This window comes from Ruania zhangjianzhongii (genome assembly GCF_008000995.1).
In the GTDB taxonomy this organism is placed as follows: domain Bacteria; phylum Actinomycetota; class Actinomycetes; order Actinomycetales; family Beutenbergiaceae; genus Ruania; species Ruania zhangjianzhongii.
The window spans coordinates 4,406,673-4,860,419 of sequence record NZ_CP042828.1; the positions used below are offsets into that span (position 1 = coordinate 4,406,673).

Annotated in this window: 415 protein-coding genes, 5 tRNA genes, 3 pseudogenes and 1 riboswitch (2 of these 424 running past the window's edge); of the genes and pseudogenes, 177 read left to right on the top strand and 246 right to left on the bottom strand. The window is 69.6% G+C overall.

What is annotated here, in order from left to right; all coding sequences use genetic code 11:
- Positions 1-98: the start of an L-rhamnose mutarotase gene (locus FU260_RS20350; RefSeq protein ID WP_147918706.1), read on the bottom strand. Its footprint begins 256 nt before the window's first position; only the first 98 of its 354 coding nucleotides appear in the window; the start codon lies at positions 96-98; its stop codon lies beyond the left edge, outside the window.
- A gap of 243 nt (positions 99-341) precedes the next feature.
- On the opposite strand from FU260_RS20350, the gene FU260_RS20355 reads away from it, so the two are divergent.
- The 5 genes from FU260_RS20355 to FU260_RS20375 all read left to right on the top strand — a co-directional run bounded on the left by FU260_RS20355 (position 342) and on the right by FU260_RS20375 (position 8,045).
- Positions 342-1,541, top strand: a complete 1,200-nt coding sequence (locus FU260_RS20355; protein ID WP_147918707.1) for an alpha-L-fucosidase — start codon at positions 342-344, stop codon at positions 1,539-1,541.
- Between the two features lie 112 nt (positions 1,542-1,653).
- A complete protein-coding gene (locus FU260_RS20360; protein WP_168211881.1) occupies positions 1,654-2,889 on the top strand; it encodes an MFS transporter in 1,236 nt (411 codons plus the stop codon).
- Positions 2,889-3,641 carry a TSUP family transporter gene (locus tag FU260_RS20365; protein ID WP_147918708.1) on the top strand — a complete coding sequence of 251 codons (753 nt, stop codon included), beginning with the start codon at positions 2,889-2,891 and terminating at the stop codon, positions 3,639-3,641. Before FU260_RS20360 ends, FU260_RS20365 begins: the two co-directional genes overlap by 1 nt.
- A 165-nt stretch (positions 3,642-3,806) precedes the next feature.
- Entirely contained in the window at positions 3,807-6,380 is a 2,574-nt protein-coding gene (locus FU260_RS20370) for a penicillin acylase family protein (protein WP_168211882.1), read from the top strand.
- Between the two features lie 129 nt (positions 6,381-6,509).
- The gene (locus FU260_RS20375; RefSeq protein ID WP_147918710.1) at positions 6,510-8,045 is read left to right on the top strand and encodes an SLC13 family permease; all 1,536 of its coding nucleotides are present in this window, start codon (positions 6,510-6,512) and stop codon (positions 8,043-8,045) included.
- 37 nt (positions 8,046-8,082) lie between these two features.
- Here FU260_RS20375 and FU260_RS20380 read toward each other — a convergent pair whose 3' ends face one another.
- The 3 genes from FU260_RS20380 to rhaI form a co-directional block, all read right to left on the bottom strand.
- Positions 8,083-9,549, bottom strand: a complete 1,467-nt coding sequence (locus FU260_RS20380) for a rhamnulokinase (RefSeq protein ID WP_147918711.1) — start codon at positions 9,547-9,549, stop codon at positions 8,083-8,085.
- Positions 9,549-11,585, bottom strand: coding sequence for a bifunctional aldolase/short-chain dehydrogenase (locus tag FU260_RS20385; protein ID WP_168211883.1), 2,037 nt, complete (start codon positions 11,583-11,585; stop codon positions 9,549-9,551). Before FU260_RS20385 ends, FU260_RS20380 begins: the two co-directional genes overlap by 1 nt.
- Before the next feature lie 107 nt (positions 11,586-11,692).
- Positions 11,693-12,871: an L-rhamnose isomerase gene (gene rhaI, locus FU260_RS20390; protein ID WP_147918713.1), complete on the bottom strand. Its 1,179-nt coding sequence runs from the start codon at positions 12,869-12,871 to the stop codon at positions 11,693-11,695.
- Positions 12,872-13,168: 297 nt separating this feature from the next.
- Between rhaI and FU260_RS20395 the strand changes: the two genes are divergently transcribed.
- From FU260_RS20395 to FU260_RS20405, 3 genes are all read left to right on the top strand, one after another.
- Positions 13,169-13,984, top strand: coding sequence for a DeoR/GlpR family DNA-binding transcription regulator (locus tag FU260_RS20395; protein WP_328593012.1), 816 nt, complete (start codon positions 13,169-13,171; stop codon positions 13,982-13,984).
- Positions 13,985-14,069: 85 nt separating this feature from the next.
- Entirely contained in the window at positions 14,070-15,095 is a 1,026-nt protein-coding gene (locus FU260_RS20400) for a LacI family DNA-binding transcriptional regulator (RefSeq protein WP_147918715.1), read from the top strand.
- Between the two features lie 59 nt (positions 15,096-15,154).
- The gene (locus FU260_RS20405) at positions 15,155-16,381 is read left to right on the top strand and encodes an MFS transporter (RefSeq protein ID WP_268957807.1); all 1,227 of its coding nucleotides are present in this window, start codon (positions 15,155-15,157) and stop codon (positions 16,379-16,381) included.
- On the opposite strand, the gene FU260_RS20410 is transcribed toward FU260_RS20405, so the two are convergent.
- The 4 genes from FU260_RS20410 to araB form a co-directional block, all read right to left on the bottom strand.
- Positions 16,329-17,579, bottom strand: coding sequence for an alpha-hydroxy acid oxidase (locus FU260_RS20410; RefSeq protein WP_147918717.1), 1,251 nt, complete (start codon positions 17,577-17,579; stop codon positions 16,329-16,331). The genes FU260_RS20405 and FU260_RS20410 overlap by 53 nt on opposite strands.
- Before the next feature lie 331 nt (positions 17,580-17,910).
- A complete protein-coding gene (araA, locus tag FU260_RS20415; protein WP_147918718.1) occupies positions 17,911-19,419 on the bottom strand; it encodes an L-arabinose isomerase in 1,509 nt (502 codons plus the stop codon).
- On the bottom strand, positions 19,416-20,183 hold the full coding sequence (locus tag FU260_RS20420; protein WP_147919642.1) for an L-ribulose-5-phosphate 4-epimerase: 768 nt from the start codon (positions 20,181-20,183) through the stop codon (positions 19,416-19,418). The genes araA and FU260_RS20420 overlap by 4 nt, the downstream gene beginning before the upstream one ends.
- Positions 20,184-20,303: 120 nt before the next feature.
- Positions 20,304-22,028: a ribulokinase gene (gene araB / locus FU260_RS20425; protein WP_147918719.1), complete on the bottom strand. Its 1,725-nt coding sequence runs from the start codon at positions 22,026-22,028 to the stop codon at positions 20,304-20,306.
- A gap of 237 nt (positions 22,029-22,265) precedes the next feature.
- Here araB and FU260_RS20430 point away from each other — a divergent pair, with 237 nt between their 5' ends.
- Complete coding sequence (locus FU260_RS20430; protein WP_147918720.1) at positions 22,266-23,444, top strand: integrase core domain-containing protein; 1,179 nt, start codon at positions 22,266-22,268, stop codon at positions 23,442-23,444.
- Positions 23,445-23,540: 96 nt separating this feature from the next.
- Here FU260_RS20430 and FU260_RS20435 read toward each other — a convergent pair whose 3' ends face one another.
- The 5 genes from FU260_RS20435 to FU260_RS20455 all read right to left on the bottom strand — a co-directional run bounded on the left by FU260_RS20435 (position 23,541) and on the right by FU260_RS20455 (position 27,819).
- A complete protein-coding gene (locus FU260_RS20435; protein ID WP_147918721.1) occupies positions 23,541-24,005 on the bottom strand; it encodes a VOC family protein in 465 nt (154 codons plus the stop codon).
- Positions 24,006-24,040: 35 nt separating this feature from the next.
- Positions 24,041-24,439 carry a helix-turn-helix domain-containing protein gene (locus FU260_RS20440; RefSeq protein ID WP_147918722.1) on the bottom strand — a complete coding sequence of 133 codons (399 nt, stop codon included), beginning with the start codon at positions 24,437-24,439 and terminating at the stop codon, positions 24,041-24,043.
- A gap of 2 nt (positions 24,440-24,441) precedes the next feature.
- Entirely contained in the window at positions 24,442-25,458 is a 1,017-nt protein-coding gene (locus FU260_RS20445) for a LacI family DNA-binding transcriptional regulator (RefSeq protein WP_235912462.1), read from the bottom strand.
- 188 nt (positions 25,459-25,646) lie between these two features.
- Positions 25,647-25,973 carry a glutaredoxin domain-containing protein gene (locus FU260_RS24270; RefSeq protein WP_147919644.1) on the bottom strand — a complete coding sequence of 109 codons (327 nt, stop codon included), beginning with the start codon at positions 25,971-25,973 and terminating at the stop codon, positions 25,647-25,649.
- A complete protein-coding gene (locus FU260_RS20455; RefSeq protein WP_244951252.1) occupies positions 25,891-27,819 on the bottom strand; it encodes a DEAD/DEAH box helicase in 1,929 nt (642 codons plus the stop codon). The genes FU260_RS24270 and FU260_RS20455 overlap by 83 nt, the downstream gene beginning before the upstream one ends.
- A 293-nt stretch (positions 27,820-28,112) precedes the next feature.
- Between FU260_RS20455 and FU260_RS20460 the strand changes: the two genes are divergently transcribed.
- Positions 28,113-28,700, top strand: coding sequence for an SGNH/GDSL hydrolase family protein (locus FU260_RS20460; RefSeq protein ID WP_235912464.1), 588 nt, complete (start codon positions 28,113-28,115; stop codon positions 28,698-28,700).
- A 166-nt stretch (positions 28,701-28,866) separates the two neighbouring features.
- Here the strand turns inward: FU260_RS20460 and FU260_RS20465 are convergent, their stop codons facing one another.
- The 3 genes from FU260_RS20465 to FU260_RS20475 form a co-directional block, all read right to left on the bottom strand.
- Complete coding sequence (locus FU260_RS20465) at positions 28,867-31,398, bottom strand: ATP-dependent Clp protease ATP-binding subunit (RefSeq protein ID WP_147918723.1); 2,532 nt, start codon at positions 31,396-31,398, stop codon at positions 28,867-28,869.
- 172 nt (positions 31,399-31,570) lie between these two features.
- Complete coding sequence (locus tag FU260_RS20470; RefSeq protein ID WP_147918724.1) at positions 31,571-35,800, bottom strand: metallophosphoesterase; 4,230 nt, start codon at positions 35,798-35,800, stop codon at positions 31,571-31,573.
- Between the two features lie 108 nt (positions 35,801-35,908).
- Positions 35,909-36,436 carry an O-acetyl-ADP-ribose deacetylase gene (locus tag FU260_RS20475; protein ID WP_147918725.1) on the bottom strand — a complete coding sequence of 176 codons (528 nt, stop codon included), beginning with the start codon at positions 36,434-36,436 and terminating at the stop codon, positions 35,909-35,911.
- Positions 36,437-36,560: 124 nt separating this feature from the next.
- Between FU260_RS20475 and FU260_RS20480 the strand changes: the two genes are divergently transcribed.
- Positions 36,561-37,478 carry a PDDEXK family nuclease gene (locus FU260_RS20480; protein ID WP_147918726.1) on the top strand — a complete coding sequence of 306 codons (918 nt, stop codon included), beginning with the start codon at positions 36,561-36,563 and terminating at the stop codon, positions 37,476-37,478.
- A 52-nt stretch (positions 37,479-37,530) separates the two neighbouring features.
- Here the strand turns inward: FU260_RS20480 and dtd are convergent, their stop codons facing one another.
- Genes dtd through FU260_RS20510 form a run of 6 tightly spaced genes read right to left on the bottom strand, consistent with a single transcriptional unit; the run spans position 37,531 to position 42,363 of the window.
- Positions 37,531-37,971 (bottom strand): D-aminoacyl-tRNA deacylase, encoded by a 441-nt coding sequence (gene dtd / locus FU260_RS20485; RefSeq protein ID WP_147918727.1) that lies wholly within the window; start codon positions 37,969-37,971, stop codon positions 37,531-37,533.
- Between the two features lie 3 nt (positions 37,972-37,974).
- Complete coding sequence (locus tag FU260_RS20490; protein ID WP_235912465.1) at positions 37,975-39,054, bottom strand: asparaginase; 1,080 nt, start codon at positions 39,052-39,054, stop codon at positions 37,975-37,977.
- Positions 39,051-39,383, bottom strand: a complete 333-nt coding sequence (locus FU260_RS20495; RefSeq protein ID WP_235912466.1) for a DUF2516 family protein — start codon at positions 39,381-39,383, stop codon at positions 39,051-39,053. Before FU260_RS20495 ends, FU260_RS20490 begins: the two co-directional genes overlap by 4 nt.
- A 29-nt stretch (positions 39,384-39,412) precedes the next feature.
- Complete coding sequence (locus FU260_RS20500) at positions 39,413-40,594, bottom strand: FUSC family protein (protein WP_147918728.1); 1,182 nt, start codon at positions 40,592-40,594, stop codon at positions 39,413-39,415.
- 3 nt (positions 40,595-40,597) lie between these two features.
- Positions 40,598-41,719: a CAF17-like 4Fe-4S cluster assembly/insertion protein YgfZ gene (gene ygfZ, locus FU260_RS20505; RefSeq protein WP_147918729.1), complete on the bottom strand. Its 1,122-nt coding sequence runs from the start codon at positions 41,717-41,719 to the stop codon at positions 40,598-40,600.
- Positions 41,720-41,775: 56 nt separating this feature from the next.
- Positions 41,776-42,363, bottom strand: a complete 588-nt coding sequence (locus FU260_RS20510; RefSeq protein WP_147918730.1) for a heme-binding beta-barrel domain-containing protein — start codon at positions 42,361-42,363, stop codon at positions 41,776-41,778.
- A gap of 175 nt (positions 42,364-42,538) precedes the next feature.
- Here FU260_RS20510 and FU260_RS20515 point away from each other — a divergent pair, with 175 nt between their 5' ends.
- From FU260_RS20515 to FU260_RS20530, 4 genes are all read left to right on the top strand, one after another.
- Entirely contained in the window at positions 42,539-42,856 is a 318-nt protein-coding gene (locus FU260_RS20515; RefSeq protein WP_147918731.1) for a hypothetical protein, read from the top strand.
- A gap of 180 nt (positions 42,857-43,036) precedes the next feature.
- Complete coding sequence (locus tag FU260_RS20520; RefSeq protein WP_147918732.1) at positions 43,037-44,602, top strand: serine hydrolase domain-containing protein; 1,566 nt, start codon at positions 43,037-43,039, stop codon at positions 44,600-44,602.
- Positions 44,603-44,749: 147 nt separating this feature from the next.
- Positions 44,750-45,151 carry an ArsR/SmtB family transcription factor gene (locus tag FU260_RS20525; protein WP_147918733.1) on the top strand — a complete coding sequence of 134 codons (402 nt, stop codon included), beginning with the start codon at positions 44,750-44,752 and terminating at the stop codon, positions 45,149-45,151.
- The gene (locus FU260_RS20530; protein ID WP_147918734.1) at positions 45,148-46,857 is read left to right on the top strand and encodes a SulP family inorganic anion transporter; all 1,710 of its coding nucleotides are present in this window, start codon (positions 45,148-45,150) and stop codon (positions 46,855-46,857) included. Before FU260_RS20525 ends, FU260_RS20530 begins: the two co-directional genes overlap by 4 nt.
- Before the next feature lie 51 nt (positions 46,858-46,908).
- Here the strand turns inward: FU260_RS20530 and FU260_RS20535 are convergent, their stop codons facing one another.
- The 5 genes from FU260_RS20535 to FU260_RS20555 form a co-directional block, all read right to left on the bottom strand.
- Positions 46,909-48,246 (bottom strand): MFS transporter, encoded by a 1,338-nt coding sequence (locus FU260_RS20535; protein ID WP_147918735.1) that lies wholly within the window; start codon positions 48,244-48,246, stop codon positions 46,909-46,911.
- Positions 48,243-52,265: a glycosyl hydrolase gene (locus tag FU260_RS20540; RefSeq protein WP_147918736.1), complete on the bottom strand. Its 4,023-nt coding sequence runs from the start codon at positions 52,263-52,265 to the stop codon at positions 48,243-48,245. The genes FU260_RS20535 and FU260_RS20540 overlap by 4 nt, the downstream gene beginning before the upstream one ends.
- A gap of 18 nt (positions 52,266-52,283) precedes the next feature.
- A complete protein-coding gene (locus tag FU260_RS20545) occupies positions 52,284-53,741 on the bottom strand; it encodes an L-fucose/L-arabinose isomerase family protein (protein ID WP_187368436.1) in 1,458 nt (485 codons plus the stop codon).
- A gap of 102 nt (positions 53,742-53,843) precedes the next feature.
- On the bottom strand, positions 53,844-54,857 hold the full coding sequence (locus FU260_RS20550) for a LacI family DNA-binding transcriptional regulator (RefSeq protein WP_147918738.1): 1,014 nt from the start codon (positions 54,855-54,857) through the stop codon (positions 53,844-53,846).
- A gap of 64 nt (positions 54,858-54,921) precedes the next feature.
- Entirely contained in the window at positions 54,922-56,661 is a 1,740-nt protein-coding gene (locus FU260_RS20555) for an ABC-F family ATP-binding cassette domain-containing protein (protein ID WP_210418138.1), read from the bottom strand.
- Between the two features lie 151 nt (positions 56,662-56,812).
- On the opposite strand from FU260_RS20555, the gene FU260_RS20560 reads away from it, so the two are divergent.
- Positions 56,813-57,235 carry a VOC family protein gene (locus FU260_RS20560; RefSeq protein WP_168211885.1) on the top strand — a complete coding sequence of 141 codons (423 nt, stop codon included), beginning with the start codon at positions 56,813-56,815 and terminating at the stop codon, positions 57,233-57,235.
- A 93-nt stretch (positions 57,236-57,328) separates the two neighbouring features.
- Positions 57,329-57,949, top strand: coding sequence for a ribonuclease D (locus tag FU260_RS20565; protein WP_147918740.1), 621 nt, complete (start codon positions 57,329-57,331; stop codon positions 57,947-57,949).
- Here FU260_RS20565 and FU260_RS20570 read toward each other — a convergent pair.
- The 4 genes from FU260_RS20570 to FU260_RS20580 form a co-directional block, all read right to left on the bottom strand.
- The gene (locus FU260_RS20570) at positions 57,946-58,674 is read right to left on the bottom strand and encodes an HIRAN domain-containing protein (protein WP_147918741.1); all 729 of its coding nucleotides are present in this window, start codon (positions 58,672-58,674) and stop codon (positions 57,946-57,948) included. The genes FU260_RS20565 and FU260_RS20570 overlap by 4 nt on opposite strands.
- A 73-nt stretch (positions 58,675-58,747) precedes the next feature.
- Positions 58,748-58,885 carry a hypothetical protein gene (locus FU260_RS23710; protein WP_168211886.1) on the bottom strand — a complete coding sequence of 46 codons (138 nt, stop codon included), beginning with the start codon at positions 58,883-58,885 and terminating at the stop codon, positions 58,748-58,750.
- Positions 58,886-59,711: 826 nt separating this feature from the next.
- Positions 59,712-59,939, bottom strand: a complete 228-nt coding sequence (locus FU260_RS20575) for a hypothetical protein (protein ID WP_147918742.1) — start codon at positions 59,937-59,939, stop codon at positions 59,712-59,714.
- Positions 59,903-60,445 (bottom strand): hypothetical protein, encoded by a 543-nt coding sequence (locus FU260_RS20580; protein WP_147918743.1) that lies wholly within the window; start codon positions 60,443-60,445, stop codon positions 59,903-59,905. Before FU260_RS20580 ends, FU260_RS20575 begins: the two co-directional genes overlap by 37 nt.
- A 111-nt stretch (positions 60,446-60,556) precedes the next feature.
- On the opposite strand from FU260_RS20580, the gene FU260_RS20585 reads away from it, so the two are divergent.
- From FU260_RS20585 to FU260_RS20600, 4 genes are all read left to right on the top strand, one after another.
- Positions 60,557-61,249, top strand: a complete 693-nt coding sequence (locus tag FU260_RS20585) for a response regulator transcription factor (protein ID WP_147918744.1) — start codon at positions 60,557-60,559, stop codon at positions 61,247-61,249.
- Positions 61,250-61,494: 245 nt separating this feature from the next.
- On the top strand, positions 61,495-62,136 hold the full coding sequence (locus FU260_RS20590; RefSeq protein ID WP_147918745.1) for a DUF47 domain-containing protein: 642 nt from the start codon (positions 61,495-61,497) through the stop codon (positions 62,134-62,136).
- A gap of 4 nt (positions 62,137-62,140) precedes the next feature.
- Positions 62,141-63,136 carry an inorganic phosphate transporter gene (locus tag FU260_RS20595; RefSeq protein WP_147918746.1) on the top strand — a complete coding sequence of 332 codons (996 nt, stop codon included), beginning with the start codon at positions 62,141-62,143 and terminating at the stop codon, positions 63,134-63,136.
- Positions 63,137-63,434: 298 nt separating this feature from the next.
- Complete coding sequence (locus tag FU260_RS20600) at positions 63,435-63,878, top strand: septum formation family protein (protein ID WP_168211887.1); 444 nt, start codon at positions 63,435-63,437, stop codon at positions 63,876-63,878.
- Between the two features lie 315 nt (positions 63,879-64,193).
- Here the strand turns inward: FU260_RS20600 and pstB are convergent, their stop codons facing one another.
- From pstB to FU260_RS20645, 9 genes are all read right to left on the bottom strand, one after another.
- Positions 64,194-64,973: a phosphate ABC transporter ATP-binding protein PstB gene (gene pstB, locus FU260_RS20605; protein WP_147918748.1), complete on the bottom strand. Its 780-nt coding sequence runs from the start codon at positions 64,971-64,973 to the stop codon at positions 64,194-64,196.
- Between the two features lie 85 nt (positions 64,974-65,058).
- A complete protein-coding gene (gene pstA / locus FU260_RS20610; protein ID WP_147918749.1) occupies positions 65,059-66,108 on the bottom strand; it encodes a phosphate ABC transporter permease PstA in 1,050 nt (349 codons plus the stop codon).
- Complete coding sequence (pstC, locus tag FU260_RS20615) at positions 66,108-67,082, bottom strand: phosphate ABC transporter permease subunit PstC (protein ID WP_425328560.1); 975 nt, start codon at positions 67,080-67,082, stop codon at positions 66,108-66,110. The genes pstA and pstC overlap by 1 nt, the downstream gene beginning before the upstream one ends.
- An 83-nt stretch (positions 67,083-67,165) precedes the next feature.
- On the bottom strand, positions 67,166-68,260 hold the full coding sequence (locus FU260_RS20620; protein ID WP_147918751.1) for a phosphate ABC transporter substrate-binding protein PstS: 1,095 nt from the start codon (positions 68,258-68,260) through the stop codon (positions 67,166-67,168).
- 183 nt (positions 68,261-68,443) lie between these two features.
- On the bottom strand, positions 68,444-69,427 hold the full coding sequence (locus FU260_RS20625) for an NUDIX hydrolase (protein WP_147918752.1): 984 nt from the start codon (positions 69,425-69,427) through the stop codon (positions 68,444-68,446).
- Position 69,428: 1 nt separating this feature from the next.
- Positions 69,429-71,624 (bottom strand): RNA degradosome polyphosphate kinase, encoded by a 2,196-nt coding sequence (locus FU260_RS20630; RefSeq protein ID WP_235912467.1) that lies wholly within the window; start codon positions 71,622-71,624, stop codon positions 69,429-69,431.
- Between the two features lie 117 nt (positions 71,625-71,741).
- A complete protein-coding gene (gene mshD, locus FU260_RS20635; RefSeq protein WP_147918754.1) occupies positions 71,742-72,686 on the bottom strand; it encodes a mycothiol synthase in 945 nt (314 codons plus the stop codon).
- A 4-nt stretch (positions 72,687-72,690) separates the two neighbouring features.
- Positions 72,691-73,323 (bottom strand): hypothetical protein, encoded by a 633-nt coding sequence (locus FU260_RS20640; RefSeq protein ID WP_147918755.1) that lies wholly within the window; start codon positions 73,321-73,323, stop codon positions 72,691-72,693.
- 46 nt (positions 73,324-73,369) lie between these two features.
- Entirely contained in the window at positions 73,370-74,578 is a 1,209-nt protein-coding gene (locus tag FU260_RS20645; protein WP_342355244.1) for an alanine racemase, read from the bottom strand.
- 59 nt (positions 74,579-74,637) lie between these two features.
- Between FU260_RS20645 and FU260_RS20650 the strand changes: the two genes are divergently transcribed.
- Together FU260_RS20650 and FU260_RS20655 are read left to right on the top strand one after the other, a co-directional pair.
- Complete coding sequence (locus FU260_RS20650; RefSeq protein WP_147918756.1) at positions 74,638-75,984, top strand: D-arabinono-1,4-lactone oxidase; 1,347 nt, start codon at positions 74,638-74,640, stop codon at positions 75,982-75,984.
- 18 nt (positions 75,985-76,002) lie between these two features.
- The gene (locus tag FU260_RS20655; protein WP_147918757.1) at positions 76,003-76,671 is read left to right on the top strand and encodes a hypothetical protein; all 669 of its coding nucleotides are present in this window, start codon (positions 76,003-76,005) and stop codon (positions 76,669-76,671) included.
- Positions 76,672-76,693: 22 nt separating this feature from the next.
- Here FU260_RS20655 and FU260_RS20660 read toward each other — a convergent pair whose 3' ends face one another.
- Positions 76,694-76,873 carry a hypothetical protein gene (locus FU260_RS20660; protein WP_147918758.1) on the bottom strand — a complete coding sequence of 60 codons (180 nt, stop codon included), beginning with the start codon at positions 76,871-76,873 and terminating at the stop codon, positions 76,694-76,696.
- An 86-nt stretch (positions 76,874-76,959) separates the two neighbouring features.
- Positions 76,960-77,571 carry a TetR/AcrR family transcriptional regulator gene (locus FU260_RS20665; protein ID WP_168211888.1) on the bottom strand — a complete coding sequence of 204 codons (612 nt, stop codon included), beginning with the start codon at positions 77,569-77,571 and terminating at the stop codon, positions 76,960-76,962.
- 167 nt (positions 77,572-77,738) lie between these two features.
- Between FU260_RS20665 and FU260_RS20670 the strand changes: the two genes are divergently transcribed.
- The 4 genes from FU260_RS20670 (at position 77,739) to FU260_RS20685 (ending at position 79,856) form a co-directional block, all read left to right on the top strand.
- Complete coding sequence (locus tag FU260_RS20670) at positions 77,739-78,563, top strand: alpha/beta fold hydrolase (RefSeq protein WP_168211889.1); 825 nt, start codon at positions 77,739-77,741, stop codon at positions 78,561-78,563.
- 131 nt (positions 78,564-78,694) lie between these two features.
- A tRNA-Lys gene (locus FU260_RS20675) sits at positions 78,695-78,767 on the top strand.
- Between the two features lie 36 nt (positions 78,768-78,803).
- Positions 78,804-79,349 (top strand): hypothetical protein, encoded by a 546-nt coding sequence (locus FU260_RS20680; RefSeq protein WP_147918761.1) that lies wholly within the window; start codon positions 78,804-78,806, stop codon positions 79,347-79,349.
- A 36-nt stretch (positions 79,350-79,385) separates the two neighbouring features.
- Positions 79,386-79,856 (top strand): anthrone oxygenase family protein, encoded by a 471-nt coding sequence (locus FU260_RS20685; RefSeq protein WP_147918762.1) that lies wholly within the window; start codon positions 79,386-79,388, stop codon positions 79,854-79,856.
- 47 nt (positions 79,857-79,903) lie between these two features.
- On the opposite strand, the gene FU260_RS23715 is transcribed toward FU260_RS20685, so the two are convergent.
- Together FU260_RS23715 and FU260_RS20690 are read right to left on the bottom strand one after the other, a co-directional pair.
- Positions 79,904-80,068, bottom strand: coding sequence for a hypothetical protein (locus FU260_RS23715; RefSeq protein WP_168211890.1), 165 nt, complete (start codon positions 80,066-80,068; stop codon positions 79,904-79,906).
- 153 nt (positions 80,069-80,221) lie between these two features.
- Positions 80,222-81,370, bottom strand: a complete 1,149-nt coding sequence (locus tag FU260_RS20690) for an epoxide hydrolase family protein (RefSeq protein WP_147918763.1) — start codon at positions 81,368-81,370, stop codon at positions 80,222-80,224.
- Positions 81,371-81,431: 61 nt separating this feature from the next.
- Here FU260_RS20690 and FU260_RS20695 point away from each other — a divergent pair, with 61 nt between their 5' ends.
- Positions 81,432-82,397 (top strand): helix-turn-helix transcriptional regulator, encoded by a 966-nt coding sequence (locus tag FU260_RS20695; protein ID WP_147918764.1) that lies wholly within the window; start codon positions 81,432-81,434, stop codon positions 82,395-82,397.
- Between the two features lie 85 nt (positions 82,398-82,482).
- Positions 82,483-83,067 carry a hypothetical protein gene (locus tag FU260_RS20700; RefSeq protein WP_147918765.1) on the top strand — a complete coding sequence of 195 codons (585 nt, stop codon included), beginning with the start codon at positions 82,483-82,485 and terminating at the stop codon, positions 83,065-83,067.
- On the opposite strand, the gene FU260_RS20705 is transcribed toward FU260_RS20700, so the two are convergent.
- Positions 83,057-83,527, bottom strand: a complete 471-nt coding sequence (locus FU260_RS20705) for a DUF2871 domain-containing protein (protein WP_147918766.1) — start codon at positions 83,525-83,527, stop codon at positions 83,057-83,059. The two genes, FU260_RS20700 and FU260_RS20705, sit on opposite strands and share 11 nt — an antisense overlap.
- Positions 83,528-83,665: 138 nt before the next feature.
- On the opposite strand from FU260_RS20705, the gene FU260_RS20710 reads away from it, so the two are divergent.
- The 3 genes from FU260_RS20710 (at position 83,666) to FU260_RS20720 (ending at position 87,382) form a co-directional block, all read left to right on the top strand.
- Positions 83,666-85,306 carry an MFS transporter gene (locus FU260_RS20710; protein WP_147918767.1) on the top strand — a complete coding sequence of 547 codons (1,641 nt, stop codon included), beginning with the start codon at positions 83,666-83,668 and terminating at the stop codon, positions 85,304-85,306.
- Positions 85,307-85,334: 28 nt separating this feature from the next.
- Positions 85,335-85,940 carry a hypothetical protein gene (locus tag FU260_RS20715; RefSeq protein ID WP_147918768.1) on the top strand — a complete coding sequence of 202 codons (606 nt, stop codon included), beginning with the start codon at positions 85,335-85,337 and terminating at the stop codon, positions 85,938-85,940.
- Positions 85,941-86,062: 122 nt separating this feature from the next.
- Entirely contained in the window at positions 86,063-87,382 is a 1,320-nt protein-coding gene (locus FU260_RS20720) for a metal-dependent hydrolase family protein (RefSeq protein ID WP_147918769.1), read from the top strand.
- Between the two features lie 27 nt (positions 87,383-87,409).
- Here the strand turns inward: FU260_RS20720 and FU260_RS20725 are convergent, their stop codons facing one another.
- Positions 87,410-87,757, bottom strand: coding sequence for a hypothetical protein (locus tag FU260_RS20725; protein ID WP_147918770.1), 348 nt, complete (start codon positions 87,755-87,757; stop codon positions 87,410-87,412).
- A gap of 19 nt (positions 87,758-87,776) precedes the next feature.
- On the opposite strand from FU260_RS20725, the gene FU260_RS20730 reads away from it, so the two are divergent.
- Complete coding sequence (locus tag FU260_RS20730; protein ID WP_187368437.1) at positions 87,777-88,319, top strand: hypothetical protein; 543 nt, start codon at positions 87,777-87,779, stop codon at positions 88,317-88,319.
- A 30-nt stretch (positions 88,320-88,349) separates the two neighbouring features.
- Here FU260_RS20730 and FU260_RS20735 read toward each other — a convergent pair whose 3' ends face one another.
- The 17 genes from FU260_RS20735 to FU260_RS20815 form a co-directional block, all read right to left on the bottom strand.
- The gene (locus FU260_RS20735; RefSeq protein WP_147918771.1) at positions 88,350-90,605 is read right to left on the bottom strand and encodes an outer membrane protein assembly factor BamB family protein; all 2,256 of its coding nucleotides are present in this window, start codon (positions 90,603-90,605) and stop codon (positions 88,350-88,352) included.
- 183 nt (positions 90,606-90,788) lie between these two features.
- On the bottom strand, positions 90,789-92,951 hold the full coding sequence (locus FU260_RS20740) for an alpha-N-acetylglucosaminidase (protein ID WP_147918772.1): 2,163 nt from the start codon (positions 92,949-92,951) through the stop codon (positions 90,789-90,791).
- Positions 92,948-93,772: a carbohydrate ABC transporter permease gene (locus FU260_RS20745; RefSeq protein WP_147918773.1), complete on the bottom strand. Its 825-nt coding sequence runs from the start codon at positions 93,770-93,772 to the stop codon at positions 92,948-92,950. The genes FU260_RS20740 and FU260_RS20745 overlap by 4 nt, the downstream gene beginning before the upstream one ends.
- Positions 93,772-94,716, bottom strand: a complete 945-nt coding sequence (locus tag FU260_RS20750; protein WP_147918774.1) for a carbohydrate ABC transporter permease — start codon at positions 94,714-94,716, stop codon at positions 93,772-93,774. Before FU260_RS20750 ends, FU260_RS20745 begins: the two co-directional genes overlap by 1 nt.
- Positions 94,709-96,031, bottom strand: coding sequence for an ABC transporter substrate-binding protein (locus tag FU260_RS20755; RefSeq protein WP_147918775.1), 1,323 nt, complete (start codon positions 96,029-96,031; stop codon positions 94,709-94,711). Before FU260_RS20755 ends, FU260_RS20750 begins: the two co-directional genes overlap by 8 nt.
- 14 nt (positions 96,032-96,045) lie before the next feature.
- Complete coding sequence (locus tag FU260_RS20760; RefSeq protein WP_147918776.1) at positions 96,046-97,320, bottom strand: ROK family transcriptional regulator; 1,275 nt, start codon at positions 97,318-97,320, stop codon at positions 96,046-96,048.
- 117 nt (positions 97,321-97,437) lie between these two features.
- Positions 97,438-98,844: an MFS transporter gene (locus FU260_RS20765; RefSeq protein ID WP_210418139.1), complete on the bottom strand. Its 1,407-nt coding sequence runs from the start codon at positions 98,842-98,844 to the stop codon at positions 97,438-97,440.
- Positions 98,844-99,464 carry an ArsR/SmtB family transcription factor gene (locus FU260_RS20770; RefSeq protein ID WP_147918777.1) on the bottom strand — a complete coding sequence of 207 codons (621 nt, stop codon included), beginning with the start codon at positions 99,462-99,464 and terminating at the stop codon, positions 98,844-98,846. The genes FU260_RS20765 and FU260_RS20770 overlap by 1 nt, the downstream gene beginning before the upstream one ends.
- A 96-nt stretch (positions 99,465-99,560) precedes the next feature.
- Positions 99,561-100,241, bottom strand: coding sequence for an SIMPL domain-containing protein (locus FU260_RS20775; RefSeq protein ID WP_147918778.1), 681 nt, complete (start codon positions 100,239-100,241; stop codon positions 99,561-99,563).
- A 27-nt stretch (positions 100,242-100,268) separates the two neighbouring features.
- Positions 100,269-101,414 carry a hypothetical protein gene (locus FU260_RS20780; protein ID WP_147918779.1) on the bottom strand — a complete coding sequence of 382 codons (1,146 nt, stop codon included), beginning with the start codon at positions 101,412-101,414 and terminating at the stop codon, positions 100,269-100,271.
- Between the two features lie 86 nt (positions 101,415-101,500).
- Complete coding sequence (locus FU260_RS20785; RefSeq protein WP_147918780.1) at positions 101,501-102,073, bottom strand: SecDF P1 head subdomain-containing protein; 573 nt, start codon at positions 102,071-102,073, stop codon at positions 101,501-101,503.
- 68 nt (positions 102,074-102,141) lie between these two features.
- A complete protein-coding gene (gene guaD, locus FU260_RS20790; RefSeq protein WP_147918781.1) occupies positions 102,142-103,539 on the bottom strand; it encodes a guanine deaminase in 1,398 nt (465 codons plus the stop codon).
- 36 nt (positions 103,540-103,575) lie between these two features.
- Positions 103,576-104,910, bottom strand: coding sequence for a uracil-xanthine permease family protein (locus tag FU260_RS20795; protein ID WP_147918782.1), 1,335 nt, complete (start codon positions 104,908-104,910; stop codon positions 103,576-103,578).
- Between the two features lie 122 nt (positions 104,911-105,032).
- Positions 105,033-106,037 carry a LacI family DNA-binding transcriptional regulator gene (locus FU260_RS20800; protein WP_168211891.1) on the bottom strand — a complete coding sequence of 335 codons (1,005 nt, stop codon included), beginning with the start codon at positions 106,035-106,037 and terminating at the stop codon, positions 105,033-105,035.
- Positions 106,038-106,092: 55 nt separating this feature from the next.
- Positions 106,093-106,701 carry a DNA-3-methyladenine glycosylase I gene (locus tag FU260_RS20805; protein WP_210418140.1) on the bottom strand — a complete coding sequence of 203 codons (609 nt, stop codon included), beginning with the start codon at positions 106,699-106,701 and terminating at the stop codon, positions 106,093-106,095.
- Positions 106,698-107,483, bottom strand: a complete 786-nt coding sequence (gene nagB / locus FU260_RS20810; RefSeq protein WP_147918785.1) for a glucosamine-6-phosphate deaminase — start codon at positions 107,481-107,483, stop codon at positions 106,698-106,700. The genes FU260_RS20805 and nagB overlap by 4 nt, the downstream gene beginning before the upstream one ends.
- A 99-nt stretch (positions 107,484-107,582) precedes the next feature.
- Positions 107,583-108,203 (bottom strand): TetR/AcrR family transcriptional regulator, encoded by a 621-nt coding sequence (locus tag FU260_RS20815; protein WP_147918786.1) that lies wholly within the window; start codon positions 108,201-108,203, stop codon positions 107,583-107,585.
- Positions 108,204-108,334: 131 nt separating this feature from the next.
- On the opposite strand from FU260_RS20815, the gene FU260_RS20820 reads away from it, so the two are divergent.
- On the top strand, positions 108,335-109,015 hold the full coding sequence (locus FU260_RS20820) for a DUF899 family protein (protein WP_147918787.1): 681 nt from the start codon (positions 108,335-108,337) through the stop codon (positions 109,013-109,015).
- A 30-nt stretch (positions 109,016-109,045) separates the two neighbouring features.
- On the opposite strand, the gene FU260_RS20825 is transcribed toward FU260_RS20820, so the two are convergent.
- The 4 genes from FU260_RS20825 to msrB are packed head-to-tail and all read right to left on the bottom strand — an operon-like array spanning position 109,046 to position 111,549.
- On the bottom strand, positions 109,046-109,456 hold the full coding sequence (locus tag FU260_RS20825) for a nitroreductase/quinone reductase family protein (RefSeq protein ID WP_147918788.1): 411 nt from the start codon (positions 109,454-109,456) through the stop codon (positions 109,046-109,048).
- A gap of 28 nt (positions 109,457-109,484) precedes the next feature.
- Entirely contained in the window at positions 109,485-110,405 is a 921-nt protein-coding gene (locus FU260_RS20830; RefSeq protein WP_147918789.1) for an EamA family transporter, read from the bottom strand.
- Positions 110,405-111,139: an endonuclease/exonuclease/phosphatase family protein gene (locus tag FU260_RS20835; protein ID WP_147918790.1), complete on the bottom strand. Its 735-nt coding sequence runs from the start codon at positions 111,137-111,139 to the stop codon at positions 110,405-110,407. The genes FU260_RS20830 and FU260_RS20835 overlap by 1 nt, the downstream gene beginning before the upstream one ends.
- Positions 111,136-111,549 (bottom strand): peptide-methionine (R)-S-oxide reductase MsrB, encoded by a 414-nt coding sequence (msrB, locus tag FU260_RS20840; RefSeq protein ID WP_413038359.1) that lies wholly within the window; start codon positions 111,547-111,549, stop codon positions 111,136-111,138. The genes FU260_RS20835 and msrB overlap by 4 nt, the downstream gene beginning before the upstream one ends.
- Before the next feature lie 224 nt (positions 111,550-111,773).
- Between msrB and surE the strand changes: the two genes are divergently transcribed.
- Both surE and galE read left to right on the top strand, forming a co-directional pair.
- Entirely contained in the window at positions 111,774-112,547 is a 774-nt protein-coding gene (surE, locus tag FU260_RS20845) for a 5'/3'-nucleotidase SurE (RefSeq protein WP_147918792.1), read from the top strand.
- Positions 112,547-113,512, top strand: a complete 966-nt coding sequence (gene galE, locus FU260_RS20850) for a UDP-glucose 4-epimerase GalE (RefSeq protein ID WP_147918793.1) — start codon at positions 112,547-112,549, stop codon at positions 113,510-113,512. Before surE ends, galE begins: the two co-directional genes overlap by 1 nt.
- Positions 113,513-113,618: 106 nt before the next feature.
- On the opposite strand, the gene FU260_RS20855 is transcribed toward galE, so the two are convergent.
- Complete coding sequence (locus FU260_RS20855; protein WP_235912473.1) at positions 113,619-113,969, bottom strand: metallopeptidase family protein; 351 nt, start codon at positions 113,967-113,969, stop codon at positions 113,619-113,621.
- A gap of 198 nt (positions 113,970-114,167) precedes the next feature.
- Here FU260_RS20855 and FU260_RS20860 point away from each other — a divergent pair.
- The 4 genes from FU260_RS20860 (at position 114,168) to FU260_RS20875 (ending at position 115,996) form a co-directional block, all read left to right on the top strand.
- A tRNA-Glu gene (locus FU260_RS20860) sits at positions 114,168-114,240 on the top strand.
- Positions 114,241-114,290: 50 nt separating this feature from the next.
- Positions 114,291-114,364: transfer RNA gene (locus FU260_RS20865), tRNA-Asp, on the top strand.
- 44 nt (positions 114,365-114,408) lie between these two features.
- Positions 114,409-114,484 (top strand) — tRNA-Phe (locus tag FU260_RS20870).
- A 360-nt stretch (positions 114,485-114,844) separates the two neighbouring features.
- On the top strand, positions 114,845-115,996 hold the full coding sequence (locus FU260_RS20875; protein WP_235912468.1) for a Fic family protein: 1,152 nt from the start codon (positions 114,845-114,847) through the stop codon (positions 115,994-115,996).
- Positions 115,997-116,020: 24 nt separating this feature from the next.
- Here FU260_RS20875 and FU260_RS20880 read toward each other — a convergent pair whose 3' ends face one another.
- The 4 genes from FU260_RS20880 to FU260_RS20895 form a co-directional block, all read right to left on the bottom strand.
- Entirely contained in the window at positions 116,021-116,437 is a 417-nt protein-coding gene (locus tag FU260_RS20880; protein WP_147918796.1) for a cupin domain-containing protein, read from the bottom strand.
- Between the two features lie 9 nt (positions 116,438-116,446).
- The gene (locus tag FU260_RS20885) at positions 116,447-117,280 is read right to left on the bottom strand and encodes a phosphoenolpyruvate hydrolase family protein (protein WP_147918797.1); all 834 of its coding nucleotides are present in this window, start codon (positions 117,278-117,280) and stop codon (positions 116,447-116,449) included.
- A gap of 38 nt (positions 117,281-117,318) precedes the next feature.
- Positions 117,319-118,542 carry a Tm-1-like ATP-binding domain-containing protein gene (locus FU260_RS20890; RefSeq protein WP_147918798.1) on the bottom strand — a complete coding sequence of 408 codons (1,224 nt, stop codon included), beginning with the start codon at positions 118,540-118,542 and terminating at the stop codon, positions 117,319-117,321.
- A gap of 185 nt (positions 118,543-118,727) precedes the next feature.
- Positions 118,728-123,302 carry an ExeM/NucH family extracellular endonuclease gene (locus tag FU260_RS20895; protein ID WP_147918799.1) on the bottom strand — a complete coding sequence of 1,525 codons (4,575 nt, stop codon included), beginning with the start codon at positions 123,300-123,302 and terminating at the stop codon, positions 118,728-118,730.
- 241 nt (positions 123,303-123,543) lie between these two features.
- Here FU260_RS20895 and FU260_RS20900 point away from each other — a divergent pair, with 241 nt between their 5' ends.
- The 3 genes from FU260_RS20900 (at position 123,544) to FU260_RS20910 (ending at position 124,619) form a co-directional block, all read left to right on the top strand.
- Positions 123,544-123,951, top strand: a complete 408-nt coding sequence (locus FU260_RS20900) for a phage holin family protein (protein ID WP_147918800.1) — start codon at positions 123,544-123,546, stop codon at positions 123,949-123,951.
- On the top strand, positions 123,948-124,244 hold the full coding sequence (locus FU260_RS20905) for a DUF3618 domain-containing protein (RefSeq protein ID WP_147918801.1): 297 nt from the start codon (positions 123,948-123,950) through the stop codon (positions 124,242-124,244). The genes FU260_RS20900 and FU260_RS20905 overlap by 4 nt, the downstream gene beginning before the upstream one ends.
- 174 nt (positions 124,245-124,418) lie before the next feature.
- On the top strand, positions 124,419-124,619 hold the full coding sequence (locus FU260_RS20910) for a DUF3073 domain-containing protein (RefSeq protein ID WP_147919651.1): 201 nt from the start codon (positions 124,419-124,421) through the stop codon (positions 124,617-124,619).
- A gap of 265 nt (positions 124,620-124,884) precedes the next feature.
- Here the strand turns inward: FU260_RS20910 and FU260_RS20915 are convergent, their stop codons facing one another.
- Positions 124,885-125,565: a TetR/AcrR family transcriptional regulator gene (locus FU260_RS20915; protein WP_210418142.1), complete on the bottom strand. Its 681-nt coding sequence runs from the start codon at positions 125,563-125,565 to the stop codon at positions 124,885-124,887.
- A 74-nt stretch (positions 125,566-125,639) separates the two neighbouring features.
- Between FU260_RS20915 and FU260_RS20920 the strand changes: the two genes are divergently transcribed.
- On the top strand, positions 125,640-126,653 hold the full coding sequence (locus FU260_RS20920) for an ABC transporter ATP-binding protein (protein WP_147918802.1): 1,014 nt from the start codon (positions 125,640-125,642) through the stop codon (positions 126,651-126,653).
- On the top strand, positions 126,650-127,417 hold the full coding sequence (locus FU260_RS20925) for an ABC transporter permease (RefSeq protein WP_147918803.1): 768 nt from the start codon (positions 126,650-126,652) through the stop codon (positions 127,415-127,417). The genes FU260_RS20920 and FU260_RS20925 overlap by 4 nt, the downstream gene beginning before the upstream one ends.
- 180 nt (positions 127,418-127,597) lie before the next feature.
- On the opposite strand, the gene purM is transcribed toward FU260_RS20925, so the two are convergent.
- Positions 127,598-128,734: a phosphoribosylformylglycinamidine cyclo-ligase gene (gene purM, locus FU260_RS20930; protein WP_147918804.1), complete on the bottom strand. Its 1,137-nt coding sequence runs from the start codon at positions 128,732-128,734 to the stop codon at positions 127,598-127,600.
- Positions 128,731-130,272 (bottom strand): amidophosphoribosyltransferase, encoded by a 1,542-nt coding sequence (purF, locus tag FU260_RS20935; protein WP_147919653.1) that lies wholly within the window; start codon positions 130,270-130,272, stop codon positions 128,731-128,733. The genes purM and purF overlap by 4 nt, the downstream gene beginning before the upstream one ends.
- A 630-nt stretch (positions 130,273-130,902) precedes the next feature.
- Here purF and FU260_RS20940 point away from each other — a divergent pair.
- Positions 130,903-131,532 carry a hypothetical protein gene (locus FU260_RS20940; protein ID WP_147918805.1) on the top strand — a complete coding sequence of 210 codons (630 nt, stop codon included), beginning with the start codon at positions 130,903-130,905 and terminating at the stop codon, positions 131,530-131,532.
- 212 nt (positions 131,533-131,744) lie between these two features.
- On the opposite strand, the gene FU260_RS20945 is transcribed toward FU260_RS20940, so the two are convergent.
- From FU260_RS20945 to FU260_RS20955, 3 genes are read right to left on the bottom strand one after another with little or no spacing between them, the layout of a single operon-like run.
- The gene (locus tag FU260_RS20945; protein WP_147918806.1) at positions 131,745-133,214 is read right to left on the bottom strand and encodes an RNB domain-containing ribonuclease; all 1,470 of its coding nucleotides are present in this window, start codon (positions 133,212-133,214) and stop codon (positions 131,745-131,747) included.
- The gene (locus FU260_RS20950; RefSeq protein WP_147918807.1) at positions 133,211-133,774 is read right to left on the bottom strand and encodes a hypothetical protein; all 564 of its coding nucleotides are present in this window, start codon (positions 133,772-133,774) and stop codon (positions 133,211-133,213) included. The genes FU260_RS20945 and FU260_RS20950 overlap by 4 nt, the downstream gene beginning before the upstream one ends.
- Positions 133,775-133,783: 9 nt before the next feature.
- On the bottom strand, positions 133,784-134,143 hold the full coding sequence (locus FU260_RS20955) for a sterol carrier family protein (RefSeq protein WP_147918808.1): 360 nt from the start codon (positions 134,141-134,143) through the stop codon (positions 133,784-133,786).
- 245 nt (positions 134,144-134,388) lie between these two features.
- Here FU260_RS20955 and cspE point away from each other — a divergent pair, with 245 nt between their 5' ends.
- Positions 134,389-134,592, top strand: a complete 204-nt coding sequence (gene cspE, locus FU260_RS20960) for a transcription antiterminator/RNA stability regulator CspE (RefSeq protein WP_147918809.1) — start codon at positions 134,389-134,391, stop codon at positions 134,590-134,592.
- 214 nt (positions 134,593-134,806) lie between these two features.
- Here cspE and FU260_RS20965 read toward each other — a convergent pair whose 3' ends face one another.
- The 3 genes from FU260_RS20965 to purL form a co-directional block, all read right to left on the bottom strand.
- A complete protein-coding gene (locus tag FU260_RS20965) occupies positions 134,807-136,222 on the bottom strand; it encodes an NAD-dependent malic enzyme (RefSeq protein WP_147918810.1) in 1,416 nt (471 codons plus the stop codon).
- Positions 136,223-136,518: 296 nt separating this feature from the next.
- A complete protein-coding gene (locus FU260_RS20970; RefSeq protein ID WP_147918811.1) occupies positions 136,519-137,448 on the bottom strand; it encodes an aldose 1-epimerase family protein in 930 nt (309 codons plus the stop codon).
- A 94-nt stretch (positions 137,449-137,542) separates the two neighbouring features.
- Positions 137,543-139,852, bottom strand: a complete 2,310-nt coding sequence (purL, locus tag FU260_RS20975; protein WP_147918812.1) for a phosphoribosylformylglycinamidine synthase subunit PurL — start codon at positions 139,850-139,852, stop codon at positions 137,543-137,545.
- 319 nt (positions 139,853-140,171) lie between these two features.
- Here purL and FU260_RS20980 point away from each other — a divergent pair, with 319 nt between their 5' ends.
- From FU260_RS20980 to FU260_RS21005, 6 genes are all read left to right on the top strand, one after another.
- Positions 140,172-140,996: a thioesterase family protein gene (locus FU260_RS20980; RefSeq protein ID WP_168211892.1), complete on the top strand. Its 825-nt coding sequence runs from the start codon at positions 140,172-140,174 to the stop codon at positions 140,994-140,996.
- Positions 140,997-141,311: 315 nt separating this feature from the next.
- On the top strand, positions 141,312-143,528 hold the full coding sequence (locus FU260_RS20985) for an outer membrane protein assembly factor BamB family protein (RefSeq protein ID WP_168211893.1): 2,217 nt from the start codon (positions 141,312-141,314) through the stop codon (positions 143,526-143,528).
- A gap of 2 nt (positions 143,529-143,530) precedes the next feature.
- Positions 143,531-144,271 (top strand): glycerophosphodiester phosphodiesterase, encoded by a 741-nt coding sequence (locus FU260_RS20990; protein WP_147918815.1) that lies wholly within the window; start codon positions 143,531-143,533, stop codon positions 144,269-144,271.
- Between the two features lie 365 nt (positions 144,272-144,636).
- Entirely contained in the window at positions 144,637-145,143 is a 507-nt protein-coding gene (locus FU260_RS20995; protein ID WP_147918816.1) for a universal stress protein, read from the top strand.
- Between the two features lie 210 nt (positions 145,144-145,353).
- Positions 145,354-145,719, top strand: coding sequence for a substrate-binding domain-containing protein (locus FU260_RS21000; RefSeq protein WP_168211894.1), 366 nt, complete (start codon positions 145,354-145,356; stop codon positions 145,717-145,719).
- 50 nt (positions 145,720-145,769) lie between these two features.
- Positions 145,770-146,189, top strand: coding sequence for a spore germination protein GerW family protein (locus tag FU260_RS21005; RefSeq protein ID WP_147918818.1), 420 nt, complete (start codon positions 145,770-145,772; stop codon positions 146,187-146,189).
- A gap of 154 nt (positions 146,190-146,343) precedes the next feature.
- Here the strand turns inward: FU260_RS21005 and FU260_RS21010 are convergent, their stop codons facing one another.
- The 7 genes from FU260_RS21010 to FU260_RS21040 form a co-directional block, all read right to left on the bottom strand.
- Positions 146,344-147,390 carry a GDSL-type esterase/lipase family protein gene (locus FU260_RS21010; protein ID WP_147918819.1) on the bottom strand — a complete coding sequence of 349 codons (1,047 nt, stop codon included), beginning with the start codon at positions 147,388-147,390 and terminating at the stop codon, positions 146,344-146,346.
- Between the two features lie 24 nt (positions 147,391-147,414).
- Positions 147,415-148,581 carry a pyridoxal phosphate-dependent aminotransferase gene (locus FU260_RS21015; protein ID WP_147919654.1) on the bottom strand — a complete coding sequence of 389 codons (1,167 nt, stop codon included), beginning with the start codon at positions 148,579-148,581 and terminating at the stop codon, positions 147,415-147,417.
- Positions 148,582-148,763: 182 nt separating this feature from the next.
- On the bottom strand, positions 148,764-150,614 hold the full coding sequence (locus FU260_RS21020) for an HNH endonuclease signature motif containing protein (protein WP_168211895.1): 1,851 nt from the start codon (positions 150,612-150,614) through the stop codon (positions 148,764-148,766).
- Positions 150,615-150,816: 202 nt separating this feature from the next.
- Positions 150,817-151,107 (bottom strand): hypothetical protein, encoded by a 291-nt coding sequence (locus FU260_RS21025; protein ID WP_147918821.1) that lies wholly within the window; start codon positions 151,105-151,107, stop codon positions 150,817-150,819.
- 138 nt (positions 151,108-151,245) lie between these two features.
- Positions 151,246-153,396 carry an intein-containing Rv2578c family radical SAM protein gene (locus tag FU260_RS21030; protein WP_147918822.1) on the bottom strand — a complete coding sequence of 717 codons (2,151 nt, stop codon included), beginning with the start codon at positions 153,394-153,396 and terminating at the stop codon, positions 151,246-151,248.
- A gap of 73 nt (positions 153,397-153,469) precedes the next feature.
- Positions 153,470-154,138 (bottom strand): zinc-ribbon domain-containing protein, encoded by a 669-nt coding sequence (locus FU260_RS21035; RefSeq protein WP_147918823.1) that lies wholly within the window; start codon positions 154,136-154,138, stop codon positions 153,470-153,472.
- 127 nt (positions 154,139-154,265) lie between these two features.
- Positions 154,266-154,970, bottom strand: coding sequence for a class I SAM-dependent methyltransferase (locus FU260_RS21040; protein ID WP_235912090.1), 705 nt, complete (start codon positions 154,968-154,970; stop codon positions 154,266-154,268).
- A 144-nt stretch (positions 154,971-155,114) separates the two neighbouring features.
- On the opposite strand from FU260_RS21040, the gene FU260_RS21045 reads away from it, so the two are divergent.
- Positions 155,115-155,543: a DUF1801 domain-containing protein gene (locus FU260_RS21045; RefSeq protein ID WP_147918824.1), complete on the top strand. Its 429-nt coding sequence runs from the start codon at positions 155,115-155,117 to the stop codon at positions 155,541-155,543.
- Positions 155,544-155,549: 6 nt separating this feature from the next.
- On the opposite strand, the gene FU260_RS21050 is transcribed toward FU260_RS21045, so the two are convergent.
- The 5 genes from FU260_RS21050 to FU260_RS21070 form a co-directional block, all read right to left on the bottom strand.
- Positions 155,550-157,070 (bottom strand): sulfatase family protein, encoded by a 1,521-nt coding sequence (locus FU260_RS21050; RefSeq protein ID WP_147918825.1) that lies wholly within the window; start codon positions 157,068-157,070, stop codon positions 155,550-155,552.
- Positions 157,071-157,079: 9 nt separating this feature from the next.
- The gene (locus FU260_RS21055; RefSeq protein WP_147918826.1) at positions 157,080-157,895 is read right to left on the bottom strand and encodes a carbohydrate ABC transporter permease; all 816 of its coding nucleotides are present in this window, start codon (positions 157,893-157,895) and stop codon (positions 157,080-157,082) included.
- Between the two features lie 11 nt (positions 157,896-157,906).
- Entirely contained in the window at positions 157,907-158,764 is an 858-nt protein-coding gene (locus FU260_RS21060) for a carbohydrate ABC transporter permease (protein ID WP_235912091.1), read from the bottom strand.
- Between the two features lie 102 nt (positions 158,765-158,866).
- Positions 158,867-160,156, bottom strand: a complete 1,290-nt coding sequence (locus tag FU260_RS21065; protein ID WP_147918828.1) for a sugar ABC transporter substrate-binding protein — start codon at positions 160,154-160,156, stop codon at positions 158,867-158,869.
- 34 nt (positions 160,157-160,190) lie between these two features.
- Positions 160,191-161,222 carry a LacI family DNA-binding transcriptional regulator gene (locus tag FU260_RS21070; protein ID WP_147918829.1) on the bottom strand — a complete coding sequence of 344 codons (1,032 nt, stop codon included), beginning with the start codon at positions 161,220-161,222 and terminating at the stop codon, positions 160,191-160,193.
- 162 nt (positions 161,223-161,384) lie between these two features.
- On the opposite strand from FU260_RS21070, the gene FU260_RS21075 reads away from it, so the two are divergent.
- Complete coding sequence (locus tag FU260_RS21075) at positions 161,385-162,305, top strand: hypothetical protein (RefSeq protein WP_147918830.1); 921 nt, start codon at positions 161,385-161,387, stop codon at positions 162,303-162,305.
- Between the two features lie 10 nt (positions 162,306-162,315).
- Here the strand turns inward: FU260_RS21075 and FU260_RS21080 are convergent, their stop codons facing one another.
- Positions 162,316-163,089, bottom strand: a complete 774-nt coding sequence (locus FU260_RS21080; RefSeq protein ID WP_147918831.1) for an MBL fold metallo-hydrolase — start codon at positions 163,087-163,089, stop codon at positions 162,316-162,318.
- Between the two features lie 129 nt (positions 163,090-163,218).
- On the opposite strand from FU260_RS21080, the gene FU260_RS21085 reads away from it, so the two are divergent.
- Positions 163,219-163,659, top strand: a complete 441-nt coding sequence (locus tag FU260_RS21085; protein WP_147918832.1) for a hypothetical protein — start codon at positions 163,219-163,221, stop codon at positions 163,657-163,659.
- Positions 163,660-163,698: 39 nt separating this feature from the next.
- On the top strand, positions 163,699-164,538 hold the full coding sequence (locus FU260_RS21090; protein WP_235912092.1) for a siderophore-interacting protein: 840 nt from the start codon (positions 163,699-163,701) through the stop codon (positions 164,536-164,538).
- Between the two features lie 102 nt (positions 164,539-164,640).
- Here the strand turns inward: FU260_RS21090 and FU260_RS21095 are convergent, their stop codons facing one another.
- Positions 164,641-166,701 carry an acyl-CoA dehydrogenase family protein gene (locus tag FU260_RS21095; RefSeq protein ID WP_147918833.1) on the bottom strand — a complete coding sequence of 687 codons (2,061 nt, stop codon included), beginning with the start codon at positions 166,699-166,701 and terminating at the stop codon, positions 164,641-164,643.
- 6 nt (positions 166,702-166,707) lie between these two features.
- Positions 166,708-167,397, bottom strand: a complete 690-nt coding sequence (locus FU260_RS21100) for a TetR/AcrR family transcriptional regulator (RefSeq protein WP_235912093.1) — start codon at positions 167,395-167,397, stop codon at positions 166,708-166,710.
- Between the two features lie 66 nt (positions 167,398-167,463).
- On the opposite strand from FU260_RS21100, the gene FU260_RS21105 reads away from it, so the two are divergent.
- From FU260_RS21105 to FU260_RS21115, 3 genes are read left to right on the top strand one after another with little or no spacing between them, the layout of a single operon-like run.
- On the top strand, positions 167,464-168,816 hold the full coding sequence (locus tag FU260_RS21105; RefSeq protein WP_147918834.1) for an acetyl-CoA C-acetyltransferase: 1,353 nt from the start codon (positions 167,464-167,466) through the stop codon (positions 168,814-168,816).
- Complete coding sequence (locus tag FU260_RS21110; RefSeq protein WP_147918835.1) at positions 168,813-170,165, top strand: 3-oxoacyl-ACP reductase; 1,353 nt, start codon at positions 168,813-168,815, stop codon at positions 170,163-170,165. The genes FU260_RS21105 and FU260_RS21110 overlap by 4 nt, the downstream gene beginning before the upstream one ends.
- The gene (locus FU260_RS21115; protein ID WP_147918836.1) at positions 170,165-171,115 is read left to right on the top strand and encodes a MaoC family dehydratase; all 951 of its coding nucleotides are present in this window, start codon (positions 170,165-170,167) and stop codon (positions 171,113-171,115) included. The genes FU260_RS21110 and FU260_RS21115 overlap by 1 nt, the downstream gene beginning before the upstream one ends.
- 8 nt (positions 171,116-171,123) lie before the next feature.
- On the opposite strand, the gene FU260_RS21120 is transcribed toward FU260_RS21115, so the two are convergent.
- The 6 genes from FU260_RS21120 to FU260_RS21145 all read right to left on the bottom strand — a co-directional run bounded on the left by FU260_RS21120 (position 171,124) and on the right by FU260_RS21145 (position 175,303).
- Positions 171,124-171,918 carry an MOSC domain-containing protein gene (locus FU260_RS21120; protein ID WP_147918837.1) on the bottom strand — a complete coding sequence of 265 codons (795 nt, stop codon included), beginning with the start codon at positions 171,916-171,918 and terminating at the stop codon, positions 171,124-171,126.
- Positions 171,919-171,938: 20 nt separating this feature from the next.
- Positions 171,939-173,207, bottom strand: a complete 1,269-nt coding sequence (locus FU260_RS21125) for an AI-2E family transporter (protein ID WP_147918838.1) — start codon at positions 173,205-173,207, stop codon at positions 171,939-171,941.
- Between the two features lie 27 nt (positions 173,208-173,234).
- Positions 173,235-173,693 (bottom strand): ribonuclease HI, encoded by a 459-nt coding sequence (rnhA, locus tag FU260_RS21130; protein WP_210418144.1) that lies wholly within the window; start codon positions 173,691-173,693, stop codon positions 173,235-173,237.
- 10 nt (positions 173,694-173,703) lie between these two features.
- Positions 173,704-174,378: a phosphoribosylformylglycinamidine synthase subunit PurQ gene (gene purQ / locus FU260_RS21135; RefSeq protein ID WP_147918839.1), complete on the bottom strand. Its 675-nt coding sequence runs from the start codon at positions 174,376-174,378 to the stop codon at positions 173,704-173,706.
- A complete protein-coding gene (gene purS / locus FU260_RS21140; protein ID WP_147918840.1) occupies positions 174,378-174,659 on the bottom strand; it encodes a phosphoribosylformylglycinamidine synthase subunit PurS in 282 nt (93 codons plus the stop codon). Before purS ends, purQ begins: the two co-directional genes overlap by 1 nt.
- Positions 174,660-174,814: 155 nt before the next feature.
- Complete coding sequence (locus FU260_RS21145) at positions 174,815-175,303, bottom strand: hypothetical protein (protein ID WP_147918841.1); 489 nt, start codon at positions 175,301-175,303, stop codon at positions 174,815-174,817.
- A gap of 217 nt (positions 175,304-175,520) precedes the next feature.
- Between FU260_RS21145 and FU260_RS21150 the strand changes: the two genes are divergently transcribed.
- Entirely contained in the window at positions 175,521-175,763 is a 243-nt protein-coding gene (locus tag FU260_RS21150) for a hypothetical protein (protein ID WP_147918842.1), read from the top strand.
- Complete coding sequence (locus FU260_RS21155) at positions 175,760-176,815, top strand: helix-turn-helix domain-containing protein (protein ID WP_147918843.1); 1,056 nt, start codon at positions 175,760-175,762, stop codon at positions 176,813-176,815. Before FU260_RS21150 ends, FU260_RS21155 begins: the two co-directional genes overlap by 4 nt.
- A gap of 81 nt (positions 176,816-176,896) precedes the next feature.
- Here the strand turns inward: FU260_RS21155 and FU260_RS24275 are convergent, their stop codons facing one another.
- Positions 176,897-177,781: a phosphoribosylaminoimidazolesuccinocarboxamide synthase gene (locus tag FU260_RS24275; RefSeq protein WP_235912094.1), complete on the bottom strand. Its 885-nt coding sequence runs from the start codon at positions 177,779-177,781 to the stop codon at positions 176,897-176,899.
- Between the two features lie 78 nt (positions 177,782-177,859).
- On the opposite strand from FU260_RS24275, the gene FU260_RS24280 reads away from it, so the two are divergent.
- The 3 genes from FU260_RS24280 to FU260_RS21175 all read left to right on the top strand — a co-directional run bounded on the left by FU260_RS24280 (position 177,860) and on the right by FU260_RS21175 (position 181,305).
- A complete protein-coding gene (locus FU260_RS24280) occupies positions 177,860-178,957 on the top strand; it encodes a TNT domain-containing protein (protein ID WP_147918844.1) in 1,098 nt (365 codons plus the stop codon).
- Positions 178,954-179,910 carry a GNAT family N-acetyltransferase gene (locus tag FU260_RS21170; RefSeq protein WP_147918845.1) on the top strand — a complete coding sequence of 319 codons (957 nt, stop codon included), beginning with the start codon at positions 178,954-178,956 and terminating at the stop codon, positions 179,908-179,910. Before FU260_RS24280 ends, FU260_RS21170 begins: the two co-directional genes overlap by 4 nt.
- Positions 179,911-180,078: 168 nt before the next feature.
- Positions 180,079-181,305: a flavin-containing monooxygenase gene (locus FU260_RS21175; RefSeq protein ID WP_147918846.1), complete on the top strand. Its 1,227-nt coding sequence runs from the start codon at positions 180,079-180,081 to the stop codon at positions 181,303-181,305.
- Here FU260_RS21175 and FU260_RS24500 read toward each other — a convergent pair.
- The 15 genes and pseudogenes from FU260_RS24500 to ggh form a co-directional block, all read right to left on the bottom strand.
- Positions 181,289-182,269 (bottom strand): annotated as a pseudogene (locus FU260_RS24500) (helix-turn-helix transcriptional regulator); the annotation flags it as partial. The gene FU260_RS21175 and the pseudogene FU260_RS24500 overlap by 17 nt on opposite strands.
- 103 nt (positions 182,270-182,372) lie before the next feature.
- The gene (locus FU260_RS21185) at positions 182,373-183,302 is read right to left on the bottom strand and encodes an NAD(P)-dependent oxidoreductase (protein ID WP_147918848.1); all 930 of its coding nucleotides are present in this window, start codon (positions 183,300-183,302) and stop codon (positions 182,373-182,375) included.
- The gene (locus FU260_RS21190) at positions 183,302-184,501 is read right to left on the bottom strand and encodes an enolase C-terminal domain-like protein (RefSeq protein ID WP_168211896.1); all 1,200 of its coding nucleotides are present in this window, start codon (positions 184,499-184,501) and stop codon (positions 183,302-183,304) included. The genes FU260_RS21185 and FU260_RS21190 overlap by 1 nt, the downstream gene beginning before the upstream one ends.
- The gene (locus tag FU260_RS21195) at positions 184,498-185,712 is read right to left on the bottom strand and encodes an MFS transporter (RefSeq protein ID WP_147918850.1); all 1,215 of its coding nucleotides are present in this window, start codon (positions 185,710-185,712) and stop codon (positions 184,498-184,500) included. Before FU260_RS21195 ends, FU260_RS21190 begins: the two co-directional genes overlap by 4 nt.
- The gene (locus FU260_RS21200; protein WP_147918851.1) at positions 185,709-186,938 is read right to left on the bottom strand and encodes an amidohydrolase family protein; all 1,230 of its coding nucleotides are present in this window, start codon (positions 186,936-186,938) and stop codon (positions 185,709-185,711) included. Before FU260_RS21200 ends, FU260_RS21195 begins: the two co-directional genes overlap by 4 nt.
- A complete protein-coding gene (locus tag FU260_RS21205; protein WP_147918852.1) occupies positions 186,939-187,766 on the bottom strand; it encodes a carbohydrate ABC transporter permease in 828 nt (275 codons plus the stop codon).
- Positions 187,763-188,722 carry a carbohydrate ABC transporter permease gene (locus FU260_RS21210; protein WP_147918853.1) on the bottom strand — a complete coding sequence of 320 codons (960 nt, stop codon included), beginning with the start codon at positions 188,720-188,722 and terminating at the stop codon, positions 187,763-187,765. Before FU260_RS21210 ends, FU260_RS21205 begins: the two co-directional genes overlap by 4 nt.
- Positions 188,723-188,781: 59 nt before the next feature.
- Positions 188,782-190,083, bottom strand: coding sequence for an ABC transporter substrate-binding protein (locus FU260_RS21215; protein ID WP_147918854.1), 1,302 nt, complete (start codon positions 190,081-190,083; stop codon positions 188,782-188,784).
- 17 nt (positions 190,084-190,100) lie between these two features.
- Positions 190,101-191,426: an amidohydrolase family protein gene (locus tag FU260_RS21220; protein WP_147918855.1), complete on the bottom strand. Its 1,326-nt coding sequence runs from the start codon at positions 191,424-191,426 to the stop codon at positions 190,101-190,103.
- Between the two features lies 1 nt (position 191,427).
- The gene (locus FU260_RS21225; protein ID WP_147918856.1) at positions 191,428-192,540 is read right to left on the bottom strand and encodes an NAD/NADP-dependent octopine/nopaline dehydrogenase family protein; all 1,113 of its coding nucleotides are present in this window, start codon (positions 192,538-192,540) and stop codon (positions 191,428-191,430) included.
- Positions 192,540-193,514 carry an LLM class flavin-dependent oxidoreductase gene (locus tag FU260_RS21230; protein WP_168211897.1) on the bottom strand — a complete coding sequence of 325 codons (975 nt, stop codon included), beginning with the start codon at positions 193,512-193,514 and terminating at the stop codon, positions 192,540-192,542. The genes FU260_RS21225 and FU260_RS21230 overlap by 1 nt, the downstream gene beginning before the upstream one ends.
- Entirely contained in the window at positions 193,511-194,371 is an 861-nt protein-coding gene (locus FU260_RS21235) for an FAD binding domain-containing protein (RefSeq protein WP_147918858.1), read from the bottom strand. The genes FU260_RS21230 and FU260_RS21235 overlap by 4 nt, the downstream gene beginning before the upstream one ends.
- Positions 194,368-194,901 (bottom strand): (2Fe-2S)-binding protein, encoded by a 534-nt coding sequence (locus tag FU260_RS21240; protein WP_147918859.1) that lies wholly within the window; start codon positions 194,899-194,901, stop codon positions 194,368-194,370. Before FU260_RS21240 ends, FU260_RS21235 begins: the two co-directional genes overlap by 4 nt.
- Positions 194,892-197,108: a xanthine dehydrogenase family protein molybdopterin-binding subunit gene (locus FU260_RS21245; protein ID WP_147918860.1), complete on the bottom strand. Its 2,217-nt coding sequence runs from the start codon at positions 197,106-197,108 to the stop codon at positions 194,892-194,894. The genes FU260_RS21240 and FU260_RS21245 overlap by 10 nt, the downstream gene beginning before the upstream one ends.
- Positions 197,105-198,427 carry a glucosylglycerate hydrolase gene (gene ggh / locus FU260_RS21250; RefSeq protein ID WP_147918861.1) on the bottom strand — a complete coding sequence of 441 codons (1,323 nt, stop codon included), beginning with the start codon at positions 198,425-198,427 and terminating at the stop codon, positions 197,105-197,107. Before ggh ends, FU260_RS21245 begins: the two co-directional genes overlap by 4 nt.
- A gap of 182 nt (positions 198,428-198,609) precedes the next feature.
- On the opposite strand from ggh, the gene FU260_RS21255 reads away from it, so the two are divergent.
- The 5 genes from FU260_RS21255 to FU260_RS21275 all read left to right on the top strand — a co-directional run bounded on the left by FU260_RS21255 (position 198,610) and on the right by FU260_RS21275 (position 203,755).
- Positions 198,610-199,884 (top strand): ROK family transcriptional regulator, encoded by a 1,275-nt coding sequence (locus FU260_RS21255; protein WP_147918862.1) that lies wholly within the window; start codon positions 198,610-198,612, stop codon positions 199,882-199,884.
- Complete coding sequence (locus tag FU260_RS21260) at positions 199,881-201,245, top strand: FAD-binding oxidoreductase (RefSeq protein WP_147918863.1); 1,365 nt, start codon at positions 199,881-199,883, stop codon at positions 201,243-201,245. Before FU260_RS21255 ends, FU260_RS21260 begins: the two co-directional genes overlap by 4 nt.
- 11 nt (positions 201,246-201,256) lie before the next feature.
- A complete protein-coding gene (locus FU260_RS21265) occupies positions 201,257-202,567 on the top strand; it encodes a M20 family metallopeptidase (RefSeq protein WP_235912095.1) in 1,311 nt (436 codons plus the stop codon).
- A gap of 121 nt (positions 202,568-202,688) precedes the next feature.
- Complete coding sequence (locus FU260_RS21270) at positions 202,689-203,297, top strand: SRPBCC domain-containing protein (RefSeq protein ID WP_147918865.1); 609 nt, start codon at positions 202,689-202,691, stop codon at positions 203,295-203,297.
- Positions 203,294-203,755: an SRPBCC domain-containing protein gene (locus FU260_RS21275; protein ID WP_147918866.1), complete on the top strand. Its 462-nt coding sequence runs from the start codon at positions 203,294-203,296 to the stop codon at positions 203,753-203,755. The genes FU260_RS21270 and FU260_RS21275 overlap by 4 nt, the downstream gene beginning before the upstream one ends.
- An 18-nt stretch (positions 203,756-203,773) precedes the next feature.
- Here the strand turns inward: FU260_RS21275 and purD are convergent, their stop codons facing one another.
- The gene (gene purD, locus FU260_RS21280; RefSeq protein ID WP_147918867.1) at positions 203,774-205,027 is read right to left on the bottom strand and encodes a phosphoribosylamine--glycine ligase; all 1,254 of its coding nucleotides are present in this window, start codon (positions 205,025-205,027) and stop codon (positions 203,774-203,776) included.
- A 104-nt stretch (positions 205,028-205,131) separates the two neighbouring features.
- On the opposite strand from purD, the gene FU260_RS21285 reads away from it, so the two are divergent.
- Complete coding sequence (locus FU260_RS21285) at positions 205,132-206,022, top strand: hypothetical protein (protein ID WP_147918868.1); 891 nt, start codon at positions 205,132-205,134, stop codon at positions 206,020-206,022.
- Positions 206,023-206,063: 41 nt separating this feature from the next.
- Here FU260_RS21285 and FU260_RS21290 read toward each other — a convergent pair whose 3' ends face one another.
- The gene (locus FU260_RS21290) at positions 206,064-206,582 is read right to left on the bottom strand and encodes a TetR/AcrR family transcriptional regulator (RefSeq protein ID WP_168211898.1); all 519 of its coding nucleotides are present in this window, start codon (positions 206,580-206,582) and stop codon (positions 206,064-206,066) included.
- A gap of 76 nt (positions 206,583-206,658) precedes the next feature.
- On the opposite strand from FU260_RS21290, the gene FU260_RS21295 reads away from it, so the two are divergent.
- From FU260_RS21295 to FU260_RS21305, 3 genes are all read left to right on the top strand, one after another.
- Positions 206,659-207,852, top strand: a complete 1,194-nt coding sequence (locus FU260_RS21295) for an FAD-dependent oxidoreductase (RefSeq protein ID WP_168211899.1) — start codon at positions 206,659-206,661, stop codon at positions 207,850-207,852.
- 177 nt (positions 207,853-208,029) lie between these two features.
- A complete protein-coding gene (locus FU260_RS21300) occupies positions 208,030-208,917 on the top strand; it encodes a hypothetical protein (protein ID WP_147918871.1) in 888 nt (295 codons plus the stop codon).
- Positions 208,918-209,067: 150 nt separating this feature from the next.
- Positions 209,068-209,598 (top strand): OsmC family protein, encoded by a 531-nt coding sequence (locus FU260_RS21305; RefSeq protein WP_147918872.1) that lies wholly within the window; start codon positions 209,068-209,070, stop codon positions 209,596-209,598.
- 94 nt (positions 209,599-209,692) lie between these two features.
- Here FU260_RS21305 and FU260_RS21310 read toward each other — a convergent pair whose 3' ends face one another.
- Positions 209,693-210,859 carry a MalY/PatB family protein gene (locus tag FU260_RS21310; RefSeq protein ID WP_147918873.1) on the bottom strand — a complete coding sequence of 389 codons (1,167 nt, stop codon included), beginning with the start codon at positions 210,857-210,859 and terminating at the stop codon, positions 209,693-209,695.
- A 140-nt stretch (positions 210,860-210,999) separates the two neighbouring features.
- On the bottom strand, positions 211,000-211,350 hold the full coding sequence (locus FU260_RS21315; RefSeq protein WP_187368340.1) for a nuclear transport factor 2 family protein: 351 nt from the start codon (positions 211,348-211,350) through the stop codon (positions 211,000-211,002).
- Positions 211,351-211,469: 119 nt separating this feature from the next.
- Here FU260_RS21315 and FU260_RS21320 point away from each other — a divergent pair, with 119 nt between their 5' ends.
- Together FU260_RS21320 and FU260_RS21325 are read left to right on the top strand one after the other, a co-directional pair.
- Positions 211,470-212,246, top strand: coding sequence for a helix-turn-helix domain-containing protein (locus FU260_RS21320; RefSeq protein ID WP_147918875.1), 777 nt, complete (start codon positions 211,470-211,472; stop codon positions 212,244-212,246).
- A gap of 76 nt (positions 212,247-212,322) precedes the next feature.
- Positions 212,323-213,810 carry an MFS transporter gene (locus FU260_RS21325; RefSeq protein ID WP_147918876.1) on the top strand — a complete coding sequence of 496 codons (1,488 nt, stop codon included), beginning with the start codon at positions 212,323-212,325 and terminating at the stop codon, positions 213,808-213,810.
- 141 nt (positions 213,811-213,951) lie between these two features.
- On the opposite strand, the gene FU260_RS21330 is transcribed toward FU260_RS21325, so the two are convergent.
- On the bottom strand, positions 213,952-215,241 hold the full coding sequence (locus FU260_RS21330; RefSeq protein ID WP_147918877.1) for an adenylosuccinate synthase: 1,290 nt from the start codon (positions 215,239-215,241) through the stop codon (positions 213,952-213,954).
- 136 nt (positions 215,242-215,377) lie between these two features.
- Between FU260_RS21330 and FU260_RS24670 the strand changes: the two are divergent.
- From FU260_RS24670 to FU260_RS21340, 3 genes and pseudogenes are all read left to right on the top strand, one after another.
- Positions 215,378-215,620: pseudogene (locus FU260_RS24670) on the top strand (RNA polymerase sigma factor); the annotation flags it as partial.
- Positions 215,621-215,711: 91 nt separating this feature from the next.
- The gene (locus tag FU260_RS24290; protein ID WP_244951253.1) at positions 215,712-216,152 is read left to right on the top strand and encodes a hypothetical protein; all 441 of its coding nucleotides are present in this window, start codon (positions 215,712-215,714) and stop codon (positions 216,150-216,152) included.
- Positions 216,153-216,200: 48 nt separating this feature from the next.
- Positions 216,201-216,746 (top strand): DUF2087 domain-containing protein, encoded by a 546-nt coding sequence (locus FU260_RS21340; RefSeq protein ID WP_147918879.1) that lies wholly within the window; start codon positions 216,201-216,203, stop codon positions 216,744-216,746.
- 166 nt (positions 216,747-216,912) lie between these two features.
- On the opposite strand, the gene FU260_RS21345 is transcribed toward FU260_RS21340, so the two are convergent.
- On the bottom strand, positions 216,913-217,320 hold the full coding sequence (locus FU260_RS21345; RefSeq protein WP_147918880.1) for a DUF3151 domain-containing protein: 408 nt from the start codon (positions 217,318-217,320) through the stop codon (positions 216,913-216,915).
- 211 nt (positions 217,321-217,531) lie between these two features.
- Between FU260_RS21345 and FU260_RS21350 the strand changes: the two genes are divergently transcribed.
- Entirely contained in the window at positions 217,532-217,894 is a 363-nt protein-coding gene (locus tag FU260_RS21350; protein ID WP_235912097.1) for an STAS domain-containing protein, read from the top strand.
- A 148-nt stretch (positions 217,895-218,042) separates the two neighbouring features.
- Here the strand turns inward: FU260_RS21350 and FU260_RS21355 are convergent, their stop codons facing one another.
- Positions 218,043-220,163 (bottom strand): ATP-binding SpoIIE family protein phosphatase, encoded by a 2,121-nt coding sequence (locus FU260_RS21355; protein WP_168211900.1) that lies wholly within the window; start codon positions 220,161-220,163, stop codon positions 218,043-218,045.
- 82 nt (positions 220,164-220,245) lie between these two features.
- Here FU260_RS21355 and FU260_RS21360 point away from each other — a divergent pair, with 82 nt between their 5' ends.
- The gene (locus FU260_RS21360; protein ID WP_147918882.1) at positions 220,246-220,617 is read left to right on the top strand and encodes an STAS domain-containing protein; all 372 of its coding nucleotides are present in this window, start codon (positions 220,246-220,248) and stop codon (positions 220,615-220,617) included.
- A 187-nt stretch (positions 220,618-220,804) separates the two neighbouring features.
- On the opposite strand, the gene FU260_RS24505 is transcribed toward FU260_RS21360, so the two are convergent.
- Positions 220,805-221,341 (bottom strand): ATP-binding cassette domain-containing protein, encoded by a 537-nt coding sequence (locus tag FU260_RS24505; protein ID WP_342355257.1) that lies wholly within the window; start codon positions 221,339-221,341, stop codon positions 220,805-220,807.
- Positions 221,342-222,962: 1,621 nt separating this feature from the next.
- Positions 222,963-224,420: pseudogene (locus FU260_RS24510) on the bottom strand (ATP-binding cassette domain-containing protein); the annotation flags it as partial.
- Positions 224,421-224,633: 213 nt separating this feature from the next.
- On the opposite strand from FU260_RS24510, the gene FU260_RS21370 reads away from it, so the two are divergent.
- From FU260_RS21370 to FU260_RS21380, 3 genes are read left to right on the top strand one after another with little or no spacing between them, the layout of a single operon-like run.
- A complete protein-coding gene (locus tag FU260_RS21370) occupies positions 224,634-225,653 on the top strand; it encodes a LacI family DNA-binding transcriptional regulator (RefSeq protein ID WP_168211901.1) in 1,020 nt (339 codons plus the stop codon).
- Entirely contained in the window at positions 225,650-226,765 is a 1,116-nt protein-coding gene (locus FU260_RS21375; protein ID WP_147918884.1) for a mandelate racemase/muconate lactonizing enzyme family protein, read from the top strand. The genes FU260_RS21370 and FU260_RS21375 overlap by 4 nt, the downstream gene beginning before the upstream one ends.
- Before the next feature lie 29 nt (positions 226,766-226,794).
- Complete coding sequence (locus FU260_RS21380) at positions 226,795-228,069, top strand: MFS transporter (protein WP_147918885.1); 1,275 nt, start codon at positions 226,795-226,797, stop codon at positions 228,067-228,069.
- A 69-nt stretch (positions 228,070-228,138) separates the two neighbouring features.
- On the opposite strand, the gene fbaA is transcribed toward FU260_RS21380, so the two are convergent.
- The 4 genes from fbaA to FU260_RS21400 form a co-directional block, all read right to left on the bottom strand.
- Positions 228,139-229,161, bottom strand: a complete 1,023-nt coding sequence (gene fbaA, locus FU260_RS21385) for a class II fructose-bisphosphate aldolase (protein ID WP_147918886.1) — start codon at positions 229,159-229,161, stop codon at positions 228,139-228,141.
- Between the two features lie 128 nt (positions 229,162-229,289).
- Positions 229,290-230,768: a hypothetical protein gene (locus FU260_RS23720; RefSeq protein ID WP_168211585.1), complete on the bottom strand. Its 1,479-nt coding sequence runs from the start codon at positions 230,766-230,768 to the stop codon at positions 229,290-229,292.
- Between the two features lie 40 nt (positions 230,769-230,808).
- The gene (locus FU260_RS21395; RefSeq protein ID WP_147918888.1) at positions 230,809-231,225 is read right to left on the bottom strand and encodes a hypothetical protein; all 417 of its coding nucleotides are present in this window, start codon (positions 231,223-231,225) and stop codon (positions 230,809-230,811) included.
- Between the two features lie 160 nt (positions 231,226-231,385).
- Complete coding sequence (locus tag FU260_RS21400; RefSeq protein ID WP_328592982.1) at positions 231,386-232,000, bottom strand: TrmH family RNA methyltransferase; 615 nt, start codon at positions 231,998-232,000, stop codon at positions 231,386-231,388.
- A 136-nt stretch (positions 232,001-232,136) separates the two neighbouring features.
- Between FU260_RS21400 and FU260_RS21405 the strand changes: the two genes are divergently transcribed.
- Complete coding sequence (locus FU260_RS21405) at positions 232,137-232,910, top strand: HAD-IIA family hydrolase (protein ID WP_147918889.1); 774 nt, start codon at positions 232,137-232,139, stop codon at positions 232,908-232,910.
- 24 nt (positions 232,911-232,934) lie between these two features.
- On the opposite strand, the gene FU260_RS21410 is transcribed toward FU260_RS21405, so the two are convergent.
- The 4 genes from FU260_RS21410 to pyrE all read right to left on the bottom strand — a co-directional run bounded on the left by FU260_RS21410 (position 232,935) and on the right by pyrE (position 235,170).
- A complete protein-coding gene (locus tag FU260_RS21410) occupies positions 232,935-233,114 on the bottom strand; it encodes a hypothetical protein (RefSeq protein ID WP_147918890.1) in 180 nt (59 codons plus the stop codon).
- Positions 233,115-233,164: 50 nt separating this feature from the next.
- Positions 233,165-233,419: a hypothetical protein gene (locus FU260_RS21415; protein ID WP_147918891.1), complete on the bottom strand. Its 255-nt coding sequence runs from the start codon at positions 233,417-233,419 to the stop codon at positions 233,165-233,167.
- Positions 233,420-233,669: 250 nt separating this feature from the next.
- Entirely contained in the window at positions 233,670-234,518 is an 849-nt protein-coding gene (locus FU260_RS21420; protein ID WP_147918892.1) for a LemA family protein, read from the bottom strand.
- An 82-nt stretch (positions 234,519-234,600) separates the two neighbouring features.
- Positions 234,601-235,170, bottom strand: a complete 570-nt coding sequence (gene pyrE, locus FU260_RS21425; RefSeq protein ID WP_235912098.1) for an orotate phosphoribosyltransferase — start codon at positions 235,168-235,170, stop codon at positions 234,601-234,603.
- Positions 235,171-235,220: 50 nt separating this feature from the next.
- Between pyrE and FU260_RS21430 the strand changes: the two genes are divergently transcribed.
- From FU260_RS21430 to FU260_RS21440, 3 genes are all read left to right on the top strand, one after another.
- Positions 235,221-236,006, top strand: coding sequence for an exodeoxyribonuclease III (locus tag FU260_RS21430; protein ID WP_147918894.1), 786 nt, complete (start codon positions 235,221-235,223; stop codon positions 236,004-236,006).
- A gap of 39 nt (positions 236,007-236,045) precedes the next feature.
- A complete protein-coding gene (locus FU260_RS21435) occupies positions 236,046-237,050 on the top strand; it encodes a DUF4190 domain-containing protein (RefSeq protein ID WP_147918895.1) in 1,005 nt (334 codons plus the stop codon).
- A 177-nt stretch (positions 237,051-237,227) separates the two neighbouring features.
- A complete protein-coding gene (locus tag FU260_RS21440) occupies positions 237,228-238,181 on the top strand; it encodes a septum formation family protein (protein WP_147918896.1) in 954 nt (317 codons plus the stop codon).
- A 147-nt stretch (positions 238,182-238,328) separates the two neighbouring features.
- Here FU260_RS21440 and clpB read toward each other — a convergent pair whose 3' ends face one another.
- Positions 238,329-240,920, bottom strand: a complete 2,592-nt coding sequence (gene clpB / locus FU260_RS21445) for an ATP-dependent chaperone ClpB (protein WP_147918897.1) — start codon at positions 240,918-240,920, stop codon at positions 238,329-238,331.
- 277 nt (positions 240,921-241,197) lie between these two features.
- Between clpB and FU260_RS21450 the strand changes: the two genes are divergently transcribed.
- Both FU260_RS21450 and FU260_RS21455 read left to right on the top strand, forming a co-directional pair.
- Entirely contained in the window at positions 241,198-241,380 is a 183-nt protein-coding gene (locus tag FU260_RS21450) for an antitoxin (RefSeq protein ID WP_147918898.1), read from the top strand.
- Positions 241,381-241,527: 147 nt separating this feature from the next.
- Positions 241,528-241,752 carry an antitoxin gene (locus FU260_RS21455; RefSeq protein ID WP_147918899.1) on the top strand — a complete coding sequence of 75 codons (225 nt, stop codon included), beginning with the start codon at positions 241,528-241,530 and terminating at the stop codon, positions 241,750-241,752.
- A gap of 58 nt (positions 241,753-241,810) precedes the next feature.
- Here the strand turns inward: FU260_RS21455 and FU260_RS21460 are convergent, their stop codons facing one another.
- On the bottom strand, positions 241,811-242,326 hold the full coding sequence (locus FU260_RS21460) for a hypothetical protein (RefSeq protein WP_147918900.1): 516 nt from the start codon (positions 242,324-242,326) through the stop codon (positions 241,811-241,813).
- Between the two features lie 147 nt (positions 242,327-242,473).
- On the opposite strand from FU260_RS21460, the gene FU260_RS21465 reads away from it, so the two are divergent.
- Positions 242,474-243,226, top strand: coding sequence for an LppM family (lipo)protein (locus FU260_RS21465; RefSeq protein ID WP_147918901.1), 753 nt, complete (start codon positions 242,474-242,476; stop codon positions 243,224-243,226).
- Between the two features lie 2 nt (positions 243,227-243,228).
- A complete protein-coding gene (locus FU260_RS21470) occupies positions 243,229-244,713 on the top strand; it encodes an amidohydrolase (RefSeq protein WP_147918902.1) in 1,485 nt (494 codons plus the stop codon).
- A 230-nt stretch (positions 244,714-244,943) separates the two neighbouring features.
- Here FU260_RS21470 and FU260_RS21475 read toward each other — a convergent pair whose 3' ends face one another.
- From FU260_RS21475 to FU260_RS21505, 7 genes are all read right to left on the bottom strand, one after another.
- Complete coding sequence (locus FU260_RS21475) at positions 244,944-246,395, bottom strand: amidase (RefSeq protein WP_147918903.1); 1,452 nt, start codon at positions 246,393-246,395, stop codon at positions 244,944-244,946.
- A gap of 9 nt (positions 246,396-246,404) precedes the next feature.
- A complete protein-coding gene (locus tag FU260_RS21480) occupies positions 246,405-247,118 on the bottom strand; it encodes a phage holin family protein (protein ID WP_147918904.1) in 714 nt (237 codons plus the stop codon).
- An 85-nt stretch (positions 247,119-247,203) separates the two neighbouring features.
- Positions 247,204-248,091 carry an ABC transporter permease gene (locus tag FU260_RS21485; RefSeq protein ID WP_147918905.1) on the bottom strand — a complete coding sequence of 296 codons (888 nt, stop codon included), beginning with the start codon at positions 248,089-248,091 and terminating at the stop codon, positions 247,204-247,206.
- Entirely contained in the window at positions 248,091-248,999 is a 909-nt protein-coding gene (locus tag FU260_RS21490; RefSeq protein WP_147918906.1) for an ABC transporter permease, read from the bottom strand. The genes FU260_RS21485 and FU260_RS21490 overlap by 1 nt, the downstream gene beginning before the upstream one ends.
- Entirely contained in the window at positions 248,996-250,150 is a 1,155-nt protein-coding gene (locus FU260_RS21495; protein WP_147918907.1) for an ABC transporter ATP-binding protein, read from the bottom strand. Before FU260_RS21495 ends, FU260_RS21490 begins: the two co-directional genes overlap by 4 nt.
- 3 nt (positions 250,151-250,153) lie before the next feature.
- A complete protein-coding gene (locus FU260_RS21500) occupies positions 250,154-251,386 on the bottom strand; it encodes an extracellular solute-binding protein (protein WP_147918908.1) in 1,233 nt (410 codons plus the stop codon).
- A gap of 26 nt (positions 251,387-251,412) precedes the next feature.
- Entirely contained in the window at positions 251,413-252,504 is a 1,092-nt protein-coding gene (locus FU260_RS21505; RefSeq protein WP_210418148.1) for a LacI family DNA-binding transcriptional regulator, read from the bottom strand.
- A gap of 233 nt (positions 252,505-252,737) precedes the next feature.
- Here FU260_RS21505 and tdh point away from each other — a divergent pair, with 233 nt between their 5' ends.
- Positions 252,738-253,796, top strand: a complete 1,059-nt coding sequence (tdh, locus tag FU260_RS21510; RefSeq protein ID WP_147918909.1) for an L-threonine 3-dehydrogenase — start codon at positions 252,738-252,740, stop codon at positions 253,794-253,796.
- A 15-nt stretch (positions 253,797-253,811) separates the two neighbouring features.
- Positions 253,812-255,017, top strand: coding sequence for a glycine C-acetyltransferase (locus tag FU260_RS21515; RefSeq protein ID WP_147918910.1), 1,206 nt, complete (start codon positions 253,812-253,814; stop codon positions 255,015-255,017).
- 32 nt (positions 255,018-255,049) lie between these two features.
- Here the strand turns inward: FU260_RS21515 and FU260_RS21520 are convergent, their stop codons facing one another.
- On the bottom strand, positions 255,050-255,514 hold the full coding sequence (locus FU260_RS21520; protein WP_147918911.1) for a GNAT family N-acetyltransferase: 465 nt from the start codon (positions 255,512-255,514) through the stop codon (positions 255,050-255,052).
- Positions 255,515-255,662: 148 nt separating this feature from the next.
- Between FU260_RS21520 and FU260_RS21525 the strand changes: the two genes are divergently transcribed.
- Positions 255,663-256,340, top strand: a complete 678-nt coding sequence (locus tag FU260_RS21525; protein ID WP_147918912.1) for a TMEM175 family protein — start codon at positions 255,663-255,665, stop codon at positions 256,338-256,340.
- Positions 256,341-256,385: 45 nt separating this feature from the next.
- On the opposite strand, the gene FU260_RS21530 is transcribed toward FU260_RS21525, so the two are convergent.
- The 3 genes from FU260_RS21530 to FU260_RS21540 form a co-directional block, all read right to left on the bottom strand.
- A complete protein-coding gene (locus tag FU260_RS21530) occupies positions 256,386-256,904 on the bottom strand; it encodes a P-loop nucleotide/nucleoside kinase family protein (protein WP_147918913.1) in 519 nt (172 codons plus the stop codon).
- Positions 256,905-256,976: 72 nt separating this feature from the next.
- Entirely contained in the window at positions 256,977-257,435 is a 459-nt protein-coding gene (locus FU260_RS21535; protein WP_328592983.1) for a DUF3817 domain-containing protein, read from the bottom strand.
- A 93-nt stretch (positions 257,436-257,528) separates the two neighbouring features.
- A complete protein-coding gene (locus FU260_RS21540) occupies positions 257,529-257,933 on the bottom strand; it encodes a VOC family protein (protein WP_147918915.1) in 405 nt (134 codons plus the stop codon).
- A gap of 120 nt (positions 257,934-258,053) precedes the next feature.
- On the opposite strand from FU260_RS21540, the gene FU260_RS23725 reads away from it, so the two are divergent.
- The 3 genes from FU260_RS23725 (at position 258,054) to FU260_RS21550 (ending at position 261,984) form a co-directional block, all read left to right on the top strand.
- Complete coding sequence (locus tag FU260_RS23725) at positions 258,054-258,194, top strand: hypothetical protein (protein ID WP_168211903.1); 141 nt, start codon at positions 258,054-258,056, stop codon at positions 258,192-258,194.
- Between the two features lie 240 nt (positions 258,195-258,434).
- A complete protein-coding gene (locus tag FU260_RS23920) occupies positions 258,435-259,811 on the top strand; it encodes a DUF2510 domain-containing protein (RefSeq protein WP_210418149.1) in 1,377 nt (458 codons plus the stop codon).
- 106 nt (positions 259,812-259,917) lie between these two features.
- Positions 259,918-261,984, top strand: coding sequence for a prolyl oligopeptidase family serine peptidase (locus FU260_RS21550; protein ID WP_147918916.1), 2,067 nt, complete (start codon positions 259,918-259,920; stop codon positions 261,982-261,984).
- 216 nt (positions 261,985-262,200) lie between these two features.
- On the opposite strand, the gene FU260_RS21555 is transcribed toward FU260_RS21550, so the two are convergent.
- The 9 genes from FU260_RS21555 to FU260_RS21605 form a co-directional block, all read right to left on the bottom strand.
- The gene (locus tag FU260_RS21555) at positions 262,201-262,947 is read right to left on the bottom strand and encodes a maleylpyruvate isomerase family mycothiol-dependent enzyme (protein WP_147918917.1); all 747 of its coding nucleotides are present in this window, start codon (positions 262,945-262,947) and stop codon (positions 262,201-262,203) included.
- Positions 262,944-263,609: a pyridoxine/pyridoxamine 5'-phosphate oxidase gene (locus FU260_RS21560; RefSeq protein ID WP_222847953.1), complete on the bottom strand. Its 666-nt coding sequence runs from the start codon at positions 263,607-263,609 to the stop codon at positions 262,944-262,946. Before FU260_RS21560 ends, FU260_RS21555 begins: the two co-directional genes overlap by 4 nt.
- A 218-nt stretch (positions 263,610-263,827) precedes the next feature.
- Positions 263,828-264,106 (bottom strand): DUF4282 domain-containing protein, encoded by a 279-nt coding sequence (locus FU260_RS24295; protein WP_147919663.1) that lies wholly within the window; start codon positions 264,104-264,106, stop codon positions 263,828-263,830.
- A gap of 741 nt (positions 264,107-264,847) precedes the next feature.
- A complete protein-coding gene (locus FU260_RS21580; protein ID WP_147918919.1) occupies positions 264,848-265,156 on the bottom strand; it encodes a DUF4282 domain-containing protein in 309 nt (102 codons plus the stop codon).
- A 547-nt stretch (positions 265,157-265,703) separates the two neighbouring features.
- Positions 265,704-266,111, bottom strand: coding sequence for a heat shock protein transcriptional repressor HspR (locus tag FU260_RS21585; RefSeq protein WP_147918920.1), 408 nt, complete (start codon positions 266,109-266,111; stop codon positions 265,704-265,706).
- Positions 266,112-266,117: 6 nt separating this feature from the next.
- Entirely contained in the window at positions 266,118-267,143 is a 1,026-nt protein-coding gene (locus FU260_RS21590) for a DnaJ C-terminal domain-containing protein (protein ID WP_147918921.1), read from the bottom strand.
- A gap of 40 nt (positions 267,144-267,183) precedes the next feature.
- Positions 267,184-267,840, bottom strand: a complete 657-nt coding sequence (locus FU260_RS21595) for a nucleotide exchange factor GrpE (protein WP_147918922.1) — start codon at positions 267,838-267,840, stop codon at positions 267,184-267,186.
- A complete protein-coding gene (gene dnaK, locus FU260_RS21600) occupies positions 267,837-269,699 on the bottom strand; it encodes a molecular chaperone DnaK (RefSeq protein WP_147918923.1) in 1,863 nt (620 codons plus the stop codon). The genes FU260_RS21595 and dnaK overlap by 4 nt, the downstream gene beginning before the upstream one ends.
- Before the next feature lie 369 nt (positions 269,700-270,068).
- Entirely contained in the window at positions 270,069-270,497 is a 429-nt protein-coding gene (locus FU260_RS21605; protein WP_187368341.1) for an NUDIX domain-containing protein, read from the bottom strand.
- Between FU260_RS21605 and FU260_RS21610 the strand changes: the two genes are divergently transcribed.
- Both FU260_RS21610 and FU260_RS21615 read left to right on the top strand, forming a co-directional pair.
- A complete protein-coding gene (locus FU260_RS21610; protein ID WP_168211905.1) occupies positions 270,487-270,651 on the top strand; it encodes an addiction module protein in 165 nt (54 codons plus the stop codon). The two genes, FU260_RS21605 and FU260_RS21610, sit on opposite strands and share 11 nt — an antisense overlap.
- Before the next feature lie 236 nt (positions 270,652-270,887).
- Positions 270,888-271,262 (top strand): hypothetical protein, encoded by a 375-nt coding sequence (locus FU260_RS21615; RefSeq protein ID WP_147918925.1) that lies wholly within the window; start codon positions 270,888-270,890, stop codon positions 271,260-271,262.
- A gap of 72 nt (positions 271,263-271,334) precedes the next feature.
- On the opposite strand, the gene FU260_RS21620 is transcribed toward FU260_RS21615, so the two are convergent.
- Genes FU260_RS21620 through FU260_RS21630 form a run of 3 tightly spaced genes read right to left on the bottom strand, consistent with a single transcriptional unit; the run spans position 271,335 to position 273,995 of the window.
- Positions 271,335-272,162, bottom strand: coding sequence for a DUF6999 family protein (locus FU260_RS21620; protein WP_147918926.1), 828 nt, complete (start codon positions 272,160-272,162; stop codon positions 271,335-271,337).
- Position 272,163: 1 nt separating this feature from the next.
- On the bottom strand, positions 272,164-272,868 hold the full coding sequence (locus FU260_RS21625) for an iron-containing redox enzyme family protein (protein ID WP_147918927.1): 705 nt from the start codon (positions 272,866-272,868) through the stop codon (positions 272,164-272,166).
- A complete protein-coding gene (locus tag FU260_RS21630; RefSeq protein WP_147918928.1) occupies positions 272,865-273,995 on the bottom strand; it encodes a 3-oxoacyl-[acyl-carrier-protein] synthase III C-terminal domain-containing protein in 1,131 nt (376 codons plus the stop codon). Before FU260_RS21630 ends, FU260_RS21625 begins: the two co-directional genes overlap by 4 nt.
- Before the next feature lie 158 nt (positions 273,996-274,153).
- Here FU260_RS21630 and FU260_RS21635 point away from each other — a divergent pair, with 158 nt between their 5' ends.
- Complete coding sequence (locus FU260_RS21635; protein ID WP_147918929.1) at positions 274,154-275,443, top strand: alpha-amylase family glycosyl hydrolase; 1,290 nt, start codon at positions 274,154-274,156, stop codon at positions 275,441-275,443.
- Positions 275,444-275,532: 89 nt separating this feature from the next.
- On the opposite strand, the gene FU260_RS21640 is transcribed toward FU260_RS21635, so the two are convergent.
- The 3 genes from FU260_RS21640 to FU260_RS21650 form a co-directional block, all read right to left on the bottom strand.
- Positions 275,533-276,063, bottom strand: coding sequence for a GNAT family N-acetyltransferase (locus FU260_RS21640; protein ID WP_147918930.1), 531 nt, complete (start codon positions 276,061-276,063; stop codon positions 275,533-275,535).
- A 92-nt stretch (positions 276,064-276,155) separates the two neighbouring features.
- Positions 276,156-277,229, bottom strand: coding sequence for a fatty acid desaturase family protein (locus FU260_RS21645; protein WP_147918931.1), 1,074 nt, complete (start codon positions 277,227-277,229; stop codon positions 276,156-276,158).
- A 35-nt stretch (positions 277,230-277,264) separates the two neighbouring features.
- The gene (locus FU260_RS21650; RefSeq protein WP_147918932.1) at positions 277,265-279,172 is read right to left on the bottom strand and encodes a sensor histidine kinase; all 1,908 of its coding nucleotides are present in this window, start codon (positions 279,170-279,172) and stop codon (positions 277,265-277,267) included.
- A 120-nt stretch (positions 279,173-279,292) separates the two neighbouring features.
- Here FU260_RS21650 and FU260_RS21655 point away from each other — a divergent pair, with 120 nt between their 5' ends.
- On the top strand, positions 279,293-279,979 hold the full coding sequence (locus FU260_RS21655; RefSeq protein WP_147918933.1) for a response regulator: 687 nt from the start codon (positions 279,293-279,295) through the stop codon (positions 279,977-279,979).
- Between the two features lie 52 nt (positions 279,980-280,031).
- Here FU260_RS21655 and FU260_RS21660 read toward each other — a convergent pair whose 3' ends face one another.
- The 7 genes from FU260_RS21660 to FU260_RS21690 all read right to left on the bottom strand — a co-directional run bounded on the left by FU260_RS21660 (position 280,032) and on the right by FU260_RS21690 (position 288,733).
- A complete protein-coding gene (locus FU260_RS21660; RefSeq protein WP_147918934.1) occupies positions 280,032-280,838 on the bottom strand; it encodes a class I SAM-dependent methyltransferase in 807 nt (268 codons plus the stop codon).
- Positions 280,839-281,006: 168 nt separating this feature from the next.
- On the bottom strand, positions 281,007-282,122 hold the full coding sequence (locus FU260_RS21665) for a phosphotransferase family protein (protein ID WP_147918935.1): 1,116 nt from the start codon (positions 282,120-282,122) through the stop codon (positions 281,007-281,009).
- Positions 282,122-283,375: a phosphotransferase family protein gene (locus FU260_RS21670; protein ID WP_168211906.1), complete on the bottom strand. Its 1,254-nt coding sequence runs from the start codon at positions 283,373-283,375 to the stop codon at positions 282,122-282,124. Before FU260_RS21670 ends, FU260_RS21665 begins: the two co-directional genes overlap by 1 nt.
- Positions 283,359-285,143 (bottom strand): ABC transporter ATP-binding protein, encoded by a 1,785-nt coding sequence (locus FU260_RS21675; RefSeq protein WP_235912100.1) that lies wholly within the window; start codon positions 285,141-285,143, stop codon positions 283,359-283,361. The genes FU260_RS21670 and FU260_RS21675 overlap by 17 nt, the downstream gene beginning before the upstream one ends.
- A gap of 2 nt (positions 285,144-285,145) precedes the next feature.
- Positions 285,146-286,297 carry a glycosyltransferase family 4 protein gene (locus FU260_RS21680; RefSeq protein WP_147918938.1) on the bottom strand — a complete coding sequence of 384 codons (1,152 nt, stop codon included), beginning with the start codon at positions 286,295-286,297 and terminating at the stop codon, positions 285,146-285,148.
- Complete coding sequence (locus FU260_RS21685) at positions 286,297-287,523, bottom strand: glycosyltransferase family 4 protein (RefSeq protein ID WP_147918939.1); 1,227 nt, start codon at positions 287,521-287,523, stop codon at positions 286,297-286,299. Before FU260_RS21685 ends, FU260_RS21680 begins: the two co-directional genes overlap by 1 nt.
- Entirely contained in the window at positions 287,510-288,733 is a 1,224-nt protein-coding gene (locus FU260_RS21690) for a glycosyltransferase family protein (RefSeq protein ID WP_168211907.1), read from the bottom strand. The genes FU260_RS21685 and FU260_RS21690 overlap by 14 nt, the downstream gene beginning before the upstream one ends.
- 183 nt (positions 288,734-288,916) lie before the next feature.
- On the opposite strand from FU260_RS21690, the gene FU260_RS21695 reads away from it, so the two are divergent.
- The 3 genes from FU260_RS21695 to FU260_RS21705 are packed head-to-tail and all read left to right on the top strand — an operon-like array spanning position 288,917 to position 290,839.
- A complete protein-coding gene (locus FU260_RS21695; protein WP_147918941.1) occupies positions 288,917-289,321 on the top strand; it encodes a GntR family transcriptional regulator in 405 nt (134 codons plus the stop codon).
- The gene (locus FU260_RS21700) at positions 289,269-290,018 is read left to right on the top strand and encodes an ABC transporter ATP-binding protein (RefSeq protein WP_235912101.1); all 750 of its coding nucleotides are present in this window, start codon (positions 289,269-289,271) and stop codon (positions 290,016-290,018) included. The genes FU260_RS21695 and FU260_RS21700 overlap by 53 nt, the downstream gene beginning before the upstream one ends.
- Positions 290,015-290,839 carry a hypothetical protein gene (locus FU260_RS21705; RefSeq protein WP_147918942.1) on the top strand — a complete coding sequence of 275 codons (825 nt, stop codon included), beginning with the start codon at positions 290,015-290,017 and terminating at the stop codon, positions 290,837-290,839. Before FU260_RS21700 ends, FU260_RS21705 begins: the two co-directional genes overlap by 4 nt.
- Positions 290,840-290,917: 78 nt before the next feature.
- Here the strand turns inward: FU260_RS21705 and FU260_RS21710 are convergent, their stop codons facing one another.
- The 4 genes from FU260_RS21710 to FU260_RS21725 all read right to left on the bottom strand — a co-directional run bounded on the left by FU260_RS21710 (position 290,918) and on the right by FU260_RS21725 (position 294,617).
- A complete protein-coding gene (locus FU260_RS21710) occupies positions 290,918-292,051 on the bottom strand; it encodes a hypothetical protein (protein ID WP_147918943.1) in 1,134 nt (377 codons plus the stop codon).
- Positions 292,052-292,133: 82 nt separating this feature from the next.
- Positions 292,134-292,784: a response regulator transcription factor gene (locus tag FU260_RS21715; protein WP_210418150.1), complete on the bottom strand. Its 651-nt coding sequence runs from the start codon at positions 292,782-292,784 to the stop codon at positions 292,134-292,136.
- On the bottom strand, positions 292,781-294,127 hold the full coding sequence (locus tag FU260_RS21720; protein WP_147918944.1) for a sensor histidine kinase: 1,347 nt from the start codon (positions 294,125-294,127) through the stop codon (positions 292,781-292,783). Before FU260_RS21720 ends, FU260_RS21715 begins: the two co-directional genes overlap by 4 nt.
- A gap of 34 nt (positions 294,128-294,161) precedes the next feature.
- Positions 294,162-294,617: an SRPBCC family protein gene (locus FU260_RS21725; RefSeq protein ID WP_147918945.1), complete on the bottom strand. Its 456-nt coding sequence runs from the start codon at positions 294,615-294,617 to the stop codon at positions 294,162-294,164.
- A 172-nt stretch (positions 294,618-294,789) separates the two neighbouring features.
- Between FU260_RS21725 and FU260_RS21730 the strand changes: the two genes are divergently transcribed.
- The 4 genes from FU260_RS21730 (at position 294,790) to FU260_RS21745 (ending at position 297,741) form a co-directional block, all read left to right on the top strand.
- Positions 294,790-295,242 carry a hypothetical protein gene (locus tag FU260_RS21730; RefSeq protein WP_147918946.1) on the top strand — a complete coding sequence of 151 codons (453 nt, stop codon included), beginning with the start codon at positions 294,790-294,792 and terminating at the stop codon, positions 295,240-295,242.
- Positions 295,243-295,246: 4 nt separating this feature from the next.
- Positions 295,247-295,972 carry a hypothetical protein gene (locus FU260_RS21735; RefSeq protein ID WP_147918947.1) on the top strand — a complete coding sequence of 242 codons (726 nt, stop codon included), beginning with the start codon at positions 295,247-295,249 and terminating at the stop codon, positions 295,970-295,972.
- Positions 295,972-296,511 carry a helix-turn-helix transcriptional regulator gene (locus FU260_RS21740; protein ID WP_147918948.1) on the top strand — a complete coding sequence of 180 codons (540 nt, stop codon included), beginning with the start codon at positions 295,972-295,974 and terminating at the stop codon, positions 296,509-296,511. The genes FU260_RS21735 and FU260_RS21740 overlap by 1 nt, the downstream gene beginning before the upstream one ends.
- Positions 296,512-296,679: 168 nt before the next feature.
- Complete coding sequence (locus FU260_RS21745) at positions 296,680-297,741, top strand: acyltransferase family protein (RefSeq protein WP_168211908.1); 1,062 nt, start codon at positions 296,680-296,682, stop codon at positions 297,739-297,741.
- 12 nt (positions 297,742-297,753) lie between these two features.
- Here FU260_RS21745 and FU260_RS21750 read toward each other — a convergent pair whose 3' ends face one another.
- The 4 genes from FU260_RS21750 to FU260_RS21765 form a co-directional block, all read right to left on the bottom strand.
- Positions 297,754-299,268 carry a SulP family inorganic anion transporter gene (locus FU260_RS21750; protein ID WP_147918950.1) on the bottom strand — a complete coding sequence of 505 codons (1,515 nt, stop codon included), beginning with the start codon at positions 299,266-299,268 and terminating at the stop codon, positions 297,754-297,756.
- Between the two features lie 220 nt (positions 299,269-299,488).
- The gene (locus FU260_RS21755) at positions 299,489-300,868 is read right to left on the bottom strand and encodes an SPFH domain-containing protein (RefSeq protein WP_147918951.1); all 1,380 of its coding nucleotides are present in this window, start codon (positions 300,866-300,868) and stop codon (positions 299,489-299,491) included.
- Positions 300,861-302,516: an SPFH domain-containing protein gene (locus FU260_RS21760; RefSeq protein WP_147918952.1), complete on the bottom strand. Its 1,656-nt coding sequence runs from the start codon at positions 302,514-302,516 to the stop codon at positions 300,861-300,863. Before FU260_RS21760 ends, FU260_RS21755 begins: the two co-directional genes overlap by 8 nt.
- 168 nt (positions 302,517-302,684) lie before the next feature.
- Positions 302,685-303,110, bottom strand: coding sequence for a GNAT family N-acetyltransferase (locus FU260_RS21765; protein WP_147918953.1), 426 nt, complete (start codon positions 303,108-303,110; stop codon positions 302,685-302,687).
- Positions 303,111-303,182: 72 nt separating this feature from the next.
- On the opposite strand from FU260_RS21765, the gene FU260_RS21770 reads away from it, so the two are divergent.
- Positions 303,183-304,037, top strand: a complete 855-nt coding sequence (locus FU260_RS21770) for a phosphotransferase family protein (RefSeq protein ID WP_147918954.1) — start codon at positions 303,183-303,185, stop codon at positions 304,035-304,037.
- A gap of 387 nt (positions 304,038-304,424) precedes the next feature.
- Positions 304,425-305,183, top strand: a complete 759-nt coding sequence (locus FU260_RS21775; protein WP_147918955.1) for a hypothetical protein — start codon at positions 304,425-304,427, stop codon at positions 305,181-305,183.
- Here the strand turns inward: FU260_RS21775 and FU260_RS21780 are convergent.
- A complete protein-coding gene (locus FU260_RS21780; RefSeq protein WP_147918956.1) occupies positions 305,167-305,850 on the bottom strand; it encodes an ABC transporter ATP-binding protein in 684 nt (227 codons plus the stop codon). The two genes, FU260_RS21775 and FU260_RS21780, sit on opposite strands and share 17 nt — an antisense overlap.
- Before the next feature lie 69 nt (positions 305,851-305,919).
- Complete coding sequence (locus FU260_RS21785) at positions 305,920-306,993, bottom strand: FtsX-like permease family protein (RefSeq protein ID WP_147918957.1); 1,074 nt, start codon at positions 306,991-306,993, stop codon at positions 305,920-305,922.
- A gap of 169 nt (positions 306,994-307,162) precedes the next feature.
- On the opposite strand from FU260_RS21785, the gene FU260_RS21790 reads away from it, so the two are divergent.
- Together FU260_RS21790 and FU260_RS21795 are read left to right on the top strand one after the other, a co-directional pair.
- A complete protein-coding gene (locus FU260_RS21790; RefSeq protein ID WP_147918958.1) occupies positions 307,163-308,347 on the top strand; it encodes a sensor histidine kinase in 1,185 nt (394 codons plus the stop codon).
- Positions 308,347-308,982, top strand: a complete 636-nt coding sequence (locus tag FU260_RS21795) for a response regulator (RefSeq protein WP_147918959.1) — start codon at positions 308,347-308,349, stop codon at positions 308,980-308,982. The genes FU260_RS21790 and FU260_RS21795 overlap by 1 nt, the downstream gene beginning before the upstream one ends.
- Positions 308,983-309,117: 135 nt before the next feature.
- Here the strand turns inward: FU260_RS21795 and FU260_RS21800 are convergent, their stop codons facing one another.
- Positions 309,118-309,741 carry a TetR/AcrR family transcriptional regulator gene (locus tag FU260_RS21800; RefSeq protein WP_147918960.1) on the bottom strand — a complete coding sequence of 208 codons (624 nt, stop codon included), beginning with the start codon at positions 309,739-309,741 and terminating at the stop codon, positions 309,118-309,120.
- Positions 309,742-309,838: 97 nt separating this feature from the next.
- On the opposite strand from FU260_RS21800, the gene FU260_RS21805 reads away from it, so the two are divergent.
- Both FU260_RS21805 and FU260_RS21810 read left to right on the top strand, forming a co-directional pair.
- A complete protein-coding gene (locus FU260_RS21805; RefSeq protein ID WP_147918961.1) occupies positions 309,839-311,212 on the top strand; it encodes an FAD-dependent oxidoreductase in 1,374 nt (457 codons plus the stop codon).
- Between the two features lie 99 nt (positions 311,213-311,311).
- The gene (locus FU260_RS21810; protein WP_147918962.1) at positions 311,312-312,175 is read left to right on the top strand and encodes a DUF4349 domain-containing protein; all 864 of its coding nucleotides are present in this window, start codon (positions 311,312-311,314) and stop codon (positions 312,173-312,175) included.
- 351 nt (positions 312,176-312,526) lie between these two features.
- Here FU260_RS21810 and FU260_RS21815 read toward each other — a convergent pair whose 3' ends face one another.
- The gene (locus tag FU260_RS21815; RefSeq protein ID WP_147918963.1) at positions 312,527-313,234 is read right to left on the bottom strand and encodes a type III secretion system chaperone family protein; all 708 of its coding nucleotides are present in this window, start codon (positions 313,232-313,234) and stop codon (positions 312,527-312,529) included.
- 255 nt (positions 313,235-313,489) lie between these two features.
- Between FU260_RS21815 and FU260_RS21820 the strand changes: the two genes are divergently transcribed.
- Positions 313,490-314,335: a DUF817 domain-containing protein gene (locus FU260_RS21820; RefSeq protein WP_235912102.1), complete on the top strand. Its 846-nt coding sequence runs from the start codon at positions 313,490-313,492 to the stop codon at positions 314,333-314,335.
- Here the strand turns inward: FU260_RS21820 and FU260_RS21825 are convergent.
- The 5 genes from FU260_RS21825 to FU260_RS21845 form a co-directional block, all read right to left on the bottom strand.
- Positions 314,332-315,111: an ABC transporter ATP-binding protein gene (locus tag FU260_RS21825; RefSeq protein WP_147918964.1), complete on the bottom strand. Its 780-nt coding sequence runs from the start codon at positions 315,109-315,111 to the stop codon at positions 314,332-314,334. The two genes, FU260_RS21820 and FU260_RS21825, sit on opposite strands and share 4 nt — an antisense overlap.
- Positions 315,108-316,187: a taurine ABC transporter substrate-binding protein gene (locus tag FU260_RS21830; RefSeq protein ID WP_147918965.1), complete on the bottom strand. Its 1,080-nt coding sequence runs from the start codon at positions 316,185-316,187 to the stop codon at positions 315,108-315,110. Before FU260_RS21830 ends, FU260_RS21825 begins: the two co-directional genes overlap by 4 nt.
- Before the next feature lie 14 nt (positions 316,188-316,201).
- Positions 316,202-317,101, bottom strand: coding sequence for an ABC transporter permease (locus tag FU260_RS21835; RefSeq protein ID WP_210418151.1), 900 nt, complete (start codon positions 317,099-317,101; stop codon positions 316,202-316,204).
- 171 nt (positions 317,102-317,272) lie between these two features.
- On the bottom strand, positions 317,273-318,817 hold the full coding sequence (gene putP, locus FU260_RS21840) for a sodium/proline symporter PutP (RefSeq protein ID WP_147918966.1): 1,545 nt from the start codon (positions 318,815-318,817) through the stop codon (positions 317,273-317,275).
- A gap of 110 nt (positions 318,818-318,927) precedes the next feature.
- On the bottom strand, positions 318,928-319,911 hold the full coding sequence (locus tag FU260_RS21845) for an ABC transporter ATP-binding protein (RefSeq protein ID WP_235912103.1): 984 nt from the start codon (positions 319,909-319,911) through the stop codon (positions 318,928-318,930).
- A 49-nt stretch (positions 319,912-319,960) separates the two neighbouring features.
- Between FU260_RS21845 and FU260_RS21850 the strand changes: the two genes are divergently transcribed.
- Positions 319,961-320,851 (top strand): LLM class flavin-dependent oxidoreductase, encoded by an 891-nt coding sequence (locus FU260_RS21850; RefSeq protein WP_147918968.1) that lies wholly within the window; start codon positions 319,961-319,963, stop codon positions 320,849-320,851.
- Positions 320,852-320,939: 88 nt separating this feature from the next.
- Here FU260_RS21850 and FU260_RS21855 read toward each other — a convergent pair whose 3' ends face one another.
- Both FU260_RS21855 and FU260_RS21860 read right to left on the bottom strand, forming a co-directional pair.
- A complete protein-coding gene (locus FU260_RS21855; protein ID WP_147919669.1) occupies positions 320,940-322,691 on the bottom strand; it encodes an ABC transporter permease in 1,752 nt (583 codons plus the stop codon).
- 62 nt (positions 322,692-322,753) lie between these two features.
- Positions 322,754-323,830, bottom strand: coding sequence for a thiamine ABC transporter substrate-binding protein (locus tag FU260_RS21860; RefSeq protein WP_147918969.1), 1,077 nt, complete (start codon positions 323,828-323,830; stop codon positions 322,754-322,756).
- A 46-nt stretch (positions 323,831-323,876) separates the two neighbouring features.
- A riboswitch (TPP riboswitch) is annotated at positions 323,877-323,980 on the bottom strand.
- Positions 323,981-324,228: 248 nt separating this feature from the next.
- Between FU260_RS21860 and FU260_RS21865 the strand changes: the two genes are divergently transcribed.
- The gene (locus FU260_RS21865) at positions 324,229-324,492 is read left to right on the top strand and encodes a DUF4235 domain-containing protein (protein WP_147918970.1); all 264 of its coding nucleotides are present in this window, start codon (positions 324,229-324,231) and stop codon (positions 324,490-324,492) included.
- 43 nt (positions 324,493-324,535) lie between these two features.
- On the opposite strand, the gene mnhG is transcribed toward FU260_RS21865, so the two are convergent.
- The 12 genes from mnhG to dcd all read right to left on the bottom strand — a co-directional run bounded on the left by mnhG (position 324,536) and on the right by dcd (position 336,724).
- Positions 324,536-324,898 carry a monovalent cation/H(+) antiporter subunit G gene (gene mnhG / locus FU260_RS21870; RefSeq protein ID WP_147918971.1) on the bottom strand — a complete coding sequence of 121 codons (363 nt, stop codon included), beginning with the start codon at positions 324,896-324,898 and terminating at the stop codon, positions 324,536-324,538.
- Positions 324,895-325,233 carry an MrpF/PhaF family protein gene (locus FU260_RS21875; protein WP_235912104.1) on the bottom strand — a complete coding sequence of 113 codons (339 nt, stop codon included), beginning with the start codon at positions 325,231-325,233 and terminating at the stop codon, positions 324,895-324,897. The genes mnhG and FU260_RS21875 overlap by 4 nt, the downstream gene beginning before the upstream one ends.
- Positions 325,230-325,823, bottom strand: coding sequence for a Na+/H+ antiporter subunit E (locus FU260_RS21880; protein WP_147918972.1), 594 nt, complete (start codon positions 325,821-325,823; stop codon positions 325,230-325,232). The genes FU260_RS21875 and FU260_RS21880 overlap by 4 nt, the downstream gene beginning before the upstream one ends.
- Complete coding sequence (locus FU260_RS21885; protein ID WP_147918973.1) at positions 325,820-327,358, bottom strand: Na+/H+ antiporter subunit D; 1,539 nt, start codon at positions 327,356-327,358, stop codon at positions 325,820-325,822. The genes FU260_RS21880 and FU260_RS21885 overlap by 4 nt, the downstream gene beginning before the upstream one ends.
- Positions 327,355-327,879, bottom strand: a complete 525-nt coding sequence (locus FU260_RS21890) for a Na(+)/H(+) antiporter subunit C (RefSeq protein ID WP_147919671.1) — start codon at positions 327,877-327,879, stop codon at positions 327,355-327,357. Before FU260_RS21890 ends, FU260_RS21885 begins: the two co-directional genes overlap by 4 nt.
- 181 nt (positions 327,880-328,060) lie before the next feature.
- On the bottom strand, positions 328,061-331,039 hold the full coding sequence (locus FU260_RS21895; RefSeq protein ID WP_147918974.1) for a Na+/H+ antiporter subunit A: 2,979 nt from the start codon (positions 331,037-331,039) through the stop codon (positions 328,061-328,063).
- Between the two features lie 178 nt (positions 331,040-331,217).
- A complete protein-coding gene (locus FU260_RS21900) occupies positions 331,218-331,823 on the bottom strand; it encodes a response regulator transcription factor (RefSeq protein WP_147918975.1) in 606 nt (201 codons plus the stop codon).
- Positions 331,820-333,142: a sensor histidine kinase gene (locus FU260_RS21905; protein ID WP_147918976.1), complete on the bottom strand. Its 1,323-nt coding sequence runs from the start codon at positions 333,140-333,142 to the stop codon at positions 331,820-331,822. The genes FU260_RS21900 and FU260_RS21905 overlap by 4 nt, the downstream gene beginning before the upstream one ends.
- Before the next feature lie 11 nt (positions 333,143-333,153).
- Positions 333,154-333,966 carry an ABC transporter permease gene (locus FU260_RS21910; protein ID WP_147918977.1) on the bottom strand — a complete coding sequence of 271 codons (813 nt, stop codon included), beginning with the start codon at positions 333,964-333,966 and terminating at the stop codon, positions 333,154-333,156.
- Positions 333,963-334,985: an ABC transporter ATP-binding protein gene (locus FU260_RS21915; RefSeq protein ID WP_147918978.1), complete on the bottom strand. Its 1,023-nt coding sequence runs from the start codon at positions 334,983-334,985 to the stop codon at positions 333,963-333,965. Before FU260_RS21915 ends, FU260_RS21910 begins: the two co-directional genes overlap by 4 nt.
- Positions 334,986-335,158: 173 nt before the next feature.
- Entirely contained in the window at positions 335,159-336,142 is a 984-nt protein-coding gene (locus FU260_RS21920; protein ID WP_147918979.1) for a hypothetical protein, read from the bottom strand.
- Entirely contained in the window at positions 336,143-336,724 is a 582-nt protein-coding gene (gene dcd, locus FU260_RS21925; RefSeq protein ID WP_147918980.1) for a dCTP deaminase, read from the bottom strand.
- Between the two features lie 196 nt (positions 336,725-336,920).
- Here dcd and FU260_RS21930 point away from each other — a divergent pair.
- A tRNA-Gly gene (locus tag FU260_RS21930) sits at positions 336,921-336,994 on the top strand.
- Between the two features lie 33 nt (positions 336,995-337,027).
- Here the strand turns inward: FU260_RS21930 and FU260_RS21935 are convergent.
- Both FU260_RS21935 and FU260_RS21940 read right to left on the bottom strand, forming a co-directional pair.
- Positions 337,028-337,420 (bottom strand): type II toxin-antitoxin system VapC family toxin, encoded by a 393-nt coding sequence (locus FU260_RS21935; protein ID WP_147918981.1) that lies wholly within the window; start codon positions 337,418-337,420, stop codon positions 337,028-337,030.
- Entirely contained in the window at positions 337,417-337,674 is a 258-nt protein-coding gene (locus FU260_RS21940; RefSeq protein ID WP_147918982.1) for a type II toxin-antitoxin system VapB family antitoxin, read from the bottom strand. The genes FU260_RS21935 and FU260_RS21940 overlap by 4 nt, the downstream gene beginning before the upstream one ends.
- A 243-nt stretch (positions 337,675-337,917) precedes the next feature.
- On the opposite strand from FU260_RS21940, the gene FU260_RS21945 reads away from it, so the two are divergent.
- From FU260_RS21945 to FU260_RS21960, 4 genes are read left to right on the top strand one after another with little or no spacing between them, the layout of a single operon-like run.
- Positions 337,918-339,015 (top strand): phosphotransferase family protein, encoded by a 1,098-nt coding sequence (locus tag FU260_RS21945; protein WP_147918983.1) that lies wholly within the window; start codon positions 337,918-337,920, stop codon positions 339,013-339,015.
- The gene (eno, locus tag FU260_RS21950) at positions 339,012-340,349 is read left to right on the top strand and encodes a phosphopyruvate hydratase (RefSeq protein WP_147918984.1); all 1,338 of its coding nucleotides are present in this window, start codon (positions 339,012-339,014) and stop codon (positions 340,347-340,349) included. Before FU260_RS21945 ends, eno begins: the two co-directional genes overlap by 4 nt.
- Positions 340,346-341,071, top strand: coding sequence for an SDR family NAD(P)-dependent oxidoreductase (locus FU260_RS21955; protein ID WP_147918985.1), 726 nt, complete (start codon positions 340,346-340,348; stop codon positions 341,069-341,071). Before eno ends, FU260_RS21955 begins: the two co-directional genes overlap by 4 nt.
- Positions 341,068-342,027 carry an SMP-30/gluconolactonase/LRE family protein gene (locus FU260_RS21960; protein ID WP_147918986.1) on the top strand — a complete coding sequence of 320 codons (960 nt, stop codon included), beginning with the start codon at positions 341,068-341,070 and terminating at the stop codon, positions 342,025-342,027. Before FU260_RS21955 ends, FU260_RS21960 begins: the two co-directional genes overlap by 4 nt.
- Before the next feature lie 136 nt (positions 342,028-342,163).
- Here the strand turns inward: FU260_RS21960 and pgi are convergent, their stop codons facing one another.
- A complete protein-coding gene (pgi, locus tag FU260_RS21965) occupies positions 342,164-343,846 on the bottom strand; it encodes a glucose-6-phosphate isomerase (RefSeq protein WP_147918987.1) in 1,683 nt (560 codons plus the stop codon).
- Between the two features lie 112 nt (positions 343,847-343,958).
- The gene (locus FU260_RS21970) at positions 343,959-344,798 is read right to left on the bottom strand and encodes an SseB family protein (RefSeq protein WP_147918988.1); all 840 of its coding nucleotides are present in this window, start codon (positions 344,796-344,798) and stop codon (positions 343,959-343,961) included.
- A gap of 386 nt (positions 344,799-345,184) precedes the next feature.
- Between FU260_RS21970 and FU260_RS21975 the strand changes: the two genes are divergently transcribed.
- The 3 genes from FU260_RS21975 to FU260_RS21985 all read left to right on the top strand — a co-directional run bounded on the left by FU260_RS21975 (position 345,185) and on the right by FU260_RS21985 (position 348,918).
- Complete coding sequence (locus tag FU260_RS21975) at positions 345,185-346,996, top strand: HNH endonuclease signature motif containing protein (protein WP_147918989.1); 1,812 nt, start codon at positions 345,185-345,187, stop codon at positions 346,994-346,996.
- A gap of 138 nt (positions 346,997-347,134) precedes the next feature.
- Entirely contained in the window at positions 347,135-347,521 is a 387-nt protein-coding gene (locus FU260_RS21980; protein WP_147918990.1) for a hypothetical protein, read from the top strand.
- Positions 347,518-348,918, top strand: a complete 1,401-nt coding sequence (locus FU260_RS21985; RefSeq protein WP_168211909.1) for an acyltransferase domain-containing protein — start codon at positions 347,518-347,520, stop codon at positions 348,916-348,918. Before FU260_RS21980 ends, FU260_RS21985 begins: the two co-directional genes overlap by 4 nt.
- 147 nt (positions 348,919-349,065) lie before the next feature.
- Here the strand turns inward: FU260_RS21985 and FU260_RS21990 are convergent, their stop codons facing one another.
- Both FU260_RS21990 and FU260_RS21995 read right to left on the bottom strand, forming a co-directional pair.
- A complete protein-coding gene (locus tag FU260_RS21990; RefSeq protein WP_147918991.1) occupies positions 349,066-349,773 on the bottom strand; it encodes a M50 family metallopeptidase in 708 nt (235 codons plus the stop codon).
- Between the two features lie 159 nt (positions 349,774-349,932).
- Positions 349,933-350,730: an alpha/beta hydrolase family protein gene (locus FU260_RS21995; RefSeq protein ID WP_147918992.1), complete on the bottom strand. Its 798-nt coding sequence runs from the start codon at positions 350,728-350,730 to the stop codon at positions 349,933-349,935.
- Between the two features lie 194 nt (positions 350,731-350,924).
- On the opposite strand from FU260_RS21995, the gene FU260_RS22000 reads away from it, so the two are divergent.
- Both FU260_RS22000 and FU260_RS22005 read left to right on the top strand, forming a co-directional pair.
- Positions 350,925-353,660 carry a lamin tail domain-containing protein gene (locus tag FU260_RS22000; RefSeq protein ID WP_147918993.1) on the top strand — a complete coding sequence of 912 codons (2,736 nt, stop codon included), beginning with the start codon at positions 350,925-350,927 and terminating at the stop codon, positions 353,658-353,660.
- Positions 353,661-353,739: 79 nt separating this feature from the next.
- Positions 353,740-355,854, top strand: coding sequence for a RecQ family ATP-dependent DNA helicase (locus FU260_RS22005; protein WP_147918994.1), 2,115 nt, complete (start codon positions 353,740-353,742; stop codon positions 355,852-355,854).
- Positions 355,855-356,139: 285 nt separating this feature from the next.
- Here FU260_RS22005 and FU260_RS22010 read toward each other — a convergent pair whose 3' ends face one another.
- From FU260_RS22010 to map, 3 genes are all read right to left on the bottom strand, one after another.
- Complete coding sequence (locus tag FU260_RS22010; RefSeq protein WP_147918995.1) at positions 356,140-356,820, bottom strand: hypothetical protein; 681 nt, start codon at positions 356,818-356,820, stop codon at positions 356,140-356,142.
- 271 nt (positions 356,821-357,091) lie between these two features.
- Positions 357,092-358,066, bottom strand: a complete 975-nt coding sequence (locus FU260_RS22020) for a small ribosomal subunit Rsm22 family protein (RefSeq protein ID WP_147918997.1) — start codon at positions 358,064-358,066, stop codon at positions 357,092-357,094.
- 18 nt (positions 358,067-358,084) lie between these two features.
- Positions 358,085-358,852: a type I methionyl aminopeptidase gene (gene map / locus FU260_RS22025; RefSeq protein ID WP_147918998.1), complete on the bottom strand. Its 768-nt coding sequence runs from the start codon at positions 358,850-358,852 to the stop codon at positions 358,085-358,087.
- Positions 358,853-359,125: 273 nt separating this feature from the next.
- On the opposite strand from map, the gene FU260_RS22030 reads away from it, so the two are divergent.
- Both FU260_RS22030 and FU260_RS22035 read left to right on the top strand, forming a co-directional pair.
- The gene (locus FU260_RS22030) at positions 359,126-359,620 is read left to right on the top strand and encodes a pyridoxamine 5'-phosphate oxidase family protein (RefSeq protein ID WP_147918999.1); all 495 of its coding nucleotides are present in this window, start codon (positions 359,126-359,128) and stop codon (positions 359,618-359,620) included.
- A gap of 1,116 nt (positions 359,621-360,736) precedes the next feature.
- Positions 360,737-361,165: a (deoxy)nucleoside triphosphate pyrophosphohydrolase gene (locus FU260_RS22035; protein ID WP_147919000.1), complete on the top strand. Its 429-nt coding sequence runs from the start codon at positions 360,737-360,739 to the stop codon at positions 361,163-361,165.
- 22 nt (positions 361,166-361,187) lie between these two features.
- On the opposite strand, the gene xdhC is transcribed toward FU260_RS22035, so the two are convergent.
- From xdhC to FU260_RS22050, 3 genes are read right to left on the bottom strand one after another with little or no spacing between them, the layout of a single operon-like run.
- The gene (xdhC, locus tag FU260_RS22040; RefSeq protein ID WP_328592984.1) at positions 361,188-362,000 is read right to left on the bottom strand and encodes a xanthine dehydrogenase accessory protein XdhC; all 813 of its coding nucleotides are present in this window, start codon (positions 361,998-362,000) and stop codon (positions 361,188-361,190) included.
- A 15-nt stretch (positions 362,001-362,015) separates the two neighbouring features.
- Positions 362,016-364,556, bottom strand: a complete 2,541-nt coding sequence (xdhB, locus tag FU260_RS22045) for a xanthine dehydrogenase molybdopterin binding subunit (RefSeq protein WP_147919002.1) — start codon at positions 364,554-364,556, stop codon at positions 362,016-362,018.
- A complete protein-coding gene (locus FU260_RS22050; protein WP_147919003.1) occupies positions 364,553-366,106 on the bottom strand; it encodes a xanthine dehydrogenase small subunit in 1,554 nt (517 codons plus the stop codon). Before FU260_RS22050 ends, xdhB begins: the two co-directional genes overlap by 4 nt.
- Before the next feature lie 403 nt (positions 366,107-366,509).
- On the opposite strand from FU260_RS22050, the gene FU260_RS22055 reads away from it, so the two are divergent.
- Together FU260_RS22055 and FU260_RS22060 are read left to right on the top strand one after the other, a co-directional pair.
- A complete protein-coding gene (locus FU260_RS22055) occupies positions 366,510-367,184 on the top strand; it encodes a TetR/AcrR family transcriptional regulator (protein WP_147919004.1) in 675 nt (224 codons plus the stop codon).
- 297 nt (positions 367,185-367,481) lie between these two features.
- Positions 367,482-368,132: a biliverdin-producing heme oxygenase gene (locus tag FU260_RS22060; protein WP_147919005.1), complete on the top strand. Its 651-nt coding sequence runs from the start codon at positions 367,482-367,484 to the stop codon at positions 368,130-368,132.
- A 39-nt stretch (positions 368,133-368,171) separates the two neighbouring features.
- Here FU260_RS22060 and FU260_RS22065 read toward each other — a convergent pair whose 3' ends face one another.
- A complete protein-coding gene (locus tag FU260_RS22065) occupies positions 368,172-368,483 on the bottom strand; it encodes a hypothetical protein (protein WP_147919006.1) in 312 nt (103 codons plus the stop codon).
- Between the two features lie 95 nt (positions 368,484-368,578).
- Here FU260_RS22065 and FU260_RS22070 point away from each other — a divergent pair, with 95 nt between their 5' ends.
- On the top strand, positions 368,579-369,271 hold the full coding sequence (locus FU260_RS22070; protein WP_147919007.1) for a hypothetical protein: 693 nt from the start codon (positions 368,579-368,581) through the stop codon (positions 369,269-369,271).
- A 65-nt stretch (positions 369,272-369,336) separates the two neighbouring features.
- Here the strand turns inward: FU260_RS22070 and FU260_RS22075 are convergent, their stop codons facing one another.
- A complete protein-coding gene (locus FU260_RS22075) occupies positions 369,337-369,900 on the bottom strand; it encodes an AAA family ATPase (protein ID WP_147919008.1) in 564 nt (187 codons plus the stop codon).
- A 41-nt stretch (positions 369,901-369,941) separates the two neighbouring features.
- Positions 369,942-370,481, bottom strand: coding sequence for an rRNA adenine N-6-methyltransferase family protein (locus FU260_RS22080; protein ID WP_147919009.1), 540 nt, complete (start codon positions 370,479-370,481; stop codon positions 369,942-369,944).
- A 139-nt stretch (positions 370,482-370,620) separates the two neighbouring features.
- On the opposite strand from FU260_RS22080, the gene FU260_RS22085 reads away from it, so the two are divergent.
- Positions 370,621-371,325, top strand: a complete 705-nt coding sequence (locus FU260_RS22085; RefSeq protein ID WP_147919010.1) for an LmeA family phospholipid-binding protein — start codon at positions 370,621-370,623, stop codon at positions 371,323-371,325.
- A 107-nt stretch (positions 371,326-371,432) separates the two neighbouring features.
- Here the strand turns inward: FU260_RS22085 and FU260_RS22090 are convergent, their stop codons facing one another.
- Positions 371,433-371,984 (bottom strand): GNAT family N-acetyltransferase, encoded by a 552-nt coding sequence (locus FU260_RS22090; RefSeq protein WP_147919011.1) that lies wholly within the window; start codon positions 371,982-371,984, stop codon positions 371,433-371,435.
- 173 nt (positions 371,985-372,157) lie between these two features.
- Between FU260_RS22090 and FU260_RS22095 the strand changes: the two genes are divergently transcribed.
- Complete coding sequence (locus FU260_RS22095) at positions 372,158-372,853, top strand: spermine/spermidine synthase domain-containing protein (RefSeq protein WP_147919012.1); 696 nt, start codon at positions 372,158-372,160, stop codon at positions 372,851-372,853.
- A gap of 64 nt (positions 372,854-372,917) precedes the next feature.
- On the opposite strand, the gene FU260_RS22100 is transcribed toward FU260_RS22095, so the two are convergent.
- On the bottom strand, positions 372,918-375,011 hold the full coding sequence (locus tag FU260_RS22100; RefSeq protein WP_235912105.1) for a S9 family peptidase: 2,094 nt from the start codon (positions 375,009-375,011) through the stop codon (positions 372,918-372,920).
- Positions 375,012-375,105: 94 nt separating this feature from the next.
- On the opposite strand from FU260_RS22100, the gene FU260_RS22105 reads away from it, so the two are divergent.
- From FU260_RS22105 to FU260_RS22115, 3 genes are all read left to right on the top strand, one after another.
- Complete coding sequence (locus tag FU260_RS22105) at positions 375,106-376,137, top strand: acetylxylan esterase (RefSeq protein ID WP_147919013.1); 1,032 nt, start codon at positions 375,106-375,108, stop codon at positions 376,135-376,137.
- A gap of 53 nt (positions 376,138-376,190) precedes the next feature.
- Positions 376,191-376,997: an SDR family NAD(P)-dependent oxidoreductase gene (locus FU260_RS22110; protein ID WP_168211910.1), complete on the top strand. Its 807-nt coding sequence runs from the start codon at positions 376,191-376,193 to the stop codon at positions 376,995-376,997.
- 194 nt (positions 376,998-377,191) lie between these two features.
- Positions 377,192-377,818, top strand: coding sequence for a VOC family protein (locus tag FU260_RS22115; protein ID WP_147919015.1), 627 nt, complete (start codon positions 377,192-377,194; stop codon positions 377,816-377,818).
- Positions 377,819-377,824: 6 nt separating this feature from the next.
- On the opposite strand, the gene FU260_RS22120 is transcribed toward FU260_RS22115, so the two are convergent.
- The 4 genes from FU260_RS22120 to FU260_RS22135 all read right to left on the bottom strand — a co-directional run bounded on the left by FU260_RS22120 (position 377,825) and on the right by FU260_RS22135 (position 383,233).
- Positions 377,825-378,889: a winged helix DNA-binding domain-containing protein gene (locus FU260_RS22120; protein ID WP_147919016.1), complete on the bottom strand. Its 1,065-nt coding sequence runs from the start codon at positions 378,887-378,889 to the stop codon at positions 377,825-377,827.
- Positions 378,890-379,101: 212 nt separating this feature from the next.
- Positions 379,102-380,520, bottom strand: coding sequence for an aldehyde dehydrogenase family protein (locus tag FU260_RS22125; protein ID WP_147919017.1), 1,419 nt, complete (start codon positions 380,518-380,520; stop codon positions 379,102-379,104).
- Positions 380,517-382,526, bottom strand: coding sequence for an enolase C-terminal domain-like protein (locus FU260_RS22130; protein ID WP_147919018.1), 2,010 nt, complete (start codon positions 382,524-382,526; stop codon positions 380,517-380,519). The genes FU260_RS22125 and FU260_RS22130 overlap by 4 nt, the downstream gene beginning before the upstream one ends.
- On the bottom strand, positions 382,523-383,233 hold the full coding sequence (locus tag FU260_RS22135; protein WP_147919019.1) for a GntR family transcriptional regulator: 711 nt from the start codon (positions 383,231-383,233) through the stop codon (positions 382,523-382,525). The genes FU260_RS22130 and FU260_RS22135 overlap by 4 nt, the downstream gene beginning before the upstream one ends.
- A 90-nt stretch (positions 383,234-383,323) precedes the next feature.
- Here FU260_RS22135 and FU260_RS22140 point away from each other — a divergent pair, with 90 nt between their 5' ends.
- From FU260_RS22140 to FU260_RS22160, 5 genes are all read left to right on the top strand, one after another.
- Positions 383,324-384,217: a carbohydrate ABC transporter permease gene (locus FU260_RS22140; protein WP_147919020.1), complete on the top strand. Its 894-nt coding sequence runs from the start codon at positions 383,324-383,326 to the stop codon at positions 384,215-384,217.
- The gene (locus FU260_RS22145; RefSeq protein ID WP_147919021.1) at positions 384,214-385,038 is read left to right on the top strand and encodes a carbohydrate ABC transporter permease; all 825 of its coding nucleotides are present in this window, start codon (positions 384,214-384,216) and stop codon (positions 385,036-385,038) included. Before FU260_RS22140 ends, FU260_RS22145 begins: the two co-directional genes overlap by 4 nt.
- 72 nt (positions 385,039-385,110) lie before the next feature.
- Positions 385,111-386,391: an ABC transporter substrate-binding protein gene (locus FU260_RS22150; protein WP_147919022.1), complete on the top strand. Its 1,281-nt coding sequence runs from the start codon at positions 385,111-385,113 to the stop codon at positions 386,389-386,391.
- A gap of 108 nt (positions 386,392-386,499) precedes the next feature.
- On the top strand, positions 386,500-388,653 hold the full coding sequence (locus FU260_RS22155) for a family 78 glycoside hydrolase catalytic domain (protein WP_147919023.1): 2,154 nt from the start codon (positions 386,500-386,502) through the stop codon (positions 388,651-388,653).
- A 57-nt stretch (positions 388,654-388,710) separates the two neighbouring features.
- Positions 388,711-389,412, top strand: coding sequence for a dienelactone hydrolase family protein (locus FU260_RS22160; protein WP_210418152.1), 702 nt, complete (start codon positions 388,711-388,713; stop codon positions 389,410-389,412).
- A gap of 149 nt (positions 389,413-389,561) precedes the next feature.
- Here FU260_RS22160 and FU260_RS22165 read toward each other — a convergent pair whose 3' ends face one another.
- Entirely contained in the window at positions 389,562-391,571 is a 2,010-nt protein-coding gene (locus FU260_RS22165; protein ID WP_244951254.1) for a bifunctional copper resistance protein CopD/cytochrome c oxidase assembly protein, read from the bottom strand.
- Between the two features lie 119 nt (positions 391,572-391,690).
- Between FU260_RS22165 and FU260_RS22170 the strand changes: the two genes are divergently transcribed.
- From FU260_RS22170 to FU260_RS22205, 8 genes are all read left to right on the top strand, one after another.
- Entirely contained in the window at positions 391,691-392,713 is a 1,023-nt protein-coding gene (locus tag FU260_RS22170; protein ID WP_147919025.1) for an AAA family ATPase, read from the top strand.
- 65 nt (positions 392,714-392,778) lie between these two features.
- Positions 392,779-393,666 carry a DUF58 domain-containing protein gene (locus FU260_RS22175; RefSeq protein WP_147919026.1) on the top strand — a complete coding sequence of 296 codons (888 nt, stop codon included), beginning with the start codon at positions 392,779-392,781 and terminating at the stop codon, positions 393,664-393,666.
- On the top strand, positions 393,653-394,198 hold the full coding sequence (locus tag FU260_RS22180) for a hypothetical protein (protein WP_147919027.1): 546 nt from the start codon (positions 393,653-393,655) through the stop codon (positions 394,196-394,198). The genes FU260_RS22175 and FU260_RS22180 overlap by 14 nt, the downstream gene beginning before the upstream one ends.
- On the top strand, positions 394,195-395,232 hold the full coding sequence (locus FU260_RS22185; RefSeq protein ID WP_147919028.1) for a vWA domain-containing protein: 1,038 nt from the start codon (positions 394,195-394,197) through the stop codon (positions 395,230-395,232). The genes FU260_RS22180 and FU260_RS22185 overlap by 4 nt, the downstream gene beginning before the upstream one ends.
- Entirely contained in the window at positions 395,229-396,302 is a 1,074-nt protein-coding gene (locus tag FU260_RS22190) for a vWA domain-containing protein (protein ID WP_147919029.1), read from the top strand. Before FU260_RS22185 ends, FU260_RS22190 begins: the two co-directional genes overlap by 4 nt.
- Positions 396,299-397,240, top strand: a complete 942-nt coding sequence (locus FU260_RS22195) for a hypothetical protein (RefSeq protein WP_147919030.1) — start codon at positions 396,299-396,301, stop codon at positions 397,238-397,240. Before FU260_RS22190 ends, FU260_RS22195 begins: the two co-directional genes overlap by 4 nt.
- Positions 397,241-397,316: 76 nt before the next feature.
- The gene (locus FU260_RS22200; protein ID WP_147919031.1) at positions 397,317-397,895 is read left to right on the top strand and encodes a T6SS immunity protein Tdi1 domain-containing protein; all 579 of its coding nucleotides are present in this window, start codon (positions 397,317-397,319) and stop codon (positions 397,893-397,895) included.
- 109 nt (positions 397,896-398,004) lie between these two features.
- On the top strand, positions 398,005-398,679 hold the full coding sequence (locus FU260_RS22205) for a hypothetical protein (protein WP_147919032.1): 675 nt from the start codon (positions 398,005-398,007) through the stop codon (positions 398,677-398,679).
- A gap of 106 nt (positions 398,680-398,785) precedes the next feature.
- On the opposite strand, the gene FU260_RS22210 is transcribed toward FU260_RS22205, so the two are convergent.
- From FU260_RS22210 to pdhA, 3 genes are read right to left on the bottom strand one after another with little or no spacing between them, the layout of a single operon-like run.
- Entirely contained in the window at positions 398,786-400,387 is a 1,602-nt protein-coding gene (locus FU260_RS22210; RefSeq protein WP_147919033.1) for a 2-oxo acid dehydrogenase subunit E2, read from the bottom strand.
- Between the two features lie 28 nt (positions 400,388-400,415).
- Positions 400,416-401,435 carry an alpha-ketoacid dehydrogenase subunit beta gene (locus tag FU260_RS22215; protein WP_147919034.1) on the bottom strand — a complete coding sequence of 340 codons (1,020 nt, stop codon included), beginning with the start codon at positions 401,433-401,435 and terminating at the stop codon, positions 400,416-400,418.
- Positions 401,432-402,580, bottom strand: coding sequence for a pyruvate dehydrogenase (acetyl-transferring) E1 component subunit alpha (pdhA, locus tag FU260_RS22220; protein ID WP_147919675.1), 1,149 nt, complete (start codon positions 402,578-402,580; stop codon positions 401,432-401,434). Before pdhA ends, FU260_RS22215 begins: the two co-directional genes overlap by 4 nt.
- A gap of 750 nt (positions 402,581-403,330) precedes the next feature.
- Here pdhA and chvE point away from each other — a divergent pair.
- The 6 genes from chvE (at position 403,331) to FU260_RS22255 (ending at position 410,011) form a co-directional block, all read left to right on the top strand.
- Positions 403,331-404,479 carry a multiple monosaccharide ABC transporter substrate-binding protein gene (gene chvE / locus FU260_RS22225; protein WP_147919035.1) on the top strand — a complete coding sequence of 383 codons (1,149 nt, stop codon included), beginning with the start codon at positions 403,331-403,333 and terminating at the stop codon, positions 404,477-404,479.
- Positions 404,480-404,541: 62 nt separating this feature from the next.
- Positions 404,542-406,083, top strand: a complete 1,542-nt coding sequence (mmsA, locus tag FU260_RS22230; RefSeq protein WP_147919036.1) for a multiple monosaccharide ABC transporter ATP-binding protein — start codon at positions 404,542-404,544, stop codon at positions 406,081-406,083.
- Positions 406,080-407,258 carry a multiple monosaccharide ABC transporter permease gene (gene mmsB / locus FU260_RS22235; RefSeq protein ID WP_147919037.1) on the top strand — a complete coding sequence of 393 codons (1,179 nt, stop codon included), beginning with the start codon at positions 406,080-406,082 and terminating at the stop codon, positions 407,256-407,258. Before mmsA ends, mmsB begins: the two co-directional genes overlap by 4 nt.
- A gap of 243 nt (positions 407,259-407,501) precedes the next feature.
- Entirely contained in the window at positions 407,502-408,680 is a 1,179-nt protein-coding gene (locus FU260_RS22245; RefSeq protein WP_147919038.1) for an ROK family transcriptional regulator, read from the top strand.
- Positions 408,677-409,546, top strand: a complete 870-nt coding sequence (locus FU260_RS22250; protein ID WP_147919039.1) for an ATP-binding cassette domain-containing protein — start codon at positions 408,677-408,679, stop codon at positions 409,544-409,546. Before FU260_RS22245 ends, FU260_RS22250 begins: the two co-directional genes overlap by 4 nt.
- A gap of 54 nt (positions 409,547-409,600) precedes the next feature.
- The gene (locus FU260_RS22255; protein WP_147919040.1) at positions 409,601-410,011 is read left to right on the top strand and encodes a phage holin family protein; all 411 of its coding nucleotides are present in this window, start codon (positions 409,601-409,603) and stop codon (positions 410,009-410,011) included.
- 63 nt (positions 410,012-410,074) lie between these two features.
- On the opposite strand, the gene FU260_RS22260 is transcribed toward FU260_RS22255, so the two are convergent.
- On the bottom strand, positions 410,075-411,592 hold the full coding sequence (locus FU260_RS22260; protein ID WP_147919041.1) for an alpha/beta hydrolase family protein: 1,518 nt from the start codon (positions 411,590-411,592) through the stop codon (positions 410,075-410,077).
- Complete coding sequence (locus FU260_RS22265; protein WP_147919042.1) at positions 411,589-411,882, bottom strand: hypothetical protein; 294 nt, start codon at positions 411,880-411,882, stop codon at positions 411,589-411,591. The genes FU260_RS22260 and FU260_RS22265 overlap by 4 nt, the downstream gene beginning before the upstream one ends.
- Positions 411,883-412,091: 209 nt before the next feature.
- On the opposite strand from FU260_RS22265, the gene purB reads away from it, so the two are divergent.
- From purB to FU260_RS22290, 5 genes are all read left to right on the top strand, one after another.
- Complete coding sequence (purB, locus tag FU260_RS22270) at positions 412,092-413,525, top strand: adenylosuccinate lyase (RefSeq protein WP_147919043.1); 1,434 nt, start codon at positions 412,092-412,094, stop codon at positions 413,523-413,525.
- Positions 413,526-413,742: 217 nt separating this feature from the next.
- Positions 413,743-415,827 (top strand): ABC transporter ATP-binding protein, encoded by a 2,085-nt coding sequence (locus FU260_RS22275; protein WP_147919044.1) that lies wholly within the window; start codon positions 413,743-413,745, stop codon positions 415,825-415,827.
- Positions 415,814-417,769: an ABC transporter ATP-binding protein gene (locus FU260_RS22280; RefSeq protein ID WP_147919045.1), complete on the top strand. Its 1,956-nt coding sequence runs from the start codon at positions 415,814-415,816 to the stop codon at positions 417,767-417,769. Before FU260_RS22275 ends, FU260_RS22280 begins: the two co-directional genes overlap by 14 nt.
- A 94-nt stretch (positions 417,770-417,863) precedes the next feature.
- Positions 417,864-419,300, top strand: a complete 1,437-nt coding sequence (locus FU260_RS22285) for an NCS2 family permease (protein ID WP_147919046.1) — start codon at positions 417,864-417,866, stop codon at positions 419,298-419,300.
- 332 nt (positions 419,301-419,632) lie between these two features.
- Complete coding sequence (locus tag FU260_RS22290) at positions 419,633-419,863, top strand: nitroreductase/quinone reductase family protein (RefSeq protein ID WP_210418153.1); 231 nt, start codon at positions 419,633-419,635, stop codon at positions 419,861-419,863.
- Between the two features lie 80 nt (positions 419,864-419,943).
- Here FU260_RS22290 and FU260_RS22295 read toward each other — a convergent pair whose 3' ends face one another.
- Complete coding sequence (locus FU260_RS22295) at positions 419,944-420,867, bottom strand: Ppx/GppA family phosphatase (RefSeq protein WP_147919047.1); 924 nt, start codon at positions 420,865-420,867, stop codon at positions 419,944-419,946.
- Between the two features lie 97 nt (positions 420,868-420,964).
- Complete coding sequence (locus tag FU260_RS22300) at positions 420,965-422,110, bottom strand: DUF2330 domain-containing protein (RefSeq protein ID WP_168211911.1); 1,146 nt, start codon at positions 422,108-422,110, stop codon at positions 420,965-420,967.
- Between the two features lie 167 nt (positions 422,111-422,277).
- Here FU260_RS22300 and FU260_RS22305 point away from each other — a divergent pair, with 167 nt between their 5' ends.
- Together FU260_RS22305 and FU260_RS22310 are read left to right on the top strand one after the other, a co-directional pair.
- Complete coding sequence (locus tag FU260_RS22305; RefSeq protein ID WP_187368342.1) at positions 422,278-422,592, top strand: metal-sensitive transcriptional regulator; 315 nt, start codon at positions 422,278-422,280, stop codon at positions 422,590-422,592.
- 60 nt (positions 422,593-422,652) lie between these two features.
- On the top strand, positions 422,653-422,874 hold the full coding sequence (locus tag FU260_RS22310) for a heavy-metal-associated domain-containing protein (RefSeq protein ID WP_147919050.1): 222 nt from the start codon (positions 422,653-422,655) through the stop codon (positions 422,872-422,874).
- A 137-nt stretch (positions 422,875-423,011) separates the two neighbouring features.
- Here the strand turns inward: FU260_RS22310 and FU260_RS22315 are convergent, their stop codons facing one another.
- Positions 423,012-423,494: an Hsp20/alpha crystallin family protein gene (locus FU260_RS22315; protein ID WP_147919051.1), complete on the bottom strand. Its 483-nt coding sequence runs from the start codon at positions 423,492-423,494 to the stop codon at positions 423,012-423,014.
- 444 nt (positions 423,495-423,938) lie between these two features.
- Here FU260_RS22315 and FU260_RS22320 point away from each other — a divergent pair, with 444 nt between their 5' ends.
- From FU260_RS22320 to FU260_RS22330, 3 genes are all read left to right on the top strand, one after another.
- A complete protein-coding gene (locus FU260_RS22320; RefSeq protein WP_147919052.1) occupies positions 423,939-424,745 on the top strand; it encodes a CPBP family intramembrane glutamic endopeptidase in 807 nt (268 codons plus the stop codon).
- Between the two features lie 74 nt (positions 424,746-424,819).
- The gene (locus FU260_RS22325; RefSeq protein ID WP_147919053.1) at positions 424,820-427,639 is read left to right on the top strand and encodes a lysylphosphatidylglycerol synthase transmembrane domain-containing protein; all 2,820 of its coding nucleotides are present in this window, start codon (positions 424,820-424,822) and stop codon (positions 427,637-427,639) included.
- 125 nt (positions 427,640-427,764) lie between these two features.
- Entirely contained in the window at positions 427,765-428,988 is a 1,224-nt protein-coding gene (locus FU260_RS22330) for a protein phosphatase 2C domain-containing protein (RefSeq protein ID WP_147919054.1), read from the top strand.
- A 45-nt stretch (positions 428,989-429,033) separates the two neighbouring features.
- Here the strand turns inward: FU260_RS22330 and FU260_RS22335 are convergent, their stop codons facing one another.
- Together FU260_RS22335 and FU260_RS22340 are read right to left on the bottom strand one after the other, a co-directional pair.
- Positions 429,034-430,221 carry an MFS transporter gene (locus FU260_RS22335; protein WP_147919055.1) on the bottom strand — a complete coding sequence of 396 codons (1,188 nt, stop codon included), beginning with the start codon at positions 430,219-430,221 and terminating at the stop codon, positions 429,034-429,036.
- 79 nt (positions 430,222-430,300) lie between these two features.
- Positions 430,301-431,656, bottom strand: coding sequence for an LssY C-terminal domain-containing protein (locus tag FU260_RS22340; RefSeq protein WP_147919056.1), 1,356 nt, complete (start codon positions 431,654-431,656; stop codon positions 430,301-430,303).
- A gap of 63 nt (positions 431,657-431,719) precedes the next feature.
- On the opposite strand from FU260_RS22340, the gene FU260_RS22345 reads away from it, so the two are divergent.
- Complete coding sequence (locus FU260_RS22345) at positions 431,720-432,172, top strand: MmcQ/YjbR family DNA-binding protein (protein WP_147919057.1); 453 nt, start codon at positions 431,720-431,722, stop codon at positions 432,170-432,172.
- On the opposite strand, the gene FU260_RS22350 is transcribed toward FU260_RS22345, so the two are convergent.
- Positions 432,154-432,810 (bottom strand): response regulator, encoded by a 657-nt coding sequence (locus FU260_RS22350; RefSeq protein ID WP_147919058.1) that lies wholly within the window; start codon positions 432,808-432,810, stop codon positions 432,154-432,156. The two genes, FU260_RS22345 and FU260_RS22350, sit on opposite strands and share 19 nt — an antisense overlap.
- Positions 432,807-434,063, bottom strand: coding sequence for a sensor histidine kinase (locus FU260_RS22355; RefSeq protein ID WP_147919059.1), 1,257 nt, complete (start codon positions 434,061-434,063; stop codon positions 432,807-432,809). Before FU260_RS22355 ends, FU260_RS22350 begins: the two co-directional genes overlap by 4 nt.
- A gap of 187 nt (positions 434,064-434,250) precedes the next feature.
- On the opposite strand from FU260_RS22355, the gene FU260_RS22360 reads away from it, so the two are divergent.
- Genes FU260_RS22360 through FU260_RS22380 form a run of 5 tightly spaced genes read left to right on the top strand, consistent with a single transcriptional unit; the run spans position 434,251 to position 439,115 of the window.
- On the top strand, positions 434,251-435,702 hold the full coding sequence (locus FU260_RS22360) for an alpha/beta-hydrolase family protein (RefSeq protein ID WP_147919060.1): 1,452 nt from the start codon (positions 434,251-434,253) through the stop codon (positions 435,700-435,702).
- 8 nt (positions 435,703-435,710) lie between these two features.
- On the top strand, positions 435,711-437,702 hold the full coding sequence (locus FU260_RS22365; RefSeq protein ID WP_147919676.1) for an ABC1 kinase family protein: 1,992 nt from the start codon (positions 435,711-435,713) through the stop codon (positions 437,700-437,702).
- A complete protein-coding gene (locus FU260_RS22370; protein WP_147919061.1) occupies positions 437,699-438,172 on the top strand; it encodes a MarR family winged helix-turn-helix transcriptional regulator in 474 nt (157 codons plus the stop codon). The genes FU260_RS22365 and FU260_RS22370 overlap by 4 nt, the downstream gene beginning before the upstream one ends.
- Positions 438,169-438,726 carry a GNAT family N-acetyltransferase gene (locus tag FU260_RS22375; protein WP_147919062.1) on the top strand — a complete coding sequence of 186 codons (558 nt, stop codon included), beginning with the start codon at positions 438,169-438,171 and terminating at the stop codon, positions 438,724-438,726. Before FU260_RS22370 ends, FU260_RS22375 begins: the two co-directional genes overlap by 4 nt.
- The gene (locus tag FU260_RS22380; protein ID WP_235912157.1) at positions 438,726-439,115 is read left to right on the top strand and encodes a PPOX class F420-dependent oxidoreductase; all 390 of its coding nucleotides are present in this window, start codon (positions 438,726-438,728) and stop codon (positions 439,113-439,115) included. The genes FU260_RS22375 and FU260_RS22380 overlap by 1 nt, the downstream gene beginning before the upstream one ends.
- Positions 439,116-439,180: 65 nt before the next feature.
- Here FU260_RS22380 and FU260_RS22385 read toward each other — a convergent pair whose 3' ends face one another.
- The 4 genes from FU260_RS22385 to FU260_RS22400 form a co-directional block, all read right to left on the bottom strand.
- A complete protein-coding gene (locus FU260_RS22385; protein WP_147919064.1) occupies positions 439,181-439,615 on the bottom strand; it encodes a hypothetical protein in 435 nt (144 codons plus the stop codon).
- A 73-nt stretch (positions 439,616-439,688) separates the two neighbouring features.
- On the bottom strand, positions 439,689-440,441 hold the full coding sequence (locus FU260_RS22390; protein WP_187368343.1) for a sulfite exporter TauE/SafE family protein: 753 nt from the start codon (positions 440,439-440,441) through the stop codon (positions 439,689-439,691).
- Between the two features lie 137 nt (positions 440,442-440,578).
- On the bottom strand, positions 440,579-441,577 hold the full coding sequence (locus FU260_RS22395; RefSeq protein ID WP_147919065.1) for a hypothetical protein: 999 nt from the start codon (positions 441,575-441,577) through the stop codon (positions 440,579-440,581).
- Positions 441,578-441,589: 12 nt separating this feature from the next.
- On the bottom strand, positions 441,590-442,843 hold the full coding sequence (locus FU260_RS22400; RefSeq protein ID WP_235912107.1) for a Gfo/Idh/MocA family protein: 1,254 nt from the start codon (positions 442,841-442,843) through the stop codon (positions 441,590-441,592).
- Positions 442,844-443,211: 368 nt separating this feature from the next.
- Between FU260_RS22400 and FU260_RS22405 the strand changes: the two genes are divergently transcribed.
- Positions 443,212-443,973: a MerR family transcriptional regulator gene (locus FU260_RS22405; RefSeq protein WP_147919067.1), complete on the top strand. Its 762-nt coding sequence runs from the start codon at positions 443,212-443,214 to the stop codon at positions 443,971-443,973.
- A gap of 25 nt (positions 443,974-443,998) precedes the next feature.
- On the opposite strand, the gene FU260_RS22410 is transcribed toward FU260_RS22405, so the two are convergent.
- From FU260_RS22410 to lpdA, 3 genes are all read right to left on the bottom strand, one after another.
- Complete coding sequence (locus FU260_RS22410; protein WP_147919068.1) at positions 443,999-444,592, bottom strand: YdeI/OmpD-associated family protein; 594 nt, start codon at positions 444,590-444,592, stop codon at positions 443,999-444,001.
- Between the two features lie 76 nt (positions 444,593-444,668).
- On the bottom strand, positions 444,669-445,241 hold the full coding sequence (locus FU260_RS22415) for a 1-acyl-sn-glycerol-3-phosphate acyltransferase (protein WP_187368344.1): 573 nt from the start codon (positions 445,239-445,241) through the stop codon (positions 444,669-444,671).
- A 15-nt stretch (positions 445,242-445,256) separates the two neighbouring features.
- The gene (lpdA, locus tag FU260_RS22420) at positions 445,257-446,657 is read right to left on the bottom strand and encodes a dihydrolipoyl dehydrogenase (RefSeq protein ID WP_147919069.1); all 1,401 of its coding nucleotides are present in this window, start codon (positions 446,655-446,657) and stop codon (positions 445,257-445,259) included.
- 344 nt (positions 446,658-447,001) lie between these two features.
- Here lpdA and FU260_RS22425 point away from each other — a divergent pair, with 344 nt between their 5' ends.
- The 3 genes from FU260_RS22425 to FU260_RS22435 all read left to right on the top strand — a co-directional run bounded on the left by FU260_RS22425 (position 447,002) and on the right by FU260_RS22435 (position 451,652).
- Positions 447,002-448,285, top strand: coding sequence for an Nramp family divalent metal transporter (locus tag FU260_RS22425; protein WP_268957761.1), 1,284 nt, complete (start codon positions 447,002-447,004; stop codon positions 448,283-448,285).
- A gap of 159 nt (positions 448,286-448,444) precedes the next feature.
- Positions 448,445-451,093, top strand: coding sequence for an ATP-dependent helicase HrpB (gene hrpB / locus FU260_RS22430; protein WP_235912108.1), 2,649 nt, complete (start codon positions 448,445-448,447; stop codon positions 451,091-451,093).
- A gap of 106 nt (positions 451,094-451,199) precedes the next feature.
- Positions 451,200-451,652 carry a GNAT family N-acetyltransferase gene (locus FU260_RS22435; protein WP_147919071.1) on the top strand — a complete coding sequence of 151 codons (453 nt, stop codon included), beginning with the start codon at positions 451,200-451,202 and terminating at the stop codon, positions 451,650-451,652.
- A gap of 91 nt (positions 451,653-451,743) precedes the next feature.
- Here the strand turns inward: FU260_RS22435 and FU260_RS22440 are convergent, their stop codons facing one another.
- From FU260_RS22440 to FU260_RS22455, 4 genes are all read right to left on the bottom strand, one after another.
- Positions 451,744-452,403 (bottom strand): hypothetical protein, encoded by a 660-nt coding sequence (locus FU260_RS22440; protein WP_147919072.1) that lies wholly within the window; start codon positions 452,401-452,403, stop codon positions 451,744-451,746.
- A 143-nt stretch (positions 452,404-452,546) separates the two neighbouring features.
- Positions 452,547-452,984, bottom strand: a complete 438-nt coding sequence (gene hepT / locus FU260_RS22445; RefSeq protein WP_147919073.1) for a type VII toxin-antitoxin system HepT family RNase toxin — start codon at positions 452,982-452,984, stop codon at positions 452,547-452,549.
- Positions 452,977-453,357, bottom strand: coding sequence for a nucleotidyltransferase domain-containing protein (locus FU260_RS22450; protein ID WP_147919074.1), 381 nt, complete (start codon positions 453,355-453,357; stop codon positions 452,977-452,979). The genes hepT and FU260_RS22450 overlap by 8 nt, the downstream gene beginning before the upstream one ends.
- A gap of 90 nt (positions 453,358-453,447) precedes the next feature.
- A protein-coding gene (locus FU260_RS22455; RefSeq protein ID WP_147919075.1) for a response regulator transcription factor crosses the window boundary here: on the bottom strand, positions 453,448-453,747 show its 3' end. Its footprint extends 360 nt past the window's final position; the window shows 300 of its 660 coding nt (coding positions 361-660); the start codon falls outside the window, past its right edge — the gene reads right to left on this strand; the stop codon is at positions 453,448-453,450.

Genomic DNA, 453,747 nt, shown 5'->3' on the forward strand with positions numbered 1-453,747 from the left:
AGTGCCTCGAGCATCTCCGGCCAGACGGCGGCGTGTGCGGCCGTGTACTCCGCGAGCGCATCCGGGCGGACCCTGTTGATGAAACAGTAACGGGGCATCAGCGTGCCTCCTTGCGTGGTGTGGTCACGTGCGTCGTCTCCAGCGGGTGGCGAGTCGGGTGGGGGTGTCAGCGTGCGATCACCACGCACACTACGACGACGGCGGCGGCCAGCAGGGCGGACCCGGCCGGATCGCGGACGGAATTCTCGGCGGCGCGGCGCAGATGCCGCGCGAGACGCCGGCGAGCGCGACCGGTGTGATGGGATGACGGCATTCACCCTTCGCCTGACAGGAGCCGACCGATGCCCCATCCAGACTCGCTGCCGACCTGGGCCCAGGATGCGAGCCTCGGAATCTTCGTGCACTGGGGCGCCTACTCCGTGCCGGCATGGGCCGAGACCACCGGGGCTCTTGGCACCGTGCCGGAGGAGACCTGGTTCACCCACAACGCCTACGCCGAGTGGTACGCGAACACGATCCGGATCCCCGGATCACCGGCTGCGGCCCACCACGACACCGTCCACGGCGGCCGCCCCTACCACGCGTTCCTGGACCAGTGGCAGGCGGAGAACTACGACCCGTCCGACTGGGCCCGGCTCTTCCGGGGCGCGGGTGCCGACTACGTCATCCCCGTGACCAAGCACCACGACGGCATCTGCCTCTGGGACGCGCCGGGCAGCCAGACGCCCACCACCGTCGCCGCCGGACCGCGCCGGGACCTGCTCGACCCGCTCGCCCGGGCCACGCGGCAGGCCGGTATGCGGTTCGGCGTCTACTACTCCGGCGGGTTGGACTGGGCGTTCGCCGAGCACCCGCCGATCACCAGGGACGAGGACCTGGACACCCACCGCCCGATCGGCGCCGACTACGCCGCCTACGCGAGTGCTCACGTCGCCGACTTGATCGACCGGTACCGGCCGTCAGTGCTCTGGAACGACATCAACTGGCCGGACGCGGGTAAGGAGGACGGCTCGCTGGAGCGGCTTCTTGTCCACTACCGCGAGGTGGTGCCGGACGGGATCGTGAACGACCGGTGGGGAGCCCCGGTGTGGGACTACCGCACCAGCGAGTACGCCCATGACGTGGCCAACGAGGCGGGGAGCAACTGGGAGCACACCCGCGGTCTCGGCTTCTCCTTCGGGTTCAACCAGGTCGAGGACGCCTCGCTCACCCTCTCCCCGCGTGAGCTCGCCCGGCTGTACGCCGATATCGTCTCCCGCGGTGGCCGACTACTGCTGAACGTCGGGCCGGACGCCTCCGGCCGAATCCCCGAGGTACAGCGCCGCACACTCGAGGGTGTGGGTGAGTTCATGGCTGGAGCCAAGCCGCTCACCACCAGGCGGCGGCCGCTGACCGGTGACGCCGTGACCGTCCGCGGCGCCGACTGGTGGCGGACCTGGAGCCACGGCGACCAGATCGTGGTCGTCGCCGACCGGGAGGACGTGCACGCCCAGTCGGCCGACGGCCGGACGGTGACCGTGCTCGCGCTGCCGCAGGAGTGAGCCAGCGGGTGGCCGGGGCACCGCGCACCGGGAGCGCGGCACGCCCTGACCCAGGACGCCCGCGCCACGCCGGTCGTGCACAGTTTGACGCCGCGAAGAGCAGACTGGACCGGTGAGCGCTCCGCTGGACCCGACCCCGTTCAGGGGGTACCGGTCCGGCGACGCTGAGTATCTGCGGATCACGCTCGCCCTGTTCTTCGCCGGGGTCGCGACCTTCGCGACCCTGTACAGCACGCAGGCGATGCTGCCGGAAATTGCGACCGCGTTCGACATCGCACCCGGCGAGGCGACCCTGTCGCTGTCGGTGGCAACGATCGGACTCGGGCTTGCCCTCCTCATCGCCGGACCCCTCTCCGAGGCCTACGGGCGCACCCGTCTGATCCACCTCTCCCTGACGGCGGCGCCGCTGGTGGGGATCGGCTGCGCGCTCGCCCCGACGTGGGAGGGGCTACTCGGTCTGCGTCTGCTGCAGGGGATCGCACTGGCCGGCCTCCCGGCCGTCGCCACCGCGTATCTGCGAGAGGAGCTACACGCTACGGTGACGGCGCGGGCCGCCGGGCTCTACATCGGCGGCACCGCGCTCGGTGGGATGACCGGGCGCCTGGTCACCGCCGGGATCGGCGAAGCAGCTGGCTGGCAGTGGGCGCTCGGGGCCATCGCCCTGGTCGGGCTCGGCTGTGCGCTCGTGGTCCGGCTGCTGCTGCCCGCCTCCCGGAACTTCACCCCGGTTCAGCCGCGGCTCGGACGACTCGCCGGCCTGATGTGGGGTGCGCTGAAGGATCCGGCGCTGGTGGCGCTGTACGCGATCGGTGGTGGTGGCATGGGGGCGTTCGTGGCCGCCTACAACGCCCTCAGCTTCCGACTCGTGGCCGAGCCGTTCGGGCTTGGTCTGGGAGCAGTCGGACTCGTCTTTCTGGTCTACCCGGTCGGGACGATCGGCTCGATCGCCGCCGGACGGCTCGCAGGCGTGTTCTCGCGCCGGACGGTGATGCCGATCGCGAGCCTCGTCCTGGCCGCCGGACTGCTCCTGACCGTGCCCGACAACCTGGTCGCGATTATTCTCGGCCTCGCAGTCATGACCGGTGGCTTCTTCGCGGTCCATGGTGTCGCGAGTGGCTGGGTCCCGGTCCGGGCGCACGCGGCGGGGATCGCACCCGGCCCGGCGGCCTCGGTGTACCTCTTCGCCTATTACCTCGGGTCGTCGGTGTTCGGCAGCGTCGCCGGTCTCGTCTGGTCCGGGGGACACTGGACCGGCGTCCTCACGCTCACCCTGACGCTGACCGGGATCGTCATCGTGCTGTCACTGCTGCTGCGCAGGACCCGGCCACGAGGGGAGGGAGCACGCTGATGGACCTCGCGATCCCGCTGGTGATCGCAGCCGTCCTGTTCGGCGTGACGCTCCAGCGCACCAGTGGCATGGGCACCGGTCTCGCGCTCTCGCCGGCCCTGACGCTCACGGTCGGCCCGGTCTCGGGCATTCTGCTGACCAACATGACGACGGTGGTCTCCGCCCTCTTCCTCATCGTCGCGGTCCGGGCTGACATCGACTGGCACCGCTATCTGCGCATCGCCCCGGCGGCTCTGGTGGGGTCCGTGCCGGCGGCGCTGCTGGTCCACTCCGCCGGTTCCGGGTGGCTCGAGGTCATCATCGGTGCGACCCTGATCCTCTCCCTCGCGGTGATCTCGCTGCTGCCGCGCCTGCCGGAGGTACCGCCGGTGCGGGCAGGCCTCGCGGCCGGGGTGCTGGGCGGCTTCCTCAATACCAGCGTCGGTGTCGCCGCTGCTGTGCTGCTCGCCTACGCGCACGTGACCCGGTGGGAGCAGCGGTCGTTCGCCGCGACGCTACAGCCGATCTTCCTCACCATGGGGCTGGTGTCGCTGCTGACGAAGACGCTGGTGGGCGCCGCTGGAGACGGAGCGGCGCCACCGTGGTATCTCATCGTCGCCGCCATCGGGTCTGTGCCTCTCGGTGTCGTCATCGGGGGGCGGGTCGCCGCCAGGGTCACTGCCGCGGCGGCGCGGCGTGTCGCCGTCGTCGTGGTCATCCTCGGGGCCACGGTCACCCTCGTCCGGGGACTAGCGAACGTGGTCGCTGGCTGAGGCGGCTGCCTGGCCGCGCCATCGCGTCGCGTCATTGACCCGCCCATAGGGTCCTGATAGTTTCCCCAAATCCGAATAATGATGCCCGGATGCTCGAGTAATGATGCCGGGGATGCAAAAGCAGCGGGGGCTTGCATCACAATTCGCATTGGGGGAACGATCTGCATGACCAAGAGCGACCATTTCCGTCCCAGCCGCCGCCACTTTCTCACCGGAACCGGAGCACTCGCCGCCGCGGCGGTCGCGCCGTCGGTCACGGCTGGCTCCGCCTCCGCCGCCCCAGCACCAGCGGCTCCAGCAACGGAAGGCACCCCCGACCGCGTCTACCGTGTGGACGGTTTGAGCGGATCCGCCGAGATCCGGGTAGACGGCGCGGGAGTGCCGCACATCGCGGCAGAGGAGCACTACGACGCGTTCTTCGCGCAGGGATTCAATGCGGCTCGGGACCGGCTGTTCCAGATCGACCTCTGGCGAAAGCGCGGCCTCGGGCGACTTGCAGCGAGCTTCGGCCCGGCCTTCGTCGACCAGGACGCAGCAAACCGGCGATTCATGTACCGCGGCTCGATGAGTGAGGAGTGGTTGGCCTACGGCAGTGACGCCCGCCGCATCGCACAGTCCTACGCGGCCGGTATCAACGCCTACATCGCCGCGGCCGAGCAGGATACGAGCCTGCTGCCGTGGGAGTTCGAGTTCCTGGACTACCGACCGGAGAACTGGGAGCCCGAGGACGTCGTGCGGGTACGCAGTCACGCGATTGCCGGCAACCTGACCAGCGAGGTCGAGCGCGCATACTTCGTGCGGGACTTCGGGTTCCAGTACGAGGACATCCGCTCCCCCCTTGCCGCCGGGTGGCAGACGGCGCTACCGGAGGGGTTGAACCTCGACCTCCTCCCCGATGATCCCGAGGACCTGCTCTTGGTCTACCGCCTCGCCACGGCCGGCGTGGAGCTGCGGGAGGAGGACCTGGAGGCGGTGGAGTTCGGTTCGCCCACCCTCCGTGGGCACACCGTGCAGCGCGGGGAGGCCGCGAGCAACGCGCACTCCGCCCCAGGCCAGGGGACGGGCGACGGCGCCGGCACCCAGTCCCCCTTCCGCCGCCCGGCGGAGGGGTCGAACACCTGGGCGGTGGCCCCGCAGCACACGGCGACCGACGGACCGCTGATCGCGAGCGACCCGCACCGAGGACAGGGAGTGCCGTCGCTGCGGTACATCGCGCACCTCAGTGCCCCGGGAATGAACGTCATCGGCGCGGGTGAGCCGGGGCTCCCTGGCGTTTCCCTGGGGCACAACGAGAACATCGCCTTCGGCCTCACGATCTTCGACATCGATCAGGAAGATCTCTACGTCTACGAGACCAATCCGGAGAACCCCACCGAGTACCGCTATCAGGACCGGTGGGAGCCGATGGAGACGGAGGAGGTCGAGATCGAGGTCCGGGGCGGCGACCCGGTCGTCGTGGCGCTGAAGTTCACCCGGCACGGCCCGGTGATCTACGAGGACGAGGAGCGCAACGTCGCCTTCGCGGTGCGTACGGCGTGGAGCGCACCCGGCACCGGAGCGTACTTCGGCAGCGTCGAGTACATGCGGGCCCAGAACTGGGACGAGTTTCTGGCGGCGATGAATCGCTGGGGCGCACCCGGTGAGAACCAGCAGTACGCCGATGTCGAGGGCAATATCGGCTGGAAGCCCGGCGGCAAGACTCCCGTGCGGGAGAACTGGGACGGCCTCCTGCCGGTGCCGGGCGACGGCCGGTATGAGTGGGACGGCTTCTACTCCATGGACAAGCTGCCGGTGAACGTCAACCCGGATCGGGGCTGGCTGCAGACCAACAACGAGATGCGTCTGTTCGACGACTTCGAGAACGGCCCGCAGGACGAGTACGTGCAGCGCAAGATCGGGTTCGAAGCACTGCAGACCGCGCGGGCCACCCGCACCCGAGAGCTCCTTGCTGAGGTGCAGGACGCCACCGTGCAGAGCATGAACGAGCTGTGGCGCGACCGGCTCTCGGTCCCGGCGCGCAGCATCATCGCCGAGCTCGGCAGCATCGCGACCGACGATCAGGAGGTGCAGCAGGCGATCGCCCTGCTCCGGGACTGGGACTACCAGATGAGCAACGACTCGGCCGCGGCGGCCCTGTTCGATGTGTGGACCGCACTGCACGGCGCGCCCGGCGTCGGGGAAGGATTCCTCGGCCAGGCGCTGGTCAGCGCGGCCGTGGACGATCCACAGGCGGCGGAGCGGATCGGTGTCCCGCACGAGACTCTGGTGCCCGAGATGGTCGCGAACCCCGAGGACTGGTTCACCGGAGACGTCGTAGCCAAGCGCGACCAGGCGGTCGTGACCAGCCTGCGCCACGCCGTCGACAAGCTGACCGAGGATCAGGGGGACGATCCCAGCCAGTGGCGGTACGGCGCCTACAACCAACAAGAGCTTCGGCACGCGCTCTCGGACCTGGTGGACTTCCGCACCCGCCGGCAGATCGACATCGGGCCGGAGGAACGCTTCGTCGTCAACAACACCATCGCCGACGAAGGCGCCTCGTGGCGGTACATCGCTGAACCGGGAAACTGGGATCAGGCCATTGCCATGAACAACCCGGGTCAGTCGGGGGACCCCGAGAGCCCCTACTACGGCAACCTGTTCACCCCCTGGGCCGCAGGAGAGACGTTCCCGCTGCACTTCAGCGAAGATGCCGTCCGCGAGAACACCGAGCTGCTGATCTGGCTCCGGCCGTCGTGAGATCAGCCCCGGCGTGGCAGCTGGGGGCCGGGCACCCGCTGCGGCCTGCTGAAACGCCGGGGGTCACAGGCCCGACCGATCCGTGAAACTGGCCGATAACGTGCTGTAGGGCGCAAAGGAGACCCATCCATGTCGAGCAACGAGTCGACCGAGACAACGACCCGAGACGAGGGACAGAACCAGGCGGGTCCGGAGGAGAGCACGTCGCTGCGGCGCAACCGGATCGGGCTCGTCCTCGGCCCGGTTCTGGCGGTCCTCGTGTTCTTGGCCCTGCCCGACTCCCTCTCCACCGCGGGGGCGGCTACGGCCGCCATCGCCATCCTGATGGCCATCTGGTGGATGACCGAGGCGATCCCGATCCCGGCCACGGCGCTGCTCCCGCTGGTGCTGTTCCCGTTGTTCGGTGTCGCACCCATCGAAGACGTGGCCGCGCCGTACGCGAACGACATCATCTTCCTGTTCATGGGCGGCTTCGTGCTGGCCCTGGCGATGCAGCGCTGGGAGCTGCACCGCCGAATCGCGCTGCGGATCGTCTCCGCGGTCGGGACCAGTCCGACCCGGCTGGTCGGCGGATTCATGCTGGCCACTGCGTTCGTGACGATGTGGGTGTCCAACACCGCCACCGCCGTGATGATGCTCCCCATCGGACTGTCGGTGCTGGTGCTCGTGCAGGAGCAGGGCAAAGGCAAGGGGGACACCAACTTCGCCACCGCCCTGATGCTCGGGATCGCCTACGCCTCCTCGATCGGCTCCGTCGCCACCCTGATCGGCACCCCGCCGAACGCACTGATGGCCGGCTACCTCTCCGCGGACCACGGCATCGAGATCGGATTCGGACAGTGGATGCTGGTCGGCGCGCCGCTCGCCGCGGTCTTCCTCGTCCTGGCGTGGATCGTCCTCACCAAGGTCATCTTCCGCCCGAGGATCAAGGAGATCGCCGGCGGGCGGGAGCTGATCCGCGCTGAACTGCACAAGCTCGGCTCCATGTCGCGGGGCGAGAAGATCGTCGCCGTCGTCTTCGTCGTCGCCGCCCTGTCCTGGGTATTCATCCCGTTCCTCGCGGACACGGAGAGCATCGGCGGCGCGCTCCCGTGGCTGGCGAACATTTCGGACGCCGGCATCGCGATGGCGGTCGCTGTGGTGCTGTTCCTCATCCCGGTCGAACCGAAACGCGGCATCGCCGTGATCGACTGGGACAGCGCGGCCAAGCTCCCGTGGGGAATCCTGCTGCTGTTCGGCGGCGGGCTGAGTCTGTCCGCGATGTTTACCGCCACCGGCCTCAGCGAGTGGATCGGCGACCAGGTCGGCTTCCTCGATGGTGTTCCCACCTGGGTGCTGGTCGCCGCTGTGGCCGCCGTCGTCCTGCTGCTGACCGAGCTCACCAGCAACACGGCAACGGCCGCTACCTTCCTGCCCATCATGGGCGGGGTCGCCGTCGGCCTCGACCTGAGCGTCCTGACGCTGGTGATCCCGACCGCCCTGGCAGCGACCTTCGCGTTCATGTTGCCCGTAGCGACGCCGCCGAACGCGATCGCGTTCGGCTCCGGCTACGTGAAGATCGGCCAGATGGTCCGCGGCGGTGGGTTGCTCAACGTGATCGGCCTGGTCCTGACCATGATCGCGATGTACACGCTGGCCCCACTGGTGTTCAACGTGACGCTCTGATCCCGGCTTGCCGCTGGGCATCAGGGCCGCGTGGGCGTCAGGACACGCTGGGACCGGTGGCAGCCCGCCACGCGCGGTGCTCAGCAGGATCGGGCTGGTAGCGGCGCACCTGGGCGCTGCGGGCGGCCACGGCGCGCAGCGCGGTGCGGTCACCGCTGAGCACACCGGCGGCGCGGGCCTGCACCAGGGCGTTGCCCAGGGCGGTGCCCTCCGCCGGTCCGGCGAGCACCGGCAGCCCGGTGGCATCGGCGGTCGCCTGGCAGAGCAGCGCGTTGTGCGAGCCGCCGCCGACCACGTGCACCACCGATACCTGCTTGCCGGAGAGCCGTACCGCGTCGCTGATCGCCCGACGGTAGGCGAGTGCGAGGGAGTCGATCACGCACCGGGCAAATTCCGCCGGCGTGCTCGGCACGGCCTGACCGGTGGACCGGGCGTGCTCGGCCAACCGGGCCGGCATGTCCCCCGGGGGCATGAAGTCCGGGTGATCCACATCCACCACAGTGCGCCGCGCGGGCAGGGCAGCAGCCTCGCTGAGCAGCGCGGGCAGGTCCACCTCGTGCCCGGCTTCGGCCCAGGTGCGCTGGCACTCGGAGAGCACCCAGAGCCCCATCACGTTGCGCAGGTAGCGCACGCGGGCGTCGACGCCGAGCTCGTTGGTGAAGTTCGCCGTCCGGGAGGCTTCGGTGAGCACCGGGTGCTCCAGCTCCACTCCGACCAGCGACCAGGTGCCGGAGGAGATGTAGGCGAAGTCCTCCCGCTCGGCGGGTACGGCGAGCACGGCCGAGGCGGTGTCGTGCGAGCCCACGGCGTACACGTTCACCGGTCCCAGTCCGGTGCGTTCCTGGATGTCTTCGGTCAGCGTGCCGATCAGGCTGCCGGGGGGCACCACCGGCGGGAGCAGGTCCGCAGGCACGTCGACGGCGGAGAGCAGCTCCGTAGCCCAGGTCCGGGTGCGCTGGTCGAGCAAGGCGGTGGTGGAGGCGTTGGTCAGCTCGGCGACCTGGGCCCCAGTGAGCCAGTAGCCGAGCAGGTCGGGCAGCAGCAGTGTCCGAGCCGCGCGGTCCCAGAACGGCCCACGCCGTTCGGCAGCGAGCTGGTAGATGGTGTTGAACGGCAGGTACTGCATGCCGCTGGTGGCGTACAGCCGCTCGGGACTGATCTGGGCGTGCACCTCCTCGATCACCGCTGTGGTGCGTTCGTCCCGGTAGGCGATCGGTTCGGCGAGCAGCTGCCCGGCAGCGTCGAGCAGACCGTAGTCCACGGCCCAGGAGTCGATGCCGATGCCGTCGAGGTCGCCATCGGCGCCGGCCACCCGCAGCCCGGTGAGTACCTCAGCGAAAAGTGCGGACACGTTCCACCGCAACGCTCCGCCGTCGTGGGTGGCCTCGTTGGCGAACCGGTGCACCTCGGCCAGCTGCACGCCGTCGGGGCTCACCTCCGCGCGGATCACCCGCCCGGAGGTGGCGCCCAGATCGACGGCGGCGAAGACGCCGGAGCGCGCCATCAGCGCAGGAAGGCGGCCGCTACCCCGGAGTCGACCGGGATGTGCAGGCCGGTGGTCTGGCTCAGCTCTCCGCCGGCGATCGCGAACACCGCGGCGGCCACGTGCTCGGGCAGCACCTCGCGACCGAGCAGCGTGCGCTTGGCGTAGTAGGCGCCCAGCTCGGACTCGGCCACCCCGTAGACGGCGGCACGCTGGGCGCCCCAGCCGCCGGCGAAGATACCGGAACCACGCACCACACCGTCGGGGTTGATGCCGTTCACCCGGATGCCGTGCGGGCCCAGCTCGGCGGCGAGCAGCCGCACCTGGTGCGCCTGGTCGGCCTTGGTGGCGGAGTAGGCGATGTTGTTCGGGCCGGCGAACAGGGAGTTCTTCGAGGCGATGTAGACGATGTCCCCGCCCAGCTTCTGGCTGATCATCGCCCGCGCGGCCTCCCGGGAGACCAGGAAGGAGCCGCGGGCCATCACGTCGTGCTGGGTGTCCCAGTCCTTGGTGGAGGTCTCCAGCAGCGGCTTGGAGATGGACAGGCCGGCGTTGTTCACCACCAGGTCCACACCACCGAACGCGAGCACGGCGGCGTCGACCATCGCCTTCACGTCCTCCTCGCTGGTGACATCGGCTCGTACGGCGATCGCCTTGTCCGGGCCACCCAGCTCGGCGGCCACCGCCTGGGCGTTCTCCTCGTCCAGGTCCGCGATCACCACGCAGGCCCCTTCGGCGACGAGCCGCTCGGCGGTCGCCTTGCCGATCCCGGAGCCGGCCCCGGTGACCAGCGCCACCCGAGTGGCCAGCGGCTTCGGCGCGGGCATCCGCTGCAGCTTGGCCTCCTCGAGTGCCCAGTACTCGATCCGGAACTTCTCGCTGTCCGAGATCGGCGCATAGCTGCTCAGCCCTTCGGCGCCGCGCATCACGTTGATGGCGTTGACGTAGAACTCACCGGCCACCCGCGCGGTCTGGGCGTCCTTGCCGTAGGTGAACATGCCGATACCGGGCACGAGGATGACCAGCGGGTCGGCGCCGCGCATCGCCGGGCTGTCCTTCTTCGCGTACCGCTTGTAGTAGGCGGCGTAGTCGGCGCGGTAGGCCTCGTGCAGTTCCTCCACCCGCTTGGTGACCTTCTCCCACGGCGCGTCCGGGGCAAGGTCGAGCACCATCGGCTTGACCTTGGTGCGCAGGAAGTGGTCGGGGCAGCTCGTGCCCAGCGCGGCCAGCTGTGGATGGTTGCGGGAGGCGAGGAAGTCGAGCACCACCTTGTCGTCGGTGAAGCTGCCGACCATCGCCTTGTCCTGGGAGGCGACGCCGCGCAGCAGCGGGGCGAGTTCGGCGGCCCGGTTGCGTCGCTTGGCCTTGGTCAGCGGCTCGTACTTCTTCAGCCGGGTGCCGAACGGGTTCTTCTTGCTGTTCGCCTTGATGTACTTCTCCGCGGTGCGGATGATCCAGAGCGAGTTCTTCTGCGACTCGGCCGAGGTCTGGCCCCACGCGGTGATGCCGTGTCCGCCGAGGATGCAGCCGACCGCCTGCGGGTTGGCCTCCTTGATCGCGGCGATGTCCAGGCCGAGCTGGAAGCCGGGCCGGCGCCACGGCACCCAGACCACTTTGTCGCCGAAGATCTTCGCGGTGAGCTCCTCACCGTCTGCGGCGGTCGCGATCGCGATGCCGGAGTCGGGGTGCAGGTGGTCCACGTGGGGTGCGTCGACCAGTCCGTGCATCGCCGTATCGATCGACGGCGCAGCACCGCCCTTGCCGTGCAGGCAGTAGTCGAACGCGGCGACCATCTCGTCCTCGCGGCGCACCCCCGGGTACACGGAGGTGAGCGCGCGCATCCGGTCCAGGCGGAGCACGGCCAGCCCGGACTCCTTCAGCGTGCCGAGGTCACCGCCGGACCCCTTCACCCAGAGCAGCTCGACCGGCTCGCCGGTGACCGGGTCGGTCACGGCGGCCTTGGCGGAGGTGTTGCCGCCCGCGTAGTTGGTGTTGCGCGGGTCGGCGCCGAGCTTGTTCGATCGGGCGATCAGGTCAGAGACAGCGGAGTTGGTCATCAGTTCGACTTTCGGGTCAGAGGTTCGGTCGTGGCTCTGTGCCGGGTTGCTCGTCGAGCTGGTGACGGGGCGTGACCAGCCGGACGGGCCCTCTCGGCTGATGCCGGTCAGGCGCCCCAGCCGGCCTGGGCGCCGCCGATTCGCTCGGCGGCGATCTTCTCGCCGTAGCCGGAGGCGCGATAGGCGCGGACCGGGTCGGGTGCGAGGCCCTTCTCCTCGCGGATCTCTGCCAGCAGCGGGCGGACGTCGGTGTTGTAGGCGTCCATGAAGATCTCGTTCGCGCCGAGCACGTCACCGCCGAGCTGCGCCTCGCGCAGCGCAGCGTGATCGACCAGGAGCGCCTTGGCGGTGGCCTCCTGGACGTTCATCACCGAGCGGATCTGGGCGGTGATGTTGTCCTCGATGTTGTGGCACTGATCGAGCATGAAGGTGACGCCCGAGTCCGCCCGCAGCGCATCGCCGTCGACGATCTCGTGCATGATCCGGAACAGCTGGAACGGGTCCGCGGCACCGACCATGAGGTCGTCATCGGCGTAGAAACGGGAGTTGAAGTCGAAGGCACCGAGCTTCCCCAGGCGGAGCAGCTGGGCGACGATGAACTCGATGTTCGTTCCCGGCGCGTGGTGTCCGGTGTCCAGGACCACCATGGCCTGGTCCCCCAGTGCCAGGCAGTGAGTCAGGGACGTGCCCCAGTCCGGGATGTCCATCGTGTAGAAGTACGGTTCGAAGAACTTGTACTCGATCACCATCCGGTGGTGCGGGGCGAGGCCCGCGTAGATCTGCTGCAGCGAGTCGGCCAGGCGCTCCTGCCGACCGCGGATCGAGTCCTGGCCCGGGTAGTTGGTGCCATCGGGGAGCCAGAGCTTGAGGTCGGTCGAACCGGTGGCCTTCATCACCTCGATGCAGTGCAGGTGGTGGTCGATCGCCTTCTTCCGGATCGCCGGGTCGGCGTTGGTGAGGGAGCCGAGCTTGTAGTCCTCATCCTGGAAGACGTTGGAGTTGATCATCCCGATCTGCACGCCGAGGCCGTCGGCGTAGGCGGCCAGGTCCTCGAAGTCGTCCACCAGATCCCACGGGATGTGCAGGGACACTCGCGGGGCGGCGCCGGTGTAGGCGTGCACCTGCGCAGCGTCGGCCAGCTTCTCCTTGGGGTCGCGCGGGACACCGGGCTGGGAGAACACCTTGAACCGCGTCCCCGAGTTGCCGAAGGCCCAGGAGGGCAGCTCGATGGTCTGGGCGGCGAGCGCGTCGCGCACGTCCTGGGCGACGGGAACCGTGCTGGTCATAGGGGCGAATACTCCAAACGGGGCAGGTGGACGAATGATCGCGACTCAACTCTGAAACGATTCATCACATACTAGAACCTTACGAGGGCGCGCGCCGTGGCGTCAAGGTGGGCGCGGGGAGGGCGAAGGGGCGAGTGAGGGTGCGGCCAGGCCCCTCGCACCCCCATCGGTCACGGAGGCAACTTCCGGGATCGGAGCCAGGTTCTACCTTGGCTCCGATCCCGGAAGTTGCCTCCGATGGCGCAGGTGGGACGCCGCCGCCGTGCCAGACTGAGCGAGGGCCTGAGGACCTGGAGGGTGCGCGTGCTGGTGACCGACCGCCGTCGGCGAGTGTTGGACGAAGTACGCCGCTACGGATCGGTCAGCGTGCGGGACCTGGCCGAGCGTCTCGAGGTGTCCGCGATGACGATCCGGCGCGACCTGGAGCGGCTCGAAGCCGGCGGCACACTGCGCCGGGTGCGCGGCGGGGCAACCATGCCGCGCGCCAGCGACACCGAGGAGCTCGCGTTCGCCGAGACCTCGAACCGGCGGATCACGCAGAAGGAGGCGATCGCCCGCAGCGCCGCCGAGCTCGTGCACCCGGGGATGTGCGTGGGCCTGTCCGGCGGATCCACCACCTGGACCCTGGCCCGCGAGCTCCGGCACGTGCCCGATCTGACCATCGTGACGAACTCGCTGCGCATCGGCGATGAGTTCACCGTGGGCGATGCACGCCGCACGGTGATCCTCACCGGCGGGATCCGCACCCCCTCGGACGCCCTGGTCGGACCGGTGGCCGTGCGCGCGCTGGAGCAGCTGCACTGTGACCTCGTGTTCATGGGGGTGCACGGGATGGACCTCGGCGCCGGGTTCACCACACCGAACCTGATGGAAGCGGAGACCAACCGCGCGCTGGTGCGCTCGACCCGGCGGCTCGTGGTGGTGGCCGACCACTCCAAATGGGGCAAGATCGGCCTGAGCACGATCGCCGAGCTGGCCGCCGCGCACGTGCTGGTCACCGACGACCACCTCCCGACCGGAGCGCGCGACGACCTGGCCTCTCGGATCGGCCAGGTCCTGGTGGCACCGACCGAGGGAACACGAGGCCCGGGCCCGACCCACCAGCCGGACTGAATCGATACACTCACCCCGGGGCAGCGGAGCCGCCCGATCCTCGATCGGAATCGGCCGCCCCACCGATCGACTTCTTGGGAGCACGATGCCGAACCAGACCCAGGCCACCCGACGGCCCAGCGTCACCGACGTCGCCAAGCACGCCGGCGTATCGGTCGGCACCGTGTCCAACGTGCTGAACCGGCCGGACAGCGTCTCCGAGCGCACCCGGGCGAAGGTCGAGCAGGCGATCAATCAGCTGAACTTCGTCCGCAACGCCTCCGCGCGCCAGCTGCGCAGCGGCGAGGTGTCCACCGTCGGCGCCGTGGTGCTGGACATCGCCAACCCGTTCTTCACCGAGATGGCCCGGGGTATCGAGGACCGGTTGGCGCAGGACGACCACACGCTGATGCTGTGCAGCTCGGACGAGAACCCGGAACGAGAGGCCCGGTTCCTGCGCCTGTTCGAGGAGCGCGGCGTTCGCGGCGTGATCGCCACCCCGAGCCACGGCAGCCTGGACTCGTTGCTGCGGCTGCGCGACCACGGGATCGATGTGGTGCTGCTGGACCACACCTCACCGGTGCCGGACCTCGCCTCGGTCGCGGTCGACGACGTCCGGGGCGCCTCGCTCGCGATGGAGCACCTGATCACCCAGGGGCACCGCCGGTTCGCGTTCCTGAACGGTCCGCTCAACCTGCCGCAGTGCGTGGACCGGCGCGACGGCGTCTTCCGCACGTTGCACGCTCACGGCCTGGACCCGGCCGAGGTGCTTGAGGAGGTCGCGCTGGAGACGCTGAATGCCGATGCCGGTGACGCCGGAGTGCACGAGCTCTGGGGTCGCTCAGGGCCGCGGCCCACCGCGATGTTCTGTGCGAACGACTTCGCCGCACTCGGTGCGCTGCGCGCCTTGCGCGAGCTGGAGGTCGACATCCCGGGCGAGATGGCGGTGGTGGGCTACGACGACGTCCTGTTCGCCTCGATGCTCACCACGGCACTGACCTCGGTGCGCCAGCCCATGCACACGCTCGGCTGGACCGCGGCAGACATGCTGCTGTCGCGCCGCTCCTCGGGGCCGGAGGCGGAGCAGGTGGAGTTCGAACCGGAGCTGGTGGTGCGGGCATCGTCGGCCTGACCCCATCTGGAAGTCCCGGCCGCACGGCCGTAGTACTCACGACTCTCCTGCTGCTCACCCTGACGCTTCGGGTGCCGACCACAGCAGTTGGACCGGTGCTGCCCGCTATCGCCGCGGACACTCAGCTCACCCCGACGATGCTCTCCCTGCTCACCACCGGACCGCTGCTCTGCTTCGTGCTGGTTGCGCCGATGGTTCCCTCACTGCAGCGAAGGCTCGGGCTGAACCGGCTCATCGCGCTCGCCCTGCTGGGGTCGGCCGTCGGCGCGGTCCTCAGGTCACTGCCGGGCACGGTGATGCTCGCCGGCGGCACGCTGGTGCTCGGGATGTTCGTCGCGATCGCGAGCGTGCTGGCGCCGGCGGTGGTGCGCGAGGTGGGGGCTCGCAAACCGGCATTCGTCACGGCGTTGTATACCGCAGGCCTCAGTCTCGGACCCGCGCTGGCGGCCGGCCTGACCGTGCCGATCGGTGCAGCGCTGGGTTCGCCATGGCGGGGACCGCTGGCCGTGTGGGCTCTGGTGCCCCTGCTCGGGCTGGTCTGCTGGCTGGTGGCGCACCGCCGCGAGTCGGGCTCGGCCGGACAGGGCTCCGCCGGACAGGGCTCGGCCGCCGGGGACGCGCCCGCTGGCGGGCCGGCGCCGGTCCCGGACTCGGCGACCGGTCTGGGCACTGTCCTGCGGGAGAGCCAGGCGTGGCTGATCACCACCTACCTCGCCCTCACCTCGCTGGCGTTCTACACCACCACCACGTGGCTGCCGAGCGTGCTGGCCGCGGGTGGGACCAGCAGCACGGTCGCCGGCGCGGTCACCGCGATCACCAGCATCGTGGCGATCCCGGCCTCGTTCGTGGTGCCGGTGCTCTCCCAGCGGCCGACCGGTGCCCGGGTGCTCCGGATCGCGTCGCCGGTTCCGGTGGCACTCGGCCTCGGCCTGCTGGCCGTGGCGCCGGAGCTGGACCTTCTCGCCGCGATACTGCTCGGCCTGGGTCAGGGGGCAAGTGTGGGAGTGGCCTACACGCTGATCGTGTCCTTCGCCCGCTCCACCGCGCACGCAGCAGCGGTGTCCTCGATGAGTCAGACCGTCGGTGTCACCTTGGCCGGGATCGGGCCGGTGAGTTTCGGGCTGCTCCAGGAGACCAGCGGCGGCTGGCAGGTGCCGCTCGCCGTGTTCACCGTGATCGCGCTCGGGCAGTGCCTCGTGGGACTGGCGCTGCAGCTGCGCGGCCGGGACGCGGTCAGACCCTCGTCACGTCCCCGGCGACCGGGCTCAGGCGCTGCAGCTGGGTGACGTGCTCGGGGGTGAGGTCGGCCAGCGTCGGGGCGCCGAGCAGCTTCATCGTGCGCTCGATCTCCCCGCGCAGGATCTCGATCGTCCGGTCCACCCCCTGCCGGCCACCGGCCATCAGCCCGTACAGGTAGGCCCGCCCGATCATCGTGAAGTCGGCGCCGAGCGCGATGGCCGCCACGATGTCCGCACCGTTCATGATCCCGGTGTCCAGGATGATCTCGTAGGCGTCGCCGAACTCGCGCGCCACCTGGGGCAGCAGACGGAACGGGATCGGGGCGCGGTCCAGCTGACGGCCGCCGTGGTTGGACAGCACGATGCCATCCACGCCGATCTCCGCGACCCGGCGCGCGTCCTCCATGCTCTGGATGCCCTTGACCACCACCTTGCCGGGCCACTGCTGGGCGACCCAGCGCAGGTCGTCGAAGTCCACGGTCGGGTCGAACATGGTGTCCAGCAACTGGGCTACCGTCCCGGACCAGCGGTCCAGCGAGGCGAACGCCAGCGGCTCGGTGGTGAGGAAGTCGAACCACCACTGCGCCCGCGGAGCGGCGTTCAGCACCGTCTTCAGCGTCAGGCTCGGCGGGATGGTCATGCCGTTGCGCGAGTCCCGCAGCCGCGCCCCACCCACCGGGGTGTCCACGGTCACCAGCAGTGTGTCGAAGCCGGCCTGGGCGGCCCGCTCGACCAGCGCCATCGACCGTTCCCGCTCCTTCCACATGTAGAGCTGGAACCAGTTCCGGCCGCCGGTGTTGGCCGCGGCCACATCCTCGATCGAGCTGGTGCCCATCGTGGACAGCGCGTAGGGGATCCCGGCGGCCCCGGCGGCCCCGGCTCCGGCGAGCTCCCCTTCGGACTGCATCATCCGGGTGAACCCGGTGGGGGCGATACCGAACGGCAGCGCCGAGTGGCCACCGAGGACGGTGGTGGAGGTGTCCACGGCGGAGACGTCGCGCAGGATCGCCGGGTGGAACTCGATGTCCTGGAACGCCTGCCGCGCCCGAGCCAAGGAGAGCTCGCCTTCGGCAGCGCCGTCGGTGTAGTCGAAGGGCGCCTTCGGGGTGCGGCGCTTGGCGATCGTGCGCAGGTCGTCAATGGTGTACGCGGCGGCCAGGCGGCGCTTGCGCCCATCCAGCTCCGGCTTCTTGAACTGCAGCAGGGGTGCCAGATCGCGCACCTTCGGGATTCGACGCTGGACCATCCGTACCTCTCCTACGCGTCGGCCCGGCCAGACCGGACCCTGATCATGAAACGATTCACGCCAGCCTATCGCGGCTGAGCAGCACCATCCTAGAGGCACCAGCGCACCGCCCGGCAGCGCCACCCACCCACGCACGGCAGCGCCACCCACCCACGCCCGGTAGCGCCACCCACCCACGCCCGGCAGCGCCACCGTTCACGGAGGCTCTTCTGTCACATGGAGGTGCAAGAAGAACACCTCAGTGCAACAAGAGACCCTCCGCGCACCAGCGCCGCGTACCCCTCCGTGCACCAGCGCCGCGCGCCCCTCCGTGCACCAGCGCCGCGCCGCGTCAGACCCCCGCGGTCATCCGGTAGTAGACCTGGTTCCACCGCAGCTCGCGCTGGAAGGCGCGGACCGTCGTCGTCTCGTCGATCACGGCCAGCTCGGTACGAGCGATCTCGGCGAAGTCTTCAAAGACCTCGATCCCCAGGGCCGTGGTCATCACCGTGTGGTGCGCCCCGCCGGCGGTGAGCCAGGCCCGGGCAGAGGTGCGGAAGTCCGGGCGCGGCACCCACACCGCGCGAGCGACCGGCAGCTTCGGCAGCTCGGCATCCGGCCCGACGACGTCCACCTCGTTCGCGACCAGGCGGAACCTCTCCCGCATATCGCTGAGCGCCACCACGAGCCCTTCGCCAGTATCGGCATCGAAGACCATCCGCACCGGGTCCTCCCGGTCCCCGATCCCGAGCGGGTGGATCTCCACGCGCGGGCGCGCCGTGGTCAGCGACGGGCAGATCTCCAGCATGTGCGCGCCGAGGATCTTCTCCTTCCCCGGGGTGAGCTCGTAGGTGTAGTCCTCCATCAGCGAGGCCCCACCGGGCAGGCCGTAGCCCATCACCTTGGCCAGCCGCACCAGGATCGCGGTCTTCCAGTCGCCCTCGGCGCCAAAACCGTACCCGTCAGCCATCAACCGCTGCACCGCCAGTCCCGGAAGCTGGCGCAGCCCGCCAAGATCCTCGAAGTTGGTGGTGAACGCCTCGAAGCTACCCGCCGCCAGGAACGAACGCAGCCCCGCCTCCTGCCGGGCGGCGTAGCGCAACGAGGAGTGCCGGTCCCCGCCGGGCAGCAGCTCGGGCGCCACGTCATAGGCGCCTGAGTACTCGGCCACGAGGGCATCGATCGCCGCGTCCTCCACTGCGTCGACCGCGGCCACCAGGTCGTTCACCCCCCAGGTGTTCACCGAGACCCCGAACCGCAGCTCCGCCTCGGTCTTGTCCCCCTCGGTGACCGCGACGCCGCGCATGTTGTCCCCGAACCGGGCCAGCTTCATCCCGGTCAGCGCCGCCCAACCGGTGGCCGCGCGGGCCCAGGTGGCCACCTCGGTCTGCACCCGGGCGTCCGAGGCATGCCCGACCACGATCTTGCGCGCCACCCCGAGCCGCGCCGCCACGTAGCCGAACTCCCGGTCGCCGTGGGCGGCCTGGTTCAGGTTCATGAAGTCCATGTCGATCTCGGCCCAGGGCAGCTCCATACCCGCCTGGGTGTGCAGGTGCAGCAGCGGGGTGCGCAGCACGTCCAGTCCGGAGATCCACATCTTCGCCGGGGAGAAGGTGTGCATCCAGGTGATCACACCGATGCAGGCGTCGTCCGCGTTGGCGTCCAGGGCGGCCCGGCGGATCGAGGCGGCGTCCTTGAGCACCGGCTTCCACACGATCCGCACCGGGACCTCGCCGGAGTCGTCCAGCAGCCGGGCGACCTCCTGGGACTGGGCGGCCACCTGCTCCAGAGTGTCCTCGCCGTAGAGGTCCTGGCTCCCGGTGAGGAACCAGATCTCGCGGCCGGCAAAGGGGTTGTTCACTGCTGCTCCTCGGGGCTGTCGGCGCGTTGGCCGTAGACGTTCTGGTACCGGTCGTACAGGGCGTCGATGTCGGTCTGAGCGATCGGCTCCGGCTCGCCGAGCTGGCGCGCAATGTGCACGGTGCGCGCCACGTCCTCGCACATCACCGCGGCCTTGACCGCATCGCGGCCGTCCCTGCCGATCGTGAACGGGCCATGCCCGGCCATGAGCACGGCGCGGGAGCGGCTGGTCCGCAGGGTCTCCACGATGCCGCGCCCGATCGAGTCGTCCCCAATCAGCGCGAACGGGCCCACCGGCACCTCACCGCCGAACTCGTCGGCCATCATCGTGATCACGCACGGGATCGGTTCACCCCGGGCGGCCCAGGCGGTGGCGTAGGTGGAGTGGGTATGCACCACACCGCCGACCTCTGGCATGTGCTGGTACACGTAGGCGTGCGCGGCAGTGTCCGAGGAGGGGGTGAGGGTCTCGGGTGTCCCGTCCACGATCTTCGACCCGTCCAGCGTGCACACCACCATCGACTCCGCAGTCAGCTCGTCGTAGGACACTCCGGAGGGCTTGATCACGAACAGCTCCACGTCGCTGCCGGGGGCGACCACCCGCTCGGACACGTTCCCCGCGGTCCAGACCACCAGCTGGTAGCGGGTGAGCTCGGCGTGCAGGCGCGCCACCCGGTCCCGGCATGCGGCCACGGCCTGCTGTACCGCTTCGGGCAGGTCGGTGAGCACCAGGCGTTCGCCGCTCGCCGCGCCCGGTCTGGTCATCCTGCCGGCGACGGCGGAGCTCGCCTCGGTCTGATCAGTCACGGTGTTCTCTCCTCGTCGGTCCGGGTGCTGCCACCGGGCAGGTCTGGCCGCGCGCGGGCCACGTCCACCCAGGTGAGCTCATGCCAGCTCGTCCGGCGCCTCGAGAACTGGAGCTGCGCCGTCGCCCTCGGTCCCGGTGAGCGCTTCGCGACGGATCTTCTTCAGCCGGCGCATCACGTCGTTGCCACCCCGGCCGAAGTAGTCGTGCAGCTGGGTGTACTCCGCGTACAGCGCGTCATAGGCAGCCCTGGCCTCCGGATCCGGCTGGTAGGCCCCGATCACCCGTTCGCCCATCGCTTCGCCGGCGGACTGCACCTCGGGGTAGGCGCCGGCGGCCACAGCGGCGTGGATGGCTGCGCCCAACGCCGGGCCCTGCGTGGAGACGATGGTGCTCAGCGGCAGTCCGGTCACATCGGCGTAGAGTTGCATCAGGAAGGTGTTCTTCAACAGCCCGCCGGCCACCACGAGCTCGGTGATCGGCACCCCGGAGCTGACGAACGTCTCCACGATGGTGCGAGTGCCGAACGCGGTGGCTTCGAGCAAGGCCCGGTAGATGTCCTCGGGCCGGGTGGCCAGGGTCTGGCCGAGCACCAGACCGGAGAGCTCGGTGTCCACCAGCACCGACCGGTTGCCGTTGTGCCAGTCCAGCGCGACCAGGCCGTGCCCGCCGATCGGTTGGGCGGCGGCAAGATCGGTGAGATAGGCGTGCACGGACTGTCCGGCCGCGGCAGCGGCCTCGGCGTAGGCGGCCGGCACCCCGGTGGCCACGAAATGACCGAAGATGTCCCCCACAGCGGACTGGCCGGCTTCGTAGCCGTACCGGCCGGCGCTGACGCCGCCGTCCACCACACCGCACATCCCCGGGACCTCGTGCAGGTTCTCGCTGTTGACCACGTGGCAGGTGGAGGTGCCCATGATCAGCACCAGCTTGCCCGGCTCGACCGCGTTGGCTGCGGGCAACGTGACGTGCGCGTCGACGTTGCCCACCGCCACAGCGATCCCCTCGGGCAGACCGGTCCAGCCGGCAGCCTCGGCAGTCAGCGATCCGGCGCGGGAACCGAGCGGGAAGATCTCGTGCGGGAGCTTGTCCGCGGCAAAGGAGGCGAAGTCGGGGTTCAGGGCGCCGAGGAACTCCTCGCTCGGGTAGGCGCCGTCCTGGTAGATGCCCTTGTACCCGGCGGTGCTGGCGTTCGCCGCGTAGCGCCCGCACAGCTGCCAGACGATCCAGTCCGCGGCCTCCACCCAGTGCGCGGTGGCGTCGTAGATCTCCCGATCCTCCTCGAGCAGCTGCAGACCCTTGGCGAACTGCCACTCGGAGGAGATCAGGCCGCCGTAGCGGGGCAGCCACGCCTCGTCGCGTTCGGTGGCGAGAGCGTTGATGCGGTCCGCGTGCGGCTGTGCGGCGTGGTGCTTCCACAGCTTGACGTAGGCGTGCGGCCGGTCGGCAAACCGCTCCTGCTGGCACAGCGGAGTGCCGTCGGCGGTCGTGGGGAGCACGGTGCTGGCGGTGAAGTCGGCGGCAATGCCGATCACCTGCGCCGGGTCGATACCGGCCTCCGTGATCGCGGCTGGAACGGCGGTCTTCAGTACCTCGACGTAATCGGCGGGTACCTGCAGCGCCCACTCCGGCGGGAGCGCCTGGTGGTCGGAGGCGGTGAGTGCGGCGTCCATCACCGCGTGCGGGTAGACGTGCTCGGCACTGGCGAGCTCAGCGCCGTCGGCTACCCGCACCACTACGGCACGGCCGGAGAGCGTGCCGTAGTCGACGCCGATGGTGTAGCTGTCCTGGGGGTTCTCGGTCATGGGGTCCTCGCAGTGGGCTTCGGTGCGTGGGCCGCGTGTCGGCCAGCGCCTCGATGCTATGACGTGGGGCGCACGTGCTGGGCTCGTCCCCGATGTTAGCGCTCACAACCGGAAGAACCAAGAGGTCGTCATGTCAGGGGTGCGCTATAGCGCACTGTGAAGGCTCACGAGATCGGTAGCGGTGGAAGTCTCACCACATCGGTGACACCGGAGGGGTCTTGCCCTTGATGCTGGGGCATGACCAGAGATGGGGTACCGGTGGGTCCGGAGCTGGCGGCGTTGGTGGCGCGGTATGTGGGTGGGGAGTCGTTCAACGTGCGTGCGGAGTGCGCGCGGATCGGGACAACGACGAAGACGTTCTATAAGTACCGCAAACGCTATGCCGAGGAGGGTGTCGAGGGGTTCTTTCCGCGTTCTCGTCGTCCGCGCGGTAACCCGCGGGCGGTCAGGCCAGCGGTCCAGGACGCGGTGGTGCTGGCTCGCAAGGAACTCGATGATGGGGGCTGGGACGCCGGCGCGGACCAGATCGGTTACTGGCTCCAGGACCACCCCGACCGGTGGGACAGCGTCCAGCCGCTGCCCTCACGCGCCACGATCAACCGGATCCTGGAGCGTCGCGGAATGATCGTGGCGATACCGCAGCGTCGCCCCCGTCGCTCCTGGCGCCGGTTCGAGGCCGAGGCCTCTAACACCCGATGGCAGATGGACGGGTTCGAGTGGGACCTGGCCGACGGGCACACGGTAGTGGTACTGGAACTGCTCGATGACTGCTCCCGCTACGACCTGGCCCTGACCGCGGTCCGCAGCGAGAACTCCCTCGATGTCTGGAACACCGTTGCTGGGGCCCTGAGCGAACATGGCATCCCGCGCCTGTTCCTGACCGATAACGGCAGCGCGTTCTCCGGACGCCGCCGCGGCTGGACCAGCCGACTGGAGGAGAACCTGACCGCGGTAGGGGTGTGTGCCATCACCAGCAGCGTGAGGCACCCTCAAACCTGCGGCAAGGACGAACGAGCCCACCAGACGGTACTGAAGTGGCTGCGCAAGCAACCCCGTGCCGAGAACATCGCCGACCTGCAAACCCAGCTCGACCAGTACCGCCAGCACTACAACCACAAGCGTCGCAAGAAACACCTAGCCGGGCTCACTCCGGCCCAGCGCTACGCCCTCGGCCCGCTAGATGGGCCCGGCACCAACAGCGCTGCGAACACCCCGATGATCACCCGCGCGAGGGTCTCGGCCAGCGGGTGTCTGGCAGTAAACCGCGAACAATTCAGCGTGGGCCGCAAACACGCCGGTCAACCCGCCCTGGTCATCCGCCAGAACCGACACCTGGCCGTCTTCATCGGTAACCAACTCACCACCCAGATCACCCTCACCGGTCACCCTGGCTACCGCCGCAGGAACCCGTCATAGTGTTACCGAAGTCAAATGACAAAGTGTCACCGATGTCACGAGACACCACAGTGCGCTATAGCGCACGGCTGACATGACGACCTGTTTGGGGTGGGGTTACTGCGGGCGGGCGGCAGCCCAGCGGTCCAGGTCGTCCTGGGTGACCTCGGTCATCGCCATCGGCTGGGTGATGCGAATGTGGTTACCGAACGGGTCGCGCAGCGCGCAGTCGATTCCGTACGGCTGCTCGGTGGGCTCTTCGATGAACTCCACCCCCTTGGCGCGCAGCGCCGCGTAGGTCGCTCGGCAGTCGTCGGTGGTGAGGATCGCAGCGACGCCCATCGCTCCCTGCGTGACGAGCTCACGCAGGGTGGCTGCCGTGGCCTCGGGCATCATCGGCGCGGCCGGCACCTCGAGCAGGATCTGCCGGTCCGGCTGTGCCGGGACGGCGACGGTGAGCCAGCGCATGAAACCCATGTCGACGTCGGCGCTCACCTCGAAGCCGAGGGTGCCGACGTAGAAGTCGAGGGCCTGCTGCTGGTCGTGGACATAGACGGAGTGAATGCTGATTCCGGTGAACATGTCTGCAACGGTAGGGCGCCGGGCCGTCCGGGTGCTTATCCGAAACTGCTCGGTCTGGACCACGCTCTGGTGAAGCAGCCGGGCACCGGTTGTGGCACGGCGTCCTGCCGGTACTGGCTGGGGCTTCGACCGATGATCGCGGTGAACGTCCGGCTGAACGTCCCCAGGCTGTTGAAACCGACGGCGAAGCAGACTTCGGTCACCGTCACCCGAGTATCGCGCAACATCGCGCAGGCCCGCTCGATCCGCCGGCGTTGCAGGTACCGGTGTGGGGGCTCACCGAACAGTCGGGAGAACCGCCGGATAAAGTGCGCCGGGGACATGTACGCAAGGGCGGCCACCGCCGGGACGTCCAACGGCTGGGCAAAGTCCCGATCGAGTGCGTCCCGGGCGCGCAGCAGTCGCCGGTTCTCCTCTTCGGTGGAGGTAAACATCGCTACTCCGCCGGCGCCGGACCGGTGCTGGCCCGCACCACCAGCGACGGCGTCACGGGCTCGGGCAGCGCCTCTCCCCCGGCGATCTGGGTGACCAGGAGCTCGATCGCCCGCCTGCCCAGAGCCTGGAAGTCCTGTTGGACCGTGGTCAGCGGCGGGATGTAATGATCGGCACCGACGGCATCGTCGAACCCCACCACGCTCACCTGCTCCCCCACCCGCACCCCTGCCTCGGCGAAGGCGTGCAGGATCCCCAGGGCCATCTGGTCGTTGCCGGCGAAGACGGCACTGGGCACGTCGGCGAGCAGCTCGCGCCCGGCCGCGTAGCCGGAGGCTGCACTCCAGTCCCCGTGCAGGTCGACGCGCGGGGTGAGCCCCTCCTCGGCGAGAGCCTCGTGCCACGCGCGGCAACGCACCTGGGCGTCGAACCACTCCGGCGGCCCGGTGACCTGGACGAGATCGTGGTGGCCGAGCTCGCGCAGGTGCCGGGTCACCAGCCGCACCCCGGCGGCCTGATCCACGTGCAGCACCGGCGGCTCGAACTCCTCGGCACCAGCTGCGGAGATCAGCAGTACCGGGAGCTGGGCAGAGACCACCTGGGCAGCGCGTGCCACCTGTTCCACCGGTGCGATCACCACCACGCCCTCCACTGCCTGGTCCATCAGCGAGTCGAGCACCTGGGTGAGCGTCTCGGGACTCGGGTCGGGTGCCATCGCCACCGTGACGAAGTAACCGGCGGCGCGGGCGGACTGCTCCAGCACCGCCAGAGTCGTCGCCGGGCCGTACTGCATCGACCCGGTGGTGACGATCCCGATCGTCCCGGACCGCCGGGTGACCAGGGCACGGGCGGCGCTGTTGCGCCGGTAGCCGAGCTCGGCGATCGCGGCGAGCACGCGCTCGCGGGTCGCCGGGCGCACGTTCGGGTGGTCGTTGAGCACACGGGAGACGGTCTGGTGCGAGACTCCGGCCAACGTAGCGACGTCGTTCATCCCCGGCCGCACTCGCGCACTGCTCGACACGCGCCGCTCCCTCACGTCGATGGCTCCAGGTGTGCGCTGACCAAACCCGGCACACTCGCATCGCCGATGCTACCGGGAGGCAGCGTGCGCAGTTCCGGCCGGGCCGCGTCGGCCACGTCGGGCCACAGCTACGGCCATGCCACGAGCCACAGCCACAGCCACAGCCACAGCCACAGCCACAGCCAGGATCAGGCCGGGAGCCCCTCCCGCACCACATCTACAGATGGATTGGTATGCGCGACGCCGTCGATCACCACGGTCGGGACTGTCTCGTTTCCGCCATTGACGCTGCGTACGTACGCAGCAGCCTCGTCATCGGCCCAGATGTTGATCCAGGTGACAGCCGTACGCGACCGACCCAATCGCCGTCGTAGCGCACTGCAGTACAGGCAGCCCGGACGCCAGTAGACCACCACGGCTCGTGCCGGGGAGTCAGCGGGCTGCTCTTGCAGCTTGCTGTGGCCGATCGCTCTGCGACCCCGCCAGGGGAAGGACCAGAGCAGGAAGGCCAGCATGACCAGCCCGTACCCGCCGGCGAGGCCCCAGTCCCCGTCGAGGGCAAAAGTGATCACCACCGCGATGACCACCACGGCGAGAAGGAGCCACCACCAGCCACGACGCATACCGCCCAGTATCCGCTCGGGCCGCCGTGCGGCACCTCCGTCGCGTGGGGGATTTCGAGGGCCCCACCGCAGAGGGCAGTTCAGGTCCCTCGACGGCGGTCGGAGGCTGGCCAGGGTGCGCCGCCCGGCCGGGACGGGCACTCTCCCCGCAGGCAGGCGCCGCCGGGCAGGCGCCGCCGGGCAGGCGCCGCCGGGCGGCATCGTCTGGGCGGCGCCGTCTGGGCGAGCCCACCTCGACCCGGCTACGCGTGCCTCGGTACCGCCTTAGCGCTGCGTACCGGGGCTGGTCGCCCGGCGCGGACCGCCGCCGCCGGGACGGGCGCGGTGCGTCGTCGGCCCCACCGCGAGTATGCGAGGCGCCGGCCGGCGGGCGCTGCGGAGCGCCTGCTGCCGGTGCCGGGTTACGACGCCGGCGCGAACGCCCGGAGCGTCCGGTGGAGTCATTGCCGCCACCGCCCTGACCCGAACGAGGACGCCCTCCCGGTCCGTTGCCACCGGAACGGGCCTGACCGGCAGGGGCCGGCTTGCGCGCCGCCGCGGCCGGTGCGTTCTCCGGAGCGACCCGAGGTGCCACCTCGCCCACCAGCTGGTCCACCAGGTCGGAGCTCGGCGCCTGCGGCCGGGCGGAGATCTTCGCCGCGCGCAGCAGCTGGCGCATATCGCCACGCTGCTCGCTGAGCATGATCGTCACCACGGTCCCGCCCGAGCCCGCGCGGGCGGTCCGGCCGGAGCGGTGCAGGTAGGCCTTGTGCTCCGCCGGCGGGTCCACGTGCACCACGAGGTCGATCTCGTCCACGTGGATACCGCGGGCCGCGATGTCGGTGGCCACCAGCACCCGCACGGCACCGGTGGAGAAGGCGTCCAGGTTGCGCTCGCGTGCGTTCTGGCTCAGGTTCCCGTGCAGGTCGACGGCGGGAATGCCGCTGGCGGTGAGCTGCCGGGCGAGCTTGCGCGCCTGGTGCTTGGTGCGCGTAAACAGCAGCCGGCGGTTCCGACCGGAGGCGAGCTGCTCGACCAGCGCCCGCTTGGCCCCCGGGTCGCCCACCTCGAGAATGTGGTGGGTCATCTCGGTGACTGGCGAGGACTCGGGGTCCACCGAGTGCTGCAGCGGCCGGTCCAGGTAGCGCTTCACCAGGACGTCCACGCCACGGTCCAGGGTGGCGGAGAACAGCATCCGCTGCCCCTTCGCGGGGGTGGCGTCCAGAATGCGGCGGACCACCGGCAGGAAGCCGAGGTCGGCCATGTGGTCGGCCTCGTCGAGCACGGTGATCTCGACGGCGTCCAGGTGCAGGTGGCCCTGTCCACGCAGGTCCTCGAGACGGCCGGGGCAGGCGATGAGAATTTCGACGCCAGCGTTGAGGGCCTCGACCTGACGGCCCTGGCCGACGCCGCCGAAGATCACGGTGGTGCGCAGTCCGGCTGCTTGGGCGAGCGGGGTGAGGGTGGCGCCGATCTGGCTGGCCAGCTCGCGGGTGGGGGCGAGCACGAGGCCGAGGGGCCGGCCACGCCGCGCCCGCTTGCCGGTGAGGTTGGCGACCATCGGCAGACTGAACGCGAGGGTCTTCCCGGAGCCGGTGCGGCCGCGGCCGAGCACGTCTCGCCCGGCGAGAGTGTCGGCGAGCGTGGCGGACTGAATCGGGAACGGGCTGTCGATGCCGCGTGCGGCGAGCGAGTCCACCAGGCCGGTGGGAACGCCCAGCTCGATGAAGCTCTGGGCAGACGAAGATGGTGCAGACAAGAGGTACTCCGCGGGTCGTGGTTCACCGCAGAGACTTCATGTGTGCTGCCTGGCGTCCAGCCGGCGCACCCGAAACCGCGATGCTGGGCGCGATCGGTCGCGGCCCTGTGGTCCAGTGTCCACCATGGCGAGCCAGAACACGAAGATGGTGCGTAGCGTCACACCCGCCCGCCCAGCCGAGCAACAGGACATGTTGCGCTCACGCAACGGCGGCCCTCCGGTCAGCACCCCGGTCGCCCGGCGCGCCGTCGGCATCGTTCACAGCGGAAGGCTGCGCGGTAGGGTCGGCAATCGTGACGATCCTTCTGACCGGTGACTCGATCACCGACTGCGGCCGTGACCGTGACGACATCGCCAGCCTGGGGAGCGGCTATGCCGCGCTCGTGGCCGCGGGCCTGCCGGAGGAGCGGGTGATCAACACCGGCATCGGCGGCAACCGGGTCAAGGACCTGCAGGCCCGCTGGCAGGCGGATGTGTTGGCGCACGATCCTGTGGTGCTCTCGATCATGATCGGTATCAACGACACCTGGCGGCGCTACGACTCCGACGACCCGACGTCTGCCGAGGTTTACGAGAGCGGCTACCGGGACATCCTCACCCGCTCCCGCGAGGCCGGGATCGAACGGATCGTGCTGGTCGAGCCGTTCCTGCTGCCGGTGCGCGAGGACCAGTGGGCCTGGCGGGAGGACCTGGACCCGAAGATCCAGGTGGTGCGCCGCCTCGCCGCCGAGTTCGGTACCGACTACCTGGCCACCGACGGCCCGCTCGCCGAGGTCGCAGCTCGCACCGGTGCCGAGGCCCTCGCCCACGACGGCGTCCACCTCACCGAGGCAGGCCACCGGTTGCTCGCCGACCGCTGGCTCGAACTCCACCGCGCCTGACCGGCCGGTCGGCGCCGAGCTCCACCGCGACCCGCGGCCAGGGCAGACGCAGCGAGGCCGGCCACCCCGTGGGGTGACCGGCCTCGATCAGGTGCGCTCCGCCGTCGCCAACTGACCGGTTCAGGCGGCGAACCGCCGGACCCGACCGGGCCCGGCGATCCGGTGACTACTCGCCGGAGGGCGCCTCCGGCAACTGCGGGGCTGACCCCGCACCCACCGCGAGCGGCTCCTTGTCTTCCTCCGTCGACTTGTCCACACCGGTGAAGGTGAACTCGCCGAGGAGACCCTCGCCGACCGCGTCCACGATGATCTTCTGACCCGCGTGCAGCTCGCCGTAGAGAATCTTCTCCGAGAGCTGGTCCTCGATCTCCCGCTGGATCGCGCGACGCAGCGGCCGGGCGCCGAGCACCGGGTCGTAGCCGCGCTCGGCGATCAGCTGGTGGGCAGCCTCGGTGAGCTCGATGGCCATGTCCTTGTCCGCCAACCGCTCGGCGAGCTGGCCGACCATGAGGTCCACGATCTGGTGGATCTCCTCCTGGGACAGCTGCGGGAAGACGATCACGTCATCCACCCGGTTGAGGAACTCGGGCCGGAAGTGCTGCTTGAGCTCTTCGTTGACCTTCGTCTTCATCCGGTCGTAGCTGGTGGACAGGTCGCCACCGGCCTGGAACCCGGTGATCAGGCCCTTGGCGATGTCCCGGGTACCGAGGTTGGTGGTCATGATGATCACGGTGTTCTTGAAGTCCACCATCCGGCCCTGGGCGTCGGTGAGGCGACCGTCCTCGAGGATCTGCAGCAGCGAGTTGAAGATATCGGCGTGCGCCTTCTCCACCTCGTCGAACAGCACCACGGAGAACGGACGGCGGCGCACCTTCTCGGTGAGCTGGCCACCCTCTTCGTAGCCGACGTATCCGGGCGGTGACCCGAACATCCGGGACACGGTGTGCTTCTCGGAGTACTCACTCATGTCCAGCTGGATCAGCGAATCCTCGTCACCGAACAGGAACTCGGCGAGCGCCTTGGCCAGCTCGGTCTTCCCGACGCCGGTGGGGCCGGCGAAGATGAACGAGCCGCCGGGGCGCTTCGGGTCCTTCAGGCCCGCACGGGTGCGGCGAATCGCCTGGGAGAGCGCCTTGACCGCCGTGTCCTGGCCGATGATCCGCTTGTGCAGCTCATCCTCCATCCGCAGCAGCCTGGAGGACTCCTCCTCGGTGAGCTTGAACACCGGGATGCCGGTGGAGTTGGCGAGGACCTCGGCGATCAGCTCCTCGTCCACCTCGGCCACGTTGTCCATGTCGCCGGACTTCCAGGCCTTCTCCTTGTCCACGCGAGTGGCGGAGAGGGTCTTCTCCTCGTCCCGCAGACGCGCGGCACGCTCGAAGTCCTGGTCGTCGATCGCGGACTCCTTGCTGCGCCGGGTCTCGGCGATCTGCTCGTCGAGAGCGCGCAACTCCGGCGGTGCGGTCATCCGGCGGATCCGCAGCCGTGCACCGGCCTCGTCGATCAGGTCGATCGCCTTGTCCGGCAGGAACCGGTCGTTGACGTACCGGTCGGCCAGGTTCGCCGCCGCGGACAGCGCAGCGTCGGTGATGGTGACCCGGTGGTGCGCCTCGTACCGGTCCCGCAGGCCCTTGAGGATCTCGATCGTGTGCGCCAGCGTCGGCTGGTCCACCTGGATCGGCTGGAACCGGCGCTCCAGGGCGGCATCCTTCTCGATGTGCTTGCGGTACTCATCGAGTGTGGTGGCACCGATGGTCTGCAGCTCACCACGGGCCAGCATCGGCTTGAGGATGCTGGCGGCGTCGATAGCGCCTTCGGCGGCACCAGCGCCGACGAGGGTGTGGATCTCGTCGATGAACAGGACGATGTCCCCGCGGGTGCGGATCTCCTTGAGCACCTTGCGCAGCCGCTCCTCGAAGTCACCGCGGTAGCGGGAACCGGCCACCAGCGCGCCGAGATCGAGGGTGTAGAGCTGCTTGTCCTTCAGCGTCTCCGGGACGTCACCGGACACCACGTTCTGGGCCAGGCCCTCCACCACGGCAGTCTTACCGACACCGGGCTCACCGATCAGCACCGGGTTGTTCTTGGTGCGGCGGGACAGCACCTGCATGACCCGCTCGATCTCGTTGGTGCGCCCGATCACCGGGTCGAGCTTGGACTCCCGAGCGGCCTGGGTCAGGTTGCGCCCGAACTGGTCCAGCACGGCCGAGCCGGAGGGGGTGCCCTCGGCCGGCCCGCCGGCGGAGACCGGCTCCTTGCCCTGGTAGCCGGAGAGCAGCTGGATGACCTGCTGGCGGACGCGGTTCAGGTCCGCGCCCAGCTTGGTGAGCACCTTCGCAGCAACGCCTTCACCCTCACGGATCAGGCCGAGCAAGATGTGCTCAGTACCGATGTAGTTGTGGCCGAGCTGCAGTGCCTCGCGCAGCGACAGCTCCAGCACCTTCTTGGCGCGTGGGGTGAACGGGATGTGCCCGTTCGGGGCCTGCTGGCCCTCGCCGATGATCTCCTGCACCTGTTGGCGTACTGCTTCCAGGGAGATGTTCAGCGATTCCAGCGCTTTGGCGGCAACGCCTTCACCCTCGTGGATGAGGCCGAGCAAGATGTGCTCGGTGCCGATGTAGTTGTGGTTCAGCATCCGCGCCTCTTCTTGGGCGAGGACGACCACCCGACGGGCTCGGTCGGTAAATCTTTCGAACATCTCGTGCTCCCTCACTGGCCGGACCGCATGCGGTCATGGCGGTGTGTCATCCAGGCTAACGGCGCCCGGGGCCTGGGCATGCCCCTGTTCGCCAGCGGCAGAGAGGCTGAGATGAGGTCGTGACCTGGCAGAGCCATTCTCCGGCCGGCTCCGGCCGGCTCCGGACCGGTGGCTAGCCGGTGACGTCCAGCCGGGCCACGTAGCGTTCGGTGTCGGCGGAGGTACCCACCGCGATCCAGAAGCCGGTCTCGCGCGGCGGCTCCGGGAGCGCCATCGGCCAGGTGATGTCACCGGCCTCGTCGGCCGCGCCCTGATTCAGGTAGACGACGTCGTCAGGGTGGGTGCGCTGGGCGTCCGCCCGGTTCTCCAGGATGATCGCGCTGATCTGTTCACTGGCCGCCTGCTCGCCGGCGTGCACGGTCACCGCGGTGATGCCGTCCGGGCCGAGCACCGCCTCGTGACTGATCTCCTCGGCACCATCGGCGGCGTCGGAACCCTGCTGCGCCTGCGCGGGCCCATCCGCGCGCACGCCCGCGTCGGAACGCAGCACCGGCCGCTGCTCGTCCTCACCCCATGCCCACACGGTGTCGAAGTCCCAGCCGAGGCCCGCGAAGAACTCCTGCGTCCGCAGTTCCTCGTCCGGGACCTGGGCGCCCTTCCAGTTGTCCGCCGCCGGCGGGTCGGTGAGGGTTTCCCCGGTCACCGGCACCGCCGCACTGGTGTGGTTGTCGGCCAGGTCCGCGCTCTGCCCGGACATCACCCGTCCGACGATCGCGTGTGCGTAGCTTCCGGAGGTGACCTCGGCGTTCAGGGACACCACGTGCTGCACCGAGGTGTCCTCGTAGCCGTAGCTGACCACGCCGCCGGCATTGCGGTCCTCGGCGGTCACCGCCCCGGCGGCGAAGACGTTCTCGGTCACCGAGCCGCCCATCGCGATACCGACCGCACCACCGGAGTAGAGGGTTGTGGCGTGCACATCGGCGGTGGAGTAGCTGTCCCGGATCGTGCCATGGTGCTCACCGACGATGCCCGCCACCCGCGTCTCGGCGGTGATCGAGCCCGAGGTGTGGACTCCTTCGATCGTGCCGTGGTTCACGTCGGCGAGCAGGCCTGCGTTGCGGGTCTCGGTGCTGACGTCACCGTGCACGGTCAGGTTCCGGATCGTGCCGGCGTTGTCGGCGAACAGCCCGACCCCCTCGTTCGGTGGGGCGGTGTAGTTGCTGATCGTGTGCCCGGCGCCGTCGAGCACTCCGGTGAACGGCACCTGGCCGCCGAGCTGGGACATGGTCACCGCACTCAGGTCCAGGTCGCCGGTGAGGCGATAGACGCCGTCGGGATCATTGGCGAGGTTCGCCAGGTCGGTCGCGCTCTGCACGAGGTACGGGTCCTCGGGTGTGCCACCACCGTCCATCCCTTCGCGCACGGTGATCGCGGGCGCGAGCGGAACCCCCGAGTCGAGGCGGTCCCAGGCGAACACCCGCACGGTCTCACTGGTATCGACCGGGAGCGGGTCCTCGAAGGTGACGTACTGCTCCCGGCCCTGATGGTCGAGGGTGACGTCCACGGTGCGCAGCTCGTTCATCTGCTCCTGGCCCCGGTCATAGGTAGCCGCGACAACGGTGAGATCGTCCCGGCTGCCGGGGTAGCTGAGCAGTCCCACCCCGGCCAGCTGGTCCTCGGCGACCTGCGCGGAGGAGACCCGCCAGTGCTCGCTGGGCTTGGTCACGGTGAAACTATCCACGGTGCGGCCGTCGATGGTTCGGGTGGTCAGCTCCAGGCCCTCTTCGGTCACCTGGAGCACGCCGCCCATCTGGGTGTCCTCGTCGAAGACGACGTCATCCCACCAGTGCGGGTCGTTGTCGTAGAACTTGGGGCCGGCCGAGCCCATCGTGACGAAGGTGGTGCCGAGCTGTTCCTCCTCCGGCGTCTCGGCCAGACGTCCGTCGTAGATGGTGGAGCGCTTGTAGACGTGGTCGTGCGCGCCGAGGTAGAGGTCGACACCGAGCTGATCGAGGGCGGCGGTGATCGTGGGCCGATCCGCTGCCAGATCGGGGTCGTTGCCGTGCTCACCGCCGTAGTAGGAGTAGTGGCCGACGACGACGTTCCAGTCCGCCGTCGAGGAACGGATGTCCTCGGTCAGCCAGGCGAGCTGGGCCTCGAGGCCGGCAGTGGAGTTGAGGACGGCGAAGTGGATATCGCCACGGTCGAAGGAGTAGTTGCTCTCCCCGATCGCACCTCCGTCGGGCAGGTCGTACATGTTCGAGAAGATCGCCGCGGACTCCTCGGACTGGGAGTTGTAGTCCAGATCGCCGTAGGTCTCGTGGTTGCCCGCGACCGGGGCGACCTGCAGGTCGAGTCCGCCATAGACATGCTCGAAGGCTTCGTCCCAGTACTGTCCGCGTCCGCCGTTGTCCACCAGGTCGCCGGTCTGCAGCACTGTGCGCCCACCCGGCTGCTCGGCCTGGAGCTGGTCCAGGACCCCGCGCAGCAGGCCGAGATCCTCCGCCTCGTGCGTGGTCGCCTGCAGGTCCCCGAGCACGTACACCGGCTCGTTGTCCGCGCCGGCGGCCACGAACTCCCCCTGTACCTCGGTCCAGGCCGCGGCATCAGAGGCCGCTGGAGCCTCGCCGTCGACGGCTACTCCGAGCCGGTAGGCGTACCTCTCCCCCTCGGCCAGCCCGGACACGTCGAACTCGTGGCTGCGCAGCGTCTGGCCGGTGATCGAGTGCTGATACTCCGGTTCGTCGTTGCCGATCGTGTTCACCTCGTACGGCCGGTCGTTGGTCGAGGTGAGCACGTCGGCGGCCGTCCAGTCGTCCTGGTCCGCGGGCCGGACCTGCGCGTAGACCTGCTCGATGCTCCGGTCGGTGGACACAGCGAGCCCACTGCCATCGGCTTGGTCGGCCACAGTGGCCGTGCTGCCGAAGTACTGGAACACCCCGTCCGGATCGAGCTCGGCGGTGTTGATCTGCAGCCGCAGCAGCTCGGCGTTGATGTTCCCGGTCGCATCCTCGGCCTTGATCACCACGAAGTGGTCGTCGTAGCTGCGCACCTGGAACGCTCCGTCGGAGACCGGCACCTCGCCGGCGGCGTCATACACCTCGTAGCTCACGGCCGGAGTCTCGCCGGAGTCGTCGCTCGCGCTCGCCTCGGGGAGGGTGATCTGCTCGCCGTAGGTCACGCTCTCCGGGAGCTCACCGTCCACCGAGATCTCCGGGGCGTAGTTCGCGCCGCGGGTGGTCTCGCCGATCCAGATCGGTGCGGAGACCGCGAAGTCGCCGTCGGCCTGGTCGGCGCGCAGGTAGTAGAAGTCGCCGTTGGCCACGTCCTGCTCGAGGGAGAGCTCGAGCTCGTTGCCGTCGACGTCGTCGAAGGTGTGTGCCACCTCGCCGCCGTTGGTGAGCAGCTGCACCGAGGTGAAGGAGTCCTCGGAGTCCGGATCGGCCAGCTGTACCTCGAACGTCGTCGCCGTGGTCCCGGCCGGCAGGATCGAGCCCATGATCGCCTCGTCGGCACCGAAGGCGAGGGTGGTATTGACGTCCTGGGTGGAGTAGACACTGCGGTCCTGCATCGCGGCGTACAGCCCGTCGGTGGAGTGCTCATCGGCCCAGATGCCGGTGATCGACTCGTCCGAGGTCACCCAGTTGTCGGAGTGCTCGTCCCCGTTCCACACCGGTCCGAGGTGCCAGCCGGTCTCCAGCGCGAGCTGAAACTGTTCGTACTGGCCCTCATCCTTGACCTCGATGAGCTCGATGCGCTCGTCCACCACCGGGTCCAGACCGTTGAAGCCGAAGAAGTTGCCCTTGTTCGACGGGTCCGGGTGGTTGAACTGGGCGATGGCGTCCGGGTCCTGCTTGAGCCGGGCGAAGAACGTGTACATGTCGTACTTCAGATCACCGGTGCCGAACTCGTTCGGGTAGCCGTCCACACTGCCCTGCTCGGTGGCGCGGGCGGTGGCGTGCCAGTCGGTGTTGAACACGTTGATATGACCGGTGCCGTCGTACCAGGTGTTCTCGATGGAGGGTACGGCGGTGAGATCGTCGTGTTCGGCGTTGTACTGCTCGGCCTGCTCGTGCACCCAGCGCCACTCCTCGGACTCGGCATCGCGCCAGTCCTCGACGAAGTCGTCACCGTTGCGCAGGTCCCACATCACATCGTGCTCGCTGACGGTGAAGAAGTCCGCGTCGGTCTGGCCGGCGACATGCTCGAACGCATCTCCGGGTAGTTCGACCCCGTCGCTGACCGAGGTGTGCGAGTGCAGCTCTCCGGTATAGAGCTCCCTGCCCAGGTAGGACGGCCGGTCGGTCTCCGGTTCGTCGGCGGTGGCCGGTGCGAGCGGCAGCAGGCTCCCGGCCGCCACCATGCTCGCGAGTACCAGTGCAGACGCGAAACGTCGCTGCATCGAAAAATCCCCTCATGCCCCACATCGGGCGGTACAACACATTCCCCTGTGCAGGGAGGCTAGGGGAACACCTTCGACCTGACAAGGGGTCCGGTGGCCGGCCGGGTGTCAGGAGCCGGGCAGATGACCGGCGAACTGTGTCTGTGCCGCCTGGTCGATCAGCACGAACCGCACCAGCTCGACGGCGGAGCCTGGGTGGTGCTGGTGCCAGCCCTGCGTAGCGCTCACCCCGATCTGGGCGGCCTGGCCCATCGACCAGCCGAACACGCCGGCGCTGATGGCCGGGAAGGCAAGGCTGCGTGCTCCGATCTGTTCGGCCACGTCCAGGCTGGACGTGAAGCAGCCGGCGAGCAGTGCGGGATCGGTCTGCCCGGCGTGGGCGTTCGGGCCGACGGTGTGGATCACCCATCGGGCGGGCAGCTGGCCCGCCCCGGTGGAGACCGCGTGACCGACGGGCAGACCGTTCGCCAGGGTGGTCTCCCGCAGCCGGCGGCATTGTGCGAGCAGGTCCGGTCCGGCGGCCCGATGGATCGCTCCGTCCACGCCACCGCCACCGAGCAGGGACGAGTTCGCCGCGTTCACCACCGCGTCGACCTGCTGGCTGGTGATGTACCCGACCACGGCTTCAATACGCATGCCCCCACTCTCCCACCCCCTCGGGTCGTCCTGTGAGGGGTGCGCTATAGCGCACGGCTGACATGACGACCGGGGCCTGTGGATGGCCAGCACGCGCTGGCGCATGTTCCGGCATCGTGGCGGGATGGGCGATGAGCGATGGCGGCCCCTTGCCGCCCAGCAGGCCGGGATGCTCTCCCGGACCCAGTTGCGCGCACTGGGCGTCGATCGCTGGGGAGTGCGCAACCAGGTGGCGAGCCACCGTTGGGCGGCGGTCAGTTCCACCGTGATCGCCACGAACACCGGCGCGCTCACCCGCGAGCAGCTCATCTGGGCAGGCGTGCTGCACACCGACGGTCCGGCACTCGTGGGAGACCTCACCGCCGCTGAGACGCTCGGGCTGCGGAACTGGCACCGAGACGACGTCACGATCGTGGTGCCCAGAGGGGCGACCGTCGGCGCGCCGATTGCTGGGATCCGCTTCGTCGAGACCCGACGCGACCTGCCGATGATGCGCACCACCTCGCGCGGGCTGCCGCTGATGCGACTCGAGCCTGCCATCCTGCACTTCGCCGCCTATCAGCGATCCACCCGGACCGCCGAGGGAGCGCTCGCCGCGGTCGTGCAGCAAGGGCTCACTACGCCGGCTGCGCTCCTGCGCTGGGTGGAGCGGATGGCGCCACTGCGTTGGGGAGGGCGGTTCCGGGCCGCGCTGCGCGAGATCGCCGGTGGCGCGCACTCAACTGCCGAGCTGGATGTGCGCCGGATGTGCCGTCAGTTCGGTCTGGCGCCACCGCAGAGCCAGATCAAGCGACTCGATGCCGCCGGACGGCTCCGGTACACCGACTGCGAGTGGCGACTGGGCGACGGCAGGACCCTCGTGCTCGAGGTCGACGGCGGGTTCCACATGGAGGTCGAGCACTGGGAGGACGATCTCGCCCGCCAGCGGGCCATCAGTGCCAGGAATCGGACGGTGGTCCGCTGCACCAGCCGTGAACTGCGGGACGAACCAGCCCAGGTGGCCCGCGACCTCCACAATCTCGGGGTGCCGCATGCCGCCTAACCTCGCCTCGTCATGGCAAGGGTGCGCGATAGCGCACTCCTGACATGACGACCTATGTGGGGGTGGGGGTGGGGGTCTCCAGGACCAGGGTCACGGGGCCGTCGCCCACCAGCTCCACAGCCATGTCCGCGCCGAAGCTTCCGGTCGCGGTCAGCACGCCGCGGTCACGAAGCCCGCGCACGACGGCGTCCACCAGTGGCTCGGCCACCGCACCGGGGGCAGCCTCGGTCCAGGAGGGACGACGCCCCTTGCGGGCCTGCCCGTAGAGAGTGAACTGGCTGACTACGAGCACCTCGGCGCCGGCGTCGACCACCGAGGTCTCCTCGCGCAGGATCCGCAGGTCGGCGATCTTCCGGGCCAGCCATGCGGCGTCGGCTTCGGTGTCGGTGTGCGTGACCCCCACCAGGGCCACCAGCCCTGGCCCGATCGAACCGACCACCTCACCGGCCACGCTCACCTGGGCGTGGGTGACGCGCTGCAGCACCGCCCGCATCGCTCAGCCCTCGCCCGCTGGTGAGCCGGCAGCGTCTGTGTCGCCGTCGGCGCTCCCGCCGGCTGACTCCCCAGACCCCAGGGAGGCAGCCTGAGCCGCTGAAGCACCGCCGTCGGCCTCGAACGCGGGCAGCACCGAGCCCACCGGCTGCCCGTGACCGAGCACCGGAACGCGTGACCACGGCCAGTGGCCCCGCTCCCCCAAGGCGCGCAACGCGGCAGCGAGCAGCACCGGCCGAGGGCGACTTGCGCCGTCGGCGACCTTGAGCGCGACCGCGCGACCGTCCGGCAGCGCCGCTGCGTACACCCCTTCAGCCCCGTCCTTCGCGATCAGCCCCGGCACCGACTGCATCGCCGCTGTGGCGTCCCGCCCGGTACCGGCCACCAGGAACGGGTGCGCCCGCATCGCCGCCGCCACCCGGTGTTCGGCGGTGCCTTCCGGTGCCGTGGCGATCGCCGCGAACGCCCGCGCCAGGCCGCGTACTGTGGTCGAGGGCTGGGGAGCCCCACAGCCATCCACAGCCAGGTAGCGGACCGTCTCGCCGGTGAGCTCGGCGATCACCGCGAGGATGTGCTGCTGCAGCGGGTGCTCCGGATCCAGGTAGGTGCCGGTGTCCCAGCCGCTGCGGGCACAGCTGGCGAGCATCGCCGCATGCTTACCGGAACAGTTCTGCGCGATCGGCTCCGGCACCCGGCCGGCGTCGGCCCAGGCAGCAGCGGCGTCCCGGTCCAGCGGCCAGTCCGGGGTGTTGCCCAGGTCAGCCTCGGTGAGCCCGGCGCCAGCGAGCAGATCGCGGACCACTTCCCGGTGCCGGCCCTCGCCGTTGTGCGAGGCGCACGCCAGCGCGACCTGCTCCGCGGTGAGCGGCACCCCGGTACGCAGCATCGCGACCGTCTGCAGCGGCTTGAGCGAGGACCGGGCGTAGATCTGCTGCTCCGGTGCCCCGAGGGCGAGGGCGTCCGTGCCGTCGGCCGCCACCGCGAGCAGGTGCCCGGCGTGCACGGATTCGATCATGCCGGAGCGCACCACCCAGGCGAGGTCGGCACCGCGCGCGGGCGGGTCCAGGCGGGGTGGAGGCTTCACCACGGCCCCCGGTTCGACCCTCCGCCACGGGAGCCTTTGCCGTAGCGCGCGACCGCGGGGCGGACGTCGGCCAGATAGACACCGGCCGGCACAGCGCCGAGCAGCATCAGCAGCAGCGCTCCGCCGGTGCCGCCGGAGGGAACGCCGAGGAACGCGAGAAGTGTGGCACCGCCGGTGATCAGGCACCAGAAGCCCTTGCTGCGCTTATCTGCGCTGAGGAATGCGCTGGCCGGCCGGAGGGCGGCGTCGATCAGCGACCAGGCCGCCAGCCCGAACGCCACGACGGCAAGGGCGAGAAACAGGTACGCCTGGATGGTCGCGATGATCACACCTCCAGAGCCTACGCGAGAGCCCCTGGTCAGAGCACGGAGCCACCAGTCGGAGGCACCGATCCGTCCTCGGCTGGTGGATCCGGCCTGCCGATGCCCGCCAGTGCCTCGCGTGCCTGGGTGCCGGTCAGCCCGGTCATCTCGAGCAGATCCACCACGAGCGAGCGGATCAGCACCACGAGGGTCTGCGCCGGCCAGCCGGTGAACTGCCGCGGGTCGAGCTGGCCGGCGACGTCGAGCAGGTACGGGCGTCGGCTGATCAGCTTGGCGCTCGAGCCGAGGACACCGGAGAGGTCCCGCACCGACTGGGCGATCCGGTCCAGCAGGTCCGCGAGCGCCCGCCGCTGCTCCACCTCCTGGGCCACCACCCCGGCACGACGAGCGATCACCCGCGCGTTCCGCATCGCCCGGTCAGCCAGGGTGGCGCAGCGGTACATCCGGCGGAGGAAATCTTCGTGCCGCAGCCGGGACGGGGTCAGTCGGGTGGCATCCAGCGCGGTGTCCGCGAGGTCGGCCCACTCATCGATCACGCCCTGGGAGCCGCGGGCCCGGGTGAGCGCATCGTCCACCAACTCCACCTCGCCGGTGCGGATGCCACTAGCCACATCCTCCAGGGTGAGCGCGATCTCGGTCATCCCGGACTCGGCGAGACGCTCCGCTCGGCGGCGCACGTCCAGCGGCAGCAGGATCGCCACCAGCAGCGCCATCGACCCGCCGACCAGCGCTTCGGTCCAGCGCGGGAAGCCACCGCCGCCGAGCATCGCCGGCAGCGCGACCACCACCACCGACTGCACCCCGGCCTGCATCCCGAACATGGTGGCGCCGTCGATCAGCCGGGCGATACTCACCGCCAGCGCGAGCACCACGGCGACCTGGATCGGCCCGGACCCGAACAGGAGGGCGAACAACTCCCCGAACGCCACGCCCACGCTCACCCCGAGCGCCAGCTCGGCCACTTTGCGTGGGCGTCGGTCGATCCCGAAGCCGAGGGAGACGAATGCGGCGATCGGGGCGAAGATCGGGTAGGCGTGGCCCAGGACGTAGTGCGCGATCGCGTAGGCGGCACCAGCAGCGAGCGCGGCGGTGAGGATCGCCCGGCTCTCCGAACGTACCCGCCGGCCACCGCGCCGGGCGCGAGCCCGGGACCGCAACCAGGTGCGCCGCAGACCGGACCGGCCGGTGCGGGCGTGCGGGTCGCCGGCGGCGGTCACGACCTACAAGTTCCGCCGGCGGAGCTTCGGGCCGGTCGGCGCCTCCGGACGGCCGGTGCCAAATCCTTCGGGAGAGACGATCAGCTCCTGCGCGGCGGCGATCGTTCCGACGGACAGTTCCGCCTCCGGATCCAGGTTGCGCTTCAGCAGCGCGAGGGCGATCGGGCCGAGCTCGTGGTGCCGGGCCACGGAGGTCACCGTGCCCACCTGGCGCTCCCCATGGCTGACGGCGTCTCCCGGCCCGGGCAGGACATGCTCGCTGCCATCGAGGTGCAGCAGGGTCAGCCGCCGCGGTGGGCGGCCCAGGTTGAACACCCGGGCGACGGACTCCTGGCCGCGGTAGCAGCCCTTGTTCATGTGCACCCCGGTGCGCAGCCAGTCCAGCTCGTGCGGGATGGCACGCTCGTCCACATCGGTGGCCAGCCGCGGACGCCAGGCAGCCACTCGGAGCGCCTCGAGTGCCCAGATGCCAGCCGCGCGGGCACCGGCAGACTCGGCCTCGGCGACCACGGCGGCCACCTGGTCGCGGCCGGTGATCCAGTACCGCACCTGCCACTCGGCGCCGGGGTGCTCCTCGGCCGGCGGGCCGTAGCGCGTGGAGCCCTCGGCAGCCGCCGGCCACGGGTCGGTCCAGGAGAGCAGTACGGCGGCGTCGGGGCCGCGCAGGCTGGGGCCGGCGGCACTGGTGGCAAGCACACCGAGGTCGGCCCGGTGGGTGATCTCTACCCGGAGCATGAACCTCATCGAGTCCAGGAAGGTGGCCAGGTCGGCGGCGTCGGTGCTGTCGGCGAGCAGGTAGGTGGTCTCGCCGTCGTCGAGCACTGCGGGTGCGTGCTCGATCCGCCCGTTCACATCGAGCAGCATCAGCTCGGCGCTCTGCCCGGCGGGGAGGTCGCGCAGCCACTGGGAGGAGAGCGTGTCCAGCCAGCTGAGCCGGTCCGGTCCGGTCACGGTGACCACACCACGGTGCGCGGCGTCCACGATCCCGATGCCGCGGGCCAGAGCGCGCTGTTCGGCGATCGGTTCGCCATAGTGCGCCGGCACGCCTTCGTCCGGGGCAGCGGCGGCGACGGCGCCACGGCGGTCGAGCAGAGGCGAACGGTACGGCAGGGTCTCGGTGGTCATACTCTGTCAATCACGAAGAGGGGGTGCTTCATTCCGACTCCTTGGGGCTGCACGGCTCAGACCTGCCGCTGCATCCGGCCGGAGGAGTAGGACTGCATCTCGTGACCGAAGGCGGCCAGGTCGGTGGCCCACATCAGTTCGGAGTTGACCAGCCCGTACATCCGCTGCGCGGCGGTCATCTCAGCGCCGGTGGCGGTGCGCGCGATCAGGTCGGTGGCGAGCTGTACCCGCGGCCCTTGCGCTACCCCCAGGTAGACGCTCACATGCCCGCTGGGTTCGGCGAGAAGTACCTCGAGCTCGGTGCGCGGACTCTGCCCGGGTGAGCCTGCGCCGTCGCCGGCCGGAGCATCCTCGGCCACCGGTGGCACTCGCCAGTAGCCGGACTCGCTCGCCCATACCGGCCCGGGCTCCAGGCTCGCCACCTCGATCTCCCCCTCGAGGGAGGCGGGTGGGTTGGTCAGCTCCCAGGTGGTGGCGGCATAGTGCAGGTAGGGGCCGCCGTCGGCGCTGAAGGTCGCCTCCACCAGCACGGGCCGCTCGTCGATCCCGGGGTAGTCGATGAAACCCGGCCCGCGCCAGGTGCCGACCAGCCAGGCCAGCGGATACACCTCGGGAGCGAGTCCCTCGGGGATGGCGAAGTTCATGCGGATCCTCCGGCAGATTGGTGACGCTGCGTTCCAGGGTATCCGCCGCTCGCTCTCGCCTCGTCGCGGCGCCGGAAAATGTGTTGCGCTCGAGCGAGGGCGTCTTCCTAGGCTCGAAACGCACCCGGGCCAGCGTTCGAGGCGCCGGCCCTTTCGAGTGAGAAAGGAGACCCACATGCGCAAGCTCGGCACGTTTGTCAGAGCCGCGGCTGGGATCGCCACGTTGGTGGCCACATCGACCCTGGTCGGCGGCGGGATCGCACAGGCCGACACCGGGCCGGCGACTGCGGAGACCACCCGGACGGCGCAGGCTCAGGCCACGACCAGCTCGGACGTCAGCGCTCAGGAGACTTTCCACAGCTGGTACTGGGATCGGAACGAGTGCCAGCGGGTTGGCATCGACTTGATGCACAACGACCCTTGGGTCATGGACTACCGCTGCCAGTATGTGGGCCTCTACTACCGGCTGCTGGTCACCTACGCCGGAGGGTGAGGTCACCCGGGCCGCGCGACGGGAGCGGGTGTGGTGACCCGACGGTCATCACGCTCGACCCGCCACCGGGTCGGTTACCAGCCCTGCTCGCGCTCTGCTGCTCGCCCTCGCCCCGTCCGGCGGGGGCGAGCAGCAGAGCACCCGGACCTACCGCCTGGTGGTGGGAGGAGCATCACGACGATGAAGAACCTAGGGAACCACCGCCCAGCCCGTAAGCGCGCCCGGTGGGGTATCTGCGCGGTTGCCGCGCTGCTGGCGGCGATCGTCATCTGGGTGGGCTCACCGGTCGGGCCGGCCTCTGCCGCGCCGGTGGCACCCGAGCGGCTCGACACCGAGGCCGTGGACTCCTACGTCGAGGACTACCTCGACCGTCACGGTCTCGTCGGTGCCGCGGTCGCCGTCGTCCATGACGGAGAAGTGCTGCACACCGCCGGATACGGCGACTCCGGAGACGCTGGGACGAGGGCCGATACGCCGATGGCGACCGGGTCGGTGAGCAAGCAGATGACCGCGTTCGCGATCCTGCAGCTCGTCGACGACGGCACGGTTGACCTGGACGACCCGGTGATCGAGCACCTGCCGGAGTTCGCCCTCGCCGACGAACGCGCCAGCGACATCACGATCCGCCATCTGCTCAGCCACACCTCCGGTCTGCCCAACCCTGTCATCGTGGAACCGGCCAGCGACCTCACCGAAGGCGTGCAGCGGCTGCACGACTGGCAGCTCGATGCCGACCCCGGCGAGCAGTACAGCTACAGCAACTTCAACTACCACGCGGCCGCACGACTGATCGAGACTGTCACCGGAGTGCCGTTCGCGACCTATCTGCAGGACCGCCTCTTCCAACCGTTGGGAATGGCGGACACTCGCTCGGTCGACACCACCAGCGCTGACGATGCGGGTCTGCAGGGCGGGCACGTCACCGCCTACGGCACCGCCCTGCCGTTGCGGGAGATGGAGCAGCTGGTCGCCGGCGCGGGCGGAGTGATCAGCACGGCTGAGGACCAGGCTCGCTGGCTCGCCATGCTCACCAACGGCGGGACCACGCCGGATGGCGAGCAGTTGCTCTCGCCGGAGCTCCTCGACGAGGCCCAGAGCCCACAGCCCGGCACCGATGGCGAAGGCCTGGGCTGGCACCTCAGCAGCGAGAGCGTGGACCCCCCGCGAATCGGGCACTCGGGCGCCACCAGTCGCTACAGCGCCCAGCTCGACATCGTGCCCAGCAGCGGATACGGCGTCGTCGTGATGCTCAACAGCTACACGCCCACCGCGGAGCACAACTACGCCATCGGCTCCGGCATCATCGACATCACCGAAGGCAGTACACCGGAGCTGGGAACGCCCGTTCCGACCCTGCTGGACGCGGGCCTCGGGCTCGTCACCCTGCTGGTGATCGCCCTCACCGCCACCGGCATCCGACGTGCCGACCGTTGGTCACAGCGCCGCGCCAGCTGGCCGCGCTGGCGCCTCGGACTGCGACTGCTCCCGCAGACCATCGGCCCGGTCCTGGCGATCCTGGTCTTCCTCGTCCTGCCGAGCCTCGAAGGACAGGCGACCACCCCGGTCGATGTCTTCGCCCTCTGGCCGGCGGCGATGGTGGTGCTGCTCGCACTGGCTGCCTCGGGAGCGGCCCTCCTCATTGCCCGCGGCGTCCACCGGGGCACGAGGAAGCCCGCCGAGACGAGTCCGACCGACACAGGCCCGTCCGACACAGGCCCGTCCGACACAGCCCACGCTGCCGAGTAGACGTCCTGCGGCGACCTCGCGCCCTGCAGTCGCCTCGCGTCCTGCGGCGAATGGTGACCTCGCTCTCGAGCCACCGTGGTCTCGACCCAGCTCAGCGCAACCTTTGACTTGACGACTTGATAGAATGCTTAAGTCAAGGAGGTTTGTGTGCCCACCCGCTCTACCGAGCCGCTCTACCGGATCAAGGCGGACCTGTTCAAGTCCCTCGCTCACCCCACCCGGATCCAGGTGCTGGAGGTGCTCGCCGCCGACCCCGAGCATCGGGCCGCCGTCGGGCACCTGCTGGAGGTCACCGGCGCTGAGGCCTCTCAGCTGTCCCAGCACCTCGCCGTGCTCAAGCGGGCCGGCGTAGTGGCCTCCGGCCGCACCGGCAACCACGTGCAGTACCAGCTCACCGCGCCCGTGGTCGCTGAGCTGCTCACCACTGCCCGGGCATTCCTGCTCACCCGGCTCACCGGTGCGGCCGACCAGCTCGATGCCGCCGCGGAACTGCCCCCGCTGCCCGGGGCCAGCGCACAGGCGCTGCTCGACGCGGCAGCCCGCCGATGAGGGCACTGAGCGCCGCGGCCGATCTGCTCCCTCGGCGCGGCGACTACCTCCTGCAGCCCGCCGCCGTACGCTCCGACCTGCTCGCCGGCCTCACCGTCGGAGTGGTCGCCCTTCCGCTCGCGCTGGCGTTCGGGATCAGTTCCGGTGTCGGTGCTGCCGCCGGACTGGCGACGGCGGTTGTCGCCGGGATCGTCGCGGCCGTGTTCGGTGGGTCGCACCACCAGGTATCCGGGCCCACCGGGGCGATGGCGGTGATCCTCGCCCCGGTGGTGGCCACCCACGGTCTCGGCTCCTTGGCGCTGGTCACCGCCGCGGCAGGACTGATCGTGCTGGTGCTCGGACTGGCGCGGCTGGGCCGGATCGTCACCTTCATCCCCTGGCCCGTGGTGGAGGGATTCACCCTGGGCATCGCCTGCATCATCTTCCTGCAGCAGGTGCCCGCCGCCGTCGGTGTGAGCGCCGATGCCGGCCACAACACCCTGGTGACGGCCGTGGCCGCGGTGGGCTCCGCCGTCGAGGCTGCGGACCTGCGCCTGCTCGCCTGGACCCTCGGATCCGTGGCCGTGGTGGGCCTGGCGATGATGGCGCTGCCGCGAGTGCACGGCTCGATCCCGGCATCGTTGATCGGCGTCGCGGCCGTCACGGTGGTCGCCGAGCTCACCAGCGCCCCGCTGGCCCGGATCGGGGCGCTGCCGGACACCCTGCCGGTCCCGACGCTACCGAGTGTCGAGCTCGGTGCGCTCCGCGATCTCGCCGGGGCGGCAGTGGCGATCGCGGCCCTGGCGGCGATCGAGTCGCTGCTCTCCATCCGGGTGGCCGCAGCGATGAAGCACACCGGGAACCCGGACGGCACCGTCTACGAACCGGACCGGGAGCTGGTGGGGCAGGGGCTCGCATCCCTGGCCAGCGGCATGTTCGGCGGCATGCCGGCCACCGGGGCGATCGCGCGCACCGCAGTGAACATCCGCGCCGGTGCCCGTACCCGGCTCGCCGCGGTCACGCACGCGCTGGTGATCCTCGCCGTGATCTACCTCGCCACCGGCCCGGTGTCGCGGATCCCGCTGGCGGCACTGGCCGGGGTGCTGATGGTCACTGCCGTGCGGATGGTCTCGCTGCCCTCGGCACGAGCGGTGCTCCGGGTGAACCGATCCAGTGCGCTGACCTTCGCGGTGACGGCGGTGGTCACGCTGGCTTTCGACCTCGTGCAGGCGATCGAGATCGGTCTGGTGATCGCCGCTTTCTTCACCCTGCGGACCATTGCGCGGGCGGCTGGCGTGCACCGGGACCCACTTCCGGGGCCGGCCGCGCCCGGGGACGAGCACATCGCGCTCTACCGGCTCGAGGGATCGATGTTCTTCGGTGCGGCCGACCGCGTGATGGCGCAGGTCACCACTGAGTCGACCCGGGACGATGTGCAGGTGGTGGTGCTGCGCCTGTCCCGGGTACACCTGGTGGACGCCACGGCGGCGAAGGCGCTCGCGGAGCTGATCGAGGGACTGGAGCGCCGCGACCGGACCGTGCTCGTCAAGGGCGTCCAGGACCGGCACCGCAACGTGTTGACCACAGTGGGTACGCTCGCCAAGCTCCGGCACGAGAACCACCTGTTCACCACGCTTGACGGCGCCATCGAGCACGCCCGCTCCCACGTGCGCCGAGCGGCGGAAGGCAGGGACGTGCCCCAGCTCCACCCCCGGGTCGTCCGGTGAGGGGTGCGCCAGAGCGCACTCCTGACATGACGACCGCGGAGGGGGCTCGGCTCAGTCCGTGCCGACGACCGCAGCTGGCTCCTCATGGGCTCGTCCCGGGCGCAGCCCGCGGGCATTCAGGAACCGGAACGTCACCACGCCCACCACCAGCGCGGCCAGCGAGAACGCCACCAGCAACCACAGCAGGCCGTCCCGGTTCGTCGCGAGCAGCGTCGGCGTCACCAGTGCGAAGAGACCGAAGACGAACCGGCCGACGGCGTAGGTGAAGCCCTGCACCGAGGCCCGCACGTTGATCGGCAGGCTCTCCTGCGTCCAGACCTTGTAGTTCGCCTCACCGGAGAGATTCGAGCCGACGTTGAACACGGCGATGGCGAGCACATAGATGAGCAGCACCCCGTTACCGACGCCGGCGATCATCATGCTGACCGCCTGCAGGAGACCGCCGATGACGAACACCAGGTTCCGCCAGCGGGTGTCGACCAGCCGGACGAAGATGATCATCACCGCGAGCCCGAGCAGGGTGAGCAGCGCACCGAAACCGGTGGCGAAGGACTGGCTGGCGCCGCCGGCGTTGACCAGGAAGTAGGTCTGGAACTGACCGAAGGTGTTCGCCACCAAACCCCAGAAGATGTAGAAGAGCATGGTCAGCAGCGTGGGCACGAGGAAGACCCGCTTGGCCAGCACGGCCCGCAGGCGCATCGGGGCGGGCTCGGCAGCGACAGTGGCGGGCGTCGTGCTGGCCGCCCGCGCCTGCGCGACATCGTCCTCGAGCGAACGGAGCCAGGGGTGGAACCGCCGGAATGCCCAGGTGATCACCGCCAGGACGGCCAGCTGACCGAAGATGATCCGGATGCCGGTCATCCCGGCGTCGGCGAGCAGGAACGCCAGACCCTGGGTAATCGGGATCCCGGACGCCCACATCACCTGGGTCACCGTCACCAGGCGCCCCTGCGCCCGCGCCGGAGCCCGTTCGGAGACCACCGCCACGGAGGTCGGGAGGTCGGCTCCCGCCGCTGCACCGGCGATGATCACTCCGGCGAACAGCAACGGCTCGCTCGGCGCCAGGGCCATCAGGGCCATACCGACGGCGTAGATGAGGATGTAGGCGGTAAAGACGCGCATCCGGCCCAACCGGTCAGCGATCCTGCCGCCGAACAGCGCCCCGAAGGCGATCGCGAAGGTAAGGCACGAGCTCAGCGCACCGACCTCCCACTTGCTCAGGCCGAAGTGCTCTTCGATCAGGACCAGGCCGACACCGAGGCTGACGATGATGGCGGCGTCCAGATAGGAGGCCATCCCGGCTGAGATCGCCAGCAGCCAGTGCCGGCGGTCCGGCTTGCTGCCGTCGAACAGCGGCTTGACCGAAGGGGTGGAGGAATCGTTCGTCATTGATCTTCTCTCTCTTGGACATGTGCGACGACCGGGCCGAACAGGCCGGACGCCAGCTGGGATCGCAGTACCCACGTCGTCGCCGTGGACTCGTGCAGGAAGGGCCCCAGCGTGTTGAACACCGTCACGGCAACCTCACGCGGCCCTGGTTTGCCCGGGATGGTGAAGCGGAACGGCGCACAGAAGGCGACTCCGACCGGCTCACCATCCACCTCCACCTCGGCCGTCCCGCGCAGATCCCCGAGATCGAGGACCCAGTCCTGCGCCGTCGTCAGATCGACCGACCGGACATACCGCACGCCACCGCTCCAGCCGGCGAGCCCGAGGCAGCGCCAGTCGCCCAGGCTGATCGGCGCCGCCTCGAGGTGGACCTCGAGTGGCCCCTCGAAACCGGAACCGCGGCGGTGGGTGCTGGTCGGCGGCATCTCGATGGTGAGCAGCGCGGGTTGCTGCAGGGGGCGAGCGAGGCTCAGCCGGCCACCGTCGGCAGCCACCTCCTGGCCATCGATGCGAGCACGGACCACGCCGGCCGCATCGAGCACGATGCGTGCGGACCCGGCCGGAAGGAGGACACGGTAGTGCTGCGCTGCCGGAGTCGCACTGTCGCTCGCGTGGAAGTCCAGCGCCGCGCTGCCACGTTTCGGCCGTCCCCGGAGCCAGTGGGCGTCGGGCAGCAGGTGCGGGCGGGAGACGGCGTAGCTGGCCTCGGGCTGACCGTAGTAGCGGCTGACCACTTCTGCGCTGCCTCGCTCGCCCTCGAAGGAGGTCGACCAGGACTCGTCGCTGACGCAGGTCACCGACGTTCCGTCCCGTAGGTGCACCACCAGGTCCAGCCACATCACGTCCTGGGGTGTGGCACTGTCCAGCTGCACGCCGAGCGCAGCGGGCTGATCGAGGATGGCGTCGGTGACGTCGTGGCTGAAGAACACCGGCGTCGCGCCTCGATCGGCTTCGTAGTACTCGACCTTCTCCTGTCGGGCCAGAACCGAGCCGTCGAGCTGGATCGTCGCCGTCCGCGCGGCGCCGAGGAGCAGCTGAGCCGACTGCACGCCGTCGAGGCTGGGCAGCTCGCAGGAGAACGTCAGCCGGCCGGTCCGCTCCTCGGCCTCGGGCAGCGCCTGTGCGGTGATGTACTCCGGACGCTGGTCGAAGCCACCCGGTGGGTAGAGCGAGAACCCGGAGCGCATCTCGGCGTCGTACCAGAGGCTGGCTGGTGCCGGATCCCGGCGCAGGCGGTACTCGAGCACGTTGACGGCGCGATCGATCTCGATCCGGATCTGCCGGGTGTATCTCGTCTCGGCCGGAACGGGCTGGCCGTTCCACCAGGCCTCTACCTGCGCGGGCGCCACCAGAACCAGGTCGGCGGGGCCGCGATGGTCGGTCTGCACCAGCGTACGGATGATGGTGACGGCGTCGTCGGTGAGCTCGTTCGTGGTCAGGAACTCGGAGGTGATCCGCCCCTTGTTCCCCAGGGCACCGGAGGTGTCTCGCCGCCCGCCACGGCTGCGCGACCACTCGAGGACCTCCCAGGAGTCCGCGCTGAGCGGGCGTTCGCCGCGGCACACCTGGTCACACTCCTGCGGCCCGAGCACCTCGGGCACGGCAGCGGAGGCGGTGGTCAGGGTACGGGCGCGCTGGCCGCTGGTTGCCCAGGTGGACTGCCAGTCCTGACCCTCTTCTCGGGAGTCGAAGGTCCAGATCTGTAGCGCGTCGAGCGAGCGTCCGACCGGCCGCGCCAGGTCGCCCCAGGTGTTGTCCAGGGTGGGCACGAGCTCGCCGGTCCAGCCGGTGCTGAGGTCGACCGTCTGCTCGGCGGGCTGCGCGGCGCTCGGCGGTGCGGTCTTCCCTCCGGGGCCTTCTTCCCAGGCGACCAGCACGAGCGGGGCGCCGCCGGTATCGAGGTGCAGCACCGAGTCCTCACCTCGGGTCTCGATCCGCACCCCGCGCTGCTCACCGGTTGCCGGATCCCATACCTGTGCGGCTGCCACCGGAGCGGCGACCTGCAGCTGGCGCTGCTGTGCGTAGCGCGTGCGATCGAAGTCATAGTCCAGGACCCGTTCCAACGAGGAACCGGCCCGCAGCGGCTGGTCGGTGGCGTTCGGATACGCCCCGCCGACCAGCGCGACCGCCGAACCACCGGCTCGGCGGAGCAGGATCGGCGAATCCGTGCGCGCGTACTGAGCCTGGCCCAGACCGGCGAGAGCGGCGATCGCCGCCTCGGTGTCTGCGGCATGCTCGAGGCGTTCGTGCGTGGCTAGGGCGCGCACCACGGTGTCCTGGCCGGCTCGCCCGGTCGCGTAGGCGGGAAGCTCACCCACCACCAGCACCCGGCCACCCCCGTCGAGATGCTCGAGGAGCGCCGTGGCAGTGTCCTGTTCGAGAAAGGCGGCAGAGGGGATGACGATTGTGGACCAGGAGTCCTCGTTCACCCTGAGGGTGCCGCCCGCACGGACCGACCGCCCGAGGGAGTCGTCGTCGATGATGTCGAACCCGAGCCCGGCCTGATCGAGGGCACTGGGATGGAAGTGGAACCAGTCGTCCTTGCCGACCAGATCCAGGTAGACCTGCTGGGTGCGGGCGACGTCGGTCACGGCCTGCTCGGACGAGGCCGCGCCGAAATGGTTGATCGGCAGGTCCAGTGGGAGCGAGGCCTGCATCGTCGCCGTGGGGTGGAGCACCGCGATCTCGGCGACCGGTCGTCCCCAGGACATGGTCGAGGCGACCCGGGAGACGGCGTCAGCGAACTGGCGGTAGTGGCGCCAGTAAGGCTGACGCCAGTCGGTCGAGGGCGGCGCCCACTCGAACCAGCCCGCCATCGTGGAGAAGTAGGTGGCGTGTGGGTTGTACAGCGTGGCACCGCGGCGGAAGAACGGCAGCAGCCAGTCCCAGGTGTCCTCGAGCGTGCCGCCCCATCCAGAGGAGTGGAAGGCTTCCAGCCAGACCCGATCGTGGCCGTAGAGCTTCGCGAGCGAGGCGTGGAACTTCGCATCGCCCTCGTGGTCGGAACCGACCGCTGAGAGGTGCCGGTGGGTGCGGGGATAGTCGGTGTAGATCTGCGTGGACTGCAGCGGGAGCCCGGCCCGGGCCGGGTTGGTCTGGTCCGCGCCGATCCGCATCCCGCGGCTCTCGTGCCAGCTGCCCAGCGGCTCGAAGAGCGCCTCCTCGGTGAGCGCGGCGCGGACGGCGTAATAGTCCGCCCGCACCTTGGCCCCGGCAACATCGGTGGAGCCGAAGAGCGCCGGCAGGTGGGGGTGGAGGTCGTAGCCCTGCCGGGTGCTGAACTCGTCGAGGAAGGACGGGGTCCACGGGTTGGTGGACGGCAGCTCGTCCTGGAAGCTACCGGCGATCACGTTGCCGAGATACTGCGGGAGGCGCCGGTCGAACTCGCCGTGCACCTCATCCATCAGCAGGCGGACGGCGTCGGAGTTGAGGTAGTCGAAGGACGTCGGTACGGCGGTGACCAGCTGCACCGGCGTCTCGGGGTCCAGACCGGGAACGGTCCCGTCTGCCGAAGTCCGCAGCATCGCTCCGGTGTCGGTGTAGACACCGACGAGGGTCTCGTTCGGTGCGACGACGGGCCGGCTACCGGAGAGCTCCCCCGCCCGTCTGACGAGTGTGCTGCCCGCGGCCCACGGATGCTCACGGGTCACCCGCCCCTGCAGGTTCGCTCCGGAGAATCCGATCTGGTCGTAGAACCAGAGCCGCATGCCCAGCTCCTGAGCGAGCGCACACGCGCTCTCCACCCGCTGCCACCACACCTCGGAGAACCACTGCGGATCGTCGGTCTCGGCACCGAACTGGGGGCCGGCGGGCGCCAGGTTGATCAGCACGAGGTTGTAGATACCGCCCGCTGCGAAGCGGCGCATCTGCCACTCCATCCGCTCTGCTGTGACCTCTTCCCCGCTCCACCACCACAGCGGCGTAGGACCGAAATCGCGGGACGGCTCGTCGAAGAGCCGCTGCAGCCGGCTGTTGATTCCGGTCGGTTCAGTCTCAGACGTGATGTGCTCAGCAGTCATCGGTGCACCTCCTTCGGGTCAGACCTGGCGGAAGTCGATACCGAGCAGGGACGCCGCGGCGCGGTAGTCCGCCACCCGGTTGCCCACGGAGAGGGACCAGTGGTGGCCCACCCCGCTGGCCGACCAGTCGTCCACCCACTGGCCCGGGTCCCGGTCGAAGTCGACCCGGCTCGTGGTGTTGCCGATCTGCAGCAACGGTCCCGGCACCACTGTGCCGGTGGAGGCGATCAGCGAGAGTGCGCCGTCCTGGTCCTGGCCCAGGCCGAGCAGGGTGACCGGACCGTGCTTGACGTCGAACTCCACGCTCACCCCCCAGCCGCGCTTGCCGTGGTAGGTACCGAGGCCACGAAGCAGCGGGTCCTGGTTCGACACGGTGATGTGGGCGGGGCCGTCGTGGCCCATCTCCACCACGCCGTCCTCGAAGTTCAGCGCCTGGATCTCGCAGAACGATCCCCCCGCGCCCACCACCTCGGTGACCAGCTGGGCCACGGTGGTGCGCAGTTCGTACTCGCCGGTGGTGGGGATGCCCCGTGCAGTGAGCAGGGATGCGCCCAGGATCATCCCGGCACCGAGCCGTTCGTGGATCTCCTGATCGAGTCCCCGGTGGTAGTAGGCCAGGCTGTCCAGCTCGAAGTCGGCGACGAGCCGATCGAGGCCCAGGGAGACACGCACGCCCCAGGCGAGATCGTCCTCGTTGACGCTCGGGTCGAAGGTGAAGACCTCCCGCACTGCCGCAGTGCGCTCGGCCACCTGGTCGGCCGTGACCTCATCCACGCGGACCCGGAGGTCGTCGAACTCGAGCACCTCGACATGGGAGCCGAACGTGGCTGGCAGCAGGGTGAGGTCGGTGGAGACATCGAGCATGCCGGGGTACAGGTGCCCCATCAGTCCGTGCCGCGCGTGCCGCAGTGCCGCCCGGACGTGGGCCGCGTTGATCCAGTGCTCGATCCGCTGCCACGCCGACTCCTGGCGCAGCCACCCGGAGACGGACCGGAACGGGATGCCGGCCCGGCGGAAGACGTTCCCCAGCTCTGGCACCGGGCACTGCCCACAGTAGGCCAGCCAGTCACCGGTGCTGAACGAGGCGTGATCCATCTTCTCGGTCGGCTGCAGGTCGATCACCAGGACCGGTGCATCGGCGCGCTGCGCGATCGGGAGAACCATCGAGGCGGTGAGGTAGGTGGTCAGGAAGAGCACGATGAGGTCGCAGTCGGCCCGGCGCAGCTTCTCCGCCGCGGCCGCACCTTCCTGCGCATCCGAGATGAACCCCGCGTCGGTCACCTCAGCATCCATCTCGGCAAAGCGCCCGGACACGTAGCGGGCCGACTCCTCGAGCTGCGGGCGCAGCTGGGGAAACTGCGGCCAGTAGGTGCCCAATCCACCGGCAACCAGCCCGATCCGGGTCTTCCTCCGACCCCGCGGCGCGATCAGGTCGCTCGCGTTGCTGGCAGCTCCATGCGTCGGTGCGACTGACACGTCGGCCCTCACATCCTTGTCGGTTCCAGAGACTTAATCGATTAGTTTAATCGATTAGCAGCACGATAGTGGCTGATCTCCGGATGTCAACACCCCGGTGGGTCAGGGCGCGGAGGCGCGCACCATCAAGCTGGGCTCCAAGAGTCGAGCCTCGTGGGCGTGCGATCCCGCCGACTCGATCTCGGCGAGGAGGAGGTCCACGGCGGAGCGGCCGAGCACATCCTTGGGCTGGCGGACCGAGGTCAGCGGCATCATCGACTCGGTGGCCAGGGCCAGATCGCCGTAGCCCACCACGGCAACGTCGGTCGGCACCTGCACCCCGGCGCCGACCAGCCCGCGGATCACGCCGAGCGCCAGCTGGTCGTTGGTGCAGAAGATCCCCGCCGGTGGATCCTCAGCGATCCGCGAGGCTGCCTGCACACCGCCCTCGATCGTCATCTCCGGCACCTCGATCACCTCCAGCGCCGAGCTGTCGCCACCATCGGCGGCGATCGCCTGCCGAGCCCCGGTCTCCCGTTCCACACACTGCGGAATGTCCCGGGGGCCGTTGACCACCAGCACCCGGCCGGTCCTGGTGGTCAGCAGGTGCTCGACGGCGAGATGTCCCCCGCGTTCGTCGTCGATCGCCACCGAGCAGCCGTCGGCCACCGGCCACCGGCGGTCGACGAGCACCGGGTGCGCGCCGACCAGCCGGAGTCGAGCCAGGCGGGAGGTGTCGGCCGCCAGCGGCACGACGATCGCGCCCGCGGCTCGCTGTTCGGCGAGCATCCGGATGTGTTCCATCTCGATCTCGGCGTCGTCATCGCTGACGCACAGGCCGGTGACGTATCCACGGGTGCGGGCCGAGTGCGCCACCGCCTTGGCGATGGCGGCGTAGAACGGGTTGACGATGTCCGGCACGATCAGGCCGATGAGCTTGCCACTGCCGCTGCGCAGCGCAGAGGCGGAGCGGTTCGGTACGAACTGCAGCTCCTCGATGGCGGCCAGCACCCGCGCCTGGGTGGCCGGGGAGACCATGTGCGGGCGGTTCAGCGTGTTCGAGACCGTGGCCGTCGAGACTCCCGCCCGTTTGGCCACGGCAGCAACGCCCAGCTCGTTCGCGCGCTTTCTCGCCATCACCTCTCGCCTTCTCCCGGAGGGCCGATCGGCCGCATCCTGTGCTGCATTATGACTCAGGCGATCAGCTGGCCTGGGACCTCAGGTCGAGCCGCTGGTGCGTCCAGAACCGGCGCAGCCAGCGATCGTGGGACGCGACCACCACTGCGCCCGGATAGTCACCGATCGCGTCCTCCAGCTGGGTGACCAGCACGAGGGAGAGGTGATTGGTGGGTTCGTCCAGCAGCAGCACGTCCGGCGGGTCCGCCAGCAGCACCGCGAGCGCGAGCCGACGGCGCTGGCCGACGCTGAGTACCTCCACCGGGCGGTTCTCGTCCCGGCCGGGCAGCAGCGCAAACGTACTCAGTGGCACGCGCTCGGCACGGCCCGCCCCGACCAGGTCGGCATACACCTGCCGGGCGGTACGACCGCTGCCGCGGCGCTCCGGGTCCGGCAGGTGCACCTCCTGGGTGAGCAGGCCGATCCGCAGTGCCGCTGGAGTGTGCACCGATCCGGTGGCCGGCGCCAGGTCGGCGGCGAGCAGGTGCAGCAGAGTGGATTTCCCGACGCCGTTCGGTCCGGTGATCAGCCATTTCTCCCCCGCCGCCACGCTCAGGGAGGTCTGCGACAGCCGCCCGGGCAGGCTCACCTGGGTGGCGGTGAGCACCGGACCGGACCAGTTCCGCCGCGACCGGCCCTGGCCGGCCGTACCGGCGGTCAGGCCCCGGAACCACAGCTCTTGTGGCGGTTTGCGCAGCTGGGCCTCGTCGAGCTCCGCCAGCCGCGTCCGGGCGTCATTCACCCGGCGGGAGACCACCTTGGCATTCCGGTCCGCGTAGAACTTTTTCGCTGCCCGCGCCTCGGTGCGCGGCTCTCGCCCGGCGTGCCCCACCGTGTGGGAGTCCCGTACCGCCGCGCGGAGCCTTTTGAGTTCCTCCTGCTCGGTCACGTACTGGCGTTCCCAGCGCTGGCGAGCGTCCATCCGGGCGTGCAGGTAGTCCGTGTAGCTGCCGGTGAAGGAGACCGCGCCGATACCGGAGCCGTCGCCGTCACCGACCAGCTGCCCGGCAACCGCCTGCGGCAGCGGCGCCGGGTCCAGGTCCACCAACGAGGTAACCGTCTCGTCCAGGAACGCGCGGTCGTGGCTGGCCAGCAGTACCGGTCCGGACCAGCTGGTGAGTACCTGCTGAAGGTATTCTGCGGCCGCGTCGTCGAGGTGGTTGGTCGGCTCGTCCAGGAGCAGCACGTCCGGTGCGCTGAGCAACAACCAGGCCAGCGCGAGCCGGGAGCGTTGACCACCGGAGAGCGCGCCGGTGGTCCGGTCCCTGGGCAGGTCGGCCAGACCCAGACCGCTGAGCATCATCTCCATACGCGAGCTGGCGTTCCAAGCGTCCAGCCGTTCCGCGCTCTCCAGGGCGGTCGCGAAGTCCCGTGCTGCGGCCTCGTCCTGTGGTGCCTCGGCCATCGCCACACCGGCGGAGTCCACAGCCGCGGCAGCCCGGCGCGACGGCGCGATGGCGGCTTCCAGCGCGTCGGTGACGGTGTCAGAAGGCTCGAACGGCACCTCTTGGTGCAGCAGCCCGGCCCGCGGGGTGCGGCCACCGGGTGCGCTCACGCTGACCGTGCCGGCGTCGGGATGCAAACGTCCGGCGGCGATCCGCAGCAGCGTGGTCTTCCCGGACCCGTTCTCGCCGATCAGGCCGGCGCGCCGGCCGGCGGGCACCACCAATGACACATCGGTGAGCACACGGCGGGTGCCGAAGGTGCGCGAGATGCCGTCCAGCCGCAGGTGTGCGGCGGAAAGGGGGGTAGTGGATGTGGTCACAGGCGTCCTCAGCGTCGATCGAGGTCCTGCCGGGCATCGCCGCGGGCGCAGGACAGGTGAGGATCACAGCCACATGACCACTAGCGTACGGTTCACCCGCCGGAGCCGCGAGATGTTTTCGCGCCGAGGAACCGACCGAGGAGGCTATGTGATGACCTGCGACTTCTTCCTCTACGCCCGCAGCACCGACCTTGCCGCCGCCCGGCACTTCTACACCGACCTGCTCGCCCTGGAGCAGATCTGGGACGAGGCCGACTCGATCGCGTACACCATCGGCTCCACTGTGCAGTTCTCCATCGGCCTCGAACTCGGCGCCCCGGCCCCGTCGGAGTGGTCCTTCCAGCCGGGCTGGGTCTACGGCTTGGACGTCGACCCCGCACCCCGGCACGCGCCGGCATCCTGGAGTATCCGGCTCGACGCGGAGCACTTTGCAGCAGCGGTCGCACGGCTACAGACGGCCGGCGTCGAGGCGCTACAGCCCGAGCCGTTCTGGGTCGGCTACTGGAGCTTCGTGGTGCGCGACCCGATGGGGTACACGGTCGAGCTCGCCGATCCGGCCAGCCCGCAGAGCTGAGGCGCGGCACCCTCGAACGTGCCAGCGGGTCCTTTGCTCCAATAAATCCCTCGCAAAGTTCCCGCCGCAGGACGGTGCAGTAGCGTTCAGAGCATGGGCGCGACTGTGGTCGAGGGCGATCTACCGGAGGACATCGCCGATGCGCTGCGGACCGCTGAGCGCATCGCCGTCGACACCGAGACGGGCGGTCTGAGCTGGCCGGAGGACCCACTGCTCCTCTGCCAGGTCTTCAGCCCGGCAACCGGTCCAGTCCTGCTCCGCAGCGTGCGCCGACGGCCAGAACGTCTCGCTGCGGTGCTTGAGGATCGCGGGGTCACCAAGGTGTTCCACTTCGCTCCGTTCGACCTGCGATTCCTAGCTGCCAGATGGGGGGTGCGCACTGTGGGTGTCGAGTGCACCAAAGCTGCCTCCCGACTGCTCGACCCCGATCTCCCGCACGCGGCGCACAGTCTGCAGTCACTAGTGGATCGACATCTGGGCATCACCATAGCCAAGGGGGCCACCCGCACCAGCGATTGGGGTGCCACGCACCTCTCCCCCGACCAGATCGCCTACGCGGCAGCGGATGTGGCTCACCTCCTCGACCTCGTCGGCACCCTCAAGGAACGCCTGGTGAAAGCCGGCTTGGACGAGACATTCCGAGCCGTCTGCGCGTACCTACCGACCGACGCCCAGCTTGAGGTGGACGGGATACCGAACCCGTTGCTCTACTAAGCCGCGAGCGCTTCCCAGCGCACTTCGGGGTCGAACCGGAAGCCATCCGGGGCCACCACGTCGAGATCGAGGACAAGTCGCACGTGCGAGGGTGTGCCTGGTTCCCCGATCCGCACGACGGAGACGGTCAGTGGCTGCGGCCTCATCAGCGTGCGGACATCCGCCGACAGCGCGCGCGGCACCCACCCGAGCGGTACATCGCCGGCCATCACCATGCAGGCCGAGGGATCTTCTGGGTTGTCTGATTCCGCATTCACCTGAAGCGTGTCGCCAGGCACCAACTGGGTAAGCGCAAGCTCGTGCTCATCGGCGGTCACACAGACCGAGTCACCGGCGACGCGGTGCGCAGCATCCGGCACATGGCGGATCCCACTGGTCAGGAACCGCGCCCGGGCACGACCGTCGACCACACTCGGCACTTCCATGAACTGAAGGGTGTCGCCGGCGCGACGTCCACCGGAGTGGGTGATCTGCTCCCAGGGTGTCGCCAGCTCGGGCGTGAGACCGATCGTGTGTAGGTAGTCCACGTAGTCCGGCCGCTCAGGATCCATCACCCGTTGCGCGAACACTGCGGGGATCCGGTCGCTGTCGTAGCGCCTATCCAGGTCGTCCAGACCAGGCAGCGGACGAAAGTCGGGCACGTCAGCAGCGCCGCGGGTATAGCGGAACGAGTACGTCGATCCCGAGCGGGAGAAGCGGCCGATCGGCACGATCTCCCTACTCACGGGATGCTGCCAGAGGACCAGGAGGTCGCGGGCCGTCGAGCCGGGACCCGCGCCAGCCCGGCGATCGAGCACACTAGATGAGTGCATCGCGCAACCTCCTCGCGTTCAGAATCAACAGGTCATGAGCAAACGTAGCCGCCGGGTCCGACATCGGCACGATCTCCCGGTCCCGGAAGGCGCTGAGCACCTGCTCGAGATCCAGGTCACGCACGCGCGAACGCCACCAGTCTGCCCCCTCGCGCGAACAGAGGGCGAGCGCTGAGACCGCGTGTGCCACCAGACTCGGCGCCCTGCCAACATGTTCGAATCGCCACGCCGTGCCCCGTTCGGCCCACTTCCTGAGCCTGCGCGGTTCCGATGTGCAGTCCCTTCTCTGGAGTCCTGTTCGTTGTAGCCGAGGCTTGAGGCATGGTCATAGGACGGCGAGAGTCGTGGTGGGTCGCTGCGTAGCAGGGGAATGAGCACCGCCCAGTTCTCCTCGTGCCGGTCACGATTCGCGATCAGCGCATCGAGCATCAGGTACCCGCAGAACACGTCGAACCCGGTCAGGGATTCCGGCCCTTCGAACCCCGGCGGGGCTTCGACGCCCTCGAGGGCACTTTTGATGTTCGTGGGCGTGTGCCCTGGGCGCCGCACCGTGGGCCGAGCAGGGTCGCAACCGGGCTCACCTTCGCGATGCGGAAAGTAGCCGGGCGCCGCCGCCAACTCCAAGGCGGTGGCGCCGGGGTACAGCGAATAGCCGCGGGCCACCACATCAAGCGAGATCGAGCCCCTGCGGCCGTGGCGCACACACATCCGGGTCGTGGCACACGGCACGCCCAGGGCCATCGCTACCTGAGTCGATACAACTTCTGACCAGTCCTCACCCTGCTCCACGCCGTTCTGCGGAATGACTGTGTCCTTGTGCAGCCAGCGATACCTCGTGCCAGGTTCCTCGAGCCAGCGAGACTCCGACGTCCCTGTCTGTTCAGCACCAAGGACAGTCCACTCCGAGACGTCCCACTGCCGCAAGACCTCGGAACTCATACCGCGGCCGCTCAGCCCAGCACCAACCGACCGACGACGTACACCGGCACCCCTGCCACGGCGACCGGCAGCATCGCCGCGGCAAGCGCCGCCGTCGGCCTGCCGGAAGCCGGGAACTGCCCGAACAGGGCGTGCACGGCAGCGGTGAGCACTCCGGCGGCCAGTCCCACCAGGCCCCCGGTGAGCAACCCGACCACCTCGATCAGCGAGCCCAGCCCACCAGCAGCCCGGATGCGCAACCGAGCACGATCGTGGTCGCCGAACCGAACCAGCCGGGGATCGGCAGCGCCGTACACGCCGAGGACACCGTCAGCGTCACCGCACCGACCAGCAGCAGACCCACGGAGACCTGGCCGGTGCCGATCGCCAACCAGCCGGCCGCCGAGGCCATCACGACGGCGCCGGTCACCACTCCCGAGACCGATTCCAGCAGCCGTGGTCGCCCATCCCGGCGGACCAGCTCGCGCACAAAGGCCGCCACCACGCCCACTCCGAGGACCACCGCCACGTAGAGCAGGTCGTTCCACACGAGCAGGGCGGCGATCGCCGCACCGCCGGTCAGGGCAAGCACCACCACCGCGCCCCGGCGCGCGGGCAGCTCGAGCAGTGTGGGCCAGCCGATCGCGAACAGTGCCGCGATCCCGGCCACGGTGATCACCAGGAGGGACCGGTCGCCGAAGGCCGTGATGCCGATCCCCGCAGCCGCAGTCGCGGTCACCACGGCCCGGAACGTGCCGCTGATCATGCCTCGGTCCACCTCATCTGGGAGATCGTACGTGCCGCCGCTGTCGGCGGGCGGCGAAAGGAGCGCCGTCTACTCGATAGGGTAAAGGTCCTCAGGTCGGGAGGAGCGCGCGTGGCTGACCTGTTACTGCTGACCACTGCGCCCCCGAACGGGGCACCGGTGATACCGGCGCTCGCCCTGTTGCACCACCGGGTCCGCTTCGCCCCACCCGACGCCCGTGCGGCCCTGGGCCACACGGACGCCGATGTGATCGTGGTGGACGGCAGCGACGACCTGGCACGGGCGCGGAGCACCTGCCGGACCCTGCGCGCGGCCGGTCTGGAGACTCCGGTGCTGCTGGTCCTGGGCGAAGGCGGGTTGCCCGTGGTCGGCGCGGACTGGGGGGTGAGCGACATCGTGCTCGGCTCGGCCGGCCCCGCTGAGCTGGATGCTCGGCTGCGGCTGCTGGTGGAGCGGGCCGGCGCGGCGGACACCTCTTCCGACCCGAACCAGATCGAGGTCGGCGACCTGACCATCGACCCGGGCGGGTACACCGCACGCCTGCGCGGTGTCGCCCTGGATCTGACCTACAAGGAGTTCGAGCTGCTCCGCTTCCTCACCCAGCACGACGGCCGAGTGTTCACCCGGGCCCAGCTGCTGCAGGAGGTGTGGGGGTATGACTACTTCGGTGGCACCCGCACCGTGGACGTGCACATCCGGCGGTTACGCGCCAAGCTCGGCCCCGAGCACGATCAGCTGATCGGCACCGTGCGCAACGTCGGCTACCGGTTCGACCGGCCGCAGGACCGTCCACCGGCGCCCTGATGCGGCTGTGCCCCCGCCACTCGGCCTCAGTGCGCGAGCACCCCGGTCGCGCTCGTACACTGGGGAGTGACACCGGGTCGCGCTAGCCCCGGGCTCCAACATCAGCCGCTTCGAGCGGCCTTCGCGCCGTCAGGCGCTGGGCGGCCCGGTGTCACTATCGGCTCCCGATCCCGCGCGGGCCAGACGTGCCGCCTGGAATGCTCTAGCCTGTTCGAGTTGACCTCCCCACCCTCTCGGAGTCTCCTGTGCGCTTTCGCTTGACCCCACGCGACGCGACGTTCTTCGACCTGTTAGCCGGCTCGGCGGGCCATCTGGTCACCGGCGCCGATCTGCTGGCTCAGCTCATCGGTGCCCCGCCCGCGCAGCGTCAGGCGTACGCCGACCAGCTCGGTCAGGCCGAGCATGACGCGGACGACAGCACGCACGCGATCATGCGCCGGCTGAACCAGACCTTCGTCACCCCGTTCGACCGGGACGACATCTACAACCTGGCGTCGGCTCTGGACGACTGCATGGACGCGATGGAGGCCGCCGGGGACCTGATCGTGCTGTACCGGGTGCACGACCTGCCGGACGGGGTGATGGCGCAAGTCTCCACCTTGCAGCGCGCCGCCGAGCTCACCGCCGCCGCGATGCCGCGGCTGCGGGATATGAGCGAGGAGCTCACCGAGTACTGGATCGAGGTCAACCGGCTGGAGAACGAGGCCGACCGCGCCTACCGCGACCTGCTCGCGCTGCTGTTCCAGAGCCCGCGCTACCAGGAAAGCCCGGCCGCGGTGATCGAGATGTTCAAACTCAAGGGCATCATCGACGTGCTCGAACAGGCTGCCGACTCCTTCGAGAAGGTCGCCAACTACGTCGAGACGATCTTCCTCAAGGAGTCCTGAGCCGGTGGAGCTCGTCCTCGTCCTTCTGGTCATCGTCGTCGCGCTGACGTTCGACTACACGAACGGCTTCCACGACGCCGCCAACGCCATCGCCACCTCAGTGTCCACCCGGGCGCTGACCCCGCGCGCCGCGCTGCTGATGGCTGCAGTGATGAACCTGGTGGGTGCACTGCTCGGCACCGGGGTGGCCGAGACGATCGGCAGCGGCATCGTCGAGGTCACGGCGGGCACCAACGGCCTCGTGGTGGTGCTGGCCGGGCTGCTCGGAGCGATCACCTGGAACCTGATCACCTGGTGGAAGGGGCTGCCGTCCTCGTCCTCGCATGCGCTGATCGGCGGCCTGATGGGGGCAGGGGTGGCCTCGATGTCGACCGTGCACTGGTCGGTGATCCTGGACAAGGTGGTCATCCCGATGGTGCTCTCACCGCTGGTCGGTTTCGGGCTCGCCTACGCGCTGATGGTGGCCGTGCTGTGGATCTTCCGCAATGCCGCACCGGGGCGGACCCAGCGCCGCTTCCGGGTGGCGCAGACCGTGTCGGCGGCGGCGATGGCGCTCGGCCACGGGCTGCAGGACGCGCAGAAGACGATGGGGGTGATCGTCCTGGCGCTGGTGGCGGCCGGTTGGCACACCGGCTCCGAGATCCCGCTGTGGGTGAAGATCGCCGCTGCGAGTGCCATCTCGCTGGGCACCTACTCCGGCGGCTGGCGGATCATGCGCACCCTGGGCCGGAAGGTGATCGAGCTGGACCCTGCCCGCGGGTTCGTGGCGGAGACGGTCGCCTCCAGCGTGCTCTACACCACGGCGTTCGTGTTCCACGCGCCGATCTCCACCACCCAGACCATCACCTCGGCGATCATGGGCGTGGGTGCCACCAAACGCCTCTCCGCCGTGCGGTGGGGTGTGGTGGGCAATATCGGCATCGCGTGGGTGCTGACCATCCCCGCGGCTGGCGGGGTCGCTGCGGCGCTGTTCTTCGTGTTCCACTTCTTCATGGGCTGAGCCGGTCGGGCCGGACCAACCAGCGCGTCGGACCGATCGGACCGATCGGCCAGGTCGGCCAGGTCGGCCACGCCCTCGGGGCTGAGCCGGCGACGGCGCACCCTCCCGGGCAGCATCGCGTTGCCGCGTCTCGTCGCTTCCCCACCGGCCACGACGACACAACATGGCAACACGATGTTGCCCTGGTCACATGGGGAGTTCGCCCCGTGGTTCCGCCTGTTTCCAGGGCCAAGTCCCCTCTAAGATGGCTGGCAGTACGCGGGAAACTCGTCCCGCAGTCAAAGTCTTGGGGAGCAAGATGAACACTGGTCGTATCGTCCGAACCGCCCTTGCCGTCGTCGGTGCCGTCGGGGTGAGCGCCTCGCTCGCCGCCTGCGGCGGACAGGTCGCCACCGCTGAGGTGGGATCCTGTGTGAACACGTCCGATTTCGAGGGCGAGATCACCGAGATCCCGACCGTCGACTGCTCCGAGGAGCACGACGCGCAGGTCTTCCACCTCTTCGACATGGACGACGGCGACTTCCCCGGTGACGACGCCATCAGCACCGCCGCCGAGGAGCAGTGCCTCCCGGCATTCGAAGAGTTCGTCGGCGCCGACTACCAGGAGTCCTCCCTGGACATCAACTTCATCGGCCCGAGCCAGGACACCTGGGACCAGGCGGACGACCGCGAGGTCATCTGCGTCCTGTACACGATGGACGGTTCCACCTCGACCGAGAGCTTCGAGGGCTCCGGTCTCTGAGCCGACTCTCACGCAGCACTGAGGGCCGCAGGCGATCCGCCTGCGGCCCTCTGCTGTGCGCACTCCCCCGCACATCTATCCCGCGGGGCCCCGCACATCTCTCCCCGCGCCCGCCCCACACATCTATCCCCGCGCCAACCCCATCCACCCGCGCACCGGGTGAATCGAATCAAGCGTTACCGCGCGCGGTGATTCGTGCGCGCGGGTATCGAATCACCGAGCGAAGTATCGACCGGCCGGGCGGTGACTGGGCGAGCCGCGAACGCTCGGCGACGGCCGCTCGACAGTGAGTGGCCTCGGTCGGCGCGGCAGCGATCAGCCGAAGCGGCCGGAGATGTAGTCCTCGGTGGCCTTCTCCGCCGGGGTGGAGAACATCGTGGTGGTGTCGTCCATCTCGATCAGCCGGCCCGGCTTGCCGGTGCCCTCGATGTTGAAGAAGCCCGTCCGGTCGGAGACCCGGGCGGCCTGCTGCATGTTGTGGGTGACGATCACGATCGTGTAGTCGTTCTTCAGCTCGTGCACCAGCTCCTCGATCGCCAGGGTGGAGATCGGGTCCAGCGCCGAACAGGGCTCGTCCATCAGCAGCACCTGCGGCTGTACGGCGATCGCCCGGGCGATGCACAAGCGCTGCTGCTGCCCGCCGGAGAGTGACGAGCCAGGCTTGTCCAGCCGCTCCTTGACCTCGTTCCACAGGTTCGCCCCGGTCAGCGAGCGCTCCACGAGCTCCTCGGACGCTGCCTTCGACATCCGCCGGTTGTTCAGCTTCACCCCGGCGAGCACGTTGTCCGCGATGGACATCGTCGGGAACGGGTTCGGCCGCTGGAACACCATGCCCACCTGCCGGCGCACCTCCACCGGGTCGATGCCGGGGCCGTACAGGTCCTGCCCGTCCATCACGGCCTTGCCCTCGACCCGGGCACCGGGGATGACCTCGTGCATCCGGTTCAGTGTCCGCAGGAAGGTGGACTTCCCGCAGCCGGAGGGCCCGATCAGCGCGGTCACGCTGCGCGGCTCGATACTCATGTTCACGCCTTCGACGGCGAGGAAGTCGCTGTAGTAGACGTTCAGGTCGGAGATATCGATTCGTTTGCTCATCAGTAGTCCTTTGTCCCAGAGCCCTGCGGTGCCTCAGATCGGCGCGCCTCGTGCGTGGGCATACCCACGCGGCAGCTGCTCGCGCTCATCGAGACACCTTGGGGGTGAAGTAGCGGCTGATCAGCCGCGCGATCAGGTTCAGCAGCATCACGATGATGATCAGCGTGAGCGCACCCGCCCAGGCACGGTCGGCGGAGGGGCCGCCCTGCGCATACTGGCGGTAGACGTACACCGGCAACGTGGCGATCCGCCCGTCGAAGGCGTTCCAGTTCACCGACTGCACGATGCCCACGGTGATCAGCAACGGAGCGGTCTCCCCGATGATCCGGGCGAGGGCGATGATCACGCTCATCGTGATCCCGCCGATCGAGGTCCGCAGCACCACCTTGACGATGGTCAGCCACTTCGGCACGCCGAGTGCGTAGGAGGCTTCCCGCAGCTCGTTCGGCACCAGCCGGAGCATCTCCTCGACGTTGCGCACCACCAGCGGGGTCATCAGCACGGTCAGTGCGACACCGCCGATCAGCGCCGCCTTGTAGTCCGGACCGGCCACCACGAGGAACATCGTGTAGGCGAACAGCCCCGCCACGATCGAGGGGATACCCGTCATCACGTCCACGAGCAGGGTGATGCCGCGCTTCAGCCGGCCCTGGCCGTACTCGACCAGGTAGATGGCGGTGAAGATACCCAGCGGGATCGCGATCACTGCGGCGATCCCGGTCACGTACAGGGTGCCGATGATCGCGTGGAACGCACCGCCGGAGGCCATCGAGCCGAACACGCCGACCATGTCCGTGGTGAGGAACTCCCAGCTGAACTGCTGGATGCCGTCACCCACGACGATGCCCAGCAGGGTGATCAACGGGATCACGGCGAGCAGGAAGGCCACCGTGACCAACGCCGTCGCCAATCGGTCCTTGGCCCACCTGGGCCCTTCCACCACCCGGGAGAGCACGGTGATGGCGACGGCGTAGCAGAGCGCGCCGAGGGCGAACAGCCCGCCCAGAGTAACCTGGCCGAACAACGCCAGGATTCCTGCTGCTAGGGCGAGCGAGGCGAGCAGAGTAACGGGCGGGGCCCACCGCGGTAAGCGGCGGTGGCGCCGCACGGGCAGGGGCGGGGCGGCGACTGCCATCAGTTGGCTCCTGAGAACTCGGCGCGACGATTGATGATCCACCGGGCCACGAGGTTCACGGCGAAGGTGAACGCGAACAGGATCAGCCCGGAGGCGATCAAGGCGTCCACACCGTCGGCACCGGCCTCCGGCAGGTGGCTGGCGATGTTCGCAGCGATCGACTGGTGCTGGCCTGGTTGCAGCAGCAGGAAGTTGACTGCGTAGCCCGGCGAGAGCACCATCAGCACGGCCATCGTCTCCCCCAGCGCGCGGCCGAGGCCGAGCATCGAGGCAGAGATGATGCCCGAACGTCCGAACGGCAGGACAGCCTGCTGGATCATCTCCCACCGGGTGGCGCCCAGAGCCAGGGAGGCCTCCTCGTGCAGCCGCGGGGTCTGCAGGAACACCTCGCGGATGGTCGCGGTGATGATCGGCACGATCATCACCGCGAGCACCAGACCCGCTGTCATGATGTTCCGGGCCGGCGCCTGATAGTCGCTGAAGATCGGGATGAAGCCGAGGTGGGTGCTCAACCAGGCGAACAGGGGGTGGACCAGCGGCTGCAGCCACTGGATGCCCCACAGGCCGAAGATCACCGACGGGATCGCGGCCAGCAGGTCGATCATGTAGCCGAGGAACTGGGCCAGCCTGCGGGGGGCATAGTGCGAGATGAACAGCCCGATGCCCAGGCTCAGCGGCACCGCCACGATCAGCGCGATCACCGAGGACAGGATGGTCCCGAGGATCAGTGGCAGGACCCAGGCCCACAGGCTGCGGTCCATCATGAAGTCGACCTCGGCGAACGCCGACGTGTCAGCGGTCAGTGCCGGCCAGGCGCGGTAGAGCAGGAACGCAGCGACCGCTGCCAGGATCACCAGGATCAGCACGCCGCTACTGGTGGAGATGCCGCGGAAGATGCGGTTGCCCAGGCGCCCGCCGTTGCCACGGACCGGAGCTGCCGCCGGGCGCACCTCGGCGTCGGAACTCTGGGTCACGTTCACTGATCCTCCATCACAAGTATTACCTGGGCAAACGCACGCTGGGCCGTGCCGGGCTCACCCGGCACGGCCCAGTGTGGTCAGCCAGCTGCAGAGATGGTCTCCAGCGCGGCTTCGACGTTCCCCCGCAGCTCGCCGGAGATCGGGGCGGCGCCAGCCACGTCCGGCTGTGCCGCGCGCTCCTGACCCTCCTCGGAAGCGACGTAGCCGAGGTAGCCCTGCACCAGCTCGGCGTGCTCGGCCGAGTCGTAGGTCTGACAGGCGATGGAGTAGGACACCAGCACGATCGGGTACGCGCCGGACTCCTCCGTGTCACGGGCCAGGTCGATGGTCAGCACGGTCTCGCTGGCGTCCTCCGCAGGCGGGGAGACGTCCACGACGGCGGCAGCAGCCTCCGGGGAGAACGGTACGAACTCGTCGCCCACACCGATCGCGACGGAGCCGAGGTCACCCACGCGGGAGGCGTCGGCGTAACCGATGGTGCCTTCGGCGCCGCCCACCACCTCGAGCATGCCGGAGGTCTGCGCACCGGACTGGGTGCCGTCGATGGGCCACAGGCCGGCGGGGTCGTGCGTCCACGAGTCCGGCGCCGCAGCGGAGAGGTACTCGGTGAGGTTCTCGGTGGTGCCGGAGTCGTCGGACCGGTTCACCGGGATGATCGGCAGGTCGGGCAGCTCGACGTCCGGGTTGGCCTCGGCGATCGCGTCGTCGTTCCAGTTGGTGATGTCACCGGTGAAGATCTGCGCCAGGGTGTCCGGCTCGAGGTTGATGTTGGTGTCGTTCAGCTCGGGGAGGTTGTAGATCACCGCGATCGGGCTGATGTAGAGCGGCATCTCCAGCACGGGGCCGCTGCACCGCTCCTCCGCGGCTGCCATCTCCTCGGCGTCCAGTGCGGAGTCGGAGCCGGCGAACTGCACCGTGCCGTTGATGAACTGCTCCCGGCCGGTGCCCGAGCCGGTCGGGTCGTAGCTGACCGTGGCGTCCGGGTTGGCCTCCATGAAGCCGGCGACCCAGCCCTGCACTGCGTTCTCCTGCGAGCTGGCACCCGATCCGGCGATAGTGCCGGACAGGCCGTCCGCACTGTCGCCGTTCCCGTTGCCGTCGGACCCTTCCGATCCGCCGCCACACGCGGCGAGGGTCAGCGCGAGAGCGCTCAAGGCACCGATTCCCGCCATTCGGCGGCTGGTAAGACTCTTCACGTTCGTTCCCGTCTTCTGGTCGGTATCAGGTTCTGCGCACACTTGACCGGCGCATCCACGGCTGACGTTAGGTAGCGCGGGTGACCAGGCCGCCGGGATTAGGTGAACACGAGGTGAACTCGGCCCGGGAACGGCGTGATCTGGCCCACTATCCGCCGATCAGGAGGTGGGGCGGTACGCCTCGACGGAAACCACGCGCGCCTTGCGGTGGTTCCGCCGGGCCATGTGGATCACCAGCACCTCAGCGGTGCGCAGGTACGGGTTCTCCTTCGGCAGCCGCTTGGCCACCCGGTGCGGGCTGCGCTTGGTGACCGCCTCGAGCACGAACGGCAGCACCGGGCGGTGGGTGCACACGGCGGTCACCTCCCGGGGCCGGGCTAACAGGTCGTCCACCAGGGCGCGCACGCCGGCGGGGCGCTTCTTCGCCGAGGACTCGGTGATCTCCGGGGCGAGCAGCACGTCATTGTCGCTGGCCTCGGCGAACGGACGGACGGTAGCCGCGCATCGTTCCCACGGGGAGGAGATCACTTCCTGTACTCCGAAGGCCGCGAGGAGAGGGACCAGGTTCGCGCTCTGCTTCTGCCCGGCCGGGGTCAGCGGCCGGGTGGACTCCCCGCCCTTCCAGGCCGAGCGCTTCTTCGCCCGGCCGTGCCGCACCACCAGCAAGGTCCAGGTGCGCAGCACGTCGTCCTCCCACAGGTCCAGCAGGGCGCCGAGGGGCTCCTTGTCGTCCGAGCGGGTGAGCAGCTTGGCGGCCTTGCGCGCCTCGACCCAGCGGACCTGGTCCACCTCGTGCTTCGAGCACTTCTTGATCTTCCCCCGGGCATGCAGCGCGCCCGCGGCCGGCCCCTCGGGATCTACCGCGGTGGCCGCCCAGTAGTGGCAGACCTTCTTCTCACCGCCGGCGAGCTTGTACCGCACCGTCGGCAGCTTGACCCCGAGCAGCACCGGCACCCCGGTCTCCTCCTGCACCTCCCGCACCGCGCACATCGGCAGCGACTCGTCGGCATCGTCGAGCTTGCCCTTCGGCCAGGACCAGTCGTCATAGCGCGGCCGGTGGATCAGCAACACTTCCAGCTTCCGGCCGTTCATCCGCCAGACCACAGCCCCAGCCGCGACCACCTCGCGTCGAGACTTGCTCATCTCAGCGGTCCGTGCTGCGTCGGCGGCGGGTGGACATCAGGTGGTCGTGCAGGTCCAGCAGTCTGCCGCCGTCCTCATCGAGGTAGTGCCGCTGCCAGACCGGCTCACCGCCGACCTCGGTGTCCAGGTGCCAGGAGGACGTGGTGTCCGCCATCGAGAGGTCGATCAGGTTCACCAGTTCCTCCACCTGCCCAGAGTCGGTCACCCGAACCAGCACCTCCACCCGCCGGTCCAAGTTCCGGTGCATCAGGTCGGCCGACCCGATGAATACCTCCGGGTCGTCCTCGTTCGCGAACGCGTAGATTCGGGAGTGCTCCAGGAACCGGCCGAGGACCGAGCGCACCCGGATGTTCTCGCTCAGGCCGGGTACCCCCGCCTTGACCCCGGAGATCCCTCGGACCACCAGGTCCACTGGCACCCCGGCCATCGACGCCCGGTAGAACGCGTCGATGATCTCCTCGTCCACCACCGAGTTCACCTTCATCTTCACCCAGGCCGGGCGCCCGGCCTGGGCGGCAGCGATCTCCCGCTCGATCCGTTCGAGCAGGCCGCTGCGCACCGAGCGAGGGGCCACCAGGAGCCGGTGGAACTTGCTCCGCGGAGCGTATCCGGAGAGCTGGTTGAACAGTCGGGTCAGATCCTGGCCCACGTCCGAGGCGCAGGTGAGCAGGCCGATGTCCTCGTACTGCCGAGCGGTCTTCGGATTGTAGTTGCCGGTGCCGACGTGGCAGTAGCGGCGCAGCCCGTCCTGTTCCTGGCGCACCACCAGGGACAGCTTGCAGTGCGTCTTCAGCCCGACGATGCCGTAGACCACGTGCACTCCGGCACGCTCCAGCTTGCGTGCCCAGGAGATGTTCGCCTCCTCGTCGAACCGGGCCTTGATCTCCACGATCGCGAGCACCTGCTTGCCGGCCTCGGCGGCGTCGATCAGGGCGTCGACGATCGGAGAGTCTCCCGAGGTGCGGTACAGGGTCTGCTTGATCGCCAGCACGTACGGGTCCGCGGCGGCCTGGGAGAGGAACTGTTGCACGCTGGTGGAGAAGGAGTCGTACGGGTGGTGCAGCAGGATGTCCCGGGCGCGGATCGCGTCGAACATATCCACCGGCTTGGCGCTCTCCACCTCGGCCAGGCCGCGGGCCGTGGAGGCCACGTGCTGGGAGTAGTGCAGCTCGGGGCGTTCCAGATCGGCCACCAGGTTCAGCCCGGTCAGGTCCAGCGGCGAGGGCAGCTCGTACACGTCCACCTCGGCGATGCCCAGCTCGCGGATCAGCATCTCCCGCAGCCGCGGGGTGAATCCTCCGGCCAGCTCCAGCCGGACCGCGGGACCGAACCGGCGGCGCAGCAGCTCCTTCTCCAGCGCCTTGAGGATGTTCTCGGCGTCGTCCTCCTCGACCTCGAGGTCCTCGTTGCGGGTGACCCGGAACACGTGGTGCTCCACCACGTCCATCCCGGGGAAGAGGTAGTAGAGGAAGGAGGAGATCACGTCCTCCAAGGGCACGAAGGACCGGAACCCGTCGTCGTCGGGCGCATCCTCGGGCCGGTGCGGACGTCCGCGGGCGTCCACGGCGATGAACCGCGGTAGCAGCGGGGGCACCTTCACCCGGGCGAAGTGCTCTTTACCGGTGGTCGGGTTGCGCACGATCACCGCGAGGTTCAGCGACAGCCCGGAAATGTACGGGAACGGGTGCGCCGGGTCCACCGCGAGCGGGGTGAGCACCGGGAAGATCATCTTCCGGAAGAACTTGTGCAGCCGCTCCTTCTCGCTCTCGTGCAGCTGGTCGAAGTGCACCAGCGTGATCCCCTCGGCCGCGAGCGCGGGCTGCACCTGCCGGGCGAACACCTCGGCGTGCCGCGCACTGAGCTCGTGCGCCTTGATCGAGATCATCTCCAGTACCTGGCGGGGCAGCCGGCCGGAGGCCGCGGCGACCGCCATCCCGGTGGCGATGCGGCGCTTCAGACCGGCCACCCGCACCATGAAGAACTCGTCCATGTTGGAAGCGAAGATCGCCAGGAACCGGACCCGTTCCAGCAGTGGCAGCCCGTCGTCCTCAGCGAGTTCGAGCACCCGCTCGTTGAACTGCAGCCAGCTCAGCTCGCGGTCGGCGAACCGGCCCTCGGGCAGTTCGCCCGGAACTGGCGGCTCCGGCGGGGCCGTCAGGGTGCCTGGGGCGGACTCGTCCCCGGTCTGGGTGCTCATGAGGCCCATCGTGGCACTTCCGGACAGTGGCGGCTACCGAATGACGGCCGGTCGCGCCGGGGCACCGATCGGCCGACCGAGGTCCGATCTGCCGGTGGTCCGGCTGCGGAACCGGCCTCAGCCGGTGGGGCGCGCGTACTGGACGTCGGCGCGCTCCTTGGTGAACCCCACCCGGGCGTAGGTGCGGATCGCCGCGGTGTTCTCGCCCTCCACGTACAGCTCTAGCCGGTCCAGTCCGGTACCGGCGAACGCGGCCATCGCATGTGCGGTGAGCAGTCCGCCGAGCCCCCGGCCCTGCGCATCCGGGTCCACCCCGAGCGCATAGATTTCACCGACCGTTTCCTCGATCTTCACCCAGAGGCTACCCAGCAGCTGCCCGGTGACGGCGTCCTCGGCGAGGAAGAATACGGTCGGGTCGAACCAGGGCTGAGCGATCCGGGCGTCCAGGTCGGCGCGGGTCAGCCGGCCCTGCTCGGGGTGGTCGGCGAAGGAGCGGGCGTTCACCGCGAGCCACGCGTCCTCGTCCCGGCCCACCTCGAAGGTGCGCACCGTGATCCCCTCGGCGCCCGGTACCGGCGTCCGCTCGCGCGGCGCGGTAGTGCTCATCAGGTGCAGGTCGCGCACCCGCTGCAGGCCGAGGGCCTCGGCCAGCGCCTTCGCGGCCGGCAGGTCACCGTGCGCCCAGAGTCGCACTCCCGGCTCGGTGAGCACCTCACCGGTGAGCAGCCTGCCCAGTCCGCGGCGGCGACGGTCGGGGTGGATCGCGAGCTCAGCACCGCCGTCGTCGATCTGCGCGTAGCCGAGGATCTCGACGGCGGAGCCCTGCTGGCCCGGCTGCTCACCTCGTGCGGAGCTCGTCTCGGCCGGTGCGGTGAGCAGCAGGTGCGTCACCTCGCGGTGGGCATCGGTGAGGTTGAGCAGCATCTGCTCGGAGAACGCCTCGATCCCGTCCGCAGCGGCCACGGCCGCGGCCAGGTGGGTGACGCCGTCGGCCTGCGTCCCGCTCAGCTCCGCGAGGCGGGTGAGGGTGTGCTGACCCGGCCGGGCTGCGCCGTCGACCATCGCCTCAGTCCAGCTTTCCGGCGCGCCACAGGGCGGCTGCCTGCTGCAGGTCTTCGGCGGTGGACTGGAGCGCCCCGGCCCGGCGGGTGAGGCCTTCGGCACTGTCGGCGTCGGTGGTCTCCACCCAGTCTGCGTCCAGCGCGGTGCCGGAGACCAGCACGTGCAGGAACGCCGCGGCCCGGTCCAGCGCGACGTCCAGGTCACCGCTGAAGACCCCGCGCAGCACGGCGTCGGAGAGGTCGCACACCTCCTGCGGGCCGGGCGGGCTGGCCACACCTGCTACCACTGAGGGCACCTCCGCCCGGTGCAAGCCCAGGTGGTAGCGCTCGGAGATGGTGTGCGGATCGCGCTGGGTCCACTCCCGCAGCAGGTACAGCCGCCAGAGCGCCCCGGGCAGAGTCTCGGCCGGGCTCGCCGACCACAGCTGGGCGAGCAGGTCCAGACCTTCGGCGTCCACCAGCTCCACCAGGCGGCGCTGCAGGTCTTCGTCGGTGACCCGATCTCGCCCACCCTGCACGATCGCGGTGGCGGTGGTGTGCGCGAGCTCGTTGCGCTCGGCGGGATCGGGCTCACCGGTCAGGTTCTCGGCCTGCTCGGCGCTGAGGATGGCTGGGCGGCGGAACGGTGATGCGGGCACAGGTCTCCTCTCCAGGATCGACGTCTGCAGGGCAAACGGCCGTGGGTCAGCCGAAATTCCTGCCTTCCCCACGGTAGGTGGGCACAGTCTGCAGCACACGGGTGCCACGCACCAGGTGAACCGCGTCGAAGCGTTCCATCGCCTCCCCCCGCTTTGGCGTGCCGCAGCCAGACCCGGGAACCGATCGCGCCACCGTCCCGCCCGCGCGGGTACCGCAGCGGTGTCTGCACCTCCCCGGCGCCTTCGGCGGAGACCAACCGGGCGCCGTCCACCGGGCGGGGCAGACGGGAGCGATGGGCCGGGGCCCGGAGGCGACATACCCGCCACCGAACGCGGTGACGATGCCGCGGGCGGGGCGGCGCACCACGTCCAGGCCGAAGAAGGCCGCCGGGCGGGGGGTGAAGGCGTCATAGGAGTCGAACAGCGTGGGGCAGTACAGCCCGGAGCCCGCGGTGATCTCGGTGATGGTGGGGTCGGTCCCGGTCTGCTGCACCGATCCCGTGCCACCACCGTTGACCAGCATCGGGCGGCCGAGATGCTCCTCCAGGGCGGTGACCACAGCGGGCCGGCGGCCGGCGAGCTCGAGCATGGTCAGGCCCTTGATCAGCCGGATCGCCGGCGCCTTGACGCCGGTCTCGGGCATCCCGGCGACCTGGGCCTCGTAGAACATCACCCCGCGCACCCTCATCCTGCCGGTGCGCTGCACGCTGCGAGCCAGGGCAACGGCCTCCTCGGGGGTGCGCACCGGGGACCGACGCACCCCCAGGTGCACATGCGCAGCGCCCACGCCGAGCCGCAGCGAGGCATCGATGTCCAGGCAGACATTGACCGGCGGACCCTCGGGCGAGCCGGCCCGGATGAAGGCGCGCTCGACCAGCGCCACCTGGGAGACGTCGTCGATCATCACAGTGATCTTGTCCCGCGCAGCGGGTGTGCTGGCCAGGCGCACCAGTGCGGCGGTGTCCACGCTCGGGTACGCGAGCAGCACGTCGTCGATGCCGTCCTCGGCGAGCCAGAGCGCTTCGGCGAGCGAATAGGCCATCACCCCGGTGAAGCCGAGCTCCAGTGCGCGGTGGGTCAGGTGCCGCACCCGCACCGACTTGCTTGCCAGCCGCAGCGGCAGGCCGCCAGCCCGGGCGAGCAGGTCCGCGGCGTTGGCGTCGAAGCGGTCCAGATCCACCACGGCCAACGGCGCGGAGAAGGTGCGGGTGGCCTCTCGCCAGGGCGCTGGACGCCAGGACTGGGCAGGTCTCATGGCCCCCATTCTCACCCATCCGTTCCACAGCCCGCTTCATCCCCGGGCATGATGGCCTCATGCGTACGCAGACCGAGCCGGAACCACTGTGGCAGAACTGGGCGCGGACGGCGCGTGCTGATCCGCGCCTGTTCGCCGCTCCGGGAAGCCAGGAGGAGGTCGCCCAGCTGGTGCGCGCCGAGGCGGAGCGGGGCGGGCAGGTGCGGGTGGCCGGAGCTGGGCACTCCTTCAGCCCGGCGGCGGTCAGCGACGGTGTGCTGCTGCAGCTGGATAACCTGGACGAGCTGGAATGGGTGGGGCCGCCGGAGTCGGACGGCTCCCGGCTGGTGCGGGTCGGGGCGGGGATCCGGCTGCGCCGGCTGTGCCGGCTACTCGCCCAGCACGGCCTGGCGCTGGAGAACATGGGCGATATCGACGCTCAGTCGGTCGCCGGGGCGATCTCCACCGGGACGCACGGCACTGGCGCCCAGCTGCGCGGGCTGGCCGACCAGGTGCGGGCGGTGCGACTGGTGACCGCGACCGGGCAGGTCCTCGACGCCGATGCCGACCAGAACCGGGATCTGTTCGAGGTCGCCCGGCTGGGTCTGGGCAGCGTGGGAGTGCTGACCGCGGTGACGCTGCGTGGCGTTCCGGCGTTCACCCTCACCGCCGATGAACGGCCCCGCCCGCTCGGGGCGGTGCTGGAGGCTCTCGACGATGATGACGGACCGGTCTGGGGCAACGACCACTTCGAGTTCTACTGGTTCCCGTACACCGATATCGCGTTCACCAAGGCGAACAACAGGGCCGGTGACGCACCCCCGCTGCACCCGGTCCGCCGGTTCTTTGACGATGAGATCGTTGCCAACGGCCTGTTCGAGCTGACCAACCTGCTCTGCACCGCCGGGCGACCGTTCACCCGCGGAGCGAACTTCGTGGCCGCGCGGGCACTCTCGGCACGCAGGTACAGCGGGAGTTCCGCGGAGGTGTTCACCAGCCCACGGCGGGTGCGGTTCCGGGAGATGGAGTACGCGATCCCGGCCGAGGCGGTGGTGCCGGCGCTGCTGGCGGTGGACTCCTGGCTGCGGCGCACCAGGGAGCCGGTGCCGTTCCCGATCGAGGTGCGCTTCGCCGCACCTGACGAGGTATGGCTCTCGACGGCGCAGGGTCGCCAGACCGCGTACGTGGCCGTGCACCAGTACCACCGGCTGGCGTTTGCGCGGTACTTCCGGGCAGTGGAAGACATCATGCGTGCCCACGAAGGGCGCCCGCACTGGGGAAAGATGCACCGGCGCCACGCCGCCGACCTGGCCCCGGTCTATCCCCAGTTCGAGCAGGCCGCGCAGGTGCGCCGGGCCGCTGACCCGGAGGGGCTGTTCGCGAACGACTACACCGACCGGGTGCTCGGCCCCGCGGCACAGCGCTGAGGGGAGTCCGAGCAGCAGGTGTCGACCGAGGCGCACACCCGGCAACAGCGGTGGGAGGACCGGCTCGCTTGGCCGGTGCTGATCGCTGCTCTGGCGTCGGTGCCGGCGGTGTTCCTGACCCTGCTCGGGGAGCCGATGTCCTACTGGGGTGTCGTGGCCAGTGCGGTGGCCGGAGTGGTACTGATGGCGGAGCCGGTGGTGCTGCTCGCGGTCTCGCCGGACAAGCGGGCGTGGTTGCGCCGGAACTGGTGGCTGTTGCTACTGGCGGTCCTCATCGTGCTCAGCGTGGTGTTCGCGCTCGGACCGTTTCAGGTGTTCCGGCTGCTGCGTGCCATCGGGGCGCTCCGGGTGCTGCGGGTGCGGCGGATCATGACCGCCGGGCGGATCCTGGGCAGGCGGGCATCCGGTGGTCCGGGCCGCTGGCCGGCGGTTGCGGCGTCGGTGTTGGTGGCCGTGTTCGTGGCCGTGGTGCTCGCCGACCCGACCTCGACCACCCGGGGGCTGCTGGCGGAGCTGCTGCCGGACGGCTGGATGGTCCCGATCGCCGTCCTGGCCGGGCTGGTGCTGGCCGGGGCCACGTTCGTGGTGGTGCGCAGCCGGGACAGCGCCGAGGAGGACGAGGACGCCGCGGAGGACGAGGATGCCGAGCAGGCCAAGGACGGTCCCACCGCGGATGCCGGGTCCTGATTCGGCGACGAGAGGGTGCCTTTCACAGCTGGATGAGCATCTTGCCCACATTGGCTCCCCGGAACAGGTCGATGAACGCCTCGGGCGCCCGGTCAAGTCCGGTGACGATCGTGGATTCGGCTCGCAGGGTGCCGTCGGCCAGCCAGGTGGCACCCTGCGGGATGAACTCGGCGAAGGTGTCCAGGTGATCGTTGATGAGCATCCCGCGCAGGGTGAGGCCCTTCGCATATGCGCGGAAGAAGTCCGGAGGCCCCGGAGGTATCGGGCGGGCGCTGCCCAGCCAGCCGCTTAGCTCGATTCCTCGGCTGCGATCCCTCGGCGCAGGATCCGGAAGGCTTGTTCGAATAGTGGGGACAGGCCCGGGCGATCCTCTCGCTCGGCCCAGGCGACGAGGACATTGAGGACCGTGGAGGCGACCATCCCGGCGACGATCCGCAGTTCCAGCGGATCCGCGCCGTGGTGGCTTCCGCTCTCGAGCACGGACCGCAGCGCGCCTTCCATGGCATCAGCCTGTTGGTGCATGACTGCGAGGATCTGCGGTTCGTGCCGGATGTAGCTGATCCGATGACGAAGGAACTCACGCTCATCCTCCGCGAGTGCGTCGACGCCCGCCGCCACCTGCCGCAACTGGTTCTCGATCGCCTCAAGGGCTGGTCCTCGTTGGAGACCAGCGGCAATGCCAGCCATCAGGCCCCGGTCATGCTCGTCCCAGAGCACCACCCGCTCCTTGACGCCGAAGTAGCGGTAGATCGAGCTGGGCGAGACGCCTGCTTCGGCGGCGATCTGCTCCACCGTGACCTTCTCGTACCCCTCAGCATCGAAAAGATCCAGGGCGACTCGTTGGATGTGTCGCATCGCGGTGAGCTTCCGGCGCTCCCACGCCCCCAATTTCTCACTCATCCTCATCACCCTAGCCCGGAACCTCGCAAACCTGAAAGTCACTTGCAAGTATCGAGCATCTGCGCTACCTTCACTACCTGACAGTAACTTTCAGGTTTGGAGCCGATCGCATGCCATCCTCGACCGCCGCCTCAGCCTTCGTGAGTCCCCAGTGGCAGAGGAGGTTCATGGACCACTACGAGCATGTGCTGCTCAGCTGGCCCGCCCACGAGCGGACGCTGGTCTCCCATCGTTATGGACACACCGGTGTGCTCGTCGCCGGCGATCTGCACCACCCCCCGTTGGTACTGCTGCACGGGCGCTACACCCCCGCCCCCAGCTGGACGCCGCTGATCCACGAGCTGGCCTCCCGATACCGGGTCTATGTCATCGACACCATCGGTGAGCCCGGCATCAGCGTCAATGACGGCGCACGGATCCGCACGACCGAGGACTACCTCGCGTCGCTGATCAACACCCTGAACGGCCTCGGCCTGACGGCAGCTCATCTGTGCGGGTACTCGTTCGGCGGGTGGCTCGCCGCTCAGCTCGCGGTGCGGCACCCCGACCGCGTCGCCTCGTTGACCCTGTTGGATCCCGCCCAGGTATTCGCGCCCTTCAGCCTGCGCTGGCTGCTGCACTGCGTTCCGCCGTACCTCTTCCCCCGCGAGTCGACCGTCAAGCGGTTCTTCAGCTGGGCCGGGCAAGGCCTCTCCGGTCACGAGGACATCGTCGAACTGGGAACACTGGCCATGCTCTCGTTCCGGATCAAAGCCCCGGAGGCCTCCTTGGTGCCCAAGGAGCAGCTGCGCGGGCTCACTATGCCGGTCCAGCAACTGCTGGCGGAGCACTCGGTCGTCCACTCTCCCGGCCGCGTCCGGCAGAGCGCCGAGCGCATCAACCCGGCGGTAAGAACGCTCCTGGTTCGCGACAGCTCACACTTCCTCATCCAGAACCAGCCCGCCCAGATACTCGAGGCGCTCGATCACCTCACTGCTGTCGCCACCCCGTAGCCGGGAGGTGAGCGCCCCACCGGCGAGCGAGACCCCTGGTCGGGGCTACGGACCGTGGCCTGTGGTCCGCTACAGTGACCGGGTGCCGGTCTCCCGCCGGCGCTCACGACGGACGCTGTCGAGGCGGCCGCGGGCCTCTAGCTCAATGGGTAGAGCAACGGACTTTTAATCCGTGGGTTGTGGGTTCGAGCCCCACGGGGCCCACTTGCCGTAGTGACGTACTCCCTGCCAGAGGCATCGATGATCACTGACTTCCTCCGCGACCAGGCGTTCGCGATCGCCTGGCTGGCGCTGATGGCCGCTGGGTGGTTCGGCTGGGCGCAGGAGGATCCGAAACCGCGGCTACGCGGAGTCTGGGGCGCGGGATCCGTCGCCGGTTTCCTGCTCGCGATCGCCTTCGGGCTGCTGGTCTGGCAGAACTGGGACACGCCCTCGGCGCTCGATGGCCGCTACTGGGTGTTCGGTGTGGTGGTGCTCGCCGAGATTCTGCTCATCGGTGGCGGCTGCCTGGTGCTTGCCCGGCGGGGGCAGAGCCGGTGGTACGGGTGGTGGATCGGCCTCTGCGTCGCACTGCACTTCGTACCCTTGGCCTGGGTGTTCGCCGATTGGTCCTACCTCGCCCTGACCGCACTCCAGGTACTCGGACTGCTCGCGATGCGCCCGGCCCTCTCCCGGGCGGAGTACGCCACCAGCCGGTGGACGTGCCCGTGGATCGCGGCAACGTTCCTCCTCTATGCGGGCCTCTCGGCCGTCGTCTTCCTCCTCCAGCACGGCTACCCGTTCTGAACCCCGTGAGAATCCACCACCAGCGAAGGAACTCGGATGAACCCGATCGACACGGCAGTGCTCGCCGCAGCACTGGTCTGGAACGGCCTGCTCGCGGGGCTGTTCTTCGCGTTCGCCTGCGCGATCGTTCCTGGCCTCCGGCGGGTCGATGACCACACGTATGTGACGGCGTTCCGCGCGATCAACCAGGCGATCGTGAACGCCGTCTTCCTCCTCGTGTTCCTCGGTGCTCCGCTGCTCGCAGCTGTCACCGTGGTGCTCCGTCCCGCCGACGTGGCCCTTCCGTGGCTGATCGCCGGACTCGTCTGCGCGATCGCCACGTTCGCGATCACGGTCGGGGTGAACGTGCCGTTGAACCGGCGCCTGGACGACGCCGCCGTGCAGACCGCTGCGGAGCTGGCGGCCGCGCGCGGCGGGTTCGAGCGCAGGTGGAACGCGGCGCACCTGGTTCGCACTCTGACCGGCATCGGTGCGGTCGCGTTCTTGGCGATCGCCGTCCTGGTCTGACTCACTGGCGCCGGGTTCGGGACTGGCCCGCCGGCTCGCCTACGCGATCAGCGCGTGGTTCCACTCGTCTTCCGCTTCAGCCACAGGAAGATCGCGGTGACCACGAAGAGCACGATGCCCACGAACGTCAACCAGAGCAGCCCCTTGATCACGAACCCGAGAACCGACAGCACGAGCCACGCGATCAACAGAAACGCCAGGAAACCACCCATCAGGTGAGCATAGGGTTTTGCCGTAGTGATCACCAGGGAGACCGGCATGGTCCAGGCGAGTCCCGCCGTCGGCGGTCTCGAGAAGACCTCACCAGGCAGGACCGGGCCGAGTGCGATCCACCCGACCCGGCCCCAGCACTATCCCGACGCCGCTCAGCGCACCTTCCGGAAGAACGACCGAACGTCCTCCACGAGCAGGTCCGGCGCCTCCATCGCCGCAAAGTGTCCGCCGCGATCGAACTCGGACCAGTGCACGATGTGGTGCTCCCGCTCGGCGATCGCTCGCACTCCGGAGTCGTTCGGGAACACCGCGACGCCGGAGGGCACCTCGGAGCGATCAGCGGACTGACCCCAGGTGGCTGCCTCCTCCTTGTACAGCCGCGCGGCGGAGGTGGCCGTCCCGGTGAACCAGTACACGCTGATATTGGTGAGCAGCTGGTCCAGGGAGACCGCATCCTCGGGCAGCTCGTGCGCGGGGTCGGTCCACTCCTGGAACTTTTCGATGATCCAAGCAAGCTGGCCCGCCGGGGAATCCGCGAGTCCCACACCGAGGGTCTGCGGCCGAGTGGACTGGATCATCGCGTACCCGGCACTGTCGAACATCTTCGCCTCCTCCTGCGCCAGTCGCTCCTGCTCGGCGGTGGTCAGCCCGGCGAGCTCCTCGGGATCTCCGGAGGGGGTACCCAGGCCACCGTTGACGTGCACGCCGATCACCTGCTCGGGCGCGATCCTGCCGACCGCGGGTGAGACGACCGAGCCGGTGTCCCCGCCCTGGGTGCCGTAGCGGGTGTAGCCGAGCCGGCGCATCAGCTCCGCCCACGCCCGGGCGATCCGGGCGATGTTCCAGCCGGGTTCGGTGGTCGGGCCGGAGAAGGCGAAGCCCGGGAGCGACGGGGCGACCACGTGGAAGGCGTCGGCGGCATCGCCGCCGTGGGCGACCGGGTCGGTGAGCGGGCCGATGATCTCCAGGAACTCGACCACCGATCCGGGCCAGCCGTGGGTGAGCAGCAGCGGGGTCGCCTCCGGCTCGGGCGAGCGGGCGTGCAGGAAGTGGATGTTCTGTCCGTCGATCTCGGTGGTGAACTGCGGAATCTCGTTCAGCGCCGCCTCCCAGAGCCGCCAGTCGTAGTCGGTGTGCCAGTATTCGGCGATCCGGCGCAGGTAGTTGGTCGGTGCGCCGTAGGACCAGCCGACGTCGGCGAGCTCGTCCGGCCAGCGGGTGTCGGCCAGCCGGCGGTGCAGGTCGTCGATCTCGGTCTGCGGGATGTCGATGCGGAACGGGCGGATCTCTTCTGTGTGCATATTTCAACGCTAACTATCGTTCAGGACAGCTTTTGTCCTGAACGTCGGAGAGAATGAATCCATGCTCGACACTTCGGCCCGTTTGCTCCATCTGCTCTCCCTGCTACAGCTGCGTCAGGAGTGGTCCGGTGACAGCCTTGCCTCTCGGCTCGAGGTGGACGTGCGCACGGTCCGCCGGGACATCGACAAGCTACGCAGCCTCGGCTATCCGGTGGACTCCACCCGCGGGACCGCGGGCGGCTATCGGCTCGCCGCCGGCACATCGATGCCACCGCTGCTGCTGGACGATGAGGAGGCGGTAGCGGTGGCGATCGGACTCCGCGGGGCGGCGGTCGGCGCGGTCTCCGGTGTGGGCGAGACCGCGGTGAGCGCCCTGCTGAAGCTGGAGCAGGTGCTGCCCTCCAGGCTTCGCCATCGGGTCCAGGCGCTGCATGCGGCCACGGTGTCCCTCGGCGGCGGCGAAGACGCTGTGGACCCGGAGATGCTCACCATCATCGCGGCTGCGTGTCGCGACCAGCAGCGGCTCAGGTTCCGGTACCGGGGTTCGCAGCACCAGCGCGAGGTCGAGCCGCTCCGGCTGGTGCACACCCCGCACCGGTGGTATCTGGTCGCTTGGGATGTCGACCGGTCCGGCTGGCGCACCTATCGGGTGGACCGGATCGACGCCCCACCCTCGACCGGCCGGCGATTCACCCCACGCCCTCCCCCGGCCAAGGATCTCGGCGCCTACGTCTCCACGGCGATCTCCTCCGCGCCGTACACCCACCAGGCCCGGCTCCTGCTGCACACCTCTGCCGCCCAGGCGACCGCCCGGATCTCCCCGACGGTCGGGCGGATCGAAGCCGTCGGCGAGGCGACGTGCCTGCTGCGCACCGGATCGCACTCGCTCGACGAGATCGCGATCTACGTGGCGCTGATGGACGTCGACTTTGACGTCCTCGACCCCCCGGAGCTCGCCGAGCGGATTCAGACCGTAGCCCGCCGACTCACCGCCGTGACGCACCTGCCCTCCCACGGAGCGAACTAGGCACGCCCACCCACCGCGCCGCGGGAACGCCTGCTGCTACTCTCCTGTCCGTCCCAGACAACTCCACACCCGAAAGGCCGTCCCCGTGCGACCTGACAACGGCGCCCTCGCCGCCCATCCCGAGCAGTTCGAGTTCGGCCAGTCGACCGCGAAGACGCTCACCTTCGCCACCGTGTCGGCGGTGCTGCTGATCGGGGCGATCCTGGTGGTGCTGAACTTCGACGCGGTGCAGCAGGTCGGGGCGGACATGCGCGGCCGGCGGGCCCGGGTGCTGGCCCCGTACTTCGGCTACATCCTGATCGGGCTGGCGCTGGTCTTCGGGATCTGGGCCGCGCTGCACGCCACCCGGACCGGCACCTGGAAGATGCGCAACGGAGCGTCGCTGACGCAACAGAGCTGGGTACTCGCCGGTGACCTGAACGAGGCCCACCAGCGGTTGGCCACCGCCGACCCGCGCATCTATCTGCCGCTGCCGGTCTCCCGCCAGGCCGATGCCGCCCGCCGGCGACTGCGCGTCTACACGGTCGACGGCGCCCCGGCCACCTACCTCACGCTGACCGCCGGCGTGGGAAGGAATGAACAGCACCTCCCGGTGATCGCCTTCGAGGGCCCTGCCCATGAGGCGTTCCAGCAAGTCAAGGGCCGACTCCGCAAGCCGTTCACTGGCTGACCGCGGACTGCGCCGCTGCGACCTGCGCACCACCACTACCGAGCTTGCCGCTGCCGACCACGGCCCGGCGCAGCGCCAGGAACAGCAGCACCATTCCGGCGGTGACGAGCATGTGCCCCAGGCCGGCAATGCCGGCGATCATCGCAGTGGACTCCTGGCCGAGAACGGTCAGCGAGCCGTGCCAGATGAGCATCGCCGAGGTGAGCACCACACCGGCGTTGTAGAGCCAGAAGAACCAGGCGAACAGGCGGCGGCTGGCACTGAGGGTGAACACCTTCTCCAGCGCGAGCACGATCAGCAGCACGATGAAGCCGAGGGTCAGCAGGTGCGTGTGCGCCAGACCCAGCTGGGTGAACGCGCCCTCGGGGAAGTCGTTGGCCTTGGTGAACTCCCGATAGAACAGCCCCGAGGCCACCCCGATCACCATGTAGGCGAATGCGGCGTAGAACAGCTTCTTCATGATCGTCCTGACTTCTCGTCGTGGTTGGTGCCTCTATGGCACCCCGCGGAGCCAGTCCTGCGCAGCGCCCATTCGGTCGGCGCAGACTCCATCGTTCGATGGATTCGCCATCGACGCAGTTGGTGACACACTGTCAGAATGAGCGCTTCCGAAGCGCAGGTCGGTGCGCCGACCCGACGAGACTGGCTCGGCTTGGCCACGCTCTCGGTCGGACTGGGCATGATCGTGCTGGACGGCACGATCGTGGCCGTGGCACTGCCGGCAATCATCGCCGACCTCGATCTGGACCTGACCGACGCCCAGTGGGTGAACAGCAGCTACGCCGTCGTACTCGCCGCCTTCCTCCTGGCAGCCGGGAAGCTGGCGGACCGGTGGGGGCGGCGCCGGATGTTCCTCGCCGGTCTGGTCGTCTTCATCACCGGGAGCGTGCTCGCCGCGCTGGCCGACAGCGCGGGCGCCCTGATCAGCGCGCGTGTGGTCCAGGCGCTCGGGGCCGCTGGCATCATGCCCTCGACGCTGTCCACGGTGAACGCGACCTTCCGCGGTCGGTACCGGGCGGCGGCCTTCGGGGTGTGGGGCGCGGTGATCTCCGGAGCGGCAGCCGTCGGCCCGTTGGCGGGCGGGGCACTGACCAGCTACGCCTCGTGGCGGTGGATCTTCCTGGTGAACGTGCCGGTGTGTGCCGTGGTGCTGCTCGCCGCGACGGTCACTGTGCGGCCCACTCACGGTGTCACACCGGCGCAGGGTGCGGATGTGGCCGGTGCCCTGCTCTCCGGGATCGGTCTCGGTGCCCTGGTGTTCGCGGTGATCGAGGGCCCGAAGCTGGGGTGGTGGGCCCCGCAGGCGGAGCTGACCGTGCTGGGCAGTACCTGGCCTGCCGACGCGCCGATCTCGGTGGTGCCCGTGCTGCTCGCGGTCGCAGTGGTGTTCCTGATCCTGTTCGTGGCCTGGGAGCGGCACCGCCGCCGGGTGCGCCGATCCGCGCTCCTGGACCTGACCCTGTTCCGGTTGCCCACCTTCACCTGGGGCAACCTGACCGCCGCAGCGGTCGCCGTGGGTGAGTTCGCGATCGTCTTCACCCTGCCGCTGTACTTGGTGAATGCTCGCGGGTTGAGCGTGATGGCGGCCGGTGGGGTGCTGGCCGCGATGGCGCTCGGGGCGTTCGGCGCCGGTGCGGCGGCCCGGCATCTCGCCGACCGCATCGGAACTCCCGGCGTGGTGCTCGCCGGGCTCGGTCTGGAGGTTGTCGGGGCCGGACTGGTCGTTCTCGCCGCGGGCCCGACGACCCCGGCCGGGCTGATCGCCGCACCACTGGTGCTGTACGGGCTCGGGCTCGGCCTCGCGTCCGCGCAGCTCACCGGCACCGTTCTGCGCGATGTGCCCACCGAGATGTCGGGTCAAGGGTCGGCAACGCAGAGCACAGTGCGCCAGGTGGGTTCCGCACTCGGCACAGCCCTAGCCGGCAGCGCGCTCTCCGTCGCGCTGGCGCTCACCCTGCCGAGTGCGCTCGCGGCGGCAGGCGTACCCGGGACTTCCGCCGACCAGGTCGCCACCACCACCCGGACCAGCGCCGGGTCCACGATCGCTCAGCTGCGCGATGCCGGAGCGGCGAGCCCGTTCGGCAGCAACACTGACCAGGTGGTGGCTGCGCTCATCCAGGGTTTCGCCGACGCGACCCGGATCACCGTGGCGTTCGCGGCCGTGTTCCTGCTCATCGGCCTGGCCGGGGCGGTGCGGGTCTGGCTGGTCGCCCGCCGCCCCGCGTCGGCCGCCGAATGAGGCGGGCCGGCCGGGTTACCGTGGCCCCATGCGAATGCGGGTCAAGCTGCTCATCTGGGGCGGGCTGGTGCTGGTGTGGGCGGGCGCGCTGGTGCTCGGCTGGGGCAACGCTGAGTCCGACACCGCCGACCCGTTACTCTCCCTCGGCTCGGCCCGGGACCTGATCCCGGAGGCGAACCCGGATATCCCGAACTCCAGCTACTACCTGGCCACCGGTCATCTGCTCGTGCTGGTGGCGGTCACCGCAGCCGCGGTGCTGCTGCCGCTCGCCGGTGGCCGGCTGCGGATCGTGGCCGGTCTGCTCACCCTGGCTGCCGGGGGCTGGCTCGGCTATGTCACCTATACCGGTGAGACTGCCGACGGCGGATGGTCGCCTCTCGCCGGGTACGTCACCGCCGGGGTGCTCGCCCTGGTCGCGGTGCTGTACCTGGCCGGGCGCCCAGGGCCGGTGGGGGTGGGTGCCGGTCTGCTCGCCCTGGCCGGAGCAGCGTGGAACACGAACGCCGTGGTGGAGCTACTGCTCCCGCACGGCCGCCCCGGCCTCGGGTCGATCGCCCTGACCATCGCCTTCCTGGTGGTCGCCGGCGGGTGCTTCGCCGTGCTCGGCGAACGTCCCCGCCGGCGCAGGAACTGAGCCGACCGCCGGTCGCCGAGATGAGTCGCACGCTCTCACCCGGACCTCCGCGCACGCGCCAGGTGTAGCGTGACCGGCCGGGAGAGGACCCGGCGCGCGGGCCCCACCCGATGGAGGGCCAGATGAGCATGCCGTTGGCACTGATCGACGTCACCGTGATCACCGGGGACCAGGAGGGCACCACGCGCCCCGGCACCACTGTGCTGGTGGGACCAGGCGGCACTATCGACAGGGTCGGCCGCACCGAGGAGGTCGAGGTCCCCACCGGCTACCGCCGCATCGACTCCGCCGGGCGGTTCCTCATGCCGGGTCTGATCAACGCGCACGCGCACCTGTTCTCCGACGGTAAGCCCCTGCCACCGGTACTGATGAACGAGAAGGCGGAGAAGGCGGTGACCGTGTTCTTCCGCAGCCCCCTTGGCAAGCGTTACCTGAAGTGGCGCACCAAGACCGCCGTCCTCACCCAGCTGAAGACCGGCGTCACCACGATCCGCAGCCTCGGAGACGTACGCTACGAAGCCGTCACGATCGCGAACGAGATCGAGGCCGGCGACTATCCCGGGCCGCGACTGCTGGCGTCCGGGCCGCTGCTGGCCGTCAGCGGCGGGCACGGCGCGCCACAGATCGCCCTGGTCAGCGACAACCCGTGGGACGCCCGCCGGAACGTGCGGATCAACCTGCGAGGCGGCGTCACCGCAATCAAGATCTCCGCGACCGGAGGGGTCACCGATGCGAAGACGATCGGCGAGGCCGGCCGGCCGCAGATGACCGAGGAGGAGATGCGCGCGATCTGCGAGGAAGCGCACAACGCCGGCGTCCTCGTCGCCGCGCACGCGCAGAGCAAGGAGGGCATCCTGGCGTCGCTGCGCGCCGGGGTGGACACGATCGAGCACGGCGCCACTCTCACCGACGAGATCGTCGAGCTGTTTCACCACAACCCACGCTCTCTGCACGGCTCCTCAGCGTTCATCCCCACCTTCCAGGCCTGCCTGCCGCTGGTGAAGACGGCCCCGGAAGTCACCGGGATCAACGCGGTGAACAAGGCCAACGCCGAGATCGTGCTGGAGGAGATGCTCGCCGGCCTGGCCGCCGCCGTCGAGAACGACGTGACGATCGGGATGGGCACGGACTCGGCGCTGACCTTCGTGACCCACTACAACACGTGGCGGGAGATCGACTATCTGATCCGGTACGGCGGGCTGAGCCCCGCCCGCGCCTTGCACGCAGCCACCCAGGCGAACGCCGGCCTGCTCGGGCTACGGGCGGAGACCGGCGCCGTCGAAGCGGGCCTGAGCGCCGACCTGCTGCTCACCGACACCAACCCGCTCGAGGACATCCGCACCCTCGCTTCGCCTCGGGCGGTGATTGCCCGGGGCCAGCTCGTCGAAGACCTGGTGGTCGAGCGCTTCGACGAGATCGACGCTGTGCTCGACTCGATCTGAGTCCGTCCTGGCACCAGGACGTTCGGATCAGCGGTTCGGGTCGCGATACTTGGCCATCGGGTCCTGCTGACCCAGGTCGTTCAGCCCGGCGCTGTCCCCATACCCCTGCGCCGGACCGCTCTGCGGAACCTGCGTGGCGTAGGCCGAGGTCTCGCGCTGCTTGTGCTTGTTCAGGGTGAGCACCCGCCAGGTCAGCGCGGCACACCCGGCGAGCGCTATCACCATGATCATCGGGATCATCTGTCCCACGGTGATGATCTCGAACACCATCGCCAGCATGATCGCGCTCAGCAGCGCCCCCTCCACCAGGGCGAAGCCGATCAGGAATCTAGTGAACGCTCTTCCGGCGGAGGGCCCGGGCGGGATCTGACTCATGCGCCCTATCATCGCCAGGGTGACCGGCGTTGACAATCGGCAGCTCTCCCCATCGGCGGGCAGCAGGGCGCGTCACCGGGGGGCATTGGCCCGATTCTGGGTGAACCGGCTGAACGGTGCCACTGCGGCCGGGGTACTGATCGCCCGCGCCGGCGGCGCCCGGCTGCGCACGGGCCCAGACCGGTTGCTCCTCGCCGAGGGTTACCGGTGGTCGTTCCCCACCGGTGGTGCGTTCACCGTCGGGGACGTGGTGATCAGCCGGTACGACCTGGACCGGCTGAGCCGACGTCATCCCCGGGTGCTCCGCCACGAGGAACGGCACAGCCGGCAGTGGATGGCTCTTGGGCCACTGTTCCTCCCGCTCTACCTGCTCGCGATGGCGTGGTCCTGGCTGCGCACCGGAGACCGGGCGGCGGCCTGCTGGTTCGAGGTATCCGCTGGGCTGGCCGACGGCGGCTACCGCCGGCTGCCCACTCGGCCGTTCGGCCACGCGCTCCGCGAGCTGGCGCACCTGACCCCGCTCACCAGGCCGCACCGGAGGGGGCCTCGCCGCCACCGCTGACCGGCAGCGGCGAGGCCCAGTACCCGGCGATCAGGCCTGCAGGTCGACCACTCCGTAGAGCACACCGTCCTGCCCGCCGACCACGAGCACCTGCTCCGCGCCGGAGCCGACGATCGCCGCGGTGGACTGGGTGTAGCAGGTGAGCACCTGCAGCACCTGCTCCGCTGACTCCTCCTCGAGGTCGATCCGGGCGAGTGCCCCGCTCTGCGACACCAGCCAGTACACCCCGTCCTCGTCCGGACTCGGCACCGGTTGAGCGGCGAAGTTGCGCGGCACCGCATCGGCATGCCACGTCTGCTGGCCATTATCGGGATCGAACAGGTGCACCGAACCGGCGAAGCCGTCCACCAGGAGGATCCCCTGGTCGGTCAGCGTGGGTGGGGTGTAGACCACCTGCTGCAGCTCCAGGTCATCACCCTCGCCCAGCCACACCTGCTCACCGGTGGCGCCGTCCAGGGCGACGGCGTTGCTGAACCGGGTGAACAGCACCGCACCCTCGGCCAGGATCCGCACGTAGCAGGCCCACGGCCCGTACAGCACAGTGCCATAGCGGGTGTCTTTATCGGTGAGCTGCTTGCGCCAGACCTCCTCGCCGGTGCGGGCGTCGAAGGCGTAGGCGTTCCCATCGCCGCTGCCCGCGTACACCCGCTCACCGTCACACTCCGGCCGCCCGGCGTAGATCCCGTTCAGCTCGGCCGTCCACTGCACTTGACCGGTCAGGTCCAGGCACGCCAGTTGCTGGCCGATGGAGAGGAGGATCCGCGGTTCGTCGTCGACCTCCGCGATCGCGAGATCACCGGCCAGGGGCGCCCCCAGATCGACCGACCAGCGGGCGTATCCGGTGGCCGGATCGAGGCCATACAGGTGGTGGTCGGTCGACGGCACCAGCAACGTCTCGCCGTCGGGGCTGAACACCGGCGCCCGGTACACCGGGCCGATGCTGGAACGCCACTGTGGCCGGTTCGAGCGGTGGGTCGGCTTGAACGCCGCCACCTCACCCTTCGTGGTCGCCGCCACCACCAGGCCGTCCCGGGAGGCGAGGCCGCCCTGGATCCGCCCCTCGAGGCTGGTGCTCCAGCCGATCCGCGCCGAGGTGACCGGCAGCTCGAACTCGGCCACGTCGTCGTAGAGCGCCTCGTCCTCCCCCACCACCCGGACCTCGAGCTTGTGCCGGCCCGGGGGCAGATCGGAGACGTCCACCTGCCCGGTCCACCGGCGTGACGGGCGACCCGAGGGTTCCAGCTCGGACCAACCGCCGTCGATCTTCCCGTACGCATACGGGTAGGGCCGGGCCTTCACCTCGGCCACTGCGGCCCGGTGGGGAACATCCACCCGCAGCTCCACAGCGGAGTGGTCCGGCCGGGCCCGAGTCCGCACCGGTCCCAGCGCGTCCCGCCCCGGGCCGGCCAGGGAGATGGTGGTGAGCTTCTCCTCGGTGACGTCCCCCTCCTCGGGCACGGTGACTTCGGTGACCTCCAGCACCGGCCCGTCCTCGCCGTCGGTCTCCTCGATCCAGTAGTAGTACGGGCCGTTCTTCAGCGAGTTCCCCATCACCTGGGTGGCGCCGTTGTAGGTGGAGACGTTCGTGACGTGCCGGTGGCCGGCGAAGATGGCCCGCACCGGGTAGGGCTCGATCAGGCTGAGCAGCTCGTGATCGTTCTGGACGTAGTTCCAGTCCGCGCTCATCGGGAAGTGCAGGAACAGCACGATCGGGGTGCCGTGGGGCACCTGGCGCAGCTCCCGCTTCAGCCAGCCGAGCAGCTCGGCGTCGAAGTACCAGCCCCACTCCATCATCACCAGCGGGTCCAGGCCGATCACGTGCAGCCCGCCGGAGGCGAAGCTGTACCGGCGCGCGTCGAGGTGATCGTCGTAGGCCTCCAGCGCGTCCACGAGGTACTGGTTCTCGTGGTTGCCCGGCACCTCCTTCATCCGGCCCTGCAGCGCGTCCGGGATGGTGTCGGTGTAGAGCTGGAACTCGTCGGCGGCACCGAGGTCGGTGATGTCGCCGCAGTTCAGCACGAACGCCGGGTCGCGATCGGCGATCTCGGTCAAGATCCGCTCCAGCGACGCGGTCCGGTCCGGCTCCTGGACGTTCACGTGCGTATCGGTGACCATCGCGAAGGCGTGGCGCTCGCCACCGCCTCCGCCGCCACCCACAGCGTGCACGCGGGACCCGGTCACGGCCACGCCGAGCGCGCCGATCCCGCCTCCGACGAGCACAGAGCGCCGGCTGACCGAGGGCAGCGCGGTGCTGGTAGTGGCTTCGGGCATCGTGTTCTCTGACATCGAAATGTTTCTCCTTCTCGGCGGAGCTCACCGGCGCGCGCAGCACCCAGGCAGCGTCGCCGCCACCTGCAGCAGCCGCGGCCCCAGCGGCTCGTATCCTCGGACAGTCAGGCTGTGTGCTTACCCCACCTCTCTGGTGTCCCCTGCTTCTCTGGCGCGCCGGCCCCTTCCCGGCACAGTGGTCTAGTCCTGCGCGGCCCGCAGCTGCCCAGCGGCCTCGGTGAAGAAGTCCGCATAGGTCTCCAGCAGCCGGCGGGAGATGGTGACCACGTCACCGTCGCTCGCACTCGCACTCGCACTCGCAGGAGGTCCGTCAGCGAGGAAGGCACGCTCCAGGGACTGCAGCTGCTCTTCCAGCCGGGGCTCCTCGGCCGGCGTGATCGGGTGCAGCTGCGCCCAGCAGCGCCACCGGTCGGCGTAGTACGCAACCAGTCCGCTCCACAGCCGGGCAGAGTAGTCGTCCAGGTACCCGTCGCCGACCTGGCCCCATACGGTCACCAGCCGCCGAGCGTTGTCGGCCAGCACGGCGCGGCCGTTCTCGTCATGCGCCCAGGCGACGGCGGCCTCCTCCCACTCGGCGTACCGGAACTCCGCGCGGGTGGCGAGCAGCGCCTCCAGGTCCTCGAAGACCGTGAAGAACTGTGCTTCGGATGCTCGGTCCCGGACCCCGCCGGCGTCATAGGCGGCGAGGAAGGCCAGCTCGGCACACCGCGGCACGATCGCCAGGGCCACCTCCACCAGGTCCCGCCCGAGCGGCCCGGCAGCACGCTCCGGTGCCGCCTCAGCGACCTCCACCAACCCCCGCCAGGCACGTACCAGCACCGCCGGGTCGTACCAGAGCAGCGCCGCGACCTCGGCGGCGAGGTGGCCGTCGTCGAACACCTCTCGCGGTGGGCGCTGGGTGAGCAGACCGGTGTAGGCCTCCGGAAAGATCAGATACTCGCCGCTGGCGAGTACCGTGCCGGCGAGGTCCTGCCAGGCGGTCGCGGCCTTCTCGTGCAGGTCGGTGCCGGTCAGCCGGTACCGGCGCCCTGCCCGGCTGGCCAACCAGGTGGGCAGCGCAGGCGCCTCCTGCCAGGCCAGGTCCAGCACCCGTTCGTAGTACAGCGGTGTGGTGCGGGTCGCTTCCATCGCCAGGCCCAGCCCCGTCGGGGGGTGCGGGCCGATCAGCGCACGGTCGATAGCGGCGTCCAGTCCGGGCAGGTCGGCGATCGGGTCCGAGCGGCCCCCGAAGTTCAGCAGTGCGCACCAGGTCCAGTCGTGGCCGGCGAAGCCGTCGAACCGGGGCCACTGCGGGTCGGTCTCCGCCCACAGGTCCAGCAGCGTCACCCGGCCTGGGATGTCGTCCAGGAAGGTCTGTACCCGCTCCGGGGTCCAGAACTGGCTGTCGTAGGAGAACGGCCAGGTCTGCAGGTACCACTCGGCGCGGGAGTCGGCATCGGTCAGCCCGGCGTGCAGGACCGCGGCCACCCGCCCGGGGTAGCCCGGGTCATCCTCGACCGGGATCATCTCGATGAACGGGTCCGCCGCGTAGCGATGATCGGTGCCCCAGAGCTGTTGCTGAGCGCGCACCACCGCGCTGGTCAGCCGCCGGAACAACGGATCGTCCGGTTCGAGGATCCAGGTGCGATGACCCTGCCAGGACCGTTCCCGAGCGGTCGGAGCAAGCTGGCGGGGCACGTGCCCGGTGAACGCGGGCAGCACCGGGCGCATCCCCAGCTCGCGCTGTCGGCGCAGGATCAGGCCGGCGAGGTCGCGGTGGGACTCGATCCATCCCGACGGCGGAGGGCCGGCGTGCCCGTCCAGGCATCCCATGGCCAGCCACGGGAAGTAGGCCGGGCCGGAGAGGAACTCGGCCGCCTCCTCCGGGCTCAGTCCCTCGTCGGTGAGCACCTGATGCAGCACGGCCTCGTGGCCCACCAGCATCAGCGGGGTGGTGATCCCGCGCAGCGCCATCCAGTCGATCTCCTGCTCCCACTGCGTCCAGTCCCACCAGGGGGTGGTGTAGCCGAAGGTGCAGAAGTTCAGGTAGTAGGTCTCCTCCACCCGGGCGGTGCCGCTGCTGACCGGGGCATCCGGAAGGTGATCAGGGGCGGGCGGTCGTGGGTCGTCCCAACTGACCTCGACGGCGCAGTGGCTGCGCAGGTACTCGTGCAGGCCGACGGCGGCGCTGCCGGCATCGGTGCCACGCACGGTCAGCCGCCCGGCGCTGGCCTCAGTGGCGAACTGCCGGCCCGGGCGGTCCAGCCCGGCGAAGCGGACCTGATCGGCCAGGTCGCCGAGCACCCGGCGGGCCAACGCCTCCAGCGCGGGCACCCAAGCGGGCGGGTCGAGGTGTGCGCTCATTCCTTGATCGCTCCCTGGCTGATACCGGCGATGAAGTTGCGCTGGAAGATCAGGTACATGATCACGATCGGCGCCACGGTGATGATCGTGGCGGCCGCGAGCAGCGGGATGTTGGTGGTGTACTGCCCCACGAACAGGCCCAGCCCGGCCGGGGCGGTGCGCATCGCCGGGTCCTGCATCAGCACGATCACCAGCAGGAACTGGTTCCAGGTCCACATGAACACCAGCACGGCCAGCGTGGTCAGTGCCGGGCCGGAGAGCGGCAGCAGCACGCGGCGCAGCAGAGTGAGGTCGCCTGCGCCGTCGATCCGGCCGGCCTCCACCAGGGAGGGCGGCATCGAGGCGAAGTGGGACTGCATCCAGTACACGCCGAACGGCAGCAGCAGCGCCACCACGCCGCCGATCACACCGAGATAGTTGTTCGTCAGCCCGACGTTGCGCAGGTTGAAGTACAGCGCGATCACGATCAGCTCGACCGGGAGGGTGAGCCCGAGCACGAAGAACACGGACAGCTGCTTGCCGATCCAAGGGTGCAGGACCGCGAGAGAGAACCCGGCCAGGATCGCGCAGATCGCGTTGATCGGCACCGCGGCCAACGCGACGATGAAGCTCGATCGCATCAGGTTGGTGTAGCCGCCTTCTTGCCAGGCGAGTGCAAAGTTCTCCCAGTGGAAGGTCTCCGGCAGGGCGAGTCCGGCCACAGTGGAGCCGGACTCGTGCAGGGCGGCCAGCACCAGGGAGACGAACGGCAGCAGGATCAGCAGGGCCAGCAGGATCAGGATCGCGTAGCGCAGGACGAGCCCGCTCGTGGAGGATCTCATCAGCGGGCCTCCCGGGTGATGCGGCGGATCAGCATGACGAAGATGATCACCAGCACGGTCAGGGCGATGGCCAGAGCACTGGCGGTACCGACCTCACCGCGGGTGAAGGCGAGCCGGTAGACCAGCAGTGCGGGCACGTTGGTCTGGTTGGCGGGGCCGCCGTTCGTGGTGACGAACACCAGGTCGAAGCTGGCCAGCGCCGCGATCGTGGTGATCACGCTGGCGATCGTGATCTCCGGGCGAACTCCGGGCAGGGTGACGCTCAGGTGCTGGCGCAGCGGGCCGGCGCCGTCGATCTTCGCGGCCTCGTACAGGGCGGGGTCGATCTTCTGCGCACCGGAGAGAAACAGCATCATGCACAGTCCGCTCATGCACCAGGTGCCGATGAAGCCAAGGGCGTACAGCGCCAGGTCGTAGTCGCCGAGCCAGGCTCGGGTGATGGAGTCCAGGCCGATCGCGGAGAAGAACTGGTTGATGATGCCGGTATCGGCGTACAGCCACCGCCAGGTGATACCTACGGCCACCAGCGGCAGCACCTGCGGCAGGAAGAACACGGTGCGGAAGAACGTCATCCCGCGGCGCACCTTGCCGATCAGCAGTGCGGTCATCACCAGACCCACGATCACCGGGATCACGGTGAAGAACACGATCAGGAGCAGAGCGTTCAGCACCGAGCGGTAGAGCTCGGGGTTCTGGAAGATCTGCGCGTAGTTGTCCAGCCCCGCCGGGGTGGGCGCCTGCACCCCGTCCCAGGTCAGGAAGGAGAGCTGGATGGTGTTCACCGCCGGGTAGATGACGAACCCGATGTAGATCAGCAGCGCTGGCAGCAGGTAGACCAGAGCCTTGGTCCGCCGTCGCCTGGTGACGCTGCTGGAGCGCCGGCTGGTGGTGCGGCCGCGAGAGTTCTGCGGCCGCACCACCTCGGCAGTGGCAGGGTCAGCCATGGTAGGAGGTCCAGGTGTCCTGCATCGAGGTGAGGAACGCGTCCGGCTCCATCTGGTCGGAGATGATGCCCTGGATGCCGGCGGTGAGCTGGTCGATCATCCCTGGGGCCGCGAAGTCCGGGAACGGCACGATGTTGTCGTTCTCCGCGACCGGCGCGAATGCCTCGGCAACCTCGCCGAGGGTGCCTTCTGCAGCGGCACCGGCGTCGGTGTCCACCGGCATGAACCCGGTATCGATCGCGATCTGGCCGGCTTCCGGGCTGCTCATGTAGTTCAAGAACGCGGCAGCCACATCCGGGTGCTCGGAGCGGGAGGAGATCGAGTAGGACACCGAGGAGCCGGACGCGACGGGCGGTTCGTCCGCGTTGTCCCGGGGCAGCACGAAGAACCCGCCGGCATCACCGAGCTCGTCCTCGATCGTGGACGCGTACCAGTTGCCGGTCACGAAGAACGCAGCGTCACCGGCGGTGAAGGCGGCCAGGGCGTCGGAGTCGGCGGTGGCGTTCGCACTCGGCGAGATGTAGCCCTCATCCACCCAGTCCGCCATCGTCTGCGCGGCCTGCGCGGCGGCGTCGGTCTCGATCGTGGAGTCCGGCGCGCCGTAGACCCAGTCCAGGTACTGCTGGGTGTCACCGGTGCTGTTCAGCAGGACGTTCCACAGCTGGAAGCCGCCCACTTCGAGCCCGCCGACGCTCAGCGGCTGGTCGCCGTTGTCGTCCACCGCCGCCAGCGCCTCCTCGAACTCTGCGACGCTCTGCGGGGGTGAGTCGATGCCCGCGTCAGCGAGCATGTCCTTGTTGTAGAAGACGCCGAGCACCGAGAGCGCACCGGGTGCCGCGTACAGCGAGCCGGTGGCGAACTGCATCGCCTCGTCGTCGGACATCAGCTGGTCCAGGCTGGCCTGCGGGAACGCCTCCCCCCAGCCGTAGGCGTCGTAGTAGGCGGTCAGGTCGAGCACCTCACCGGCCGGTATCAGCGAGCGCATCGCCCCGGGGTTGTACTGCGCGATATCGGGTGCGTCATCGGAGGACATCGACCGGGTGATCGAGGTGATGTAGTTGCCGAAGTCGGTCTGCTGCGGCTCGATGGTGACGTTCGGGTACTGCTCTTCGAAACCGTCCACCAACGCTTGGGTGGGCGGATCGTCCACGTAGGCGAGGACGAGGGTGACTTCCTCGTCGGTGATCTCGGTGGAGACCTCCTGCGGTTCGGACTCACTTTCGTTCTCGCCGCTGCCGGCCGTGGCACATCCGGCGAGCAGCAGCGCGCTGCCGGCGATCATCCCGATCGCCGTTCTACGGGTTCGCGGATTCATGTCGGTCCTTCTCCTTAGTCAGCCAGTACGGGGGACGCCGGCACTCCGGCGCTGAAAGCTGAGGGTCTCCTCTCGGTGTGTACGTAGCCGCCGGCCTCCACCTGGTCCAGGCTGTGCCGGAGGGCTCCGTGCACGACGGCGTCGCGGCCGAGGGTGGACAGCCGCAGCGTCGGTGGGGTGAGCGGCTGCTCGGTGAGGGACTGGTGCAGCGCCGCCAGCAGGGGGCGCCCGGCTCGGGCCAGTGGTCCGCTGAGGATCACCAGCTCCGGGTCGAGGATGGTACGCAGCGCCACCAGGCCGTGGGCGAACCTGCCGGCCAGCCGGGCGATGGCCGCCAGCAGTGGCCGGTCCTGTTGGAGGATCCCGTCCAGCACGGTATCGAAGGCGGCCTCGCCGGCCTCGCGGACCGCGCGGGCACGGTCACCTTCCCCGGCGGTCTCGAGCTCGTCGGCGGCCAGGTGGATCAGCGCTCGCACCCCCACCCAGGACTCGAACCGGCCAAGGCCCGGCACCGGGTCGACGTCGCCGGCGAGAATGTCCAAGAACCCCAGGTCCCCGGCATCGTTGGACGCGCCGCGGTAGAGCACGCCGTCGATCACGATCCCGGCGCCGACCCGTTCGCCCCAGTGCACCACGACGAGGTGCCGGGCTCCGACTCCGATGCCCTTCCAGAGCTCACCTCGGGTGGCCAGCTTGAGGTCGTTGTCCAGATACACCGGGCAGGACAGGTAGCTGCCGAGCGCCGCGACCAGGACGTCCCCGGTGAGCACCGGCATGGACGGGACCACGCTGATCACGCCGGTCTCGGTGTCGATGATGCCGGGGGCTCCCACCGTGGCGGACCACACGTCGGCCACCGAGATTCCGGCGCCGTCGAGCAGGGCCCGGGTCTCACCGACCAGCAGGTCGAGCACATGCTGGTCCTGGGGCGTTGCCTCGAGCGGAGCGCGGGAGGTCGCCACCACGCTGCCGCGCAGATCGGCGACAGCGAGATGGATGACCTGGGGATCGATCAGGGCGCCGACGACGTAGCCGGCCTCGGCGCGGAACCGCACCTGCTGAGCTGGTCGTCCGGAGGCTCGTTCGGTGCGGTCCGGCGGGAGCACCTCGGCCAGTCCATCGTTCTGCAGCTCGTCGAGAACGCGAGCCACCGCCTGCCGGGAGAGGCCGGTGGACTCGGCGAGCCCACCCACGCTCACCGGGTCGAGCTCGCGCAGGCTGGTCAGTACCGCCGCGGTGTTCACCTCGCGCATGAAGCGGAGATTGACGGCGACCGGGAGGTCCGGCACGTCCTCACCTCCTCTTCGCTAGGCATCGATGACCAGTGGCTCGGCAGGTTAGTTACCTCTCATACTAAAGTCAATCGCCAGGCGCGCCACCCGGGTGCTCTGCGGCTCGCGCTGCCGCTACCGGTCGCCGGTCTGCTCGGCTTCGGCGCGGGCCTGGGCCGACTCGATCGCCGCGGTGGTCAGCCGGGGCAGGGCCAGGGCGAGCAGCACCAGGTAGGCGGCGCCGGCGAGCAGGAAAGGTAGCCGCAGCGCCCATTCCCGGCCGAGGAACGGTTCACCCGCCGAGACCAGCACACCACCGAGCAGGGTGCCCAGGGAGATCGTGCCCCAGCCGAAGAACCGGTAGACCGAGTTCACCCGGCCGAGCAGCTGGTCCGGGATGATCCGCTGCCGCAGGGACACGGTGACCACGTTCCAGAGAACGATCGCCACCCCGCTGAGCACACCGGCCAACCAGACCACCACAGCGCTCGAGGTCAGGCCGATCACGGTGAACGTGAGCGCCTCGACGCCGATCGCGGCGAACAGGCTGGTCCCTGGACTGAGCCAGTGGGCGATGCGCTCGGCCACCAGGGAGCCGATCACCGCACCTACCGCCACGCCGGTGATGACCGCACCGTACTGCCAGCCCTCGAACAGGCCGAGCACCTCCTGGGCGAACAGCACCATCAGGATGAACGCGATCGCGGAGAGCATGTTCATCCCACCGAGCACGAGGGCCAGCGTCCGGAGCAAGCGGTGCCGCCAGAGCCAGCGCAACCCCTCCCCCATCTCGGCGCGCCAGCGAATCCTGCCGGACGCCGTCTGCCCTTTCGGCCGGAACGACCCGCGCAGCGAGACCACCAGCAGCACACCGGCCGCGATCAGCCCCGCACTGGAGAAGAACGGCCAGACCAGTGCGATCGCGAGGAGCACACCGGCCAACGGCGGCCCGACGAAGTTGTTCATCGCGGTCTCGGCGCCCCAGAGCCGGCCGTTGGCTCGCTCCAGGTGGTCCTTGCTGACGATGGAGGCCATCAGGGTCTGGGCGGAGTTGTCCCGGACCACCTCGCAGCAGCCGAGCAGCAGGGCGAGCAGGCTGAGCAGCGTCAGCAGCAGTGCTGCGCTGGCGGGAGGCTCGGCTGTGCCGGCAGCGAGCGCTTCCGGGTCGGGCAGCACGTCCTGGTGGCCGAGCAGAACGGCGGCGAAGCCAGCAAGCAGCAGCACGCGGACCACGTCCATCGAGACGACCAGGACCCGGCGGTCGTATCGGTCGGTGATCACCCCGGCGGGCAGGGAGAACAGCAGCCAGGGCAGCCGCGAGGCCAAGCCCACCAGTGCGATCAGGGTGGGGTCGCGGGTGAGGGTGGAGGCCAGCCAGACCATCGCGACCGACATCAGCCCGTCGCCCAGGTTGGTCATCGTGGCGGAGGTGAACAGCTTCCAGTAGTTTCCACCCAGTGCCGCCGGACGTCTCCGGCCGGACTTCTCCGCCGACGGCGTGGCTACGGGTTCGGAGGACGCCTCACCCTCCCCGGTGGTCACTATCCGTCCTCGCCGGCCGGGGGCAGCGCCGCGTGCTCGCTGCGGAAAACGCCGTAGACCATCGCGTAGGTGACGTCACCGGAGCGGGGCTGGTCAGCGAACTCGACCAGCAGGTCGGCGAGCCGGTCCCGGAACTCCCCCACCCGTTCGACCGGGAGGCGCACGTCGCGCCGGTTCACGTCCAGGATCCCGCCGGCCTCGCGACCGGCCGCTGACGCCGCCTCTTCCAGGTGACCCACTTCGACGGCGGCGCGTTCCAGGATGCGCTGGGCGTCGCCGACGGCGGCACCGGTGCGGTGGTACCAGAAGATCCGGGCGGTCCGGCCCCAGTACTTGGCCACCAGGGCGCGGACCTGTTGCGTGCGGACCACGTGCACCAGGCCCGCATCGGCGAGCACCTGCACATGGTGCCCGATCGTGCCCTTGGGTTTACCGAGGGCGGCGGCAAGCTCGGTGATGGTGGCTGCCCGCTCGCTGAGCAGCGTGATGATCGACTGCCGTGTCTCCTCGAACAGCGCCCGGTACTGGGCGGGGTCCTCCAAGGTGAGTCCGTCGGCGAGCGAGTAGTCCGGGGCATGTGCCGGCGGCGAGCGGTCGGGATCTCCCGTTTGGTCTGCCATTCCCGTATGGTCGGCTCATCCCGACCGTACTGTCAAGTGCACGACCGGATGATTCCGGGCAGGGCAAGATCAGCACGCCACACTCGGACGCGGCGCTCAGTCCTCGGCTGGGTCGGTCAGCAGGAAGTCGGCACTGAGCACAGCGGTGACGTCAACATCACCCGGTAGCAACGCGAGCGCGGCACCGCCACCGGGGGAACCGCCACCGGCGCGGGCACCGAAGGCTGCCGGCCCGCCCGACCCACCGGAGGTGTTCGGCCGCAGACCATCCTCGTAGACGACGTCGAGCTCCGGGGTCTGGGCGCCGGCGCCGAGCGCCGCCGCGTAGGAGGCGGCTCGGGCCACCGCGTCCCGCAGCGCATCCGCCCGCGCCTGAGCCTCGGCCTCCCGGCGGGCCCTCTGGGTCAGCTCCCAGGAGATGCCCTGCACGTTCACCCCGCGCTGTTCGGCGATGGCGCTCACCCAGGCGGCAAGGGCGTCGAAGTCCTGGAACCGCACCACCACCTGGGACGTCGCCCGGAACTTGGTGATCGTGGTGTCCGAGTCCTTGATGTACTCCTTCACCGGCTGGCTGCGCACCTGCTCGGCACCCCACCAGGTGGCCGCACCGGAGTCGGCATGCGCGCGCGCCTGCTCGGCGACCTGGTTGTGCGTGGCCGTGCTCTCCGCGAGCACGGCGGCCCGGTCCCTGCCCTCCAGCGAGACGGCGATACGCACCTGGGCACGGAGCGGTCGGTGGCTGTGGGTGGCGCGGCCATGCACGCTGATCCGAGTCATCTGGTCAGGATGTCACCTCCGGCGGCATCAGCCGCTGGTGAGCGCGGTCACCAGCGTGTACATCGCGTATACGAAAGCCACCAGGGCAAATCCGCCGACCGCTAACGACACCCAGAGCAGCACAACGTTTCCTACCGCCTCTCGGACCCTGGACCACCGCACTCGGCGCCTGCCTGGCTGCAGCCGTCGACCTTTCTCCCCGATCCGCCGGTCGGCCTCTGCCCAGGTGGACCCTGGCGTCGTCATCGCCAACCGGATCGCGGCAAGTCGTTCCTCCGCCTGCTGCCCCGGCACCCGCTCGTCCCGGTACCGGTCGGCACGCGTCACCAACGCCGGTACTGCGCCACTGAGCACCGAGCCAACCGCACGCCACACGTCGGGCTCGGCAAAGTCAGCGAGCTCGGCGGTGAAGAACACCAGCGTGTCGCCGGTGACTTCGAGGTGGTAGCCGGCGGCGTGGTCCACCAGCGCCGCCATCACCACCGGCGTGAGCACGAAGAGCGCGTCCCGTTCGTAGCCGGGCGGGACGTACAGCGCGAACCGGCGGTCGAACGGGCCGCCCAGGGACAGCCGCTGATCGCCGTGAGCCCGAGGAAACCCTCGGGGAAGGGATCCGGCGCCGGAGGCTTCGACGAAGAGGTGCGGCAGCGGGGCCGGCAAGGTCACGGCGAGATAGTGCCACTCGAGGGTGTTGGTCCGGCGGCTCTTCAGATTGCCGAACTCGGTGTCGTCCGCCACGAACCGCGGGGAGCAGGCCGCGGTTCGGTGCTCCCCGGTGATCAGCGAAGCAAAGGTGGCGCGGCGCACGGGCTCGGGGGCGAGGTCATTGGCCAGTGCGGTCAAGTGCTGGCGCCACACCCGCAACCGGGTACTGCGCCGAGGTTGACCCGCCCACGCGTTCAGCCGGGAGGTTGCGTAGCACCAGAGGGCGAAGACGACCAGGGCCACACCGAGGTCGCGCCAAGCCGTCAGCTCGATCCGTGGCCGGGCCGCGGCGTCGATGCGGTCGGCGAACACGAGCCAGACCACACCGAAGTACACCAGGAGCAGGGCAATGTTCACCATCACCAGCGCGTGCTGCTTCGGCGCCACCTGCGGTCGCGACTCCTTGTCCAGGTCCGAGATCGCCGCCTCGACCTCGCCCTCCGGGGCGCTCAGCCAACGCACGTCCACAGTGGTGAGAGTTCCTCCATGTCGATCGTCCCACCAGCCTACCGACCGCAGGACGCCGGACTCGCTCCCCCTGGTCCGAGGCAGCCCTAGCCGCCGGTGGCCTCCGCCACGAACTCCTCGGCGTCGTCCCAGGCAGTGATCTGTACCTGTCCGCCATAGATCTCCTGAGCGACCTGCGGTGCAGCAACCACCTCGCCGTCGACCACCATCGCTACGCGTTGGGTGGCGGTGGACAGCGCTTCGGAGGTGAGATCGGCAAACTCCGTGCCGTCCTCTTCGATCATCGTCAGGTTGACGAGCGGGGCGCCGGTCTCGGCCCCCTCCTGGGTGACCTCCGCGCCGAGCTCGAGCTCGATCACCTCGGTGACCTCCATCCCGTCACCGAGCCGGAAGCACTCCTCGTCCTCGCTACCCGCGACGAAGCCCTCCGCACAGGGGGCCTCGCCCACTTCCTCGACGAGCAGGAACTCGATCGGGCTGGTCAGCTCGATCGGGCCGGAGGCCGTGTCCTCGCCGGTGCCGGCATCGGTGCCGGCCGATCGGCTCTGCTCCGGGCTCGGGTTCTGCTCCGGGTCCTGGTCGGGCGGTGCCAGATCACAGCCGGACAGGCCCACCAGCACCGCGGCGGCTGCCGCAAGCGGCAGGAGCTGTCGGCCCAACTCACTTCCCCGCCCTCTACCCATCATCACTCCACCGTAAGCGACGCTGCCCATCGGGCACAGCCCGCTCAGGCTCGGGTGCCGTCCGCTGGCCCCGGGTCGCGTCCGGCCACCGAACGTCCGGCGACCCACACCTCGGAGATATTGGCGGGCGTCGCGTTGTAGAGAATCTTGGCGAGGCTGGCGTCGCTGCTGGCGGTGTCGGCGAACATGCGGATCGTGCCGCCCTCGGCCGCAGTGTCGATCAGCTGTGCGTCGAACGCGTAGCCGGGGACGAACGCACCGACCTTCAGGTCCAGCACCTCCCCGCCTGCTGCGGTGGCGAGGTGGAAAGCTGTTCGCCAGTCTTCGGCTGCGCCAGACCGGCCTCGCTCTTCGGGCGACAGGGCGGGGTCGACACCGCGGTCCAGCATCCGTGAGGCGGTCACTGTCATGGTCATCGCATCTCGCATCGACAGGCTGGGGCCCCCGGAAATGTCTGTGCCCAACCCGACGTGCAGACCCTTGCGCAGTGCGGCCCGCAGGGGGAACACAGCGTTGGCGAAGTAGGCGTTCGAGAGTGGACAGTGCGCGATACCGCTGGACCGGCTGCCGACCAGGTCCATGTCCGTCTCAGAGAGGAAGACGGAATGGGCCAGAACCGTCTTCGGTGTGAGCAGGCCGAGTGTATCGAGATACTCCGCATCCCGATACCCGGTGCGTTGCTGCACGTAGCTCTCTGCCCAGTCGCTCTCGGAGCAGTGGGTCTGCACGTGCGTGTCATACCGCGCGGCCAGTGCTGCCAGCCCGGATAACGTCTCGTCGGTACAGCTGGGCACGAACCGCGGGGTGACCACTGGCAGGACGAGTTTCTCCTGGTTCTTCCGGTGGCTGCGGACATAGTCGATCAGCGCCTCGGTACCATCCAGGGCCGCGGCAACAGAAGCGTCCCGGTAGAAGTCTGGACACTGCTGCTCGTCATCGGCGGCAACCTTGCCCACGAGCGCGCGTAGACCGCGGTCCAGGCTGGAGTCAACAAGCGCCCGGGTGGCTTCCTGATGGATGGTCGCGAACATCAGGGCCGTCGTCGTCCCCGCGGCCAGCAGGTCAGCAACGAGGGTGGAGTAGACGGCCTCGGCGTACTCAACGTCGGCGAACCGCGCCTCGAGCGGGAACGTGTAGTGGTCCAGCCACTGCTCCAGTGGCAGATCCAGCGCAGAACCGAGTTGAGGGTACTGGGGCGCGTGGATGTGCAGATCGACGAAACCCGGCAGGATCCAGCTGGTCGAGGGTGTTCGGACGAGGGAGCCGCGACTCTCTGCTTCGGCGAGCATCTGGTCGAACCGTGGGTCTGTGCGCTGAACGCACTCCACCAGCAGGCCGTCGTGATCGATCGCGACGAGTGCCTCGGTCCAGGTCTCGACCGCACCGCGGACCGGAGCGTGGGAGAAACGTCCCACTAGAGTCTTCCCGCGTACATCAGTCACCGTGCGCTCAGTCCTCTCTCTTCGGGAGATCCCCGGTCATTCGGCAAGCCCTTCCCGCACCGGCACCGACTTCTTGTCCCGCGGCAGGACCAGGTTAAGGACGAGAGCGGCGACCGCACCAAGCGCCATCCCGCCCTCGATGAAGTACTGCAGGACGGTCGGGAAGGATTCCTTGAGGTCCGCGGGCATCGTCGATGCAGCGAGGGTGACCAGGATCGGAAGACCAATCACGAGCATGTTCCGCTCCGACATCGCGACATTCCCCAGAATCTTCACTCCATTCATCGCGATGATCACGGTCACGATGCAGAACGCGCCCATGATCACGACTTCGGGAATGCTGGCGATCAGCGTGGAGAACTTCGGCACCAGCCCCAGGGCGATGAGGATCCCACCGGTGCAGATGATGACGCGCTTACTGGCCACCCCCGTGATGGCGATGACCCCTGCGTTCGTTGCGTACCCGGTCACCGGCATCCCCCCGATGATCGGCGCCACCGTGCAACCGATCCCTTCCGCCCGTACGCCGCCGGTGATCACCTGGTCGGTAATCTTTCTCCCGGTCACGCCACCGACGGCGAACCACGTTCCGGTGCTCTCGACCAGCACGATGAGGTAGATGACAGCCAGGGTCAGCACGGCGCTCAGCTCGAACTGGGGCGGGCCATATTGGAAGATCCCCGGCAGGGCGAGCCACGACGCCTCTGCCACTGCTGAGAAGTCCACCATGCCGTAGAACGCTGCGACCACAGTGCCCCCTGCGATGGCCAGCAGCACCGAACAGAGCTTCAAGATTCTCAGCGCCTTATGGGCCCTTGCGCCGAGAACGAGGAAAGCGACCAACAGGACTGCTGTCATGAGCGCCACGGTCAGCTCTGGCGCGGCGGCTCCGTCACCGGCCACATAGATATTCCCTAAGGCGACCGGCATCAGCGAGATACCGATGACCAGGATCACCGTTCCAGCGACGATCGGCGGGATGAGCCATCGGATTGCCCGGCCGACGGCTTTGACGAATCCGAGAGCCGTGACCAGCAGCGCACCCGGAATCAGGCTCCCGATCATCGTCGCCAGACCGAATCCGCCGCCAATCGCGGCGAGCGCTCCGAGGGGAATGTAGGACGGCCCCTGAACAACGGGCAGCCGCGTACCGATCGTCACCTGCAGAATGGTGGCGATACCGGAGGCCACCAAGGTCATCTGCACCAGCGTCGAGGTTTCGCCCACACTCATGGCGAGCATTCCGGCAAGGATGATCGGGACGATGTAGATGTCCATGGCAAGCACGTGCTGGATGGCGAGCAGGATGCTCCGGGGCATGGAGACCCGTTCGTCGACTCCGACGGTAATCGTCGAGTCATGGCTGGTCATGACATGGCTCCCCTACTGGCTCTTGCATCGTTGCCCTCCCGACGACTGGGTGGCATGAACGTAGCCAACTCGAGTTGGCAGGTCAAGAATCGCGACGGTCCCTCGCTTGCGAAGCACTGTGATCAGGTGGTCTCACGCACGATCAGACTCGGCTGGACCAGTCGGGAGCCGATCGCGGCGCCTGGGCCGGTGAGCTGCTCGATCAGCGCGTGCATCGCGAGCCGCGCAACCTCGTCCGGCCGGTCATCGAGCGCGGTCAACGTCGGACGCCCGGTCCGTGCCCGGATCCCTTCCTGGGAGACGATCCGGAACTGCCTCGGCACCTCCAGGTGCAGATCCTCGATCGCGGCGAGCACACCGGCCGCCATCGGGCCGAAAGGGACGTAGGCAGCGTCCACCTCGCCGTACTGCACCAGATCGCGCACTGCCTCGAACACATCCTCGTCCGGGGCTTCGTCGACGACATCGAGGATGACCGGTTCCAGGTGGTGCCGGTGCATCCACTCGGTGTACGCGCGTCGGGTCTCCACGATCCATCGGCGCCGCTGGTGGTCAATGATCAGCGCGGGCCGACGTGCCCCGCGCGCGTACAAGTGGTCGAGCACATCGTCAGCACCCGTGACACGATCAGTCCCGACCGTCGGCACCTCCAGGCCCGGCGGCGCGGGTGCGTCCCCGATGGTCACCACCGGTGTGCCTCGCTCGCGTAGAGCGGCCATAATCGGGTCATCGTCCAGAGGATCCAGGACGATCACACCGTCCATCGGCAGCTGCCGGACCCAGGTCTCCTGACGCTCGTTCGGAACCAGCGCCAGGGTGTACCCGGCCTCGAGCGCCTCATACGATGCCGCGCTGGCGGCGAGCATGAAGTATTCCAGCGATCCACCGGTCGTGGCATTCACGATGGCCAGAACGCCGGTGCGTCCGGTCTTCAGCGCGAGGGCCGTCGGACTAGGGACGAACCCGACCCCCTGCGCGATCTCACGAATACGTTCTCGGGTGGATGCCTCCACGCGGCCCTGGCCGCTCAGTGCGTGCGAGACCGTAGTCCGGGACACACCGGCGATCTCGGCGATGTCACGCATCGTGATCCGGGATGGCCCATCGGCGGGCTGCTTCCTCGACACACTGTGCATCGTTGACGATCGGCAGGCCAAGAGCAACTGCAGCGCGGGAGTCTGCTCAGGCGCGGGTGCCGTCCGCGGCCCACAGGCCGGAGCAGCCGCGCCGGTGGCTGCCGACCAGGTGGGTGTCCATCAGCCCGATCGCCTCCATCAGCGCGAACATCGTGGTCGGGCCGACGAACCGGAAACCCCGCCGTCGCAGTTCTTTCGCCAGCGCGACCGACTCCGCAGACGTGGTCGGCACCTCGGCGGGGGTGGCCGGTACCGGAGTGCGCTCCGGCTGGAAGGACCAGACCAGCTCGGCCAGACCGCCGTCGTCCCGCAGTGCCAGCGTGGCCTGGGCGTTGGCGATGGTCGCCAGCACCTTCGCCCGGTTACGCACGATGCCGGCGTCGGCGAGCAGCCGGTCGATGTCCGCCTCGCCGAACGCGGCCACCTGATCGGGGTCGAATTCCGCGAACGCCGCTCGGAACGCGGGCCGCTTGCGCAGGATCGTCGCCCAGGACAGCCCGGACTGGAACGCCTCCAGGCTGAGCCGTTCGAACACTCCGCGCTCATCGGTCACCGGCAAGCCCCACTCGGTGTCGTAGTACTCCCGGAGCAGGTCGTCGGTGGCCGCCCAGCTCGGTCGGGCCAGACCGTCCGGACCGATCACGACGGCGGTCACAGGCTCTGCCAAGCCGGCTTGGTCTCGTAGGTCTCCCGGTAGTAGTCGGCCAGCTGCAGCCGGGAGGCGGCGGCGCCGTCCACGAGCACGGTGGCGTGGGGGTGGTGCTGCATGATCGTGGCCGGCCACATCGCCGAGACCGAGCCCTCCACGAGGTGGTGGATCGCCTCCGCCTTGTGTGCTCCGGTGGCCACCAGCACCAGGTGCTTGGCGGTCATGATCGTGCCCAGCCCCTGAGTGAGGCAGTGCGTGGGTACCTGCTCCAGGTCGTCGTCGAAGAACCGGGCGTTGTCCAGCCGGGTCTGCCGGGTGAGGGTCTTGATCCGGGTGCGGGAAGCCAACGACGAGCCAGGCTCGTTGAAGGCGATGTGGCCGTCGGTGCCGATCCCGAGGATCTGCAGGTCCACCCCGCCGGCAGCGGCGATCGCGTCCTCGTAGGCACGGCACGCGGCGGGGATGTCCTCACCGAGCCCGTCCGGGCCCTGGACCGCCTCTGCCCGAATGTCCACCCGGCCGGTGAACTCGGTCTCGATCACGTTCCGGTACCGCTGCGGATGCTCGGCAGCCAGGCCCACATACTCGTCCAGCATGAACGCCCGGCTGCGGGCAAAGCTCACCTCGCTGGCTTCGTTCCGGCGCACGAGTTCGTCGTAGACGGCCAGGGGCGAGGAGCCGGTGGCCAGCCCGAGCACGGCGTCAGGCTTGTCCGCCAGCAGGGTGGTGACAGCGTCGGCGACGATCGTGGCGATGGCGCGGTCGTCGGGCTGGATGATCAGTTCCATGCGTCCATCTTGGCAGCATCTCGCGGGCGGTCAGCACCGCAGAGACACGTGACGGTTCCCCGACAGGACCGCAGGGAAGCTGAAGTCCGCTCATTCTCTCTACGGGGTGAGAACTCCGGTGTTGATGTCGTCGATGGCACGCGCCGCCAGTGCGCGCACCTGGTCGGCCGGCAGGTACCGGAGCGGCCCGTGAATGGTCAGTTCCGCGAAACCGTGCACCGTCGACCAACATGACCACTCGGCCCCGGTCCTCTGAGCAGCGGTGAGCACGCCCGCGTCCACGAGCGCGTCGAGCGCGTCGTGCAGCAGCACCAGCGGGGGCGGCAGCTGCCCGTCCGGGCGCTCGATGCCCTCGGGCGCGAAGAACGCGAGCTGGAACCACCCGGGCTCCTCGATCGCGAAGCCCACATACCCCAGCCCGACCCCGCGCAGCCTCGCCACCGCGCGAGCTGACGCATCCTCCGCCTCGGAGACACCCATCTCGGCGCGCATGCTCTGTGCCATGCGGTCCTGAATCTCCGCGGCGACGGCGGCCAGCAATGCGTGATGGTTCGCGAAGTGCCGATACGCGGCGTTCGGCGAGACGCCGATGTGCCGCGCGACCTCGCGCAATCGCAACGCGTCAGGGCCCCCGGTGCGGGTGAGATCGAGGCCGGTCGCGATCAGCGCCGCCCGGAGATCGCCGTGGTGATAGCTGCTCCTGGTCTGCGGCGCCGGCATCCGCCCTCCTCGCACTCGTGCCCTTGACAGGGACATAGTCCCATCATAGCGTCGATGTACACGGCGTGAACATCCGGGGCTGTGCGAACGGCCACGGTGAACGGATGAGACTAGTCCGAGGAGCATCCACGATGAGCAATGAGAAGAGCTCGCAACCCGCAGCCGCCCCGCACGTTGTCGGCCGCGCAGAGTTCGACCTCGCTCTTGCCGAGCAGGTCGAGCGCGAGAAGGAGGCGACCCGGCATGACGACCGGGTCTCGGCGGCCCGCCGCCGGATGCCGATGATCGAGGTGGACGACTACACATTCGCGGGCCCCGACGGCCTGGTCAGGCTGACCGAGCTGTTCGGTGACCACTACCTGCTCATGGTGCAGAACGTGATGTTCGACCCCCGTTGGGATGAGGGCTGCCCGAGCTGCACGTGGGCCGTCGACAACCTGCCCGCGAACATGCACCGACTGACCGGGGAAGGCATCGCCTTCGCCATGATCTCCCAAGCGCCGATCCACAAGCTCGAGGCCTGGCGCAAGCGACGCGGCTGGGACCACACGTGGGTGTCGTCCTACGACACGACTTACCACCACGACTGGGGCTGGACGCGCACCGACGCCGAAGGTCACGACGGCCAGCAGCCGGGCTACTCCTACTACTTGCTCAAGGACGGCACTCCCTATCTCACCTACATGACGACGGCACGCGGCACCGAAGCGATCCTCCCTGTCGCGCACATCATGGATCGCACCGCCTACGGCCGCCAGCAGGACTGGGAGGACAGCCCCGACGGCTGGCCCCAGTACCCCACCTACGGCTGACGCATCGCGACACAGAGCCGGGAACGCCCCTCAGGGAGTCAGCCGGAATACCGGGATCACCCGGTCGCCGGCGGTCTTCTCGTAGTCGGCGAAGCCGGGCATCTTCTCGGCGAACACCGCCCACACCTCGTCCCTCTCGGCGCCGGTCAGCTCCCGCACGCTCACGTCCACCGTCCGGATCGGATCGCCCGGGACCTCGATCTGCACGGCCTCTGCCCGGCGGAGGGAGAACGCCCAGGCCGGGTCCTTCGGGGAACCGCCGGCACTGCCGACCACATGCCAGGCACCGTTGACCGAGACCGATGCCAACGGGGTGACCCGCTTGGTACCGTCCTTCTTCGGCACATGCACCAGCACCAGGGAGTTGCCGAAGTTCATCGGCTCACGCACCACACCCTGGTTGGCTCGAAACGTCTCAGCGATCTGCACGTTGAAATCCATGCTGGGCACAACCGCGCGACGGTGATGATCATTCCGGGGTGCGCACACGCGGTGACGGCGTCCCTCGTCGGGCCGAGATCGCCACTGCGGCGGAGACCGCGACGATGCCGACCACCTCGCCCCAGGTGGGCAGCTGGCGCAGCATGATCACCCCGATCACCGTGGCCGAGACCGGCAACAGCGCGTTCAGCAGGGCAAACATCGCGGTGCCGAGGCGCTTCATCGTCACCTGGTCCAGGGTGTAGGGCACCACCGTGGAGAGCAGCCCAACCCCGAGCAGGATACCGAGCAGCGCCGGGTCGGCCAGGTTCGCCATCGTGCCGGTGACGCCGGCGGCGATCAGCCCGACCGGTGCGTAGATCAGCGATCCGGCGGCCAGCCCCGCACTCAGCGACTGGATCCCGCTCCGGGCCCGCACGATCCGGCCGCCGAGCACCATGTACGTCCCCCACAGCGCACCTGCTGCCAACGCGGCGACGACACCCCAGGCGAGCTCCGCCGTCGTGCGCTGCCCGCCCCAGTCCAGACCGACGAGGGAGATGCATAACACCCCGAAGGTGGCCAGGGCGATCGCGATCCGGTGCCGGGCGCTGTGCCCGCCCCAGGCCGCGACCAGCACCGGCCCGATGAACTCGATGGCGACGGCGGCACCGAGTGGGAGCAGCCCGATCGCCACGTAGAACATCAGGTTCATCCCGAGCAGCACAGTGCCGAAGACCGCCGACTGGGCCAGCTCGCGCCGGGTCCAGCTCGCCCGCCACGGCCGCACGATGACCAGCAGCACCAGGGCCCCGGCGAGGCCGCGCCCCCAGGCGACCGTCGGTGCGGGCAGATACTGGTAGAGCCCGACCGCGAGCGCGGCGCCGAGGTACTGGGAGAAGCCGGCGACGAGGAACAGCGCAGGTGCGGGCACCCGGTCCAGGCGGCCGGGGTTGGCAGCGGTGGACATCACCGCACCTCGGCGGCCAGGCCGCGGTGGTCCGAGACCGGTAGCGGGAGGCTGCGGGCACCCACGAGGGTTCGTGCCCCGCGGCCCGGGGTGAGCAGGAGGTGGTCGATCTGCCGGTCCGGGCTGTGCACCGGGAAGGTGAGGGCTTCAGCGCGGTGCCAGCCGCGGGTCACCGAGCGCACCAGCGGCGGTCGGAGGTTGAGGTCGCCGGCCAGCAGCGCCGGGGCGCCGAGCCTGGTGACCGAGGCGCGGACGCGGCGCAGTTGCGCCAGGGCGACACCGGGCAGGGTGGACAGGTGGGTGCACGCCACCGTGAGCGGGCCGTGCGGAGCGGCCAGCACTGCCGCCAGCAGCACCCGCGGTTCGTCCCGCGCCGGGACGGGCAGCGGGCGCACGAACCAGGCGAGCACCGGGTAGCGGGAGGCGATCGCCACCCCATAGGCGGGCCCCTGGTGCTCGCCGGAGCGAGCGGGTGCCCGGCGTGCGGCACGCACGTCCCCCTCGATCGCGGCAGCGAACCGCAGATGCGGCAGGCCGAGCGCGTCAGCCACGGTCCGGGCCTGGTCGATGTCACCGCTGCGCGGCTGGCCGCGGTCGACCTCTTGCAGGGCGACCACGTCGGGGGCCTCGGCGCGGGCCGAGGCGAGGGTGCCGGCGAGCTCGTCCGCGGTCGCCACGGTCCCGGTGGCGCCGAGCACCCCGTGCTGCAGGTTGAGGGTGAGGAGCCGGGTCACTCGGCCTCGGCGGCCTCAGCGGCCTCGAAGCTCAGGGAGAGGGAGTTCATGCAGTAGCGGTCCCCGGTGGGGGTTTGCGGAGCGTCGTCGAAGACGTGGCCCAGGTGCGAGCCGCAGCGGCGGCAGCGCACCTCGGTGCGGACGGTGCCCAGGCTGCGGTCCTCGAGCAGCTCGACGGCGTCGGACTCGGTGGGCTGATAGAAGCTCGGCCAGCCGCAGTGCGCCTCAAACTTGGTGGTGGAGCGGAACAGCTCCGCACCGCAGGCTCGGCAGTGGTACACACCCACCCGGTCCTCGCCCAGCAGCTCTCCGGTCCCCGGACGTTCGGTGCCGGCCTGCCGCAGTACCTGGAACTCCTGCGGGCTCAGCTCGGCCCGCCACTCTTCGTCAGACTTGGTGACCTCATACATACCTGCCATTGTCTCCCGGCAGCCGGGCGGCGTCCATGTGGGGAGCTGACCGGGCGCGAGGGTGGCCTGAGGGTCACGATCCGGGCGATTCGCAACCCTCAGGCCACCGTCGCAACGGCTCTCACGACCCCCGGGTACGGACCGGTGCGCTGGGCGGGCAGAATAGGGGCAGGCCCGTGCTGCGGCGCGGGCACCGACCAACCGTGACAAGGAGCCCACACCCTATGCGGGTACTCATCACCAACGACGACGGTATCGACTCCCCCGGCCTGACCGTGCTGGCGCATGTCGCCGCCGATGCCGGCCACGAGGTGGTGGTTGCGGCGCCGAACATCGAGTACTCCGGCTTCTCCGCCGGGCTGCGCGGCGAGCATGTCGACGGCGTTCTGACCGTCTCCGAGGGACGCCCACCTGGCCTGCGGGCCGGCATCGAGTCGATGGCGGTGCACGCCAGCCCGGCGCTGATCGCCTACGCCGCAGGTGCCGGGGACCTCGGACCGCGCCCGGATGTGCTGCTGTCCGGGATCAACCTGGGCCCGAACGTGGGCCCGGCGATCATGCACTCCGGCACGGTGGGCGCGGCGATTTCCGCGTCCGCACAGGGCATCCCAGCGATGGCCACCTCGATCACCACGCACTCCCCACAGCACTGGGAGACTGCCTCGGCAGTGCTGCAGCGCACGTTCGACTGGCTGGTCAGTCACCCACAGGACCACCGCGTGCTGAACGTGAACGTGCCGGATATTCCACTGCCGGAGCTGAAGGGGCTGCGCACCGCTCACCCGGCACGGTTCACTGCGGTGAGCGACGAACGCCAGATGCAGGTCCGCCGTCTGCTGTTCGAGCCGTTCGTCAGCGAGAACGTGACCTTCGAGGCAGATTCGGACGCCGGGCTGCTCGCGGCCGGATGGGCGACGGTCAGTCTGGTCGCCGCGCATGTGCACGACGGCGAATCGGCGTCCTTGCCGGCTTTGAGCTTCGAAGAAGGAGCCCAGTGATGACCTGGATGGTGACCGGCGGGGCGGGCTACATCGGCGCCCACGTGGTGCGGGCGTTCCAGGCCGCCGGGATCGACGTGGTGGTCGTGGACGACCTGTCCAGCGGTCATCCGGAGTTCCTTCTCGACGGCGTTCCGTTCGTGGAGTGCTCCATCCTCGACACCGAGGCGCTCACCCGGGCGATGACCGAGCATGCCTGCGTCGGCGTGGTGCACGTGGCAGCGTTCAAGTATGCCGGCCAGAGCGTGAAGCGCCCGCTGCACACCTACGCCCAGAACGTCACCGGCACGCTGAGCGTGCTGCAGGCGATGGCCGCCGCGCGGGTGGAGGCGATCGTGTTCTCCTCCTCGGCGGCGACCTATGGCACGCCCGATGTGGACCTGGTCACCGAAGGCACTGCCACATCGCCGGAGTCCCCGTACGGGGAGTCGAAGTTGATCGGCGAGTGGCTGCTTGCCGACCAGCACCGGGCCACCGGGTTGCGGCACACCTCGCTGCGCTACTTCAACGTGGTGGGATCGGGGTCGCCGGAGCTGCCGGACACCTCCCCGCACAACCTGTTCCCGCTGGTGCTGGACGCGCTCGTCGAGGGACGCACACCGAAGATCTTCGGTGCGGACTATCCGACCCCGGACGGCACCTGCGTGCGTGACTACATCCATGTGGCCGACCTGGCCGATGCGCATGTGGCCGCCGCGCGGGCGCTGGCTCAGGGCCGTGCTCTGCAGCCGGTGTACAACCTGGGAAGCGGGGACGGGGTGAGCGTGCGGCAGATCATGGACACGATTGCCGCGGTGACTCAGATCGCCTTTACCCCGGAGATCGATGCGCGCCGACCGGGTGATCCCGCGCGAATCGTCGCCTCCGGCGAAGCGGCCACCCGGGACCTGGGCTGGCAGATGACGCACAGCCTGGAGGAGATGGTGGCCAGCGCCTGGCAGGCCCGGCAAGCACAATCGGGTTGAATCGATGCACTCGTTACCCGGCGCAGGGGCTCGTGCTCGCGGGTATCGCCTCAGTGCGGGAAGTATCGAACCGCCTCGCCCGGCTGAAGCCAGCAGACGGCGGCGGTCAGCCCCAGCCGAGCTCGTGCAGGCGCGCGTCGTCGATACCGAAGTGGTGCGCGATCTCGTGGATCACGGTGATCGCCACCTCCTCGGCCACCTCGTCGCGGCTCTCGCAGATCCGCAGCGTGGGGTTCTTGAAGATGGTGATCCGGTCCGGCAGCGACCCGGCAGCCCACCACTCGCCGCGCTCGGTGAGCGGAGTGCCCTCGTAGAGCCCTAACAGGTCCGCCGCCTCAGCCTCCGGCGGCGGTTCGTCCTCCACCAGGATCACCACGTTGTCGATGTGCCGGGCCAGCTCGTCCGGGATCAGGTCTAGACCGTCGCCGACGGCGCCCTCGAACTCTTCCTGCGACATCTCGATCACCCCTGTAGTGTCGCAGCGAGACGGGCACGGTGGCCACGGCGGGTGGGTGTGCTGCGACTGCGACCAGTGAGCCCACCGGCGCGGAGCACACCAGGTGCGCCAGGTCACAGGGAAGCGTTTTGCTCCCCAGGTCTCCGGTGTCGTATGCTTTCCGAGGTCTTGGGCGTCACGGACGTCCCGGGCAGCCGGGCCCCCATCGTCTAGCGGCCTAGGACCCCGCCCTTTCACGGCGGTAGCACGGGTTCGAATCCCGTTGGGGGTGCGAACCACCACGACAACAAAATATGGCTGGCATGATGTCAGCAACACATTGGCCCCGTAGCTCAGTTGGTTAGAGCGCCGCCCTGTCACGGCGGAGGCCGCCGGTTCAAGTCCGGTCGGGGTCGCGAACAGTCGCCCGGTCACCACCATGACCGGGCGATTGTGTCAAGGCTCTGTAGCTCAGTTGGTAGAGCGTTCGACTGAAAATCGAAAGGTCACCGGATCGACGCCGGTCGGAGCCACCAGGAGGAACCCGCACCACGGTGCGGGTTCCCTCGTGTCAGGGGTCGGTGCCGCTTGGCTGCTCCCGGCCTGACATTTAGGCAATCCTGCAGCCAATCGGACGCAGCACCGTACGCAAGCGTCGTCTAGTCGACGCGTGGCAGGTGGATCGCGACCTCGCGATACTTGGGACCTGCCCAGCGGCAGTTTGGTCAGCATGTCCCGATACTCGCTCTCCCGAGCTAACGACGCTTGACGCTGCGGGTCCAAGCGAACCGGTCCAGCGGGCCCACGGACCATTGGTCAGATCTCAGAAGCGCGAGTATCGTGGATTATGAGTATCTGCGTTATTCATAATCCGGAGGGAACGGACTACGACTTCCGTGGAGCACGGCTGGGAGGACGTCACCTGGCACCCCACGTCCGGCACACCCAGGCCGGCGTTCTACCGTGCCGCGGTCCCGGCGTCCATCGCCGCGCTCACCCCCGAGACCGCACTGGATGCACGCACTGCGGCGGCAACGGCAACCACCGAACTGAGCCGCTTCGATGCCGAGCTGGGTCATCGCGTGGCATCCTTCGCACCTGTCCTACTCCGGTCGGAGTCGGCGTCGTCCTCGCAGATCGAGAACCTCACCGCGAGCGCGCGCGCGATATTCAGTGCCGAGCTAGGCGCACGCCGCAGCCAGAATGCCCTGCTAGTCGCTGCAAACACCTCCGCCCTGACTGCGGCGCTCGCGCTGGTGGACGACATCTCTCCCGCCTCGATCCTGGAGATGCACCGCGCACTCATGGCCGGACAGTCGCGACACACACCGGGTAGATGGCGCGAAGAAGCTGTCTGGATCGGCTCACGCACCGACAGTCCGAGCGGCGCCGAGTTCGTGGCACCGGTCCATGAACGCATCCCGGATCTCATCGCCGATCTCTGCGTGTTCACAGCCCGGGAGGACGTCCCCCCGTTGATCAGTGTCGCCGTGGCGCACGCTCAGTTCGAGACGATCCACCCTTTCAGCGACGGAAACGGGCGCACTGGCAGGGCGCTCGCTCAGACAATGCTGCGACAGCAGGGGGTGACCCGCAACGTCGCGGTGCCGGTCTCGGCAGGCCTGCTTGCCGACGTGGACGGCTACCACCAGGCGCTCACGGCGTACCGCACCGGTGACCCCTCCCCCATCGTGCTGGCGTTCGCCGAAGCCTCGTTGCGAGCAGTGCGGAACGCCCGCAGGTTGGTCGCCGACATCGACCGGATCACGGATGGCTGGCGTTCGCGGCTGACAGTACGGCGCTCCAGCAACGCGTGGCGGCTCCTGGACGTTGTCGCACGCCGGCCGGTGCTGGATGCCGTGACCGCCGCCCGCGAGCTAGGAGTGCGGCAGCCGAACATCTACCCACCGCTGCGCGCACTCGTGGAGGCCGGAATCCTGACCTCCAGGGCCGAGCATCGCCTCGGACCGTTCTGGCGCAGCACCGAAGTCCTTGCAGCGATCGACGCCTTCGCCGAACGCGCCGGCAGGCGCGAAGAACCGCGGTGAGCCGATAAGTTCGCCCGCCCGCGCTCAGTCCGCGCGCTCCCACACCGGCGCCACGCCGGCATCGAGCACCTGGTAGTCCGGCGCCTCGCGCAGCGCCCGCTCTGCGCCGCCAGGACTGTAGATCGCGAGCAGCCGGAGCTGGCGCCACCCGGTGTTGAACGTGGAGTGCTCGGTGCCACGGGGAATGTAGATGCTGTCCCCGGCCTTGACCGGGAACTCACCCGAGTCGCCGACGGTCTGCACCCCCTCCCCCTCGATCACGTGCAGCACCTCGTCCGACTCCGGGTGGGTGTGCACGTCATGGCCCTTGGTCGGGTTGATCACCACCTCACCGACGGTGACCGGCGCGCCGGGAAACTGCGCCGCCGTCACGCCCCACTTGATCGACCCCCACCCAAACGTCTCGGTGGTCAGGTCCTGCTGGCTGGTGTGCGTCGTCATCGTCTGCTCCTACTCCCGGCCACCGAAGGTGACCGCCTTGAACGCTTGCGTCTGTTCCCGGATCGCCACCTCGGTGGGCAGGCGTTCGATCGAGCTCGCGCCGAAGAACCCGACCACACCCTCGGTGCGCTCCAGCACGTACTGGGCGTCTTCCGGCTCGGCGATCGGGCCGCCATGGCAGAGCACCAGGATGTCCGGGTTCTCCTCGACGGCAGCATCGCGCATCGCCTGGACCCGCTGCACGCACTCGTCCAGGGTCAGCGACGTACTGGCACCGATCGAGCCCTTGGTGGTCAGCCCCATGTGCGGGACGAGCACATCGGCACCGGCGCCCGCCATCGCCCGCGCCTGGTCGGCGTCGAACACATACGGGGTGGTGAGCAGGTCACGCTCGTGGGCGGCTCGGATCATGTCCACCTCGAGCCCGTAGCCCATCCCGGTCTCCTCCAGGTTGGCCCGGAACACCCCGTCGATCAGGCCGACGGTCGGGAAGTTCTGCACCCCGGCGAACCCGGCCTCCTTGACCTGGTCGAGGAAACGGCCCATCACCCGGAACGGGTCGGTGCCGTTCACGCCGGCGAGCACCGGGGTGTCGGTGACCACCGGGAGCACCTCGTTGGCCATCTCCATCACGATCGCGTTCGCATCCCCGTAGGCCAACAGCCCGGCGAGGGAGCCGCGGCCGGCCATCCGGTAGCGGCCGGAGTTGTAGATGATGATCAGGTCGATGCCACCCGCCTCAGCGGACTTCGCCGAGATCCCGGTCCCGGCGCCGCCGCCGATGATCGGCCGGCCGGCGGCCACGGTCTCGGCCAGTCGGGCCAGTGCCGTGCTGCGATCCATGTCCTCCTCCTTCGTTCGCGGGCAGTCTGCGCCGCTGGTCAGTGCGTCTCGGTGATCAGGGCGTGCAGCCGCTGTGCGGCGTCCCGCCCGAAACCGGGGTCATTGAGGTTACGGTCGGATTCGATGATCTCCACCTCGGAGCCGGCCAGCGCCGCCCGGACCGCCGCGAACAGCGCCTCGTCCGCCTCCGGGTCGTGGAACGGCTGGTCGCGGGCGTCGATGCCGCTCAGGCCGCGCAGCGGGAGCACGACGGCGGTCGGCCCAGTGGCCGCGGCAAGTTTCGCGCCGATGCGCTTGCCCAGCTCCGTGTTCTCTTCCGCCGTGGTGCGCATCAGCGTCACGGTCGGGTTGTGCACCACGAAGGTGCGGCCGTCGAAGCGCTCCGGAACCAGCTCCCGGGGGCCGAAGTTGACCATGTCCAGGGCGCCGAGGGAGACGACCTGCGGGATACCCGCCGCACCGGCGGCCTCCAGACGGTGCGGTCCGGCGCTGAGCACCCCACCGACCAGATCATCGGCAAGCTCGGTCGTGGTCAGGTCGAGCACACCGACCAGGCGCCCATCGGCGGCGAGCTTCTCCAGCGCGCGCCCACCGGCCCCGGTGGCGTGGAAGACCAGGGCCTCGTAGCCGAGGTCGGTCAGCGCGGCGCGGGCCTCGTCCACGGCCGGGGTGGTCAGCCCGAACATGGACAACCCGACGAGCGGCTTGTGCTCGCCCTCCCCCTGGTGCCGCCGAGTCACCTCGGCCCCGGCCATCGCAGCGATCGCCGCCGCGGCGTTCCCGAACACCTGCGCGGAGACGGAGTTGATCCCGGCGACGTCGACCACGGAGTACATCATCGTGACGTCGGACTCGCCCACGTACGGGGCGACGTCACCGGCGGCCATCGTGGAGACCAGGAGCTTGGGTACACCGACCGGCAGTGCCCGCATTGCCCGGGACGCGACTGAGGAGCCGCCGGACCCGCCCACGGCGAGCGCGCCGTCGATCTTCCCCTCCTCGAACAGGCGGAGCAGCACCACAGCAGCGCCGTCGGCCATCGCGTCCATCGCGGCGCCGCGGTCGCCGGTCTCGCGGAGCCGGGCGAGGTCGTGGCCGCCGGCGGCCGCCACCTCGGCGGCGGTGACGTCCGCGGCCGCATCGGAGAGCGGTCCCACATCGATCGTCAGCACCTGCGCGCCGTGGCTGCGCACCTGCTCGGCCAGCCAGGCGTACTCGGTGCCCTTGGTGTCCATCGTGCCGATCAGGGCGACAGTTGCCATCTCAGCGCCTCCTTCGTGATCCGTGCTCGCGAGTGAACGTCCTGGGGGTATACCACCAGCAATCGCACGCACCAGCAATCGGATCCGGTCAGGTCAGGTCAGGTCAGGTCAGGTCTGCCGGTGTCATCGGCAGCCCGGGATCGGACCCAGTCTCAGGTCACGACCCCGGGCACCACTGCCTCAGCTCACGGCCAGGGGAACCACGGGAACAGGAGCTTCAGGAGGAAGTCCCAGATCTTCCCGATCAGCTCCAGCACGTAGTCCCACAGGTCGTCCCCGGGGCCCGGTTCGCCTCCGCCGTCGGCGATCGTGACCGGCACGCTCACGCTGGTGCCGTTCTCATCGCTGATCGTCAGCTCCACAGAGCCACTCAGGCCCTCCGGCACCTGCACGCGGACCTGCGCCTGACCGATCTGGTCGGTGCCGTCCACCGGCGTGGCATCCACTGCGGCCGTACCGACCCGCTCACCACCGAGGCTCACCGTCACCTCCGAGGGCACCGGCTCATCGGTGGAGAACGCGAGCGAGGACAGGTCCACGGCGATCTCGTCACCGGGCGCATACTCGCCCGCCGCCTCTGAGACCCAGGTCAGGCCCACGGCCCGCTGGGTGTAGTCCGGCGACGCGCTGCCGAACTCGGCGAGGTAGTCCACCATCGCGGTCAGGTCGGACTGCCCGGTGTCGGTGGCCGCAGTGCCCTCGGTGAATACGGTGAACGCATCCCCACCCGCGGCGAGGAAGTTGTTCGCCACCACCGTGTAGGCGGTATCGGCTTGGACCGGTTCACCGTCCAGGCTGATCGAGGTGACCCGCTCACCCACCGGCGCTTGCGGGTCGAACACGTACTGGAGCCCGGCGGAGACACCCAGGTGCAGCTTGTCTCCACTCTCGCGCCACTGCTGCTCCAACAGCGCATCCAGCTGGGCGCCGGTGAGCTGCATCGTCACCAGCGTGTTTGCGAAGGGCTGCACGGCGGCGGCTTCGGCGTAGGTGACCACGCCGTCGTCACCGTAGGCGAGGTCATCCCGCAGGCCACCCGCGTTCATGAACGCGATCTGGGTGTCCGGGTTGGTGCGCTGTGCGGCCCACAGGTGCACGTCCGCGACGAAGTTGCCCAGGGTGGACTCCCCGCCCCGGTTCTCCCCGGTGGAATCGACCGCGCGGTTGAAGTCCGCGGTGATCTCACCGAGCGGCTGGCTGCCCAGCTCCTCGGCGGCGGCCACCGCCTCATCGACGATCTCCTGCACCGCCGGATCGCCGGGGCACAGGGTCTCCCGCGGGATGCCCTCCTCCTCGTCACCGGGCTGCGGCACCAGGTCCACGTTCTCGGCGGCCGAGTCGACCACCTCGCCGGTGGCGGTGTCCACGGTCAGGTTGAGGTGGCCGAGCTGCTCGCCATACTGGCCGGTCTGGGTCACCCACATGCCATCGACGTCCTGCACGTAGGCCTGGTGAGTGTGCCCGGAGATGATCGCGTCGATCTCCTCGCCGGCACCGGCCACCAGGTCGCCGAACGGGGTGCCGTCCGCAGAGGACAGGTCCGGGGTGGGGGCGCCGTCGTGCGTGAGCAGCACGATCACCTCGGCCTCACCGTTGGCCTCGTCACCGTCGGAGAGCTGAGCAGCGTACTGGTTCGCCGTCTCGCTCAGGTCGGCAAAGGTGAGCCCCTCGATCCCGTCCGGGGAGACCAGGCTGGGCATGTCCTCGGTGAGCAGGCCGATGAAGCCCACGCTCACACCGCCGGTCTCGGTGATCCAGTACGGGTCGAATGCGGGCTCACCGTCGGCGTCCAGGACGTTCGCGCCCAGGTAGGGGAAGTCCACGTAGGGCAGTACGCGATCGGTGACGTCATCCTGCCCCCGGTCGAACTCGTGGTTCCCGAACGCCGAGACGTCCAGCTCCATCGCGTTCAGCACGTCCATCGTCGGCACATCCTCGGCCACGAACGAGGTGAACGTGGAGGCTCCGATGTTGTCACCGGCGGAGACGAACAGCGTGTTCGGGTTCTCCTGCCGGTAGGAGTCCACCGCACAGGAGAGCACCGCAGCGCCGGCCGACTCCCGGTTCGCCTCGATCCGGCCGTGGAAGTCGTTGATGGACAGGATGTCCACGTCCACCGTCGGCGGCACCTGCTCGGGCACGTCGATCCCGACCAGGATCGGGTCGTGGTCGGAGGCTCGGAAGACGCTACCGGCCCCGAACAGGTCGCTGGCGAAGTAGTTGTACCGGGAGTACTCGTGCAGCACCGACTCGACCGAGTTGATGTTCCACACGTCCACCCCGGTCACCCGGTCCGCACCCGCGTCGTTCCCGAACACGTGGTCCAGCGAGCCGACCGCGCCGTCGTAGACGTAGGTGGTCTCCTCGGTGTTCAGGTTCGTGTACCCGGCCGCCTCCAGGCTGTGCACCGGGTTCTCCTCGGAGTAGGCGTTGAAGTCACCGAGGAGGAAGATGTCCTCGACGCCGGAGCTTGCCGCCACGCTGTCGGCGAATGCGGTGAGTGCCTCGGCCTGGGCCACACGGTCGGCATCGAAGCAGCCTTCCGGCACCGGGTCGCAGTCCCCGCCCTTGGACTTGAAGTGGTTCACCACGGCGAGGAACGAATAGTCCGTGCCGACGGCGGTGAACGTCTGCGCCAGCGGTTCGCGTGCGTTGTCGAACGCCGCGGAGCCGGCCAGCACCATAGAGTCGCCGGCCAGGGAGACCGTGGCCGGGTTGTAGATGAACGCGGTGCGGATCACGTCCTGGTCGGCCAGGTCGGGCAGCTGCGCCGGAGACGGGGCGAAAGCCCAGCGCTCCTCGCCGGCTGCCTCGTTCAGTGCGTCCACCAGAGTGGCCAGCGCGGCATCCCGGTCCTGGCCGAACTTCGCGGAGTTCTCGATCTCCTCCAGGGAGACCACGTCCGCGTCCAGGGCGTTGATCGCGGCGACGATCTTGTCCTGCTGGCGTTGCAGGTTGGCCTCGTCCCAGGCACCGCGCACGTCGCAGCCACCGCTGACTGTCAGCGGGTTACCGTCCCGGTCGGTGTACGCCTGGCAGCCGGGGAGGTCTTCACCGAGGGTGGTGAAGTAGTTCAGCACGTTGAAGGTCGCCAGGGTGAGGTCGCCGCCCACGTCCTGCGGTGCGGCGTTCGCCTCCCGGGTGTTCCCGCCGGCGAAGGTGACCAGGTCGTCGGCATTGCCGGTGACCGGGCTGGTGGGCTGGAAGTTCCACTGGAACCGGTAGTCCACGATCACCGGTTCGTTGAAGGTCACGCCCACCCCGGTCCGCAGGTCGGGTGCGCCGGTGAGGTAGGGCACCTCGTCGTCGGAGTCGGTCCGCGCGGACTGCCCGTCGTCCAGGGTGACGGCTCGGGCAGCGTTGTCCGCCACCGCTGCGTCGAACTCCGGGCTGCCCGGCGCTGCGACGTCGGTTGCGGTCACCAACGGCCCGTCCAGACCGAGGCCGATCGACCCGAACGCGCTGTCACCCCAGCCACCGAGGGCGTAGGTGTCGGAGACCACATAGTCCCCGGTCGGGGCGGCCAGCATGCCCTCGAACACCTCCCGCTCGGCGTCGGTTGCCGGCAGACGGAAGTCGGTGAGGGGAACCACCGGGTCGGCGCTCTCGTCCAGAACGGTGGCATCGCCGGCGTCCACGGTCATCTCGGTGAGGCCGTTGTACTCCTCCGCATAGCCGGTGACCTCGACGTAGTCGCCGATGGCGACATCGCCGACAGTGCCGGGGGAGTAGACGAACAGAGCCTGAGAGGCCGGGTACGACTCGTCGCCGCCGGTGCCCGCCGTCTGGATGTAGTAGCCGTTGAAGCCACCTGTGGCGTACACACCAGTGACCACGCCACGGGTGGCCACCAGCTGGTCCGCATCGATAGGCGTCTCGGCACCTTCGCCCTGGATCTCGGCGATAGTGAGATCGAGCGGCGGCTCGCCGTCGTCGCCGCCACCATCGTCACCACCACCGTCGTCGGCCGTGTTCAGCACGCCGAACGACGCTTCCGCTGGTCCGGTCCACACGCCGTCGATGCGCTGCAACGACTGACCGATCGGGGTGGAGCTCGCCTCCATCACCCCGATATCCGTACTCGCCAGCCCGTCGGCCGGACCGCCGACGGCGGTCATCTCCCCCTCATAGGAGAGGAACTCGACAACCGCACCGTCGGCGTCCACGAGAGCGACGCCGTCGGGAGCGCCGTTCTGGATGCCGTTCGACGGGTAGTCCACCACCACGACCCCGGCGTCCGGAACAGGAGCGGGCAGCGCGTCGGTATCGTACGGCCCGTTGTTGCTGCCGTTGTAGAGGACCACGGTCCAGCCGGTCAGGTCGGTACCTGCCGGAGCCTGGATCTCGATGGCTTCGCCCTCGTCGGTGCCGACGTTGTCGTAGTGGATCTCGCTGATGAAGGTGTCGCCGTCGGCGATCAGTGTGGGCTGCGCGGTCTGCGCCGGGCCGGACTCCTCGTCCGCGGGCCGGTCGGCGGATTCTCCTGCTGGGGACTCGTCCTGAGCAGCTTCGTCCTGAGCAGCTTCGTCCTGGGCAGACGCCCCCTGGGCAGCTTCGTCCTGAGCCGCTTCGCTCTGCGCAGACTCCCCCTGCGCAGCTCCTTCCTGCTGGGCCGACTCCTCGCCGTCGGTGGGCTGCTCCGCGACGTCGTCGTCGGCGAGAGCGGGGGTGCCGAGACCGACACCCAACAGTGCGGCCGCGGTTACCGCGGCCAGGGGGCGAGCGCACCGCGCCCGGCGTCCCCGTCGTAGCTGAGACATGACCTGAGACCTTTCTCACATGGTGGGACGTCGCTCACCGTAGTCCTCGCTGACCTCCTCCGGGAGTGCATTTGACGAACGAGAGGAGAATTTCTGCTGATCGTCAAGTAGTGGCCGAACGCCCTACCTCCGTAGACTGCGTGTTGCCGAACTTCCCGTTGCGCGGTTGGGTGGAGGCATTGCAGGTGTCGGCGGATCAGAGGTCGGCACGCAGAGGGACATCAGCGAGAGGTGAGACACGGTGAGCGAGACGAAGGGCACAGCACCCCGGGAGGCCGAACCTTCGATCGGCACATTGGTGGGCAGGCTCACCGATTCCCTGTCCAAGCTCCTCCGAGACGAGCTGCAGCTGTTGCAGGCGCAGATCGCCGAGAAGGGTAAGTCGGTAGGCGTCGGTGCCGGCATGTTCGCTGGCGCTGCCGTGTTCGGCCTGTTCGGGCTCGGCTGGCTCCTCACCGCGGCGATGCTCGGCCTGGCCACTGTGCTGCCGTTCTGGGCTGCCGCGCTGATCGTGGCCGGCGCTGTGCTCCTGATCGCGGCGATCCTGGCTCTGGTCGGCAAGTCGATGCTGAGCAAGGGTGAGACCCCGCAGCCCAAGGAGAACGTGATGAAGGACGTCGACGCGATCAAGCAGGGGGTTTCCAAATGAGCGAAGAAGCGCCGAAGAAGCGCACTGCGGCAGAGATCGAGGCGGACCTGAACCGCACCCGCGAGGAACTCACCCGCGCAGTGGACGAGCTGTCCGCCCGAGTGGACCCGCGCCGCCAGGTGGAGGAGATCCGCAACCAGGCTCGAGCGAAGTTCGAGAAGGCTTCGACCCAGGGCAAGTCGTTCGCCGAAGACGTCAAGGCCGGTAATCCCAAGGCGATCGCGGTTGTCGGCGCAGCCGTTGCGGTGGTCGTAGCGGTCGGCGCAGCCGTAGTTTCTCGCAAGAAGAAGTGACGCTGCCCACATCCTGATACGCGGGATCGCTACTTCCCCGTCTCGACGGCGCTTCGAGTTAGCCCGAAGCGCCCGCTTCGGGGTACGGTTGTCCCACGACAAATGACCAATTCCCGGCGTCGCTACGTCCTCGGACGATGTAGCGCCGGCACCGAAGGTGGAGGGGGTCACGCCATGGGGCGCGGCCGTCAGAAGGCAAAGCAGACCAAGGTCGCTCGGAAGCTGAAGTACTACAGCCCCGAGACGGACTACACCGCGCTCGAGCGCGAACTGTCCTCATCGACCCAGACCGACCTCGCGGACCGGTATGACTTACCGTCCGGCGAGGACGTGGACGAGGACGACTGGCACGCGCCGTCATCCCGCCACGGTTGAGTCCCGCGGTCCACGCATCACCCGTCCGCTCCCCCGCCCCGGCACAGCCCGACGGCGGGGGTCGGCGCGGCCTGAGACCTCGCCTCGGGTAGTGCTGCTCGGGTGCGGCGAGATCCGCCCAGGTGAGTTCTGCCGCCCACAACGCCGGCTGCCCCGCTGAGCACCGCAGGCCGCCCGGGTGAGCACCGCCGTCGGCTCTAGGCCACCCCCATACCGTCGCCGATGCCGGGCCGCCCCGTGGGGCACTGTCCCGATCCCGGACGACCTAGCGATCTGACCCGATTCCGGCGAGGAGGCTGTCCACACCCCGCCGGAACGTCTCCTCCACGTCCATCGACTCGCCACCGGTCCGCGACTGCTCCCGCAACAGTGCGCTGAGGTGCGGATGCTGCTCCGGGTCGGCAAGCGCTGCCACATGGGCGGCGCCGACACTGGGGTCGGTCCGAGCATCCGCCGACTCTTGACTGCCGAAGTTCATCGCCCAGCCAGAGAGCAGAGCGATGCCGAGCATGCTCGAACCGGCGTCGGCACCTAGCGGAGTCAAGGCTGCAACCATCCGGTCGAGGAGCCGGACGCCGTTGGGCCCTCGCGCGGGAGTGCTGATGTCGGCCAACCATGGATGCCGGCGGTAGGCCGCCCGGATCTGCTCGAGGATCATCAGGACATCGGTGCGCACATCGCCGGTGATCGGAGCGAAGACGTACTCGCCGGCGATCCGGTCCGCCATCAGATCTTCGATGTCGGTCTTACCAGTGACGTAGCGGTAGAGCGATGCAGGACCAGTCCCCAACGCTGTAGCGACCCCGCGCATCGATAGCTTGTCCAGGCCGTCAGCATCAGCGATCTGGATCGCCGCCTCGCCGATCTCGCTGAACGTGTACCGAGGGCGCGGACCTGGGCGCCCATCCTGGGCACGGAGCCAGATCGGGGTTGTAGGGCTGTCCACGGCCTCATCATGCATCATCTCGGGCCGCACAGCCATAGTTGCGAACGATGTTCGCAATGCCATACGCTCACCTCATGAGAACTGAGAACAGTATTCGCAGATCGTCTGTGGCGCAGCCGATCGTTGAGCTGGACGGCGTCACCAAGTCGTTCGGCCCGCACCGCGCCATCGACCGGCTGGCGCTGACCATCGCTCGTGGTGAGGTCCACGCGCTGCTCGGCCCGAACGGGTCCGGCAAGAGCACTACCGTTCGGATGATCGCCACGTTGCTGCGCCCCGACGCAGGTACGGTCCGGATCCTCGGGTACGACACCGTCCGGGATGCGGCGGCCGTCAAGAAGCACCTTGGCCTGGTCGGCCAGTTTGCGGCCCTCGACCTACGGCTGACCGGACTGGAGAACCTCACGATGTTCGGTGCACTGGCCGGCCTCTCCCGTCGACAGGCCCGCGAGCGGGCGCACGAGCTGCTCGACCGGTTCGGGCTCGCCGAAGCAGGACACCGGCTGGTCTCAGGCTGGTCGGGTGGGATGCGACGTCGCCTGGACATCGTCGCTGCCGTGGTGGTGACGCCATCGGTCCTGCTCCTGGACGAACCGACGACTGCCCTCGACCCGGTCAGCCGGATGGTCGTCTACGACATGGTGCGAACGATGGCCCAGGAGGGGACGGCGGTCGTCTTGACGACCCAGTACCTGGACGAAGCGGACCAGCTCGCCGACCGGGTGACCATCCTCGAGCACGGTCGCACTGTCGTCGAGGGTTCACCCACCGACATCAAGCGCACTGTCGGCGAGGGCATCACCGTCACCGTCGATGACCGCGACGCGGACCGGACCGCGCCCACTACCGCAGCCCTGGGCCTGCGCACGGCCGACCGCGAACCGGGTGAGACCGCCGGCACGGCTCGGCTCACCCTAGTCGCCGAGGACGAACGACACCGGCCCACCCTTGCCGCCGTGCTCCGGGCGCTCGACGACGCAGGCATCGGCGTCGACGACATCGGGCGCCGGCATCCCACGCTCGACGAGGCATTCCTCGCACTGACCGGAACACCACATAACGACGACCACCAGGAGGCACTCCGATGACACCAGGGCGGGTCACCCTCACGCGCAATCTGCTCGTCTACCGGCACCAGCCCGCACTCCTGGCGGTCACCCTCGCCGCGCCACTGGGCATGATGGTGCTGTTCGGCTTCGTCTTCGGCGGATCACTGTCCGGCGGCGAAGGCGAGGCCTATCGCGCGTTCATGGTGCCGGGGATGTTCGTCCTGGTAGCGGCGATGGGCGTGATCGCCACGGCGTCGACGGCGAACGCGGACCTCCGTGCCGGGATCACCGACCGGTTCCGGTCGCTCCCCATCTCCTCGGTGGCGGTCCCCCATGGGCTGGCACTCGCCGAGACCATCGCCGGTACCGTCTCGCTCGCCCTGATGGGCGGAGTCGGACTGCTGGCCGGCTGGCGCATCGAGGGCGGGGCCACCGATGCCGCCCTTGCCCTCCTCATCCTGATCGCTGCCCGCTGGGCACTGAGCTGGCTCGGGATCGCGATCGGCGTGACGGTGCGCAACGAGCAGATGCTGCAGCAGATCGCACCTCTGATCTTCGGTCTGGTCATGCTCTCCAACGTGTTCGTCCCGACCCAGACGATGCCGGTGATCCTCCGCCAGATCGCCGAGTGGAACCCGGTCAGCTCCTTCGTCGAGGCCGTCCGGCAGCTATTCGGCAACGCGGTCCCCCTCCCTGCCGACGCCGCGTTGCCCCTGCAGCATCCAGTCGCCACCAGTCTGGTCTGGCTGGGCGTGCTGACGCTGCTCTCGGTGCCCATCGTGGTCCGCAGCTACCGCTCCTGAGAGCGGTGGCACCGGTACGGAAACGCGACCGCTTCGAGGGTCAGAGCCGCGACTGGGTGAGCTGCGCGGTCGCGAGCGCAACCGACCAGGGCAAGCTACGCCGTCGCGAGCGCAACCGACCAGGGTGGGCTACGACGTCGGCGACTGACGCCGCCCCGGTGAGTGACGCCGTCGGCGCCCTCAGTGCGTGCGGTACTCGCCGAGAAGGCGCACGGCGCCGCCGTGGACGCCCTTAGTGCCGGAGACCAGCTGAGCGTCCGCGCTCTCCTCGACTTCGGCCGCGGCACGCACGACGCCGAGCTCCCAGGCGGGCAGACCCCGGTCCGCGCAGGTGGCCAAGGTCGCGTCCAGGCCATCGCCATCGCCATCGACTACAGCCACCATGCCCACACCCAGGTTGAGGGTGTTCTGCAGGTCGGTCCAGGGCACTGCGCCGAGGCGGCGGACCAGGTCGAACACCGGCGGCACGGTCCAGGAGTCGCGGTGGACGTCGGCGACCAGCCCGGCGGGCAGGACCCGGGCAAGATTGGCCGCCAGGCCGCCGCCGGTCACATGGGTGAACGCATGCACCCCGGCTCGTTCGTCGCGCGCTAGGGCAAGACAGTCCGCGGCGTACACCCGGGTGGGCTCGAGCAGTTCCTCGCCCAGGGTGCGGCCGAGCTCATCCACCTGCCGGTCGAGCTGCCAGCCGGCGACCTCGATCACCCGGCGCACCAGCGAATAGCCGTTGGAGTGCAGCCCACTCGCGCCCAGGGCCACCAGCACATCGCCCGGCCGCACCCGGTCCGGGCCGAGAAGATCATCGGCCTCGACCACACCAGTGGCCGCGCCGGCGACGTCGTACTCCCCGGGAGCAAGCAGACCTGGGTGCTCGGCGGTCTCTCCACCCACCAGCGCGGTGCCGGCCACCTGACAGGCGGCAGCGATGCCGCGGACGATGTCGGCGATCCGTTCCGGGACCACCGATCCACACGCGATGTAGTCGGTCATCACCAGCGGTTCGGCGCCGACCACCACGATGTCGTCGACCACCATGCCCACCAGGTCGAAGCCGATGGTGTCGTGGATGTCCAGGGCCTGCGCGATCGCCACCTTGGTGCCTACGCCGTCGGTGGAGCTGGCCAGCAGCGGGCGCCGGTAACGGGTCAGTGCCGAGGCGTCGTACAGGCCGGCGAAGCCGCCGACACCGCCGAGCACCTGAGGGCCGTGGGTGGCGCGGACGGCGTCTTTCATCAGCTCGACCGCCCGGTCGCCGGCCTCGGTGTCGACGCCGGCTGAGGCGTAAGTGATCGCAGGTGTCGCAGTGGGTTCGGTCATGGGTGCTGCAGCGCTCCAGCTCCGCCCGGGGTCACGGACAACGAGTGCAGGCCGTCCTCGGGTGCCCCGAGCGGCAGGTCGGCGTGGCCGGCCAGATCGCCGGCCTGATCGGGTTCCACCGGGACCGGGTAGCTGCCGGTGAAGCAGGCGGCGCACAGCCGGTCGGCGGGCTGTGCGGTGGCAGCGATCATTCCGTCGGTGGAGATGTAGCCAAGGGAGTCCGCCCCCAGACCGTGGCCGATCGCCTCCACGGTCAGGCCATTGGCGATCAGCTCGGCGCGGGTGGCGAAGTCGATGCCGTAGAAGCACGGCCACTTCACCGGTGGGGAGGAGATGCGCACGTGCACCTCGGCAGCACCGGCCTCGCGCAGCATCCGGATGAGCGCACGCTGGGTGTTGCCGCGCACGATCGAGTCGTCCACCACCACCAGTCGCTTGCCCCGGATCACCTCGCGCAGCGGATTGAGCTTGAGCCGGATGCCGAGCTGGCGGATGGTCTGGCTCGGCTGGATGAAGGTGCGGCCCACGTAGGCGTTCTTGGTCAGCCCCTGGGCGAACGGGATCCCGGACTCGGTGGCGTAGCCGATCGCGGCCGGTGTGCCGGACTCCGGCACCGGAATCACCAGGTCCGCCTCCGCCGAGTGCTCGCGGGCCAGTGCGCGGCCCATCTCTACCCGAGCGGCGTTCACCGAGCGGCCGGCGATGGTGGTGTCCGGGCGGGCGAGGTAGACGTACTCGAACACACAGCCCTTCGGCTTGGCCTCGGCGAAGCGCTGGGAGTGCAGGCCGTCGGCGTCGATCACCAGCAGCTCACCAGGTTCGACCTCCCGAACGAACGCGGCACCCACGATGTCCAGGGCCGCGGTCTCCGACGCCACCACCCAGCCGCGCTCCAGACGGCCGAGCACCAACGGGCGGATACCCTGCGGGTCGCGTGCGGCGTAGAGGGTGTCCTCCGTCATGAACGCCAGCGAGAAGGCGCCGCGCAGCCGGGGGAGCACGTCCAGGGCGGTCTGGGTCAGGCTGTGCTCGGCATCGCCATGCAGCAGGGCGGTGAGCACCGTGGTGTCCGAGGCGCAATCGACGCCGTCGTCGGGCAGATCGATGCCGTAACGCTCGGCGACCAGCCGGGTGAGCGCCCGGGTGTTGGTCAGGTTGCCATTGTGGCCCAGCGCGAGGGTGCCGGAGGCGGTCGGGCCGAGCGTGGGCTGAGCGTTCTCCCAGGTGCGCGCGCCGGTGGTGGCGTAGCGCGTGTGACCCAGGGCGATGTGCCCGGTCAGCGTGCTCAGCGCCATGTCGTCGAATACCTGGGACACCAGGCCCATGTCCTTGTAGACGAGGATCTGTGCGCCGTTGCTGGTAGCGATACCGGCAGACTCCTGGCCCCGGTGCTGTAGTGCGTAGAGCCCGAAGTAGGTCAGTTTGGCGACCTCTTCACCGGGGGCCCAGACGCCGAACACACCGCAGGCGTCCTGGGGGGCCTTCTCGCCGGGGAGGATGTCGTGCGTGAGCTGACCGTCACCGCGTACCACGCCCATATCGTCCCACACCGCGCGGCGCCCGCCGTACCCGCCTCCCGCTGCGCCCTCCGCGCCCCGCGCCACTCCCCCACACCGGCCGATCCCTGCCCCTCCCCGGGTCATCGGAGGTACCCCCGGCGATCGGAGGGAATCTCTACCCTCACTCCGATCCCGCAAACTACCTCCGTTCGCTGCACCGACGGACTTGCCGTCCCGTTGCCACTGTTTCCACAGCCCGCCGGCGCACGGAATCCGCGATTGGTAGGGACGTGATGGCCTCGGGCGATGCCATCCTCATCTCTACCTCCACCGCCCGACCTCCCCTTCGGACCTGATGGCCTCGTGACCCATGCGGCAGCCGCCACGCTGGGACGCCGCGAGCTACTTCGCAGCCTTCATGGTCAGGGGCACCTCGAACGCGTCGCCCGGGGTGCGTACCGGCAGCCGCTGGATAGGACCCGGCCCGCCATGGAACGCGCGGCGCTGGCCTACCTCCATCTCGTGTTGGCGGCCTCACGGCGGCTACTCCATCCGGTCTTCACCGGATACTCGGCCGCCGCTCTGTACCGACTGCCTATCGTCGGGCGCTGGCCCCGCGACGTCTACGTGTTGGGCACGGGTGCGCACGGGTCCCGTCGCCCTGGTGTCGTGACGGTCGGTCAACGACAACAGCTCGAGGTCGTCGAGCGCGACGGCCGGCTAGTCACGTCGGTGGAGCACACCCTGATCCAGCTCTCGCGGATGGCACCCCTGGGCACCGCACTAGTGGCTACCGACGCTGCCCTGCGTGATCTTCCCTATGTCGGCTGCGAACCACTGACCACACTGGAACGCCTCTGCACGGCTCACGAGGCACTGCGCCCGTATCGCGGGTCCGGTCGCGTGCAGGCTGTGCTCTCGCGGGCGACATCCCTGGCTGACGGGCCGCTTGAAAGCGCGAGCCGACTGGTCATCGAGGAACTGGGGTTCGCGGCACCGGTATTGCAGCGTGGCTTGTGGCTGCCGGTTTCGGGCCAAGATGTCTATCTGGACTTCTACTGGGAAGAGGAGCGGATAGCCGGCGAGGCCGACGGCTACGGCAAGTACCTCGGGCCCGGTGGGCCGGGTGTAGCAGCCAGCACGGTCATCGCCGAGAAGCAGCGCGAAGATGAGCTCCGGGAACAGGTCGCCGGGGTGCTGAGGTGGGACTGGCAAGACATGTGGCGCCGCCAACCGCTGGAGCGGAAGCTCCTCCGAGCCGGCATTCCTCGCCCTCGACGTTCGTCACGACTGCTGTAACGGCACCCTCAACCATCGGAGGTAACTTCCGGGGATGGAGGCAAGGTGCAAGCTGCCTCCATCCCCGGAGGTTGCCCTCCGATGAGTGGTGGCTGGTGGGTGGTGGGTGGTGGGTGGTGGGATGCTGGCGGGTGCACCGGGCACCGCGCACCGCGCACCGCGCACCAGGCACCAGGCACCAGGCACCAGGCACCAGGCACCAGGCACCAGGCTCAGTAGGCGAACTCGACCCGGCGCTCGTCCACATCCGCGCGCGAAAGCCGCACGGTGACCTTCTCCCCGAGCGGCAGGCCCACCCCGCGGACCCGGGCCCGGATCGCAGGCTCCGCGATCAGGATGGTGCCGCGGATCTCCACACCCTCATCGTCGCCAGAATCGTCCCCACGCGGGTCATCCACATCCACTACCACACCGGAGAACTTCTGCCCGATCCGCCCACGCAGCATGATCGCCTCGAGCAGGTCCACACAGTGCCGCTCGTACTCGGACGAGCGGCGGCGCGCACGGTCCATGATCCCGGGCAGATCCGGCAGCGCAGTGCGCACCCAGTCGGGCACCTCCTCGCCGGCGGTCTCGGCCAAGCAGATCTCCAGCCCGTACCGGTCCACCAGCCGGCGCAGCGGCGCGGTCACGTGCGCATACTCGGCAGCGATCGCGGAGTGCGGGGACGCAGGCGGGAGGTCGCCGTCGAACGTCAGATAGCCGGAGCCGCGGAACAGCGCCGTCGCCTCGTGGAAGAACGCCGCATGCTCCGGAATCGTGGCGTCAAGGCCGGCGAGCACCTCGCCGTAGCTGGCGTCGGCGGGCCAGTCGATATCGAGCCCGTGCGCAGCACGTCGCACCCGGTTGATATCGCGCTGCTGCGCCGGTTGCAGCGTGCGCAGCACGCCGATCCGCGCCGTGCGCATCAGCTGAGCCGCCGCGATCCCGGTGAGCAGGGAGATCTGCGCGTTCCAGTCCTCCACCGGCAAGTTGGCCCGGTAGACCAGCCGGTACCCGTCGTCGTCGGAGGCCACCTCCTGCTCGGGGATCTCCAACGAAGCCCCACCGCGGGCAATCTCCAGCCGGGCGCGCAGCATCCCGATCTCCGGCAGCAGGGAGAGCGACTCCCCCGCCTCGCCGGCATCGATGCGCTGCTGCACCTGCTCGTAGGTGAGCTGCTCCCGACTGCGCACCAGCGCCCGGCGCACCCCCGCCTCGCGAATCTCGCCCTCCGCATCCAGGCGGATCGTCCACAGGCACGCCGGCCGGGACTGCTCCGGCAACAGGCTCGCGGCCCCCTCGGAGAGCACCGCCGGGTGCAGCGTGATCGAGGTGTCCGGGCCGTAGAAGGTGACGCCGCGGTCGGCGAGTGCAATATCCAGTGCTCCGCCGGCCTGCACGAACGAGGCCGGGTCGGCAATCGCATAGTGCACCAGGTAGCCGTCGCCGTCCCGCTCCAAGTACATCGCCTGGTCCAGGTCCTTGGCCCCCGGCGGATCGACGGTGACCAGTGGCAGTGCGGTGGCATCTTCGGTGGCGGCCGCGGCCTGATCGGCTGCCCGCTCCGCCTCGGCCAGCGCCTCGGGTGGGAACTCACCGGGGACATCGAGCTCGGTCCGCAGCTCCGCCAGCAGCGGCGCGGCGATCTTTGCCGCAGCATTGACCAGCCGCAGGTGGCGCTGCGGTGTCGCGTCGTTCATCGACGTCCCTTTCCGGTCCGCTTCGTCCGGGGCGGCACCCGCGCGGCCCGGTCGGTAAGCATGGCGACGGCGCAGCTCACCAGGATCAGGAACGGCACCAGGATCGTCACCAGCAGCAAGAAAAGCCCCCAGGGGCTGACACCGCTCTGCTCCGCCGCTACCGGGGTGTAGTCCGCAAGCAGGGCAGCCACCGCCGATACGAGCAGTCCCACCAGGGCACCGAACACAACGAACCTTTTGTACCGAGGCGCCCGGCGCACGCGCGAGCGGTCGGCGAGACCGGTGACCTCCGACTCGCCGACCACTGTGCCACCAGCAGCGAGGATCGGTCCGTCCGGATCGGGGCCCGCGCCGGCGGCACCCTCCCGATCGGCGTCCGGGCCAGAAGTAGCGTCCGGGTCGGGCTCCGCGGGGGGCGCCACGTCGACGGCGGGGTCGGCGGTAGTGGCCCCCGCCGAGTGGGCCCCCGCCGAGTGGGGCGTCGCCGGGTCCGGCTCCGCCACTGCGGGCTCTGCGGGGGATGCACCGGAGTCCGCGCCACCGCCGTGCTTGATGCTCATGGTTCGACGCTAGCGGACGAACAGGGGCAGCACTGCATCCAGGTCGGCCCGCTGCCCGGACGCCGTGACCGCACCGGCGGCAACGGCGTCGGCCCAGGTGAGCTGCCCAGTGACCAGCTGCAGCCACGTCTGCTGGTCGGTCTCCACCACGTTCGGTGGGGTACCCCGGGTGTGCCGCGGCCCCTCGATCACCTGCACCACCCCGGCCGGCGGCACCCGCACCTCCACCGAGGTCCCGGGCACTCGCTCGCCGAGCTCCTCCAAGGCGTACCGGACGGCGGTGCGCACCTGGGCGGGCTGCGCCCGCCCCGCCCGCCACTCGGCCAAGGTGCGCGCACCTTCGTCAAGGTCGATCCGCCGTCGTGCCATACCGCCGAAGATACCGCGCCTGGCCGCGGCACGATCCGCCGTCGATACCGGTGGCTGAGGTCTCCATCCACTCCCCCTCGCCCCAATCGGGCTCGCCCGTGTACACTCATTCCCAGGTTGCAGTGAACGAACGTCGAACGCCCCAGACCTGAAGGCTGGGGCGTTTCTCTTCACCGGATGAAGTCGACGGACACCGTGGCTTCCCAGCGCGAGAATCGGGCTGGATTTTCTGTGAAGGACATCGCATGACCGTAGGTACCGTGAAGTGGTTCAACTCCGAGAAGGGCTTTGGCTTCATCGCCCCCGAGGACGGCAGCGCCGACGTGTTCGCGCACTACTCGGCAATCGTGGCCGATGGCTACCGTTCGCTGGAGGAGAACCAGCGTGTGGAGTTCGAGGTGACGCAGGGCCCGAAGGGTCCGCAGGCCTCCAACATCCGCGCTCTCTGAGCCAGCTCGACTGAGCCACGCGTGCCGGTGGCCCCTCTGGGGGTCGCCGGCACGCGTCGTTAACGCCCCGGCCGATCGCGCAGGTACCGCTCACGCCTCGGGCATCATGGTGCCGTACCGCTCACGCCTGCGCCCGATCGCGCACTCACCGCAGACTCTGGTCCGGTGCCACGCACATACGGGCCCGGTACCGCGGAACACCTCGCCGCGTGCGTCAGACCTGGGTCACCGGCGGTCGGGACTCGGCGTCTTGCTCGGCCGCAGCCTGCACCGCCTGCGCGATCTTGGTGTGCAGATTCTGGTTGAACACGCTGGGCACGATGTAGGTGGCGTTCAGCTCCTCCGGGGACACCACGTCAGCGAGGGCGTGCGCGGCCGCGAGAAGCATCTCGTCGGTGATCCGGGTGGACCGCCCGTCCAGCAGACCACGGAAGACGCCGGGGAACGCCAGCACGTTGTTGATCTGGTTGGCGAAGTCGCTGCGCCCGGTGGCCACCACTGCCGCGTGCCGGGTGGCGATCACCGGATCAATCTCCGGCAGCGGGTTCGCCAGCGCGAAGACGATCGCGTTCGGTGCCATCGAGGCGACGTCGGACTCGGTGAGCAGGTTCGGCGCCGAGACCCCGACGAATACGTCGGCATCTCGGATCACTTCGTGCAGCGTGCCCTGGTGGGCGTCGCCGTTGGTGCGTTCGGCGATCCAGGAGAGCGACGGGTCGAGGTTCGGCCGGTCGGTGCGGATCACCCCCTGCACGTCCGCGACCACCACGTTCCGGGCGCCAGCGGCAAGCAGCAGCCGGAGGATGGCGGACCCGGCGGCACCGGCACCGGACTGCACGATCCGCACCTGTCCGATGTCCTTGCCCACCACCTTGAGTGCGTTCGTCAGCGCGGCCAGGGCCACGATGGCGGTGCCGTGCTGGTCGTCGTGGAAGACCGGGATGTCCAGCTCGGCGCGGAGCCGGTCCTCCACCTCGAAGCAGCGCGGTGCGGAGATGTCCTCGAGGTTGATGCCCGCGAACACCGGCGCGATGATCTTCACGGTCCGCACGATCTCGTCCACGTCCTGGGTGTCCAGGCAGATCGGGAAGGCATCGATCCCGGCGAACCGCTTGAACAGCGCGGCCTTCCCCTCCATCACCGGCAGCGCCGCGGTCGCGCCGATGTTCCCCAGGCCGAGCACGGCTGACCCGTCCGTGACGACGGCGATCGTGTTGCGTTTGATGGTCAGTCGCACCGCGTCCTCGGGGTGAGCGGCGAGCTGCTGGCTGACTCGTCCGACGCCCGGGGTGTAGATCAGGGAGAGGTCGTCCCGGTGTCGGATCTGCATCTTCGGCTGGATCTCGATCTTGCCGCCGAGGTGGGCGAGGAAGGTCCGGTCGGAGACGCGGCCGATCACCACACCGGCGATGGTGCCGAGCGCATCGACGATCCGCTTGGCGTCATCCTCACCACCGGTGGCGCAGGTGACGTCCACCTGGAGGCGGTCCACCCCGGAGGCGGAGACGTCCACAGCGGTCACCACACCGCCGGCATGCTCGACCGTGGTGGTGATCGTGCTCACCGCCGACGGCTGCGCCGGCATCTCCAGGCGGACAGTAATCGAGTAACTAACGCTGGGAGAGCTCATCGCCTACCTTCACTAATTTTCCGGCGGCCCCATCGCGGCCGGTGCCAGCCGGGCTCCCCAGATCACGTACTCATGGCGTACCGATCAGCCCGGTACTCGCCATGGTAGACCTTGCCTCGGCTGCCGGGGGCCGCAGCGGGGGGTGTGTCCCCGGTGCGACCGATCCGCGGCCCGTCCGCGGGCCGTCCGCGGGCCGGATCCGCCGGGCCCCGAGCGCTCGCGCGCGCGGCACAATCGGCGGTGGAGTCCACCGCGCCGGGAACCGCACTGGCGAGCGTTCGCGATGACCGGGCGGGTCAGCCCGGCTGACGCACGCTGATCCCCCAGCTTCCGGTGAATTCCTCGCCCGGCTCCAGGGTGATCAGCCCGTCCCCGGAGTTGAAGGCGTCTACGGCGCAGGTCATCGGCTCCACCGCTACGGAGGTGCGCCGGCCTTCGGAGTCGCTGACCTGGTCGGCGGTGTAGAGCAGCACGAACGGCCAGGACTCGTCCTGCCAGAGGCTCACCTGCCAGCCATCCTCGCGGTCGAAGACCACGCGGGCCAGGCCGTCGGAGTCTCGCTCCAGGTCGGTGTAGAGGCCGAGGTGGTGGTTGCCGATCCGGCGGGCGGTGCGGAAGTCGTCATCCTCGTCGACGGCCTTGCGCTCGGTGAGGAACGCGTTCTCGCCGGTGAGGCGGGTAGCCCCCGGGATGGTGATGTCGCCGGCGTTGATCAGCTCGCGCAGTGAGCCTCCGGCACTCAGGTAGGGATGGGTGCCCGCGCCGAACGGCACCGGTTCGGAAGCGAGGTTGCGGACGGTGAGGCGCGACCTGAGCCCTTCGACAGTCAGCTGCCAGGAGACCCGCATCTCCAGTGGCCAGGGGTACCCGGGCCGGGCCGGCAGCACGGCGCCCAGATCCACCCGGTCGGCATCCTGGTCGAGGACCTGAAACGGCACCCACCGGGCCAGCCCATGGATGGCGGAGTCCGGCTCCGGGTCCTGGATCGGCAGCACGTGCTCCTCGCCGTCGACGGTGTACTTCCCGCCGCGGATCCGGTTCGGCCACGGCACCAGCCACTGACCGCGGGCACTGGGGCTGACCCGCTCGGGCCGGTACCCGGCGAGCACGTGCACGCCCTCGACGGTGTAGTTGCGCACCCCGGCGCCGGCCTCGACGATGATCGCCTTCTGGTCTCCGCGGACAAGGATACGTTCGCCCGCTCCGGGCAGTGCAGTACTGGCCATCGCCCCAGGCTACGCGCCCGCCCACTTCGCGTTGCCGCGTATCGTCTCCTGCTCGGCAGGTCGAACAACGATACGCGGCAAATCGACGATCCGGTCAGCCGAAGATCGCCGGCAGAGCCCCTTCGTGCGCCGTGCGCAGCTCCGCCAGTCCGAGCTCGAACGCTCCCGCCAGCTCCAGCCCGTCGCCGCCTGTGGTCCCCAGCAGCAGCACCGGCACCTCGAACTTGCCCGCGAGCTCGGTCACCTCGCCGGCTCGCTCCGGTGCCACCGCTACCAGGGCGCGCCCTCCGGTCTCGGCGAACAGCGCCGTGGCCAGGTCCACACCATCCCGGGCCAGCACACCGCCCAGATCCACGCTCACCCCGACCCCGTGACGCAGCACGGCATCGGCGAGAGACTGCAGCAGCCCGCCGTCGGACAGGTCGTGTGCGGCCCGCGCAAGACCCGTGCGTCCGGCGCCGATGAGTACCTCCGCGAGGTTGCGCTCCGCGGTCAGGTCCGCCACCGGTGGCCGCCCGCCCAGGTGGTCGTGCCTCACCTGTGCCCAGACCGAGCCGGAGAGGTCCTCGGCCGTTGCCCCGAGCAGGAACACCTCGAGGCCATCAGCGTCCCAGGCCGACGGCGTCACCCGAGCGACGTCGTCGAGCACACCGAGCACGCCCACCACCGGGGTCGGGTTGATCGAGGCGTCGATGTGCCCCACGCCCACCTCTCCGGCCAGGGTGGAGTTGTACAGGGACACGTTCCCGCCGGTCACCGGCACCCCGAGCTCGGCGCACGCGTCGGCCAGCCCGGTGATCGCCTGCACCAGCTGCCACATCGCATCCGGGTCCTCCGGCGAGCCGAAGTTCAGGCAGTCGGTCACCGCCAGCGGCCGGGCGCCCACTGTGGCCACGTTCCGGTAGGCCTCGGCGAGCGCGAGCTGGGCACCCCCATAGGGGTCCAGCTTGGTGAACCGGCCGTTGGCGTCGGTGGCCAGCGCCACCCCGAGCCCGGAGTTCTCGTCCACCCGGACCACGCCGGCGTCGTCGGGCTGGGACATCGCCGTGTTGCCCTGCACGTATCGGTCGTACTGGTCGGTGACCCAGGCCTTCGAGGCGAGGTTCGGGGAGGCGAGCAGCGCCAGCGCCTGCTCGCGCACCTGGTCCGGCGAGGTGGGCCTCGGCAGGTGAGCTGCGTCGTCGGCGTTCAGCGCATCCTGCCAGGCAGGCTTCGCGTACGGGCGGTCATAGACCGGCCCCTCGTGCGCGACGGTACGCGGGTCCACGTCCACGATCCGGTGCCCGTGGTGGTCGATGGTCAACCGGCCGGTGTCGGTGACCTCCCCGATCACCGCGGTCTCCACGTCCCACTTGGCGGTGATGGCGAGGAACTCCTCGAGCCGCTCCGGGGTGACCACCGCCATCATCCGCTCCTGCGACTCGCTCATCAGGATCTCGCCGGCGGTCAGCGTGGGGTCGCGCAGCAGCACGTTCTCCAGGTCCACGTGCATGCCGCCCTCACCGTTGGAGGCGAGCTCGCTGGTGGCGCAGGAGATCCCGGCGGCGCCGAGGTCCTGGATCGCCTCGACCGTGCGTGCGGCGAACAGCTCCAGGCAGCACTCGATCAGCACCTTCTCCATGAACGGGTCGCCGACCTGCACACTGGGCCGCTTGGACGGCTTGTCCGCGTCGAAGGTCTCGCTCGCCAGGATGGAGGCGCCGCCGATGCCGTCACCGCCGGTGCGGGCGCCGAACAGCACCACCTTGTTGCCCACCCCTTCGGCGTTGGCGAGGTGGATGTCCTCGTGCCGCAGCACACCCACACAGAGGGCGTTCACCAACGGGTTGCGCTGGTAGGACGGGTCGAACTCCAGCTCGCCGCCGATGTTCGGTAGGCCGAGGCTGTTGCCATAGCCGCCCACACCGGCGACCACCCCGTGCACCACCCGGGCGGTGTCCGGGTGATCGACCGCACCGAACCGGAGCTGATCCATCACTGCCACCGGGCGGGCACCCATCGAGATGATGTCCCGGACGATGCCGCCCACCCCGGTAGCTGCCCCCTGATAGGGCTCCACGAACGAGGGGTGGTTGTGCGACTCGACCTTGAAGGTGACCGCCCAGCCGTCGCCGATGTCCACCACGCCGGCGTTCTGCCCGATGCCGACCAGCAGGTGGGCGCGCATCTCCTCGGTCGTCTTCTCCCCGAACTGGCCGAGGTGGCGTTTGGAGGACTTGTAGGAGCAGTGCTCGGACCACATCACCGAGTACATCGCCAGCTCGGCGGCGGTGGGCCGGCGGCCGAGGATGCCGGTGATTCGGGTGTACTCGGCCTCGGTCAGGCCGAGCTCCGCGTACGGCAGCTCACCCTCCGGGTTGGCGGCGGCGGCCGCCACAGTGTCTGGCTGGTGAACGTCGGTCATGACAGACCCCCGGGGCGGCGGCGAGTGGGCACGGCCCACAGGGTACCCGCCCGGGGCGGGCCGCCAGGTGGGTGGCCCAGCGTTCGGACTGCCGCGAGCGCGCTGCCTCACCTGGAGGTCCGGCGCGACGGCGCAGCCCGCCTGGGTCTCGACTCTCACCATGGCCCCGCTCCCGGACGACGGCGCAGCCCGCCTGGGTCTCGACTCCCACCATGGCCCCGCTCCCGGACGACGGCGCAGCCCGCCTGGGTCTCGACTCTCACCTTCGCCGGTGGTGGCCACTTCCGGGCCATGGGCCGGCCCGGGAGACAATGCCGCAGTGAGCAACTCACCTGTACCTAGCTACTTCCTGCCCGCCGGCCCGGACCGGTACACACCCACGGAGCACGTGGAGGGGGCATGGAGCGACCGGGAGCAGCACGTCAGCCCGCTGGCGGGTCTGCTGGTGCACCACATGGAGTCCTACCGGCAGCAGCCTGGCCGCTCCGATGGCAAAGCGCTGAGCCGGGTCACGTTCGACATCCTCGGCCCGATCGCGCGGGCGGAGATCGCGCTGGAGACTGCGGTGCTGCGGCCGGGCCGCTCGGTGGAACTGATGCAGACCACCGCCACGATCGAGGGACGACCCACGCTCACCGCCCGCGGCTGGTACCTCTCCGCCTCCGACACCGCGGCAGTGGCCGGCACCGATCTGCCGGCTCTGCCGGATCCGGACACGTTCGAGCCGTTCGCGATGAGCGACACCTGGCCAGGGGGCTTTGTCCGCAGCGTCACCGCTCGGTCCGCCGCAGCGCCGAGGCCCGGCCGGGCCACGGTGTGGGTGAGCACCGACATCGCGCTGGTCGGCGGCGAGCAGGTCGGCGGCGAGCAGGTCGGCGGCGAGCAGGTCGGCGCCCTGGCTGCGTATATCGGGCTGATCGACGCAGCAAACGGGGTGGCCGTGCGGCAGCAGCCGACCGAGTGGCTGTTTCCGAACGTTGACCTGAGCGTGCACCTGTTCCGGCAGCCGGTCGGGCCCTGGGTGGGACTGGACACCACGGTGAGCTTCGGCCCAGCCGGGCACGGCTTGACCAGCAGCGTGCTGCACGACGTCGGCGGCCCGATCGGCACCGCCGCGCAGTCATTGCTGCTGCGCGAACGCTGAGGCCAGCGGCTCAGCGTCATGCAACAGCGGGCACCGGTAACCGCTATTGCATGACCTTCGCGAGGTTGACCGGCGAGGTTGACCGGCCGGAACCGGCTCCGCCGCGCGAACGTCTTCTCACTGACCCAGGTCTGCGCCCCCAATCTCCAGCATCCTGGACAACTGCCGGGATTCCCGTTCTGCACGGATGCGCATATCGGGCGGGAAGTATTGCAGCGCATTCCCCTGGTGAACAGACTGTCCGGCGTGAGTCTGGCCGCAGCGTCGCACATGACGCGGCGCCGTCCGTGCAGCACTGACCGGAAAGACACCTCAATGACCGACGCCGTCACCCTCAATCGCCGCCAACTGCTTGCCCTGACGCCGCTGCCTCTGGTGGCCGCCATCCCCAGCTTCGCGACCCTGCCGGCGCACGCGGCCGAACCACCCGGCGGAGGGCAAGTCATCGCGTTCATCACCGATGTGCACGTCAATCCCGAGGACCAGGTGAAGACCTCCCGTGCCCGCGCTTGTGCCGACGCCCTGGTCGAGCTCGATCCTGATCTGGTCATCCACAGCGGAGACCTCACCGATCACGGCAGCGCACTGGCGCTGCGGACCTGGATGGAGATGTTCCCGCCGGCGTTCCGCGAGCGGATCCACCACGTGCCCGGTAACCACGAGACCCATTGGAACAACGATGCCTACGAGGCCTTCGAGGCCGAGATCGGGCCGCTCCAGTACTCGGTCGACCTCGGCGACATCCACATCGTCCTCAACAACAGCTCCATCCCCGCGCATGGTGTCGCCGACTACGACGACCAGCAGATCGCCTGGCTGCGCCGGGACCTCGCCCAGGCCGCCGGCCGGCCCATCCTGGCTGTGGGCCACCATGTACTTGCCCTGACGCCGAACCAGATTCGCAACGCTGACAAGGTGCTGGACGTCCTCACCGAGGCCGGCGCCCACGCCTACCTGTGCGGACACATCCACAGCGAACGCAACAACGTGGTCAACGGGCTGACCGAACTCACCGGCGTCTCGAACGGCAACGAGCCCGGCTACTACCTCCTCACCCGCAAGACCACTGAGGACAGCGATGTGCTCGAGGTGGAACGGGTCGACATCGCCGACCCCACCGACCCCGAGGTCGAGCCGGGCCGGCACCCACTGCCCGCGATCGACCTGGCACCGACCGACCGCAACCGACTCCAGCCCACTCGGGCCGAAGCACGTATCACCGCTGACGGGCTGAAGGTCGACGTCGAGCTGCGTGACGATGTGCAGGTGGAGAAGGTCGAGGCTGCGGTGATGGGCCCGAAGCTGGCCAGCGGCACCGTCGACAACTTCGAGCCGCTGACTGCCGACGGGAACACCTGGTCGGTCACACTCGACCTCACCGAGGTCCCACCGGGCCAGAACCGCGCCTTCATCCGCGTCACCGCTCCCGGCGGTACGTCGCCGGTGGGCGGGAACCTGTGGCACTCCACTCTGCATTTCGAGCTGGAGGGGTTCATCCCGGACTGGACCTTCAGACTCCGCGGCAGCACAACGGCCGCCCTGATCTCGGACGACGATCGGGTGATCACTGCCACCACCGCTGGCCACGTCTGGGCGATGCGCAGCGAGGGTCGCCGCGTCCGGCCGGTCTGGCGTGCCCACATCGGCCCCGTGCACACCGACCCGGTCGCTCTCGCCGATCGAGGCCAGATCTTCTATCCCTCCTCCGACCACCGCATCTACGCACTGAACTCCACCACCGGTGAACTCCTCTGGCAGAGCGACCTGGGCGCGCCGGTGACGTCGGACCTGGACGTGGCCACCATCGACGGCGACCAGGTCATCCTCGCGGTCGCGGTCAATGCCCTGTACTGCCTCAACGCCGACGACGGCTCCATCCGGTGGCGCCAGCAGCTGACCGGGATCAGTGGCGGTCCGGCTACCTGTGACGGTGAGCAGATCTATCTCGGCGTCGGCGACGGAACGACCCAGGCTTTCGATGCTCGCACGGGCGAGCCGCGGTGGAGCATCGAGCACGCCGACGGCGCGGTCGACGACTACGCCAAGCTCACCGATGGGCCCTGGGAGGCGCGCCGTCTGCTGCTACCGGACAGCGCGCTCCTGGCCTACAGCAAGGACTCGATGCGGGCGGTCAGGCGCAGCAACGGTCAGCTGCTCTGGGAACGCGAGGGTTCGTTCAGCGTCTGCCCGGCAGCCCGGATGTGGGGCGGTCAGATACTGTCCGTCAGCAACAACGGCACCGTGCGCCTGCTCGACCCCACGACTGGCGACGCGGACCTGGAGGTGGAGACAGTGCCCTACATCAAGAATGCGGACTACCTGATCCGAGACTCCACCGTGATCATCACCAGCGTTGGCGGACTGGTCGCCACCGTCGACCTGGAGAGCGGAGCCAGCGAAGTCCTCGGACAGATGGCTCCCGACTACGTCATGTCCACACCGGTCCTCTCCCCGGACGAGAGCCACTACATCGTGGCCACGATGAACGGTGACCTGCGCAGTTACCCGCTGCCGGGAAGGAATGGAAGGTAGGAATGTCCCTACTGATCGTCGGTCATCGCGGGGCGATGGCCCATCAGCCCGAGAACAGCCTTGAGTCCTACGCCCTGGCCGAGGAAATCGGCGTGGACGAGATCGAGCTGGATGTGCGGCTGAGCAAGGATCACCAGCTCTTCCTGCTGCACGATCCCACCTTGGACCGCACGGCCGGGGACGACTCTGCCCGCGGCCTGGGGCCGGCAGCCGAACTGACGTTGGCCGAACTGCAGGGTGCGGTACTCGACTCCGGCCGCGGCGTGGTCAGCCTGGCGGAGATGTATGGCGCCACCTCCACTGCCATTCAGCTGGAGGTGAAGGACCCGGCGACCGTGCCGTTCCTTGCGGACTTCTTCGCCGAACGGCCGGCCGATGCCGCTCGCACGATCCTCACCGGGTTCAACGCTGACGCGCTCCACCACGCGGCAGAGGTGATGGCACAGATTCCTCGCTGCATCATCGTGAAGACGATCGCCGATGCGGAGAAGTTCGACGGCGGTTGGCAGGGTCTGGTCGATCACACCGGCTCGACCCGATTGGCCTGCGGATTCGCCGGGCTGGACCTGCCGCTGGTTCAGGCGATCCATGACCGTGGCCTGGAGTTGCACGTGTGGCCGTTACGCACGCTGGAGGACATGCGCGCAGCCATCCGCCTGGGCGTCGACGGCACCACCTCCGATGATCCGGCACAGGCTCAGCAGTGGTACCGCCAGTCGCTCGCGGAGGAGGGCGGCGCCTGACTCGACCGAGGCCGACCAGCGATCACCCGGGGTTTGGCTCAGTGGGGCGCCAGCGCCAGGCCAAGCCCCGCGGTGGAGACGATGACGGGGATCTGGTCGAAGGATCCGATCACCAGATGGGCGTGCGGGATGAGTTCCTCGCGGGTGCAGGTACCGACCACCCCGACGGCCCGGCAGTCAGCACTGCGCGCGGAGCACGCCGATGACCGTCGGCTGGCGTGTGCAGGCGCGCCGGACCGGGTGAAGGGGCCATCGGGGATGGAGCGACCGTGTCTGCATCGTCGACACGAGGGGCGTACCGTGCTCCTTATGCACCAGTCCGGCTCCATCTCCCGTGAACGGCGTCGCATCCGGTGGAGGTCGTCATGACGATCACGCGTGACCACCCCTGGGTGGGCGAGCCGCAGGAGAACCCCCTCGTGGTGGGGATCGAGGCCGACCAGGATCCCCGCGTGCTGCACCGGGCCCGGTCGCTCGCCGAGCAGCTCCGGACCGGGATGCTGTGCGTGTGGGTGGACCCGGGCCACGTGGTCGCCTCGGCAGAGATGGCCGGGGCGGGCACGGTACCGGTTGCACCCGACCAGGACGGGACGGACACCACCGAAGCCGAGGGCGCACTGATCGACCACGTGCAGCGTCAGCTGGAGGGCCGGGAGGTGTCGTGGCGGTTCGTGTACACGGCCGGCGAGGTGGCCCGGGGCCTGTCCCGGGTGGCTCGCGAGTACCAGGCGCCGATGATGGTGGTCGGTAGCCGCCGCCCCGGGTTCGCCGGGTGGATGAACGAGCTGATCGGCGGTTCCGTCGGCGGTCACCTGGCCCACACCCAGGACATCCCGGTGCTGGTAGTTCCCCTCCCCGCTCCGCGCGACTGACCGGCGGCTCACCCGCCGGCCCACCGACGCCGACGCAAACCGGGCGCGGCGGCCGAGGGCGAGTCCCGCCGTCGGCCATCTCCTAGGCGAAACGCACCTGACCCGAACGCCGCTATGAAACGATGTGAGTGACAATCCAGCGGGGGAACCGAAGGAGGACGGCGTGCCGCCGACAGTGGGCACCGACCACGTAGCGGGGGGAACCTGGAGTTGCTGAAGTTCCCGGACCTGGACGTGCACCTCGGCAGGGAAGCCGGCCAGTTGATCGCCGAGCGACCGCCTGCCGAGCGCCCGGACGGTATCTTCGGCGGTAATGACATGCAGGCGATCGAGATCGTCGCCGAGCTGGCGGCCCCGAGGGTGGACGTCCCCGGCGAGGTGGCGGTGGTCGGTTACGACGACATCGTGTTCGCCTCGAGCATCGCGCGTCCGCTGACCTCGATCCGGCAAGCCAGCAAGGAGATCGGCGCTGCGGCGGCCCAGATGCTCGTCGACCGCCTCCACTGCCCTGACGAGCCGGCTCAACAGCTGTTGTTCCAACCAGAACTCCGAGTGCGGACTAGCACGCGGGGCTGAACCCACCGCGGAACCGACGGCCGCGGGACTCACGACCGAAGGAGCAGGACATGGCCGAATCAGACAACCCAGCGGGCAAGGTCATCGACGCGGCCCGGGACGCGCTCACCGTGCGCCGCGTGTTCGGGGAAGCCTACGAGGCCGATGGCGCCACAGTGATCCCGGTGGCGCGGGTGCTCGGCGGTGCCGGGATGGGGTACGGCTCCGGGATGGGCCGGGACCCGCGAGCGGAGAGCGACGGCCCGAATGCCGAAGGCACCGGCGGCGGTGGCACGTTCGGTGCGTGCGCCCAGCCGGCCGGGGTATTCGTGATCCGCGGCGGAGAAGTCACCTGGAAGCCAGCACTGGACCTGAACGTGGCGATCCTCGGCGGCCAACTGCTCGGTGGCGTGATCGCCATCGCTGTTGCCTGCACGGCCCGGGTGCGGGCAAAGTCTCAGGCTCAGTCAGCGCGGTGGCGGCGGGGCTGAGCCTGCCCGAGTGACCCAACGCGGCTGACCCAACGCGGCTGAGCCGGCACCACGAATCCGACGCCGCGGCCTCGTGAGTGAAGGTGCTGGGGTCATCGCCCCAGTAATTTCACCCGCGAGCCCGGATCGAGCAAGCCGTACCAGCCCGGCTGGATCAGGCCGCGAGCGCGCCGAGACGCTCAGCCAACCGGGTCCCCATCAGCCGGTAGCCCTCCGCGCCCGGGTGCAGACCGTCAGCCAGCAGGTGCGCCTCGTCCACATCGAGCACGCCCAGCCCGTCCACGAGGTGCAGGTGCTCATCGTCCTCGCTGAGCACGGCCACCACGTCCGCCAAGGCTTCCCGCATGGTCTCGAGGTTCAGGCCGACGGCGTTATCCGTGGTCTCCCGGTCCGGTGAGCCGATCGGGGTGATCACAGCGATCGGCACCCCAGGGTGGGAGTCCCGGACCCGCTCGATGAACCCGGAGGCCTGTGCCGCAAAGGTGCGTTCGCTGAACGTGGCGGCGTTGTGGATGTTGATCCCGAGGCACAGCGAGATGACGTCGGCCTCGAGGGACTCCAGCGCCCGCTCCACGATCGGGTCGAGCTGACACTGGCCGGACAGGCCGAGGCAGGTCAGGTCCCAGCCGCGCGTCGTGGCGGCGATCGCCGGCCACGTCTCGCTGGGGCCAGCTGCCAGTCGGCACTGGCTGATCGACGAGCCGTAGGTGACCCATCGGGGCCGGGCCGGGAGGGGCTCGATCGTGGTGCCGCCGCTCAGTTCCAGCATGCCGACGGTGGTGCGGCCCACCTGAGGCAGCCAGATCCGTACCTCGTGCAGCCCTTCGGGCAGGTCCCAGGTGAGCGTGTGGCTGCCATCGGTGAGCTGTCGGCGATCGACGAGCTCGCCATCGACGGTCAGGTCCAGAGTGCCCGGGCTGTCGTAGCTGAAGGTCAGCGGCAGTCGCAGGGCAGCAGCATCGGTGATCAGTTCCACCCGCACCCCGGCGGCCATCTGCGCCATCTCGACCAGCGCCGGCGCGTGCGCGCGACGGGCCCGCTCCGGTGGCAGCCGCCAGGGCTGGTACAACTCGCCTGCCGGCACCCAGGTGTAGGCGCCACGCCAGAATGGCGAGTCGGCGGCCGGCTCCAGGTGGGTGCTGGCCGGCGCAGTGCTGGCCGGCGCAGTGTTCGTGGTGGTCTCCAGGGCCGCTTCGCTCACGGAGGCAGCGTACTGGTGACGCGACTACGCCTGGTGAGCTACGCCGTCGCCGGCTTGAAACGCCTGGATCCGCTCGACGGCGGCGCGCACGGCTGCAGCGCCCGCACCGAAGGAGAGCCGGACGAACCGGCTCCCGCCGACGGGATCGAAGTCCAGGCCGGGGACCAGCGCGACCCCCTGTTCCTCCAGCAGCGCTCGACACCAGGCCACCGAGTCGGCATAGCGGCCGAGCGCCGGGCCGAGGTCGGCGTAGAGATAGAAGGCCCCGTCGGCCGGCGCGATCGGCCCCCAGCCCAGGGAAGGGACCAGGTCCAGGAGCAGGGCGCGGGTGCGCGCGAACTCCGCCACCCGGGCGTCGGCAGTGGCGTAGGAGTCGTCGGTGAACGCGGCGAGAGCCGCGCGGGCGGCGGGCACCGGCGGGCAGAGGGCCAGGTTCCCGGCCAGGGCGTCGACGGCGGCGCGCAGGTCGGCGGGCATCAGCATCCAGCCCAGCCGCCATCCGGTCATTCCCCAGTACTTGGAGAACGAGGACACCACCACGCCGGTCCGGCTGGACTCCCAGGCGCTCACTCCACGGGCATCGGTGGCCCGCGGGTCGGCGGGGTAAGTGATGCCGTGGTAGATCTCGTCGCTGACCAGCCGGACGTCGTGGACGTCGCACCAGGAAGTCAGGGCGGCGAGGTCCCCGCGCGGGATCATCGTGCCGGTCGGGTTCGCGGGTGAGGCGAGGACGAGGCCGGCGAGCGGCGCCTCGGCGTGGGCGGCAGCGAGCAGCGCTGGAGTGGGCTGGAACCGCTGCTCCACACCGCAGGGGATGTCCACCACCTCACAGCCGAGCGCGGTGAGGATGTTCCGGTAGGCGGGGTAGCCGGGGCTGGCCAGGGCAACCCGGTCGCCGGGTTCGAAGGCAGCGAGGAAGGCGAGCTGGAAGGCGCCGGAGGAACCGGTGGTGATGGCGACGTCGTCCCCGGTCAGGTCGAGGCCGTACCAGCGGGAGTAGTGGTCGGCGACGGCGTCACGCAGGGGGCGGGCGCCGAGTGCACTGGAGTAGCCGAGGTCGTTCCCGCGGTGTGCGTCGATCGCCGCGGTCACGACGTCCAGCGGGGCGCCGCCGTCCGGTTCGCCGGCGCACAGGGAGATCACGTCCCGTCCCTCAGCGCGGAGCTGGGCCACGCGGTCCAAGATGCTCATCACCTGGAACGGTGGGACGGCGGCCCGTGCGGCGACCTTCACGAGTGACCCCTTCCTTCGGCTGGCCTGGGGCCGGCGCGACGGCGGTCGTCGGCCTGGCCAGGCATGTTCCTCCAGGGTGGCACAGGCAGGGACGCGAGCGGTGGTGGTCAGCAGTGGGACGCTGCACCGTGAGGTCAGGCTCAGAAGGGTGGTGGTCCGTAGTCGGGTGGGCTGGTGCTGGTGCTGGGTGGGTCGTTGTCGTTGCCGTTGCCGTTGCCGCTCCTGTTGTCGTTGCCGTTGCCGCTCCTGTTGTCGTTGCCGCGCCTGTTGTCGTTGTCGTTGTCGTTGGTGGGGGTGCTGTAGCGGGGTTGGTGGGTGGGGTGGGTCAGGGAGGTGGTGGTGCCGTCGGGTTCTCGGCGGTAGCGGTGTCCGGTCGGGGTGGTCCATTCGAAGGTGCCGGGTTCGGTTTGGGTGAGGTGGAAGTCGCCGTGGGTCTTGACGGTGTGGTCGCGTGGGCACAGGGGGCCGAGGTTGCTCACTGCGGTGGTTCCGCCGTGGTCTGGGTTGTCGTGGTTCCACTCCTGGGTGTGGTCGAGTTGGCACTCACTGGCGCGGTGGGAGCAGCCGGGGCGTGCGCAGGTGCGGTCCCGGGCCAGGATGTGCTCGACCATCGCTTGGGTCGGGCGGTAGCGGGTGTGTCCGACGTCCAGGACCGCGCCGGTGAGTGGGTCGGTGACGATCCGGATCCAGTCCCCACCGGCGGCCAGTGCCCGGGCCGCGAGTGGGCTGATCGGGCCGTAGCCCTCCAGACTCGGCACCTGACCGGGGTGCAGGTGCTGCCCGGGCAACGGCGGCGGCCAGGCACCGTCATCCTCAACCGGCGGTGCACCGCTCTGATCGCGACTGGCACCGCCACCACCCGCAGTGCCACCACCCGTAGTGCCACCACCCGTAGTGCCACCACCCGTAGTGTCGCCACTCGCGGTCCAGCCATCCGGGGTGGCGCCGTTCGTTCCGCTGGTTTGTGCTGGGGGCAGGAGCTGGTCCAGGGGGATGGTGACTGCGATGGTGGGCCGGTGCCCGTGCTGACTACCCAGGGGCAGGCCCGCGCCAGTCCCACCGAGGCAGCCGGTGGCCAGCCCGTGGTGGGCGATCCCGGCGAGGGCATCGAAGCGCAACTGGTCCACGCAGCGCCCGTCCCCGGCCGCTTTGGCTGCCCGGGCCGCTGCCTGCAGCGCCACATCCAGAGCGAGCACATCCGCCGCCGGGCCCTCCAGGCGCATCGAGGCGATCCCGTCCGGGAGCGCCCGCGGGCGCGACACCCGCCGCTGGCTCGCCCGGTACCGGGCCCGCTCAGCAGCCTCGTCAGCATCAACGGCGACCAGGGCCTTGGCCACATCGGAACGCAACTGAGCCACCGTGCGCTCCGGAGCACGGCCCAGCACCCGGGACTCGACCGTCGCGGCGACCTCGGCACTGACGTGCTCGAGCCCATCGACGATCACCCGCGCGCGGGCAGCGTCGATCACCCCCCGGGCCAGCGCATCACCGGTGGCAAAGAGTGCCTCCTCCAGAGCCTTGCCGCGACGGACCAAGTCCATCCCAGCGCGCACCGTGGTCCGCAACCGCACCGCCAGCTCATCACCGGCCACATCCCGCTGCGTAGCCTCACGCTGTGCCAAAGCCGCGGGCCGCATCGCCTGCCGACGAGACAGCGCAGCCGCCGCCCGCAACTTGACGGCGTGAGCAGCCGCCTCCACCCGGTCCGCAGCAGCAGCCGCCTCCACCAGCGTCGCCTCATCCGCCACCTCGGTATCCAGCTGCGACAACAGCGCGAACAACTGCGAATCCACGCTCCGCCGGGCGAGGCGCTCATCAACCGGAAGTACCTGATGAGCACCGATCAGATCGACCAGCGCCCGCTCGGCGACCGAGTCCGCGAGCCCGGCAAGACCCCCGGGGGAGATCGCAGCCAGTGGCCGGCACACCTCGACCACCGCCAGAGCGGAAGGCCTACCCCGACGGCCACTGTGGTCGAACGTCTGTGTCATACCCATCACGCTATACGCCACCACCGACATCCCACACCCACAGTGGAGTGCCAACGAAAATTGGTGCCACACCACTAACCCGAACAACGACCTTGGAGAGGGCTGCAGGGGCCAGGAGCACCAGCAGTGAGAGAGGAGCTACGGCGGGCCGAGCATCTGACCATCTCGCCACCCCGAACGACCTGCGCGACTACTGGTCCAGTCACTCTGACGAACTGGGGCCGTCACTCTCCCTCCGCACGGCGCGGCGCACCGCATAGTGGCGAACCACGGCTCGGATGGCGGCAGCGGCCAGGCACACCAAGCCCAGAACGAACGCCGCGCCGGCGATCAGCGACGTCTCGTCCAGCGTCTGCTGTGCGGCCTCGGAGGTGTGGTCGATGGCGAAGAAGACCTCCATCGGCGCGAAGATGAGGCCCGCGAGCAGACCGAGGCAGATCAGCGCCAGGCCGAGAGCGGCGAGCGCGTCAGGCTTCTTCTTCGGCGGCTCCATGGGTGTCGACCGTAGCCGTATCCCGCCAGTCCTGCGGGAGTTTTCCACAGGGGCATTAGCCGGGCCAGACGCACCCTGGACACCACCCCCTGAGTCCTGCCACGCGCTCTCCGCGCCGACCACATCACGACAGTCTGGCTAGAACAACGTGGGCTGCAGACCGAGATCGGTGACATCACGAGCGCGCGGCCCCGCCGTCCCCTCGGCAGGATCTGACCGCAGCGCCCACCGCCCACTGGGCTGCTCGCCGCGCGGGCGGCCCTCGCGGCGCTCCCCCGGTGCGCCGGGCCTTCGCTCCGTGCCCCGCTCGACGAATCCGTGCTGCCGTCGCAGCCGCCGCACCCGGCCGGCCAGCCACTCCCGGTACTCACCCGAGGCATAGGACCCCCGTCCGTACAGCACCTGGTACTTCGGCACCAGCTCGGGATACTCCCGCCCGAGCCAGGCCAGAAACCACTCCCGCGCGCCAGGCCGCAGGTGCAGCGCACCGACCGTCACCCAAGCACCGCCCGCCTCGGCCACCGCGGCCATCAGAGCGTCCAGATGCTCGGTGGAGTCGGTCAGCCACGGCAGCACCGGCATGGCCATCACCGTGGGCGCGAGCCCCGCATCGGCGAGCGCCCGGATCAGCCCGAGCCGGGCCGCCGGCTTCGGGGTGCCCGGCTCCACCCGCTGCTGCAGGTCCGGGTCGAGGAAGGCGAGTGAGACCCCTACGTCCACGTTCACGTGCTCGGCGGCACGCACCAGCAACGGCAGGTCCCGCCGCAGCAGCGGACCCTTGGTCAGGATGGAGAACGGTGTGCGCGCCTCGGTGAGCGCTTCAATGATCCCGGGCATCAGCTGGTAGCGGCCCTCGGCCCGCATATAGGGGTCAGAGTTGGTACCCAGCGCCACGTGCTCACGAGCCCAGGTCGGCCGGGCGAGCTCGGCCCGCAGCACCTCGGCCACGTTGGTCTTTACCACGATCTGGGAGTCGAAGTCCGCTCCGGCGTCGAAGTCCAGGTATTCGTGCGTCTTCCGCGCGAAGCAGTTGTGACTTACCACTCCGTTGGCAATGAAGTCCCGTGTCCCGGTCGTGATGTCGACCATCTGGGCCTCGGTACCCAGGTCCTCGATCTTGACGACGCCGAGGTCTGCTGACGTCTTCACCGCCGAGCCGAGGATGCCAAGCTTGCGGGTAATTGCCGGGCCCACTTGGTGAAAGAAGCGCCGGTGCACGCTCCGACCACCCGTGACCCTGACACTGGCCACGCCTGACGTGTTCGCAGGTTCACGGACGTTCGGTAGACCCAGGGCGTCCAGAGCCGACCCGATGTGGGAAAGGATCTCGTGGTCGCTGTTCGAGATTCTCAACACCCCACCGGAGTACGAACCTTCAGCGTCGAAAACGCCGGCCAGAAATCCTCGTTGCCACTCATCGGTTGGCCGCTCCGGCCATGTGATGGCTCGGCAAATCGTCGTGTAGTCAGATCGTTTTGACGTGACTAGCGCGTCCATCGGACGCCGTGCCGCCGTACCCACCGCATACGGGCGGAGGAATGTAGAAACCCCTTCTTGTTCGAGGTACTGCCGGCTCCGAAGGAGGGCTTCGCCATCGGCGAGTGCCAGGCGGAAGTGCGTGACCCGATACGGTTTGCCCGATTCCTTCCGCACGTAGGTCTTGTCAAGGAGCATGCCGTCACCGCGGACCATTCCAGCGAGATAGCCTCGCCGGTAGACGGAGCCACCTCGAGGGCGTGCATAGTTCACCGCCGCCATGCCGAGACCGAACCCCATCAGCGAATTGCCCGTCGTCAGGTAGGCCCGCTGACCCTGGCTACGAGGGAGCGGCGCGACATGCTTCCACCCTCGCGCCGTCAGGAAGCGATGATCCCCGCTGGCAACGATCTCGGTTCCATCGCGAAGGGTAGTCCGGTACGCACGTTTGCGCGTTCGCCAAGCCGCGAGCACCGTCGTCTCGACATACCTGCGGTACGTGCCATCCGGCCGGGTGCCGACCACCCGGTCCCCGACGTCGATGTCCCTGATCGGCTTCTGCCGCCCATCCGCCATCAGGACCAGGGTGTCCGGGCTCAGGCAGTACACACACTGGTGGAGGCAGCCGCGGGTCGGGTTGATCGTCCACTCGAACGGCATCGATGAGTTCTTCGGTACCCGGTTGAGGGCGCTCTTGCACAGCACCTCGTGGAAAGTGACGCCGTCGAACTCCGGTGTGCGCACTGTCCGCACCAAGCCCTTCAGCGGCACCAGGGCTGGGCCCTCCGTCAGCTTCTGCGCATCCCATCGCATCCACTCATTCGAACATATATTCGAATGAGTGTCGAGGTAGCGACACGCCAATCGCCCGGAGGGGCGACCCTGATCAGGGCGAGGGGCGCTCGCCCAGCTGCGCGCCGCCGTCGGGAATCGCACGCTGTTCGCCAGCCCGGCCCTTCTCCAGCACCTGCCCGATCACACCCCGCGTGTGTGCCTCGCTCAGCCCGAGGTTCGTGCCGATGAACGCGGCCGCCTCCGCCTGCTGCTGAGCGAACTCCCCCGTGTGCATCCCCACCTTCACCGCAGCGGTCAGGTAGGCCTCCGCGCCTTCGGTCCCGAGCACGGCACCTGCCTGCTGTAGTGGCACACCCGCCTGCCCCTGGGGCACACGCATATCGCTGCGCAGACCGTCCGCACCGACGTCCCCTGCCCCGATCCAGTCCAGCGCGCGCAGCGCTGCCGGGATACCGGGTTCGGGGGTTCGGCTGGCAGCCAGGATCACCGCCATCGCCGCCCGCATCCCGCTGATCAGCGCCTGCTTGCTAGCCCCCTGGGTCGGGGCACTCAGCACGTCCGGCACGAACTTGGTCTTGCAGGTCTGACACTTCACCACTTCGCCCACCCGGTTCAGCGGGATGATCGGGATGAAGAACAGGCTGAAGAACCTCCGTCGGTGCGAATGCACATACTCCCGGTCATCCGCGCACTGCGGGCAGTAGAACACCCCAGTACCGATCTGACCGAAGGTGAGCACCACCAGGCCGAAGATGATCATGCAGTCTCCCAGGGTCGAACCGGGCCAGTCATTGCGCTCCGCATCTTACGGTGGCCGCGAGCCGCCCGGCCCCGATCCGCCGGGCTGTCGCCTCCGCGCGATCGATGGCGGCAGACCGGGCAACGCGTCAGTGCCGGCGGACAAGCACCACCGTGTCGGTCAGTTCGGCCTGTTCACCGTCCGGGCCAGTGGCTGCGCGGGTGCGCTCCTCGGCGAGCAGCACGGTGTAGTCCTGCTCGGCAAGCGCGAGTTCGGCCACCTCCTGTGCGGGACTGAGGAAGTGGTGGGTGCCGGGGTCGAGTCCCTTCGCCCACGGCGGCGGGGCAGCGTGGGCGACGATGAGCAGGTGCCCGCCGGTGGCCACTGCTCCGGCGGCGCGGCGGAGCACCTCGACGCGGGGGAAGTCCAGCGGGGACTGCATGAAGGAGGCGCTGACCAGGTCGTAGTGTCCGTCCGGGACCCAGGCAGCCAGGTCCGCCTGCAGCCACCGGACCAGGGCTGGGTCGAGGCCGCGCTCGGAAGCGGCCCGGGCCGCGCGCTGCAGGGCGGTGCCGGCGATGTCCACCCCGGTGGTCTGCCAGCCGCGCTCGGCCAACCAGATCGTGTCCGCCCCTTCGCCGCAGCCCAGGTCGAGGGCCCGACCGGGTGGGAGGTCGACGGCGACGGTGGCGAGCTGGGTGTTCACCCGACCGGACCAGACCGGCTCGGCACCGGCGTAGCGCTCCTCCCAGAACTCGGCCGGGTCCATGGCCATGTCGGCGTGCTGGTGGCTGTGCTGGTGGTCACCGTTGTACTGGTCACGGCTGTGATCGTCCTCATCGGTGTGGCTCACCGCTCCAGCGTCCTCACCGCGACCCGCAAACGCAAGCACCGGTGCCGATCGGTCATCGACGGGCCCCGGCTGACCGAAGCTGCCCGTCGATGAGGTCACAGTGGTAGCCAGATCGACGAGCAATTTCGGTGGGAGGATGCCGCCATGCCCACCACCTGGACCGATGTCGACCCGCTCGCCTACCTCGAGACTGTGCAGCCGGAGCGGCGCCGCCATGACGCCCGCGTCCTGCTGACGATGATGGAGCGAGTCACCGGTGCGGCGCCACGAATGTTCGGGCCGTCGATCGTCGGCTTCCGCGAGTATTCCTACACCTATGACAGTGGACACTCCGGGCATGCGCCGGCGGCCGGTTTTGCGCCGCGAAAGAGCGCCACCGTGGTCTACCTCCCCGATGGGCTCGCCGCTCACGAGGAGGATCTGGCAGCGCTCGGCCCGTACCGCGGCGGCGTCGGCTGCCTCTACCTGACCAACCTGGAGCGGGTGGACCTGACAGTGCTGGAACGGATCATCGCGCGCTCCTTCGCCACCGTGACCGCCGCGGGTTTCGGCCGCCGCGCTGCACAGAGCTGACCGGCCTCAGGGACGCGGCGGCTGGTGTCCGAACCGGGTAGGGCGCCAGGGTGAATGCCAGACCTGTGGATCGACGCGACGCTGCCCGAACCTGGCCGGCGGGACCTCCCGGGCCTCGATCACCGGCCGTTCTTCACCCGCGTCGACTATCCGTTGCAGCAGCCGTTCCTTGAGCTCACCGGCCAGCGCTCGATGGGAGGGCTGGTCGATCAGATTGTCCAGTTCGTAGGGGTCGTGGCGCAGGTCGTACAGCTCGGCCTCGACGTAACGGGGGCTCGAGGGGGACGACCACGGGTCGGCGTCCGGCGCTGTGACGTAGTACTTCCACCGCGAGGTGCGCAACGCCCGGCCGACTTCGGACTCGCTCACCTGGATCAGGACGTCCTTCGGCCGGTTCGCCCCGGTCCGCGCACCAGTACCCAGCAGCGGCAGCAGGGAGTGCCCCTGCATCTGCTCCGGTACCTCGAGACCTGCGGCCTCCAGCAGAGTGGGAGGCAGATCGATCGTGCTCACCGGGTGTTCGATCCGGCGGCCGCCGTCGAAGCCCGGACCGCGCAGTGCCAGCGGCACCCGCACGGAGCCGTCATGGCAGGAACGCTTGTACTCGCTGTTCCTGGTCTTGAAGTGGCAACCGTGGTCCGAGGTGTAGACGACGATGGTGTTCTCCAGGATGCCGATGCTCTCCAGGGCCTCGAGCAGCCTGCCGAACCCTTCGTCGACCCGGCGCACCTGGCCGTAGTAGCCGCCGATGTGGCGGTGCACGGTGGAGTCGGCGGCCTCGGCCAGCGTGGCCAGATCCGGTGGCAGCCAACGGCCCTGGTAGCGCTCCTCGTAGCCGACGGGTGCTGGGTAGGAGTCGGTCTCGTTCTGGTGGTGCGGCTCGATCAGGGAGCAGAACAAGTAGAACGGGCGGCGTGCGGCGGCAGGATCAGCGTCGCCGGCAGGATCAGCATGCCCGCCAGCAGGGTCAGCATGCCCACCAGCAGGGTCAGCATGCCCACCCGCGGGGTCAGCGTGGTCCGCGGCGAATCGGATCGCGGCATCGAACAGCGCATCGGACCGGTATCCGGGCAGCAGCACCGGCTCGTTGTCGTCGTCGAACATCACCACGCGGGTGGCGTCGGAGGTGAACTCCAAGATGTTCGCCCCCAGCCAGGATTGGTATCCGCCCCGCTGCTCCGCCGGCACGGGTTCGGTGTCGGCCAGGTGCCATTTGCCGATATACCCGGTGGCATAGCCTGCGTCGGCGAAGTGGTGCGCCAACGTCGGAGCGCTCTCGGGCAAGGGGATCCCGTTGCGGAAGCAGCCGGTAGTCGTCGGGTACTGACCGGTCTGCAGTGCCGCCCGGGCCGGAGCACACACGGGCTGGGGCGTGAATGCCTGTGTGGCGTGAGTCCCCGTGCGCGCGACGCGATCGAACGTGGGGGTGAGATCGAGCGGGTTGCCATGCACTCCGGTGGTGTCCCAGCGTTGCTGGTCGGTGAAGACCACGATGACGTTCGGCCGCTCGGCCACTGGCTCAGACATTCAACTCCTCTACTTGATCCCGCTCAACGTGATACCACGGACGAAGTATCGCTGGGTGAGCAGGAAGATCGCCGCTGTGGGCAGGAACAGCAGCACAGATCCGGCTGCGGTCAGGTGCCAGAGCGTGAAGTACTCCTGGTTGAACAGCGTCAGCCCAACCGGGATGGTGCGCATCTCCTCGGTAGTGGTGGCGATCAACGGCCAGAGAAACTCGTTCCACTGGAACACGAACGTGAACAACCCGAGCACCGCCAACGCCGGCTTGACCTGGGGCAGTATCACCTGAGCGTAGATACGCAGCTCGGATGCGCCGTCGATCCGGGCCGCCTGGATCAGGTCATCGGGGATCGGCTGGATGAACTGACGCATCAGGAAGATCCCGAACGCATCCATCAGGAACGGAACGATCAGGCCCTGGTGGGTATTGATCCAGCCGATGTTCGACATCATCGTGTACAGCGGGATCATCCTGACGAACAGCGGCACCATCAGCGTCATCAGCAGCATCAGGAACAACGTGTTCTTCAGCGGGAACCGGAACTTCGCGAACACGTAGCCGACCAACGGATCGAAGATCAGGTGCGCCAGCGTGATCCCGCCGGCCACGATCAGGCTGTTCGCGATGAAGTGGCCGAACGGCGCCCGCTCGAACAGCTCGGCGTAGTTCCCCCACTGCAGCGCTTCCGGCCAGAGGACCGGGTCGGCGGACATCGTCTCGGCCTCGGTCTGCAGGGACAGCGAGAGCATGTAGAGCAGCGGCACTACCGTGATCAGCGCGGCGATGGTCAGCACCACATAGCAGGCGATCCGACTGGCCGGGGTCATCCGTTGCAGCATCAGTAGCTGACCTCCCCGCGGCGGCCGGCGCGCAGCTGCAGCACGGTGAACACGATGATCACCAGCAGCAGAAGGAAGGACAGCGCCGAGGCATACCCGAAGTCCCGCGAGCTGAACGCCACGTTGAAGACGTGGAAGATGTACAGGTCCGTCTCCGCGGCCGGCCCACCGCCGGTGATGATGTAGGCCTGCGCGAACGCCTGTAGCCCGCTGATCACCGACATCACCGAGACGAACACCGTCGTCGGTGCCAGGAGCGGCAGCGTGATCCGCCAGAACCGTTGCGACGCGTTGGCGCCGTCGATCGTGGCCGCCTCGTGGTACATGTCCGGGATCCCCTGCAATCCCGCTAGGAACAGCACCATCGTGTAGCCGACGTTCATCCACAGAGTCACTGCGATGATCGTGACCAGCGGCTGGGTGGTGAGCCACGTCTGGGTCGGTAACCCGAGCGTGTCCAGCAACCGGTTCAGGATGCCCAGCTGCGGGTCCAGGATGTTGCGCCAGAGTAGTCCGACGATCGCGACCGACGTCAGGTACGGCACCAGCAGCGCCGCCCGGTAGATCACTCGGCCGGTCAACGGCTTGTCCACCAACAGCGCGAGGGCCAGCCCGAGGACGATCGCTCCTAGCGTGGTACCCGCACCGAAGATCAGTGTCACCGCGAACGAGTTGTGCACCGCCGGGTCGGCGAAGGCGCGCAGGAAGTTGTCCAGTCCGGCGAAGACGTCCGCCTGCGGACCGGTGTGGAAGGAGTTGCTCAGGATGTTGAGGATCGGGCCGTAGTACATCAGGGCGAAGAAGGCGAAGGCCGGGAGCAGGAAGAGGTACGCGGTGATCGCGTACCTCGCAGTCATCGTCATCCGACGGCGAGGGGAACCCGGATCTTTCGGTGCCGAGGCGGCCTTCCCCTGGGAATCGACGCGAGCGCCGGTGAGCGTTCCAGGTCGGGTCATGGCTCAGCCCGCCAGGACTTGCTCCCCCGCAGAGACGAACGTGGCGACCGCGTCCTCAGCGGGGGTGTTGTTGATGACCACGTCCTGGTAGAGCGTCTTGAACAGCTCGCTGATCTCGCCGCTCTTCCCGGTCAGCCGTAGCTGGGTGGAGTAGTCCCGGGCGTAGCCGAAGGCATCGGCGAAAGCGGTCAGTCGCTCGTCGCTCTGCACCGCCTCGGACTCCGCCCAGGACTTGCGCGGCATCAGCATTCCGGTCTCCTCGGTGACCCGCTGCTCGAGTTCCAGGGAGGTGATGGTCTTGATCAGCTCCCAGGCCAGATCGGGGTGGGGAGACTGGGCGGGGATGAACATGCTGCTGCCGGCCTGCACGCAGGCCTGCTCGACGTTGCGCAGCGCCGGGGCGATCCCCATGTCCAGGTCCGGACTGGACTCATCGATCGGCATCAGGTCCCACGGGCCGGTCAGGATGATCGCAGCGCGCTCGGCGGAGAAGAGCTTCTGCGGGCCGGAGTAGTCGGTTCCCGGAGTCGGTACCGGTGCCACGCCGTGCTTGTGCACCAGATCTGCCTGGAACTGCAGCGCCTCGATCGCCTTGTCCCGCGGCGTCAGCAACTCGTGGGAATCCGGGTCGTAGAACTGCACGCCGTTCTGCAGCAGCCAGGACCACGCGTAACTGTGGTCCTGATTCAGCGCGATACCGTGCACGCTGTCCGTGGTGAGCTCCTGCGCTGCGGCAAGCAGGTCGTCCCAGGTCTCCGGAAAATCCATACCGGCGGCGTCGAACATCGTCTTGTTATAGAACGGCAGCACACAGGTCAGGTGCAGCTGGATACCATAGGTCTCGCCCTCGTAGGACACCCGGTCGAGCGTGGTCTCCTGCCAGTCGTCCGGATAGCCCATATCAGCGCCGTCGGCATCGATGTACGGCTGCAGCGACAGCGCGTCGCCGCTGATCGCGAACTCCTGCGCCCAGCTGGCGTCCTCGACCAGGTCCGGAGCATTGCCGGAGGCGAAGTCCGAGAGCAGCCGAGTTCGCAGGTCCGGCCACTGATACTTCTGGAAGTTCATGGCGAGGTCGTTCGCTTCGCCGAACTCTGTCAGCACCTCCTCATAGGCGGGGTAACCGTGTCCGGCGTTCCAGTAGACGGTAAAGGTGTCACCAGAGCCGCCGGAGCCGTCTGGCTGTTCTGGTGCACCGGCACCGCAGCCAGCGGCGAGACTTCCGGTCAGCCCTGCGGCCCCGGTGGCACCGCCCCAGCGGAGAAGCTGTCGACGAGTGGGTTGTGCGGCCATGCTCGTTCTCCTTTCGCGACGTCGCGAACGCGGGTCAGGTCGACTCGCGCGAGATGAATACCCACGGTTCGGTGATCTCCCGTGCAGGCAGGTCGCCGGAGGACAGCACCCGATCGAACAACAGGCGCGCCACCTCGGTGAAGTCCTCGGTCGTGGGCGGACCGACGGTGCTCAGCTGGGGACGCATGATCTCGGCCTCGGGAAGATTGCCGCAGCCGATCACCGCCACGTCCTCGGGTACGCGGAGCCCGGCGTCCCGGGCCGCCCAGATGGCACTGATCGCTGACCGTCCGGAAGCGGAGAAGATCGCGTCCGGCGGGTCCTGTCGTTGCAGCAGCTCGGTGGCAGCGTGATAGCCGCTGACGCGGTCGTTCGCGCCGTCGACGACGAGGCTTTCGTCCACGGGGAGGCCGTACCGCTTCAGAGCGTCCCGGTAGGCGTGCTGCCGCTCGGAGTAGTTGCGCTCACCCGGTGCCGGGCTCTCGCCGTGGTGCCCGATGTAGGCGATTCGACGGCGCCCGGTCGCCAACAGGTGGTCCATCGCCTCGGCGCAGCCGTCCCGTTCCGGGGCGCGGACGACGTCGAACCCGGCGGGTCGCACCGTGTTGTTCATCACCACCAGTGGCAGTCCGCCACGAGCCAGCTCGAACAGGGACTCCTCACTGAACCGGAAGGTCTGCGACGGTGCGATCACAGCCCCGTCCGCCACGCGCTGCTGCAGCAACCTGGTGGTCTTCGCACTCTGCTCGTCCGAGCCGACCACCATCGTGATCAGCCCATAGCCGGCTTCGTCGGCCGCGCTGTGCAGGTCACGGGCTAGCTGGTCGATCACCGGGACACCGATCGAATCCACCACCAGGCACACCTGGCTCGTCTTCTGCAGTCGCAATGTCTGCGCGGCGCGGTTCGGTGTGTAGCCGAGCTGACGCGCCGCCGAGAGGACCTTCTCCCGAGTGGCTGAGGGGATCCGATCCACCATGCGCCCGTTCATCACGTACGACACCGTCGCCACCGACACGCCGGCCAGGGCGGCGACGTCTCGTGAGGTCCAGCGTCGGCGACTCATGTTTAAACCATAAAGCAGGTCGTGACCCTGGTCAAGAAATCGCTTGGTATTACAGCATTCCGTGGATGATCTCACCCGTTTAAACGACCTGGTCGGTAAACGCTGCCCACCCGGGCGAGGAGAGCTCACCGGAGAAGGCACCGGGAGTGGGACGATGGCGGGATGACCACCGCTCACGACAGCCCGCCCTGGCGCTCCCTGGTCGGAGAAGTTCCCGGCGTCGCCGAGATTCCACCGGCGGAGAGTCCGGCGATGGGCGAGCGCGTGAAGGCGTTGCGGACCCGGCCCCGGCCCAAGGGCGCGCCACCACCCAGCCGGGAGGACCTGCTCGCCTCGATCGAGACTGTCGCGGCCGGGCCGGCGAAGCGAAAGATCGGGCGGGCGCGTGCGGCGGACAGCGCGCGGCGGGCGAAGGCCGTCAAGGCGATGCGGCCGCGCTATGCGCAGGTCAAGACGACCGTCGCCGTGCTGCTCACCGCGGCCGGCGTCGTGCTGTTCCTGCCGGACCCGCTCGGCGCCATGTTCGTGCACCCGGTTCTGACGCTCACCGGCGAGTTCCACACCTACACCGTCGAACTGTACGACGCCGGCCTGGTCGTCCTTGCCGGCGGGATGCTGGCCGCCGGGGCGATCCTCCACTGGTTGCTGGAGCGACATCGGCCACGGGCACTGCCGTACGTGCCGGGGATCTTCATCCCCTACCTACTGTTCGCCATCCCTGCCGCGTCCGGAACCGTGGCTCGCTGGATCGACTTCGACCTGCCCCCTCCGCTGACCACTCTCGGGGTCTTGCTGGCGGCCGGGGCGACGCTGGCATTCGCGGTGCTGCTGGTGTTCTCGCTACGCAGTCCACGTGCCCTGACGGCGGTGTGGCACGGCAGCGAGCAGGCACGTGAGCTGGACGGGCTGTTCCGGGCCGACGTGCAGCAGGCGATCCACGAGAACGAGCACGTGCGCCTGGACTCCTACCGCGCCCAGGCCCTGGAAGGCATCCGGCTGCTGTACGCAGACCGGCTCACCGACGCCGAGGATGCGCTGTGGATGCTCCGGGAGATCTCCCCGACGGCACCTGCGGACAGTTGACCGGCCATCCTCAGGCCCGGCCTGCACTCGCCCGGTTCGCCGCGTGCTCACCGAGCAGCCATTCCGAAGCCCTGTCCAGCCGCAGATCTGTCACTGGTCCCCCTGCGGTAAGCGCGTCCAGATAGACCCGGTCAGCGGCGAGCCGGCTCACCGGGTCGTCCGCGGTACCGGTCAGCGCAGGGACGCCGTGCCCGGGGATCAGGACGCGCGCCTGCGCCACATACGGTGCGAGCCGGTTCAGGCCCGCGCCGTAGGCAGCGATCCCGGTCTCGGAGCAGAGCGGGATCTCCTGCTCCGAGAGCATGTCCCCGACGATCAGCACCCTCAGCTCCGGTAACCACAGCCCGCCGTGGCCCGGGGCATGGGCGTGGTGGGCCACCACCTCGGCGACCGGACCCGACCAGGGCAACCGGACGCCGTCGTAGGCGGTGACCTCACCGGCGTAGGCGCGCAGCTCGGCGGGAACTGTCGACTCCAACGCGATGCGGATCTCGGACAGGTGAGCTGCTGCGTCGGCGGCCGCCGCGGGGGTGGCAAGCCGCGGCACCTCGCCGAAGCGCGGATGCCAGAGCACATGGTCACGGTGGGCGTGCGTGGCCCAGCCCAGGTCCACCTGCAGGGCTCGCTCGGCGAGCTCGTCGGCAATGCGTGCCAGTTCGTCGGCGTGCCAAGCAGGATCGACCAGGAGCGTCCGGCGCCCGTCGGTCACCAGGGTGCTGGTGGTGCACATCGTGGCCGAGGTGAACACGAGCACGCCCGGTGCTACCTCGATCGGGTCGGTCATCCGCTCAGCCTGGCACGGGACGGGGCGGCAGAACACCCGATACGTGCGCCCACATTCGTTCCCGAGGAGGATCACCGCGATGCCTGCGGAGGACGCGGCGCTCCGAACGGCCGGGGCAGCGTAGACATCATGGTGAACACACAGATTCCCTCCCCGGCGACCACCCCACCATCAACCCGCCCGTCGCGCCTGCTTCGGTGGTCCGGCGGTATCGGCAGCGTGGCACTAGCGGGCCTGAGCATCGCGCACCTGGTCGTCAATTCGATCGGCTTCGCCGCTACCCCGGATGCCGGCTGGCCCCTCTTCCTGCTCTTCGGGATCGGGGTGAGCGCGCTGGCAGCAGGGCTCGCGATGCTGACGTGGCGCTACGCGGTCCAGGGACGAGGTCGGCGCGTGGCGCGGGTGTTCGTCGCCCTGGCGGGGATCATCTGCTGCTACAACGTCGTGACCGTGCTTCAACTCCACCCAGAGGTCATCCTCGTGCCGGCAGGCCCTGGACCTTGGTCGCTGATCGCCGGCCCCGCACTGTTGTTGACGGCTCTGCTCCCTCGCAGAGAACCCACGCAGTAATTTTGTTAGGCTCGGCTTACCTAATCAAGGAGGTAGCCCGTGCCCCGAGGCGTGGCCCAGCGAGCCGAAGTGGTCAGTACCGAGCGGATCACCCCGCAGATGGTCCGGGTGGTGTTCTCCGGCCCCGATGGAGCACCGCTCGCCGCCGACCCGGCCGGCTACACGGACGCCTACGTCAAGGTGCTCCTCCCCCGCCCCGGGAGCGGCGTCGTCGAGCCGTTCGACCTGGACGAAGTGAAGACCCGCGTCCCGGCTGAGGACTGGCCAGTGATGCGCACCTACACGATCCGCTGGTTCGATCCGCTGACCGGGCGCGCGACGATCGACTTCGTGGTGCACGGCGATGAGGGCATCGCCGGACCGTGGGCGGACCGGGCCCGGCCCGGCGACCAGGTGCAGTTCCGCGGCCCGGGCGGAGGCTACTCCCCCAATCCGGAGGCTGACTGGCACCTGCTGGTCGGCGATGAGAGCGCGCTGCCGGCGATCGCCACCGCTCTGGAGGCGATGCCCGAGGGCGCGCGAGCCCATGCGTTCATCGAAGTGGCCGACCCGAGCGAGGAGCAGACCTTGCTCACCGAGGCCCGTGCCCAGGTGCAGTGGATCCACCGCAGCGCCAGCGAGTCCGGGCCGGGGGACGACCTGGTCCGCGCGGTCACCGAGCTGGACTTCCCACCCGGCCGGGTGCACGCATTCGTGCACGGGGACGCGATGACCGTCAAGCCGATTCGTTCCTACCTGCGGTTCACCCACCAGGTACCGAAGGAGGACCTGTCCGCGTCCGGCTACTGGCGTCGCGGCAACGACGACGAGCAGTGGCGGGCAGCGAAGAAGCAGTGGAAAGCGGAGGTAGACGCCGAGGAGGCGCGCCACTCGGCCTGACCTGGCGATCGCGTGCGGCACGCGAGCACCGCGGGTGTGGTTTCCGTCGCTTCAGCGACCTGTAGCGCCGGTGGCCTGACCAACCAGGCCACCGGCGCCCGCTCAGGTGCTCGCCTTGGCCTTCTTCTTCAGGCTCTTCTCGCTGACCGGCGCGTCACCCGAGGCCCGCTCGCGGCGGTAGTACTCCCGCGCCTCGGCCTGGCGCTCGGCCTCAACCCCGGTGCCGATGGTGGCGCCGATGTGCTTGTCGCTGTACCCGAACGCGTCCACCAGGCCCACGGCATGGGCGCGCAGCCGCGGAAGCAGCCGGTTGATGTAGCTGGTCACCGTCCGGGCGCGCTGCGCGCTGAGCCGCCCGTTGATCAGGTACCAGGCGAGGTTCTTCTCGATCGTCACCAGCCCGAACAGGTCTCGCAGCCAGGTCATGACGGCCCGCGTCCCGGGGTCGGTGATCCGCTCCAGCGCCTCGGTGAACGCCTCCCACTGCAGCAGCTCGGCGTGCGCGCGAGCGGCCTCGATCAGGTCGTGCTGGTGGGAGTTGAACAGCTCGGCCGCAGCCTCGGGCGGCGCCCCCTTGCCGGCGCGCAGCGCGAGCGCGATCTCCTCCACCATCGACTCCACCCGGTCCTCGAGCAGCTCACGCTGGGCCTCGGGGTCGCGGATCTCGCCGGCGGAGCGGGCGCGGGAGCCCCAGTCCTGGATCGACTGCGCGGTGCGGCGCAACGGAGTGCGGTGCAGGGTCATGTCCACGGCCCGGTCCGCCACCCAGCGCACGGCACCGGCCACGTCCATCCGGGCCATCTCCCGGCCGTAGTCGGTGAGCAGCCGCTTGCCCACCAGCTGCAGCAGAACGTTGTTGTCTCCTTCGAAGGTGACGTACACGTCCATGTCCTGGTGCCAGCCGACGAACTTGTTCTCCGCCATGTACCCCGCGCCACCGCAGGCTTCCCGGGCCATCTGGATGGTCTCTAGCGCCAACCAGGTACTCATCGGCTTGGATGCCGCCGCCAGAGTCTCCAGATCCTGCCGGTCGCCGTCGTTGTCATGCTCGCCGGAGAACACCTCGTGGAACCGCTGGCCGAGCTGGTTGTGCATGAACTGCGCGGCGTAGGTCTTCGCGAGCAGCGGCAGCAGCCGGCGCTGGTGCTGCTGGTAGTCGAGCAGCACGGTCTCGGTGTTCTCGTCACCCCCGGTGAACTGGCGCCGCTGGTCGCCGTAGCGGATCGCTGTGGCCAGCGCCATCTTGGCTACCACTACGGCGGAGCCACCCAACGACACCCGGCCCTGCACCAACGTGCCGAGCATGGTGAAGAACCGCCGCCCGGGGCTGTCGATCGGCGAGGAGTAGGTGCCATCGGCGGCCACGTCCCCGTACTTGTTCAGCAGATAGCCCCGCGGCACGCGCACGTGGTCGAAGGCGAGCCGGCCGTTGTCCACGCCGTTCAGACCACCCTTGTGGCCGTCGTCCTCGCCACTGACCCCGGGGAGCCACGGCCCGGCCACACCACCATCGTTCTCCCGGATCGGCACGTAGAAGGCGTGCACGCCATGGTTCACGCCGCCGGTGATCAGCTGAGCGAAGACCACTGCAGCCACCCCGTGCTGACCGGCGTTGCCGATGTACTCCTTCCACGCCCCACGGAACGGGGTGTGGATCTCGAACTCTTCGGTCTCCGGGAGATAGGTCGCCGTGGTGCCGAGCTCAGCCACGTCACTGCCGTGCCCGATCTCGGTCATCGCGAAGCACCCGGGAACACTCAGATCCATCGCTCCGGGAAGGAACTCGTTGTGGTGCGTCTCGGTGCCCAGGTGCAGGATCGCCGCACCGAACAGCCCCCACTGCACACCACCCTTGATCTGCAGCGACGGGTCGGCGATCGCCAGCTCTTCGAAACCGGAGATGTTGCCACCCGGGTCGTCGGCGCCGCCGAGGTGCTCCGGGAAGGCACGCTGCACCACGCCCAGATCCACCAGCTTCTTCGACTGCTGCAGCACGCGCTCGCGCTGCTCGGCCAGGCCCAGCCCGTCCTGCTTGCGCAGGTCCGGGTCGAGGAGCAGGTCGCGCACGCGGCGCCGATGGTCGGCCCAGCGGCCGTCCACCAGCTTGCCGACGGCGGCAGTATCGATCCGTAGGCCGGTCGCTGACTGCGGGGGGTGAGTCATGGGGATCTACCTCTCGTGGGTGGTCGGGGTGGGGACACCGGCGTCGGCGCCGGTCCAGAGCCAATGGGTAATCAGGTCGGCCATCACTTCGGCCGTGGCGTGCTCGTCGGACTCGGTGGCGATCCAGGACTCGCCTACCCCACGCACGAAACCGACCACGCCGGCCGCCCAGGTCGCGGCCAGATCAACGTTGTCCCCGGCGGCGGCGAGCGCGTCCGCGAGCGGGACCTGCACGTACCGGGAGATCGCGGTGAGGAACGCGGACAGATCAGCTCCGCCGTCGGCACGGGTGACGAACCGGTAGACGTTCGAGGACGAGTCCAGCATGTTCACGTAGATCCCGACCATCCCCCGCAGGCGATGGCGCGGGTCGGACTCGGAGTGCGCGGCGGCCTCGAAGGCCTCGGCCATCTCTTCCAGCACCAGTTCGCTGACTGCCGCCTGCAGCCCGGCCTTGTCCGTGAAGTAGCGGTACACGATCGATTTCGAGGTGCCCATCGCGGCGGCGAACTCATCCATGGACAGGTCGGGCCCGCTGTGGTGGACGGCCCGGCGTGCCTGCCGGCTCAGCTCCCGGCGACGTTCGGCACGATGTGCCTGCCACCGGCGGGATCGCCCGTCGATATCGGCATGGTCGGCGCCGTTGGCCGACGCCTCGCCGAGGCCTCCGGCGCGTGCTGTCGTGACCCTGTTCACGAACTCAGAGTATCAGGTACTCTTGGTCCTAGACACATCGAGGCCCGACCCCCACGTGAGGAACTCATGGCACGCACACCCGCGTCTTCCCAGCGCAGTACGCAGACCAGCCGGAGGGCCGCCGTCATCGGTGGGAACCGGCTCCCGTTCGGCAAAGCAGGTGGCGCGTACGCCAGTGCCACGAACCTGGACATGCTCACCGCGGCACTGACCGGCCTGGTGGCCCGGTACAACCTGCAGGGTGAGCGGATCGGCGATGTCTCCGGCGGTGCCGTGCTGAAGCACTCCCGCGACTTCAATCTCACCCGCGAAGCGGTGCTCGGCTCCGGTCTGGAGCCCCACACCACCGCCTTCGACGTGCAGCGTGCCTGCGGCACCAGCGTCGAGACGGTCACCGCGATCGCGAACAAGATCGCCCTCGGGCAGATCGAGACCGGGATCGCCGCCGGCACCGACTCCACCTCCGATGCACCGATCGTGGTCAGCGACCGGCTGCGCCGCACCCTGATCAAGCTCTCCCGGGCAAAGACCCTCGGCCAGCGCGCGAAGCTGGTGGGCAGCCTGCGTCCCGGCGACCTCGCCCCGGTCGCACCGAGCGTGAACGAGCCACGCACCGGGATGTCGATGGGTGAGCACCAGGCGATCACCACCCGCCGGTGGGGCATCACCCGCGAGGCGCAGGACGAGATCGCACTGGCCTCGCACCAGAACCTCGCGCGCGCCTATGACGACGGCCTGTTCGACGACCTGATCACCCCCTACCGGGGCCTGACCCGGGACCAGGGCCTGCGCGCGGACACGTCCGCCGAGAAGCTCGCGAAGCTCTCCCCGGTGTTCGGCAAGGCCACCCCCGGGGCGACGATGACCGCCGGGAACTCCACCCCGCTCTCCGACGGCGCGGCCGCCGTGCTGCTCGGCACCGACGAGTGGGCCGCCGAGCGGGGGCTGCCGGTGCTTGCGCACGTGGTGGACGCCGAGACCGCTGCCGTGGACTTCGTCCATGGCGCCGAGGGGCTACTGATGGGCGGGGCGTACGCAGTCCCCCGGCTGCTCGCCCGGCAGAACCTCACCCTGGACGACTTCACCTTCATCGAGATCCACGAAGCGTTCGCGTCCACCGTGCTGACCACCGCGGCCGCCTGGGCGGACGAGGAGTTCATGCGGTCCAAGGTGGGCCTTCCGGCGCTCGGCGAGATCGACCGGACCCGGCTGAACGTCGCCGGGTCCTCGCTCGCGGCCGGGCATCCGTTCGCCGCGACCGGCGCCCGGATCGTGGCCACGCTGGCGACCCTGTTGCGCCGGGCCAAGGACGCCGAGCCCGAGAAGCCGGCACGTGGGCTGATCTCGGTGTGCGCGGCCGGTGGCCAGGCCGTGGCGATGATCCTCGAAGCTCCCGCGAGCAAGGGCGGTGACCAGTGAGCGACACCTACCTGAACCTGGTGAACTCCGGGGTCACCCAGCAGATCGCGAAGAAGCTGGGCCTGCCCCGGCCGGCTCCCCTGCGGCGCACCCGCGCCGGCAGCGTGGACCAGCCGTTGGTACCCGGCCCGGTGTTGCTACTCGGCCGAGGCGCCACCTCGGACGCGCTCGCGGAGTGGCTGCTGTCCTGGGACCTGGACGTCCGGCGGAACGCGCCCTCGACGGGCAAAGTCGGTGCCCTCGTGCTCGATCTGACCGAGGTGACCGCACCGGAGCAGCTCTCCGAGCAGGTGCGCGAGCTCGGCGGCGCACTCCGGTCGCTCGCGCCCAGCGGGCGAGTGATCACCGTCTCCCGGCCCGCGGCGGACACCGATGAACCGGCAGTAGCCGCGGCCCGCCAGGGCGTGGATGCGCTGCTGCGCTCGCTGGCCAAGGAGCTGCGTGCCGGCGCCACCGGAAACGGCATCGTCCTGGCCGACGGCGTCGGCGCCGAGGCGATCAGCGCCGGCGGCGCGCTGCGGTTCCTGCTCTCTGCCCGCTCGGCCTTCGTGGCCGGCCAGTTCCTGCAGGTGGGCGGCACCGGCGGCGCGGCCCCCGCGGACTGGACCCGACCGCTGGCCGAGCGGGTCGTGGTGGTCACCGGCGCCGCCCGGGGCATCGGTGCGGCGATCGCCCGCACGCTGCACCGGGACGGGGCGCAGGTGATCGGGGTGGACGTGCCCGCGGCCGGCGAACAGCTCGCTGCGGTGATGAACGAGGTGCGGGGCACTGCACTGCAGCTGGACATCACGGCCGCCGATGCCGCGATGCGAGTCGTGGATCTGGCGACGGCCCGGTACGGCCGGCTGGATGCGGTGGTACACAACGCGGGCATCACCCGGGACAAGCTGCTGGCGAACATGACCGCCGAGAAGTGGGACGCGGTGATCGCGGTGAACCTCGCCGCCCAGCTGCAGATGAACGAGACGCTGGTGCAGCGCGCCGAGGTGGCCCCGGACGGGTTGCGACTGGTCTCGCTGTCCTCCACCTCCGGGATCGCCGGCAACCGTGGGCAGACGAACTACTCCTTCACCAAGGGCGGCGTGATCGGGATGACCCGTGCGCTGGCACCGCGGATCGCGGCCGGCGGCGGTACCGCGAACGCCGTGGCACCCGGGTTCATCGAGACCGAGATGACCGCGCGGATGCCGGTGCTCACCCGGCAGGTGGCGCGCCGGCTGAACTCGCTGCAGCAGGGCGGGCAGCCGGTGGATGTCGCCGAGGCGATCGCCTTCCTGCTCTCCCCGCAGGCCGGGGGGATCAACGGCGAGACGCTCCGGGTGTGCGGGCAGAACATGGTGGGTGCCTGATGGCGGAGGAAACTCTGGATCGGGTGCCCTCCCTCGGCGGGCTGTATGCGAACGCGCTCGGCCGCTCCGCCCGGCTGATGATTCGCCCGCCGGTGCGGTCGACGGCGTTGCCCGAGGTGGTCTACCGGGTCGCCGGGGTACCGGTCGACCGCGAGGAGCTGGTGGCCTACCAGCATCTGTTCGGCGATGCGGCCACGGACACGCTGCCCGCCGGTTTCGTGCACGTGCTCGGCTTCCCGGTGGCGATGGCCGTGATGGCCCGGGAGGACTTCCCGTTGCCGCTGCTGGGCATGGTGCACATCGCGAACCGGGTGGACCAGCATCGGGCGCTGCACACCGAGGAGCGGCTCACTGTCCGTGCGTGGGCCGAGAATCTCGCCGCGCACCGCAAGGGCACACAGGTGGAGCTGGTGGTGGAGGTCACCGGATCAGCGGTCGACGGCGTGGCCTGGCGCGGCGTGTCCACCTACCTGGCGAAGGGCAACAGTCTTCCGGGTCTGCCGGCGGCCGCCGAGAGCGCGCCGGTGGGCGCGGCCTGGGGCGAGGACCTCCCGGAGCCGACCGCGCAGTGGCGGCTGACGGCGGACACCGGCCGGCGCTACGCGCAGGTCTCCGGGGACCGGAACCCGATCCACCTCGGGTCGGTGCCGGCAAAGCTGTTCGGGTTCAACCGGGCGATCGCGCACGGGATGTACACCGCGGCACGGGCACTGGCGGCATCGGGCATCGGCGGCGCGGAGGTGCTGACCTGGGAGGTGGCCTTCGGCAAGCCGGTGCTGCTGCCGAGCACCGTGTCCTTCGCCGTGCGGACCGGGGACCCGGGTCCCGGCGGCGCGGGCGCGGGCGCGGGAGAGGCCGGCGATGGGCGCGCGGTCGAGTACCTGGGCTGGAACCAGCGCTCCGGCGCCCGACACTTCAGCGGCTCGATCACCCGGCACAACGACCACTGACCCGCGGGTCAGGGCACGATCGCGACCTCGTCGCCCACGCCGATCGAGCCGCCGCCGCCCACCGGTAGCAGCAGGATGCCGAAGCTCGGCTTCTTCTTGCCGACCGTGCGGGTCAGGGTGGTCATCACCGGCGCATCGCGCAGGCCGGTCTCCGGGTTGGCGTGCACGGCCAGGCAGCGCACGATCGGCTCGACGACGTCGAAGGTGACCGTGCCGATGCGCACCTGCCGGCCGATCAGCTCATCCTCGGCCCAGGCGTCCCACCCGTCGAGGGCGATGTTGGACCGGAACCGGCGCTCGTCCAGCTCCGTGCCGACCGCCTCAGCCAAGGCCGCCAGACTGGTGCGCGAGTGCACGGAGACGAAGCCGCGGGCACGGTCGGTGAAAGTGGCGGTCTGCCCGTCCCCGACCACCGACAGAGGCAGCCGTCCTGGCCGGGCGAGCCGGGCGCCGTCGGGCGTGCTGAGCAGGTACTCGGTGACGGCCGAGGCCAGCTGGCTGCGACCGCCGTCGTCCAGTCCGGCCTGGGCGATCACCTCGCCCCCGGCGCTGAGGCGGACCTGCTCGGCGGTGTAGTCCAGGGTGAGCCGGTTCAGCGCCGGGTAGTCCCGCACGCACAGGCCACCGCCCTTGGGCCAACGATCCAGACCGTCCTCGTCTTCGGGTTCGGTGGCATCGGCGTGCCGGAAGGCGAGCACTCGGTCACCGGCGATCCGCCCGCCGGGCTCGACCTGGAGCCGTTCGCGGCGCTCCGGGGCGAAGCCCTTGATCGGGTAGCGATACAGGGCTGCGACGTGTGGCACGGCTTCCCTCCTGCCGGCCGCTAGTCGGCGGGCGCCGGCTTCGGTGCCGGCTCTGGCCGCGGTGGTGGTTCTGGCGGTGGTGGTGGCGCACTGGGTGGTTTCGCCCGGGTGGCGGGCTTCTTGCCTTGCCGGAGGAACTTCTTCGCGTCCGGGTCGGTGACCAGGAACGCATTGATCCAGCGCGCCTCCGGGTGAGCGTCCACGAGGAACGCCTTGGCGGCCAGCGTCAGCGGTACGGCGAGGATGGCGCCGAGCGGGCCGACCACCAGCGTCCACAGAGTCAAGGACAGGAACGAGACCACCGGGCTGAGGCCCACCGCGTCCCCGGTGACCTTCGGCTGGACGATGGTCTGGATGGTGAAGTTGAGCACGCTGTAGACCACGATCACTACGAGCATGTCGCTCATTCCGCCGTCCAGCAGCGCCAGCAGCGCCGCCGGCACCAGACCGATCACGAAGCCGACGTTCGGGATGTAGTTGGTGACGAACGCGAGCAGCCCGAGCACCAGCGCGAGCGGGACACCGATGATGATCAGCGCGATCACGTCCAGCACGGCCACCACCAGACCGAACACGGTGCACACCAGCCAGTACTTGCGCACCCCGGTGAAGAAGGTCCGCAGCGAGGTGCCGAGCTCCGGCCGGGCGCCGGTGATCAGCGCCCAGCGGGAGGAGACGGCGGTGGTGTCGATCGCCAGGAAGAACATCACCACCACGATGATCAGGAACTGCCCGCCGGCCGAGGACATGCTCTCCAGCACAGTGCCGGCGATAGCGGCGACCCGGTTCAGATCCACACCCTCGATCAGGCCGGTCAATGCCGTCTCGTCGACGCCGAGGGTGGCGAGCCAGTCGATCACGTCGGTGTACATCTGCTGGAACGCACTGGAGTACTTCGGCAGCTCGAGCGCCGCCTGGGCGAGGGCCCCGGCGGTGGCCACGAGCAGGATCAGCAACAGCACGTACATGCCGAGCAGCACGACGATCGCGGCAAGCATCTTCGGTACCCGCCAGCGCACCAGGCGGCGCTGCAGCGGGCGTGCGGTGATCATCAGGGTCAGCGCGAAGAACGCGGGGGTCACGATCGCGGAGAGCAGGTGCAGTCCCACAGCCGCCACAGTCAGGGCCGCGAGCACGACGGCGGCGCTGACCAGGCTCGGTCGGCTCGCCAACGCAGGTGGTCGGGTGGCGGCGGACGTGGCCGCCTTGGCGGACCTGGTCGGGTCAGTGGTCCTGGCCGGGCGGGCCGGCTTCGCCGTCGCGGCGCTCTTGCTCTGGGGCTTGCCCATGGGGGTCAGTCTGCCATCTGCACGCGCTCAGTCCCGAAGGGATTCCACTCCGCGATTCGCCAGCGCGTCCGCATGTTCGTTGCCTTCGTCCCCGGAGTGGCCCTTCACCCAGACCCACTGCACGTCGTGCCGGGCCACCTGCTCGTCCAGCGCTCGCCACAGGTCCTCGTTCTTCACCGGCTTCTTCGCCGCGGTGCGCCAGCCGTTCCGCTTCCAGCCGGGCAGCCAGGACTTCATCCCGTTCATCACGTAGGAGGAGTCCACGTGCAGGGTGACCGCGCAGCGGGTGTTCAGCGCGCGCAGCCCCTCGATCACCGCGGTCAGCTCCATCCGGTTGTTCGTGGTCTGCGCCTCGCCGCCGAACAGTTCCCGCTCGTGCTCGCCGGCGCGCAACCAGGCGCCCCAGCCGCCGGGGCCGGGATTGCCCTTGCAGGCGCCGTCGGTCCACATCCGCACGACTGGGAGCAGTCCGTCCTCAGTGCTCATCGCTGCTGGCTCAGGCGTCGGCGAGCAGCGAGGACACCGCGGAGGTGAAGAACCGCAGCCCATCGGTGCTCGGTCCGAAGCCGGCCTCGGTGGCGTGCTCGGGGTGCGGCATCAAGCCGACGACGTTGCCGCGGGCGTTGGTGATCCCGGCAATGTCTCGGCGGGAGCCGTTCGGGTTGCCGACGTAGCGGAACACCACCCGGCCTTCGCCCTCGAGCTCGTCCAGGGTGCGTTCGTCGGCGATGAACTGCCCGTCCTGGTTCTTCAACGGGACGGTGATCTCCTCGTCCTGGCCGTATTCGTGGGTCCAGGCGGTGCGGTTGTTCTCCACCCGGAGCACCTGATCCGTGCAGACGAAGGTGAGCTGGGTGTTCTTGATCATCGCCCCGGCAAGCAGGTGGGTCTCGCAGAGGATCTGGAAGCCGTTGCAGATCCCCAGCACCGGCAGGCCGGCGTTCGCGGCATCCACCAGGCTGGTCATCACCGGTGCGAACGAGGACAGCGCGCCGGCGCGCAGGTAGTCACCGTAGGAGAAGCCGCCCGGCAGCACCACAGCGTCCACATCGGCGAGGGAATCGTCGGCGTGCCAGAGGCGCACCGGTTCCGCGCCGGCCAGCCGGACAGCGCGAGCAGCGTCCCGGTCGTCCAGGCTGCCCGGGAAGGTGACGACGCCGATGCGGCCCATCAGCGGGCCTCAGCCTGAGTCTGCGGTGCTGCGTTCTCGGCCCAGTGCACGGACACGACATCCTCGATCACCGGGTTGGAGAGCACCTCTTCGGCGACCTTGCGGGCGCCGGCGAGTGCCTCGTCTGTAGGCTCCCCGTCGATCTCGAGCTCGAACCGCTTGCCCTGGCGTACCCCCGTGAAGCCGGTGAAACCGAGCCGCGGCAGCGCACCGGCCACCGCCTTGCCCTGGGGGTCGAGGATCTCGGGTTTGGGCATGACCTCCACGACGACACGTGCCATCCGGGTGGACTCCTTCTTCGGTGGCTGGACTGGCTCGGGCGGAACCCGTCTCGCAGCGAGCCTGGGCTCGCGGTACGGCGACGGTTCGATCCTACCGGCCCCGACGGTCGCTGGCCTGAGACGCCCGGCTCGTGGACCGCAGCCCTGGCGAGGCGTCAGACAGGGCCGGCGGCGTCGGTGAGGCTGGTGCGCAGCCAGTGGGCAACCTCCTCGGCGTTCGCCGGCGGCCCAGCGACGACGAGGGAGGTCCTGGCGACGCGAGGGACCTCCTTGCCGTTGATGAGGAGCGAGCGTCCCCGCACCTTCACCCAATACCACTTCCAGAACGAACCCACGCTGACGTCCTGCGCGGCCAGCACCTGGACGGTGCGCGACGGGTGCTGGATGCGCACCACACCGGGCTCGGGCACCTCGACCTGAGCAGTGGTGCCCCGGAGCAGCCGCACGATCCAGCTGACCCAGAGCGCGGCCAGGAACGCGTACCCGGCCAAAGACAGCCAACCGAGCGCTGTGCCCCAGGAGAACCCGGAATCGACGAGCCAGGGCACACCGCTGATGAACCGCACCACTACGGTCGCTATCACCACCAGCAGCCCCACGATGGCAAGCCACCGGTGGGCCGGTGTCACCATGGTCACGCGCATCAGGTCCTCCCCAGTTCGATCCGGACTCTAGTGGCGAGCTGAACTCAGCAGAATGGGCAGAGCGGCCCATCCGTCCGCTCTCTTTCTGATTCTCGGCGGGCGCATCGCGAGGTGGCATATTTACCGGTATGTTTTCGGCGCAGGAGCCAGATCGGGCCCTCAGCGAACTCGGTCGTATCCCACACCCTCCGACCTGCGGTTCTGGGGTGGCGCGGTGATGACCCTCGAGGGCATGGAGGAAGTCTCACTCGCTGCGGGATACCGGTGGAACGCCCTGACCGGTGAGGTTGGCGCTCCGGTGATCACCTACCGCGAGGGCAAGGAGAATGTTGTCTGGGCCGTCGAGGTCGAAGGTCGTGGACAGGGAACCACTGCGATCCACTACACGCCGATCCAGCCCGTCCTCCCAGACATTGACCTCGCCACCGACCTTTCCGACGACGAAAGAGGCAGCAAGTGAATGGAGTTGGTGAGCTCCTCCAGGTTGTTCGTCGTGCGCAAGGCTTGACGCAGGAGGACCTCGCCGCCCGTGCCCAGGTCACCCAAGCTGCCCTCTCCCGATACGAGCACGATCTACGCACGCCGGAGCCTGACGTCATGGACCGGCTCGCTGCCGCACTCGGTATCACACCTTCTCTCCTCACTCGGAGCACTCGTATCGAGGGTGGGCTTGCGGTCGGTGCGCACATGCGTCGCCGAGCGACAGCGCGACCGGGCGCGTGGCGCGAACTTGAAGCGCAGCTGAACATGGTCCGGCTGCACGCCTCCCGGCTGATGGACGAGGTCATGGTCCGTGCCGACCTTCATGTCCCGGCGTTCGACCCCATCGATATTCCGCCCAGTAGTGCGGCACGCATGGTTCGCGCTCAGTGGCGCTTACCGGTCGGACCGGTGCACTCGGTAGCGACGTGGCTGGATGCTGCAGGGGTGATCGTCGTGGAGCAGGACTTCGGGTCGTCTCGGGTGGACGGTCTGTCGCAGTGGAGTGACTCGACCGCCGTGATCCTCCTGAACTCCGCCTTACCTACAGACCGCAAGCGGCTGACGCTGGCACACGAGCTCGGTCATCTGGCGCTTCATTCGTCGTATGCCGACGAGGACGTGGAAGGCCAGGCGAATGAGTTCGCGGCAGAGTTCCTCATGCCCGCGATCGAGATCGCACCGATGCTTCGCCAGCGATTGACCCTGGAGCGACTCGTAAACCTGAAGCGGCACTGGGGCGTCTCGATGCAGTCCCTCATCGAGCGGGCACACGGCCTCGGCACTCTCACCAGCACCCAGCGCAGCACCCTGTACAAGGCACTCAGCGCACGCGGGATACGGTCCCACGAGCCGGTGAGCGGGGAACTGGTCCCGGAGGTACCGCGGCTTACTCAACACATCAGCGAATCGTTGACGAAGCGTGGACTGAGTGCCACCGAGATCGCTGAGATCGCCGGATACGCCTCGGCTGAGGCCAACACCCTGCTGCCCATGCCCAGCCAACAGCCACAGCACCTACAGCTGGTCTGATCGGCAGTCCCGGACCGAGCAACGTCGAGCCCCGTCCACACCGGTGCAGATCCGCCCCCGCAGTAGCCGGTGAAGGATCCGTCAGGCGGTGAAGACCTGCCCCGTGATCCGCTCGAAGGCCTGGACGTACCGGCCCCGGGTGCGGCGCACCACGTCCTCCGGCAGCGGCGGCGGGGGTACGTCGCTGCTGCGGTCCCAGCCGGAGTCGGGCGAGGTGAGCCAGTCCCGCACGTACTGCTTGTCGAAGCTGGGCTGGGCCCGGCCGGGCTGCCAGCTGTCCGCCGGCCAGTACCGGGAGGAGTCTGGGGTGAGCACCTCGTCGCCGAGCACCAGGGCGCCGCCGGTGTCCAGGCCGAACTCGAGCTTGGTGTCGGCGAGGACCACGCCGCGTTCGCCGGCGATGCCCGCCGCGCGGGCGTACACGGCGAGCGTGACCTCACGAAGGCGAGCTGCGTCGTCGTGCCCGATCTGCGCCGCCACCGCCTCGAAGCTGACGTTCTCATCATGCTCGCCCACTGCGGCTTTGGTGGCGGGGGTGAAGATCGGCTCCGGCAGCCGGGACCCGTCTTCGAGGCCGCCGGGCAGCTCCACCCCGCAGACGGCACCAGTAGTGCGGTACTCCGCCAGCCCGGAACCGGTGAGGTAACCGCGGGCCACGCACTCCACCGGGTACATGGACAGGTTGCGGCAGATCATCGCCCGGCCGGCCACCCGCTCCGGGACGTCGGTGGAGACCACGTGGTTCGGCACCAGGTCGGCGAGCTGGTCGAACCACCACAGACTCAATGCGGTGAGCACAGCACCTTTGTCCGGGATCGGTGTGGGCAGCACGTGGTCGTAGGCGCTGATCCGGTCCGAGGCGACCACCAGGATCAGCTCCTGGTCACCGTCCGCCGGTACATAGAGATCGCGGACCTTGCCGGAGTAGCTGTGCCGCCAGCCAGGGATCGTGAGGTTCTCGGTCACGCGGCCAGTCTGCCACTCCCCCGGGTGCGCTCCCGCGCCTGGCAGCAGCCGGTGGACCAGGACGGCATAATCGCGGGCATGGATCTTGGCGCGCAGTCGGAGCTGCTCACCCGCATCTCCCGCGCTCTGGCCGGGTCGGTCACCGGTGCCTGGCAGCACCTGGAGCTGCAGTGGTCGCAGGCGAGCACCCAGCACAGCGGCCGGCTGCTGCTGGTGCGCGCGGACGCCGCGACCTGGGAGCAGGTACCGGACGAGGCGACCCGGATGCTGATCGACCTGCGGGCGCAGATGGCCGAACCCGGCACCGGCGCCTGGTTCCTGATCACCCACACCGTCACCGCAGCCGGCGAAGCGACCACCCGGTACGAGTACGAGCGGCGTCCGTACTGGAACTCCCCGGAGGCCTCGATGCTGGTGGCCCCGCACGCGCCGCCGGTACCCACCGATGCCCAGTGGCAGGCCGATCTTCGCCGCTTCGGCCGGGACCGGCAGCACGCGGTGCACTGGCTGGCTCCGGAGGAGTTCGAGGGGGAGGCGGCCGGCCAGCTCCGGACCGGCCTGGACCAGCTGGGCCATCCCCGCGGCGGGGTGGTGCTTCCCGGAGACCCGGCGGAGCAGGCGTTCGAGGGCACGGTGGAGGTCGTGCGCTACGGCCCGCGGCACTACGGCGTGCAGGTGGCGGACTACGGCCAGCATGTGCTGCTCGGCGAGTACGAGACCGAGCGGGCGGCCTGCGATGTCGCCTGGCAGTACCTGAGTGCGCCGATGCCGCCGCCGGTACCGGTCGCCGCGGGCGAGCTGCAGGCCCGGCTCGCCGCCGCAGCGGACAACCTGGCCGAGCTCACCTCTCGAGTCACGGCGGCAGGGCCGGGCGGGATGATCACCAACCTCGCCACCGGGCTGCCCTATGACCGGCTCGGCACCGTGGACGGACTGTACTTCTACGTGTGGAACACCCCGTGGCAGCAACGCTCGCTTCCGCCGTCGGCGTGGGGGCCGGGTGCAGCCCAGGTGACGTTCGTGGCCGCCCAGGCGGTCGAGGTGCAGGCCGAGATCGTCCCCGGCTGGTTCGACCAGCCCGGCGGCGCGGTGCGTTTCCACGTGGAGGCGCCGGCCCGCGGGGTGCGCGAACTGGTGCGTTCCGGAGTGCTGCGGCCCGTTATTGTGACCGGATGACGCTGCGCTGGGAGACGCTCACCCCCGAGTCCGTACCGGCCTGGGCGGAGCTGACCAACCTGCTCGGCCGGGTGGACGGTACAGAAGAGTTCTACGACGCCGAGGACCTGGCCGAGGAGCTCACCGAGGACGGGTTCGACCCGGCGAAGGACTCGATCGCCGTGTGGGACGGCGAGCAGCTGGTGGCGTTCGCCCAGCTCCAGGTGGCCAGCGCGCTGACCCACGGAGAGGGACACGTGCGGGCGGGTCTTGCCGGCGGCGTGCACCCGGACCACCGCGGCCAGGGCATCGCCACCGCGATGTTCGAGCAGATGGAACCCCGCGCCCTCGAGCTGGCGACCTCGATGCACCCCGGCGCACCGATCGATCTGAGGGTGGAGGCGGGCCTGGAGACCGACCCGGTACGGGCGCTGCTGACCGACCGCGGCTACGCCCCGGCCCGGTACTTCACGGTGATGCGGCGCGCCTTGCCGGGCGCGCCGGTGGAGCCGGTCGACCCGCGCACGACGCCGCTCAGCGAGGACTTGTACGAGGCCACCCGGCTGGCGCACAACGATGCTTTCGCCAGCCACTGGGGCAGTGCGCCGATCAGCGCTGCCCGCTGGAAGGGGGTGGTCACTGGGAACGCTGCCCGGCCGGCATTCGCCCGGGTCGCCGTCGACGCCGGCGGTACAGTGCTGGCCTACTGCACCACCGGTCAGTGGGTGGACAAGGAGCTGTACGTGACGCTGGTGGGCACCCGGCAGGTGGCGCGCGGGCAGGGGCTGGCCCGGGCGGTGCTCGGCGCCACGCTGGCCGCCGCGGTCGAGGACGGTGGCTTCGAGGTGATCGAGCTGGATGTGGACTCGGCGAACCCGCAGGGTGCCGGGGCGCTGTACACGTCGCTCGGTTTCGTCCCGGTGCGCACCACGGCCACGTTCGTCAAGCCCGTGCCGGCGGCTCCGGTTCGCTGACCGCCGCCTGGCCGCGGGACTTCGCTCCGCTCGACTTCGCCCGGCTGAGGCTGCGGCTGCGGCTGCGGCTGCGGCTGCGGCTGCGGCTGGATTCCCCCCATCCGGGGGGTTCCCCGGTCCAACCGGGAGGGCGGAGTCTGGTGGTGTCCGATCGGCGAAGGAGCGGTGATGGACACCACCAGCGGCACACCACACACCCAGGCATCGGTGGTGATCGGCAGCGGGCCGGCGGGGTTGGCCACAGCTGCAGCACTCCTCCGGCGTGGGGTGGCCACCACCGTGCTGGAGCAAAGCGATCACCTCGGTGCTGCCTGGGCCGGCCGACACGACAGTCTGAGGTTCAACACCGGACGTCGGCACTCGGCACTGCCAGGGTCGCCGTTCCCACGCGCCTGGGGCCAGTTCCCCACCCGGGACCAGTACGTCAGCTACCTGCATGAGTACGCCGCAGCCCACCGAGTCCAGGTTCGCACCGGCGTGCGGGTGGACCGGGTGGACGCCGAACGCGGCGGCTGGCTGCTGAGCACCGGCTCCGGCCCGGTGCGAGCCCGATCCGTGGTGGTCGCCTGCGGTGCCTTCCACACACCGCGGTTGCCGGACTGGGCCATGGCGGCGGACTTCCCGGGCAAGGTGCTGCACGCCGCGGCATATCGCCGCCCCGAGGCGATGGCCGGGCGCCGGGTGCTGGTCGTGGGCACCGGCTCCACCGGGATGGAGCTTGCACACGAGCTCGCCGGAGCCGGGGCGCAGGTGTGGCTGTCCTTCCGCAGCCCGCCGAACATCCTGATGCGCGAGCTGCACGGCATCCCCGGCGATCTTCCGGTGCCACTGATGCTGCACCTGCCGACCCGCATAGTGGACAAGATGATGCTGACCATGCAGCACCGCGTCGTGGGTGACCTGGCGCCCTACGGTCTGCCCGCACCGCAGATGGGGCCGATGACCCGGTTGAAGACCCGGGGCGGGTCCGGGGTGGCCGTCGTCGACCCCTCGGTGGTGGCCTCGATCCGCTCCGGCGCGGTCCAGGTGGTCCCGGCCGTTGTCGGTCTCGATCACGACGGCGCCCGGCTCGCCGACGGGACGCGGCTACACCCGGAGGTGGTGCTCACCGCGACCGGATACAGTCCCGGCCTGCAGCCCTTGGTCGGCCATCTGGACGTGCTCGACGCTCAGGGTCGGCCGTTCGAGCGCAGCGGCCGAGCAGCCGCACCGGGGCTGCACTTCGTCGGTTACGTCCCGCGGCCCGGGATCACCGGCTATGTCGCGAAGCTGGCGCGGCGGGCCGCAGCCGAGATCGCGGCTCACGAGAGAGCAACGCGAACAGCTCGGCCCGGCTGGAGACCTCGAGCTTGGTCAGCACGTTCTTCACGTGCCCACGCAGCGTCTCCGGAGTGATCCACAGCGCGGCAGCGATGTCCCGGGTGGACCTCCCGGTGAGCAGTTGCTGGGTGACTTCCCGCTCCCGGTGGGTGAGGCTGTGCAGTTCCATCAGCAGAGGGGCGAGGTCGGACCGGGTGGCCGGATCGAGCACGAGCACGGTGCGGCCGGGACCGTCGCCCGCCAGCCGGGCGCCCCGGACGATCACCGAGTCCCCGGTGGCAGTACGGGACCACGCCCGGGCCGGCGGGAGATCGCCGGGAGTGGCGTCGTCGGCGAGCGCGCGGGCCCGGCCGGCCACCTGGTGCAGCACGATCGTGGTGCGCAGCGACTCGTCGGCCGGGTCGCCGAACCAGTCCGGCACCGAGGGGGTCATCGACTCCACCGACCCGTCGTCGCGTAGCACCACCAGCGCGGGCTCCTCACCCGCGGCAGCGGGATTCGGCCCGCACACGGCGAGCCCGGTGCGGATGCCGTCGGCCACATGCGGGCAGATCCGCGCGAGCAGCCCGACCTCCGCGGCGGTGTAGGCAGGCGCGTCCGCCCGGCGGGTGAGGCAGGCATGTCCCCAGGTGGCGGCACCGCTGGTGAACGCAGCCCGGAGTTCGTCGCCGTAACCGCGCGGGCCGTAGATGGTGCGCCAGCGATAGCTCCGAGCCAGCTCACCAGCAGTGAGCGCGCTCAGCGCCACCGCCGGGACTCGTGCGGCGCCGAGCACGGCGAACCGGGCGAAGTCCTGTTCGTCGCTCATCTCCGCCTCGATCAGCGCCAGGTGGGTCTCCCGGTCCACGCCCTCGCCGTAGACGCCGTTCATCAGCATCGTGTCCGGGTCCACCAGGATCCAGCCGGCGCTGGTGTACGGCACCACGGCTCGCACCAGGGCAGCGACGTGTTCGAGCAGGTCGAGCGGATCCTGAGCGCGCGTGCACTCCCGTGCGACCTCGCGCACGAGGCGGTCCGGAAACGCGGCGTTGCGCTTCATAGCATCGATTCTCCCGCCGGCGTGAGCGGGTGTCCACCGGTCGGCGCGCCGTCAGAGCCACCATCGCGGCCGGGCGGTTGGCTAGGCCGGCGGCGGGCGGCGTCTAGCCCCCGGCGGGCTCGCCCAGTTCCGCGCGGACCACCTCACCGACCAGCGCCCGTACCCGGGCACGTGCCTGCTCGGTACCGGCTGCCACATGCGGGGACAGGTAGACGTTCGGCAGAGAACGCAACGGACTGTCGGTGGCGAGCGGTTCAGCGGTGAAGACGTCCAGGGCCGCCGCCTGGGGCCGTCCGGCCGCGAGTGCGGTAGCGAGCGCTCTCTCGTCGACCAGCTCGCCGCGGGCGGCATTGACCAGCACGCTGCCCGGGCGCAGCTGGGCCAGTCTTCCGGCATCGAGAAGGTGTCGGGTGCTCGTGGTCAACGGCGCGTGCAGGGTGACCACATCGCTACCGCGCAGCAACTCGTCCAGCTCCACCTGCGCGGCATCGGTATCGGCGGCCGGCCGAGGATCGCTGATCAGCACCTCGGTACCGAAGCCGCGCAACCGTTGGTGCACCGCGCGCCCGATCGCACCGTAGCCGACGATCCCCACGGTCAGTGCTCCCAGCTCGCGGCCGAGCGGGCGCCGCGACCAGCCGTCGGTGCGCAGCGCCTGCTCGGCAGCGACCGCCTCGCGCAGCAGCATGAGCATCGCCATCACCACCCAGTCCGCCACCGCCTCTGCGTTGTACCCGGGGGCGCTGCGCACCCGGATCCCGCGAGCTGCGGCGGCATCGGGGTCGATCACACCGTCAAGCCCGACTGCCGGGTGCATGATCAGCCGGCACCGGTGCAGCTCGGCGATCGCGGCCGCGTCGAGCGGGAACTGTCGGGCGGCATCGCCGATCACCACCTCGGCGCGGCGGAGCTCCTCGGTCAGATCGGTGATTGCCGCAGACCGGGCGGCGATCACCACCTCGACGTCCAGACCGGCCACCCAGCTCTGCACGAGTTCTTCCGGGTAGTCGGACAGGCACAGCAGCGTTGCCATCAGCGATCGCTGCCGAGCACACGGGAGCTGACGATCTTCTCCTCGGCCACAGCCATGCCCAGACCGGGCAGGGTGGGGGCGGCGACCGTGCCGGCCAACGGCGTGATCGGGTGCTGGAGGAAGTGCTGATACATCGGCATCAGCCGGTCCAAGTACTCCAGCTGCGGGATCAGCGCCGGAGAGGCCGCGAAGGTCAGTGCCGCGTTGCACTGCAGCGACTGCCCGTGCGGGACGAGCTGACCGCCGGCGGCGCTGATCTGGGCCATGATCTTCACCGTCTCGGAGATGCCACCGGCCCAGTGCGGATCGGGCTGGTAGAGGTCCAGGACGTCGGCCGCGATCAGGTCCGCGTACCCCCACCGGGTGTACTCGTGCTCACCACCGGCGATCCGTACTCCTTCCGGCAGCCGGCGGCGCAGCGTGGCGTAGCCGCCCCGCTGGTCGGCGAGCAACGGCTCTTCGATCCAGGCCAGGCCCAGGTCGCGGGTGGCCCGGGCCACGGCGACGGTGAACGGCACGTCCCAGCCGCTCCACGCGTCGAGCATCACGTCCACCCCGGGGCCGACCGCATCGCGGACCGTGCCGACCAGGGCCACGATCGCCTCCACCCCAGCGTGACCGTCTTCCGGTCCCACCCGCGGAAACCACTTCAGGCCGCTGAAGCCCTGGGCCACCAGCTCCTTGGCGCGAGCGGCCACCTGCGCCGGTTCGAGACTGTCGCCCAAGGTGGAGGCATACGCGGGCACATGCTCACGGGTCGGCCCGCCAAGCAGAACATGCGCCGGCACGCCGAGGCGCTGGCCGCGCAGGTCACAGAGGGCACAGTCGACGGCGGAGAGCGCCACCATCCCCAGGCCGCGCCGGCCGTGGATCGAGGAGCGGTAGAGCACGTCCCAGAGCCGTTCGGAGGCCATCGGGTCCTGCCCGAGGAGCAACGGACGCAGCGTGTGGGTGATGATGAACGCCTGCTCCGGTGAGAGCTGGGCGACGCTGCCGCGCAGACCATCGTCGGTGTCCACGTGCAGGAAGATCGAGCGGATCTCGTAGCGCCCGGGGGCCACCTCGTCGAAGGTCTGCGCCGGTTGCGTCCGGAACTGCGGGTAGACGTCGGTGGGTCGGCGCAACCGGTCGGCGAACACGCCACCGGGCGCGTCCAGATGGCCGACGTACTCGACACACTGCACCTCGGTGATGGTCACTGCGCATCCTCTCCTTCGGTGGTGATCAGGGTGCCGGAACCGCCCGGCCGGCGCAGCGGGCCGATGGTGACCAGTCCGGCGACGCCCATCACGGCGACTGCCACGCCGCCGAGCGCGAGTGCGCCGGGACCGCCCCAGACAGTACCGGCGACGAACCCGAGGAACGCCGCTCCGGCGGCGGTACCGCCGTCGAACCCGGCGTTCCACACCGCACTGGCGGTGGGCGCACTGTTCTCTTCCACAGCGGCGAACGCCAGATCGAGCGTGACCGTCTGCATCCCGCCGAAGGTGGCACCGAACGCCCCGGCCCCGACGTACAGAGTGGCCGCGTTCTGGGTGAGCAGCCCGTGGGCGGCCAGGGCGAGGCCCGCTACCCCGACCCCGAGCAGCACGAGGTAGACCACCCGGTGGCCGATGCGGTCGGTCAGGTAGCCGATCCGCCACCGGATCAGCATGCCGACCGCGCCGTAGACCACGAGTGCGGCAGCGGCTCCGGCCGAGCCGAGCCCGGCCAGCGGCAGGATGGTCACCAGTCCCCCGCCGGCGACGGTGACCACGAACAGCACACCGGAGGGCAGCAGCAGTCGCACCAGGCCCGCCGGGCGAATCGCGGTGTCGTCCACGGAGCCCAGGGGCGTCGGGTTCACCCACGGTGCGGCGAGGAGGGTAGCGACCGGGATCGCACCGAGTGCGGCGACGAGTGGGAACGAACCGTTCAGTGTCAGTGCCGCCCCGCCGGCGGTCGCCACCATCATCGGGATGGCCGCGGACAGGCCGAAGATCCCGATCGCCTCACCTCGGCGCTGCGGCGGTGCTGCGCGCGGGATGGCCAGCGCTGCCACGACGGTGATGATGGCGAAGCCCACCCCACGCACTGCGGAGAGCAGGTAGAGCCACCACAGCTCGGTACCGATCAGGTAGAGCGGTGTCGGCAGGCCGAGCAGCACCGATCCGAGCACCAGCAGACGCCGGGTGGAGAACCGGCGCATCAGGCGCGCCGACCCCAGCTGCGTGAGTACGGTGACCGCCAGCATGACCCCGGTGATCGTGCCCACCACTGATTCCGGGTGACCAGCACCGGCCGCCCAGGCGGGCAGTGCCGTCAAGGTCAGGGAGAAGCTGGTCAGGCCGGCGCAGCTGATCGCGAACACGGCACGGATCTCGGCGATCCGCCACAACGAGCCGGTGTGCCGGGACTCGAGGGCGGTCATCGCTCGCCCTCGTGCGCCGGGCCGGAGTGGTCGACGGCGGTACGCGAGATCAGCTGTCCGGCTCGCCAGACCATCCGCTCACCCGGGGCAAGGGCGATCGCCTCACCGACCGAGTCGGCCCGGACGGCCACCAGGTCAGCGCGGGCTCCTGCTGCCGGGCCGGCCGGCGGGAGACCGAGGACGCCGCGGGCCGCGCCAGTGACCAGCTGCCAGGCGCGGGCGGTGTCCTGGTGCCCGGCGAGGACCAGCAGCGAGGCGGTCTCCAGCGGGTCGAGCCGGCCCACCGGGTTGAACGGGTCGCGGACATTGTCGCCCCCCGCGGCAACCTGCACGCCGGCTGCGGTGAGGGCGTCCACTGCGGTCAGGCCCCGCAGCCGGGGCCATCCGCTGCGGCCCTGCAGATACAGGTTGGTGGCGGGCAGGGTGACCACGGCGATGTTCGCCTCGGCGACCTCGGCGGCGACCTCGGCGACCAGACCGGCGTCCATCGCGCCGAGGGAGACGCAGTGGCTGGCCGTGACCGGTACACCCGCCTGGGGGGCCAGCTGGGCGAGGTGGCGCAGCGTGGCCACGCTCGGGTCGGTGGTCTCGTCGATGTGCAGGTCGAGCGGCACACCTGCTTCGGCGGCGACGGCCACGCACTCCTGCACTGCGGCGGATGGGTCCCGGTCCAGGGCAGGGTTTCCCCCGACCACGTCGGCACCGGCGTCGAGGGCCGCTGCCAGCCGGCGGCGGTGCTGCCGCCAGGTCTCCTCCGGGCCTGGACCGCCGATGTGCGCCACGATCTGCAGGTCCACCAGGTCAGCCATCTGCTCGCGGACGGCGACCAGTGACTCGATCGCGCGCACGCCGAGCAGGCGGCCACAGCCGACGTGCGTGCGCACAGCGGTGCTGCCGCTGGCCACCAGGCTGCGCAGGGCCCGACGGGCCCGCTGCTGCACGTCCGCGTCGGTGGCCGCTCGGAGCACGGCCTCGTACTGGGTCATCGCGTCCTGCAGCGTGCCGCCGCGAGCGTCCACACGGTCAGCGGTGAACACCTTGTCCAGGTGCGCGTGCGGTTCGGCGAACGCGGTGTCCAGCAGGTATCCGCTCAGATCCAGCTGCTGCCCGTCCGGGACCGCCGGCGCTGTGCCAGCAGGAAGCACAGCGGCCACGACGTCGCCGTCGAGCTGGACATCGACGACCTCTCCGGTGACCAGGCGCGCATGACGCAGCAGGGTGCCCATTCAGCCCTTCACTCCGCCGCTGGCGATCTGGGTGACGTAGCGCTGCAGGTAGCCGAAGATCGCCAGCACCGGGATCATCACCAGCACGCCTGCGGCCAGCAGGCGGCCCCAGTCGGTGGTGAACTCCCCGATCAGGGAGTTCAGCCCGACGGAGAGGGTGCGCTTGTCATCGGTATCGATGAAGGTGTTCGCATACAGGAACTCCTCCCACACCTGGATGATCGTGAACACCGAGGCTGCCATCACCCCGGGCAGCGCCGGTGGCAGCACCACTTTCCACAGTGCCCGCAGCCGGGAGCAGCCGTCGATGAACGCGGCCTCTTCGGTCTCCACCGGGATGGCGAGGAAGTAGTTCCGCATCAACCAGATGCACAGCGGCAGCGCGAACGAGATGTACACCACGATCAGCCCGACCAGGGAGTCCAGCAGGCCGAGGGTCTTGACCGTGATGAACAGCGGGATCGCGAGCATCACCGCCGGGAACATCTGCGCCGCCACGACGATCAGCAGCATGCCGCGGTTGCCGACGAACGTGAACCGGGCGAAGCCGTACCCGGCCAGGATCGCCAGCAGCAGCGCGATCGTGGTGGTCCCGGCCGCGACGATCACCGAGTTCAGGAAGTAGGTGAAGAAGTTGGTGTCCGCGACCGCCTCGTAGTTGCCCAGATACAGTCCGCTGGGCAGCAGCTGCTTGTCCGCACCGTTCAGCTCGGCGGGGGTCTTGAACGAGGACAGCACCATCCAGGCGAACGGCAGCACGGTGCCGAGCAGGAGCACGCCGGCGACGGCGTGGGCGCCGACGGTCGCATGGCTGCGGTTCTTCCTCATCGCGGACCTCCTTTGCGTCCTTCGACGACGTAGAAGTAGACCACGGCGATCATCATCATCATCGCGAAGATGACCACCGATATGGCCGACGCCTTGCCGAAGTCGAACTGGGTGAATGCCGTGCGATAGGCCAGGGTGGTGAGAATCTCGGTGGCTCCCGCCGGTCCGCCCCGGGTGAACATCCAGATGCCGTTGAAGTTGTTGATCGCACCCGAGATGGTGGTGAGCGTGACCAGTGCGATCGAGGTACGGATCGCCGGCACCGTCACGTTCCGGAACCGCTGCCAGGCGTTCGCGCCGTCCACCATCGCCGCCTCGTGCTGCTCCTGTGGGATCTGCTGCATCCCGGCGAGCAGAATCACCGCGCCGAACGGAGTCCACTTCCACGCGCTGATCAGCACCAGCACCGGCAGGACGAACCGGGTGTCCGCCAGCCAGATCGGTGGGTTGTCGAGGAGACCGCTGCTGCGCAGCAGCTCGTTGATCGGCCCGGAGACCGGGTCGAGCATGAACCGCCAGATCAGTGCCACCAGCACCGTCGGCACGATCCACGGGATGATCAAGGTGGTGCGGATCGCGCCGCGCGCCCGGAGCTTCTTGTTCAGCGTGTTCGCGATCAGCAGCCCCAGGCCCAGCTGCACCACCAGAGCGGAGGACGCCCAGATCAGCGTGCGCCCGAGCACGGTGAGGAACTCGGGGTCGCCGAATAGCGCGAGGTAGTTGCCCAGCCCGGCGAACGTATCCTGCCCGGGGCGGAGCAGGCTGGCGTCCAGGAAGCTGGTGCCGATCGCGTTGACCACCGGGTAGCCGATGATCACGGCAATGGCCAGGAACGCCGGGCCAATGTAGAGCACCGGGGCCAGGCGCTGACGGCGCACCTTGCGGCGCCGTGCAGCCTGGAGCTCCGGCGTCAGCCCCGACCGGTCCGCGACCGGCGAGTCTGTGACTGTGGACATGGTCTTCTGAGCTCCTGAACGGTGGGCCGGTTCCGCCGCGGGCGGGACCGGCCCACGGACTAGCTGGACAGTGTCGCGGTCGCCTCTTCGGCAGCAGCGGTGAGAGCGTCGGCGGGGGCTTGCTGGCCCTGGATCACCGCGTCCCACATGCTCGCCATCACACCCCACTCGATGTCACCCCAGACGGGCAACGCCGGCCGGGCCCTGGCGACCTCCATCTGCTCGATGAACACCTGCCGGTTGGGGTCCTCGGTGGCCCAGTCCGAGTCGATCACGTCGGCGCGCCCGGGGATGTTGCCGGAGTCCTGGATGTAGGACATCTGGTCGGCGGCGGTGAGCCAGCTGATCAGCTCCCAGGCCAGGTCGGGGTTGGCCGAGTTGTAGCCGATACCGATCCCAGTGCCGCCGAGGACCGAGGCCGCCTCCGTACCGGTGGGCAGTGCTGCCACGGCCCAGTCCAGGTCCGGGTTCCCGTCCACGATCGGGGCGGTGCCCCACGGACCGATCGCCATCATCGCGCAGCGGCCCTGGACGAACGGGGCGACGTACTCGTCCCAGCTCGCGTTGGAGGCGATGAACTCCGGCGGCATCACCTTGTCCTCGAGCACCAGGCCGGAGTAGAAGGCGAAGGCTTCCTGACCGATGTCGTCGGCGAAGGTGGCCGCGGTGAGGTCCTCGTTCATGATCGATCCACCGTTCTGCCACAGCCAGGGCCAGAACAGGAAGGCGCCCTGCCCTTGGGCTCCCATCATGTATCCGTACTGCTCGCCGCCGGTGAGCTCGATCGCGGCCTCGCGCAGCTCGTCCCAGGTGGTCGGCACCTCGATACCGGCATCGCCGAGCATCGTGTTGTTGTAGTACAACGCCACGTTGTTGGTGGTGTACGGCAGACCATAGAGCGTGCCGTCATAGCTCGATCCGGCGAGCAGCTCCTCGCCGAAGTCTCCGCTCACCGCGTCTGCTCTGCCACCGAGGTCCGCGAGCACCTGAGCGGCGGCGAGCTGGGGCACCGAGGAGACGTCGACGATGGCCACGTCCGGACCCTCACCGCCGGCGGACGTGGTGGTGAGCTTGGGCACCAGATCCTGGGTGGAGATGCCCTGCACGTTGACAGTGACGCCGTTCGCCTCACCCCAGGCCTGGGTGGCCTGCTGCAGCGGGGAGTCGGCGTCACCCGCGGTGGCGGTGTTCGCCCACAGCTCCAGGGTGCCTCCGCCTCCGGACTCGCCGCCGGAGCCGGTCGGGTCAGAACCACCCGCGGGCCCGGTACCGCAGGCACTGAGGGTAAAGCCGGCAGCAGCAGCGCCACCACCGAGGGTGAGCAGCTGACGGCGGGTCAGGCGAGAATCTCTCCGAGTCATGACAGTTCCTTCTCTCTTCACTGAGGGGGAGTTGCAGGGGAGGGGATGTCCCAGACGTCCGGGACTGAAGATCCGGCGCGCTCAGCGAGTCGCCGGATGGTGGCAGCCGCCTTCTCGGCGAGTGCGAAACGGTCAGCGAGCACCAGCTCGCCGTCGCGAACGATCGAGCGCCCGCCGACGACCACGTCGGTCACGTCGCCGAGGCCAGCGCGGTGGACCACGGACCAGACCGGGTCCACCAGCGGCTGGAACTGGGGCGCGGTCAGGTCCAGCCGGACGAGATCGCCGCCGTCGAACCCGGTCGGGAGCCGCAGCGCCTGGGCACCGGCCGCGGTGGCCATCTCGAAGGCGGCCGCGGAGCCCAGAGCGCCCGGATCGCCGGCAGCCTGGCCCTGGGCATACGCCGCCTGGCGCATCTCGTGGAACAGGCTCTCCATCCCGTCGATGCCGAGGGTGACGGTGGCTCCTGCGCTGAGCAGCTCCACCACCGGTGCCACCCCCTTGGCGAACCGGAGGTGGTTCGTCGGACAATAGGCCACGATCGTCCCGGTGGCGGCGACCAGCTCGATCTCGGTGTCGGTGAGCTGGACGCCGTGCACCACCACGGTGCCTGGCCGCAGGAACCCCGCCCGGTGCAACAGCTCCAGCGGGCGGAGTCCGTGCTGCGCGAGGCAGGCCTCGACCTCCGCGGGGGTCTCGGCGATGTGGGTGTAGAGCCGCAGGCCGAGCCGGTCCGCCGCGGCCGCGGCCTCGGCGTAGTCGCCCGGCTCGTTCTGCCGCAGCGAGACCGGGGCGAGGTAGAGCCGTTCCTTCGGCAGGAGCTGGTCCGCCGCGCGCTCGGCGAGGTTGGCGATCTCCGCCACCGACGTGCACAGGTCCGGCTGGCCGCGGGTCATGATGCCGAGCGCCACGTAGCCGCGAATACCGACCTCCCGGTGACCGGCCACCACGGCCTCCAGCAGGCCGGGCCGGTGCAACGGGTACACGTGGTCCACCACGCTGGTCACGCCGGCGAGCGCCTGCCGGGCGGCGGCGATCGCGGTGAGGGTGCGGTAGTCCTCCGGTTCGGCGACCGCCTGCGCCGCCGAGGAGGAGGTGATCGCCGTGGTCAGCGGCACTCCCTCGCTGGCTCGCCCGGTGGGCAGGAAGGCACGCAGGTGGTCGTGCATATTCACCAGGCCCGGCAACAGGGCGGCGCCGTGGGCCAGCGTCGCGGACGCACCGTCCGCCGCGCGGACGGACACCCCTGCACCCGACTGGACCTGCGCCGTCGCCGGAAACGGCTCGACGGAGGCCGAGGGCACGGCGAGGCCGTGCAGCACAGGGGCGCCGAGCGGACTCATCTCACCACCACCCGCTCGCCGTGGCGGCGAGCAGACCGTCCCGGCCCACGCCGTCGAGACCGAACGAGGCGAGCGTGCGACCCTCGCGGCGGTAGTCGGTGCCGGTGGCGACCCCGGCCAGGTGGATCATCGCGTCGATCGTGGGGGTGGGCACGTCCACCTCGCGCCCGATCGAGGCCATCAGGCAGAGCGCGTAGGGCACGTCCTCGGTGATGTAGCGGCTCTCCAGCGCGTGCGGCCCGGTGCCGAACGTGGAGTCCGCGAACGCGGAGGAGGCGAGGGTGGCGTGCAGATCGTGGTGGTTCTCCGGGGCGAAGCCCTGCTCCACCAGGTACTCCTCGTAACCTTTGAGGTTGGCGAAGCCGAGTGCCCGGCGGATGGCGACCAGCTCGGCGTCGATCGCGGCGATGAACCGGGCAACCGCGGGGCTGGCACCCTCGCCCCAGAGCAGGAACTTGCCCGGCCGGCCCTCGATGGCGCCCAGGTTGCCCAGGATCGGTGGCACGTGGTCGATCGCGTTGAAGTTCAGCAGGACGGTCTCCAGCACGCTCTCGCCCGCCTGGACCGAGGCCCAGATGGCGCAGGCGGTCTGCACCGCACGGTTGCCGGCGGGCATCCCGGCCGCGATGGTGCCGCCGGCCTTCCGGGAGGCGGTGATCAGACCGGGAGCTCGCACCCGCGCCCCGTAGGGGAGACTGTTCAGCTCGGCGATGTCCACCTCGACGCGACGGCCGGCGCGGCGCATCGCGGCGACCAGCGCGAGGCTGCCACCGCCCTCACCGGCGAAGATCACCTGTTCGCCGCCGCTGAGGTGGGCGGCGAGCAGGTCGGCGAAGGTGTCGTGCCCGAACGCCGGCACGGAGACGACGATCACCTCGGCCTCGCGGACCGCGGCGGCTGGATCGAGACTGGCCCGGGCGGGGCTCTCGGTCACGCCGTGCCATGGCGAGCGCAGCCGGATCGCGCCGCGCTCGGTGATCGCATCGACGTTACTCCGGAACTGTTCGAAGTCGGCGACGGTCACGGTGACGCCGGCCAGGGAGAGCTCCATCGCGGAGGCGAGGGCGCCGGCGCCGGAGCCGAGGACGGTGACTGCAGAGGGAAGAGTGGTCATCAGGCGAGTGCTTTCGAGAGTGCGGTCAGTTGCTGGTCGGTCTCGGCCGGGGAGGAGCCGCCGACGCTGACGATCACCTCGTCCACGCCTTGCTCGAACAGCCCGTGCAGCCCGGCGGCGACGTGGTCCACCGGCCCGGCGAGCCCGAAGGCCTCGGCCATCGATCCGGTGACCTGTTGCGCGGCGGCGGCACGATCCCCGCTGCGCACGGTCGCCCGCAGCGCGCGGACCTCCTCGGGGTCGAGCCCGTACACCTCGATCAGCTCGTCGGCGTAGGCGCCGCCGGCCATCGTGACGCACCGGGGGGCCAGCTTCGCGAGTGCGGCGGAGCGGTCGTCGTCGATCTCCACATCGAGCATCAGGCAGGTGGCGGCCCGGCCCTCGGTGCGCTGGGCGGCTCCGGCGGCGACCTTGTCCCGAACGAAGTCGAGGTGGCTCGGGGCAATACCGTGGGTGATCACCCCGTCCGCGATCCGCCCCGAGAGCTCGAGCATCTTCGGGCCGCGGGCGGCCAGGTAGAGCGGGCCGTCGGCAGCCGGCCAGCGCAACGTGGAGCCCGCGGCGGTGAAGGTCTCGCCGGTGACGTCGGCACGGCCCTGGGTGAGCTCGCGCACGATCTGCACGGTCTCGCCGGTGATCCGCAGCGGCCGCCTCATCGAGATACCCATCTCGCCGGCGAACTCGTAGCCGCCGGTGCCCAGGCCGAGCACGAACCGGTCCGGGCCAATCTCGCGCAGCGTGGCGGCCATACTGGCGAGCAGGGTCGGGTGGCGCAGGAACGGGGACATCACCGCTGTGCCCAACCGCACCCGCTGCGTCGCAGCCATCATCAGCGCCAGGGCCGCGGACACGTCCCGGTGGAAGTAGTGGTCGGCGAGCCAGACGCTGCCGAAGCCGAGCTCCTCGGCGCGGCGCGCAGCGTCTGCGGCCGCGGTGATCGGCTGGTCCAGCCGAACAGTGACTCCGATGTTCATTGATCCTTCTCTCTGCTGTCGGGCTCTCGGGCGAGTTCGAGGACCTCCCGGAGGAGTCCGCGGGCGCATCGGTAGCGATAGCGAGCACTCGCGCGCAGGTCGTCGATCGGGCTGATGTCGCCGGCCACCGCGTCCAGGGCGTCAGCGATCCGGTGCTCGTCCGGGATGCGTCCCTCGAGCACAGCCTCGGCAGCAGTCAGCCGCACCACAGTGGGCGCCACGGCACCCATCGCGAGCCGGACCTGGTGCAGCCGGCCGTCAGCGCCGCTCTGCCACTGCCAGGCGAGGCTGAGCATCGCGATGCTCTGCGCGCGCCGGCCGCCGATCTTCCGGAAACCGCCGGTGACGGCGTTCCTCGCCATGGTCAGGTCCAGCAGCCACTCGCCGGGGTCCAGGGCGACCTTCCGCGGCCCGAGGAGGAAGTCCGCCAGGTCCATCGTCCGGGGGCCGTTCGGGCCTTCGATCGCCAGCGTGGCGTCGGCGGCCAGCAGTGCGGGCACGGTGTCTGCGGCCGGGGAGCCGGTAGCCAGGTTGCCGCCGAGGGTAGCGCGGTTGCGGATCGTGGTGGAGGCGAACTCGACGATCGCCGCGGACAGTGCCGGCAGCTCGCCGGTGAGACCTTCGGCGATGGCGGAGAGCGGGTGCAGGGCGGAGACGGTGACCGTGGTGGCGGTGCTGGCCACCGCCGGCAGCGCATCGACGAGACCGGTCAGATCCACCAGGACCGGATCAGTGCGGCCGGCGCGGCGTTCGACGAGCAGGTCGGTGCCCCCGTTGATCGCGCGCCCGGTGCGCAGCAGAGCGGCGACGTCAGCCACCTGCCCGGGCCGGTGCAGCCGCGGCGGGCCGGCGGTCACGACTCACCCTCGGCCGCGGCGTTGTCCGCCGCCTTGTGGTGCGCCGCGGTGTTGCGCTCGGCAGCGCGGCCGCCGCGCTCAGTAGCACGAGCGGCGGCCGCATCGTGGGTGGCATCGTAGAACCGGTTGTACCCGGTGCACCGGCACAGGTTGCCGTCGAGTGCGCGGCAGATCTGTTCGTCATCGGGCTCGGCCACCCGGTCCAGCAGTGCGGCGCAGGAGTTCAGCACGCCCGGGATGCAGTAGCCGCACTGCACCGCCTGCCGGGCGACGAACGCGTCCTGCAGTGCGGTGTGGCCGGCCGCCGCCAGACCCTCCACCGTCCGGACCTCGGCATCGGCGACCTGGCCGACGAGCACCAGGCAGGAAGTCATCGCGCGGCCGTCGATCACCACGGTGCAGCTGCCGCACTCCCCCATCCCGCAGCCCTCTTTGGCCCCGATCAGGCCGAGAGTGTCCCGGAGGAAGTCCAGCAACCGTTGGCCGTGGGCCTGCTCCGGGATCTGCACCTGCTGGCCGTTCACTCGCACGACGCCTCCTCGAGCAGGTCGAGCAACCGTTCACCGGTGACGGGAAGCTGCTGCGGGAGCACACCGACGGCGTCGAGCACAGCGGCGCAGACAGCGGGAGGTGTCGGCACCACGACGACTTCGGACATGCCCTTGGCGCCGAACGGACCGGACTCTTCCTGACCGGTGATGAACATGGTGTGCATCCGCGGGGTGTCCGCGATCGTCGGCGCGAGGTAGTTCTCCAGGCTGCTGGTGACCGGCACCCCGGCCGCCAACCGGTGCTCTTCCATCACTGCCAGGCCGAGCCCTTGCAGGATGCCGCCCTCGGCCTGCCCGATGGTCGCGGCCGGGTTGATCGGGGTGCCGCAGTCGAGCACGCAGAGCAGCTCGGGCACCCGCAGCTCTCCGGTCAGAGTGTTCACCTCGACCCGGACCACCTGGGTGCAGCTGCCATACACCCGGTGGGGTGCATACACGGCGAGCTTCTCGGCCGGGACGAGCCCGATGTCCTCGGTGTCCGGCAGGCGGAACTCGACCTCGACCTCGTTCTCCGCGAGCTCGATGAGCTTGGTGCCCACACTGGCGGCGTCGGTGGACAGCGGGAGCCCCAGCCGGTCGCACCGGGCGAGCAGCTCCTCACAGGCGCGCTTGACGGCGTTCCCGCCGGCGTAGGTCGACCGTGAGGCTGCCGTGGGCCCGGACTCCGGGACCACGCCGGTGTCCCCGACGTGTACGTCGATCTGCTCGATCGGCAGGTCGAGAGTGTCGGCGGCGACCTGCCCATAGGTGGTCTGGATCGACTGCCCCGTGTGGTTCGGTCCGGCCCAGATGGTGATGATTCCGGCATCATCGATCCGCAGCCGAGCCCGTGCGGTATCACCGGTTCCGCTGCCCATGCCGACCCCCTTCATCGCCACAGCGATCCCGGTACCGCGGCGCCACGGCCCGCGCGCCCCAGCCGCCCAGGTCGCGCGTTCGGTCCAGAGCCGGTGTCCGGCGGCGGTCTCGAGTGTGCCGCGCACGTTCAGGCTGCTGGTGGTGCGGTGCCGATACAGGCTGTGCGGCTCCCCTCCGTCGAGCACGTTCCGCAGGCGGATCTCGGCCGGATCGATACCGAGCCGGTCGGCGGCCTCGGTCATCGCGTTCTCGATCGCGAGCGCCACCTGCGGTACCCCGTAGCCGCGGAACGCCCCCGCGTTCGCGTTGTTGGTGTAGTAGACGGTTCCGTCGAAGTCCGCCACCGGGAACCGGTAGGGCCCGGTGGACATCTCTGCGGAGGTCTTCATCACGTTCGGCCCGGAGGTGATCACCGGTCCGGTGTCCGCCTTCGCGCGTACCGCCGAACCGAGGATGCGTCCGGCGGCGTCGAAGCCGATGTCGATGTCGGTCCAGAACGGGTGCCGTTTGGCACCGGCGGCCATCACGTCCTCCCGCGTCATCTGCAGGTGCACCGGGGCGCCGGTGACCCTCGCGAGCAGGGCGAGGTAGACCGGCATCGGGTCGTCGTTGCGGGATCCGAACGCTCCGCCCACCGGGTTCGCGACCATCCGGACGTCCTCCAGGGCCAGGTCCAGAGCCCGGGCGATCTTGCGCTGGTGCAGTCCGGGGTTCTGCGAACCGCACCAGACGGTGACGCTCTGGTCGGTGCCGGTAGCCAGCCCGCCGGGCGTGTCGATGGCGACGTGTTCCTGGGCCGGGGTATGCACCGAGCGTTGCAGTCGCAGGTGGGCGTCGGCGACGGCCTGGGCCACGTCCCCAGAGCGGAAGGCGATGGCCCCGGAGACGTTCCCGCCGGCGTACAGCTGGGGGGCATCGGGCGCGACGGCCGCGTCCGGACCGTCCACGACCGGCAGCGGTGTGGTCACCAGCTGGATCAGCTCCGCCGCTTCTCGCGCGGTCGCGGCGTCGACCGCGGCCACCAATGCCACCGCCTCACCCACCTGGCGGACCCGGTCCGCGGCGAGCACCGGACCGTCCACCTCCCTCGGCCCGAGCGCGTTCACCGGGACGTCCGCAGCGGTGAGTACCGCCACCACGCCCGGCAAGGCGCGTGCGGCGCTGACATCAACGCCGTCGATCCGGGCGTGCGGCTCTGCCGAACGGAGGACATGGGCGTGCAGCATCCCCGGGGTGCGGAGATCGGTGACGTAGGTGAGCGCGCCGGTGACGATCTCGCCACCGTCCACGGCCGGCCGGGACCGTCCCACCCATGGCGCGCGCATCATCGGCCCCGTTCCCAGGCGAGAGCGACCGCAGCGGTCCAGGACTGCCGCATGCTGCCGAGCGGTGCACCGGTGACGCTGTCGTAGTACTCCGCGAAGGTGGCGTCCCCGAGCTGCACCGAGCAGGCAGTGGACAGTCGTTGTGCCGCACGGTCATACCCGTAGTGCTGCAGCGACCAGGTGAGCAACCAGTTCAGGACCGGCCAGGAGGGTCCGCGCCAGTAGTTCTGGCTGACGAACGCGGGGCTGTCCGGGGCCGTGGTCGGCGGTGTCGGCATGGCCAACGCGGGATGCTCGCACCACTGGGCGCCGAGCAGGCGGTCGACCTGTGCGGTGTGGGTGGCGGGGTCGGTGCCGCAGAGCAACGGCGCGAAGCCGCCGATGGTGGCCGCGTCCAGCCAGGTCTCGGCCCGCATGTCGTAGTCGCGGGCCAACCCGGTCCCCGGGTCGATCGCTGCGGTCACCGCCCGACGGCGATGCTCGGCCATCCGGGTCAGCTCACCTGCGGCGTCAGGTCGGTGGAGGCTCTCGGCGAACCTGGCCAGCAGCCCGGCGCTGAGTGCGTGCGCAGCGGTGAAGAACACGTCGCCGACCCGGAAGTCGACCCGGTTCCGAGCGGCGCGATCGTCGTAACCCACGGCGACCAGCTGTTCCACCAGCCACAGGTACCGGTCGTAGTCCTCATCGGCCGGGCGCTGGTCAGAATGGGCGACGTACCGGGTGTCCTCGCGCTGGTAGGCGGCCATCGGTCCGATCTGGATCCGTGCGCACGGCGCGTCCCACCGGGGGGAGTTGTCCATCCCGGACTCCCACGGGTGGTGGATCTCGATCAGCCCGCACGGGTGAACGCCTCGCTGCTGGTCCAGCCAGCGGTGCCAGTCCAGCCACTGGTCGAAAGTCTCGGCGAGGAACTCTTCGAACGCGACCGTATCCTCGGGGCCGCTGCGGCGCGCCTGTTCACCGATGATGTGCAGCGCCAATCCGTGCACGGCCGGTTGACAGATTCCCGAGGTAGCCACCTCGGTGGGGCTCTGCGGCAGATCGGCGGTCCGCCAGCGGTCCGGGCCGGGAAAGTAGCCGGGTTCCGGGGAGAAGACGATCTGCGGGATCATCCCGGTCGACCACTGGCCACGGAGCAGGTGCCGCAGCTCAGCAATCGCCCGGGGAACGTCGATGAAGCTCCATCCGATGGCCACGAAGGCCGCGTCCCAGGACCACTGGTGCGGGTAGAGCGCCGGTGCCGCGACGGTGTGCCCGCCCCGGTCGTTCGCCCGAAGGACGGCAGCGGCTCCCTGCGCCAGTGAGGTCGCTACATCGGTCATCTTCGTCCTTCGGCTCACAGCATCGACACAGCCATAACGTTCAATTGCTGAACATAATACGTGCCAAGCGGTCCGTCAACGTGACATGATGGCGTCCAACCTCAGGGAGGACCTCGCAGCGTGGCAGTGCCTGCTATGCCCGACGACTCCACGAACACAGCGGTCAGAAGGGTGCCCGGCCGGTGACGGAGAGAACTGAGCCCGAAGCGGCGAGCGGCGTTGGCGAGCCCTATTTCGTTCGCTCACCAGACGCTCCAGCGCGGCAGTCTGCTGCGTCGACACCACCGACCGCCTCCTGTGGAGCGCTGCTCAACCTCATCCGCTCCAGCCCGGGCCTGACCCGGCAACAGCTGCTTGCCAGCACGGGGATGTCCCGGACCACGCTGTTCGAACGGCTCGAGGTGCTGTTCCAGCACGGCTACGTCTACCAGGACGGCTCCGCCCCCCGGGACGAGGTTCGCGGGCGTGGCCGCCGTTCGGAGCTGCTCCGTTGGGATACCCGGGGGCGGGTGGTCCTGGTCCTGGATCTCGGCCAGACCCACGCGCGCATCTGCGTGACCACGGTCGATGGTCAGATCCTGCGGATGCGCGACCTGGCCGTCGATATCGACACCGCCGCGCCGGACTACCTGTCCGCGATCTACGAGGTGGCGGGCCTTCTGGTCCGGGTGGGCGAGGACGAGACGCTGATCGGCGTGGCGCTGGGGATTCCCGGGCCGGTGGATCCGGCGACCGGCAGGCTCGGCACCTCGACCACGATGCCGCAGTGGCAGGGGTACGAGGTGCTGCAGGACCTCCGGGACCACTGGGCAGTTCCTGCCGTGATCGAGAACGACGCTCGCGCCCTCGCCCTCGGCGAGTCGAGCGTGATCGGTGCCGGGCAGTCGGTGGTCGCGGTCAAGTACGCCACCGGGATCGGTGCCGGCATCGTCGACAACGGCCACCTGCTGGAGGGGGCGGACGGGGCCGCCGGAGACATCGGCCACGTGCGGATCAGCGATGACGGCCCGCTGTGCACGTGCGGCCGGCACGGCTGCCTCGCCGCGTGGGCCTCCGGCCATGCCCTCGTCCGCCGTCTGGCCGGCACCGGAGTGCGGAACCTGCGCGACGTCGTCGACCGGGTGGCTGCTGACGATCCCGCCGTGGTGGCTGCCGTCGACGAGGCGACCGCGCGACTGTCCCGGGTACTGGCGACCGTCGTGGCGGCGACGAACCCGGACGTGCTGGTACTCGGCGGTCCTCTCGGCCGGATGCCCCGGGTGGTCGCCAGCATCGATACCCGGATCCGGGAGGACGTCACCGAACGAGCCCGGCACCACCTGACCATCAGCGCCGCGCACCTCGGCGCCGACGGCGCGACGGTAGGCCTGGCCCGCACCATCGTGAACCTGGTCTACGACCCCGCGGCGATCGATGCGAAGATCCAGGCCTCGACTCCGCAGAAGCTCGGATCGTGAGCTCCCGGCTTCCCGAGCACTGGCTGCTGCGCACCGACCGGGACTACCCGGCAGAACGGATCCAGCTCTCCGCGTCGAACTGGCAGCCTGAACGCTATCCGGTGGCGATCAGCCGTCCCCGCACGGCCGAGCAGGTGCGCGCCGACGTGCTCACCGCTGCCGAGCGCGGCCTCGGGATCGCCGTGCGCAGCGGCGGACACTCCACCAGCGGGGCGTACTTGTCCGATACCGCCGTGACACTGGATCTGGGCGGCTTGCGGGACGTCTCGTTGGATGCTGCCAGCGGGACCGCGTGGATCGGACCCGGGCTGACCGCGCTGGGCGCTGCCCGGGCGCTGGACGCTGCCGGGCTGTTCTTTCCGCTCGGACACTCCCCCACCGTCGGCGTCGGCGGCTTCCTGCTCGCCGGCGGCAACGGCTGGAACACTCCCGTCTGGGGGCACGGGAGCGACCGGATCCTGGCCGCGGAGGTCGTGCGGGCCGATGGCCGGCTGCTCACGATCGATGCGGCGACCGAGCCCGAGCTCTTCGCCCTACTCCGTGGCGCCGGGCCGGCCTTCCCCGCGGTAGTGACCGCCTTCCAGGTCGCGCTGGCCTGCGAGCAGCCGCAGATCCGCCGCGTGTTGCTCACGGTGGACGGCGCCAACCCCAGCCAGCTGGGTCGACGGCTGGACGAGGTGATCGACCAGCTCCCGCCGCAGGTGGAGACCACCCTCTTCTGGCATCCCGCCCGCGCACCCGGCGAACGGCCCACGGCGATGGTGGCAGCCACCTCGTTCGGACAGGACGAGACCGACGATCCGTTGACCGCGCTGCATACCGCCGACCTGCCGGTACTGAGTGCGACGGACGCCGCGCCCGGCCCGTCGATGCTGCGGCTGATCGACCCGCTGCCGCGACATCCCGGGGAGGCCGTCTTCTCCCACCACACCTGGGCCGAGGCGGGCTACGCCGAGGTCCTCCCGCTGCTACCGGTCTGGGAGGACCGGCTCTCCCCGTGCTCCTGTGTCTTGCTCACCACCTCCGCTCGCCGCAGCGGTACTGGAGTGGCCGAGATGCCCGCGGCACCCGACGGCCTGTACCGACCCGCCGGCACGATGAGCATCTCCGCGTATGCACACTGGGACCCCGCAACCCTCCCGCCGGAGATCGGGATCTCCTGGACCCGGCAGGTGATCTCCCGGCTGCAGCCGTGGAGCACAGGCCGATACGTCGGGGAGGCGGACCTCACCGACGCCTCGACCTCGGCGCAGGAATGCTTCGGCAACGACGGCGCCGCCCGCCTCGCCGCCGGACGTGCCCGGTTCGATCCCGACCACCTGCTGCACACCCCGTTCCGTTCCCCATCGCACCACCTGTGAGGAGGCCGACCGTGCCAGGTCCGTATGACGCATTTCTCCGCCGCAAGAACGAACGGCTGCCGCACCGTGCCCGTCCGCTGACCGCTGCCGACACCCCACACGCCGGGCTGGAGCAGGTACTGGCGGCACAGCTGGACTCCAGCGTCGACCGGTTGCTGCCGGAGCTGCAGGACCTGTCCCGGGCGATACATGCCGATCCCGAGCTGGGCTTCGAGGAGGTGCGCACGGTGGACCGGATCGCTGATCTCCTCGCCGTCCACGGCGTACCGGCGCAGGTCGGGGCATTCGGTCTACCGACAGCACTCCGGGCGAGGGCCGGCAGCGGAGAGCCACGCGTGGCAGTGGTTGCCGAGTATGACGCGCTGCCGGACATCGGCCACGGCTGCGGCCACAACATCATCGCGGCGTCGGCCATCGGCGCCTTCCTCGCCCTGCGCGAGATCGTGGCACGCACCGGCGGCACAGTGGAGCTGATCGGCACGCCCGCGGAGGAGAACGGCGGGGGAAAGGAACTCATTCTTCGGGCGGGCGGTTTCGACGGCATCGGCGCGGCGGTGATGGCCCACCCGGGTAACCGCGACGTGGCCAGCTGGTCCAGCCTGGCCGGAGTGCGCCGGCTGGAGGCCACGTTCACCGGGGCTGCCGCACACGCCGCAGCCGCCCCGTTCCTCGGCCGTAACGCTCTGGACGCCACAGTGCTCGCCTACCAGGGCATCGCCATGCTCCGCCAGCACATGCTCCCCACCGACCGGGTGCACGTGATCGTCCCCGAGGGCGGGGATGTGGCCAACGTCGTGCCCGAACGGGCGAGCCTGCGCGGTTCGGTGCGCTCGCTCGACCTGGACACGCTGGCGGTGCTCTCGGCACGGGTCGAGGACGTGCTCCGCGGCGCAGCCCTCGCGACCGGGACCGAGCTGTCGCTGACCTGGGACCCGACCCCGCCCTACCTGCCGATGCGCCCCAACCTCACCTTGTGCGCACGCTACGTCCGGGCCCTGGAGGACCGGCGGGAGACGTGGTGGCACGTGGACACCGGGGACAGCTCCGGTTCCACGGATATGGGCAACGTCTCCTACTGGGTGCCGGCGATCCACCCGACGATCGCCGCCGCGCCGATCGGCATGCCGAGCCATTCGGGTCAGATGGCAGAGCAGAGCATTACCGAGGCCGGCGACGCAGCCATCCGGGACGCGGCACGGGCGCTGGCCCGGGTGGCCGGCGACTTCCTCGCCGATGCCCAGCTTCGCGAAGCAGTGGCCGACGAGTTCGACCGCAGCGGCGGCCCGCAGCGTGCGAGCGATGTGCTCCCCGGCTACCACTGACCGCCGATCGGAACTCCGCACCCGACGCCGGCAGCACCGACACAGCGCCCACCGCCCAGCGATGGCCGGGCCCGATCCGCAGTGCCACACTGAACGCAGGCAGTCAGGAGGAGGTCAGTTCATGTTCGACACCGGCGCCGAGCTCGACGCGGTCACCCGGCACGTGCGGCGCGACCCGGAGACCGTCACGGTCATCCTGCGCCGCAACTTCGCTGCCCCGCACGATGCGGTCTGGGATGCGCTCACCGATCCGGAGCCGCTCCGGGCGTGGTTCTCTCCGGTCACCGGCGATTTCCACGAGGGCGGCAGCTACCAGATCGAGGGCAATGCGAGCGGGGAGATCTGGGAGTGCCGACCGCGCGAGCACTTCATGCTCACTTTCGGCAGCCAGGAGAGCCTGTTGACCGTGGAGCTCGCCTACGCCGGTGACGACACCACAGTGCAGATCACCCATGGCGTGCCGATCTCGATGGCCGGTAGCGGTGCGGGAGCGTTCTACGTCGGTCCCGGTTGGGACGGCGCCCTGCTCGGACTGGCGATGTACCTGCGCGGCGACGAGATCGGCGACCCGGTCGAGATGGCCGACTCCGCCGAGATCATCGAGTTCAACAAGGCCTCGATCGACCGGTGGCAGGCGGTGATCGAACCGTCCGGCACCGCCGACGCCGACGAGATCGCCGCGGGCCGGGAGGCCGCAGTCCAACAGTTCACCATGCCGGGCGACCGATGACCCGAGTCGACACCGCCGAGCGGCTGGTCACTGCGGACCCGGAGCGCACCTTTGCGGCGTTGGTGGACCCGGACGCGCTCGCCGAGTGGTTGCCGCCGGACGGGATGACCGGCCGGATCGAGCACTTCGACCTCCGGCCTGGTGGCTCCTACCGGATGGTGCTCACCTATACCGATGCCGCCGGAGCGCCGGGAAAGTCCAGCGCTACCGAGGACGTCTCCGAGGCGAGGTTCCTCGAGATCACGCCCGGCGTGCGGGTGGTGCAGGAGATCGACTTCGTCTCCGACGACCCGGCCTACGCCGAGCCGATGATCATGACCTGGCAGGTGGACCCGGCCGCAACTGGCTCACTGGTGACCATCCGCGCCGAACAGGTACCGGCGCCGATCTCCCCGGAGGACCACCTCACCGGGATGACCGCCTCGCTGGTGAACCTGGCCCGCTACCTGGAGCGCTGAGCGCAACCGAGAGGGTGCTCAGTGCCCGGCGGCGATATCGGTGCGGAACTGAGCGCCGTCGATGCCGATCTGCGCCACACCGGCGTACGCCGCGGCACGGGCGCCGTCGATATCGCTCCCCGTACCCACCACGGACAGCACCCGACCACCCGCGGTGACCAGCTCGCCGTCCCGGGTCGCCGTGCCGGCGTGCAGCACGTGCACCCCGTCGACCGCATCCGCCGCAGACACCCCGGTGATCACATCGCCCCGGCGCGCGCTCTCCGGATAGCCGGCGGAGGCGAGCACCACGGTGATCGCGGCCTGATCGCTCCAGCGCAGGTCCGGCAGCGTGTCCAGCTGCCCGGTGGCGGCCGCGTACAGCGCCGTGGCCAGCGAGGACTCCAGCCGGGCGAGCACCACCTGGGTCTCCGGGTCGCCGAACCGGGCGTTGAACTCCACCACCCGGAGGCCGCGGGAGGTCAGTGCGAGCCCGCAGTAGAGCAGGCCGACGAACGGGGTGCCGCGCCGGGCCAGCTCGCGCACCGTGGGCAGCGCGACCCGCTCCACCACCTCGTCGACAAGATCCTCAGGTGCCCAGGGCAATGGCGAGTAGGCGCCCATCCCGCCGGTATTCGGGCCGGCATCGCCGTCGCCGAGGCGCTTGAAGTCCTGGGCGGGGGCGAGCGGGACCACATGGGTGCCGTCGCTGAGGCAGAACAAGGAGATCTCCGGTCCGTCCAGGTACTCCTCGACCACCACGCTGGAGCGCCGGTCCCGGTTCACGCACGAGCCCGCGTGGTCGTGCGCGGCCTGCCGGTCGTCGGTGACCACCACCCCCTTACCGGCGGCCAGGCCGTCGTCCTTGACCACATGTGGCGCACCGAAGGAGTCGAGCGCATCATCGGCCTCATCGATGGTGCGGCACACCCGCGCCATCGCGGTGGGCACGTTCGCAGCCGCCATGATCTCCTTGGCGAACGCCTTCGAGCCTTCCAGCCGGGCAGCGGCGGCGTCCGGTCCGAACACCGGAATCCCGGCCGCGCGGACGGCATCGGCCACCCCGGCCACCAGCGGTGCCTCCGGACCGACCACCACCAGCTCGGCGCCGGTCTCGCGCGCGAGCGCAGCCACCGCGGCCGGGTCGCAGGGGTCCACGTCGACGTTGGTCGCGATCTCGGCAGTGCCGGGATTGCCCGGAGCCACGGTCAGCGCAGTGGTCGCCGGGTCAGTGGCCAGACTGCGGGCCAGGGCGTGCTCACGGGCACCGGATCCGATCAGCAGGATTCTCACAGGCCCCGAGCCTACCGGCCCTCGCTCCGGCTGCCGACGGCGTTGCATCCGGTGCCCAGGCGGACCCGCCGTGGTCCGTGGTCTGGTTGCGTAGTCTGGCCGGGATGCCTCCGCCCGCTCCATCGAGCCGCCCGCGCCGTTCGAATGCCGAACGCTGGGTCCGCCGCACCTCGCGCACCCTGATCGTGCTGGCAACGGTCTCCGGGGGCCTGGCCTACCTCGTCGTGGGAGTCCTCTCCAAGTTCGACAAGACGAACGACCCCACGTATCAGCCGTTGTTCTACGTCTGCCTCACCGTGTTCCTGATCGCTGCCGGCGGCCGAGTGCTCTGGGGGCTCTTCGTCTTTGCCCGCAAGGCGGTGCGGCGCGGGCCCCGCCGGCGGGAACTGCAGGCGATGGCAGCCCGGATCGGCTGGCAGTGGATCGCGCGGCGGAAGCGGATCCCCGAGGAGACCGAGGTCCGACTCACCCAGATCGACCCGGTGCAGCGCACCAGCGACGATGCGAAGCATCGCTACACCGAGCTGCTCTACGGCACCTACGCCGGCCGCCCGGCGCTCTCGGTGCATGTCGAACGCAGTTCACGCCTGCTACCCGAGGTGGAGCAGCTGGTCGCGCTCGAGCTGCCGGGCGCGCTACCCGAGCTGCGGATCACCGACCGGTCCGACGACCCGTACGGCCTCGCGCCCGCGCAGCAGTTCGAGTCCGCCCGGTTCAACGAGTCCTGGGGTGTCTACGCCCAGGACAAGCGGTACGCCTCAGCCTTCACCCACCCGCAGCTGATGCGAATGATGAACGGCCTGGACCCGAGCATCACCGCCCTCCACCTGCGCGGTGCCTGGTTGATCTCCGAGGCCCCAGTCAGCTTCAGCCCCCAGCTCCTGCAGATCCACCTGGACGCCCTGGCCCGGATCGCAGCAGCGATTCCGGCCTGGCTCTGGGACGAGTACGGCTATGTGTCCCCGGGGGCGTGGTCCCGGCAGAATCCGGTCTGAACCACGGTCCTGCCCAGAACGGGGCTCGTCCTCCGGCCGGCTCAGCGCAACGAGCTGTACAGCAGACGAACGGCCTCGGTCTGCGTCAGGCGAGCGATGGCGTCCACACCGAGGATGTAGCGCGCGAAGATGAACCCGACCACGGCAGTGATCAGCTGTGCTCCTTTGTGTCGGCCGTAGCTCGCTATCAGGGCATCGATCACCGTGCGCTGAAGATAGTGCGAGATCGCCTCGGCGGTGGCGTCGCCGCGGGCGAACGAACGCGCTATCGACGCCAGCCGGGCACCGTGCTCGGGATGCTCCCAGACCGCGACCAGGGCGTGGGCGAGCCGATGGAGATCGAGGCTGCCGTCCGCTCGCCGCGCCACCGCGATCACCTCCCCGGGGCTGATGGTCAGAGCGGCAGCGGCCGCGAACAAACCATCCCGCGAACCGAAATGATAATTGACCAAGGTGTGGCTCACGCCGACCTCGGCGGCCAGTGCGCGATGAGAGGTCTCCGCCAGGTCACCAGCCAAAAAGTGCAGTTGTGCTGCCTCAAGCAACAGCTGTCGGGCCACGGGAGCACCGCGAGGTCGGCCCCGCGATGAATTGACCATGCTGGTCAGCCTGCCACAACTGAGGACGATCTCTGCCATGGACTACTCCACAGATGTTGTCGTAGCTGGCGGCGGGCCGGCCGGCCTGATGACCGGCCTGCTCCTCGCCCGGGCCGGGGTCGAGGTGATCGTGCTGGAAAAGCACGAGGACTTCCTCCGCGACTTCCGCGGGGACACGATCCATCCCGCCACCCAGCACCTCCTCGGCCGGATCGGCCTGATCGAGGAGTTCCTCGCCAGGAACCATTCCGATACGCCACGAATCACGCTCAGCTGGCAGGGGGAGGAGATGACGTTGGCGGAGTTCACTCATCTGCGCACCAGTCGGGCGACGATGACGTTCATGCCGCAGTGGGACTTCCTCGACCTGCTCGCCTCGGCGGCCGCCGAGCTTCCCACCTTCCGCCTGATGCGCTCGACTCGTGTGGACTCTCTCCTGCGCGCCGGTCGGCGGGTCAGCGGTGTCAGCGCCACCGGACCGGACGGCCCGGTCCGAATCCGCGCCCGGCTCGTGATCGGTGCCGACGGTCGTGACTCCACAGTGCGCGAGCTCGCCGGGCTCACTCCGCAGGGTCGGGCCGCCGCCATGGACGTGCTCTGGTTCCGGCTGCCCAAGGAGGCCGACCGTGACTATGCGGCGATCCAGGCCGGCGCCGGCATGATCATCACCCTCGATCGCGGTGCCTTCCTCCAGGTGGCCCACGTCATCCCGGCGGGTGACTGGGCCGGCACCGAGGGGGACATGGTGCAGCTGCGCGAGCGAATCGCCACGATCAACCCCCGGATGGGACGAGCCGTCGAGAAGCTGCAACCCAGCGATATCCACCTGCTCCGCGTGCGGCTGGAGCGGCTGCGCCGTTGGTACACCGATGGACTGCTGTGCATCGGAGACGCGGCACACGCGATGTCGCCGGCCGGTGGGGTCGGGGTCAACCTGGCGATCCAGGACGCAGTCGCGGCCGCACGCCTCCTGGCTCCAGTCCTGCGCAGCCGTGCTCCGCGACCCAGCGACCTGCGCCGGGTGCAGCGGCGGCGCAGCCTGCCGGCCCGTTTGACCCAACGGGTGCAACGCATGCTCCAGCCGGCGCTGCTGGCCTCCCGCGACGCCCGCGCACCGATGCCCTGGTCGCTGCGTCAGCTGCGTCACCATCCGCAGCTCGCTCGGCTGACCGGTCGAGTGGTGGGGATCGGCTTCCGACCCGAGTATGAAGCGCCCGAGCCGATTCGGTAGGGATGCCTCGGGTGCCACAATGCGGCTTCCGGCACCACAACGCTGCTCCTCCGCGGCGGCAGCTGAGTACCGAATGGCAGGCTGAGGCCCGAAAATTCGGGCCTCAGCCTGCCATTCGCGACTCAGCCACGTGGACCTGCCGAACCTCTCCCGCCCATTCTCTTAGACTGTCGGGCGATGAGCCAAGGACCCACTGGGCAGCGTCCCCGCCGTCACCGGCCGGTACGCCGGTGGGTTCGCCGTACCGGTCAGACGCTCGGCGCGATCGTGGCCACCTCCGGTTTCGTCTCCTGCGGAGTGATCACCGGACTCGCCGACGTTCCGACCCTCGATTCTCGCGTGACCGGCGTGATCTTCGCCGGCGCGGGCGTGGTGTTCATCGTCTCGACGATACTCGGTGCGATCTGGGCGGCAGCTGTGCTGATCCGTCAGCTGGCGCTGCGCTGGCCGCGGCGCCGGGCGCTGAAGCGGATGGCTGCCCAGCTCGGCTGGCAGTGGTACCCCAGTGGCCGGTCGATCCCTCCGGATCTGCAGGCGGTGCTGCACGGCCTGCGCCCTGGACCGCAGGACAACCAGCGGAAGCCGAAGTATTCCGAAGCGCTGCGCGGGACGTTCGCCGGTGCGAGTGCGGTGGCGTGCCACTTCGAGCGGGGAGTGAGCTACGAGCTGGAGGTGGACCAGCTCGTCGCCCTCGCGCTCCCGGGCTCGCTGCCGGATCTGCTGATCATCGACCGGGCTGAGGATGCCTACGGCGTCTCCTCGGACCAGCAGTTCGAGTCCGCCCGGTTCAACCACCTCTGGCGGGTGGAGACCGAGGACCACCGGTACGGCTCCGCGTTCACCCACCCGCAGCTGATGGAGCTGCTCGGCTCCCTGGATCTCAGCGTCACCGAGATCCGGGTGCGCGGCAACTGGCTGATCTCACACGCACCGACGGCGTTCACCCCGGAACTCCTTCGCGTGCACCTGGACGCGCTCGCCCGGATCGCCGCCGCCGTACCCGCCTGGGTGTGGCAGGACTTCGGCCATGCCGTCCCCGGCCGGGGACCCGCGAGCCACCGCTGACCAGCGCCACGGCCGCAGCTCACCCACCGTCCCCACTCGATCCCGGTCCTCGGCGACGGACCTGCGCCTGGTGAGCTCCGCCGTCGTCCGCATGACGAGACCTTTCTGCTCGCTCAGCGAGCACCACCGGTCTCCGGCGAGGATCGGTCCATGACGAACACCACAGCACCCGCCATCGACCTGACCGAGCTGATCACGCAGACCTCGACCGCCCTGTCCAGCGCCGACACCGACGCCGCCACCGTGCGCTTCGGTGTGCAGGCCACCCTGGCAGCGGGCACGAACACCCAGGTGGAGATCACCGCGGGCAAGCACGAGTTCACCATCGACGAGCCGCCCGCCCTGGGCGGGGAGAACGTGGGCGCCAACCCGGTGGAACACCTGCTGGCCGCTCTTGCCGCATGCCAGGTGATCACCGTGAAGGTGTGGGCCGCCAAGCTCGGCCTGGCCGTGGATGACGTGAAGGTGGAGCTGGCCGGCCCGATCGACCTGCGCGGTTTCCTCGGTGTGGATGCCGACGTGCGCCCAGGCTTCGGTCAGATCGAGGTGACCACCCGAATCCTTGGGCCGGAGCCGGCCGAAGCCTACGACGAGCTGATTCGCAAGGTGGAAGCGCACTGCCCGGTGCTGGACAACCTCACCGCTGGGGTGCCGGTGCGCACCACGATCACCGCGGGTTGAGCCACCGCGCCTACCGCGAACGTTCTCTCGCGCGGCTGGCGATCCAGTTTTCCCCGCACCAAGGGGCGTTCACGCAACCTCTCCGGCGCGAGCGCTACCGGGACCGCACCGCCTCGGCCATCTGTTCCACAATCTGGGCGAGGATCGGCCGCGGGGTGGCGAAGTTCAGTCGGACGAAGCCGGCGCCGACCCCGCCGCATGCGGTGCCGTCGGTGAGCGCGACCCCGGCCTTCTCCCGCAGGAACTGCGCAGGCCGGTCTCCCAGACCGAGTTCGCGCAGGTCCAACCACGCCAGGTAGGTCCCCTCCGGCGGGGTGTAGCCCACCTCGGGCAGGTGCTCGGCGAGCAGGTCGCGCAGCAGGTGGCGGTTCCCGTCCAGGTAGCCCAGCACGTCCTGCAGCCAGGGCCGACCCCGGGTGAAGGCGGCGATAGCGGCGATCACGCCGAGGTTGGCGGCGCCGTGCTCGAACGAGTGGCCGACCCGGGCCCACCTGGCCGCGTCCGCCTCGTTGGACAAGATCAGCTGGGCACACTTCATCCCGGGGAGGTTCCACGCCTTCGACGCCGACGCAGCGGTGACCGTGTGCTCGGCCGCGACCTCGCTGGTCGAGGCGTACGGCACGTGCACGTGATCGCCGAACACCAGCGGCGCGTGGATCTCGTCGGAGAACACCCGCCCACCGTGACGTTCGACCACCTCCGCGATCTGGACCATCTCCTCTCGCTCCAGCACCCGGCCGATCGGATTGTGCGGGTTGCACAGGATGAGCAGATGTCCGCCCGCCCGGAATGCGGCGTCGAGGGCGTCCAGGTCGTAGACGTACCGGTCGCCGTCGCGGGCCATCGGTACCTGGATCACCTCCCGGCCCATCGACGGCGGCACGGTGAGGAAGGGCATGTACGCGGGCGTCGGCAGGATCACCGGCGAGCCATCGCGCGAGAAGTGCTCGATCGCTGCCTGCAGCCCGGAGATCACGTCGGCCAGCGGACGCACCCGTTCGGCTGGGGTGTCCCAGCCGTAGACCGACGACGACCAGTCGGCATAGGCATGCGACATCTCGTGGGCGAGGGGGTCCGGGAGGTAGCCGAACAGCCCGACGTCGACCGCCTCGTGCAGCGCCTGGGTGATCACCGGCGCGGGCGGAAAGTCCATCTCGGCGACGAACGCGCCGAGCGCCTCGGGATGGGTGGACCACTTCACGCTGCCGACCTCGCGCAGGTGCTCGATCTCGATGGCGTCGAAGTCGGTGGTGTGCGTCATCTCAGCTCTCTCGTTGGTACTCCTGCTGCTGACCGGTCAACCGGCTTCGTTCCAGCACGACGGCGGTCGGTCTCGATCGTACGATGCGTGGCCCGCCGCCTGGGGTGCGTGGGCGCGACGGCCTGGTCCCCAGCCCGCCCTCAGGCCGGCACCTTGTCCAGGAAGCCGCGGACATCCTGGATGCGACCGTCGGCGGCGAGGACGGCGACATCGAAGCCGATCACCACCGGTTCGCCGCCGGCGGGACCCAGGCCCCACTGGAAGCGCACCTGGTCGTGGTGAGCGTCCGGAGTGCCGATGGGTGCGAAGACGAAGTCCGGGAACTGGGCCTGGATACTGTCGATGAGTGCGGTGAGACCGTCGTGCCCGGTCACCTGCGCCATCGGGTCGGTGTAGGTCAGCTCCGGGGAGAAGTGTTCGGCCAGCAGGCTCGCGCGCTCGCCGGGGGCAGAGTTCCAGGTGGCCAGGTAGCCGTCGACGATGTGGTTCATGATCTGCTCCGAATCGTTGCTGGTGCGGTGGGTGAGGATGACTCTGCCGCCACAGCGTCCTGGCAGCCATGACCTGCCAGGTCATGACCCACCCGACTTCCGGCCCCTAGGCTCGAGGCATGACCACGCTCGAGGCCCCCGCACCGGTCGGAGAGATCCTCCGCGGCTGGCGGGAGCGCCGCCGGTTCAGCCAGCAGGAGCTGTCCAATGTCTCCGCTGTCTCCACGCGCCACCTGAGCCGGGTGGAGACCGGCAAGGCTCACCCCACCTCAGCGATGCTGCTGCGGCTGGCGGATCATCTCGACGTACCGCTGCGAGCGCGCAACCGCCTCCTGCTCGCTGCCGGCTATGCACCCCGCTACCCCGACCACCCCCTGCAGGACTCCTCGCTCGCCTCGGTGATGGACGGGTTGCGTGGTCTGCTCGATGCCCACCTGCCGTACCCCGCGCTGCTGCTGGACGACTACTGGGATGTGGTGGATAGCAACGCGGCAGTCGACGCGCTGCTCGACGGATGCGCGGCCGAGTTGCTGGAACCACCGGTGAACGTTCTCCGGCTGAGCGTTCACCCCAGCGGTCTGGCGCCGCGGATCGAGAACTTCGACCAGTGGGCGGCGCACCTGCACCACCAGGTCGCCTCCCGGGCGGAGCGCACCGGCGACCCGCGGCACCAGCAGCTGGCAGCCGAGATGGCCCTGCACCGGGGCCGAGAGTCGGGCGAGTCACAGTCGAGCGGGCCGGTACTCACGATGGACCTGCGCGCCGGCGCGCAGGTGCTCCATCTGTTCAGCACGACGGCCCAGCTGACCACCGTCACCGATGCCGCGCTCGAAGGTCTGCACCTGGAGACGTTCCTGCCGGCCGACGAGGCCACGCGGCGCATTCTCACCGGATGATCACCGGTCGCCCGGTAGTGCCTAGACTGGCCAACCGGCCGCACGATCGGATAAGTCGTGGGCTGGGGAGGGATCGATGACCGGCACCGGCTCGCGTGCCCGAGCGCTCACCCTGCTCGCGGTGAGCAACGTGCTCGGCGGTGTCGGCGTCGCCTCCGGGGTGGCGGTGGGCGGACTGCTCGCCGAACAGGTCGGCAGTACCGAGGTGGCCGGCCTGGCGCAAGCGGCCAGTGTGCTCGGGGCGGCGGTGGCGGCAATCCCGCTGGCGTCGATGGCCACCCGGCGGGGGCGGCGCTGGTCGTTGACGATCGGCTACCTGATCGCACTGCTCGGCGCCTTCTTGATTCTCGCCGCAGCGGTCGCCGACTCCCTGCTGGTGCTGCTGCTCGGGCTGGGCACGTTCGGGGTCGCGCAGGCCACGAACCTGCAGTCCCGGTACGCGGCGGCCGACGGCGCCCCGGCCACCAGCCGGGCGAAGTCGATGTCGGTGGTGATCTGGGCGACCACGATCGGGTCGGTCGCCGGCCCGAACCTCAGCGCCGCCGGTGCAGGTCTCGGGCCATCGTTCAGCGTGCCTGCTCTCGCGGGTCCCTACCTGTTCTCCGTGCTCGCCTTTGCGGCAGCTGCGACGCTGATCGGGGTGTTCTTCCGGCCGGTGGCCAGGCTCACCATGCCGAGTGTGGCAGTCGCCGAGCGGAACATGCCGGATCGGGCCGGGCCAGCCCAGACCGAAGCGGCGGCATCCGAGGCGACGGCGCCCGCGGTGGCGGCAGCGCCCGAGGCGGCGGCGGTCGAGGCGGCAGCGCCCGAGGCGACAGCGCCCGAGGCGGCGGCAGCGCCCGAGGCCGCGGCGGTCGAGGCGGCAGCGGTCACGCCAGAGCATGCGGAGGTCGGCGACCCCACCGATCCCGCCGTGACCCCGCGCGCGGTCGGCGCTCTGGCTGCGCTTCGCTGGGCCGTGCGCCACCCAGTCGCCCGGTTCGCCGTCGTGCTGATCGCGGTGGCGCACGCCACGATGGTGATGGTCATGGTGATGACCCCGCTGCACATGCAGCACCACGGGATGGGTCTGGAGCTGGTGGGCATCGTGATCAGCCTGCACGTGCTCGGCATGTACGCCCTCAGCCCGGTGTTCGGCTGGCTCGCGGACAAGTTCGGCGGCGTGCGGATCGCCATCTGCGGAATCGGGATCCTCGCGCTGGCGGTCCTGCTGGGGATCCTGGCGGCAAGCACCGGCGGCGACCCGCGGATGACAGCCGTAGCACTCGTGGTGCTCGGCCTGGGCTGGTCCGCCTCACTGATCGCTGCCTCGACGCTGCTGGCCGGGGTGAGCGCCGACCAGGTGCGGATACCGCTGCAAGGGGCCACCGACGCCGGGATGAACTACGCCGGCGCCGCCGTGGCAGCCCTCGCCGGACCGATCCTTGCTGCCGGCGGATTCCGCGCGGTGAACCTGGCTGCCGCGGTGCTGCTGGTGCCCGCCGTGCTGCTTGCGATCAGCGCCCTCCGGGCGAACAGCCAGGGCGAGCGAACAGACCGGACGAGCTCCGCCGTCGACGGCTAGCGGCACGCGAATCCCGAACCCCGCCCCCGCGGGCGCACCCACCCCAGCGGCCACGGCCGCCCGCCAACGGAATCCACTTGGCGCATCGATACCGGCACGCAGCGGGCAGCGGTTGCGAGGTGGGAGGACGGGTGGTGCGCCTCAGTCGTCGAGCAGGTCGTACCGCACGATCGTCGCTTCCCGGTCCGGACCCACCCCGATCGCGGACACCCGTGTTCCGGACATCTCCTCCAGGGCGAGCACGTAACGCTGGGCGTTGATCGGCAGGTCCTCGAAGCTGCGGGCGCCGGAGATGTCCTCCCACCAGCCGTCGAGGTACTCGTAGATCGGGGTGGCGTGGTGAAAGGCGGTCTGGTCCACCGGCATCTCGTCGTGCCGCACCCCGTCAACGTCGTAGGCCACACAGACCGGGACCTTCTCCCAGCCGGTGAGCACATCGAGTTTAGTGAGCACCAGATCAGTGAGGCCGTTGATCCGAGTCGCATAGCGGGCGATCACCGCGTCATACCAGCCGCAACGGCGCGGCCGCCCGGTGGTGACCCCGTACTCGCCACCGGCCTTGCGCAGTGCCTCACCGTCGTCGTCATCCAGCTCGGTGGGGAACGGACCCTCACCCACGCGGGTGGTGTAGGCCTTGATCACGCCGACGATCCGGTCCAGCCGGGTCGGGCCGATCCCGGAGCCGGTGGCCGCACCACCGGCAGTGGCCGAGGACGAGGTGACGAACGGGTAGGTGCCGTGGTCGACGTCCAGCATGGTGGCCTGGCCGGCTTCGAAGACCAGCGTCTTGCCGGCATCCAACGCCTGGTTCAGGACCAGGGAGGTATCGGCGACCATCGGGCGGATCCGGTCGGCGTAGGAGAGCAGCTCCTCGGTGACGGCGTCGATATCGGCGGCACGCCGGTTGTAGATCTTCACCAGGATCTGGTTCTTCTGGTCCAGCGCGCCCTCGACCTTCTCCCGCAGGATGGTCTCGTCGAAGAGGTCCGCAATCCGGATGCCGACCCGGCTCATCTTGTCCGCATAGCTGGGGCCGATGCCGCGACCGGTCGTACCGATCTGCCGCTTGCCGAGGAACCGTTCGGTGACCTTGTCCAGCGTGCGGTTGTAGCTGGGGATCACGTGCGCACTGGAGGAGACCAGCAGCTTGGACACGTCCACCCCGCGGGCGGTGAGGGCGTCCAGCTCCTCGAACAGCACCTCGAGGTCCACGACGACGCCGTTGCCGATCACCGGCACGCACCCTGGGGAGAGGATCCCCGAGGGCAGCAGGTGCAGGGCGTACTTCTCCTCGCCGACCACCACGGTGTGCCCGGCGTTGTTACCGCCGTTGAACTTCACCACGTAATCGACCCGGGAGCCAAGCTGGTCCGTCGCCTTGCCCTTGCCTTCGTCGCCCCACTGGGCGCCGAGGACTACAACCGCTGGCATCGAGGTTCCTTCCTTCGTTTCCGGCCCGTGCCGGACCCCACCGCAGCCTACCGGTCGGCGCGGCGTCTCCCGGCGGAACGCTGTCCGTGCGCCAACGGGTGTGTAACACTCCGGCAGATGAGAGCCAAGTAAGGGTATGAACGAGATCCGGGGCATCGGCACCGATCCCGACGCCTTCGAGCGCTTCTACCGGGCGCATGTACGCGCAGTGGAAGGGTTCGTGGCGCGCCGGGTAGGCGACCCGCATATCGCAGCCGATCTGACCGCGGACATCTTCGTCGCAGCGATCGAATCCGCAGCCCATTACGACGCCTCCCGGGGAACTCCGATCGGTTGGCTCTACGGGATCGCTCGCAACGTCGTCGCACAGTGGCACCGCAGTTCTGCGCGCGAACGGCGCACCGCGGCGCGCATCAGCGGCCGCGCGCTCCTGGATGACGACGCACTGCGCCGGACGGAAGAACGCCTCGATGCCGAGCTGGGCGCTCGGGAGCTGTACGTCGGCATGGCCCGCCTATGCGGTGGAGGAGAACTCCGCCGGCGATGTCAGCTTCAGCCTGTTCAGGCCCGAGGGCACCATCGAGTTGGAGTCGGCCCTCGCCGACCACGGGATCACCGCCGACATCACGGTGCTGCCGGCGGATACGATGTGCGCACCAGGCCGGTTTCCCGGCGAACGAGACTGGCCACACTGGCTGCCCGTGCCGGACGCTGGCGGGGGAGATACGACCCAGCTGGTCCCGGCCGGCTCTCTTCAGGACGGCCAAACGCTCGTCGTGGTCTACATGGGCACACTCGAGGACAGGCAGCCTGGCGCCACGGCCGCCACCAGCCTCGCGATCGCGGACGGTCCAGTGGGCGACTGCGTGCCGATTGAGGTCCCGATGACTCCCTCTGTGGAACAGGCGTAGCAGCGGCGGCACCCGAGGGCAGCACAGGCGCGGTTCTACAGTGGGCCCATGTCCGAGAACCAGGCCGACTGGCGTCCGATCGTCGCGGCACTGAACAATCCCCAAACTCGCCGCGTCTATGCGCAGGTGGTGCTCGGGCATGAGGCGGAAACCCTTGGCGACGGCCTCAGTCCGGCCAGGAGACGCCACGTGCTCGAGTCCCTCGTCAAGGCCGGCCTGATCAGCAAGGACGGCGACGGCTACCGGGACCGCAGCGAGGTCTTCACCCAGTTGCTGGCAGCGATCCCCCGGCCCGCCGACCGAACCGGCCCCGAGCGATTCCTCAACGGACGGGGTGAGATCGACCGCTACCCGTCGGACGCCACCGAGCTACACGGACTGCTCGCATTCATTGCCGGCGAGGTGCTCACCAACGACGACGTGCTGACCGAGAAGGAACTCAACGAACGTCTCACCCCGTTCAGCCAGGACACGGCGGGCCTACGACGCCGCCTGGTCGACGCCGAACTGCTGGACCGCACCCCTTCCGGCTCGCAATACTCCCGTGTTGCCGGCGCAGCGGTCGATCAGGCGTCAGCCGAACCTGCGGGATAGAACTTCGCGCAGAGAATCTTCTCCCCCTGACCGACGGCGGCCGACGGGCTGCCGACTCGTTCGACACTCGTCACGTCGGGTAGTTACCCCAGGTATCGCGCTGGCGCAGCAAGTAACGACTGGATCGATTCACGGGGGCGGAGGGGTGAAGGGAAGTGAGCGCGGGTCAGAGCTGGCGGGCGGCGGGATCGGAATCGTCGGCGAGGGTGCGGCAGCGCTGCGCCTCCTCGTCCTCACCGATCTTCTCGGCAGCATCCGCGAGCGCGAGCAGCGCGATCAGGAACCCCTGGTTCGGCACATGGTCGGCAGGGATCGGGCCGGCGCCGCGCCAGCCGGCCTTGCGCAGGGAGTCCAGCCCACGGTGGTAGCCGGTGCGCGCAAAGGCGTAGGCGCTCACCGGGTCGCCGGCGGAGAGGCTGGCCCGGGCAAGCAGAGCCCAGGGATAACTGGCGGCGGGGTAGCGGGCGGCCACCTCACGCAGGTCGACGCCCTCGTCCAGGGCGGCGCGGGCGGCCATGTCCGGGTGGTCCTCGGGCAGGCGAGTGGGCTCGGGCTCGAGCAAGTTCTGGGTCATGACCTCACTCTCTCATCGCCGTCTCGCCCCCGGCCACCGACAACAGGCACGCTCAACCTGCGGACCACAGGCTTGCACCCGTCCCACCGGGTCGAGGCGCTCTCGCGCCGGACACCAGTGCGCGGACGCCCGGATACCAGTGCGAGAAATCCCGCCGCCCTCCTCGACATGCAGAGTCGCTGCACGAGGACTAGTCTCCACGGAGCACCCAGTGGAAGGCCCCTTTGTGATGATCGATGTCGTGGCGTCGGGCAGCGGCATGCTCGTCACGGTCACCGGCGACCTCGACCTCACCTCCCGGGACTACGGCGAAGCCACGCTGCGCCGGATCGGACTCCGGGGACGCGCGAACCTCACGCTGGACCTGTGTCGGATGAACTTCATGGACTCCACCGGGGCCGCCTGGATCGCCGCACTCGTGGAGCAGGACAAGCGGCTCGGCGGTAGCACGGTGCTGCGTGGCGCGGGCCCTCGGGACTTGTTCGTGCTCGAAGTGTGCGGCGTGCTCGACCGGGTCGAAGTGGACAGCACGCACCACTGCCGGGATCAACGCCGCAACCACGCCAGCGCCTGACCACCGCTGCCGGCACCAGCACGGACCCCTCCGCCTCTCCGCAAGCATGCACGCCGCCCCGACGCCGTCAGGGCCGGCCATCGCGCAGGCTCTCCGCGGGCGTCGCGCCGCCATGGCGTCAGGACTCGACCATCGGGCCGTGACCCGCTCAGGGCTCGGCCGAGACCTGCAACGTGGTGTCGCCGTGCACCCGCGCCCAGACCACCTTCCCGGTCCCGGAAGGCCGCCAGCCCCAGTCGGCCAGCCGCTCCACGATCTGCATCCCGTAGCCACCGACGCGCGCGGCGTGCGGCTCCAGGTGCGTGGGTGGGACCGGATTGCCGTCCTCCACCTCGATCCGGACGCCGTCGCCGGTGTCCTGCAACCGCAGCAGCACCGGACCCTCGCCGTACAGGACGGCGTTCGCCACCAACTCGGAGACGATCAGTTCCACAACGGCCGGGTCACGGTCCCAGGAAGAGCACGCCTCTGCGACCAGTCGGCGCGCCCGCCGCACCGAGTCGGTCGCGGGCGCCAGCCGCCAACGACGGAACCGGCCGCGGCGTCCCATCCCGCCCTCGAGGCTGGGTACCCGAATCACCACCACAGCGATGTCGTCCTCCGGGGGCGCCGCGAACTGCCGCAGCACCTGTTCGCCGACGCCGGCCGCATCTTCCTCGGCTGCGGCAGCGAGCATCACCTCCCGAAGGCGTGCGACGCCGTCATGCACGGGGCGGTCTCGGCGCTCCACGAGGCCGTCGGTGTACAGCACCAGCACGTCCCCCGGTTCGAGCGGCAGCTCGGCAGTGGACCGACCACCGTCGCCGAAACCCATCAACGGCCCACGTGCCGAACTCATCTCCGTCACCTCGCCGGCCGAGACCACCAGCCCGGGCAGATGACCCGCGCTGCTGTACCGCAGAGTCCACTCCCCGGGCGTCACGGCGCTGGGCTGCAGGGTGGCGTACACCAAGGAGGCAGGGCGGCGGATCCGCATGCTCTCCACCATTCCGTCCAGCCGGGAGAGCACAGTGCCCGGATCGTGGAGCTCGTTCGCGAACGTGCGCAGGACCGACCGCAGCTGGCCCATCGCGGCAGCCGCCTCCACGTCATGCCCGACGACGTCCCCCACCACAGCGCCGATCACATCGTCGCCAAGGTGCACCACGTCGTACCAGTCCCCGCCCACCTGGGCATGCTCGGCGTTCGGGGAGTAGTAGGTCCAGACGTCCAGGGAGTCGATGTGATCCAGATCCGGGAGCATCGCCCGTTGCAGCGTCTCGGCCAGCACATGCTCGGCCTCGGTGAGCCGCACGTGGTCCATCGCCAGACCCACCCGCTGGGCGGTGGACTCCAGCAGCAGGCCCGACTCCTGCGCGGCAGCACGTTCGCCCGGCTCGATCACCGCCATCAGTCCGAGCACACCGCCACGCCCCCGGAGCGGAGCCACGATCGCCTCCCGGCGCAGGTCGGGACCGCGCTGGGTGGCGGCGTTGATCAGGTCGGCGAGCTGTTGGCTGGCGCTCCCCGGCAGGTAGACGGCGTCTAGATCGAGCCGCATCCTGCGCATCGGCCCGGTGACCAGCAGCCGGCCGACCGGATCCTCCTCATCGGAATAGGTGATGCCGCGGCGCGGATGCCGCCCGCGTTCGGCGGTGACGCTGTCCAACCCGGTGATCGGGCGTAGCACAGAGTCCTCGGTGAAAAAGCCGCACCAGGCGAAGACGTGCTGGCACAGCGCTCGCGAGATCACCGTCAGGGCGTCGCCGTCCTCACCTTCATGGATCACATCGGAGACCTTCGCGAGGGCCTCCAAGGTGTGCCGGGAATGGTGCACCAGGTCCTGCATATCGGTGCGCACCGGCTGCGGCGGGCTGCTCTGCACGAACACGAACCGCCGGATCGCCCCCTCCACCGCCCGCGGCGTGACGACGGCATCGAGCACGATCTCGTGCCCGTCCGCACGCAGCATCGGCACAGTGAGCGAGAAGCTCGCACCGTCGATCGCATGCTCGGCGATCTCGGCGAGCACCACCGACCGGTAGCCCGGGCTGATCAGTTCGCCGCGGGCGCGGCCTTCTCGAGCGGTATACCCGGTGATCTGCTGAAACGCGGTGTTCGCCCAGCGCAGCACCAGTCCCGACCCGGCCAAGTCCACCACGGCCACCGCACGCTCGCCGTCGAGCACCACCTCTGCTGCGGCAGCACGTGCGTCCTCGCGGACCGCAGTCCTGGGACCATCGAGGGCTCCGTCAGACTCAGTCTCGCCCGATCGGGCAAAGTTGTTCATCACCGCACCCTCCATCGTCTACGGTGTGACCTAGCGGACATCCACGCACACGCGCGGTATCCGTACCCCTCAAGGAGGCCCGATGCCAGACGCTAACAGTTCCGGCACGGACGCGCCCCGTGAGACCAACGGCGCTGGGTCCGTACACACGCTGTTGGACCCCGACTGCACCCGCCTGGTGCTCTCCGGGGAGATCGACGTCGCGCTCACCGACGACCTCACCGAGGCCGTCACCGACGCCGAGGCCGCCGGGTTACCGGTCCAGGTGGACGCCCGGCACGTGACCTTCATGGACTCCTCCGGCATCGCTCTGCTGGCGCGTCTGGCGAACCGCACGCCGGGCCGGCTGAGCCTGATCAAGCCGCCGGACGTGGTGCGGTTCCTGCTCGACGTCACCCGGATCGGGGACCTCGTCGACGTGGTCGACGGCGACCGGGACACCCACGAGAACTGAGCAGGGCCGGCGCGCCACTGTTCGAGGTACACACGGGCGTAGCGCGCCACTGTTCGAGGTGCGCACGGGCGTGGCGCGCCCCTGTTCGAGGTACGCACGGGCGTAGTGCGCCCCCGGTCACGCGCCACAGGTGACGGCCACCAGTCGCGCCGCGGGCCACTCGCCCTGATCCCCGCTGGCACCCAGCTCAGCCGGCCAGGTGCCCCCAACGCGACTCGAGCTCGCGCCAGGGCCCCACTGCCGCGACCTGTCCCGCGGTGAGCACCACCACCCGGTCGGCCAGCGCCAGTGCCGCGCGCTTCGCCGTCGCGCCGATCACGGTGGCGCGGCGTTCCCGCAGTGCAGCCCACAGCTCCAGCTCGGTGGCGGCATCCAGCGCACTGGAGACGTCGTCGGCGAGCAGCAGCTCGGCATCGGTAGCCAGGGCCCGGGCGAGCGCCAGCCGCTGCACCTGACCGCCGGAGAGCCGCACGCCACGGTGCCCGATCACCGCGTCCACCCCACCGGCGGCAGCGACGTCCCGCGTCAACCGGGCATCGGCGATCGGGCGGTCGAGCCCGCGCTCGTGCCCCAGTGCGATGTTGTCCGCGAAGGTCCCGGAGAGCACCCGCGGGACCTGCGCGACGTGCGCCACCCGGCCGGGGCGCAGCACCTCTTCGGCGTCGGTGATCTCGCGGCCGTTCCAGCTGATCGACCCGCGGTGGGCGACCAGCCCGGCGAGCACATCGAGCAGACTGGACTTGCCCGAGCCGACCTGCCCCGACGAGCAGCACCAGCTCCCCGGAAGCGACGGTCAGGTCGACGTCCTGGGCTCCGATCGTGCCGTCGTCGTGCACTGCGGTCAGGGTCGCTAGGCGGAGCTCGTGCAACGCCTCACGCTCACCCGCACGCGGCGGCGGTGACTGGCCGGTGAGCAGGTCCACGCCCGGTGCACCGTCCATCAGGTCCACACCGCCGGCGAACGAGCTGGTGGCTCGCTGCCAGGACCGGGTGCCCGGCGCCTCGGTGATCACCGAACCGGCCACGATCCCGAACCAGCCGAAACCGTTCACGGCGTTCGCCACCAGCAGCGCCGTGGCCAAGCCCCACCAGTCCCACAACACCGGAGCCCAGGCGGCGACCACTCCGACCTGCACCATCACCACAGGCACGCCGTACAGCACGGCCTGCACCCGGTGCTCACGCACGGCCGCATCCACGCGTCCGGCGTCGACCTGGCGCAGGTGCGCGTGCACTGCCGGGGTAGCCCCGGCGAGCTTGACCGTGCGGGCCGAGTCCAGTGCGGACACCAGGGCGCGGCCGAAGCCAGCCCGGGTGTTGGCGGCCGCGGTGGCCGAGCGTCCGGCCACCGGTCGGCCCACGCTGGAGGCAGCCGCGGAGGCCACCATCACCGCGAGCAGCACGGCGCCGGCCAGCCAGGTGCCGCCGAGCAGTGCCGTGGCCACGGCGATCACCAGACCGTTGATGAAGTCGACCCACCGGTCGGCGTATCGGGCATACCGGTCGGCATCCATCGTCCGCGCCACCACCTCACCGGGCGGAGTGCGCGGGAGCCGGTGCTGCTTGGTCTGGCCGAAGAGCACGGTCATCCGGGTGCGCAACAGCACCTCGATCCACCACCGCGGGTAGCGCCACACCGCATCGGCGAGCACCAGGGGTGCTGCCAGCAGTGAGACCACCAGGGCGATCAGCAACCAGAGCACGGCCCCGCCGTCTTGCAGCTGCACCACCAGCTCGCCCCAGATGAATCCGGTGAGTGCCCCCTGGGCACCGAGCAGCGCGGCGAACAAGAACCCGACCGCACCACCGACGCCCCAGGCAGGTCGCACCAGGAGCGCGCGGGCGATTCCGCGGGTGAGGCTGGGCCCGGTCCCGACCTCGGGGCGCTCCGGCGGCTCTCCGGTACGCCGCCGGTGACCTACCCCGGTCGGCGGGCCGGCGGGCGAGGACGGGTCATCAGCGGGAGCGTCGCCATCGCCCGTGCCGATCGAGGAGGTCCCGGCGGCGCCGGTCGCCACCTCGGGTGCGGGTTGCGCGCGACCCTCCACAGGGGCGCCCAGGCTCTCGGCTGACTCCGCAGCCTCGAGCAGTCGCAGGAACTGCCCCGGGGCCTGGGCCAGCTCCGCGCGACTGCCCTGCTGGACGACCCGGCCGTCTTCGAGCACCGCCACCTGTTCGGCACGCTCGGTGGTAGACAACCGGTGGGCGATCAGGATCCCGGTGCGCCGACGCAGCAGCCGGTCCGAGGCGGCGACCACCCGGCGCTCGGTCAGCGGGTCCATCCGTGCGGTCGCCTCGTCCAGCACGACGACGCTCACGTCCCGCACCAGCAGACGGGCGAAGGCCACCAGTTGCTCCTCGCCGGCGGAGAGCGTGGTGCCGCCGGCACCCAGCGGGGTGTCCAGACCGTTCGGCAGACCATCGACCCAGCCGGTGAGCCCGAGCTCGGTGATCGCTGCCTGCACCCGGGCGCGCGGGTGATCCTGGAACAGCGTGATGTTCTGTTCCAGGGTGCCGGCGAGAATGTCAGTGCGCTGGCTGACCACGCCGACGGCGGCACGCAGCTGCTGCAGGTCGAGCTCGCGCACATCGGTCCCGCCGAGGAACACGGTCTGTTCGGGCGGTTCCACAGCGCGCGAGAGGAGCGAGGCCAGAGTCGACTTCCCGGATCCGGTGCGACCCACCAACGCGATGGTGTGCCCGGCCGGGACGTACAGGTCCACGTCCCGGAGCGCGAACGCCCCCTCCTCGTAGGCGAAGTGCAGACCCCTCAGCTCGACGTCGATACCGCCCTGGGGCAGCTCCTGACCGCCCACCGGCTCCGGCGGCGAGGAAAGCATCTGCCGCAGCCGGATCAGAGCACCCATTCCAGCCTGCAGCTCGGGGAGCTGCTCGGCGACCTGCTCGACCAGACCGACGAACGTCGTCGTGACCAGGAACAGCGTGACCAGGCGGGCGATCGACATCCCGTCGGTGAGTACGAGCGCGGCGCCGGTGACGCCGATGGCCACCAGCAGGGCGTGCAGCAACACCCCGGCACGGCGCAGCAGCCGCGACTCCAGCCGCTGCACCACTGCGAACTTCTCGTGCACCCGCGCGGAGAGCTCGGCCAGGCGGCGGACCACGAACGACTGGCCCAAGCTGGTGCGCAAGTCGTCCCGCCCGGCGACGCCCTCCTCCAGGACGGCCGCATGGTCGGTCCAGGCGATCTCCTCGATCACCTTGCTCTCGGCGATCGGCCGCAACAGCGGACGGATCAGCCAGCCCGTCGCTGCGGCGATCACCGGGAACATCACGAACGCGGGCCACCAGGTCAGGCCGGCGACCAGCCACATCGGCAGCACGGCAAACACGGCGCGCATCATGTGCCAGCCCTGGAGCCGCACCAACGTCCCCACCTCGTGGGTGTCGTCATCGACACGGTCGAGGATCTCCCCGACGGCCTGCTCAGAGAGGATGGCGAGCGGCTGGTACAGGGCAGCGGTGAGCAGGTCCTGGCGCAACCGGCCCTCGGCGCGGTCCGAGACGGTCGCCCAGATGATGCGCCCGACAGTGTCTGCCAGTGCCGCACCCACCACACAGGACGCCAGCAGCAGCACCAGCGCGGCCGTGGGGTTCTCGGCGATCCGGCCCGCCACCACGGTGCCATAGGTCTGGCCGATCGCGGCAATCGCGCTGCCGATCAGCGCCACGGCCGCAGCCGGGCGCCGCAGCCGTCGCCAGTCCACCCGCCGGGCGGGGTCCAGACTGGCTGGTGGCACCACCGGCGTGGTGCTGGGAGTTCGGGTGGCGGTCGAGGTCATAGCGGATCAACTGTAGAGACAGCCACCGACACTCGTCGCTCCAATTTCTGCTGCTCACCAACGCCGGGGTGAACCTGCCCGATCAGCACCGGGCCTGGGCGGCAGTGCAGAAATCGGGCCTGTGCTGGTCGAGTGCAGTTGCGCATCACGCTCCCGCGCTCTACTCTGACCAGGGTGTTATCGATAACATCCACGGAAATGAGGAGCTAGATGGTGAAGGCACCCGCTACCGTGTGGACCGTTGCGGCGGCCGTGGGGGTGAGCGCCCAGACAGTCTCCCGGGTACTGAACGAGTCAGGGCCGGTGAGCCCCGCCACCCGGGACAAGGTGCTGGCCGAAGTAGCCAGGCAGGGGTACCGGCCGAGCAACGTCGGGCGCGGACTACGCTCTCGCCGGATGTCGATGATCGGCCTGCTGGTCGCAGACATCGGCAACCCGTTCTATGCCAGGCTCCATCGCGCACTGGAGCATGCGCTCCAGCCACGCGGATACACCGTGATGCTCGCCAACTGCGATGACGACGCCGCGATCGAGCGACAGCGCCTCGACACACTCGCGGGCTACCGACCGACCGGACTCGTCTGCGTCCCGGCGGTCGACAGCACGCTCGGCGCGGACGACATCACCGCCTTCCGGCACGTGGTCACAGTGAGCCGCACCATCCCAGGATTCGCCGTGCCGAGCGTGATCACCGACGAGGCAGTCGTCGTGCGGAAGGCGACCGATGAGTTGCTCGACGCCGGCCATCAGCACATCGCTGCCGTACTCGGTCCGCAGGGCGCCTCCACCACCGCGAGCCGAGAACAAGGCTTCTGGAACGCAGTCCGGGCACACACAGGCGCGTCCGGCCAGGTTCGTTATACCGATGGCACTCGAATAGCAGCCGGGACCGCCCTCGACGAACTGCTCGACGAAGATCCGGGGATCACCGGTGTGATCGGCTTCAACGCCCCGGTCACCGAGGGACTCCTCGCCACGATGCTCCGCCGCGGCCTGCGGTGCCCAGACGACATGTCCATCGTCGGCTTCACCGATGTCGGGTGGCTCGCACTGCACGACCCACCGATCACCGTGATCGCTCAGCCGATCGAGGAGATGGGGGCCAAGGCCGCTGAGCTCGTCCTCAACGCTGTGACCGGTGAGAGCACCGATGACCGCCAGCACGTCATCCCCAGTTCGCTGATCCAGCGCGGATCGGTGGCACCCCCGCGACCCTGGAAGGACCGATCGTGAAGATCGAGCGCGTCAGCACGCACGTCATCATGGAAGAACTACCCATCCCGTTTGGTATGTCGCAGTGGTTCTGGACGAGCCGAGCGAGCTGCCTGGTCGAGATCGAGACCACCGACGGCACCATCGGATGGGGAGAGTGCTTCGGTCCGGCAGAACCAAACCGTGCCTTGATCGAGAGCGTTTTCGCGGACCTGGTCATCGGCGCCGACCCTTGGGAACGCATCTCGCTGTGGGAAGCGATGTACAACAAGAATCGCGAGTGGGGTCGGAAGGGCTTGCCGATCGCGGCCATCTCCGGCATTGAGATCGCGCTGTGGGACATCGCCGGCAAGCAGACCGGACTCCCGGTGTACAAGCTCCTCGGCGGACGACTGCCCGAGGAGCTTGCCGCGTACGCCTCCGGCTTCTACTACGGCGGCGAATGGAAGGACGACATCGAGGCCGAAGCCGCCCACCTGATCGGCCAGGGCTATCGCTACGTCAAGATGAAGATCGGCGCCGACCTGCCCGGCGACATCGCACGCGTGACTCGCGCCCGAGCTGCTCTGGGCGAAGACGTTCAGCTCGCGGTCGATGCCAACCGCGGCTATACGCCCACTGAAGCAATGGCCTTTGGCCGCGCAACGCGCGACCTCAACCTGTGGTTCTTCGAGGAGCCCGTGATTCCCGAGGACCTCGACGGCTACCGCGAGGTACGCAGCGCCCTCGACGTTCCCATTGCCGGCGGTGAGTCGGAGTTCACGCGCTGGGGTATGCGCCAACTGATGGAGTCCCGGGCAGTGGATGTGCTGCAGCCGGACGCCACCGCCTGCGGCGGCCTCCGCGAGGCGGTCCTGATCGCCGAACAGGCCAGCGCGCACGGCATCCCCACGCTCCCTCACGTGTGGGGGTCGGCCATCACGCTCGCAGCAGGACTGCACCTCGCCACGGCGCTACCCGTCGTCACCCCGTCGATGGGGAGAGCAGGTCCAGTCATCGAGCTGGACCAAGCACCGAACACCTTCCGTGACCACCTCTCGTCGCTGGACCTCGGCCCAGTGCTGCACGTCCCCGAAGGACCGGGCCTCGGTATCGAGATCGACCGGTCCCTCATCGAGGCCTACCGGGTATGACCAGTCAGAGAGGATCGAGGACCCGCGCTATGACCACCGCCCCCACGACTCAACCGCTGCAGCACAAGTGGCTCCGCATCGGCGGGCTACTGCTGTTCGGACTGTTCTTCGCCTATCTCGACCGGTCGAACCTGTCGGTCGGCATCACCAACATCTCCGAGGACTTGGGCTTCGCAGGTGAGGCGTTCGCCAAGACGTCAAGCCTGACATTGACGGCGTTCCTGTTCGGCTACCTGATCTCGAACCTGCTCGGCGGCTTCCTCACCGCACGCATCGACGCCAAATGGATCCTCGTCGCCACCACTGCCGGATTCTCCTTGGCCACCGCACTGATCGGCTTCGCTGACTCGGTCGGGACGCTCGTCGCCCTCCGGGTGGCAGTGGGCATCTTCGAGGGCATCTACTGGCCGCAACAGTTCCGCATCGCCAAGGCGTGGTTCGACGAACGCGAGATGACCCGGGCCAGTGCGATGATCCAGTACTACGGCCAGTACCTCGCCCTCGCACTGGGCTTCTTCATCCTCACCCCGCTGGAGGCATCCTTCGGCTGGCGCCCGATGTTCTGGGTCCTCGGCGCCATCGGACTGCTGATCGTCGTTCCGCTCTATACGAAGTTTCTGCCCACTGAGTCAGGCGGCACAGCAGCTCGGGCTACCGCTGACAACTCGCCCAGCGAACAGCAGCCGACGTCTGTAGAGCGAACGGACCGGAAGCGCCTCAGCTTTGCCGACTTCGGCGGCTGGAAGTTCGTGCTGATCGTGTTCAGCTACTTCACGAACGGCATGCTGTTCTGGGGCATCACACTGTTCATCCCCCTGGTCGTCCCCGCTCTCGGGTTTGCACCGAATCTCACCGGACTGCTCTCCGCAGCCCCGTACCTCGCGTCGCTGCTCCTGACCATTCCGATGATGATCATCAGTGACCGCACCGGGCACCGAGGAGCGATCGCCACCTCGGGGCTGATCGTCGGGGGCATCCTGCTGGCCTGTCTGGCACTCACCGACTCACCGGGGGTGCAGATGACCTTGATCATTATCGGGCTGGGCTACTTCACCGCTTCGTACACACCGAACATCTGGGCCATCGCTACCGCGTCGGTGCCACAGCACGCCGTCGGGCCCGCGAGCGGGATCATCAACGGCTTCGGTGCGGGGGGTGGTGGCATCGTTGCGGGCGCACTGGTCGGCGCCATCCTGAGCTCGTCCGGTAGCTACGTGCCGGGACTGACGGTCCTCGGCGCTGCCGCCATTCTCGGCGGGATCGCGCTGCTGGTGTATATCCTTCCCCACCGCGCCGCCCGGTAGGCGCCCGTTCACACAGCAACGCCGCCCGGTCCTCATCGGACCGGGCGGCGTCGCCGTTCGGGTGCGGCGTCAGCCGATCTTCTGGCCGGCGGAGCGCAGCGACTCAGCAGCCTCCACCAGCCGTGCGGCCATCCCGGCCTCGGCTGCCTTGCCCCAGGCGCGCGGGTCGTAGGCCTTCTTGTTGCCCACCTCGCCGTCGATCTTGAGCACACCGTCGTAATTGGTGAACATGTGCGTGACCGCGGGGCGGGTGAACGCGTACTGGGTGTCAGTGTCGATGTTCATCTTGATCACCCCGTTGTCCACGGCGGTGGCGATCTCCTCGGCAGTGGAGCCGGAGCCCCCGTGGAACACCAGGTCGAACGGGTTCTCCTTGCCCACCTCGGCGCCGACGGCGGACTGGATCTCGCCAAGGATCTCCGGGCGCAGCTTCACGTGACCCGGCTTGTACACACCGTGCACGTTGCCGAAGGTGAGCGCGGTCAGGTAGCGGCCCTTCTCGCCGGTACCGAGCGCGCGCACCGTGGCCAAGCCGTCCTCGACCGTGGTGTAGAGCTTCTCGTTGATCTCGTTCGCGACGCCGTCCTCTTCGCCGCCGACCACGCCGACCTCGATCTCGAGGAGGGTGCGAGCGGCCTGGGAGAGGTCGAGCAGTTCCTCGGCGATCACCAAGTTCTCCTCCAGCGGCACCGCGGAGCCGTCCCACATGTGCGACTGGAACGAGGGCAGCTTGCCGGCCTTGACCTGCTCAGCCTCCAGCGCGAGCAGCGGGCGCACCCAGCTGTCCAGGTTCTCCTTGGCGCAGTGGTCGGTGTGCAGTGCCACGGTGATCGGATAGTTCTTGGCCACCTCGGCGGCATAGGCGGCCAGGGCCATCGATCCAGCGACCCGGTCCTTGATGGTGGAGCCGGACGCGTACTCGGCGCCACCGACGGACACCTGGATGATGCCGTCGCTCTCGGCCTCGGCGAAGCCGCGCAGCGCAGCTGTGAGGGTCTGAGACGACGTGACGTTGACGGCCGGGTAGGCGAAGGAACGCGCCTTCGCCCGGTCGATCATCTCGGCGTAGACCTCGGGGGAAGCAATACCCATGGAAGTTCTCCTGCATCAGGATGTGTGCGGTCGCTTCAGTCTCCCACGAAGTACAGAGAGCTCCGCCGCCGGGTGGTATTCCCGACGGCGGAGCTCACCTGGATCGGCGCGCGCGTGCGCCGGTCAGGTCACCAGTCCAGGCGTTCCTCGGGCAGGTCGTCCACATCGAGGGAGTCCCGGCCACCGGCACCCAGGTTGCCCGCGTCCAGTGCCTCGTCATCATCCTTGAGCAGGTACGGGTCCAGGTCGCCACCGCGGCGCTTCTTCTTGCCGCCGGCACCACCTGCGCCACCGCCCATCATCCCGGGCATCATCCCGCCACGGCCACCCGCACCGCCGGCGCCACCTGCACCGGCGCCGGGGCCACCGGGCAACACACCGGTACCACCAGTCATGCCGCCACCGGCGCGTCCGGAGAGACGGTTCGCGGCGGCCGCACCCAGTGCGGCTCCACCGACGCCCATCCCTGCACCGACGCCACCGCCGACGCCACCGACGCTCGGTGCACCAGCACCACCGGCGGCGCCGATGCTCGGCACACCGCCGGCTCCGGGAACGCTGCCGCCGACGCTGCCGTCGATCGAGACGCTGTCATCGCCGCCGCCACCCGGGCCACCGGGGTAGCCCGGGTCGCCGGGACCGGGGTAACCGGGCCCACCGGGGTAACCCGGGTCGCCAGGACCGGGGTAACCGGGGTCGCCAGGGCCGGGGTAGCCAGGTCCACCGGGCCCGTCGCCGGGGCCACCGGGCCAGCCCGGGTCGCCGGGACCGGGAACACCAGGCCCACCTGGCCAGCCCGGGTCGCCGGGACCGGGGACGCCGGGACCACCAGGCCCACCGGGCCCGTCGCCCGGGCCCCCGGGGTAGCCCGGGTCGCCAGGGCCAGGAATGCCCGGCGGAAGGTCCGGGCCCCCTGGATTTCCGGGGTTCCCCGGGTTTCCGGGAGTACCCGGCGGAACGCTAGGGGGCGGAGAAACGTTGCCCGGAGGATCGACCTCGCCGGGCGGCGTACCGCCAGGATCGTCATCCCCATCACCTGGCTGGTTGTCCGGGTTCTCGTTCTCGACCCGCATCTGGATCTCGCGCATCGCCCGCTCGGAGTCGCGCATGTCCTTGTCGAACTGGTCCAGCACCTGGCGCGCAGCATTCTCGCGCTGTTCCTCCTGCTGGCCCATGAGCCAGTCGAACGCCTTGTCCGCGGCCACCGCGCCGAGCGGGCCGGCCATCACCAGTCCACCGGTCTGTGCAGCGATCTCCAGGGTCCTCTCGGTCTCGGCACTCAGGTCCAGACCGGGGAGCTGCCCGTACGCCTGACCAGCGCGCGAGACCGCGTCGGAGGCGCCGTACTGCACGTTGTTCACCGCGCCGATGTTCTGCACGAAGGTGTCCAGGTACTTCTCCGACTTCATCAACCGTCCGTCGATGGCGTCGCCGGTCTCTCCCTCGAACGACTTCTGCCTGGTCCGCACGTGCCGGACGGATTCGCCCAGCTCCTGGACCGACTCGACGAGCCGCCGAAGTTCGAGACCAGTGTCCTGCCGAGACGGATCCGCCTGGACCGCTGTGTTCGCAACCGCGGCCAGGCGGTCGGTGTACTTGCTGCTCATCTTTCAACCCCTCGCTGCTCGTGTGCCAGTGACTGTCGCATCAGACCGCCATTGTCTTCCCGCCGCCCCCGCCAACCATGGCACCGGCCGCGGCACCGGCCATGTTCAAGTTGTCGGCGATGTCCTTCAGGTTGTACTTGATGATCAGCGCGTTGTATCGCGCCTGCTTCTCTTCATCGTTGGCGACGAACTCGTCGATTGTCTTCTTCAACTCTTCGTACATCTCGACCATGTCCTTCTGCAAGGTGAGGAGTGCTCGGCCGAGGCCGTCGCCGGTGGCGCGAAACTGGTTCGCGAAGCCGACAGCACCGTTCTCGTGCGTCCAGTCGGCCGGGACCTGGCGGCTGGTGACGCCATTGAACTGCTCCTCGATCTGCTTGATGTCCGTGGCGACCTCGTTGATCGCGGTCATCTGCTGAACCGCGGTGTCCAGATCAAAACTGACTTCCTGGCCCATGGGTGAGCCCTCCTCAGAACCCCTCGTCTCCGAATCTTGCAACAGGGCACATGGTACGCAGGGCGGACGCTGAGCGGCAGGGGGCTCGGTGGGGAGTAGTCCCCATTCACGGTGTGCGTCCCGCGGTCCGGCTGCACGGGTGGGTGCGCTGGCGGGCTGGTCAGTGCTGAGGCTGGGCGTGCTGAGTGATCCAGCTGTGCATGGCGATGGCCGCAGCAGCCCCGGCGTTGATCGACCGGGTGGAGCCGTACTGACTGATGTGCAGCACCACCTCTGCGGCCTCCTGGGCCTCGGCGGTCAGGCCCTGGGACTCCTCTCCGAACAGCAGTACGCACGCCGACGGCAGGCTGTGCCCCTCGATCGGCACCGAGCCGGGCACGTTGTCCACTCCCAGGATCGGTAGCTCTCGCTCGGCGGTCCATTGGGCGAAGGAGGCCACGCCGTCGTGATGGAGCACGTGCTGATAACGATCGGTGACCATCGCACCGCGACGGTTCCACCGCCGTCGCCCGACGATGTGCACTGCCGCGGCGCCGAAGGCGTTCGCGCTGCGCACCACCGACCCGATGTTGAAGTCCCGGCCCCAGTTCTCGATCGCCACGTGGAACGGGTGCCGACGGGTGTCCAGGTCGGCGACGATCGCTTCCATCCGCCAGTACCGGTAGGCATCGAGCACGTTCCGCCGGTCGCCGTGGGTGAGCAACTCGGGGTCGAGTCGCTCATCCTGAGGCCACGCTCCGGGCCACGGTCCCACCCCCACGGCTTCGTCACTCACCGCCTCAGTATCTCCCGGCCCCGGTATCCGTTGGAACACCCTTCGTGCGTCTGCCGGGCAGCCGGTGAGCACGCTCGCACGGTGGGCTGGCTACCCTGGGAGTGACGCACCCGAGGATCTTCATCGAGGAGACGAGATGCCCGACCGGATCGCGAACTGGCTCACCGATATGGACGGGGTCCTGGTGCACGAGGAGCACGCCCTGCCGGGTGCCGCCGAGTTCATCGCTCGCCTGCGGGAGCGGGAGATCCCGTTCCAGATCCTCACCAACAATTCGATCTACACCCCGCGGGACCTGGCCGCCCGGCTGCGCGCGTCCGGGATCGACGTGGACGAGAGTGCGATCTGGACCTCGGCGCTGGCAACAGCCTCGTTCCTGGCCGACCAGGTGCCCGGCGGCAGCGCGTACGTCATCGGCGAGGCGGGACTGACCACGGCGCTGTACGAGCACGGTTACATCCTCACCAGCAGCACACCGGACTACGTGGTGCTCGGGGAGACCCGCACCTACTCGTTCTCGGCGATCACCCGGGCGATCCGGCTGATCAACGACGGCGCCCGGTTCATCGCCACCAACCCGGATGTGACCGGACCGTCGGTGGAAGGCCCGTTGCCCGCGACCGGTGCGGTGGCCGCGATGATCACCGCCGCCACCAAACGTGAGCCGTACTTCGTGGGCAAGCCGAACCCGGTGATGATCCGCACCGCGCTGAACCGGATCAACGCGCACTCCGAGCACACCGCGATGATCGGCGACCGGATGGACACCGACGTGGTGGCCGGGATGGAAGCAGGGCTGCGCACCTACCTGGTGCTCACCGGCTCCACGAAGGCCGAGGAGGTGGAGGCCTACCCCTACCGGCCGACCGCGGTGATGGACGGGATCAAGGACCTCGTCGAGCTGATCTGAGACTCCCTGCTCCCTCGGCCAGGTCTACGCGTGGTCAGCGTAGCGTCTGGTGGCGTCGTCCTGACGCCACCAGTGAATGGCCGAGACGCCGAGTGCGAACAGCGGCAGATAGCCGACTTCGGTCTCGGGTGGCACCCAGGTGAATCCGGCCAGCACCACCCGGACATGGCAGAGCGTGGCGAGGACCAGGCAGGTCACGGTCATCGCAGTCCGTCGTGGCGACGAGACATAGGTTCGAAATCCCCGCGGCCACCTCACGCCGGCCGCCGAGTCCGATAGGGGTTCGCACCACGCCGCAGCGCGGCTTCGTCGCCTCGGCGCCAGCCGAAGTAAAGCACCAGCAACGCGAGGGTCGGAACCGTGCCGACCGTCGTCTCCGGCGGTACCCACGCGAACCCGGCGAAGAAGTACCGGACGTAGCAACAGCCTGAGAGCAGGAGGCAGGAGACGGTGACGACCAGCCGGTGGGGCTCCGAGACAAAACTGTAGAACCCCTGCGAGACTCGCATCGTTCCCCTCCCCCGCGCCCCGTGTTCGCCAGCGGGCCGCTTAGCACCACGAGGCTAGCAGCGAGCCGGGGAAAGCTACGGGCGGTCGGCGTCCTGCAGGCTGCAGGGACTCCGGCGTGCGGTGTGCGAGGAACGCCCAGATTTCGATCAGATCACCCACTCGCTCCGCCCGCTCACAGTCCGGCAGCGCAAGACGGCCCGGTGCGGACGTGATGTCCGCACCGGGCCGTTCGAGCTACTGCTGGGGGTCTCAGCCCTGCCAGGGGCCCTGACCGGGCTGACCCGGGCCAGGCTGACCCGGGCCGGGCCGCTGCGGACCGCCGGGGCCAGGTTGACCCGGACCACCCGGCTGCTGCGGGTAGCCCTGCGGACCGGAGGCGCTCGGCCCCTGGTAGCCGCCGGCTGGCGGGCCCTGGTAGCCACCCGGGGGCGGCTGGGTGCCCGGCTGCACACCGGAGTCGGTAGGCATCGGCGCACGGGTGGGCTGCTGCCCCTGGGCGTAGACGCCCACGTTCCCGCCCTGGTCCTGGAAGGACACCGACGGCGCAGCGCGCACCACCGGGTCGTTCACCTCGAAGTACTCGGCACGGCCGAACTTGAACATGCCGGCGATGATGCTCGGCGGGAACGTCTCCACCTTGGTATTCATGTCCCGCACGTTGGCGTTGTAGAACCGGCGCCCGGCGGCGATCCGGTCCTCGGTGTTGGTCAGCTCGTTCTGCAGCTGGGCGAAGCTGGACTGTGCCTTCAGGTCCGGGTACGCCTCGGCCACAGCGAACAGCCGGCCGATCGCGTTGGTCAGCATGTCCTCTTGCGCGGCGCGCTGGGCCGGGCCTTGAGCTCCGGCGTTCGCAGCGGCGGAACGCGCCCGGGTGACCTCGTCGAAGACTGCGCGCTCGTGTGCGGCGTAGCCCTTGACGGTCTCGATCAGGTTCGGGATCAGGTCATAGCGGCGGTGCAGCTCGACGTCGATCTGACGCCAGGCCTCCTGCACCAGGTTGCGCAGCTTGACGAAGCCGTTGTAAGTGGCGATCGCCCAGCCCACCACGATGACCACGAGGACCAGCACCACGATCAGCACGATTGCTATCGGATCCATGTGTCCACCTCCTCATCTCTAGGCGAGGGTGAGCGGTCGGCCCCTCCCTCGGCGGGCACCGTCGGTGCCCTGGACTAGAAGTCTACTGAGGATCGAGGCCAAGATCCGCCGCAGAGAGCACCCAGAGGTAGGGGAGATCTCCCCCTTGCACCGCTTCCCGCGCTCCGGTATCCCGGTCCACCACCGAGGCCACGCCGACGACTGTGGCGCCAGCTTCGCGTGCGGCCGCGACCGCGGTCAGCGCGCTGCCGCCAGTGGTGGAGGTGTCCTCCACGATCACCACACGGCGGCCGGCGATGTCGGGCCCCTCCACCTGTCGCTTCATCCCGTGCCCTTTGGCCTCCTTGCGGACAAGGAACGCGTCCAGCTCCAGTCCGCGGCTGGCCGCCGCATGCTGGACCGCGCACACCACCGGGTCGGCACCCATGGTCAACCCGCCGACGGCGTCGATCTCGCCCACGCCCATCCCCTCCTCCTCGAGCCGGTCCAGCAGGAGGTGGCCGATCAGGGGGGCGGCTTCGTGGTGCAACGTCACCCGGCGCATATCCACGTAGTAGTCGGCCTCACGGCCGGAGCTGAGTGTCACTGTGCCGTGGACGACGGCGTGGGTGTTGACGAGTTCGGCGAGGCGCTGCAACGGGGTGGAAGTCACCTGCAGAGCGTATCGCCGCCGGAGGACTGCAGCGGGTTACGGTAGCGACCGTGCGTATCGCGACCTGGAACGTGAACTCGATCCGTGCCCGTGCCGAGAGGGTGGTCTCCTGGCTGGAGCGCAGTGACACCGACGTGCTGCTGGTGCAGGAGACCAAGGTGAAGGACGAGCTGTTCCCGTCCTTGCTGTTCGAAGCCGCCGGGTACGAGGTGGCCTTTCACGGCCTGAACCAGTGGAACGGGGTGGCGATCATCTCCCGGGTGGGGATCGCCGACGTCGAGCGCGGCTTTGCCGGCCAACCCACCTGGGGCGAGCCGCCGGTGGCCGAGGCCCGCGCGATCGGGGCGACCTGCGCCGGCCTGCGGCTGTGGAGCGTGTACGTGCCGAACGGGCGCACGCTCGCCGATCCGCACTACCAGTACAAGCTCCGCTGGCTGGCAGCCCTGCGCGCGCAGGCGGCGCAATGGTCGGCGGCCGGCGCCCCGCTGGCACTGCTGGGCGATTGGAACGTGGCCCCGCTCGATGAGGACGTCTGGGACATATCGGTGTTCGACGGCGCCACGCACGTCTCTGATTCGGAGCGTGCGGCATTCGCTGCGCTCGCCGAGGCCGGGCTGACGGAGGTGACCCGGGAGCACGCCCCGGGCAAGTACACGTACTGGGACTACCAGAGGCTTCGCTTCCCCCGGAACGAGGGGATGCGGATCGACTTCGCCTGGGCGAACCAGGCCCTGGCCGTCCGGGTGCACCGGGTCTGGATCGACCGGGACGAGCGCAAGGGCAAGGGCGCCTCCGATCATGTCCCGGTGGTGCTCGAGCTGGCAGCACCGCAGTAGTCGCGCGAGGCAGCCGGCCGCGCGAGATAGTCTCCATCTATGAGTTTTCCGGGGCCGCAGCAGCCCGACCCCTCGGGCCCGCCTTCCTGGCAACCTGGCCCCCACCAGTCGGACGGCGCCCAGCCGGGCCCCGAATGGACCGGCCCCGGCCAGTGGCAGGCCGGCCCCACCCCGCCCAGGAGCTGGCAGCCCGGGCCGGGACAAGCCGCAGGGTGGCAGCCCGGGCCGGGACAACCAGCAGGTGCCAGTAACCCGTGGGCGTCCCCGGGTCAGCCGGCCGGACCCGAGGGACAGCCGGGCGGCTCGGACGTGCCGCCGATCCCCCAGGCACCCACCACCCAACCGGCGCCGCAGACCCCGCTGGGGCAGAGCCCCTACGGCCAGCACACGCCAGTACAGCAGAGCGAGCAAGGCTCCTACGGCCAGTTCACCTTCCCGGTGATGAAGCGCCGGCCGCTCGAGCCGACGGCGGTCGCGTCGGTCGCCACTTCCCCGCTCGGGCCGGTGGGCGTGGGCCTCGGCATCTTCGCGCGGCGGCAGGTGAAGGCCACCCAGCGGCGCAGCCTGGCACTGGCGAGCACGGGGATCGGCCTGGGCGCGTTGTTCACCGTGCTCTGGGTACTCGCGGCCGTGGTGCTCGCGGGCAACGGAACTATCGCGCGCTGGACCGAGCAGCCGGAGGCAGGAGACGTGTCCGAGGCACGCACCGTGGCAGCGAGCAACGTGGCCGTGGGTAACTGCATCCAGTTCCTGCCGCCGGGCCAGTCGGTGGGCGAGCTGCAGCTGGTGCCGTGCGCGCAGGAGCACGCCGCACAGGCAGTCACCGAGCATGAGCTCGACGGGGACTTCCCGGGCGTGGACGCTCTGGACGGTCAGGCACGCGAGACCTGCGAGGCGGACGTGTCGGCGCTGGCCAGCGAAGTGCCGGTGATGGTCTGGTATCTCGCACCCAGCCAGGAGGCCTGGGACCAGGGCACCCAGCGGATCCTCTGCGTGGCCCGTGCACAGGCCGGCTCGATGACTGGCGACCTGGTGAACGGTTGACCCGTTCCGCCCGGTACGAAGCGAGCCTGCGGGCGGCCACGGAGGACCGGCGGGCGCGCCACTCGACTGCGGGCGTGACACCGGAAGTTTGTCCGCCGGACACCGGATGTTCACTCGTGTAGTGATCGGCGTCTCATCCATATGACGGCACCGCCCCAGGGGCCATATGGTGCGGTTATGAGCACGCCCTGGGACCCCCATGCACAGAACCCGTCCGGAGGACCGAACCCGAACACCCCCTCGGGTGGCGACGGACAGAATCAGCCCGGCTACGGGCAACCCGGCTACGGCCAGAACCCACCCTTGCCGGGGCAGGGTCAACCGGGCTACGGCCAGAACGCGCCGGGTTATGAGCAGGGTCAGCCCGGCTACGGACAGAGCGCACCACAGCAGGGCTTCGGCGGCGCCTCCCAACCGGGCTACGGCCAACAGCCCGCCTACGGCCAGAACGCGCCGGGCTACGGCCAGGGCCAGCCCGGCTACGGACAGAGCGCACCACAGCAGGGCTTCGGCGGCGCCTCCCAACCGGGCTACGGCCAACAGCCCGCCTACGGGCAGCAGCCGGGCTACGGCCAGGGTGGCTACGGCTCCGGCGGCGACCTGTTCGGTGGCCCCACCCCGCCGAAGAACCGCACACCCCTGATCATCGGCGCGATCGTCGCCGTCGTCGTGCTGGTCGGCGGCTTCTTCGCGGTGCGCAGCGTCTGGGGCGGTAGTGGGACCGGGGAGAACACCGCCGATGTGGACTCCCCCACGCAGATCCGGGACATCGACCTGATCCCCGGCAACTGTCTGGAGAACCTGGAGTATGACGACGAGGGCTACCTCACCCAGGTCCCGTGCGCGGACGAGCACATGGTGGAGGTCTACGCCGAGACCGAGGTCTCCGAGTCGGACTATCCCGAGTTCCCGGGCGAGGATGCGTTCCAGACGGAGGCGGACGAGTTCTGTGCCGATGAGTACAGCTCAGTCGTCGGCCCGGTCCTCGGCGGCGGCCTGCAGTACACCTCGCTGTACCCGTCGCAGAGCACCTGGGACGAAGGCGACCGTAAGTACACCTGCCTGGTCAAGGCGGACGACGGACAGTCCTTCACTGGCAGCGTGATCGCTGGCGACGGCGAGCACAACTGACCCGCGCCACCCGCGGCGCGCAGTCGACGTAGGCCACAGCGGCCAGAGCGGCGGCGACGGAGGTAACCTTCGGGGTCGGAGCGAGGTAAGAGCCTCATTCCGACCCCGAAGGTGACCTCCGTTCGCGATCGCAGGGACGACGCCGCCTCAGCTGACGCGCAGCTGAAGCCCCTGGGCCTCGACGTCCGCCAGCCGATCGACCACCACGGTGTCACCGTCACGAACCTCGCCGCCGAGCAGCAACCGAGCCAGCTGGTCACCGATCTGGCGTTGCATCAACCGGCGCAGCGGCCGTGCCCCGTAGGCCGGGTCATACCCCTCGAGCGCCAGCCATTCTCGGGCAGCCGGGGTAACGTCGAGCTCCAGGCGGCGGTCCGCCAGCCGTTCGGCCATCCGGTCCAGCTGCAGGTCGACGATCTTGCCGAGCTCGTCGATGCTGAGCGCGTCGAACACCACGATCTCGTCCAGCCGGTTCAGGAACTCCGGCTTGAACGAGGAGTTCACCACGTCCAACACCCGGGACTTCTTGTCCGCATCGGACAGGGAAGCGTCCACCAGGAACTGCGACCCCAGGTTCGAGGTGAGCACCAGGATGACGTTGCGGAAGTCCACGGTGCGGCCCTGACCGTCGGTCAGCCGGCCGTCGTCGAGGACCTGCAGCAGGATGTCGAAGACCTCCGGGTGTGCCTTCTCCACCTCGTCGAGCAGCACCACCGAGTAGGGGCGGCGTCGGATCGCCTCGGTGAGCTGGCCACCCTCCTCGTAACCGACATACCCGGGCGGTGCGCCGACGAGCCGGGCGACCGAGTGCTTCTCGGAGTACTCGCTCATATCGATCCGCACGATGGCACGCTCATCGTCGAAGAGGAAGTCCGCCAGCGACTTGGCCAGCTCGGTCTTACCCACCCCGGTGGGCCCGAGAAACAGGAACGAGCCGGTGGGCCGGTCCGGGTCGGCGATCCCGGCGCGGGACCGGCGGACCGCATCGGAGACGGCCCGCACAGCATCGGCCTGCCCGATCAGGCGCTCGCCGAGCACGTCCTCCATGTGCAGCAGCTTCTCCGTCTCCCCCTCCATCAACCGTCCGGTGGGGATGCCGGTCCAGGCGGCCACCACCTCGGCGATCTCCTCGATGCCCACCTTGTCGGCGATCATCGGCTCGATCGCGCTCGCGCTCTCCTCGGCTTCCTCAGCCGCGGCAATCTGGGTCTGCACGGCGGGAATCTCGCCATAGAGCAGGCGGGAGGCGGCCTCCAGGTCGCCCTCGCGCTGAGCGCGCTCCGCCTCGGTGCGCAAGTTGTCCAGCTGTGACTTGAGGTCACCGACCCGGTTGTGGCCGGCCTTCTCCGACTCCCAGCGGGCGTTCAGCGCGGCCAGCTCCTCGGACCTGTCCGCCAGCTCCGCGCGCAGCTTCTCCAGCCGGTCAGCGGAGGCGGCGTCGTCATTGTCGGAGAGGTAGGACTCCTCCATCTTCAACCGGTCGACGGCGCGGCGGAGCACGTCGATCTCCACCGGTGAGGAGTCCAGCTCCATCCGCAGCCGCGAGGCGGCCTCGTCCACCAGGTCGATCGCCTTGTCCGGGAGCTGCCGGCCCGGGATGTACCGGTCGGAGAGCTGCGCGGCGGCCACCAGCGCCGAGTCGGCGATGATCACCTGGTGGTGCGCCTCGTACTTGGGCGCGATACCGCGCAGGATCGCCACGGTGTCCTCTGCGGACGGCTCCCCGACGAACACCTGCTGGAACCGGCGCTCCAGCGCCGGGTCGGTCTCGATGTGCTCGCGGAACTCGTCCAGCGTGGTGGCGCCGACCATCCGCAGCTCGCCGCGGGCGAGCATCGGCTTGAGCATGTTTCCGGCGTCCATCGACCCCTCTGAGGCACCGGCACCCACCACGGTGTGCAGCTCGTCGATGAAGGTGATGATCTCGCCGTCGGAGTCCTTGATCTCGTCCAGCACGGCCTTGAGGCGCTCCTCGAACTCGCCGCGGTACTTCGCCCCGGCCACCATCGCGGTCAGGTCCAGGGCGATCAGCCGCTTCCCGCGCAGCGAGTCCGGCACGTCGCCGTCCACCACCCGCTGGGCCAGCCCCTCCACGACCGCGGTCTTGCCCACACCGGGTTCACCGATCAGCACCGGGTTGTTCTTGGTTCGGCGGGAGAGCACCTGCACCACCCGACGGATCTCGGTGTCCCGGCCGATGATCGGGTCGATCTTGCCCTCGCGGGCCGCGGCGGTCAGGTCGACGCCGTACTTCTCCAGCGCCTGGAAGGTTCCCTCCGGGTCCGGGCTGGTCACCTTGGCCGAACCGCGCACCTGCGGCAGGGCAGCGAGCAGCTGGTCGCGGGAGGCTCCTGCACCGCGCAACGCCTCGCCGACTGCGCCGGCGTCCTTGGCCAGACCGAGCAACAGGTGTTCCGTGGAGACGTACTCATCCCCGAGCGCCTTGGCCTCGTCCTGGGCAGCTGTGATCACGGTGAGCAGCGCCCGGGACATCTGCGGCTGGCTCACCGAGCTGCCCGCCGCGGCCGGCAGCGCCGTGGCAGCGCCCTGCAGCTGCCGGCCCAGTGCGGCACGGTCGGCGCCCACTGCATCGAGAAGCGCGACGGCGACGCCGCCTTCCTGAGCAAGGAGCGCCTGGATCAGGTGGACCGGTTCCAGCTGGGGGTTGCCCGCACTGGTGGCGGCCTGGACGGCGGCGGCGAGCGCCTCCTGCGACTTGGTGGTGAGCTTGGTATCCATCGAACCTCCGACGATGATGACAGCGACTGTAGTGGTTAACCTCCCCCGCCTTGAGTCTATTCCGCTCAACTTTGAAATGTGCCCGGAAGCTCCGCCGTCGGCATTGTTCCTGGCCTGACCATCCTGGCACCCGGGACCGGTGCGCACCGGGAGCCCAGCGCGCACCGAGGAGGCGAGCAACGTACCGCCTCCGCGTTCACCGTGCGAGCCAGTTGCGCCTGCGTCACACTGACAAGCGGGTGCCCGAACGAGCACCCACGATGAGAAGGAGGATGCGATGGTCGGATTCGACGAACTCAAGAACAAGGCCACCGATGCCCTCGGCAACGAGGAGCAGACGGACGGCGCGCTGGACAAGGGCTCCGACTTCGTCGGTGACAAGACCGGTGGCCAGCACGACGACAAGATTGAGCAGGGGCGCGACTTCCTCGACGGAAAGGTCGGCGACGAGAACAACTGACGCCCCTCCGCCGAGCGGCCGGTCTCCGACAAGGAGGCTGGCCGCTGGTGTGTCCGCGGTGACGCTGACACCGTGCACGCCAGCCGCCGGTGCGCCAGACTGACGAACGGGCACCCGAGCGGGCCCCACGATGAGAAGGAGGCTGCGATGTCCAGATTCGACGAGCTGAAGAACAAGGCCGCCGATGCCCTCGGCAACGAGGAGAAGACCGACGGCGCGCTGGACAAGGCCGCGAACTTCCTCCGCGAGAAGACCGGCGGTCAGCACGACGACAAGATCCAGAAGGGGCGCGACTTCCTCGACGACAAGCTCGGCGGGGAGGGCGACGGGGGCGAGGAGGACACCCCGAACGACGACACGAACCGAGGCTGAAGCCTCGGCCGGCCGGCCGGTCGCCTACGAGGAGGCTCGCCGTCGGCGTGTCCGGAGATCAGCGGGGTTTCTCCGACGCGGGTGCGCCATCCTCGCAGGCCTGGCTGGTGAACGCCTCGACGGACACCGGGGAGTCCAGGTCGTTGCTGATCACCTGATCGGGCTGGTATCCGGCGACCTGGTCCAGCGTGAAGCTGACACCGTTCATGTCCCGCTCGCCGCCATCATCGGCCACGGTGCCACGCAGCTGGTACGGCGCTGCCGAATCCAGCAAGTCGCTCCGGCTCTCGCCGAACAGCTGGGGCAGGGTGTAGGTCTGGCTGGTTCCGGCCGGTTGGTCCAGTGGCGCAGCGGAGACGTCCTCCTGCGGCTCGGCGCCCTCCTGCTCCAGCAGCAGGTCCAGCTCGGTGGCTGGGTACTCGCAGGTGACGATCTGGACGATCACCTCACCCTGGGCGTCGCGACCGATCGCCACGGCACCGTCCGCCTCCTTGCTGCATCCGCTGAGAGTCGCGGCGATCAGGGTTGAGCCGAGCACGACCGCGCCCAGCCGTCGGAGATCTCGTGTGCTCATCATCGCCACATCCTCGGATCGACGCCGGTCGCCTCTCCCCGTGCTCCTATGATTCCGGCCACGTTAGGCCCGTGACAGCGCCCGGTCGATGGGGAGTAGGCCCCACCCGGCGGTGCACATCCAGCCATAGGTGGCACACTCGCGGGTGTGAAGGCTCTCCAGCGACTGTTGCTCGCTCTGATCGCCGTGCTGGCCCTGGCCGGCTGCGTCCGAGTGAGCGGGGACGTGTCGATCTCCGAGGAGGACACCCTCTCCGGTGAGGTGACCGTGGCCATCGACCGGCAATGGTTGATCGCCCAGGGAGAGGACCCGGATGCACTGATCACCGGTATCCAGGACGATCTGGCGAACGCGCCCGAGCAGGGCGTCACCGGAGAGTCCTACGACGACGGTGACTATGTGGGCATCACGCTCACTCTGACCCAGACGCCACTGGACCGGGTCGCCAGCTCCACCGACGGCATGCTGGAGATCTCCCACGAGGACGGCGAGTACCTGGTCACCGGGGACTTCAGCTCGCTCACCGAGTCCAGCAGCGCGGATGCCGCACCCTGGCAGATCGACCTGGCGGTCACGTTCCCGAACGGGGTCACCGAGCACGACGGCGAACTGTCCGGGTCCACGGTGACGTGGCACCTGGCCGATGGTTCCGAGTCGATGAACGCGCGTGGCCCCGCTCCGGGGGGCGGTATCGGGCTGGTCTGGGTCATCGTGATCGTGGTGGTGGTGGTCGCCGCACTCGCCACCCTCGTCTGGTGGCTGCTGCGCCGCCGCTACGGCGGCGCGCCGGTGGAAGGACTCCGGGCCGCCGGGGCGCGGATCCGCGAGCGGCACGCTGCGGCACGAGGTGAGGCCACCGACTCCATCAGCGATCTGGGCAAGAACCGGCCGAAGGAGTGACCGTGTCCGCGGCGCCGCTGCGGCGGATCGAGGGTGCCCGGCTGCTCGGGCCTGACCTGTCCCGGCGCGAGGTACTGGTCGACGTCACGCTTGCGGGCGGAGCGGTCCGGTCGATCGAACCTGCCGGCGCCCGGACCGGCACGCTCGCCGACGGGGTGCTGGCGGCCGAGGGTGCCTGGTTGATGCCGGGCCTGTGGGACGCGCACACCCACCCCACGGACTGGGCCGCCACCCGGCACCGTGTGGACCTGGCCGGCTGCGCCGACCGGAGCCAGGTGCTGGCCACCGTCCGGGCCGCGATCGACGCCGGCGACGCCGCGGACCCCGGGGAGCTGATCGGCATCGGTCTCCGGCACGCCACCTGGACGCAGCGCCCGGCCGTCGACCTGCTCGATGACGTCACCGGCGGCGTGCCCACGGTGCTGCTCAGCACTGATATGCACTCCGCCTGGTTCAACTCCGCGGCCCTGCGCCGGTACCAGCTGGCGGAGCCGGCTGGCGGGCTGGTCACTGAGGGACCGTGGTTCGCGGTGATGGCGCAGGTGGGTGCCGCCGACCAGGCCACCCGGGACGGATGGGTGATCGAAGCCGGCCGAGCGGCAGCCGCGCTCGGGGTGGTCGGCATCGCGGACTTCGACCCGGGCGAGCGACACGCCGCCTGGCAACGCCGGGTGGCCGCGGGGTTCGACGCACACCGGGTGCAGGCCAGCGTATGGACGGACCAGCTGGACGCTGCCATCTCCGCCGGCCTGGCCACCGGCGACCAGCTGCCGGGTACGGCCGGTCTGGTCACGATGGGCCGGTGGAAGGTGATCAGCGACGGGTCACTGAACACCCGCACCGCCTGGTGCCACGAACCGTTCACCGGCGGTGGTCACGGAGCACCGAACCTGTCCGGCGCGGAGCTGGCCGAGGTGATGGCGCGCGCCGCAGCTGCTGGGATCGAGAGCGCGATCCACGCGATCGGCGACCGCGCGGCCTCGGTGGCGCTGGACGCGTTTGAGCGGACCGGCGCCCGAGGGCGGATCGAGCACGCCCAGCTGCTCACCGACGACGATGTGCAGCGGATGGCCCGGCTGGGGGTGCGGGCGAGCATCCAGCCCGGGCACACGGTGATGGACCGGGACGTGGTGGACCTGCTCTGGACCGACCAGGCGCCACGCGCCTACCGGTTCGCCGATCTGCACCGGGCGGGTGTTCCGCTGGACCTCGGTTCGGATGCCCCAGTCTCCCCGCTGGACCCGTGGCTGGCGATCAGCGCCGCGGTCCACCGCACCGACGACGACCGGCCGCCCTGGTACCCGGAGCAACGGCTCGACCTGGCCACGGCGCTGCGGGCGAGCTGGGGCCCGGTGGCCGAGGTTCGAGAAGGGGGACCGGCAGACCTGGTGCTGCTGGACCGGCACCCGGATTCCCTCCTGGCCGCGGACCGGACGCGCCCGCAGGCGCTCGCCACTGTCTGCGCTGGCCGCCTCACCCACCACTGAGCATCGCCAACGCCCCCAGGCAGCCCACCCGTCCGCCCAGAGGTTCGTCACGTGGCCCGCCCGGTCGATACCCGCGGGCACGACCCCATGCAGGAAGTGACGAATGTATCGATTCACCGGAGAGAGGGGCGGGCGGTGGCGAGCCAGATGGTGGGTCAGGGTGGCGAGCCAGGTGGTGGGTCAGGGTGGCGGGTCAGGTGGCGAGCCAGGTGGTGGGTCAGGGCGGTGGGTCAGATGAGCGTCGGGCGCCGGTGGGACCAGGGCAGGGCCTCCTCGAGGGCGGCGGCGAGGGAGAGCAGCCGCTCCTCCTGACCCAACCCAGCACCCAGGGTGACGCCGAACGGCAGCTCCGGACCGCCGTCGTCGGCAGCAGCCCAGTGCAACGGCACGGACATGGCCGGGCGGCCGATGTTGTTCCAGGTGCTCGACCACGGCGTGAAGGCACACTGTGCCCAGAAATCCGCCTCCGGGTCCGCATCGTTGCGCATCGCGCCGATCGTCGGCGGCGGCTGCGCCAGGCTCGGGGTGAGGATCACATCGACGCCGGCCCAGGCGGTGGCGGCCTCGCGGGCCAGCTGCTGGCCGGCATTGATCGCGTTCGCATAGGTCAGGCTGTCCACCCCGCGGCCACGCTCGCGCATCCACCGGCTCAACGGCACCAGCAGGTGCTCCAGCTCTGGCGGGATCGGCGCGGTCGCGGCCATCACCGACCACACGTCCAGGAACGGACGCCACTTCTCCGCCGGGAACGGCACCGGCGCCTCGACCACGTGGTGGCCCAGATCGGTCAGCACCTTGCCGGCGAGCTCGACGGCGGCGATCGCCTGGGGGTGCACCGGCCCACCCGGGGGGATGAACGGTGTGGTGATCACCCCGATCCGCAGGTGTTGCTCACGCCGCTCGCAGGCATCCAGGAACGAGGTCTGCGCACCCGGTAGCCGGTAGGTGTCACCGGGCCAGGGACTACTCAGCAGGTCCAGGGCCAGGGCGGTGTCCCGCACGTCCCGGGTAAGCACGCCGTTCGTGCCCAGTGCCGGGCCGTCGACGCCGTGCGGTCCGGTGCTGATCCGGCCCCGGCTGGCCTTCAGCCCGACCAGGCCGCAGGCGGCCGCGGGAATCCGGATCGAGCCACCGCCGTCGCTACCGTGCGCAATCGGGACGATCCCAGCGGCGACGGCGGCAGCCGCACCGCCGGAGGAGCCGCCGGCCGAGCGGGACAGGTCCCACGGGGTGCGCGCCGGCGGGGCGATATCCGGTTCGGTGTAGCAGGGCAGCCCGATCTCCGGAGTGTTCGACTTGGCGACCATCACCGTGCCGGCCTCGCGGAAGCGGGTGACCACACCGTCGTCCACCGGAGCGACAAAGCCCTCCAGCGCCGCACTACCGGCCTGCATCGGCACTCCGGCCACCATGTTCAGGTCCTTGATCGGCAGCGGTACACCGAGCAGCGGCGGCAGCGCCGCGAGCGCGTCCGGGTCGTCACCGGCAGCATCCAGGGCAGCGGTGGCCGCCTGGGCCTGCTCGGCGGCGAGCTCGGGAGTGCGGACCACGAACGCCCCGACCCGTTCGTCCAGGACTTCCATCCGGGCCTGGGTGTGGGAGAGCACCTCGGTAGGGCTGGTCTCCCGGCGGCGGATCGCGCCGGCCAGCTCGCGGGCGGTCAGATCATGCAGCTCAGCCATGCCCTGAGCCTAGGCCGGATACTGCTGGCCCGGGTAGTTGCTGGGTGGACCGGGATACTGGCCGGGCGGCGGCGGATTCGGCCCGCCGGCCTCGACCCGGCGCCGGTTCTGCCTGCGGGTGTACCACCAGATGACACCGATGATCGTCACGGTCAGGCCGGCCAGCCCGAGCCCGATCGCCACGAACACTCCGGCGATGGTGCCGAACACTCCCCCGATGAAGCCCGGAATGTTGTCGGACTCGGTCACGATCACCGTGGCCCACGGCGTCGCGTCCGGATCCTCCAGCTCGGGCACGGTGACCGTGTAGTCGCCGGCGGCACCGGTGCGGAAGGAGGACACGTCGCTGGCGCTGACGCCGTTGCTGGTGGTCGTGCCTGATGGGGTGGCCGCCGGGCTCGCAGCCTGCCCGTCCGGGCCGGTCACGGTGATCCGGTCGCTGAGCAGGAGGCCGTCCACGCTGCTCGGATGGGCGAGATAGACCGCGTAGGTGGTTTGCGCCGGCAGGCTGAGCGTGACCGTCCCCGGCACCTCGGTGCCGCCCGCGGCGTCCGGACCCGGTGCGCCGTCGGCCGCGATGATGCCGGTCGGCAGGACGGACAGGAAGAGCCGGACCACCAGGACGATCACGGCGATGGCGGCGAGCAGCAGGAGCACACCGACCGCCGTGAGGATCTTGGGTCCTTTGGTGGAGGTCTGCACCGGGAGCGGGCTGTAGGCCATGCCGTTCAGCGTAGCTGGCACCCAAGGTCCTGCCGGAGGGGCCCACGTGCCACCTCCGGCAGGACCGGCTCTGGGGGTGTGCGGTTCAGTCGTCGCTGCTGGTATCGCGCACTCGCGCCACCAGCTGCGTCGGGTTCACGAACCGGAGGGCGACGATCAGGATCACCAGCATCGTCACCGTGTACACCACGGCCATCGCGGAGATGAGCGCACGTGCCTCACCACCACCGGCCGCTGTCATCGCACGGTAGATCGCCACCACCAAGGTGTCCGTCGGTGGACCGGAGACCAGGAAGGTCAGCTCGAACATGCCCACAGTGCGGACCAGCACGAGGATGGCCGCAGCCAGGATGCCGGGGACCAGCAGGGGGCCGAGGATGCGCAGGAACACATCCTTCATCTGCGCCCCGCACATCCGAGCCGCGCTCTCGATCGAGGGATTGATCTGCTCGATGAACGGGGTCATCGTCATGATCACGAACGGCACCGACGCCACCAGGTTCACCAGGATCACCGCGACCAGGGTGCGGCCCAGCCCCACGTTGTACATCACCGTGGCGAGCGGGATGCCGTAGGTGATCGGCGGGATGATGATCGGCAGCAGGAACAGCAGGGTGACCACCTGTTTGCCCGGGAAGTTTCTCCGGGCGAGCAGGTAGGCGGCGGGGACCCCGATCAGCACCGAGATCACCACCACCGAGACCCCGACCAGGACCGTCACCCCGATCACGTGCGTCATGTTGAAGCGGTCCCACGCCTCGGCGTACCAGGAGGCGGTGAACTCCTCGGGCAGCCAGCCTCCGAACCAGCGCCGGCCGAAGGAGTCGACCAGCACCGAGACCAGGATCCCGATGAGGAACACGAAGAACACGGCGACCAGGGCCCAGACCACCCAGGTGCTCGGGGCAGCGACCAGCCGGCGCCGCGGGCGGGTGGCAGTCTCGGGGCCAGTGGCGTTGTCGACGGTGGTCATCAGCCCTTCCCTCCGGTGGATCCGCGGTACAGGGTGGTACGCCAGAGCATCACGATCGCGATCACGATCAGCTCGACGACGCCCATCATGATCGCGATGGTCGAGGCCATCGGATAGTCGATCTGCTCGCCGAACGAGCGATAGGCCATCAGGGCCATCACCCGGGTATCGCCGGTCGGATCACCGACGAGCCGGGCCGAGGGGAACACGCTGAACGCGAGCACGAAGGTGAGGATGAAGGTGGTGGCCAGGCCCGGTGCCAGCAGCGGCAGGATGATCCGCCGGAACCGTTGGAACCAGCTCGCCCCGAGCGTGGTGGCCGCAGCCTCCAGCGAGGGGTCGATCCCGGACAGGTAGGAGCTGATCAGCAGGAATGAGAACGGGAAGCCGGAGATCACCAGGGACAGGAACACGCCCAGGTAGTTGTTCACGAACGCGATCGGCTCGCTGACCAGGCCGATCTGCACCAGGAACGTGTTCAACCAGCCCTGGCGACCGGCGAAGATCAGCAGACCTTGCGCCGTCAGCACCGTGCCCAGGGTGATCGGCAGCACCAACAGAGTGGTGAGCAGCCGCTTGCCACGGAACTTCCCGCGCAGCTTGAACGCCACCGGGATCGCTGCCAGCACGTTGAACAGCGCTGCCGGCAGGGCCAGGCGCAGCGTGATCCACACCGAGTCGAACACGAACGGGTCACGGAAGAACGCCACGTAGTTGGACCAGATCCCACCGCCCCACTGCTCCTGCATCCCTGCTGTGGGCTGGATGGTCAGGCCGATCCCGTACAGGAACGGATAGATGAACAGCGCGACGGTGAACACCAACGCCGGCAGGAGCATCAGCAGCCCCCGGTCGATCCCGCGTTCGGCCAGCCGGTGGCGCAGGCTCGCACTACTTCCGCTACTCATGGCGTGGCCTCGGCGGCCACCGGTTCGGCCGCCACCGGCTGGCCGGCCGCGTCCAGGTCGGAGACGAACACCAGAGCCCGGGACGGCTGCACCTGCAGGCGCACCTTGTCTCCGGGCTGCGGTGCGTGCTCACTGCGCACGTAGAGCGTGGCGCCGCTCTTCGCGGTCGCTCCCACCGAGAACTCTCGGCCGTGGTACTCCACCACGGCGACCTCGGCGTCGATCAGGCCGTCAGCGTCGTCGGCGCCGGTGGCCCCGGTGGCCCCGGTGGCGATCCGCAGGTCCTCCGGGCGGATCGCCAGCCGCGCGGTGTTGCCCGCGGTGAGGCCACCGACCGCGGTGCCGCGGATGCGCAGGTCCTCGTTCTCCACCAGGACTCCGCCGGCATCGGCCTGGGCGACGGTGACGTCGAGCAGGTTCCGGTAACCCATGAAGTCGGCCACGTGCCAGTTCACCGGAGCGGTGTGCAGCTCTTCGGGGGTGCCGACCTGCTGCACCCGACCCTCGCGGAGCACCACCAGGCGATCGGCCATGGACAGCGCCTCCTCCTGGTCGTGGGTGACGTAGATCGTCGTCAGGCCCAGGCTCTGGTGCAGGCGCCGGATCTCAGTGCGCATATCCAGACGGAGCTTGGCATCCAGGTTGGACAGCGGCTCGTCCATCAGCACCAGACTCGGCTCGAGCACGATCGCACGCGCGATCGCGACCCGCTGCTGCTGCCCACCGGAGAGCTGACCGGGCAGCTTCTTGGCGTGCGCCTCCAGCTTCACCAGTGCGATCGCTTCCGCGACCCGACGTTTGATCTCGGTCCGCGGAATCTTGCGCATCTGCAGCCCGAAGGCGATATTGCGCTCCACATTCATGTGCGGGAACAGCGCATAGTTCTGGAAGACCATGCCGAACCCGCGCTGATCCGGGGAGAGCGTGTCGATCCGCTTCTCGTCCATCGTGATCGTGCCGTGGGTGAGCGGGAGCAGGCCCGCCAGACAGTTGAGCGCAGTGGACTTCCCACAGCCCGACGGTCCGAGCAGGGCGATGAACTCGCCCGCCCGGATCGTCAGGTTGAGGTCGGCCAGCGCGGCGTGAGATCCGAAGCTGCGGCCCAGACCGGATAGCTTCAGCGTCTCGAACGCGTGGGGTGTGAATGCCATCAGTTAGCCTTCGTACTTCCCTGCGCCGATCTCGCGGTCCCAGATGTCGAACGCGAGCACCATCTGCTCCGGCGGGAGCGGTGTGGTGGTGGGCATGGACTCGATCAGGTCGTCGTACCAGTCGCGGCCGAACTCCTCGATCACTTGCTGACTCTCCTCCGGTGCCAGGTCGAGGGTCGCGCCCTCCACCGACGGGCCCGGGTAGAAGTAGCCGTGGTCGTAAGCCATCGCGTTCACCTCGGGGGTGAGGATGTAGTTCAGCAGGTTGACGATCGCGGAGATCTTGTCTGCCGACTGTCCCTGCGGGATCACCGCGTAGTGCGCATCGGTCACCCAGGTGAAGTCGTCAAAGGCCGCTGCCTCGATCCGCGCCGGCTCCTGACCGTTGGCGCGCGGTTCGATGTCCCAGCCGGTGGTGATCGGCGTCATCGCCCACGTTCCGTCCGCCATGTTGGTGATCACCTGGCCGGTGCCGGTGGGGTAGTTGTCGATGTACTGGTTCAGCTCGGTGAGATACTCCCAGGTGTTGTCCCAGCCGTTCTCCGGGTCGCTGGGGTCCTCGTCGCCGAGCAGGTAGGGCAGCCCCATCAGCCAGGTGCGGCCCGGACCGGAGTTGGCCGGGCGGGCGTAGCCGAAGTCGCCGGGGTTCGCTTCGGCCCAGGCGAGCACCTCCTCCGGAGTGCTCGGCACATCGGAGACGACGTCCGGGTCGTACTGCAGCAACGGGCCGGACGGGTAGTACGTGGTCACCACGCCGTATCCCTGTGCCAGCTCCTGCATCGCCGCGGCCGGTTCGATGTAGTTCGCCTGGTTCGGGATCCGGTCACCGAAGTCATCGACGATCGGGATCCACAGATCCTGGTCGATCCCGGCGGACAGACCGTCGTTACCGGTCATCACCAGGTCGATGGAGATGTTCCCGGAGTCCACCTGCGGCTGGACGGCGCCGACCAGGTCGGGTGCACCGCCGGACTCCCAGGTGACCGACGAGATGATGTCCGGGTTCTCCTCGACGAACTGCGCGACCATGCCCTCGGTGAGCTTGGCATTGCCGGCGACATCGAGGATGTTCAGCGTGACCGGTTCGGAGGGAGTCTCGGGCACCTCGTCGGGGGCGGCACTGCCACCGGCATCGCCACCACCGCCGTCACCGGAGTCCGGTGCCGAGCAGGCGGCGGCCAACAGTCCGACTGCAGCGGCAACAGCGGCCGCCTGCAACGTTGTTCTCCTACGCATGGGAATTCCTTTCTTCTGCCCGGCCACTACGCCGGACGGGTGGGAACAGAGGATCGCGGCCCGGTCGAGTCGCGGACAGTGAGGTCCACCGGCACCACATAGTGCGGCGGCTCCTCAGACGATGAGGGTGAGTTCTGCTGGGTGGCGGTGAGCGCGTCCAGCCCGCGCCGTGCCATTTCCTCTCCGGACACCGCGATGCTGGACAGGTGCGGCGTGACCGACCGGGCGAACGGGATGTCGTCGAACGAGACCACGCTGAGCTGCTCCGGTACGGCAACCCCGCGGCGCTGCGCGCGGTCGAGCAGGCCGAGTGCCATCAGGTCGTTGTAGACCACCACGGCGGTCACCTCGGAGGCGAAGACGATATCGGCGGCGGCCACCCCACCGGAGAAGTACGGCTGGAAGGAGCCGAGCTCACGGCCCCGGACGCCGTCGAGCTCGGCGGCGATCTGCACGAACGCCTCCAGCCGCGCCGTGTTCGACCAGGAGTTGCGCGGGCCGCCGACGTAGCCGATCTCGCTGTGCCCCAGCGCCCACAGGTGCCGCAGTCCCTGCAGCGCGGCATCGTGGTGGTCCGGGACCACGGACGCCACCCCGGACAGCGACCGGTTCAGCATCACCACAGGGGTGTGGCCGGCGGCATCGAGGAGCTCAGCGGTGCCGGCACGCGGTGAGCAGAGCAGGACGCCATCCACCTGGGCCGCGATCCGCTGCACGATCTGCAGCTCGACCCGCGGATCCTCGTCACTGTCGGCGAGGAACATCTGCAGCCCGCGTGCCCGTGCCTGCTCCTGGATCTCCTTGGTCAGGCCGGCGAAGTAGGGGTTGTTCAGGTCCGGGATGATCAGCGCGAGGTTGCCGGTGCGCCCGGTCACCAAGCCCCGAGCGGCACGGTTGGGGAGGTAGCCCAGCTGCTCAGCCGCCTGCTGCACCTTGTGCAGAGTCGGTGCGGAGACCATGTCCGGAGCGCTGAGCGCGCGGGAGACCGTGGACACCGAGACGCTCGCCAACCGAGCGACGTCGCTCGCCGTTGCACGCATCGTTGCTGGCCTCTCACCGGTGAACAGGTGACGATGAGTCTGCAACACACCATCATCGACGTCAAGTGCCGTGATCAAACGGTGACCTTTGCGATCGGTTGCGCCGCAGAATCGCTGCTATCTAGGGGCGCCTGACGGTCGCACAGCCTTCAACTACATCTGCAAGCGTTTGCAGATCATCTGTCATACATCGTCCCGCGGCAGCATTCTTGGCAGAGTTCCGTGCCCTCTGGACTGCGCCGAGACCCCCGCTGCGGACTGCTACCGTTCCACCATATGGACACCCGGTACACCGCGGAGGCGCTCACTCGATGAAGGCGTTGTTCAAATCCGGCCCGCATCCTGGCCTCGAACTGGTGGACCGGCCCGAGCCGGAACCTGGCCCTGGTGAGGTGAAGATCCGCGTGCTGGCCACCGGGATCTGCGGGACCGACCTGCACCTGCTGGACTGGGACCCGGCGGGGGCCGGGATAGCCCAGACCCCGCTGGTGCCCGGTCACGAGTTCTACGGCGAGGTGGTGGCCACCGGTGAGCTGGTGCACGACGTCCGGATCGGCGACCGGGTCTCCGGCGAGGGACACATCGTCTGCGGCATCTGCCGCAACTGCCGGGCCGGGCGACGCCAGCTGTGCATCCGCACCCGCAGCGTGGGGGTGCAGCGGGACGGGGCGTTCGCCGAGTACGTGGTGATCCCGGAGGAGAACGTCTGGTCGCACACTCGCGAGGGCAGTACCGACATCACCCCCGAGCTCGGCGCGATCTTCGATCCGTTCGGCAACGCGGTGCACACGGCGCTGCGGTTCGGCGTGGTGGGCGAGGACGTGCTGATCACCGGAGCCGGCCCGATCGGCCTGATGGCGGCAGCGGTGGTCCGGCACGCCGGCGCTCGCTATGTGGCCATCACCGATGTCTCCGCCGAGCGCCTTGCGCTCGCCGAGCGGATGGGGGTGGACCTGGCACTGAACGTGGCCACCACCGAGATCGACCAGGCGCGCGCCCAGCTGAGGCTGCGGGAAGGCTTCGATGTCGGGCTGGAGATGTCCGGGCACACCGAGGCCCTGCCGGAGATGATCAGCGTGATGAACCACGGGGGGAAGATCGCCCTGCTCGGCCTGCCCACCACGTCGATCGACATCGACTGGGCAACCGTGGTGACGCACATGCTCACGCTGCAGGGCATCTACGGGCGGGAGATGTTCGAGACCTGGAACGCGATGGCGGCGATGCTGCAGACCAGCCGGTGGCTGCACGGCGCGATCTCCTCGGTGATCACCGATGTGCTGCCGGCCACCGAGTGGCGCGAGGGGTTCGCGGCAGCCGGCAGCGGCACCGGCGGCAAAGTCGTGCTGGACTGGACGGTGTTCGGATGACCTGGAGGGAAGCTGATGTACGCGATCAAGGACGAGCTGGCGGCGGAGCTGGCGCAGCTGCACGCTGACGGCACCTTCAAGCAGGAGCGCTCGATCGCCTCACCGCAGTCGGCGCGCATCACCGCCGGCGCCATCGGAGCGCCGCCCGCGGAGGTGCTGAACTTCTGCGCGAACAACTATCTGGGGCTGGCCGACCATCCGGAGATCCTCGCTGCTGCGCACCGGGCGCTGGACGAGCGCGGGTTCGGGATGGCCTCGGTGCGGTTCATCTGCGGCACCCAGGATCGGCACCTGGAGCTGGAGCAGCGGCTCGCGGATTTCCTACACACGGAGGCCTCGATCCTGTTCGGGTCCTGCTTCGACGCCAACGGTGGGGTGTTCGAGGCGCTCCTCGGTTCCGGCGATGCGGTGATCTCCGATGCTCTCAACCACGCCTCGATCATCGACGGGATCCGGCTGTGCAAGGCCCGGCGGCTGCGGTATGCGAACCGGGACATGACCGAGCTGCGGGAGCGTCTGGCCGAGGCGCGCGACGGCGGAGCTCACCGGATCATGATCGTCACCGATGGGGTGTTCTCGATGGACGGCTACTACGCCCCGCTCGCCGAGATCTGCGATCTCGCCGAGGAGTTCGGCGCTCTGGTGATGGTGGACGACTCACACGCGGTCGGCTTCGTCGGCGCCACCGGAGCTGGTGCGCACGAGCGGGCCGGCGTGCTCAGCCGGGTGGACATCCTCACCGGGACCTTTGGCAAGGCCCTCGGTGGGGCCTCGGGGGGCTACGTCGCCGGACGGTCGGAGATCGTCGATGTGCTGCGCCAGCGCGCCCGGCCCTATCTCTTCTCCAACTCGCTCCCGCCGGCGATCGTGGCGGCCACGTTGACCGCCCTGGACCTGGCCGGTGGGGCGGGGGAACTGCGGAGGCGGCTCTGGTCCAACGCCGCCCTGTTCCGCCGCCGGATGGGTGAAGCAGGCTTCGAACTGCTCGACGGCGAACACGCGATCGTACCGGTGATGTTCGGTGACGCTGCTCTGGCCACCCAGATCGCGGATGCGATGCTCGCCCACGGGGTGTACGTGACCGCGTTCAGCTACCCGGTGGTGCCGCGCGGGCAGGCGCGGATCCGGGTGCAGCTCTCCGCGGCGCACAGCGAGGACGACATCGAGGCGTGCGTGAACGCCTTCCAAGCAGCGCGGGAAGAGGCGAGCGGCCCGCACTGACCTGACCTGCGCCGTCGGCGGCACGCCTGTGCTCAGTACTCGCGGAGGTAGCACAGCATCCGATAGTCGGTCCCGGGCTCGATGTTCACGAAGCCGTGCCGCTCGTAGAAGCGACGTGTCTGCGTGTCCACCTCGTCCACGTTGATGTGCATCTCGCTGGCGCCCCGCTCGGCAGTGCGCGCGATCGCCCCGGTGAGCAGGGCCGTCCCGATCCCTTGGCCGCGCAGCTCGGGCAGCACGTACAGCTCCTCCAGCTGAGCCAGCGGTCCGTCGTAGTACGGCGTCGGGCGCAGCGTGAGGAGAGCGAATCCGGTGGGCCGGTCTGCACCGGTGAGCAGGACCAGCACATCCTCCCGGTGCAACAGCCGGGCGAACCGCTCGGCAAACTCGGCTGCGCTCGGGGTCGGGGTCTCGAACTCGGTGTTGAAGTCGAACAACAGCCGGCCCACCTGTGGAGCGTCTGCGGGGCCGGCCACGCGGACCTGCTCGTGGTTCATCCAGTCAGACTAGTGCGGCAACAACGATCGGGTTCCGCCCGGCCGGTGCGATCCTGAGCAGGATCCGAACACCTCACCTCGCGACGTTGGCGGCGCCGCTCGATCTACGCCCTCTCGCCGCCGGCACTGCGTCCGGCTACTCTCAGGCATGGGGCGCGACCTCTATCAGCGTGAGTCCTCTGGTTACGACCGTGCGCTCGGGTTCTTTGATGCCATCTACGGCTTCTCGCTGACGCTCCTGATCGCCAATCTGGACGCCCCGCCGGCCGAGGCGTGGCAAAGCCTCGATGCGCTGCTGGCGCACGACGTCGGCAACCAGCTGTTCGGGTTCCTCATCAGCTTCGTCGTCATCGCCGCGTTCTGGCGTGTCAATCACCGGGCGATCGACCGGTTGTCGACGATCGATTCCCGGGTGATCCTGATGAACATCATTGCCGCCGGGCTGGTGATCTTCATTCCGTTCACCACGCAGGGGATCAGCGATTCGGAAACGTCAGATCTTCCGCTGCCGCTGGCGTTGTACGCGGTCAACATCGCGGCGGCGATGCTCGCGCAGTCGGTGATCATGTTCACCGCCCGGCGCTATGACGAGGCTGCCCATCCGCTGACCGCCCGGCAATGGGGAATCCAGGTGCTCGATGCGATGGTCGGGCCGCTCGTGTTCCTCGGCTCGGTGCCGGTGGCCTACGCCTGGGGCGGGGACACGGCGAAGTTCTGTTGGCTGCTGCTCATCGTCCTCGGACCGTTGAGCGCCAGACTGGCGCAGCGCGCCACTGCCGCCCTGGCGCCGGAGCCGCCACTCGAGGCGGAGCCACTGGCGAGCTGAGAGTCGACGAGAAGCCGCTGACAGGGCGTGTGTTCGGCCGGCACGTCACTGACTCGCGAGCTGGGCGATCACCTCGCGAGCGGTCTGATCCACGGAGCGCGCGGCGGTGTCGAGCTCGAGGTGCTCATCTGTCCACGGGGCGTACCCGGCACGTCGCTGCTCGACGTCTTCCCAGGTGGGCTCGCGAACATGGGCGAAGCCGCGATCCCGGCCGCGGAGCCTCTCCTCGTGCAGCTGAGCATCGGCGACGACAAGATGCACGAAGGCCAGACGCGCATCGGCTGCTTCTGCGGCGGTGCGCCACGTCTGGCGGGCTTCTTCACTGTCATTGACCGCATCGATGACGACGTCGTGCCCGTTCCGTAGGTTGAGAACGGCCATTGCTCGCGCCGTCTCGTAGGCGGCCACCCCGACCTGCCAGCTCGTGGGGAGTCCGCAGCCGAGCATCGCCTCTTCGACCGCGTCGATGGACAGGTGGACCGCACCGATCCCCAACGCCACGGTCGTTGCGACACTCGTCTTCCCGACGCCGGGCAGACCAGAAAGCACGATCAGCTCAGTCATTCGCGCCCCTCCTGATAGCCCAGCGACGACGTCGAGCTGCCCATCCAGTCAGCGTAGCCCGGCACACCTGGATCAGGCTCCGCCCGGTGGGCCGATCCAGAGCAGGATCCGAAACACCAGGGCGAGGGCCGCCAGCGTCACCAGGGCGAACCGGACAGGCCGGCGCAGCACCGCCGCCAACCCGCGTTCGATCGGGGTGCGCGCGCCGCCGCTGAGCAGCCGCCAGTGGGTGCCGGTCAGACCACGACGGCGCACCAACCGCCCGAACGGCACTGTGACGAACGGCAGTACGGCGCTGAGCAGCCCGAGCAGAATCGTGCGCCGCTCCCACTGCTGGTCGATCCCCACCACGAGGGTGACGGCGCAGTAGGCCAGGAAAACGAATCCGTGGATCGGACCGGCCACGCTCACCCCGAGGTCAGTGGTGTGGGTGAGGTACTTCAGCACCATCCCCAGCAGCAGCAAGGCCCAGGTGACGGCCTCAGCATCGGCAAGCAGTCGGTGCAGGCGGCCGGGCCCCAGAGATCGCACCCTCACATTGTCACCGACCGGGCCGGGCCGGGCCGGGCCGGCAATGCGAGACGAGGCGAGGCGAGGCGAGGCATCAGGCCGTCCGGCGTCGGCCTAGTCGGCAGGGAAGGCGAGCGGGTCGCCGACCTCCAGCTCGCTGCACAGCACGCAGAACTCGTTACCCTCCGGGTCGAGCATGGTGACCCAGCCGCCATCATCGCGGCGCAGATCGGCGTGCACGCTCGCGCCGAGGCCGAGCAGCCGCGCGACCTCATCCGCCTGGGAGAGGTCAGTGGGCCGGAGATCGAAGTGCAGGCGGTTCTTCACCGCCTTGTCCTCAGGCACCTCGATGAACAGGATCCGGTGCTGGTGGTCCGGGGAGTAGAGCAGGCACTCCTCGTGCCCGGGCTCGTTCGGGTCCTCGGGGTTCTCGCTGTAGCCGAGGACCTCGGCCCAGAACAGGGACTGGGTGTAGGCGTTTCGGGAATCGACGCTGGTGTGCGATACGCGTGAGGTCATCGGGTCAGCATCGCGGCCAAGCGTCTGCTCTGTCACGGCCTTTGTCCCCCGTACGGCGGAGCCGAGGTTTCACCCGCTCGGCGGATCCGCACCACACTGGCGCGCCGTAGCGTCTTAGCCATGGATACCGCAGCAATGTTCGTGATGATGATGGCTGGCCCGCTCGTCGGTTCGATCGTGGTGGCCGCCAATGCCAAGAAGATCAACGCCCAGTGGCGCGAGCGCCGCGCCGCTCGCGCCACCGCCCCGCCCGCGGGCTGAGCCGCCCGCGTCAGGTGGGCCGCCCGCGTCAGGCTGAGCCGGTTGTCACCGCGTCACCGGCCTGAGCCTCGGTCACCTCAACCCCGACACACCGCTCCCCCGCCTGGGTTCGCCGTGCGACGTTCTCGCCCACTGTGACCCACAGGACACTTCTCCCCATCGGCGGGTGCGACCGATCGTGGTTCTGCGCGCTACCGTCGACGGAGTGCATCTGGACCGAGACGAACGGGGGACGAGGGTATGACCGCGCCAGTTCCGCCGGGTTGGCACCGCGATCCTCGTGGTGGCCCGCTCGAACGATGGTGGGACGGCCGGCAGTGGACCGGCCACACCAGGCCGTCGCAGCCCGTGGCCGCCGCAGGCCCGGGGATACAGCCCAGCACACCGCACCCGCAACAGCAGCACCCGGCCCACCAGCAGGGCCAGGCCAGCTATCAGCAGGGGAGCGCCGGGTGGCAGCAGGGGAGCGCCGGGTGGCAGCAGGGGAACGCCGGGTGGCAGCAGGGGAACGGCGGCTATCAGCAGGCAGCGGGCGGCGGTTATCCCGGCACCGGACACCAAGGACCCGGCTACCCGGGATCCCAACCGCCAGCGAAGAAGCATGGGCTGACCGCACTGCTGGTGGTGGTCTCGGCTCTGGCCCTGTTCATCATCGTCGCCGTGGTCGGTCCGTTCGGCAACGACCCGGATACCTCGGCAAGCACCCCCACCCCGTCCACTCCGTCCGCCACTCCGACGCCGACGCCGGAAGAGACCTACACGATCATGGACCGGCCGGGCTACGACGCGGCCGTGAACTACCTGGACGAGCTCTCGAGCTGGTTGAGCACTGCCTATGACGACGGCACGATCTACGACTATGTGCCGAACACCGATGAGGGCCGTACCTATGCCGCGGCGGTACTGCAGCTGATCGGCGAGCTCCGGGTCGAGTTGAGCGAACCCGGTGAACCGACCAGCGATACCGACGCTCTCGATACCCGGATCGAGGAGATCCAGGACCAGGCGCAGCAGTACTCCGAGGCCTTCGAGAACGGGCAGGACCTGGGCGTCCGGGTCGAAGTCGAGTGGAACGACGGCACTACGACCACCACGGACGGCACGTTCCCCGAGGCCCCGTCCACCGACCCGGACGACTACGCCGACGCTGAGGAGTTCGCCCAGGCCTACGTGGCCCAGCCCGACGGTGATGGCAGCTTCGCGCCGGCAGCGGAGCAGATCGCCGCGGCGTTCGACCTTGAGCTCTTCTACGACCACGACGCGATGTTCAGTGCGTGCGAGTACCCGGACAACTACGAACTGCTCGGCGGTTTCTGCCCGAGCAGTCCGGGGTACGTCTACATCAACGACCAGTACTCCGACTACCCGAACGTCCTCCAGAACGAGGGGTTCGTGCACACGGTCCGGCACGAGATCGCCCACAGCCAGATCCTGGCGATCTGCGGCACTCTTTCCCCGCCGGCAGCCGGAGAGAACTGGGAGGGCGTGACGAACTCCTACGCGGTGAACTATTTGGGCGCGGACCCGGACTGGCTGTTCGTCGAGAACGAGTATGCGATCAGCGCGCAGACCGAGGAAGTCGCTCAGCAGATCCACGAGGACCAGCAGTGCCAGTAGCGCTGCCCACCTGTACCCGCCGGCCGGGTGAGCCCAGCAAGGCCAACGCACCCTCCGCCGTCTCCTAGGCTGGTCTCACCCGAGGACACCAGCGCGAGGAGCAGAAGTGAGCACAGCCGGCAGCGAGGACCCGTACACCTGGCTGGAGGACGTCGAGAGCGAGCGTGCGCTGGACTGGGTCCGAGCCCGGAATGCCGAGGGAGCCGCCGACCTGGCCGCCACCCCGGGTTTCGCCAGCACCAGGGATCGGATTCTCGACGTCCTGGACTCCGACGCGAAGATCCCGGACGTGAGCAAGGTCGGCGACTTCTACTACAACTTCTGGCGGGACGCCGAACACGAGCGCGGTCTGTGGCGGCGCACCACCCTGGAGTCCTACCGGACGGCGGATCCCGAGTGGGAGACGGTACTGGACATCGACGGGCTGAACGAGGCCGAGGAGGAGAACTGGGTCTGGCACGGCGCCTCTGTACTGCGCAGCGGACCGGAGGCGTATCGCCTCGCGATCGTGGACCTGTCCCGTGGCGGCGCCGATGCGGACGTCTCCCGGGAGTTCGACCTGCACACCAAGACCTTCGTCGACGGCGGCTTCTACCGGCCCGAGTCCAAGGGGAGCGTCTCCTGGATCGATGCGGACACGCTGTTCGTGGCCACCGATACCGGGCCCGGAACCATGACCTCCTCCGGGTACCCGCGGACCGCCCGACGCTGGCACCGCGGAACCCCGCTGGAGAGTGCGCCGATCGTCTACCAGGCACCCGAGCAGGACATGGCGGTCGCCGCGGCGCATGACTCCACCCCCGGCTTCGAGCGGGACTTCGTGATCCGGGCGATCGCGTTCTACAACGACGAGCTGTACCTGCTCGACGGCGATGAGCTCACCTTGATCGAGGTTCCCCGCTCGGCGAATGCCGACGTGCACCGGGAGTGGCTCACCGTGGAGCTGCGCGAGGACTGGACCACCGGCGGGCGTACCTATCCGGGCGGTGCACTGCTGGCGATCGACTTCGAGGCGTTCCTGGCCGGCGAGCGGGACTTCCTCGAGGTCTACACGCCTACTGCAGGCACCTCACTGGCCGGCTACACCTGGACCCGGCACCACCTGGTGCTGAACATCCTGGACGATGTGAAGTCCCGGCTGGAGATCCTCACCCCGGCCGACGGCGGATTCTCCCGATCCGCTTTCATCGGTGCGCCGGCCGTGGGTACGGTGCAGGTCGCGCCGGTGGACCGCCGCACCTCGGACGACGTGTGGCTGTACGCCACCGACTTCCTCTCCCCCACCACGATGTCCCTGGCCCAGATGGACCCTGCACCGGGTCCCGACGGCACGGTCTCGGTCGTGATCGAGGCGCTGAAGTCGATGCCGGCCTTCTTCGATGCCGACGGCCTGGTCGCCGAGCAGCATTTCGCCACCTCGACGGACGGCACCCGGATCCCGTACTTCCTGATTCGTCGCGAGGATCTGGCCTTCGACTCCGCAGCACCCACTCTGCTGTACGGCTACGGCGGATTCGAGATCTCGCTGACCCCCGCCTACTCCGGCTCCCTGGGCCGGTCGTGGCTGGAACGCGGTGGCGTGTACGCGCTCGCCAATATCCGTGGCGGTGGCGAGTACGGGCCGGCGTGGCACCAGGCGGCACTGAAGGCGAATCGGTACAAAGCGTACGAGGACCTGGCCGCGGTCGCCCGCGATCTGACCGAGAAGGAGATCACCGCTGCCGCGCACCTGGGGGTGCAGGGCGGGTCGAACGGCGGCCTGCTCACCGGGAACATGCTCACCCAGTACCCCGAGCTGTTCGGTGCGGTGGTGATCCAGGTGCCGCTGCTGGACATGAAGCGCTACTCCCACCTGCTCGCCGGCGCGTCCTGGATGGCCGAGTACGGCGATCCGGACGATCCGGCGCAGTGGGAGTTCATCCGCACCTTCTCCCCGTACCACCTGTTCGAGCCCGATCGGGAGTACCCGCCGGTCCTGCTGACCACCTCCACCCGCGACGACCGGGTGCACCCGGGCCACGCCCGCAAAATGGCCGCCCAGCTGCTCGCCGCAGGCAAGGACGTGACCTACTACGAGAACATCGAGGGCGGGCACGGCGGCTCGGCGACCAACGCGCAGGCAGCGCACATGCAGGCGCTGGCATACGAGTTCCTGCATTCCCGCCTGCGCTGAGCTGCTCGGGCCCGCTCGCACCCCCGCACACCCGGCCCTGACACCCCGCACCCCGGCGCCCGGCACCGGCACCGGCCCGCTGGTCATCCATCGGAGTACCGAATGAACATCTGAGGGCCGAAATTCCGGTACTCAGATGTCCATTCCGTACTCAGACGACTGTCTGCGACCGGCGGGCGGGCGGGATGCGGGCTGCTGGCCGGGCCCGTCGCGGGCTCAACGGCTGGAGGGCCAGGGGCCGAGCTCGGGCAGGTCCACCGCATCCTCGCCGCTAGTAGCGATCGGCAGCGGGTGGATCTCCCGCCCGGCCAGCCAGCCGGTGATCGAGGTGAGCGGACCGGTCACGGTCACCGGCGCCGTCGGCGGGGCTCCGGAGTCCGCGGCGACCACATACCGCACCCCCGGTTCGAAGGCGTCCAGCTCGACCAACGGCCCGCTGGGCAGGCGCACGGAGAGGAAGTCGAGCAGGTACTCGCACAACGGCTGGCTCCACACCTTCGCCGCCTCGATACCCAGATCGAGATCCACCTGGTGGATGCTGATCTCACGCCACCAGGCCAGGGCGACGTCCACCACGATCCCGTCCCGGTAGCGCACCGGCGTGAACCACACCAGCGAATCCTTCTCCGGCCAGGCGTTCTGGTGCTGGCTCTGCAGTGCGGTGAGCGCCGCGAGGTGCTCCTCCTTGGTCCGGGTAGCGCCGGCCTCGATCGCCGATTCCCGCCCCGCCGACCCGCCGTCATAGACGTCGATCAGCTGGCCGCGCGCGGCATAGTCGAGCTGGCGCGCGAGCGCTCGGCCGATACCGTCGATGTGGGCGAGCACGTGGCTGCGGGTCCAGCCGGGTAGCCCGCTCGGGGCGGCGAGGTCCTCGGGCGTGGCGTGTTCGACGGCGGAGATCACCCTGGCCAGGGCGGCTTCGCTCTCCCGGACGGTGGCGAGTGGTTCGATCAGGTCGGTCATGGCCAGAGCAGCTCCCTCTTCCAGTCGTCCCCGTGGCGCCGGTAGCGCAGCCGGATCTGCCCGGCATCGGCAGTAGCCTGCCAGAATTCCACGGCCTCGGCCCGTAGCCCGTAGGACCGCCAGCTCGGCAGCTCGGTGTCCGGGTGCTCCTGCACGCTGGTGAGCTCTGCGGCGAAGGCATCCCAGTAGGCCTGCCGGTCGGTGAGCACCTCGCTCTGATGGCCGACGAGCGCGGCGGCCCGCGAACCCGGTGGGCGGGCGTGGAAGTCTGCGGCACCGGCAGCGTCACCGAGGTCCCGCATCTGACCGGTGACCCGGACCTGACGGCCAAGAGCGCCCCAGAAGGTGGTCAGCGCAGCGCGGGAGTTCTCCGCGAGCTGGGCGGCCTTGGGGCTGTCGGCGGAAGTCGCCACACACCAGAGGTCGGCGTCGATGTCCTTGAGTATTAGCGTGCGGGCGGTGACCCGCCCGTCTCCTCCCGCAGTGGACAGCACCATCGCATGCGGCGCCTGCACACCCCCGTCGACGGCGGAGCGTAGCCAGTCCAGGTAGAGCTCGGCCGGAGCGGCCGGTGCTGCATCCGGGTCGAAGGGCGGCAGGCGGTCGCGGTCGAAGACGGGCAGCTCACGCAGCCAGTGCCGCAGGCTCGGTTCGGAGGTCACGGGCCCAGCCTGCCATCCGGGCCCGCGATCAGCCCAGCCGGGTGACACCCGCCGTCGGGCGCTATGCACAGCACGCCGTCGGGCGCAATGCACCGCACACCGTCGCGCGCAGCCAGCCGGCACCGACACCGGCACCGGCACCGACACCGACACCGACACCGACACCGACACCATCGGCGCATCCTCGCCACCGCGCCGGGGCGGGGAGGCAGACGTCGCTATCCGTCGGTGCGGCCGACCATCTGGGAGGTGTTCTGCGCAGTGCGGATGTTCGCCACCGAGAACTCCAAGCCGAGACGCACGATGATCAGGAGGATCGCCGGCGGGATCCAGCCAAACAGCAGCATGACCACCCCCATCAAGATTCCCCTGCCGCCCATCCGGAACCCGTAGAACAGCAGGAACAGATACTCGAGACAGGCGATCACGATCGCGACCACGAAGATCACCTTCGCGAACGAGATAGTGATGAAGTGGCGGAAGGAGAAGTCGAACATCGCCTTGAAGAAGCCCGGCTCCGGGGACTGTCCGCCATAGTGGCCACCCGGAGGTGGCCCGCCGGGGCCGCCGGGGCCATAGCCACCGGGGCCGTCGGCGCCACCTGGACCGCCAGGCCCGTAGCCACCGGGGCCGCCCGGGCCATAACCGCCAGCGCTGCCGCCCCCGTCACCGTCCGAGGGTGGGCCGCTCGGCGGCCCACTGTAGCCACCGGGGCCAGCTGGCGGCGGGCTCCCTGCACCAGGCGGCGGACCCGCTGGCGGCGGCGCCGCCGAAGCCGCCCCGAACGACGGCGTGCCCGGCACAGGCGGCATCGGTCGAGTGGGCGGCGGACCGGCTGGTGGCGGCCCATAGCTATCGGAAGCGCCAGAGGCCGCACCGAAACTGGTCTGGCCCTGACCCCCTGGACCAGGACGCCCGGCCGAGGCAGACGTTGGATTCTCGGACATGGAGATCTCCCCTACTTTCGTCATTGATGACCAGGAGCGTAGCGGCACCCACCCGGACAATGTGTCCAGATGTGCCGTCCGGTCACCCACAACGAAGCCGATGAGATCTCGCCTATCCGATGTCCGATTCGGGATTCGAGGGACCCGCGGAGTGCCTCGTGCCGCCACCGTCAGAGCACCTCAGGCCGCGGCGGCGACCTGCTGCACCCTCAGACCGCCAGAGTCAGAACACCTCAGACCGCCACAGCGACGTCCCTTGCCCTCAGAGGTCCCACGAGCGGAGGTACAGCATCAGCTGCGGTCCACCAGCTGGGAGGTGTTCTGCGCGGTGCGGATCGTGGCCACCGAGAACTCCAAGCCGAGGCGCACCACGACGAGGAAGATCGCCGGTGGAATCCACCCGAACAGCAGCGCCATCACTCCGAAGATCACCGTGCCACCACTCGATCCGTAGGGGCTGAAGGCATCTCCGATGCTCGCCATCCCGAAACCGGAGATGATCGCGAAGAGCCACCACAGACCGGCGATCACGATCGCCACGATGAAGATCACCTTCGCGAACGAGAGCGTGACGAAGCTCCGGAAGGAGAAGTCGAACATCGCCTTGAAGAAACCCGGCTCCTGCGAGTGCCCGCCATAGTGGCCACCGGGCGGCGGTCCACCTGGTCCGCTCGGGCCGCCGGGGCCGTAGCCACCGGGACCGCCCGGACCGTAACCGCCAGAGCTGCCGGCCCCGTACCCACCCGAGGGTGGACCACTCGGCGGCGGGCCGCCGTAACCTCCGGGGCCGGCGGGTGGCGGGTGACCTGCACCAGGAGGCGGACCCGCTGGTGGCGGCGCCGCCGAGGCCGCCCCGAACGACGGCGTGCCCGGCGGAGGCGGCGTGGGACCACCAGTCGGCGGGCCGGCAGGCGGCGGCCCATAGCTGCCGGGCGCTGCACTGGCCGCACCGAAACTGGTCTGGTCCTGACCCCCTGGATCAGGGTGCCCGGCAGAGGCAGGCGTTGGATTCTCGGACATGAAGATCTCCCCATTTCTCGTCGTCGATCACGAGGAGCGTAATGGCATCCACCCGGACAACGCGTGGACCCTCCGCGGTCCGGCGCGAAACGGGCAGCGGGCGGCGGCGTCCAGCCACACGGCCGGATCAGCGCTGAGGGCGCCAGAGCACCATCGCGCCCGCGCTCTCCGCTCGCCGCAGTCGGGTACCGAGCGGCACCGCGACCACATCACCGGCGGTGTCCGCGGTGAACACCCGCCGGCCGGTGCCGTGGCCGGCCCGCAGCCTGGTGTTCTCCGTCTCGAGCCGTTCGTTCTCCGCGGCAAGCTGCAGGATTCGCTTGATCCCGGCGAGGTTGATGCCCTCCTCCTGAGAGAGCCGTTGCACCTCACGCAGCACGTCCACGTCGCGGGAGGAGTAGCGCCGGCCTCGGCCTCGGGTGCGCTGCGGCACCACGAGGCCGAGCCGGTCATAGGTCCGCAGGGTCTGCGGGTGCATCCCCGCATGCTCCGCGGCGATCGAGATCAGGAAGACCGGGGCGTCATAGCCGGACACGGCACATCACGCCCTCGCCGCATCGGCCAGTCCGGCCCGCGGGTCGGTGCCGTCGCTGGCTTCGGCGAACTTCGTCAGCGCCTCAGCCGCGTCCTTGCTCACCTTCCGCGGGACGGCCACCTCCACGGTGACGATCAGGTCCCCGGTGCCCTTCTTCGAGGCCACGCCTCGACCCTTGGCCCGCAGCCGGGTGCCGGACTGAGTGCCGGCCGGCACCTTGAGCCTGACCTCCGAGCCGTCCAGGGTGGGCACGGCAATCGTCGCGCCGTGCACCGCCTCCGGGAAAGTGATCGGCACCGTGATGGTCAGGTTCTGACCGGCCAGGGCGAACACCGGGTGCGGTTCTACCTGCACGGTGACCACCAGGTCGCCCGGCTCCCCACCGCTCGGGCTGGGCTGTCCCTTGCCGCGCAGACGGATCTTCTGCCCGTCGTGCACGCCGGCCGGGATCCGCACAGTCATCGACCGGGTGCCGTCCAAGGTGAGGGTCACGGTCGCACCCTCCACTGCGGAGCGGAACGGTAGCGAGGCGGAGGTGGTGATGTCTCCGCCCTTGGTCGGCGCCTGGAACCCGGCACGGCCACCCCCGCCACCGCCACCGCCGAACAGGCCACCGAGGATGTCCTCGAAACCGCCGCCACCGGGCATCGAACCCCCGGTGGAGTAGCGCACCCGCGGTCCGCCGGGACCACCAGGTGCCCCGGTGCCGCCGGCACCGAACATCCCGCCGAACAGGTCCTCGAACCCGTTCGCGCCGGTGGCGCCGCCCGGGCCGGAGGCGAACCGCGGTCCACCTCCGGCCATAGCGCGCAGCGCGTCGTACTGCTTGCGCTGCTCGTCGTCGGAGAGCACCGCGTAGGCCTCACCGATCTCCTTGAACTTTTGCTCGGCCTTGGCGTCCCCGGGGTTCTGGTCCGGGTGCCAGGTGCGTGCGAGCTTGCGGTAGGCCTTCTTGATCGCGGCGGCGTCGGCGTCCTTGGACACGCCCAGCGTCGCGTAGAAGTCCTTCTCCAGCCAGTCCTGTCCGCTCATCGCGCCACACCTCCTCCGATCATCGTTGCCCTCCCTGCTCTCACTGTGGGCCGGTCACTGCCACTCGGGCCGGACGCACCACCTTCTCGCCCACCCGGTACCCCGGCTGGAGCACCTGGGAGACGGTCTCGGTCGCCGCGTCCTCGCTCTGGTTGTGCATCAGCGCTTCGTGCACGTTCGGGTCGAACTCGTCCCCGGCGGTGCCGTAGCGCTCCACTTTGAACCTCGAGACCAGCGTCTCTTCGAACTTCTCCGCCATCGCACCGAGCGGGCCGGAGAGCCCATCGTGCTCACGGGCATGGTGGATGTCGTCGAGCACCGGGACGAGTGCCTCGACCACATCCTCCGCACCGCGCCCACGCTCGGCGAGTGCCTCGGCACGGGACCGCTTGACGAAGTTGTTGAACCGCTGGTCCAGGTTGTACAGGTCGGCCTTCGCCCGGGCGAGCTGGTCCTGCAGATCCGCGGCCTCGGCCTTCGCCGCGGCCACCGGATCCTCGTCGGCAGGAGCGTCCTGCTGCCCAGACCCCGCACCCGCGGGAGCGTCCGGAGCAGGGTGAGCTCCGCCGTCGACGGCCGGCTCCGAGGCGGTGACCGCCTCCTCGGCGGCCACCTCCTCAGGAGTGCGCAACTCGCCGGTGGTGGGATCGAGGCGACGCTTGTCGCGAATCACCGGCTGCTCGTCGGGCTCGGTCACTTCTTCTCATCCTCGTCCACGATCTCGGCGTCCACGATGTCGTCGTCCTCGGCCGGGGCGTCGGCCGCCGGGGCCTCCTGGCCATCGGCGCCCTCGGCAGGCGCGTCCTGCTGGGAGTACAGCGCCTGGCCGATCTTCTGGCTCGCCTCACCGAGCTCGGCCTGAGCGGTCTTGACCGCCTCGATGTCCTCGCCGGCCAGCGCAGTCTTCACCTTCTCGACGGCGTCGCGCACCTCGGTGGCGACGTCCTCGGGCAGCTTCTCGGCGTTGTCGGTGAGGAGCTTCTCGGTGGAGTAGGCCAGCTGTTCCGCCGAGTTGCGGGTGTCCTGCTCCTCGCGGCGCTGGGCGTCCTCGGCGGCGTGCGCCTCGGCCTCCTTGACCATCCGGTCGATCTCTTCCTTGCCCAGGGCGGAGCCGCCGGTGATCGTCATCGACTGCTCCTGGCCGGTGCCACGGTCCTTGGCGGAGACGTGCACGATGCCGTTGGCGTCGATGTCGAAGGTGACCTCGACCTGAGGCATCCCGCGCGGGGCCGGGGCGATCCCGGTGAGCTCGAAGGTGCCCAACGGCTTGTTGTCACGGGCGAACTCCCGCTCACCCTGGAACACCTGGATGAGCACGCTCGGCTGGTTGTCCTCGGCGGTGGAGAACACCTCGCTGCGCTTGGTCGGGATGGCGGTGTTCCGCTCGATGAGCTTGGTCATCACGCCACCCTTGGTCTCGATACCCAGGGACAGCGGGGTGACGTCGATGAGCAGCACGTCGGTGCGCTCACCCTTCAGCACACCGGCCTGCAGCGCGGCGCCGACGGACACGACCTCGTCCGGGTTCACACCCTTGTTCGGGTCCCGGCCGCCGGTCAGTTCCTTGACCACCTCGGTGACGGCGGGCATCCGGGTGGAGCCACCGACGAGCACCACGTGGTCGATGTCCGCGATGGCGATCCCGGCGTCCTTGATCACGTTGTGGAACGGGGTCTTGGTGCGGTCCAGCAGGTCCGAGGTCATCTGCTCGAACTGGGCGCGGGTGAGGCGCTCGTCGAGGTGAATCGGGCCGTTCTCGGACATGGACAGGTACTGCAGGGAGATGTTCGTCGACGTCGCGGAGGACAGCTCCTTCTTCGCCTGTTCGGCGGCCTCACGCAGACGCTGGACGGCGATCTTGTCCTTGGACAGGTCCACCCCGTTGGCGTTCTTCACCTGGGTGACCAGCCAGTCGACGACCCGCTGGTCCCAGTCGTCACCACCGAGACGGTTGTCACCGTTGGTAGCCCGCACCTGGATGGTGGAGAACTCGTCCTCGTCCTTGCCGACCTCGAGCAGGGAGACGTCGAAGGTACCGCCACCGAGGTCGAAGACCAGGATGAGCTCGTCCTCCTTGCCCTTCTCCAGGCCGTAGGCCAGGGCCGCCGCGGTCGGCTCGTTGATGATCCGGGAGACCTCGAGGCCGGCGATCTGCCCGGCGTCCTTGGTGGCCTGACGCTCGGCGTCGTTGAAGTAGGCGGGCACGGTGATCACCGCGTCGGTGACCGGCTCGCCGAGGTAGGCCTCGGCGTCCTTCTTCAGCTTGCCGAGGATGCGCGCGGAGATCTCCTGCGCGGTGTACTTCTTGTCGTCGATCTCCGAGCTCCAGTCGGTGCCCATGTGCCGCTTCACCGAGGAGATCGTGCGGTCGACGTTGGTGACGGCCTGACGCTTGGCCACCTCACCGACGAGCACCTCGCCGGTCTTGCTGAACGCCACCACCGACGGGGTGGTGCGAGCGCCCTCGGCGTTCGCGATGACGGTGGGCTCGCCACCTTCCAGAACGGCGACCACGGAGTTCGTGGTGCCCAGGTCGATTCCGACTGCTCGTGCCATGTCTGTAGCTCCTTCCGCGCCGCCGGGAATCGACGACACTGGGTCTGGATGAGTCTGCCGCACTCAAGTCTGCGCGCTCGGATCCGGATCTGCCAAATCGAGGGGCGAGAACTTGAGTCTATGAGGCTCAACTACGGGGGGTGCCGAGGTATTCCCTGGGCACCAAACCAAGCGGGCACCGCCGCTGAGCGAGTGCGCAGGTCAGCACCCATCGTGGCGGTGCGTTGCACCATGGGATGCGAGGACACCCACCGGGGGCGTTCCGGAGAGCTGATGGGGGCTCGCGCGTCGCTCCTCGACTGTGGTGTGGGTTTGACGCACCGGGCGCGGCAAACCGACACCGTAACGGCCCGTCCGGCATGGGGGTGGTCAGCGCAGCGCCGCCTCGAAGATCGCCGGCAGGCGTGCGTCGGCGAGTCGGAGCGCCGTCATCTCCTCATGGTTGAGCCAGGCCAAGGCGTCATGCTCGGTCGGCTCCACGTTGGCCGGCTCCCCAACCCACGTGTCGACGACCCAAATGTCCATCCTGAAGTCTCTGCCGCGCACCTGTGTGAAAGGCGCCCCTTCGATGACGGCACCAACTCCGAGTTCTTCGCGAAGTTCACGACACAAGGCGGCGTCGGGCGACTCGCCGTCCTGGACGTGACCGCCGGGGAGGTCCCAGCAGTCCGGATACCAAGCCCGAGTCGACACACGATGCAGCAAGAGACCACGGCCACCGCGCCGCAGGAGTCCAGCGGCGACCACGTGGAGACTCCCGCCATGTGCCACCACCTCAGTCTTGCAGGTGTCACCCACTCGCCGGATTCTCCGGAACCTCGAGATCGACGCCGCCTGGGACGAGGTTCTCGACCGCCGGGTGGCCGAGGTGGTCAACGGAACCGCTGCCCTCGTTGACGGACCTGACAGCCTCGCTCAGATCCGCACCGAGCTTGCCGCCCGCCACAAGTGAACTACGGCTGGCGCGAACACGAGGATGCCCGCAAGGAACTCCGCGAGGCCACGAACTTCCTCGACGATGAAGGACGAAGTCGTGACCATCACCACGAACGCCGAGGACCCGAATACTGGTCGCACCGACTGACATAATAGGGCGGATACGATTCCGAGGTTCGCCGTACGACGAGCCGACGCAGCGTAGCGAAACTCTGCTCGGTACCGGACCAGGACGCGGGTAAAGTCGCGGACGTGACGAGCTCCGCACAACCTCCCGGTACGCCGCCGAAGAACCGCCTCCAACGCGCGGCCCAGGTGGTGAATGCAGCCGTCCGCCCGCTCGTGGCTTCTCCTCGCTGGGGGCGGTTGACCGGCCGGTGGATGACCGTCGTCACCTACACCGGCCGCCGAACTGGGCGCACCTTCAGCATCCCGGTCGGGTACTCCCGCGCCAAGGACACCATCACGATCGGCGTGCAGCTGCCGGAGAAGAAGCGGTGGTGGCGCAATTTCCTCGGTGCGGGTGGGCCGATCCTGCTGCGTCTGGGCGGGGTGGACCGCCCCGGGCACGCCGTCGCCCACCGGGACGACGCCGGCAAGGTCACCGTGGCCGTGCAGCTCGGCTGACGGCACCTACGAACCCGAGCGAGAGGACCTGACCTGCTGAGGCTCGCGCCCACCTCAACGGAGCAGCGCCGGTCAGCGAGCGCCGTCGGCGAACTTGCTCAGATGCGCATGGGCGTACTCGCACACCAGCGCGTGCCGGTAGACCAGCTGCGGGACGTCCACATTGGTGTCCATCCACAGGCTCAGCCCGCCCATCTTCCAGTGCCGGTACGTCTCGTCCTCGGTGAGCGCTGCGAGGATCTCCAGGAACGAGTCGTCGAAGCGGAGCGAGTGGATCGCGCGCCGGAACTCCTCCAGGCTCAGCGCGATGCAGAACGGGATGTTCATCAGGCACAGCGCCGTCTGGATATCGAGCCGAAACAGCCGGGGGCGGCGGCGCTCCGGGTCCAACGGCGGGACGTCGAGCTGGGAGAAGTCCAGGCGTTCCGGCGCCTCGACGTCCACGCCCTCCAGGGCGATGAGCACGTCGTAGACGTTGATGTCGTGCTCGATCACAGCGTTCTCACCCAGACCGGCCAACGTCGTCGGGCGCAACGTGACCGGTTCGATGTCCGCCGGGGTGTTCCGGATGATGAAGTTCACCAGGTTGGTCTCGACCACGAAGTGCCGGATCAGCAGCTCCACGGCGTCCGGCGCGACGAACCGGCGCAGGAACCACAGGCACAGCTTGTCCATCGTGCGCAAGGACATCCAGCGCCCCGGGACCAGACGCTTGATCGTGGAGAGCACGGCCACGAGAACCCGGGAGACGATCCGGGCAACGGGGTACAGCCACCGCCGCGAGACCCGCCGCTGGTCCTTGATGATCATCCGCACCAGCGAGCGGTCCAGCGGGATCGAGGGGTCGGCGTAGATCGCCTCCCACATGCTGGGGTCGGATTTGACGAACTCGGGTGGCATGTCAGATCTGATCCAGCTCGGTGAGCTGCATGACGTACAGCCGGGCGACCACTCTGGCGCAGGAGACGATCGCATCGGCCGCGGCGCCGTCGACCGCGTCCGACGTCAGGATCGCGTCGAGCTTGCCGGTGTGCTCGGCGTCGGCCTCCTGGTGGTAGCGCATGAAATGGACCTGGTTGTCCGCCAGCCCGAGCACCTCCTGGAACCGTTCCGCCCAGGCCAATGCCTTCTGCGCGCCGAGCCCCTCAATGATGAACATCGCGCCGAGCAAGCCGATCGGGTTCGGCTGGCTCGCCTGGTGGAACAGATAGCCGGAGAGCGCCTGCGAGCCGATGTTCTTCCGGCCGGAACGCAGCTGCTCGAGCGACCCGCCCACGGCCACGTAGTCCCGTTCCAGCAACAGGTGGTCGCGGTGCTCCTCCAACGCGTGCGAGATCGCGGCTGAACGCAGCTCGAAGTGGTCCATATCGAAGTTCGACGCCGCTCGCGCGATCCAGAGCGACCCGTCCACCACCTGCTGGCGCAGGTTGTGCAGCAGACACTGGTAGTCCGCGACACTCACCTCGCCCGCGGCGAGCGAGCGCAGGATCGGCACGTCCTCGAGCAGGCTCTCGAACTCGGTCCAGACATCGGCCAGCCGGGCCAGGAGGCTGGTCTGGTCCGGGGTCGGCGGGCGGTATCCCTCGACGGTCTCGGTACTGCTCATCTGCTGCTCCTCCTGGGTTCAACGACGGTCAGGTGCGCGAAGCCGAACGAGAACCGGCCAGATTCCGGGACCGCGAGAAGCACGGTCTCGCCCGGGGCCAGTCTCTCAGTGCGCCAGGCCTCCTCCAGCGCGATGAAGATGCTAGCCGCTCCGGTGTTTCCGCACGTCTCCAGGTTGGAGAACCATCGGCTCTGGTCCAACCCGGGGATCCGTGCGCTCAGAGCATCGAAGACCAGGTCGCGGAACACGTTCGTGCTGTAGTGGCAGATCACGTGGTCGAGCTTCTTCAGATCCACCAGGCCGAGGTCCACGAGCTGTTCGAACTGCGCCAACCCCGCGGCAGCCAGCTCGTCGAGCACCTTCGTCTCCTGCCTGATCTGCATCAGGCCGGCACGCTCGGCCGAAGCCACGTCCTCGAAGTCCTGCCAGGTTCGGCCGGCAACGGCCGATCCGCCGTCCAGGCCGGCCCGCATACAGACCTCGTGCTCGTGGGCGAGGGAGACCTGGCGCACCCAGTCCACCCGCAACGAGGGCCGGTCCGGCCGCGGCTGGAACTCCACCACCGCAGCTCCTGCGCCGTCAGAGAGCATCCACCTGAGGAAGTGGGCATCCAGGTGGTCCGTCACGCCGTCGAAACGCCTTTGGTGCAGCCAGCGGCTGGCCAGTTCTGAGCCGACGACGGCGGCCCTGGGGTGGTCGCCGAGCCGCACCTTGGTCACGGCTGCGTCGAGCGCAGCGATGCTGGACGCACAGACCCCGGCGGCGGTCAGCACCTGCATCGGGCCACCGCCGAGCCGACCGTGCACCATCGAGGCGAAGCCGGGGACGAGGAGGTCGCCCTGGGTGGTGGCGCAGGCCAGCATGCCCAGGTCCGAGGCGGAGATCCCACGGTCGTCGAGCGCACCACGGATCGCGTGCACCGCGAGCTCTTCGTTCAGCTCGGTGGTCTGGCCTGCGGTATCCATCGCGTAGTACCGCTGTCGGATGCCGTTCGCCTTCTGGATCCGTGCGCGGATCCGTTCGGTCCGGCGGTCGAGACCACCGAGCCGGCTGGCGACCTCCTCGTTCGAGACCGGTTCGCCGGGGAGGTACCGGCCGAGCCCGGTGAGGTATGCAGTCGCCGCCATGCGTCCATTCAGCCACAGTTCCGGCCAGCGTGAGAACAGGTTCGCCCTCAGCCGTGGACAGCCGGACCGGCATGGCCCGCGCCACTCAGACCGAGCACCCGGCGGTCCCGCACGCCGACGAACACCACGGCGGCGGCGCGGGCGCTGTACGTTGACGTATGAGCTCCGCCGAGCACACCATCTGGTGGCACGTGTACCCGCTGGGGTTCGTCGGCGCCGACACCACCGGCGCCGACCGCACCCCCACGACCGGCCTGCCCGCACTGATCCCCTGGCTCGACCACCTCCTCGAGCTGGGTGCCAACGGGCTCGCGCTCGGCCCGGTCTTCGACTCCTCCACCCATGGTTACGACACGATCGACTACTTCCGTATCGATCCCCGCCTGGGCACTGAGGACGACCTCGTCGAGCTGATCGAGGCCGCCCACGGCAAGGGCATTGACGTGATGCTGGACGGCGTGTTCAACCACGTGGGCCCGGACTTCCCCGCGCTGCGCGCGGCCCGAGAGGATCCCGCCTGCGCCGAGGCACGCCTGTTCGCGACGGAGCCCGACGGTCAGCTGGTCACCTTCGAAGGGCACGGGGGGCTGATCACGCTGGACCATGGGGCCGGTGAGGTGGCCCAGCTGGTCACCGAGGTGATGACCTACTGGTGCGACCGCGGCGTTGACGCGTGGCGTCTCGATGCCGCCTATTCGGTGCCGGTCGAGTTCTGGACCGCGGTGCTTCCCCTCGTCCGTGAGCGTCATCCGCAGGTGTACGTGCTGGGTGAGGTGCTGCACGGTGACTACGCCGGTTTCGTCCGGGACGGCGGCCTGGACTCCGTCACCCAGTACGAGCTGTGGCAAGGCATCTGGCACGCCATCGCCGATCTGAACCTGCACGAGCTGGACCATGCACTCGGCCGGCACAACCAGTTCCTCGACACGTTCGTGCCCTACACCTTCGTGGGCAACCACGACGTCACCCGGATCGCCAGCCAGATCACCGATCAGCGCCACCTCGCCCACGCCGTCGTGCTGCTCTTCACGCTCGGCGGCACGCCATCGGTCTACTACGGGGACGAGCTGGGTTTGCGTGCGGTCAAGGAGGAGCGGTTCGGCGGCGACGACGCGATCCGCCCTGCCTTCCCGGCTCACCCTGGCCAGGTCCCAGGCGCTCAGGCCGGGGTCCTCGCCCTGCACCAGGAGCTCATCGGTCTGCGCAGGCGGCACCCCTGGTTACACACCGCGCGAACCCGGACGGTCGCCGTCAGCAACGAGGCGATGACGCTGGAGGTGACAGGCGCAGGCGGCGCGGCCCTGATCGTCGCGCTCAACATCGGCGACGATCAGCTGCGCATCGCCGATCCCCCACCGGGTCAGTTTCTGGCCGGATCCAGCTCCGGGATCGACGGCGAGGACCTCGTCGTGGGGCCACACGGCTGGGCGGTCACCGGACGCCGATAATCCGCGCCGGCGGGGCGGCGGACGCCAGCTCAGCTGGGACCGGCAGCCCGAGTGCGGTCACCGAGCGCAGACCCACGTCCGGGCACCGGTCAGAACTCCCGCACCGTGAGCAGGCTGTCGCCGTAGGCGGCACTGGGCTCCAGGTCACCCGTCTCGCGGAAGCCGAGCTTCTCCAGGACCCGGCGCGAGGCAACGTTCCAGTCTCGGACCCCTGCCCACAACCGCCGGTAGCCGGCCCCTTCCGCCCAGACCAGGACCGCCCGACCTGCCTCGGTGGCGTAGCCGAAGCCGTGCGCCGCGCGCAGCAGCTCATAGGCCAGCTCGGGCTCGTGGGGCGCTCCGGTGCCATGGAAGACCAACCCGCAGTAGCCGATCGCGTCGCCTCCGTTCTTGCGCTGCACGACCAGGAGCCGTGGCCCCACCGCCTCTTCCTCGGCGCGAAGCTGTGTCGCAAGGTCGGCGACAGTCGGGCGGCCCTCCGGGGAGATCTGCCGATGCGGTGGCACCCGCGGATCCCGCTCCGTCCACAACTGACGATAGACGGCGGCGTCTTCGACTCTGGGGCGTCTCAGGATGAGGCGATCGGTCTCCACCGTGTCCGGCGTGGGCGCGAACGTCATACCGCATTGTGTCAGCGGCCGGCGCCTTCGGCCCGGTTCGGGAGTGGCCACCCGGGGCTGGTCGGCCGCGGGCCGGGCAGCGAGCCGGCCGGTCAGACCGGGCGGTAGGACGCCACGATCGGGCACTCGAACGGGTCGGCGTGGCCCAGGCCGACCCGGTTCAGGTAGCGGATCACGATCCCGTAGGCCGCGAACAGACCGGTCTCGGTGTACGGGACGTTGCGCTCGGCGCAGTACTCCCGGACGATCTTGCGGGTCTGGCGCAGGTTCACGCTGGGCATCCGGGGAAAGAGGTGGTGTTCGATCTGGTAGTTCAGTCCGCCCATCCCCCAGGTCATCAGCGCTCCGCCGCGGATGTTGCGTGAGGTCATCACCTGACGGCGGAGGAAGTCCACCCGGGACTCCTTCGGCAGCAGCGGCATGCCCTTGTGGTTGGGCGCGAACGTGGCACCCATGTACACCCCGAAGACCACCAGCTGCACGGCCATGAACGCCACCGCCAGCACTGGGCCGGCGACAACCACCACCAGCGCCGGGAAGCCGATCAGCCGAACAGCGAGCAGGGCCGCCTCCAGCCCACGGCGGTGCATCGTCTCGTCGTTGATGATCGTCTTGATCGCGCTGACGTGCAGGTTGAGCCCCTCGAGCGTGAGCATCGGGAAGAACAGCCAGCCCTGATGGCGGGTGATCCAGCCGACGATCCCGGTGCGCTCCGAGACGTCGTCCGGGTCGAACACCAGCGCGCCGGTGGCGATGTCACCGTCCTTGCCGATCACGTTCGGGTTGGCGTGGTGCCGGCCGTGCTTGAAGGCCCACCAGCCATGGCTCAGCCCGACGACGAGGTTGGCAACCAGCTGGGAGAGCAGCTCGTTGCGCGGCCCGGTGGAGAAGACCTGCTGGTGGGCGGCGTCGTGGCCGAGGAAGGCCGCCTGGGTGAACAGCACACCGAACAACGCGGCGACCGCCAACTGCCACGGGCTGGACCCGAGCGTCAGCAGCAGTGCGGTAGCTCCGGCGAAACCGGCCAGCAGCATCACACCCCGGAAGATGTACCAGCCGGGCCTGCGGTTCATCAGACCAGCGGCCTTGACCCGCCGGGACAGCTCGAGAAAGTCGCGCTGGGGGTTCCGCGTGACGCGGGAGGTCGGGGCGGCGGTCGTCGTCATAGGCCGAAGGTAGGAAGCAGGTCGGCACAGAAGCGTCACCCAGGAGAGTGAACCTGACCCCCTACTCCAGTAGTGCCTGCGTCCTCGTCGTCCTCCACGGGCAGCGTGGCGGCGAGCCGGAACCCGCCATCGGCAGTCGGTCCGACCTCGACCGTTCCACCGAGTGCACTCACGCGTTCACGGATCCCGGACAGGCCGAGCCCGGAGCCGGGTGCGGGCGCCGAATCGCCGTCCGGCGCCGCGTTGACCACCTCGACCAGCAACGCCGTTTGGTCGTCGGTGAGGGCCGCCGTCACCGCGATCTCCGCCCCGGGTGCGTGCCGGAGCGCATTGCTCAGCGCCTCCTGCACGATCCGGTAGGTCGTCGGGCCCACTGTGGCGGGAACGTCCGTCTCGATCGAATCGGTGATGGTGGCCCCAGTAGCGCGGGCGCTCTCCACCAGGTCCGGGATGTCCTTCAGGGTGAACACCGGGGCGGTAGGGGCGGCGTCGTCGCTGCGCAGCACAGCGAGCAGCGAGCGCATCTCACTCAGCGCCTGCCGGGAGGACTTGGCGATGTCGTCGAACTCCTGCTGCACCGACTCGTCCATGCCGGGCTTGCGGTACTGCGCAGTGGTGGCCTGCACATTGATCACCGACATACTGTGCGCCACCACATCGTGCAGCTCCCGGGCGATCCGATTCCGTTCCTCGAGGTCGCGGCGCCGCTGCGCCTCCTCGGCGCTGAGCTCCTCGGCCTGTTGCGCCCGAACATTTCGCTGCCGCCACAGCCGCTCCAGCACGCCCAGCATGGCCAGGGCCGCCGTGACGGAGACCAGCACGACACCGTTCGCCAGTCCGCCAGGTACCGGGGTGGGGACCAGCACCGAGGCCACCAAGGTGAGCAGGGCGCCCGCACTCCAGGCCCCGGCCACCCAGTACCACTGGTGCCGCAGCGCCAGGACCACCAGGAGCACGCACTGCGCCACGATGCCGGTCACCGGCCACGGCCAGGGCAGCTCCGCGGCCACGGGATAGGTCGCCAGCATGGCCCCCAGCGAGGCGAGTGACGAAAGTCCGATGCCTGCCCACGGCCAGCGGATCGCCACCATCGGGGCGGCGCTGTGCGCGAGGGCCAGCACCATGGCCAACGCCGGGTGCACGCTATACAGGGTCGCTAGCACCGGCCAGGCCACGGCAAGGAGCGCCAGGGTGACGAAACAGCTGACCGCCCACACCCATCGGGTGGCTGACGTGGTGGCCGGCCGCGGGCTCAGGCGGCCGATGTGCGGCCGGCGTAGACCGTCGTCCCGGCTGGGCCCTTCGCCGGTCTCGCCGCCGAGCAGCGCATTGGTGAGGAACGCATCAGACCAGGCCAGGCCACGGATCACCGTGGGCAGCGTGACCAGGAAGAGGACCCCCAGGGCGACCGAGACCCGGGTGTCGGTGAGGAAGGTCCCGGGCGGGTCCTGCGGCATCAGCTCTGCCGGGACGAAGCGCCCCCAGAACCACTGGGTGAGCAGCCCCAGTGCCAGCACCGGCCAGGCAACGGCGAACACGAAGGTGACCAGTCGGAGCGGGAACGCCAGCACTGTCTCGAAGACATAGTCCAACCACCGGCGCGGGTCGGCCATCAGTCGGACCACACCGATCGGACCGCGACCTCGTGGCAGGTACTCCACCGGTGCCGGGACCACACCCCAGGTATGCAACCTCCACCTGGACAACCTCGCGAACGCTGAGCCCAGCAGCAGGGTCAACGGCATCAGCAGTGCACCCACCCAGATGATCAGGGTGCCCAGCGAGGCCACGGTGAGCGCCACCAGCACGGCGAAGCTGAGCGCGCCGAGCGGCAGACCGGGAAGCACGTACCGGTAGTCCCGGCCGAGTCGGCGCACTCGCGCCCGCAGCCGGAGCGCCCGGCCGGGTGCTGCGGACGCCGAAGGCGACGACTCGGGTGCCATGGGCTGCAGGGTAAGCCTCTCTTGTTTTGCCGCGCGTCCCTCCTGAGAGTGACCTCGCTCCGGTGGCCAGTGGAACAAGGCGCGTCCGCACCGGAGTGCACTAAGGGATACTTTGGACCTATGGCCGGCCCGATCAGCACCGACGGTGACCCGGTGCGCGTGCTCATCGTGGACGACCAGTCGATGATCCGTGCCGGGTTCGCCGCCCTGCTGGACGCCCAGGAGGGCATCAGCGTCGTCGGCACCGCCGAGGACGGCCTCGGGATCACGGATATCGTACGGCGCACCCAGCCCGATGTGGTGCTGATGGATATCCGCATGCCGAAGGTCAACGGGCTCGACGCGGCGCGGACGATCTTCGCGATGCCGGGCGAGGGGCCGAAGGTGATCATGCTGACCACGTTCGACGCGGACGAGTACGTCTTCTCCGCGCTCCGGGTCGGTGCGAGCGGCTTCCTGTTGAAGGACTCCCCTCCGGAGGAGCTCGTGCAAGCGGTCCGGGTAGTGGCCGACGGCGAAGCTCTCCTCTCCCCGAAGGTCACCCGGGCACTGATCGCCGACTACGCCGCTCGCCCGGCGTCCCCAGAGAAGGATGCGCCGTTGCTCGGTCAGCTCACCGAGCGGGAGCGGGAGGTGATGACGCGGGTGGCGCGGGGCCGGTCGAACGCTGAGATCGCCGACGATCTGTTCCTCGCCGAGCAGACGGTCAAGACCCACGTCAGCCGGATCCTGACCAAGCTGGACCTGCGGGACCGGACCCAGATGGTGGTCGCCGCCTACGAATCCGGCCTGGTTCGCGCGGGGTAGCGCCACCCCGCGGGTCCCGGTCGCGGAGTCGGCCGGGCCGCAGACCGGGCCGCTACTCGCTGGGCACAGTGGTCCACGCGCCGTACAGCGGCGGACCCATCACCGTGCCGTCGAGGGCGTCGATCTCGGCGGTCAACCGCTCGGTGAGACCCTCGGTACCGACCGCCTCGACTGCGGTTATACCGAGCTGCGTCATCAGGGGAGCCATCCCGCCGAAGATGTTCGCCCAGCCGTACACCGGTGCGGCGCCACCACCACCGACCGGTGCGTCGAGGGTCAGACTCGGGTCCGGTAGGCCCGCGGCGCGGAAGGCGGCGAACAGCGCCGGGCCCATCCGGACCTGGGTACCGGCCGCTTCGAACGCCTGCAGGATCGCGGCCCGGACCTGGTCCCACAGCGGGGTGGAGTCACTGGTCCACAGGTAGGTCATATCGGGTTCGTGCATGCAGACCACGCCACCCGGGCGGAGATGCCCCGCCGCCGTACGGAGTGCGGCTCCGGGATCGGGCAGGTGCATCAACACCGCCCGGCCCACCACGGCATCGAAGTCGCGTTCGACACCCGCCAAGGTCGCCACCTCACCCACGCGGAACTCCACGTTGCTCCGCTCGGACAGCAAGGCGCCGGCCCGCTGCACGGCAGCTGGGTCATGGTCGATGCCGACCACATGCCCTGTCGGCCCCACGATGTCGGCCGCGAGCGCTGTGACGTTGCCGGATCCACTGCCAAGATCGAGGACCTTCATCCCGGGCTGAAGCTCAGCGGAGACCAGCAGCTGAGCGGTGAGCGGATCGAGGACCGCCGACTGATCGCGGAGGCGCTGGTCTTCGTCGGTCGAGTCGGCGAATACGTATCCCATCGGTGCTGTGCCTTCCTGTTCCGCCGACCGTCCGGGCGGCAGATCCGGACCTCCCTTTCGGGGCGGACACCGAGCTCTACCTGCGGCCGCGCTTGGTCGTTGCAGGTTGGCAGGAGGGTCTTACACCGGCCTTTCCTTCCCCCGGGCGGCACTACCGGCGGAAGCGAGCTATACGGCTGTGGCCGGCACCAGCTGGGCGGCGGCCTGCGCGTGAGCGGGGCGGAAGGCGTAGACGCAGGCCAGCCGCACCCTGGTGGCGAGCTCGTAGCCGGCGATCCGCCGCTGCCAGCTCTGCGGCACCGGGCCGTACCCGGCACGCACGGCGGCAGCGCACCGGTGCGCGCGATCGGCGCTGCACCGCTCCTGCCGGGCCCGGAGCTCGAGGTGGGTGAGCAGGTTCGCCAGGTCCAGGGCGGGGTCACCGAGCGCGGCCAGGTCGAAGTCGAGCATGCCCACGGCGACGCCGTCGATCAGCAGCTGCTTGTCATGCAGGTCGCGGTGCAGCAGCACCGGTGGGCCGGGGGCGGCGGCCAGGTCCGCCTCAGCTGAGGCGAGCAGGCCGTGCACGGTGTCCAGATGCGCGCCGAGCAGGCCGTGGTCGGCGGCCAGGCCGGCCCACCGGCGGGCCACCGCCAGCTCTGCTGCGGCGTCGTGGGTCGGCAGGTCAGCCGTCACCACCGTGCTGTGCAGGCGGCGAACTGCCTCGCCGACGGCGTTACCCACCTTCTCGATCCTGTCCTCGGTCACCGTCGGGTCACCGAGGAGGTCGAACAACGTGCGACCGGGCAGCGCGTCGAAGGTCACCGCGGCGAGCTCGTCGTCGACTGCCCGCACCTGCGGGGTGGCGATGCCGGTCCCGGTCACCTGTGCCCCGCGCAGGGTGGCCTCGAGCCGCCTCGGTCGGACCACCTTCACATACGTCGTCTCGCCCCCCGGCGGCGCCAGCCGCACCACGGCTCGCTTCTCCGGCCGGTGGGCGACGACGGTGGCTCCGTCCGACTCGGTGAGCCGGCGCACCCCGGACAGCTTCCGGTCGGCCCCACCGGGTTGCAGGAGCAGACCGCCGGTCAGCAGGCGCACCCCGCTCCCCGGAGCGGCACGACGGGTCTGGGCGCTCACGCTGCGGGCCTGGTCCCGGTCCCGGAACCATTGCCCGGCGACCAGTCCGCCGTCGGGCCCGCGCAGCTCCACCCCCAGGTGATCGGGCGAGCGAGGGATCGCCTTGACCACAGCCAGGCCCTCGCCCGCGGCGGCCTCGGTCACGATCTCGACTGCGCTGCGCATCAGGCTCGCACCCCGGCCAGGTCGGCGACCGCAGTCTCCGCCTCGGTGAGCAGAGCGTCTGCGGCGCCGGCCCAGTCAGCCGTCTGGCCGAGGCGGAACGGTTCCGCGGTCAGCCGGAGCAGGTGCGCCGCCCGGTGCACGGGCACCCGGTCCGCGTCGGCCGGGCCACCACCGGCGACATACCCAGCATGCAGCATCGCGAGCCGGTGCTGCTGCTCGGTATCGGTCAGCCGCCCGAGGACCACGTCCTGGATCATCGTGGCCTGTGCGCAGCCCAGGTCGGCGGCAGGGTCGCCGAGACCCGCGGAGTCCAGGTCGATCAGACCGGGCCGGCCGTCCGGACCGATCACCGCCTGGTCCGCGGAGAAGTCCCCGTGCACCGGGACACGCACCTCGGGCAGGGTGGTCAGCCGGGCGGTGATCAGCCCGGCAAGGTCGGCGGCGCGGTCGGCAAGTTCCGGCAGCAGGGCGCCGAGCTGGCCCGCTGCGGCTCGGACCTTGCGCGCTTCCGCACTCAGCGGTTGCTCGAGCAGCGCCGGGCAGGACCGCCGGTGCAGGGCAGCCAGCGCCCGGCCCACCGGCTCGAGGACCTCAGCAGGTGCACTCTGGGCGGAGTTGCCACGCAGATACTCCGCTGCCAGCACACCGCGCCGTTCGTAGAACCCGATCAGGCGAGGCGTGCGTGGCTCACCGGCGACCAGCGCCGCCAGTGCTGCTGCAGCGGCACGGGACGCGGCCGGGCGCTGGACCCGCAGCACGATGTGGTCACCGGAGTAGGTGGGCAGCAGGCCGACCCACCGGCGGTGCGGCTTGTAGCGCAACAGGGTCGGTTCCGCGTCGGGATCCACCTGCGCGCCGGTCCGCAGCAGCCGATGCAGCAGCAGCGGCCGGCGGTCGGCATCGGTCAGCAGCGCCACCCCGGGCAGGTCCCGGTCCGCCGCCGGGGTGCCGACCAGGATCTGCAGGTCCGGCGCGGTGCCGATGATCGACCCGGCGGAACGTTCCAGGGTCTTCGCATGCTTGGCCGCCTCGGACGGTGCTGTGGCCGCGACCAGCAGTGCCTGACCGCTGGCGTCCACGTGCAGCACACAACTCTTCCCGGGCTTGTAACGCAGGTGCCGGCGCCGGGCGGTCACCGGCCGGCCGAGCAAGCTCGTCAGCCAGTGCGTGAGCCGTTCGGAGTCGAGCAGCAGCCGCAGTCCGGGTAGATCCGGGTCGCGGTCGACCAGAGACTGTTCAGCGGGTGGTAGCACCGGCCTGCTCCTTCCTCTTCTGCCGGGCGAGGGCACCCGGCGACGGGTCGGCGCGGCCGTGGTCGATCCGCACCACGCGGTCGGCGCGGGCGGCTGCGCCGAGATCATGGGTGACCACCAGCGTGGTGCGTCCTGCGGTCAACCGGTCCATCGCCTCGGTCACCTCGCGCTCGGTGTCGTCGTCCAGTCCGGTCATCGCCTCGTCCAGCACGATCACGCTCGCATCGCGGATAGCTGCGCGGGCGATGGCGATCCGTTGCCGCTGACCACCGGAGAGGGTTCCGCCTCGTTCCCCGACGACGGTCTCGTAGCCGTCTGGGGTGTTGAGGATGAACTCGTGTGCACCGGCCAGGCGGGCCGCGGCCTCCACCTGTTCGTCGGTGGCCTCGGGCACGCCATGGGCGATGTTCTCCCGGATCGTGGTGGCGAACAGCACACTGTCCTGGAGCACGATGGCCACCTGGGAGCGCACGGTCTCCAAGGTGAGGTCGCGCAGGTCCTGGCCGTCGATCGCCACCTGGCCGGTGTCCGGGTCGATCAGCCGGGACAAGAGCAGCACGAGCGTGGACTTGCCGGAACCGGACGGCCCGACGATCGCCACCCGTTCACCGGCCCGGACGTGCAGGTCCACACCTTGGAGCACCGGGCGGCCGGGGGTGTAGGAGAGCCAGACGTTCTCGAACCGGACCTCACCGGCGAACCGGCCGGCGGGCCGGGCCCAGCTGTAGTTGCGAATCTCCGGCTGCACCTTCATCACCTGCACGATCCGTTCGGCCGACGCGGTCGCCGACGCGATCCTGCCGGTGTACTTGGCCAGGTCACGCATCGGCTTGAAGGCGGCCTTGAGGTAGGTGAGGAAGACCACCAGCTCACCGGGGGTGAGCGCGCCGGCGAGCACCCGCTGAGCGCCCACGAACAGCACGACCGCCGTGGCGAGGCCGACCAGGACGTCGGTCTTGCGTTCCAGTCCGGCGGCCAGCTTCTTCGCCTTGACGCCGTCCTTGAGGGTCTTGGTGTTGCTGCTGTCGAACTCGCGCTGCATCCGCTCCTCGAGGGAGTAGGACTGCACCACCCGCATCGCGGAGAGCACTTCGGTGGCTCGGGTGGCCAGCACACCCTCCGCCTTGCGCTGGGTGCGCGAGACCGTGTTGATCCGGCGGCTCAGCCGCACACCGATCAGCGCGAACAGCGGGAACACGCCCACCATCACCAGGGCCAGCTGCCAGTCCATGATCGCCACCACGGTGACCATCCCGACCAGCGTGGCGATATTGCCGAGCAGCGGCAGCCCAGCGGTGACCGCCACCTCCTTGAGCCGGCCGACGTCGGCGGTGACCCGCTGCACCAGGTCCCCGGTGCCGGTCTTGTCGTGGAAGGCCATGGACAGACGCTGCAGGTGGGCGTACAGGTCCGCCCGCACCCGAGTGAGCAGCCGGTTGCCCACCAGGGCGAAACAGATAGTCATCAGGTAGGCCGCGAGCGCCCGCAGCCCGATCACCACCAGCAGGGCGGCGCAGGACAGGATCAGCACGGTCTGCAGGCTCATCGCCTGGGTGGGTACACCCTCGGCACCGGCCTGAGCGATCACTCCGTCGAGGACGAACTTCAGCGGCCACGGCTCGAGCAGGCGCATCCCGACCTCGGCGAACAACGCGGCCAGGCCACCGGCGATCAGCGGTCGCTCGGGTTTGAGGTGCGTGGCGAACGAGCGACGGGTCCCACCGAGGCGTCGCAACGACTCGCGTAGCGTCTGCGGGCGTCCGGACATGATCATGACCTCCAGGCGAAGCTCAGTGCCCGGTCGACGACGGCGCTCCAGTCGTGCTGGGCCACCACTTCCTGACGGCCGGCGTCACCGAGCTGGCGACGGCGCGCCGGATCGTGGCGCAGCGCGGTGATCGCGTCGGCGAGCTTGCGCGGTTCTTCGGGCTCGACGAGGACGCCGAGGCGGCCCTGGCCGAGCAGGTCGGGAAGGTTTCCGACCATGCTGGCCACGGTGGGCAACCCGGCAGCCAGGTACTCGTACAGTTTCAGCGGGGAGAAGTAGAAGTCCTCGCCCGCGGGGTACGGGGCGACCGCCACGTGCATCCGGTGCAGCTGGGCGGGGATCGCGGCCGGGTCGAGCGCGCCGGTCAGCTCCACCTGGTCGGTGATGCCGAGCCGGTCGGCCTGCTGCTGCAAGGCCTCCCGCTGTGGTCCCTCGCCCACCAGCAGGAGCCGGTAGCTCGGGTCGTCGGCGAGCATCAGCGCGAGCGCATCTAGCAGGGTCGGCACACCGTGCCAGGGCTTGAGGGTGCCGACGAACCCGACGGTGAACGTCGGGGTCTCGTCGGTCGGTGCCGGGGTGATCCGGGTGGTGTCCACACCGTTGGCCACCGTGTGCACCCGGGTGGGGTCTGCCGCAAAGCCGCGCGCCCAGTCGGCGACCTGGTCGCTGACACACAGGGCAGCAGTGGTGGCCGACATCGCCGAGGCGGCGACCGCCTCAGCACCGGCGCGGTCGACGAGCACCCGGTGCAGGGCCTGTTCGGACACCAGTGGTGCGTTCACCTCGAGCAGATGGGGCAGACCGGCGGCGCGGGACCAGAGGGAGGCCGACCGGCCCCACAGGGAGTAGCGCTCGTAGACCAGATCCAACGGTCCGGCCTCGTGCAGCCGGTCCAGGATGTCGATCACCTCGGTATCGGCTCGCTGGCAGGCAGCCTCCCGTTCGCCCGGGTCGCTGTGCCGGGCGCGAGTGATCTGGTGCACCTGCACACCGGCCAGCTCCGGTGGGGCCTCACCTGAGGTGCGGGCGCAGATCAGGTGGACCTCTGCCCCGCGGCGCAGCAGAGCGGTGATCACCGCTTGCACGTGCACGGAGGCCCCTTTGCGGCCGAAGACCGGGACTCCGGGATCACTGCAGACGTAGGCGATACGCATCAGAGCAGCTCCGCAGTCATCTCGGCGCCGGCGAGCAGCTCGCGCAGCTGCCGGCTGGTGTGGTGGTCGTCGAACTCGGTCTCGATCAGGGCGCGGGCGCGCTCGGCGAGCCGGAGCCGCAGCGACTCGTCGGTCAACAGCCGGTCGAGCTGCTCGGCCAGCCCGATCGGATCGCCTTCGCTGACCAGGAGGCCGGTCTGCTCATGCTGCAGCACCTCGGGGATTCCGGTGACCGGGGTGGCCACGCACGGTGTACCCAGCGCCATCGCCTCCAACAGGATGGTCGGCAGGCCGTCCCGGTTGCCGTCCTCACCCACGACGCACGGCGCCGCCAGCGCACCGGCGTTCTGGATCACCTTCCGCACCCGGTGCTGCGGCTGCGGACCGAGCAGTCGCACGTGCTGGTGCAGGTCCAGCGCGTCCACCTGGTCCCGCAGTGCAGTTTCCTGCTCGCCGGCACCGACCAGGTCCAAGCGCACCGGGCGCCCCTGGGCCGCCAGGTAGGCGACGGCGTCGATCAGGTGCCGGAAGCCCTTCTTCTCGACCAGCCGGCCGACTGCGACGATCACCCGCTCGCGCTGGACCGGCGCTGAGTAGCCGAAGCGCCGCAGGTCCAGGCCGTTGTAGACCCGGCGTACCCGGTCGGCCGCGGGGCCGAAGGTGCGGTGCAGGTGGTCGAGGTTGAAGTCGCTGACCGTCACCACGGCCGCCGCATCGGCGAGTCGTTGGCTGAGCGCCACCGGGTCCACCGACTCGTGGAAGATGTCCTTGGCATGGGCGGTGAAGCTGTACTCGACGCCGGCGATCTTCGCGGCGACCCGGGCCACCGCTGTGGCCACCGAGGCGAAGTGCGCGTGCAGCCGGGTGATGCTGCGTTCGCGCACCAGCACAGCCAGTTCCACGGCGGCGACGGCGTCATCCGCCTCAAGCTCGAGCAGGTCGCCCAGGTGCGTGGCCAGGTCGGGGAAGACCCAGTGTGCGCGGCGGACCCGTTCCCAGAGCCCCTGGGAACGCACGTGTCGACTGAGGTAGCTCACCGGTGCGTGTACCTGGCTGAGGGTCTCGTGGAACCGGCCGTCGGCCGGTGGCCGCAGCGAAAAGATCTCCAGGTCCAGCCCGGTCCGCTCCAGCGCCAGCACCTCGTTGACGATGAACGTCTCGGAGAACCGGGGGTACATCTTGGTGACGTACCCGATCCGGGTGGGTGTGGGTTCAGACGGCAGCATGGTGATCGACCTCCAGTGGGCGGTGGTTCAGCAGGGCATCGGCAAGTGCGGGGAGGTGGACCAGACCGTCCAGGTCGATCCGGCGGAGCACTCGCCGCGGACCGGAGACGGCGCGAGCGAGCCAAGCACCGATCCGGGCCGGGGTGAGCTCGTTCGGGTACAGGCTGTCGACCCAGCCGAGCTGGGCGAGCGCATCGGCCCGCACGGCCTGTTCCATCCGGGGAACCGTGCGCGGCACCACCAGGGCCGGGCAACGGGCGGCCAGCAGCTCGCAGACCGAGTTGTAGCCGCCCATCGTCACCGTGGCGGAGGCGGAGGCGATGAACTCATGGGTGCGGGCGCTGAAGCCGTGCACAGTGAGCTCGGGGCGCTCCTGCGAGATCTGGTCGAGGGTGCGCCGGGCGCGGGCACTCATGTACGGACCGGTGATCAGCACCCCGCGGTGCCCGGCCGGGAACTCACTGCGGGCGAAGGCTTCGGCGAGCGCAGCGCCGTCCTGACCGCCACCGACCAGGCAGAGCACGTAGGGCTGCGCGGCCAGGTCGCCGTTAGCCGGCGCAGTGGGCTCGGACCTACTGACGTAGTCGGGGCGATGGTCGGCGAGGTACCCGGTGTAGCTGACCTTGCTGCGCACCGGCCAGGGCCACGCGTACGCTGCGGCGGCGTCGAAGACTGCCGGGTCGCCGTACACCCACACCTCGTCGTAGTAGTCGCGAACGGCCTCGGTGGTGCCGGCGGCCTGCCACTCCCGCACGGTCACCTCCGGTGAGTCGAGAACGTCCCGCACCCCCAGCACCACCTTGGTGTGAGTGCTGCGCAGGGTCCGCAGCGCAGTGTCCAGCTCGCCGTGAACGCCGCGCACCGCCTTGTCCACCACGAACAGGTCCGGCTGGAAAGCGGCAAGCGCTGCGGCCACGATCTGACCGCGCACCTCGAGGACCGCTGCCAGCGGAAGCCCGAACGTCTTCGGCCGGTAGCTGCCGGAGACGTCCTTGTGCAGTGTGGGCAGGGTGACGATCTCGGTGTTCGCCGGCAGCGGGAGTGACGTCGCCTCGGGAGCACCGGTCAGCAGGAGGACGTCCGTGTCCGGATTGGCCTCGATCAGCGCCGAGGCGATCGAGATGTTGCGCCGGATGTGACCCAGCCCCTGGGTGTCATGGGAGTACAGCGCGACGCGTCGTCGCGGTACTGCCTGCCCTACCTGCTGCACGAGGAACCTCCGGATCGCCTGGCGTGATCAGTTCACGATCAACTGTGCGGACGAGAATCCTCGCGGCGGATGAGGTGTCGATGAATAGTTGATGAGAGCCCTCTCATCTCGCATTGGCTTGACACCACCGCACCCCTGTGTCACTGTACTAACCACTTAATACAACGACACAGGGAGGGGTGCATGGAGTTCGACACCAGCTCTCCCATCTGGGCACAGCTCGTGGCCGAGTTCTCCCGGCGGATCGTCACCGGCGAGTGGCCGGCGGGCGCCCGGATCGCGGGTGTTCGGGACCTGGCGAGCGAGCTCGGCGTGAACCCGAACACCACCCAACGCGCGCTAGCCGAGCTGGAGCGGCAGCAGCTGTGCCGCTCCGAACGCACCGCCGGGCGATTCGTCACCTCCGACGCAGCCCGGATCGACGCACTTCGCGCCGAGCTTGCCCAGGGAGCAGCCGACGACTTCGTCCGCCGGGCTCGCGGCCTGGGGATGTTGCCGGCGCAAGCACGACGACTGATCGACGAGAGATGGAGCCATGACGACCACATCGACCACCTGGCAGGAGGAGTCACCGACGATGACCGATGACACCGCTCTGATCAGCGTCCGCGGCCTGACCGTGCGCTACGGCAACCAGACCGCCCTGGACGGGCTCGACCTCGACCTGCCCGCTGGCCAGATCATCGGCCTGCTCGGTGAGAACGGCTGTGGCAAGTCCACCCTGCTGAAGGTGCTCGCCGGCGTCTACGCCGACCACACCGGCGAGGTCAGCCTGGCCGGGCACCGGCCCGGGCCGGAGTCGAAGGCTCTGGTCAGCTACCTCCCCGACCAGAGCTCACTGCCGGACCACGTCCGCGTGACGTACTGCCTGCAACTCTTCGACGACTTCTACGCCGACTTCAACCGGGCCAAGGCCACCGACCTGATCGGCTTCTTCGGCCTGGATCAGGCGATGCGACTGAAGGAGATGTCCAAGGGGATGCGGGAGAAGGTGCAGATCGCCCTGGCGATGGCCCGCGACGCTCGCATCTTCCTCCTCGACGAGCCGATCTCCGGCGTCGACCCGGCCGCGCGGGAAGGCATCCTCGATGGAATCCTGCGCACTCTCGAACCCGACTCACTCCTGCTCATCGCCACCCACCTGGTGCATGACCTCGAGACGTCGCTGGACTCGGTGGTGATGATGCGTCACGGCCGGGTGCTGCTCACCGGTGGCGTGGACGACCTGCGGACCGAGCACGGCGCCAGCCTCGAGCAGATCTTCCGAAAGGTGTACCGCTCATGATCACGCTGCTCAAGCACGAGTTCCTCCGCACCAAGAACATGCTCGCGCTGGTGGCCGGGGTCGCGATCCTGCTCGCGCTGGCCGGCACATTGCTTGCGGCGACCGGGGTCCCGATGCTCGCCTCGGTGGGGTTGGTGGCCGGACTGGCTGCCGTCTTCGGCCTGGTGCCTGCCGCTCAGCTCGCACTGGCGGTGACGTACTGGCGGTCAAGCTATGGCCGGACCGGGTACCTCACCCAGACCTTGCCGGTGAAGGGATCGACGATCTACTGGGCGAAGATGCTCTGGGCCTGGCTTGTCTCCCTGGCCGGCGCCGCGGTGAGCATCGGGATCGTGCTCGGCGCCGCCCCGGTGGTGGCCAGCAGCACGGGTGCAGCCCCGGACTCGGTGCTGACCACCCTGCGGGAGAGCTGGGCGACGCTGAACGAGGTCACCGGCCCGTGGGGGGTGGTTGCCGCACTGGCCGCGATGGCGATGATGATCCTGATCTGGCCGACGCAGTACTTCTTTGCCGCCTCGATCGGTAGCCAGGCACCGCTGAACCGGATGGGCGTGGCCGGTCCGGTGCTGGTCTGGCTGGGCCTGTACGTGGTCACGCAGGTGGTGACCTTCGGCTCTTTCGCTGCTGTACCCCTGGCGGTCGGCATGACCGGCGACCAGCTCGGTTTCGTCCGGTTCGACCTGTTCGCTGAGATGGCCGCGGGCTCCAACAACACTGCCGAAGTGATGCCGGTGGGCTTCATCCCGGCGCTGCTGCTGGTCACCGTGGTGTGCCTCGGCTGGAGCGTCCGCTCCTGGAACCGGCGGGTCTCGCTGGTCTGAGTGGTGGCCGGGTCGCAGCGGGCCGGAGTGCCGGCCGGGTGCGACCCGCATCTCCTCGACTGCGGCCCGGGCCGCCGGTCAGCCGCGCCCGCAGCTGCGGCAGGTGCCACGGCGGCGCAGCCAGTAGGCATACACAGCTGCACCCAGTGCCACCGACCACAGCGGCCACAACAGCTCGGGTGCGATAGCTCCCCAGCCGTCGGGTTCGAATGCTCGCGCCAGCGCCCCGGTGCGCACCCCGGTGGAGATCAGGGAAAGTCCCGCTGGCAGGATCGCGCCGGCCACGATCGTCGCCGGCACCACGGCGAACATGATCGGCACCCGGCGCCCGCGCAGCCAGAGTGTCCACCAGGGGAACACTTCGCCCCAGCGCCGGGTCAGACCGATGGTGAGCAACCCACCCAGGGTTGCCGCTGCGCCCAAGCCAAGCGCCGCAATCCAGCCGTCGCCTCCGGACAGATCGGCGATGAAATCGGGGGAGACACCGAGCGGAACGCCGAGCACCCAGGCGATCCTGGTGGCGGCGTAGGCCACCGGGATCACGGCCGCGATCCAGGCAACGACTGTGCCCCAGCGGGCCGCCGCCCCAGGTGCGGTCCAGCCCGGGTCGGTGCCGTCGTGGTGCCGCCCGCAGGACGGGCAGGCAGCGCGAGAGCGCCGAACGAACCGCACCGTGGTGGCGGCGAGCAGTGCCGAAGCGATCAGCGCCACCGCCTGCAGCGCGCTACCGTCGGTGAGCGAGGCGATGAACGCCTGGCGTAGATCTGGGTCGAAAGGCGCCATCACCAGCGTGACCGGCAGGTAGCCGAGCTGGGCGAGGATCGAGGCGTCGACGAAGGTCACCGCCCCGGCCAGGAGCAGCACCGCGGCGACGGCGGTCGCCGCGCGGGCGGCCCGCGGCACCCTGGTGCCGCGCCCGCCCCACCAGGTCCAGAGCGACAGTGCCGCCCCCGCTACGGCGAGCACGGCGGTCCAGGGCGTGAGGGTCGCGGCCGGGACCTGCGACCACAGACCGTTCCAGTCGATGGCACCGTCGCCGACGGGAAGCGAGTGGCCGGTGAGGGTGACCGCCAGGGTGAGGCCGGCGGCCGCCAGCCAGGTGAGGGCAGCGACGCGAGGGATCCAGCGGCCATGCGCGGCCGGCGGCGATCCCGGCCGATGCCGGTCGGCTCGGTCAGTGGGTGGCGGTGGTGCGGGGCTCGAAGTGTTCATACCGACGAGCCTCGCGGCAGCGGTCGCTAGACAGATCCCCCGGAGCAGTGACCCCTCTCCCCCGTACGGGTGAACTTCCGGCTCATCCGGTGCGAACAAATCCTGACTCGTAGGCGCGAACGACGGCCTGGGTGCGGTCGCGCACGCCGAGCTTGCCGAGCACGCCGCCGACGTAGGTTCGCACGGTCTCCACCCCGAGGTAGAGCTCACCGGCGATCTCCGCGTTCGACATCCCGGCCGCCATCAGCCGGAGCACCTCACCCTCCCGCTCGCTCAGCCCGACGGCCCGGAGCTCGTCCCCGGTCGGCGGGCGCGCAGTCGCCAGTCGGCGCACGGCGTCCGGGAAGAGCAACGAGTCGCCGCGGGCGACGAGTCGGACCCCGTACACCACCTCGTCGGGGCGGGCGCGCTTGAGCAGGAAGCCGTGCGCACCGGCGCGCAGCGCGTCCAGGACATAGTCGTCGTTCTCGAACGTGGTCACCACGAGCACGCGGACCGCCGGCTCGCGGGCGAGCAGCGCGGTCGTCGCCGCGATGCCGTCGAGGCGGGGCATCCGCACGTCCATCAGCACGACGTCGGCGCGCAGCGAAGCCACCAGGGTGGAGATCCCGACGCCGTCCTCGGCCTCGCCGACCACCTCGATATCGGGTTCGGCGTCGAGGATGGTGCGCAGACCGGCACGCACCAGCGGCTCGTCGTCGACGAGCAGGACGCGGATCGGCGCAGCTCTCACCGGGGTGAGTCTGCCAGGGGGAACCTCGCCCGGACCACCCAGCTGCCCGCATCGGCCCTGCCGTCCGGCCCTGCGGTGAGGTCACCGCGCAGCAGCCGAACACGTTCGGCCATTCCGGTCAGGCCCCGTCCACCCGCCGCCCCTCCGGGAATGGGCACCGGGCTGAGCGGATTCTGCACCCTCACCTCCAGATGCGGGTCCGCACCCGCCGGCGCTCCGCCCCCGGCAGAGATGACCTGGACGCTCACCGTGACCGGCTCCGCCGGGGCGTGGCGGAGCGCATTGGTCAGTGCTTCCTGGACCACCCGGTAGGCCTCCTGGGAGGTCGCACGCGGGAGGTTCGCCAGCTCGTCCCCGCTCAGCGCTGCGCTGGTGGTGACCTGCGCACCTGCCTGGGCTGCGTCGTCGAGCAGGACCCCGAGATCGGCGAGGGTGCGCATCGGCGCCCGTGCTGCCGGCTCCCCCTGGCCACGTTCGGCGCGCAGCAGACCGAGCACGTGGTCCAGATCGGCCATCGCCGAGCGCCCGGTCTCCTCGATCGCGCTGAGGGCGGCGCGAGCGGCCGGTGGGTCGGACTCCAGCAACCGCGCGGCCGCGGCCGCCTGCAGCGTGGTGACCGTCAGGGCGTGGCCGACTGAGTCGTGCAGCTCACGAGCGACCCGGCCGCGCTCGGCAGCCAGATCGGCCGCTGCCTCGAGCTCGGCGATACGTTCGGACTGGTCCGGGCCGAGCAGCGGCACGGCTGCTTGCCGGAGCAGCACCCGCTCGGCGGCGATCAGGTACGGAATCGCGACCAGGAGCACGAGGGCGGCCAGGGCGAGGATCCAGGTGCCGGCCCATGAGGGCACGAGGGACCACGGGGCCCACTCGGCGACGAGTACCGGTTCGAGCCCGATCGCGGACAACACGAACTGGGTCGCTACCGGAATCGCGACCAGGAGCACCGCCACCAACACGGCACCGAGCGCCAGGTGCAGGCAGTACCAGGCGGCCGCCCGCCACCGGGTGGCCGCTCCCGCTGTGGCATCCGTACGAGGAACAGGGACCGGCACCTCCAGGAAGGCGCGCACGGCGGCGATCTCGAGCGTCCGCACCGGCGCCAGGAACGGCGGCAGGCACACCAGGACCCCGGCGAGCACGGCGAGCACGGTCGTGGCCATGCGCGGCGTCTGCTCCTGGGCGAACATCTGCGCGAATCCGCCGGCGAGCAGCACGTACGCGCCCGCCACCACACCACCGATCACCAGAAGCACTCCGGCACGCAGCGTGGCACCGCTGCGCAACGGGGCGGTCATCCGACGCCATGCCGGCACGGTGCTGCTGGAGCGCGCCTGGCCGGTCATCCGCTCATTCTGGCGCACCCGCCACGGCCACCGCTCAGCGCGCCTGCGCGTCGAGCGCGCCGAGAAGGTAGTCGTTCCGGGTCCGGATCAGGTGCCGGAGGTAGGGAACGAGCAGCACGGCCTCCGCCGGCCGGCCGAACACCGGGGCGGCCAGGGTGATGGTGTCGACCATCACGGAGCCAGTCGGGGAGGCGGCGAACGTGTGCTCGTGCACGAACGAGCGGAACGGGCCCTTCACCTGGCGATCGACGAACCGGTGCGGGCGGTCCAGCTCGACGATCCGAGAGGTCATCGTGAACCAGATGCCGACGTGCCGGGCCCGCCAGGTGACCTGTTCACCCAGCCCGATCTGCCCGCTGGTCACGCCCCCGACCGCTCGCTCACCGGAGTCGCTCATCGAGCCCAGGTGCGCGTCGATGCTCAACGAGAGGTCGAAGAGCCGATCCGGAGGATGGCAGGAGTGGGTCTCGAGCGTGAAGGTGCTGGCCACGGCCTCAGCGTAGCCGCGGCAGCCAGGGCAACCAGGGCAACCAGAGCAACCAGGGCAGCCGGGCCAGCCACGGCGACCACAGCGACCACAGCGAGCGTCACCTGACACATTGACATGTCATTGTGTCAGGTGTCATGCTGACCGTGATCAGTCCCCAGTGGTGGAGGCACCTATGGCACACAACGTCCTGATCGTCATCCACGCCGTCGCCGCCGTGGCCGCACTGGGGACGGGGCTGCTTTCGCTGCGCTCTGCTCGGACCACCCAGCTGCTCGCCGCCCACGCTGCCCTGACGACGGTCATGGCTGCGGTCCTCCCGCTCAGCCTGGCGGCCGGCTGGAGCGAGCTGACCACCCTCACCCGAGGGATCTTCGTGGCTCTGTCCGCGCTGGCCGCGGTGATGGCAGGGCGCTCCTGGCTGGCCCGGCGGGCAGCGCAGCGCGGGCACGACCTGGCAGTGGTCGAGCACGTCGGCTTCACTCTGATCGCGCTGGTCACCGGTTTCCTCACCGTGGCCGTCCTCCGGGCCGGCGGGGGCAGCGTCGGCGTGGTCGCCGCAGCCATCGCGGTTCCGCTCCTCGGGCACCTGGTGATGAGCCGGCTGCGGACTCGGGTCGCGGGGTGATCGGATGTTCGTCGGACACTACGGGATCGCGCTCGCCGCGAAAGGCGTCCAGCCGGGACGTTCACTCGGTGGTTTGTTCCTGGCCACCCAGCTACTGGACATCACCTACTCCGCGTTGCTCCTGACCCGTATCGAGCAGGTCCGGATCGACCCGACAGGCAGCGGACCCGCCGGCGTCGAGATGGTGTTCGTGCCGTTCAGTCACGGCTTGCTCGGCGCCACTGCACTGGCTGCCCTCACCGCTGCGGTGGTTGCCGGGAGGCGGCCGAGCCGGGGCCGACGGCACGGCGCCGCAGTGCTGTTCGGGGCAGTGGTCCTCAGTCACTGGTTCTTGGACGCTGTGGTGCACGAACACCTTCCGGTCCTGGACCATCACCAGCAGGTCGGCCTCGGCGTGCCGGTCTGGGCGGGCCTGGTGGTCGAGACCGCGCTGCTGGGTACCGGACTCGTGCTCTATCTGCGGGCGACGACATCGCGCACCCGGCTCGGGCGGTTCGGGATCCCGGCGCTGGCTGTGGCACTCGCCGCGTTCAACGTCTATGTGGTCACCGCGCCCACGCCGGCGACCGTGTCCCTCCTCGCCGCGACGAACCTGGGAGCCTACGCAGTGATCGCCGCCGGTGCCGAGGCGCTCGACAGGCAACGCAGCGCCCGCGCGCGACCAGGCGGGCTGAGCGATCGCCGACTGCTGTCAGGATGGGGGCTGCGTCGTCGGAAGGAGCGGATGTGATGGCCGAGGTGAGCGCGACTGCCGGTGCGCTGCTGGGGCTGCTCGCCGAGCGGCCGATGACCGGCTGGGAGCTGGTGGCCGAGGCACGGTCCCGGGTGGGCAGCTTCTGGACGATCCAGCGCAGCCAGGTCTACCGCGAGCTGGCCGCACTGCAGAAGGGCGGGCTGGCCGAGTCGCTCCCGCCCGAGGCACGCGGCCGGCGGCGCTACCGGATCACCTCCGACGGGCGCGCGGCCTACCACGCGTGGGTGCAGAGCATGCCCGGCGAGGAGAACGTTCGGATCCCGTTCCTGCTGTCGGTCGCCTTCGCCGGCGACATCCCGACCGACCGGTTCGCTGAGCTGGTGGCGGACCAACGTCGCCGCCACGCGCAGCAGTTGCAGCAGTACCAGGCACTGCACGAACAGCTGAGCACCGACACCTCCCCGGTGGGACGTAGCCGCCTCGCGACCCTTGCCCTCGGCATCGAGTACGAGCGCGCCGCGCTCACCTGGCTGGCGGATCTGCCCAGCTATCTCGACCAGCCGACAGACAGCTGAACCACCCCAGCACCTGTCGCGAACCTCACATCCGGCCATCAGGAGACCTTCAGCCTTTTCGGTTACGTTTTGATAACGATGACCAACCCGACCGTAGCGACACCTGTCTCACCGGCGGCGCCGGTCAGATCGGCGACGCCTGCCCTCAAGGGCGCGCGGCTGCGAGCGATGGACTCGCTGCGACTGGTGGCTGCCCTGGCGATCGTGGTCTTCCATTTCGCGACGCGAGACCACGGCCGGTGGGGGGACCAACTGCCACACGAGCTGTTCGGCGCCTTCTCCCATGTGGTCAAGTACGGCTACGCCGGGGTGCACCTGTTCTTCACGATCAGCGGGTTCGTCATCCTGATGTCCGTGTGGGGGCGCACCCCCAGGCAGTTCCTGGCCTCGCGAATCAGCCGGCTCTACCCGGCGTTCTGGGTGGCGGTGCTGGCCACGGCCACGTTGCGCTGGCTGTGGCCCTCGTTCGAGAACCGGTCCATCACCGAGGTGCTGGCGAACCTCACCATGTTCCACGAACCGTTCGAGGTGCAGCACGTCGACGGCGTGTACTGGACCCTCTGGGTGGAGATGCAGTTCTACCTGGTGATGCTCGTCTTCGCTTTCATCGGGATCACCCTGCGGCGGGTGCTGGCAGTAGCCGCGATCCTGCCGGCGATCAGCACTGCGATGGTGATGCTGCTGCCCGGCTCGGACGCGAAGTTCACCATTCTGAGCTGGGCGGCGATGTTCGGCACCGGGATGGCGTTGTACGTCATCTACTCCCGCGGTCACACCTGGCAGCGGTGGGCAATCGTGGCGCTGAACTCCGCTCAGGCCGTGCTGATCGCCGCCACGCACAAGACCGAGGCGATCGATGCCGTCGCCGGTGGTGAGCCCACCTCTCCCCTGGTGCTGGCCCTGGTGGTCCCGGCCGTGATCGCCGCCGTGGCGGTGGTGGCCCTGGTGCCGGCGATCCGGGACCTGGACTGGCGGGTGCTGACCACGCTGGGCTCGCTGACCTACCCGCTGTACCTGATCCACGAGTACTTCGGCTGGGCGCTGATCGAGGTGCTGCACCCGAGTATCGGCAAGTGGGTCACCCTGCTGATCGCCGTGGCGGCCAGTCTGGCACTCGCCTGGTTGATCCATCGGTTCGTGGAGCAGCCGGTGCACCGCCCGCTACGCAAGGCCCTGGAGGGCCCGCCGCGCACCAGCAGAGCCGTGACGGGCCCGCCGCGCACCAGCTGACGGCCGACCAGGTCAGCCGCCGCCGAGCTTCCCGGACAGCCGGCCGTGCCAGGCGCGGCTGGGCTCGTTCAGTCCGACGATCTCCACGTTCTTGCCCTTCTGCCGGTATTTCAGCGCGATGGCGTCCAGCGCAGCAACGGTGGAGGAGTCATAGATCTGGGACTCGGAGAGGTCGATGACGACGTTCTGCGGGTCACCGACGTAGTCGAACTGGTAGACCAGATCGTTGCTCGAGGCGAAGAACAGCACGCCGCGCACCGCGTACACCCGGGTCTCCTCGTCGGGGTGGGCGACGTCGGTGACCTCGGTGAAGTGCGCCACCCGCCGGGCGAAGAACAGGGTGGCCACGACGACTCCGAGGATGACCCCGATCGCGAGGTTGGACGTCAGCACGGTGGCCAGCACGGTCACGGCCATGATCACTGTGGCGCTGGCGGGCATCCGCCGCAGCGTCCTCGGATGCACGCTGTGCCAGTCCATCGTGCCGACCGAGACCATGATCATCACCGCCACCAGGGCCGCCATCGGCATGATCGCGACCACGTCACCGAGCACCACCACGAGGATCAGCAGGAAGAGGCCGGCGAGGAACGTGGAGACCCGGGTGCGGGAGCCGGACTGCTTCACATTGATCATCGTCTGCCCGATCATCGCGCAGCCGCCCATCCCGCCGAACAGGCCGGTGACCAGGTTCGCCACCCCCTGCCCCCAGCCCTCCCGGGTCTTGTCGGAGTGGGTGTCGGTGATGTCGTCGACGAGCTTGGCCGTCATCAACGACTCCATCAGCCCGACGAGCGCCATCGCGAGTGCGACCGGTCCGATGATCTGCACAGTCTCCAGGGTGAGCGGCACGTTCGGCAGGAACAGCCCCGGCAGGCTCTCCGGCAGCTCACCCTGGTCGCCGACCGTGGGAACGTCGATCCGCAGCACCACCACCACAGCGGTCAGCACCACGATGGCGACCAGTGGTGCGGGCACCACCTTGGTGAGCTTCGGGAAGAAGATGATGATCGCCAGGCCGGCGGCCACCAGCGGATAGACCAGCCACGGCACATCGATCAGCTGGGGCAGCTGGGCGATGAAGATCATGATCGCCAGTGCGTTCACGAACCCGACCATCACGCTGCGCGGGATGAACCGCATCAAGCGGGCGACACCGAGCAGGCTGAGCACGATCTGCAGCACCCCGGCGAGGAGCACCGTGGCCACCAGGTAGTCCATGCCGTACTGCCGGGCGATCGGTGCCACCACCAGGGCGACGGCACCGGTTGCCGCCGAGATCATCGCGCGGCGGCCACCGGTGAACGCGATCGTGACCGCCATCGTGAAGGACGCGAACAGACCCACCCGCGGGTCGACACCGGCGATCAGGGCGAACGAGATCGCCTCGGGGATCAGAGCGAGGGCCACCACCAGTCCACCGAGCACCTCGATCCGCAACAGCCGCGGGGAGCGCAGCACGGCACGGACCGAATGCTCGGCGTTGTCGGTGGGGGCGCCCTGGGCTGTCGGGCTGTCGGCAGGCATGGGTGAGCGTCCGTTCGTGTGGAGGTGGGCAGAGGGAGCCACCCCGCACACCACAGCGCGCAGTTGCGCAGGTCGAGCCAGCGGCTGCACGCGCGGCGGCTGGACGGGCCCCGCGCCCGGGGCGATAGTAGCCCAGACAGCTGCCTCCGGGCCGGTGGGCCCGGCCACCGGACCACCCCGGACCGTGCCCTGTCCGGGCTACCGACCGCCGTCGACCGGGTTACTCCCGGCGCCAGCCCTCTCGTGCCTGGGTCAGCATGTCCTCCGCGCCCTGTGCGGCCTGCTCCAACGGCATCGCGGTCTGCGCGGCCGATGCTCCGTGCGCCCTGCTGGCCTCGGCCTGCACCTGTGGCAGCAGTTGGGCCATCAGCAGTGTGGACAGGGCCGAGCTGTCGCCGGCAGAAGCGTCCGTGTTCACCACGATCGGCCGGGGTGCGTGCTCGGCCAGCGTGGTGCCGACGTCCAGTCGGCGGCGGGCCAGCTCGTAGCCGAGGACCGCACGGTTGTCCCGATAGGCGGTGGCCAGCTGCTCTTGAGCCTTGGCCTCACCCTGGGCGGCGACCAGCTTGGTGCGGGCCCGGGTCTCGATCTCGTAGCGCACCTGCTGCGCCTCGGTCTCGCGCTCCTCGAGCATCTGCGCAACGTCCTTGCGGGCCTTGTTCAGCGAGGCCTGCACCTCCACCACGCGGGCATCGCGCACCTTCTTCGACCGCTCGATCTCCATCAGCAGACCGTCGATCTGCCGTTTCCGGGTGAGCTCCCACTCCTTCTCGTACGCGATCAGCTCCTTGGCCACCCGCTCTCGCGTGGCCAGGTGCTCGCGGTACTGGTCCGGCAGCTGCACATCGGGGATGTTGCAGCCCATGATCTGCACCCCGTACCGGGTGAGCTGGTGGTTCAGCAGTTGCTGCATGTCCTGCACGTCGCTGCCGCGCAGATCGTAGGCCTGCTCGGTCTTCACCCGGCGGCTGCGCTGGCGGATCGCGTCCTGCACCGAGTTGCTCAGCACCAGGTCGAAGTTGCCGGCACCGATCGTCTGCACGAACCGGATCGCATCCACGATCCGGAACCGGAGGAAGAACTCGATCGACTTCAGCGGCACATTCTCGTGCGTCGGCGAGGAGAGCACTGGAGCGGTGTAGGGGATCTCCGTGGTCACGTCCACCACGTAGGCCACCCGCTTCCACGGGTGCCACAGGTAGTGCCGGCCCGGCGAGAGCCCGGGGCCGCTGATCGCTCCGAAGGAGGTCAGCACACCGAGGGTGCCTTCTTCGATCTCCACGATCGAGGAGCGCCACCACCACACCATCGAGAACAGGAACGCCACCACGGCGACGATCACGGCCAGTCCGCCCAGATTCATCTTGTCACTGGCAGCGAGCAGCAGGCCACTGACCAGGGCCCACAGCCCGAACCAGATCAGCGAGGTCCACCGCAGCCCGCGCTTGTCCCGCGGGATGACCACCGGCACCAACGCACCGGAGTCACCCCCGCGCAGCAACCGGGCCACGTTGCTCCAGTCGGAGACGGCTTCTTTGATCGAGCTCGTACCGCGGCTGCGGAAAGCCTGCGCTGCTTGGTTGACAACCTGCTCAGTCATGGTGGGTCCCCTCGTCCCTGGCTTCGTCGCTCCCCAGCCCGGCGAGCTGGGCCGCGGTTCGCTCGTCGGTCACCGACTGCCGGATCTCGTCGAGGCGTTGCTCCCCCTCGGGATCCACCTGCGACTCCGACGCCGGCAGGATCTCCACCTCGGTCTTCTCTGGCGCCTGCAGCAGTCCTTCGATCTCCCCCTCCCGCGCGGATACGCGTTCGGCGATGTCGGCCTGGCGGGAACGGATCGCTCTCATGTCCTCCTCGGAGAACAGCTTCTCGTCGTGGCCACCGACCAGCTGACCGGCGATGGCCAGGAAGTCCACCCCGTCGGACTGCTCCCCCACCCGCACGATCTGCGGCATGGAGTCGGACAGGCGCTCCATCTTCTCCAGCTTGTCCTGCTGGTAGCGGTAGTCGAGGATCTCCGGTGCCAGCGCCGCGCTGAGGGCGCGGATATCCAGCGCCTGGGCCTCGAGCAGCGCCGCGTTGGCGTTCGCCGTGGACTCCGACTCCACGAACCGCTGCCGTGCCAGAGCGTTCGCGCGGTTGGTCTCCCGCTCCAGGGCGGTGTCCATCTGCGCCTGGTAGCGGGCGATATCCGCCTGGATCGCCGAGAGGTTCTCGTTCAGCGAGGCCAGGTCCTTGTTCAGGTCACCCTCGTTCTGTTCCTTCTTCAGGCTGAGCTCGTAGTCGTAGGTGTAGGCCTCCTTGGCCACCCGGAGCATCTCCGGTGCGGCCAGGTCCATCCGGTACTCCTGCGCTGAGGGTTCTGCGTGGGTGATGTTCGCAGTCGTCAGCTCGACGGCGGGGGCGAACTGGGCGTTCAGCTGTTCCAGCAGCCGTGAGGTGCTCTCCCCGACCAGGTCGTAGATACCGGAGGCCTCCTGCTCGTAGATCAGCGAGCGGGTGGTCTCCGACACGGCGTTGTTGAGCTTGTCCTGGAAGCCATTCACCGCACCGAGGACGAAGACGAACTCACGGGCATTGGCGATCCGGAACTGCAGGAACAGGTCCACCGAGGCCTGCACCCCGGACTTGGTGGGCGCTTGCCGGATCGGTGCGTTGAACGGGTACTCCCGGGTGGTGTTGACGATGTAGGAGACCCGCTTCCACGGGTTCCACAGCGTGACCCGGCCGGGGCCGACCTCTGCCTCGACCTTGCCGAACCGGCTGACCAGGGCGGTGCATCCCTCGGGCACCATCACCATCCCCTGGCGCCACCACATGAATGCCGCCAGCAGCACGATCAGTACCCAGTAGTGCGGCCCGAACACCTCGTCGGTCAGCCCGAAGGGCAGCAGCACGAGCGAGCCGACCCCGCCAAGGACGGCGAGCAGGATCACCAGCAGCATGGAACGCAGCTTGCGTCCCTTGGGCATCACCATCGGGGTGATGACGTGTACCGGCCCGCCGGCGTCGACCTCGAACCGGCTGCCGCTCAGCTTCTCCGCGGCATCGTCCAGCGAGACGTGCTCGGCTTCGATCCGGGTGCCGGGTGAGCTGCCCTCCTCACGGGCCGCCGGGAAGTCCCGCCGGTCCAGGGAGACACCGGCATCAGCGCCATCGCCACCGAACCTCTCCTGCACGCCCTGCCGTACCGCGTCCCCAGCGACCTGCTTGGCCGCATCGAAGAATCGCCCCGCACCTGCACTCACCGCGCGCCCCTTTCCGCCCTGTACTTCCGTCTGCCGGGCCTACCTTCTCACAGCGGGGCGGCGGTCAGGCTCGATCGGTGTCGGCGGAGCTCACCATTGCCACTGCGGTCCCGCTCTGCTATCGGGCGGTGGCCGCGAGCGTCCGTGACAACCGCTGGTGGCAGTACGTCAGTCGTCGGTGAGCAGCAGCCGGAAGACGACTTCGCCGATCCCCTCGTCCTCGATGTTCTCGATGATGCCGTTCGAGGTGAAGCCGAGGTGCACGTGCCAGGCCTGGGGCTCCGGCTCGTCCGTCTGGGACGAGCTGAGCAGCGCCACGTAGCCCTCGGCACGCAGATGGTCGGCCAGGGCACCGATCATCTGACGGGAGTGGCCCTTGCCGCGGTGAGCTTCTGCGATCTCGATCTGGCACAGGAACGGGACGGTTGCCCACAGCACGGCGAAGTGCAGCATGCCCACCACCTGCCCGTCGATCTCGAGCACCATCGCCTCACCATTTCCGATCAGCCGGTGCCACGACTTCTCGCTCGGCCAGGGGTCGAGCGTGCGGAGGGCATCGAGGTCAGTGGTCTGCGCGAGTCGGGTGGTAGCCATGTGGTCACCGTAGAAGGCCGACGGCGGAGCGCACCATAGGTTTTCCGCTCCCCTTCTTCTAGGATCACCTCGATGCCATCGGACCCGCTGAGCCAGCTCTCGTTCCGCCAGCGGGAGCTGCTGCAGCGCTGGCTTCCCGGGGCGTCGATCCGGGCGGATCTGAGCTGGGGGCTGGTAGCCACCACCGTGCTGAAGGTCCGCGCTGCCGATGGCGCACAGTGCATCGTGAAGGCCGCCGGGCCGGCCGACCACCACATCGCGCGGGAGATCCGCGCACACCTGAACTGGCTGGCGCCGTGGACGAGCGGCGGCTTGGCGCCGGAGCTGCTGCACCACGACCGGGAGGCGAAGGTGCTCGTCACTCGGTACCTGCCTGGTGAGCTGGTGCAGGGTCATCCGGCCGAGGCGGAACCGGAGACGTATCGGCAGGCCGGCCGGCTACTGACAGCGCTGCACGGTCAGCTCGCCGTGGTGGACACCGAGTTCCACGCCGATCAGAACGCCCGCTCGCTCGCCTGGCTCGACGGCGAGCACCGAATCGCCGAGGAGACGGCGGCCGAGCTCCGGGCGCTGATCGGGTCCTGGCCCGCGCCACCAGCCACCCTGGTGCCCACCCACGGCGACTGGCAGCCACGGAACTGGTTGATCGAGAGGGGCGTCGTCCGGGTGATCGACTTCGGCCGGGCGGCGCTACGCCCGGCGGCCACGGACTTCGCCCGGATGGCGGCCCGAGACTTCCGTGGGCGACCGGACCTGGAGGAGGCCTTCCTGGCCGGATACGGCGCCGACCCGCGCGAGCCGGACGAATGGGCCCGCACGCAGCTGCGCGAGGCGATCGGTACCGCTGCCTGGGCCTATCAGGTGGGCGACGAGGGGTTCGAGGCGCAGGGGCACCGGATGCTCGCGGAGGCGCTGGCGGCGTTCTGACTTGGACCCACTGCACCGACCAGCCGAGCACCACCCAGCCACCACACCCGGACAGACGATCGCCTGCACGATTTCGTATCTGCGGCGCGCACAGAGTGCCCGGACCTACCGGATCGCGCTGCAGACGCCCGTCAGCTCAGCCACGACGAACCATCCGGTCGAGATCACCGTCAATCGCGCACGGTGAGGACTGAGCGCGCCCCCGCACTGCCCGATCGGGCACCTGGATGGGCGGACGTCAGCAGAACGGGTGCGGAGATGCCGATCTGCTCTGGCCGGAGCCGCCCACCGCCGTCCAGACTCGGCTGGTACCGGAGGTTCGCGATGCGACGATCACTGCACCCACATTCACCCCCACGTCACGGCAGCCGAGAGGAACCGGAGGCGGTGCCGCTCCACCCGGGCGCGGCGATGCGCCCGGGCCAGGCACCGGGAGCTCCGGAGCTGATCCGCCACCTGCAGCGCGCCGGCAACGCGGCCGTGGCCGCGCACCTGGCCAGGAACTCGGCATCGCTGCAACGCGGCAAGACCACTGGCACCGCTCCGGGCAAGGGGCAACGCAAGCGAAAGCGCGCGTTCGACGATGAGGCTTACATTCCGCCTTGGAAACGAAAGAAAGCGCCGCGCGCCATCGGCAAATCGACGAAGGTGCGTGATGCGCGCTGGAAGCGCAAGGCCCGTCGGTTTAACGCTCAGGGCAAGCCCATCAGCAAGGCCGACTGGGGTACCGGCTACGAGGCCCAGCACATCATTCCTGCGGAAATCTGGGACAAGGAGATCACCGTCGACACCGGCCTCTCGAAGGCCGACCTCGTGGACCGGGGATGGAACGGCATGATGCTTCCGTCCGGTCGCAAGAATGCCCGGGCCATCACCTATAAGTTGCTGACCAAGGGCAGCACTCTGCCTCGGCATATCACCAAGGGGTGGGCACATCCGCTCTACAACGCGGCGGTCAGGAGGTTGGTCCGTGCCATCCAGGCCCTCCGCCCTCCCGGATGGAAGTGGACCGAGCCGTGGCTCAAGGGGCTGGCCGACTTTCTCCGAAAGGTGACGAAGTCGCTGGCAGTGCCCCACGGGGCCGTGCCGGTGGGTATCGATGCGATCGGCGCCCTGGATCCGGCCAAGGTCACACCGCGCCAGTGAGCAGCTGCGCCTTCCCGTCCACGATCTCCACCACATCGTCGGCCTGCGCCAGCTGGTCGTGGTCGTGGGTGACCATCACCGTGGCCACGTCCCGCTCCAGGGTGAGCCGGCGAAGCAACCCGAGCACGGCGGCGCCGCGCTCGGAGTCCAGGGCGCTGGTCGGTTCATCCACGAGCAGCAGACTGGGCTCGTTCATCAGCCCACGGGCGATCGTCACCCGCTGGCGCTGACCACCGGAGAGCTGGTGCGGGCGCCGGCCCGCCTGCTTGGCCAGGCCGACGGCGTCGAGCAGCTCCATCGCCTGCTTCTCGGCCTTCGCCACCGACCGGCCACCCAGGTGCGCCATCACGGTCAACTGCTCCAGGGCAGTCAGCGACGCGAGCAGGTTGGAGGTCTGGAACACGATGCCGATCTCCTCCCGGCGTACTCGGGCCCGCTCACCGCTGCTCAGTGCGGTCAGCTCGGTCCCGTCCAGCAGCACCTGCCCCTCCTCGGGGGTGATCAGCGTGGCGGCCACGGCGAGCAGACTGGACTTGCCAGAGCCGGAGGGCCCGACGACGGCGGTCACCCGGCCCGGTTCGGCGCGCATGGTCACGTGGTCCAGCGCGGTCAGTCGGGAGTCGCCGTCGGGGTAGGTGAGGGTGATGTCAGTCAGCTGCAGGGTCATCGGATTCTCCTTCAGGGCGGTCGGGCAGTACGGCAGCAGTCAAGCGAGTGTGGCGACGCAGGGTGCGCGTCAACGAGCGCTGCCCAGAGCAGTCAGCGGGTCGACGGAAACGATCTGACGCAGCGAGACCGCCGCCCCGAGCAGGCCGAGCACGATCAGTAACCCCATCGGGACCAGCACTGTCGCGGCGTCCAGCACGAACGGCACCACCCCCGCCGCGAGCGCGCCGATTCCGGTGGCCACCCCGGCACCGAGCACGGTCCCGAGGAGCAGGAGCACCAGCGCCTGACCCACCGCGTCCTTCACCAGGTAGCCGGTCGAGGCGCCGACAGCCTTGAGCACAGCGATCTCCGGGGTGCGCTGGACCGTCCACACGGTGAAGAACGCGCCGATCACCAGAGCAGAGATCACCAGCAGCAGGCCGCGCATCAGCTGCAGCGAACCGTTCTCGCTGCTGAACGAGGCCAGCGCCTGCACCGAGTCGGCCAGCGGCACGGTCTCGGTGCCGGCAGCCGCATCGGCGGCCTCCCGATCGGTGTCGGTGAGCCCGTCGGTGGTCAGCACCAGCACCGTGGCGGCATTGGCGTGCTGCTCACCGCCGTCGGGGTCCAACCCGGCCGGCAGCCACGCCACCGGCATGTGCGAGTACGCGTCGTCGCCGCTGATCCCGCCCACCTGCAGGGCTTCGCCGCCGATCGTGACCTCGTCCCCGGCCGTCAGGTCGAGATCGTCCGCCACCGATTCGGGCAGCAACACCTGCCCGTCCGGCACGTCCGCCGGCGGCAGCGCGGACCCTTCCGGAACTGCGAACGCGGCCACCGTCGCGGACCGCTCCCCCACGGTCATCCGGCTGGTGCGGATCTGCAGCGGCTGTACCTCAGACACCCCGGACTCCTCCTGCCAGACCTGAGCGGCGCCGTCGGGAATCAACGACTCGGAGAAGCTCAGCGACTGACCCTCCGGCGGTGCGGCGAAGACCACCTCGTCCCCGGGTAGCCCGAGGATGGCGGAGGTGTTCTCCCGGGCGAGCCCCGCCGTCAGCCCGGAGAGCAGCACCACGAGCAGGGTGATCAGGGCGACCACCCCGCCCATCAGGGCGAACCGGCCCTTGGCGAACTTCAGATCTCGGACGGCAACGAACATCGCAGGCTCCTCGGGCAGTGTGCGGCTTTTCGGTATGACTCCACTCTTCTCGGCCGGCGACGGCGCAGCATCGCCCGGCAGAGGGCAGTTCCGCTGCCGTTCGGTGCAGGTGGCGCTCCACCATTCGATTGATGCCGGTCAGAGGCGGCGGCCCTAGGCTGTGCTCACCATGTCTGAGCGCACTCTCACTCCGGTGCCGTGGCTGCTGCGAGCATGCCTGCACCTGTTGGTGGTGGCGCTGCTCCTGCTGGCCGCGGTGCGCGCGCTGCTCAGCGGTGAGCACGCGGTAGGTGTGGTGGTGACGTCCGCCCTCGTCGCCCTCGTCTACGCCGCCGGGCCGCTCCTGGCCCCGGTGCGCCGGTCCGCGGCCGGCGCCGGACTCTGGCTCGGCGTGCTGCTGCTGTGCTGGCTGGTGCTGCTCACCCTCACCCCGGACGCGATCTGGCTGGCTTTTGCCTGGTACTTCCTGCTGCTGCACCTGTTGCCGTGGCAGGTGGGGCTGACGCTGGTGGCGGTGACCACAGCGGTGGCGATCGGGGGCTTCGCCTGGCACCAGCCGACCTTCACCGCGGCGATGGCGATCGGGCCGGTGATCGGGGCAGCGGTGGTGATCGCGACCGTCTGGGGCTTCTCTCAGCTGAATGCGGAGTCCGAGCGGCGGCGGGCGCTGATCGCCGAACTGCGCGCCACCCGTGCGGAGCTGGCTACTGCGGAACGGGAGCAGGGGGTACTCGCGGAGCGGGAACGACTGGCCCGGGAGATCCACGACACCCTCACCCAGGGCTTCTCCTCGGTGAACCTGCTGCTCACCGCTGCCGAGCACCAGCTCGCCGAGCGTCCGGACCTGGCCGAGACTGCGGGCCACGTGCAGCGGGCGCGGCAGGTCGCGGTGGACAACCTCGGCGAGGCGCGCAGCCTGGTGCGCGCGCTGGCGCCGCCGAACCTGCGCAGCACCTCCCTGGTGGGCGCGCTGGAACGGCTGAGCGCGCAGACCTCACCGCCGGAGGTGTCCTTCCACGCCGAGGGTGAGCCGCTGGCGTTGCCGACGGCGCTGGAAGTAGCGCTGCTGCGGATCGCGCAGTCCGCACTGGCGAACACAGTCCGGCATGCCCGCGCCAGCCGTGCCACGATCACGCTGACCTTTCTCAGCTCAGAGGTACGGCTGGACCTGGTGGACGACGGGGTGGGCTTCGACCCGGCCGCCCTTCCGCCCGGGCCAGGCCCCGAGGGCGGTTTCGGGCTGACCTCGATGCGCTCGCGTGCCGCCGAGCTCGGTGGCACGCTGACTGTGGAGTCCGCGCCCGGGCAGGGCACGGCGTTGAGCGTGCACTTCACGCTCGGGGAGGAGAGCTGATGATCGACCTGCTGCTGGCCGACGATCACCCGGTCGTGCGAGCCGGGCTCCGCGCGGTACTCGAGCTGGCCGACGACGTGCAGGTGGTGGCCGAGGCGGGCACGGCGGCTGAGGCGGTCCAGGTGGCCGGGAAGCTCCGAGAGGAGGGCAGGCTGGACGTGGTGCTGATGGATCTGCAGTTCGGCCAGGAGATGGCGGGGATCGGCGCGACCGAGCAGATCGCGGCGCTCCCGGACCCGCCGCGAGTGCTCATCCTCACCACCTATGACACCGATGCCGACATCCTCGCGGCGGTGGAGGCGGGGGCTGCCGGGTACCTGCTCAAAGACGCTCCGCCGGAGGAACTGCTCACCGCCGTCCGCACCGCCGCCGCCGGGCAGTCCGCACTGGCGCCGGCGGTGGCGCTGCGGCTGATGGACCGGATGCGCTCCCCCGCCCGCGCGCTCTCCGCACGCGAGATCGACGTCCTCACCCAGGTGGCGGCCGGGATGTCCAACCAGCAGATCGCCCGCGCGCTGTTCATCTCCGAGGCCACGGTCAAGTCCCACCTGGTGCACATCTACACCAAGCTCGGCGTCGAGTCGCGCACGGCCGCCGCTGCAGAGGCGGCGCGGCAGGGGCTGATCCGACGCTGACACTCCGGACCCGAACCCCTCGGAGGCAAGTGACGGGACCCGGAGGGCGTCGGAGGCAGGCTCCGGCGCCAGGCCCTCGTCGGAGGTAGGTTGCGGGATCGGAGGCAAGGCACACCCCGCCTCCATCCCCGCAACCTACCTCCGATGCAGCCCAGTCACCTCGGCGGCCAACATCCGGTGCAGCAGGTCGAAGACCCGACCGGTGAACTGCTCGGCGCTGCCGGAGGCCATCGCCTCCTCCTGCTGCACCGCCCACTCATCGAGGGTGCGCAGCACAGCGGCCACCAACTGCTGCTGCAGGTCCGCCGGGAGCTCGGTACGCACCTGACCGGCACCGCGCCCGGCAGCGAGCACCTGGCCCACCCAGTCCTCGATCTGACCGATGGCGCCGACGGCGGGGGCGGACCCGGCATAGACCATCCGGCCGAGCAGGAGAGCGTCCTCATTGCCCACCAGCGCCTCGGTGAGCTGGGCGACCAGATCCCGCGTCATCGGCCAGAACTGCGGCCCGGCGAACGCTGCCGGTTCGGGCACCTGCAGCTCGGCGCCGACCTCGGCGGCCAGGTCGGCAGCGGTGAGCTCGAACAGTTCCTGCTTGGCCGCGAGCAGGTGATAGAAGGAGCTCTTGCTCATCCCCATCGCGGCGATGATCCGGTTCAACGACGCCCCGGCGAACCCCGCGGTCGCGAACTCCTGAGCGGCCAGCCGCACCAGAGTTCTGCGCCGGTCGGGAGCGAGCCGCTCGAGTGCTGTCGTCACGCCGCGATCCTAGCGGCTCAGAGCAACACTGGACCACCCGGTCCAAAAAGGCGTACGCTTGAGTGGACCACCCAGTCCACACCACGCGGAGGCCCCGATGCCACTCGTTCCCACCACGCTGTCGGATCAGATCCAGGCTGCCGCCGAGGACCCGTTGCGGGTACTGGTGGTGGGAGCCGGGATGGCCGGACTGACCACCGCTCAGCTGCTCCGGGGCGCCGGGCTGCACCCGGTCCTCGTCGACCGGATGGCGGATGAAACCCATCCCGGTTACATGCTCGCGATGATGCCGATGATCAATCCTGCGCTGGACGATCTGGACGCCTGGACCAGCTACCGCGAGCGAAGCATCGAGTTCACCCAGTTCCGGGTGCGTGCCCACACCGGCCGCACGCTGCGCACCGATTCCCTCACCGAGGTCCTGGGCCGGTTCGGCGAATACCGGGGTATCGAGCGCGGCGAGCTGATCGAGGTACTCAGCCACGCGGGCGCCCCGGTGGCCATGGCCACCACGGTGAGCGACCTGCGGGAGCTGCCGGACGCCGTCGAGGTGACCTTCCGCCAAGGCGAGCAGACCAGCACGGCTCGCTTCGACGTCGTGGTGGTCGCTGACGGGATCGGCTCGCGTACCCGCGCTCTGGTTCCCGGCGGGCGGGACACGTCGAGCACCGACACCGGCTGGGGTGGCTGGGTGGTCTGGGCGCCCGACGACGACGAAGGTGAGATCGGCGAGGAGCTCTGGGGGGCGGGGATCTTTCTCGGCATCTACCCGGTGCTGGGCCGCCGCGGGGCGTTCATCGGTGGCCCGATGGCTGCCACGGCGGCCGGGCCGGCGGAGTTCGTCGCCCGGGTGCGGCAGCGGCTGAGGACTGTCGATGCCCGGGTGGAACGGGTCCTCCAGGCACTCCTGGCCGACCCTGACCCGTACTTCTGGCCGCTGAAGGATGTCCGCGCGTCCCGATGGACGACCGCCCGGACCTTGCTGCTCGGCGATGCCGCGGCCGGCTTCCTGCCCACCGCAGGAGTGGGGGCGGGGATGGCGATCGAGTCGGCCTGGGTGCTGGCCCGCATGCTGATCGCCACGCTCCCGACGGCGGAGCACGGCCGGGCAGGTTCTCTCCCCTCTGCAGATCTCGCCCAGGCGAAGCCGATCGCCTCGGGAGATCCCGCTCCGGTGCTCGCCGCTTACGAGAAGGCGCAGCGCCCCCGGGTCGAGACTGCTCAGGACACCTCCCGCGGCCTGGCCCGGCTGATGTTCTCCGAAAGCAGGCTGTTCGCCACTCTCCGGGACGCCGTTCTCCGGATGCTGACCGTGGAGCGGGCGATCCGGCCGATCGTCCACCTCCTCGAGCATCCGCCCCGCCCCGAAGCTGTCCGGCAAGGCGTGGGGGGCAGCGCCCACCCGACCGGGCGACGAGGGCGCGAAACGGGCGGCCCTGTCGCCGAGGAGGGGAATGTTTCGCGCCGCTGACAACGAAGCCACAACGCTCTGGCCACAGGTCGGGAACGGTTTCGTGGCGATTCGGTGACGGCCCGTTTTTCCGCGAATTCTGCCCATAACGTCACGGTCATGAACACCACGACACGAGTACTTGCCGGCGTTGCGTTGGCCGTCGGCCTAGTGGGTTGTAGTGCCGCAGGCACGCACAGCGGCGGCACGGACGGCAGCGCCGACCTGGCCCACAGCGGCGCCGAATCGGCTCCGCAGGACGTGGCTGACCGGGACGTCTCCGGTCCGGAGGTGGAGCGGCAGATCATCACCACCGCACGGGCCACGGTCCAGGTGGACGACCCTGCCGGGAGCGCGGACAGCCTGGCGGAGCTGGTGACCGGTCTCGGCGGCCGGGTGGACGACCGGCACACCTGGGCCGGAGAGGACGCCGACGAGGCGCCACCGCGCGCGTCGATCACCCTGCGGGTGCCGTCCGGGGACCTCACCACGGTGATCGAGGACCTGGCCGAGCTCGGCGACGTGCTCGAGGTGTCGCAGAGCAGTGAGGACGTCACCCAGCAGGTGGTGGACATCGATGCCCGCGTCGAGGCGCTGCGTACCTCGACCGACCGGTTGCGCGAGATCATGGCCGAGGCGTCCGATAGTGCCGACCTGCTCGAGGCGGAAACGGCGCTCAGCGAACGGCAGGCGGAGTTGGAGTCCTACCTGTCCCAGCGAGAGGCCCTCGCCGACCAGGTGGCGATGTCCACTCTGACCGTGGATCTGCAGCCGACCGCGGCGCCGGCGGAGGTACGTGCCTCCGGGTTCGCCGGCGGGCTGGCCAGCGGCTGGAACGCCCTGCTGGCCTTCCTCAGCACCGTGCTGGTGATCGCCGGGACGCTGGTGCCGTGGGTGGTGGCGATCGGGATCCCGGTGGCCGCGGTGCTCCTGGTGCTGCGTCGCCGCCGGCGGCGGCGGTCCGTGGCGGTCGCTGAGGCGTGACGGCCCGTGGCGGCCGCCAGGCCTGATGGACAGCAGTGGCCGCTCAGGTGCGACGACCAGTCACCGCTGCGGGTGGTGCCCCGCGTCCTGCCATACGAAGCGGGGCACCAGCGCCAACAGGTCGCTGAGCAGGGTCATCCAGCCGTGGACCCTGGCCCATTGCTGCGGCCCCTGCCACCTGGGCCGGCGAAAGCCTCGGCTCCGCACGCCGACCACGGCATCGCCGTGCCCACTGCTGCGAGCACCAGGAGGATGGTCAGTAGCTGGCTATCCATGGGCACCACCCCGCCCGAGCGCTGGCGCGCCGGGCCACCGAGGACGGGAACCGCAGACGTCCAGGACGCTCAGGTCTCACACCCCTGGGTGCCGGGCCGTTCCGCTCGCGTTCGGGTCATAGCCGACCTTCAGCCAGAGGAACCGGGGAATCTGGTCCACGATGCCGGACAGCAGGTGCAGCGCCGGCGCGATCACGGACAGCTCCTGTTTACCGGAGCGCCAGAAGTAGATGTCGGCGCCCTCTACGGTGATCGCGGACCCGTAAGCGTCCGGCTGCAGCAGCCGCTCCATCATCCGGGGGTGCAGGAAGTCGTAGGGAAACTGGCCCTCGGGCCCCTTCACCCGCCACCGGTCGTTGAACTGGGCCGACTCGAACTCGATGTCCTGGCCCCCGAAGAACTTCGCGATCGAGTCACCGACGCCCTCCGGTTCCAACCGGAGCCACGGCAACCGGGCCGGCAGGGAGAAGGCCACCACGTGGTGGTAGTGGGTGGTGCGGTTCTTCCCGCTGCCGGTGGTGTACTTGTAGGTGAACGAGGTAGCCGAGCGGCCGTTCCAGGTGCCGGTGAGCACGTTGATCGCGGCCCGGCTGCTGCCGCGGCGGAACGGCGGTGAGGACCAGCGCTTCACCAGCGAGCCGTCGGACCGGGTGTAGGTCCAGCCGTGCGCGTCTGCCCACTGCTGGGCGGCCTTCCGCCGTCGGTGGGCGATCACGAACTGGATCACTATCGCGACGGTGAACACCGCACCGACCAGAACGTAGATCCATACCTGGCTGTCCACGGTCGTGCCTACCCCTCGTTCTCCTACTTGGTCGCCACGGAGCCTAACAAGCCTGCCGCCGGGTAGCCGAACACGGCGTGGGGACTTCTCCCCTGGTCCGGCCGGTCAGCCGGCCGCCGTGCAGTGCGCACCGGGCCCGGGCGATGTGCCGATCTCGGGGAGGTGTGGTGGCTGCGGGGAGGTGCCGTGGCTGCCGCGAGCAGGTCTTGCGAAACCGTCCGGTTCTCGCTCGACCGGCTGGCAGGGTCGCCCCTTGTGACCACCTCGCCGCTCACCGCCAGCACCTCGCGCTCTGCCCGGGCGATCCGCACGATCGGCCAGCTGCTCCGGTTCGCCTGGCTAGAGCTGCAGTGCTGCCTGTTCCCGCTGGCGATCTTCGCCGGTCTGGCGCTCAGCGCCATCCTGCCACTCCCGATCGCCCGCTATGACGCACTGCTGGTCTATGCGGTCGGTGTGACCGTGGTGTTCTACCTGGTGGGGCTGGAGACACGGCGAGAAGTGGCGATCATCGCGATCTTCCACCTGGTCGGGCTCGCCCTGGAGATCTTCAAGGTGCAGGTCGGGTCGTGGTCCTATCCGGATGAGGGTCTGCTCCGCCTGGGCGGGGTGCCGTTGTACTCCGGGTTCATGTACGCCTCGGTGGCGTCCTATATCTGCCAGGCGTTCCGCCGGATGCGACTGCGGGTGGTCGGGCTACGACCGGTCTGGACGGCGGTGCTCGCCGTCGCGGCCTACGTCAACTTCTTCAGCCACCATGTGCTCCCGGACTTGCGCTGGTGGATCGCCGCGGGCTTCATCCTCGCCCTGTGGGGATGCACAGTGGCCTTCACCGTGGGTGAGCGGCGCTACCGGATGCCGCTGGCGGTGAGCTTCGTGCTGATCGGGTTCTTCCTCTGGGTCGCAGAGAACGCCGGCACGCTGCTCGGCGCGTGGAGCTATCCGAACCAGGCGGAGATCTGGGAGATGGTGCACACCGGAAAGTGGGGATCCTGGGCACTGTTGGTCAGCCTGAGCTTCATGCTGGTGGCGCTGCTGAAGACCCGCGACGGTTCGGTGCGCACGCGGCGCCGGGTCTTAGCTGCGCCCGAGCAGGACCGCTAGATCGTCTGGCCTTCGTAGATCTGATCGGAGATCTTGTCCCGGAGCTCGACGAACTCCTGGGTGGAGCGCAGCTCCTTACCGGGCAGGATCCGGCCATACTTCGCGGAGATCTGCACCGACTCGTCCAGCACCACCCGGCCGGGCCGAGCACTCATCACCAGCACCCGGTCGCCCAGGAACACGGCTTCCTCCACGCTGTGGGTGATGAAGAAGACCGTCTTGCGCTGTTCCCGAGAGATCCGCAGCAGGTCCATCTGCAGCCGTTCCCGGGTGAGCGCATCCAGGGCACCGAACGGCTCGTCCATCAGGATGATCTCCGGATCGTTGGCCAGCACTCGGGCGATCTGGGTGCGCTGCTGCATCCCGCCGGAGAGCTCGTAGGTCTTCTTGTCCTCGAAGCCTTCCAGCCCCACCAGACTGAGGCACTCCTCGGCCACCCCGCGGCGCTTGGCTGCAGCGATGCCGCGGAACTTCAGCCCGAGCTCGACGTTCTTGCGCACGGTCATCCACGGGTAGAGGTTGGCCTGCTGGAACACCACACCCCGCTGCCAGGACGGGGCGGTGATGGGTACGCCGTCGACGGATGCGACGCCCCCGGTGGGCTTGAGGAATCCGGCAAGGATCTTCAGCAAGGTGGTCTTCCCGCAGCCGGACGGTCCCACCACACAGACGAACGACCCGGTGTCCACGGTCAGCGTCGTGTCCGCCAGCGCGTGCACCACCTCACCGCTATCGGTGATGTAGCGCTGGGAGACGTTCTCCAGTGCGAAGCTCACTGACCGGCCACCGCGTCGATCGCGTCGGTGTAGATCGCGTTCTCGTAGTCCTCGGCCGGGTTCACCTCGTCGATCTCCTGCTGGGTGACCAGGAAGTCGGCGGTGTTGATCAGGTCCTGAGCCAGGGTGCCACCGAAGTAGTCCTCACCGGCCAGCTCGCTCGCGCTCAGGTAGGTGTAGCCATCGAACTGGTCGAGCACCTGCTCGGGTTCGATCCCCAGCTGCACAGCGATCGAGGCGGCAGCGGTCTCCGGGTCCTCATTGATCATGGTCACCGCTTCGTTCTGCACGGCGGTCCACACCTGCATGAACTCCGGGTTCTCTTCTACGAACGGTGTGGTCGCCACGGCGAGGTCGTAGGTTGGGGCTACGTCGGCAGTGTCCGCTGCGGAGAGGATGATCTCGCCGGTGTCCAGAAGCTCCGGCAGGGTGGGGGCCCAGACCCAGGCGGCGTCGATCTCCTCCCGCTCCCAGGCGGCGAGCATCGCGTCCGGGGAGAGATTGGTCAGGCCGATGTCGCTGGGGGTCATCCCCTCGCGGTCGAGCGCGGCGAGCAGAGAGTAGTGGGCAGTGGAGGCGAACGGTACCGCCACCCGCATCCCTTCCAGCTCGGGCAGGCTGGTCGCGTCCACGCTGTCCTGCACCACGAGGGACTCGGCCTCGCCGATGACGTCGTGGATCCAGATCACCTGGAGGTCGTCACTGATGGGCGGGGAGAGCGACTTCGTGGTCGGGCTGGAGCCGGCGAGGCCGAGGTCGGCCGAGTCCGATCCGAAGGCCTGCACCACGTCACCGCCGGAGCTGTACTGGTTCCAGGTGATGTCGGCGTTCGGCATGCAGGCCTCCAGCCAGCCGAGGTCGCGCACCACCAGGTCACCGTTCGGGATGGGCTGGTAGGCCAGCCGCACCGTGGTGGTGATGTCCTCGTTCACCTCGACCGGGCACTCCGAGGCGGACTCGTCCTGCTCGCTGTCCGGGTTGCTGTTGCGCCCGGAGTCGACACAGGCGGACAGGGTGAGGGCGGCGGCGCCGGCGAGCGCTACCGCGCCGAAGAAACGGGGTCGGGCCTTGGTCATGGCGTCTCCTTTGGTCATGCTTTCCCGTACCACGGCACTGCCAGGTTGCCGAGGTACTTGATCAGGGCATCGAGCGCGACGGCCGCGAAGCCGATCACGAAGATGCAGGCGATGGTCAGGGCAGTCTGCAGCTGCTGACCGGAGGTGTACGCCAACCCGCCGATGCCAGGCAGGCCAGCATTCAGCTCGGCGGCGACCACACAGGTCCAGGCGAAGCCGGTGGCGATCCGGATACCGGCGATCACCTCGGGCAGCGCGGAGGGGAGGATCACGGACGTACCGACCTGCCGGCGGTTGGCCCCCATCGACAGGGCGGCCTGGATGCTGTCCTGCTTCACGCCGCGCACCCCGTTGATCGTGGCGATCACGATCGGCGGGAATGCGGCCAGGAACAGCAACCAGTTCTTCGAGACATCGCCGATGCCGAACCAGACGATCAGCAGGCCGATGTAGCCCAGCGGGGGCAGCGAGCGCAGGAAGTTCAGGTAGGGCTCCAGCGCGGTGTTCAGCCAGCCGATGGTCGCCATCAGGAAGCCGGCCAGCGGGCCGAGGATGACAGCGATCCCCACGCCGACTCCCATCCGCTGCAGGGAGGCGAGCAGGTGCTCCCACATGTAGTAGCTCTGCTCACCGCAGATGGTGCGGGTGTCGCTGATCTCCCGGCACGAGTTCGCCTGGACGAACGCGTCCCACACCGCGGGCGGAGACGGCAGGTAGAGCGGATTCACCAGCTCCATCGCGGCGACCACCCACCAGACGGCGACGAACACCACCAGCACGCTGAGCTTCAGCGCGAATCGACGCAGCCGCCCGATCCGGAGGTTGCGCCGATGGTCTGACGCCACTTTGAGCGTCTGGCCCAGGTGTTCGTCGGCGGACACTGTTGGTTCGCCGGGGCTCTCGTTCGTCGTCACACTCTGTCCTGGTCGGTGGGCTCGATGCCTAGTGCTCCATTGCAGAGCGTCACCGGCACCTGCCGCCGGTCGCTACAGCGGCAGGCACCGAGAATACACGCCCGGGCGGAAAGAGCGGTGGCTGCCCCACCTGTGCTGTAGCCGGAAATGAATCCAGGCATCGGTCGCCGCTCAGCCCTGCGCTGCTGGGCCGGCAGGTGTGGCGGCGGGGTCTTCCTCACCGCGGGCCAGCATGCTCGAGCGTCGGAACTCCGTGGTGATCTGTTCGTTCGGCTTGAAAGTGAACAGGCTGACCACCACTGCGACGATCAGGTTGGCGGCAAAGCCGGGCACGATCTCGTACAGCGTGTCCGACAGGGACGACTGGCCCCAGGTGTAGGCGACGACGGCTCCGACGATCAGACCGGAGAGCGCGCCCCAGTTGCTCAGCCGCTTCCAGAACAGCGAGAGCAGCACGATCGGCCCGAACGAAGCACCGAAGCCGGCCCAGGCGAAGCCGACCAGGTCGAGGATGCTGTCGGAGGGATTGATCGCCAGCACAGCGGCGATGATCGCGACCCCGAGCACGCCGAACCGTCCGAACCGCACGTACCCCTTGTCCGACAACCGCCTGGTGCTCCCGGTCTTCTCGGCGATGATCTTGAACAGGTCCTCCACCAGCGCCGACGATGTCACCACCAGCTGGGAGGAGATCGTCGACATGATCGCCGCCAGCACAGCAGCCAGCACCAGCCCGGCGACGAACGGGTGGAACATGATCTGCGCCAGGTCGAGGAAGACGGTCTCGCCCTTCTCGGCGTCCGTCGGCGACCCGCCGTTGATCCGGTAGTAGGCGATCCCGATCAGCGCGGTGCAGACCGAGCCGAGGACGGTGAGCACCATCCAGCCGATGCCGATCCGCCGGGCCGCGTGCGCCTGCTGCGGGTTCTTCAACGCCATGAATCGCACGATGATGTGCGGCTGACCGAAGTAGCCGAGCCCCCAGGCAGCGAGGGAGATACCAGCCACCAACGTGCCGCCGGCGAACAGATTGAGCATGTTCGGATCGACCTCGTTGATCGCGGCGATGGTCTCCGAGGGACCGCCGACGTTGAAGATCGCCACGATCGGAACGGCGATCAGGGCGGCGAGCATCAGCAGACCCTGAGCCACGTCGGTCAGCGTGGCGCCGAGGAAGCCGCCGAAGAACGTATAGAGGATCGTGATCCCGGCGACCACCAGCATCCCGAACAGGTAGTTGCCGCCGAAGCTGGACTCGTAGAACTTGCCCGCGGCGACCATTCCGCTGGAGACGTAGAAGGTGAAGAACACCAGGATGATCAGCCCGCACACGATCCGGATGGCGCGGGTGGTGTCCTTGAGCCGATGCTCGAAGAAGCTGGGGATAGTGATCGAGTTGCCCGCCACCTCGGTGTAGGCGCGCAACCGCGGTGCCACGAATTTCCAGTTCAGCCAGGCGCCGATAGTCAGACCGATGGCGATCCAGGCCTGGAACAGCCCGAGCATGTAGATCGCGCCGGGCAAGCCCATCAGCAGCCAGCCGGACATGTCCGAGGCACCGGCGCTCAGCGCGGCAACGCTCGGTCGCAGGCCCCGGTCCGCGAGCATGTAGGCGTCCAGGTTGTTCTTGGTTCGCCGGTAGGCGACGTACCCGATCGCGAGCATGCCTGCGAAATAGATGACGATCGCGATGGTCTGGTAGGTGTCCTCGGTCATGGCAACTTCGCCGCCTTACGTCTGTGTAGGCCCGACCTTGCGTCTGTCTAGACTCACCGACACCGTACCGCCCGCACCGGAAGGTGTCAGACATTTGCCCGGCGGGTCCACTACAACTCCACCACCCCGCTCTGCTCCACCCGGATCAGGACCTCTCGGCCCGCCTCGAGACCGGCGACGCCGTCCGCGTCGGCGGTCTGCTCGCCCCAGTCAGGCACCGCGACCCGCGCGGTCACCCGGCCCCGAGCAAAACCGACCGAGACCACGGTGCCCTGGAGCAGGTGGCGGCCATGATCATGGTGACCTCCGCCGTCGCTGGCCGTGCCGATCACGCTGAGCGCGTGCGGGCTGACCCCGAGCGTCCGACCGGACCGCTGCACCACCCAGTAGCCGAGGAACTGTGCTGCCGCCGCATCCACTGGCTGCGCCCACAGCTCGGCCGGCGTCCCGGTCTGCACCAGGCGCCCGGCCCGCATCAGTGCCACCTGGTCTGCCACGGTGAACGCCTCGTCGTGGTCGTGGGTGACGTACAGGGCGGTGGTGCCCGCGGTGCGCAGGATGTCGTGCAGCTCGGTGGCCAGGTGCTCGCGCAGCGCGCGGTCCAGTGCGGAGAGCGGCTCGTCCAGGAGTAGCAGTCGCGGCCGGGGAGCGAGTGCGCGGGCCAGCGCCACCCGCTGCTGCTCACCGCCGGAGAGGGCAGTGATCGACCGGTGCGCGTGCTCGGACAGCCCGACCAGGTCAAGCAGCTCGGCGACCCGTTCCTGCTGCTCACCTCGCGGCAGGCCAGCCATCTGCAGACCGTAGGCGACGTTCCCGGCCACGTCCCGGTGCGGGAAGAGCTGCCCGTCCTGGAACATCAGCCCGAAGCCGCGGCGGTGCACCGGGATCTGCCGCATATCGGCCCCGTCCCAGGTGAGCTCGCCGGCACTGAGCGGCTCCAGCCCGGCCACCGCCCGCAAGAGTGAGGACTTCCCACACCCCGAAGGGCCGAGCAGGGCGACCACCTCGCCCCGGCGAACATCCAGGTCCACCTGGTCGACCGCCGTCGTTGGCCCGTAGGTGACCACGGCACCGGAGACCTGCAGTCCGTCCACGTCAGCTCCTACCATGAGTGTCGATCGTAGGCCTGGGTACGCTGGCGGGATGCGGATCGGCGTGTGCTTCCTGCCCGAGAGTCCCTGGCGCGAGGCCGCCGGCCTGTGGCAGCGGGCCGATGAGCTTGGCGCGGCGCACGCGTGGACGTACGACCACCTGGTCTGGGGCGGGCTGCCGGACTCGCCCTGGTACTCCACGATGCCCACTCTGGCCGCCGCGGCGCTGGTGACCGAGCGGATCGGCCTGGGTACGTTCGTCGCTTCCCCGAACTTCCGCCATCCGGCGCTGCTCGCCAAGGATGTGGTCACTCTGGACGACATGTCCGATGGCCGGCTGCTGCTCGGCCTGGGCGCAGGGGGCGACCTGGACAGCCAGATCCTCGGCGCCACGCACACCCGTGGCCAGCGCACCCGCAGGTTCGCCGAGCTGGTGCCGCTGCTGGACCGGCTGCTCACTGAGGATCACGTGGATCACGACGGGGAGTTCTTCACCACGGCCGGCGCCCGGGGCCGGCCGGGCTGCGTGCAACAGCCACGGGTGCCGTTCGTGATCGCCGCGAACGGTCCCCGGTCGATGGCGCTGGCCGCAGTGCACGGCCAGGGCTGGGTGACCACCGGCAGACAGAGCGGCCCGCCGGGAGCGCCGGCGGACGATCCGGCGGCGGCGGCCGAGCGGGTGACCTCCTGGTGGCGGGGAGTCGCCGAGCTGGCAGCCCAGATGGACCGGCTCGAGGCGGAGCGCGGGCCCGGGCAGGAGAGGCTGCGCCGGTACCTGGCCATCGATGTGCACGGGCCGGCCGTGCTGACCAGCCATACCTACGCCGAGGAGCAGATCGCCCAGGCCGGCGAGCTCGGCTTCACCGATGTGGTGGTGCACTGGCCACGTCCCGAGGCGCCCTATCGCGGTTCGGTGGCCGTGCTGGAGAAGCTGCTCGGCTGAACCCTCGTTGTGCCGCGATCTGTCGCCCGCCGTCCCCGCTGAGCGACGGTTCGCGGCACACCGGAACGGGCGGACGGCCCGGTGCTGCTCAAATCTCACCGGCATGCTCCCCGCGAAGTCGTTCGGCCAGTGCCATCACCGTGGCGGTGAGCAGCGCGAGCACCACGGCAGCAGCCAGCGCCATTCCTTGATTCAGTGCGCCCGGCTGGCCGATCAGCCGGAACACCACCACCGGCAGCGTCGGCCGGTCCGGGCGGGACAGGAAGCTGGTGGCGCCGAACTCCCCCAGCGACACCGCGAACGCGAACCCGATCGCCAGTCCCAGGGAGCGCACCAGGTAGGGCCCGTCCACAGTGAGCAACACCCGAAGCGGGGTGGCGCCCAGCACGGCCGCCACCTGGCGCTGGCGCGGGTCGATCGCGCGCAGCACTGGCAGCACCGTGCGCACCACCAGCGGCATCGCCACGATCGCCTGCGCGATCGGGATCAGCACCGGCGAGCTGCGCAGGTCCAGCGGCGGATGGTTCAGCGCGATCAGGAAACCGAACCCCACGGTCACCGCGGACACCCCGAGCGGCAGCATCACCGCCCCGTCCAACCAGACGATCGCCCGACGCCCGGCGGTGCTGCGGGGTCGACGAGAGACCACCAGGGCCACCAGCACCCCCATCAGTACGGCGATCATCGTGGCGTCCACCGCGATCCGCAGCGAGTTCGCGGTCGCCTGCCACACGGTCACGGTGAGCGCGTTGTCCCCGCCGGTGCTACCCAGGGCCCAGTAGTTGTCCAGTCCCCAGCCGGTCGGGGTGCGCAGCGAGCGAAGCACCAAGGTGAGCATCGGGGCGAGCAGCAGCACCCCCACCACGACGGCGGTCACCGCAGCGGGCAGCAGGTCGCCGCCGGGGCGCCCCCCTCGCCCGGTCAGCTGCAGTGGCGTGCTGCGCGCCGGGTTGCCGTGCAGCGCCAGCGCCCGTTCCCGCGTGGCGCGGGCACGGGAGAAGGCGACCAGCGCACCGGCCACCACCACGAGCTGCACCACCGACAGCACCGAGGCGGCGCGCAAGTTGAGGAACTGGGTGGTCTGGATCCAGATCTCGGTCTCCACGGTGCCGAACCGCAGCCCGCCGAGCACCAGCACCACTCCGAACGCCGTGGCGCAGAACAGGAACACCACCGAGGCGGCGGACGCGATCGCCGGGCCGAGCGCCGGCAACGTCACGGTGACGAAGGCGCGCGCCGGGGAGGCACCGAGCGCGCGGGCCGCCTGGGCGGTGCGGGGGTCCAGCCGCTCCCACAGCCCACCCACTGTGCGCACCACCACGGCGTAGTTGAAGAACACCAGCGCCAGCACGATCGCGGTGAAGGTGCCGTCCAGGCCGAGGAAGCCGAGTGGCCCCGAGGTGGCGAGCAGCGACCGGAACGCCACACCGACCACGACGGTCGGGAGCACGAACGGCACAGTCACCAGGGTCCGCACCAGCGTGCGGCCGGGGAACCTTCGGCAGTACAGCACGTAGGCGCCGGGCACACCGAGCAGCACGGCGCCGAGGGTGCCGAGGATGGCCTGGGCGAAGGTCAGGCCGATGATCCGCCAGGTGCGGCCGGCACCGAACACCTCGGCCACCCCGCCCAGGTCCAGCGCGCCGTCGGCGACGAACCCGCGCGCGACCAGAGCGGCAACCGGGTAGCCGAAGAAGATCGCCAGGAACGCCAGCGGCACCGCGGCCGCCACCACCGCAGCGGCCGTGCGGCCACGGCCACCTACGGCCCGGCCGCCAGCCCGGCTGCTAGATCTGCCGCCAGCCCGGCCGTCAGCTCTGCCGCCGACGGTGGCCTCGATGTCGCTCTCGCTGGGATTCTCGACATCGAGGCCGCCCTGGTGCGCTGCGGCCGGCACCACGGTCAGCCGATTACCGTGTCCGTCCACTGCTGGATCCACTCGTCGCGGTGGTCATCGATCAGCGCCGGGTCCATCGTGAACGGGTCGTCGGCCAGCGGGGCGAAATCGGTCCACGCCTGCGGCAGGTCGATCTGGTCGTTCACCGGGTACATGTACATCTGCTCCGGGATATCGGCCTGCACCTCGTCGGAGAGCAGGAAGTCGATGAACGCCTGAGCCCCCTCGGGGTTGTCCGCGCCGGCGAGCACCCCGGCGTACTCGACCTGCTGGAAACAGGTACCCAGCAGCGCCTCGGTCGGGGCCTCGGTCTCGTCCTCCCCCACCTCGAACGCTGGCGAGGTGGCGTAGGACAGCACGATCGGCCGGTCGCCTTCACCGGTGGACCCGGAGAAGTCCACCGAGTACGCGTCCGACCAGCTTTCCACCACCTTCAGCCCGTTGTCGGCGAGCTGCTGCCAGTAGTCCTGCCAGCCGTCCTCACCGTAGGCCGCCACCGTGGCGAGCAGGAAGGCCAGCCCCGGGGAGGAGGTCGCCGGGTTGGTCACCACCACCAAGTCCCCGTACTCCTCGGCGAGCAGATCGTCCAGGGTCTCCGGCTCGGCCAGATCGTGGTCGGTGAAGTACTGGCGGTCCACGTTCAGGCACACGTCCCCGCGGTCCACCGGGGTGAGCGAGCCGGCGTCATCGGCCAGGTACGGCTCCGCGCTCGGGGGCAGGTCCGGCGAGGTGTAGGGGTCGAACACCCCCTCGGCGATCGCCCGGCCGGCGAAGGAGTTGTCCACCCCGAAGGCGACGTCCCCGAGCGGGGAGTCGGTGGTCAGGATGAGCTGGTTCACCAGGGCTCCACCGTCCCCGGGGGCACTGAACTCCAGGGTGTAGTCGGTCTCGTCCTCGAACTCCTCGATCAGGTCCTCGGACAGGGCGAAGGAGTCGTGGGTGACCACTCGCACCAGGGCCGGTTCGCCTTCCTCGTTCGTGCTGCCCTCGTCGGGGCTGTTCCCGATCAGGGAGCAGCCGGCCAGGCTCACGGCGACGGCGGCGCTCACCATCGCGGCTACAGCGGGGCTGGTACGGGTCATTCGTTCCTCCTCAATCGAGTTGAGAAGGGGTCCGTGGTAGTTCCACGTCGAGAGATGCTCGACTCCCTTCGCCGGTGCTAACCGGAGCAGGTTCGAGGGTCTGCGGCGGACCGCACTCTCAGCGCTCGGGGCGCTCCCCTGTCGTCTCCGCCCCACGGTACACCGGCGCCAGCGACGAGGCGACCGAGGGCAACCGGGTGCGCTGCGTCCGCTCCGCCGGCCGGGCTCCTCGCCGGACGAGTCCACGCTCGCCCTGGATCCAGGTCCCCCGAATGCGCAGAGTCATGCGCGTTCACACTGCAGATCTGGAGCAGGTCGAATCCGCATGTGGGCAGGCCGGCAGTCGTCTCGGTCGATAAGGTGGACGGCGGAACATCCGATCCGAGGAGTCGCGCCTTATGAACGTGCAGAAGCTGGTCACCACGGTGGCGGCGGTCGCCGCCGGTTTCGCTGCGAACAAGCTGCTTGCCGCCGGCTGGAAGGCCGTGACCGGTCACGAGCCGCCGACCGGTGACCCCGACGACGGCGAGCTCAGCATCGGCGAGCTGGTGGTGTTCGCCGCGGTCAGCGGAGCGGTGGTCGCTTTCGCTCGCACCTTCGCCACCCGCGGTGCGGCCAAGTGGATGGACAGCGGGAACAAGCCCGCGATCGAGAAGGACTGACGATCGAGAAGGACTGACGGTCGAGAAGGACTGAGGTGCCCGCTCAGTTCTCCCGCTCGGCCTCGGCCCTGGCGCGCTCGAGGTCCTCGGTGAGCTCGTCCGTGGCCAGATGCTCAGGGTCCACTTTGTGGGTTCGGTAGCCGGCGCGGCCGACCATATGCGCCGAGACCGGTGCGGTGATCAGCTGGAAGGCGACAACGAGGGTGAGCTTCCAGGTGACCTGGCTGGAACCGAGACTGATCGCCAGGCCACCCATCATCAGCATCAGTCCGAGCACTTGCGGCTTGGTGGCGGCATGCATTCTGGAGAGCAGGTCGGGGAAGCGAGCAATGCCGACGGCGGCGATGAAGGTCAGTGCACTCCCGCCGATCAGCAGCACAGCGGAGAGGATCTCGAGACCGGTCACGACTCACCGTCCTCAGGCCGGATGCCGGCGTCGCGCTCGGCGGCCTCCTGCGCACTGAGGATCCGGGACTCGGCCTCAGGTTCGGCGGCAGCGAACCGGGCAAGGGTCACCGATCCGACGAAGCCGACCAGGGCGAGCACGGTCAGCACCAGGACCAGATCGGTGCGCCCGAACCAGAGCGAGACCAGCGCCAGCGAACCGATCAGCGCTGAGACCAGCACATCCAGGGCCACGATCCGGTCCAGCATGCTCGGCCCGCGCTCCACCCGGAACAGCGTGATCAACGCAGCCGAGATGAGCAGCGCGGCACAGACGGCCATCACAATGGGACTCACGAGCTCACCTCGCTCTGCTTCGTCTGGCGGCGACCGCGCTTCCACGGCCTCGGCGGGTACCCCGCCTCGGCGATGTCCTGGTCCGTGGCGAGCGCGTACATCACCCACTTCTCCTGGTCCAGCACACCCTGGCGGGACTTCTCCACCGCGCCGGGGGCGCTGACGTCCAGCACGTGCACATAGAGCATCCCGGTGAGCCGGTGCGCCTCCACCACGATCGAGCCCGGCACGATCACGGTGAGCTCCGCGGTCAGCGTGAGGATCAGGTCCGAGGAGGAGGCGAGCTTGACCCGGATCACCGCACCCTGGGGGTAGCGGCCGATGTGCAGCGCATGTGCGGCCACGCTGATCGAAGCGCGCACGATGTCCACCAGCAGGCGGGTAAGCAGCGCAACCACCCCGAGCACCGAGACGTGTCCACCGAAGCCCACCCGGGGCATCGGCATCACCCGCAGCAGACCGAAGCTGATCAGCACACCGGTGAACACGTTCGCGACGGTGAGGTTGCCCCAGAGCAGCACCCACACGATCGTCATCCATATGGCCATCGGCCAGCGCCGCAGCCAGTCATAGGCGTCTGGTGATCTCATCCGTCACCCCCTGAGGAATCTGAGGACTGGCCGGAGCCACGGTCGCCGTGCACCAGCACCGCATCCACATACGGGGTGCGGGCGGTCAGGTCCCGGGCCGCGGCGTCGGTGTAGTCATAGAGTGGACCACCGATCACCGCGATCAGCACCCCCACTGAGGCGATCACCGCCGCGGGGCCGAACATCGTGCGTGGCACCCGAGCATCCGGCAGCGGTTCCGGGGCCTCCTGCCAGAACGCCTTGTTCCACGCCTTCACCACGGCGTACAAGGTGAGCAGTGAGGTGAGCAGCCCGGCACCGACGCCCACCAGTGCGAGCGCAGATCCGTCCTGGAAGCCGGCCTGCAGCAGACCGACCTTGCCGAGGAATCCGGACATCGGCGGGATGCCGGCGAGGTTCATCGCGGACAGGAAGAACACCGCGCCCAGTGCCGGGGCCACCTTCGCCAGACTGCCGAGCTGTTCCAGTGAGGTAGTCCCGCCGCGGCGCTCCACCAGGCCGGCGATCAGGAACAGTGCGGTCTGCACGGTGATGTGGTGAACGATGTAGAAGATCGCGGCGGACAGTCCGGTTTCGCTGGACAGAGCGATCCCAAAGATCATGTACCCGATGTGACTGACCAGGGTAAAGGACAGCAGACGTTTGATGTCCTCCTGAGCCACGGCACCGATGATGCCCACCAACATGGTCGCGATCGCTGCCACCAGCAGCACGGTATCCAGCCGTGAGTCCGGGAACAGCAGCGTCTGGGCGCGGATGATCGCGTACACGCCTACTTTGGTGAGCAGACCGGCGAACACGGCGGTCACCGGCGCCGGAGCGGTCGGATAGGAGTCCGGCAGCCAGGCCGAGAGCGGGAACACTGCGGCCTTGATCGCGAATCCGAGCAGCAGCATGATCTGCAGCAGCAGTCGCACCCCGGAGTCCACCTCGGCGAGCCGCTCGGCGAGATGGGCCATGTTCAAGGTGCCGGTGGCCGCGTAGATCAGCGCGATCGAGATCAAGAAGAGGATCGAGGACAGCAGCGAGACCACCACATAGATGGACCCGGCGCGTATTCGCTCCCCGGTACCACCGAGGGTGAGCAGCACGAAGCTGGCTGCGAGCAGGATCTCGAACCCGACGTACAGGTTGAACAGGTCACCGGACAGGAACGCCATCGACACCCCGGCCGCCAGCACCAGGTAGGTCGGGTGGTAGATCGCCACCGGGGCGCTCTCGTTCCCGTCCGCCAGGCCCTGGGCCAGGGAGTAGGCCAGCACGCCGAGCAGTACCAGCGCGGAGACCACCAGCATCAGCGCGGACAGCCGGTCGGCCACCAGACCGATGCCCACCGGCACCTGCCAGTCGCCCACCCCCATCACCTGCGGTCCGGCGGTGTGGGTGACGAAGATCAGTGCGACCGCCACCCCGAGCACGATGGCCAGCGCGCTGATCGAGATGATGCCCTGCGCACGGGAGCGGCGGGACACGGCCAGCGCCAGGCCGGCGGCCACCAAGGGCACCACGACGGGCAGGGGAAGGAGCCAGGTCATCGGTCTCCTCCCGTGATCGGTCCGCCAGCGGTGCTGTCCGGAGTGTGCGCCGCGGGCTGTTCTTCGGCACCGAGGGGAGTCTCCTCGGTCTCGTCCCGGGCCTCGGCTGCCTCTGCCTGAAGGTCGGAACCGACGTCGTCGGTGCGGCTGTCCGCCTGACGCAGCGCCGCACGGCGGGCGATTCTGCGGTCCTCGAGGTCATCCTGCACCTCGTCGTGACCGTGCAACTGCCACGACCGGTAGGCCATCGCCAACACGAACGCGGTCAGCCCCAGGTTGATCACGATCGCAGTGAGCACCATCGCCTGGGGCAGCGGGTCGGCCATGTCCTCGGGCGCAGTGGTGCCGACCAGCGGCGGGCCACCGGCCGCACCGCCGGCGATCAGGAACAGCACATTCACGCCGTTACTGATCAGGGTCACGCCGAGGACCACGCGGGACAGGCTCCGCTCGAGCAGCAGGTACACCCCGGTGCCGACCAGGACGCCGACCACCAGCACCAGCGCCAAGGAGGGACTCATCTCGATATTCACGGCGCCCTCCTCTCTGCCCGCTGCGGTGCCTCGCTCCGACGCACCTCGTACCTCGGCGCACCTACGCGGGGGCTCCTCACGGTCATTCGGTCCCGTTGCTCTGCCCGCTGCGGTGCCTCGCTCCGGCGCACCTCGTACCTCGGCGCACCTACGCGGGGGCTCCTCACGGTCATTCGGAACCACCGCCGCCGCCGGTGTGCACCAGGTCAGGTTCGGCATCGTCGGCGGTGCTGCGCGGGGAGTCGTGCGCCACATCGGGTGCGGCCTGGCCGGCGGCCTCGCCCTGCCGGTCCACTTCGGACCCCAGCGAGCGGAGCACGTCCAGGATCAGACCCACCACCACGAGGAACACGCCGATGTCGAAGAACAGCGTGGTGACCAGGTGCACCTCGCCGAGGATGCCGAGGTTGAAGTCGATCGCTACCGACTGCAGCACCGCGCCACCGAAGAACATCGGCACCACACCGGCGCCTGCGGAAAGGAACAGACCGGAGCCGAGCAGCGCACCCGGCAGCACCGGAACGGCCTCGCCGAGCTCATAGCGGCCGCCGGCGAGATAGCGCACGGTCAGCGCGATACCCACCACCAGGCCGGCGACAAACCCGCCACCAGGAGCGTTGTGCCCGGAGAAGAGGAGGAACACCGCGAAGACCAGCATGGTGTGGAAGACGATCCGAGTGGCCACCTCGAAGATCACCGAACGCCGATAGGGCGGCAGCGCCACTTCGGAAGGCAGCCAACGGCGGTTCCGCCGGGCGTCCTTGTTGGCGGCGGCGAGGCCGCGCAGCCGGGCGGCGACATCCTCGCCGGGCGGCACCGGCCAGACCGACGGGGCGCTCGGCTTGAAGTCCCGCACGCGGTCCACACCACGCGATCGGGCCCGGAGGAACACCAAGGAGGCCACTCCGGTGGCCGCCACCAGGAGTACGGCGATCTCGCCCATGGTGTCCCAGGCGCGGATGTCCACCAGGGTTACGTTCACGATGTTCTTGCCGTGGCCGTACTCGTAAGCCTCCTCCGGGAAGAACTGGGCAATCGGTTCCGCCACCCGCGCGTTCGGCACCACCAGCGCGAGCAGCATGGCCATCGCCCCCACGGCGACACCGACCAGCGCCCGCCACCAGCGACTCGCCTTCAGCGGCCGGTCCGAGTAATAAGGGGGCAGGCGGCGCATCACCAGGATGAACACCACCAGGGAGATCGTCTCCACCAGTGCCTGAGTGAGCGCCAGGTCGGGCGCCCCGTGCAGCGCGAACAGCACCACCACGCCGTACCCGGTCACGCCGAGCAGCACCACGGCCTTGAGCCGCCGTCGGGCCCGGGCAGCGAGGAACGCCCCGATCGCAATCACCAGGCCAACCGCCACCTGGGCGGGGGTGTCGAACCACCGGATCTGGCCGACCTGCACACCACCGGTGATCGTCGCGATCCCGATCGAGGCCACCGCGGTGAACAGGATGATCGCCAGGTACAGCGGGAGCGAACCACGTTGGGTGATCGAGGTGACCCCGATGGCGAGCCGGTCCAGCCGGCGCATCGTGCTGCGGTAGCTGTGGTCGGCATCGGGGGCGAGCACGACGGCGTCCTGCACCCGGTACACGAGGTGTCGTCCGGCGTAGAGCACGAGTCCGAGCAGCACGATCCCGGCCGTGAGCAGGAGCGGAAGACCGAACCCGCCCCAGAGGGTCAGGTGCCCGGCGTCCCCGGCGGGGTAGGTGCCGGCGTGGCCGGACAGCAGACGTTCGCCCAAGCCCGGGACGAGGCCGGCGGCGAGACCGGCCACGGCGAGCAGGAGACCGGGAATGAACAGTCCGGTGGCCTCGCGGTCCAGCTCGGTGTCGGCCAGGTCCGCCTTACGGGCGAACGCGCCCCAGAGGAACCGCAGACCGTAGGCAAAGGTGAGCACCGAGCCGACCACGATCACGGCGAGCACGATGATCTGGTGCGTTCCGCCGTCGTGCGTGAGCGCCTCCAGCGCTGCCTCTTTGCCGACATAGCCGGCAAACGGCGGCAAGCCGATCATGGAGAAGATGGCGAGGAACCCAGCGATGCTCGCCGCGGGCAGATTGCGGCCCAGACCGGAGAGCTTGCGCAGATCGCGGGTGCCGGCAGCCGCGTCGATCACCCCGACGGTGAGGAACAGCGCCGCCTTGAACATTGCGTGCGCGCCGACCAGCGCCAGCCCGGCGAGCGCCACAGCGCGTTCGGCCTGACCGACGAGCAGGATGAGGAAACCGAGCTGGCTGACCGTGCCGAAGGCGAGCAGAAGCTTCAGGTCGTACTGCTTCAGAGCGCGGTACCCACCGACGATCATCGTCGCACCACCGGCCACGAGAATCATCCAGCGCCAGACGGCGAGATCAGCGAACCCGGGAGCCAGCCGGGCCACCAGGTACACACCGGCCTTGACCATCGCAGCGGCGTGCAGATAGGCACTGACCGGAGTGGGAGCGGCCATCGCCGACGGCAGCCAGAAGTGGAACGGGATCTGCGCCGACTTCGTCAGGGCGCCGACCAGCACCAGCACCACGGCGGTGGTCACGCCCCAGCCGGTGGGTGTGTTCGCCACCAGCTCGGTGAGCGAGTACGACCCGCCCTCGGTCTCCCCGAGGATGAGGAAGCCGCCGAGCATCGCCAGCCCGCCGAGCGTGGTGACGATGATCGCCTGCATCGCCGAACGCCGGGAGCCCTTGCGGTCGAAGTAGTGCCCGATCAGCAGGTAGGAGAAGATCGTGGTCAGTTCCCAGAAGACGTACAGCACGAGCGTGTTGTCCGTGCTGACCAGACCGAGCATCGTGCCGGCGAAGGCGACGAACACTCCGGCGAACCGGCCGAGGAACTTCGCACCGGAGGCGAAGTACCAGGCGCAGTAGGCGAGCACCAGCGCTCCCACAGCACCGACGATCAGCACCATGAACCAGGCCAGGGTGTCCAGCCGGAACGTCAGGTCCATCCCGATGGAGTCGACCCACTGCACGTCCACCCGGGGACCGCGACCATCCAGTACCGCACTGATCTGAGTGAGCGCCCACACCGCTGCCGAACCGGGCACCAGCGCCAGCGGCAGGAACATCTTCCGGCCGAACCGTGCCACCAGAGAGGGCGCAACCAGAGCCGCGATGAGGTGCACGGCTAATAGCTGCAGCACGTCCGCTCCTGCTCAGTGGGCGTGGTCAGTGGTCAGAGTTCAAGTGGTGCAGTTGTGTTCGGGATGGGGAAAATGGCACGCCGCACCGCCCCGAAGCGGCTAGCGGGCCGGTCCCAATACTAACAATTGCCCCAGGGTGCCGAGGCCGGTGCTCACCGGCTGGACGCATCGGCGAGGACTACAACCATCCGTTCTCCTGTGCCAGCCGAGCAGCCTCCGCGCGAGTGCGCGCACCAGTCTTGCCGATTGCGGCAGAGAGGTGATTGCGCACCGTGCCCTCGGTCAGATGCAGCGCCCGGGCGACATCTGCTGCGGTGCCACCGGTGGCGGCCTCCCGAAGCACCTCGGTCTCTCGGGCGGTGAGCGGCGACTCGCCGGCCACCAGCCCTTCGGCGGCGAGCACCGGATCCACCACCCGCAGCCCGGCGTGCACCCGCCGGACCGCGTCGGCGAGCCGGCGGGCCGGGGTGTCCTTGACCACGAACCCGTCCGCCCCCGCGCGCAGCGCCCGGCGCAGGTAACCGGGCCGGCCGAAGGTGGTGACGATCAGCACCCGCACACCGGGGTGCTCGGCCTTGATCGCGGCGGTCAGCGCGATCCCGTCCATCCCGGGCATCTCCACGTCCACCAGGGCCACGTCCACAGCGGCGGCCGTCAGCAGGCCGAGTACCTCCGCGGCGTCGCCGGCCTCACCGGTCACCTCGATGTCTGCCTCCAGGCCGAGGAGCGCCGCCACCGCCCCGCGGACCAGGGACTGGTCGTCGGCGAGCAGCACCCGGATCATCGCTGCACCTGCACGGTCAGCTCGAACCCGTGCGGATCCACCTCGCGGGTGAGGATCACGGCACCGGCGAGCCGGGCCCGCTCCACCAGGCCGCGCAGCCCGTTCCCCCCGCCGGGCTGACCTGCATCCGCGCCTGCACCCGCGTATCCGCTTGCGCCTGCGTATCCGCCGGCGTCTGCTCCCGCTCCTGCGACCACGGCGCCAGTCTCGGCCACCGGGCCGGCCAGGCCCCCGCCTTCGCCCACCTGACCGGCTGCGCCGCGGGACCTCACGCCGACCCCCGGACCTGCGCCGTCGTCGACGATCGTGAGCCGCTCCGGGGTGACCTGCACAGTGCAGGTACTCGCCCCGGAGTGCCGGATCACGTTCGTGATCCCCTCCCGCACGGCCCAGGCATAGAGGTCCCGCACCTGCGTGGGCACCTCGTCGACGGCGGAGGGCAGGTGGGCGAGGATGTCCGCCGATTCCAGGGCTTCTCGGGCGCGCACCAGCTCCCCGGCCAGGCTCAGATCCCGGTAGCCCTCCACTGCGCGGCGAACATCGTGCAGCGTGTCCCGGGAGAGCCGCTCCAGACCGGCCAGCTCGGTGCGGGCACGGTCGGGGTCCACGTCCAGCAGCCGGCCGGCGAGCTCGATCTTCACGGTGATCACGGTGAGCGAGTGGCCGAGCACATCGTGCAGGTCGCGGGCCATCCGGTGCCGTTCCTCGGCCACGGCGAGCCGGGCGTTCTCCGCGCGGGCGTCCATCAGCGCGCGGGTGCGCTGACGCATCGTCTGGATCCCCCAGACCGCGAGCGCGGAGGCCGCGATGGACAGCGGCACCCCGAATCCCGGCTGCCAGCCCGGCACCGCCCACTCCAGCCCGCCGACCGCCGCCACCAGCAGCACGACGCCCACCGGGCCCACCACCCGGGGCAGCCAGAGCATCATCAGCACCCCGACGAACGGCAACGCCGCGGTGGCCGGCTGCCCGAGGGTCGCGATCATCACCGCAGCGAGCACCAGCTGCACGGCGATCACCGCGATCGAGCGGGCCCGGGCGGCGGGGGTGGCGCTCGACCAGCTCCCGCTGGCCACGGGGTGGCCGCGAACCCAGGTTCCGACCCAGCCCGGGCGGATCTGCACCAGCCAGGCCGCCAGGTAGAGCAAGGCCACACAGCACGTGGCGATCAGGCCGATGATGCCCGCTGTGGTGTGCCGCGCAGCCCAGGCGGTGGATATCGGGTCGGCGAGGAACACCAGCCAGATCGCGGAGAAGCCGACCACCGCCCAGGTGCCGAACACCTGGCCGGTGGTCGTCCTGTCCGGCGACGCGGTCACCTTGCCATTGTTCACCCGCGCGCCGTGTCCTTGCGGAACCGCCAGATGGCACCGAGGGCGAAGATCGCGAACCAGACCACCACGCTGACCACCCAGGTGACCTGGACCGCCGCCCCGGTGAGCGGCGCGTGCACCAGGTGGCCGAGCCCATACATCGGGGTGAAGGAGGCCACCAGGTCCAGCGTGCTGCCGGCCGGGATCGGGTAGAACAAGCCGCCGAGGAACGCCATCGCGGCCACCCCGAGGCCGAGGAACTGCATCACGTTCTCGCTCGGCAGCAGGTAGCCGAGGAACAGGCCGAAGGCGGCGAACACCAGGGATCCGGCGAGCGCGATCGCAGCGGTGAGCGGCCAGAGGTAACCGGCCATCTGCGGTCCGGTGCTGATCGCCCCGGCCAGGTAGACCGCGGTCACGGACAGGCCACCGAGCACGACGGCGCAGCACGCCTTGAGCAGGATGTAGGCCATCGGGGTCAGCGGGGTCAGTCGCAGCTGGCGGGTCCAGCCGCGGGAGCGTTCGACGGCGACCATGGCGCCGGCGCTGGTGGTGGCGAGCATCGCGCCGTAGACGCCCATCGAGATCAGGATGTAGGCGGCGACATTGCCGTGCCCGACGTCCCCGCTGCCGCCGACGGAGCTGCTGGCGATGAGGAACAGCGCGACCGGCATCACCACCATGAGGATCACCGTGCGCCGGTTGCGCAGCAGTCGGCGCAGCTCCAGCGCGAACAACCGGGCAGAGAAGCCGCCCCAGCGCGGGACGGGACGCTCCAGCACGGGCTGGGCGGGCGGCGTCGCGGCTGGGGTGGCGGCGGTGGCGGTCATCGGTCGGTCCCTTCGGTGGAAGAGTCGTTCGTGGAAGTGGGCGCCGGCGCGGCCGACCGGGTGGGCGCGGCCGCGGCGGCTGGCGCCGCAGTCAGGGAGACGAACGCGTCCTCCAGGGCGCGGGCGGTGATCTCCAGGTCGCAGGCCGTGGTGACATCGAGCAGGTAGCGGGCCACCGCGTCGGAGTCGGCCGTGTGCACCAGCACGCTCTCCCCGCGGGCCTCCACCGTGTCCACGCCGGGCACGTCGCCGAGGCGGTGCAACTCGTCGGTGGGCAGACCACCGGGCACCGTGGCGCGCACCGTGCGCCCGGAGGCGAGCGCCTTCACCTCGGCGGTAGTGCCGTCGGCCACCACGAGCCCGCGGGCCATCAGCACGATCCGGTCGGCGTAGACGTCGGCCTCTTCCAGGTAGTGGGTGGCGAACAGCACTGTGCGGCCGGCGTCGACGTCGGTGCGGATCGACTGCCAGAATCGGCGGCGGCCCGCCACATCCATCCCGGTGGTCGGTTCGTCCAGGACGAGCAGCGCCGGGTCGGCGAGCAGGGCCATCGCGAACCGCAGGCGCTGCTGCTCCCCGCCGGAGCACTTGCCGACCTTGCGGCCCGCGATCCCGATAATCCCGGCGTGGTCCAGCACCTCGGCTACTGGTCGGGTCTGGGCGAACAAGCAGGCAGTGTAGGTGACCATCTCTTTCACGGTCAGATCGGGCAGCAACCCGCCGGTCTGCAGCACAGCGGCCACCAGTCCGCGGGCGACGGCGGTGCGCGGCGTCATCCCGTAGACGCTCACCTGGCCGGTGGTCGGGGTGCTCAGGCCGAGGATCAGGTCGAGCGTGGTGGTCTTGCCGGCACCGTTCGGGCCGAGCAGGGCGACCACTTCACCGGGCCGGACGTGCAGGGCCACCCCGCGCACGGCGTGGGTGTGGCCGAAGCTCTTCGTCGCGGCGGTCAGGTCGACGGCGGACGGGCCGGTGTCGAGGGTCTGCCGCGTGGGTACTGGAGCGGTGGTGGTGTTCATGCCTCCACGGTGCGCCGGGGCGGGGGCGCGACCCTGGGGCGGGTGTCACGACCTGCCCCTGACATCTGTCACGGGTGGCCTCCCCACCTACGGGTCGTCCTGTGAAGAGTGCGCTAGAGCGCACCCCTCACCTGACGACCCGTGGGTGGTGGTGGGGGGAGAGGGAGGGATCGTCAAGGCTGGACCAGGAAACCGTCGTCGTCGGTGGCTTGGCCACCGACCGCGGTGAGCACGGCGCGCGCGGCGGCCTCGATCCGCTCCCGCGCGTCGGCGCACTCGGTGCGCAACGCCGTCGGCGGTGGCTCGCGGTCCCACTGCTGAGGGTCGGCCGGGTACCAGCGCAGCTCGTAGCTGAGCATGCCCTCCCCCACCCGGTCCAAGCCGGCGAGCACCACGGGGGCCACGTCCGCGGCGGCCACCGATGCGGTGATCACCCCACCGCTCGGGTAGTGCCAGATCGTGCCGTAGGACTCCAGCACCTCCGGCTGCGCCAACGTGTGTGCGTCGTACGCATCGGCCTCGGCGTGCAGCCAGGCCCGTTCACCGTCGTCGAGGTCGGCACCGCCACCTGGTCGGCCGGTGGCAGGAGGTAGCGGAGCATCGGGCAGCTGCACATCGGTGAGCGCCTGGACCCCGGGCAGTACCGGCGTGAGCACGTGCACCAGTGCGTCCGGGTAGAGCCAGACCGGTGCGTACACGGTCAGATCGACCCCGGCCCACTCCTCGGGCTCGAGCACGTGCCCGGTGCTGGTGCGTACCACCGCACCCAGGCGCCGGCCCATCGCCAGCAGCAGCTCGAGCGTCTCCCGCTCGCGGCCCCGCACCTCCCCGGCGGCGAAGGCGCCGAGCAGACCACCGGTGGCAGCCAGCTCGGCCGGGACCGGCCGGCCGCGGTCCTGTGGGCAGGTGAGCAGATAGGTACCGTCCGCCCACGCCGGCAGACCGAGATCCCGGTGACCTGCGCCGTCGAGCGGGAACGGCCCGGACAGGTGCACGCCGCCGGCCAGGGTGAGCACATCGGGCTCGGTTCGGATCGCGTCCGGGTACCGGGAGAGGACGAGCGCTTCCACTTCCTCGGCACTGACGTCGTCGGCCACTGCCAACAGGTGCCGGGACCGGGTGAGGTCCAGGCTCGGGCCACCGGCGTCCCCGGTCACCTACTGCTCCATCTCGGTGCGATGGAAGTTCTGGTGCGAGCGGGAGGCGGTGGGCCCGCGCTGCCCCTGGTAGCGCGATCCCATGGCGCCCGTGCCGTAGGGGTGCTCGGCCGGGCTGGACAGCCGGAAGTAGCACAGCTGCCCGATCTTCATCCCGGGCCAGAGGGTGATCGGCAGAGTGGCGACGTTGGACAGCTCCAGGGTGACGTGCCCGGAGAAGCCCGGGTCGATGAAACCCGCAGTGGAGTGGGTGAGCAGCCCGAGGCGGCCGAGAGAGGACTTGCCCTCCAGCCGCGCGGCGACGTCGTCGGGCAGGGTGATCTGCTCCAGCGTGGAGCCGAGCACGAACTCCCCCGGGTGCAGCATGAACGACTCTCCGGGGTCGACCTCGATCAGCCGGGTGAGCTCGGGCTGGTCGGCAGCCGGGTCGATCACCGGGTACTTGTGGTTATCGAACAGCCGGAAGTAGCGGTCCAGGCGGACGTCCACGCTGGAGGGCTGGATCATCGCCTCGTCGAAGGGGTCCAGCCCGACCCGTCCGGAGGTCAGCTCGGCTCGGATGTCGCGGTCGGAGAGCAGCACGAGGCAACGGTAGCCGAGCGGCCCGCGTCCCGGCGAACCTCTCCCCCGGTTTCGCGAACGCCCGCCCCACGCTCCCGAGCGCTCGATCGCGGGGCCGCATCGGCCCGCGAGTCCGCGCAGAGTCACGTTCGCGGGCTGGTTAGCGGAGGTGAAAGCACGGCGTGAGGTCAGGTACGCTGGCCTCGCTGTACCTCATGCGGGTGTAGTTCAATGGTAGAACTTCAGCTTCCCAAGCTGACGGCGCGGGTTCGATTCCCGTCACCCGCTCCAGTTGACGACAGAAGGTCGGCGGCCTGCGCCGTGTCAGCGGGCCGGCCGTACGTCGGTGTGGCCGAAGTCGTCACCTTTGAACAACAACGGATCTCTGGCGACCGCTGCGAGCGCGTAGCTGAAGCAGTCCCCGAAATTCAGGCGCGCAGGATGGCCAGATCCGCATCCGTAGTCCCGATACGCGGCCCGCGCGAGCCGGGCCTGTTCCGGGCTGACCTCGGCGACCGTCACGCCTAGTGCATCGAGGACCTCGTCCAGCTGCCTGGTCAGGACCGGATCACCTACCCGGTCGAGCACTATGCCGAGCTCCAGATAACTGGCCGCGGAGATCCGTACTGTCGCCGCCCGCTGGATCGCGGTACGGAATTCGGCCGTCTCCGGCTCTCCACGCAGGATCGCGACGATGGCGGACGTGTCGACGATCATCGGGGCAGACCGGCGCGGTCGTACAGTTCCTCGGTGTCGAGGGCAGGCTCACCGGCGGAGCGCAGCCGCGTCTGGACATCCGCCAGAAGCTGGTCCAGCCGTTGGCCCCGGCTCGCCGCGCCGTCGTCACGGGGCAACTCGTCCAGATAGCGCTCCAGCGCCGCCTCGATGGCACTGGTCTGAGTCCGGCCGGTCCGGCGCGCTGCCTCGCGGGCCAGCGCATGCACTCGCTCATTCTTGATGTTCAGGCTCATCACGAGATTCTACCGTGCGCATCTCGAGTCTACCTTTCTACCATCACGTGCGACGCATGGCCGAGAGCGGGACGGCAGCATCGCCCCGAGGCGCTTTACCGTATCTTGACATCGTCATGCCGAGCGCTTAGTTTCACCGATGTCCGAACAGACGGAGGATCATGGTCGATCAGAGGTCGGGAGCCACCCGGCTGCTGAGCAGACTGGTCCAGCAGTGTCCGCCGTGGACAAGGCCGCCCGGCAATGACTGAACCGCTCTCCGGCTGGTCGACCACCCGTATCGAGAGCCACCTGCGACAGCGCGGCATCTGGTCCGGTCCCGCCCCACAGGTGCGGACACTCGCTGGCGGGGTCTCCGGGACGGTGCTGCGACTGGATGGGCCGGACCGGAGCCTGGTGCTCAAACAGGCCCTCGCGGAGCTGAACGTCCCGGCCGTGTGGCAGGCGGACCCGCGCCGGATCCTCACTGAAGCGGACGCGTTGCGTACGTTGCACCGGATCAGTGCGGATCATGCACCGGCGGTCCTGGACTGTGATCGAGACGAGCTCCTGCTGGCGATGCAGGCTGCTCCGGAGGCCTGGCACACCTGGAAGGAACAGCTGCTGGCGGGGCAGCCGGCCAGCGAGGCCGAGCAGGTGGCCCGCTCGCTCGGTCACCAGGTGCGACTCTGGCACCAGGCCACAACAGCCGCCGAATGGCCCACCGGGGCCCCGGACCGGCAACGCTTCGCCCCGACCGCAGACTTCACCGCGCTCCGGCTGGACCCGTTCTACCGTCACGTTGCCGACCAGCACGGTGGCCGGATCGCCGAGCGTCTGCACCAGCTCGCCGACGGACTGCTCACCGCGCAGACCTGCCTGGTGCACGGGGACCTGTCCCCGAAGAACATCCTTCGCCCGGCCGGACCTGGCACCGAGTGGTGGCTGGTGGACAGCGAGTGCGCTGTGCTCGGCGACCCGGTGTTCGATGTCGCGTTCTTGCTCACTCACCTGCTGCTGAAGAGTCTCGATCCGGAACGTACTGAGCTGCGCACCGCGGCCCAGGAGTTCTGGCGCGCGTACTGCCAGCCGGCAGCACCGCAAACACCGCGACCCGGGGCACCCCGGACCGGAGCATCGCGCGCTCGAGCGGCGGTGCACGAACCGTTGCCGGAAGTACACCTGGTCGCCCACTGCGCGGCCCTGATGTTGGCACGCGTCGACGGCGTCTCGAAGGTCGGCTACCTCACCGCCGCCCAGGTGGAGCTCGTCCGCCGGCAGGCCACCCGGGCGCTGCTCGAGGAGACCGATAGCCTGACCGGCTACCTCGATCTGATCGGCACCGACGGGAGCACAGGATGAGCACAGCCACGATCGCGCAGGTACGCGCCTGGGAGGCCCTGGACTCCCGTGGCCGGCCGACCGTCGCCTGCCGGGTGGACCTGGCCGGCGGCGGAATCGGCGTAGCACGTGTCCCCTCCGGCGCCTCCACCGGGAGCCATGAAGCACTCGAGCTGCGCGATGGCGGCTCACGATATGCGGGAGCGGGAGTACGCACGGCGATCAACGCCGTCGAGAAGTATCTGGCCCCGGCCACCCACGGGCTCCCGGCGACGGACGCAGCGGCGGTCGACCGCGCGATCGACCAGGTGTGGCAGCAGCGCGGCGCGGACCAGATCGGCGCGAACGCCACGCTCGCCGTGTCGCTGGCAGCGGTCCTGGCCGCCGCCGACGCCGAGCGCATCCCGCTCGCCCGGATGCTCCGGCCCGAGGGTCCGTTGCCGCTCCCGATGCCGATGGTGAACATCGTCTCCGGCGGGGCGCACGCTGCCGGCGCGATCGATCTGCAGGATTTCCTGGTGATCCCCGAGGGTGCGCAGACGTTCGCCGAGGCGATCGAGTGGGTGAGCCGGATCCGGGCCGCTGCGCGCACCGTCGCCGAACAGCGGGGGTTTCCGCAGGCGCACCTGGTGGCGGACGAAGGCGGGCTCGGTCTCCCGCTCGGCTCCAACCGGGCGGCACTGGACCTGCTGTGTGAGGCCGTCGAGGCCAGCGGGCTCGAGCTGGGAGGCCAGGTGAGATTCGCCATCGATGCTGCGGCGAGTGAGTTCCAGACCTCCCGCGGCTATCACCTGGCCACCGAGGACCGCACGCTCTCGGCCGAGGAACTGGTCGCCATGTACGCCGGCTGGATCCGGCGCTACCCGATCCGGTCGATCGAGGATCCGCTCGGTGAGGACGACTGGGCCGGCTGGCAGCTGGCTACCCGGGAGCTGGCCAGCCGCGTCGACCTGGTGGGGGATGACCTGTTCGTCACCCAGGCTGAGCGGCTGCGCCGCGGGGTCACTTCCAGGTGCGGTTCGTCGATCCTGATCAAGGTGAACCAGAACGGGCTGGTCACCCGCACCCAGGAGGTGCTCGGCATCGCCAAGGGCGCCGGCTACCGCACCGTGGTCTCGGCACGTTCCGGCGAGACCGAGGACTCCTGGGTGGCGGACCTGGCGGTCGGCTGGGATGCCGGCCAGCTCAAAGTGGGCTCGACGCACCGCTCCGAGCGCACCGCGAAGTGGAACCGTGTGCTGGAGCTCGAGGCGACCGAGGAGACCGTGCTGCGGCACCCGTGGTCGCGGGCAGAAGAGCACCGGCAGCCTGCAGAAGGTGGCCGACCACCGGCAGAGGAACAGGAGCAGTCATGACTCGTACCGTGATCGTCACCGGCGGCGCTTCCGGGATCGGCTGGGAGATGTGCCGCGCCTTCGCCGACCTCGGCGACGAGGTGCACCTGTGCGACCTCAACCCGCCGCAGGAGGCGATCGACGCGGTCACCGTGCACGCCCTCGACGTGCGGGACGAGAAGGCAGTCGCGGCCCTGTTCGACGACGTCGCCGCCTCGGCCGGTCACCTCGACGTGGTCTGCAACAACGCCGGCAACGGCTCGACCACCAACGTGCTGGACTGCACCGCGGAGGAATGGGACGCCGTCATGGCGGTGAACGCGAAGGGGGTCTTCCTCGGCACCAAGCACGCCCTGCGGCACATGCTCCCCCAGCAGGACGGCGCCATCATCAACACGGCGTCGGCGGCCGCGTTGGTCGGCGTCCCGGACCGGGCGTCCTACTCGGCCAGCAAGGGCGCGGTGATCGCGCTCAGCCGTCAGGTCGCCGCGCAGTATGCGGACAGCGGGGTGCGGTGCAACTGGCTGAACCCCGGCACAGTGGACTCCCCGTGGGTGGGCCGGCTGATGGCCCAGGCCCCGGATCCGCAGGCCCGGCGCGAACAGCTGGTGGCGCGCCAGCCGATGGGCCGGCTAGGGCAACCGGCGGAGATCGCGGCAGCGGCGGTGTACCTGGCGTCCGACGCCGCCAGGTTCATCACCGGCACCGGTCTGGTCCTCGACGGCGGGCTGACCGCGCGATGAGCCTGGATCTCGGTTCTGTCGACCTGAGTGGTACCGCACCGGTGGACCTTGCCGCGCTGCCGGCGATCCGGGCGGACGTCGAGGTGGTGGTGCCCGAGCCGGCCGAGGTCGCGGAGGGCCCGCTGTGGCACGAGGGCACCATCTGGTGGTGCGACATCACCGCGGGCAGGCTGCACCGGTTGGACGAGCACGGGCAGGCCCAGACTGTCGTGCGTGCGAGCTGGTATCTCTCGGCCTTGCGGCCGGCTGTGGGTGGCGGTCTGGTCGTGGCTGCGGACGACGGCGTCTATCGCCTTGGTCCGGACAGTACCGCTCCAGACAGTGCCGCTCCAGACGGTGCCGGTCTGGGCGGTCCCGGACTGGGCGAATCGCTCGGCAGCCCGGGCAACCTGCCGGGGCGGTTCAACGATGCCGCAGTGGCACCGGACGGTTCGCTGTGGCTGGGGGCGATCTCCGGGGAGGACCGGGAGGGGATGGTGCTGCGTGCCACGGTCGACGGCGATCGGTTCGTTTTCACCGAGGCGGTCAGTGGCGTACGGCTTCCGAACGGTATCGGCTTCAGCGCCGATGGCAGCGAGATGTTGCTGATCGACTCGTTCCGCTACGCGATCTACGCGTGTGTGGTCGCTGGCGGCACTGTGGTCAGTGCCCGGCCGTGGGTCCGGTTCGATCCGGACAGTGGTGTGCTGCCGGACGGCTGGTGCCAGGACGCTGAGTCCTGCTGGTGGCTGGCGATCTGGGGCGGGCGGTGCGTGGTCCGGCTGAGCCCGGACGGTGAACCGCTCGGCCGGCTCGATCTGCCGGTGCAGAACCCCACCTGTACGGCGTTCGGGCCGGTCGGCGGCAACCAGTTGTGGGTGACCACCGAGGGGCAGGTCGCTGGCGATCCGGCGCTGCTACGGGTGCGGGTGGAGGAGACGGGGGCTCCGGTGGCGCAGGCTCAGGTGCCGGGCTGAACAGCCGTCTGATGATGTTCTTGCAGGCTGAGTACGCACATGTCGGTGCTCAGCCTGCCAACCGGTGCTCAAGCGTTTGGTGACACGATCCCCTCCCGGTGAGTTCCGCCGTCGGGCATCGGCTCCTGCCGACCGTTCACCGTCGCAGCTTCAGGTACTCCTCGATCAGCGCGCGGGTGGAGGAGTCCTGCTCGGCTAGCGCGACCGCATCGCCGGTCACCGCAGGTGCGACCTGCAGGGCCAGCTGCTTGCCGAGCTCCACCCCCCACTGGTCGAAGGAGTCGATGCCCCAGACCACGCCTTGCACGAAGGTGATGTGCTCATACAGCGCGATCAGCTGACCGAGCACGCTCGGGGTGAGCTCGGGGGCAAGGATCGAAGTGGTCGGCCGGTTCCCGGTGAACACCCGCGCCGGGACAATCTCCTCAGCGGTGCCCTCGGCGCGCACCTCGTCGGCGGTCTTGCCGAAGGCGAGTGCCTTGGTCTGGGCGAAGAAGTTCGCCAGGAACAGGCTGTGCACGTCGGTGCCACCATCACTGAGCGGATGGGCGGGATTGGCCATCGCGATGAAGTCCGCCGGGATCACCCGGGTGCCCTGATGGATCAACTGGTAGAAGGCGTGCTGGCCGTTGGTACCCGGCTCGCCCCAGAAGATCTCACCGGTGTCCGTGGTGACCGGGCTGCCGTCCCAGCGCACCCCCTTGCCGTTGGACTCCATCGTGAGTTGCTGGAGGTAGGCGGGGAACCGGTGCAGATACTGGGCGTAGGGCAGGACCGCGTGGCTCTCGGCGCCGAGGAAGTTCACGTACCAGATGTTCAGCAGGCCCATCAGGACCGGCACGTTGCGCGCGTGCGGGGTGGTGCGGAAGTGCTCGTCGACGGCGTGGAAGCCGGCCAGGAACTCCGCGAACCGCTCCGGGCCGATCGCGATCGCCAGCGACGTGCCGATCACCGAGTCCACCGAGTACCGGCCGCCGACCCAGTCCCAGAACCCGAAGGCGTTCGCCGGGTCGATACCGAAGTCGGCCACCTTGTCCAGCGCGGTGGAGACAGCCACGAAATGCTTCGACACCGCAGCGCTACGAGCCTCGCCTCCCTCGCCGAGGGCGTGTGCGGCGGCCAGTTTCTCCCACAGCCACTCCCGGGCCAGGCGGGCGTTGGTGAGCGTCTCGAGGGTGCCGAACGTCTTCGAGGCAACGATGAACAGCGTGGTCTCGGGGTCGAGGTCCCGGGTGGTTTCGGCTACGTCCGTGGGGTCGATATTGGAGATGAACCGCACCTCCAGGTGATCGGCCACGTAAGGGCGGAGCGCCTCGTAGGCCATCACCGGGCCGAGGTCGGAGCCGCCAATGCCGATATTCACCACGGTGCGCACCGGCTTCCCGGTGACCCCGGTCCACTCCCCGCTGCGGACCTTCTCGGCGAACCCGTACATCTTGTCCAGCTCAGCGTGCACGTCCGCGTCCACGTCCTGGCCGTCCACGTGCAGCGGGGGCGTGGCGCCCGCCGGGCGCCGCAGGGCGGTATGCAGCACGGCGCGGTCCTCGGTCGCGTTGATGTGCGCGCCGGAGAACATCTCCTCGATCCGGCCGGCGAGACCTACCTCGTCGGCAAGCTGGAGCAGTAGCTCGACGGTGCGGTCGGAGATGAGGTTCTTGGACAGGTCCACATGCAGGTCGGCGGCGCGGAAGCTGTACCGCTGCGCACGGTCGGGCTCGGCAGCGAACCAGCCGCGCAGATCCGGGGTGAGCGAGTCCTGGTGGGCATGCAGGCCGGCCCAGGCGCGGGTACCGGCGGCGTCGATCGGGGCGGTGGTCACTACAGCTCCTCTGGCGGGCGACGGGTCTGGTCATACCGTACGCGGATCATGGCCTCCGCGCGGCGCCCACGATCGCGACGAGACCGCGGCTCGCGAACGCGGTCGGGTCGGATCAGCGGCCCCGGAAGCTCCAGCGGGAGCGCTTCTTCGAGGCGGGCTCACCGCCGTCGAGGACCTTGGTGATCCACTCGGGAGTCGCGGCGAAGGACGACGGGTACTGCGGGTCCAGGATCAGGACGTCGAACTGCTCACCGACCATCCGCAGCAGATCTGCGCCGGTGCGCTCGGTCACCTGGACGGCCTTGCCGGCGTACAGCGTCTCGACCCGGGAGGAGTCGGTGAAGGCGAGCCCGATGCGCTCACCCCGACCGTTGACGATGCTGGTCGGCGTGCTGCCGTCGCCCTGCGGATCGAGGACGACGAACAGCTTGTCGGCTGCGACCTGCCGCACGACTGCGGCGTAGTTCTGGTCGCTCTTGTCCGCCGCGTAGGCATCGGCCGCCGCCTCTACCTGGGGGGCGAGAACGATCGGCCCGCTGCCCACCGCCGTCTGCGCCTGCGGTACCCACTTCTTGAAGAATGGCAGGTTGGGCAGCGGGGTCCAGGGGCCCGGGTGGTCGAGGACGATCCCGGCGACGCCCTGCTCGACGAAGGATCCGAGCCAGTCCAGCGCCTGCGGCATCGGCACGGCCAGGACGGTGCCGTCCTCGCCCGCGACGGCGCCCGCCCGTTCACGCGTGCTGTAGACGCCGATCAGTCGGCCGACGCCATCGATGTCGAAGCCGCTCGGCCGGGGATCCTCCTTCGTGCCGCGGTTCACGACGTGCCACAACCCGAGCTGGGCGGCAGATTCCCAGACCGCCATCTCGGTCGTGGTGTCTCCTGGGGATGCCGCCAGCGCTGCTTTGCGCCGATCGAGCTCATGGACGAGTGCGGGTGCGTTCTCGATCATCGCTCCATCATGGCTGGACGGCCCGACTCGCGGTCAAGGTTGCCACAGTGTGGTCGACGATCGCGGACAGCCGCCCTCGGGCCGGAGGCTGCCTCGCTGGCGGAGGGGCATCGTCACATTCCGCCGCCGAGCAGCGCGAGCGCACCGTACGTGTGGCCGCCCCAGATGGCCCGAGGTGCGCTCCTTGCGGCATGGCAGGCAGCGCTCGCCACTATCACGCGCCACCGACATTCTGCGTACTAGACCCCCATACTTATGGAAATCTGTGGATAACACTCCCTTATCCACATTTCGATAACAATTGCATGTCGAGGCTTTCCTTACTAGGTGACCTCTCGTAGAATCTATGTACGAGCACACGACTACACCGGGAGAGGTGAACAGCAATGACAGGTTCCACCATCGGCGCGGACCTCTCGCTGGACGCCTCGCTCGGCGATCTTCTGGGCGCCGACCTTCCGACCAAGATCGCGGCACTAGAAGCGCTTTGTGGTGCGGTTTCCACTGGCGATATCCAGGACGAACGCGATGAGCACACCGGGACCGAGCTGGGTGAGGCGAGTGTGCGAGTACACCGGGCGTGCTCCAGGCTGACCGGCAAGCGTTACCAGTGGCTAGCGGTCGAGGAGACCGATGGATTATGGAGTACCTCAACATTTCGGCCGCGCACTTTTGCGTCGTATATCGCACACACGCACGGCATGTCTTACGGCAATGCGCGCCAGACCGTGCGACTGGCCCGTCAACTGCGGGATGAGATCCCGCAGTTCGGGGCCGCGCTGCGCGCCGGAGAGGTCGGACCGGACCAGGTGCACGCGTTCGCTGCCACCGCACTGACCTCAGCCGCTCGGGTCGCCGCCCTGGACGAGCAGGTCGAGTTGGAGGATCAACAGGGTCCGATTGCCGACGGCGAGGGTGCACCGGGATCAGCCGAGTCACCCGGGCAGGACCAGTCCGGGGACGGTGTGGACTCCCCTGCCGGGGTGCAGACACAGTCGGTGACCGTCGAGAGGTTCCTGCTCGAGCAGACCCGGCAGATGCGACCCGATCAGGTGCGTCGGTTGGGGAAGCATTTCGCTCAGGTGGCTGACCCCGAGGCCGATGACCGCGGTTACCGCCAAGCCAAAGAACGCGAGTACGTCGAACTGGTCCGCACCCTGGACGGCTGGCACCTGTCCGGCTTCCTCACTGAAGAGAACGGTCGGCTGGTCCGCACCGCCATGGATGCCGTGATGACCCCGCCCGCGCCCGATGACCAGCGCACCGCCGACCAGCGCCGCGCACAAGCTCTCGCCGACCTCGCCCACCTCGTCCTCGACCAAGGCCTGGCCGGCACCCACGCCTCCGTCCGCCCCCACCTCGGCGTCCTCATCAGCCCCACGAAGTTCCAGCGTCTTCTGCGCGAGGCCGGCGCCTCTCGCAACGGGCGGCGCACTGCACCTGCGGACCCGGACACCTCGCCGCCCAGCCGGACCAAGCATTCGGCCGAGGAGCCGGGGCCAGATCCGGCGCCAGGGCCGGAGCCGCGACCGGCACCAGGGCCAGGACCGGCGCCAGCACCGGAGCCAGATTCCGAACCTCGCCGACCAGCTGACCCGGATTGTGATTCAGCCGCAGACGCAGCCGAACCCGAAACCGAAGGCCGATCCACCCGGCACGAGCCGGTGCCACCACGGCATCGGACCAGGGCCGGCGACTGGGACCCGGCCGCGCTGGCAGAGCTGACAACGATCGACTGGAAGGCCCGGCTCAACGAGCCCCCGCCGATGTTCGACGACGGCACCGGCCCGGTTCCACCAGGGCTACTGCGCCGGCTGGCCAGCTGCGGGGACGTCTATCGCGTGCTCTTCTCACCGGAGAGCGAGGTGATCAACCAAGGGCGCACCCACCGGGTCTTCACCCCGGCGCAACGTCGAGGCCTGATCGCCCGCGATCGCGGCTGCACCTGGCCCGGCTGCACGGCACCACCCTCAATCTGCGAATCACACCATGCCCGCGTGCACTGGTCCGACGGCGGACCGACCGATCTGACCAACGGCGCGCTGCTCTGCTACCACCATCACACCGTGGTCGACGCCCGGTCGATCAGCATGACCCGGCAGGACGGCGTCTGGATCTTCACCCGGCCGGACGGCACCCTGATCAACACCGACCGGCACGAGAGCGCTGGGCCCGACGCCTGGTCGCTGGCGACCTAAACCCCGCCCGCTGCCGCCGGCTCCATCACAGCCCGCTCCCGGCTCCGGATCCCCCACCACAGCCGGCCGAAGGCTACGCAGCCGCCGCCGGCTCGTGTGCGTCGACGCACTGAGCACACCCCGTTAGTCTCACTGACGATGGATATCGTCACGTTCCGCCGCCGGGTGCTGGAGATCCAGGCCGAGCTTGGAGCGCTGGACCCCACCGAGCCGGGGGCGGCCGACCGAGCCGCAGCGCTCGGCGCGGAGGTGGACGCACTGGCCGCCCAGCAACGCGAGCGCACTGCCCGAGTGGCCGCCCGCGCATTCGGGCAGACCGTCACTCCCACCGGCCTCGACACCCCGGTGGACACACTGACCACTCTGGTGGACCGGGTGGAAGCAGCGACCGCGCCAGAGGACCCAGCACCGCCTGAGCCGTCCAGTCCGCCGGCACCATCCAACCCACCTGAATCGCCTGGCCCGCCCGATCCGCCCAGCCCACCCGATCCGCCCGAGGCAGCAGTACCCGAGGAGCCCGCATGACCCGCGCCCTGACCGTCGACCAGGTCCGCGAGCGCCTCAGCTCCCCCGACCTGCCGGAGACTCTGGTCCTCCTCGGCTTCGCCGACCAGGACGCCTACGACGCACTCGCCCTCGTCGCCCGCACCCGCAGCGACGACGCCGCCCTGGCCAGGATCGCCGAACTCACCGGCGCCGTCCGAGACCGGATCGGCGACCTCCTCGGCGAGATCCCCGGCTCGGTCTGGGCACGAGACGGTGACTGGGCCGGCGAACCGATGCTCGCGATCTGCACCCTGCTGGCCACCGTCCCTGAAGTGCGTACCTACCACCGCGGCCGTGGAATCGCCGACGCGATCTCCTGGCGGTCGCTGTCCGACCTGGGCCAGCAGATCGCCGTTCACCGGCTCACCTTCGGCGAGTTCGGCGTGCACACTCACGACTGGCTGCTGAACGCCTGGACCGGGGGGCTGTACTGGCTCGGCCGCCTGCAGTTCACCATCGAGCAGGCCGACGGCGGCATCCTCGCCTCCGTGCACATCCCCCGGGCCGGCTCGTTCGCCCCGGAACTGGTCGACGCCTCCCTCGCGCGCGCCCCCGACTTCTTCGCCCGGCACTTCCCGGAGCTGCGACTGCTCGGCTTGCACTGCGCGAGCTGGCTGCTCGACCCGCAACTGGCCGAGGTGCTTCCGCAGTCCTCCACCATCGCGGACTTCGGGCGCCGCTGGCGACTCACCGAGGAGCTCCGGCCCGGCGATGCGGACGTGATGTTCTTCGTCTTCTCCCGGCGCGGCACCCACCGGGACGGCTCCGATATCGACCTGGACAGCCTCCCGCAGGACTCCTCGCTGCAGCGGGCCGTGCTCGCCAAGCTCCGTTCCGGCGGCCACTGGCACTGCCGGGTCGGTCATCTTCCCCTTCCCGACGGCGGAGCTCACCCAGGTGGCGATCTCACGTCGGCCAGTGGGTCCGACCCGGAAGGGCTGGTGCGGGTGTTCCACGAGGTGTACCGGGTACCCGTGCGTACCGCCGCACCGCATGCTGATAGCGACCGGATCCCGATGCGGATGGCGCTGATCGCCGAAGAGCTCGCCGAGCTGGTCGGCGCGGTGTACGGCACCCCCGCCCAAGCCGTGATGGACGATGCTTACACCCGTGCCGCCAGCCTGGACGACGGCACCCGCGACGTGGTCGAGACTGCCGACGCGATCGGTGACCTGGTGTACGTGCTCTACGGCATGGCACTGGAGTGCGGGATCCCGCTGGCCGAGGTACTGGCGGAGATCCAGTCCTCGAACCTGTCCAAGCTCGGCGCGGACGGAGAGCCGATCCTGCGCGAGGACGGCAAGGTGCTCAAGGGTCCTGGCTATCACCGGCCGGACGTGGCCGGGGTGCTGCGCGCCCATGGCTGGGACGGCTGACCCGGCAGTGCGGCGGGACTGGCCGCTCCCGCCGCGCGGGCTGACCGCCTCCGGCGCGGGTCGACCACCCCCACCTGCGGCCAGGCCACCCCCACCTGCGGCCAGGCCACCCCCCGACGGGCCCCGACCGCCTCCACCGCGGCCTGATCACCCCGGCCAGACCGCCCGTACCTGCACCACCACGAACCAGCTCGCCAGCGCGCAGACCAGCGCGAAGCTGACGTTCCACAGCAGCACCGGTACCCGCGTCAGGGCAGCGAGCACCGCCGGGTCCGACGTGCTCGACGGCCTCGCCATCACTGCGCCCAGGTGCCGCCACGCCCCCACCACCAGAGTGCCGCCGACCACCAACAGCACCCAGCCCTGCCAGTCGTCCGCGCGCAGCCACCAGAGTGCGCCCAGACCGGCAATCACCCCCACCGTCACCACGGCCGTCAAGAACGAGCGGACCCGGATCAACGCCATCAGCGTGATGAGCAGGGCAACAGTCAGCACCGGCGCAGCCCAGCCACGCAATGCGGCCGCCACCAGCGCGGCACCGATGATCGCCGGTACGGGGTAGCCGGCCCAGGTGCTCAGCACCCGCCCCGGCCCACGGGTCGGCCCCCTGGTGACCGCATGCCCGGAGGCGTCCTGACGGAGCACGAACCCGGTGAACTTCCGCCCGCACACGATGCCGACGACGGCGTGGCCCAGTTCATGCACGAACGTCACCCCGAGCCGGGCTACTCGCCACACCGGCCCGATCACGATGATCGCCACGCTCACGGCTCCCACGATCAGCAGCGTCGCCCGATCCAGGCTGAGAGCGCTCGTCGGCGTCACTCGTGCCGCGAACTCAGTCCAGAGATCCATCCAGGCGGAGCCTACGCGAGCCTGCCGACGCCTACCTCGCGGTGGAGACGCGCTGGGGTCACGTTTGTGGTGTGGCAGCCGTTACGGTGTGGTTTTGACGTGCCCAGTACGTCAAAATCACACCACAGTCGAGGACCGCGAACCTGCGCACACGTGCAGTCACCCCATCCACGACTCACACCTAGCCGCCCCCTCTGACGGCACGTAGCGCTGCGCCCACGTCGCGATCATCGCGGCCGCATACTCGGCATCCGCGCGCCGGCGCAGCAGGTGATCGGCATCGTCCAGGCTCAGATAAGACTTCGAGTGCCGTGCCGCGGTAAAGATCCTGGCGGCGTGCTCCACCCCGACCACGTCGTCGCCGGGGGCATGCAGCACCAGCAAGGCGGATTCCATCCGTGCCAGGCGCTCCGTCTGGGGCTGCCCAGCGACGTCCTCGAGGAACTCCTTGCCGACCCGGAACGTGCGTCCGGCCAGATGCACTTCAGCCTCGCCGGCGGCCTCGATCTCCTCCCGATACTCGGCGAGCATGCCCATCACGTGGGCCGGGTCGGCCGGTGCCCCGATCGTGGCGACCGCACGCGCCTCCGGAATGCGCTCGGCCGCCGCAATCACGGCGGCGCCGCCGAGCGAGTGCCCGACCAGCAGGCTCGGCGCACCGATGGTGTCGCGCAGGTAGTCGGCAGCCCGCACCAGATCCACGATGTTGGAGGTGAAGGTGGAGTCGGCGAAGTCACCGCCGGACTCCCCGAGGCCGGTGAAGTCGAAGCGCAGTACCGCCGTTCCGCGCTCGGCCAGAGCATCGGCTATCCGCCTGGACGTGGCGAAGTCCTTACCCCCAGTGAAGCAGTGTGCGAACAGGGCCACAGCACCCGTCTCGCCGTCTGGTCGGTCCAGCACCCCGGAGAGCCGGACACCCCCTGCTCCAGCGAACGTGACCTCCTGGTCGGTTCCCATCGGTGGTCCTCCTCGGTGGTGTCGATCCATACGGCGCGCGCTGCGGACACGATACGGGCGAGAGCTGAACCTCGGCCGGCCGGCCGAGAATTTCAACCCGCTTCACTCCACGTTGGGGTCAACGTTGCACTGGCGCCACACCCTGTTCCGCCGCCGCCGGGACGATCAGACGTCCCCGACCTCAAGGAGCCCTCGTGCGCCGTCGCCCTCTCTGCGTTGCTGCGCTCGTCGCCGTTGCCGGCAGCCTCGCACTCACCGCTCCCGCCTATGCGGCCGATACCGACATCCGGATCAACGAGGTGCAGTCGAACAGCGCTGACGACGCCGCCGACTTCGTCGAGCTCACCAATACCGGCAACGAAACCGTGGACATCTCCGGCTGGATCGTCCGCGACGACGCAGACGACCACCGCGTGAGGCTGCCGGCAGGCACGGTGATCGAGCCCGGTGCCTTTGCCGTGGTCGAGACCGGCGCCGGCCCGGACGGCTTCGGCCTCGGTGCGGAGGACTCCGCCCGATTGTTCACCGCCGACGGCAGTACCTTGATCGACTCCTACTCCTGGACCGAGCACGCGTTCAGCGAAGGGCGCCTCCCGGACGGCACCGGCGAGTTCGTCGACACCGAGCCCACTCCCGGCGCCGCGAACATCGAGCGGGAGGCACCGGCCTACTACGACGCCGAGGAGACCATCGCCGTCAACGAGGTGATGTCCGACGACCCCGACGACGGCCAGGACTGGGTCGAGCTGACCAACACTGGCACCGACGCAGTGGACCTCTCCAGCTGGATCCTGCGCGACGACGACGATCTGCGCACTCTGGCGATCGCCGACGGCACCACGCTGGAGCCCGGCGCGTTCCTGATCATCGAGACCGACGTCACCGACGACGGGTTCGGGCTCGGCAAGAACGACGAGATCCGGCTCTACCTCGCCGACGGTCTCGGCCTGGTAGACACCTACGCCTGGACCGAGCACGCCGTCACCGAAGGCCGCATCCCGGACGGGACCGGCGAGTTCGTCGACACCCGACCGACCCCAGGCTCAGCCAACGTGGCGCGAGAAGGAGGCTCCGCCGTCGTGATCAACGAGGTGGAGAGCAACGGTGACGTGCGTGGCGACTGGGTGGAGCTGGCCAACACCGACACCACCCGGACCGCTGACGTGTCCGGCTGGACCCTGATCGACGGCGACCCCACGCACGAGCCGATCGTGCTCGCCGAAGGCACCACGATCGAGTCCGGCGGCTACCTGGGCATCTTCACCGAACCGGCGTTCGGCCTCGGCGACCCCGACTCGATCACCGTGCGGGACGCGAGCGGGACGGTGGTGGCCTCTCTCGCCTGGGAAGCGCACTCGCCGACGACGATCGCCCGCTGCCCGGACATGACCGGTGACTTTCGGAACTCATCCGCCGGCACTTTCGAGCTGGTGAACACCTGCGAGGAGCTCGACCAGCCGGTGATCAACGCCGAGCCGTGGCCGTTCGGCGACGAGGTACACGAGGCTGTTGCCCCCGGCACCTGGGGTGAGGACATGTCCGGGATGGACATCGCCGCCGACGGCACCGTCTACGCCGTGAACAACGACGACGGCGAGATCTTCGAGCTGGCCCGCGACGGGCAGACGTTCACGATCGCTTCCTCCTGGGTACCCCGGTACCCCGACGGCACCGGCACCCCGGACGCCGAAGGGATGACCGTGGCCGGGGACGGCGCGGTCTTCCTGTCCACCGAACGGAACAACGACGCCAGCAACGTCAGCCGGCCCTCCGTGCTCCGGGTCGAGCTCGGCGATGACGGCGCGAGCACCACCACCGGCGAGTGGAACCTCACCGACATCACCGGGACGCTCGGCGCGAACGCGGGCCTGGAGGGTATCGAGTGGATCTCCGATGCCGAGGCCACCGAGCTCGGGGTGCGCGACGCCGACGGCGAGCGCTACGATCCTGCTGCTTACGGTGAGCACTTCGGCGGCGTGTTCGTCGTCGCTGTGGAGCAGACCGGTGGGTTGCACCTGGTGGTGCTTGAGGCCGACGGCGGAGCTCACCTGTTGCAGTCCGCGCAGGCTAGCGAGTCGGTTCCGGTGATCATGGGGATGGACTGGCGTGCCGGCGGAAACGAGCTGTGGGCGCTGTGCGACGAAGCGTGTGAGAACCGGCACTCGCTGTTCTCGTTCGTCGACGGTCAGCTCACCTGGCAGAGCGATCACCACGCCCCCACCGGGATGAACCCCAGCTTCACGAACGAGGGGCTGGCGATCGAGTGGTGCGAGGTGAGTCCGGAGACGACGCCGACGGTGCTGTGGATCTCCGATACCGCCCACGACGGGGTCTCGCTGCGGAGCGCGCCCGGCGCGGACTGCGTGCCTGGCGAGGATGGCGTACCTGGCGAGGAAGGCGAGGATGGCGTACCTGGCGAGGAAGGCGAGGATGGCGTACCTGGCGAGGAAGGCGACGGCGGGAAGAACCCCGGCGGCGAGACCAGCCCTGGGCCTGAGCCCACACCGGCCGGCGAGCTGACCGATGACTCCCGCGGCGATGTGCGCGCCCCGGCCGAGGCCGAACCGGGTGAGACGATCACCGTGACTACCCCCGGTGCCGCCAGCAGCGTCGTGCACGTGTGGCTGCACTCCGACCCGGTGCTGTTGACCACGGGTGAGGTGAGCGCCGCGGGCACGATCGAGGTGACGATCCCCGCCGCTACCGAGATCGGTGAGCACCAGCTGGTGATCCAGGCCGAGGACGGCGCGCTGCTCGGCTGGGCACCGGTGGAGATCGTCTCGGGCGATGGCGGGCCGGCGCCGAGTAGCGCAGGCGCGGACTCGTTGGCCGAGACCGGCGTCAGCTTCACCCCGTGGCTGCCCGCGGCACTGGCAGTCCTGCTGATCGGTCTCGGTCTGATCGGAGCCGTCGCCCGGCGCCAGCTGTGACCTGAACCGACCGCACCAGCGGGTGCTTATCCACAGGATAGGCACACGCTGTCGGTATCGGCAGGCAGGATAGGGACCGATGACCAACACCGCCGAGATCCTCGCCACCACGATCCGCTCCGCCGCCGGGGAGGATGCCACCCCACGCCCGGACCAGGTGCGGGCCGTGACCGAACTCGTGGATCGCCGTCGGCGGGTGCTCGTGGTGCAAGCGACCGGCTGGGGTAAGTCGGCCGTGTACTGGGGCGCGACAGCGGCCCTGCGGGCGGCTGGCGGGGGACCTACTCTCGTGGTCTCGCCGCTGCTGGCGCTGATGCGGGACCAGATCGCCGCCGCCGAGCGAGCCGGTCTGCGGGCAGCGACGATCAACTCCACGAACTTCGAGGAGTGGGATCAGGTGCTCACTGCCCTGGCGGCCGGTGAGGTGGACGTGCTGCTGATCTCTCCGGAGCGGCTCGCCAACCCGCGGTTCGCCGCCCGCCTGCCCGAGCTGCTCGGCCAGGTGGGCATGCTGGTGATCGACGAGGCGCACTGCGTCTCCGACTGGGGCTTCGACTTCCGCCCGGACTACCAGCGGCTCACCCGCACGCTGCTCGAGCTGGCTCCCGGCACCCCGGTACTGGCCACCACGGCGACGGCGAACCAGCGCGTCACCACTGACGTGGCCGCCCAGCTCGGCGAGGACACGGTGACCCTGCGCGGATCACTGGCGCGGGCGTCGCTGCGACTCGCGGTGGTGCCCGGGCTGTCCCCGCTGGAGCGGTACGCGTGGGTGGCCGAGGCGATGCGCACGCTGCCCGGGTCCGGGATCGTGTACGTGCTCACCGTCGCCGAGGCGGACCGGGTGACCGCGTTCCTGACCGACCAAGGGCTGGACGTGGCCGCCTACACCGGCAAGACGCAGAACCGGGAGGAGCTGGAGGACCGGCTGCGGGACAACCGGGTGAAGGCCCTGGTCGCGACCTCCGCACTGGGCATGGGCTACGACAAGCCGGACCTGGCGTTCTGCGTCCACCTGGGCTCGCCGGCATCCCCGGTGGCGTACTACCAGCAGGTAGGCCGTGCCGGGCGAGCGCTGCCGGATGCCACTGCCGTGCTGGTGCCATCGGCCGGCGACGAACGGATCTGGGAGTACTTCGCCACCGCTGGTATCCCGGACCCGGAACAGGCGGACAAGGTGCTGACCGAGCTGGGCCCACGCCCGGGCGGTGCACCGGGGCAGGACGAGGCGGACTGGGCCGCGAGCGCGGAACCTGAGCCGTCCCACGGCCTGGAGCCGATGTCGGAGACGGCACTCTCCTCGGCCACCGGGATCCGCCCGGGTCGGCTGTCCACTCTGGTGAAGATCCTCGCCGTGGATGGTGCGGTGCGCCGGGTCGAGGGCGGCTGGGTCGGCACCGGGCAGCCCTGGCATTTCGACGCACCGAAGTGGGACGAGCTCCGGTCCGTGCGCGCGGCCGAGGCGGACCTGATGCGCCGGTACGCCCACGGCGAGGGCTGCCTGATGCAGTTCCTCCAGCAGGCTCTGGACGATCCCGACCCGCAGCCGTGTGGGCGGTGCTCCGTCTGCGACGGTCGGCTCCCCGAACCGGGGGCCCGGCCGAGCGAGGACACCGTGACGGCGGCGCGCACCTTCTTCCGCGGGTTGGACGTGCGGGTCGAGGCACGCAAGCTCTGGCCGCCGCGCACCCCACAGGTCAAGGGCAAGATCAGCGGGATCGCCGAAGGGCGGGCGATCGCCTTCGCTGACGACCCGGCCTGGGCGGAGACGCTGGCTACGCTGTGGCGGCACGACCAGCCTGCACCGGAGGAAATCCTCACCGCGAGCGTGGCGGTGCTCTCTCGGTGGGCGCGGGAGTGGCAGCGCCCCACTGCCGTGGTACCGATGCCGTCGCGGCGCTACCCGCAGCTCGTCCGCTCCGTGGCCGCGCACCTGGCGCAGGTGGGCAAGCTGCCGCTGGTGGAGGCGCTCGAAGTCAGCGGCCCGCCGCCCCGGGACGAGACCACCTCGGCCACCCGGGTGAGTGACCTGCTCACCGGGATGCGGGCCAAGCAGGACGTCGAGCTGTCCGGACCGGTGCTGCTGGTGGACGACACCATCCGCACCCGCTGGACGGTCACCGTGGCGGCACAACTCCTCGGCATCGCCGGGGCGAGCACCGTGCTGCCGCTGGCGATCCACCAACTGCCCTGAAGCCGACACTTCGCTGGCCGACCTCAGGCTGTCCCCTCCTCGGCCGACCTGAGGCCGCACGTCCGTCAACTGCTCGGCACTGCCCGTCAACTGCTCGGCACTGTCAGTCAGCTGTTCGGCACTGTCAGTCAGCTGTTCGGCGCTGCCCGTCAACTGCTCGCGCTTTCCGTCAGCCGTATGTGCTGCCCGTCAGTCAATCGACCCGGAAGCACACCCAGAAGAGAGCGGTGACGCGCGCTGCCTGGTTCCGCAACGCCGTCGTGCTACTGCTCAGCAGGCACGTGCTCAGGCCGGCCGGACCACGCCGGCCCAGTGCTGCGGCACCAGTTCCGGGACTACCGCTGGATTCACCCCGGCGCACTCGTGCGCCCACGCGATCCCCGCGCGCAACAGCTCCCGCAACCTGTCGTCCGGGTCCAGGACGCACGCTTCGGCGATGCCACGGGCGGCGATCTCGATCATCGCACCGGTGGCGGAACGGTCACTTCCGACCACACCCATCCTGTCCGCGAACTCCCGGGCCCATCGCTCGATGCCGTAGTACTGGGCCAAGGTCGCCCGGGCGCTGGCCGTCCAGAACTCGTGGGCGTGACTGGTGTAGCCGCCGACGTCGCCGAGGATGCGGAGCATTCCGACTGCGATCCCGCGCTGACGGTCCTGGGCGGCGATCGGCAGGGCATGCACCGAGGCGATCAGAGCCATCTCATCGGCGAAACCGCGGCCGAGGTCCTGCAGGCCGATCACCGAGGGAATCATCGCGGACAGCGCCGGGCGCGCGTCATCGGTGCTGAGGTCGTTCACCAGGCGGGCGAGGTGCGCCAGCGACTCGTCCGTGCACGCCGGACTGTCCGTCCACGGCTCCCCGGCAAGGTACGAGGCCAGCTCCATGAAGCACGCGCCGCGACGTGGGCTCCGGTGCCGTCCGCGGGCGAGCATCGGCATCATCATCGGTGCTGTGGCAGTCATCGTCTCGACACCTCCGCAGGGATCTCGCCCCAGTATCCGCCGGTTCCGGCGCGGGCGCCAGAGGAACACCGGCCCACGGCGGCGATCACAGCAGAGTCGCTGACCCGTACCCTGTCTTCACGTCCTGCCGCCACCGGAGCCCCCTGTCCCGAGGTACCGCTACGCAGCCAATCGTCGATGCCATCGACTGGGCTGCTGCCCCGGAAGGTCCCGACCTGACCTGACCTGACCTGGCCTGACCTGACCTGGCCTGACCTGAGACGGAGCGCCGTCACCAGGTCTGGCCCCACTCGACCCGGCGGGCCTGCCGGTAGTGGGCACCCTGCTTCTTCGAGACCGTCACCTGCTCCTGTGCTCCGGCCGTGGTGCACAGCTCCAGGCGCACGTGCCCAGGACGCACCTGCGGGTGGCGGAGCACGCGGTCGCCGACCGGGGCCGTAGGCAGTGTGGTGGCTGCAAGGTAGGAGAACTTCTCGTCCTCGAAGTCCCGGCTGCCACCCTTGGCTTGCCGGTGCGCAATCGTGCGTGGCAGACGCACGCTCATATGGCACCAGTCGTCGCCGGTGAGCGGGCACGCCTGCTGATGCGGGCACGGTGCCGCGATCCGCCAGCCGCTACCGATCAGCTGGTCGCGGACCCGCAGGATGCGGGCGTAGCCCGCGGGCGTGCCGGGCTCCAGGAGCAGGATCACCGGGGCACTGCGGGTCAGCTCGGTCACGACGGCGGACTGCTCGCCGGCGCTGAGCTCGCTCAGCACGTAGGCGGCGACTGCCAGATCCGCCTCCGGTGCGTTCGCGCCGAACCCAGCCTCGGCCGGGCGGCCCAGCCGACGGCGCTCAGCGCTCACCTCCACCGGTGCGTCGGTGAGCAGCCGGGTGGCCAGGTCCAGAGCGCTGTCGGCATAGTCGACCAGGTGCACCGACTCGATCGTGTCCAGAGCGGCTACGGTGGCCCAGCTGGCGGCTCCGGTCCCGGCCCCCAGGTCCACCATCCGTTGTGGTCGCCAGTCCGGCATGGTCACCGCCAGCTCATCCACCGCGGACCGAGCGGCGGCATACGTGGCCGGCATCCGGGTGAGCAGGTAGGCGGCCGCGCGCAGCCGGTCGGACACGATCGGCGACTGCGCCGGGCGATCGGCCAGGTAGCGCTCGCTGAGTGCCCGAGCGGCACGGTTCAGCGCCGCCCGGTCATACCCGGCCAGCTCAGCGTCCACCGCCCGGTTGAGCGCCTCCGGCAGAGCGTGCACAGGTCCGCGCCGGCCGGATCAGGCGGCCGCGGTGAGCACCACGGGGCCGTCGGCGGTGATCGCCACCGTGTGTTCGCTGTGCGCGCCGCGGGATCCATCAGTGCTGCGCAGGGTCCACCCGTCCGGGTCGGTGAAGATCTTGTCCGTCCCGGCCATGAACCAGGGCTCGATAGCGATCACCAGACCAGGCCGGAGCGGCATCCCGCGGCCTCCGCGGCCCTTGTTCGGCACATGCGGTTCACCGTGCATCTCCCGGCCCACGCCATGGCCGCCGAAGTCGGTGTTCACCAGGTAGCCATAGGCCTCGGCTACCTCCCCGATAGTGGCGGAGATGTCGCCGAGGCGGTTGCCGACCTTCGCCACGTCGATCGCGGCCGCCAGCGCCTCTTGGGTTGCCCGGATCAGCAGCTGGTCCGCCTCGCGGGCAGTCCCGACGATCAGGCTCCGCGCGGCGTCTGCAACCCATCCGTCGATCTTGACGGCGAAGTCCACGGAGAGCAGGTCACCATCTTTGAGCCGGTAGTCATGCGGCAGGCCGTGCAGCACCGCATCGTTCACCGAGGTGCAGAGGACCTTGCCGAACGGGCTCGCCCCGAAGGAGGGGTGATAGTCGATGTAGCACGACGTGGCACCCGCCTCCCGGATCATCCGGTGGGCGAGCGCATCGAGGTCGAGCAGGCTGACCCCTACGTCGGCTGCCTCTTCGAGCGCCGTGAGCACGCTGGCGACAAAAGCGCCGGCCGGACGCATCTCCTCGATCTCCGTCGGAGTCTTCAGTTCGATCACCTGCACAGCCTAATGCAGCCCGCTCTTCCTCCCACAGGAGCGCAGCCCGCTCTTCCTCCCACAGGAGTGCAACCCGCTCTTCCTCCCATGGCAGTGGCCGGGTGGCTACGCCATCGTTCGGTGCACACCGGCACAGTGCAGACCTGCCGACCTCAGCCGAAGAAGCACCTGTGGCCAGGCCAGCCAGCCAGCCAGCCAGCCAGCCAAAGCAAGCAAACAAGGTAGCAAGAACGGTCAGGCGCGCCACCGATGCCGGCCAGTAGCGTCAATTCCATGCTGGAGACACCTGAGGAGATCACCGCCGTGCAGGAACTCATGGACCGGTCCCACGCCGGTGCCAGCGGGCACCTGCAGGACATCGTGAGCGGCAACCGGCGTCTGGATGCGGCTGGCGTTCTCGCTGCCACGACCGGGATGAAGGTGCTCAGCCTGGCCACGGTCACCGCCGCCGGCGAACCGCGGATCAGCGCGGTCGACGGGCACTTCTTGCACGGCGCCTGGACCTTCGGTACCGATGGCGGCTCCGTCAAGGCACGGCACCTGGCGACCCGACCGGCGGTCAGCCTGGCGCACGTGGACGGCGAACGGTGCGGCATCTTCGCCCACGGCTACGCCCACCAACTGCTACCTGCCGATGCCGGATACGCCGAGATGATCGCGCACTGGACTGCTCATTACGGCTCCGACCCGACCACCTGGGGTGAGGACGTGCGGATGTACCGGGCCGAGCTGACCTGGCTGGTCGGCTACGTCAACGCGGGCGACTGACTCCACTCACCCACCGCACCTCCGTCGGAATCCACCTTGCGCCTCGGAATCCAGCTGCAAGTGGATTCCGAGGCTTCAACTGGATTCCGGCGGGTCGCCGCCCGAGCCGTACGGGTCGCCGCTGGATTCCGACGGGTCGCCGCCCGAGCCGTGGCGGTGGCGGTGGCAGTGGTGGCGCAGGCGGTGGCGGTGGCGGTGGCGGTGGCGGTGGCGCAGTGAACTTCTGCGGAAACTTCTGACCCGGTGCGCGTCGTTACGCCGGGCGAGCTCCGCCGTCGGTCATCATGACTTTCAGCACCGGCTGACGCTGGGCGCTCTGCGCCGGACCACCGGCACAAAGCAAAGGCCCCTCGGACTAGGGATCCGAGGGGCCTTGCTTTGTTCCGAGGACGGTGAGCGGTGGATGTCCGCCCGCAACTCCCGACGAGCGGGGTGCGTTCCTCGAGAACGGTTCGGCCGGGCCATCACGGTGAGGACCCATTCCTGGCCCCCGCACACAGCACCCGTTCGTGTTCAGTGCGCGGTCACCGGTGGAATCCGGTCGAACTCGATTCACCCACCGGTTGTGCAGCCGCCCAGCGTCCCAGATGGCGCACGGTGCACAGACCAGGGATTCCTCCCCAGTCCCTGCGGGTGCACGAACCAGGCGTCCCTAGTCCGTGCGGAGGGAGCCGGTGTTGGTGTGTACCGGTAGTTCAGAGCCATCCGCCCCAGATTCCTCCGGAGCCTCCGGTCCTGCACTTCGGTACACCACCGAACTTCCCAAGCCGCCCGCGTTGCGGTTGCCCGCCTCGCGGTCCGATCGCACCTGCAGGTCCAGCCAATCCTGGAGTGCCGATCCGTCTTCGCCGACCACTACCATGGAGTCGCCCCCAGGGCATCGTGCCTGCGATCTCGAACCCGCATCCAAGGGCGCTGACCCTGTGGTTACGACCGAGTCGGTGAACTCGATGTATCCATTTCTAGTGACCCGGCTCACAGTTGGCAAGGGGTTCGGAGAACCAATTTTGCCCGGCTCGATACCCACAGGCTCCTCCACAGGCTCACCTGCGAAAACGCTCCGTATGCACAGGGCTGTGGACAAAAATTGTGGATGGCCACCGGTATCATCGATGCGTGCCTTCTCCTCGACGACTCGTAGTGGCCGGGGCGATCGTGGACGATCTGCACCGGCCGAACCGGCTGCTCGCAGGCCGCCGCAGTGCCCCGAAGTCGCTTGCCGGCCAGTGGGAGTTCGCCGGCGGCAAAGTGGAACCGGGAGAAGACCCCTGCGACGCGCTGCACCGCGAGCTCGCTGAGGAGCTCGGCGTGCGGGTGACGATCGGTGAGCCGGTCCTGCCCGCCCAGGGTGCGGAATGGCCGATCCTGCACGGGCACGCGATGCGGATCTGGTTCGTGCAGATCGTCGCCGGGGAGCCGGAGCCGCTGGCCGACCACGACGAGCTGCGCTGGCTACCGGTGAGCGACCTGTATCAGGTGCCGTGGCTGGAGCCCGATCTGCCGATCGTGGATGCCGTCAGCGCCCTGGTCGGCGCAGCCCGCTAGCCGCTCGTGCTGCGCGCACCGGTCACTCTGGCTGCGGAGCCGCTTCGTGGTGCAGCCGGACCACCAGGTCCGCCGCCACACTGAGGGCGATCACCGCCGGTTCCTTCCCGGCGATGTCTGCCCTCCCGATCGGCGTGGTGATCCGGTCCAGCTCGTCGCGCTCGTGCTCGTACTCGGCGGTCAGCGTGCGGGTGAACCGCGCCCACTTCGCGCTGGAGCCGATCAGTCCGATACTGCCGAGGTGGCTGGCGCGCAGCGCAGCGTCGCAGATGGCCAGGTCCTCGGCGTGGTCGTGGGTCATCACCAGTACATGGGCACCGGGCGGCAGATCGGCGATCGCGCTTTCGGGGGTGAGCGGCTCGTGCCGCACCTGCACCTGGGCCACCGCATCACCGAGCACCGCCAGGCGGTCATCGGCAAGCTGTTCGGCACGGGAGTCCACCAGGGTCAGGTCCACCTCGTGGCGGGCGAGGATCCGGGCCAGCTCCAGGCCCACGTGCCCCATCCCGAAGATCGCTACTGCCCCGGAGACCGGGACCGGGTCCAACAGCACAGTCACCTCACCTCCACAGCACTGCACGCCGAACTGCAACGGTGCCTTGTCCGAGAGCGAGACCTGCAGCAGCTCGGGCGCGCTCGTGCCGGTACGCAGCATCTCCCGAGCAGTGTCGATGACTACCGCTTCCAGGTTGCCGCCGCCGATCGTGTCCCACACCTGCTCCGCACCGACCACCATCTTCGCCCCGGCCGGCCGGGGCGAGTGCCCACGCACCTGCGCCACGGTGACCAGCACGCCGGGCAGGCGGCTGCGGCGAAGGTGCGCGAGCGCCGTCATCCATTGCATACCGACCTAGGCCCGGCTGGGTTCTTTTCGCTCGTCGGCGGCCACGGCCCGGGCGGTGAGCCGCTCAGCCACCGGCGCAGTGCCCCGGTCAGGCAGGGGGTGCCCGTCCTGAGGTCCAGTACCGACGACGGCGGCCGGCAGTACTGCGAGCACCTCACCGTGGGGTGTGGTCACGTTGCCGTTGGCCGCGATCTGCTCACCACTGGCCACGGCCGCGCCCGCGTCGCGGGCCCGCTGCACAGCCCAGAAGACCTGTTCCGGGGTGGCTGGAGAGCCGAGCTCGAGGCTGAGTCGCTCCGGTCCGAACGCGGCAGCGGCCTGACGCAGCGCCTCCCGCGCGGCGATCGCCAGCGGCAGCGGCGGTTCGCCCACCGCCTTGGAGCCGTACACCGCACCCGGCTCGGCAGCATCGGTCAACGCCTCGACGTTGAACACCTCTGGCATCTCGGAGAAGCTCGGCAGCTTGTAGGTGCTGGCTGCCTGGGTGGACAGCCGGCCCCGGGACTTCCCGTCCGAGGTATCCCAGCGCAGATCCTCCAGGGTGAGCCAGCCGGCTCCCTGTACGTAGCCGCCCTCGATCTGGCCGAGGTCCACCAGCGGGGAGAGCGAGTCGCCGGCGTCGTAGACGATGTCCACCTGACGGGTGCGGTACGCCCCGGTGAACCCGTCCACCTCGACCTCGACCAGGGCCGCCGCGTGCACGAAGTACTTGTACGGGTGCCCCTTCATCTTCTCCCGGTCCCAGTGCAGACCCGAGGTCCGGTAGTACCCGGCTGCGTGCAGCTGCACCTGCTGGGTGAAGGCGGTGGCGACGACCTCCTGCCAAGACACTCCGGTACCGGGGCCACCACGCGGGTAGACCTCGGAGTCGCTGAAGCAGATGTTGTTCGGGTGCACACCGAGCAGCTGTCCGGCGACGACAGCGAGCCGGTCCCGGATCTGCTCGCAGGCATTCTTCACCGCGGCGCCGTTCAGGTCGGCGCCGGTGCTCGCAGCGGTGGCCGAGGTGTTCGGCACCTTGTCCGTGCGGGTGGGCGCCAGGCGCACGGTGTCCATCCGGACGCCGAGCGTGGTCGCAGCGACCTGCAGCATCTTGGTGTGTAGACCCTGCCCCATCTCGGTGCCGCCGTGGTTGACCAGCACAGAGCCGTCCTTGTAGACGAGCACCAAGGCGCCGGCCTGGTTCATCACTCCCTGACCGAAGGCGATACCGAACTTCACCGGGGTGATCGCCAGGCCGCGCTTGGTGTCGGTGTGCTCGGCGTTGAATGCGGCGACCTCCTGCTCACGGCGGGCGAACTCGCCGCTGCGCAGCACCTGCTCCCAGACCGCCTGCAGCCGAGGCGCCTGGTCCACCACCTGCTCGTACGGCGTGGTCTGCCCGCGCTGGTAGAGGTTGCGCCGGCGTAGCTCGTGGGCCGGGATGCCGAGCAGCGGGGCACAGCGACCGAGAGCGTCCTCGATGCCGAGCATGCCCTGCGGGCCACCGAACCCACGGAACGCGGTCTGCGAGGTGATGTTGTTCCGCGCGATCCTCGCCGTCAGATCCGCGTTCGGCAGGAAATAGGCGTTGTCGGCGTGGATGACGGCGCGGTCGATCACCGGGATGGACAGGTCGATGTTCCAACCACCATTGGCCACCATGTCGGTCCAGTAGGCCTGGATCATCCCGTCATCGTCGAAGGCGATCTTCCACGCGATCTGGAAGCCATGGCGCTTCCCGGTCATGGTGATGTCCTGAGTCCGGTTCAACCGCACCCGGACCGGGCGACCGGTGACGACCGCACCGAGGGCCGCCAGCCCTGCATAGGCATTCGACTGGGTCTCCTTCCCGCCGAACCCTCCACCCATCCGCAAGCTCTGCACCGTGATGGTGCTGGCGTCGCGATCGAGCACCTGCGCCGCGATCTCCTGCGCCCCGGTGGGGTGCTGGGTGCTGCTCTGGATGAAGACCTGACCGGACTCGTCCAGGTACGCCAGTGCGGCCTGGGTCTCCAGGTAGAAGTGCTCCTGCCCGGCGAACTCGAACTTGCCCTCGAACACGTGCGGAGCACTGGCGAATGCGTCGTCGACGTCGCCGCGTTCCATGTGCCGAACCGGGCCCTGGAACTGCTCCGCCTCGGCCGCGTCCGCGAGGCTGATGATGCTGGGCAGCTCGGTATAGCTGACCTGCACGGCCTCCGCGCCGAGCCGAGCCGCTTCGAGCGACTCGCCGAGGACCCAGCACACCGCCTGGCCGTAGTAGCTCACCTCGGCCGGAAACATCGGCTCATCGTTGTGGACGTTGGAATCGTTGAGACCGGGGACATCGGCCGCGGTGAGCACCTTGACCACGCCGGGCACCAGCTCGGCAGCGTCGATGCCGATCGAGTCGATGCGTGCGTGGGCATGCGGCGCCTGCACCGGGTAGGCGTGCAGGACGTCCTTGGTGCGGCCGACGAGATCGTCGGTGTACAGCGCTGTGCCGGTCACGTGCGACACGGCGCTCTCGTGAGGCTGTGCCGTCCCGACCACAGGCCGGTCCGGCCGTTCGGCGAGGGAGCTCATGATCCCACCTCCTGTTGGGTCTGCGCGTAAAGCTTCAGCAGCGACTGGGTGAGCATCGCGGTGCGGTACCGGTCGCTGGCACGGTGGTCGCTCATCGGGGTGCCCTCCCTGCCGAGGATCTCGGCGGCCTGCTGCGCGCTCTCCCGCTGCCACGGCGCACCGACGAGGGCATTCTCAGTGGCGAGTGCGCGGATCGGGGTGGCGGCTACGCCCCCGGCACCGATCCTGGCCCGCCGGACAACGCCGTCGACAATCTCCAGGGCGAACGCGAGCGCCACGCTGGAGATGTCATCGAACCGGCGCTTGGCGATCTTGTGGAAGGCAGTGACCGGGGCCAGTGGGCGCGGGATGATCACCGCGCTGATCAGCTCATCCGCGGCGCGGACCGTCTGCCGATAGCCGGTGAAGTACTCGGCCAGTGGCACCCGCCGCCGGCCGGTAGCCGAGACGAGTTCGAGCTCAGCGTCCAGGGCGAGCAGCGCGGGCGGGGCGTCGCCGATCGGGGAACCGGTGCCGAGGTTGCCGCCCAGAGTGGCGCCGTTGCGGATCAGCCGGGAGGCGAACTGGCCGAACATCTCATCCAGCAGCGGCACCGCACCGGCGAGCCGGCGCTCGATCTCGGTGAGGGTGAGGGCGGCGCCGAGCCGAATCTCGTCGGCGCCCAGGTCGTAGTCGCGCAGCTCGGGCAACCGGTCGATCAGGATCGTGGTGGCCGCGCGACGGCTGCGGATGTTCACCTCGACGCCCCAGTCGGTGGAGCCGGCCACGAGCTGGGCATCCGGGTGGCTGGCGAGCACGTCAAGCGCCTCGGCGAGGTCGGCGGGGCGAACCAGGTACTGGTCGCCCGCCGTCACCGTGGCCGGGGTGCCGACTGGTGGTGGCGCGTCCATCCGCTGGCGGAATGCATCGGCCTGCGCCGGCGCACCGAGCGCGTAGGCGGCATCGGCAATCGGGCGATAGCCGGTGCAGCGGCACAGGTTGCCACTGAGAGCGTGCAGGTCGAAGCCGTTCGGGCCGCACTCGTGACTGCCGGCGCAGCCGGGCGCTGCCGCGGCGGTGTCGGCGGCAGGTGCGGAGTCGGCGGCAGGTGCGGAGTCGGCGGCCGCGCTGGCGGTGCCGTTCGTACGGCCCGGCCGGTAGTACTCGGCGGCCATCGAGCAGACGAAGCCCGGCGTGCAGTAGCCACACTGAGAGCCGCCCCGCACTGCCATCTCGCGCTGCACCGGGTGCAGGTTCTCGGCATCGCCCAGCCCCTCAGACGTGACCACCTCGCCACCGGCCACCGCCCAAGCCGGGACCAGGCAGGCGTTCAGTGGCGTCCACTCGGTGGCGGACTCGATCCCGGGCCGGGCGACCAGCACGGAACAGGCGCCGCACTCGCCCTCGGCGCACCCTTCTTTCGCCCCGGTCAGACCGATCTCACGCAACCAGTCCAGCAACGAGAGGTATGGCGCCGCATTGGCGAGGCTGCGCGCGGTGCCATTCACCGACACGGTCGGTACCTGGGTCGCAGCGTTCTGCTCAGTGGTCTGTGTGGTGGGTGACTGCATCGTTGTGACTCCTCACTCCTGGTCCTGCACTCTTCAGCGTTTCCGACCGGGAGGTCGGCCCAGGCCCGCGCCTCGTTACGCGTCCGAACACCGTTCGTTGCGGAGTGAGAGTCACCACCCATCCGAGTGCGTACGCCTGTACGCACTTCCCAGAATAACCCAGACAATCCCCTTCTGGGTGAAATTTCTCTTCCACACTTCAAAATTTCTGAGACCCAGGGCACTTCGTCGGCCGCACCAGTGGCCTTCGCGCCTCACCTCGACGACCTTCGCGGCTCACCTCGACGACCTTCGCGACTCACCTCGGCCGCCTTCGCGGCCGCGTCAGGAGCATTCGTCGCGCATTTGCGGCAGTCTTCGCGACTCATTCGACTCTTCCGTCAGATAGTGCGATACTGTCGGCGTGCCTAAGATCATCGGGTCCACTCTCGCCGAGCACCGCGAGCGCGTGCGGACACAACTGTTCACCGCCTTGTCCGAACTACTCTCCGAGACCAGCTTCGACACGGTGAGCATGGCCGACATCGCCGCCCGTGCCGGCGTCGGCCGCACCTCGGTCTACAACCACTTTCCGGACAAGGAAGCAGTGCTCCTGGGCTTCATCGAGCACGAGACGGCGCTGTACGTGCAGGCGCTGTCGGAGTCCCTGGCGCACGTGCGGGATCCGGAGGAGCAGCTGCGGGTCTATGTCCGCGAGCAGATCAACCTCAAGGCCGTCTACCACCTCGCCCCTGGACCGGACCTGCGCAGCGTCGTCTCCTCCGGCACGCAGATGCGCCTGCGGGAGCACGTGCACCAGGTGACCGAACTGCTGGCCTCGATCCTGCGCCGCGGTATCGAGACCGGACGCCTCCCCGATCAGGACATCGACGCCGTCGTGCCGCTGATCAACGCCTGCCTCTCCGGGCGAATCCATCCCGAGGCCGGCCCGGAACGCGAGCGGGCGATCGAGGCCACCGAGGCGTTTGTGCTGCGCGCTGTGGGCCTGCGCCCCGCGCCGGCCATACCGAGCGCCGAGATCGACCCCCGCCAGGACCTGCAGGCACTCGAGGCCGCTCGCACGCTGACCATCGCCTGACCCGCGCACGGCCGGCCACACCCGGCGCCCCCTCGCCGGTCCGAGCGGACCGCCACGCGCCCAGCCGGACCCCCGCGCGCCCAGCCGGACTGCCGCGCACTCAGCGGCTGGACCGGTGCGCACCTACAGCGGACCGCCGCGCACCCGCAGCGCGCGGTCTCCATCCGACGCTCCACGAATTCAGCCACGCCTGCGTTGCTAAATTTCCCGTAGGCTCTTGCCAGGTAAGGCGACCCTCACCTATGGTGATGACACTGTGTCACGACAACGTGTCACCAAACCTTTCGTGAGGCTCCCTTGTCAGTCACTGCCCTGCCCACCGCCCCGGTCAGCACGCTGCTGCGGGAAGCGACCCAGGACGCGCACTCTCGCGCGGAGACCACCCCGTTCGTCACCGACCTGATGTCCGGTCGGCTCTCGATCGCTGCGTTCACCGCTCTGGCCGTGCAGCACCAGGCGATCTACACGGCCCTGGAGGACCTCGGCCGCCGGGTGACCGAGCAGCCGGGGGCCGGCGCCCTGGTGCGCCCCGAACTGGAGCGCTGTGCCGCACTCGCCGAGGACTTACGCATGCTTACCGGCGAGGGCCCGGTGCCGCCGGTGCTGGCCGCGACCGAGCGGTACACCGATCGGTTGAACAGTTTGGACGACGTGGCCGGCTACGCCTCGCATGCGTACACCCGATACCTCGGCGACCTCTCCGGCGGGCAGGCGATCAAGCGGATGATGCAGCGCCACTACGGGATGGCGGACGAGGGGCTGACGTTCTACACGTTCGCCCAGATCGAGAAGATCCCGCCGTACAAGGCCGCCTACCGCACCGCGTTGGACGAGCTGCCGCTGGACGAGACCGGCCGGGAGCGGATGGTGGCCGAGGCGCGCGCCGCGTTCCGGTACAACGAGGCGGTGTTCGTCGAGCTGGGGAGTCAGTTCCGCCCCGTCGCCTGAACCGGTCGAGAGCCGCAGACCCAGCCGGTTCGTGCACCTTCATACCGCGTGGCGGTCCCCTGCGCGACCGAGCCACAGGTTGTAGCAGATCGCCGCGAGCATGGGCAGCAGCCACGGTGGCGCGAGCAGCCACAGCGCCACCATCCCGATCTCGGCGGCAGCCAGCGTGCCGGCCATCACCGTCAGTCCAGCCATCCCCGCGCGCAGGCCCCGGGCCCGCGGTGGATCGACCGCGACTCGGCTGGTGATCACCGGGATGCGCGTCGACGGGTTCGCACGGACGAGGAGCACCAGCGCCCACATGCCCATCGTCGTCGCGACCAGCACGACCAGGATTCCCAGCATCACCATCTCGCCCACGTTGCCCCCGGCCCACCCGCGTCGTCAATCAGGGTGCATACACCGTCAGTTCGTCTGTACCCCTCGTCCTGCCGTAGGTTGACCGCATGGAATTCGTGGTGCCGGCTCGCTTCTGCGGGCCTGGAGAGTCCGGAAACGGCGGCTGGGTGAGCGGCCGGCTGGTCGCCTATACCGATATCGACGGCGCAGCCTCCGTGCGGCTGTCCAGTCCCCCGCCGTTGGGACGGGTGATGCAGCTCGAGCGCGACGGCGAATCCACCGTGGTGCTGGACGCCGCCGTGCGTATCGCCCAGGCGAGCCCGGCCGAGCCGATCAGCGACGGCACCGGCCCGGAGCCGGTCTCCTACGCCGAAGCACACGCCGCCGGCGAGCACTACCCAGGACTGACCGACCACCCATTCCCCACGTGCTTCTCCTGCGGCATCGACCGTGACCCGGAAGACGCCCTCTGCCTGCGCCCCGGACCCGTGGCCGAGGGCGTGTTCGCCGCCGCGTGGGTGCCCCGGGAAGTGACCAGCGAGATCGTCTGGTCCGCCCTGGACTGCCCGGGCGGCTGGGCGCTCGGCGTGGGCGGGCGTCCGATGGTGCTCGGCACGATGACCGCCCAGGTCGACGAGCAGCCCGGTGTCGGCGAGGAATGTGTGGTGATGGCCTGGCGCACCGGTGGCGAGGGCCGTAAGCACACCGCCGGGACGGCACTGTATGCGGGTACCCGACTGCTGGCCCAGGCGCGGTCGGTGTGGCTCGAGATAGACCCGGAGAAGGTCCGGCCGGCCTGAGCCGCTCGCCGGACAGCCCGCTCAGATCGTGCCGGCTGGCCCGGTGAGGTCTGAACAGGTACCTCCTACTCCGCCGTCTCGCGCGCTGCGGCCACTGCGCGGAGCAGGTCGGCGTAGGTACCGTCCACGTCACCGGCGCGGGTGCGCACGTACCGGGTAGCCGGCCGGGAGCGCAGCAGCTCGATCATGGCGGCGTACATCACCTCGATCGGCTCGGCGCCCGGCACATCCTGGAGCAGTTCGGCGTCCCGGTGGTTCGCATCCGTGGATCCGGCCCGGGCGGCGAACCGGCGCGTGGCCTCGTCCGGGTCGCTGACCAGCGCCACCTCCACGAACTCCGCCCCGGTTCGCATGCTCACCTCCGCCAGCGCCAGCACCAGCTCCGCCCGCTGCAGGAACTGCGGCACGATCACGTCCCACCCGGAACGCAGGTGCGCCTCGGCCATCGCGAGCCCGAGCGCCCGCGCAGCGTGGCCCGCAGTGACCGGATCCTCGGCCCACCGGCCAAGGCTGCCGCGGATCGCGTCCAGGTCCAGCACCAGCGTGAGCGCACGCTCCTGCGCCAGCAAGTGGGCGAGCGTCGATTTCCCGCTCGCTGGTGCACCGTTGATCAGGACCAGTCGCGCCATCGACTCCCTCTCGCTGTTCGGCTCCGCACCCGTGCTTCAGGCTAACGGCGCCGACGCATGGGCCGGGTGCGGCGCAGCACCAGCACTGCCGAGTCCGAGCGCGGTGCCGGCCGAAACGCCGAGGCGGGTACGTGCAACCCGGCAGCGGCAGTGAAGCCGCGCGGCGGGCTGTTCAAGTAGCGGTGGACCATCCACCGGGGCAGCACCAGGTCCGCACGAACCATCGCCGAGCTGCGCGAGGTCAGCCGGCGGACCAGCTGTGCACCGATCGCGTACGGCGGATTGGCCACCACTCGGAACCGGCGCCCCGGCAACGGCATGGTGAGCACGTCGCCATCGCGCACCGACACGGCATGCTCGTCGGCCATCGCCGCCCGCAGTGCCCGGCTCCGGCCCGGATGCAACTCGACCGCCAGTACGCGGCCGGCAGCTCCGGCCAGCGGCCGGGTCAGCGCGCCGCTACCTGCGCCCAGGTCGAGGACCAAATCGTGGCCTCGGACCTGCGCCGCAGCAACTACTCGTTCAGCCCAGCCCGACCGGAGCTGGTGCCATCCCCAGCGCCGCTGCCCGGACCCGGACACGACGCACCATCATCATGAACAGACTCATACCTGGCACGGTAAGGGCCGCCGTCGGCCATCGTCCAAGGAATTTCGCTCGCCACTCCAGCTCCGATGGTCCACTCAGGCATCACCCAGCCCGGCCGGTTACCGTGAGCCCATGTCCCGCGGCGCGAAGGTCACGATCGGCACCGTCCTGGTCCTGGTGCTGGTGCTCGCCGCCGGCTATGCCGCGGACCGGGTCACCGCGCAACGGACCGAGCAGGCGATCACCGACGAGCTCACCGAGGCCGCTGGCGGCCAGGGGGTGCAGACCGACATCGCCGGCCCGCTGTTCCTTCCCCAAGTGATCGGCGGCTCTCTCGACCAGGTGGACGTACGGGCCGACCAGGTCCAGCTCCAGGACCTGGTGATCGCAGACGTCACCGGCACCGCTCACGGCGTGAGTGTGGACGAGCCGCGGACCGCCGATCGGCTCAGCGTCACCGGAACGCTCCCGGTGCAGACGCTGCGCAGCCTGCTCGGCCAGTCCGATCTGGTGCCCGATGGCCTCGAGCTGGACGTGACCGATGGCCGGCTCGTGGCCGAGCTCAGCGTGCTCGGCGCCACCTTGCGGGCGACGGCCGACCCGGTGGTCCGGGACGGGTCGATCTACCTCCAGCCCCGGGAGCTGACCCTGGGCGGAGTGCAGCTCGACCTGGCGCACCTGCCCGGTGCGGTGGACGAGGTGATCGGCAGTCTCGCCGTACCCACTGACGCTCTCCCGGAGGGCATCTCCCCCGCCGCGATCGACGTGACCGACGGCGGTATCCGGCTGACCGTCACGGGCACCGACCTCACCCTCAGCGAGCTCAGCCAGGGCTGACCACACGGAGCCGCGCCGCGTCTACCGGCCTGCGTGCCCGAGAAGGCGCGCACCGCTACCGGCACCTCACCTATTGCTCACCGGGCCCCGGGGCAGGTCGGCCACCCTCACACCACGTACTCGAACAGGTGGAAGCAGTCCAGGTCGGTTCCCTCGTAGCGCAGCGTGTGCGCACCCAGGTCGGTGAACCCATAGCGCCGGTAGAGCTCCCGTGCCGGGATGTTCTCCACATACGTGTCCAGCCGCACCGCACGGCAGCCCCGTGCCCTGGCGGTCTCGATGACCTTGTCGACGATCCGCCGGGCCACACCGCGGCCCAGATAGTCGGGGACCACCCCGAGCGCATGCACCACCAGCACCTCCTGGCCCGCAGCAGGCACCGTCCACGCCGCCTGCAGGTAAGCATCGGGCGCGTCGTGGTTCAGGACCACCACACCGGCAATACCCTCCGGCGCATCCGGTGCACTACCGGGGGACACTGTCGCCAGGTACAGTTCGCCAGCGCCGACCCACTGCGCCACCTCCGCCGGTGTCGGGTGGTTCTCCGTGTGCCAATGCGGGAAGTCCACCGTCTGCGCCAGATGGTCGATGATCGTGCGATATACCTGCTGCGCGGCAGCAGTCTCAGCCGACTTGGCGCGGCGGAAGGTCATGTCCATCTCGGTCCATCCTGCCTCATCTGACCGGTGAACCGTGCGGTGCTCGGTAGCGGCTCCGATGACCAACTGCCGGCCAGGGTGTGGTCGGTCAGCTTGGCAGCCTAGTCGGCCAGTTCATCCTCAAGCGGGGACGCTGCCGAGGGGGCTGACCCGCTCGTGATAGGACTTGGCCCATGCCCGCGCGATTCGAAGAGCTCGACTTCCAGCAGACCACGCTCGGTGAGATCAGCCTGCGGCGCCGCTACGACCTCACCGCCCAGGTGGATCTCTACGAGGTGCGCCTGGGCGAGGAGTTCCTGATGTCCAGCCTGTTCACCACCGCGGAGCGGGCACTGGCGTCCCTCGCCCTGGACCGCCTGGACCGGGACGACCTGCGCGTCCTGGTGGGCGGGCTCGGGCTCGGTTACACCGCGCACACAGCGCTGGCCGACCCGCGCGTAGCCGACCTGACCGTGATGGATGCCGCCGAACCGGTGCTCGACTGGCACCGCCGCGGCCTGCTGCCGGAGGTCGCCGGGCTGGCCACCGACCCGCGCTGCCGCCTGGTGCTGCGCGACTTCTTCGCCCACGTCGCCGGCGAGCCGGGCGCCAGCTACGACGCGATCCTGCTCGACGTCGACCACACCCCCCGGCACGTGCTGCACCCCAGCCACGCCGACTTCTACACCGTGGCCGGTCTGCAGGCGATGCGCGCCCACCTCACCGTCGACGGCGTGTTCGCGCTCTGGTCGGACGACCCGCCCGACGAGGAGTTCACCGCGGTGCTCGCGGCAGTGTTCGCCTCCACCGCGGCCGAGGTGGTCTCCTTCGCCAACCCCCTCACCGGCGGCGAGTCGAGCAACACGATCTACCTCGCCACCGCCGGCTGAGGGAGCCCCAGCCCAGCTGCCATCGCGGCTCGGCGCAGGCGTCGGCCGCGAGTCGGCGGACGGCTCAGCCGAGCACCTCGGGCAGCGCCGGAGCCTCCTGACCCAGGACATGCTCGGCGAGGAACCCACTCACCACCTGGTACCAGACCTTCGCGTGCTGCGGGGTGAGGATCCAGTGGTTCTCGTCCGGGTAGTACAGGAACCGGTGCACGGTGCGGCCATCGGCGTCGGCGGGCAGCCCGGACTCGCTGAGCAGCTCGTACCAGAGCCGTAGGCCCTCACCGATCGGCACCCGGTAGTCCTTGTCCCCGTGGATCACCAGCATCGGCGTGACAATCTCGGCCACAGACAGGTGTGGCGAGTTGGCCATCGCCATCTCCGGGGTCATCTCCCGCCGCCAGAAGTACCCGGCGTCCGTCGTGGAACCGAAGCCGTCCAAGGCCCACAGGCTGGCATGGGTGACGATCGCGTCGAACCGGTCGGTGTGCCCGGCCACCCAGTTGGCCATGTAGCCACCGAACGAGCCGCCCATCGCGGCAGTGCGGCCCTCGTCGATCTCGGCGAGCTGCTCCGCGGCATCGGTGATCGCCATCAGGTCGGTGAACGGGGCCTTGCCCCACTCGCCCCAGCCGCGCTGGATGAACTCCTGCCCGTAACCGGTGCTCAGCGCAGGGTCGGGCAGCAGCACCGCATACCCCTGGGCCACCAGCAGCCACGGGCACCACCGCCAGCTCCAGGAGTTCCAGGAGCCCAGTGGTCCACCGTGGATCCACAGCAGCATCGGCGCCGGTGCGTCGGCCGAGGCGCCGTCCGGCAGCGCGAGCCAGGCCCGTACCGGCGTGCCGTCCTCGGCAGTGCTGCTGACCTCGCGGAGGGTGCCCGGGAGCTCCGGGCGAGCCACCGGTCCCGGCAACGCCGTCACCGACGCCGAGCTGGCGCCGTCCAGGTCCAGGCGGACCACTTCGGCCGGGTAGGCGTAGGACGCTCGGAGCGCGTAGGCGCAGCGCCCGTCCGGGGCGACGACGACACCCGAGTAGGCGCCGTCGTCGTCGGTGATTCTGCTCACCTGACCCGCCAGGGTGACGAGGAAGACCGGGGCACGACCGCCGTCGTCCGCCACCACCAGCAGCCCGGAGGAATCGGGCAGCCAGGCCAGGCTCCCCGGCCACCGGTCCCAGTCCGCGGCCACCTGGCGCGCCTGCGACCCGTCCAGTCGGCTCACCCAGAGCGTGACCCGAGGAGCCTCGTGCGGGCTGGACAGGCTCTCGGCGATGTAGGCCACCTGCGTGCCGTCCGGACTGATCCGGGGAGCGAAGAACTCCGCGCCCGGATCGTCGGCGACCACGGTTTGCGTTCCGGTGGCCACCTCGAGGCGAACCAGGCTGCTGCGCACCGCACCCTTGCCCATCGGCACGGACCAGGTGCTCACCACCGTGCGGCCGTCGGCGCTCAGATCGGCTTCACCCTCGACCAGGGCCTTGCCCGGCTTGGGGGTGAGGTCGCGCAGGTCGACAGCGGCGCTCGCCTCGCTCTGGTCGCTGCCCGGGGCGGGCAGCTCACCGGTGAAGAGTCGGGGGGCGGCGGGCCCGAGGTCGTGGTCCCAGAACCGCACCGGGTAGTCGGCGTGCAGGATCGCGGAAACCTTGTGCTTCTTCCGCGCCTCGAGCACCGCCTCCTCGCTCTCGACGTCAGTGGCCGAGGGCATCGTGTCCGCGGTGATCAGCACCGTGCCGGCGGCGCGGGCGGCGCGCACGGCATCCACACCACCGGGCCGACTGGCGATCTGGTGCGCCTCACCACCGGTGGCTGGCAGCAGCCAGACGGCGGGGGTAGCGTCCTCCTCCTCAACGCCGTCCGTGGTGCGTTTGGCCACAAACAGCAGATCGCCGGCGGCGGTGAACTCCGGGGCGCTCTCACCGGTCAGTCCGCGGGTGAGCCGGTGGGCCGGCGCCTCGCCGCTCGGGTCCACCTGCCACAGTGCGGTCAGGTACTTGGTGCCGTCGGAGTTCAGGCTGGAGACCGCAACGGCGAGCCTGTCCCCGTCCGGACTGAGCGCCAACGAGGTGATCCGCGGCAGCGCGATGTAGGCGTCCAGATCGTGGAACGGGGTGGGGCCAGGGGTCGCCTGGTCGGCAGAGTTCACTGTGGTATCAGTCACTGTGCCGTCCTATCACGACGGCGAAGTCTCGCCTAGGTCAATCAGCTCACCGTGGCGGTTCGCTAGGGTGCTCGGGCAGAGAAGAAGGAGTCCCATGACGACCGTGACCACCGGTCCTTCCACCCGTCAGTCCACCGCAGACCAACGGCCACCGTTCGAGGAGTGGTTTCCCGAGGCTCCGATGGACGCCACCTACGGCTACGGTCTGGAGGCGCTGCTGCAGGTGTCCGCTCCGGCGCCGCCGGAGGACTTCGCCGAGTTCTGGCAGAGTCTGCAGGCCTCGGCCCGTGCGGTCCAGCCCGCCCCGGAGCTGGCTGACTATCCGATGCTTGCCCGGGCACACACGCTGCACCGGGTGGACTTCACCAGCCTCGGCGGTCTGCGCCTAGGCGGTTGGGTGGCGCTGCCGAAGGACGGTCCGGTGCGCGTGGGTGTGGTGTTCAGCCACGGTTACGGCGGCCGGGAGGAGCCGGACCTGGCCGGCATCCCGGACGATGCCGCGGTGATCTTCCCGGTGGCGCGCGGGCTGCCGGCGGTGAGTCTGATGCCGCAGGTGCTCCGGCCCACCGATGGGCACGTGCTGGAGGGCATCGAGAGCCGGGACAGCTATGTGCTCGGCGGCTGCGCGGCTGATCTGTGGTGCGCGGCGAGTGCCCTCACCGAGCTGGTCGGGCAGGTGCCGCTGGTGTTCGTCGGCGGGAGCTTCGGTGGCGGTCAGGGGGCTCTGGCCCTGCCCTGGGATGACCGGTTCGTGGCCGCCGCACTGCGGGTGCCCAGCTTCGGCCAGTACGACATCCGGCTGCACCTGCCGTGTACCGGCAGCGGCGAGCGAGTGCGCGAACATGTGGCCCTGCACCCGCGGGCGCGGGAGGTGCTGCGCTACTTCGACGCCGCCACCGCCGCCGGCTTCCTGCGGGTGCCGACCCTGTTCGGGTGCGCGCTGTGGGACCCCTCGGTGCCACCGCCGGGGCAGTTCGCCGTGTATAACGCCGCACTGGCGGCGATCGGAGATCGGGCACGGCTCCAGGTGCTCAGCGCCGGGCACGAGACGTACCCGAGCGAGGCGGCCGAAGGCGCGGTGTGGCTGCGCGGGGTGCGCACGCTGATCAACGAGGCGGGCCGGTGAGCCGGTCGACTTCCGGCAGTGCTGCTCCAGCGGCGGGTGCTGATACTCCAGTGGTGAGTGCTGCGGTTTCGACTGGGGGTACTGCGGTTTCGGCGGCGGGTGCCACCGACCGGACAGGCGGCGCTGCGGTGCCCGCACCGGTCGCGGTGATCACCGGCGGTTCGGCGGGTATCGGGCTCGCTGTCGGCGCCCGGTTGCACCGGCTCGGCTACCACGTGGTGAGCCTGGCGCGGCGGCCGACCGATCCCGGTATGCCGTGGCAACCGGCGGAAGAGCACGAGGTGGACGTGGCCGATGCCGGCGCGGTCGCCGCAGTGGCCGACCAGGTCCGAGAAACGCACTCCGGCGTGGACGCCCTGGTCACCTGTGCCGGGATGGTGACCCGCGGTGACCTGCTCGCCACCTCCAGTGCCGACCTGGTTCGGCAGGTGGAGGTCAACCTGCTCGGCACGATGCACAGCTGCCGGGCGTTCGCACCCGCCGTGCAGCAGGCCGGAGGCGCGATTGTCACCACGAGCTCCTCGATCGCCACGAACCCGCAACCCTCGGCGAGCGCATACGCGGCGGCGAAGGGTGGGGTGGAATCGTTCAGCCGGGCGCTGGCGCTGGAGCTGGCACCGGTGCGGGTGAACGTGGTGCGACCGTCGCTGGTGGATACCGGCATCTGGGTCAGCGGCGGCCTGAGTACCGAGGACTATGCGGGCCTGATCGTTAAGCGCGGTGCGGAGTACCCGCTCGGCCGGGTCGGGCGCCCGGAGGATGTCGCGGCCGCGATCACGTTCCTGCTCTCCGCCGAGGCCGAATGGATCACCGGAGCGGTACTGCCGGTAGACGGCGGCGCAGACCTCGTCGGCCGCTGAACCGAGGTGACCGGGTGACCGGGTGACCGGGTGACCGGGTGACGGGGCAACTGGGGGGACCAGGTGACCGGGTGACCGGGCAAACGGGGCGACCGGTTCGGCAGTTCGCCGGCTCAGGCGATACCCGGCGGGAGCACTACTCAGCGCAGGAAGTATCGCTTGAGTCGATTCAATGCGAGAACTAGGCTCGGAGCATGCCGATCGAGCTCGACCACCTCGTCTATGCCGGCCCGGACCTCGCCGCGCTCGTGGCGCAGGTGCGCACCAGCACCGGCATCGCCCCGCAGCCGGGCGGCAGCCACGAAGGCCGCGGTACGGCGAATGCACTGCTCGGGCTGGGCGCCGGACGGTACCTGGAGCTGCTCGGGCCTGACCCTGATCAGGGCGATCCCGACCGGCCGCGCCCGTTGCGGGTAGATGAGGTCTCCGCGCCCACGGTGGTGGGCTGGGCGGTGCGGACCCCGAGCGTCGATCACCTGGTCGACTCCGCCCGGGCGGACGGCTACGACCCGGGACCGGTAGCCCCGATGAGTCGCCGCACCCCGGACGGCGATCTGCTCAGCTGGCGCCTCACCCCGCCCGAGGGCGGATTCGATGGTGCTGTCCCGTTCCTGATCGACTGGCAGGACAGCCCGCACCCTGCCGAAGGGCTGCCGACGGTCTCACTGAACGAGGTGGTGATCGCCCACCCCCAGGTGACGGACGTCCGCACGGCGCTGACCGCCGTCGGTGCGTTCGACCTGATCCGGCTGGAGCACGGCGACACCTTCCGGATGAGGATCGTGCTGGACACCCCGGACGGCCAGGTCACGCTGGGCTGACCGGGCTCAGGGCAGCCGGGCGTAGGCCCGCTGCACGGACGCCTCGGTGCGCGGACCGAGCGGGCGGAACGCATCCACCTCGAGCTGCCGCTTGGCCGGCGTGCCACCACGCCGCCACAAGCCGATCACCTTGCCGGTCTTGACGATCGTGGCGCGGAACACCCCGTTCCCGCCGGGCACCAGCTCGTCGATGCGGGCGGGTGGCACCGCGAACGTGCGGTCGACATAGCCGAGGATGAACTCGTCGAACCCCGGCAGCAGCATCAGCCGGCGGGCCTCGCGCCGGTACTCGGCGAGCAGCTCCGGCACGGCCGGGTCCAGATAGTAGGTGTCGCCATCGATCTCGCGCCGTTCGAGGCCGCCGGCGCGGGCCAGTGCGGGGCGGACCATCCCGAGCGGCAGCCCGAACCAGCGGGCGGTGTCCCGGTCGGTCACCGGTCCGTGACTGAGCACGTACCGGCGAACCCATTCGGTCAGCCCCTCCTCCGGGTCGAGAGCGCGCGGTCGGGGCACCCAGTCCGTGAGTCGGACCACCTGCTGCCCGTCCCCCGACATCGGCCCGAGTGCCACGGCCCCCGATCCGCAGAGCAGATGCAGCAGGAACAGCCCGGCCCGTGGTTCGCGCACCAGTCCGGCATCTGCCCAGTGCGCATTGAGCTCGGCACGGGTCAGTCCGTGACCGCCGGCCAGCACCCGCTCGGCTACCTCCAGAGCCCGGGCGCGGGCCCTGGAGAGGTCGTCGATCCCGAACTCCGCCATCCGGGTACGCAGCCCGGTCTCCATCCGCGGCCCCGCGATCGACATCATCCAGCCGGCGTCCTCAGCGGGGACGAGGTGCAGGGTGCCGCGCATCGGCCAGGTCCGCACGATCCGGCCCTCATCCAGCGCAGCCCGCACACCGCTGCTGGTGCCGCCAGCCACGCGCAGGGCGACGGAGGTGAGCGCTCCGCGCAGGTCCTGTGCCTGCACGGCGCCGAGGTGCCGGACCGCTTCCGCCGGTGTATCCCAGCGCGGTCCGGCGAGGCGCAACGCCACCAGGCGCAGCAGGGCGATCTCCTGGTTCACAGCCATCGGGTCAGTCTGTCCTGCAGCACCGACATCCGGCCCGCTCTTTTCCACCTGGCTGCCGGGATGAATCCATTCATTCGTCACCTGGCGCAAGGGCTCGACACCGCGGATATCGACCCGGCGGGCGCGGTGTCGAACCGCCTGCACCTCCGCTGCGGAGTAGGTATCACCCCGCGCGCGGCCCGCCTGGTCCGTCACGCTTCACGCATCGCGCTTCACCGCGCGACGGCGATGGTCTGCTCCTCTACAAACTCCAGGTAGCCGCTCATTCCGCCTTCGCGCCCGATACCGCTGCCGCCGAAGCCGCCGAAGGGGACCTCCGGGGTGTTCGGGGCGCCGTTGTTGATGCCGACGATGCCGACTCGGAGGCGTTCGGCGAGCTGCTCCGCGGCCGCCAGGTCGGTGCCGCAGACGTACCCGGCCAGGCCGACGCCCCAGCCGTTCACCTCCGCGACGACCGCATCCTCGTCGTCGTAGGAGCGCAACGCCAGCACCGGACCGAAGACCTCCTCGTCCCAGAGCTGGGTGGGCCGGTCGCAGGCAACCAGTGCGGCGGGCAGGTACGCGTCGCCGGCCGGACCGTCCTGACCGCGGACCACCTCGGCGCCGTCCGCCTCAGCCTGCGCGAGGAGGCCCCGCAGCCGCTGGGCGGCGGCGTCGTCGATCATCGGCCCGAGGTCGGTCTCCGGATCCTCCGGCGCCCCTGGCCGCACCGCGCCGATCCGCTCGGTGAGCAGGTCCCACAGCTGCTCCCGCAGCGAGGAGTGCACGAACACGTTGTTCGCCGCGATGCAGGACTCGCCGTTGTTACGCAGCTTGGCGACCATCAGGTGCTCCACCGCGTCCGCGAGGTCCGCGTCCGGACGAATGATGAACGGCGCCTTCCCGCCGAGCTCCAGCACGGTCCGGGTAAACGAGCGCGCGGCGCGCTCGGCGACCAACCTGCCGATCGCCGTCGAGCCGGTGAACGTGACCGCGGCAACGTCCGGATGGTCGATGAGGGCGTTCGCCAGCTCGGGGCCACCCATCACCGCGCCGATCACGCCGGGCGGAAGGTGTCGTTCGCAGATGGCCACCAGCCGGTCGGCCGAGACCGGGGTGCGCTCGCTGGCCTTGAGGATGGCCGGGCAGCCTGCCGCGATCGCGGCGGCAACCTTCCGGGCCGGGATGGAGACCGGGAAGTTCCAGGTGCCCAGGGCCGCGACCACGCCCACCGGGTGGTGCCGGACCTGGAACCGGCGACCCGGTGCGGTCCGCCCACTCTCGATCTCGGCGATCGCGGCAGCCTCGGCGAACCAGTCGAAGTATTTCGCCGAGCCACCGATCTCGCCCTGCGCCTCCGGCAGTCGCTTCCCGGTCTCCGCGCAGACGATCGCGCCGAGCTCCTCGGTCTCGGCGCGCAGATCGGCAGCGATCGCGCGCAGGGCCGCGGCCCGGTCACGCGCCGGTGTGGCGGCCCACCCCGCAGCTGCCTCCCGCGCCGCACCGACAGCCCGGTCCACAGCGTCGGTGCCGGCCCAACCGGCCTCCGCGATCACCTGCCCACTATCGGGCCGCGGCACCGGGTGCGGCTCACCCGGTTCGGTACGTCCGGCGATGCGGGCACCGGGAAGGGTGGTGGTGGCTGCGGTCATGGGGCACTCCTGTCTGCGGTGGCAATCTGTAGTGCGGCGACCCGGTCGTGGTCCAGGTCCCCGACCAGTCCGGGAGCACGTGCGGCGAGGATCTGCCCAGACTCGTCCAGACGGAAGCCGTCACCCACGAGCGTGTCCCGGAGCGGGTTCGAGCGTACGTCGAGCTCCACCCATTCTGCCGACCGTTGGCTGGTGGCGAGCGCCAGCGACGCGCGCAGGCCGATCGCGCCGGCGTACCAGTGCGGGCTCAGCCGGCTCCGGGTACCGACGAGCGCGGCCGCGAGCCTGGTCGCGACAGTGATGCCTCCGGACTTGGCCGGGTCCGGCTGCACCTGGTCGACCCCGGGCACGTGGGCGAGCGCGGTCAGCTCGTTCAGCCCGTAACAGTTCTCCCCCGCGGCCAGCGGCATACCGGTGCTCAGATGCAGCTGCTCGAGGGCATCGCGGCCCGGGTCGAGGAGCGGCTCCTCCAACCATTCGATCCCCTCGTCGGCGAGGATCAACGTCTGCTGTGCCGCCTCGGCCGGCGCCCAGGCACAGTTCGCATCGGCAAACACCCGCGCACCGGGCGCGTGCTTGCGGATCGCAGCGATCGTCGCCCGATCGGTCTCGTCACCGAAGCCCACCTTCGCCTTCACCGCGCGAATCCCGCGCTCGACGGCCAACGCGCACAGCTGCGGCACGTCGGTCGGGCCGACACCACTGGCATAGACGGGAGCGGACGGCCGCACCTGGCCGAGCAGCTCGCCGACCGGTAGGCCGGCCAGTCGGCCGCGCAGGTCCCACAACGCCAGGTCGACGGCGCTGATCGCCTGCCAGATCGGCCCTCGAGCGCCCCACTGCCGCCCCACCCCGGAGAGCCTGGCGACCAGCCGGTCGAGCACGTCGGCCGGATCGGAGACGTCGGTGCCGAGCAGCACCGGGGCAACGCCTTCGAGCAGGGTCGCCATCCGTTCGGTCGCCGCCCACTCGGGATAGTTGATCCAGCTCTCGCCGTAGCCGACCTCACCGCCGGCGTGCACCTCGACCAGGCACATCCGGCGTTCGGTCAGCCGGGAGAAGGACATCGGGATCGGCTCCGCCAGCGGGGCGGCCAGGATCCGGACGACCACCCGCTCGGCGAGAAGTCCCGTCATCGAGAGCTGTCCGAGGCCGACCGGTAGAACTCGAGGACCACGCCCGGTGTCCTGCCCGCCGTGGCCGAGGTCCGCGGTCGCAGTGTTCAGCGTGTCGACGAGCTCGGCGACCGGTGCCGGTGCGCCGACCTGCCGGGCCAGCTCGAGTGCCAGCCGGTTGTCCTTGGCGAGCAGGTCGAGCGCGAACGCGGGCCGGTAGTCCCCGGCCACCATCTTCGGGGCGATCTCCCGGAACAGGTTCGACACGGTGGCCGCGCCGGAGTCAGCGACCGTGCGCACGAACACCTCCGGATCCAGTCCCGCCGCAGCACACGCGTGCAGCACCTCGGCCGTCACCGCGTTGATCGCCCCGAACATCAGGTTGTTCAGCACCTTGATCGTGGACCCGGCGCCGACCTCTCCCACATGTGGCACCGCCTTGGCGACCGGTCCCTGCAAGAGATCCCGCACGCCGTCGACCGCCTCTGCTACCCCACCAGCGGGCAGGGTCCACCCGCCGATCTTGTCCGGCCGGCCGAGAACCGGAGCATCTACATAGGCGACGCCGCCGGCGGCAAGCTGCGCGGCGGCCTCCCGGGCGCTGCCGGGGTCGATGGTGGACAGGTCTGCCACCACCACCCCGGCGCGCTCGGCGAGCGGCCCGGCCGCGACCTCGAGTACGTGCTCAGGACGCGGCAGCGAGAGAATCACGATCTCGGCGCCGTCGAGCGCCTCCGCGGCACTCTCGCTGACGGCGACCCCCTCGGACAGGGCAGCTCGGCGCGCCCGCTCCGACAGGTCGTGTCCGCGCACCTCGTGTCCCGCGCCCACCAGCGCGGCCGCCACGCGGCCACCCATCGTGCCCAGCCCGAGGACTGTTGCTCGTGTCATGCGTTCCCCTCCTTCTCGTCGCCCTCGTCCGAGGCGGCGTGCAGGCTCTCCCGGAGCCGCCGGATGTGTCCGCGCGCCACCTGTTCGGCACTCTCCCCATCCCCGGACCGGATCGCGTCCAGGATGGCCCGGTGCTCGGCGAGCGCGACCGGCGGGCCCCCGCCCCGCCGCGACGTCGTCGCCATCGCCAACCGGATCTGCCCCTGCAGCCGGCCGAGCGACTCGGTGAGCCGTTCGTTGCCGGCGGCCTCCCGGATCCGGTGGTGGAACTCCCCGTCGAGACGAACGTGCGCAGCAGTGTCACCTGCCTCGACGGCCTCGGCGTGGGCCGTCCACAGCACATCGAGCCGGGCCAGCGCCGCCTCATCGGCCCGCTCCGCAGCGAGCCGGGCGGCCAGACCCTCCAGCACTTCGCGAATCGCGTAGATCTCCGCGAGCGCCTCCGGGTCGATCCGGCTCACCACAGCGCCACGGTGCGGCACGTAGTCGGCGAGCCCGTCGTGCTGGATCCGGGTGATCGCCTCCCGCGCCGGGCTGCGACTGATGTCCAGCCATCGCGCGACCTCGGGGACGGACAGCTTGCTACCCGGCGGCAGTGCGTGGCTCAGGATCGCGTCCCGGAGCACGCCGTAGGCCTGGTCTGCCAACCCGTTGCCACGGGCGACGAGACCGGGTTCGGCGCCGGGACCCGCCAGTGGATTCGTCATCCTTGCCTCCTTGCTGCTCCGAAGATTACATGTAACATGCACCGGAGCACAACGAGGTAACCCATCCGGCAGCAATCAAGGGAGCAGCGCGTGGCCCGATCGGCAGCGACCCGGCGTCGTCGCGGCCAGTTCGTGCCCTGGTGGTTTGCGCTGCCCGCGATCGTGGTCTTCGCCGTCTTCATGATCTGGCCAAGCATCGACGGCGTGATCCTGGCCTTCCAGGAGTGGGACGGGGTATCCCCGGAGCGCGTGTTCGTCGGCTTCGACAATCTGAAGGACGTCTTCAGCCACCCGGTCGCGTTCGGCGCCGTGGCTCGCACCCTGCTGATCGCCTTCGCGCTCCTGGTGACCCGAAACCTGTTCGGCATGCTGCTCGCCCTCGCCCTGAACACCCGGGTGCGCAGCCGCCTGCTGCTGCGCACCGTGTTCTTCGCCCCGGCTGTGATGTCCAGCGTGGTCCTCGGCTACACCTACAAGTACCTGTTCTCCCCCTCCGGCCCGGTCAACGACGCGCTCGCCGGCCTCGGCGTCACCGAGCTGCCGAACTGGCTCGGCGACCCGGAGCTGGCCATCTGGGTGATCATCCTGGTGATCTCCTGGCAGACCGTCGGCTCGACGATGGTGATCTACCTGGCCGGCCTGCAAGCGGTGCCCCAGGAAGTGCTGGAGGCTGCGAGCATCGACGGTGCCGGCGCCTGGCGCCGCTTCTTCAACGTGTCGTTGCCGTTCCTGGCACCCGCGATCACGGTGAACATGGTGTTCACGCTGATCACCGGGCTGCGGGTGTTCGACGACGTCTACGTCCTCACCGGAGGTGGCCCGGCGAACCAGACGCAGACGATCTCCACCTTGCTCGTGCAGGAGGCGTTCGAGTTCGGCAACTACGGCTCGGCCGCCGCACTCGCGGTGGTGCTGAGCCTGCTGATCGCGGTGCTGACCGCAGTGCAGTTCAAGTTCCTGCGACGCCAGCGTGGGCTGTCATGACCCATCGCTACACCTGGCGCACCGGTCTGCTGGAGCTCGGCATGATCGCCGCAGCCGCCGTGTTCGCCATCCCGTTCTACGTCATCATCAACCTGGCGTTCCAAGAGCCGCACTCGCAGCAGTCCGCGATGGTGCCTACGCTGCCACCGAACTTCGAGTCGCTCGGCATCGCCTGGGGTGCTGGTGGGCTCGGCGCCGCCCTGCTGAACAGCATCGTGGTCACCGCTGTGTCCAGCGTGATCGTGATCGCCGAGGCCGCACTCGCCAGCTACTACCTCGCCCGGGCGACCAGCAGACTGTCCCGGATCGCGTCCGTGGCCTTCATCGGCGGCCTGATGCTGCCGCTGCAGCTGGCGACGCTGCCGCTGTACGTGATCGTGCGCAACCTGGGTCTGATGGGCACCCTCTGGGGGCTGGTGCTGGTCTACTCGGCGCTGTTCCTGCCGTTCTCCATCTTCCTCTACACGATGTTCCTGCGCGCAGTGCCGATCGAGTACGAGGAGAGCGCCCAGCTGGACGGGTGCGGGCCGCTCGGGGCGTTCTGGCATGTGGTGTTCCCGATGCTGCGGCCGGTGACCATGACCGTGCTGATCCTCAACGGCATCGGCATGTACAACGACTTCTTCACCCCCTTGCTCTACCTGTCCGGGAGCGGGCAGCAGACGGTGACCGTCGCGATCATCTCGTTCGTCGGCGTCTACGTCACCCAATGGCCGGTGGTGTTCGCCGGCATGCTGCTCGCCTCCGTCCCTGTACTGATCGCCTTCATCGCGGCACAGAAACAGATCATCAGCGGTTTCGCCGGCGGCCTGAAGGGCTGACGGCATCCCGGCGCCGACCGGCACCGGACCATCCACACCAACCGGACCTTCCACACATCAGGAGACGCGACAATGAAGCGCAGCACTCTCACCGCAGCCGGGGCGGCGGCAGCCGTCCTCGCCCTGGCCGCCTGTACCAGCACCCCGCAGGGTCCGGACGGCGGCGAGGACGGGGGCGACGGCGCCTCCGCCACCCTTTCCTTCCTCTCTCCGTGGACGCAGGCGCAGACCACCCCGATGATCGAGGCGTACGCCGAGGCGAACCCGGACATCGAGATCAACGTCACCTACGTCGCCGGGAACGAGAACGCCCAGCAGCTGCTCACCACCCAGCTCGCCGCCGGGAATGCCCCGGACGTGTTCTACCTGAACCCCGGCGCTGGGTCACCGACCTCTGTCGGCGTCCTCGCCGAGGCCGGATACCTGCTCGACCTCACCGAGGAGGAGTGGGCCGGCGATCTGGAGGAGCCGTACCGCAGCTTCCTCAGCCACGAGGACTCGGTCTACGCCTACCCGTCGACGATCTTCGGGATCGGCGCGATCTACAACCAAGGCATGCTGGACGAGGCGGGCCTGGAGGCACCGCAGACCTGGACCGATCTACTCGCGTTCTGCAGCGACGCCAGCGCGGCCGGGACTCCGGCATTCACCCTCGGCGCCGGCGCGGCCTGGATCAACGCCTTGATCCCCTACGCCCTGGCCGCCACCCTGGTGGACAGCGTGGACCCGGAGTTCGAGGCGAACGTGGGCTCCGGATCCGACTTCAGCCAGAGCGAGTGGGTCACCGCCCTGGCCCAGCACCAGGAGATGGTCGACGCCGGCTGCTTCCAGGACAGCCCGACCGGTACCGACGGGCCCACCACCTGGCAGGTGGTCGGTCAGGGGGAGAGCTTCGGCGTAGTCACCGTCGGTGCTCTGCTCTCCGAGATCCAGGCGAACGCACCGGAGGACACCGAGTGGGTGATGCACGCGCTGCCCGCCACCGATGACCCGGAGCAGACCACGATGCCGGTGAGCCTGTCCTCCACCGTCGGCGTGAACGCCGCCTCCGACCAGAGCGAGGCCGCACTGGACTTCGTGAACTGGCTGTCCGAGGGGGAACAGCTCGCTCAGCTCGCCGGGCTGCAGGCCGGTGCCGTGCCGACGATCGCCAGTGACGAGTTCGACGCGCCACCATCGGTCGCGATCGTCAACGAGCTCTCCGCGGCCGACCGCACCACGCCGGTGCCGGATCTGTACTGGCCGAACGCGGAGGTGCAGGCCGCCCTGCACGCGGGGGTCCAGGGCATGCTCCTGGGAGAGCAGACACCCGAGGACGTGACTGCAGCGATGCAGGAGGCCGCCCAGGGATGAGGAACCACCTGTCCGGGTCAGCACCCCCGGCAGGCAAACCCCGGACCGGGCACCAGCGGGGCAACACCCCGGCCCGCCACCCCGGACCGGGCACCACGAGGAGGACGCTTGAATCCGATCGACGCCGGCGCCAGCTGGATCACCTCGGCCGCGCAGCACGCTAACCGCCGCGCGCTGCCGGTCCTGGCGGCAGTCATCGACGTGCCCGACGGTCTGGCCCGCGCCACCCTGCACGTGGCCGCCCTGGGTGTGCTGCAGGTACGGCTGGACGGCGCCGAGGTCACTGACGATGTCCTCGAACCGGGCTATGCGGACTGGCGCCGCAGCGGCGAGTACACCGGCTGGGAGCTGGCCCTCACCCCGGGCCGGCACGTGCTCCGGTTCGATCTCGGCGGCGGGATGTACCGCTCGTTCGCCGAGGACGACCGGTGGATCAAGGTCCACCAGGACATCGGGGACATCGCCGTGGCGGCCGTCCTGGACCTCGAGCTGGCCGATGGCACCATCCGCCGGATCTGCACCGACCAGACCTGGGCGGGCACCACCGGGGCAACCACCACCTCCAACTGGGTGGGCGGAGAGGACTACGACGCCTCGCTGGAACCGGACGCCACGATAGGCGGCCTGGCCACCTGGCCCTGCGCCGTCGACGCTCGTGTCCCCCCTGACCTGCGGCTGGAACCGAAGCAGACATTGCCGATCCGGGTGCAGGAGACGCTGGCTCCGAGAACGCTCACCCGGCACGGGCAGCAGTGGATCGTCGACTTCGGCCAGAACGTGGCGGGCTGGCCTGAGCTGGACCTACCCCCGGGCAGCAGCGTCCGGTTGCGGCCGGCCGAGCTGCTCCAGGCCGACGGCGGAGCGGACGTGCGTACGCAGGGCTGGGGTCCCGTACGGCACGAGGTGGATGCGGGCGCGGCCGGGTGCCGGTGGCACCCGGCGTTCATGTACAACGGTCTGCGCTACCTCGAGGTCACCGGGCTGGATGCGCTGCACGCCGACCAGGTGCGCCTGCACGTGCTCGCCGCGGACGCCCCGGCTTCCAGTGCGTTCACCAGCTCGGACCAGCGGCTGAACGACATCTGGGCGCTCACCCGGGCGGCGATCCGGTCGAACATGATGTCGGTGTTCACCGACTGCCCGCAGCGGGAGAAGCTCGGCTACCTGGAGCAGATCCACTCCTTGCACGACCTGCTGGTGCGCAGCTACGACTGCGGCCCGATCTTGGACCGGATGCTCCGACTGGCGGTCGATGCCCAGCGCGAGGACGGCTCGATCGGCCTGTACGCCCCGGAGTGGGAGGACCCCGGCGACCCGTGGCGCGGCGACCCGAACTGGGGCGGGACGGTGGTGCTGCTGCCACTGGCCCGATACCGGCACACGGGGCAGCTCGCCGGCCTGGAGCTCGCTTACCCGGCGATGCTGCGCTACATCGACTTCCTGCTCGCCGACCGGGACTCCGACGGCATCCTGCGCTACGGCCTCGGCGACTTCAACGGCGCCTCGACGAAGAAGTTCCGGTCCATGCCGCTGGTCTCCACCGCGACCCTGGTCAAGCTGCTGCAGCGGACCGCGGAGGTCGCGGCGCTGCTCGGCCGGCCGGAGGAGGCCCGGCTGCAGGCCGACGCGGCAGCGGTGGCCGCCGACTTCCACCGGGCGTTGGTCGCACCGGATGGCCGGATCGGCACCGGCACCGTTGCCGAATGGGTGGTGGCACTCGATGCCGGACTCGCTCCTGAAGGGGCGATCGAGGAGATCGACCGGCTGATCCGTGCCGCGCCCGGGATGCCGGACGTCGGCGCCGTGGTCCTCACCCTCCTGGCCAGCCAGCTGGCCCGCGCCGGCAAGCACGAGACGTTGCTGGCGATCACCCGGGTCACCGCGGCGCCGAGCTATGGGTACATGCTCGCCCACGGGGCCACCGCGCTCACCGAGACCTGGGACGGGCCGACGTTCGGGTTCAGCCAGAACCACTTCATGAATGGTGCGATCGCCACCTGGTTCCACGAGCATGTCCTCGGCATCCGGCAGCGGGAAGGCACCGTCGGCTGGACCGACCCACTGATCGCCCCCACCCCGGTGGGCGACCTCACCAGCGCCGCCGGGCACTTCGACACCCCCACCGGGCGCGTCCAGATCTCCTGGCAGCGCTCGGACGACCACTTCACGATCGAGGGCCAGGCGCCGCAGGCACTCGTCCGCCTGCCCTCCGGGGCCGAGCACCACATCTCCGGGCGGTTCCGCCTCGCGGAGGAGCACTGAGGATCCGGCACCGCGAATCCGGCACACGGCCCGATGCCGACCAGGCAGACTGGCACGGTGAGCTCCGACATCCTCACCCTCCCGACCGAGTCCGGCGACCTCCCGGTGCAGCGCTGGCTTCCTCCGGCCGGAACCGGCCCCGGTGTGCTTCTGCTGCAGGAGGTTTTCGGCCTCAGCGACTACGTCCGCACCCGCGCCGCCGACCTCGCCGAGGCCGGTTATGTGGTGTTCGCGCCCGACCTGTACTGGCGGCTGCCGGACGCGCAGGTGGCCGAGGACGACGTCGCTCGCGGGCTGGAGCTCGCCGGACAACTTCCCTGGGACGACGCGCTGGCGGACGCGCGCACCGCGATGGATGCGCTCCGTGCCGCGCCGGAGACCACCGGCCAGATCGGTCTGGTCGGCTTCTGCTATGGCGGCGGGCTCGCGTTCAACCTCGCCGCTCAGACAGTGCCGGACTCCCTGGTCAGCTACTACGGGTCCGCACTGCCCACCCTGCTCCCGCTGGCGCGGGAGGTGACCTGCCCCAGCCTGCACCACTTCGGCACCGCGGACGAGGTCATCCCGCTGGAGACCGTGGAGAAGATCCGAGACGCGGTGACCGCCGGTCACCGCCGCGTGCAGTTCTTCACCTACGACGGCGCAGGTCACGCCTTCGACAATCCGTCCCCGGCCGCCCACCACGAGCAGGCATCCGCGCTGGCCTGGCAGCGCACGCTCGCCTTCCTCGGCGCGCACCTGAGCCCTGGCCAGGCCTAGCGCCAGGAACGCCCCGCCACCGCCCGGGACTGCGGCCCTTCGCCGCGACTGGACAAGATCCGTTGGCGAGATGCGATGTGGGCAACAGTTTCGGTCCAGTCGGCGGTGAGGTTGGTCGTGGGTGCGGCGGGGCAGGGCTGGCGGATGGGTCAGCGCCGAGTCCCGCGCTCCTCCTCACTCGCCATCCGCTCCAGCATCGCGTTGTAGGCCACCAGCTCAGCGTCGTCATCCCGGTCCGCCCGCCGGTCCAGCCGGCGTTCCGTGCGCCGGTCGCTGCGAATCCAGCCCACGGCCAGGGCCACCGCCAGGGTGATCGAGGGAAGCTCGCCGATCCCCCAGGTGATCTCCCCGCCGGTGTGCTGGTCGGCGAGCGCATCCACCCCCCAAGGCAGCCCAAGAGCGCCGAAGTAGTCGGCGGCGATCAAGGACTCCATCGAGATCAGCGAGACGCCGAAGAAGGCGTGGAAGGCCATCGTGGCGAAGAGCAGCAGCAGCCGCAGCGGGTACGCCGGCCGCGTGGGCCCGGGATCCACCCCGACCAGCACGTTCACGAACAGGTACCCGGCGAGGCTGAAGTGCACCACCATGGCGATATGTCCGATATGGGTGGTCAAGGCCAGCTCGAACAGCGGGGTGAAGTAGAACAGGATCATCGAGCCGGCAAAGTTCGCCGCGGCGACCACCGGGTGCCCGAAGAAGTGTGCGACCCGCGAGTTGACCAGACCGAGCAGCCACTCCCGCGGGCCGCGCGAACCGTCCTTCCGGGCGGGCAGGGCGCGCAGCGCCAACGTCACCGGGGCACCGAGGGCGAACAGGATCGGCAGCACCGTCACCATCGTCATGTGCTGGAGCATGTGTGCGGAGAACATCAGCCGGCCGTAGACCGCCGGGCCGCTGCAGGTGACATAGGCGAACCCGACCGCGCCGACCAGCCAGGTGATCGTGCGCGCGAGCGGCCAGCTGTCCCCGCGGCGGCGCAGCCGCAGCACCCAGCGGACGTACATCACCGCCAGCAGCACCGCCACCGAGCCGAACAGCAGCTCCGCCCGCCACTGCGTGAACCAGGTGGCCAGCGTCGGCGCCGGCGGCACCGGGTACTGGGACAGCTCCTCGGCCGGGCTCAGCCCCTCCTGCGCCTCCTGGGGAATCGGCGGTCCGGTATCGGCCAAGGCCACCGCCACCCCCATGACGGCGGACATCACCACCACCTCCACGCCCACCAGGCGCCAGAAGAGCCCCGGGCGGGCTTTCCCGCCGGCCGGTGTGAGCGCCGGAATCGTGCGTTCCCGGTGCACATATCCGGCCGCGCCGAGCGCGAGGAAGCCGACGATCTTGACCAGCAGCAGCACGCCATAGTCGGTGGCGAACCCCTCGAGGCCGCCGAGCCGGATCCAGGCGTTCGCGATGCCCGTCACCGCGACTCCGCCGAAGCACCACAACGCCAGCGTCGAGTACCGGCCGGCCACCAACGCAAGCTCGTCCCCGAGCCGGCGAGAGATGAGCACCAGCACCGCCAGGCCGCCGAGCCACAGCGCCGCGAACAGCACGTGGAAGTACAGCCCGGTCATACCCAGCTCGTGGTTCGCGGCCCCGGAGGCATGCCCGGTGGTGGCGATCGGCACCAGCACCGCGAGCGCAGCCACCGCGGCCAGCACCGCCGTGCCGTACCCCGCTACAGCCACGGCAGCGATCGAGGCGAGAGCGGCGAGGATGGCGGCCACCAGCGCCGCCCGGCCGGACGAGATCTCGGTGAGGTAGAACGCCAGCTCGTCCCCGAAGTTCTCCCCGCCGATCTGCCGGCCGGCCACGTTCGCGTAACCGAAGAACAGGTCGGCCACCATCAGCATCGCCCAGAGGGGACCCGCGATCGCTACGGTACGTGCCGCCGTCGGCCACGCTCGGGACTGGCGTGGCAGGGCGAACAACAGCAGGCTCAGCCCACCGATCGTGACCGCTGCGGCGAGCTGCCAGCCCAGGCTGACCAGGGGGCGACCCCAGCGCACCACCGCCCCGGAGTCCGCGATCACCGTAGGGGCCGCCGCTCCGGAGAATGCCAGCGAGGCCAGGCACGCCAGCAGCGCGGCGGGCACGGCGGACCACACCCACCGGGCAGGAGTGGGCCGTCTCACAAACGACGACGGCGCAGGCTGCTCAGGCACACGTCGAGCCTAATCTCCCGGGCGGTATGGGCAGTCCTTCCCATCGGCCGCCGCGGTTTTCCCGGTTCCGGCTGGCATAATCGCACCGCGTACCTGAAACCGTCCCGAGTGTGGAGATCATGTCCAGTCCCGTAGCCGCGCACCTCGCGCCCGCGACCTCACCGATCTCTTATGACGACGGTCAACGCGCCACCACCCTGCTCAGCCAGATCGCGCGGGTGTTCGATCAGCGGATCGTCGGCCAGGAAGCACTGCGCACCGCACTGGTGAGTTCGCTGCTCGCCAACGGGCACGTGCTGCTGGAGTCGGTGCCCGGTCTGGCCAAGACCACTGCGGCGCAGACGCTGGCGGACTCGGTGACCGGGTCCTTCCACCGGATCCAGTGCACCCCGGACCTGATGCCGAACGACATCGTCGGCACCCAGATCTACAACTACGCCACCGGTGAGTTCTCCATCCAGCTCGGCCCGGTGCACGCCAACCTGGTGCTGCTGGACGAGATCAACCGGTCCTCGGCGAAGACGCAGTCCGCGATGCTCGAGGCGATGCAGGAGCGGCAGACCTCCATCGGTGGTGAGGAGTTCGCCCTGCCCAAGCCGTTCATGGTGCTCGCCACCCAGAACCCCATCGAGGAGGAGGGCACCTACGTGCTCCCCGAGGCGCAGATGGACCGGTTCCTGATGAAGGAGGTGCTCACCTACCCGGCACCGGACGAGGAGGTGGAGATCCTCGACCGGATCGAGTCCGGTTCGATGACCGCACCGCTGACCGCCGAGCCGATCACCGTGGCGGACGTGATGTTCCTGCAGTCCCTGGTGAGCAAGGTGTACGTGGACACCTCGATCAAGCAGTACATCGTGGCGCTGATCAACACCACCCGCGGTGGCGGCCCGCGGCCGCTGCCGAACCTGACCCAGCACGTGCGGGTGGGCGCCAGCCCCCGTGGTGGTATCGCCCTGCTGCGCATCGCCCAGGCGCTCGCCCTGCAGGCCGGCCGCGCCTACGTGGTGCCGGACGACGTCAAGGCGTTGCGGCACTCGGTGCTCCGGCACCGCCTGGTGCGCACCTACGACGCGTTGGCCAACAACGTGGCACCGGAATCGCTCATCGACGCCGTGTTCGCCGCCGTCCCCAGCCCGTGACCGACGCGGCTGGCCGCGCAGCACCCAGTCGCTGATCTACCCACACCCGACCCGAGGAGCATCCTGTGGTCTCGACGTCCCGGTTGGCCAAGGTCCGAGCCCGGCTCGACCTGCCGACGGTCCGGCGCGCCTCCGGGCTGCTCGAGGGGCGGCACCGCTCCATCTACTCCGGGCACGGCCAGGACTTCGACGAGATGGCCGAGTACCGGTTCGGCGATGACGTCTCCGATATCGACTGGAAGGCCAGCGCCTCCTACGGGCTCCCGGTGATCCGCCGGTTCGTGCGCGACTCGAACCTGGCGATGGTGATCGCCGTGGACACCGGGCGGAACATGGCCGCCACCGCACCGGACGGTGGGCCGAAGACCGAGATCGCGATGTTCGCCGCCGAGGTGGTCTGCTTCCTGGCCCGTTCCCGCGGGGACACGGTCGCCCTGGTGGCCGGCGACGAGGAGCGGCTGGTGCAGGTCCCCGCCCGGGGCGGCACCGAGCATATCGAGACCATGCTGCGCCGAGCGGAGGGGATGCTCAGTCTGGATGCCCCGGCCAGTGACCTGAACCGGGTGCTGGACCGAGTGCTCACCTGGTTCAACCGCCGCTCGCTGGTGGTGCTGATCACTGACGAGGCGCGCCCGAGCGCCGAGCATGAGCTCGCCCTGAAGCGACTGCGAACCCGGCACGAGGTGATCGTGATCCAGGTGGGTGACGCCGTGCCGACGATGTTCGGCGATGAGCCGATCGACGACGTCGACGTTCACCTGGAGATCCCGGAGTACATGCGCTCGCACAAGGCCCTCGCCGCCGAGGCGCGCACCGTGGCCGAGCGGCGCCGTGAGGACGTGCGCACCCTGCTGCGCCGTCAGGGTGTGCAGGGTGTGGTGGCGACCAGCGAGGACCAGCTCATCGACGCCCTGATCGACCTGCTCCGGAGGCAACGCCGTGTTCGCCACTGAGCAGCTCCTGACCAGCGTGAGCTCCGCCGTCGGCCGGATCAGCGGACCGACACCGGCGGGGCCGGTGCTGGCCGCACCGATCAACGAACCGGTACCACCGGCCGCGTACTCCACCTGGGTGTGGATCGTGGGACTGGTGCTGCTCGTCCTGATCGGCGCCTGGTACTGGTTCGTCTTTTACCACACCCGGAAGCGCCCGGCAGACGACGAGAGTGGCCGAGGCGACCGGTACGCCTCCCTGCGTACCTCCTCGCTGGCCGAGGTGGACGCCGCCGAGACCCGGTACCGCGAGGGCGACTCCGATCTGCGGAACCTGCACCTTGACCTGAACCACATCCTGCGAGAGTTCGCCGGTGGTCGGCTGCGGATGGACGCCAGCTCGCTGACTGTGAACGAGCTGGCGCAGTTGGAGGGCACCGACCGGCTCACCGATCTGCTCACCGACTACCAGGAACCGGCGTTCGCCGCCGACTCCGATGCTCAGGCGCTGGGCGCCACCCGGAGTGCGCGGGCGGTGATCAGCCAGTGGTGACCTCGACCCTGATGCACGGCTGGGCGATCCCGGTGATCATTGCCGTGGTGGTGGCCGCGCTGGTCCTCGGCTGGTTCGCCCGGTCGGCCCGCCAGGAGCGACGCCGGGTGAAGTGGGTGGCGAACGCCTCCTACCTGACGTCCCTGCCGTCCTTCAAGTCCCGCCTCTCCCGGTACCGGGTGTTCCTGCTCGGCCTGTCCGTGGTGCTGGTCGGCGCCACCGTGGTCACCGGCATCCTCGCCGCCCGCCCGGTGGACAAGGAGATCCGCGCCGAGGAGCTCGCCAGCCGTGACATCGTGCTCTGCCTGGACGTCTCCGGCTCGATGATCGAGTACGACACCGAGATCGTCGAACGGTTCCTGGAGCTGCTGCCCAGCTTCCACGGTGAACGGATCGCGCTGTCGATCTACAACTCCACCTCCCGCACGGTGTTCCCGCTCACCGATGACTACACCCTGGTGGAGGAGCAGCTGACCGAGGCGGCCGAGGCGCTGGACTTCGACGTCGACTCCCTCGATGACTTCTCCTACGACACCGAGGCGCTGGACCGGCTGCTGCACTTCATCGCCGGCACCGAGGGGATGGGCCAGGACGTCTCCTCCCTGGTCGGTGACGGTCTCGCGACCTGCGCCGGCGCCTTCGACATGAGTGACGAGGACCGGTCCCGGTCGATCATCCTGGCCACGGACAACGAGGTGTTCGGCGAACCGCTCTACACCCTGCCCGAGGCTGCCGATCTGGTCACCGAGCGAGACATCACCCTGCACGGGTTCTACGCCGGGACGGTGACGTCTACCTCGGCAGCGCAGGAGAAGGAGTACCGGGACGCTGTGGAGGCGAACGGCGGGTTGTTCTTCGCCAGCGACGACCCGGCGGCCGTGTCCGGCATCATCGACCAGATCTCCGCGCAGCAGGCCGTGGACCTGGAAGCCGATCCGGACGTGATCATCACCGACCGGCCGGAGCAGTACTACCGGTGGCTGGTGGTGGCGCTGGGCCTCTACCTGCTCGCGGTGTGGAGGTTGCGGTCATGACGCTACGGATGATGTGGCCGCTGTGGCTGCTGCTCGTGGTGTTCGTGCCACTGCTGGCGCTCGCGGTCTGGAAGATCCGCAGCACCCGGGGCGAGCGGCGCACGGACTGGCTCCGGCGCGCCGGGATCCTCGTCTGCCTGCTCGGCATCGGCCTGACCCCGGCGATCCCGCGCACCGACCAAGCGGCGCTGATCTCCAATGTGGAGATGTTCTTCGTGGTGGACCGCACCGGGTCGATGGCCGCCGAGGACTACAACGGCAGCGAGGCACGCCTGGTCGGGGTACAGAACGACCTGATCGCCCTGACCGAGGAGATGCCCGCCGCCCGGTACACGATCATCGGGTTCGACTCCCAGGCCACGCAGCAGCTACCGATGACCACCGATGCCCGCGCGGTGCAGACCTGGGCGGAGACGGTCAGCCAGGAGATCACGAACTACTCGGCCGGGTCGGCGATCGACCGCCCGCTGGACGAACTCAACCGATCGTTGAACTCGGCTGCTGAGCGCAACCCCGGGAACGTGCGTCTGGTGTTCTTCTTCTCCGACGGCGAGAACACCGACGGAGCCAGCTCCGAGGACGGCGGCTTCGCGTCCTTCGCCGACCTCGAGCCGCTCGTGGACGGCGGTGCAGTGCTCGGGTACGGCACGGCCGAGGGCGGCAACATGCGCTCCTACGACGGCACCAGCGACACCGGTTACGGCACGGAGGCGCCGTACATCACCGATGACACCGGCAACCCGGCGGTGTCCAGTATCGACGAGGACAGTCTGCGCACGCTGGCCGGCCAGCTCGGAGTGGAGTACACCCACCGAATCGAGCCGAGCCCGGTGTCGGACCTGGTCGCCGATGTGGACGTCAGCGAGATCACCGACGACGGCCGCCGGGACGTGACCAGCTATCAGGACGTGTACTGGCCGTTGGCGGTGCTGCTGGCGCTGCTGTTGGCCTGGGAGGCGTGGGACTTGACCCGCGAGGTCCCCAAGTCCGGGCGGAAACGTCCGAAGGACGCTGCGGCCCGGGAGAAGTCCCGTGACGACGAGCTCGCCCTAGGAGGGAGTCGACGATGACCACGGATCTGTTGCCCCCACCCGGTGAGTTCCGCACCACCCAGGAGATCCGGGACGCGAAGTTCGCGACGAAGCTCGCGCGGCGGCGCAAGCTGATGCTGCTCTGGTCGATCCCGGTGGTGCTGATCGCATTCCTGGCTGCGGTGAAGCTGCTCAGCGCAGTACTGCTGAACATGGCCGGCACCAGCGCCTACGAGAAGCAGAACTATGTGACCGCCACGGACCGGTTCGAGTCGCTTGAGTTCTTCAACGTGATCGAAGGGTGGAAGGCACCGTTCAACCAGGGCACCGCCGTGTATTCCACCGGCGACTTCTTCACCGCGAAGGAGCACCTCGATGTGGCGCTCGGCCTAGTACCGACCGCGCCGGAGGGGGAGCCGCGCGGGGAGGAGGAGTGCATGGTGCGCACGAACTACTCCCTGGCCCTGGAGGGGCTCGGCGACGAGGCGACGATCGCCGCCGACTTCGCGATGGCCGGCGACTACTACGGCCAGGCACAGGAGATGCTCGCCGACTGCGGCGAGTCCGGTGGTAACGGCGGCGAGCAGGCGGAGGAAGCCGAGGAGCGCCAGCAGGAGAGCCAGGAGGAGTCCGAGCAGCAGCAGGAACAGCAGGAGCAGGGCGAAGGCGAAGAAGGCGAAGAGGGCGAGAACGAGGGCGAGAGCGAATCCCCCTCCGACGGCGAGTCCGGCGGCGAGAGCGAATCCCCCTCCGACGGCGAGTCCGGCGGCGAGAGCGAATCCCCCTCCGACGGTGAATCCGGCGGCGAGAGCGAATCCCCCTCCGACGGCGAGTCCGGCGGCGAGGGTGAATCGCCTTCGGAGTCCACCGACCCCCGCCAGGACGAGTTGGAGGAACGCAACCAGGAAGCCCAGGAGTCTCGCGAAGCTGCCGAACAGCAGTCCGGCGGCGGCGACGGTTCCGGGCAGAACTGGTAGCACCGCGTGCTGGAACGATTCGCACTGGGAGCGGAGACTGATATCCGGAAAGACAAGCAGGGATGAGAGATAACTGATGGTTGAGTTCCGCGCGTTTACCCCCTCCACTGCGATCCCGCCCGAGACGATCGCGGAGTTCGCCGACCGCGCACCGGCGGGCGCCGCGCAGATGTGGCGCCAGTACGGCGCCGGCGCGGTCGGTGACGACGGTTTCGTCCGGGTGATCGATCCCGCTCGCGGACGTCAGATGCTCGCTGGGTCGCTACCGCTGCCCGAGTCCGCGGTTCCGATGTTCACCACCGGGCTCGGCGACGTCCTGATGTGGACCGGCAGCATGTTCCTGCTGTTCACCTTCCGGTGGGGAACACTGAGGTTCACTCCTGAGGGGTTCACGTTGGACGAGCTGACGGCGCTGCTGGAGGATGAGCCCACCCTCGACCGAGAGCTGCAGCGACAGCCCTACCCGGCGGCGGTGGCCCGCGACGGTGTGCCGGCCCACGAAGAATGCTTCGGTTTCGTCCCGTTGTTGGCGCTCGGGGGCCCGAACGAGGCGAGCAATCTGCAGCGGATGGGCCTGTACGAGCACATCGCGCTCATCACCCAGATGGCGGGCTCGCCGAAGCCGGTCGGCTTCTTGTTCGCTGGCGACAAGTAACTGGACCGAGCGGCCGGTGCTCCGCGACCGGTGGCCTTCATCCACCTGCGCTCGGCCGGCGTCTGTGTTCTAGTGGGTAGCAGGACGCCGACGTTCGCGGGGAGGGGCGATGTCTGCACGGGTACGAGGAGTGGCAATCGGGGTCATGGTGATAGCTGCCCTGATCACCGGCTGCGGGTCGGGGACCACAGCGTCGGAGCAGTCCGGCGAGCCGAACGAGCCCGGCCAGTCCGGCCAGTCCGGCGAGAGCCCGGCAGCCGGTGACCTCCCGGATGTCGACGTCCTCACCACTCCAGACGGCTTCGAGGACGTTGCGCCGGACCAGCTCAGCACCGAGTGGACTCCCCTGGTCACCGGCGAGGATTGTGTGCTGGTCGGCCGGGCCGGGCAGTCGGCGGACCCGGTCGAGGACCTGCGTGCGGCGTCGGTGGCCGCCGTACGGGACATTGCCTCCGCCGGCGGCGCGGATCCAGCGGAGGTCACAGACCTCGAGCTGGTCACCAGCGGTTCGGGCGAGGGCAATGACCCGGCCGCAACGGCGACCTTCGCTTCGGCCGACTGGACCGGGGACTCGGGCGCCGTGCGTGCAGCGTCCCGGGTGCAGAACCTGCTCAGCTACGAAGGAACCGGCTCCTCGGAGCGCCTCGACCTCACGTTCACCTGCACCGACGGCTCACTCGACGACGCCGCGTGGGAGGCGGTGATGGCCGATGTCCGTCCATCGTTGAGCTGGGGGAGCGAGGAGCCCTGGCGGGACATCCTCGAGGGTGTGGACGAAGACTAGGCACCGCCGGCCGCAGCCGCACCCGCGATCGGCGGGCCCGACCCTTCGGAATCCACGTGGCTTGGCTCGGAATCCGGGGTGGCGCGGGTGAGCGAGCGGATGAGGCTCAGCCCCAGACCAGGCCCTGCTCCGGGTTCTCCATGATCACCGCGACGTCGTGCAGCACGTGGGAGCCGAGCTCACCATCCACCAGGCGGTGGTCGAAGGAGAGCGCGAGCTGGGTCACCCAGCGCGGCTTCACCTTGCCCTTGTGTACCCACGGTCGCTCGGAGATCGCGCCCAGTGCCAGGATCGCGGACTCGCCCGGATTGAGGATCGGGGTCCCGGTGTCGATACCGAAGATGCCGACGTTGGTGATCGTCACCGTGCCGTCGGACATCTGCGCCGGCTGGGTCTTGCCCGCCCGAGCGGTGGTGGTCAGTTCGGCGATCTCCGTGGCCAGCTCGTGCAACGAGAGCCGGTGCGCATCCTTGATGTTCGGCACCACCAGTCCGCGGGGGGTCGCGGCCGCGATCCCGAGGTTGATGTAGTGCTTGTAGACGATCTCCTGGGTCTCGTCGTCCCAGGCCGCACTGATCATCGGGTGCCGGCGGATCGCGAGCGTCAGCGCCTTGGCGGCGATCAGCAGCGGCGTCACCCGCACGTTCGCGAACTCCCGGTCAGCCTTGAGCCGCTCCACCAGCCGCATGCTCTTGGTGACGTCCAGAGTGACGAACTCCGTCACATGCGGTGCGGTGAACGCTGAGGCCACCATCGCGTCCGCCGTCCGGGCGCGCACACTGCGAACCGGCACCCGGGTCTGGCGACCGTCGGCGGAGACAGTGCCCCCGTCCAGCCAGGGCCGATCGTCGTCTGCCTTCTGCACGAGCCGTTCCGGCGCGGAGCGTTCCGCAGCGGCCAGGACGTCCGCCCGGGTGACGATCCCACCGGGCCCGGTTGCCGGGACCCGGCTCAGATCGATGCCCAGGTCCTTGGCCAGCTTGCGTACCGGTGGCTTCGCCAGCACCCGGAGGTCGACGGCGGGTCCCGGCGTGGCAGGTTCGCTCACGGGGGCACCGGGCTGCTCGGGCGAGGCGGGCTGCTCGGGCGAGGCGGGCTGCTCCGGCTCTGGGGGTGGCACCGATGCAGTGGGTGGTTCCGGCTCGGGTGCTGCCTGGGCGGCAGCCTCGGGCCCCACTTCGGCGCCAGCCTGGACCGCGTCGGTGGCACGGGCGGTCTCCGGCCGACCGTTCGCCCCCGGTTCCTGCGCACCGCTCACCTGCCGGCGCGGCCGGCGAGTGACGGAGGCACGCGAGGTCCCGTACCCCACCAGCACATCCCCACTGCCCTCCTGCTCGGGCGAGGCCTCTGCGGAACCCGCGTGCGCCGTCGTCGAGGTATCTCCGGACGGCTCACCAGCAGCGGACGCCCCGCTGGCCGCAGTAGCAGTGCCGCCATCCCGGCCCGCAGCCGGAGCGCCGTCACCTCCGGTGTCGATCCGAATGATCGGCGTCCCCACCTCGACCGTGTCGCCACTGGCCACCAGCAGTGCGGTGACCGTCCCCGCGTACGGGCTGGGCAGCTCCACCAGGCTCTTCGCGGTCTCGATCTCCACGATGTTCTGGTTCACCGAGATGACCTCGCCCACGCTGACCATCCAGCCGACGATGTCAGCCTCGGTCAGTCCCTCCCCCACATCGGGCAGGCGAAACTCGACGTGCTGCGGCATCAGGCACTCTCCTCGTGGTCTCAGGCCCTCAGTGTGCCAGCACGCCGTCGACGGCGTGCAGCACCCGGTCCAGGTCAGGCAGGTAGTCGTGCTCCAGCTTGGCGACCGGGTAAGGCGCATGGAAACCGCCCACCCGCGCCACCGGGGCCTCGAGGTGGTAGAAGCACTCCTGAGAGACCCGTGCGGCGATCTCCGCACCGGCTCCGAAGAACACCGGCGCCTCGTGCACCACCACCAGACGGCCGGTGCGGCGCACCGATTCGGTGAGGGTGTCGAAGTCGATCGGCGAGATCGAGCGCAGGTCGACGACCTCGAGGCTGTGCCCCTCGGCCTCGGCGGCCGAGGCGGCGCGCAGCGCCGTAGCCACGCTCGGGCCGTAGGCAGCCAGAGTGACGTCGGTGCCCGGCCGCACGATCCTGGCCTGGTTCAGGCCGGCGTCGGCATCGAGGACCTGCTCCGCCGCCGAGACCTCCACATCCGCCTTGTCCCAGTAGCGGGACTTCGGCTCGAGGAAGAGCACCGGGTCCGGGCAGGCGATCGCCTGCTGGATCATGGTGAACGCGTCGGACGGGTTCGCCGGGCTGACCACGCGCAGTCCGGCGGTGTGTGCGAACAGCGCCTCCGGAGACTCCGAATGGTGCTCGACCGCGCCGATACCGCCGCCGTAGGGCACGCGGATCACCACCGGCACCTGCACGCGGCCGCGGGAGCGGTAATGCATCTTGGCGAGCTGAGTGGTGATCTGGTTGAACGCGGGGAAGATGAACCCGTCGAACTGGATCTCGCAGACAGGCCGGTACCCGGCAACGGCGAGGCCGATCGCGGTGCCGACGATGCCGGACTCCGCCAGCGGGGTGTCCACCACCCGGTCGCCGCCGAAGTCCTTCTGCAGTCCGTCGGTCACCCGGAACACGCCGCCGAGGGCACCGATGTCCTCGCCCATCAGCAGCACCTTCGCATCACGTTCCATCGCGCGACGCAGGCCGAGGTTGATCGCCTTGGCCATCGCGAGCCGCTGGTTGGCGGGGGCGGGAGCGGTGGCAGTCATCCGGCGGCCTCCTCGGTGTCGAAACCTTCCTGGTACTCGGTGAACCACTCCCGCTCGGCGGAAACCTGCGCGTTCTCGGTGGCGTAGACGTTCTCGAACATCCGGGAGTCCGGTGGCACCGGGATGGCGCGGCAGTAGTCGCGCACGCCCTCGCCGAAGGCTTCGGCTTCGGCTTCCAGCGCGGTGAAGAACTCCTCACCGCTGCCCTCGGCGCGCAGCAGCGTGGCGAGCCGTTCGATCGGGTCCCGGCGGCGCCACACCTCCTCGTCCGCGCGGGTGCGGTAGCGGGTGGGATCGTCGGACGTGGTGTGTGCACCCATCCGGTAGGTGACCGCTTCGATGAAGGTCGGGCCGCCGCCGCTGTGGGCACGCTCCAGCGCTTCGGCAGTGACGGCGTAGCAGGCGAGCACATCGTTGCCGTCCACTCGCACTGAGGGAACGCCGAAGCCCTGGCCCCGGTGGGACAGCGGCACGCGGGACTGCCGGGTGGTGGGCTCGGAGATCGCCCAGTGATTGTTCTGGCAGTAGAAGACCACCGGGGCGTCGTTGACGGCCGCAAAGGTCAGCGCCTCGTTGACGTCGCCCTGGGCCGTGGCGCCGTCACCGAAGTACACGACCGCAGCGCGGTCGCGGTCGGGGTCGCCGGTGCCCACGTCGCCGTCACGCTGGATGCCCATCGCGTACCCGGTGGCGTGCAGCGTGTGCGAGCCGATCACCAAGGCGTAGAGGTGGAAGTTGTGTGCGGCTGGATCCCAGCCGCCGTGGTCCTCACCACGGAACTGGTGCAGCACCTGATGCAGGTCCACACCGCGAGTCCAGGCGACGCCGAGCTCACGGTAGGACGGGAAGACGTAGTCCTGCGGCGCCAGGGCTCGGCCCGAGCCGACCTGTGCTGCTTCTTGGCCAAGACTTGGTGGCCAGAGGCCGAGTTCCCCGTGGCGCTGCAGTGACGTGGCCTCGGAATCGAACCGTCGAACCAGGACCATGTCGCGATAGAGACCTTCCAGCGCAGCACGATCGAGATCGTCGATCCGCGGCGTGTAGGCCTCGTGGTGTACGCGTTCGCCTTCGGGGGTGAGCAATTGGATGAGGTCGTCATCCGTCTCTCCGACTGGGGGGATCGCCCCGGTGGTGTCGGTAGTGATCACACCGAACTCCTTATGGGTGGGGATGGCTTGCGCGAACCTACGCTAGCGTAGGCTACGGAAGCGTAGGTTGGAGCGCAAGACGTGCCATCAACTGTGCGATAGCTGTTTGTGGGAAACCTCCAACTCTGCGCCGATGAAGAGCGTCGATGAGGTGCGCGACTACTTTCCAGAGTGACACTTGGCACGCGGATTCGCTACGGATCGGCCCGGCGGGGCGGCAGATCCGTGCAGCCCGGCGGGGCGGCAGATCCGTGCAGCCGCTCGACGCATCGCCCGCCGCGGAATCCACTTGGCACCTTGCAATCCGGTTGCAACTGGATTCCGAAGGGGCACGCCGCCATGGGCTGGCGAGAGCGGCGGGTACGCGCGATTGGTCCGTAGCACGAAGGGGTGGGCCGCCATGGGTCGGCGCGAGATTGGCACGTAGCGAGCCTGGAGCCGCTGACTTTGCTACTCGAACCCAGCCTTGCGCCTACCTAGACCGACCACTCGCGCGAACGGGCCCTTGTGTGCAAGCGCTCCCACCTTGAGATAGCACCAGAAACATCACTACGACACACACGTTCCGCCGTCGTGATCGAATTGTGACCGACGAGAGGACATCTCACTCTTGACTTCGAGACTCGAACTCAACGACAGTGGAGGCCGCTCGTTCCGGCAGACGACTGATGCTCCGGGCGAGGCGACCACCACCGCCGCGGTCGTTCGCGGCGGGCCACACAGATTGATGGAGCGAAGGAGCCCAGGATGCGCAAGTACCCATTCGTCGCGCTCGGCATGGCGGGGATGCTCGCCCTGACCGCGTGCGCAGGCGAAGGCGCCGGGAGCGGCGGTGACGACCAGCCGGGTGAGAGCCAGGCACCGGAGGACGTGCTAGTCAGCGTCTCGATGCCGACCCAGACCTCGGAACGCTGGATCGCCGACGGCGAAGCCGTGCAGACCGGTCTGGAAGAGGCCGGCTACGAAGTGGACCTGCAGTTCGCCAACGACGACATCCCCACCCAGGGACGTCAGATCGACCAGATGATCACCAGTGGAGCGGACCTGCTGATCATCGCCCCGATCGACGGTACTGCGCTGTCCAGCCAGCTGGATGCCGCCGCAGCCGCCGACATCCCGGTGATCTCCTACGACCGGCTGATCCGGGACAGCGAGCATGTGGACTTCTACGTCACCTTCGACAACTACCAGGTGGGCGTCGCCCAGGCGACCTCGGTGCTGGTGGGCCTCGGACTGCTGAACGAAGACGGCAGTGAGGGCGACGCCGAGGGTCCGTTCAACATCGAACTGTTCGCCGGATCGCTGGACGACAACAACGCGCCGTACTTCTGGCAGGGCGCGATGGACACCCTGCAGCCCTATTTCGATGACGGCACGCTGAACGTACCGTCCGGGCAGATGGACATCGAGCAGGCCGCGATTCTGCGCTGGTCCCAGGAGACCGCCCAGGAGCGGATGGAGAACCTGCTCACCTCCGCCTACAGCGACGGCACCGAGCTGGACGGCGTGCTCTCCCCGTTCGACGGCATCTCTCGCGGCATCATCACCGCCCTACAGAACGACGGGATGGGCCCCACGATCGAGGACGGCCTGCCGATCATCTCCGGACAGGACGCCGAGATCGCCTCGGTGCACCTGATCGACGAGGGGGTGCAGTTCGCCACGATCTTCAAGGACACCCGCAAGCTCGCCAACCAGGCGGTGCTGACCGCACAGGCGTTCCTCTCCGGCGCGGAGCCGGAGGCCAACGACACCGAGACCTACGACAACGGTGTTCTCGTGGTGCCGTCCTACCTACTGGAGTTCGACACCATCTACGCCGACAACATCCAGGAGCTGTTGGTGGACTCCGAGTACTGGACCGCTGACGAGGTGGCCTCCGGCGTCGCCGAATAGCCGCAACGCATGCGGGGGTGCACCGGCCGGTGCACCCCCGCACCCTGATCCACGGAGGACCAATGAGCGAGCCCATCCTCGAGATGCGCAACATCACCAAGACCTTCCCCGGAGTCAAAGCGCTACAGAACGTGGACCTGAGCGTCCAGCCCGGCGAGATCCACGCGATCTGCGGTGAGAACGGCGCCGGCAAGTCCACCTTGATGAAGGTGCTCTCCGGCGTCTACGCCCACGGCAGCTACGACGGCGACATCGTCTACGACGGTCGGCCGATGTCGTTCGGCTCGATCAACGACAGCGAAGCCGAGGGCATCGTCATCATCCACCAGGAGCTGGCGCTGATCCCGCACCTGAGCGTGGCCGAGAACATCTTCCTCGGTAACGAACGTCGGGGCCGCAACCAACTGATCGACTGGAACCGCGCCAACTCCGAGGCCGCCACACTGCTCGCCCAGGTGGGCCTGCACGAGAACCCGGTCACGCCGATCAACCAGCTCGGGGTCGGCAAGCAGCAACTCATCGAGATCGCCAAAGCACTGTCCAAGGACGTCCGCCTGCTCATCCTGGACGAGCCGACCGCCGCACTGAACGACAACGACTCCGAGCATCTCCTCGGGCTGATCCGCGAGCTGCAGACCCGGGGCATCACCTCGATCATCATCTCGCACAAGCTCGGCGAGATCGCGGACATCGCCGACCGCACCACCATCCTCCGGGACGGCCAGACGATCGAGACCCTCGACATGTCCGAGGCAGGCTCCACCCAGGACCGGATCATCCGCGGCATGGTGGGCCGGGACCTGTCCCACCGGTTCCCCGAGCGCACCCCGCAGATCGGCGAGGAGGTGCTCCGAGTGGAGGACTGGACCGCCTACCACCCCACCCAGCTCGGCCGGCTGATGGTCGACTCGGTCAGCCTGAACGTCCGCGCCGGAGAAGTAGTCGGGATCGCGGGCCTGATGGGCGCCGGGCGTACCGAGTTCGCGATGAGCCTGTTCGGGCGGACCTATGGTCGGGAGATCTCCGGCCGAGTGCTGATGCACGGCCGGGAAGTCAGTACTGCCACCGTCGCCGACGCGATCGACGCCGGCATCGCCTACGCCACCGAGGACCGCAAGTACTACGGTCTCAACCTGATCGAGGACATCCGCCGGAACATCTCCTCCGCAGGACTGCATCAACTGTCTTCCCGAGGTTGGGTGAACGGCAACGAGGAGCTCAAGGTCGCCGAGGAGTACCGGGCCAGCCTGAACATCAAGACGCCGAACGTCCTCACCCCGGTGGGCCAGCTCTCCGGCGGGAACCAGCAGAAGGTGGTGTTGAGCAAGTGGATCTACACCGATCCCGAGGTGCTCATCCTCGATGAGCCGACCCGCGGGATCGACGTCGGCGCCAAGTACGAGATCTACACGATCGTGAACAAGATGGTGGCTAGTGGGAAGGCAGTGCTGATCATCTCCTCCGAGCTGCCCGAGCTGCTCGGCGTCTGCGACCGGATCTACACCCTCGCCGGCGGCCGGATCACCGGTGAGCTCACCGGGGCCGAGGCCACCCAGGAAGACCTCATGCACCTCATGACCATGGAAAGGGATCTCGTGTCATGACCGGAATCGCCAACGTGTGGGAGCTCGCCACACGCAATATGCGCCAGAGCGGGATCGCGGTGGCCTTCGTGGCGATCGTGGCGCTGTTCTCGGTACTGAACTCCAGCTTCCTCTCCCCGGGGAACATCACCAACATCGTCCTGCAGTACTCCTACATCCTCATCCTCGCGATCGGGATGGTGCTGGTGATCATCGGCGGGCACATCGACCTGTCCGTCGGGTCGTTGGTGGCACTGACCGGGGCGGTGGCCGCGGTCGTGGTGATCAAGGGCGGCATGCCCTGGTGGGTCGGAGTGCTCGCTGCGATCGGGGTCGGTCTGCTGGCCGGTGCCTGGCAAGGGTTCTGGGTGGCTTATGTGGGCATCCCGGCGTTCATCGTCACCCTGGCGGGCATGCTGCTCTTTCGGGGCCTGACCTGGGTGGTGCTGGACTCGATCTCCCTGTCCCCGTTCGGTGGCACCTACTATCAGATCGCCAACGGGTTCCAGAATGGACTGCTCGGCGGTATGGGCTTCGACGCGTTCACCCTGGTGATCTTCGCGATCGCGGTGGTCGGGTACGCGGTCACGCAGTGGCGGTCCCGGATGGCGAAGATGCGCTACCAGCAGGTGGTGGAGTCACTGCCGCTGTTCGTGATCAAGCTCGTGATCGTCGCCGTGCTGGTGATGTGGTTCGCGTGGCAGCTGGCGCACAGCCGCGGTCTGCCGAACGTGTTGATCCTGCTGGCGATCCTGATCATCGGCTACAGCCTGGTGGCGCAGAAGTCGGTCTTCGGCCGGCACATCTACGCGATCGGTGGGAACCTGCACGCTGCCCAGCTCTCCGGGGTGAAGGTGAAGCGGGTGAACTTCTGGGTGATGGCGAACATGGGCTTCCTGTCCGCCGTGGCCGGGATCGTCTACTCCTCCCGGATGAATGGTGCTCAGCCTGGCGCCGGGAACATGTTCGAGCTGGACGCGATCGCCGCCTGCTTCATCGGTGGTGCCGCGGTGACCGGCGGTGTCGGGCGGGTGACCGGCGCGATGATCGGTGGTCTGATCATGGCGGTGATGAGCAACGGTATGCAGCTGATGGGCGTGGACCAGTCCGTGCAACAGGTGGTCAAGGGCCTGGTGCTGCTGCTGGCCGTGGCCTTCGATGTGTACAACAAGAAGCGCGCCGGCGTCGCGCGCTGACCGCAGTCCTGGCCGGTGGCCCGCCGCCGCCGATCACGCCGTGGCCGGCGCGGTGAGCCAAGCCGTGGCCGGCGCGGTGAGCCAGGCCGTAGCCGGCGCGGTGGGCTCGGCCGTAGTTGGCGCGGTGAGCCAGGCCGGCAGTGCGGTCGGCAGGACAGCAGTTGCTGCGGGCCAAGCGGTATGCGTGGTCGGACCGGTGGCACCCGCCGCAGCCCAGGCCCCGCCGACAGTTAGACTCCAGCCGTGAGCCGCCTGACCGCGGGATCCCAGTCCTCGCTGCGTGAAGCCAATAAGGCGCTGCTCGTCGACACCATCAAGCAGTTCGGTGGGTTGACCCAGGTAGAGCTGGCCGATGCGACCGGTCTGTCGGCAGCCACGGTGTCCACACTGGTCAAACAGCTGACCGGTGCCGGCGTGGCTGAGGTCCGTCCCACCTCACGCAGCGGTCGGCGGGCGCAACTGGTCACCCTGGCCCGCGCCACCGGCCTCGCCGCCGGAGTACACGTGGGGCACCGCTCGCTGCGCGTGCTGCTCGGCGACTTCAACCGCGAGATCGTTGCCGAGCGGAGCATGCCGCTGCCGCAGGAGCACCCGATGGACACCGTGTTGGACCGGGTAGCCCTGCTGATCGTGGACATGCTCGAGATGGTCGCCTCCCACCTGGACGAGCTCGCCGGGATCGCGATCGGGCTCCCCGCACCGGTGGACGCCTCGACCGGCTCACTCTCGGTACGCGGGCTGTTGCGCGGTTGGGAGTCCGAGCACATCGGCGACGTGATGGGGAAACGGCTGGGCCGGCCGGTGTACGTGGAGAACGATGCAAACCTCGGCGCTCTCGCGGAGCTGACCTTCGGCGCCACCCGCCCGTATGCGGACAGCGTCTACGTACGCGCCTCCTACGGCACCGGCGCCGGGATCGTCCTCGGCGGACGGCTGCACCGCGGCTTCGCCGGAACTGCCGGCGAGATCGGGCACGTCCAGGTGGACCCGCTCGGGCGAATCTGCCGGTGCGGTCGGCGCGGCTGCCTGGACACGGTGGTGGGTGCGGAGGCGTTGCTCGCCTCGTTGCAGACCAGTCACGGCCCGCTCACCCTGCGAGATGTGATCAACCGAGCCGTCGACGGCGATCCGGGCTGTGCGCGCGTCCTCACCGATGCAGGGCGCACCATCGGCACGGTGGTGGCCGGGCTGTGTCAGTCGGTCAATCCGCAAGCGGTATGCGTCGGGGGCGAGCTGGCCGACGCCGGCGCAGTATTTCTGGCACCCTTGACCGAGTCGGTCCATGAGCACACGCTGCCCAACCAGATCGCTCCCGTCGATGTGGTCACCTCCCCGTTGCACGGGGACGCGGTGGTCAAGGGAGCCTTGATCCAGGTACTAGATTCCACAGACGTTTTCGCCCAAGGTGGTGACGGACAATGACGGCCCGTCGGCTGACCGACCCTTCCCCGAACTCCGGTGCCGAGCGCGATCCGAGAGGGACCTCACCCGCGCCCCCTCCGAGAACGGCCGCGACCGGCCCAGAACCGATCTCCTCTCCGCCACCGCGTCTGCCGGTACTCGCCGCCGAGGGCCTCACCAAACGCTTCGGCGCCGTCGAAGCGTTGCTGGACGTCGCGATGACCGTGCACCGAGGCGAGGTGGTCGGCCTGGTCGGGGACAACGCCGCTGGCAAGTCCACCTTGGCCAAGGTGATCGCCGGTGCCCTGCAACCCGACACCGGGCTGATCGAGATGGCAGGTGAGTCGGTGCAGATCGGCTCTCCCTCGGCAGCGCACAGTCTCGGCATCGCCACGGTGTTCCAAGATCTCGCCCTGTGCGACAACTTGGACGTGACCGCGAACCTGTTCCTCGGCCGGGAGCTGAACCGCACCGGGATGATGAAGGACGGGCAGATGGAGGCGCACACCCGATCGGTGCTGCACGACCTCCGGGCTAACATCCCCTCGATCCACACCCCGCTGTACCAGCTCTCCGCCGGCCAGCGTCAGGCCGTGGCGATCGCCCGCACGCTGATCGGCGAGCCACGGCTGGTCGTCCTGGACGAGCCGACCTCGTCGCTGTCCGTGGCCCAGACCGCGGAGGTGCTCACCCACATCGAGCGACTTCGTGACCTCCGCCTGGGAGTCATCTTCATCAGCCACAATCTCACCGATGTGCGGGCCGTCGCCGACCGGATCGAGGTACTCCGGCACGGCCGGAACAATGGCTCCTTCGGCCCTGAGGCCGCGCAGAGCGATCTGATCGCAGCGATTACCGGAGCCACCAAGATCGGCGGACTGGGCTGAGGCGTTCCGCCGGCGATCCCGCGGGCCGAGACTCGATGATGAGATAATAGGGAGATGCGCTTCCTCATCAAGGTCCTGATCAACGGGATCGCCCTGTGGCTGACCTCGCTGTGGGTGAGCGGTATGGACTTCATCGTCGACACGGGCCTGACCAACAGCGCCGCGCTGGACACCGTGATCGTGGTCGCCGTCGTGGCAGCGGTCTTCACGCTGGTGAACGCGATCATCAAACCGATCGTGAAGGTCGTCTCCTTCCTCTTCTACATCCTCACCCTGGGCTTGTTCTTCCTGGTGGTGAACGCGCTGATGCTGATGCTGACCAGCTGGATCACCACTTTCACCGAGTATGGGCTCCGGGTCGAGGGGTTCTGGACGGCGGTGTTGGCCGCGCTGATCATCTCGATCATCTCGCTGATCCTCACTGTCGTTCTGCCGGACGGCAAGCGCCGCGAGGCGGCCCGCTGACAGGCATCGTCGACTGATCCCGCTGGCGACGCGGCTCCGGCCCGTCCCGCTGACGGCTGACCACTACCGGTCCCGTACCAACGTGTAGTACCCGGACTGCACCTGTGCGCCGTCGCCATGGGTGAGTACTCGCTGGGACTGCACCCGCCAGGAGTCCAGCGCGGGATCGCCGGACCTGTCGATCATCACGCCGGTGCGCGTGTAGGCAGGCATATCGTGCGACTCGGTCACCGAGGTCACCCCGGCATCGACGGGCAGCCCGGAGGCGGCCAGGTCTCTGCGCACCGTCACCCGGCCCCCTTCCACCGGGTTGGGCGAGTTCTCCAGCCCACTGACCAGGTCGTCGCGGTGCTCCACGTGCAGCACCGCGACGCCCTCCGGGGTCTCCATATGCCCGACCGGGCCGCCGAAGGTGACCACCGACTGCACGTCATAGTCGGACCGCACCCGCGGATCATCGGCTACCGCCATCGCGATCATCGCCCCCTGGGAGTGCCCGGTGAGCAGCACCGGCTCATCGGGACCGACACCGGCGTCCGTGAGCGCCTGCACCACTCCGTTCTGCACCGCGTTCTCCTGCCCGGTGTACACCTGAGTGTTGGTGGCCCAGTCGAACGGGTTCCGATTCACCAGCGCGATCCCGGCAGCACTGAGCAGCGTGGCCGGGCTGACGGGGTTGAGCACCGACGCGGCCTCGTCGGTCTGCGTCTGGGTACCGGGCACGTATACCTGCCAGAACACTTGCCCGTCGGCATCGGTGACTCGGTCGATGCGGATGGAGCCCTCCGGTACCCGGCCGCCGCCATAGAGGTCCCCGATACCAGTGCTCAGGTCGGCGATACCAGCGGCCCCGTGGGTGTTCACCGGTGGACCGGCCGCCGAGCGGTCCGGTGGATCCTGACGGTGGACGGCTACCCCGGTCGCCGATGGTCCGCCCGGGAGCGTGAACCCGGCGGTGAGGGCGATGCTGGCCAGCGTCCCGGCGAGCTGGGTACGGTCCTCAGCCAGTGGCGCCCAGTCCGGGTACAGGTGACCGCCGGTCGCCAACCAGGACGCCTCCTCCAGCAGATAACCGAACTGCGGGTCGGTCGGCGTGACCTGTCCCCGGGCCGCCGTCATGAGCTGTGCACCTGAGGCCAGCGCCAGCGAGCGCAAAGCCGTGTACGGGGCGAACGCCAACGTCCCCCACCATCCCATCGCCGGCGGGCGCGGCAATTCGAACACGAAGGCCCGTTCGGCGGCCGCCTCGGCCGCCGAGTACGCGTCGGCGGCAGTGTGCAGCGAATCGGCGAGATCCCGGGCCTGGCGCACCGCTCCGAGCAGCTCCAGCTCGCCCAGGTGGCACTGCGACTGCGCCTGCCGACCGCTGCTCGGCGCCCAGGGGGTGGAACCCTGGATCGCCAGTCGGGCCCGTGCCACCTGCTGGGCGGCACCAGACAACGAGTCGGCGATCGCGGCCAGCTTTCGCGCCAGGCCGTGCAGCTCCTGTGGGTCGGCGTCGATCGCCGAGCCGAGCACCTCCAGCTGGTCCCGGCCGTGCCCGGCCGGACCGTCCGCCACCGGCGCGATCCCGCCGTTCACCGGGGCACCGTGTTTCCGCCAAGCAGCGCGAGCCGAATATGCTCCAGCTCCGCAGAATGGTGTTGAGCGGCGGCGCAGGCCGCATCGATCTGGACGGCGGCCTGCCGGGCCGCGAGCGCCAGCTGGCGCATCCGTAGGCGGTAGCGCTCAGCCGACGGTGACTGCCAGTGCTGCGGCGACTGGTTCCCGACGGCGGCCGCGCTGGTTCGGACGCTGTGGCCGGCAGCCACGAGGTCGGGGACACCCACCCCCGCGCTCGGTATCACCGGTGGTACACCGTGCATCGTCATCCTCCTCCTCGATCGGTATCGCTTCACGTTAGGCAGCAGGTGCCGAGGGCGGAGGCGGCTCGGGGGTCGGTTGTGGACAACGAGGCAACAGAGCGGTCCTGACTACTGCGGGTGCAGGCGAGCCGCACCTTTCGCCACGGCCCACCGCCCGCCACGGCCCACCTCGGCGCCCTGCACGCCACTGCTCCCCGCTCTGGGATGATGGGGCCATGGAGCATGCCGTGTCGCTGGCCACCCTCACCCCACCGATCGCCCTCGGGCCGCTGGATGGCCGCTATCGCCGGACGGTGGCTCCGTTGGTGGACCACCTCTCCGAGGCGGCGCTGAACCGCGCCCGGCTGCACGTGGAGGTGGAGTGGCTGATCCACCTCACCGGCCAGCGGGTGCTGCCCGGTGCACCGAGCCTCGCCGAGGAGGACATCGCCTACCTGCGCCAGGTGGTGACCACCTTCGGTGCCGACGAGATCGCCGAGCTCGCAGCGATCGAGGCGGAGACGCTGCACGATGTGAAGGCGGTGGAGTACTTCCTCAAGCGCCGCCTGGCCGCGGCGCCCCAGGTACTCGGCCCGGACACGGTGCTGCCCCAGGTCAGCGAGATCGTGCACATCTTCTGTACCAGCGAGGACATCAACAACTTGAGCTACGCACTCACGGTGCGCGGCGCCGTCGTCGATGTATGGCTTCCGGCGGCCAGCACCGTGGCCGACGCCGTGGCCGATCTGGCCCGGGAGCACGCCGATGTGCCGATGCTCGCCCGCACCCACGGCCAGCCAGCCACCCCGGTGACCCTCGGCAAAGAGCTGGCCGTGCTGGCGCACCGGCTGCGCCGGCAGCTGCGCCGGATCTCCGCAGCCGAGTTCCTGGGCAAGATCAACGGCGCGACCGGCACCTACGGCGCGCACAGCATCTCCGTGCCCGAGGTGGACTGGCAGCAGGTCGCGCGGACTTTCGTGGAGCACCTCGGCCTGACCTGGAACCCCCTGACCACCCAGATCGAGAGCCACGACTGGCAGGCGGAGGTGTACGCGGACGTGGCCCGGTTCAACCGGGTGCTGCACAACCTGGCGACCGATGTGTGGACCTACATCTCGCTCGGCTACTTCACCCAGCGACTGTCCGCACAGGGCTCGACCGGCTCGTCGACGATGCCGCACAAGGTGAACCCGATCCGGTTCGAGAACGCGGAGGCGAATCTGGAGGTCTCTTCCGCACTGCTGGACACGCTCGCCGCCACCCTGGTCACCTCCCGGCTGCAGCGGGACCTGACCGACTCCACCACACAGCGCAACATCGGGGTCGCGTTCGGGCACTCGCTGCTCGCGCTGGACAACGTCCGCCGCGGTCTGGCCGGGCTGGACGTGGACCCGGCCGCGATGGCCCGCGACCTTGACGGCAACTGGGAAGTGCTCGGCGAGGCGGTGCAGTCGGCGATGCGTGCGGCCGGGATCGCCGGCGTGACCGGGATGGCGGACCCGTACGAGCGGCTCAAGGAGCTCACCCGCGGACGCCGGGTCGATGCTGCCGCGATGCGGGAGTTCATCTCCGGTCTGGGACTGCCCGAGGAGATTGCCGCCCGGCTGCTGGCCCTCTCCCCCGCCGACTACGTCGGCCTGGCCCCGCAGCTGGTGCAGCACCTGGACTAAACCCGCCCGGTCCGTAGTTGCACCCTCGCAGTCGGTCTGAGTACCGATTCGACATCTGAGGACCGAAACTTCGGTACTCGGATGTGCATCCGGTACTCAGACACCCGTCCGGGCGGGTGGCACGCACCACGCCACGGCGACGGCGACGGCGACGGCGACGGCGACGGCGGATATCACCTGGCTGCACGCCGTCGCCGCGCTCTAGGCTGGAGTTGCTATGCAGGATTTCCCCCCGGAGGTCCCCGCGTACCCGACGTCCTCGACAGCCGAGGAGACCTCCGGGCGGCGCGGGCGTGACCGCCGCTTCCCCGATACGCGCTCCCCGGCGCGGTTCTTGCTGTGGCTGCTCGGGCGCCAGCGGGACGTGCTGCTGGCCGTCCTGGGCACCGGGGTCCTCGTGTACCTGCCGGGTGCGCTCGGCCCGTACCTGGTGGGCCGGGCGGTGGACGAGGGCATCACCGCAGGCTCGATCTCTGCTCTGGTCACCTGGTCGCTGATCCTGCTCGGCGTGATCGCTGTCGGTGCCAGTGTGGGCGTGGCGATGCACACGTTCGCCGTGCACGGCTGGCTGCTCGCGCAGTACCGCACCATCAAACTGGTCACCCGCAAGTCCACGCAGATGGGACATGTGCTCGGTCAACGCCTACCCACCGGCGAGATCCTGTCGGTGGCTTCGGGCGACTCCACCAAGTACGGCGCGCTGACCGAGGTGGCCGGCCGCGCGGGCGCCGCGTTCATCGCCTATCTGGTAGTGGTCGGCCTGGTGCTGCACACGTCGGTGCCGCTCGGCCTGCTCACCCTGGTGGCCGCCCCGGTGCTGGTGTTCGTGGCCACGCCGCTGCTCCGCCCGCTGCAACGCCGCCAGACGGTGGAGCGCTCCCGCACCTCGGACCTGACCTCGCTGGCCACCGACATCGTCGCCGGGCTGCGGATCCTGCGCGGGATCGGCGGCGAGCGCACCTTCGGCGCCAACTACGCGGCCCAGTCCCAGCGGGTGCGCAGCGCCGGAGTCGCTACCGGCATCTGGCAGGGCGCAGTGGACGCCATCGGCGTCCTGTTCACCGGGATCTTCCTGGTGCTGCTGACCTGGTTGGGCGCGCGGCAGGTGGTCGGCGGAGAGCTCAGCATCGGCCAGCTCATCTCCTTCTTCGGGTTCGCCACCTTCATGATGGTGCCGATCTACACCTTCTTCGAGCTGGCGCAGAAGTGGGTGCAGGCGCTGGTCTCGGCGCGCAAGACGGTCGCGCTGCTGGAGATCGAGCCGCCGTGGCGGGAACCGGCCACACCGCGTGCCCTGCCCACCGGTGGGCTGATCCAGGACGAGGCCTCTGGCGCGCAGATCCGGCCCGGGGAGCTGACCGTGGTGGTCTCCGCACTGCCGGACGACTCCGCGGCGCTGGCCGACCGGATCGGCCGGTACCTGGCCACCGAGGCGAAGCCGGTGAGCATCGAGACCGGGGAAGAGGTCAAGGGCCGGGCTGCCCGCCGGGCGCGCACCGAGCGTGCCGCGGCCCGCCGCCGCCATGCCGAGCTGGACCGTGAGCGCGCTGGCGCCCGCTGGGGAGTGACGGTCGGCGGGGTGGATCTGTCCGAGGTCCCGTTGGCACAGGTGCGGGAGCAGATCCTGGTCTCGGACGCCACGGCGATGGTCTTCGGTGGCACCCTGCAGCAGGCCCTGGATCCGCAGGCCAGGCTGACCCGCGCCGAGGCGGAGCACGCGATGTTCGTCGCTTCCGCAGAGGATGTCTACGAAGCCCTGCCGGGCGGCTGGCAGGGTGAGCTGGACGAGCGCGGCCGCGGTCTGTCCGGGGGGCAGCGGCAGCGCCTGGTGCTGGCTCGGGCACTGGCGGTGGACCCTGAGGTACTCGTGCTGATCGAGCCGACCTCGGCAGTGGACGCGCACACCGAGGCCCGGATCGCCGAGCGGCTGGCCCGCCACCGCCGGGGACGCACCACGGTGATCACGAGCGTCTCGCCGCTGTTGTTGCACTATGCCGACCGGGTGGTGTTCCTGGCTGACGGGCAGGCGGTGGCCGCCGCCAGCCACAGCGAGCTGGTGGCCAGCCATGCCGCCTACCGGCGGGTGGTGGTGCGCAGTATGGACGACGGCGGAGCGCACCCGGATCAGGACGGTCAGCGGGGCGGTGGTGGCGTGTCGGGCGGTGGTGACGAGCCGGGCGGTAGCGACGAGCCGGGCGGTGGTGACGAGCCGGACGGTAGCGACGAGCCGGGCGGTGGTGGCGAACCGGGCGGACCTGCCCGGTCCGGCGACCGAGAGGGAGACGAGCATGTCCTCCGCTGACACCCTCGATGAGACGGCGCCGCCCGAAGAGTTTCTGCCCGGTTCGGCGCAGACCTGGCAGCAGGCCACCTCCGCGCCACCGATCCCGGAGGAACTGCGCCGCACCCACCACGGCAGTCCCGGCCAACGGCTGCGTGCGTGGCACCGTCGGCACCTGCTCCGCGAGCAGCGCGCCCGCGCCGAGTACCGCAATTCACGCAACCCGCGGCGTGGCCTGCCGGTCGCCGGCGCCCGAGCCGCCTGGGAGTTCGTCAAGACCCTGATGGCCAAGCGCCGCGCCTTGGTGGCCGGGGTGCTGGTGCTGCACGCTCTGGCCGCGATCGCCGGTCTGGTGGTGCCGCGGGTACTCGGATACCTGGTGGACATCGCCTCGGTCGAGGGCGTGCTGGTGACCACGCTGAACGCGTTGGCGCTGACCGTGGCCGGGGTCGTGGTGCTGCAGACGCTGCTCACCTTCGCGGCGCGGTGCAGTGCCGCCGTGTTCGGGCAGGACCTGCTCGCTGAGGCGCGCGAGTACATGGTGCACACGGTGCTCGGACTACCGCTGAGCACCGTGGAACGTGCCTCCACCGGCGACCTGGTCACCCGGGTCACCCGGGACGTCTCGGCGATGAGCGAGAGCGTGCGCTGGGCGCTGCCGCAGGCGGTGATCGCCGGGGTCACCGCCGTACTGACCGTGGTGGCGATGGTGCTGAACTCGCCGCTGCTCGCGGCCCCGCTGCTGCTCAGCGTGCCGGCGCTGGCGATCGCTGTCTCCCGTTACCTGAAGCGCGCCCCGAGCGGGTACATCACCGAAGGAGCGAGCTACTCGGCCATCAACACCACGCTCACCGAGACCGTGGAGGGCACCCGTACCGTCGAGGCCCTCGGCCTGCAGGACCGGCGCACACGTGCCGGCGAGGACGACGTCGAGGTGTCCGCACAGGCCGAGCGGTACACGATCTCCATCCGGAACCTGCTGTTCTCCGTCATCGACTTCGCCTATAACGCCCCGCTGGTGACGACCCTGCTGCTCGGCGGCATCGGGTACATGAACGGGTGGGTGAGCCTCGGCCAGATCACCACGGCCACGCTGTACATCCAGGCAGTGGTGGAACCGCTGGACCGGCTCATCTACTCCCTCGATGAGCTGCAGGTCGGCGCCGCCTCCACCACCCGCCTGCTCGGTATCGCCGCTGTCCCCGCAGACCGGGACGCAGGCCCGGACCGGCCCAGCGATGCGCACCTGGAGGGTAAGGACCTGCACTTCGCCTACCGGCCGGGGCACGATGTGCTGCACGGGGTGAGCCTCGACCTGCAGCCCGGGGAGCGGCTTGCAGTGGTCGGGCCGAGTGGTTCGGGCAAGTCCACGCTGGGCCGGCTGCTGGCCGGGATCAACGGTCCCCGCGCCGGCTCGGTCACCGTGGGCTCCGTGGAGCTGACCACGCTGCCCCTCGATGTGCTGCGCACCGAGGTGGCGCTGGTGACCCAGGAGCACCATGTATTCGTCGGCAGCATCCGGGACAACATCGTCCTCGCTCGGGAAGACTCCTCTGCCGAGGTGGTGATCGAAGCACTGCAGGCCACCGGTGCGTGGCACTGGGTGAAGGAGCTGCCCGACGGCCTGGACACCCTGGTCGGGTCCGGCAAGCTCACCCTCACTCCGGCCCAGGCGCAACAGATCGCTCTTGCCCGGTTGATCGTGGCCGATCCGCACACGCTCGTACTGGACGAGGCGACCTCCCTGATCGACCCACGAACCGCACGGACCCTGGAGTCCTCGATGGGCCGGCTGCTGGAGGGACGGGCGGTGGTGGCGATCGCGCACCGGCTGCACACGGCCCACGACGCCGACCGGATCGCGGTGGTGATCGACGGCCGGATCGCCGAGCTCGGCAGCCACGACGAACTCGTCGCAGCCGACGGCGAGTACGCTGCCCTGTGGCGCGCCTGGACAAGCTAAAGACCTCTATTTTCTGAAAGTTCTTTACCGCGAAGCGGAATTTGTCTAGACTCCCGGAGATTGCAGCAGCACTGAGCCCGTGCAAGGGAGCACCATGACTACTGACACGACCGAAGCCACCGCGGACGCCACGCCGCCGAAATCACCGGCACCGAAGAAGCGTGGCCTTATCGACCGGTACTTCGGCATCTCCGTCGCCGGGTCGACGCTGCCCCGGGAGGTACGCGCCGGGTTGACCACCTTCCTGGCGATGAGCTACATCGTGTTCGTCAACCCGGACGTGCTCAGCAACGCGATCGTGATCCCCGGCGTGGACAACGTCTTCACCCAGCTGATCATGACCACGTGCATGGCCGCGGCGATCGGGTCCCTGGTGATGGGGGTGATCGCCCGCTACCCGTTCGCGCAGGCACCGGGGATGGGGCTGAACGCCTTCTTCGCGTTCACTGTGGTGATCGGTATGGGCTACACCTGGGAGTCCGCGCTGGCCGCAGTGTTCATCTCCGGCGTGCTGTTCGTGGTGCTCAGCGTGGTGGGCGCCCGGCGCGCGATCGTCCAGGCGCTGCCGATGACCCTGAAGCTGGCGATCACCGCCGGGATCGGGGCGTTCCTGGCATTCCTCGGGATGAAGAACGCCGAGATCATCGTCGCCGATGAAGCGACCTTCCTCGCCCTGGGCGATATGCGCTCGGCCCCGGTATGGCTCGCCCTGCTCGGTCTGATGCTCACCGCCGTACTGATGAAGCTGAAGGTGACCGGGGCGATCCTCTGGGGCATCCTCGCCGCCACCGCCGTGGCGATCATCTCCGGTGCCGCGGTGTACAGCGGAGAGGAAGGCCTGGTCCCGTTCCAAGGCTTCAGCGACGGCGTCGTCGGTCTGCCGATGTGGCCCTCCGACCTGGCCTTCCAACTCGACTTCGCGGGTCTGATGAACGGCGAGAGCCTGGTCGTCGGGATGGTCACCGTGGTGCTGACCTTCTTCGTGGTGGACTTCTTCGACGCCACCGGCACGCTGACTGGTCTGGCGCAGCGGGCCGGATATCTCGATGAGCACGGAAACATGCCCCGGGCCAAGACGGTGTTCTCGATGGACGGTCTGGCCGCGATCACCGGAGCCATGCTCGGGACGTCCACCACCACCGCGTACGTGGAGTCGGCTGCGGGGGTGGAAGAAGGTGGCCGCACCGGGATGACCGCGGTGACCACCGGCGTGCTGTTCCTGGCAGCGATGTTCTTCTGGCCGCTGATCGGTGCCGTGCCCAGCGCGGCGACCGCACCGGCGCTGATCCTGGTGGGTGCCCTGATGATGGGCGGAGTGAAGGACGTGGAGTGGGGGGACATCGGCGAGTCGCTGCCGGCGTTCCTCACCGTGGTGGCGATGCCGTTCACGTTCTCCATCGCCAACGGCGTCTCCCTGGGCATCATCAGCTACGCCGTGATCAAGCTGTTCAGCGGGAAGGCGAAGCAGGCCAGCTGGTTGCTCTATCTGCTCGCCGCCCTGTTGCTGGCGCGCTATATCTGGTTGTCCTAGCCAGATCGGGCGCAGGTACCGGCGACGGTGCTCTTCCGGCCCTTGTGCTCAGCTACGGCCATCGGCTTTGATGAGCGCACACAGAGGAGCATCGATGGCTAAGAAGCCGTTCGTCCCGCCTCACCCGGTCGTCACCGTCGCCTGGCGGGTGCATCGCGCGAACGCACGCCGTGGACCCGGGCGGGGTCTATGGCGACCCGGCCAACGCAATGCCTAGGGCGCGCTGACGCTGACGACGCTCGGCCACCGGTCCGGGCTGCAGCGCGAGGTCATCGTGGCGTACCTGCTCGATGGCGACCGGCTGCACACGCTGGCGATGAACGGATGAACGGATGAACGGATGGGCGGAGGGGCACCCGGCCTGGTGGCGGAACCTGCAGGCGGACCCCCGAGGCACGGTCGTGCTCTCCGACGGCTCTAGCCACGCGGTCCTCGCCCATCGTGCCGACGGCGAGGAGCGCCAGCCACTGTGGGACCGGTGGCTCGAGGTCAATCCTGGGCTGGATCAGCTGGCCGCTGTGCGCCACACCCCTACCGACGTCGTCGTCCTCACCCGGCAATGAAGAGGTGTCCGGCAGGCCGGACCCAGGGAAGACCACCGGCGGGCCAGAGCCAGCGGAGGCGCCGGCTCTGGCCTGGTCGATCAGACCTGATCGAGGCGCCGCAACAGGGCACCCTCGCGCAGCGCCCACGGGCAGATCTCCACGATCGGCACCTGCAGGGCTCGCAGGGTCGCCAGCGCCACCACCGCTCCAGCGACGATCTGGTAGGTACGCTCGGCGGTCACCCCAGGTAACTCCATCCGCTGCTCGGCGGGGATCTTCGCCAGCCGGGGCACCCAGTCGGCGAGCAGCGAGGTACTCATCTGCCAGCGCTCGCCGGGCCCGATCCCGTCCACGCTCATCCCGGCCAGCCGGGCCAGTGACCGGAACGTCTTCGAGGTGGCCACCACGTGGTCCGGCGCGGGGCAGCTGCTGACCCGCTGCACCAGCGGTTCGAGCGCAGTGCTCACATGCTCTCGCAACGCGGCAAGCTCACCCGGTTCCGGCGGATCGTGCGGAAGGAAGGCACGGGTGAGGCGGCCGGCACCGAGCGGTACCGACTCGGCGACGTCCGGGATCTCGTCCACACCGGTGGCCACCTCCAGCGACCCGCCACCGATGTCCAGGACCAGCAGCCGACCGGCACCCCAGCCGTACCAGCGGCGGGCGGCGAGGTAGGTCAGCGCCGCCTCGTCGGCACCGCCGAGCACCTGCAGATCGCCATCCATTCGAGCGTCGATCTCGGCGAGGATCTCCTCACCATTGGCCGCCTCCCGAATCGCGGAGGTGACCATCACCAGTGTCTCGTCCACCCCGCGGGCTCGCGCCAGGTCCAGCAACTTGTCCACTGCCGCGAGCAGCAGGTCCCTGCCTTCGGCGCTGATCACCTCCTCCTCGGTGAGGTAACGCATCAGCCGCATGGTGAACCGCTCGTCCACCTGCGGTTCCGGTCGCGCACCTCGCTGCACGTCGAAGACGAGCAGGTGCACCGTGTTCGAGCCAATGTCCAGAACTGCCAGCCGCATCCCGACATCGTAGGTGGCACGGCACGCGACCTGAGTCAGCTAGCCAGCCTCGACCAGCCCGGCACAGCGCGCAACTACCACAGCGGGTGCCGCTACGTCAGCGCGGAGCGCTGTAGTGCTGCTCCGGACGAGCACCGACCGGGCCGGCCGACGGACCGAGGCGAGCTGCGCCGTCGCCGGCGGGAAGGAGGCGGCGACCTACCAGCACGGCCACCACCACGGCGGCCAGGCCGAGCACCAGCAGCACGGGGCCAGCGGTAAGTCCGGCGATCTCCCGCATCCGGGTCACCTGGACCACCTGCTGGTAGTCCGCCGCATCCGGCGCACTCGCGAAGGTGAAGTCGGAGGTGATCTGCTCGGCCGGATCGTCGAACACGTGGTCGATCACGGTCAGGTAGTCGCCGGCGGCCGCGAGCTGGTCCCAGGTGGGACTGGTCTGCAGGCTCTCGTCGACCGGTCCGGCGTACCGCAGCTCGCCGGGCTCGCTCGTTCCGGTCGGATCGCTGTGCCGGACCTGACCGTCGGCGAGCACGTAGGTGGACACGTGCTGGGTCACCTCGGCCGCAGCAGAGATTCGCATCGGGTAGATCAGCGAGCTAGCGGGGAAACTGAGGTGCACCGGCTGGACCTCGCCGTTCAGCGTGCCCTCCTCGGCAACCATCCGGATCGCCACGAAGTACCAGCCCTCGGTGATGTACGGGGTGAGCGCATCCGCCAGCGGGTCGCTCATCACGTACTCGTGCTCGCGTAGCCAGTCGGTGAGTCCGTCGGCATCGGTGGCTGACAGCACGCTGGCCTCCAGCGGGCCGAGCGGCACCGTGTCCAGCACCTCGACCCCGCCGGTCGGCTCGGCCGCCCCGGCCCCGTCGGCCGGTCCGATGTCCTCCCACTGCGGCCACCAGGTGAACGTGTCCTCCACGCGTGGCGCAGCCATCTCGGCCAGCTCGTCGAAGAAGGACGTCTCCGCCAACTGCACCTCGGGCTCGCTGGGGGTCGGGATGATGACCGCGGCATCATCGGCGTCGGTGATCATGTCCAGCTGCATCACGATGTCCTCGGTGCTGCCGTCCCACGCGAGCGCGGCAACCTCCCGGTCCACGGTCAGCGCTTCACCCTCGGCAGAGACGGCACCACCACACGCGCAGGCCTGCGCCGGCTCGGCCACCAGCACGCCACCGAGCGCGAGCATGATCACCGAACCCGCCATCGCGAGGGCGCGCCGCAGCCGCCGAAACTCTCCCATGAGCGCCACCGTATGCGAGCCCGGAGCGTGAAAACGGGCTTGATATCGGATCGATATCCGGCGGCGGCAGATCGTGATCATTCCGTTGTCCCACGCGCACAACCCCCACACAGGAATACCCAGTGGGGGTATAGTGGATGACGATCAGACGTCACCCAGGAGGATCGATGACCACCCAGGAAACGCTGGAGGCCCAACCTCCGCACGGCTACACCCCGGACAAAGAGGCGTACCTGAAGCGGATGCGCCGGATCGAGGGGCAGGTGCGCGGGATCGCCCGGATGGTCGACGAGGACGTCTACTGCATCGACGTACTCACCCAGATCTCCGCCGTCACCAAAGCATTGCAGGCGGTAGGGCTCGGCCTGCTCGAGGACCACCTCAGCCATTGCGTGATCGACGCCGCCCGCACCTCCCCCGAAGCCGGCGAGGAGAAGGTGAAAGAAGCATCGGCCGCCATCGCCCGGCTGGTCCGGTCCTGACCGGACCGGACTGGACCGCACGGTCTGTACCCGCACGCCAGGAACAACGAGGAGATATCTGTGACCACCACTGTGATCGACGTCGAGGGCATGACCTGCGGCAACTGCGTCAACCACGTCACCGAGGAGCTGACCGGCCTGGACGGCGTCAGCGCGGTAGACGTGGACCTGCACGCCGGGGGCGTCTCCCCGGTGACCGTGACCTCGGCTGCCGCCCTGGACGAGTCGGCGGTGCGCGAGGCGGTCGACGAAGCGGGGTACGCGGTCACCGCGATCCGCTGAGCGGCGGCGACTGAGCGGCGGCAGAGCCGCGACGCCTCAGCGGCGGCGGCTGACCGACGCCAGCTTGCCGTGGCGCCGAAATCGCGATGCCCCGGGTGCCTCATCGGCACCCGGGGCATCGGCTTCGGTCGTGCAGGTCAGGCGGCGACCGCCGCTGCATCCTCACTGTTCTCGTTCTCGACGGCGGTCTCCCGCTCCTGGTCGGCGACGGTCACCGCGGACGCCTCGGCGGTCTGCACCGCGATCTTGCGCGGCTTGGCCGCTTCTGCCACCGGGATGCGCAGGGTGAGCACGCCGTGGGCGTAGGACGCGCTGATCGCATCGACGTCCAGGCCGTCGTTCAGGGTGAGCTGGCGGCGGTAGCCACCGGCCGGCCGCTCCTGGGCGAGCCACCGGCGGCCCTCGGGTCGATCGATGGTGCGCTCGGCCTGGACAGTCAGCACGTTGCCGTCCACGTCCAGGTCGATGGTCTCCGGGGCCACACCGGGAAGGTCGATGTCCACCACGAACTCATCGCCTGCACGGTAGAGGTCCATCGGCATCCAGCGCGGGCCGCGGCTGCCGGCAAAGGTACCGGTCAGTCGGTCCAGCTCACGGAACGGGTCAAAGGTCAGAGCCATGGGAACTCCTCGGGTCGGTTCTGGATAGGTTCTCGCCCGGTACAACGGCGGAACCCGTAGGTACATTCCCGAGAGTTGAGTCTGGTTCGCTCAAGGTGAACGAACGAGCCGGTTCTTAGTAGGTGGAGGAGCCGATGGTTCCCAGCACTACGACTGTGAAGTCGTCGGGCTGATCGAGCCGCGCTGATCTATCGGTCCAGCCCAGGCCCGGCCGCTCCAGCGCGCCCGGCTGCCCTCCGACCCCCACGGTGCTGTCGTCCCACCCTGCCTCGGAATCCACTTGGCGCCTCGGAATCCGGGTGGAACTGGATTCCGAGGGTGTCAGTGGATTCCGAGGCGCAAGACCGGGCCAGGACCGAGCCGGGGGCCGGGGCGAGTGGGGCAGTGGGGTCGGAGGCGGCCACGAGGAATGGGGACGCCGGGCCCGGTGCGATATAACGAGATGTGACCAGCCCCGACCCACCCCTGGAGAAGTCCAGATCGCGGCGCCTGACCGCCGAGATCTGGATCGTGATAGGGCTCTCCCTCGGCCAGTCCGGTGTGTACGCGGTGGTCGCCATCATCGCCGCACTCACTCGCGGGCCGCTCGGCGAGCAGAGCACCGCGCTGAACGCCTCGCAGTCCCCGCGCCCGTATCTGGACCTGACCTATCAGATCCTGTCCATCACCTTCGCGCTGGTGCCGGTCGCCCTCGCGCTCTACCTGCTCTCCGACCGGGGCCGCAGCCCCTGGCGGCGAATCGGCTTGGACGCCCGGCGCCCGGGGAGGGACGTGGCCTGGGGCGTGGGCCTGGGTGCGCTGATCGGTATCCCCGGCCTCGGGTTGTACGTGGCCGGCCGCGCGCTGGGCATCACGGTCGCGGTGCAGGCCTCCGCGCTGGACCCGTACTGGTGGACCGTGCCGGTGCTGCTCCTCGCCGCCCTGAAGAACGGGCTGCTGGAGGAGGTCGTGGTGGTCGGCTACCTGGTGGAACGGCTGCAGGAGAAGCGGTGGGGACCGGTCGCGATCGTCGCGCTCTCGGCGTTCATCCGCGGCTCCTACCACCTCTACCAGGGCTGGGGGCCGTTCGCGGCGAACATGCTGATGGGCGTCATCTTCGCGACCTTCTACCTGTCCCGTTGGGGCCGACGCCGAGTGATGCCACTGGTAATCGCGCACACGCTGCTGGATGTCGCGGCCTTCGTCGGCTACCAGCTGCTCCCCGAGGACTGGCTGACCGCCATCGGCGTGACCTCCTCGGCTGGGCTGTGACTCCCGTCACCGACTGACCACACCTCGCCCGTCGCGGCGGTGTGCGGCGAGTCACGTCGCATACCATCGTGGCCATGGCTGAGGGGACCGCCCAGGAACCGCCCGCGCGCGGCCGGTTCCGCACGATCACGGTGCTGGACATTCCCCTGGTCCGGGTCCGGCGACCGATCGACCTGGTGATGATGCTCGCCACGGTCGCCGGAATCGTGGCCGTGCTGGTGCTCTCCGTGTTCGCCTACCGCACCACCACAGCGGTCACCCAGGACGTGCAGTCGGTGTTCGCCCAGGTGCTGCGCAACATCCTGCTGGTGCCGATCAACGCGATCGAGGGTTTCCTCACCCTCATCCTGCCGATCGTGGTGATCGCCGAACAGCTCTTCCGCCGGCAGGTGCGCGCGGTGATCGACGCGGTGGCAGCAGCCCTGGCGGCCATCCTGATCACCAGTGCGGCGGTCTGGCTGCTGCACAGCCTTGCCCCGGAGGCGATGCTGCGGGCCCTCCGGCTGCACGAGGGCACCGACCTGGTCATGACGATCACCCCGATGGTGGCCGGACTGGCGGCGTTCCTCACCGGTACCGGCACCCGGGACGAGCGTCGCCTGGTGGGGATCTCCTGGAATCTGCTCTGGGTAGTGCTGGTGGTCTCGGTGATCGCCGGTGAGTCCACGCTGGCCGGGGCGATCATCTCGGTGCTGATCGGCCGGGCCGTGGGGCTGGGCATGCGATACGCCTCGGGGGTGCTCAGCCGCCGGGCGCACGGGCAGGTGCTGGTGGAGGGTATCCGCCGCGCCGGCGTGGACGCGGTGAGCGTGATCCGCATCGGCGACTCCACGGACGCCGCCAGTCTGCAGAGCGAGTCCGTGACGGCCACCAACCCGATCGGGTACGTCGCGCCCAGCGGCTCGCGGGCTCCGGTCGACGACGGCGCAGCCCCCTCGGGTGCACCCCTCACCTCGGCAGGTGGGCCGGCTGGGGTGACCCCACCCGGCCACGGTGAAGTCGCCCCACACGGCCCGGGTGAAGCGGCCCCACGCGGCCCAGGTCGGGAAGTCCCGGCCAGGCCGGACGGGAACGCAGGTACTGCTCCTCCCCCAGGCCCAGGCACCGGTCCACCGCGGTACCCGGGCAGCGGTCCGGGTGGCCTGGCCGAGGCCGACGACGCAGCGCCGTCGGGTGCGGTGGTACCGGACCATGTCCAAGAGTCGGCCACTGTCGCCACCGAGCGCGAGGGTGCCAACCGGGTGTACGCCGTCACCGACACCACCGGGCAGCGCTGGGACGCCGTGGTCCTGGACGCGGACCGCCAGGTGATCGGCTGGTTGAACGGGCTGATCACCACGCTCACCCGCCGAGGTCTGGACCGGCGCACCTCGGTGGGCCTGCGGCAGAGCGCCGAACGCGCCTCGCTGATGTACTACGCCGCCTCGGCGGCCGGGGTGAACTGCCCGCGCCTGCACGGGATCGCCGAGGCCGGCGCGTCGGTACTGCTGCTCGGTGAGCACGTCCGAGACGCCCAGCAGCTGGCCGACCTCCCCGATACGGCGATCACCGACGACGTGATGATGAACGCCTGGGAGCAGCTGCGGATCGCGCACACCTCCGGGCTGGCACACCGAAACATCTGCGCCGACACCGTATCGGTGGTCAGCTCCGGTAGCGATGCGGGCCAGGTCTGGCTGAACGGCTGGGAGGAGGGGGAGATCGCGGCCACCTCACTGGCCCGCCGGGTGGACCTGGCGCAGCTGCTCACCCTGTTCGCCCTCCGGGTGGGTCCGCAGCGCGCGGTGGCCGCCGCCTCCCGCTCGCTGAACATCGCACAGCTCGCGGAGATCGCTCCGCTGCTGCAGCCGATCGCGATGCCCGCCCAGACCCGCGCCGCCGCCCGGGCGAACAAGGCGGGGATGCGCACGCTGCGCTCGCACCTGGTGGACTTCATCCCGACGGCCGGGGACGTCGAGCCGATCCAGCTGGCCCGGTTCAACGCCCGCACCGCGATCACCCTCACCGTGGCGGTGGTGGCCGGCTGGGTGCTGCTCACCACCCTGAACTTCGAGACCATCACCGAGGTGGTGGTCGACGCCAACCCGATGTGGATGGTGGTGGCCTTCGGGCTGGGCCTGCTCACCTACCTGGGCGGCGCGATGGGCCTGACCGGTCTCTCCCCGGACCGTCTCGGGCTGTGGCGCACCACGCTGGTGCAGGTCGCTGCCTCGGTGATCACTCTGGTGGCGCCGGCCGGTGTCGGCCCCGCCGCGCTCAACCTGCGGTACATGCAGAAGCGCGGCGTGGCCACCCCGATGGCGTTGGCCACAGTAGCCCTGCTGCAGGTCTCCCAGTTCGTCACCACCGTGCTCCTGCTGATCGCGATCGCCCTGCTCACCGGCTCGTCCGGGGCGCTGCAGCAGGTGCCCTCGGGTGCCGTGCTGATCGGTGTCGGTGTGGTGCTGCTGCTGGTGGGGGTGGTGATGGCGGTCGGATCGCTGCGACGCTGGGTGATCGCCAAGGTCCGGCCGACGCTGCAGCAGGTGTGGCCGCGGCTGGTCTGGGTGATCGGTCAGCCGCACCGGCTGGCGATGGCCCTCGGTGGCAACCTGCTGATGACCGCCGGGTACCTGGGAGCGTTCGCCGCGGCGCTGGCCGCGTTCGGGCAGTCGCTGCCGCCGACGTCGCTGGCGATCGTGTACCTCACCGGTAACGCGGTCGGTTCGGCGATCCCGACCCCGGGCGGTATCGGCACTGTGGAGCTGGCGCTGTCCACCGGTCTGACTACGGCCGGGATCGCTGCTGCTGCGGCGGCGTCCACAGCGGTGCTGTTCCGGGTGCTGACGTTCTGGATCCGCGTGCCGTTGGGCTGGTGGGCGCTGCGGTACCTTCAGCGGCGGAACATGCTCTGAGCACGGATCCAGCCACCCACCGAGGACGGCCAGCAGCCGTGCGCGGGTGGGGTCTGGTGGGGTTGTAAGGTGAGGGACGCAAGGGGCTTTCGCAACGGCGGACGACACAGTTGAGGCGGTGCACGATGGCGGTCAGCTTCCGCTATGCCACCCGCACTGACCTCGGCACTGTCCGGACGAACAATGAAGACTCCGCGTTGGCCAGCCCGCAGTTGCTGGTCCTCGCCGACGGGATGGGCGGGCACGCAGCCGGTGAGGTGGCCTCCGCCGTAGCGTTGCGTGTGTTCGCCGAGGTGGACCAGAGTGGCGAGCACGCTTTGGCTGAGGAGTTCCTCCGCGCCGGCCGACGCGCCCGCCGCGCACTGTTCGCCATGTCCGATGCGGACCCGGTGCTGGAGTCGATGGGTACCACGCTGCTGGTGGTCGGCTCCGACGGCGACCGGGTCAGTGTGGGGCATATCGGCGACTCTCGGGTGTACGCGCTCCGGGACGGCTCGCTGTACCAGATCACCACCGACCACACCCATGTGCAACGACTGATCGACAACGGCGAGCTCACCGTGGAGCGAGCCCGCACCCATCCGTATCGGTCGATGCTGTTGAAGTCGCTGGACGACCAGCCGGGCGGCCCCGACCTGGACATCATCGACGCCGAGGTGCAGCCAGGGGACCGGGTGCTGCTCTGCTCGGACGGACTCTCGGACTACCTGGGCGCCGAGGCGATCGGCACTGCGCTGATCGCCGAGGACCGCGAGCAGGCGGCGGCCGCCCTGATCGAAGCGGCGCTGGCCGTCGGCACCCGGGACAACGTGACAGTGGTGGTAGCGGACGTGGTCGCCGACCTCGACGACGCCGGTGCGGACACCACCGAACCGGGCGGAGTGCGGTCCGCGATCACCGAGGCCGCTGGCACCAGCCCGAACCGGCTGGCGGCTTCGGCACCGGTCGTCGTCGGCGCCGCCGTGGATGGCGTGACCCTGTCCGCAGAGGCGGCTGAAGCGCTGCACGCCTGCCTGCCGGACGTCCCGTTCGATGCCGCCGCACCGATGGCCGGGGCACGCCTGTGCCCCCCTGAGGCGGCGCCGGACGAGACGGAACACACCCCCGATACGGCAGGCCCGCCCCAGGACAAGACGACGCAGCAGCACGAGGAGGCTGCGCCGTCGCCAGCGGGACGTTCCGCCGAGACTCCCGGCCCGGAACCCACCGCGGGCCCTACCGACCCACCCCGGGCTGTCGACCCCGACACCGTTCCGGTGCCCACCGGGCCCACCAGCACCCTGCCCGGGATCCTGGCGGCAGCCGGCGTGGCGGCCCTGGTGGTGCTGCTGTACCTGGTGCTCGGCTGATTCTCCCGACCTGAGCCGCGCCTCCCCCGTCGGTGGGCGAACCAGTCAGCCCGCGATCGTTCGGTTCCGGCCGACCAGTGGGCCCAGTGCCGCGGTGACGAGTCCGACCGCGGCGATCAGCAGCGGCACAGCGGACGGTCCGAGACTATGCAGCACCCCGGCGACCAGGAGCCCGGTCGCGGCGATCGCGTAGCCCAGCGACTGGGCCATCGCGGACAGTCGCGGCGCAGTGTGCAGATCACCCGCACGCACCGCGATCAGGGTCAGCGAGACGACGAAGGAGAGGCCGGTGCCCAGGCCGATCACGCACATCCACACCAGGGCCGCGCCGGGGAACAGCACCAGCGCGAGAGACCCGGCCACCATGAACACTCCGGGCAGGGTGGCGGTGACCCGTTCGTCCCGGCCGACTCGCATCAGCACCGGGGCTGCGAGATTGCCACCGATGGCGAAGACCTGGAGCACGAACATGTGCCAGCCGGAGGCCACATCGGTGAAGCCGAGCTCTTGCTCCACGGTGGGCAACCAGGTGAGCGAGATGTAGAACGCACCGGACTGCACCCCCATGTAGGCGGAGAGCAGCCAGGCGTCCCGGTTGCGCCAGAGCGCGCCGGGCCCGGTGGTGGGCGGATTCGACCGCGCGGCGCGGGCATCGGCGCGCACCGAACGGCTGCGCGGCACCCAGACGGCGAGCGCGAGCACGGTCAGCACCGCCCACCCGCCGAGGGAGAGGCGCCAGCTCAGCGTGCTCGCAGCGGCGAGCGGCACGGCGAACGCGGCGGCAAGACCGGCGAAGATCCCCAGCACCGCCACGTAGATCCCGGTGACCAGCGGGGTGGCGGTGGGGAAGTCTCGCTTCACGATCACCGGGACGATCACGTTCCCCACGGCGACCGCCGCCCCGATCAGCACGGTGCCCGCCCAGAGGTTCGCCTCCGGCCCCGGCCAGGACCGCAGCACTGTCGCCAGGGCGAGCACGCTCAGCGCGAGCACTGCCGTACGTTCCACGCCGAAGCGCCGGACCAGGTGGCCGACGATGCTGGACACGAGCGCGAACACCGCGACCGGAAGCGCCCCGAGCAGCCCCATCGCGAAGGGGCTGAGCGTGAGGTCCCCGCCCAGCACCGGCAGTACCGGTCCTACGGCGGTGATCGCCGGGCGCAGGTTCACCGCGATCACCACGATGCTCAGCAACGCCCACCCGCGCGCGGGAGCGTCGTGGCTGGGCGTCATGGCCGCAGCCTACGGCGCACCCGGCGCACTGATCGGATCGGTCTAGCCAGCGGGACGTCCACGCCGCGGCCGGCACCGGCTACGAGCTCGGCCGCTGCCCGGTGGCCGACTGCCGGGTCGTGGTGAACAGCCGCGCGGTGTCCCCAGAGAGCGCGAGCATCACCAGGATCTCCAGCGCCGAACCGAACACCTGCGTGGCCAGCGTGCTCTCCGGAGCACCGGTGATCCACAGCACCACGTACACGCTGACACTGATCGCACTGAGAGTGAGGGCGAGCATCCGTGCCCGGTTCGAGCGGCGGAAGATCAGTGCGGCGAGAACCAGATAGGCGAGCAGGTACGCCACCAGCACGGACCGCACCAGCACGGTCATCACATCCGCCGGTAGTCCGGCCTGCAGCAGCGGCGCCACCACCTGCAGATCGCTGAGGCTGGCGGTGCTCAGTCCGGCCAGCCAGGCCAGCGAGACCACACCGATGGCCACCCGGACCGCCATCAGCAGCAGACCGAAAGCCACGGTCAGTGGCACGGCGCGCCGGTGCCGGCCCTCGGCGTCGTCGCCGGCGATGACCTCTCGGACCTCCGCCGACGGCGGCCGGGTCCGCCGCAGGTCCACGATCGGCAGGTCGCCATCGGTGCGGATAGCGTCACCGCCGCCGTTGTGGTGGTGGTAGCCGGTGGAGAAGTTGCGCAGGTGCCGCACCGCGATACCCCGGTTCTCGGCGGAGGTCAGCGTCTCGAGCACATGGTCCCGTTCGGCGTCGATATCGGCATCGATCCGGTGGGTGATCTGCAGGGTGAAGCGGGACAGGCCCACCGAGGTGTCGTAGGTGCCGGCGGCGAGCCAGTCCACTTTCTTGCCACCGGGCAGCCGCCAGCCCTCCGGGCACCGCCAGAAGCGCACGTGGTGCCGCTTGGCGGGGTTCCCGGCCACTTCTTGTTGGTAGGTGAACGCCTGCCGCTGCTTGAACACGAACAGCGGACTGACCGGTGCGTCCGGGTAGCTGCGCCGCAGCAGGGTGGCCATCACCATCCGGCGGCTGGACTCGAGGTTGATCTCGTCGGCACGGTGCCAGCCGGCCCGGAGCATCGCCGTGTGCAGCTGCTCGACGTCACCGCGAAAGCCCAGGTTCACCGGATCCCCGAGCAGGCCCTCACGGGTGCGGGAGCGGCCGATGAAGTAGTTCGGGACGTACACCCGGGTGAGCAGCGCGTGCAGTCGGGGCAGCAGCAGGTAGGTGACGATCACCCAGAACGGGATGAACGCCCACAGGTGCCGCCAGCCCGCGGTGACGAGCTGGTGGACGAGCAGGAACGCGAGCCAGCCGGAGGCGATCGTTGCCAGCACGAAGAACACCTGGTCGGCGAACCGGACCGGGTTCTCGTGCACCACCTCGACGGCAGCCTGCGCGCGCTCGGTGAGCGTACGGGCCATGCCTCTACCGTAACCTCCGGACCCCAGCAGACCGAGCATAGTTTTTGGCATGATGGGGCGCCTATGGCGCATCCGATGATGTACGACGACGGCGACCCGTACCTGGCCCGGGTCCGTCAGGTCGCTCTGGCGTTCCCGGAGACGGTCGAGAAGGTGGCGCACGGGCGGCCCACCTTCCGTTCGCAGAAAGTGTTCGTGGTCTACGGCGGCGGGACAAAAGGCCCAGCGAGCACCCGCCAGCGGTACGACCACTCCCTCCTGCTGTTTCCGGACGCCGGGGAGAAACCGGCGCTGGAGGAGGACCCGCACTACTTCCTGCCGGCGTACTACGGTCCGTACGGGTGGATCGGCTGGGATCTCGCTGCCGGCGGCGACGCACCGCAGCAGGTGGACTGGGCGGAGGTGTTCGAGCTGGTGGACGCCTCCTACCGCGCGTTGAGCAGCCCGGACCAGGTGCGCCGGCTCGACGAGAGTGACCTCACGCCGTCGGACTTCGCTCAGCCGCCACCGGGCTGAACCAGCCCGGACTCATAGGCGAGCACGACCGCCTGAGCACGGTCCCGCAGCTCGAGCTTGCCGAGGACGGCGCTCACATGGCCTTTGATGGTCTGCTCGGCCAGGTTCAGGTACGTGGCGATCTCGCGATTCGACAACCCCGTCGCCACCAGCTCCAGCACGTCGGACTCCCGGCGGGTGAGCTGGTCCAGCTCTGCCGGTACCTGGGGCCGCTCCGGGCGGCGCACCAGATCGGCCACCAGCCGCTTCAGCACTGCCGGAGCGAGCAGGGCCTCCCCTCGCGCCACGGTCAGCACCGCTTCGGTCAGCTCCTCGGCGCGGGCATCTTTGAGCAGGAAGCCGGACGCTCCCGCCCGCAACGCCTGCAGCACGTACTCGTCCAAGTTGAACGTGGTCAGCACCAGCACGCGGGCGTCGGTGTCGGAGACGATCTGCTCAGTGGCGGCGATGCCGTCCATCCCGGGCATCCGGATGTCCATCAGCACGACGTCCGGCCGGTGTTCTCGGGCAGCAAGGACGGCGGCGTTCCCGTCCGCGGCTTCGCCCACCACGTGCAGTCCGGGCTGGGCGCTCAGCAGAGCGGAGAATCCGGCGCGCACCATCGACTGGTCGTCGACCACCAGGATGCTGGTACTCACTGCTGCGTCCTCATCGGCAATCGTGCTTCCACCCGGAATACCCTGCCATCACTGGTGAGGGTCAACGACCCACCAGCAGCACGCGCCTGTTCGGCCAGACCACGCAGACCGTGCCCCTCGGCGCGGGGCTGTCCGGTGACTGCGTTGTGTACCTGGACGTGCAGGAACTCCTGCCCGGAGACGGTCTGCTCGGCCACGGTGACGTGGACGTCCTGGTCGGGAGCGTGTCGGCGGGCGTTGCTCAACGACTCCTGGATCACCCGGTAGGCGGCGATCCCGCATCGTGCCGGCAGCTCAGGCAACGGGTCCGGCAGGTCCTCGTGCACGGTGGTGCCGGCACCACGGGCCGCCACGATCAGAGCCGGCACCTGCGCCAGACCGGGCTGCGGGGCGAGCGGTGCCCCGCCGTCGTGGAGCACGGTCAACACCCCGCGCACCTCCTGCAGTGCCGTGCGCGCCTCCTCGGCGAGATCGCGGAACTCGGTGCGGGCGGGTGGGTCCAGCCCGGTGAGTCGGTAGGAGGCAGTATCGGCCCGCACCACGATCAGCGACATGTGGTGGGCGACGACGTCATGCAGGTCCCGGGCGATCCTCGCCCGCTCTTGAGCCAGGAGCTCCCGGTCGCGCGCGCTGCGCGCCTCAGCGCGCGCTTCGTCTGCGCTCAGCAGGGCGGCATCGGCCCGGGCTTGCTCGGCACGCTTGCTTCGGGAAGCGTCGATGCTGAGGGTGAGGAGCACGACCAGCAGCGGCCAGACGATGCGGTCCAGACCGTGCGGGCCGACCAGGAGCAGCACCAGTGCGTACCCGGCTGCGACCCGGCGGGGCAGCGCCGGCGCCCGGACCAGGAGTACTGCCGTGCTCCCCACCAGTGCACTGGCCGACCAGATGCTCGGATCGGCCAGCGGCAGCCCGGTGACCGCCGCAAGTGCGAGTGCCGCGTTCAGCGCCGCCGCCAACCACCAGCCGTAGCGTGGCCGCCAGCCGGTGAGCAGCCAGGCCGCTCCGGCCACGACCCACGCGATGTTCAGTACGGGCGGCTCGTTCGGCTGCTGCGTCACGACGGCGAGTCCGAGCGCGAGAAGAGCCGGGACAGCGCACAAGATCCGGGCCCACCAGGCCAACGGGCCCCAGTGCTCCACTCCGACGAACGGGGCCAGCGCCGCGCGAAGCAGGTCAGCTGACCACCGGCGGTTCCGCGAACCTTCCTCGGCCCGGGTGCCCCGGTCGAGCACGGTCTCCTCTGGGCTGGTCACCATTCGACCCTAGAGCCGTCCGGCTCACGGCGTCTGCCACCGGAAGATGGATCGTCGCCCCCTACTGCAGTAGGTGGTGGGCAGATACCGGCGTACCGGCCTGCCGGAGCAGCGCCCCGTTCGTACCGACGACGATTCAGCACACCGGCCGATCCGTCACCGTCGGGATGTTTTTAGCGTCGATCAGGTGCTGCACTCGATCCTTCGCCTGCTCCGTTCAGCCGCACTGGCACTCCTTCTGGTGGCGCTGCTGGTGAGCCTTCTGCCACTACGCGGGGTACTGCCCGATTCGGGGGTATCCCCGTGGCCGACACCGGCCCAGCTGACCCCGCTGCCACCTGGGGACGACGCCCTCGGCTACCGACCGGCCGTGCGGGCGCATGCCGGCGGCATCGAGGCCTACCGAGCCGACGGCTCCTGCTCGACCCCCTGGCCGGCACCGGCGCCGTTCGGTCTGGAATCCGCCTGCCAGGTACACGATCTGGCCTACGACCGGCTCCGGGTGGCGCATCAGCGCGACGCCGGCACCCGGGTGGAACGGATGGCCGCCCGTCTGCGGGCGGACCTGGTGTTCACCCGCCGCAGCCACGAGCAGTGCGCGGCACAACGCCCGCTGGCACGGATTGCCTGCAGCGGGGTGGCGCAGGTGTTCGGCGCCGTCGTGCTGCTCAACTCCGCGCGGCAAGGATTCGGCGCGGCGCCGCCGGAGTCACCGGTGCGGCTGGGGCTGTGGGGACTGGCCCTGCTGATCGCCCTCGGCGGCGCACCGGCCCTCCGCCGGTGGAACAGCGCCGTCGGCAAGCATGAGCGCGAGTTCCTCGGACTGGCTCTGCCCCGCGCACAGCTGACCCGGATCTACGTCGGCGTACGGCACGGCTGGTCCCGTCGCGCCCGGCTCACCCACCTGGTCACCGAACTGGACCGCACCGGGGCGTTCCGCGGCCAGACCGTGTGCCTGGTGATCACCACCGGTTCCGGCTGGGTGAACCCGTACGCCCTGTCCACCCTCGCCCAGACCGCTTCCGGGCCGCTGACCGTGGTGGCCCTGCAGTACTCCCGCCTGCCCAGCTGGGCGGTCCTGCTGCTGCGCCCCCGGCTGGCGACGCGCACTGCCAGCGCGGCGCTGCACGCCGTGGCCGACTACCGCGACGGACTGACCCAACGGCGCGCACCCACCGGCGCCGCCCCGCTCGTCGTGCACGGCGAGAGCCTGGGCGCAGGTGCCATCGCGACAGCGCTGGCCCGGACGCCGACGCTGGCCAGACGGCTGGACGGCGGGGTACTGGTGAGCCCGCCCGGCAGCGTCGAGCTTGCGCCACCGGCGGGGATGGTACTGGTCCGGCACGCCGACGACGCCGTGGTGTGGTGTACCCCGGCACTGCTGTGGCGCGCGGTGCGCTGGCGGGTGGCTGCGGGCACCGATGACGTGCAGGTCCCGCCGCCGTGGCGGCGCTGGTGGCCGGTGACCACGTTCCTGACGGTACTGCGCGCGCTCCCGGCGGCCGGCGACCACCCTTTCGGCCACGGGCACCGCTACGGCGAGGAGCTCAGCGACGCCTGGGCCCGGGCCCTCCCACCGTCGGCACCCGCACCCCCGGACCACTTCTCGCCGGAGCTGAGGACTGGTGCGGCACAATAGCTGGTGTGATGGATGCCCTCGGTGCACAGCTGTACCTGTGGTCGGTCGTGATCTCGGTGCTGCTGTTCGCCCTGTTCGTCCGCCGGGTGATGGGCGTGCGGCTGAGCCTGGCCCGCACGGTGCTGGCCGCCCTGATCGCGACGCTCGTCGGCCCGTGGCTGCTCACTCTGCTGGTGCCGGTCCCGGGGGACGCCGCGGACCCTGCGACGCTCGTCCTCTACGGCACCTTGATGTCGGTGTTCCTGCTGATCCTGGCGATGTTCGCGCTGGCCGTCCTGGAGATGCTGCTACCGGACGGCACCCTGCCCGGACCGGTGACCGCCTGGCGATCGCTGCGTGGCCGGCTGCGCCGCACCCGCCGCTACCTGCGGATCCTGCGGATCATCGCTCGGCATGGTCTGGTGCGTTTCCTCCGCGGCGGAGCACCGCGGGGGGTGGGCACCCCGGAGGAACGCCACGAGCTCGCTCGCTCGCTGCGCCGGGCGCTGGAGGACGGCGGAGTCACCTTCGTCAAGCTCGGCCAGCAGCTCTCCACCCGGCGGGACCTGCTGGCGCCGGAGTTCGTCACCGAGCTCTCTCACCTGCAGGACGACGCCGCTGCGCTGGACTGGGAGAGGGTCGCCGCGACGATCACGGCCGAGCTCGGAGGCCCGCCGGAGGAGTTGTTCGGCAGTATCGAGGAGGAACCACTGGCTGCGGCCTCGGTCGCGCAGGTGCACGCAGCCACCACCCAGGACGGACAGCCGGTGGTGCTGAAGGTGCAGCGGCCGGGCATCCGGGCACAGGTGGCCGGGGACCTGGAGATCCTCGACCGGATGGCCGCGACCCTGACCGCGCACACCACCTGGGCCACCAACCTGGGGTTGAGCGACCTGGTGACCGGGTTCGCCGCGGCGCTGACCGAAGAGCTGGACTTTCGGATCGAGCAGGACAACCTCGCCACGGTCGCCGCCGGGGTGCGCAGCTCCGGGGCCGAGCAGATCCGCGTGCCCGCGACGCTGCCGCAGTGGTGCACACCCCGGGTCCTGGTGATGGAACGGGTGATGGGCGATCCGGTCGGTCAGCCCCGCGCGCAGGCGAGGCTTGCCGGTCTACCGGACGGGCAGCGGGAGGAGCTGGCCACCGATCTGCTCCGGGTCGTGCTGGACCAGGTCACCCAGCACGGCGTGTTCCATGTCGACCTGCATCCCGGCAACCTGCTCGTGGCCGAGGACGGCACGCTCGCGATGCTCGACCTGGGCTCGGTCGGCCGGCTGGGCTCCCAGGCCCGGTCCAGCCTGACCCGGCTGCTCGCCGCCCTGGGCATGGCCGACTCGGTCGCCGCCGCGGACGCCCTGCTGGAGGTCGTGGACCGACCGGACCGGGTGGACGAGCGCCGGCTCGAACAGGAGCTCGGTGAGATCCTGCTGCGGTTCGCCCCAGCAGGGAACGCGAACGTCACCGGAGCGGTCGGCGAGCTGTTCAAGCTGGTCGCCCGGCACCGGTTCGGTATCCCCCCGCAGCTGGCCGCGGCGTTCCGTGCCGTGGCGACGCTGGAGGGCACGCTCGCCGTGCTCTCCCCCGGATTCGACCTGGTCAGCAGCGCCCGGGAGGCCGGTGAACGGCAGCTGGCGGCCGCCATCGCCCCGACCGAGCTGAAGCAGACCGCCGAGCGCGAGCTGGCCACGTTGCTGCCCCTGTTGCGCCGCCTCCCCCGCCGGATGGAACGGATCGCCGATGCCGCTGAGCACGGCCGGCTGCAGGTGAACACCCGGCTGCTCGCCGACCCGGCGGACCGCCGCTTCCTGGTCCGGCTCTGGCACCAGGCGTTGCTCACTGTGCTGGCGGCGAGCGCGGGGCTGATGTCGGTGGTGCTGTTCGCCGTCGCACCTGGCCCGATGGTCACCGAGACCGTCGGGCTGTTCCATGTGCTGGCAACCGCACTGCTGGCCGGGTCGGTGATCCTGGTGATGCGATTGCTGGTCGTCTTCTTCCGGCACGACGAGGAGGCCATGAAATGAGTGTGTCCGACCCCCAGTGGCTCTCGGCCGACGAACGCAGCGCCTGGCTGGCGCTGACCGGGCTGCTGGTCCGCCTGCCCGGTGCGCTGGACAACCAGCTCGAGCGGGATGCCGGGCTGAGCTTCTTCGAGTACATGGTGCTCGCGATGCTCGCCGAGCAGCAGGACCAGACCCTGCGGATGAGTGCGCTGGCCGAGCTGACGAACGGGTCGCTGTCCCGACTCTCGCACGTGGTCCGGCGCCTGGAGAGCCAGGGCCTGGTGCGCCGGGAGACCTGTCAGGAAGACCGGCGGGCCACGAACGCGATCCTCACCGCCGGGGGACGGGACCGGGTGGATGCGGCTGCACCGGGGCACGTGCAGCACGCTCGGGAACTGGTGGTGGACGCCGTCGCCCCGGAGGATCTGGCCACCTTCGGTAGGGTGGCGTGGCAGATTCTGGACCGACTAGGGGGTTGGCAACGGACATGAGCACAGTGGCCAGCGGGGAGCAGCTGCTGCTGCGTGATTGGGTACCCGGCGATCGGGACCGGGTGCGCAGCCTGCTGCGCGCCGACCGGCCGTGGCACCGGACCAACGGGCCGTACTTCGGTGCGCCGAGCGCCGAGGACATGTCCGCGCTGGCGGACCGATACGTGGACGACAGCCCGCACCAGGACGATGGGGTGCGCACGATGCTCGGCATCGAGACCGCCGGCGTGCTGGTGGGCGCGGTGACCTGGTACTGGGAGTCGAAGGAGACCGACTGGCGCCGCATGGGTATCAGCATCCACGACGAGACCTACTGGGGGCGAGGGCTGGCCACCGAGGCGATGGGTCTGTGGACCAGCTACCTGTTCCAGAACACGGATGCGCTGCGCCTGGACCTGGCCACCTACTCCGGCAACCCCGGGATGGTCGCGGTCGCACGCCGCCTCGGCTTCACTGAAGAGGCCCGGATGCGCCAGGCCCGCCGCTGGTCCGGTGGCATCCACGACTCGCTGGTGTTCGGCATCCTTCGCCAGGAGTGGGAACAGCGGCGGTGATGCAGTTCCAGCGCGACACCAGCGGCGAGGACTTCTACGCCCTGACCACGTTCCGGCGGGACGGCACTGCAGTATCCACGCCGATCTGGTTGGCGCCGGCGAAGGGCTGCTGGTACGCGTTCACCGCCGGCCGCTCCGGCAAGGTGGCCCGGCTCCGCCGCGACCCCCGGGTACAGGTGGCGCCGTCGGACTTCCACGGTGAGCCGGCCGGGGCAGCGTCCGAGGGCACAGCGCGCGTGCTCCCGGATGCGCAGTTCCGGACAGCGGTGCGCGCGCTGACCGCGAAGTACGGGTGGAAGTTCCGGTTCTTCCGCCTGGTCTCCTGGCTCGGCCGGGGACGGCGCCGCGGTGGCCCGCCGGTGGGGCTGGAGATCGTGCTGGCCGGCTGACGACCCAGGGCGAGGGCCGAGGCCGGGGGCCGGGGCCGGGGGCCGGGGCCACGTCGGCACCCGGCTCAGCCGAGCACCTCGGCCGGATCGGTCAGCTCCAGCTCGGCACCGGACGAGTCCAGCACAGTGCGCCCGGCCAGCGGCTCGGTCAGCCAGACCGTCTCGGCGACGGTGTACAGGTCGTCGGTGCACGCCTTGTCGGTGACCCGGGTGCCGGTGGGGTCGAGCGCCGAGCCGGTGAGCGTGATGGTCTGGTCGGTCTCGGTCAGCGTCACTCCGCCGGGGATCTGGCAGCTGGAGGAGCCGACCTCGTACCGGACCAGCAGCCCGTGCCCACTGTTCACCGGCGCAGCGGCGAGCACCGTCGTGGGCGTGGAGACGGGGAAGCCGAGGAAGGCGGCGTAGCCGGCGATGCCCAGACCGACCACCACGATGGCCGCGATCAGCCACATCACCGACGCGCGGATCCGCGCTCGGCCCTCCTCCGGCAGGCTTCCCATCCGGTCATTATCGCGCTGGCCCTCCGGGAGCGCTGGGCACTGGGCCCTTGCGACTGGGCCCTTGCGACTGGGCTCAGAACAGCAGGTAGACGGCACCGACGACGGTGAGCAGGATGATCAGCCGGTCGAACAGTGTCTGGTTCATCTTCGTGACCAGGGCGCGCCCGGCAAGGGCGCCGGCCACCACGGCCGGCACCAGCACGGCGTTCACCAGCAAGGTCTGCTCGGTGATCAGCCCGAGGCCGACCGAGAAGGGCACCTTCACCAGGTTGACCACGGCATAGAACCAGGCTGCCGTACCGAGAAACGTCTTCATCGAGAACCGGGAGGCGAGGAAGTACATCGACATCACCGGCCCCGCGGCGTTCGCCACCATCGTGGTGAAACCGCCGAGCGTGCCGTAGACCCCGGCCTGCACGTGCTCCCTGCGCTTGCTGATCGGACGGTCGCCACTCTTGCGTGTGGTGTACCGGCGCACCAGGGTCATCGCGATCACCAGGAGCAGGATCACGCCGATCACTCGGCGTACCCCGGCATCGGAGGCGAGGGCCAGGAACAACGCCCCAGCAACCAGTCCGGCGACCACTGTCGGCACCAGCCGCCGCAGCACCTGCCAGTCGGCGTGCTTCCGGTAGGCCCAGACAGCGAACGCGTCGCCGACGATCAGCAGCACCAGCAGGGCACCGGTGGACTCCTTGGCGGGCAGCAGGGCAGCAAAGATCGCCACCGAGATGGTGTTCGAGCCGGGGAGGGCGGTCTTGGAGATGCCGACGAGGAGTGCGGCGAACGCCATCAGTGTCCAGGCGAGCGCACTGAGGTCGGGCATACCGGCCACGCTAACGACGGCGGAGGGCGGGCGCCGCTCGTTTCCACCAGTTGGCACGGGCTCGGCGGGGCGGTGCAGGTGCCGCACCCCGCCGAGCGCAGTGGTCGCCTCAGAGCCCACCGAGCGCAGTGGTCGCCTCAGAGGCTGGCGGCGCCGATCTCCTCTGCCTGCTCGAGCGCTTCCTGGTGCCGGTCCGCGCGTGCGCCCTGCAGGCGTTCGCCGGAGTCGGCCGGTCCGGCTTCGCGGGTGAGCGTGTCCGCCTCCGGTGCGGGTTCAAGGTCGGCGAACTGCCCGCTCTGCTCGCCGCGGACGCGGTTGTCCTGTCCGTGCGGAGCCGGATCGTTGCCCTCGCCGCCGAGGTCGCCACGGACGATGGCGTCCCGGACCACCACTCCTGCAGTGTTGCCCTCGACCACGAGGTCGCTACCGAAGTAGCTCATCCCCGAGCACTCGGCGATCAGTCCACTGCCGAGATGGACCGGGCCGGCGTTCTCGTGCAGGTGAGTGTTCCCGTCGATCTCACTGTCACAGACGGCAGTGCCGAAGCTGCTGGCGCCGACGGTCAGGCTCGCCAGCAGGGTCGAGTCGATGACGTCGGTGTAGGTAGTGCCGGTCGTCACCACGTCTCCGGTCACCCGGGTGGACACCAGGTACACGTCACCGGCAGCCACCTCGATCGCGCCGTCGAGCTCGGCGGCATCGGCATAGAGGAAGGGTGCGCTCTCCTCTGCGCTCGGCTCGGCGACCGTCACCGAGGCGGCCTGGGTGCCATCGAGCCAGATGCCGTAGCCCTGGCTGGTGATGTCGCCGGCGACGCTACCGCCCTCGGCGTCGACGTAGCCGTCGGCGGCCACCTGGACGTCACCGGCGATCGCACTGCCGGCCAGCACCAGGTTGGCGCCTGCCTCAACCTGCACGTCGCCAGTGATGGTGACCTCCTGCAGCACGCAGGAGGAGTCGGCGGGGACGAGCAGGTCGCCGGGGACGGTGACGCCGTCGGCCTCGCCGGTGCAGTGCGTCACCAGGTCTGCCGACGCGGCGCTCTGCGTGGTCACGACGGCTGCGGCCGCCAGGCCCAGGATCGCCAGTGCCCCCAGCGGGCGGGTGGCCCACAACGGGCGGGTGGAGATGGTCATCAGTTCGCTCCTTCAGTCCAGCAATGGTGCTCGGTCAGAATCCAGGCCAGCGCGCTCCTCGCTCCACTGGCCACGGGTGAAGTCCGGGATCTGCACCGGGCCACCGGTGCTCAGCGACTCTCCGGACAGGGGCACTGCGGCACACCAGGCCGCCGAGTCGTAGATGTCGATGTCCGGCACGAGCCCTTGCTGCATGCACTGCATCGTGCGGTAGATGAGGATGTAGTCCATCCCGCCGTGTCCACCATGGTTCCCGGCGTCGTCCCCGATGTCCTGCCAGAGCCAGTGGTCGTACTCGTCGAGGTAGGGCTGGGAGTCGGCCCAGGTATGGCCCTCGTGGTCCGGCTCGAAGTAGATCCGGGACGGGTAGTCCTCCAACAACCCGCGTGAGCCGGCAATGGTGTTGATCCGGCTGTACGGCCGGGGGCTGCAGACATCGAGCTCAGCGCGAATCAGCCGACCCTGCTCGGTGCCGATCATGCAGGTCACCCGGTCTCCGGAGATGTACTCCTCTGCCCAGACCTCGGTCCGGTCCTTGGACACGAAGCGTTCCCGGTAGTCGGCCAGGCCGCGGGCGGGCGAGGCGGAGGCCTGCAGAGTGGTCAGCCGGTCGCCGCGATTGATGTCCATGGCCGCCGCGATCGGCGCCAGGCCATGCATCGGATAGAAGGACCGGTTCTTCTCCGTGTGCCACTTGCGGCGCCACTGGTTGTAGTAGTGCGTCTCGGAGAACAGCAGCTCGCGCAGGTCGTGCAGGTAGCCGCCGTGGCCGTGGGTCACCTCGCCGAACAGCCCGTCGTGGGCCATCCGGAGCATCGCCAGCTCCTGCCGCCCGTAGCTGCAGTTCTCCATCAGCAGGCAGTGCCGCCGCTGCTGCTCGGACAGGTCCACCAGCGACCAGATCTCGTCCAGCTCGGTGGCGATCGGCAGCTCGATCCCGACGTGCTTACCGCCACGCAAGCAGGCTGCCGCCTGAGGGTAGTGGTTCTCCCAGGGTGAGGCGATGTAGACGAAGTCCACATCCTCGGCCTCAGCGAGCCGCTCGTAGTCTTCGGCGCCTCGAGCGTACTCCCGGGGTCGGCGCGATCCGGCCTCGGCGAGCAGATCGGATCCTTGCCGGACCCGTTCCCGGCGCACGTCACAGATCGCTGTCACCCGTACGCCAGGGACCGCATCGAACAGCGGCAGCATCCCCATCCCACGGTTACCCAGCCCGATGATGCCCACGCGGACCTCGTCGTAGCCATCGAACGGTACCCCGATCATGCTCTGCTGCGCTGCCCGCCGGGGTGGATCGCCACCCTGCGGGCTACTCGAAGCGCCCGCTCCGGTGGCAGTGGCAGCAGTCAGGCCACCGACCCCGGCCGCCACCCCTGAGGCCAATAAGCTCCGGCGTGAGACTCCGCCAGGTGTGCGCTCCGTACCGTTCGCGTGTGCGTCCGACATCCCGATCCTCCCCGCGTCCTTGCGTACTCGTGATTCATACCCCACCAAATTAGTCAATATTGCGCAAGAGGCACGGTGCAATCGGATGCAATCGGGTCTCTTGACAGCGTGCCTGCACTCCTCTTGACTTTGACGCAACGTCAACCATCAGAGTTGTTCGCGTCCAGAGATGAGGAAGGAGTGCAGCGATGTCCGCCACGGCCGAATGGTCGATGCAGGAGATCACTCGTGCGACCGGAACCACCAGTCGCACGTTGCGGCACTACGACCACATCGGGCTGCTACCCCCGTCCCGCCTCGGGTCGAACGGGTACCGGTTCTACAACACCGACACCCTGGTCCGGTTGCAGCGGATTCTGCTGCTGCGCCAGCTGGGCCTGGGGCTGAAGGAGATCGCGGAGGTCGTGGATGGGCAACAGCCGGAAGCAGAAGCGCTGCAGGCCCATCTTGACCTGATGCAGCTCGAACGCAAGCAGCTGGACCGGCGGATCGCCGCCGTCAACACCACGCTCACGAAAAGAGCAGAAGGGAAAACTCTGATGGCAACCGAGATGTTCGACGGGTTCGACCACACCCGCTACGAGGAAGAGGTCACCCAGCGCTGGGGCCGCGAGGCCTACCAGTCCGGCGACCGCTGGTGGCGTTCTCTCTCCGAGGAGGAGAAGCAGGCCATCCAGGCCGAGCAGCAGCGAATCCAGGATGACTACGCCGAGGCCTACCGGGCCCAGCTGGACCCAGGTGCGGAACAGGTCCGGGCGATCACCGCCCGGCTGCACCAGTGGCTGCGCGCTCCGATGGGTTCGGTCAGCCAGGGCTACTTCCTCGGCCTGGCCGACCTGTACGTGGCCGATGACCGGTTCGCCGCCAACTACGGCGGCACCGAGGGGGCCACTTTCGTTCGCGACGCGATGCGCGTCTACGCCGAGTCGGCGCAGTTCGACCAGGAGTAGGCCGGAACGCGCCCGGCCTCGCTGATCACGGCGAGGCCGGGCGTCGTTGTGGGTAGAACGTCTCGCCCCGCGCCAGCATGTCCACGAATGTGACGATCTTGCTGGCGCGGGTCGAGGCGCGTTTCACACTCTGCAGCCGGTACAGCAGCGCGAAGCGGTTCTGCGAGGTGAGCACGTCGAACATCGCCTGAGCGTTCGGGTTCGCCGCCATCGCCGCGGCAAGGTCATCCGGCACGACGGCGGTCGCCGGGCCTGCGTAGGCCCGTTCCCATCGGCCGTCCTTCTTGGCGGCCTCCACGGCGGCCCAGCCGGCCGGCTGCATCCGGCCCTCCGCCCCCAATCGTTCCACCCGGCCGACATTCTTCGCCGACCACTGGCTACGGGCACGGCGTGGTGTGTAGCGCTGCAAGCTGGTCTGGTCATCCCGGGAACGGGCCTGGCCATCGATCCAGCCGACGCAGAGGGCCTCCAGGACCGCACCCTCGTAGTTCAGCGACGTGAGCGTGCCGCCCTTCTTGGTCAGCACCAGCCAGACGCCAGGCGCGTCTGCGTGGTTCTGGGCTAGCCAGTCCCGCCACCCGGCGGCATCGGGCACCACCAGCTCCGGCAACTCGTCCATCCGCACTCCATCGTGGTCGTCCTGCTCGTGGTCGTCTCGATCGCGGTCGTCTCGATCGCGGTCGTCTCGATCGCGGTCAGTCTTCGTCCCGCAGTCGCGGCGGGATCCCCAGACCGGGCCGTACGCCGGTCTTGCCATCGTAGAACTCACGGATCCGGTCCATATCGGCGCGCACGTCACCGGTGAGCCGGAAGGTGGGGCCGAGGCCGGTGGTCATCGTCCGGCGGTCCACGTAGCCGAGGGTGACCGGCAGATCAGCCTCCCGGGCAATCCGGTAGAACCCGGAGCGCCAGTACTCGGACCGGCCACGGGTGCCCTCCGGGGTGACCACCAGGAAGAACCGGTCCCCGGCCTCCAGCCGGGCGACGACCTCCCCGACCACCTGGGAGGGGTCGCGCCGGTCCACCGGGATCCCGCCGAGCGCGCGCATCAGCGGTCCGAACGGGCGGCGGAAGAGCTGGTGCTTGCCGAGGAACTTCACCCGGATCCCGGAGCGCCAGCTCAGTGCCAGCATCAGCACGAAGTCCCAGTTGGAGGTGTGCGGGGCGCCGATGAGAATCCCGGCCGGCTCGGTCGGCTTCTCCGGCACCCGGTACTGCCAGCGGCTGACCGCCCAGTAGATGCCGGCGACGGCTCGAGTGATCGACATCAGGTGCCGGTCGGCTCAGAGGTTGAGCATGTGCCCGGAGATACCGTGCACGGCCTCCTTGATCGCCTCACCGAGGGTCGGGTGGGCGAACACGTTCCGGGAGACCTCGTCCGCGGTCAGATCCCACTTCTGTGCCAGGTTGAGCACCGGCAGCAGCTCGGTCACATCGGGGCCGATCAGGTGCGCGCCGATGATCTCGTTGTACTGCGAGTCGGCCACCACCTTCACGAACCCGACGGCCTCGCCCAGACCCATCGCCTTACCGTTCGCGGTGAACGGGAACTTGGCCACCTTCACGTCGTAGCCGCGCTCGGTGGCCTGCTCCTCGGTATAGCCGAAGGAGGCGATCTGCGGCTGGCAGTAGGTCGCGCGCGGGATGAAGTCGAAGTCGATCTCCTGGGTCTCGGCGCCGGCGATCGTCTCGGCCGCCACCACCCCCATCGCTTCGGCGGTGTGGGCGAGCATCAGCTTGCCGGTGACATCGCCGATCGCGTACACGTTCGCCACGTTCGTGCGTCCGCGCGCGTCCACGGCGATCGCGCCGCGCTCGGTGACCTGCACGCCGATCGTGTCCAGGCCGTAGCCCTCCACCCGCGGGGCGAAGCCGATCGCAGAGAGCAACCGGTCAGCCTCGAGCACCTGGGAGTCGCCGCCGTTCGCGGGACTGACCGTGACCTTCACTCCGGAGCCGGTGTCCTCCACCCCTTCGACCTTGGTGGAGGTCATCACCTTCACGCCGAGCTTCTTGTAGTGCTTGGCGAGCTCCTTGGAGACCTCCGGGTCCTCCGTGGGCACCATCCGGTCGAGGAACTCCACGATGGTCACGTCCACGCCGAAGTTCTTCATCACGTAGGCGAACTCCACGCCGATCGCGCCGGAGCCGGCGATGATGATCGAGTCCGGGAGCTCGGCGTCGAGGATCTGCTCCTCGTAGGTCACCACGTTCTTGCTCACCTGCACCCCGGGGAGCATCTTCGTGGTCGCACCTGCGGCGACGATGAGGTCAGAGAACTCCAACTCGGTGGTGGCGCCGTCGTCGGCCTGCACCGAGAGCGAGGTGGGCGAGGTGATCGTGCCCCAGCCGTCCACCTCGGTGATCTTGTTCTTCTTCATCAGGAAGTGCACGCCCTTGACGATGCCGGCGGACACCTTCCGGCTGCGCTCGTGCGTGGGCCCGTAGGACATCGCGGCGTCACCGGTGATGCCGAACTTGTCCTTCTCGTGGGTGAGCAGGTGTGAGAGCTCCGCATTGCGCAGCAGCGCCTTGGAGGGGATGCAGCCGACATTCAGGCAGACACCGCCCCAATACTGCTTCTCCACCACCGCGACCGATTTGCCCAGCTGCGCCGCGCGAATGGCGGCGATGTATCCACCGGGACCGGCTCCGAGTACAACGACGTCATAGTGTGCAGTCACGCATCTGACTCTACTGCCGCAGACCAGTGCCCGGCCACGGGACGAATGAGCAGTTGCTCACACCGGCTGGCCGTCCCGGTTCGCACACCGCACCCAGGTGCCGGTACTCGCGCCGGTTCTGGCGGGCCGGTGACCGGTCCGGCTGGGGCTGGGTGATGGCGCGCCCCGGGACTGCTCGCCGTGACAAACGCCGCACACCGCCCTAAAGTTCGGGTACCCGAACTTTAGTAGCCGAAATTTCCGTCCGGAGTGGTCGTCGCTGCCGGACCGTCCCGCGGCCCCGCGTGGGGACGGTCCAGCGACCGCCCGCGCGGGGACGCTCAGACGGATCGAGAGGAGCACTGGTGACCCGTCCCGCCACGACGCCAGCCTCCCGGCCCCACTCCCCGGATGCGGCTGCACCGAACGGGCGACGGGGTCAGCGCAGCCGTGTGCTGCATCTGATGGGGCCTGCGTTCGTGGCGGCAGTCGCCTATGTGGACCCCGGGAACGTGGCGGCCAACCTCACCGCGGGCGCCCGGTACGGATACCTGCTGCTCTGGGTGCTGGTAGCCGCGAACCTGATGGCTGTGCTGGTGCAGTACCAGTCCGCGAAGCTGGGCCTGGTCACCGGCCGGACGATGCCGGAGCTGCTCCGGGGCCGGCTCCGCCGCGGGCCACGGTTGGCGTACTGGGCACAGGCGGAGCTGGTGGCTGCCGCCACCGACCTGGCCGAGGTGATCGGCGGCGCGATCGCGCTCTCCCTGCTGTTCGACCTACCGCTGGTGTGGGGTGGGCTGATCGTGGCCGTCGTGTCGATGGCGCTGCTGCTGGTGCAGGACCGTCAGGGGCAGCGCCGGTTCGAGCATGTGATCGTCGGCCTGCTCGCGGTGATCACCGTCGGGTTCGTCGCCGGACTGTTCGTGGCGCCCCCGGACCCGGCCGCGATGGCCGGCGGGCTGCTGCCCCAGTTCGCTGGTACGGACAGCGTCGTCCTGGCGGCCGGGATGCTCGGGGCCACGGTGATGCCGCACGCGATCTACGTGCACTCGGCGCTGGCCCGGGACCGGCACGGCCACGCCAGCACGCCGCAGCTGCGCCGCCGGCTGCTCGGCGCCACCCGGTGGGACGTCATCATCGCGCTCGCCGTGGCCGGCTGCGTGAACATCGCGATGTTGCTGCTGGCCGCCGCCAGTCTGCAGGGGGTGTCCGGGACCGACTCGATCGAGGGCGCCCACGCAGCGGTGACCGCAGCACTCGGCCCGGGGATCGGGATCGCGTTCGCGATCGGGCTGCTCGCCTCCGGGCTCGCCTCCACCTCGGTCGGTTGCTACGCGGGCGCCACGATCATGGCCGGGCTGCTGCACAAGCGAATCCCGGTGCTGGCCCGCCGGGCGATCACTGCCGTGCCGGCGCTGGTGCTGCTCGCCGTGGGCGTGGATCCCACGTGGGCGCTGGTCGCCTCCCAGGTGGTGCTGAGCTTCGGCATCCCGTTCGCCCTGGTCCCGCTGCTGCGGCTGACCTCCGACCGGGGCGTGATGGGTTCCGCCGCCAACGGGCGGGGAGTGCGCTGGCTACTCGCCCTGATCGTCGTGGCGGTGGTCGCGTTGAACCTGGCACTCGTCGTGCTCACCCTGACCGGCGGCTGAGACAGCGCACAGGTCAGCTGCACCCGCCGCGTTCCGTACCCGGGTGTGCGGCGTGCGTCGGGGTGCTGCGAGGGGGAACGGGAGCGATGCCGACGGCAGCACGCTCGATGCGCGGGCCGTGGCATGCCGCCGTCGAAAGCCGACTGCGACAATGGCCCGGTGACATCGCACCCGCACCTGTTCGACCTGGATCGGATCGGTGCCGGGCTCGTCGTCTCGACGGCCCGCGGCGACCTGGAGCGCGGGCTCGCGACGGGCGCTGCGGTCGTGACAGCACCGCCTGGCACCGGCAAGACGACCGTCGTGCCGCCCCTCGTCGCCAATCTCACGGCGAAGCGGGGCGCGACGGGTCGCGTCCTGGTGACCCAGCCCCGACGGGTCGCCGTCCGCGCGGCCGCTCGGCGCATCGCGCACCTGGACGGCTCACCGCTCGGTGGCCCCGTCGGGTTCACCGTGCGGGGCGAGCACCAGGTCTCGGCAGACACGCGGATCGAGGTCGTCACGCCCGGCGTCCTGCTCCGCCGACTGCTGAACGACCCTGGGCTCGACGGCGTTGACGCCGTGATCCTCGACGAGGTGCACGAGCGATCGCTGGACGGCGACCTGCTGCTCGGGATCCTCGCCGAGGTGCGCGCCCTGCGCGACGACCTCGCGCTCGTCGCGATGTCCGCGACGCTGGACGCCGGCGCGATCAGCGCCCTGATCGGCGGCGCGATCATCGACGTGCCCTCCGCACTTCACCCGCTGACGGTGGATTACGCGCCGGCTCCCGCCTCGCGCCTCGGTCCGCGCGGCGTCACCCGCGAGTTCCTCGACCACCTCGCCGGCGTCGCGGTCGAGGCGCAGGCCTCGGACGAGGTCGACGCCCTCGTCTTCGTGCCCGCCGCCCGCGACGTCGACGAGGTGGTGACGCGAATCCGCGCTGGCTCCTCGGCCGTGGACGTTCTCCCGCTGCACGGCCGGCTCTCCGCACGCGATCAGGACCGCGCGACCACGGGCCGCGCCCGCGCATCGGATCCGCCGCGCATCGTCGTCAGCACCGCCCTCGCCGAGAGCTCGCTCACCGTTCCCGGCGTGCGGCTCGTCATCGACGCCGGTCTCTCCAGGGAGATGCGCCGCGACCAGGCACGCGACATGTCGGGCCTCGTCACGGTCAGCGCGTCGCGCGCGAGCGCCGAGCAGCGCGCCGGACGCGCGGCACGCCAGGGGCCGGGGCGCGTCGTGCGCGCCTACAGCGAGCCCGAGTTCGCGGCGTTCCGTTCCTCGACCGACCCTGAGATCGCCTCCGCCGACCTCACCGATGCGGCGCTCCTGCTCGCTGCCTGGGGAACACCGGCGGCCCGTGGCCTGCCGCTGCTCACCCCACCGCCGCGCGCATCGATGGTCCGCGCGACCGCCACGCTCACGGCCCTGGGGCTCACTGACGAGAGCGGCCGCATCACCGGGCTCGGATCCCGGGTCGCCCGTATGCCCGTCGGCGCCCGGGAGGGCCGCGCGCTGCTCGTGGCCACCGGTGCACACCGGGTGACTGCCGGATCCGGGGACCCGGGGCTGCGGGCCGGCCAGCACTCCGTCGACGCCGCGGACGAGATCGATCCGCGCGCGGCGGCGGAGACGGTCGCCGCGCTCTCGAGTGGGATCCGCGAACCCGGCGCCGATCTCTCCGTGCTGCTGCAGGGGCTGCACCGAGGCGATGTTCCCGGAGTGCAGCGGTGGCGCGCCGAGGCCACGCGACTCACTCGCCTCGCCGCCGGCGTCCCTGGCCACGCTCCCGCTCGCGACCGCGAGCGGCGCGCCACGAGACCTGGCGCCGTACCAGAAGCCACCCGGCTGGCCGGGATCATCGCGGCACTCACCCGCCCCGCATGGATCGCCCGGCGCGTCGGCGACGGATCCCGCGCCTACCTGTTTGCCAGCGGCACTCGCGCCGCCCTGCCCGAGAGGTCGTCGCTCACCGGATCCGAATGGATCGCCGTGTCCGAGGTGCAGCGCGCGCAAGGGCGTGTCGCGGAGGCGACCGGAGCGGTGATCCGGCTCGCGGCGCCGCTCGGTGAGCACGATGCGCTGCGGATCGGGGAGGTGAGGGCCGTACGGCAATCGACGGTGGTCGACGGACGCGTCCGCGTTCGCGAGGAGCGCCGGCTGGGCTCGATCCTGCTTTCGTCCACACCGTCGCAGCCCCGCACGCAGGAGTGCTCCGACGCCCTCACGGCATACCTGCGGGAGAACGGCCTCGGCGCCCTCGACTGGTCCGAGAAGGCGACGATGCTCCGACGCCGGCTCGCCCTCCTCCACCGAGAGCTCGGCGATCCGTGGCCCGACGTCTCGGACCAGGAGCTTCTCGGCCGTCTCGACGGCTGGCTGGGTCCGGACCTCCGGGCCCCGACGCTCGGCGCGGTCAGCGTGGCCGCCGCTCTCCAGCGAATCCTGCCCTGGCCCGAGGCGTCGCGGCTCGCCTCCCTCGCACCCGAGCGCCTCGAGGTGCCGTCCGGCGCGGGCGTGCGCATCCAGTACGCCGAAGACCCCGATACCCGTCCCGTCGTCGCGGTGAAGCTCCAGGAGGTGTTCGGTCTCGCCGAGACCCCGCGTCTTGCCGACGGTCGCGTGCCCGTGCAGTTCCATCTGCTCTCCCCCGCGCGCCATCCACTCACCGTGACCGACGACCTTGCGTCGTTCTGGAACGGCCCGTACCGGGACGTGCGCAAGCAGATGCGTGGTCGCTACCCGAAGCATCCGTGGCCGGAAGATCCCTGGACTGCGTCCGCGACTGCGCGGACGAATCGGGCGCTGCGCGGACCGAGGCGCTGACGCCAACAGATCGTCGGGACCGGTCGGTTACGGTGGGAGTGGCATCGGACGTGCCCGCACACCACAGACGAGTAAACTTCCGGTCAACGAGCGAGAGGGAGAAGCGATGGTCGCGCTGGAGCGAGCCGAATGGGCCGACACGGACCTGCAGCGGCTGGTCGCGGAGCACAAGACGGAGATCGACGATCGGTACGGCACCGAGGAGGTGCCCGAGGTCGACCCGGCCACAGTGCGTGCCGCCGTCCTGGGACGGATCGGCGACGAGGCGGTCGCCTGCGGCATCCTCACCCACCCGGTGCCCTCGTTCGAAGGAACCACCGGCGAGCTCGGCCGGATGTTCGTGGCCCCGGGTCACCGCCGCAAGGGCATCGCCAAGGAGCTGCTCCGCGAGCTGGAGGCGGCCGCCGTCGAGCTCAAGTTCGAGCAGCTCGTGCTGGAGACCGGGATCAAGCAGCCGGAGGCGATCGGCCTGTACTCCTCCGAGGGCTATCGGATCATCGACAACTACCCGCCATACGAGGACTCCCTCGACTCGCGCTGCTTCGCCAAGGCGCTCTGAGGCGCCACCCTCCCGGGTGCCGGACCGAGCCCGCCCGGCACGGCACGACTTCCTGCCCAGGGACGCCGCACCGTAGCGCCTTGGCGACCCTTCAGGCCACGTCCCGGAACGCGCTCTGGTGCGCGGCGATCAGCAGCCACACCAGGCAGAGGAGACGCGCTGCCACCCCGAACGGACCGAGCGCAGGTGCCACCAGCACCACCAGGGCGCCGACGGCGCACCACCCGGCGAGAGCACCGGTCACCCGGAGCATCGGGGACCACAGCAGCGACCGGGCCAGCCACGCCACGTAGAGGCCGAGCGTGGCCACATGCAGCTCGCCGCCACTGAGCCAGGCGACGGTGTGCAGCACGTGGATCGCCGCGTCGTCGGACACCGGTGCCACCACGGCGAGCGCGAAGCCGGCCACCGCCGCCAGCACGAGCACCCCCACCCCCACCAGCAGCGCCATGCGAACCCGGCGCACCGACCGCACCGCGTGCGGCACGTAGGCGCCGTAGACATACAGGGCAGCGGCCGCCACCAGCTGGCTCGCCGCCACCAGGTAGATGGCGCCGATATGCCCGGCGAGGTAGGCGGGCGCCTCAGGGTCGCCTGGCTGCGGCATCGCGGTACGGCTCAGTGGACCGAGCACCAACGCGCCGAGCGCCGACGCCGCCAGCAAGACCACGCAGGAGAGCATCACGGCAGCACCGGCACCGCCACCGGCGCGTTGCACCGATAGTGCTGGGGTGTGCTCGTCCTCGCGCATGCCACTTCCACCTCTTCGTGCTGACACGGTAGGCCACCACCGCTTTCACGGCGCTGTCATGGCCCGATGCCCGCTGACCAGAGCGAGTCGGCCCGGACGTGGGAGCGGGCGGCGATCAGCGAGTCACAGCTGACGCCCGCTGATCAGTCCGACTCGGTCCGGCGTTCCTCGCCGACGACGTACCGTGCCACCGCGGAGACGAATTGACGGAGGTGGCTCAGATCCTCCAGGCGGGCGACGACGATCGCGTCATCGACGTCGGCATAGTCATGCACCAGCACGTTGCGGAAGCCGACCGCCTGGCGCAGGCCGACCGCCAGTTCAGGCTCCAGGACGCCGTGCTCACCGAGCAGACGCATCGCGTCGCCATTGTCAGCAGGAGGGCCCCAGCCCGCGCTGGCACACAGGTGCTGTGCGGTATCGACACCCGCCTCGATCGCAGCGACGAAGGAGTACTTGACTCCCCGAAGCCAGATGGGGTCGCTGCGCCGCTCGGCGCCGGCTCGCGCCTCACCGTCCAGGAAGGACAGTTCCTCGGTGATGCCGCGCAATAGTCGTTGGATCCGGAGCAGGTCAACCATGGCGCACACTCTCCAGGAACTCGCGATGCGCGCGTTCGAATCGGGGTCGCTCGTCGAAGTAGATCTTCCGCGTCATCGCCTCCCACCGGACTCGGGCGACAGCGTCTGCCTCGAACAGCAGACGCCCGGTCGCCGCGATCCGGCCGGCGATCTCCAGCGGAGCAGTATCGAGGACGAGGAGGTCCACAGAGCGGGGTAGGACCAGGTCTGAAGCGAGCAGATCCTCGCGCGCGAAGAAGGCCGCGACGTCGACATCCGCACCAGCTGCGGCGTAGCCGCTGGCTTGACTACCGTGCAGGTAGGCGAACTGCGCGCGATGGGCTCGCAACTCCTCGACCGCTTCGGCGATCGCAGCCCGCACACTCGCGTCCATGCGCTCAGTCTCGCACTATCGCCCCACATTCGGCGGTACGCACGCAAGGTCGGACCGCGCCGGGCTGCCCAGCGGTGCCCGCGCTGCCGATCAGCCTCCCGCCCGGACCAACCCGGTCTCGTAGGCGAGCACCACCAGTCCGGCGCGGTCGCGCACTCCGGTGCGGGCGAGCAGCCGGCTCACGTAGGTGCGTGCCGTGGCGGGGCTCAGGTACAGCTCGACGGCGATCTCGTCGTTGGTCAGTCCTCGGCCGACCGCAGTGAGCACCTCGATCTCCCGCTCGGAGAGCACGGACAGCCGCTCGGGGTCCACCTGGGGTTCGCGATGGGAGGTGGCGGACCGGATCAGGGTGCGTAACGCCGTCGGGGAGAACATCGGCTCCCCGGCCGC

Excerpts from the sequence above, each read along its gene's own strand:
- FU260_RS20515 (WP_147918731.1), top strand. The coding sequence starts at position 42,539 with ATGCGCAAGCTCGGCACGTTTGTCAGAGCCGCGGCTGGGATCGCCACG.
- FU260_RS20475 (WP_147918725.1), bottom strand. The coding sequence starts at position 36,436 with ATGCGTATTGAAGCCGTGGTCGGGTACATCACCAGCCAGCAGGTCGAC.
- FU260_RS20750 (WP_147918774.1), bottom strand. The coding sequence starts at position 94,716 with ATGGCTGACCCTGCCACTGCCGAGGTGGTGCGGCCGCAGAACTCTCGC.
- FU260_RS21395 (WP_147918888.1), bottom strand. The coding sequence starts at position 231,225 with ATGGGCCAGGAAGTCAGTTTTGATCTGGACACCGCGGTTCAGCAGATG.
- FU260_RS21970 (WP_147918988.1), bottom strand. The coding sequence starts at position 344,798 with ATGATCGAGAACGCACCCGCACTCGTCCATGAGCTCGATCGGCGCAAA.
- FU260_RS21315 (WP_187368340.1), bottom strand. The coding sequence starts at position 211,350 with ATGAACCACATCGTCGACGGCTACCTGGCCACCTGGAACTCTGCCCCC.
- FU260_RS21750 (WP_147918950.1), bottom strand. The coding sequence starts at position 299,268 with ATGCCTGCCGACAGCCCGACAGCCCAGGGCGCCCCCACCGACAACGCC.
- FU260_RS22300 (WP_168211911.1), bottom strand. The coding sequence starts at position 422,110 with ATGGGAGAGTTTCGGCGGCTGCGGCGCGCCCTCGCGATGGCGGGTTCG.
- FU260_RS21025 (WP_147918821.1), bottom strand. The coding sequence starts at position 151,107 with ATGGAGCCGCCGAAGAAGAAGCCTGACGCGCTCGCCGCTCTCGGCCTG.
- FU260_RS20815 (WP_147918786.1), bottom strand. The coding sequence starts at position 108,203 with ATGCCGGCGCCGCAGACCAGGAGCAGCTATCACCACGGCGATCTCCGG.
- FU260_RS21990 (WP_147918991.1), bottom strand. The coding sequence starts at position 349,773 with ATGGATCTCTGGACTGAGTTCGCGGCACGAGTGACGCCGACGAGCGCT.
- FU260_RS22325 (WP_147919053.1), top strand. The coding sequence starts at position 424,820 with ATGGCTGAGGGGACCGCCCAGGAACCGCCCGCGCGCGGCCGGTTCCGC.
- FU260_RS21405 (WP_147918889.1), top strand. The coding sequence starts at position 232,137 with ATGCCCGACCGGATCGCGAACTGGCTCACCGATATGGACGGGGTCCTG.
- FU260_RS21345 (WP_147918880.1), bottom strand. The coding sequence starts at position 217,320 with ATGACCCAGAACTTGCTCGAGCCCGAGCCCACTCGCCTGCCCGAGGAC.
- FU260_RS22450 (WP_147919074.1), bottom strand. The coding sequence starts at position 453,357 with ATGGACGCGAGTGTGCGGGCTGCGATCGCCGAAGCGGTCGAGGAGTTG.
- FU260_RS20755 (WP_147918775.1), bottom strand. The coding sequence starts at position 96,031 with ATGAATCCGCGAACCCGTAGAACGGCGATCGGGATGATCGCCGGCAGC.
- FU260_RS22135 (WP_147919019.1), bottom strand. The coding sequence starts at position 383,233 with ATGACGAATCCACTGGCGGGTCCCGGCGCCGAACCCGGTCTCGTCGCC.
- FU260_RS21945 (WP_147918983.1), top strand. The coding sequence starts at position 337,918 with ATGACTGAACCGCTCTCCGGCTGGTCGACCACCCGTATCGAGAGCCAC.
- FU260_RS20820 (WP_147918787.1), top strand. The coding sequence starts at position 108,335 with ATGAGCAATGAGAAGAGCTCGCAACCCGCAGCCGCCCCGCACGTTGTC.
- FU260_RS21860 (WP_147918969.1), bottom strand. The coding sequence starts at position 323,830 with ATGACCCGTACCAGCCCCGCTGTAGCCGCGATGGTGAGCGCCGCCGTC.
- purL (WP_147918812.1), bottom strand. The coding sequence starts at position 139,852 with ATGACCGACGTTCACCAGCCAGACACTGTGGCGGCCGCCGCCGCCAAC.
- FU260_RS20665 (WP_168211888.1), bottom strand. The coding sequence starts at position 77,571 with ATGAGTGAGAAATTGGGGGCGTGGGAGCGCCGGAAGCTCACCGCGATG.
- purM (WP_147918804.1), bottom strand. The coding sequence starts at position 128,734 with ATGACCGAACCCACTGCGACACCTGCGATCACTTACGCCTCAGCCGGC.
- FU260_RS21380 (WP_147918885.1), top strand. The coding sequence starts at position 226,795 with ATGACCACCGCCCCCACGACTCAACCGCTGCAGCACAAGTGGCTCCGC.
- FU260_RS20925 (WP_147918803.1), top strand. The coding sequence starts at position 126,650 with ATGACACCAGGGCGGGTCACCCTCACGCGCAATCTGCTCGTCTACCGG.
- FU260_RS21475 (WP_147918903.1), bottom strand. The coding sequence starts at position 246,395 with ATGGCTGAGCTGCATGATCTGACCGCCCGCGAGCTGGCCGGCGCGATC.
- FU260_RS20945 (WP_147918806.1), bottom strand. The coding sequence starts at position 133,214 with ATGAACGACGCGACACCGCAGCGCCACCTGCGGCTGGTCAATGCTGCG.
- rhaI (WP_147918713.1), bottom strand. The coding sequence starts at position 12,871 with ATGACCAGCACGGTTCCCGTCGCCCAGGACGTGCGCGACGCGCTCGCC.
- FU260_RS22190 (WP_147919029.1), top strand. The coding sequence starts at position 395,229 with ATGACGCTACGGATGATGTGGCCGCTGTGGCTGCTGCTCGTGGTGTTC.
- FU260_RS22440 (WP_147919072.1), bottom strand. The coding sequence starts at position 452,403 with ATGCGCGAGGACGAGCACACCCCAGCACTATCGGTGCAACGCGCCGGT.
- FU260_RS21085 (WP_147918832.1), top strand. The coding sequence starts at position 163,219 with ATGGTGAACACACAGATTCCCTCCCCGGCGACCACCCCACCATCAACC.
- FU260_RS21435 (WP_147918895.1), top strand. The coding sequence starts at position 236,046 with ATGAGTTTTCCGGGGCCGCAGCAGCCCGACCCCTCGGGCCCGCCTTCC.
- FU260_RS20970 (WP_147918811.1), bottom strand. The coding sequence starts at position 137,448 with ATGGCCAGTACTGCACTGCCCGGAGCGGGCGAACGTATCCTTGTCCGC.
- FU260_RS21455 (WP_147918899.1), top strand. The coding sequence starts at position 241,528 with ATGTCCAGATTCGACGAGCTGAAGAACAAGGCCGCCGATGCCCTCGGC.
- FU260_RS21680 (WP_147918938.1), bottom strand. The coding sequence starts at position 286,297 with ATGCGTATCGCCTACGTCTGCAGTGATCCCGGAGTCCCGGTCTTCGGC.
- hepT (WP_147919073.1), bottom strand. The coding sequence starts at position 452,984 with ATGGTTGACCTGCTCCGGATCCAACGACTATTGCGCGGCATCACCGAG.
- FU260_RS21495 (WP_147918907.1), bottom strand. The coding sequence starts at position 250,150 with ATGGCATTCACACCCCACGCGTTCGAGACGCTGAAGCTATCCGGTCTG.
- FU260_RS22255 (WP_147919040.1), top strand. The coding sequence starts at position 409,601 with ATGCGCTTCCTCATCAAGGTCCTGATCAACGGGATCGCCCTGTGGCTG.
- FU260_RS21915 (WP_147918978.1), bottom strand. The coding sequence starts at position 334,985 with ATGAACACCACCACCGCTCCAGTACCCACGCGGCAGACCCTCGACACC.
- FU260_RS20950 (WP_147918807.1), bottom strand. The coding sequence starts at position 133,774 with ATGAGCATCAAGCACGGCGGTGGCGCGGACTCCGGTGCATCCCCCGCA.
- FU260_RS21175 (WP_147918846.1), top strand. The coding sequence starts at position 180,079 with ATGGACACCACCAGCGGCACACCACACACCCAGGCATCGGTGGTGATC.
- FU260_RS21075 (WP_147918830.1), top strand. The coding sequence starts at position 161,385 with ATGACCACCGCTCACGACAGCCCGCCCTGGCGCTCCCTGGTCGGAGAA.
- FU260_RS21320 (WP_147918875.1), top strand. The coding sequence starts at position 211,470 with ATGACCACGCTCGAGGCCCCCGCACCGGTCGGAGAGATCCTCCGCGGC.
- pstB (WP_147918748.1), bottom strand. The coding sequence starts at position 64,973 with ATGAGCAAACGAATCGATATCTCCGACCTGAACGTCTACTACAGCGAC.
- FU260_RS21185 (WP_147918848.1), bottom strand. The coding sequence starts at position 183,302 with ATGGCAACGCTGCTGTGCCTGTCCGACTACCCGGAAGAACTCGTGCAG.
- FU260_RS20560 (WP_168211885.1), top strand. The coding sequence starts at position 56,813 with ATGACCTGCGACTTCTTCCTCTACGCCCGCAGCACCGACCTTGCCGCC.
- FU260_RS21060 (WP_235912091.1), bottom strand. The coding sequence starts at position 158,764 with ATGACTGCGAGGTACGCGATCACCGCGTACCTCTTCCTGCTCCCGGCC.
- FU260_RS22405 (WP_147919067.1), top strand. The coding sequence starts at position 443,212 with ATGTCCGCCACGGCCGAATGGTCGATGCAGGAGATCACTCGTGCGACC.
- FU260_RS21215 (WP_147918854.1), bottom strand. The coding sequence starts at position 190,083 with ATGACTCGGAGAGATTCTCGCCTGACCCGCCGTCAGCTGCTCACCCTC.
- FU260_RS21810 (WP_147918962.1), top strand. The coding sequence starts at position 311,312 with ATGAACACCACGACACGAGTACTTGCCGGCGTTGCGTTGGCCGTCGGC.
- surE (WP_147918792.1), top strand. The coding sequence starts at position 111,774 with ATGCGGGTACTCATCACCAACGACGACGGTATCGACTCCCCCGGCCTG.
- FU260_RS24290 (WP_244951253.1), top strand. The coding sequence starts at position 215,712 with ATGCCGAGCTGGGCGCTCGGGAGCTGTACGTCGGCATGGCCCGCCTAT.
- FU260_RS22005 (WP_147918994.1), top strand. The coding sequence starts at position 353,740 with ATGACCAACACCGCCGAGATCCTCGCCACCACGATCCGCTCCGCCGCC.
- FU260_RS22265 (WP_147919042.1), bottom strand. The coding sequence starts at position 411,882 with ATGACGATGCACGGTGTACCACCGGTGATACCGAGCGCGGGGGTGGGT.
- FU260_RS21665 (WP_147918935.1), bottom strand. The coding sequence starts at position 282,122 with ATGCGCAGCGCAGTCGAGATCGTGACCGAGGCCGCCGCGGGCGAGGGC.
- FU260_RS21985 (WP_168211909.1), top strand. The coding sequence starts at position 347,518 with ATGACCCGCGCCCTGACCGTCGACCAGGTCCGCGAGCGCCTCAGCTCC.
- FU260_RS20720 (WP_147918769.1), top strand. The coding sequence starts at position 86,063 with ATGAGCATGCCGTTGGCACTGATCGACGTCACCGTGATCACCGGGGAC.
- FU260_RS20380 (WP_147918711.1), bottom strand. The coding sequence starts at position 9,549 with ATGGCGCGCTCCGGCGTCTTCGCCGCCGTCGATCTGGGCGCCACCTCC.
- FU260_RS21555 (WP_147918917.1), bottom strand. The coding sequence starts at position 262,947 with ATGACCGACCTGATCGAACCACTCGCCACCGTCCGGGAGAGCGAAGCC.
- FU260_RS21450 (WP_147918898.1), top strand. The coding sequence starts at position 241,198 with ATGGTCGGATTCGACGAACTCAAGAACAAGGCCACCGATGCCCTCGGC.
- mshD (WP_147918754.1), bottom strand. The coding sequence starts at position 72,686 with ATGGTCGACGGCGCAGCCCGGCCGGGTCAGCACACCCTCACCCGCCTC.
- xdhC (WP_328592984.1), bottom strand. The coding sequence starts at position 362,000 with ATGACGGCGCTCGCGCACCTTCGCCGCAGCCGCCTGCCCGGCGTGCTG.
- FU260_RS21900 (WP_147918975.1), bottom strand. The coding sequence starts at position 331,823 with ATGATCCGGGTGCTGCTCGCCGACGACCAGTCCCTGGTCCGCGGGGCG.
- FU260_RS21645 (WP_147918931.1), bottom strand. The coding sequence starts at position 277,229 with ATGACGACGACCGCCGCCCCGACCTCCCGCGTCACGCGGAACCCCCAG.
- FU260_RS20770 (WP_147918777.1), bottom strand. The coding sequence starts at position 99,464 with ATGGCAGACCAAACGGGAGATCCCGACCGCTCGCCGCCGGCACATGCC.
- FU260_RS21980 (WP_147918990.1), top strand. The coding sequence starts at position 347,135 with ATGGATATCGTCACGTTCCGCCGCCGGGTGCTGGAGATCCAGGCCGAG.
- FU260_RS21070 (WP_147918829.1), bottom strand. The coding sequence starts at position 161,222 with ATGAGTCGCCGACGCTGGACCTCACGAGACGTCGCCGCCCTGGCCGGC.
- FU260_RS20435 (WP_147918721.1), bottom strand. The coding sequence starts at position 24,005 with ATGTTCACCGGAATCAGCATTCACTCCGTCTATGTCCACGACCAGCAG.
- FU260_RS21125 (WP_147918838.1), bottom strand. The coding sequence starts at position 173,207 with ATGGGCAAGCCCCAGAGCAAGAGCGCCGCGACGGCGAAGCCGGCCCGC.
- FU260_RS20510 (WP_147918730.1), bottom strand. The coding sequence starts at position 42,363 with ATGAACTTCGCCATCCCCGAGGGACTCGCTCCCGAGGTGTATCCGCTG.
- FU260_RS20985 (WP_168211893.1), top strand. The coding sequence starts at position 141,312 with ATGACCGACGCCGTCACCCTCAATCGCCGCCAACTGCTTGCCCTGACG.
- FU260_RS21050 (WP_147918825.1), bottom strand. The coding sequence starts at position 157,070 with ATGTCTGAGCCAGTGGCCGAGCGGCCGAACGTCATCGTGGTCTTCACC.
- FU260_RS22345 (WP_147919057.1), top strand. The coding sequence starts at position 431,720 with ATGGCGCATCCGATGATGTACGACGACGGCGACCCGTACCTGGCCCGG.
- FU260_RS21355 (WP_168211900.1), bottom strand. The coding sequence starts at position 220,163 with ATGAACAACTTTGCCCGATCGGGCGAGACTGAGTCTGACGGAGCCCTC.
- FU260_RS21220 (WP_147918855.1), bottom strand. The coding sequence starts at position 191,426 with ATGAGTCCGCTCGGCGCCCCTGTGCTGCACGGCCTCGCCGTGCCCTCG.
- purB (WP_147919043.1), top strand. The coding sequence starts at position 412,092 with ATGGAGCATGCCGTGTCGCTGGCCACCCTCACCCCACCGATCGCCCTC.
- FU260_RS20535 (WP_147918735.1), bottom strand. The coding sequence starts at position 48,246 with ATGACGAACGATTCCTCCACCCCTTCGGTCAAGCCGCTGTTCGACGGC.
- FU260_RS21880 (WP_147918972.1), bottom strand. The coding sequence starts at position 325,823 with ATGAGATCACCAGACGCCTATGACTGGCTGCGGCGCTGGCCGATGGCC.
- FU260_RS23720 (WP_168211585.1), bottom strand. The coding sequence starts at position 230,768 with ATGAGCAGCAAGTACACCGACCGCCTGGCCGCGGTTGCGAACACAGCG.
- FU260_RS22280 (WP_147919045.1), top strand. The coding sequence starts at position 415,814 with ATGTCCTCCGCTGACACCCTCGATGAGACGGCGCCGCCCGAAGAGTTT.
- FU260_RS21015 (WP_147919654.1), bottom strand. The coding sequence starts at position 148,581 with ATGAGCATCTTGGACCGCGTGGCCCAGCTCCGCGCTGAGGGACGGGAC.
- FU260_RS23725 (WP_168211903.1), top strand. The coding sequence starts at position 258,054 with ATGGATACCGCAGCAATGTTCGTGATGATGATGGCTGGCCCGCTCGTC.
- FU260_RS22330 (WP_147919054.1), top strand. The coding sequence starts at position 427,765 with ATGGCGGTCAGCTTCCGCTATGCCACCCGCACTGACCTCGGCACTGTC.
- FU260_RS22130 (WP_147919018.1), bottom strand. The coding sequence starts at position 382,526 with ATGACACGAGCAACAGTCCTCGGGCTGGGCACGATGGGTGGCCGCGTG.
- FU260_RS20470 (WP_147918724.1), bottom strand. The coding sequence starts at position 35,800 with ATGCAGCGACGTTTCGCGTCTGCACTGGTACTCGCGAGCATGGTGGCG.
- FU260_RS21940 (WP_147918982.1), bottom strand. The coding sequence starts at position 337,674 with ATGAGCCTGAACATCAAGAATGAGCGAGTGCATGCGCTGGCCCGCGAG.
- FU260_RS22145 (WP_147919021.1), top strand. The coding sequence starts at position 384,214 with ATGACCCATCGCTACACCTGGCGCACCGGTCTGCTGGAGCTCGGCATG.
- dnaK (WP_147918923.1), bottom strand. The coding sequence starts at position 269,699 with ATGGCACGAGCAGTCGGAATCGACCTGGGCACCACGAACTCCGTGGTC.
- FU260_RS21740 (WP_147918948.1), top strand. The coding sequence starts at position 295,972 with ATGGCCGAGGTGAGCGCGACTGCCGGTGCGCTGCTGGGGCTGCTCGCC.
- FU260_RS20910 (WP_147919651.1), top strand. The coding sequence starts at position 124,419 with ATGGGGCGCGGCCGTCAGAAGGCAAAGCAGACCAAGGTCGCTCGGAAG.
- FU260_RS22085 (WP_147919010.1), top strand. The coding sequence starts at position 370,621 with ATGTCCCGCGGCGCGAAGGTCACGATCGGCACCGTCCTGGTCCTGGTG.
- FU260_RS21095 (WP_147918833.1), bottom strand. The coding sequence starts at position 166,701 with ATGACTCACCCCCCGCAGTCAGCGACCGGCCTACGGATCGATACTGCC.
- FU260_RS20825 (WP_147918788.1), bottom strand. The coding sequence starts at position 109,456 with ATGGATTTCAACGTGCAGATCGCTGAGACGTTTCGAGCCAACCAGGGT.
- FU260_RS24280 (WP_147918844.1), top strand. The coding sequence starts at position 177,860 with ATGGATCTTGGCGCGCAGTCGGAGCTGCTCACCCGCATCTCCCGCGCT.
- FU260_RS21655 (WP_147918933.1), top strand. The coding sequence starts at position 279,293 with ATGGCCGGCCCGATCAGCACCGACGGTGACCCGGTGCGCGTGCTCATC.
- FU260_RS21045 (WP_147918824.1), top strand. The coding sequence starts at position 155,115 with ATGCCCACCACCTGGACCGATGTCGACCCGCTCGCCTACCTCGAGACT.
- chvE (WP_147919035.1), top strand. The coding sequence starts at position 403,331 with ATGCGCAAGTACCCATTCGTCGCGCTCGGCATGGCGGGGATGCTCGCC.
- FU260_RS22275 (WP_147919044.1), top strand. The coding sequence starts at position 413,743 with ATGCAGGATTTCCCCCCGGAGGTCCCCGCGTACCCGACGTCCTCGACA.
- FU260_RS22105 (WP_147919013.1), top strand. The coding sequence starts at position 375,106 with ATGACGACCGTGACCACCGGTCCTTCCACCCGTCAGTCCACCGCAGAC.
- FU260_RS21590 (WP_147918921.1), bottom strand. The coding sequence starts at position 267,143 with ATGAGCGGACAGGACTGGCTGGAGAAGGACTTCTACGCGACGCTGGGC.
- FU260_RS20355 (WP_147918707.1), top strand. The coding sequence starts at position 342 with ATGCCCCATCCAGACTCGCTGCCGACCTGGGCCCAGGATGCGAGCCTC.
- FU260_RS20695 (WP_147918764.1), top strand. The coding sequence starts at position 81,432 with ATGCTCGACACTTCGGCCCGTTTGCTCCATCTGCTCTCCCTGCTACAG.
- FU260_RS21830 (WP_147918965.1), bottom strand. The coding sequence starts at position 316,187 with ATGACCAAGGCCCGACCCCGTTTCTTCGGCGCGGTAGCGCTCGCCGGC.
- FU260_RS20480 (WP_147918726.1), top strand. The coding sequence starts at position 36,561 with ATGGGCGATGAGCGATGGCGGCCCCTTGCCGCCCAGCAGGCCGGGATG.
- FU260_RS21710 (WP_147918943.1), bottom strand. The coding sequence starts at position 292,051 with ATGAACACTTCGAGCCCCGCACCACCGCCACCCACTGACCGAGCCGAC.
- FU260_RS21035 (WP_147918823.1), bottom strand. The coding sequence starts at position 154,138 with ATGATCATCTTCGGCCTGGTGGTGCTCACCTTCGGTCAGATCGGTACT.
- FU260_RS20440 (WP_147918722.1), bottom strand. The coding sequence starts at position 24,439 with ATGTTTACCTCCACCGAAGAGGAGAACCGGCGACTGCTGCGCGCCCGG.
- FU260_RS21020 (WP_168211895.1), bottom strand. The coding sequence starts at position 150,614 with ATGACACAGACGTTCGACCACAGTGGCCGTCGGGGTAGGCCTTCCGCT.
- FU260_RS20565 (WP_147918740.1), top strand. The coding sequence starts at position 57,329 with ATGGGCGCGACTGTGGTCGAGGGCGATCTACCGGAGGACATCGCCGAT.
- FU260_RS21230 (WP_168211897.1), bottom strand. The coding sequence starts at position 193,514 with ATGAACATCGGAGTCACTGTTCGGCTGGACCAGCCGATCACCGCGGCC.
- FU260_RS21325 (WP_147918876.1), top strand. The coding sequence starts at position 212,323 with ATGACCGGCACCGGCTCGCGTGCCCGAGCGCTCACCCTGCTCGCGGTG.
- FU260_RS21805 (WP_147918961.1), top strand. The coding sequence starts at position 309,839 with ATGCCACTCGTTCCCACCACGCTGTCGGATCAGATCCAGGCTGCCGCC.
- FU260_RS22125 (WP_147919017.1), bottom strand. The coding sequence starts at position 380,520 with ATGACCGCAGCCACCACCACCCTTCCCGGTGCCCGCATCGCCGGACGT.
- purS (WP_147918840.1), bottom strand. The coding sequence starts at position 174,659 with ATGGCACGTGTCGTCGTGGAGGTCATGCCCAAACCCGAGATCCTCGAC.
- FU260_RS21795 (WP_147918959.1), top strand. The coding sequence starts at position 308,347 with ATGATCGACCTGCTGCTGGCCGACGATCACCCGGTCGTGCGAGCCGGG.
- FU260_RS24295 (WP_147919663.1), bottom strand. The coding sequence starts at position 264,106 with ATGTTCGACTTCTCCTTCCGCCACTTCATCACTATCTCGTTCGCGAAG.
- FU260_RS21515 (WP_147918910.1), top strand. The coding sequence starts at position 253,812 with ATGTACGCGATCAAGGACGAGCTGGCGGCGGAGCTGGCGCAGCTGCAC.
- FU260_RS22290 (WP_210418153.1), top strand. The coding sequence starts at position 419,633 with ATGAACGGATGGGCGGAGGGGCACCCGGCCTGGTGGCGGAACCTGCAG.
- FU260_RS21030 (WP_147918822.1), bottom strand. The coding sequence starts at position 153,396 with ATGCGATGGGATGCGCAGAAGCTGACGGAGGGCCCAGCCCTGGTGCCG.
- FU260_RS21620 (WP_147918926.1), bottom strand. The coding sequence starts at position 272,162 with ATGCCACCCGAGTTCGTCAAATCCGACCCCAGCATGTGGGAGGCGATC.
- FU260_RS21195 (WP_147918850.1), bottom strand. The coding sequence starts at position 185,712 with ATGACCGCCCTCGAGTCCCGGCACACCGGCTCGTTGTGGCGGATCGCC.
- purF (WP_147919653.1), bottom strand. The coding sequence starts at position 130,272 with ATGGGCGTGGTACGCGGTGACGGTCAGCTCACGCACGACATCCTCCCC.
- FU260_RS20855 (WP_235912473.1), bottom strand. The coding sequence starts at position 113,969 with ATGTCGCAGGAAGAGTTCGAGGGCGCCGTCGGCGACGGTCTAGACCTG.
- FU260_RS21790 (WP_147918958.1), top strand. The coding sequence starts at position 307,163 with ATGTCTGAGCGCACTCTCACTCCGGTGCCGTGGCTGCTGCGAGCATGC.
- msrB (WP_413038359.1), bottom strand. The coding sequence starts at position 111,549 with ATGTATGAGGTCACCAAGTCTGACGAAGAGTGGCGGGCCGAGCTGAGC.
- FU260_RS21340 (WP_147918879.1), top strand. The coding sequence starts at position 216,201 with ATGTCCGAGAACCAGGCCGACTGGCGTCCGATCGTCGCGGCACTGAAC.
- FU260_RS20890 (WP_147918798.1), bottom strand. The coding sequence starts at position 118,542 with ATGGCAACTGTCGCCCTGATCGGCACGATGGACACCAAGGGCACCGAG.
- FU260_RS20740 (WP_147918772.1), bottom strand. The coding sequence starts at position 92,951 with ATGAGCGCACACCTCGACCCGCCCGCTTGGGTGCCCGCGCTGGAGGCG.
- FU260_RS21460 (WP_147918900.1), bottom strand. The coding sequence starts at position 242,326 with ATGAGCACACGAGATCTCCGACGGCTGGGCGCGGTCGTGCTCGGCTCA.
- FU260_RS20670 (WP_168211889.1), top strand. The coding sequence starts at position 77,739 with ATGGACCACTACGAGCATGTGCTGCTCAGCTGGCCCGCCCACGAGCGG.
- FU260_RS24270 (WP_147919644.1), bottom strand. The coding sequence starts at position 25,973 with ATGCTGGCCTTCCTGCTCTGGTCCTTCCCCTGGCGGGGTCGCAGAGCG.
- FU260_RS21540 (WP_147918915.1), bottom strand. The coding sequence starts at position 257,933 with ATGACCTCACGCGTATCGCACACCAGCGTCGATTCCCGAAACGCCTAC.
- galE (WP_147918793.1), top strand. The coding sequence starts at position 112,547 with ATGACCTGGATGGTGACCGGCGGGGCGGGCTACATCGGCGCCCACGTG.
- FU260_RS20530 (WP_147918734.1), top strand. The coding sequence starts at position 45,148 with ATGAGGGCACTGAGCGCCGCGGCCGATCTGCTCCCTCGGCGCGGCGAC.
- FU260_RS21955 (WP_147918985.1), top strand. The coding sequence starts at position 340,346 with ATGACTCGTACCGTGATCGTCACCGGCGGCGCTTCCGGGATCGGCTGG.
- FU260_RS21225 (WP_147918856.1), bottom strand. The coding sequence starts at position 192,540 with ATGACCACTCTTCCCTCTGCAGTCACCGTCCTCGGCTCCGGCGCCGGC.
- FU260_RS22115 (WP_147919015.1), top strand. The coding sequence starts at position 377,192 with ATGCCGATCGAGCTCGACCACCTCGTCTATGCCGGCCCGGACCTCGCC.
- FU260_RS20550 (WP_147918738.1), bottom strand. The coding sequence starts at position 54,857 with ATGGCGAGAAAGCGCGCGAACGAGCTGGGCGTTGCTGCCGTGGCCAAA.
- FU260_RS20465 (WP_147918723.1), bottom strand. The coding sequence starts at position 31,398 with ATGTTCGAAAGATTTACCGACCGAGCCCGTCGGGTGGTCGTCCTCGCC.
- FU260_RS21660 (WP_147918934.1), bottom strand. The coding sequence starts at position 280,838 with ATGGGATACGTATTCGCCGACTCGACCGACGAAGACCAGCGCCTCCGC.
- dtd (WP_147918727.1), bottom strand. The coding sequence starts at position 37,971 with ATGCGGGCGGTGCTGCAGCGCGTCACCCACGCCCAGGTGAGCGTGGCC.
- FU260_RS20830 (WP_147918789.1), bottom strand. The coding sequence starts at position 110,405 with ATGTCCACCGCTGCCAACCCCGGCCGCCTGGACCGGGTGCCCGCACCT.
- FU260_RS21500 (WP_147918908.1), bottom strand. The coding sequence starts at position 251,386 with ATGCGTAGGAGAACAACGTTGCAGGCGGCCGCTGTTGCCGCTGCAGTC.
- FU260_RS20920 (WP_147918802.1), top strand. The coding sequence starts at position 125,640 with ATGAGAACTGAGAACAGTATTCGCAGATCGTCTGTGGCGCAGCCGATC.
- FU260_RS20965 (WP_147918810.1), bottom strand. The coding sequence starts at position 136,222 with ATGAGCTCTCCCAGCGTTAGTTACTCGATTACTGTCCGCCTGGAGATG.
- FU260_RS20410 (WP_147918717.1), bottom strand. The coding sequence starts at position 17,579 with ATGGTCCAGCGTCGAATCCCGAAGGTGCGCGATCTGGCACCCCTGCTG.
- FU260_RS21675 (WP_235912100.1), bottom strand. The coding sequence starts at position 285,143 with ATGTCCGGACGCCCGCAGACGCTACGCGAGTCGTTGCGACGCCTCGGT.
- FU260_RS22070 (WP_147919007.1), top strand. The coding sequence starts at position 368,579 with ATGGAATTCGTGGTGCCGGCTCGCTTCTGCGGGCCTGGAGAGTCCGGA.
- FU260_RS22075 (WP_147919008.1), bottom strand. The coding sequence starts at position 369,900 with ATGGCGCGACTGGTCCTGATCAACGGTGCACCAGCGAGCGGGAAATCG.
- FU260_RS22050 (WP_147919003.1), bottom strand. The coding sequence starts at position 366,106 with ATGCAGTCACCCACCACACAGACCACTGAGCAGAACGCTGCGACCCAG.
- FU260_RS22195 (WP_147919030.1), top strand. The coding sequence starts at position 396,299 with ATGACCACGGATCTGTTGCCCCCACCCGGTGAGTTCCGCACCACCCAG.
- ggh (WP_147918861.1), bottom strand. The coding sequence starts at position 198,427 with ATGACCGATGTAGCGACCTCACTGGCGCAGGGAGCCGCTGCCGTCCTT.
- nagB (WP_147918785.1), bottom strand. The coding sequence starts at position 107,483 with ATGGAACTGATCATCCAGCCCGACGACCGCGCCATCGCCACGATCGTC.
- FU260_RS21205 (WP_147918852.1), bottom strand. The coding sequence starts at position 187,766 with ATGAGGAAGAACCGCAGCCATGCGACCGTCGGCGCCCACGCCGTCGCC.
- FU260_RS22335 (WP_147919055.1), bottom strand. The coding sequence starts at position 430,221 with ATGACGCCCAGCCACGACGCTCCCGCGCGCGGGTGGGCGTTGCTGAGC.
- FU260_RS21650 (WP_147918932.1), bottom strand. The coding sequence starts at position 279,172 with ATGGCACCCGAGTCGTCGCCTTCGGCGTCCGCAGCACCCGGCCGGGCG.
- FU260_RS22150 (WP_147919022.1), top strand. The coding sequence starts at position 385,111 with ATGAAGCGCAGCACTCTCACCGCAGCCGGGGCGGCGGCAGCCGTCCTC.
- FU260_RS21270 (WP_147918865.1), top strand. The coding sequence starts at position 202,689 with ATGTTCGACACCGGCGCCGAGCTCGACGCGGTCACCCGGCACGTGCGG.
- FU260_RS21410 (WP_147918890.1), bottom strand. The coding sequence starts at position 233,114 with ATGACCGTGACCTGCCTGGTCCTCGCCACGCTCTGCCATGTCCGGGTG.
- FU260_RS21170 (WP_147918845.1), top strand. The coding sequence starts at position 178,954 with ATGACGCTGCGCTGGGAGACGCTCACCCCCGAGTCCGTACCGGCCTGG.
- FU260_RS21640 (WP_147918930.1), bottom strand. The coding sequence starts at position 276,063 with ATGACGTTCGCGCCCACGCCGGACACGGTGGAGACCGATCGCCTCATC.
- FU260_RS21415 (WP_147918891.1), bottom strand. The coding sequence starts at position 233,419 with ATGCGAGTCTCGCAGGGGTTCTACAGTTTTGTCTCGGAGCCCCACCGG.
- FU260_RS20690 (WP_147918763.1), bottom strand. The coding sequence starts at position 81,370 with ATGCACACAGAAGAGATCCGCCCGTTCCGCATCGACATCCCGCAGACC.
- mmsA (WP_147919036.1), top strand. The coding sequence starts at position 404,542 with ATGAGCGAGCCCATCCTCGAGATGCGCAACATCACCAAGACCTTCCCC.
- FU260_RS20775 (WP_147918778.1), bottom strand. The coding sequence starts at position 100,241 with ATGACTCGGATCAGCGTGCATGGCCGCGCCACCCACAGCCACCGACCG.
- FU260_RS21105 (WP_147918834.1), top strand. The coding sequence starts at position 167,464 with ATGGCACGCACACCCGCGTCTTCCCAGCGCAGTACGCAGACCAGCCGG.
- FU260_RS22065 (WP_147919006.1), bottom strand. The coding sequence starts at position 368,483 with ATGGTGATGCTGGGAATCCTGGTCGTGCTGGTCGCGACGACGATGGGC.
- cspE (WP_147918809.1), top strand. The coding sequence starts at position 134,389 with ATGACCGTAGGTACCGTGAAGTGGTTCAACTCCGAGAAGGGCTTTGGC.
- FU260_RS21480 (WP_147918904.1), bottom strand. The coding sequence starts at position 247,118 with ATGGCCTACAGCCCGCTCCCGGTGCAGACCTCCACCAAAGGACCCAAG.
- FU260_RS21700 (WP_235912101.1), top strand. The coding sequence starts at position 289,269 with ATGACGACCACATCGACCACCTGGCAGGAGGAGTCACCGACGATGACC.
- FU260_RS20745 (WP_147918773.1), bottom strand. The coding sequence starts at position 93,772 with ATGAGATCCTCCACGAGCGGGCTCGTCCTGCGCTACGCGATCCTGATC.
- FU260_RS21720 (WP_147918944.1), bottom strand. The coding sequence starts at position 294,127 with ATGACCGGCCAGGCGCGCTCCAGCAGCACCGTGCCGGCATGGCGTCGG.
- FU260_RS22215 (WP_147919034.1), bottom strand. The coding sequence starts at position 401,435 with ATGACTGCCACCGCTCCCGCCCCCGCCAACCAGCGGCTCGCGATGGCC.
- FU260_RS21525 (WP_147918912.1), top strand. The coding sequence starts at position 255,663 with ATGGGGCGCGACCTCTATCAGCGTGAGTCCTCTGGTTACGACCGTGCG.
- FU260_RS22170 (WP_147919025.1), top strand. The coding sequence starts at position 391,691 with ATGTCCAGTCCCGTAGCCGCGCACCTCGCGCCCGCGACCTCACCGATC.
- FU260_RS20990 (WP_147918815.1), top strand. The coding sequence starts at position 143,531 with ATGTCCCTACTGATCGTCGGTCATCGCGGGGCGATGGCCCATCAGCCC.
- FU260_RS21275 (WP_147918866.1), top strand. The coding sequence starts at position 203,294 with ATGACCCGAGTCGACACCGCCGAGCGGCTGGTCACTGCGGACCCGGAG.
- FU260_RS21685 (WP_147918939.1), bottom strand. The coding sequence starts at position 287,523 with ATGCTGCCGTCTGAACCCACACCCACCCGGATCGGGTACGTCACCAAG.
- FU260_RS21865 (WP_147918970.1), top strand. The coding sequence starts at position 324,229 with ATGAACGTGCAGAAGCTGGTCACCACGGTGGCGGCGGTCGCCGCCGGT.
- FU260_RS22375 (WP_147919062.1), top strand. The coding sequence starts at position 438,169 with ATGAGCACAGTGGCCAGCGGGGAGCAGCTGCTGCTGCGTGATTGGGTA.
- FU260_RS20885 (WP_147918797.1), bottom strand. The coding sequence starts at position 117,280 with ATGGATCGCAGCACGGCACTGGCCCGACTGGCCGAGACCGTGGCCGCC.
- FU260_RS20375 (WP_147918710.1), top strand. The coding sequence starts at position 6,510 with ATGTCGAGCAACGAGTCGACCGAGACAACGACCCGAGACGAGGGACAG.
- FU260_RS20540 (WP_147918736.1), bottom strand. The coding sequence starts at position 52,265 with ATGACTGCTGAGCACATCACGTCTGAGACTGAACCGACCGGAATCAAC.
- FU260_RS21975 (WP_147918989.1), top strand. The coding sequence starts at position 345,185 with ATGACAGGTTCCACCATCGGCGCGGACCTCTCGCTGGACGCCTCGCTC.
- FU260_RS20955 (WP_147918808.1), bottom strand. The coding sequence starts at position 134,143 with ATGGCACGACGGCGGATCGACCTTGACGAAGGTGCGCGCACCTTGGCC.
- FU260_RS22370 (WP_147919061.1), top strand. The coding sequence starts at position 437,699 with ATGAGTGTGTCCGACCCCCAGTGGCTCTCGGCCGACGAACGCAGCGCC.
- FU260_RS21300 (WP_147918871.1), top strand. The coding sequence starts at position 208,030 with ATGAGCCAAGGACCCACTGGGCAGCGTCCCCGCCGTCACCGGCCGGTA.
- FU260_RS20705 (WP_147918766.1), bottom strand. The coding sequence starts at position 83,527 with ATGAAGAAGCTGTTCTACGCCGCATTCGCCTACATGGTGATCGGGGTG.
- FU260_RS21065 (WP_147918828.1), bottom strand. The coding sequence starts at position 160,156 with ATGGCCGCACAACCCACTCGTCGACAGCTTCTCCGCTGGGGCGGTGCC.
- FU260_RS21890 (WP_147919671.1), bottom strand. The coding sequence starts at position 327,879 with ATGAGTCCCTCCTTGGCGCTGGTGCTGGTGGTCGGCGTCCTGGTCGGC.
- FU260_RS20710 (WP_147918767.1), top strand. The coding sequence starts at position 83,666 with ATGAGCGCTTCCGAAGCGCAGGTCGGTGCGCCGACCCGACGAGACTGG.
- FU260_RS20650 (WP_147918756.1), top strand. The coding sequence starts at position 74,638 with ATGCGTACGCAGACCGAGCCGGAACCACTGTGGCAGAACTGGGCGCGG.
- purQ (WP_147918839.1), bottom strand. The coding sequence starts at position 174,378 with ATGGGCCGCATCGGCGTCGTCACCTTCCCGGGCAGCCTGGACGACCGG.
- FU260_RS21745 (WP_168211908.1), top strand. The coding sequence starts at position 296,680 with ATGGACTCGCTGCGACTGGTGGCTGCCCTGGCGATCGTGGTCTTCCAT.
- FU260_RS20520 (WP_147918732.1), top strand. The coding sequence starts at position 43,037 with ATGAAGAACCTAGGGAACCACCGCCCAGCCCGTAAGCGCGCCCGGTGG.
- FU260_RS21055 (WP_147918826.1), bottom strand. The coding sequence starts at position 157,895 with ATGACCCCGGCCAGTCGGATCGCCTGCTATGTGGTGCTGACCATCGCC.
- FU260_RS21210 (WP_147918853.1), bottom strand. The coding sequence starts at position 188,722 with ATGTCCACAGTCACAGACTCGCCGGTCGCGGACCGGTCGGGGCTGACG.
- mmsB (WP_147919037.1), top strand. The coding sequence starts at position 406,080 with ATGACCGGAATCGCCAACGTGTGGGAGCTCGCCACACGCAATATGCGC.
- FU260_RS20600 (WP_168211887.1), top strand. The coding sequence starts at position 63,435 with ATGAACACTGGTCGTATCGTCCGAACCGCCCTTGCCGTCGTCGGTGCC.
- FU260_RS22390 (WP_187368343.1), bottom strand. The coding sequence starts at position 440,441 with ATGCCCGACCTCAGTGCGCTCGCCTGGACACTGATGGCGTTCGCCGCA.
- FU260_RS20370 (WP_168211882.1), top strand. The coding sequence starts at position 3,807 with ATGACCAAGAGCGACCATTTCCGTCCCAGCCGCCGCCACTTTCTCACC.
- FU260_RS21305 (WP_147918872.1), top strand. The coding sequence starts at position 209,068 with ATGACGAACACCACAGCACCCGCCATCGACCTGACCGAGCTGATCACG.
- putP (WP_147918966.1), bottom strand. The coding sequence starts at position 318,817 with ATGACCGAGGACACCTACCAGACCATCGCGATCGTCATCTATTTCGCA.
- FU260_RS23715 (WP_168211890.1), bottom strand. The coding sequence starts at position 80,068 with ATGGGTGGTTTCCTGGCGTTTCTGTTGATCGCGTGGCTCGTGCTGTCG.
- FU260_RS22095 (WP_147919012.1), top strand. The coding sequence starts at position 372,158 with ATGCCCGCGCGATTCGAAGAGCTCGACTTCCAGCAGACCACGCTCGGT.
- FU260_RS20660 (WP_147918758.1), bottom strand. The coding sequence starts at position 76,873 with ATGCTCATCAACGATCACCTGGACACCTTCGCCGAGTTCATCCCGCAG.
- FU260_RS21755 (WP_147918951.1), bottom strand. The coding sequence starts at position 300,868 with ATGACTGAGCAGGTTGTCAACCAAGCAGCGCAGGCTTTCCGCAGCCGC.
- FU260_RS22200 (WP_147919031.1), top strand. The coding sequence starts at position 397,317 with ATGGTTGAGTTCCGCGCGTTTACCCCCTCCACTGCGATCCCGCCCGAG.
- FU260_RS20905 (WP_147918801.1), top strand. The coding sequence starts at position 123,948 with ATGAGCGAAGAAGCGCCGAAGAAGCGCACTGCGGCAGAGATCGAGGCG.
- FU260_RS20725 (WP_147918770.1), bottom strand. The coding sequence starts at position 87,757 with ATGAGTCAGATCCCGCCCGGGCCCTCCGCCGGAAGAGCGTTCACTAGA.
- FU260_RS21625 (WP_147918927.1), bottom strand. The coding sequence starts at position 272,868 with ATGAGCAGTACCGAGACCGTCGAGGGATACCGCCCGCCGACCCCGGAC.
- FU260_RS22415 (WP_187368344.1), bottom strand. The coding sequence starts at position 445,241 with ATGTCGATCACTCGAGCCGTCGCCGGCATCTACTGGGCGGTCAGCCGC.
- FU260_RS21850 (WP_147918968.1), top strand. The coding sequence starts at position 319,961 with ATGCGGATCGGCGTGTGCTTCCTGCCCGAGAGTCCCTGGCGCGAGGCC.
- eno (WP_147918984.1), top strand. The coding sequence starts at position 339,012 with ATGAGCACAGCCACGATCGCGCAGGTACGCGCCTGGGAGGCCCTGGAC.
- FU260_RS22380 (WP_235912157.1), top strand. The coding sequence starts at position 438,726 with ATGCAGTTCCAGCGCGACACCAGCGGCGAGGACTTCTACGCCCTGACC.
- FU260_RS22285 (WP_147919046.1), top strand. The coding sequence starts at position 417,864 with ATGACTACTGACACGACCGAAGCCACCGCGGACGCCACGCCGCCGAAA.
- FU260_RS21115 (WP_147918836.1), top strand. The coding sequence starts at position 170,165 with ATGGCGGAGGAAACTCTGGATCGGGTGCCCTCCCTCGGCGGGCTGTAT.
- FU260_RS20680 (WP_147918761.1), top strand. The coding sequence starts at position 78,804 with ATGATCACTGACTTCCTCCGCGACCAGGCGTTCGCGATCGCCTGGCTG.
- FU260_RS21310 (WP_147918873.1), bottom strand. The coding sequence starts at position 210,859 with ATGACGCACACCACCGACTTCGACGCCATCGAGATCGAGCACCTGCGC.
- tdh (WP_147918909.1), top strand. The coding sequence starts at position 252,738 with ATGAAGGCGTTGTTCAAATCCGGCCCGCATCCTGGCCTCGAACTGGTG.
- FU260_RS20365 (WP_147918708.1), top strand. The coding sequence starts at position 2,889 with ATGGACCTCGCGATCCCGCTGGTGATCGCAGCCGTCCTGTTCGGCGTG.
- FU260_RS20620 (WP_147918751.1), bottom strand. The coding sequence starts at position 68,260 with ATGGCGGGAATCGGTGCCTTGAGCGCTCTCGCGCTGACCCTCGCCGCG.
- FU260_RS22205 (WP_147919032.1), top strand. The coding sequence starts at position 398,005 with ATGTCTGCACGGGTACGAGGAGTGGCAATCGGGGTCATGGTGATAGCT.
- FU260_RS21145 (WP_147918841.1), bottom strand. The coding sequence starts at position 175,303 with ATGCGCGTGACCATGGTGACACCGGCCCACCGGTGGCTTGCCATCGTG.
- FU260_RS22295 (WP_147919047.1), bottom strand. The coding sequence starts at position 420,867 with ATGCGGCTGGCAGTTCTGGACATTGGCTCGAACACGGTGCACCTGCTC.
- FU260_RS21935 (WP_147918981.1), bottom strand. The coding sequence starts at position 337,420 with ATGATCGTCGACACGTCCGCCATCGTCGCGATCCTGCGTGGAGAGCCG.
- FU260_RS20880 (WP_147918796.1), bottom strand. The coding sequence starts at position 116,437 with ATGACGACGCACACCAGCCAGCAGGACCTGACCACCGAGACGTTTGGG.
- FU260_RS20795 (WP_147918782.1), bottom strand. The coding sequence starts at position 104,910 with ATGACCAGCCATGACTCGACGATTACCGTCGGAGTCGACGAACGGGTC.
- FU260_RS20645 (WP_342355244.1), bottom strand. The coding sequence starts at position 74,578 with ATGAGACCTGCCCAGTCCTGGCGTCCAGCGCCCTGGCGAGAGGCCACC.
- araB (WP_147918719.1), bottom strand. The coding sequence starts at position 22,028 with ATGACCGAGAACCCCCAGGACAGCTACACCATCGGCGTCGACTACGGC.
- xdhB (WP_147919002.1), bottom strand. The coding sequence starts at position 364,556 with ATGAGCTCCCTCGCCGAACGGCCGGACCGGCCTGTGGTCGGGACGGCA.
- FU260_RS21910 (WP_147918977.1), bottom strand. The coding sequence starts at position 333,966 with ATGACCGCCACCGCCGCCACCCCAGCCGCGACGCCGCCCGCCCAGCCC.
- FU260_RS21765 (WP_147918953.1), bottom strand. The coding sequence starts at position 303,110 with ATGGCTACCACCCGACTCGCGCAGACCACTGACCTCGATGCCCTCCGC.
- FU260_RS21635 (WP_147918929.1), top strand. The coding sequence starts at position 274,154 with ATGAGCTCCGCCGAGCACACCATCTGGTGGCACGTGTACCCGCTGGGG.
- FU260_RS21005 (WP_147918818.1), top strand. The coding sequence starts at position 145,770 with ATGGCCGAATCAGACAACCCAGCGGGCAAGGTCATCGACGCGGCCCGG.
- FU260_RS22210 (WP_147919033.1), bottom strand. The coding sequence starts at position 400,387 with ATGCCGCAGCACGTCGAGTTTCGCCTGCCCGATGTGGGGGAGGGACTG.
- pstA (WP_147918749.1), bottom strand. The coding sequence starts at position 66,108 with ATGGCAGTCGCCGCCCCGCCCCTGCCCGTGCGGCGCCACCGCCGCTTA.
- FU260_RS22435 (WP_147919071.1), top strand. The coding sequence starts at position 451,200 with ATGGTCGCGCTGGAGCGAGCCGAATGGGCCGACACGGACCTGCAGCGG.
- FU260_RS21580 (WP_147918919.1), bottom strand. The coding sequence starts at position 265,156 with ATGTTCGACTTCTCCTTCCGGAGCTTCGTCACGCTCTCGTTCGCGAAG.
- FU260_RS20385 (WP_168211883.1), bottom strand. The coding sequence starts at position 11,585 with ATGACCAACTCCGCTGTCTCTGACCTGATCGCCCGATCGAACAAGCTC.
- FU260_RS20420 (WP_147919642.1), bottom strand. The coding sequence starts at position 20,183 with ATGACCAGACCGGGCGCGGCGAGCGGCGAACGCCTGGTGCTCACCGAC.
- FU260_RS20735 (WP_147918771.1), bottom strand. The coding sequence starts at position 90,605 with ATGTCAGAGAACACGATGCCCGAAGCCACTACCAGCACCGCGCTGCCC.
- FU260_RS20715 (WP_147918768.1), top strand. The coding sequence starts at position 85,335 with ATGCGAATGCGGGTCAAGCTGCTCATCTGGGGCGGGCTGGTGCTGGTG.
- FU260_RS22305 (WP_187368342.1), top strand. The coding sequence starts at position 422,278 with ATGACCACCCAGGAAACGCTGGAGGCCCAACCTCCGCACGGCTACACC.
- FU260_RS20400 (WP_147918715.1), top strand. The coding sequence starts at position 14,070 with ATGCCGAACCAGACCCAGGCCACCCGACGGCCCAGCGTCACCGACGTC.
- FU260_RS21785 (WP_147918957.1), bottom strand. The coding sequence starts at position 306,993 with ATGTTCGTTGCCGTCCGAGATCTGAAGTTCGCCAAGGGCCGGTTCGCC.
- FU260_RS21770 (WP_147918954.1), top strand. The coding sequence starts at position 303,183 with ATGCCATCGGACCCGCTGAGCCAGCTCTCGTTCCGCCAGCGGGAGCTG.
- FU260_RS21420 (WP_147918892.1), bottom strand. The coding sequence starts at position 234,518 with ATGGATCCGATAGCAATCGTGCTGATCGTGGTGCTGGTCCTCGTGGTC.
- FU260_RS20580 (WP_147918743.1), bottom strand. The coding sequence starts at position 60,445 with ATGATCAGCGGCACGTTCCGGGCCGTGGTGACCGCGACTGCGGCTGCG.
- FU260_RS22340 (WP_147919056.1), bottom strand. The coding sequence starts at position 431,656 with ATGGCCCGTACGCTCACCGAGCGCGCGCAGGCTGCCGTCGAGGTGGTG.
- FU260_RS22250 (WP_147919039.1), top strand. The coding sequence starts at position 408,677 with ATGACGGCCCGTCGGCTGACCGACCCTTCCCCGAACTCCGGTGCCGAG.
- FU260_RS21490 (WP_147918906.1), bottom strand. The coding sequence starts at position 248,999 with ATGAGTAGCGGAAGTAGTGCGAGCCTGCGCCACCGGCTGGCCGAACGC.
- FU260_RS22395 (WP_147919065.1), bottom strand. The coding sequence starts at position 441,577 with ATGACCATCTCCACCCGCCCGTTGTGGGCCACCCGCCCGCTGGGGGCA.
- FU260_RS21695 (WP_147918941.1), top strand. The coding sequence starts at position 288,917 with ATGGAGTTCGACACCAGCTCTCCCATCTGGGCACAGCTCGTGGCCGAG.
- FU260_RS22385 (WP_147919064.1), bottom strand. The coding sequence starts at position 439,615 with ATGGGAAGCCTGCCGGAGGAGGGCCGAGCGCGGATCCGCGCGTCGGTG.
- FU260_RS20430 (WP_147918720.1), top strand. The coding sequence starts at position 22,266 with ATGACCAGAGATGGGGTACCGGTGGGTCCGGAGCTGGCGGCGTTGGTG.
- FU260_RS20630 (WP_235912467.1), bottom strand. The coding sequence starts at position 71,624 with ATGAGCACCCAGACCGGGGACGAGTCCGCCCCAGGCACCCTGACGGCC.
- FU260_RS21730 (WP_147918946.1), top strand. The coding sequence starts at position 294,790 with ATGGCACACAACGTCCTGATCGTCATCCACGCCGTCGCCGCCGTGGCC.
- clpB (WP_147918897.1), bottom strand. The coding sequence starts at position 240,920 with ATGGATACCAAGCTCACCACCAAGTCGCAGGAGGCGCTCGCCGCCGCC.
- FU260_RS22365 (WP_147919676.1), top strand. The coding sequence starts at position 435,711 with ATGGATGCCCTCGGTGCACAGCTGTACCTGTGGTCGGTCGTGATCTCG.
- FU260_RS21530 (WP_147918913.1), bottom strand. The coding sequence starts at position 256,904 with ATGACTGAGCTGATCGTGCTTTCTGGTCTGCCCGGCGTCGGGAAGACG.
- FU260_RS22400 (WP_235912107.1), bottom strand. The coding sequence starts at position 442,843 with ATGATCGGGGTACCGTTCGATGGCTACGACGAGGTCCGCGTGGGCATC.
- FU260_RS20995 (WP_147918816.1), top strand. The coding sequence starts at position 144,637 with ATGACGATCACGCGTGACCACCCCTGGGTGGGCGAGCCGCAGGAGAAC.
- FU260_RS20895 (WP_147918799.1), bottom strand. The coding sequence starts at position 123,302 with ATGTCTCAGCTACGACGGGGACGCCGGGCGCGGTGCGCTCGCCCCCTG.
- FU260_RS22120 (WP_147919016.1), bottom strand. The coding sequence starts at position 378,889 with ATGGCTGTGAACCAGGAGATCGCCCTGCTGCGCCTGGTGGCGTTGCGC.
- FU260_RS21200 (WP_147918851.1), bottom strand. The coding sequence starts at position 186,938 with ATGGGCACCCTGCTGCGTCATGCGCGCCTGGTCACCGGAGAGGTCGTC.
- rnhA (WP_210418144.1), bottom strand. The coding sequence starts at position 173,693 with ATGAGCACTGAGGACGGACTGCTCCCAGTCGTGCGGATGTGGACCGAC.
- FU260_RS21360 (WP_147918882.1), top strand. The coding sequence starts at position 220,246 with ATGCCAGACGCTAACAGTTCCGGCACGGACGCGCCCCGTGAGACCAAC.
- FU260_RS21960 (WP_147918986.1), top strand. The coding sequence starts at position 341,068 with ATGAGCCTGGATCTCGGTTCTGTCGACCTGAGTGGTACCGCACCGGTG.
- FU260_RS21150 (WP_147918842.1), top strand. The coding sequence starts at position 175,521 with ATGACCCTCGAGGGCATGGAGGAAGTCTCACTCGCTGCGGGATACCGG.
- FU260_RS22090 (WP_147919011.1), bottom strand. The coding sequence starts at position 371,984 with ATGGACATGACCTTCCGCCGCGCCAAGTCGGCTGAGACTGCTGCCGCG.
- ygfZ (WP_147918729.1), bottom strand. The coding sequence starts at position 41,719 with ATGACCACCGAGACCCTGCCGTACCGTTCGCCTCTGCTCGACCGCCGT.
- FU260_RS21780 (WP_147918956.1), bottom strand. The coding sequence starts at position 305,850 with ATGACCCTGCAGCTGACTGACATCACCCTCACCTACCCCGACGGCGAC.
- FU260_RS22030 (WP_147918999.1), top strand. The coding sequence starts at position 359,126 with ATGCTGGAGACACCTGAGGAGATCACCGCCGTGCAGGAACTCATGGAC.
- FU260_RS21630 (WP_147918928.1), bottom strand. The coding sequence starts at position 273,995 with ATGGCGGCGACTGCATACCTCACCGGGCTCGGCCGGTACCTCCCCGGC.
- FU260_RS21520 (WP_147918911.1), bottom strand. The coding sequence starts at position 255,514 with ATGAACCACGAGCAGGTCCGCGTGGCCGGCCCCGCAGACGCTCCACAG.
- FU260_RS22315 (WP_147919051.1), bottom strand. The coding sequence starts at position 423,494 with ATGGCTCTGACCTTTGACCCGTTCCGTGAGCTGGACCGACTGACCGGT.
- FU260_RS21295 (WP_168211899.1), top strand. The coding sequence starts at position 206,659 with ATGGACTACTCCACAGATGTTGTCGTAGCTGGCGGCGGGCCGGCCGGC.
- FU260_RS20625 (WP_147918752.1), bottom strand. The coding sequence starts at position 69,427 with ATGAGCAAGTCTCGACGCGAGGTGGTCGCGGCTGGGGCTGTGGTCTGG.
- FU260_RS22410 (WP_147919068.1), bottom strand. The coding sequence starts at position 444,592 with ATGGACGAGTTGCCGGAGCTGGTGGTGCCCGATGCCGCCGGGTGGCGG.
- FU260_RS21735 (WP_147918947.1), top strand. The coding sequence starts at position 295,247 with ATGTTCGTCGGACACTACGGGATCGCGCTCGCCGCGAAAGGCGTCCAG.
- FU260_RS21885 (WP_147918973.1), bottom strand. The coding sequence starts at position 327,358 with ATGACCTGGCTCCTTCCCCTGCCCGTCGTGGTGCCCTTGGTGGCCGCC.
- FU260_RS22010 (WP_147918995.1), bottom strand. The coding sequence starts at position 356,820 with ATGACTGCCACAGCACCGATGATGATGCCGATGCTCGCCCGCGGACGG.
- FU260_RS21080 (WP_147918831.1), bottom strand. The coding sequence starts at position 163,089 with ATGACCGACCCGATCGAGGTAGCACCGGGCGTGCTCGTGTTCACCTCG.
- fbaA (WP_147918886.1), bottom strand. The coding sequence starts at position 229,161 with ATGGGTATTGCTTCCCCCGAGGTCTACGCCGAGATGATCGACCGGGCG.
- FU260_RS21245 (WP_147918860.1), bottom strand. The coding sequence starts at position 197,108 with ATGATGCGCGCGCCATGGGTGGGACGGTCCCGGCCGGCCGTGGACGGT.
- FU260_RS20685 (WP_147918762.1), top strand. The coding sequence starts at position 79,386 with ATGAACCCGATCGACACGGCAGTGCTCGCCGCAGCACTGGTCTGGAAC.
- FU260_RS21285 (WP_147918868.1), top strand. The coding sequence starts at position 205,132 with ATGCCTCCGCCCGCTCCATCGAGCCGCCCGCGCCGTTCGAATGCCGAA.
- FU260_RS21330 (WP_147918877.1), bottom strand. The coding sequence starts at position 215,241 with ATGCCAGCGGTTGTAGTCCTCGGCGCCCAGTGGGGCGACGAAGGCAAG.
- FU260_RS21995 (WP_147918992.1), bottom strand. The coding sequence starts at position 350,730 with ATGGGAACCGACCAGGAGGTCACGTTCGCTGGAGCAGGGGGTGTCCGG.
- FU260_RS21485 (WP_147918905.1), bottom strand. The coding sequence starts at position 248,091 with ATGACCACCGTCGACAACGCCACTGGCCCCGAGACTGCCACCCGCCCG.
- FU260_RS21705 (WP_147918942.1), top strand. The coding sequence starts at position 290,015 with ATGATCACGCTGCTCAAGCACGAGTTCCTCCGCACCAAGAACATGCTC.
- FU260_RS21440 (WP_147918896.1), top strand. The coding sequence starts at position 237,228 with ATGAGCACGCCCTGGGACCCCCATGCACAGAACCCGTCCGGAGGACCG.
- FU260_RS23920 (WP_210418149.1), top strand. The coding sequence starts at position 258,435 with ATGACCGCGCCAGTTCCGCCGGGTTGGCACCGCGATCCTCGTGGTGGC.